Origin of the sequence: Bradyrhizobium sp. WBAH42, from assembly GCF_024585265.1 — a bacterium.
In the GTDB taxonomy this organism is placed as follows: Bacteria; Pseudomonadota; Alphaproteobacteria; order Rhizobiales; family Xanthobacteraceae; genus Bradyrhizobium.
In genome coordinates this window covers 4,868,985-5,322,467 of the sequence record NZ_CP036533.1, presented here as the reverse complement: position 1 = coordinate 5,322,467, position 453,483 = coordinate 4,868,985, and the positions used below count along the sequence as shown (strand labels likewise).

402 protein-coding genes, 7 tRNA genes and 18 pseudogenes (2 of these 427 running past the window's edge) are annotated in these 453,483 nt (G+C 64.2%); 207 read left to right on the top strand and 220 right to left on the bottom strand.

Translation table 11 applies throughout. The features are described 5' to 3' along the window. Together DCG74_RS24885 and DCG74_RS24880 are read right to left on the bottom strand one after the other, a co-directional pair. Window positions 1-1,083, bottom strand: the 5' portion of a protein-coding gene (locus tag DCG74_RS24885; protein WP_172783723.1) for a caspase family protein. 351 nt of this gene lie to the left of the window's left edge; only the first 1,083 of its 1,434 coding nucleotides appear in the window; its start codon is at window positions 1,081-1,083; the stop codon falls past the left edge of the window. Window positions 1,084-1,283: 200 nt separating this feature from the next. Further along, complete coding sequence (locus DCG74_RS24880; RefSeq protein WP_172783825.1) at window positions 1,284-2,159, bottom strand: DMT family transporter; 876 nt, start codon at window positions 2,157-2,159, stop codon at window positions 1,284-1,286. Between the two features lie 143 nt (window positions 2,160-2,302). Here DCG74_RS24880 and DCG74_RS24875 point away from each other — a divergent pair, with 143 nt between their 5' ends. Continuing rightward, window positions 2,303-2,701, top strand: a complete 399-nt coding sequence (locus DCG74_RS24875) for a RidA family protein (protein ID WP_172783724.1) — start codon at window positions 2,303-2,305, stop codon at window positions 2,699-2,701. A gap of 49 nt (window positions 2,702-2,750) precedes the next feature. Here the strand turns inward: DCG74_RS24875 and DCG74_RS24870 are convergent, their stop codons facing one another. From DCG74_RS24870 to DCG74_RS24860, 3 genes are all read right to left on the bottom strand, one after another. Then, window positions 2,751-3,296, bottom strand: a complete 546-nt coding sequence (locus DCG74_RS24870) for a hypothetical protein (RefSeq protein WP_172783725.1) — start codon at window positions 3,294-3,296, stop codon at window positions 2,751-2,753. Then, window positions 3,241-3,591 carry a hypothetical protein gene (locus DCG74_RS24865; RefSeq protein ID WP_172783726.1) on the bottom strand — a complete coding sequence of 117 codons (351 nt, stop codon included), beginning with the start codon at window positions 3,589-3,591 and terminating at the stop codon, window positions 3,241-3,243. Before DCG74_RS24865 ends, DCG74_RS24870 begins: the two co-directional genes overlap by 56 nt. Window positions 3,592-3,801: 210 nt before the next feature. After that, window positions 3,802-4,389, bottom strand: a complete 588-nt coding sequence (locus DCG74_RS24860) for a formyltransferase family protein (protein ID WP_172783727.1) — start codon at window positions 4,387-4,389, stop codon at window positions 3,802-3,804. A 338-nt stretch (window positions 4,390-4,727) separates the two neighbouring features. Between DCG74_RS24860 and DCG74_RS24855 the strand changes: the two genes are divergently transcribed. The 3 genes from DCG74_RS24855 to DCG74_RS24845 all read left to right on the top strand — a co-directional run bounded on the left by DCG74_RS24855 (window position 4,728) and on the right by DCG74_RS24845 (window position 5,946). After that, on the top strand, window positions 4,728-4,871 hold the full coding sequence (locus tag DCG74_RS24855) for a hypothetical protein (RefSeq protein ID WP_246708710.1): 144 nt from the start codon (window positions 4,728-4,730) through the stop codon (window positions 4,869-4,871). A 292-nt stretch (window positions 4,872-5,163) separates the two neighbouring features. Next, a complete protein-coding gene (locus DCG74_RS24850) occupies window positions 5,164-5,379 on the top strand; it encodes a hypothetical protein (protein WP_172783826.1) in 216 nt (71 codons plus the stop codon). Between the two features lie 153 nt (window positions 5,380-5,532). Beyond that, window positions 5,533-5,946, top strand: coding sequence for a hypothetical protein (locus tag DCG74_RS24845; RefSeq protein WP_172783729.1), 414 nt, complete (start codon window positions 5,533-5,535; stop codon window positions 5,944-5,946). A 26-nt stretch (window positions 5,947-5,972) separates the two neighbouring features. Here DCG74_RS24845 and DCG74_RS24840 read toward each other — a convergent pair whose 3' ends face one another. Together DCG74_RS24840 and DCG74_RS24835 are read right to left on the bottom strand one after the other, a co-directional pair. After that, window positions 5,973-6,275, bottom strand: coding sequence for a hypothetical protein (locus DCG74_RS24840; protein WP_027575377.1), 303 nt, complete (start codon window positions 6,273-6,275; stop codon window positions 5,973-5,975). A 102-nt stretch (window positions 6,276-6,377) separates the two neighbouring features. After that, window positions 6,378-6,605: a hypothetical protein gene (locus DCG74_RS24835; protein WP_172783730.1), complete on the bottom strand. Its 228-nt coding sequence runs from the start codon at window positions 6,603-6,605 to the stop codon at window positions 6,378-6,380. 229 nt (window positions 6,606-6,834) lie between these two features. Between DCG74_RS24835 and DCG74_RS24830 the strand changes: the two genes are divergently transcribed. Together DCG74_RS24830 and DCG74_RS24825 are read left to right on the top strand one after the other, a co-directional pair. Next, window positions 6,835-7,914 carry an AI-2E family transporter gene (locus DCG74_RS24830; RefSeq protein WP_373569495.1) on the top strand — a complete coding sequence of 360 codons (1,080 nt, stop codon included), beginning with the start codon at window positions 6,835-6,837 and terminating at the stop codon, window positions 7,912-7,914. 134 nt (window positions 7,915-8,048) lie between these two features. Next, window positions 8,049-8,441 carry an NUDIX hydrolase gene (locus tag DCG74_RS24825; RefSeq protein ID WP_172783732.1) on the top strand — a complete coding sequence of 131 codons (393 nt, stop codon included), beginning with the start codon at window positions 8,049-8,051 and terminating at the stop codon, window positions 8,439-8,441. Between the two features lie 4 nt (window positions 8,442-8,445). On the opposite strand, the gene DCG74_RS24820 is transcribed toward DCG74_RS24825, so the two are convergent. Next, a complete protein-coding gene (locus DCG74_RS24820; protein ID WP_306557883.1) occupies window positions 8,446-8,691 on the bottom strand; it encodes a hypothetical protein in 246 nt (81 codons plus the stop codon). A 193-nt stretch (window positions 8,692-8,884) separates the two neighbouring features. Further along, the gene (locus DCG74_RS24815) at window positions 8,885-9,124 is read right to left on the bottom strand and encodes a hypothetical protein (protein WP_172783734.1); all 240 of its coding nucleotides are present in this window, start codon (window positions 9,122-9,124) and stop codon (window positions 8,885-8,887) included. Window positions 9,125-9,635: 511 nt separating this feature from the next. Between DCG74_RS24815 and DCG74_RS24810 the strand changes: the two genes are divergently transcribed. Both DCG74_RS24810 and DCG74_RS24805 read left to right on the top strand, forming a co-directional pair. Further along, on the top strand, window positions 9,636-12,743 hold the full coding sequence (locus DCG74_RS24810; RefSeq protein WP_172783827.1) for a DEAD/DEAH box helicase: 3,108 nt from the start codon (window positions 9,636-9,638) through the stop codon (window positions 12,741-12,743). A 1,259-nt stretch (window positions 12,744-14,002) separates the two neighbouring features. Beyond that, window positions 14,003-14,665, top strand: coding sequence for a hypothetical protein (locus DCG74_RS24805; protein ID WP_172783735.1), 663 nt, complete (start codon window positions 14,003-14,005; stop codon window positions 14,663-14,665). Window positions 14,666-14,677: 12 nt separating this feature from the next. Here the strand turns inward: DCG74_RS24805 and DCG74_RS24800 are convergent, their stop codons facing one another. Both DCG74_RS24800 and DCG74_RS24795 read right to left on the bottom strand, forming a co-directional pair. Next, window positions 14,678-14,848: a hypothetical protein gene (locus DCG74_RS24800; RefSeq protein ID WP_172783736.1), complete on the bottom strand. Its 171-nt coding sequence runs from the start codon at window positions 14,846-14,848 to the stop codon at window positions 14,678-14,680. Between the two features lie 220 nt (window positions 14,849-15,068). Beyond that, the gene (locus tag DCG74_RS24795; RefSeq protein ID WP_306557882.1) at window positions 15,069-15,233 is read right to left on the bottom strand and encodes a type II toxin-antitoxin system HicB family antitoxin; all 165 of its coding nucleotides are present in this window, start codon (window positions 15,231-15,233) and stop codon (window positions 15,069-15,071) included. A 231-nt stretch (window positions 15,234-15,464) separates the two neighbouring features. Between DCG74_RS24795 and DCG74_RS24790 the strand changes: the two genes are divergently transcribed. Continuing rightward, window positions 15,465-16,841, top strand: a complete 1,377-nt coding sequence (locus DCG74_RS24790) for a DUF6056 family protein (protein WP_172783737.1) — start codon at window positions 15,465-15,467, stop codon at window positions 16,839-16,841. Between the two features lie 311 nt (window positions 16,842-17,152). On the opposite strand, the gene DCG74_RS24785 is transcribed toward DCG74_RS24790, so the two are convergent. The 3 genes from DCG74_RS24785 to DCG74_RS24775 all read right to left on the bottom strand — a co-directional run bounded on the left by DCG74_RS24785 (window position 17,153) and on the right by DCG74_RS24775 (window position 18,004). Next, window positions 17,153-17,311, bottom strand: a complete 159-nt coding sequence (locus tag DCG74_RS24785) for a hypothetical protein (protein ID WP_246708735.1) — start codon at window positions 17,309-17,311, stop codon at window positions 17,153-17,155. A gap of 99 nt (window positions 17,312-17,410) precedes the next feature. Continuing rightward, a complete protein-coding gene (locus DCG74_RS24780; RefSeq protein WP_164936882.1) occupies window positions 17,411-17,569 on the bottom strand; it encodes a hypothetical protein in 159 nt (52 codons plus the stop codon). 240 nt (window positions 17,570-17,809) lie between these two features. Continuing rightward, window positions 17,810-18,004, bottom strand: coding sequence for a hypothetical protein (locus DCG74_RS24775; RefSeq protein ID WP_172783738.1), 195 nt, complete (start codon window positions 18,002-18,004; stop codon window positions 17,810-17,812). 358 nt (window positions 18,005-18,362) lie between these two features. Between DCG74_RS24775 and DCG74_RS24770 the strand changes: the two genes are divergently transcribed. Then, window positions 18,363-18,575, top strand: coding sequence for a hypothetical protein (locus DCG74_RS24770; RefSeq protein WP_172783739.1), 213 nt, complete (start codon window positions 18,363-18,365; stop codon window positions 18,573-18,575). Between the two features lie 1,254 nt (window positions 18,576-19,829). After that, a complete protein-coding gene (locus DCG74_RS24765) occupies window positions 19,830-20,018 on the top strand; it encodes a hypothetical protein (protein WP_172783741.1) in 189 nt (62 codons plus the stop codon). A 37-nt stretch (window positions 20,019-20,055) separates the two neighbouring features. Here DCG74_RS24765 and DCG74_RS24760 read toward each other — a convergent pair. From DCG74_RS24760 to DCG74_RS24750, 3 genes are all read right to left on the bottom strand, one after another. Next, window positions 20,056-20,131, bottom strand: a tRNA-Lys gene (locus tag DCG74_RS24760). A gap of 319 nt (window positions 20,132-20,450) precedes the next feature. Next, the gene (locus tag DCG74_RS24755) at window positions 20,451-23,120 is read right to left on the bottom strand and encodes a glycosyltransferase (protein ID WP_172783742.1); all 2,670 of its coding nucleotides are present in this window, start codon (window positions 23,118-23,120) and stop codon (window positions 20,451-20,453) included. Window positions 23,121-23,352: 232 nt separating this feature from the next. Beyond that, complete coding sequence (locus tag DCG74_RS24750; protein WP_172783743.1) at window positions 23,353-23,940, bottom strand: beta-1-3, beta-1-6-glucan biosynthesis protein; 588 nt, start codon at window positions 23,938-23,940, stop codon at window positions 23,353-23,355. Window positions 23,941-24,270: 330 nt separating this feature from the next. Here DCG74_RS24750 and DCG74_RS24745 point away from each other — a divergent pair, with 330 nt between their 5' ends. Further along, entirely contained in the window at window positions 24,271-25,830 is a 1,560-nt protein-coding gene (locus tag DCG74_RS24745; RefSeq protein WP_257187430.1) for a beta-(1-6) glucans synthase, read from the top strand. On the opposite strand, the gene DCG74_RS24740 is transcribed toward DCG74_RS24745, so the two are convergent. After that, the gene (locus tag DCG74_RS24740; RefSeq protein ID WP_172783744.1) at window positions 25,790-26,170 is read right to left on the bottom strand and encodes a hypothetical protein; all 381 of its coding nucleotides are present in this window, start codon (window positions 26,168-26,170) and stop codon (window positions 25,790-25,792) included. The genes DCG74_RS24745 and DCG74_RS24740 overlap by 41 nt on opposite strands. A gap of 151 nt (window positions 26,171-26,321) precedes the next feature. On the opposite strand from DCG74_RS24740, the gene DCG74_RS24735 reads away from it, so the two are divergent. Then, complete coding sequence (locus DCG74_RS24735; RefSeq protein WP_172783745.1) at window positions 26,322-26,468, top strand: hypothetical protein; 147 nt, start codon at window positions 26,322-26,324, stop codon at window positions 26,466-26,468. 32 nt (window positions 26,469-26,500) lie between these two features. On the opposite strand, the gene DCG74_RS24730 is transcribed toward DCG74_RS24735, so the two are convergent. From DCG74_RS24730 to DCG74_RS24720, 3 genes are all read right to left on the bottom strand, one after another. Further along, window positions 26,501-26,656 carry a hypothetical protein gene (locus DCG74_RS24730; RefSeq protein ID WP_172783746.1) on the bottom strand — a complete coding sequence of 52 codons (156 nt, stop codon included), beginning with the start codon at window positions 26,654-26,656 and terminating at the stop codon, window positions 26,501-26,503. 91 nt (window positions 26,657-26,747) lie between these two features. Further along, entirely contained in the window at window positions 26,748-27,188 is a 441-nt protein-coding gene (locus DCG74_RS24725; protein ID WP_172783747.1) for an MgtC/SapB family protein, read from the bottom strand. 112 nt (window positions 27,189-27,300) lie between these two features. Then, a complete protein-coding gene (locus DCG74_RS24720) occupies window positions 27,301-28,665 on the bottom strand; it encodes a hypothetical protein (RefSeq protein ID WP_172783748.1) in 1,365 nt (454 codons plus the stop codon). 176 nt (window positions 28,666-28,841) lie between these two features. Between DCG74_RS24720 and glmU the strand changes: the two genes are divergently transcribed. Further along, a complete protein-coding gene (gene glmU / locus DCG74_RS24715; protein WP_172783749.1) occupies window positions 28,842-30,197 on the top strand; it encodes a bifunctional UDP-N-acetylglucosamine diphosphorylase/glucosamine-1-phosphate N-acetyltransferase GlmU in 1,356 nt (451 codons plus the stop codon). Window positions 30,198-30,270: 73 nt separating this feature from the next. Here the strand turns inward: glmU and DCG74_RS24710 are convergent, their stop codons facing one another. Beyond that, entirely contained in the window at window positions 30,271-31,194 is a 924-nt protein-coding gene (locus DCG74_RS24710; RefSeq protein ID WP_172783750.1) for a LysR family transcriptional regulator, read from the bottom strand. A gap of 112 nt (window positions 31,195-31,306) precedes the next feature. Here DCG74_RS24710 and DCG74_RS24705 point away from each other — a divergent pair, with 112 nt between their 5' ends. Continuing rightward, on the top strand, window positions 31,307-32,320 hold the full coding sequence (locus DCG74_RS24705; protein ID WP_172783751.1) for an NAD(P)-dependent alcohol dehydrogenase: 1,014 nt from the start codon (window positions 31,307-31,309) through the stop codon (window positions 32,318-32,320). A 33-nt stretch (window positions 32,321-32,353) separates the two neighbouring features. Here DCG74_RS24705 and DCG74_RS24700 read toward each other — a convergent pair whose 3' ends face one another. After that, window positions 32,354-32,572: a hypothetical protein gene (locus DCG74_RS24700; protein WP_172783752.1), complete on the bottom strand. Its 219-nt coding sequence runs from the start codon at window positions 32,570-32,572 to the stop codon at window positions 32,354-32,356. Window positions 32,573-32,795: 223 nt separating this feature from the next. Here DCG74_RS24700 and glmS point away from each other — a divergent pair, with 223 nt between their 5' ends. The 5 genes from glmS to DCG74_RS24675 all read left to right on the top strand — a co-directional run bounded on the left by glmS (window position 32,796) and on the right by DCG74_RS24675 (window position 37,662). Beyond that, window positions 32,796-34,622 (top strand): glutamine--fructose-6-phosphate transaminase (isomerizing), encoded by a 1,827-nt coding sequence (glmS, locus tag DCG74_RS24695; protein ID WP_172783753.1) that lies wholly within the window; start codon window positions 32,796-32,798, stop codon window positions 34,620-34,622. Window positions 34,623-34,706: 84 nt separating this feature from the next. After that, window positions 34,707-35,477: a DUF502 domain-containing protein gene (locus tag DCG74_RS24690; protein WP_172783754.1), complete on the top strand. Its 771-nt coding sequence runs from the start codon at window positions 34,707-34,709 to the stop codon at window positions 35,475-35,477. A gap of 103 nt (window positions 35,478-35,580) precedes the next feature. Further along, window positions 35,581-36,438 carry an NAD(P)-dependent oxidoreductase gene (locus DCG74_RS24685; protein WP_172783755.1) on the top strand — a complete coding sequence of 286 codons (858 nt, stop codon included), beginning with the start codon at window positions 35,581-35,583 and terminating at the stop codon, window positions 36,436-36,438. A 66-nt stretch (window positions 36,439-36,504) separates the two neighbouring features. Next, window positions 36,505-37,194, top strand: coding sequence for a YafY family protein (locus DCG74_RS24680; RefSeq protein ID WP_172783756.1), 690 nt, complete (start codon window positions 36,505-36,507; stop codon window positions 37,192-37,194). A gap of 96 nt (window positions 37,195-37,290) precedes the next feature. After that, window positions 37,291-37,662, top strand: coding sequence for a VOC family protein (locus DCG74_RS24675; RefSeq protein WP_172783757.1), 372 nt, complete (start codon window positions 37,291-37,293; stop codon window positions 37,660-37,662). 70 nt (window positions 37,663-37,732) lie between these two features. Here the strand turns inward: DCG74_RS24675 and recG are convergent, their stop codons facing one another. Then, window positions 37,733-39,841 (bottom strand): ATP-dependent DNA helicase RecG, encoded by a 2,109-nt coding sequence (gene recG / locus DCG74_RS24670; protein WP_172783758.1) that lies wholly within the window; start codon window positions 39,839-39,841, stop codon window positions 37,733-37,735. 257 nt (window positions 39,842-40,098) lie between these two features. Here recG and DCG74_RS24665 point away from each other — a divergent pair, with 257 nt between their 5' ends. Together DCG74_RS24665 and mfd are read left to right on the top strand one after the other, a co-directional pair. Beyond that, on the top strand, window positions 40,099-40,389 hold the full coding sequence (locus tag DCG74_RS24665; RefSeq protein ID WP_172783759.1) for a succinate dehydrogenase assembly factor 2: 291 nt from the start codon (window positions 40,099-40,101) through the stop codon (window positions 40,387-40,389). Beyond that, entirely contained in the window at window positions 40,386-43,904 is a 3,519-nt protein-coding gene (mfd, locus tag DCG74_RS24660) for a transcription-repair coupling factor (RefSeq protein WP_172783760.1), read from the top strand. Before DCG74_RS24665 ends, mfd begins: the two co-directional genes overlap by 4 nt. A 130-nt stretch (window positions 43,905-44,034) precedes the next feature. Here mfd and DCG74_RS24655 read toward each other — a convergent pair whose 3' ends face one another. The 3 genes from DCG74_RS24655 to DCG74_RS24645 form a co-directional block, all read right to left on the bottom strand. Then, window positions 44,035-45,258: a GGDEF domain-containing protein gene (locus DCG74_RS24655; protein ID WP_172783761.1), complete on the bottom strand. Its 1,224-nt coding sequence runs from the start codon at window positions 45,256-45,258 to the stop codon at window positions 44,035-44,037. Window positions 45,259-45,344: 86 nt separating this feature from the next. Beyond that, window positions 45,345-46,847, bottom strand: coding sequence for a class I adenylate-forming enzyme family protein (locus DCG74_RS24650; protein ID WP_172783762.1), 1,503 nt, complete (start codon window positions 46,845-46,847; stop codon window positions 45,345-45,347). 4 nt (window positions 46,848-46,851) lie between these two features. Continuing rightward, window positions 46,852-48,693, bottom strand: coding sequence for an extracellular solute-binding protein (locus DCG74_RS24645; protein WP_172783829.1), 1,842 nt, complete (start codon window positions 48,691-48,693; stop codon window positions 46,852-46,854). A gap of 260 nt (window positions 48,694-48,953) precedes the next feature. On the opposite strand from DCG74_RS24645, the gene DCG74_RS24640 reads away from it, so the two are divergent. Continuing rightward, window positions 48,954-49,781 carry an invasion associated locus B family protein gene (locus DCG74_RS24640; RefSeq protein ID WP_172783763.1) on the top strand — a complete coding sequence of 276 codons (828 nt, stop codon included), beginning with the start codon at window positions 48,954-48,956 and terminating at the stop codon, window positions 49,779-49,781. Between the two features lie 74 nt (window positions 49,782-49,855). Here the strand turns inward: DCG74_RS24640 and hspQ are convergent, their stop codons facing one another. Then, entirely contained in the window at window positions 49,856-50,188 is a 333-nt protein-coding gene (gene hspQ / locus DCG74_RS24635; protein WP_008564941.1) for a heat shock protein HspQ, read from the bottom strand. Window positions 50,189-50,294: 106 nt separating this feature from the next. Between hspQ and DCG74_RS24630 the strand changes: the two genes are divergently transcribed. Further along, window positions 50,295-51,248: an AEC family transporter gene (locus tag DCG74_RS24630; protein WP_172783764.1), complete on the top strand. Its 954-nt coding sequence runs from the start codon at window positions 50,295-50,297 to the stop codon at window positions 51,246-51,248. A 22-nt stretch (window positions 51,249-51,270) separates the two neighbouring features. On the opposite strand, the gene DCG74_RS24625 is transcribed toward DCG74_RS24630, so the two are convergent. Further along, window positions 51,271-52,455, bottom strand: a complete 1,185-nt coding sequence (locus tag DCG74_RS24625) for a UbiH/UbiF family hydroxylase (RefSeq protein ID WP_172783765.1) — start codon at window positions 52,453-52,455, stop codon at window positions 51,271-51,273. An 87-nt stretch (window positions 52,456-52,542) separates the two neighbouring features. On the opposite strand from DCG74_RS24625, the gene pcsA reads away from it, so the two are divergent. From pcsA to DCG74_RS24610, 3 genes are all read left to right on the top strand, one after another. Then, on the top strand, window positions 52,543-53,322 hold the full coding sequence (pcsA, locus tag DCG74_RS24620; protein WP_172783766.1) for a phosphatidylcholine synthase: 780 nt from the start codon (window positions 52,543-52,545) through the stop codon (window positions 53,320-53,322). Continuing rightward, a complete protein-coding gene (locus DCG74_RS24615) occupies window positions 53,319-54,053 on the top strand; it encodes a TerC family protein (protein WP_172783767.1) in 735 nt (244 codons plus the stop codon). Before pcsA ends, DCG74_RS24615 begins: the two co-directional genes overlap by 4 nt. A gap of 75 nt (window positions 54,054-54,128) precedes the next feature. Then, window positions 54,129-55,103, top strand: coding sequence for a quinone oxidoreductase (locus DCG74_RS24610; protein WP_172783768.1), 975 nt, complete (start codon window positions 54,129-54,131; stop codon window positions 55,101-55,103). Window positions 55,104-55,218: 115 nt separating this feature from the next. Here DCG74_RS24610 and DCG74_RS24605 read toward each other — a convergent pair whose 3' ends face one another. Both DCG74_RS24605 and DCG74_RS24600 read right to left on the bottom strand, forming a co-directional pair. After that, window positions 55,219-56,409 carry an acetylornithine transaminase gene (locus tag DCG74_RS24605; protein WP_172783769.1) on the bottom strand — a complete coding sequence of 397 codons (1,191 nt, stop codon included), beginning with the start codon at window positions 56,407-56,409 and terminating at the stop codon, window positions 55,219-55,221. Between the two features lie 359 nt (window positions 56,410-56,768). Continuing rightward, window positions 56,769-57,926, bottom strand: coding sequence for a tetratricopeptide repeat protein (locus DCG74_RS24600; protein WP_246708711.1), 1,158 nt, complete (start codon window positions 57,924-57,926; stop codon window positions 56,769-56,771). Between the two features lie 123 nt (window positions 57,927-58,049). Here DCG74_RS24600 and DCG74_RS24595 point away from each other — a divergent pair, with 123 nt between their 5' ends. The 3 genes from DCG74_RS24595 (at window position 58,050) to DCG74_RS24585 (ending at window position 59,925) form a co-directional block, all read left to right on the top strand. Next, window positions 58,050-58,997: a hypothetical protein gene (locus DCG74_RS24595; protein ID WP_172783771.1), complete on the top strand. Its 948-nt coding sequence runs from the start codon at window positions 58,050-58,052 to the stop codon at window positions 58,995-58,997. A gap of 171 nt (window positions 58,998-59,168) precedes the next feature. Then, window positions 59,169-59,597 (top strand): MerR family transcriptional regulator, encoded by a 429-nt coding sequence (locus DCG74_RS24590; RefSeq protein ID WP_172783772.1) that lies wholly within the window; start codon window positions 59,169-59,171, stop codon window positions 59,595-59,597. Beyond that, window positions 59,533-59,925: a carboxymuconolactone decarboxylase family protein gene (locus DCG74_RS24585; protein WP_172783773.1), complete on the top strand. Its 393-nt coding sequence runs from the start codon at window positions 59,533-59,535 to the stop codon at window positions 59,923-59,925. Before DCG74_RS24590 ends, DCG74_RS24585 begins: the two co-directional genes overlap by 65 nt. A 98-nt stretch (window positions 59,926-60,023) precedes the next feature. Here DCG74_RS24585 and rimO read toward each other — a convergent pair whose 3' ends face one another. Next, window positions 60,024-61,343: a 30S ribosomal protein S12 methylthiotransferase RimO gene (gene rimO, locus DCG74_RS24580; protein ID WP_172783774.1), complete on the bottom strand. Its 1,320-nt coding sequence runs from the start codon at window positions 61,341-61,343 to the stop codon at window positions 60,024-60,026. A 282-nt stretch (window positions 61,344-61,625) separates the two neighbouring features. Between rimO and DCG74_RS24575 the strand changes: the two genes are divergently transcribed. The 6 genes from DCG74_RS24575 (at window position 61,626) to DCG74_RS24550 (ending at window position 68,378) form a co-directional block, all read left to right on the top strand. Further along, window positions 61,626-62,189 (top strand): hypothetical protein, encoded by a 564-nt coding sequence (locus DCG74_RS24575; protein ID WP_172783830.1) that lies wholly within the window; start codon window positions 61,626-61,628, stop codon window positions 62,187-62,189. Between the two features lie 232 nt (window positions 62,190-62,421). After that, window positions 62,422-63,012 carry an ANTAR domain-containing response regulator gene (locus DCG74_RS24570; protein ID WP_036012463.1) on the top strand — a complete coding sequence of 197 codons (591 nt, stop codon included), beginning with the start codon at window positions 62,422-62,424 and terminating at the stop codon, window positions 63,010-63,012. After that, the gene (locus DCG74_RS24565) at window positions 63,009-64,172 is read left to right on the top strand and encodes a CmpA/NrtA family ABC transporter substrate-binding protein (RefSeq protein WP_172783775.1); all 1,164 of its coding nucleotides are present in this window, start codon (window positions 63,009-63,011) and stop codon (window positions 64,170-64,172) included. The genes DCG74_RS24570 and DCG74_RS24565 overlap by 4 nt, the downstream gene beginning before the upstream one ends. Window positions 64,173-64,506: 334 nt before the next feature. Further along, a complete protein-coding gene (locus tag DCG74_RS24560) occupies window positions 64,507-66,288 on the top strand; it encodes a NirA family protein (RefSeq protein ID WP_172783776.1) in 1,782 nt (593 codons plus the stop codon). After that, window positions 66,285-67,889 carry a sulfite reductase subunit alpha gene (locus DCG74_RS24555; protein ID WP_172783777.1) on the top strand — a complete coding sequence of 535 codons (1,605 nt, stop codon included), beginning with the start codon at window positions 66,285-66,287 and terminating at the stop codon, window positions 67,887-67,889. The genes DCG74_RS24560 and DCG74_RS24555 overlap by 4 nt, the downstream gene beginning before the upstream one ends. Window positions 67,890-68,225: 336 nt before the next feature. Then, the gene (locus DCG74_RS24550) at window positions 68,226-68,378 is read left to right on the top strand and encodes a hypothetical protein (protein ID WP_036028094.1); all 153 of its coding nucleotides are present in this window, start codon (window positions 68,226-68,228) and stop codon (window positions 68,376-68,378) included. Between the two features lie 119 nt (window positions 68,379-68,497). On the opposite strand, the gene DCG74_RS24545 is transcribed toward DCG74_RS24550, so the two are convergent. The 3 genes from DCG74_RS24545 to DCG74_RS24535 are packed head-to-tail and all read right to left on the bottom strand — an operon-like array spanning window position 68,498 to window position 71,066. Next, entirely contained in the window at window positions 68,498-69,268 is a 771-nt protein-coding gene (locus DCG74_RS24545; protein WP_172783778.1) for a LamB/YcsF family protein, read from the bottom strand. A 32-nt stretch (window positions 69,269-69,300) separates the two neighbouring features. Then, the gene (locus tag DCG74_RS24540; protein WP_172783779.1) at window positions 69,301-70,338 is read right to left on the bottom strand and encodes a biotin-dependent carboxyltransferase family protein; all 1,038 of its coding nucleotides are present in this window, start codon (window positions 70,336-70,338) and stop codon (window positions 69,301-69,303) included. Next, complete coding sequence (locus DCG74_RS24535) at window positions 70,335-71,066, bottom strand: allophanate hydrolase subunit 1 (protein WP_172783780.1); 732 nt, start codon at window positions 71,064-71,066, stop codon at window positions 70,335-70,337. Before DCG74_RS24535 ends, DCG74_RS24540 begins: the two co-directional genes overlap by 4 nt. Window positions 71,067-71,323: 257 nt before the next feature. Here DCG74_RS24535 and DCG74_RS24530 point away from each other — a divergent pair, with 257 nt between their 5' ends. After that, on the top strand, window positions 71,324-72,022 hold the full coding sequence (locus DCG74_RS24530) for a ribonuclease activity regulator RraA (RefSeq protein ID WP_172783781.1): 699 nt from the start codon (window positions 71,324-71,326) through the stop codon (window positions 72,020-72,022). Window positions 72,023-72,045: 23 nt separating this feature from the next. Beyond that, window positions 72,046-72,450, top strand: a complete 405-nt coding sequence (locus DCG74_RS24525) for a cupin domain-containing protein (protein ID WP_172783782.1) — start codon at window positions 72,046-72,048, stop codon at window positions 72,448-72,450. A 141-nt stretch (window positions 72,451-72,591) separates the two neighbouring features. On the opposite strand, the gene DCG74_RS24520 is transcribed toward DCG74_RS24525, so the two are convergent. The 3 genes and pseudogenes from DCG74_RS24520 to DCG74_RS24510 all read right to left on the bottom strand — a co-directional run bounded on the left by DCG74_RS24520 (window position 72,592) and on the right by DCG74_RS24510 (window position 74,711). Continuing rightward, window positions 72,592-72,948: a hypothetical protein gene (locus DCG74_RS24520; protein WP_172783783.1), complete on the bottom strand. Its 357-nt coding sequence runs from the start codon at window positions 72,946-72,948 to the stop codon at window positions 72,592-72,594. 170 nt (window positions 72,949-73,118) lie between these two features. Further along, window positions 73,119-73,752, bottom strand: a pseudogene (locus DCG74_RS24515) (DUF2147 domain-containing protein). Window positions 73,753-73,919: 167 nt separating this feature from the next. After that, entirely contained in the window at window positions 73,920-74,711 is a 792-nt protein-coding gene (locus DCG74_RS24510) for a transporter substrate-binding domain-containing protein (RefSeq protein ID WP_172789615.1), read from the bottom strand. 116 nt (window positions 74,712-74,827) lie between these two features. Between DCG74_RS24510 and DCG74_RS24505 the strand changes: the two genes are divergently transcribed. Further along, the gene (locus DCG74_RS24505; protein WP_172789630.1) at window positions 74,828-75,325 is read left to right on the top strand and encodes a DUF1993 family protein; all 498 of its coding nucleotides are present in this window, start codon (window positions 74,828-74,830) and stop codon (window positions 75,323-75,325) included. A gap of 179 nt (window positions 75,326-75,504) precedes the next feature. On the opposite strand, the gene DCG74_RS24500 is transcribed toward DCG74_RS24505, so the two are convergent. The 6 genes from DCG74_RS24500 to DCG74_RS24475 form a co-directional block, all read right to left on the bottom strand. Further along, entirely contained in the window at window positions 75,505-75,996 is a 492-nt protein-coding gene (locus DCG74_RS24500) for a hypothetical protein (protein ID WP_172789616.1), read from the bottom strand. 167 nt (window positions 75,997-76,163) lie between these two features. Further along, window positions 76,164-77,153, bottom strand: coding sequence for a hydroxyacid dehydrogenase (locus DCG74_RS24495; protein ID WP_172789617.1), 990 nt, complete (start codon window positions 77,151-77,153; stop codon window positions 76,164-76,166). 31 nt (window positions 77,154-77,184) lie between these two features. Continuing rightward, the gene (locus DCG74_RS24490; protein ID WP_172789618.1) at window positions 77,185-78,285 is read right to left on the bottom strand and encodes an ABC transporter ATP-binding protein; all 1,101 of its coding nucleotides are present in this window, start codon (window positions 78,283-78,285) and stop codon (window positions 77,185-77,187) included. Window positions 78,286-78,305: 20 nt separating this feature from the next. Further along, window positions 78,306-79,217 (bottom strand): carbohydrate ABC transporter permease, encoded by a 912-nt coding sequence (locus tag DCG74_RS24485; protein ID WP_061881679.1) that lies wholly within the window; start codon window positions 79,215-79,217, stop codon window positions 78,306-78,308. Beyond that, on the bottom strand, window positions 79,217-80,155 hold the full coding sequence (locus tag DCG74_RS24480) for a carbohydrate ABC transporter permease (RefSeq protein ID WP_172789619.1): 939 nt from the start codon (window positions 80,153-80,155) through the stop codon (window positions 79,217-79,219). Before DCG74_RS24480 ends, DCG74_RS24485 begins: the two co-directional genes overlap by 1 nt. Before the next feature lie 126 nt (window positions 80,156-80,281). Beyond that, on the bottom strand, window positions 80,282-81,622 hold the full coding sequence (locus tag DCG74_RS24475; protein WP_172789620.1) for an ABC transporter substrate-binding protein: 1,341 nt from the start codon (window positions 81,620-81,622) through the stop codon (window positions 80,282-80,284). 465 nt (window positions 81,623-82,087) lie between these two features. Here DCG74_RS24475 and DCG74_RS24470 point away from each other — a divergent pair, with 465 nt between their 5' ends. Both DCG74_RS24470 and DCG74_RS24465 read left to right on the top strand, forming a co-directional pair. Further along, the gene (locus tag DCG74_RS24470) at window positions 82,088-82,885 is read left to right on the top strand and encodes a Spy/CpxP family protein refolding chaperone (protein ID WP_172789621.1); all 798 of its coding nucleotides are present in this window, start codon (window positions 82,088-82,090) and stop codon (window positions 82,883-82,885) included. Between the two features lie 112 nt (window positions 82,886-82,997). After that, window positions 82,998-83,375 (top strand): response regulator, encoded by a 378-nt coding sequence (locus DCG74_RS24465; RefSeq protein ID WP_172789622.1) that lies wholly within the window; start codon window positions 82,998-83,000, stop codon window positions 83,373-83,375. A gap of 35 nt (window positions 83,376-83,410) precedes the next feature. Here the strand turns inward: DCG74_RS24465 and DCG74_RS24460 are convergent, their stop codons facing one another. Further along, window positions 83,411-83,623 (bottom strand): hypothetical protein, encoded by a 213-nt coding sequence (locus DCG74_RS24460; RefSeq protein WP_172789623.1) that lies wholly within the window; start codon window positions 83,621-83,623, stop codon window positions 83,411-83,413. Window positions 83,624-83,761: 138 nt separating this feature from the next. Then, window positions 83,762-84,733 carry a glucokinase gene (gene glk, locus DCG74_RS24455; RefSeq protein ID WP_172789624.1) on the bottom strand — a complete coding sequence of 324 codons (972 nt, stop codon included), beginning with the start codon at window positions 84,731-84,733 and terminating at the stop codon, window positions 83,762-83,764. A gap of 267 nt (window positions 84,734-85,000) precedes the next feature. Between glk and pncA the strand changes: the two genes are divergently transcribed. The 13 genes from pncA (at window position 85,001) to DCG74_RS24390 (ending at window position 100,250) form a co-directional block, all read left to right on the top strand. Then, entirely contained in the window at window positions 85,001-85,627 is a 627-nt protein-coding gene (gene pncA, locus DCG74_RS24450) for a bifunctional nicotinamidase/pyrazinamidase (RefSeq protein WP_172789625.1), read from the top strand. 16 nt (window positions 85,628-85,643) lie between these two features. Continuing rightward, a complete protein-coding gene (locus DCG74_RS24445) occupies window positions 85,644-86,759 on the top strand; it encodes an alpha/beta fold hydrolase (protein WP_172789626.1) in 1,116 nt (371 codons plus the stop codon). A 142-nt stretch (window positions 86,760-86,901) separates the two neighbouring features. Then, the gene (locus tag DCG74_RS24440) at window positions 86,902-88,935 is read left to right on the top strand and encodes an NAD(+) synthase (RefSeq protein WP_172789627.1); all 2,034 of its coding nucleotides are present in this window, start codon (window positions 86,902-86,904) and stop codon (window positions 88,933-88,935) included. 30 nt (window positions 88,936-88,965) lie between these two features. Further along, window positions 88,966-89,349, top strand: coding sequence for a GrlR family regulatory protein (locus DCG74_RS24435; protein WP_172789628.1), 384 nt, complete (start codon window positions 88,966-88,968; stop codon window positions 89,347-89,349). An 86-nt stretch (window positions 89,350-89,435) separates the two neighbouring features. After that, a complete protein-coding gene (locus DCG74_RS24430; protein ID WP_172789629.1) occupies window positions 89,436-90,698 on the top strand; it encodes a DUF1236 domain-containing protein in 1,263 nt (420 codons plus the stop codon). Between the two features lie 460 nt (window positions 90,699-91,158). Further along, the gene (locus DCG74_RS24425) at window positions 91,159-91,974 is read left to right on the top strand and encodes a sugar phosphate isomerase/epimerase (RefSeq protein WP_172788919.1); all 816 of its coding nucleotides are present in this window, start codon (window positions 91,159-91,161) and stop codon (window positions 91,972-91,974) included. Window positions 91,975-92,005: 31 nt separating this feature from the next. Continuing rightward, window positions 92,006-93,643, top strand: a complete 1,638-nt coding sequence (locus DCG74_RS24420) for an ABC transporter substrate-binding protein (protein ID WP_172788920.1) — start codon at window positions 92,006-92,008, stop codon at window positions 93,641-93,643. 2 nt (window positions 93,644-93,645) lie between these two features. Then, window positions 93,646-94,629, top strand: coding sequence for an ABC transporter ATP-binding protein (locus DCG74_RS24415; protein WP_172788921.1), 984 nt, complete (start codon window positions 93,646-93,648; stop codon window positions 94,627-94,629). Then, window positions 94,626-95,612 carry an ABC transporter ATP-binding protein gene (locus DCG74_RS24410; protein WP_172788922.1) on the top strand — a complete coding sequence of 329 codons (987 nt, stop codon included), beginning with the start codon at window positions 94,626-94,628 and terminating at the stop codon, window positions 95,610-95,612. Before DCG74_RS24415 ends, DCG74_RS24410 begins: the two co-directional genes overlap by 4 nt. After that, a complete protein-coding gene (locus tag DCG74_RS24405; protein WP_172788923.1) occupies window positions 95,612-96,541 on the top strand; it encodes an ABC transporter permease in 930 nt (309 codons plus the stop codon). The genes DCG74_RS24410 and DCG74_RS24405 overlap by 1 nt, the downstream gene beginning before the upstream one ends. Further along, window positions 96,538-97,398 carry an ABC transporter permease gene (locus DCG74_RS24400; RefSeq protein ID WP_172788924.1) on the top strand — a complete coding sequence of 287 codons (861 nt, stop codon included), beginning with the start codon at window positions 96,538-96,540 and terminating at the stop codon, window positions 97,396-97,398. The genes DCG74_RS24405 and DCG74_RS24400 overlap by 4 nt, the downstream gene beginning before the upstream one ends. 288 nt (window positions 97,399-97,686) lie before the next feature. Next, complete coding sequence (ilvD, locus tag DCG74_RS24395; protein WP_172788925.1) at window positions 97,687-99,537, top strand: dihydroxy-acid dehydratase; 1,851 nt, start codon at window positions 97,687-97,689, stop codon at window positions 99,535-99,537. A 395-nt stretch (window positions 99,538-99,932) separates the two neighbouring features. After that, window positions 99,933-100,250 (top strand): hypothetical protein, encoded by a 318-nt coding sequence (locus tag DCG74_RS24390; RefSeq protein WP_172788926.1) that lies wholly within the window; start codon window positions 99,933-99,935, stop codon window positions 100,248-100,250. A gap of 138 nt (window positions 100,251-100,388) precedes the next feature. Here DCG74_RS24390 and DCG74_RS24385 read toward each other — a convergent pair. Next, window positions 100,389-101,890 (bottom strand): annotated as a pseudogene (locus DCG74_RS24385) (autotransporter outer membrane beta-barrel domain-containing protein); the annotation flags it as partial. Window positions 101,891-104,223: 2,333 nt separating this feature from the next. Here DCG74_RS24385 and DCG74_RS24380 point away from each other — a divergent pair. Then, window positions 104,224-104,547, top strand: coding sequence for a hypothetical protein (locus DCG74_RS24380; RefSeq protein ID WP_172788970.1), 324 nt, complete (start codon window positions 104,224-104,226; stop codon window positions 104,545-104,547). A gap of 278 nt (window positions 104,548-104,825) precedes the next feature. Beyond that, a tRNA-Ser gene (locus DCG74_RS24375) sits at window positions 104,826-104,915 on the top strand. Between the two features lie 268 nt (window positions 104,916-105,183). On the opposite strand, the gene DCG74_RS24370 is transcribed toward DCG74_RS24375, so the two are convergent. Next, a complete protein-coding gene (locus tag DCG74_RS24370) occupies window positions 105,184-105,792 on the bottom strand; it encodes a hypothetical protein (RefSeq protein ID WP_172788928.1) in 609 nt (202 codons plus the stop codon). A gap of 217 nt (window positions 105,793-106,009) precedes the next feature. Here DCG74_RS24370 and DCG74_RS24365 point away from each other — a divergent pair, with 217 nt between their 5' ends. From DCG74_RS24365 to DCG74_RS24350, 4 genes are all read left to right on the top strand, one after another. Continuing rightward, window positions 106,010-106,306 carry a hypothetical protein gene (locus DCG74_RS24365; RefSeq protein WP_172788929.1) on the top strand — a complete coding sequence of 99 codons (297 nt, stop codon included), beginning with the start codon at window positions 106,010-106,012 and terminating at the stop codon, window positions 106,304-106,306. A gap of 69 nt (window positions 106,307-106,375) precedes the next feature. Next, window positions 106,376-108,532 (top strand): VTT domain-containing protein, encoded by a 2,157-nt coding sequence (locus DCG74_RS24360; RefSeq protein WP_257187427.1) that lies wholly within the window; start codon window positions 106,376-106,378, stop codon window positions 108,530-108,532. After that, window positions 108,532-109,203, top strand: a complete 672-nt coding sequence (locus tag DCG74_RS24355; RefSeq protein ID WP_172788930.1) for an endonuclease/exonuclease/phosphatase family protein — start codon at window positions 108,532-108,534, stop codon at window positions 109,201-109,203. Before DCG74_RS24360 ends, DCG74_RS24355 begins: the two co-directional genes overlap by 1 nt. Before the next feature lie 200 nt (window positions 109,204-109,403). Continuing rightward, window positions 109,404-109,595 carry a hypothetical protein gene (locus DCG74_RS24350; RefSeq protein ID WP_035999201.1) on the top strand — a complete coding sequence of 64 codons (192 nt, stop codon included), beginning with the start codon at window positions 109,404-109,406 and terminating at the stop codon, window positions 109,593-109,595. Between the two features lie 54 nt (window positions 109,596-109,649). On the opposite strand, the gene DCG74_RS24345 is transcribed toward DCG74_RS24350, so the two are convergent. After that, a complete protein-coding gene (locus tag DCG74_RS24345) occupies window positions 109,650-109,868 on the bottom strand; it encodes a hypothetical protein (RefSeq protein WP_172788931.1) in 219 nt (72 codons plus the stop codon). A gap of 254 nt (window positions 109,869-110,122) precedes the next feature. Between DCG74_RS24345 and DCG74_RS24340 the strand changes: the two genes are divergently transcribed. Beyond that, window positions 110,123-110,443 carry a DUF1476 domain-containing protein gene (locus tag DCG74_RS24340; protein ID WP_172788932.1) on the top strand — a complete coding sequence of 107 codons (321 nt, stop codon included), beginning with the start codon at window positions 110,123-110,125 and terminating at the stop codon, window positions 110,441-110,443. A gap of 15 nt (window positions 110,444-110,458) precedes the next feature. Here DCG74_RS24340 and DCG74_RS24335 read toward each other — a convergent pair whose 3' ends face one another. Further along, window positions 110,459-111,037 carry a TIGR00645 family protein gene (locus DCG74_RS24335; protein ID WP_172788933.1) on the bottom strand — a complete coding sequence of 193 codons (579 nt, stop codon included), beginning with the start codon at window positions 111,035-111,037 and terminating at the stop codon, window positions 110,459-110,461. Between the two features lie 157 nt (window positions 111,038-111,194). Between DCG74_RS24335 and DCG74_RS24330 the strand changes: the two genes are divergently transcribed. Next, entirely contained in the window at window positions 111,195-111,485 is a 291-nt protein-coding gene (locus DCG74_RS24330; protein ID WP_172788934.1) for a hypothetical protein, read from the top strand. 33 nt (window positions 111,486-111,518) lie between these two features. On the opposite strand, the gene DCG74_RS24325 is transcribed toward DCG74_RS24330, so the two are convergent. Next, window positions 111,519-111,647 (bottom strand): hypothetical protein, encoded by a 129-nt coding sequence (locus tag DCG74_RS24325; protein WP_256375401.1) that lies wholly within the window; start codon window positions 111,645-111,647, stop codon window positions 111,519-111,521. 805 nt (window positions 111,648-112,452) lie between these two features. Here DCG74_RS24325 and DCG74_RS24320 point away from each other — a divergent pair. Continuing rightward, a complete protein-coding gene (locus DCG74_RS24320) occupies window positions 112,453-113,370 on the top strand; it encodes a septal ring lytic transglycosylase RlpA family protein (protein WP_172788935.1) in 918 nt (305 codons plus the stop codon). Here the strand turns inward: DCG74_RS24320 and DCG74_RS24315 are convergent. Beyond that, a complete protein-coding gene (locus DCG74_RS24315; RefSeq protein ID WP_172788936.1) occupies window positions 113,364-114,320 on the bottom strand; it encodes an alpha/beta fold hydrolase in 957 nt (318 codons plus the stop codon). The genes DCG74_RS24320 and DCG74_RS24315 overlap by 7 nt on opposite strands. A 153-nt stretch (window positions 114,321-114,473) precedes the next feature. Between DCG74_RS24315 and DCG74_RS24310 the strand changes: the two genes are divergently transcribed. Genes DCG74_RS24310 through DCG74_RS24285 form a run of 6 tightly spaced genes read left to right on the top strand, consistent with a single transcriptional unit; the run spans window position 114,474 to window position 121,072 of the window. Continuing rightward, complete coding sequence (locus tag DCG74_RS24310) at window positions 114,474-115,736, top strand: D-alanyl-D-alanine carboxypeptidase family protein (protein ID WP_172788937.1); 1,263 nt, start codon at window positions 114,474-114,476, stop codon at window positions 115,734-115,736. Window positions 115,737-115,738: 2 nt separating this feature from the next. Beyond that, entirely contained in the window at window positions 115,739-116,425 is a 687-nt protein-coding gene (tmk, locus tag DCG74_RS24305) for a dTMP kinase (RefSeq protein ID WP_172788938.1), read from the top strand. Next, entirely contained in the window at window positions 116,422-117,468 is a 1,047-nt protein-coding gene (locus DCG74_RS24300; RefSeq protein WP_172788939.1) for a DNA polymerase III subunit delta', read from the top strand. The genes tmk and DCG74_RS24300 overlap by 4 nt, the downstream gene beginning before the upstream one ends. Before the next feature lie 47 nt (window positions 117,469-117,515). Then, on the top strand, window positions 117,516-119,471 hold the full coding sequence (gene metG / locus DCG74_RS24295) for a methionine--tRNA ligase (RefSeq protein WP_172788940.1): 1,956 nt from the start codon (window positions 117,516-117,518) through the stop codon (window positions 119,469-119,471). Between the two features lie 13 nt (window positions 119,472-119,484). Continuing rightward, window positions 119,485-120,261, top strand: coding sequence for a TatD family hydrolase (locus DCG74_RS24290; protein WP_172788941.1), 777 nt, complete (start codon window positions 119,485-119,487; stop codon window positions 120,259-120,261). Between the two features lie 13 nt (window positions 120,262-120,274). Then, a complete protein-coding gene (locus tag DCG74_RS24285; protein WP_172788942.1) occupies window positions 120,275-121,072 on the top strand; it encodes an MBL fold metallo-hydrolase in 798 nt (265 codons plus the stop codon). Between the two features lie 138 nt (window positions 121,073-121,210). On the opposite strand, the gene DCG74_RS24280 is transcribed toward DCG74_RS24285, so the two are convergent. The 4 genes from DCG74_RS24280 to DCG74_RS24265 form a co-directional block, all read right to left on the bottom strand. Next, entirely contained in the window at window positions 121,211-122,515 is a 1,305-nt protein-coding gene (locus DCG74_RS24280; RefSeq protein ID WP_246709009.1) for an Nramp family divalent metal transporter, read from the bottom strand. A gap of 253 nt (window positions 122,516-122,768) precedes the next feature. Continuing rightward, entirely contained in the window at window positions 122,769-124,418 is a 1,650-nt protein-coding gene (locus DCG74_RS24275) for an acyl-CoA synthetase (protein WP_172788944.1), read from the bottom strand. 21 nt (window positions 124,419-124,439) lie between these two features. Beyond that, window positions 124,440-126,329, bottom strand: coding sequence for a TRAP transporter large permease subunit (locus DCG74_RS24270; protein ID WP_172788945.1), 1,890 nt, complete (start codon window positions 126,327-126,329; stop codon window positions 124,440-124,442). A gap of 27 nt (window positions 126,330-126,356) precedes the next feature. Beyond that, a complete protein-coding gene (locus tag DCG74_RS24265) occupies window positions 126,357-127,388 on the bottom strand; it encodes a TRAP transporter substrate-binding protein (RefSeq protein ID WP_172788946.1) in 1,032 nt (343 codons plus the stop codon). A gap of 633 nt (window positions 127,389-128,021) precedes the next feature. Between DCG74_RS24265 and DCG74_RS24260 the strand changes: the two genes are divergently transcribed. Then, window positions 128,022-131,840 carry a Dyp-type peroxidase domain-containing protein gene (locus DCG74_RS24260; RefSeq protein WP_172788947.1) on the top strand — a complete coding sequence of 1,273 codons (3,819 nt, stop codon included), beginning with the start codon at window positions 128,022-128,024 and terminating at the stop codon, window positions 131,838-131,840. Between the two features lie 33 nt (window positions 131,841-131,873). Here DCG74_RS24260 and DCG74_RS24255 read toward each other — a convergent pair whose 3' ends face one another. From DCG74_RS24255 to DCG74_RS24240, 4 genes are all read right to left on the bottom strand, one after another. Next, on the bottom strand, window positions 131,874-134,975 hold the full coding sequence (locus tag DCG74_RS24255) for an AAA family ATPase (RefSeq protein ID WP_172788948.1): 3,102 nt from the start codon (window positions 134,973-134,975) through the stop codon (window positions 131,874-131,876). Between the two features lie 265 nt (window positions 134,976-135,240). Then, complete coding sequence (locus DCG74_RS24250) at window positions 135,241-136,068, bottom strand: hypothetical protein (protein WP_172788949.1); 828 nt, start codon at window positions 136,066-136,068, stop codon at window positions 135,241-135,243. A gap of 87 nt (window positions 136,069-136,155) precedes the next feature. Continuing rightward, window positions 136,156-137,448 (bottom strand): siderophore utilization protein FsrB, encoded by a 1,293-nt coding sequence (fsrB, locus tag DCG74_RS24245; protein ID WP_172788950.1) that lies wholly within the window; start codon window positions 137,446-137,448, stop codon window positions 136,156-136,158. A gap of 56 nt (window positions 137,449-137,504) precedes the next feature. Next, complete coding sequence (locus DCG74_RS24240) at window positions 137,505-139,826, bottom strand: TonB-dependent siderophore receptor (RefSeq protein ID WP_172788951.1); 2,322 nt, start codon at window positions 139,824-139,826, stop codon at window positions 137,505-137,507. Between the two features lie 281 nt (window positions 139,827-140,107). Here DCG74_RS24240 and DCG74_RS24235 point away from each other — a divergent pair, with 281 nt between their 5' ends. Next, window positions 140,108-140,500: a cupin domain-containing protein gene (locus DCG74_RS24235; protein ID WP_172788952.1), complete on the top strand. Its 393-nt coding sequence runs from the start codon at window positions 140,108-140,110 to the stop codon at window positions 140,498-140,500. On the opposite strand, the gene DCG74_RS24230 is transcribed toward DCG74_RS24235, so the two are convergent. The 3 genes from DCG74_RS24230 to DCG74_RS24220 all read right to left on the bottom strand — a co-directional run bounded on the left by DCG74_RS24230 (window position 140,497) and on the right by DCG74_RS24220 (window position 143,265). After that, complete coding sequence (locus tag DCG74_RS24230) at window positions 140,497-141,162, bottom strand: methionine ABC transporter permease (protein ID WP_172788953.1); 666 nt, start codon at window positions 141,160-141,162, stop codon at window positions 140,497-140,499. The two genes, DCG74_RS24235 and DCG74_RS24230, sit on opposite strands and share 4 nt — an antisense overlap. Continuing rightward, a complete protein-coding gene (locus tag DCG74_RS24225; RefSeq protein ID WP_172788954.1) occupies window positions 141,152-142,282 on the bottom strand; it encodes a methionine ABC transporter ATP-binding protein in 1,131 nt (376 codons plus the stop codon). Before DCG74_RS24225 ends, DCG74_RS24230 begins: the two co-directional genes overlap by 11 nt. Window positions 142,283-142,506: 224 nt before the next feature. Then, window positions 142,507-143,265: a hypothetical protein gene (locus tag DCG74_RS24220; RefSeq protein ID WP_172788955.1), complete on the bottom strand. Its 759-nt coding sequence runs from the start codon at window positions 143,263-143,265 to the stop codon at window positions 142,507-142,509. Window positions 143,266-143,328: 63 nt separating this feature from the next. Between DCG74_RS24220 and nthA the strand changes: the two genes are divergently transcribed. From nthA to DCG74_RS24205, 3 genes are read left to right on the top strand one after another with little or no spacing between them, the layout of a single operon-like run. Then, a complete protein-coding gene (gene nthA, locus DCG74_RS24215; RefSeq protein WP_172788972.1) occupies window positions 143,329-143,955 on the top strand; it encodes a nitrile hydratase subunit alpha in 627 nt (208 codons plus the stop codon). Next, entirely contained in the window at window positions 143,952-144,611 is a 660-nt protein-coding gene (gene nthB / locus DCG74_RS24210) for a nitrile hydratase subunit beta (RefSeq protein WP_172788956.1), read from the top strand. Before nthA ends, nthB begins: the two co-directional genes overlap by 4 nt. Continuing rightward, window positions 144,611-144,988 carry a nitrile hydratase accessory protein gene (locus DCG74_RS24205; protein WP_172788957.1) on the top strand — a complete coding sequence of 126 codons (378 nt, stop codon included), beginning with the start codon at window positions 144,611-144,613 and terminating at the stop codon, window positions 144,986-144,988. The genes nthB and DCG74_RS24205 overlap by 1 nt, the downstream gene beginning before the upstream one ends. A 141-nt stretch (window positions 144,989-145,129) precedes the next feature. Here DCG74_RS24205 and queC read toward each other — a convergent pair whose 3' ends face one another. Next, entirely contained in the window at window positions 145,130-145,843 is a 714-nt protein-coding gene (gene queC, locus DCG74_RS24200; RefSeq protein WP_172788958.1) for a 7-cyano-7-deazaguanine synthase QueC, read from the bottom strand. 127 nt (window positions 145,844-145,970) lie between these two features. On the opposite strand from queC, the gene mazG reads away from it, so the two are divergent. Further along, a complete protein-coding gene (gene mazG, locus DCG74_RS24195) occupies window positions 145,971-146,789 on the top strand; it encodes a nucleoside triphosphate pyrophosphohydrolase (protein ID WP_172788959.1) in 819 nt (272 codons plus the stop codon). Window positions 146,790-146,978: 189 nt separating this feature from the next. Continuing rightward, complete coding sequence (locus tag DCG74_RS24190) at window positions 146,979-148,007, top strand: DUF2278 family protein (protein ID WP_172788960.1); 1,029 nt, start codon at window positions 146,979-146,981, stop codon at window positions 148,005-148,007. A gap of 161 nt (window positions 148,008-148,168) precedes the next feature. On the opposite strand, the gene hflX is transcribed toward DCG74_RS24190, so the two are convergent. The 4 genes from hflX to DCG74_RS24170 form a co-directional block, all read right to left on the bottom strand. Further along, window positions 148,169-149,551, bottom strand: coding sequence for a GTPase HflX (gene hflX, locus DCG74_RS24185; RefSeq protein WP_172788961.1), 1,383 nt, complete (start codon window positions 149,549-149,551; stop codon window positions 148,169-148,171). Between the two features lie 11 nt (window positions 149,552-149,562). After that, entirely contained in the window at window positions 149,563-149,811 is a 249-nt protein-coding gene (gene hfq, locus DCG74_RS24180; protein WP_007591126.1) for an RNA chaperone Hfq, read from the bottom strand. 249 nt (window positions 149,812-150,060) lie between these two features. Further along, window positions 150,061-151,431 (bottom strand): sigma-54 dependent transcriptional regulator, encoded by a 1,371-nt coding sequence (locus DCG74_RS24175; RefSeq protein ID WP_172788962.1) that lies wholly within the window; start codon window positions 151,429-151,431, stop codon window positions 150,061-150,063. 17 nt (window positions 151,432-151,448) lie between these two features. Beyond that, a complete protein-coding gene (locus DCG74_RS24170; protein WP_172788963.1) occupies window positions 151,449-153,860 on the bottom strand; it encodes a PAS domain-containing sensor histidine kinase in 2,412 nt (803 codons plus the stop codon). Between the two features lie 177 nt (window positions 153,861-154,037). Between DCG74_RS24170 and DCG74_RS24165 the strand changes: the two genes are divergently transcribed. After that, the gene (locus DCG74_RS24165) at window positions 154,038-154,184 is read left to right on the top strand and encodes a hypothetical protein (RefSeq protein ID WP_172788964.1); all 147 of its coding nucleotides are present in this window, start codon (window positions 154,038-154,040) and stop codon (window positions 154,182-154,184) included. Window positions 154,185-154,349: 165 nt separating this feature from the next. On the opposite strand, the gene ntrC is transcribed toward DCG74_RS24165, so the two are convergent. From ntrC to dusB, 3 genes are read right to left on the bottom strand one after another with little or no spacing between them, the layout of a single operon-like run. Beyond that, on the bottom strand, window positions 154,350-155,792 hold the full coding sequence (gene ntrC, locus DCG74_RS24160) for a nitrogen regulation protein NR(I) (protein ID WP_172788965.1): 1,443 nt from the start codon (window positions 155,790-155,792) through the stop codon (window positions 154,350-154,352). 9 nt (window positions 155,793-155,801) lie between these two features. Further along, on the bottom strand, window positions 155,802-156,977 hold the full coding sequence (locus DCG74_RS24155) for a nitrogen regulation protein NR(II) (RefSeq protein WP_172788966.1): 1,176 nt from the start codon (window positions 156,975-156,977) through the stop codon (window positions 155,802-155,804). Beyond that, window positions 156,974-157,975, bottom strand: coding sequence for a tRNA dihydrouridine synthase DusB (dusB, locus tag DCG74_RS24150; RefSeq protein ID WP_172788973.1), 1,002 nt, complete (start codon window positions 157,973-157,975; stop codon window positions 156,974-156,976). Before dusB ends, DCG74_RS24155 begins: the two co-directional genes overlap by 4 nt. A gap of 277 nt (window positions 157,976-158,252) precedes the next feature. On the opposite strand from dusB, the gene DCG74_RS24145 reads away from it, so the two are divergent. Both DCG74_RS24145 and DCG74_RS24140 read left to right on the top strand, forming a co-directional pair. Continuing rightward, the gene (locus DCG74_RS24145) at window positions 158,253-159,434 is read left to right on the top strand and encodes a bifunctional 2-C-methyl-D-erythritol 4-phosphate cytidylyltransferase/2-C-methyl-D-erythritol 2,4-cyclodiphosphate synthase (protein ID WP_172788967.1); all 1,182 of its coding nucleotides are present in this window, start codon (window positions 158,253-158,255) and stop codon (window positions 159,432-159,434) included. Between the two features lie 4 nt (window positions 159,435-159,438). Then, a complete protein-coding gene (locus DCG74_RS24140) occupies window positions 159,439-160,047 on the top strand; it encodes a CinA family protein (RefSeq protein ID WP_157284384.1) in 609 nt (202 codons plus the stop codon). A 6-nt stretch (window positions 160,048-160,053) separates the two neighbouring features. Here DCG74_RS24140 and DCG74_RS24135 read toward each other — a convergent pair whose 3' ends face one another. Further along, the gene (locus DCG74_RS24135; RefSeq protein WP_172788968.1) at window positions 160,054-160,836 is read right to left on the bottom strand and encodes a mechanosensitive ion channel family protein; all 783 of its coding nucleotides are present in this window, start codon (window positions 160,834-160,836) and stop codon (window positions 160,054-160,056) included. Between the two features lie 899 nt (window positions 160,837-161,735). Between DCG74_RS24135 and DCG74_RS24130 the strand changes: the two genes are divergently transcribed. The 6 genes from DCG74_RS24130 to DCG74_RS24105 are packed head-to-tail and all read left to right on the top strand — an operon-like array spanning window position 161,736 to window position 166,876. Beyond that, the gene (locus DCG74_RS24130) at window positions 161,736-162,443 is read left to right on the top strand and encodes a c-type cytochrome (protein WP_175421764.1); all 708 of its coding nucleotides are present in this window, start codon (window positions 161,736-161,738) and stop codon (window positions 162,441-162,443) included. 8 nt (window positions 162,444-162,451) lie between these two features. Further along, window positions 162,452-163,693, top strand: coding sequence for a cytochrome c (locus DCG74_RS24125; RefSeq protein ID WP_172789074.1), 1,242 nt, complete (start codon window positions 162,452-162,454; stop codon window positions 163,691-163,693). Between the two features lie 16 nt (window positions 163,694-163,709). Further along, complete coding sequence (locus tag DCG74_RS24120) at window positions 163,710-163,886, top strand: hypothetical protein (RefSeq protein ID WP_172789075.1); 177 nt, start codon at window positions 163,710-163,712, stop codon at window positions 163,884-163,886. Further along, window positions 163,883-164,452, top strand: a complete 570-nt coding sequence (locus DCG74_RS24115) for a cytochrome C oxidase subunit II (RefSeq protein WP_172789076.1) — start codon at window positions 163,883-163,885, stop codon at window positions 164,450-164,452. The genes DCG74_RS24120 and DCG74_RS24115 overlap by 4 nt, the downstream gene beginning before the upstream one ends. After that, a complete protein-coding gene (locus DCG74_RS24110; RefSeq protein ID WP_172789077.1) occupies window positions 164,439-166,061 on the top strand; it encodes a b(o/a)3-type cytochrome-c oxidase subunit 1 in 1,623 nt (540 codons plus the stop codon). The genes DCG74_RS24115 and DCG74_RS24110 overlap by 14 nt, the downstream gene beginning before the upstream one ends. Then, a complete protein-coding gene (locus DCG74_RS24105; protein WP_172789078.1) occupies window positions 166,061-166,876 on the top strand; it encodes a cytochrome c in 816 nt (271 codons plus the stop codon). Before DCG74_RS24110 ends, DCG74_RS24105 begins: the two co-directional genes overlap by 1 nt. A gap of 109 nt (window positions 166,877-166,985) precedes the next feature. Here the strand turns inward: DCG74_RS24105 and DCG74_RS24100 are convergent, their stop codons facing one another. Together DCG74_RS24100 and lipA are read right to left on the bottom strand one after the other, a co-directional pair. Beyond that, window positions 166,986-167,456, bottom strand: a complete 471-nt coding sequence (locus tag DCG74_RS24100) for a type II toxin-antitoxin system RatA family toxin (protein ID WP_172789079.1) — start codon at window positions 167,454-167,456, stop codon at window positions 166,986-166,988. Between the two features lie 6 nt (window positions 167,457-167,462). Next, complete coding sequence (gene lipA / locus DCG74_RS24095; RefSeq protein ID WP_172789080.1) at window positions 167,463-168,419, bottom strand: lipoyl synthase; 957 nt, start codon at window positions 168,417-168,419, stop codon at window positions 167,463-167,465. A 130-nt stretch (window positions 168,420-168,549) separates the two neighbouring features. On the opposite strand from lipA, the gene DCG74_RS24090 reads away from it, so the two are divergent. After that, on the top strand, window positions 168,550-169,152 hold the full coding sequence (locus tag DCG74_RS24090; protein ID WP_172789081.1) for a DNA-3-methyladenine glycosylase: 603 nt from the start codon (window positions 168,550-168,552) through the stop codon (window positions 169,150-169,152). A gap of 2 nt (window positions 169,153-169,154) precedes the next feature. Here the strand turns inward: DCG74_RS24090 and DCG74_RS24085 are convergent, their stop codons facing one another. From DCG74_RS24085 to DCG74_RS24035, 11 genes are all read right to left on the bottom strand, one after another. Next, window positions 169,155-172,031, bottom strand: a complete 2,877-nt coding sequence (locus DCG74_RS24085) for a valine--tRNA ligase (RefSeq protein ID WP_172789082.1) — start codon at window positions 172,029-172,031, stop codon at window positions 169,155-169,157. Between the two features lie 140 nt (window positions 172,032-172,171). After that, window positions 172,172-172,939, bottom strand: a complete 768-nt coding sequence (locus tag DCG74_RS24080) for a PopZ family protein (protein WP_172789083.1) — start codon at window positions 172,937-172,939, stop codon at window positions 172,172-172,174. A 302-nt stretch (window positions 172,940-173,241) separates the two neighbouring features. Beyond that, window positions 173,242-174,627, bottom strand: a complete 1,386-nt coding sequence (locus tag DCG74_RS24075; RefSeq protein WP_172789123.1) for a TolC family outer membrane protein — start codon at window positions 174,625-174,627, stop codon at window positions 173,242-173,244. 204 nt (window positions 174,628-174,831) lie between these two features. Further along, window positions 174,832-175,494, bottom strand: a complete 663-nt coding sequence (locus tag DCG74_RS24070; RefSeq protein ID WP_172789084.1) for a protein-L-isoaspartate O-methyltransferase — start codon at window positions 175,492-175,494, stop codon at window positions 174,832-174,834. A 136-nt stretch (window positions 175,495-175,630) separates the two neighbouring features. Beyond that, complete coding sequence (locus DCG74_RS24065) at window positions 175,631-175,810, bottom strand: hypothetical protein (protein ID WP_172789085.1); 180 nt, start codon at window positions 175,808-175,810, stop codon at window positions 175,631-175,633. Window positions 175,811-176,012: 202 nt separating this feature from the next. Beyond that, window positions 176,013-176,087, bottom strand: a tRNA-Asn gene (locus tag DCG74_RS24060). A gap of 136 nt (window positions 176,088-176,223) precedes the next feature. Then, window positions 176,224-176,592, bottom strand: a complete 369-nt coding sequence (locus DCG74_RS24055) for a hypothetical protein (RefSeq protein ID WP_172789086.1) — start codon at window positions 176,590-176,592, stop codon at window positions 176,224-176,226. Window positions 176,593-176,798: 206 nt separating this feature from the next. Next, window positions 176,799-178,493, bottom strand: a complete 1,695-nt coding sequence (locus DCG74_RS24050) for a flotillin family protein (RefSeq protein WP_172789087.1) — start codon at window positions 178,491-178,493, stop codon at window positions 176,799-176,801. Window positions 178,494-178,516: 23 nt separating this feature from the next. Further along, the gene (locus tag DCG74_RS24045) at window positions 178,517-179,176 is read right to left on the bottom strand and encodes an OB-fold-containig protein (RefSeq protein ID WP_172789088.1); all 660 of its coding nucleotides are present in this window, start codon (window positions 179,174-179,176) and stop codon (window positions 178,517-178,519) included. 10 nt (window positions 179,177-179,186) lie between these two features. Beyond that, window positions 179,187-180,350, bottom strand: a complete 1,164-nt coding sequence (locus DCG74_RS24040; RefSeq protein WP_172789089.1) for a PspA/IM30 family protein — start codon at window positions 180,348-180,350, stop codon at window positions 179,187-179,189. 451 nt (window positions 180,351-180,801) lie between these two features. Further along, window positions 180,802-181,062, bottom strand: coding sequence for a hypothetical protein (locus DCG74_RS24035; RefSeq protein ID WP_172789090.1), 261 nt, complete (start codon window positions 181,060-181,062; stop codon window positions 180,802-180,804). Between the two features lie 261 nt (window positions 181,063-181,323). Between DCG74_RS24035 and DCG74_RS24030 the strand changes: the two genes are divergently transcribed. Next, window positions 181,324-181,518 (top strand): hypothetical protein, encoded by a 195-nt coding sequence (locus DCG74_RS24030; protein WP_172789091.1) that lies wholly within the window; start codon window positions 181,324-181,326, stop codon window positions 181,516-181,518. Window positions 181,519-181,596: 78 nt separating this feature from the next. Here DCG74_RS24030 and DCG74_RS24025 read toward each other — a convergent pair whose 3' ends face one another. The 7 genes from DCG74_RS24025 to DCG74_RS23995 all read right to left on the bottom strand — a co-directional run bounded on the left by DCG74_RS24025 (window position 181,597) and on the right by DCG74_RS23995 (window position 191,974). Beyond that, entirely contained in the window at window positions 181,597-181,743 is a 147-nt protein-coding gene (locus tag DCG74_RS24025) for a hypothetical protein (RefSeq protein ID WP_172789092.1), read from the bottom strand. Between the two features lie 191 nt (window positions 181,744-181,934). Then, window positions 181,935-182,008: transfer RNA gene (locus DCG74_RS24020), tRNA-Cys, on the bottom strand. Between the two features lie 93 nt (window positions 182,009-182,101). Beyond that, window positions 182,102-182,842: a tRNA-uridine aminocarboxypropyltransferase gene (locus tag DCG74_RS24015; RefSeq protein WP_172789093.1), complete on the bottom strand. Its 741-nt coding sequence runs from the start codon at window positions 182,840-182,842 to the stop codon at window positions 182,102-182,104. A gap of 36 nt (window positions 182,843-182,878) precedes the next feature. After that, window positions 182,879-185,986: an efflux RND transporter permease subunit gene (locus DCG74_RS24010; RefSeq protein WP_172789094.1), complete on the bottom strand. Its 3,108-nt coding sequence runs from the start codon at window positions 185,984-185,986 to the stop codon at window positions 182,879-182,881. Next, on the bottom strand, window positions 185,986-189,135 hold the full coding sequence (locus DCG74_RS24005) for an efflux RND transporter permease subunit (protein WP_172789095.1): 3,150 nt from the start codon (window positions 189,133-189,135) through the stop codon (window positions 185,986-185,988). The genes DCG74_RS24010 and DCG74_RS24005 overlap by 1 nt, the downstream gene beginning before the upstream one ends. Before the next feature lie 36 nt (window positions 189,136-189,171). Further along, window positions 189,172-190,563, bottom strand: a complete 1,392-nt coding sequence (locus DCG74_RS24000; RefSeq protein ID WP_172789096.1) for an efflux RND transporter periplasmic adaptor subunit — start codon at window positions 190,561-190,563, stop codon at window positions 189,172-189,174. Beyond that, window positions 190,553-191,974 (bottom strand): efflux transporter outer membrane subunit, encoded by a 1,422-nt coding sequence (locus DCG74_RS23995; RefSeq protein ID WP_210268534.1) that lies wholly within the window; start codon window positions 191,972-191,974, stop codon window positions 190,553-190,555. The genes DCG74_RS24000 and DCG74_RS23995 overlap by 11 nt, the downstream gene beginning before the upstream one ends. A 789-nt stretch (window positions 191,975-192,763) precedes the next feature. Between DCG74_RS23995 and DCG74_RS23990 the strand changes: the two genes are divergently transcribed. Continuing rightward, on the top strand, window positions 192,764-193,798 hold the full coding sequence (locus tag DCG74_RS23990; RefSeq protein WP_172789098.1) for a cysteine synthase A: 1,035 nt from the start codon (window positions 192,764-192,766) through the stop codon (window positions 193,796-193,798). Between the two features lie 61 nt (window positions 193,799-193,859). On the opposite strand, the gene DCG74_RS23985 is transcribed toward DCG74_RS23990, so the two are convergent. From DCG74_RS23985 to DCG74_RS23955, 7 genes are all read right to left on the bottom strand, one after another. Then, a complete protein-coding gene (locus DCG74_RS23985; protein WP_172789099.1) occupies window positions 193,860-196,097 on the bottom strand; it encodes a tetratricopeptide repeat protein in 2,238 nt (745 codons plus the stop codon). Between the two features lie 118 nt (window positions 196,098-196,215). Then, complete coding sequence (locus DCG74_RS23980; protein WP_172789100.1) at window positions 196,216-198,489, bottom strand: glycosyltransferase family 41 protein; 2,274 nt, start codon at window positions 198,487-198,489, stop codon at window positions 196,216-196,218. Window positions 198,490-198,603: 114 nt separating this feature from the next. Then, window positions 198,604-200,835, bottom strand: coding sequence for a tetratricopeptide repeat protein (locus tag DCG74_RS23975; RefSeq protein ID WP_172789101.1), 2,232 nt, complete (start codon window positions 200,833-200,835; stop codon window positions 198,604-198,606). A gap of 94 nt (window positions 200,836-200,929) precedes the next feature. Then, on the bottom strand, window positions 200,930-201,667 hold the full coding sequence (locus DCG74_RS23970; RefSeq protein WP_172789102.1) for an amino acid ABC transporter ATP-binding protein: 738 nt from the start codon (window positions 201,665-201,667) through the stop codon (window positions 200,930-200,932). An 11-nt stretch (window positions 201,668-201,678) separates the two neighbouring features. Continuing rightward, a complete protein-coding gene (locus tag DCG74_RS23965) occupies window positions 201,679-203,199 on the bottom strand; it encodes an amino acid ABC transporter permease (protein ID WP_172789103.1) in 1,521 nt (506 codons plus the stop codon). Continuing rightward, window positions 203,196-204,401, bottom strand: a complete 1,206-nt coding sequence (locus tag DCG74_RS23960) for an amino acid ABC transporter permease (protein WP_172789104.1) — start codon at window positions 204,399-204,401, stop codon at window positions 203,196-203,198. The genes DCG74_RS23965 and DCG74_RS23960 overlap by 4 nt, the downstream gene beginning before the upstream one ends. Window positions 204,402-204,426: 25 nt before the next feature. Then, a complete protein-coding gene (locus DCG74_RS23955; protein ID WP_172789105.1) occupies window positions 204,427-205,443 on the bottom strand; it encodes an amino acid ABC transporter substrate-binding protein in 1,017 nt (338 codons plus the stop codon). A 400-nt stretch (window positions 205,444-205,843) separates the two neighbouring features. Between DCG74_RS23955 and metC the strand changes: the two genes are divergently transcribed. Together metC and DCG74_RS23945 are read left to right on the top strand one after the other, a co-directional pair. Beyond that, window positions 205,844-207,028, top strand: a complete 1,185-nt coding sequence (gene metC / locus DCG74_RS23950; RefSeq protein WP_172789106.1) for a cystathionine beta-lyase — start codon at window positions 205,844-205,846, stop codon at window positions 207,026-207,028. Window positions 207,029-207,184: 156 nt separating this feature from the next. Then, window positions 207,185-208,876 (top strand): Na/Pi cotransporter family protein, encoded by a 1,692-nt coding sequence (locus DCG74_RS23945; RefSeq protein ID WP_172789107.1) that lies wholly within the window; start codon window positions 207,185-207,187, stop codon window positions 208,874-208,876. A gap of 10 nt (window positions 208,877-208,886) precedes the next feature. Here DCG74_RS23945 and DCG74_RS23940 read toward each other — a convergent pair whose 3' ends face one another. The 6 genes from DCG74_RS23940 to DCG74_RS23915 form a co-directional block, all read right to left on the bottom strand. Continuing rightward, window positions 208,887-209,225, bottom strand: coding sequence for a lipid-A-disaccharide synthase N-terminal domain-containing protein (locus DCG74_RS23940; RefSeq protein ID WP_025036223.1), 339 nt, complete (start codon window positions 209,223-209,225; stop codon window positions 208,887-208,889). Further along, window positions 209,222-209,959 carry a glycosyltransferase family 2 protein gene (locus DCG74_RS23935; RefSeq protein ID WP_172789108.1) on the bottom strand — a complete coding sequence of 246 codons (738 nt, stop codon included), beginning with the start codon at window positions 209,957-209,959 and terminating at the stop codon, window positions 209,222-209,224. The genes DCG74_RS23940 and DCG74_RS23935 overlap by 4 nt, the downstream gene beginning before the upstream one ends. Before the next feature lie 64 nt (window positions 209,960-210,023). Then, on the bottom strand, window positions 210,024-210,869 hold the full coding sequence (locus DCG74_RS23930) for a phosphatase PAP2 family protein (RefSeq protein WP_172789109.1): 846 nt from the start codon (window positions 210,867-210,869) through the stop codon (window positions 210,024-210,026). Window position 210,870: 1 nt separating this feature from the next. Next, a complete protein-coding gene (locus DCG74_RS23925; RefSeq protein WP_172789110.1) occupies window positions 210,871-212,613 on the bottom strand; it encodes a glycosyltransferase family 39 protein in 1,743 nt (580 codons plus the stop codon). Window positions 212,614-212,663: 50 nt separating this feature from the next. Further along, on the bottom strand, window positions 212,664-214,775 hold the full coding sequence (gene pbpC / locus DCG74_RS23920) for a penicillin-binding protein 1C (RefSeq protein WP_172789111.1): 2,112 nt from the start codon (window positions 214,773-214,775) through the stop codon (window positions 212,664-212,666). A 99-nt stretch (window positions 214,776-214,874) separates the two neighbouring features. Then, the gene (locus DCG74_RS23915) at window positions 214,875-220,079 is read right to left on the bottom strand and encodes an alpha-2-macroglobulin (protein ID WP_172789112.1); all 5,205 of its coding nucleotides are present in this window, start codon (window positions 220,077-220,079) and stop codon (window positions 214,875-214,877) included. Window positions 220,080-220,497: 418 nt separating this feature from the next. Here DCG74_RS23915 and DCG74_RS23910 point away from each other — a divergent pair. Beyond that, window positions 220,498-220,574 (top strand) — tRNA-Arg (locus tag DCG74_RS23910). 118 nt (window positions 220,575-220,692) lie between these two features. After that, window positions 220,693-220,935, top strand: a complete 243-nt coding sequence (locus DCG74_RS23905) for a hypothetical protein (protein ID WP_172789113.1) — start codon at window positions 220,693-220,695, stop codon at window positions 220,933-220,935. Here the strand turns inward: DCG74_RS23905 and DCG74_RS23900 are convergent. After that, entirely contained in the window at window positions 220,865-222,250 is a 1,386-nt protein-coding gene (locus DCG74_RS23900; protein ID WP_246709026.1) for a hypothetical protein, read from the bottom strand. The two genes, DCG74_RS23905 and DCG74_RS23900, sit on opposite strands and share 71 nt — an antisense overlap. Window positions 222,251-222,364: 114 nt before the next feature. Between DCG74_RS23900 and DCG74_RS23895 the strand changes: the two genes are divergently transcribed. Beyond that, window positions 222,365-222,592 carry a DUF2171 domain-containing protein gene (locus tag DCG74_RS23895; protein WP_025036201.1) on the top strand — a complete coding sequence of 76 codons (228 nt, stop codon included), beginning with the start codon at window positions 222,365-222,367 and terminating at the stop codon, window positions 222,590-222,592. Window positions 222,593-222,880: 288 nt separating this feature from the next. Here the strand turns inward: DCG74_RS23895 and DCG74_RS23890 are convergent, their stop codons facing one another. Further along, window positions 222,881-223,066 (bottom strand): hypothetical protein, encoded by a 186-nt coding sequence (locus tag DCG74_RS23890; RefSeq protein ID WP_172789114.1) that lies wholly within the window; start codon window positions 223,064-223,066, stop codon window positions 222,881-222,883. A gap of 165 nt (window positions 223,067-223,231) precedes the next feature. Between DCG74_RS23890 and DCG74_RS23885 the strand changes: the two genes are divergently transcribed. Next, entirely contained in the window at window positions 223,232-223,393 is a 162-nt protein-coding gene (locus DCG74_RS23885; RefSeq protein ID WP_172789115.1) for a hypothetical protein, read from the top strand. A gap of 293 nt (window positions 223,394-223,686) precedes the next feature. Here the strand turns inward: DCG74_RS23885 and DCG74_RS23880 are convergent, their stop codons facing one another. The 3 genes from DCG74_RS23880 to DCG74_RS23870 form a co-directional block, all read right to left on the bottom strand. Beyond that, window positions 223,687-224,445, bottom strand: a complete 759-nt coding sequence (locus DCG74_RS23880) for a hypothetical protein (protein ID WP_172789116.1) — start codon at window positions 224,443-224,445, stop codon at window positions 223,687-223,689. A gap of 174 nt (window positions 224,446-224,619) precedes the next feature. After that, a complete protein-coding gene (locus tag DCG74_RS23875; protein WP_172789117.1) occupies window positions 224,620-224,856 on the bottom strand; it encodes a hypothetical protein in 237 nt (78 codons plus the stop codon). Window positions 224,857-224,932: 76 nt separating this feature from the next. Then, window positions 224,933-225,169 (bottom strand): hypothetical protein, encoded by a 237-nt coding sequence (locus DCG74_RS23870; protein WP_172789118.1) that lies wholly within the window; start codon window positions 225,167-225,169, stop codon window positions 224,933-224,935. A gap of 265 nt (window positions 225,170-225,434) precedes the next feature. On the opposite strand from DCG74_RS23870, the gene DCG74_RS23865 reads away from it, so the two are divergent. After that, on the top strand, window positions 225,435-225,782 hold the full coding sequence (locus tag DCG74_RS23865; protein WP_172789119.1) for a DUF6481 family protein: 348 nt from the start codon (window positions 225,435-225,437) through the stop codon (window positions 225,780-225,782). Between the two features lie 125 nt (window positions 225,783-225,907). On the opposite strand, the gene DCG74_RS23860 is transcribed toward DCG74_RS23865, so the two are convergent. After that, window positions 225,908-226,153, bottom strand: coding sequence for a pentapeptide MXKDX repeat protein (locus tag DCG74_RS23860; RefSeq protein WP_036027965.1), 246 nt, complete (start codon window positions 226,151-226,153; stop codon window positions 225,908-225,910). Between the two features lie 332 nt (window positions 226,154-226,485). On the opposite strand from DCG74_RS23860, the gene dctP reads away from it, so the two are divergent. From dctP to DCG74_RS23845, 3 genes are read left to right on the top strand one after another with little or no spacing between them, the layout of a single operon-like run. Next, window positions 226,486-227,508 (top strand): TRAP transporter substrate-binding protein DctP, encoded by a 1,023-nt coding sequence (gene dctP, locus DCG74_RS23855; protein ID WP_172789120.1) that lies wholly within the window; start codon window positions 226,486-226,488, stop codon window positions 227,506-227,508. Then, window positions 227,505-228,059, top strand: a complete 555-nt coding sequence (locus tag DCG74_RS23850; protein ID WP_172789121.1) for a TRAP transporter small permease — start codon at window positions 227,505-227,507, stop codon at window positions 228,057-228,059. Before dctP ends, DCG74_RS23850 begins: the two co-directional genes overlap by 4 nt. Next, window positions 228,056-229,414, top strand: coding sequence for a TRAP transporter large permease (locus DCG74_RS23845; RefSeq protein ID WP_172789122.1), 1,359 nt, complete (start codon window positions 228,056-228,058; stop codon window positions 229,412-229,414). The genes DCG74_RS23850 and DCG74_RS23845 overlap by 4 nt, the downstream gene beginning before the upstream one ends. A 135-nt stretch (window positions 229,415-229,549) precedes the next feature. On the opposite strand, the pseudogene DCG74_RS23840 reads toward DCG74_RS23845, so the two are convergent. After that, window positions 229,550-229,693: pseudogene (locus tag DCG74_RS23840) on the bottom strand (IS5/IS1182 family transposase); the annotation flags it as partial. 157 nt (window positions 229,694-229,850) lie between these two features. Next, on the bottom strand, window positions 229,851-230,534 hold the full coding sequence (locus DCG74_RS23835) for a GntR family transcriptional regulator (protein ID WP_172789734.1): 684 nt from the start codon (window positions 230,532-230,534) through the stop codon (window positions 229,851-229,853). A 216-nt stretch (window positions 230,535-230,750) separates the two neighbouring features. Between DCG74_RS23835 and DCG74_RS23830 the strand changes: the two genes are divergently transcribed. The 4 genes from DCG74_RS23830 to DCG74_RS23815 all read left to right on the top strand — a co-directional run bounded on the left by DCG74_RS23830 (window position 230,751) and on the right by DCG74_RS23815 (window position 234,646). Beyond that, window positions 230,751-231,374, top strand: coding sequence for a TRAP transporter small permease (locus DCG74_RS23830; protein ID WP_373569494.1), 624 nt, complete (start codon window positions 230,751-230,753; stop codon window positions 231,372-231,374). After that, window positions 231,374-232,639, top strand: coding sequence for a TRAP transporter large permease (locus DCG74_RS23825; RefSeq protein ID WP_172789733.1), 1,266 nt, complete (start codon window positions 231,374-231,376; stop codon window positions 232,637-232,639). The genes DCG74_RS23830 and DCG74_RS23825 overlap by 1 nt, the downstream gene beginning before the upstream one ends. Window positions 232,640-232,662: 23 nt before the next feature. After that, a complete protein-coding gene (locus tag DCG74_RS23820) occupies window positions 232,663-233,646 on the top strand; it encodes a TRAP transporter substrate-binding protein (RefSeq protein ID WP_172789732.1) in 984 nt (327 codons plus the stop codon). 73 nt (window positions 233,647-233,719) lie between these two features. Next, window positions 233,720-234,646 carry a dihydrodipicolinate synthase family protein gene (locus DCG74_RS23815; RefSeq protein ID WP_175421761.1) on the top strand — a complete coding sequence of 309 codons (927 nt, stop codon included), beginning with the start codon at window positions 233,720-233,722 and terminating at the stop codon, window positions 234,644-234,646. Between the two features lie 206 nt (window positions 234,647-234,852). On the opposite strand, the gene DCG74_RS23810 is transcribed toward DCG74_RS23815, so the two are convergent. The 4 genes from DCG74_RS23810 to DCG74_RS23795 are packed head-to-tail and all read right to left on the bottom strand — an operon-like array spanning window position 234,853 to window position 240,575. Further along, window positions 234,853-235,764, bottom strand: a complete 912-nt coding sequence (locus tag DCG74_RS23810; RefSeq protein ID WP_172789572.1) for a hydroxymethylglutaryl-CoA lyase — start codon at window positions 235,762-235,764, stop codon at window positions 234,853-234,855. Window position 235,765: 1 nt separating this feature from the next. Further along, on the bottom strand, window positions 235,766-237,769 hold the full coding sequence (locus DCG74_RS23805) for an acetyl/propionyl/methylcrotonyl-CoA carboxylase subunit alpha (protein ID WP_172789571.1): 2,004 nt from the start codon (window positions 237,767-237,769) through the stop codon (window positions 235,766-235,768). A gap of 4 nt (window positions 237,770-237,773) precedes the next feature. Then, entirely contained in the window at window positions 237,774-239,378 is a 1,605-nt protein-coding gene (locus tag DCG74_RS23800; protein WP_172789570.1) for a carboxyl transferase domain-containing protein, read from the bottom strand. Between the two features lie 24 nt (window positions 239,379-239,402). Then, window positions 239,403-240,575: an isovaleryl-CoA dehydrogenase gene (locus tag DCG74_RS23795; protein WP_172789569.1), complete on the bottom strand. Its 1,173-nt coding sequence runs from the start codon at window positions 240,573-240,575 to the stop codon at window positions 239,403-239,405. A gap of 111 nt (window positions 240,576-240,686) precedes the next feature. Between DCG74_RS23795 and DCG74_RS23790 the strand changes: the two genes are divergently transcribed. Further along, on the top strand, window positions 240,687-241,715 hold the full coding sequence (locus DCG74_RS23790) for an AraC family transcriptional regulator (RefSeq protein WP_172789568.1): 1,029 nt from the start codon (window positions 240,687-240,689) through the stop codon (window positions 241,713-241,715). Between the two features lie 45 nt (window positions 241,716-241,760). Here DCG74_RS23790 and DCG74_RS23785 read toward each other — a convergent pair whose 3' ends face one another. Beyond that, window positions 241,761-242,255, bottom strand: coding sequence for an Lrp/AsnC family transcriptional regulator (locus DCG74_RS23785; protein ID WP_172789574.1), 495 nt, complete (start codon window positions 242,253-242,255; stop codon window positions 241,761-241,763). A 276-nt stretch (window positions 242,256-242,531) separates the two neighbouring features. Further along, complete coding sequence (locus tag DCG74_RS23780; RefSeq protein ID WP_172789567.1) at window positions 242,532-242,837, bottom strand: ETC complex I subunit; 306 nt, start codon at window positions 242,835-242,837, stop codon at window positions 242,532-242,534. Between the two features lie 249 nt (window positions 242,838-243,086). On the opposite strand from DCG74_RS23780, the gene DCG74_RS23775 reads away from it, so the two are divergent. Continuing rightward, the gene (locus tag DCG74_RS23775; protein WP_172789566.1) at window positions 243,087-244,259 is read left to right on the top strand and encodes an OpgC domain-containing protein; all 1,173 of its coding nucleotides are present in this window, start codon (window positions 243,087-243,089) and stop codon (window positions 244,257-244,259) included. A gap of 9 nt (window positions 244,260-244,268) precedes the next feature. Here the strand turns inward: DCG74_RS23775 and DCG74_RS23770 are convergent, their stop codons facing one another. The 5 genes from DCG74_RS23770 to DCG74_RS23750 form a co-directional block, all read right to left on the bottom strand. Then, the gene (locus DCG74_RS23770; protein WP_172789565.1) at window positions 244,269-244,463 is read right to left on the bottom strand and encodes a hypothetical protein; all 195 of its coding nucleotides are present in this window, start codon (window positions 244,461-244,463) and stop codon (window positions 244,269-244,271) included. 714 nt (window positions 244,464-245,177) lie between these two features. Then, window positions 245,178-245,254: transfer RNA gene (locus DCG74_RS23765), tRNA-Pro, on the bottom strand. A 91-nt stretch (window positions 245,255-245,345) separates the two neighbouring features. Continuing rightward, window positions 245,346-245,828 (bottom strand): DUF192 domain-containing protein, encoded by a 483-nt coding sequence (locus DCG74_RS23760; RefSeq protein WP_172789564.1) that lies wholly within the window; start codon window positions 245,826-245,828, stop codon window positions 245,346-245,348. 110 nt (window positions 245,829-245,938) lie between these two features. Next, complete coding sequence (locus tag DCG74_RS23755; protein ID WP_172789563.1) at window positions 245,939-246,601, bottom strand: cold-shock protein; 663 nt, start codon at window positions 246,599-246,601, stop codon at window positions 245,939-245,941. 198 nt (window positions 246,602-246,799) lie between these two features. Further along, complete coding sequence (locus DCG74_RS23750; RefSeq protein ID WP_172789562.1) at window positions 246,800-247,561, bottom strand: NAD-dependent protein deacetylase; 762 nt, start codon at window positions 247,559-247,561, stop codon at window positions 246,800-246,802. A gap of 256 nt (window positions 247,562-247,817) precedes the next feature. Between DCG74_RS23750 and DCG74_RS23745 the strand changes: the two genes are divergently transcribed. After that, window positions 247,818-247,982, top strand: a complete 165-nt coding sequence (locus DCG74_RS23745; RefSeq protein WP_008558907.1) for a hypothetical protein — start codon at window positions 247,818-247,820, stop codon at window positions 247,980-247,982. A gap of 96 nt (window positions 247,983-248,078) precedes the next feature. Here DCG74_RS23745 and DCG74_RS23740 read toward each other — a convergent pair whose 3' ends face one another. After that, window positions 248,079-248,366 carry a hypothetical protein gene (locus DCG74_RS23740; protein WP_172789561.1) on the bottom strand — a complete coding sequence of 96 codons (288 nt, stop codon included), beginning with the start codon at window positions 248,364-248,366 and terminating at the stop codon, window positions 248,079-248,081. A gap of 280 nt (window positions 248,367-248,646) precedes the next feature. Between DCG74_RS23740 and DCG74_RS23735 the strand changes: the two genes are divergently transcribed. Further along, the gene (locus DCG74_RS23735) at window positions 248,647-248,877 is read left to right on the top strand and encodes a hypothetical protein (protein ID WP_172789560.1); all 231 of its coding nucleotides are present in this window, start codon (window positions 248,647-248,649) and stop codon (window positions 248,875-248,877) included. Window positions 248,878-248,960: 83 nt separating this feature from the next. Beyond that, window positions 248,961-249,086, top strand: coding sequence for a hypothetical protein (locus DCG74_RS23730; RefSeq protein WP_257187420.1), 126 nt, complete (start codon window positions 248,961-248,963; stop codon window positions 249,084-249,086). On the opposite strand, the gene DCG74_RS23725 is transcribed toward DCG74_RS23730, so the two are convergent. The 3 genes from DCG74_RS23725 to DCG74_RS23715 form a co-directional block, all read right to left on the bottom strand. After that, window positions 249,083-249,280 (bottom strand): hypothetical protein, encoded by a 198-nt coding sequence (locus DCG74_RS23725; protein ID WP_172789559.1) that lies wholly within the window; start codon window positions 249,278-249,280, stop codon window positions 249,083-249,085. The genes DCG74_RS23730 and DCG74_RS23725 overlap by 4 nt on opposite strands. A 518-nt stretch (window positions 249,281-249,798) precedes the next feature. Continuing rightward, window positions 249,799-249,933 carry a hypothetical protein gene (locus DCG74_RS23720; RefSeq protein WP_257187419.1) on the bottom strand — a complete coding sequence of 45 codons (135 nt, stop codon included), beginning with the start codon at window positions 249,931-249,933 and terminating at the stop codon, window positions 249,799-249,801. Window positions 249,934-250,430: 497 nt separating this feature from the next. Next, on the bottom strand, window positions 250,431-250,727 hold the full coding sequence (locus DCG74_RS23715) for an HU family DNA-binding protein (protein ID WP_018323108.1): 297 nt from the start codon (window positions 250,725-250,727) through the stop codon (window positions 250,431-250,433). 256 nt (window positions 250,728-250,983) lie between these two features. On the opposite strand from DCG74_RS23715, the gene DCG74_RS23710 reads away from it, so the two are divergent. Both DCG74_RS23710 and DCG74_RS23705 read left to right on the top strand, forming a co-directional pair. Continuing rightward, complete coding sequence (locus DCG74_RS23710; RefSeq protein WP_172789558.1) at window positions 250,984-251,475, top strand: hypothetical protein; 492 nt, start codon at window positions 250,984-250,986, stop codon at window positions 251,473-251,475. Window positions 251,476-251,585: 110 nt separating this feature from the next. After that, the gene (locus DCG74_RS23705; RefSeq protein ID WP_172789557.1) at window positions 251,586-251,888 is read left to right on the top strand and encodes a hypothetical protein; all 303 of its coding nucleotides are present in this window, start codon (window positions 251,586-251,588) and stop codon (window positions 251,886-251,888) included. A gap of 75 nt (window positions 251,889-251,963) precedes the next feature. Here the strand turns inward: DCG74_RS23705 and DCG74_RS23700 are convergent, their stop codons facing one another. From DCG74_RS23700 to DCG74_RS23690, 3 genes are all read right to left on the bottom strand, one after another. Next, on the bottom strand, window positions 251,964-252,170 hold the full coding sequence (locus DCG74_RS23700; RefSeq protein ID WP_172789556.1) for a hypothetical protein: 207 nt from the start codon (window positions 252,168-252,170) through the stop codon (window positions 251,964-251,966). Window positions 252,171-253,003: 833 nt separating this feature from the next. Continuing rightward, window positions 253,004-253,231, bottom strand: coding sequence for a hypothetical protein (locus DCG74_RS23695; protein ID WP_172789555.1), 228 nt, complete (start codon window positions 253,229-253,231; stop codon window positions 253,004-253,006). Next, complete coding sequence (locus DCG74_RS23690; RefSeq protein ID WP_172789554.1) at window positions 253,225-253,458, bottom strand: hypothetical protein; 234 nt, start codon at window positions 253,456-253,458, stop codon at window positions 253,225-253,227. The genes DCG74_RS23695 and DCG74_RS23690 overlap by 7 nt, the downstream gene beginning before the upstream one ends. A gap of 98 nt (window positions 253,459-253,556) precedes the next feature. Between DCG74_RS23690 and DCG74_RS23685 the strand changes: the two genes are divergently transcribed. Together DCG74_RS23685 and DCG74_RS23680 are read left to right on the top strand one after the other, a co-directional pair. Continuing rightward, window positions 253,557-253,748 carry a DUF3072 domain-containing protein gene (locus DCG74_RS23685; RefSeq protein ID WP_172789553.1) on the top strand — a complete coding sequence of 64 codons (192 nt, stop codon included), beginning with the start codon at window positions 253,557-253,559 and terminating at the stop codon, window positions 253,746-253,748. 58 nt (window positions 253,749-253,806) lie between these two features. After that, the gene (locus DCG74_RS23680) at window positions 253,807-253,959 is read left to right on the top strand and encodes a hypothetical protein (RefSeq protein ID WP_172789552.1); all 153 of its coding nucleotides are present in this window, start codon (window positions 253,807-253,809) and stop codon (window positions 253,957-253,959) included. A gap of 3 nt (window positions 253,960-253,962) precedes the next feature. Here DCG74_RS23680 and DCG74_RS23675 read toward each other — a convergent pair whose 3' ends face one another. Then, window positions 253,963-254,226: a hypothetical protein gene (locus DCG74_RS23675; RefSeq protein ID WP_172789551.1), complete on the bottom strand. Its 264-nt coding sequence runs from the start codon at window positions 254,224-254,226 to the stop codon at window positions 253,963-253,965. After that, window positions 254,226-254,426: a hypothetical protein gene (locus DCG74_RS23670; RefSeq protein ID WP_172789550.1), complete on the bottom strand. Its 201-nt coding sequence runs from the start codon at window positions 254,424-254,426 to the stop codon at window positions 254,226-254,228. The genes DCG74_RS23675 and DCG74_RS23670 overlap by 1 nt, the downstream gene beginning before the upstream one ends. A gap of 380 nt (window positions 254,427-254,806) precedes the next feature. Between DCG74_RS23670 and DCG74_RS23665 the strand changes: the two genes are divergently transcribed. Then, window positions 254,807-255,466, top strand: a complete 660-nt coding sequence (locus DCG74_RS23665; RefSeq protein ID WP_172789549.1) for an oxidoreductase — start codon at window positions 254,807-254,809, stop codon at window positions 255,464-255,466. A gap of 269 nt (window positions 255,467-255,735) precedes the next feature. On the opposite strand, the gene DCG74_RS23660 is transcribed toward DCG74_RS23665, so the two are convergent. Next, window positions 255,736-257,604: a hypothetical protein gene (locus tag DCG74_RS23660; protein ID WP_246709110.1), complete on the bottom strand. Its 1,869-nt coding sequence runs from the start codon at window positions 257,602-257,604 to the stop codon at window positions 255,736-255,738. A 182-nt stretch (window positions 257,605-257,786) separates the two neighbouring features. On the opposite strand from DCG74_RS23660, the pseudogene DCG74_RS23655 reads away from it, so the two are divergent. The 6 genes and pseudogenes from DCG74_RS23655 to DCG74_RS23630 all read left to right on the top strand — a co-directional run. After that, window positions 257,787-258,029 (top strand): annotated as a pseudogene (locus tag DCG74_RS23655) (transposase); the annotation flags it as partial. Between the two features lie 86 nt (window positions 258,030-258,115). Beyond that, window positions 258,116-258,517 carry a transposase gene (locus DCG74_RS23650; protein ID WP_172789246.1) on the top strand — a complete coding sequence of 134 codons (402 nt, stop codon included), beginning with the start codon at window positions 258,116-258,118 and terminating at the stop codon, window positions 258,515-258,517. A gap of 23 nt (window positions 258,518-258,540) precedes the next feature. After that, entirely contained in the window at window positions 258,541-258,861 is a 321-nt protein-coding gene (tnpB, locus tag DCG74_RS23645) for an IS66 family insertion sequence element accessory protein TnpB (protein WP_373569493.1), read from the top strand. A 45-nt stretch (window positions 258,862-258,906) separates the two neighbouring features. Next, window positions 258,907-260,145, top strand: a pseudogene (locus tag DCG74_RS23640) (IS66 family transposase); the annotation flags it as partial. 127 nt (window positions 260,146-260,272) lie between these two features. Continuing rightward, window positions 260,273-261,298: pseudogene (locus DCG74_RS23635) on the top strand (IS481 family transposase). A 48-nt stretch (window positions 261,299-261,346) separates the two neighbouring features. Beyond that, the gene (locus tag DCG74_RS23630) at window positions 261,347-261,802 is read left to right on the top strand and encodes a transposase (RefSeq protein WP_373569532.1); all 456 of its coding nucleotides are present in this window, start codon (window positions 261,347-261,349) and stop codon (window positions 261,800-261,802) included. A 71-nt stretch (window positions 261,803-261,873) separates the two neighbouring features. Here the strand turns inward: DCG74_RS23630 and DCG74_RS23625 are convergent. Then, window positions 261,874-262,757: pseudogene (locus DCG74_RS23625) on the bottom strand (IS110 family transposase); the annotation flags it as partial. 256 nt (window positions 262,758-263,013) lie between these two features. Here DCG74_RS23625 and DCG74_RS23610 point away from each other — a divergent pair. Beyond that, a pseudogene (locus DCG74_RS23610) lies at window positions 263,014-263,229 on the top strand (transposase); the annotation flags it as partial. 220 nt (window positions 263,230-263,449) lie between these two features. On the opposite strand, the gene DCG74_RS23605 reads toward DCG74_RS23610, so the two are convergent. From DCG74_RS23605 to DCG74_RS23585, 5 genes are all read right to left on the bottom strand, one after another. Continuing rightward, on the bottom strand, window positions 263,450-266,398 hold the full coding sequence (locus DCG74_RS23605) for a Ulp1 family isopeptidase (RefSeq protein WP_257187416.1): 2,949 nt from the start codon (window positions 266,396-266,398) through the stop codon (window positions 263,450-263,452). Between the two features lie 496 nt (window positions 266,399-266,894). Next, the gene (locus tag DCG74_RS23600) at window positions 266,895-267,725 is read right to left on the bottom strand and encodes a nodulate formation efficiency C protein (RefSeq protein ID WP_246709053.1); all 831 of its coding nucleotides are present in this window, start codon (window positions 267,723-267,725) and stop codon (window positions 266,895-266,897) included. An 819-nt stretch (window positions 267,726-268,544) separates the two neighbouring features. After that, window positions 268,545-269,252 carry a reverse transcriptase domain-containing protein gene (locus DCG74_RS39035; protein WP_246709051.1) on the bottom strand — a complete coding sequence of 236 codons (708 nt, stop codon included), beginning with the start codon at window positions 269,250-269,252 and terminating at the stop codon, window positions 268,545-268,547. Next, window positions 269,233-269,526 carry a hypothetical protein gene (locus DCG74_RS39030; protein ID WP_246709049.1) on the bottom strand — a complete coding sequence of 98 codons (294 nt, stop codon included), beginning with the start codon at window positions 269,524-269,526 and terminating at the stop codon, window positions 269,233-269,235. The genes DCG74_RS39035 and DCG74_RS39030 overlap by 20 nt, the downstream gene beginning before the upstream one ends. A gap of 588 nt (window positions 269,527-270,114) precedes the next feature. Further along, window positions 270,115-271,119, bottom strand: a complete 1,005-nt coding sequence (locus DCG74_RS23585; protein WP_172789244.1) for an IS110 family transposase — start codon at window positions 271,117-271,119, stop codon at window positions 270,115-270,117. A gap of 61 nt (window positions 271,120-271,180) precedes the next feature. Between DCG74_RS23585 and DCG74_RS23580 the strand changes: the two genes are divergently transcribed. Then, on the top strand, window positions 271,181-271,741 hold the full coding sequence (locus DCG74_RS23580; protein WP_373569531.1) for a transposase: 561 nt from the start codon (window positions 271,181-271,183) through the stop codon (window positions 271,739-271,741). On the opposite strand, the pseudogene DCG74_RS23575 reads toward DCG74_RS23580, so the two are convergent. Further along, window positions 271,647-272,814: pseudogene (locus DCG74_RS23575) on the bottom strand (IS110 family transposase); the annotation flags it as partial. The gene DCG74_RS23580 and the pseudogene DCG74_RS23575 sit on opposite strands and share 95 nt — an antisense overlap. Window positions 272,815-273,065: 251 nt before the next feature. On the opposite strand from DCG74_RS23575, the pseudogene DCG74_RS23570 reads away from it, so the two are divergent. Then, window positions 273,066-273,334 (top strand): annotated as a pseudogene (locus tag DCG74_RS23570) (transposase domain-containing protein); the annotation flags it as partial. Between the two features lie 186 nt (window positions 273,335-273,520). Then, window positions 273,521-274,501 carry a transposase DNA-binding-containing protein gene (locus DCG74_RS23565; RefSeq protein ID WP_246709048.1) on the top strand — a complete coding sequence of 327 codons (981 nt, stop codon included), beginning with the start codon at window positions 273,521-273,523 and terminating at the stop codon, window positions 274,499-274,501. Window positions 274,502-275,810: 1,309 nt separating this feature from the next. On the opposite strand, the gene DCG74_RS23560 is transcribed toward DCG74_RS23565, so the two are convergent. The 3 genes and pseudogenes from DCG74_RS23560 to DCG74_RS23550 form a co-directional block, all read right to left on the bottom strand. Further along, a complete protein-coding gene (locus DCG74_RS23560; protein WP_172789242.1) occupies window positions 275,811-277,094 on the bottom strand; it encodes a cystathionine gamma-synthase family protein in 1,284 nt (427 codons plus the stop codon). Between the two features lie 278 nt (window positions 277,095-277,372). Beyond that, the gene (locus tag DCG74_RS23555; RefSeq protein ID WP_172789241.1) at window positions 277,373-279,319 is read right to left on the bottom strand and encodes an NEL-type E3 ubiquitin ligase domain-containing protein; all 1,947 of its coding nucleotides are present in this window, start codon (window positions 279,317-279,319) and stop codon (window positions 277,373-277,375) included. A 218-nt stretch (window positions 279,320-279,537) separates the two neighbouring features. Next, window positions 279,538-279,819: pseudogene (locus DCG74_RS23550) on the bottom strand (transposase domain-containing protein); the annotation flags it as partial. 907 nt (window positions 279,820-280,726) lie between these two features. Here DCG74_RS23550 and DCG74_RS23545 point away from each other — a divergent pair. The 4 genes and pseudogenes from DCG74_RS23545 to DCG74_RS23530 all read left to right on the top strand — a co-directional run bounded on the left by DCG74_RS23545 (window position 280,727) and on the right by DCG74_RS23530 (window position 285,702). Beyond that, window positions 280,727-280,960: a hypothetical protein gene (locus DCG74_RS23545; RefSeq protein WP_172789240.1), complete on the top strand. Its 234-nt coding sequence runs from the start codon at window positions 280,727-280,729 to the stop codon at window positions 280,958-280,960. A 1,091-nt stretch (window positions 280,961-282,051) separates the two neighbouring features. Continuing rightward, the gene (locus tag DCG74_RS23540) at window positions 282,052-283,326 is read left to right on the top strand and encodes an IS256 family transposase (RefSeq protein WP_172789239.1); all 1,275 of its coding nucleotides are present in this window, start codon (window positions 282,052-282,054) and stop codon (window positions 283,324-283,326) included. Between the two features lie 372 nt (window positions 283,327-283,698). Continuing rightward, window positions 283,699-284,728 (top strand): annotated as a pseudogene (locus tag DCG74_RS23535) (IS110 family transposase). A 689-nt stretch (window positions 284,729-285,417) separates the two neighbouring features. Next, window positions 285,418-285,702 carry a DUF3892 domain-containing protein gene (locus tag DCG74_RS23530; protein WP_172789238.1) on the top strand — a complete coding sequence of 95 codons (285 nt, stop codon included), beginning with the start codon at window positions 285,418-285,420 and terminating at the stop codon, window positions 285,700-285,702. A gap of 362 nt (window positions 285,703-286,064) precedes the next feature. Here the strand turns inward: DCG74_RS23530 and DCG74_RS23525 are convergent, their stop codons facing one another. The 3 genes and pseudogenes from DCG74_RS23525 to DCG74_RS23515 all read right to left on the bottom strand — a co-directional run bounded on the left by DCG74_RS23525 (window position 286,065) and on the right by DCG74_RS23515 (window position 288,350). Continuing rightward, on the bottom strand, window positions 286,065-286,268 hold the full coding sequence (locus DCG74_RS23525) for a cold-shock protein (protein WP_172789237.1): 204 nt from the start codon (window positions 286,266-286,268) through the stop codon (window positions 286,065-286,067). Between the two features lie 318 nt (window positions 286,269-286,586). Further along, window positions 286,587-286,928, bottom strand: a complete 342-nt coding sequence (locus tag DCG74_RS23520; protein ID WP_172789236.1) for a hypothetical protein — start codon at window positions 286,926-286,928, stop codon at window positions 286,587-286,589. A 247-nt stretch (window positions 286,929-287,175) separates the two neighbouring features. After that, window positions 287,176-288,350: pseudogene (locus tag DCG74_RS23515) on the bottom strand (OpgC family protein). Between the two features lie 732 nt (window positions 288,351-289,082). On the opposite strand from DCG74_RS23515, the gene DCG74_RS23510 reads away from it, so the two are divergent. After that, the gene (locus DCG74_RS23510; protein WP_306557874.1) at window positions 289,083-290,132 is read left to right on the top strand and encodes an AraC family transcriptional regulator; all 1,050 of its coding nucleotides are present in this window, start codon (window positions 289,083-289,085) and stop codon (window positions 290,130-290,132) included. A 370-nt stretch (window positions 290,133-290,502) separates the two neighbouring features. On the opposite strand, the gene DCG74_RS23505 is transcribed toward DCG74_RS23510, so the two are convergent. After that, window positions 290,503-290,778, bottom strand: a complete 276-nt coding sequence (locus DCG74_RS23505) for a hypothetical protein (protein WP_172789235.1) — start codon at window positions 290,776-290,778, stop codon at window positions 290,503-290,505. A gap of 268 nt (window positions 290,779-291,046) precedes the next feature. Here DCG74_RS23505 and DCG74_RS23500 point away from each other — a divergent pair, with 268 nt between their 5' ends. Further along, complete coding sequence (locus DCG74_RS23500; protein WP_172789234.1) at window positions 291,047-292,216, top strand: sensor histidine kinase; 1,170 nt, start codon at window positions 291,047-291,049, stop codon at window positions 292,214-292,216. Window positions 292,217-292,382: 166 nt separating this feature from the next. On the opposite strand, the gene DCG74_RS23495 is transcribed toward DCG74_RS23500, so the two are convergent. After that, window positions 292,383-292,577, bottom strand: a complete 195-nt coding sequence (locus DCG74_RS23495) for a hypothetical protein (RefSeq protein ID WP_175421763.1) — start codon at window positions 292,575-292,577, stop codon at window positions 292,383-292,385. Between the two features lie 487 nt (window positions 292,578-293,064). Here DCG74_RS23495 and DCG74_RS23490 point away from each other — a divergent pair, with 487 nt between their 5' ends. Together DCG74_RS23490 and DCG74_RS23485 are read left to right on the top strand one after the other, a co-directional pair. Next, window positions 293,065-293,496, top strand: coding sequence for a site-specific integrase (locus DCG74_RS23490; RefSeq protein WP_172789250.1), 432 nt, complete (start codon window positions 293,065-293,067; stop codon window positions 293,494-293,496). A 74-nt stretch (window positions 293,497-293,570) separates the two neighbouring features. Further along, complete coding sequence (locus DCG74_RS23485) at window positions 293,571-294,521, top strand: hypothetical protein (protein WP_246709047.1); 951 nt, start codon at window positions 293,571-293,573, stop codon at window positions 294,519-294,521. Window positions 294,522-295,388: 867 nt separating this feature from the next. Here the strand turns inward: DCG74_RS23485 and nagA are convergent. Next, window positions 295,389-296,567 carry an N-acetylglucosamine-6-phosphate deacetylase gene (gene nagA / locus DCG74_RS23480; RefSeq protein WP_172789233.1) on the bottom strand — a complete coding sequence of 393 codons (1,179 nt, stop codon included), beginning with the start codon at window positions 296,565-296,567 and terminating at the stop codon, window positions 295,389-295,391. A gap of 115 nt (window positions 296,568-296,682) precedes the next feature. Between nagA and DCG74_RS23475 the strand changes: the two are divergent. The 5 genes and pseudogenes from DCG74_RS23475 (at window position 296,683) to DCG74_RS23455 (ending at window position 302,660) form a co-directional block, all read left to right on the top strand. After that, window positions 296,683-297,619 (top strand): annotated as a pseudogene (locus tag DCG74_RS23475) (BadF/BadG/BcrA/BcrD ATPase family protein). Then, window positions 297,591-298,589 (top strand): N-acetylmuramic acid 6-phosphate etherase, encoded by a 999-nt coding sequence (locus DCG74_RS23470; RefSeq protein WP_210268554.1) that lies wholly within the window; start codon window positions 297,591-297,593, stop codon window positions 298,587-298,589. The pseudogene DCG74_RS23475 and the gene DCG74_RS23470 overlap by 29 nt, the downstream one beginning before the upstream one ends. Before the next feature lie 3 nt (window positions 298,590-298,592). After that, complete coding sequence (locus DCG74_RS23465) at window positions 298,593-299,582, top strand: SIS domain-containing protein (RefSeq protein WP_246709046.1); 990 nt, start codon at window positions 298,593-298,595, stop codon at window positions 299,580-299,582. 1,602 nt (window positions 299,583-301,184) lie between these two features. After that, the gene (locus DCG74_RS23460; protein ID WP_370154077.1) at window positions 301,185-301,403 is read left to right on the top strand and encodes a hypothetical protein; all 219 of its coding nucleotides are present in this window, start codon (window positions 301,185-301,187) and stop codon (window positions 301,401-301,403) included. A gap of 654 nt (window positions 301,404-302,057) precedes the next feature. Further along, the gene (locus DCG74_RS23455; protein WP_337993365.1) at window positions 302,058-302,660 is read left to right on the top strand and encodes an RNA ligase family protein; all 603 of its coding nucleotides are present in this window, start codon (window positions 302,058-302,060) and stop codon (window positions 302,658-302,660) included. A 374-nt stretch (window positions 302,661-303,034) separates the two neighbouring features. Here DCG74_RS23455 and DCG74_RS23450 read toward each other — a convergent pair whose 3' ends face one another. Then, window positions 303,035-303,385: a hypothetical protein gene (locus tag DCG74_RS23450; protein WP_172789231.1), complete on the bottom strand. Its 351-nt coding sequence runs from the start codon at window positions 303,383-303,385 to the stop codon at window positions 303,035-303,037. A 126-nt stretch (window positions 303,386-303,511) separates the two neighbouring features. Between DCG74_RS23450 and DCG74_RS23445 the strand changes: the two genes are divergently transcribed. Next, window positions 303,512-305,860: a hypothetical protein gene (locus tag DCG74_RS23445; RefSeq protein WP_246709045.1), complete on the top strand. Its 2,349-nt coding sequence runs from the start codon at window positions 303,512-303,514 to the stop codon at window positions 305,858-305,860. Window positions 305,861-306,087: 227 nt separating this feature from the next. Here DCG74_RS23445 and DCG74_RS23440 read toward each other — a convergent pair whose 3' ends face one another. From DCG74_RS23440 to trbG, 6 genes and pseudogenes are all read right to left on the bottom strand, one after another. Next, the gene (locus tag DCG74_RS23440) at window positions 306,088-306,729 is read right to left on the bottom strand and encodes a hypothetical protein (protein WP_172789230.1); all 642 of its coding nucleotides are present in this window, start codon (window positions 306,727-306,729) and stop codon (window positions 306,088-306,090) included. Next, on the bottom strand, window positions 306,729-307,109 hold the full coding sequence (locus DCG74_RS23435) for a hypothetical protein (RefSeq protein WP_172789229.1): 381 nt from the start codon (window positions 307,107-307,109) through the stop codon (window positions 306,729-306,731). The genes DCG74_RS23440 and DCG74_RS23435 overlap by 1 nt, the downstream gene beginning before the upstream one ends. Before the next feature lie 52 nt (window positions 307,110-307,161). Then, window positions 307,162-307,398, bottom strand: a complete 237-nt coding sequence (locus DCG74_RS23430) for a hypothetical protein (RefSeq protein ID WP_172789228.1) — start codon at window positions 307,396-307,398, stop codon at window positions 307,162-307,164. A gap of 70 nt (window positions 307,399-307,468) precedes the next feature. Then, window positions 307,469-307,678, bottom strand: coding sequence for a DUF2274 domain-containing protein (locus DCG74_RS23425; protein WP_172789227.1), 210 nt, complete (start codon window positions 307,676-307,678; stop codon window positions 307,469-307,471). A gap of 3 nt (window positions 307,679-307,681) precedes the next feature. After that, window positions 307,682-308,891, bottom strand: a pseudogene (locus DCG74_RS23420) (TrbI/VirB10 family protein). Continuing rightward, window positions 308,888-309,670: pseudogene (gene trbG, locus DCG74_RS23415) on the bottom strand (P-type conjugative transfer protein TrbG); the annotation flags it as partial. The pseudogenes DCG74_RS23420 and trbG, both read right to left, overlap by 4 nt. Before the next feature lie 47 nt (window positions 309,671-309,717). Here trbG and DCG74_RS23410 point away from each other — a divergent pair. Continuing rightward, the gene (locus tag DCG74_RS23410) at window positions 309,718-310,170 is read left to right on the top strand and encodes a VOC family protein (protein WP_172789182.1); all 453 of its coding nucleotides are present in this window, start codon (window positions 309,718-309,720) and stop codon (window positions 310,168-310,170) included. 292 nt (window positions 310,171-310,462) lie between these two features. Beyond that, entirely contained in the window at window positions 310,463-311,101 is a 639-nt protein-coding gene (locus DCG74_RS23405; RefSeq protein WP_172789181.1) for a glutathione S-transferase family protein, read from the top strand. A 127-nt stretch (window positions 311,102-311,228) separates the two neighbouring features. On the opposite strand, the gene DCG74_RS23400 is transcribed toward DCG74_RS23405, so the two are convergent. Genes DCG74_RS23400 through DCG74_RS23390 form a run of 3 tightly spaced genes read right to left on the bottom strand, consistent with a single transcriptional unit; the run spans window position 311,229 to window position 311,952 of the window. Next, complete coding sequence (locus DCG74_RS23400) at window positions 311,229-311,396, bottom strand: hypothetical protein (protein WP_172789180.1); 168 nt, start codon at window positions 311,394-311,396, stop codon at window positions 311,229-311,231. Between the two features lie 5 nt (window positions 311,397-311,401). Then, window positions 311,402-311,647 (bottom strand): hypothetical protein, encoded by a 246-nt coding sequence (locus tag DCG74_RS23395; RefSeq protein ID WP_172789184.1) that lies wholly within the window; start codon window positions 311,645-311,647, stop codon window positions 311,402-311,404. Between the two features lie 50 nt (window positions 311,648-311,697). Next, window positions 311,698-311,952, bottom strand: coding sequence for a PilZ domain-containing protein (locus DCG74_RS23390; RefSeq protein ID WP_172789179.1), 255 nt, complete (start codon window positions 311,950-311,952; stop codon window positions 311,698-311,700). A 224-nt stretch (window positions 311,953-312,176) separates the two neighbouring features. Between DCG74_RS23390 and DCG74_RS23385 the strand changes: the two genes are divergently transcribed. Further along, window positions 312,177-312,251 (top strand) — tRNA-Glu (locus DCG74_RS23385). Between the two features lie 18 nt (window positions 312,252-312,269). On the opposite strand, the gene DCG74_RS23380 is transcribed toward DCG74_RS23385, so the two are convergent. Both DCG74_RS23380 and DCG74_RS38855 read right to left on the bottom strand, forming a co-directional pair. Beyond that, complete coding sequence (locus DCG74_RS23380) at window positions 312,270-313,877, bottom strand: hypothetical protein (RefSeq protein ID WP_172789178.1); 1,608 nt, start codon at window positions 313,875-313,877, stop codon at window positions 312,270-312,272. A 52-nt stretch (window positions 313,878-313,929) separates the two neighbouring features. Next, a pseudogene (locus DCG74_RS38855) lies at window positions 313,930-315,368 on the bottom strand (glycosyltransferase). A gap of 306 nt (window positions 315,369-315,674) precedes the next feature. On the opposite strand from DCG74_RS38855, the gene DCG74_RS23365 reads away from it, so the two are divergent. The 6 genes from DCG74_RS23365 to DCG74_RS23340 all read left to right on the top strand — a co-directional run bounded on the left by DCG74_RS23365 (window position 315,675) and on the right by DCG74_RS23340 (window position 321,101). Then, entirely contained in the window at window positions 315,675-316,370 is a 696-nt protein-coding gene (locus tag DCG74_RS23365; RefSeq protein WP_246709030.1) for a hypothetical protein, read from the top strand. Window positions 316,371-316,587: 217 nt separating this feature from the next. After that, window positions 316,588-317,214, top strand: coding sequence for a PilZ domain-containing protein (locus DCG74_RS23360; RefSeq protein ID WP_172789177.1), 627 nt, complete (start codon window positions 316,588-316,590; stop codon window positions 317,212-317,214). 104 nt (window positions 317,215-317,318) lie between these two features. Then, window positions 317,319-317,591, top strand: coding sequence for a hypothetical protein (locus DCG74_RS23355; protein WP_172789176.1), 273 nt, complete (start codon window positions 317,319-317,321; stop codon window positions 317,589-317,591). 501 nt (window positions 317,592-318,092) lie between these two features. Further along, the gene (locus DCG74_RS23350) at window positions 318,093-319,133 is read left to right on the top strand and encodes a PrsW family glutamic-type intramembrane protease (protein ID WP_172789175.1); all 1,041 of its coding nucleotides are present in this window, start codon (window positions 318,093-318,095) and stop codon (window positions 319,131-319,133) included. A 68-nt stretch (window positions 319,134-319,201) separates the two neighbouring features. After that, a complete protein-coding gene (locus DCG74_RS23345; RefSeq protein WP_172789174.1) occupies window positions 319,202-319,780 on the top strand; it encodes an HdeD family acid-resistance protein in 579 nt (192 codons plus the stop codon). Between the two features lie 235 nt (window positions 319,781-320,015). Beyond that, window positions 320,016-321,101, top strand: a complete 1,086-nt coding sequence (locus DCG74_RS23340; RefSeq protein WP_172789173.1) for a 3-deoxy-7-phosphoheptulonate synthase — start codon at window positions 320,016-320,018, stop codon at window positions 321,099-321,101. A gap of 60 nt (window positions 321,102-321,161) precedes the next feature. Here DCG74_RS23340 and DCG74_RS23335 read toward each other — a convergent pair whose 3' ends face one another. Genes DCG74_RS23335 through epmA form a run of 3 tightly spaced genes read right to left on the bottom strand, consistent with a single transcriptional unit; the run spans window position 321,162 to window position 323,604 of the window. Further along, on the bottom strand, window positions 321,162-321,416 hold the full coding sequence (locus DCG74_RS23335) for a hypothetical protein (protein ID WP_172789172.1): 255 nt from the start codon (window positions 321,414-321,416) through the stop codon (window positions 321,162-321,164). A 44-nt stretch (window positions 321,417-321,460) separates the two neighbouring features. Continuing rightward, the gene (locus DCG74_RS23330; protein ID WP_172789171.1) at window positions 321,461-322,555 is read right to left on the bottom strand and encodes a lysine-2,3-aminomutase-like protein; all 1,095 of its coding nucleotides are present in this window, start codon (window positions 322,553-322,555) and stop codon (window positions 321,461-321,463) included. Further along, on the bottom strand, window positions 322,552-323,604 hold the full coding sequence (epmA, locus tag DCG74_RS23325; protein WP_172789170.1) for an EF-P lysine aminoacylase EpmA: 1,053 nt from the start codon (window positions 323,602-323,604) through the stop codon (window positions 322,552-322,554). Before epmA ends, DCG74_RS23330 begins: the two co-directional genes overlap by 4 nt. Before the next feature lie 162 nt (window positions 323,605-323,766). On the opposite strand from epmA, the gene efp reads away from it, so the two are divergent. The 3 genes from efp to DCG74_RS23310 all read left to right on the top strand — a co-directional run bounded on the left by efp (window position 323,767) and on the right by DCG74_RS23310 (window position 327,041). Then, window positions 323,767-324,333 (top strand): elongation factor P, encoded by a 567-nt coding sequence (efp, locus tag DCG74_RS23320; RefSeq protein ID WP_172789169.1) that lies wholly within the window; start codon window positions 323,767-323,769, stop codon window positions 324,331-324,333. Window positions 324,334-324,378: 45 nt separating this feature from the next. Next, window positions 324,379-325,980, top strand: coding sequence for a DUF4397 domain-containing protein (locus DCG74_RS23315; protein ID WP_172789168.1), 1,602 nt, complete (start codon window positions 324,379-324,381; stop codon window positions 325,978-325,980). Between the two features lie 74 nt (window positions 325,981-326,054). Further along, window positions 326,055-327,041: a DUF808 domain-containing protein gene (locus tag DCG74_RS23310; protein WP_172789167.1), complete on the top strand. Its 987-nt coding sequence runs from the start codon at window positions 326,055-326,057 to the stop codon at window positions 327,039-327,041. Window positions 327,042-327,070: 29 nt separating this feature from the next. Here DCG74_RS23310 and DCG74_RS23305 read toward each other — a convergent pair whose 3' ends face one another. After that, a complete protein-coding gene (locus DCG74_RS23305; protein WP_172789166.1) occupies window positions 327,071-327,574 on the bottom strand; it encodes a cupin domain-containing protein in 504 nt (167 codons plus the stop codon). A gap of 21 nt (window positions 327,575-327,595) precedes the next feature. Continuing rightward, a complete protein-coding gene (locus tag DCG74_RS23300; protein ID WP_172789165.1) occupies window positions 327,596-328,075 on the bottom strand; it encodes a carboxymuconolactone decarboxylase family protein in 480 nt (159 codons plus the stop codon). 54 nt (window positions 328,076-328,129) lie between these two features. On the opposite strand from DCG74_RS23300, the gene DCG74_RS23295 reads away from it, so the two are divergent. Beyond that, a complete protein-coding gene (locus DCG74_RS23295; RefSeq protein ID WP_172789164.1) occupies window positions 328,130-328,651 on the top strand; it encodes a MarR family winged helix-turn-helix transcriptional regulator in 522 nt (173 codons plus the stop codon). A gap of 33 nt (window positions 328,652-328,684) precedes the next feature. On the opposite strand, the gene DCG74_RS23290 is transcribed toward DCG74_RS23295, so the two are convergent. Then, window positions 328,685-328,936 (bottom strand): hypothetical protein, encoded by a 252-nt coding sequence (locus tag DCG74_RS23290; protein ID WP_172789163.1) that lies wholly within the window; start codon window positions 328,934-328,936, stop codon window positions 328,685-328,687. Between the two features lie 204 nt (window positions 328,937-329,140). On the opposite strand from DCG74_RS23290, the gene DCG74_RS23285 reads away from it, so the two are divergent. Beyond that, complete coding sequence (locus DCG74_RS23285) at window positions 329,141-330,370, top strand: lytic murein transglycosylase (protein ID WP_172789162.1); 1,230 nt, start codon at window positions 329,141-329,143, stop codon at window positions 330,368-330,370. 133 nt (window positions 330,371-330,503) lie between these two features. Here the strand turns inward: DCG74_RS23285 and DCG74_RS23280 are convergent, their stop codons facing one another. The 3 genes from DCG74_RS23280 to recJ all read right to left on the bottom strand — a co-directional run bounded on the left by DCG74_RS23280 (window position 330,504) and on the right by recJ (window position 334,138). Continuing rightward, on the bottom strand, window positions 330,504-331,301 hold the full coding sequence (locus DCG74_RS23280; protein WP_172789161.1) for an aldolase: 798 nt from the start codon (window positions 331,299-331,301) through the stop codon (window positions 330,504-330,506). A 97-nt stretch (window positions 331,302-331,398) separates the two neighbouring features. Beyond that, on the bottom strand, window positions 331,399-332,208 hold the full coding sequence (locus tag DCG74_RS23275; protein WP_172789160.1) for an SDR family NAD(P)-dependent oxidoreductase: 810 nt from the start codon (window positions 332,206-332,208) through the stop codon (window positions 331,399-331,401). An 88-nt stretch (window positions 332,209-332,296) separates the two neighbouring features. Beyond that, window positions 332,297-334,138, bottom strand: a complete 1,842-nt coding sequence (gene recJ, locus DCG74_RS23270; protein ID WP_172789159.1) for a single-stranded-DNA-specific exonuclease RecJ — start codon at window positions 334,136-334,138, stop codon at window positions 332,297-332,299. A gap of 283 nt (window positions 334,139-334,421) precedes the next feature. Between recJ and DCG74_RS23265 the strand changes: the two genes are divergently transcribed. Together DCG74_RS23265 and DCG74_RS23260 are read left to right on the top strand one after the other, a co-directional pair. Further along, window positions 334,422-335,498: a methyl-accepting chemotaxis protein gene (locus DCG74_RS23265; protein ID WP_172789158.1), complete on the top strand. Its 1,077-nt coding sequence runs from the start codon at window positions 334,422-334,424 to the stop codon at window positions 335,496-335,498. Window positions 335,499-335,818: 320 nt separating this feature from the next. After that, window positions 335,819-336,562 (top strand): SDR family oxidoreductase, encoded by a 744-nt coding sequence (locus tag DCG74_RS23260; RefSeq protein ID WP_172789157.1) that lies wholly within the window; start codon window positions 335,819-335,821, stop codon window positions 336,560-336,562. A 14-nt stretch (window positions 336,563-336,576) separates the two neighbouring features. On the opposite strand, the gene DCG74_RS23255 is transcribed toward DCG74_RS23260, so the two are convergent. The 6 genes from DCG74_RS23255 to DCG74_RS23230 all read right to left on the bottom strand — a co-directional run bounded on the left by DCG74_RS23255 (window position 336,577) and on the right by DCG74_RS23230 (window position 342,889). Then, window positions 336,577-337,578, bottom strand: coding sequence for a 4-hydroxythreonine-4-phosphate dehydrogenase PdxA (locus tag DCG74_RS23255; RefSeq protein WP_172789156.1), 1,002 nt, complete (start codon window positions 337,576-337,578; stop codon window positions 336,577-336,579). After that, on the bottom strand, window positions 337,575-339,113 hold the full coding sequence (locus tag DCG74_RS23250; protein WP_172789155.1) for a tripartite tricarboxylate transporter permease: 1,539 nt from the start codon (window positions 339,111-339,113) through the stop codon (window positions 337,575-337,577). Before DCG74_RS23250 ends, DCG74_RS23255 begins: the two co-directional genes overlap by 4 nt. An 11-nt stretch (window positions 339,114-339,124) precedes the next feature. Continuing rightward, window positions 339,125-339,607 (bottom strand): tripartite tricarboxylate transporter TctB family protein, encoded by a 483-nt coding sequence (locus DCG74_RS23245; protein ID WP_172789154.1) that lies wholly within the window; start codon window positions 339,605-339,607, stop codon window positions 339,125-339,127. A gap of 178 nt (window positions 339,608-339,785) precedes the next feature. Beyond that, window positions 339,786-340,778, bottom strand: coding sequence for a tripartite tricarboxylate transporter substrate binding protein (locus tag DCG74_RS23240; RefSeq protein WP_172789153.1), 993 nt, complete (start codon window positions 340,776-340,778; stop codon window positions 339,786-339,788). Window positions 340,779-340,831: 53 nt separating this feature from the next. Next, on the bottom strand, window positions 340,832-342,085 hold the full coding sequence (locus DCG74_RS23235) for a CaiB/BaiF CoA-transferase family protein (RefSeq protein WP_172789152.1): 1,254 nt from the start codon (window positions 342,083-342,085) through the stop codon (window positions 340,832-340,834). Window positions 342,086-342,094: 9 nt separating this feature from the next. After that, on the bottom strand, window positions 342,095-342,889 hold the full coding sequence (locus DCG74_RS23230; protein WP_172789151.1) for an enoyl-CoA hydratase/isomerase family protein: 795 nt from the start codon (window positions 342,887-342,889) through the stop codon (window positions 342,095-342,097). Between the two features lie 115 nt (window positions 342,890-343,004). Here DCG74_RS23230 and DCG74_RS23225 point away from each other — a divergent pair, with 115 nt between their 5' ends. Next, a complete protein-coding gene (locus tag DCG74_RS23225) occupies window positions 343,005-343,670 on the top strand; it encodes a GntR family transcriptional regulator (RefSeq protein ID WP_172789150.1) in 666 nt (221 codons plus the stop codon). A 191-nt stretch (window positions 343,671-343,861) separates the two neighbouring features. Then, complete coding sequence (locus tag DCG74_RS23220) at window positions 343,862-344,833, top strand: MBL fold metallo-hydrolase (protein ID WP_172789149.1); 972 nt, start codon at window positions 343,862-343,864, stop codon at window positions 344,831-344,833. Between the two features lie 112 nt (window positions 344,834-344,945). Here the strand turns inward: DCG74_RS23220 and DCG74_RS23215 are convergent, their stop codons facing one another. Together DCG74_RS23215 and DCG74_RS23210 are read right to left on the bottom strand one after the other, a co-directional pair. Continuing rightward, entirely contained in the window at window positions 344,946-345,359 is a 414-nt protein-coding gene (locus DCG74_RS23215; RefSeq protein WP_172789148.1) for an ASCH domain-containing protein, read from the bottom strand. 1 nt (window position 345,360) lies between these two features. Further along, on the bottom strand, window positions 345,361-346,089 hold the full coding sequence (locus tag DCG74_RS23210) for a haloacid dehalogenase type II (protein WP_172789147.1): 729 nt from the start codon (window positions 346,087-346,089) through the stop codon (window positions 345,361-345,363). Window positions 346,090-346,427: 338 nt separating this feature from the next. Here DCG74_RS23210 and DCG74_RS23205 point away from each other — a divergent pair, with 338 nt between their 5' ends. Next, the gene (locus DCG74_RS23205; protein ID WP_246709028.1) at window positions 346,428-347,450 is read left to right on the top strand and encodes a hypothetical protein; all 1,023 of its coding nucleotides are present in this window, start codon (window positions 346,428-346,430) and stop codon (window positions 347,448-347,450) included. Between the two features lie 64 nt (window positions 347,451-347,514). Here the strand turns inward: DCG74_RS23205 and glpX are convergent, their stop codons facing one another. From glpX to DCG74_RS23185, 4 genes are all read right to left on the bottom strand, one after another. Next, window positions 347,515-348,516 (bottom strand): class II fructose-bisphosphatase, encoded by a 1,002-nt coding sequence (gene glpX / locus DCG74_RS23200; protein ID WP_172789145.1) that lies wholly within the window; start codon window positions 348,514-348,516, stop codon window positions 347,515-347,517. A gap of 138 nt (window positions 348,517-348,654) precedes the next feature. Continuing rightward, window positions 348,655-349,971 (bottom strand): homoserine dehydrogenase, encoded by a 1,317-nt coding sequence (locus DCG74_RS23195; protein ID WP_172789144.1) that lies wholly within the window; start codon window positions 349,969-349,971, stop codon window positions 348,655-348,657. A gap of 28 nt (window positions 349,972-349,999) precedes the next feature. Further along, window positions 350,000-351,220 (bottom strand): LL-diaminopimelate aminotransferase, encoded by a 1,221-nt coding sequence (locus tag DCG74_RS23190; RefSeq protein ID WP_172789143.1) that lies wholly within the window; start codon window positions 351,218-351,220, stop codon window positions 350,000-350,002. 228 nt (window positions 351,221-351,448) lie between these two features. Next, window positions 351,449-351,724 (bottom strand): hypothetical protein, encoded by a 276-nt coding sequence (locus tag DCG74_RS23185; protein WP_172789142.1) that lies wholly within the window; start codon window positions 351,722-351,724, stop codon window positions 351,449-351,451. A 254-nt stretch (window positions 351,725-351,978) separates the two neighbouring features. Between DCG74_RS23185 and DCG74_RS23180 the strand changes: the two genes are divergently transcribed. The 4 genes from DCG74_RS23180 to DCG74_RS23165 all read left to right on the top strand — a co-directional run bounded on the left by DCG74_RS23180 (window position 351,979) and on the right by DCG74_RS23165 (window position 356,111). After that, window positions 351,979-353,787, top strand: a complete 1,809-nt coding sequence (locus DCG74_RS23180) for an alpha/beta hydrolase (protein ID WP_172789141.1) — start codon at window positions 351,979-351,981, stop codon at window positions 353,785-353,787. 64 nt (window positions 353,788-353,851) lie between these two features. Then, the gene (locus DCG74_RS23175; protein ID WP_172789140.1) at window positions 353,852-354,250 is read left to right on the top strand and encodes an MAPEG family protein; all 399 of its coding nucleotides are present in this window, start codon (window positions 353,852-353,854) and stop codon (window positions 354,248-354,250) included. A 20-nt stretch (window positions 354,251-354,270) separates the two neighbouring features. Then, on the top strand, window positions 354,271-355,137 hold the full coding sequence (locus DCG74_RS23170) for an ornithine carbamoyltransferase (protein WP_172789139.1): 867 nt from the start codon (window positions 354,271-354,273) through the stop codon (window positions 355,135-355,137). 206 nt (window positions 355,138-355,343) lie between these two features. Continuing rightward, on the top strand, window positions 355,344-356,111 hold the full coding sequence (locus DCG74_RS23165) for an outer membrane protein (RefSeq protein ID WP_172789138.1): 768 nt from the start codon (window positions 355,344-355,346) through the stop codon (window positions 356,109-356,111). A 146-nt stretch (window positions 356,112-356,257) separates the two neighbouring features. Here the strand turns inward: DCG74_RS23165 and argC are convergent, their stop codons facing one another. Both argC and DCG74_RS23155 read right to left on the bottom strand, forming a co-directional pair. Next, entirely contained in the window at window positions 356,258-357,241 is a 984-nt protein-coding gene (gene argC / locus DCG74_RS23160; protein ID WP_172789137.1) for an N-acetyl-gamma-glutamyl-phosphate reductase, read from the bottom strand. Further along, the gene (locus DCG74_RS23155; protein ID WP_172789136.1) at window positions 357,238-357,906 is read right to left on the bottom strand and encodes an FMN-binding negative transcriptional regulator; all 669 of its coding nucleotides are present in this window, start codon (window positions 357,904-357,906) and stop codon (window positions 357,238-357,240) included. Before DCG74_RS23155 ends, argC begins: the two co-directional genes overlap by 4 nt. A gap of 430 nt (window positions 357,907-358,336) precedes the next feature. Between DCG74_RS23155 and DCG74_RS23150 the strand changes: the two genes are divergently transcribed. Further along, complete coding sequence (locus tag DCG74_RS23150) at window positions 358,337-359,338, top strand: MBL fold metallo-hydrolase (protein WP_172789135.1); 1,002 nt, start codon at window positions 358,337-358,339, stop codon at window positions 359,336-359,338. Between the two features lie 40 nt (window positions 359,339-359,378). Here DCG74_RS23150 and DCG74_RS23145 read toward each other — a convergent pair whose 3' ends face one another. After that, window positions 359,379-359,909, bottom strand: coding sequence for a DedA family protein (locus DCG74_RS23145; protein ID WP_172789134.1), 531 nt, complete (start codon window positions 359,907-359,909; stop codon window positions 359,379-359,381). Between the two features lie 274 nt (window positions 359,910-360,183). Here DCG74_RS23145 and parE point away from each other — a divergent pair, with 274 nt between their 5' ends. The 4 genes from parE (at window position 360,184) to DCG74_RS23125 (ending at window position 364,703) form a co-directional block, all read left to right on the top strand. Beyond that, entirely contained in the window at window positions 360,184-362,226 is a 2,043-nt protein-coding gene (gene parE, locus DCG74_RS23140) for a DNA topoisomerase IV subunit B (RefSeq protein ID WP_172789133.1), read from the top strand. Between the two features lie 437 nt (window positions 362,227-362,663). After that, window positions 362,664-363,446: an outer membrane protein gene (locus DCG74_RS23135; RefSeq protein WP_172789132.1), complete on the top strand. Its 783-nt coding sequence runs from the start codon at window positions 362,664-362,666 to the stop codon at window positions 363,444-363,446. Between the two features lie 280 nt (window positions 363,447-363,726). Further along, entirely contained in the window at window positions 363,727-363,912 is a 186-nt protein-coding gene (locus DCG74_RS23130) for a hypothetical protein (RefSeq protein ID WP_172789131.1), read from the top strand. Between the two features lie 20 nt (window positions 363,913-363,932). Continuing rightward, the gene (locus DCG74_RS23125) at window positions 363,933-364,703 is read left to right on the top strand and encodes an SDR family NAD(P)-dependent oxidoreductase (protein WP_172789130.1); all 771 of its coding nucleotides are present in this window, start codon (window positions 363,933-363,935) and stop codon (window positions 364,701-364,703) included. 108 nt (window positions 364,704-364,811) lie between these two features. Here DCG74_RS23125 and DCG74_RS23120 read toward each other — a convergent pair whose 3' ends face one another. The 5 genes from DCG74_RS23120 to DCG74_RS23100 all read right to left on the bottom strand — a co-directional run bounded on the left by DCG74_RS23120 (window position 364,812) and on the right by DCG74_RS23100 (window position 369,458). Next, a complete protein-coding gene (locus DCG74_RS23120; RefSeq protein ID WP_172789129.1) occupies window positions 364,812-365,579 on the bottom strand; it encodes an outer membrane protein in 768 nt (255 codons plus the stop codon). Window positions 365,580-365,757: 178 nt separating this feature from the next. After that, complete coding sequence (locus tag DCG74_RS23115) at window positions 365,758-367,005, bottom strand: FAD-dependent oxidoreductase (protein WP_210268538.1); 1,248 nt, start codon at window positions 367,003-367,005, stop codon at window positions 365,758-365,760. A 153-nt stretch (window positions 367,006-367,158) separates the two neighbouring features. Continuing rightward, entirely contained in the window at window positions 367,159-367,557 is a 399-nt protein-coding gene (locus DCG74_RS23110) for a hypothetical protein (protein ID WP_172789127.1), read from the bottom strand. 77 nt (window positions 367,558-367,634) lie between these two features. Then, window positions 367,635-367,850, bottom strand: coding sequence for a hypothetical protein (locus DCG74_RS23105; protein WP_172789126.1), 216 nt, complete (start codon window positions 367,848-367,850; stop codon window positions 367,635-367,637). 93 nt (window positions 367,851-367,943) lie between these two features. Continuing rightward, window positions 367,944-369,458, bottom strand: coding sequence for a caspase family protein (locus DCG74_RS23100; protein ID WP_172789125.1), 1,515 nt, complete (start codon window positions 369,456-369,458; stop codon window positions 367,944-367,946). Window positions 369,459-369,664: 206 nt separating this feature from the next. Here DCG74_RS23100 and DCG74_RS23095 point away from each other — a divergent pair, with 206 nt between their 5' ends. The 3 genes from DCG74_RS23095 (at window position 369,665) to DCG74_RS23085 (ending at window position 373,670) form a co-directional block, all read left to right on the top strand. Next, the gene (locus DCG74_RS23095; protein WP_172789124.1) at window positions 369,665-370,642 is read left to right on the top strand and encodes a helix-turn-helix transcriptional regulator; all 978 of its coding nucleotides are present in this window, start codon (window positions 369,665-369,667) and stop codon (window positions 370,640-370,642) included. Between the two features lie 285 nt (window positions 370,643-370,927). Continuing rightward, the gene (locus DCG74_RS23090) at window positions 370,928-372,436 is read left to right on the top strand and encodes a DEAD/DEAH box helicase (RefSeq protein WP_172788696.1); all 1,509 of its coding nucleotides are present in this window, start codon (window positions 370,928-370,930) and stop codon (window positions 372,434-372,436) included. A 166-nt stretch (window positions 372,437-372,602) separates the two neighbouring features. Then, entirely contained in the window at window positions 372,603-373,670 is a 1,068-nt protein-coding gene (locus tag DCG74_RS23085; RefSeq protein WP_172788695.1) for a GGDEF domain-containing protein, read from the top strand. 88 nt (window positions 373,671-373,758) lie between these two features. On the opposite strand, the gene DCG74_RS23080 is transcribed toward DCG74_RS23085, so the two are convergent. The 9 genes from DCG74_RS23080 to DCG74_RS23040 form a co-directional block, all read right to left on the bottom strand. Continuing rightward, a complete protein-coding gene (locus tag DCG74_RS23080) occupies window positions 373,759-374,178 on the bottom strand; it encodes a TfoX/Sxy family protein (protein WP_172788705.1) in 420 nt (139 codons plus the stop codon). Window positions 374,179-374,328: 150 nt separating this feature from the next. Beyond that, a complete protein-coding gene (locus DCG74_RS23075) occupies window positions 374,329-374,730 on the bottom strand; it encodes an iron-sulfur cluster assembly accessory protein (protein ID WP_158671097.1) in 402 nt (133 codons plus the stop codon). A gap of 49 nt (window positions 374,731-374,779) precedes the next feature. Further along, window positions 374,780-375,151, bottom strand: a complete 372-nt coding sequence (locus DCG74_RS23070; protein WP_172788694.1) for an SUF system Fe-S cluster assembly protein — start codon at window positions 375,149-375,151, stop codon at window positions 374,780-374,782. Continuing rightward, on the bottom strand, window positions 375,148-376,395 hold the full coding sequence (locus tag DCG74_RS23065) for a cysteine desulfurase (protein WP_172788693.1): 1,248 nt from the start codon (window positions 376,393-376,395) through the stop codon (window positions 375,148-375,150). The genes DCG74_RS23070 and DCG74_RS23065 overlap by 4 nt, the downstream gene beginning before the upstream one ends. After that, entirely contained in the window at window positions 376,392-377,696 is a 1,305-nt protein-coding gene (sufD, locus tag DCG74_RS23060; RefSeq protein ID WP_172788692.1) for a Fe-S cluster assembly protein SufD, read from the bottom strand. The genes DCG74_RS23065 and sufD overlap by 4 nt, the downstream gene beginning before the upstream one ends. Window positions 377,697-377,708: 12 nt before the next feature. Further along, entirely contained in the window at window positions 377,709-378,461 is a 753-nt protein-coding gene (sufC, locus tag DCG74_RS23055; RefSeq protein WP_172788691.1) for a Fe-S cluster assembly ATPase SufC, read from the bottom strand. 67 nt (window positions 378,462-378,528) lie between these two features. Continuing rightward, the gene (sufB, locus tag DCG74_RS23050) at window positions 378,529-380,025 is read right to left on the bottom strand and encodes a Fe-S cluster assembly protein SufB (protein WP_172788690.1); all 1,497 of its coding nucleotides are present in this window, start codon (window positions 380,023-380,025) and stop codon (window positions 378,529-378,531) included. 113 nt (window positions 380,026-380,138) lie between these two features. Then, on the bottom strand, window positions 380,139-381,278 hold the full coding sequence (locus DCG74_RS23045) for a cysteine desulfurase family protein (RefSeq protein WP_172788689.1): 1,140 nt from the start codon (window positions 381,276-381,278) through the stop codon (window positions 380,139-380,141). Between the two features lie 52 nt (window positions 381,279-381,330). Then, the gene (locus DCG74_RS23040; protein ID WP_172788688.1) at window positions 381,331-382,521 is read right to left on the bottom strand and encodes an acyltransferase family protein; all 1,191 of its coding nucleotides are present in this window, start codon (window positions 382,519-382,521) and stop codon (window positions 381,331-381,333) included. Window positions 382,522-382,713: 192 nt separating this feature from the next. Between DCG74_RS23040 and DCG74_RS23035 the strand changes: the two genes are divergently transcribed. Together DCG74_RS23035 and DCG74_RS23030 are read left to right on the top strand one after the other, a co-directional pair. Beyond that, a complete protein-coding gene (locus tag DCG74_RS23035; protein ID WP_246709003.1) occupies window positions 382,714-383,550 on the top strand; it encodes a LytTR family DNA-binding domain-containing protein in 837 nt (278 codons plus the stop codon). A 347-nt stretch (window positions 383,551-383,897) separates the two neighbouring features. Then, window positions 383,898-384,545 (top strand): alpha/beta hydrolase, encoded by a 648-nt coding sequence (locus DCG74_RS23030; protein ID WP_025036034.1) that lies wholly within the window; start codon window positions 383,898-383,900, stop codon window positions 384,543-384,545. A 10-nt stretch (window positions 384,546-384,555) separates the two neighbouring features. Here DCG74_RS23030 and DCG74_RS23025 read toward each other — a convergent pair whose 3' ends face one another. The 3 genes from DCG74_RS23025 to DCG74_RS23015 form a co-directional block, all read right to left on the bottom strand. After that, a complete protein-coding gene (locus DCG74_RS23025) occupies window positions 384,556-384,879 on the bottom strand; it encodes a multidrug efflux SMR transporter (RefSeq protein WP_172788686.1) in 324 nt (107 codons plus the stop codon). Between the two features lie 4 nt (window positions 384,880-384,883). Next, window positions 384,884-385,561 carry a glutathione S-transferase family protein gene (locus tag DCG74_RS23020; protein ID WP_172788685.1) on the bottom strand — a complete coding sequence of 226 codons (678 nt, stop codon included), beginning with the start codon at window positions 385,559-385,561 and terminating at the stop codon, window positions 384,884-384,886. 112 nt (window positions 385,562-385,673) lie between these two features. Further along, window positions 385,674-386,777 (bottom strand): anhydro-N-acetylmuramic acid kinase, encoded by a 1,104-nt coding sequence (locus tag DCG74_RS23015; protein WP_172788684.1) that lies wholly within the window; start codon window positions 386,775-386,777, stop codon window positions 385,674-385,676. Between the two features lie 166 nt (window positions 386,778-386,943). On the opposite strand from DCG74_RS23015, the gene tyrS reads away from it, so the two are divergent. From tyrS to DCG74_RS22995, 4 genes are all read left to right on the top strand, one after another. Continuing rightward, window positions 386,944-388,197, top strand: a complete 1,254-nt coding sequence (tyrS, locus tag DCG74_RS23010; RefSeq protein ID WP_172788683.1) for a tyrosine--tRNA ligase — start codon at window positions 386,944-386,946, stop codon at window positions 388,195-388,197. Window positions 388,198-388,253: 56 nt separating this feature from the next. After that, window positions 388,254-389,525 (top strand): MFS transporter, encoded by a 1,272-nt coding sequence (locus DCG74_RS23005; RefSeq protein ID WP_172788682.1) that lies wholly within the window; start codon window positions 388,254-388,256, stop codon window positions 389,523-389,525. Window positions 389,526-389,746: 221 nt separating this feature from the next. Beyond that, a complete protein-coding gene (locus DCG74_RS23000; RefSeq protein WP_172788704.1) occupies window positions 389,747-390,190 on the top strand; it encodes a DoxX family protein in 444 nt (147 codons plus the stop codon). A 359-nt stretch (window positions 390,191-390,549) separates the two neighbouring features. Continuing rightward, window positions 390,550-392,244 (top strand): methyl-accepting chemotaxis protein, encoded by a 1,695-nt coding sequence (locus tag DCG74_RS22995; protein WP_172788681.1) that lies wholly within the window; start codon window positions 390,550-390,552, stop codon window positions 392,242-392,244. A gap of 214 nt (window positions 392,245-392,458) precedes the next feature. On the opposite strand, the gene DCG74_RS22990 is transcribed toward DCG74_RS22995, so the two are convergent. Continuing rightward, a complete protein-coding gene (locus DCG74_RS22990; protein WP_172788680.1) occupies window positions 392,459-396,265 on the bottom strand; it encodes a DUF3971 domain-containing protein in 3,807 nt (1,268 codons plus the stop codon). A 195-nt stretch (window positions 396,266-396,460) separates the two neighbouring features. On the opposite strand from DCG74_RS22990, the gene DCG74_RS22985 reads away from it, so the two are divergent. The 4 genes from DCG74_RS22985 (at window position 396,461) to DCG74_RS22970 (ending at window position 399,534) form a co-directional block, all read left to right on the top strand. Further along, entirely contained in the window at window positions 396,461-397,186 is a 726-nt protein-coding gene (locus tag DCG74_RS22985; RefSeq protein ID WP_172788703.1) for a peroxiredoxin, read from the top strand. 111 nt (window positions 397,187-397,297) lie between these two features. Continuing rightward, window positions 397,298-398,653 (top strand): M23 family metallopeptidase, encoded by a 1,356-nt coding sequence (locus DCG74_RS22980; protein ID WP_172788679.1) that lies wholly within the window; start codon window positions 397,298-397,300, stop codon window positions 398,651-398,653. Between the two features lie 190 nt (window positions 398,654-398,843). Beyond that, entirely contained in the window at window positions 398,844-399,140 is a 297-nt protein-coding gene (locus DCG74_RS22975; protein WP_210268499.1) for a hypothetical protein, read from the top strand. A gap of 70 nt (window positions 399,141-399,210) precedes the next feature. Continuing rightward, window positions 399,211-399,534 carry a DUF6678 family protein gene (locus tag DCG74_RS22970; protein ID WP_257187404.1) on the top strand — a complete coding sequence of 108 codons (324 nt, stop codon included), beginning with the start codon at window positions 399,211-399,213 and terminating at the stop codon, window positions 399,532-399,534. Window positions 399,535-399,646: 112 nt separating this feature from the next. On the opposite strand, the gene DCG74_RS22965 is transcribed toward DCG74_RS22970, so the two are convergent. Beyond that, complete coding sequence (locus DCG74_RS22965; RefSeq protein WP_172788678.1) at window positions 399,647-399,847, bottom strand: hypothetical protein; 201 nt, start codon at window positions 399,845-399,847, stop codon at window positions 399,647-399,649. Beyond that, window positions 399,844-400,284, bottom strand: a complete 441-nt coding sequence (locus DCG74_RS22960) for a hypothetical protein (RefSeq protein WP_175421760.1) — start codon at window positions 400,282-400,284, stop codon at window positions 399,844-399,846. The genes DCG74_RS22965 and DCG74_RS22960 overlap by 4 nt, the downstream gene beginning before the upstream one ends. Before the next feature lie 262 nt (window positions 400,285-400,546). Between DCG74_RS22960 and DCG74_RS22955 the strand changes: the two genes are divergently transcribed. Next, window positions 400,547-401,155, top strand: a complete 609-nt coding sequence (locus DCG74_RS22955) for a hypothetical protein (protein WP_172788677.1) — start codon at window positions 400,547-400,549, stop codon at window positions 401,153-401,155. A 55-nt stretch (window positions 401,156-401,210) separates the two neighbouring features. On the opposite strand, the gene DCG74_RS22950 is transcribed toward DCG74_RS22955, so the two are convergent. Continuing rightward, a complete protein-coding gene (locus DCG74_RS22950) occupies window positions 401,211-401,399 on the bottom strand; it encodes a DUF3606 domain-containing protein (protein WP_172788676.1) in 189 nt (62 codons plus the stop codon). 136 nt (window positions 401,400-401,535) lie between these two features. Between DCG74_RS22950 and ligD the strand changes: the two genes are divergently transcribed. From ligD to DCG74_RS22935, 3 genes are all read left to right on the top strand, one after another. Beyond that, window positions 401,536-402,459: a non-homologous end-joining DNA ligase gene (gene ligD / locus DCG74_RS22945; RefSeq protein WP_172788675.1), complete on the top strand. Its 924-nt coding sequence runs from the start codon at window positions 401,536-401,538 to the stop codon at window positions 402,457-402,459. A 118-nt stretch (window positions 402,460-402,577) separates the two neighbouring features. Then, on the top strand, window positions 402,578-402,991 hold the full coding sequence (locus tag DCG74_RS22940) for a hypothetical protein (protein ID WP_172788674.1): 414 nt from the start codon (window positions 402,578-402,580) through the stop codon (window positions 402,989-402,991). A gap of 15 nt (window positions 402,992-403,006) precedes the next feature. Then, window positions 403,007-403,669 carry an SOS response-associated peptidase gene (locus tag DCG74_RS22935; protein ID WP_172788673.1) on the top strand — a complete coding sequence of 221 codons (663 nt, stop codon included), beginning with the start codon at window positions 403,007-403,009 and terminating at the stop codon, window positions 403,667-403,669. Between the two features lie 159 nt (window positions 403,670-403,828). On the opposite strand, the gene DCG74_RS22930 is transcribed toward DCG74_RS22935, so the two are convergent. Next, window positions 403,829-404,836: an ABC transporter substrate-binding protein gene (locus DCG74_RS22930; RefSeq protein ID WP_172788672.1), complete on the bottom strand. Its 1,008-nt coding sequence runs from the start codon at window positions 404,834-404,836 to the stop codon at window positions 403,829-403,831. A 309-nt stretch (window positions 404,837-405,145) separates the two neighbouring features. Between DCG74_RS22930 and DCG74_RS22925 the strand changes: the two genes are divergently transcribed. After that, window positions 405,146-405,667, top strand: a complete 522-nt coding sequence (locus DCG74_RS22925; RefSeq protein WP_172788671.1) for a hypothetical protein — start codon at window positions 405,146-405,148, stop codon at window positions 405,665-405,667. 106 nt (window positions 405,668-405,773) lie between these two features. Here the strand turns inward: DCG74_RS22925 and DCG74_RS22920 are convergent. The 4 genes and pseudogenes from DCG74_RS22920 to DCG74_RS22905 all read right to left on the bottom strand — a co-directional run. Beyond that, window positions 405,774-406,664 (bottom strand): annotated as a pseudogene (locus tag DCG74_RS22920) (NAD(P)-dependent oxidoreductase); the annotation flags it as partial. Further along, window positions 406,655-407,786 (bottom strand): peptide chain release factor 2 gene (gene prfB, locus DCG74_RS22915; RefSeq protein WP_172788669.1). Its coding sequence is split into 2 segments (ribosomal slippage): window positions 406,655-407,716 and window positions 407,718-407,786, totalling 1,131 coding nucleotides; the frame shifts between segments, so codons are not numbered across the junction. The gene prfB and the pseudogene DCG74_RS22920, both read right to left, overlap by 10 nt. A 169-nt stretch (window positions 407,787-407,955) precedes the next feature. Further along, window positions 407,956-410,463, bottom strand: coding sequence for a penicillin-binding protein 1A (locus tag DCG74_RS22910; RefSeq protein ID WP_172788668.1), 2,508 nt, complete (start codon window positions 410,461-410,463; stop codon window positions 407,956-407,958). A gap of 268 nt (window positions 410,464-410,731) precedes the next feature. Next, on the bottom strand, window positions 410,732-412,027 hold the full coding sequence (locus DCG74_RS22905) for an N-acetylmuramoyl-L-alanine amidase (RefSeq protein WP_172788667.1): 1,296 nt from the start codon (window positions 412,025-412,027) through the stop codon (window positions 410,732-410,734). 705 nt (window positions 412,028-412,732) lie between these two features. On the opposite strand from DCG74_RS22905, the gene DCG74_RS22900 reads away from it, so the two are divergent. Together DCG74_RS22900 and DCG74_RS22895 are read left to right on the top strand one after the other, a co-directional pair. Continuing rightward, complete coding sequence (locus DCG74_RS22900; protein ID WP_172788666.1) at window positions 412,733-415,855, top strand: ribonuclease E/G; 3,123 nt, start codon at window positions 412,733-412,735, stop codon at window positions 415,853-415,855. A gap of 66 nt (window positions 415,856-415,921) precedes the next feature. Then, window positions 415,922-417,154, top strand: coding sequence for an FAD-binding oxidoreductase (locus tag DCG74_RS22895; protein WP_172788665.1), 1,233 nt, complete (start codon window positions 415,922-415,924; stop codon window positions 417,152-417,154). 80 nt (window positions 417,155-417,234) lie between these two features. On the opposite strand, the gene DCG74_RS22890 is transcribed toward DCG74_RS22895, so the two are convergent. From DCG74_RS22890 to DCG74_RS22880, 3 genes are all read right to left on the bottom strand, one after another. Continuing rightward, window positions 417,235-418,569 (bottom strand): dicarboxylate/amino acid:cation symporter, encoded by a 1,335-nt coding sequence (locus tag DCG74_RS22890; protein WP_172788664.1) that lies wholly within the window; start codon window positions 418,567-418,569, stop codon window positions 417,235-417,237. 84 nt (window positions 418,570-418,653) lie between these two features. Beyond that, entirely contained in the window at window positions 418,654-419,211 is a 558-nt protein-coding gene (locus tag DCG74_RS22885; RefSeq protein WP_172788700.1) for a biotin transporter BioY, read from the bottom strand. 90 nt (window positions 419,212-419,301) lie between these two features. Further along, window positions 419,302-420,489, bottom strand: a complete 1,188-nt coding sequence (locus tag DCG74_RS22880; protein WP_172788663.1) for a pyridoxal phosphate-dependent aminotransferase — start codon at window positions 420,487-420,489, stop codon at window positions 419,302-419,304. 205 nt (window positions 420,490-420,694) lie between these two features. Here DCG74_RS22880 and DCG74_RS22875 point away from each other — a divergent pair, with 205 nt between their 5' ends. From DCG74_RS22875 to aat, 10 genes are all read left to right on the top strand, one after another. After that, complete coding sequence (locus DCG74_RS22875; protein ID WP_172788662.1) at window positions 420,695-422,095, top strand: M48 family metalloprotease; 1,401 nt, start codon at window positions 420,695-420,697, stop codon at window positions 422,093-422,095. 96 nt (window positions 422,096-422,191) lie between these two features. Beyond that, window positions 422,192-422,959: a DsbA family protein gene (locus DCG74_RS22870; RefSeq protein WP_172788661.1), complete on the top strand. Its 768-nt coding sequence runs from the start codon at window positions 422,192-422,194 to the stop codon at window positions 422,957-422,959. Between the two features lie 208 nt (window positions 422,960-423,167). Next, complete coding sequence (locus tag DCG74_RS22865) at window positions 423,168-424,049, top strand: DUF1236 domain-containing protein (protein WP_172788660.1); 882 nt, start codon at window positions 423,168-423,170, stop codon at window positions 424,047-424,049. Between the two features lie 224 nt (window positions 424,050-424,273). Further along, window positions 424,274-424,741 carry a type II 3-dehydroquinate dehydratase gene (aroQ, locus tag DCG74_RS22860; RefSeq protein ID WP_025036005.1) on the top strand — a complete coding sequence of 156 codons (468 nt, stop codon included), beginning with the start codon at window positions 424,274-424,276 and terminating at the stop codon, window positions 424,739-424,741. Between the two features lie 35 nt (window positions 424,742-424,776). Then, window positions 424,777-425,271, top strand: a complete 495-nt coding sequence (gene accB, locus DCG74_RS22855; protein ID WP_172788659.1) for an acetyl-CoA carboxylase biotin carboxyl carrier protein — start codon at window positions 424,777-424,779, stop codon at window positions 425,269-425,271. Between the two features lie 84 nt (window positions 425,272-425,355). Further along, on the top strand, window positions 425,356-426,714 hold the full coding sequence (gene accC, locus DCG74_RS22850; RefSeq protein WP_172788658.1) for an acetyl-CoA carboxylase biotin carboxylase subunit: 1,359 nt from the start codon (window positions 425,356-425,358) through the stop codon (window positions 426,712-426,714). Between the two features lie 106 nt (window positions 426,715-426,820). After that, window positions 426,821-428,347: a CHASE3 domain-containing protein gene (locus tag DCG74_RS22845; RefSeq protein ID WP_172788657.1), complete on the top strand. Its 1,527-nt coding sequence runs from the start codon at window positions 426,821-426,823 to the stop codon at window positions 428,345-428,347. Continuing rightward, window positions 428,344-428,784: a response regulator gene (locus DCG74_RS22840; RefSeq protein ID WP_172788656.1), complete on the top strand. Its 441-nt coding sequence runs from the start codon at window positions 428,344-428,346 to the stop codon at window positions 428,782-428,784. The genes DCG74_RS22845 and DCG74_RS22840 overlap by 4 nt, the downstream gene beginning before the upstream one ends. After that, on the top strand, window positions 428,781-429,896 hold the full coding sequence (locus DCG74_RS22835) for a sensor histidine kinase (RefSeq protein ID WP_172788655.1): 1,116 nt from the start codon (window positions 428,781-428,783) through the stop codon (window positions 429,894-429,896). Before DCG74_RS22840 ends, DCG74_RS22835 begins: the two co-directional genes overlap by 4 nt. 56 nt (window positions 429,897-429,952) lie before the next feature. After that, window positions 429,953-430,633 carry a leucyl/phenylalanyl-tRNA--protein transferase gene (aat, locus tag DCG74_RS22830; RefSeq protein WP_172788654.1) on the top strand — a complete coding sequence of 227 codons (681 nt, stop codon included), beginning with the start codon at window positions 429,953-429,955 and terminating at the stop codon, window positions 430,631-430,633. An 11-nt stretch (window positions 430,634-430,644) separates the two neighbouring features. On the opposite strand, the gene DCG74_RS22825 is transcribed toward aat, so the two are convergent. After that, window positions 430,645-431,682: a DUF2155 domain-containing protein gene (locus DCG74_RS22825; RefSeq protein ID WP_172788653.1), complete on the bottom strand. Its 1,038-nt coding sequence runs from the start codon at window positions 431,680-431,682 to the stop codon at window positions 430,645-430,647. Window positions 431,683-431,863: 181 nt separating this feature from the next. On the opposite strand from DCG74_RS22825, the gene DCG74_RS22820 reads away from it, so the two are divergent. Further along, entirely contained in the window at window positions 431,864-432,871 is a 1,008-nt protein-coding gene (locus tag DCG74_RS22820) for a Na+-dependent transporter (RefSeq protein WP_172788652.1), read from the top strand. A gap of 55 nt (window positions 432,872-432,926) precedes the next feature. On the opposite strand, the gene DCG74_RS22815 is transcribed toward DCG74_RS22820, so the two are convergent. Further along, on the bottom strand, window positions 432,927-433,823 hold the full coding sequence (locus DCG74_RS22815; protein WP_172788651.1) for a LysR family transcriptional regulator: 897 nt from the start codon (window positions 433,821-433,823) through the stop codon (window positions 432,927-432,929). 98 nt (window positions 433,824-433,921) lie between these two features. On the opposite strand from DCG74_RS22815, the gene bla reads away from it, so the two are divergent. Further along, the gene (bla, locus tag DCG74_RS22810) at window positions 433,922-434,806 is read left to right on the top strand and encodes a class A beta-lactamase (RefSeq protein ID WP_172788699.1); all 885 of its coding nucleotides are present in this window, start codon (window positions 433,922-433,924) and stop codon (window positions 434,804-434,806) included. Between the two features lie 68 nt (window positions 434,807-434,874). Here bla and DCG74_RS22805 read toward each other — a convergent pair whose 3' ends face one another. Next, window positions 434,875-435,813 carry a GlxA family transcriptional regulator gene (locus tag DCG74_RS22805; protein WP_172788650.1) on the bottom strand — a complete coding sequence of 313 codons (939 nt, stop codon included), beginning with the start codon at window positions 435,811-435,813 and terminating at the stop codon, window positions 434,875-434,877. Window positions 435,814-435,916: 103 nt separating this feature from the next. Between DCG74_RS22805 and DCG74_RS22800 the strand changes: the two genes are divergently transcribed. After that, a complete protein-coding gene (locus DCG74_RS22800) occupies window positions 435,917-436,603 on the top strand; it encodes a DJ-1/PfpI family protein (protein WP_172788649.1) in 687 nt (228 codons plus the stop codon). 497 nt (window positions 436,604-437,100) lie between these two features. Here the strand turns inward: DCG74_RS22800 and DCG74_RS22795 are convergent, their stop codons facing one another. Then, complete coding sequence (locus DCG74_RS22795; protein ID WP_172788648.1) at window positions 437,101-437,508, bottom strand: NADH:ubiquinone oxidoreductase subunit NDUFA12; 408 nt, start codon at window positions 437,506-437,508, stop codon at window positions 437,101-437,103. Between the two features lie 242 nt (window positions 437,509-437,750). On the opposite strand from DCG74_RS22795, the gene DCG74_RS22790 reads away from it, so the two are divergent. From DCG74_RS22790 to DCG74_RS22770, 5 genes are all read left to right on the top strand, one after another. Then, the gene (locus DCG74_RS22790) at window positions 437,751-438,485 is read left to right on the top strand and encodes a BA14K family protein (RefSeq protein WP_172788647.1); all 735 of its coding nucleotides are present in this window, start codon (window positions 437,751-437,753) and stop codon (window positions 438,483-438,485) included. 231 nt (window positions 438,486-438,716) lie between these two features. Next, complete coding sequence (locus tag DCG74_RS22785; RefSeq protein WP_172788646.1) at window positions 438,717-439,133, top strand: response regulator; 417 nt, start codon at window positions 438,717-438,719, stop codon at window positions 439,131-439,133. After that, window positions 439,130-441,388: a CHASE3 domain-containing protein gene (locus DCG74_RS22780; RefSeq protein WP_172788645.1), complete on the top strand. Its 2,259-nt coding sequence runs from the start codon at window positions 439,130-439,132 to the stop codon at window positions 441,386-441,388. The genes DCG74_RS22785 and DCG74_RS22780 overlap by 4 nt, the downstream gene beginning before the upstream one ends. A 378-nt stretch (window positions 441,389-441,766) precedes the next feature. Beyond that, a complete protein-coding gene (locus DCG74_RS22775) occupies window positions 441,767-442,738 on the top strand; it encodes an ABC transporter substrate-binding protein (RefSeq protein WP_172788644.1) in 972 nt (323 codons plus the stop codon). 8 nt (window positions 442,739-442,746) lie between these two features. Beyond that, window positions 442,747-444,546 carry an adenylate/guanylate cyclase domain-containing protein gene (locus DCG74_RS22770; RefSeq protein WP_172788643.1) on the top strand — a complete coding sequence of 600 codons (1,800 nt, stop codon included), beginning with the start codon at window positions 442,747-442,749 and terminating at the stop codon, window positions 444,544-444,546. A gap of 19 nt (window positions 444,547-444,565) precedes the next feature. On the opposite strand, the gene DCG74_RS22765 is transcribed toward DCG74_RS22770, so the two are convergent. Next, on the bottom strand, window positions 444,566-445,462 hold the full coding sequence (locus DCG74_RS22765; protein ID WP_172788642.1) for a DMT family transporter: 897 nt from the start codon (window positions 445,460-445,462) through the stop codon (window positions 444,566-444,568). Window positions 445,463-446,230: 768 nt separating this feature from the next. Here DCG74_RS22765 and DCG74_RS22760 point away from each other — a divergent pair. The 5 genes from DCG74_RS22760 to DCG74_RS22740 form a co-directional block, all read left to right on the top strand. Next, window positions 446,231-450,001 (top strand): vitamin B12-dependent ribonucleotide reductase, encoded by a 3,771-nt coding sequence (locus DCG74_RS22760; RefSeq protein WP_172788641.1) that lies wholly within the window; start codon window positions 446,231-446,233, stop codon window positions 449,999-450,001. A gap of 5 nt (window positions 450,002-450,006) precedes the next feature. Continuing rightward, window positions 450,007-450,804, top strand: a complete 798-nt coding sequence (locus DCG74_RS22755) for a hypothetical protein (RefSeq protein ID WP_175422603.1) — start codon at window positions 450,007-450,009, stop codon at window positions 450,802-450,804. A gap of 140 nt (window positions 450,805-450,944) precedes the next feature. Further along, a complete protein-coding gene (locus DCG74_RS22750; RefSeq protein ID WP_172788639.1) occupies window positions 450,945-451,370 on the top strand; it encodes a hypothetical protein in 426 nt (141 codons plus the stop codon). Between the two features lie 218 nt (window positions 451,371-451,588). Further along, window positions 451,589-452,104, top strand: a complete 516-nt coding sequence (locus DCG74_RS22745) for a ParB N-terminal domain-containing protein (protein ID WP_172788638.1) — start codon at window positions 451,589-451,591, stop codon at window positions 452,102-452,104. Window positions 452,105-452,437: 333 nt separating this feature from the next. After that, window positions 452,438-453,483, top strand: partial view of a calcium-binding protein gene (locus DCG74_RS22740; RefSeq protein WP_172788637.1) — the 5' portion only. Its footprint extends 157 nt past the window's final position; the window shows 1,046 of its 1,203 coding nt (coding positions 1-1,046); its start codon is at window positions 452,438-452,440; its stop codon lies off the right edge, out of view.

Genomic DNA, 453,483 nt, shown 5'->3' with positions numbered 1-453,483 from the left:
GCGCTTGTTCTTGTCGAGGCCGATCTGGTCCTCGGTGACTTGGGTGGCCTCGTCGGTGAAGGTCGCAGGATCGACGCCGGCGTTGAGCGTGCGGGTCGCGGTCGAGGGGCCGCTCTTGATCGCCGCAAGCCGTGCCAGCGCCAGCGCCTTGAACTGGCCGTTCGGGTAGGCGGTGAGGTAGGCGTTGAGCTCCTCGGGCTTGTTGGACTCCTTGACCGAGCGCCAATATTCCAGCTCGACGCCGTCCGAGCCTCCGGTCGCCGCCGGCATGATGCCGGTCGCGGTCGGGGCCGCGGCGGCAACCTGGGTGGTCGGGGCCTGATTGAGGTAGACGGAGCCGGTCAGGTTGGTGTGGCCCCAGGGCAGCTGGCCCTTGCGCGTCTCCTCATTGACCTGAGCGCGCACCGACGTCATCGCCTGCTGGATCTCGACGCCGGGCTTGGTGATGTTGTCGATCAGCGCACGCGTGAACGGGCTGTTATTGCCCTCCTGGCCGTCGAGCGCGGTCTGGCCCGGGCCGGTGGCGAACGCGATCAGCGTGCCTTCGCCGGACTTCATCTCGGCAAGGCCGCTCTGGACGTTGACGCTGCGGGTCGCCGAATTCGACTTGATCTTGGCGGCGAACGGATTGTCGCGGCAGGCATCGAGGAAGACGAGCTTGACCTTGGCATCGCCCATGGTCTGCTCGAGCGTCAGGTCGATGTTGATGGCGGCGCCCAGCTTGACGTCCATCTCCGACTTGATGTCGGCGTCGACGGGCAGCAGGTAGTTGGTGCCGCTGACGGCGATGCCGTGACCGGCATAGTAGAACAGCGCGATGTCGGAGCCCTGCGCCTTGCGGCCGAAATCGAGCAGCTTCTCCGTCATCTGGTCGCGGCTGAGATTGGAGCCTTCGATCACCTCGAAGCCGACATTGCGCAGCGTCGAAGCCATCGCCTTGGCGTCGATCGGCGGGTTCGGCAATTGCGCGACGTTCTTGTAGGAGCCGTTGCCGACCACGAAGGCGACGCGGCGGTCGGCCTTGGCGGCACTGACCGACAGTGCCACGCACATCAGCGAAGCGAGGAGGGTGAGATAGCGCATTCTGAAATCCCCAGAATCGAATTGCAGGCAGCAACAAATTGGCAACGAACCTACACGAAGTGCCCGACTTCGCGCCACCAAAACGGCAGTCCGTTGCGGCAACCCGCTGCTGTGTGGCCGAATGTGCACGATGGAGTGTCGCTCCAGCGTGATCCAAATCACACGGCCACTTGGTTTTGTCGCGCGGGGCGGCGCCAGGTTCACCGTGCGCGGGCGGGAACCGGCGAAGCCGGCTTCAAGTTAAGGAGATTGCCGAACAGGATCAGCGCGGCGCCGAACACGGTCCAGGCATCGAGCCGTTCGGAATACAGCAGCCAACCAGCGGTTGCGGTCAGTGGAACCCGCAGGAAGTCCATGGGAACCACGATCGTCGCGTCGGCGTAGCGCATCGCGCTTGCGAGGCAATAATGTGAGAACGTGCCGCAGACGGCGATCACGCCGACCCAGGCCCAGACATAGAGCGATGGCCAGGTCCAGACGAAAAGCGTCGGAACGAAGCCTGCGACCGACTGCACCACCAGCATCCAGAACAGGATCGAGAGCGCGCTCTCGGTGCGGGTCAGCGATTTGACCTGCGCCATCGAGACGCCGAATCCCATGGCCGCGCCAAGCGCGATGAGCTGGCCCGGATTGATCTCCCCGGCCGCCGGTCGGACAATGACGATGACGCCGACGAGGCCGAGCACGATGGCGGCGATCTTCCACGGTGTCATCCGCTCGGACAGGAAGCTTGCCGCGAGGAGGGCCGTCCAGATCGGCATGGTGAACTCGATGGCCACCACTTGGCCGATCGGGATCAGCGTCAGTGCGAAGAACCAGCCGAGCTGCGCAACATAGTGCACCAGATTGCGGGCGACATGCTGCGGCAGGCGCGACGTCTTGAGCACCTTCAAGCCGCCGGCGCGGTAGATGATCGGTGACAGCAACACGAAGCCGGCCAGCGACCTCACTTCCATGATCTGAAAAACATTCAGCTCGCGCGTGGTCTCGCGCCCGGCCACCGCCATGACCAGCATCAGTGACAGCCAACCGGCCATCCACAGTGCAGCCATCATTTTCGACGGTGTGGTGCTCATTTGCGGCGGGTGGAATACGAAGGGGCGGCCGGTATCGGCGACATTGCCGCCGTTTGCAACGGCCAAATCTGCGGATGCAGCGATGCAGGGCGGCGTGTTAAGGCATCAACGAACAACAACGAGAACATCGGGAGAGATTGCCCATGCGCATCCTGCAGCCGGCCGAGTGGAAAAAACCGCGCGGCTTTTCCCATGGCGTCGTGGTGGAAGGGCCGGGCCGGTGGGTGGTTCTGGCCGGCCAAACCGGCGGCGACGAGGCGGGCAATTACGCGCCCGACATGGCGGCCCAGGTCGCGACTGCACTGAAGCGGCTCGTCAAGCTGCTGGGCGAGGCCGGCGCCGGCCCCGAGCACATCGTCCGCCTGACCTGGTACCTGACCAGCCGCGCCGAGTACGAAGCGGCAGGTGCCGGCATCGGCGCGGCTTGGAAGGAAACGCTCGGGCGCAATTTTCCGCCCTCGACGCTGCTCTATATCGGAGGCCTCGTGGACGAGCGTGCCAAGGTCGAGATCGAGGTCACGGCGTTCGTGCCCGGCACATAAATTTCGACCCGGCGGGGTCGCCGGATCGATCGTCGCATCACCCGGCGTCTTACTTAGACATCGAGATGCTGGCCCCGCGGAACTGGCTGTCCGCGCGCATCGTGACGTTCTGCTTGTTGCCGGACGTCTTCAGAGAGATGTTGGCGTTGAAGCCGGCGGTGGAGGCCACCAGCTCGTAATTTCCGCCGGCGCCGCGGCCCTGAAGCGAACCGGAGATATTGCGGCTGGTCTCGGACCAGCTCCCTGCAATGGCGCCGCCTTCGGCCTTCACGTTGGCGCCGAGATTGAACTTGTAGGCATCGCTGGCGCAGGTCAGCGACATCTCCATGGTCGGTCCGATCGGGGCGTATTTGGCCCGGCAGCGGATCCGCTCGGTGGAGCCGTCATCCAGCGTGACCGTACCAGCGCCGCTCCAGCTGCCCGCCAGCGGGGCGAACGGGCCGGACTGGGCCTTGCTTTGGGTATTGGCGATCCCTGCCGCAAACAAAACGGCGGCCGCGATCAGCAGCCGCCGGTTCCGGGCGCGAGCCTCAATTGACTTATTGGCGCGATGCTTCCCACCGCCCGCTGCACGGTATGCCTGCAGATGCTCCATTCCACTTCCCCGATCCGGCGTTGCCGCTGAGTTGACCGTTGGCATATGCACCATTGATCGAAACTTTCACAAGTCCCCCACTGCCGATGGTGCCGGAAACGTTAGCGCCGGGCGCGGTGATCTTGCCGTCGGCAACCGTCAGCATGGAGCTTGCGGTCGGCTCGCACGAACCGCTCTTGGTCACGATGGTGACCTGCCAATTGCCGTCATAGGGATTCTGGGCGAAGGCGGGGGCGGCGAGGGTGCCGGCGAAAACTGAGGCGGCACAGAACACCGCAATGCGACCAAAACGCATGAATTCGTCCTTGAACGTGTCTGAGATCCTGACGCTTATTCGGACGAAATGTGACGGAAATTTGTTGCGATGCCAAAACGAAAATTGTTCCTGTGGGAACAATGGTTTATTTGCCCTTTTGGCTTCGATTTCCGAAGTGGAATCAAAGGCCCCTCACGTTAAGGGTAAACGTCAGGACGACTCGGGAAAACCTGACTCAGGGAGCTTGGCCTAGGAGAGGCTCGGCGCGGAGGTCGCGAACTGCTCGTCCTGGGCCTTGGCGGGCAGCGCTTTGTGGACCTTGGCGTAGTCGATCACGTCGGCCAGCAGCTTGAGCCCGAGCGGCGCCAGCGCGCGCTCCCAAAGCTCCCGTGCGGTCTCGCCCTTCTTGACGAAGCACCAGTCCTGGGCGGCGATCGCACCGGCGTCCATGCGGTCGGCGAGATGGTAGATCGTGCCGCCGGCGATCGGGTCGCCTTCCTTGATGGTCCATTCCACCGCGGCCTTGCCGCGGTGGCGCGGCAGCAGCGAGGGATGATAGCCGATCCCGCCGAACCTGGCGGCGGCGAGCGCATCCTTGCCGATCCTGGCATGGCTGTGTGCGGTGATGATCAGATCGGTGTCCGGCGCGATCTCGGAGGCGACCACCAGCTTGGGATTGGCTTGCACCTCCACCTCGATGCCCGCGGCCTTGGCCGCCGCGGCGAGGCGGTCGTCGGCATCGGCCACCACGACCCGGACGACCGAGACGCTGTGCTCCCGGAGCATGTTCAGGGTGGTCACGCCGAAATGGCGGGAGCCGACGAGGGTAATGCGCATGGGTGTCCGATCCGTCTCGCAACTGCGTACATCCCCGATAACACGTCCGCACGCCCTGTCACCACCCGCGCAACGTTTGCGAGGGTTATCAACAATGCGCCAGGCGCCGGTTGCGTGAACTCTGGGATTGCGCGGTCGAGCTGTCCGGTGCTTCCATCCGGGCATGACACCGGCTCGGGAGCGAGCGCATGCGCAGCATCGGTTTTTTCGTCGTCGCGACACTGATGGCGGCCACTTCGGCCCAAGCTGGCGGGCCTTACCCGGCGGTCCCGCCCGAGACCGGGGTCGCGCTATCAATAGGGCCGGCTTGGGACGCCTACCGTTGCGCGCAGGGTCCAGTGATCAATTTTTATCATGGCGCCTATTACGGCGAGGAGCCGCCGGCGCTCTATCGCGGTTACGCCTACCGGCCGTACTATCGTTACCGGGCCTATCGAAAATTGCCGCGCACCTATTTCTGCGTGATCGACGAGAGCACGTGACGGGTTCCTGTGTTTCGTTCTTAACAGAGATATCTCGGATTGGCTGATAGAGTGCGCCAACCGGGGCTGGCGACATTTCAATCCGCATCCGTTTTCGAACCCGGCTTTGGCCGCTGGCGTCACCGCCGGCGGCCTTTTCATGCCACGCATCACGAAATCATCGAACGGTAACACGATCTCAACCAGCTTGGCGTATCGACGAATCCGTCGCGGATTTGTATTGCGTACCGCGACACTGAAATCGTCCGCCGGCGTGGGCGCGCCGCCGGGCCGTTTCGCCGGGACAGATTTCATGCCGAACGCGATCGAGCAGATCGTCGACGCCTATGTGCGTCTGAAGAACCGTCGTGGACTCGACGAGCTGATGATGCACAGGCAGCGGCTCGCAGTCGATCTGAAGAGCCGGTCCGGCTATGATTTCAGCCTGCCGATCGGCCAGATCAACGAGGAAATCGCGATCATCGAGGCGGGGCTCAGCCGGCTCAAGGCGGAGAATTCCACGAGCTAGAAAGTCTGCATCGTGCACTGGATTCGGCGCTGACGCATTGTCGCAGCCCGAGCCCGGTTCATGCAGGGTTCAGGCCGGCCAAGTCTCAATGGCCAAGTCGTTTCGTGGGACGTGAACCTGAGAGCCTTGTCCCAGTGATTTGGAGGAATCGTCATGATCGAGCTTGCGCTGGCCGGCCTGCTTGCATTCGCAACCGTGCCTGCGGCATCGACGGTGCCCACGGTGGAGCAAGTTCAATTCAGAGGCGGTCCCGGCGGACAATGTCCGCGCGGCTATGATTTCAACCACTCGAACGGCCGCTGCTATCCCAACGAGCATCACGCGCCGGGTGTCTATACCCGCGATCCCGGGCCCCGTTACGGCGGCGAGCTCTGTCCGCGCGGCTACGATTACAATTACACGAACGGCCATTGCTATCCAAACGGGGCGCATGCGCCCGGTGCTTATGGCGCTCCCGAACACTACGGACGACGCGGCGAACTTTGCCCGCCCGGCTTCGATTACAACTATTCGCGCGGACAATGCTTCCCGAACAACGCCCACGCGCCTGGCTTGTACGGCCGATAATCCATCGCCCTGGTAAGGGGGCGAGCTTAGTCGCGCCGGCCACCATCGATGACCGTGAACAGCGGCCGCGCCGGCGTCGGCTCGACCAATAGCTCCTCCACCAGTGCGGTCGCCGCATCGACATATTTGCGCGTGGGCTTGTCGAGAGGGCGCTTGGCCTCGTCGTCGAGCGCGACTTTTGCGGCCTCGACCAGCTTGCGCATGCGTGCCGCATGGTCGTCGCCCGCGGTCAACGTCGCGCGCGCGAGCGAGCGTAGCACGAACAGCTCGCCCTCGAGGCGGAGCAGACGGTCGTTGAGCCTGGTCAGGACGGCGTTGAGGTCGGCCATGGTGTCCGAAGCGGAGGGGTCCGTCCTGATCTAGCCGCGATCGGTGAACGGAGTCCAAACGGCGCCGGTGCAATTCGGCCGATCCAGCTCACCGCGGGCGGCTTACCACTCGATGCCGGCCCAGCGCCTCCCGAACACGGGCGGCTTCGTCTTCACGGCCTGCCAGCCGAAGAAATGATGCTTGCCGGACCAGGCGTGCACGACGCCGTTGCAGATGCCGCATTTGAAGCTGCCGCTGTGGGCCTCACTATGCTCCTCTTTGGTCGCGGTGTAGTTCATGCCGCAACTCGCACAGGTGAATTCTTCGATCGTCCAGATGCTGTTGGCCATGGTCCGGAATGCGCTTCGGTGACTGCGAATGGAAGGTAGTCACCAGCGTTTTCAGCGGCGTAAACCGGCGCCGGGAAATCCGGTTAATGGGCGTTAGCCAAGGCGGGTTGGAGTGCGGCCGATGCGGTATCCGGCAGCCGGTCGTCTTGACGCCAGATGCGTTGCTGGCAATAACGACTGAGCCCGCAACCGCGGAAGTTGCGTTCATGCCGCAAGGAAAGCTGTGCCCGTGAAAAGCCTCCGTCAGCTGCTGACGGGAGAGGACGTCATCCAGCTCGTGATCCGGCTCGGCCTGCTGGCCCTGCTGATCATCTGGACCTTCCTGATCATCCGCCCGTTCGTGCCGATCCTGGCCTGGAGCGGCGTGCTGGCGGTCGCGTTCTATCCGGCGTTCAGCTGGGTTGCCAAGATCCTGGGCGGCCGGCCCAAGACCGCAGCCGCGATCCTGACCCTGATCACGCTGGGCATCGTCATCGGTCCGGCGACCTGGCTCGGCATCAGCGCGGTGGACGGCGTGCGTGAGCTGGCGCACCAGCTCGGCACCGGCGACCTCGTGCTCCAATCGGCCCCGGAGCAGCTCAAGTCCTGGCCGCTGGTCGGCCCCTGGCTCTACGAGCTCTGGGACCAGGCCTACAACAACGTTCGGGCGGTAGTGCGCGAGGTGGCGCCGTATCTCCAGCCGCTGGCCGGCCCGCTGCTCTCGCTCGCGGGCGATGCCGGCGTCGGCACGCTCCAGTTTCTCGTCTCGGTGTTCGTGGCGGGCTTCCTGTTTCCGCATGGGCCGCGCCTGGTCGCCGCCGGCCGCGGCTTCCTGTTTCGGATCGTGCCGGAGCAGAGCGAGCATTTCCTCTCGCTGGCCGGTGCGACCATCCGCGCCGTGGCGCAGGGCGTGATCGGCGTCGCGATCGTGCAGGCGCTGCTCGCCGGCATCGGCTTCAAGCTCGCCTCGGTGCCGAGCGCGGGCCTTCTTGCCTTCATCGTGCTGCTGCTCTCGATCGTGCAGATCGGTGCTTTCCTGGTGCTGCTGCCTGTCATCATCTGGATCTGGACTGCAAAGGACGTCACCACGGCGCTGCTGCTCACCGTGTTCTTCGTGCTGGTCGGCTTCATCGACACCATGCTGAAGCCGCTCGTCATGGGCCGTGGCCTGACCACCCCGACCATCGTGATCTTCGTCGGCGTCATCGGCGGCACGCTGGCCCACGGCATCGTCGGATTGTTCATCGGACCGATCATCCTGTCGGTGGCCTGGGAAATGATGATGGCCTGGATCAGGACCGAGGACCGGGCGGAGCCGGGGAAGGGTTGATCTCGCCCCGCCAGCGCGGTGTCAGCCGCCCCATGCCGGATAGCTCGCGGCCTGTGATCAAGGCGCGCCGCTAACTTGTCTGTTCGACTAGACAAGTTACCATTGGGTCGATTCTGTTTTCGACAACGGCAGCAATGGCGAAGTCTTCCAAGCTGGTCGCCGCCAGGCGCGGCAAGGTATTGTTGGTCAGACGCCGGTCGGACGGCCTGTGGATGTTTCCGGGCGGCCGCAAGCGAGCGCGCGAGTCGGAGAAGGACTGCCTGCGGCGGGAGATCAAGGAGGAGCTGCCCAAGCTGAAGCTCGGCAGGATCAGCCTCTGGAAGGAAGTGAAGACGAGGAACAAGCGCTCCGGCCGCAAGATGAGCGACGCGATCTTCATCGCCAAGTCCGCCAAGGGCAGGCTGGCGATCGGCGACAAGAAGGAGATCGACCGCGCCGCCTGGCAGAAGCCCCGCGGCATCCGCCTGACGGCGACCTCGCGCTACATCCGCGACCGCCTGTTTCCCCGCAAGCGGCGGCGAAGCTGAGCTGCTAGTCCTCGCGCGTCGCCGATCGCGTCCGTCCGGCGAATCTCCGCGACTGCGCCACCTGCGGCTCGGGGGCCGTCAGCTTCGCGGCCTGGAGCTCCCGCATCTCCTTGCGGACCTGGCGCGCACTGCGCATCGCCCGCTTGATGAAGGGATGTTGAGAGTCCTCGGCGAAGAACAGTACGACTTCGCAGCTCGGACATTGCCTGGAATAGCCGTCCTGCAACCGCCCGGCGCGATCGCGAAACACGTTCTTGCACCGCGTGCACTGAATCTGGACTGAACTCATGCGCGGATGACAATCACTTTGAAGATGGATCGTCAGCTGATCCGAAATGTCTGAAGAAAGCTTGAATGCCGTCGTGGCCGGATGCCGGCAGACATCGCGCGGCCGGGCCATCGACCTGTGGCGGACGACGCCGGTTGGAACAGTCGGCCAGCCGTTATTGCTTGGCCGCCATCGTCTCCAGGCAATGGTTGAGAAAGGCGGTGCGATCCCTCGGCAGCACCTTCTCGAGATCGGCCTTCAACGCGCATTCGCGCTGACGCAGCTGCTCGGCCCGGCGCTTCTCGGCCGCCTCGCGGTATTCGGGAGCGACCTTGTTCGGATCGACCAGCGGCTGTGCGTGGGCGGGGACCGTCGCGAGCAGCGCGACGGCGCTGATGAAAATGAATGGTTTCAAATGAGCCTCCGTCAAAGCGGACATCCTAGCGCGCGGCGGGCGCGCGCTCAAACCGGGCGATGCGGTAGCCCGTTCCGGAAGGTCGGAGTGGTCTGATCGGCCGGTCTTGGAACTCTCATGGGCGTGTGAACCAGTTCACAAGCGCGCGGTGAAACCGCTGCTATGAAGACGTCATTGCTTAACCGATTCATTTTGAACGAAACGCCCCAGCGTGGCTCCAAGCGCTGGGGCTTTTTCGTGCCTCCATTCTCCCGACCAGGGCCAGATCGTCGGGATCGGGCCGCCGTCTCGAACGTTGCCGGGGAGGGGTGCGTTCGCAGGGCAAATCCCATATGCATGGCGGCGAGCTGCCGATTCGAGGATCAAGGCGGCTCGCGTTCAGTTTGCGGCGATTCAAGAGCAGAAACGGGATCAAGTGAGGCTTTCCAAGAAGGCAGGCGTGACCAAGAAGCCGCCGAAGAGGAGCAAAGGATCGCAGCGCGCCACGATCTCGTCTTCGTCGCCTCTCGGCATGATGGCCCTTCATCTGCTTGCGCAATGGAAGCAGTCCGGACGCAGCGGCATCGTCTTTCTCGCCGAGAGCGAGAACAGGGCGGAGCGGCTCGGCAGCGTCATTCACGCACTCGAGCCCTCCTGCGAGGTGCTGGTGTTTCCGCGCCTCAACACGTTGCCGTTCGATCAGCTGGAGCCGTCGCATGAGCTTGCGGGGCGCAGATCCTCCGTGCTCAGGCGCCTCGCGAAATCCAAGAAGCCGGTGTTTCTCGTATCGACGGCGGAAGCGGTGATGGAGCGCATGCCGCCGCCGGCCAGCCTGTCGCGCCTGAGCCTGAGCTTGAAGGTGGGCGGCACCTTCTCCGAGCACGACCTCGAGTCCCGCCTCGAATCCCTCGGTTACGATCTCGACGATGAGCCGGACTATCCGGGTGGGGCGCTATTCCACGGCCAGACCTTCGAGATATTTCCGGCGGGCGCGCTGGGGCCGTTCCGGATCGAGCATTCCCAGCACACGATCAAACGGATCGTGGCGTTCGACCCGCATGAGCACAGGATCATCTTCGAGACCAGGGAGCTGCTGGTCGATCCCATGTCGGAGCGGCTCGGCCTTGCCGGCAAAGGCGGCAAGCGCGCGAGCCTGTTCGATTATTGCGCGGGCGCCAAATGGATCGCCGATGCAAGCGTCCCCTCGCACGCCGACGGATGGCTCGATACGATCGAGGAGGCCGCGCCCCGCAGCGAGCGGCAGCGCGAATATCTCGGGCGGAGCGATTGGAAACGGCTCTCCAAGGGAATGAAGGTGCTGCCGCGGACGGCGCCGTTCCAGGCCATCCCGGAGTTTTCGAAGCTGACATCCTCCCGGAAGGCGTTGCGCGGCTTCGTCGAGGAGACGCGCCGGGCCGGGTCGCGGCTGATCCTGATCGCTGCGCACGAGGACGATCTGCGTGTGATGGAGCGGATGAGCGGCGTCAAGGCGGAGCGCTGCGAAGACTGGGAGGAGGCGGCGCGCGGGCGGGGCGGCGAGGCGGCGCTGCTCGCCGATCTCGATGCCGGCTTCGTCGTGCCGGGGAAGAAGCCTCTGGTCGTGGTGACGGCGTCCGACGTGCTCGGCAGCCGCGCGCATCATCCGCAGCCGATGGCGCGCGCCTGGAGCGCGGCCTTCGACCATGCCGATGCGCCGGAGCAGGGCACGGTGGTCGTTCATCTTCAGCGCGGCCTTGCTGTGCTCGACGGCCTGCAGACGGTCAACACCGGCGGCGGCGCCATGCGCGAGATGATCCGGCTGAAGTTCTCCGGCGACAATGCTGTGCTGGTGCCGCCGCCCGATCTCGCCTTGATGTGGCCCTACGCGGCCGAGCTGGGCAGGCTTTCGCTCGACAAGGCGGACGGCAGCACATGGTGGGCGCGCCGCAGCGAGGCCGAGCGCGAGATCCAGATCGCGGGCAAGGCGCTCGCCAAGCACATCAGCCAGCGCCGGCGGCGGCGCGGCGAAAAGCTGGTGCCGCCGGGATCGGCCTACGAGAAGTTCGTCGCGCGTTTCCCTTACTTCACGACCATCGACCAGGCCCAGGCGATCCGGGACGTGCTGGACGATCTCGCGTCCGGCCATCCGATGGACCGGGTGATCTGCGGCGACGTCGGCTTCGGCAAGACCGAGGTCGCGCTGCGCGCCGCGGCCGCCGTGGTGCTGTCGGGCAAGCAGGTGGCGGTCGCGGTGCCGACGACGGTGCTGGCCCGCCAGCACGTCGCAACGTTCCAGAAGCGCTTTGCGCCGTTCGGCATCGAGGTCGGCAACCTGTCGCGCGCGACCTCGGGCGCGGCGCTGCGGGAGACCAAGGAGGGCCTGCGCAGCGGCCGGATCAAGGTCGTGATCGGCACGCAGGCGCTCACCGGCAAGGACGTCAGGTTCGACGATCTCGGCCTCGTCATCGTCGACGAGGAGCAGCATTTTGGCGCAGCGGAGAAGGCCAAGCTCGCAGGGCTCGCCAAGAACGTCCACGTGCTGATGATGAGCGCGACGCCGATCCCGCGGACGCTGGCCGCCGGTCTTGCCGGCTTCCGCGATCTCAGCGTGATCGCCTCGCCTCCGGTGCACCGGCTTCCGGTGGCGACCCGGATCGCGCCGCTGTCGGATGCGGCCATCGCCTCGGCGCTGCTGCGCGAGCAACGCCGCCACGGCCAAAGCTTCCTGATCTGCCCGCGCATCCAGGATCTCGATCCCATGCTGGCGCGGGTGCGGGCCGTCGCACCGGACCTTCGCATCGTCTGCCTGCATGGCAGGCTGGCGGCCGACGAGATCGATGACCGCATGATGAGCTTCGTCGAAGGCCATGCCGACGTCCTGCTCGCGACCAACATCGTCGAGAGCGGCCTCGACATTCCCCGCGCCAACACCATCGTGGTGTGCTGGCCGGAAAAGTTCGGCCTTGCCCAGCTGCACCAGCTGCGCGGACGCGTCGGCCGTGGCGGCATCCGCGCCTTCGCGCATCTGTTGACCGAGACGGAGTCCGGACAATCCGAGAAGCGCCTCGCCGTGCTCGAGGAGTTCAGCCGGCCGGGCGCGGGCTTTGCCATCAGCGAGCGCGACCTCGATCTGCGAGGCGCGGGCGACCTGTTCTCTGAACAGCAATCCGGCCACGTCCAGGTATTCGGGCCGGTGCTCTACAGCCACCTCCTGAAAATGGCTTCGGAGAAGACCGACGAGCAGCAGGCTGCACTGTGGGTGCCCGACCTCAACCTGCCGGTCGGGGACATGCTGCCCGAGAGCTATGTGCAGTCCGAGCCGGTGCGGCTCGAGCTCTATGCCCGCGCCGCACGATGCAACGACGAGGACGATCTCGACGACCTCGAGGAGGAGACCTCCCGCCGCTTCGGACCTTTGCCGAAAGTGGCTCGCGACTTCTTCGCCGCGGCCAAGCTCAGGATCGAATGCAAGCGACGCGGCATCATCCGCCTCGACGTCGGCCCAGAAGCTGCGGCCGCGACGTTCCTGCCAGGACGCTTGCGGAAGTCGCGGGGCAAGTCGCTGCAGCGGGATGGCGATCGCGTCGTTTATCACGCCAAAACGCAGGACGCGCCGTTCGAGCGGGTGGAGGAGCTGTTCGAACTGCTGGACGAGGGGTGAGGGGCTCGCGCGTTCGTCAGCGCGGACAGCTGCGAATTCGTAGCGTAAGCCCTGTTCCACCATTATAGTTAATTTGGGCGTGGCGAAGGAGATTGTCCGATGTCACATGCCATTCCTCCGGTCATTGTCGCGATTGTCGCAAGCTCATGTCTGTTGGCTCTGGCGCAAGCGGGCGGCGCAAATGCCGGGCCCGCAGGAGCGGGCATGGGAACGGGACCAGGTAGCGCTGGCGGCTCGGCACCTTCTGGAATGGGGACGAGTGCGGGCAATGCAGGTCCCTCAGCACCCCCGGGCATGGGGACGAAGGACACCGCGCCCGGAGATCTGGGCACCAACAGCGAGCCGGCCAATCCGAACGTTCAGCCGGCAACGCCCGCGAAGTCGCGGGCGGCAGCTCAGGCCGCGAGAAATGCCGGGGCTGGTCACGCTCAAAATGGCCTGCCGATCGGCGCGATCGGGAGCGGCACGAGCAATGAGGATCAAAAGGCCACTGGTTCGGCGTTGTCCCAAAACAGATTCCGGCCGGCAACACAGGCTCAAGGAAGCGCCAATGCAGTTGGTCTGTCAGGGAGAGGCTCGAGCCTTTCGGACCAGGTCAGTCGGCCGCGAGCCGCACGGGCTGGAGACAAGGTGCTGGATGCCAAGGCCCGGGTCGAGCGACGAACGACCGTGTCGCCCAAACGCGTTACGAGCCCGACAGGGCCAGGTTTGTAATCTGCGAGCGAAGGGCGAACAGACAGGCTCGGCGCATCGCGCCCGATCACAAGCCCGGTGCGCGAAGCGCCATTCGGCGGATGGAGGAGCTGTTCGGAGGGCTGGACGAGGCGGAGAGCGCCTCAAAATGCGAAAACAACCCCATGCACAGTAGCTAAGTGCTTCTACCATAAGGCTCGGCTCTGCATCGGCGGAACGCGACCAGTGGGGCGGCTCTACGTCACGCCGCGTGTCTCGACGACGTGCCTCCGTTTGACCCGTCGGGCAAAACAGTGGTATTACGCCAACTTCGGAAAATCCGTTGTACGGTCTGGCCGCCGCGTTGCTCCTGCTCGATTGGCGATGGGCGGTGGTCGTACGGGCACCGTGCACAGATCCGTAATCGGCCGGGGCGCCGGGCCGTCTGCCGGCCGGGCCGCTAACGTGGAATTAATCCGAAAAGCTCACAATTTTAGACAGTTGTGTCGATGGGTGCTGCGTAAGGGAGGCGTCGCGAGGACGTTCCGGCGACGGCTTCCTGTCGCTCGCTCATTGAGGTCAAGAACGTGACCACGTCCTTCGAAACGCCAAGCTTCGCCGAAGAGCTCGACGCCGTCGCCCTTGCAGCCGCAGCAGGCGCGCATGAACAAGCACGCCCGCAAGCGCCAACGCCGCCGATCAGGCCCCGCCGCAAAACGGTCCTGCCGTTCGCGGTATGTGCCCTGGCCATCAACGGCGCAGCGGCGATCTATACGTCGCCCTCCGGCCTGCCGTCACTGAATGTTGCCAGCCTCGCTGAACTGCTGCCGCGGCAGGAGGCGCCGGCGCCGAAGCCGGATCCGGTCGTTGCCGTCTTGCGAGAGATCCAGTCGGCGCAGCAGCAGCACACGGCTTCGCTGCAGGAGAACAACCAGGCCCTGCAGCAGAATGCGGCCTTGTTGCAGCAGGATTCACTGGTGCTGCTGTCGCTGCGGCAGAGCATCACGGACGAGCGGGTCGACGTGAAGAAGATCTCGTCGCAGCTGTCGACGCTGATCGCCAAGGTCGACTCCCTACAGAATGTGATGATGTCGGACGTCACGTCGTCCATTCGACGAGCGAATGCGCGCTACGGACTCTCCGCCGCGATGCGCAAACGGATGGTGCGGGAGCCGAAGCCTCTGGGGCCGGTGTCGATCGGAGGGGCGCCGTTGAGCGTGCCGGCTGCGGTGGCGGCTCCGGAGAGCTGAGGACTGGTCGCGCTAGGCGGCTTGCTCCTCGAACGAGGTGTAGACCAGGCCTGTGGGATCGACGACCTGAACGTCCCAGCACCCGTCCTCGACCAGTTCCCTGGCCTTCTTGAGGGCGGCGGCAAGTGACGACCGCTTGAGACGGACGACGCCCGCCGTGTCGAAACCGTTGATTTCAAACATGCCGTTCCTCCGGTTTTGGGAAGCGTACACGTTTCCGGCGGGTTGTCAGCGGATTTTGTGAGGCTAGTGAAGGCTGGGCGAGGGCTAGCTAGCTCAGAACGTCTTGCCGTACTGGCAGGGCGCAGCTTCCCGCAGATGCGTTTTTCATAGGAACTAACCGGCCTCCGCGCGTCGCAAATGTGAAGGGAGGGGGATCGGGCGATGATCTTCCTCGGCAGCTTCAATCCAACACGCGATTGCATCCTGCACGTTCTGCACCGCTTCGAATTCGGTTGGCACCGTCGGACATGCAGCCGGGAAGGTCGGGCACGGTCGCAACAATGCCGCCGCCGTCTTCCTCCGACAGCGGCTCGATGATGATCTTGTAGTGCGCACGCTCGCCCATCTGGTCTCAATCTCGCAGAAACGCCCAGCAGTCACGAGCGATGGGTTTCGCAAAGGGCTCAACCCATCCCACGTGCTGAGGCCGCGGTCATGACAGCCGCTTGCTCACCCTGGACGTTGCATCTAGCGATGACTGCAATTCTTCGGTAAATTTGGGTCGAACTTGGGAGCGATTATGGGGCGGCTACGTGATCGGGTTCGTTGGCCATGGGTCGTTGCCGGCGTCGTTCCCATGCTTTTCGTGCTCTTTTTCATAGCGCTGGGCGCATTTGCGGACCCGCAACACGACGACTTCTGCTTCTCATACCGATATGTTGAAGAGGGGCTGTACGTTTCGCTGATGCGATTGTACGGGGAGTTGGGCGGACGCGTCCTCCCCTATGTTCTCATCGAAGTGCCCGCGATCATCGCGCAGGCGACGGGCGTAAGCCTCCTTTTTGCATACTCCCTGACAATGACGACAGGCGTGATCCTGTTCGTCATCGGCTGCATGATCGCCATTTGGCGCGCGTGGCCGCGACTTCGCGGGTTGCCCTCGCTATTTCTCGGCATCGCCTTCGCCGCCGCAATCATCGGTGCTTCGCCGAGTGTAAGCGAACTGCTCTACTGGCTTCCGGGGGTCGCGTGTTACGTTCCGCCGGCGATCATCTGCATCCTGATCCTCGGGGAATGCGTTCGCGCACTGGACAACGAGGCCGATTTTTCGGCGACTGCGACCATCTGGATGGCTGCCGGGGCCTTCATTGCGGGATTGTGCAACGAGTTTACGACCCCGTGGATCGTCGCCATTCTCATCGGCTCCGCGTTCGCGCGTCGCATGTTGGAGCCGAGAATGCAGATCGGTTGCCATCTGCTCATCGCTGTCGCCGCCTTGGCAGGTTGGACAATTGTCGTGACGGCAAGCGGCAATGGCTCCCGCATGTCGCAGATGACAAATGCCGGCCTGTTCGGCCATTCGCTGCTCGAGGCGTTCCGCTTTGGTCTTGCGCAGCTGGGGCGATTCCTGCGCGACCCCGGGGTGATCGCCTGGCTGGTTGCCGTCGGCGCATTGACGCTTGCTGCCCCCCTACCGGACCGGCCCGATCATCCCCGCGCGCGGCTGCTGGCGCCCGGCCTGATGATCCTCTGTCTTGGATGCTGCTATTTCGAGTATTTTGTTCACTACTACTCGACAGGTATTCGCCTGGTCGAGCGAGCGCAAAATCAGGCGCTGATTCTGCTGCTCTTCGGTTCGGGACTGAGCGTTTCACTGCTGGTCCGGACCTATCGCCAAGAGCTCGAGCAATTGCTTTCCAAGAGGGGCATGCTTCTACCGCTCAATTCGACGGCGTTGCCGCTTGCCCTGGCCGTCGTCGTGGCGGCCTCGCTGCTGCTCGGCCGGACGGGCCGTCTGGTGTATGCCGAGGCATCGAGCCTCTATCCCTACTGGCGTGAGACGGTCGCGCGCCACAAACGCCTCTCCACGACACCTGACTCGGTCGTGATCGTGGCTCAGCACAGATGGAAACCGACCCTCTTGCTGATTGCCGACGTGATGGTGAACAAGGGATGCGTCGCAAGATATTTTGGGAAGACCGATTTTATCATCGTTGAAGCACCCTCGGAATGAGGGCTGCCACGGCGACGGCCGGATTTGTGGCTCTGCAGCAGCCTAAAGCGCGATGAGGTTTGGATGAATCCCTAGATGCGGGAGCTGAAGTCTCTGGGGCCGGTTTCGGTCGGAGGGGTGCCGTTGAGCATGCCGGCCGTGGTGGCGGCGCCGGAAAGCTGAAGGCACGTCAAGCAAAACAGTTGGGAGGTAGCGCGGTAACTTGATCCGAAGTTCACGCTGACGGGCTTATAGCGCCGAGTTGGACGCGCGCAGCCAGGTAACAACGGTGAGCGCGATTGGATTGGTGGACTGTCGTCGCAATCGAAGTTTCAGTTGCTGGGCCTTGGCCTCCAGCCGTATTCCTGATGCGAAATCGTGGCGGTGATGTCGGCCTCTTTGTCTGCCGAGAGGCGCCAGGCTGCCACTCCGAAGCACAGCGTCAAGATCAGGGCCGTCGCAAGCAGAAGCATCGAGACGAAATGGCTCACGCGCGTCACCAGCGGTTGGGAACTATGAGAGAGCGAACACGAGTTGCCGATTCGGAAAATACAGACGCGCTGACCTAAACGACCGATTTCCACATCCAGTCACACAGGACCAAAGGCGCTCACGATCCCGATCGTGATCGGGACCAGCGCGACGATTGTCCATAAAGCGGGCGAACTGGAAGATAGACCGGCGAAAAAGATCAAGAGACCGAAGCCCACGAGGGCCGCCGAGATGGCATAGGCGAGTGCTTTTTCCATCGTTCGATCCACGAGGAAACGGGATGGATTGCGCTTGTAGGACTCACCGCCGGTCGAAACGTTCCTATGCTCAGCCGGATCAGCGGTGCATTGGCAACGTTTGGAGCTTAGCTCAGCATGCCGACTGCACCTGCAGCTCCGAAGGCTGGAGACACCAAATCACTTGGCCATAAATCTCTTGGCCATGAATCACTTGGCCATGACTGCGCCAGTCTGGCACGGGATCAGCGGCGCGCGCCTCTAAGGTGAAGACGGGTTAGTCCCGGTCTTCCGCTCAAGCAGCGCCATTTCAACCTGGTCAGCAAGGACCGTGAGGTGGCGCGCAAGCCGGTCGAACGCTTCGCGCTTGGCTGGATCGGTAGCCAAGTCGCGGATCAGGGCGCATTCGGCCGCATCTTTGCGGAGTTTCTCGATCTGCGCCAGATAATCCTTCATCGGCAATTCGCTCCGTTCTGCGCAAACGGAACGTACAGCCAATGTTCGAAAGCGAACAGACGTGATTGCCAAACTTTCCTAGTCTTCGCTGGCTTTGGCCTTCCCCAAAAAGGTCAAGCACCTCCAGCGGCCCCGGCCTCCACACCCCAAAAGCCCCCACGGTCGGGGCCGTCATGGGGCGCTACGCCCGATCTACGATCCCACGCGCAAAGCCCGTGTCTCCAAGCAATTCGCATCGCGCGACCTGCGACAACCGCGCAACACTTTCCACTGGAACTGGCTGCTCGCGAGTGCATTTTTCGATTGCATGGTTTTCCCTGTTATCTCGGTCGGCTCGGGGTGACGGAGGGGGCGTACTATGAGCACTTACGATCGCACCGCTGTTCTGAAACAGCGTTTCGACGAGCTCGCTTCCGGGCTTTCCGAATTGCAAGATCTGCGCTCGCGCGTATTCGCGGCCGAGCAAAAGCAAGAGAGGCAAAGTCCCGAGGGCAAGCCGCCCCCGACGATTCGCAAGAGTGCCAAACCTAAATCGCGATCAGCAGAAACCGATCGACCGAAGAGGCGCTAGGCGCGGCCCCCCGGTTCACGCTTCAAGACAAGGGCCGCTGCTCTGGAACAGCGGCCCTACCGGGTTACAATAGATCCGAGATAAAATTTGCCAGCCCCGGTAACGACATGGTTCGTCCTGGAGGATGTTCCTGCATCAACAAATGTGAATCCAAAGGAACGGCCCCGAGCGTCGCGGGGCTGGCTGCGGACACACCGGGGCCGCCCGACGCACCATTCAGTCTGGCACGCCGGGGGATATCGTCTGCTCAAACATTCGAGCGGGGTGTCTCAAAAGATACCGACCAGAAATTAAATTTCCTAGGGGTGCAGAACCAGCCCCAACTCGAATGCGAAGAACCGGGATGAATCCAAGAGGGCCTCAGGTGCGGCAACGCGAACGACGGCCGGTGAACACGTTCGATTGCGGCTGACGAGAAGGGAGACCGCAACCATTGGGACCGCCGGTTCACGCTGGCGGGCCACTGTCATTCGTCGCAGGTGGCCTCTCGACGCGCGAGGGCATCAGCAGACGTAGCAATTGCTCAGCTCGCTCCTTGGTCAGATTGGCAGCCATGTCGGTCCCGATCAGTGCTGGGCCCTTGCGTTCTCGATCGTAGACCATCCAACCTTTGCCTCCCATTCGAATGAAAAATCGGCTTTGCGACGGAACCTCGTCAGTCAATGAAGCATGCTCCCGGTTTGCCCAGCACTCACAGGGAGCGGCATTCATCTTTGTAGCTTCAATCGCATATGTGAATCGTTTCGGGAAAAAGTGGCACCGTCTCTTTCTTGGCGCTAACCTTGCGCGATACGTGAGTCGGGGGATTCATGGATCGGAAGCCCATTGAGAGCATGTGTCTCGAAGAGCTGTGGCGACTGCACACCCTGGTCAATGATGTTCTGGCGGAGAGGCTTGCGGCGAAGAAGCAAGAGCTAGAACGACGACTGCAGCTCCTTAACCGCGAAGGCAAAGCTCCCCATTGAGGCCGTCGCAATCGGCTCGCCGGTTCACGCTGGCGGCTAGCCGCTCGGGAGAACCGTCACTGCCGGCGCGAACCGTTCTGAGAATGTTGCGGCCTTTGCATCCCGTGCTGCGGAAAGGGCGGCCGAGATAAACGTGGAACATCCGATGGTTGCCAGCGCGAGGAGTGCCGCACCGATAATCAGGCTACGCATTCCACTCTCCCTGAACAGGCGTTACGATCACAGCATCGGATTGCATTGTTTCAGTTTCGCTTCGTTGGGCGCCTAAAATGGCTTCGTACACGCGGCCGTGAATGCGCTGAACCAGAAGCCAGTCGACCAGCACACGGCGCAATCCCACCTCGCGCTACTTGCCGTCGTGGCTGTGAAGAAGTGCCGTCGCGACGACGGCCCTTCTTCATTTGATTGCGAACGGCGTCGCTTCACGCGCGCGCTCCAGCAGATGACAACGAACAACACGGCGGCGACGGCGACCTGACCAGCGAACGCGACAAGCTTTAAATTGCGGCTAAGTTTGGTGAGCGCGCTGGGGCTCGAACCCAGGACCCCGTGATTAAAAGTCACGTGCTCTACCGGCTGAGCTACGCGCTCCCATGGCCGCTGATGGCTAAGATAAGACATCGCCATCGTGTTCGGACATTCGAGAGGCATGTCTTGCCGCTTCGCTGAAAATCGCGTTGCGGGGAAAACCGGTTGTTTCCGGATCATGCCTTCGGCACGGGCTGTGTAGGGGGAGTGGCAGCGGAGGTCAATAGTGCGGGTGGCTGCCGAAGATCGCGGCAGGAGCTGGGATTTGCTTGGGCTATCCGTCGCTTAGGCCAAAATTCTCACCTCAATTGGCGGCCGGTCATCCACGCCGAAGACCACGTGACTCCTAAGCGCGAGGTCCGAAGACCGGCGTGGAGCCGGATCAGTTCGTCTCCCGCCGCACCTCGCTCGGCACAGGCTGCGGCGTGCCGGTCGGGTGGGGCAGCGCGACCGGGCGCAGGCCGATCAGCTCGGCGGTGCGGATCGCGCTATCGCGCCAGAACTGGAACGAGTTGATGCGGCTGAGCTCGAGGATGGCGATCGCGACGGCGGCCAGGAACGGCAGGCTCTGCAGCACCAGGACGCCGGCGAAGATGTAGATCTCGGTGATCTGGCGGAAGCTGTTGGAGGCGACTAGGACGCCGGCGCCAACGATGAGCAGGATGCCGATCACGGCCTCCCAGAAGGCCTGGAACTCGATCGACATCCTGCTAAGGCCGCCCTTGGAGGTGCGGGCGAAGGCGATGTGCTCGGTGATCAGGCCCTGCGCCACCGCGCGCGACACCGTCCATTGCACGCTCATCGCCGCGATCATGGCACCCAGCATCTGGCCGGGCTTGATGGCGACGCGGGCGCGGTACATCGACAGGAAATGCACCAGCGAGACGACGAAGGCGCCGATGATCGGCAGCGTCAGGATCTTGTCGGGGATGGCGATGTCGGCGAAGGCGACGATCGGCACCCAGACGAGGTTGAGCAGCGCCACGACCACGCCGAGGCTTTCGGCGCCCAGCCAGTTCAGCCAACCCAGGCCATATTCGCGCTTCTGGTCGGGCGTCAGCCGGCTCGCACCGGGCAGGAAGCGGCGCCAGTGCTTCTTGACGATCTGCAGGCCGCCATAGGCCCAGCGGTGCCGCTGCTTCTTGAAGGCCTCGTAGGTGTCGGGCAAGAGGCCCGCGCCGTAGCGGGTGTTGGTGTAGTGGGTGGTCCAGCCGAGCTCCTGGATCGCAAGGCCGAGATCGCTATCCTCGCAGATCGTGTCGCTCGACCAGCCGCCGGCCATGTCCATCGCGGCGCGGCGGATCAGGCACATCGTGCCGTGCACGATGACGGCGTTGAGCTCGTTGCGCTGGACCATGCCGATGTCGAAGAAGCCGGCATATTCGCCGTTCATGATGTAGTGCATGATCGACAGATCGCCGTCGCGATGCTCCTGCGGCGCCTGCACGAGGCCGACGCGCGGGTCGGCGAAGGCGGGCACGAGGTCCTTCAGCCAGTCGGGCTCGACGACGTAATCGGCATCGAGGATGCCGATGATCTCGGCATCGGCCGCGGTGCGGTCCATCGCGATGCGCAGTGCGCCGGCCTTGAAGCCTTGCACCTTCTCGGCGTTGATGAACTTGAAGCGTTCACCGAGCGCGCGGCAATGGTCCTGGATCGGCTGCCAGAAGGCGGGATCCGGCGTGTTGTTGATGATGACCACGCATTCGTAGTTCGGATAGTTCAGCCGCGACAGCGCATCCAGCGTCTGCTTCAGCATCTCGACCGGCTCGAAATAGGCCGGGATATGGATCGAGACCTTGGGGCAGTAATTCTCGGGCACGTTCTCGACCGGCTTGTCCTTCGTGATCAGCCGCTGCGGCGGCCGGCCGAAGGCGACCGCGGCGATCTCGTCGATGCGCGCCATCGCGATGAGGACGAGCGGAACAAGGAGGATCATGCCGAGCGTCAGCGCGAAGGCCGAGCCGAAGATGAAGTAGTGGCTGTTCCAGAACGCGAACACGGTCGCGGCCCAGGCGCCGACGCCATTGGCGGTCGCCGACAGCAGGAAGGCCTGCCTGGCGGTCGCTTTCTCGATCCGCAGGATCGGCAGCGACAGCAGCACGCCGACCAACAGCGCGATGCCCATCAGCTTCCAATAGTCGGGATTCTCCACTGGGCCGGTCCAGGCGAATTTCGGCTCGCGGCTGGCATTGAGGACGCCCCAATACGGACCGACGCCGCCTTCGAAGAATTTCCAGGGCTGATCGATGGCTTCGACGATGTTGTATTCCATGCCGATGGCTTCGGCGCGGCTGACGAAGTTGCGCAGCACCAGCGCCTGCTGGAACGGGCCGGGATCGGCGTTGCGCAGATTGTAGCCCTGGCTCGGCCAGCCGAACTCGGCGATCACGATGCGCTTGCCGGGGAACAGGTTGCGCAGCAGGTTGTAGCGGTCGACGGCCTGGTCGACCGCCTGGTCCGAGCGGAAGTTTTCCCAGTAGGGCAGCACGTGCGCGGCGATGAAATCGACACTGGAGGCGAGCTCGGGATTGTCGCGCCAGATGTTCCAGATCTCGCCGGTGGTGACGGGCACGCGGACCGAGCCCTTCACCTTCTTGATCATGTCGATGAGGTCTTCGACCTTCTGCTCGCCGCGGTAGATCACCTCGTTGCCGACGACGACGCCGACGACGTTGCTGTTCTTGCGGGCGAGCTCGATGGCGGCCTTGATCTCGCGCTCGTTGCGATCCTTGTCCTTGTCGATCCAGGCGCCGACGGTGACCTTGAGGCCGAACTCCGCCGCGATCGGCGGCACCAGTTCGACGCCGCCTGTGGACGAATAGAGGCGGATCGCGCGCGTCATGGTCGACAGCGTCTTCAGGTCGGCGCGGATTTTCTCGACCGTCGGGATGTTGTCGATGTCGGGGTGGGCCGAGCCTTCGAACGGCGCGTAGGAGACGCTGGGCAACAGGCCTTTGAAATCAGGTGCAGGTTCCCTGTCGCGCAGGACTCCCCACACGCCTGCATGGAGCGCAGACACGAGCAACAGAACGGCGGCGACAACGCGCATCGCGGCTAAACCAATAGGGGCTGAGGTGGCAGGGAAGCGGATCTGACCCCGAGATCCGACCGTGTCCGCGGCAAAGGAAGCATACCTCTGCCGCGCGGTTTCACAACTGTCATGGCCTCATGTCCTTATGAGGGCATGCCTTTTCGAACGACGCGCGGCAGTGCCAACCGTGTCTATGGCCGATCGTTCCTGAACGGCAGCTGAAACGACCAGAGCTATTTAAGAGCTCGGGCTATTTCGCCGGCGCCGGGGACGGGCTGGCCGCAGGCGAGGGGCTCGCCGCCGGCTGCGGCTGCGCATTGGCGGCTGGCGCTGCCGGCTGAGAGGCCGCGGCCGCCGCCTGCTGCGGCTGGGCGGCCGGGTTGATCCAGCACGCGTGCACGCGGCTGTCCAGGGTCTCGGCCACCTTGGGATCGATCTGGCCGCCGAAGCGGGTCAGGCAGCGGAACGCGGCCTGGATGTGGCCGCCGGGACAGCCGAAGCGGTCGTAGAGGTCGAGATGGCGAAACGCGGTATCGAGGTCATCCCGCCACATCAGCCGCACCACGCGCCGGCCGAGCCAGACGCATTCGGGATTGCCGGCCGGGCCGTTGATGACCTGGGCGGCTTCCGCGAACTCGTCGGTGCGGCGCTGATTCTGGGCGGCGTCCTTGGCGGCGTCGGCGGGCTGGGCGGCCGCCTTGCCCTGGTCGGGGGCCGGCGTGCCGCTCTGGGCCGAGGCGCCGCCAACACCGATCAGAACGAGCAGGCAGGATACGGCCAAGGTGGCGGCGAACTGCCGCAGGACCGCATTTCGTGACTCGAACACCCGTTGCCGCATGAATTCCCCAATGTATCCGCTGGCCGTCCGCGTCAGGAGCCCCGCGGACGCGCCAGCTGATGGCGTCCAAATGGGTCTCCAATGCGGCGGAAAAGTCTTTCGGAGTCCATGACCTGTATTTCGAATTTTGTCCAGCAAAGTCACGATCCTAGATCACGGTCGAACGGCCGCAGGTAAATTCCTTTGGGGGCGCGAAGGGGTCCACTGGGGGTGCCCCCTTGGCAGACGGCGTGCGAGAAGGTAATCGACGGCCCTTCGCGGAGGACGGAACCGATTTCTCTTCGTACGCCACTGGCGCTTCTGCTCGTCTCACTGGGTGCGATCGCTGCCGTGTGGTGGTGGCTTGCCACGCCGATCACGCTCGCGCGCGCCCCGATCGACCCCGCCGACAAGGTTCAATGCGTCTCCTACGCGCCGTTCCGCGGCGAGCAGTCGCCGCTGGACGCATGGACCCATATCGAGGCTGACCAGATCGAGCAGGACCTGCGCCAGCTCAAAGAGATCACCGACTGCGTCCGCACCTATTCGATGGAGAACGGGCTCGACCAGGTGCCGGCGATCGCCGCCAAGGTCGGCGGGCTGAAAGTGCTGCAGGGCATCTGGCTCTCCAGCAACCGCACGAAGAATTTCGAGCAGGCCGGGCTCGCCATCCGCCTCATCAAGCAATTCCCCGAAATCATCACCGCCGTCATCGTCGGCAACGAGGTGCTGCTGCGCGGTGAGATGACGACGGCAGACCTGGTCTCCCTCATCCGCCTGGTCAAGACCCAGGTCAGCGTGCCCGTCACCTATGCCGATGTCTGGGAATATTGGCTGAAGAACCGCGAGGTCTATGACGCGGTCGATTTCGTCACGATCCACATCCTGCCTTATTGGGAGGACTTCCCCATCAAGGCGAAGTTCGCCTCCGCCCATGTCGAGGCGATCCGCGAGCGCATGGCGGTGGCGTTTCCCGGCAAGGAGATCCTGATCGGCGAAACCGGCTGGCCGAGCGCGGGGCGCATGCGCGACGGCGCGCTGCCCTCGCGCGCCAACCAGGCGCGTGTCGTCTCGGAAATCCTGAGCCTTGCGAAGGCACAGAAGTTCCGCGTCAACCTGATCGAGTCCTACGACCAGCCGTGGAAGCGCAGGCTGGAAGGCACCGTCGGCGGCTATTGGGGCCTGTATGACTCGGTGCGGCGCAGCCTGAAATATCCGCCGGGCGAGCCGATCAGCAATTTCCCGTACTGGAAATGGTACATGGGCGCGGGCATGGGCCTTTCCGTGCTGGTGTTCGCGGTCGCGGTGATCACGCTGCGCCGGCGGCCGTGGACGCCGCGCTTCCCGGCCTGGCTCGGCGTCGGCATCTCGGCGACGACGGCGGGGAGCCTGCTCGGGATCGGCGCCGACAAGATGTATTACGAGAGCTACGGGATCGGCGGCTGGCTGCTCTGGGGCGCGCTGCTGCTGGCCGGCATCCTGTCGCCGATCTTCTGCGCGCAGGCGATGGTGATCGGCCGCAGCCTGCCGACCTTCCTCGACCTGCTCGGCCCGCGCGAGGGCCGGAAATGGTCGAAGCTCACCGCCGTGCTCGGCCTGACGCTGGCGGTGACGGCGGTGATCGCGGCCGCGACCGCGCTCGGCTTCGTGTTCGACCCGCGCTACAAGGATTTTCCCTACGCCGCGCTGACGATGGCGGTGGTGCCGTTCGCGCTTTTGATGTTGAACCGGCCGCAGATCGGCCAGCGTCCGATCGCCGAAGCGGTGTTCGCGGGGGTGCTGGCGCTGTCGGCCGTGTACGTGCTGTTCAACGAAGGCCGCGACAATTGGCAGTCGCTGTGGACCTGCGCGATCTATCTGTTGTTCGCCCTCACGCTGTGGCGGGCGCGGGCCGAGCAAAGCCAAGAATGAGCAGGCCGATCGCAAGGCCCGACAGCACGACATTGTAGAGCACGATGCCAAGGCCGGCCGCGATGAGGCCGACCGTGAGCAGCACGATCGAGGGCCGCATCAGGTTCAGCGTTGCGACCACCAGCGCGACGATGCCGAACACCGAATTCTTGAACAGCACGGTCGAGACCGACCGCGACTTGCAGACCAGCGTCTGAAGCCCGGCGTCGCAGGCGAGCGCGACCTGCGAAAGCTCGATCGCGAGATAGCGCACGTAGAGCGCACAGCCGACGGTGACGAATCCGACCACGAGCAGGAACTGCACCTGGTAGGGCGTGAGGCGGAAGGGCTTCTTTGTCATGGCGGCAATATGGTCGGGAAGGCGCGGGCAGGCAACAGGGCAGGCGATGTTTCTTGATCCGGCGGGCCCGCGCATCGTCCAGGAACACGCGAGCATCCCGCCGGTTCTGAACATGGTGTGGCCCAACGCAATTGCCGTCGAGGAGTGAGGCATGGACAAGCCGACGCAGCAGCAGCTGAGCGAGCTCAAGAGGCTCAGCAAGGAGGCGCGGGTGGAGGATTGGTCGGAAATCGTCCAGTCCAAGGACGAGGCGGAGATGCGCATCCGCGATCTGAAGGAAAAGGCGCGGATGGAATAGATCATCGCCTGCGCCAAAGCGATCAAGCGCGATCAGCTGCGACCTTGCGTGTTCCGGCTCTGCTCCGCCAGCCGGCGCTCGTATTTTTCGGCCAATGCGAGCAGTCGCTTCCTGATGTGGGGATCGGCGCGGTCGGCCAGTTCGCGGATCAACGCGAGTTGCTCCCGCAGAAAGTTCGCGTCCGTCATCTCCGCTCCGAATCGAATTCGCCGCGGATAGTGCCTTCTTACGCGAACCTCCTCCGTATCATTTGGTATGTTCCGGCATGTCCCTGGCGCCCTATTTCAAGCCCAGCCGGCGCTCAACCCAGCCGAGAGCGAACAGCACGAGCAGCGTCACCGCGATCGCGGCGCCGACCAGCAGCCACGCGCCGAGTGCGCAGGCGATGCCGAGGCCGGCCGCAATCCACACGGTTGCGGCCGTGGTGAGGCCGTGAACCGTCTTCGCCTTGCTGTCGTGCAGGATGACGCCTGCGCCGATGAAGCCGACACCGGTCAATACGCCGGCAACGACGCCCTGGATGACCCTGGAGATCGCATCCGGGTGGTCGCGCAAATTCTGGAACTCGATCACGGAGATCGACACCAGGGCGGAGCCGAGAGCGACCAGCGCGAGGGTTCGCATTCCCACCGGCTTGTCGTTCATGTCACGGTCGATGCCGATCAGGAGGCCCGTACCTGCGGCGACGAGCAGCCTCAGCACATCATCAAGTTCGTTCATCGAATTCCGCAAAGCTAGGAAAGGCGGGGCGCCGTGAAAGAACGCAAACCCGTTGCAAAAGGCCAGCGTCCGATCGCCGCATGCAAGCGGCTTTCGTCGCGGACAGGGCGTTCTAGCGCCTGAAGAACGACGACAGCGTCGATGTCGCCGACGCGGTCTCCGGCTTGGCCGGCGCCGGCTGCGCCGCGGGTGGGGGCGCGGGCTCCTCGCGCTTCGAGGAGCGCTTTGACGAATAGCTGCGGCGGCGCTTGTCCGGCTTCTCGGGCTTTGCACTCGGCGCCGGCGCGGTGTCGGCTTGCGGAGCAGCGTCCTGGTTCTTCTCGGAGCTCTTGTCCTGAACCCTATCTTGGGACTTCTCTGGTCCCTTGTCCGGCGTCTTCTCCGAGCCGCGCATCGACAGGCGCTGGCCGTCGAACACGGTGGTCTCGCAGTGACGGTCGCTGCTCTCGGCGAGGCTCGCGCAGAATTTTGCGGCGGCGGCGGCGTTGACCAGAGGGCCGGCACCGAGGCGGAGCTGCATGCCGAGGCCGGTGGTGCCTTCCTTGATCATGATGATCGGCCGCAGCGCTGCGATTTCCGGGTTGGACTTGGTCACGCCGCGCCAGAGCGCGCGCAGGCCGTCGATCGAATTGGCGCCGCCGAGATCGATCGCAAAGCGCGTCTGCTGAACCGCGATGGCAGGGGCTTCGGTCTCGGCTGCGTCCGGCGCTTTCGTTGTTGCCACGACGATTTCGGCCGCGGCGGGTGCCGGCTCGGTCTTCTTCTCGGCGGCCTTCTCAGCCGACTCGGGCTGCATCAGTTTCGATGCGGCCGGATCCGGCGGGGCCATGAGCGACTTGGCGGGCACCAGCGGAATGGTCGGCAGCGCCGAATTCGTGACTGGATTCTGCTGCACGAGCGAGGCAGCGGCCGCGGTCTGCGGCGGCATGCTCGGCGGTTCCTTCAGCGCTTCCTTCGGCGTGTCCTTCTGAGCATCCTTGGCGGCTTCGGTGCGCGGTTTCTCGCCCGCCGGCGCCGGCGTCGAGGCGACCGGCGCGATGCTGGGCGCTGGTGCTGCGTCCTGCGGCTTCGCGCCCGGCGGCGTGGCGGCCTGCTTGGCAATGGCGCCGGTGACGGAATCGAGCCCTTGCTCCAGCACCGTGACGCGCGAATACAGCCGGTCGCGGTCGCTGTTCAGCGTTTCGATAGCGGCGGCGAGCCGGCGCGCTTCGTTCTGGCTTTCCTTGGTCAGCAGCTGCAGCCGGTCGGCCTGGCGCACGAGATCGGCGGACGCAACCTGGTCGCGCCGCCAGCCGAGCTGGGCCTGGTTGGCCATCACGGCAACGACGACGGCGCCGACGGCCGCCACGCCCCACGAGCCCAGCCGCCACATCAGGCGCCGGTCGAAGGCGCTTTCCTCGGCCAAAAGTCCGGAGAACAGCCCGCCGGTCTCCTTGGTGGAGAAGGCATCCGCCAGTGGGTCGGAATCCTTTGCCATGAATGTTAAGCGCCCAGCCCTGTCCGGCTTCCCCGAATCAATCAGGGAACATTAACAGGAAAAGCGCGCCGCACTTGAATTCCGGGCGTTTGCGGGGGTAGCTAGGCGATAGCTTCCGAGGGCCTCGCCGCCCGTCCGCACCAATTTTGATTCGGCCAATAGCTGTCAGGATTTCAATGACCGCCCGTTCCAGCCTTACGATCGTGCTCGCCGCCGGCGAAGGCACGCGCATGCGATCGAGCCTGCCGAAGGTGCTGCATCCGGTCGCTCACCAGAGTTTGCTCGCCCATGTGCTCGCCGCCGCACCCAAGGGAACCGGCACCTCGCTCGCGGTCGTGATCGGCCCCGATCATCAGGCAGTCGCCGACGAGGCCAAGCGTATCCGCCCCGACGCGCTGACCTTCGTGCAGGCCGAACGGCTCGGCACCGCGCATGCGGTGCTGGCGGCGCGCGAGGCGATCGGGCGCGGCGTCGACGAACTCCTGATCGCGTTCGGCGACACGCCGCTGATCTCGGCCGAGACCTTTGCGCGGCTGCGCGCGCCGCTCGCCCGCGGCGCCGCGATTGCCGCGCTCGGCTTTCGCGCCGCCGATCCGACCGGCTACGGCCGCTTCATCGTCGAGGGCGACCGCCTGGTTGCGATCCGCGAGCAGGCCGACGCCAGCGCGGACGAGCGCAAGATCGATTTGTGCAATGCCGGCGTGATGGCGATCGACGGCCGCCGTGCGCTCGACATTCTCGGGCAGATCGGCAATGCGAATTCCAAGGGCGAATATTATCTGACGGATGCGGTCGAAATCGTCCGCAGGCAGGGATGGGAGGCCGTGGTGATCGAGACCAGCGAGGACGAAGTGCGCGGCATCAACACCAAGGCGCAGCTCGCGGAAGCGGAAAGCGTGATGCAGGCGCGCTTGCGCAAGGCGGCGATGGAGGCCGGCGTCACGCTGATCGCGCCGGAGACGGTGTATCTGTCCACTGACACCGTGTTCGGCAAGGACGTCACCATCGAGCCGTTCGTCGTGATCGGTCCCGGCGTGTCGATCGCGGACGGCACGGTGATCCATTCGTTCTCGCATATCGTCGAGACCACGCTCGGCAAGAAGGTCTCGATCGGTCCCTATGCACGATTGCGGCCCGGCACCTCGCTCGGCGACGGCGCGCGCATCGGCAATTTCGTGGAGACCAAGGCGGCGACGCTGGAGGCCGGCGTCAAGGTCAACCATCTCTCCTATATCGGCGACGCCACCGTCGGCGCCAATTCCAACATTGGTGCCGGCACCATCACCTGCAACTACGACGGCTTCAAGAAGCACAAGACGGTGATCGGGCAGGGCGCCTTCGTCGGCACCAACTCCTCGCTGGTCGCTCCGGTGACGATCGGCAAGGGCGCCTATATCGGCTCGGGCTCGGTGATCACGAAGGACGTACCCGACGACGCGATGGCGCTGGAGCGCAACCAGCAGACCATCCGCGAAGGCGGCGCGGCGCGCTATCGCGAGCTGAAGACCGGCGGCAAGAAGCCGGAGAAGTGATCCTCGTCAAGGCGTAGCGCTAACTAAGGGAATGCGGGCTGGATCACGGAACTGCAAGGAGCGCTTGATCTGCTCAGTGCGCTGCATCCGGCCGAGCTAGCCTGGCCGGCATGCACTGTCTCAGCTCGTTCACCGCCAAGCGGACTCTTGAAGGCGCATGTGCCGCCTGGGACCACACGGCGTAGACAGAGTTGCCGAGAGCTCGGTGGCCATTGAGAACCCTCACGAGTTGACCTGATTGGAGCCGGCTGTCGACCAACCAGGTCGGAAGGCAAGCGATCCCAGCGCCATCCACCGCAGCCTCGGCCACGGCCTCCAGGTCGTCCAGCCGAATACGGCCGCCGACGGCAAATTCGATCACGGCACCGTCCTTCGTCGCGAACCGCCAGGGCTCGGCGCGCCCGCCACGACGGGCATAGGGTAGACAATCGTGGCTTGGGAGCTCGCTTAGATCGGATGGGCAGCCCCGCGTCGCGAGGTAGGTCGGCGCTGCGCACACCGCCATGTCGAATGCGTCGAGGCTGCGCGCGATCAGTCCGGCACGGTCGGGCAAAGGCCCGATCCGCACGGCCAAATCGATCCGTTCTTCGACGAGATCGACAAGATGGTCGGCGAACCGGAGATCAAGCTCCATGGAGGGGTGCCGACGGGTCAGCCCGACCAGGATGGGCGCGACGCAGAGCCGACCCAGCAAGACTGGAGCGCTAACGCGGAGCACCCCTGTTGGCGAGCGATCACTGCCACCCAACGCCGCTTCGGCCGCTTGGATATCGGCCAGAATGCGTTGGCAGCGCTCATAGAAGCTCTGGCCCTCGTCGGTCAGGCTTTGCGCGCGGGTTGTACGGTTGAAGAGGCGGACGCCCAGCCGCTCCTCCAGGCGGGCGATCGTCTTGCCGACCGCTGATCTGGTGAGACCGAGTTGTTCAGAGGCGCGCGCGAAACTGCCGGAATCCGCGACCTGCACGAAAACGGAAATTCCGCTCAAACGATCGACCATGGCTGCCTCAGGAGAAGATCTATCGCCATTGAACGGACAAATGACCGCCAATGCGGACGGTTGAACCCCAATATAGATCACCTTCGGAGCGTGCGACAGGTTGGAGAGCGCGATGAAGACTTGGCAGGTTCGAGGGCCTGGACGCGATTGTCTGAAGCTTGCAGAGATCCCCAGGCCGTCGCCCGGTACTGGCGAGGTGTTGGTGCGCGTGCACGCTGTGTCACTCAATTATCGAGATCGCCTCTCGATCGACAACAACGGCTATGCGAGCTACGGCCTGCCGTTCACGCCTTGCTCCGATCTTGCCGGAGAAATCGAGGCCTTGGGCGCTGGCGTGTCGCGCTTCACCATGGGCGAGCGGGTGATCAACAATTTCAACACGGACTGGATGGACGGTCCGCCCCCGCGCATCGCCGGCGTGGTGGCGAGCTTCGGGGGACCGGTGCCGGGTGTGCTGGCTGAGTACGTGGTCGTCCCCGAGGCTTGGCTGGTCAAGGCGCCCGAGAGCTTGTCGTGCGCAGAGGCGAGCACCCTGCCGTGCTGCGGGCTCACCGCATGGACCAGCCTTGTGGAGCTCGGGCGAATACGGCCTGGCGAGATCGTGGTGGTTCAGGGTACGGGTGGCATGTCGATCTTCGCGATCCAACTCGCCGCAGCCGCCGGTGCAGAGGTGATCGTCACTTCGAGCAGCGACGCCAAGCTCGCGCGGGCCAAGGCACTTGGGGCGCGGCACGGAATAAACCGAACCACGAGTCCGGACTGGGCCGCGGCAGTGTTGGAGCTCACAGGCGGACGGGGCGCCGACCATATTCTGGAGATGGCTGGCGGCGACAACCTCGCAAATTCGGTGAGGGCCATCGCGCCGGGAGGCCGCATCTCCTTGATTGGCGTGATTGACAGCTTCAACTCCAGCTTTCCCTCAGTGCCCGCCATCTTGGCGCAGGCGACGATCCAGGCCATTTACGTGGGACATCGGCGCGGGCTCCAGGACTTGGTGCGCGCGGTTGACCGGATCGGCCTGAAGCCGGTGATCGAAGCCGAGTTCGAGTTCGCCGACTTCCTCTCAGCCCTCGATGTTTTCGCCCAGGGCCCGTTTGGCAAAGTCGTCATCACCGTTGGACGGTGATCAAGCAGGCGATGCACGGGACGCTGCGAGAGGCTATTCGTCGTCGGCGAATTCGGAGAAGATCGCGCGGGTCAGGCGCCAGCCGCGCGGCTTGGCGCGCTTCGCCGGCTCGCCTTCGGGATGCTTGATGAAAAGGGGCTTGTTCTCTTTGCCGCGCAGCGGCGGCGGCCAATGCGCAAGGTGCGTGCCCGTGGTCTCGCTGGCGCGCAGATACGTCGGCGACAAACCTTTGCGGTCGGACGAGCCCTTCATGACTTTTACTCTCCTGGACGGAAATCGTTGGCCAAATTCGTTGACAAGAGGTTAATCTGCGCGGTTTAAGGCCGGCCAATTCGACGCAGGCGAAAAAGAGGTCGCGGGCCAGTGCTGTCTCAATCAGCAATAATTATTGAGTATCTGGTTCCCTGGGATTTTCGCTAAAAACCGAGCGCGTCGTTTAGGCGATTTTTCGACGATTTGGGGGATAGTGGTCCGCATGTGCGGGATTGTCGGCATTCTCGGGCGCGAGCCGGTTGCAGAGCAATTGGTGGATTCGCTCAAACGTCTCGAATATCGCGGCTACGATTCCGCGGGCGTCGCCACGCTCGAAGGCAAGCACCTCGAGCGCCGCCGCGCCGAGGGCAAGCTGAAGAACCTGGAGAAGCGGCTGGAGGCCGAGCCGCTCAAGGGCACCACCGGCATCGGTCACACCCGCTGGGCCACCCACGGCAAGCCGACCGTCAACAACGCCCATCCGCACGCGACCGAGCGCGTCGCCGTGGTCCACAACGGCATCATCGAGAATTTCCGCGAGCTGCGCGAGGAGCTCGAGGCGAAGGGCACGGTGTTCCACACCGAGACCGACACCGAGATCGTGCTGCATCTCGTCGACGATTTGCTCACGCGCGGCAACAAACCCGTGGAAGCGGTGAAGCTGACGCTGGCGCGCCTGCGCGGCGCCTTCGCGCTCGGCTTCATCTTCGCCGGCGACAACGACCTCATGATCGGCGCCCGCAACGGCCCGCCGCTGGCGATCGGCTATGGCGACGGCGAGATGTATCTCGGCTCGGACGCCATCGCGCTCGGCCCGTTCACCGACACGATCAGCTATCTCGAGGACGGCGACTGGGCGGTGCTGACCCGCAAGAGTGCAACGATCTTCGACAAGGACGGCCATGCCGTCCAGCGCGACAAGATCAGGCACGCCGCCTCGACCTCGCTGGTCGACAAGGCCAATTACCGCCACTTCATGGCCAAGGAGATTCACGAGCAGCCGGAAGTGGTCGGCCACACCCTGGCGCGCTACGTCGATATGGCGACCGAGCGCGTCGCGCTGCCGGTCAAGCTGCCGTTCGATTTCAAGAATATCCAGCGCATCAATATCACCGCCTGCGGCACCGCGAGCTATGCCGGCTTCGTCGCAAAATACTGGTTCGAGCGCTTTGCGCGCGTGCCGGTCGAGGTCGATGTCGCCTCCGAATTCCGCTACCGCGAGGCACCCTTGCGCAAGGGCGATCTCGCCATCTTCATCTCGCAGTCCGGCGAGACTGCCGACACGCTGGCGGCGCTGCGCTATGCCAAGGCCGAGGGTGTGCACACGATCGCCGTCGTCAACGTGCCGACCTCGACGATCGCGCGCGAGAGCGAGACCGTGCTGCAGACGCTGGCGGGACCCGAGATCGGCGTCGCGTCGACCAAGGCCTTCACGTGCCAGCTCATGGTGCTGGCAAACCTTGCGATCGCGGCCGGCAAGGCGCGCGGCGAATTGTCGGATGAGGACGAGACCAAGCTCGTCCACGGGCTCGTCGAGGTCCCGCGATTGATGGCGGACGCGCTCACCACCGAACTCCAGATCGAGAAGCTCGCGTACCGGATCGCCAAGTCGCGCGACGTGCTCTATCTCGGCCGCGGCACCAGCTTCCCGCTGGCGCTCGAAGGCGCGCTGAAGCTGAAGGAGATCTCCTACATCCACGCCGAGGGCTATGCCGCCGGCGAGCTCAAGCACGGCCCGATCGCGCTGATCGACGAGACCATGCCGGTCGTCGTCATCGCACCCCACGACCGCGTGTTCGAGAAGACCGTCTCCAACATGCAGGAGGTCGCCGCGCGCGGCGGCAACATCATCCTGATGACCGACGCCAAGGGCGCGGCGGAGGCGACCGTCGAATCGCTCGTCACCATCGTCATGCCCGACATGGCGGCAGCCTTCACGCCGATGGTCTATGCCGTCCCGGTGCAGCTGCTCGCCTATCACACGGCTGTCGTGATGGGGACCGATGTCGATCAGCCGCGCAATCTCGCGAAATCAGTGACTGTCGAATAGGCAATCGGGATATCGGTCGGCCGCAGTCTTCCAAAACCTGCTAGAAGACCCTAGCTTGTTGGTAGCGACCGACCTGGAACCCGAATGACCCCCCGCGACGACGCGCCTGCGCCTCTTGATCCCCTCCCGGAACCGCATACCGGCCTGATGGGCCGCTTCCGCAATTATTTCCTGACCGGCCTCGTGGTGACGGGGCCGATTGCGATCACCCTCTATCTGGTCTGGTGGTTCGTCACCTGGGTCGACGGCGTGGTGCGGCCGTTCGTGCCGCTGGCCTATCGCCCGGAAACCTATCTCCCTTACGTCGTTCCCGGCTGGGGACTGATTGTCGCATTCTTCACGCTGACGCTGGTCGGCTTCCTCGCGGCCAATCTGATCGGCCGCACGCTGGTCGATGTCGGCGAGACCTTTCTCGGCCGGATCCCGGCGGTGCGCGCGATCTATCGCGGCCTGAAGCAGGTGTTCGAGACGCTGTTCTCGGGCAAGGGCTCGAGCTTCCGGAAAGTCGGCCTTGTCGAGTTTCCTTCGCCAGGCATGTGGTCGATCGTGCTGATCTCGCAATCGCCGAACGAGGACATCTCGCGCAGCCTGCCGGGGCAGGAGGAGCATGTCTCGGTATTCCTGCCGTGCTCGCCGAACCCGACCACCGGCTTCTTCTTCTATGTCCCCAAGAGCAAGATCATCGAGGTCGATCTCACCGCCGAAGACGCCGCGACGCTGATCATGTCAGCCGGCGTGGTGCAGCCGGGCTCGGCGCCCGATCCGAAGAAGGCGGCCGCGCTTGCCGGCATGGCGAATGCCGCGCGGATCGCCAATGCCTCCACGCTCCGGCCCGAGCCTGCGAAGGCGGAGTAGGGCCATTCCGTCGCGGGATGGTCGCGTTCACGTCGGCGCATTCGACCTCTGCTAGTCTCAGGTCGACCGGGCGTGCCGCCCGGCGTTCGAGCTGGAGTGCATGATGTCCAAAACCATTGCGATCCTCGCCCCCGGTGCCATGGGCAGCGCCGTGGCCCGCCGCCTCAGCGACAACGGTGCGCGCGTACTGACGTCGCTGCAGGGGCGGAGCGAGGCAACGCTGAAACGCGCGGCGGATGCCGGCATGATCGGCACCGAGGACGACGCGATCGCGGACGCCGACATCATCCTCTCGATCGTGCCGCCGGGCGAAGCCGTGGCGCTGGCCCAACGGCTGGCCGCGCTGATCGTCAGGCGCGAGAAGAAGCCGATCGTGGTCGATTGCAATGCCGTCAATGTCGATACCGTGCAAAGAATCGAGGAGATCATCGGCTCGGCGCAGGCGCCGTTCGTCGATGCCGGCATCATCGGCTTTCCGCCGCAGCGAGGTGGCAAGAGCCCGGCCTTCTACATGTCGGGCGAGCACGCCAAGGATATCGCCGTGCTTGGGGATCTCGGTCTCGACGTGCGGATCGTCGAAGGCCCGGTCGGTGCGGCGTCCGCGTTGAAAATGTCCTATGCCGGCATCGTCAAGGGTCTTGCCGGCATCGGCTCGGCGATGGTGATCGCGGCGACAAAAGCGGGTGCGGCTGATGCGCTGCGCGACGAGCTTGCGCTGAGCCAGCCGGCCATTTTGGCGCGGCTCGAAGTCGCGCTGCCCGACATGATCCCGAAGGCCTATCGCTGGGTCGCGGAGATGCGGGAGATTTCCGGATTCCTCGGGCCCGATCATCCGGCCAGCCAGGTCTACGAGGGCTTTGCGAGGTGGTTCGAGCACCTCGCGGAGGATGAGAAGGGGGAGGCGGCGGACGCCGCGTTGATGAAGGCCTTCGCGGCGAGCATCGCGCGGAAGAACACTTAGGGGGCGTACTCTCATGCTGCCATGTCCTGGCAGCATGACGTAGTATGCCTCGCTCGAGGCTCGCCGATGTCCCGCTCGCAACGACTGCTCGATCTGATTCAGGTGCTGCGCCGGCATCGACGGCCGGTCGCGGGCGCCGCGCTCGCCGACGAGGTCGGCGTGTCGCTCCGCACGCTCTACCGCGACATCGAGACCTTGAAGGCGCAAGGCGCGCACATCGACGGCGAGGCCGGCGTCGGCTACGTGCTGCGGCCCGGCTTCATGCTGCCGCCGCTGATGTTCAGCGAGGAGGAGATCGAGGCGTTGGTGCTCGGCTCACGATGGGTGGCGGAACGCGCCGATCAGCCACTCGGCGATGCCGCCCGCAACGCGCTCGCCAAGATCGGAGCGGTGCTTCCGGACGACTTGCGCGCTGGCCTCGATGCGTCGAGCTTGCTGATCGGACCGGGTGAAGCGCTCGCGGCCGGTGATACCGAACTCGCATCGATCCGCGATGCGATCCGTGCCGAGCGCAAGATGCAGATCGCCTATGCCGACGGCAAGGGAAGTGCATCGCGGCGCACGATCTGGCCGTTCGCTCTCGCCTTTTTCGATCGCGTCCGCGTCGTCGTCGCCTGGTGCGAGCTTCGTGACGGCTACCGGCACTTCCGGACGGACCGCATCACGGCGCTGAAATCGACTGCCAAACGCTATCCACGACGGCGCGCCGCGCTGTTGAAGGAATGGCGCGCTTTGGAGGGCGTGCCGGAGCAGTGATCTTCGTCGACACTACTGACATAAACTGACAGCATGCCGAGCTATAGGTTTCTACGTCGCGCTCACGTCACCGAGCGCCGAACGAGGAGACCTCACATGCCAGACTTCAGCTTCCTGCTGCTCCATGTCGAAAGCCCGGCGGCAAGCGCCAAGTTCTACAGCGAGCTATTGGGTATCCCGATCATCGAGCAGTCGCCGACATTTGCCATGCTGCCGTTGCGTGACGGCGTGATGCTCGGATTGTGGTCGCGCGCCACCGTCGAACCGAAGACCGCGGGACAGCCCGGCAGCAGCGAGGTGGCGTTTACGGTCAGCGACGCGGCCGCCGTGGAGGAAACACACACGGCCTGGAAAAGGGGCGGACTTGCGATCGCCCAGGCGCCGACCCGGATGGACTTCGGCACGACCTTCGTCGCGCTCGATCCGGATGGTCACCGCTTGCGCGTATTCGCGCCGGAGGCTGCATGAGCCCGCGGAGCTGGATCGCCGTCGCCTCGGCCGAGCATGTGCGCGTCGGCCGGCCCCAAGGCTTCGTGGCCTAACCCGCCCCGATCAACGGGATCGCTTCGTCCCGTTCGTACAGATACAGCAGGGAGCGCAGCGCCTCGCCGCGCTCGCCTTTCAGCTTCGGATCCTCTTTGAGGATCCGAAGCGCCTCGTCTCTGGCTTGGGCGATCAGCTGGCCGTGCACCTCCGGGCGCGCGATGCGGTAGCCGGGCAGGCCGCTCTGGCGCACGCCCAGCACGTCGCCTTCGCCGCGCAGCTTCAAATCTTCCTCGGCGATGCGGAAGCCGTCGGTGGTCTCGCGGATCACTTTCAGGCGCGCCTTCGACATCTCGCCGAGCGGCTCGCCATAGAGCAGGATGCAAGTTGACGCCTCCGAGCCGCGTCCGATGCGGCCGCGGAGCTGGTGCAGCTGGGCAAGACCGAAACGCTCGGCGTTCTCGATCACCATGATGGTCGCGGCCGGGACGTCGACGCCGACCTCGACCACGGTGGTGGCGACCAGGAGGCCGATCTCGTGGGCGGCGAACTGGCTCATGACGCGGTCCTTCTCGGTGCCCTTCATCTGGCCGTGGACGAGGCCGACGCGGTCGCCGAAACGTTTTTGCAGGGTCTCGAACCGCTTGGTCGCGTTGGTGAGATGCTCGGTGCCCTCGGCCTCGGATTCCTCGACCAGCGGGCAGATCCAGTAGACTAGCTTGCCGGCTTCGAGCGCGCGGCCGACGCCTTCCATGACCTCGCTGATCCGGCTCATCGGCACGGCGCGGGTATCGATCGGCTGGCGACCGGCCGGCTTCTCGCGCAGTTCGGAAATGTCCATGTCGCCGAAATAGGTCAGCACCAGCGTGCGCGGGATCGGGGTTGCGCTCAGCACCAGCACGTCGACGGCTTCGCCCTTGGACGTCAGCGCAAGGCGCTCGCGCACGCCGAAACGGTGCTGTTCGTCGACGATGGCGAGCGCGAGATCCCTGAAGACGACATCGTCCTGGATCAGCGCATGGGTGCCGACGAGCAGGTCGATCTCGCCCGCGGCGAGCTCAGTGATGATCTCGCGCCGTTCCTTGCCCTTCTCGCGGCCGGTGAGAATGGCAACGCGCAATCCCGCGCGCTCCGCGAGTGGGGCGATGGTCTTGATGTGCTGGCGCGCCAGGATTTCGGTCGGGGCCATCAGCGCGGCCTGCTTGCCGACCTCGGCGACCGCGGCGGCAGCGAGCAGCGCCACCACGGTCTTGCCGGAGCCGACGTCACCCTGCAGCAGGCGCAGCATGCGCACCGGCTGCTTCAGGTCTTCGGCGATCGCCGCCGCAGCGCTGCGCTGGGATGGTGTCAGCGCGTAAGGCAGGGCGTCGATGATCTTGTTGCGCAGATGCCCGTCGCCGGCATTGCGCACGCCGGCGGGGCGGCGCAGCTGCGCGCGGATCAGGGCAAGCGCGAGCTGGCCGGCCAGCAGTTCGTCGAAGGCGAGGCGCGACCAGAACGGCCGGTCGGGCAAGATGTCGGTCAGCTCGACCGGCTGGTGCACGCGATTGAGCGCTTCCGCGATCGGCGGGAAGTCGCAGCGGCGCAGCACCTCCGGGCTGATCCATTCCGGCAAAGCGGGAAGCTTTTGCAGCGCCTGCGCGATCGAGCGGCGGAGCGAGCCCAGCGCGAGCCCTTCCGTCAGCGGATAGACCGGGTCGATCCCCGACAGCTTCGAGATCGCCTCCTCGTCGAGCACGCGGTCGGGATGCACGATCTGCGGGATGCCGTCATACATCTGCAGCGTGCCGGAGACGTAGCGCTTCGCGCCCATCGGCAGCAGCTTCTCGACATAGCCCGGCTTGGCGCGAAAGAAGGTCAGCACGACGTCGCCGGTATCGTCGCGTGCATAGACCAGATACGGCGCGCGCGCGTTGCGCGGCGGAGGCGGGCGGTGGCGATCGACGGTGACCTCCAGCGTCACCATGGTTCCAACGGCCGCGTCTCGGATCTTCGGCCGGGCGCGGCGGTCGATGACCTGGCTCGGCAGATGCAAGAGCAGATCGACCAGCCGCGGCGTCTCGCTGCGGCTGAGCAGGTACTGCAACAGCTTGTCCTGCTTCGGACCGACGCCGGGCAGGCTGGTCAAGGGAGCAAACAGCGGATTGAGCAGGCTGGGGCGCATTCTCGCAACATTCGTCATGCGCGGGCTTGACCCGCGCATCCATCTTTTCAATGACGATGGATTGCCGGGTCCCGGCTCCGCAAACGGCTTCGCCGGGCTTTCGATATCAGGCCGGCGAAGCTTTGCGAAGACGGCAAGCCCGGCAATGACGGTCTCCAAACAATTGCAATAACAAAGGGCTGACATGGGGACCTTGAGTGGCTATATCACCCCCGCCCGGCACGTCCGGGCTTTCTGCGTTTGACTGGATTTGAGACATGACGGGAACGACACGATCGAGCAGCGGGCTGGATGACCGCCGCAAGCGGCTTCTGTTCCGCTGCTGGCACCGCGGCACGCGCGAGATGGACCTGGTCCTCGGCCGGTTCGCGGATGCCGAGATCGGCAATTTGTCCGACGCCGAGCTCGGCGAGCTCGAGCGCCTGCTCGAGGTCAATGATCCCGATCTCTATGCCGCCATCACCGGTGACAAGGTGCTGCCGGCCGACGTCGCCGGCGCGCTGTTTGCCCGCATCAAGGCGTTTCCGATCGCGGACGGCAATCTATGAAGCAAGGGATGAAATCTCCGGCCGAGCTGCTGACGCCCGGCCGCGCGCTGACGCTTGCCAATGTCGCGGAAGGCGCCGAAGGGCTCGTGGTCTCCGATCTCGCCCGTGCCATCGCGGCGCGGCCGAAGAAGCCGGCTGTCAGCCTTGCGGTCGTCTGCCGCGACGGCGGGCGCATGCAGTCGCTCGAGCGGGCCCTGCGGTTCTTCGCGCCCGATCTGCCGGTGCTGACCTTCCCTGCCTGGGATTGCCAACCCTATGACCGTGTCTCGCCACATGGCGGCATTCTCGCGCAGCGCCTGACCACGCTGGCGCGGCTGGCCTCGCTCACCGGCAGCGACAAGCCGCTGATCGTGCTGACCACGGTGAACGCGGTGGTGCAGCGCGTGCCCGCGCGCGAGCTCGTCGCGGCGCAGGCGCTCTCGGTCGCGCCGGGCAACGTCGTGCCGATGGACACCGTCGTGGCCTGGCTCGAGCACAACGGCTACAACCGTTCCTCCACCGTGCGCGAGCCCGGCGAATACGCCGTGCGCGGCGGCATTCTGGACCTGTTTCCGGCCGGCCTCGAGCAGCCGGTGCGCTTCGACTTTTTCGGCGACAGCCTGGAATCGATCCGCTCTTTCGATGCTGAGACCCAGCGCACGCTGCTCGACATGCGCTCGCTCGACCTCGTGCCGGTCTCGGAGTTCCAGCTCGTCACCGACACCATCCGCAGATTCCGCATGGGCTATGTCGCCGAGTTCGGCGCGCCCGAGCGCGACGATGCGCTGTATGAAGCGGTCAGCGAGGGCCGTCGCCATCCCGGCATGGAGCACTGGCTGCCGCTGTTCCAGGACCGGATGGATACGCTGTTCGACTACCTGCAAGGCGCATCCGTCGCGATCGAGCCGCAGGCCGAGGATGCCGTGCGCGAGCGCTTCAAGCAGATCCTCGATTATTACGAGGCCAGGCGCGAGGCGATGGAGCATCCCGGCGGCGGCGCGATCTACAAGCCGCTGCCGCCCGACCGGCTGTATCTGACCGAGGAGGAATGGGGCAAGCGCCTCGGCGAGATCCCGCTGGCGCGGCTGACGCCGTTCTCGGTGCCGACCGACGGCACCGGAGTCGTCGATGCCGGCGCGCGCAAGGGCCGCGACTTTGCGCCGGAGCGCAACGACAGCAATGTCAACGTGTTCGAGTCCGTCGTCAGCCACGTCATGGCGCTGCAGGCGCAGCGCAAGAAGGTCGTGATCGCGCTGTGGACGGAGGGCTCGCGCGACCGCATGAATTCGATGCTGCGCGACCACAAGCTCGCCCATACCACCAGCGTCAACTCCTGGCGGACCGTGCAGGCGACGCCGCGCAACGAGACCATGCTCGCCGTGCTCGGCCTCGAAAGCGGCTTCGAGACCGACGAGATCGCCGTCATCAGCGAGCAGGATATTCTCGGCGACCGCCTGGTGCGGCCGCGCAAGGCCAGCCGCAAGCTCGACAATTTCATCTCGGAGGTGACGAGCCTCACCGCCGGCGACATCGTCGTCCACGTCGATCACGGCATCGGCCGGTTCATCGGCCTGCAGACGCTGGACGTTGCCGGCGCGCCGCATGACTGTCTCGAGCTGCACTATGCGGCCGAGACGAAGCTGTTCCTTCCGGTCGAGAACATCGAGCTGCTGTCGCGTTACGGCTCTGATCAAACCACGGTCGAGCTGGATAAGCTCGGTGGCTCGGGGTGGCAGACACGCAAGGCGAAGCTCAAGAACCGCATCCGCGAGATCGCGGGCGAGCTGATCAAGATCGCGGCCGAACGCATGCTGCACGAGGCGCCGAAGCTGCCGGTGCAGCAGGGCGTCTACGATGAGTTCTGCGCGCGCTTCCCCTATGACGAGACCGAGGACCAGCTCGGCGCCATCGAGTCCACGCTGAAGGATCTCGAAAAGGGCCGCCCGATGGATCGCCTGATCTGCGGCGACGTCGGCTTCGGCAAGACCGAGGTAGCGCTACGCGCCGCCTTTGCCGTCGCGCTCGACGGCAAGCAGGTCGCGGTCGTGGTGCCGACCACGCTGCTGGCGCGCCAGCATTACCGGACCTTCACCGAGCGCTTCAAAGGCTTCCCTGTCAACGTCGCGCAAGCCTCGCGCCTGATCCCGACCAAGCAGCTCAACGAGGTCAAGAAGGGCATCGCCGACGGCTCGGTCGACATCGTCGTCGGCACCCATGCGCTGCTCGGCAAGACGATCAAGTTCCGCGACCTTGGCCTGCTCATCGTCGACGAAGAGCAGCATTTCGGCGTCAGCCACAAGGAGCGGTTGAAGGCGCTCCGTGCCGAGGTACATGTGCTGACGCTGTCGGCAACCCCGATCCCGCGCACGTTGCAATTGGCACTCACCGGCGTCCGCGAGCTCTCGATCATTGCCTCGCCCCCGGTGGATCGCCTGGCGGTGCGCACCTTCGTCGCCCCGCACGATCCCTTGATGATCCGCGAGGCGCTCTTGCGCGAGCGTTATCGCGGCGGCCAAGCGTTCTACGTCGTACCGCGCATCGACGATCTCGCCGAGGTCAAGGACTTCCTCGACAAGAACGTGCCCGAGATGAAGGTCGCGGTCGCGCACGGCCAGATGCCGCCCGCCGTGATCGAGGACATCATGACCGCGTTCTACGACGGCAAGTTCGACATTCTCTTGTCGACCACGATCGTCGAGTCCGGCCTCGACATTCCCAACGCCAACACGCTGATCGTGCATCGCGCCGACATGTTCGGCCTTGCCCAGCTCTACCAGCTGCGCGGCCGCGTCGGCCGCTCCAAGCTGCGGGCCTACGCGCTGTTCACGCTGCCGGCGCAGCAGAAGATCACGGCGCAGGCCGAGCGCCGGCTCACCGTGCTGCAATCGCTGGAGACGCTGGGCGCCGGCTTCCAGCTCGCCTCGCACGACCTCGACATTCGCGGCGCCGGCAATCTCTTGGGCGAGGAGCAGTCCGGCCACATCAAGGAGGTCGGCTTCGAGCTCTATCAATCGATGCTGGAGGAGGCGATCGTCAATCTCAAGGCCGGCGTGTCCGAGCCCGCCGCCGACCGCTGGTCGCCGTCGATCACTATCGGCATGCCCGTGCTCATCCCGGAGGATTACGTCAGCGATCTCTCGGTGCGGTTGTCGCTGTACCGGCGCCTCGCCGATCTCGACACCGAGGAGGAGATCGAGAATTTCGGCGCCGAGATGCGCGACCGCTTCGGCGTGCTGCCGGACGAAGTCCGCTACCTGTTCAAGGTCGCCGCGATCAAGGCGTTCTGCCGCCGGGCCAATGTCGAGAAGATCGACGCCGGCCCGAAGGGCGCCGTCATCGTCTTCCGCGACAATTCCTTCGCCCATCCCGATCGCCTCGTCACCTTCATCCGCAGCCACGGCCAGGCCGCCAAAGTGCGGCCCGACATGAAGGTGGTGTTCCTGCAGGACTGGGAAACGCCGGAAGAGCGCCTCGCCGGCACGACGGAGATCATGCGGCAGCTGGCGCAGCTCGCGGAAAGCAAGAAAGCGGCGTAGGCCCGGCTCTCACCACGTCATTGCGAGGAGCCCTTGCGACGAAGCAATCCAGAGTCTCTCCGCGGAGAGAGTCTGGATTGCTTCGCTGCGCTCGCAATGACGGTGGTTGTTGCTGGCAGCTCGCGAAAAACTACGACGCCGCCCGTGACGCGTCCGCCGACAGCCGCGCCAGCAAGGACCTTGCCGTATCTGAGGGCGACAGCGAGTCCACGCTGACCACGGGATCGCTGCGCATCTCGTGCTTGCCGTTCGAGGTGTGCCGCATCACCGCCGACAGGCGGCGGGCGATCATATGCGCGGTGCGGAAGTCGGTCTCGGCGAACACCACGATCACCGAGCCGTCCTTCTGCGCCGCGCCAAAATCCATCTGCCGCATCAGGCGGCTCAAAATGCGCGCGGCGTCGAGCTGGGCGCGGGAATTGTTGGGGTCGAAGGCGAAGCGGGCGACGGAGAGGCCGCCGCCGCGGGCGAGCGTCTGCTCCACTGCCTTGGCGAAATCACGGGCGAAGGCTTCCACCGTGAGCAGGCCGCTGCGCGGATCGAGCCAGCCGCCGGCATCGATCGAGCGCAAGGTGCGGCTCAGCTGCGCTTCCATGGCGTGCTGGTGGATCAGGGGCAGCGCGTTAGCCGCGATCCTCGCCGGCTCGCCCGCGATCAGCTCGAGATTGGGCAGGTCGTAGCTTTGGGTGAGCTGGTGGGCGGTGACGACCACAGGCAGGTTGCGAAATCGAGCGTCCTCCGTAAGCACCGTGAGGAAGGCATCGGTCACGCGCGCGGTAAAACCTTCGGCGAGCACGACGCCGTCGAGATCGCGGGTGTTGAGGTGTTTTGCGGCGGCCTCGATCGAGAGCGCGCCGACCACGCCGATGCGTTCGCCGAGCGCGACGGAGAGCGCGGGATAGGCCGCGCCGCGGCCGATCAGGAGCACTGTGGCGTCGCGTACGGGATCGCCTTGCGGCAGCGCGAACTTCACTTCGGGCAGCCGGCGCAGAACCGTTGCGTGCAATGTACGCACGCGCAGCGCAGCCCGGAGCCGCGCGATCAGCCGGTCAGGATTGCCGCCGCGCGAGGAGAAGGGCAGGGCGTTGAGCGGCAGCGTGCCCGCCGCATCCAGGGCCACGAAGGGCAGGTAAGGCGATTGATCGGCGATCTTCTTAGCAAGCCGCGTCACATGCGGCTCGTGTCCGGCATGGACCGCAGCGAGAACCGCGGCCGGCTGCACCTCGTCGACCGCGCGCGATGCGCTGGTCCAGTCGGTGTCGACGACGGGAAAGAGCCGGGCCTCGTCCAGCGCCGCCACGACGGCGGGACGTTCGGCATCGGACACAAACAGGATCGGGCCCGCCTGGGACATCGAGTCACTCAAGATCACGCAACAGATGCCGCGCAATCTAGTTTGGCCGCCTTAATGCTGCGTCAACGCAAGCGCTGAAACCGCGCCTAGGCCGCCCCGGAGCGGTCCCGAAAAGCCTCGACCATCAGGGGGTTAAGCCCGAGCTCGCTGAGCGCCTCGCGGGCGCGGGCATTGTCCTGGGCGCGCCCGGCGAGCCGGTGGCCCGAGAGCCGGTCGGGCAGCGCCGTGAGCAGGGCACCCTGGCCGAGCCGGCGCGCCCATTCCTGCAGGTCGTTGGACAGGAAGCGATAGCCGCCGACGGCCATGATGCCGGAGGGCGGCGCGGTGATGCAGATCGCGCCGCTCGGGCGGTCGAGCCGCGCGGCATAGCCGGTGTCGACATAGTCGCGCGGCGGCTGCGGCGTCAGCGTCTCGCCGACCGGCTGCGGCGGGGCGTAGGCTGCGATCGGCACCATCGCGCCGCGCAGGCCGAGCGTGCCCTTCGGCGTCAGCAGGATCTCGCCGGCGATGGAGGAGCCGGACTGCTCGCGCGGGGCGCCGTGCGGCCCCGGCATCACCGGCACCGGCATGCCGTCCTCGCCGCGGCGGGCGCCGAACAAACCGGCCTCGCCGAACAGATAGACGTCGGTCAGCGGCGCGTGCGGCGCGATCCAGGCATCGCTCGCCGCCACCTGCTCGGGCGCGCGCCACAGGCCGATGACGTTGCGCAAAGTGGGCATCCGCGCCGCGAGGTCGGCATCGCCGAGCCGCAGCGCGAGCTGCGCCGGCGCGATCAGCACCTCGCATTCGTGCTCGTTGATCTGCTGCTCCAGCACATCGTTCTCGAACGGATGATGCAGCGCCAGGGTGCCGCCCGAGAGCAACCACACCGCGAGCGAGGAGGCGAGCCCTGCGAACGACATTGGCGTGAACGCCGCCATCACCGTCGCGCCCTGCTTGATGTCGGCTTCGAGCGACATCGCAAGGCCGCCCGCGATCAGGCTGAAATGCGGCCGCGGCACCGGCCGGAAGCCCTCCGCCGTGACATCGAAGGAGATCATGGCCGCCTTGCGGCCGTCCTGAATCACGGCGCGCGTGGTGCCGGGCGGGCGCGCCAGGACGTCGTCGAGCGAAGCCATGCCTTCGGGCAGGTCGCTTCCGAAGCCGTAGACGTGCCGGATCGAGAACGCCTCGGCCGCGGCGTGCATGGCGAGATCGGCATAGCTGACGCCATCGACCGTGCTCATGGTGACGATGGCCCGCGCGGCGGTGCGGTTGAGCGCGGCGGTCAGTTCCGCATGGCGCCACAGCAGCGGCAGCACCGCGACGACGAGGCCGGCGCGATGGGCGGCGAGCACGGTCAGCACGAACTCGACCGTGTTGGGCAACTGGATCGCGATGACGGAATTGGCGGGCAGGCCCGATTCGACGAAATGCGCCGACAGCGCCTCGATGGCGGTATCGGCCTCGGCATAGGTCATCCGCCGCGGCTGGTGCCCGGTGATGCGCGCCTTGTTGAGCGGATCGAGCAGGGCGGTCGCCCGCGGCTGCCGCGTCAGCGTGCGCTGAAACAATGTGTCGAGCGTCGGCGATACGGCTGGCTGGTTCACGGCGTCACTTCGCTTGATGAGCTTGCGGCTGCCCCTTCGACCACCAGGTCTCCGGCAAATAGCCCGAGAGGGAGGTGGTCTTGGGCCGTTCTATCCGATTCCAGCGCGCGATCCATTGCTCCGATACGTTAAACAGCGGGATTGTGTAGACGCCCGCGATCAGGACGCGGTCGAGCGCGCGCACCGCCGAAACGAAGTCCGTATGTTCACGGGCCTCGAGCAGGGCGGCGATCATGGCATCGACGGCGGGATCCCTGGCGCCCATGTAGTTGCGCGTGCCCGGATTGTCCGCGGCCGCGCTGCCCCAATAGAAATACTGCTCGTTGCCGGGCGACAGCGACTGGTCCCAGCGGTTCTGGATCATGTCGAACTCATAGGCGAGCCGGCGCTGGTCAAATTGCACGGGATCGACCGAGCGCACGCTGGCCTCGATGCCGGCGCGCCTAAGGTCGCGCTGGAAGGCGAGCGCGATGCGCTCCTGGTCGCGCGTCGTGACCATGATCTCGAAGGTGAAGGGGGCCTTGGTCGCGCGGTTGCGCAGCGCGGTGCCGTCGAGATCGTAGCCGGCCTCAGACAGCAGCTTCAGCGCGGCGCGCAGCGTGGTGCGGTCGCGGCCTGATCCGTCGGTGACCGGCAGGCGGTAGCTGCCCTCCAGAATGTCGGGCGGGATCTGCGCGGCGAACGGTTTGAGCAGCTCGCGCTCGCGCGCATCGGCAGGCCTGCCATAGGCCGACAGCTCCGAGCCGGCGAAATAGCCGGCCACGCGCGAATAGAGCCCGAAGAAATAGCTGCGGTTGACCAGCTCGAAATCGAACAGCAGCGTCAGGGCCTGCCGCACGCGGATGTCGGCGAAGATCGGACGGCGGGTGTTGAACACCAGGAATTCGGACGGCTGCGGCATGCCGGGCTTGACGGTGTCGCGGATCACCTCGCCGCTTCTGGCGGCCGGAAAGTCATAGCCGTCGTGCCAGCGCAAGGGCTCGTGCTCGACGCGGAAATCGTAGAGGCCGCGTTTGAATGCCTCGAACTGGCCGTTCGCCTCGCGAAAATAGTCGAGCCTGATCTCGTCGAAATTGTAGAGCCCGCGATTGATGGCGAGGTCGCGGCCCCAATAATCGGGATTGCGCGTGAGCGTCACGCTGGCGCCCGGCTTCACCGCCGTGACGCGATAGGGGCCCGAGCCGAGCGGGGCCGTCAGCGTCGTTTCCTCGAAGGTCGCGACGTCGATCGCGTGCTTGGGCAGGATCGGCATCAGGCCGAGAATCAGCGGCAGCTCGCGGTCGTTGGCGCCGGTTAAGTCGAATCGGACGGTGAGAGGATCGGGCGCTTCGGCCTTCGCAACCTTGCTGTAATACTGCCGGTGATTGGGACGGCCGCGGTCGCGCAGCAGCAGCCACGAGAACAGCACGTCCTCGGCCGTGACGGGCTTGCCGTCGGAGAAGCGGGCGCGGGGATCGAGACGGAAGGTGACGAAGCTTCGCTCGTCATTGGTTTCGACCGTTCTGGCGAGCAGGCCGTAAAGCGTGAACGGCTCGTCCTGCCCGCGCGCCAGCAGGCTCTCGACCACGTAGTTGCGGACCGGCTGCACCGCCAATCCCCTGACGATGAAGGGATTGAGGCTGTCGAAGGTGCCGAGAATACCCCAGGTCAGGCGGCCGCCCCTGGGGGCATCGGGGTTGGCATAGGGCATGTGGCTGAAATCGGCGGGCTTCGCCGGCTTGCCGTGCATGGCGATCGCATGGGCCTCCTCGGCCGCCGCGGCGCCGGACAACACCCCGCCAAGCGCAAGGGCAAGCGCACAGAGGCGGAGGCCGGGGCCCTCGAAGAGGCGCTGGAACATGAACATCGGCACACGGTGATTCGAGGACCGGCGGGCCTGAATCTTATCACAGGGAATTTGATGGGGCTTTTGCACCAGACCGGCCAAAGACGCTTGTCGGCATTGATCTTTTCGTCGGCCACGTTAAGAAGGCACCCAATCGCGCAAGAGCGTCGAGCCCGTCACTTATCCGCCTCAATTGACGGGAAGAGAGCCGCGCCCAAGGCGGCCAGGTTCGGCGCTTCGGAGCGGTTCGGGCACTTCCCGTTCAGAAAGGGTTTTCCGCAATGAATTTCCGTTACTTGGCCGCGTCCGTCCGGCCGCGCGGGCGACTTCTCGCCCTGTTGACGGCGACGGCGTTGGCCGTTCCGTTTGCCGCCGAGGCCCAGACCCCTGCGCCGGCCCCCGGCGCACCCGCTGCGCCCAAGGCCTCCCCGGCCCCGGCTCCGAAGGCGGCTCCCAAGGCAGCTCCCAAGGCTCCGGCGCCCGCAGCATCGCCGCAGGCTCCCGCGCAGCAAGGCGCCCCGCAGCAGGGCGCAGCCCAGCCCGCCGATCAGCAGATCCAGCTGATCTACGCGCCCTGGACCAAGTTCTGCCTCAAGGGCCAGGACGCCAATGCCAAGCAGGTCTGCTTCACCGGCAAGGACGGCCGCATCGAATCGGGCCAGCCGGTCATCGCGGCCGTGATCATCGAGCCGGAAGGCGAGCCGAAGAAGATCCTGCGCGTGACGCTGCCGCTCGGCATGCAACTCGTGCACGGCACCCGCATCATCGTCGACAGCAACGCGCCGCTGCAGCAGCCCTATGTGATCTGCTTCCAGAACGGCTGCATGTCCGACTATGAGGCCACGCCCGAGCTCATCAACAACATGAAGAAGGGCCAGAATCTCGTTGTCCAGGCGATCAACGCCAACGGCGCGCCGCTGACCTTGCCGCTGCCGCTCACCGGCGAATTCCAGAAGGCCTATGACGGTCCGCCGACCGATCCGAAGGTGTTCGAGGAAACCCAGAAGAAGCTCCAGGAAGAGCTTCAGAAGAAGGCCGACGAGCAGCGCAAGAAGCTCGAGCAGCAGGGTGGTGGCGCGCCCGGCGCGGCTCCGACTGGTCAGAAGTAATCGGGAGCAAATCCCGGACGTGAAAAAGGCGCTCGGTTCGAGCGCCTTTTTTGCTGGCCGCCGATCGGCGACGATCAGTTCAGCGAGGGATTGCGCGGGCGATAGCCGCCGGCCTTGTCCTTGATGAAGATCTCCGCAACCTGGGAATGCCGGACCGGCTCGCCGGAATCATCCGGCAACAGGTTCTGCTCAGAGACATAGGCGACGTATTCGGATTCAGCGTTCTCCGCGAGCAGATGGTAGAACGGCTGGTCCTTGTGGGGCCGCACCTCCTCGGGAATCGACAGCCACCACTCCTCGGTGTTGTTGAATTCCGGATCGATGTCGAAGATCACCCCCCGGAACGAGAAGATCCGGTGGCGAACGACCTGTCCGATCTGGAATTTGGCGGTCCGCGCTTTAATCATTCCCCGTCGATAGACCAGGATTGTGGCCGATGCTAGTGCCCTTAGCCGGAATTAACCTTCGTTTCCGGGACGGATAGCCCCCAAGCCTTCAGAAAAAACTTCAGCAATGGTCGATATCCTCAATCTGGCGCTACCTTATTTCGGCTTGATCTTCGTCGGTTTCGCCTGCGGCAAGGTCAAGTCCATCCCGGAATCGGGGCTCGCCTGGATGAACTTCTTCCTGCTCTACGTGTCGCTGCCGGCGCTGCTGTTTGCGATCATGTCGAAGACGCCGTTTTCGGAATTGAACAATCCGCCGTTCCTGGTGGCGACGACGCTGTCGACGGTTGCGGCATTCACGCTGGCGCTGGTTGTCGGCAAGCTCTTCGGACGGCTGACGCTGCGCGAAGCGACGCTTGCGGGCCTCTCCGGCGGCTACGGCAATATCGGCTATATGGGCCCGGGCCTCGCGCTCGCGGTGCTCGGGCCGAAGGCGGCCGCGCCGACCGCGCTGATCTTCTGCTGCGACAGCATCTTCCTGTTCACGATCGTGCCGCTCTTGATCGAGCTGTCCGACCGCGACCATCCCTCGTTCGTCCACGCCTTCGGCGTCGTGCTCAAGCAGATCGTGCTCAATCCGCTGATCATGTCAGCGTGCTTCGGCGCGGCGGTGGCCGCATTGCATATCGAGCTGCCGGTCGCGCTCGACCGCACCATCACATTCCTGCAGAACGCGGCCGCGCCGACCGCGCTGTTCGTGCTCGGCGTGACCGTGGCGCTCCGTCCGTTCGATCGGGTGCCGTGGGAGGTGCCGGGCGTGATCGCGGTCAAGCTGCTGATCCATCCGCTCGCGGCGTTCGCCCTGATGCTGGCGTTCGGCCCGTTCGCGCAGCCCTGGGCCGCCACCGCCGTGCTGATGGCCTCGCTGCCGCCGGCGCTCAACGTGTTCGTCATCGCCCGGCAGAACGATGCCTGGATCGAATCCGCCTCCGTCGCAGTGCTGCTTGGCACCTTCGCGTCGGTGGTCACGCTGACCAGCGTGATGTGGGCGATCCAGACGGGACGGCTGGCGTTTCCGTAAGCGGGCTTGGCCGCCGCCAATCCTACCGCCGCCAGGTCGGCGTCAGGCCTTCGCGCATCGCAAAGCGCCGGAGCGGGCCGATGGCACCGAGGAGGTGCATGCCGACTGCGCGGACGGGCTGGAGCGGCAGGAAGTCGTTGAGCAAGGAGCGGTTGGCGATGTCGATCGCAAAGGTGCGGCTCAAGATGTCCGGCCGGCGGGCGCGATCATAGCGCTTGAGCACGTCGTCCGCGCCGGGATCCCGTCCCGCGGCGATGGCATCGCCCGCGAGCCGGGCGATGTCCGCGGAATCGCGCAGGCCGAGATTGAGGCCCTGCGCGCCGATCGGCGGCACCACATGGGCGGCTTCGCCGACCAGCCCGATACGGTCGCGGCCGAAGGATTTCGGACGCTCGATCGCGAGCGGGAACAGGTTGCGCCCGGGCTCGACATTCATGCATCCCAGGATCGAATGCGACTGCTTCTCGATCGCCGCCGACAGCTCCTCGTCGCTCAGGCCGCGCAGCCGTTCGGCCTCTGCTGGCGCCGAGACCCAGACGATGCTCGAACGGTCGCCGGGCAGAGGCACGAACACGCAAGGCCCGTGCGGTGTGTGGAACTCGGTCGAGACGTTGCGGTGGGGCCTGCTATGACCGACGTTGAAGGTCAGCGCGGTCTGGCTCAGCTCGCGCCGCGTCACCTCGATGCCGGCGGCCTCGCGGCACAGCGAGTGCCGGCCGTCGGCGCCGACCACGAGGCGAGCCGAGAGAAACTGTCCGGACGCCGTGCGCAATGCGACGTCGTCGGCTTCGATGACCACGCTTTCGGCCTCGTCGTCGAAGCGGACCAGATTGGGCAGCTCGGCCGCGCGCGCTTCCAGCGCCAGCATCAGCGCGCGGTTGTCGATGTTGTAGCCGAACGCGTCGAGGCCGATTTCGTGACAGGAGAAGCGCACCTCCGGCGCGCGGAACAGTCGGCCGGTGTCGTCGACGAGGCGCATGACTTCCAGCGCAGCAGCCTTGTCCCGGCAGCGCGACCAGACGTCGAGGCTTTCCAATAGATCGATGGAGGCACCGAGCAATGCGGTGGTGCGATTGTCGGCATAGGGAACGCGGCGCGCCACCAGTGCGGTCCGGGCACCCGCCTGCGCCAGGGCGATCGCCGCGGCAAGTCCGGCCGGTCCGCCGCCGACCACGGCCGCGTCATGGAGTGTCGATGCATCTGTCATGGAGCGACATTTGACACGCCGGGCGGCAAATTCAAGCCCACCTATATTTCCCTGATTTTATGGCGAATTGTGCGATCGTGCGCCGCAATGGCGGATGTGCAAACCGGTCGCATTCTGATAGCAGAAGCCATGGATATTCAGCAGGATTCCCTGAAGCCGAGACCGGCGATCCGCGCCGCGGCCTTCTCCGTGCACATCTTCACCGCCTTCGGCGCGGCGATCGCGCTCCTGGCGATGCTGGAGGCCGTGCGCGAGCACTGGGCGGCGATGTTTCAATGGCTGGGCGTCGCGCTGATCATCGATGCGGTCGACGGGCCGATCGCGCGCCGGCTCGACGTCAAGAACGTGCAGCCCAACTGGTCGGGTGACGTGCTCGATCTCGTGGTCGACTTCGTCACCTATGTGTTCGTGCCAGCCTATGCGATCGTCGCCAGCGGCATGCTGCTGCCGGTCGCGGCTCCCTTGCTGGGCATTGCCATCATCGTCACCAGCGCGTTGTATTTCGCCGACCAGCGCATGAAGGCCGACGACAATCATTTCCGCGGCTTCCCGGCGCTGTGGAATGCGGCCGCGTTCTATCTGTTCCTGCTGCATTGGCCGCCGCTGTGGGCGACGCTGCTGGTCGCCGCGCTGGTCGTGCTGACGTTCGTGCCGTTCCATGTGCTGCATCCGGTCCGCGTCGTCCGGCTGCGCTGGCTGACGATGTCGCTGATCGCGATCTGGGCGGTGCTCGCCTTCTACACGCTGCAGATGGATTTTCGCGTCGGCGCCGGGGTGACCCTCGTGCTCTGCGCCATCGCGCTCTGGATCAGCTTCAGCGACGCCTTGATCCGCCTGGCAAGATCCCTGGCGAGATCCTTGGTGTGATGCACCTGTTGACCAGCCCGGAAGCCTGGGCCGCGCTGCTCACCTTGACGGCGCTCGAGATCGTGCTCGGGATCGACAACGTCATCTTCATCTCGGTGATCGTCGCACGCATCCCCAAGCAGCAGGCGCATCGCGCCCGCCAGATCGGGCTGGCGCTGGCGCTGGTCTTCCGCATCATCCTGCTCAGCGTGCTGGTCTGGCTGATCGGCCTGACCGCACCGGTGTTTTCGTTTGCGGGGTTCGACTTCTCCTGGCGCGACCTGATCCTGATCGGCGGTGGACTGTTCCTGATCGCCAAGGCGACGCACGAGATTCACGGCGAGGTCGAAGCCGATGAGGGCGAGGGCGAGGAGAGGTCCGCGGGCAACGCCTTCTTCTGGGTGATCGTCCAGATCGTGATCATCGACATCGTGTTCTCGCTGGACTCGATCATCACCGCGATCGGCATGGCCCAGGACATCGAGATCATGGTCGCGGCAGTCGTGATCGCCTGCCTGATCATGTACATTTCGTCGGGGCCGGTGTCGCGATTCGTCGCGGAGCATCCGACCACCAAGATGCTGGCACTGGCCTTCCTGGTGCTGATCGGCGTCGCGCTGGTCGCGGACGGATTCCACTTCCACATTCCGCGCGGCTACATCTATTTCGCAATTGCGTTCTCGGCGGCAGTGGAGTTCTTCAACGTGCTGGCCAAGCGCAACCGCAAGAAGGCGAGCAAGCCGTCGGCCTAGCCGGTCCTGCGGGCGTCGAGTTGACAACGCGGGCGCGATGGCTTTCGCTCAGCCGCAAGAAGAGGAGGTCAGGTGATGACCAAAGCCATCCGTGTGCACAAGGTCGGAGGCCCCGAAGCCCTGGTCTATGAGAGCGTCGATGTGCCGGCGCCCGGGCCGGGCGAGGTGCGCATCCGCCAGCATGCGGTGGGCCTCAACTTCATCGACGTCTATTACCGCACCGGCCTCTACAAGGCGCCGGGATTGCCCTTCATCGCCGGCAACGAGGCTTCGGGCGAGGTTGTCGCGGTCGGGCCTGGCGTTACGCATTTTCATCCCGGCGACCGCGTTGCCTACTACCACAATCTCGGGGCCTATACCGGCGAGCGCAACCTGCCCTGGGAGAAGCTAGTCAAGCTGCCCGATCACATCACCTACGAGCAGGGCGCCGTGCTGATGTTGAAGGGGCTGACGGTCTGGTACCTGCTGCACAAGACCTTCAAGGTCGAGCCGCATCATCGCGTGCTGGTCCATGCCGCCGCCGGCGGCATCGGCCTGCTCGCCTGCCAATGGGCGAGGGCGCTCGGCGCGCATGTCATCGGCACGGTCGGCTCGCGCGAGAAGGCCGAGCTTGCGGAGGCCAATGGCTGCGATCACGTCATCCTCTACAACGAGGAGGATTTCGTCGCGCGCGTGAAGCAGATCAGCCGCAACGAGGGCTGCGACGTCGTCTATGACGGCGTCGGCAAGGCGACGTTCCCGGGCTCGCTCTCCTGCCTGAAGCCGCGCGGCATGTTCGTCTCGTTCGGCAATGCCTCGGGCCCCGTGCCGCCGTTCGCGATCGCCGAGCTCAACAATCACGGCTCGCTGTTCGCGACGCGGCCGAAGCTCAACGATTATGTCGGCACGCGCAAGGAACTGCTCGAAGGTGCCGACACGCTGTTCGCCGCGGTCATCAACGGCAAGCTGCACGTGCCGATCAACCACGCCTACGCGCTCAAGGACGCCGCCAAGGCGCATGTCGATCTCGAAAGCCGCAAGACCACGGGCGCGTCGATCTTGAAGCCGTAGCTCTTTCGGAATCGACGGTTTCGTAGGGTGGGCAAAGGCGCGGAGCGCCGTGCCCACCATTTTTCTTTGCGGTGAGAAATGGTGGGCACGCTTCGCTTTGCCCACCCTGCGGCACCTACGCCACCCGTCTTGCCGCGCCGGCCTTGGTCAAGATCGCGTCGAGACATTCGATCATCTCGGCGATCTCGCTCTTCGTGACGTTCAGCGCCGGCATGAAGCGCAAGCTGTCGACTTGCGGGGCGTTGAGCAGCACGCCGGCCTCGAACGCCTGCGCGACGATGCCCGGTGCGATCGGCAGCTTGAGATCGAGCGCGAGCAACAGGCCGCGTCCCCGGACGCCGCCGAGCCCATGCCGGGCCGAGACCTTCTGCAGCTCGCTTTCGAGCAGGAGGCCGGTCTCGGTGACCGCCTTCAGGAAGTCGGGCTTATTGACCTCCTCGAGCACCGCAAGCCCTGCCGCGCACATGATGGGATTGCCGTTGAACGTGCCGCCCTGATCGCCATGCTCGAAGCATGACGCGCGTTCGGTCGCGAGCAGGGCGGCGAGCGGCACGCCGCCGCCGATGCCCTTGCCGAGCGTCATGATGTCGGGCGCGATGCCTGTATGCTCGTAGTGGAAGAGCTTTCCGGTCCGGCCCATGCCGGTCTGGATCTCGTCGAAGATGAGCAAGAGGCCATGCGCCTCGGTCAGCGCGCGCAGCTGCTGCAGGAACCGATCGGACGCAGGCCATACGCCGGATTCCCCCTGGATCGGCTCGAGCATCACGGCGACGGTGTTGGCGTTGATCAGCTTTTCCACCGAGGCGATGTCGTTCAGCTTGGCCTTCTTGAAGCCGGCGACCTTCGGCTCGAATAGCGGCTCGAACGCCTTCTTGCCCGAGGCCGACATCGTCGCCAACGTTCTTCCGTGGAAGCCGCCTTCGAAGCTGATGATCTCGAACGCGCCGCCTTTGTGCAGGCTGCCATATTTGCGCGCGAGCTTGATCGCACCCTCATTGGCTTCCGCGCCGGAATTGGCGAAGAACACTTGATCGAAGGCACTTTTCTCGACCAGCGCCTGCGCAAGCTTGAGGCTCGGCTCGTTGTAGAAGGCCGGGCTCGGCGTCAGCAGCCGCCTGGCTTGAGCGGCGAGCGCATCGGCGATCGCGGGCGGGGAGTGGCCGAGGCAGTTCACGGCCCAGCCCTGCACGAAATCGAGATAGCGCTTGCGGCCGTCGTCCCAGAGGTAGGAGCCGGCGCCGCGGACGAACACGGCCTTGGGCCGTGCGGTGATGTCCATCAGCGCGTCATACGGATGCGTGGTCATGTCGTACTCCTCTGGAGGCGGGTGGAAAAAGGGGCGCAAAAAGCAGAAAGGCCGCACCTTGCGGGTGCGGCCTTTCTCGAAAACTGGCTGAATTCAGTGGTTCAGCGGCGTCCTCGGACATGGCGCACCCTCTCGTCGTCGCGGGAGCGACGGCGGAGCATTTCGGTGCGCTGGCTGGTCCGGGCGTTGATCATGGGGCGCGTCCGTACAGCCTAACGGCAGGACTTGTCAAGCAGGCTTTTTGCAGAATGCACGCCGAGCGTGCATCGCTCAGGTCGGGTGCGCGGCTTCCTCGGCCTCGTTGCAATCGCGGTGACCCCTGCGTGAATGCATTATAGTGTCACATTCCTGCGTGACGCTTACTCGACGCCGTAATGCGAGAACACATCGGCGATGCCGGCGTTGAGTGCCTTGGCGGCCGCGATGTCGCGCTCGGCGCCGTCACGGTCACCCTTCTTGCGCTTCGCCAGCCCGCGGCCGTAGAGCGAGCCGTCGAGCCCCGGCTTGATGCTCAGCGCGGCATCGTAGTCGGCAATCGCCGCGTCGATGTCGCCGAGCTTGAGATGGGCGAGGGCGCGGCTGTCCAGCGTCTCGGCATCGTTGGGAGCCATCTTCAGCGACTGTTCGCAATCGGCCAGCGCCTCTTGCAGGCGGCCGACGATCGCGCGGGTGAAGCAGCGCGAATTGAACACGTCCGCCCGGTTCGCATTCGCTCTGATGGAGCGGTCGTAATCGTCGAGCGCCAGCGCATAATCGTGCGTATCGAAATACATGTTCGCGCGCGCATAGAAGTCGCGGTCGTTGTTCGGACTGAGATCGATCGTTCTGGCGAAATCGGCCAGCGCTCGGGGGCGGTCGCCGCGGTCGCGATAGATGCGGGCGCGGTTGCCGTAGGCTGGCCCGTAGTTCGGGTCGAACCTGATCGACAGATCGAAGTCCGCAAGTGCTCTCGCATCGTCGCCGTGGTTGCTGAAGGCGGTGCCGCGATTGAAATAGGCGAGCGCGAATTTCGGATCGAGCTTGATAGCCTGATCGTAGTCGGCCATCGCGAGCTCGTAGGCCTTCTTGTGAATGTGGGAGTTGCCGCGGTTGTTGAAATAGAGCGGGTCGCGGGCGTTCAGCCGAATGGCGCGCGTATAGTCGGCAATGGCGCGGTCGGCGTCGCCGAGATCGTCATAGGCGATGCCGCGATTGTACAGGAGGTCGGGATCCCTGGCATCGAGGTCGATGGCGCGGCTGAAGTCGGCCACGGCGCGCTCGGCCTCGCCCCGTCGCCGAAACATTTCGCCGCGATTGGCGAGCGCATGCACATCGTCTGGATTGGCCTTGAGCAGGGCCGAGCAGCCGGCGAAGCGCCGCTCGTCGCTGCCTCCGCCATCGTCGGCGAAGCACCACTGGCGGGCCTGCGCGGGCGATGGCGATCGCGCGTTGGCGGGGGCCGGCAGCGCGAGCAGGGCCATCGTCAGGACGATTGCGGACAGCTTGAGGAAAATCCCCGACGTTTCATCGTGTTTCATTGTTTCCTGCGTCGAAACCATTGCGCCTCTAGCGTGTTTGTGATCGAAGGACGCGACTTGGTTCGAACCGAATGCACCACGGCCCAGACCAAGAAGGCGGGACCAACCAGATAGCTCAAAGCCTTGTCCGATACGCCCTATCCGATCGACCTCGACAGCATCCGCGGCGCGTTTCCGCCTGGCATCGAGGCGCCGCCGCTGCTGGTCGACTTTGCGGCCTGGCTCAAGGGGCGTCCCTGGGGCAGCGTCGGCTGCTTCTCGCTGCAGGGCCAATTCTCGGATTCCGCGCCGATCGTCGACGGCAGTCCCTTGCGCGAAAGGTTTTCGCTGTTCATGCGGCTGCCGGACGGCTCGGCCGTCGGCGGCTGGTACGGCGCCGGCCTTGACCGTGACAACCCGCCGATCGTCGGACTGGGATCCGAGGGCGATTACGAATTGCTGGCGCCAAGCCTCGACGGGCTGCTTGCCAAGCTGACGTCGCAAGCTTTCGACAAGGCCTGGCGCGATCTCAAGCCGCACGACGAGGTCGAGTGCCAGACCGTCGAGCTGGCGCAATGGCTCGCCGAACGGCCGACGGGCGAGGCGGCTGCGCCGGACGAGGATGCATCGGAGCTGCCCGACTTCCGCGGCTTCATGGAAAAATGGAGCCGGGACCGCGAGGACTATTGGGCTAACCATCGCATGATGGCCGAACTCGGCTGGCGGCTGGCTGCCCATCTGCCCAAGGGCAAGAATGCCTGGGATAATACGCGTTTCGAGGTCGCGATCGTCGGCAAGCAATACCAGGCGCGAATCCTCAAGCAGGGGGCGCAGCCGTTCGAGGAAGCCACATCGATCGAATCTCTGCTGCGCGAGCTGCGCGAACAGATGTGGAAGGCTCAGCCTGAGCTCGGGTTATGGTATGCGATGAGGTTCGGACTCTACGCCGATGGTCGCGTCATGCCGAGCTTCGAATACGATGCGCGCCCGATAGTCGCCGGCGAACCTGCGAAATTGTCCGAGGCTCAGGCCGATCTCGCCCGCGCTCCGCGCCCGGAGCGCTGGGTGCCGAAATGGCTGACGGAATCCTGAAGCTCGGGATCCGAGTGTTATTGCTGCCCAGCCGGCGCCCCGAAATCTTCTCCTGTCGTGCCATGCCGACCTCGCAGGAATGGCACCTTTCGATCTCGATTGCGATCCCCCTTGACTTAGAGTGCGCTCGAAGGGGTATCTGTACGTGCGTCAGTACGAGAACGGGCACACATGAAGATCGGCGATCTCGCAAAGCGAACCGGCCTGTCGGCTCACACGTTGCGCTATTACGAGCGCATCGGGCTGCTGCCATACGCAGACCGGGATCGTTCCGGCCAGCGTGACTTTGACGCGTCGATCCTCACATGGATCACATTCATCGGTCGGCTCAAGACCACGGGAATGCCGATCCGGGACATGTTGCGCTATGCAGCGCTTCGTGATGAAGGCGAAGCCACCGGGGCAGCCCGACGGCAGATGCTGGAAATCCACCGGGAACGGGTTCGCACGCAGCTTGCCGAACTCAGGGAATGCCTGCTCGTCCTTGATACCAAGATCGCCGGCTATGCCAGCGATGAACAGAGGACGAAGCAAAATGACGCACGCCCAAGAAGCCGAAAGCCGCTTCGATCGCGGCCAGCGGGCCCTGTCGCGCATTGACGGCAGAGCCGGCGAAAAGGTGGTCGCCTCACTCGCCGACATCGCTCCGGATTTCGCACGATACGTGATCGAGTTTCCCTTCGGCGACATTTACAGCCGCCCGGACCTTGGACTGCGCGATCGGGAGATCGCAACGATCGCTGCGCTGACGGCGCTCGGAAATGCCGCGCCTCAGCTCAAAGTGCACATCGAGGCGGGCCTGAACGTCGGGCTGTCTCGCGACGAGATCGTGGAGATCATCATGCAGATGGCCGTCTATGCGGGCTTCCCGGCGGCTGTGAACGGGCTGTTCGCAGCCAAGGAGGTGTTTTCCGCGCGTGAGGCCTGACTGCATCCCTATCGTCATTGCGAGCGTAGCGAAGCAATCCAGACTGTCTCCGCGGAGGGATTCTGGATTGCTTCGCTGCGCTCGCAATGACGGAAGAGTCAGAACCCCGCGACGCTGCCGTGCAAGTCGTACTGATCCGCCCGCTCGATTTTCGCGGTGACGATCTCGCCGACACGGAGCGGGCGGCGGCTGGAGAGATAGACGGCACCGTCGATCTCGGGCGCATCGGCCTTGGAGCGGCCCTTCGCAACGGTCGGACCAACCTCGTCGATGATGATCTGCTGGCGCGTGCCGACCTTGCGCTTCAGCCGGCGCGCCGAGATTTTCTGCTGCCGGGCCATCAGCGCGTTGTAGCGCTCCTGCTTGACCTCTTCGGGGACGGGATTCTCGATCGCGTTCGAGGTGGCGCCGGCGACCGGCTCGTATTTGAAGCAGCCAACGCGGTCGATCTCGGCCTCATCGAGCCAGTCGAGCAGATAGGTGAAGTCGGCATCGGTCTCGCCGGGGAAGCCGACGATGAAGGTCGAGCGCAAGGCGAGATCGGGACATTGCTCGCGCCAGCGCTTGATCCGCGCCAGCGTCTTGTCCTGCGCGGCCGGACGCTTCATCGCCTTCAGCACCTCGGGGCTCGCATGCTGGAACGGGATGTCGAGATAGGGCAGCACCTTGCCCTCGTTCATCAGCGCGATGACCTCGTCGACATGCGGGTAGGGATAAACATATTGCAGCCGGACCCAGGCTCCCAACTCGCCGAGCTCGCGCGCGAGGTCGAGAAATTTGGCGCGGACCTGGCGGTCCTTCCATGGGCTCTCGGCGTATTTCAGATCGACGCCGTAGGCCGAGGTGTCCTGCGAGATCACCAGCAGCTCCTTGACGCCGGCGCCGACCAGCCGCTCGGCCTCGCGCAGCACGTCGTCGGCGGGGCGCGAGACCAGGTCGCCGCGCAGCTTCGGAATGATGCAGAAGGTGCAGCGGTTGTTGCAGCCCTCGGAGATCTTCAGATAGGCGTAGTGGCGCGGCGTTAGCTTGATGCCCTGCGGCGGCACCAGGTCGAGATGGGGATTGTGCGCCGGCGGCAGTGCGCGGTGCACGGCGTCTAGCACACTCTCGTACTGCTGCGGGCCGGTGATGGAGAGCACGCCCGGATAGGCCTGCTCGATAGCTTCCGGTTCCGCGCCCATGCAACCCGTTACGATCACCTTGCCGTTCTCGGCCATGGCCTCGCCGATCGCCGAGAGGGATTCGTGCTTGGCGCTGTCGAGGAAGCCGCAGGTGTTGACGATGACGATGTCCGCCCCGTCATGCTTGCGGGCGAGCTCGTAGCCCTCCGCGCGCAGGCGCGTAATGATGCGCTCGGAATCCACCAAGGCCTTGGGGCAGCCGAGTGACGTGAATGAAATGCGCGGCGCTCTGTCCATGTAATCGCCTGGAGCCTATCTGAATTGTCTGGATTTGCGATCCAAGTAATTGAACCGATGGCGAAATTCAATAACTAACGTATGCGGCCCGCTGCTAAAGCAGGTCCTCGCGCGTATTTGGCGTGATCGGCCAGTCACCAGGGAAGGTATGGACTGACCAAGGGTTCCTAGGCTGGAAGCTCATTCGGATCGAGCGAGTGGTAGATCCGAGGTGAATTGCTCGAACGCGCCCGTTTTGGTTGTTATTCTGTTTCTTGCTTGATTTCACGGAGCTTAACCGCGATGCGTCGTTTCATCCTCGGCATGGCATTCGTTACCGTTTCCTATTGTGCGATGTTCCCGGCGCGAGCTGAAGTCGACAAGATCATCCATGTCTGCGATCGGCAAGAACGATTGTGCCCGGAATTCAGGCCACGCGTGAAGGTCCCCGATGGGTGGAGGAGGGACGAGGCCGCGAGCCTCAAGTACGGCGCCTCGATGTTCGTGCCCAACGGGAAGACTTTCGGCAAGGCCGAAGTGATCATCTATGCCGAAGGCCGCTACAACAAGGAGCAGACCGAATTGGTTCAATGGGTCGCAACGAGCGATAAGGATTGGGCGACGACATCCGGCAAGAATGCCAAGATCGCCACGCTTCCCTCGGTCAACCCCAAGGTCATCATCAACCGCTACGACAATCCGTCCCTGAAGGACCAGCCGGTTGAAGTGATCGCGCATTACGCCGATCTCGACCATGACGGCAATTCCTACGTCGTGCGGCTAGCGGTCTCCGGCCGCAACGAGACGGCGGTGCTGGCCGCCGTGCCACTTATCGAAAAGATGATCGCTGGCGCGAAGATTCCGTGAGAGCGTAAGCGGAGATGGCAGCTGCCGTCGGGCGGGAGTCGGCGGCCTCGAAAGTTTGCATTCGTTGCCTCACGCGCACCCGAGTGACACGAAGCTGACCTTGGGCGCAGCCGTCTGATCCTATCTGATCTGCCTGATTGACCGGCCTGTGCTAGTTCCAATTGCCCATAATTACAACCCTTTGCATGGTTCGCGGGCGTGCTATGGATGAATCACCTGCCGTGAGTGAGCCATGAGCGCCGAACAGTCGCCCAAAATCGTGATCGTCGACGAAAGCCCGATCCGGGCTGCGATCCTGGAGGAGGGGTTGCGCGAAGCCGGATTCACCCAGGTCGTCCATATCAGCGAGATGCAGAGCCTCTTGGCCCGTATTTATGCGGCGGACCCCGACATCATCGTGATCGATCTCGAAAACCCCAGCCGCGACGTGCTGGAGGCGATGTTCCAGGTCAGCCGCGCGGTGAAGCGGCCGGTCGCGATGTTCGTCGACCAGAGCGATTCAGCCTCGATCCAGGCCTCGGTCGAGGCGGGGGTGTCGGCCTATATCGTCGACGGGCTGAAGAAGGAGCGCATCAAGCCGATCCTCGACCTCTGCGTGTCCCGCTTCAACGCCTTCGCCAAGCTCCAGGAGGAGCTGGAGCGCACCAAATCGCAACTCGAGGACCGCAAGATCATTGAACGCGCCAAGGGCATCCTGATGAAGGTGAAGGGCCTGACCGAGGACGAGGCCTATGTGCTGCTGCGTTCCACCGCGATGCGCGAGAAGAAGAAAATCGGCGAGATCGCGCAGTCGATCATCACCGCGTCGGAGATGCTGAAATGACTGCTACCCTCCGCATCGGGTTCATTCCGCTGGTCGATGCTGCCGCGCTGATCGTCGCCGTCGACAAGGGCTTTGCCGCCACTGAAGGGCTTGATGTCGAGCTGGTGCGCGAGGTCTCCTGGTCGAACGTCCGCGACAAGCTCAATATCGGCCTGTTCGATGCGGCGCATCTGCTGGCGCCGGTCGCGATCGCGTCCTCGCTCGGGCTCGGTCACGTCAAGGTGCCGATCGCCGCACCCTTCAATCTCGGCGTCAACGGCAACGCCATCACGGTGTCGCCTGCGCTCCATGCCGCGCTGATGGAGGAGATCGACGGCGATCGCTTCGACCCGATGGCGACGGCGAAAGCGCTGGCGAAGGTCGTTGCCAAGCGCCGCAAGGCCGGTGCGGAGCCGCTGACCTTCGGCATGACCTTCCCGTTCTCCACCCACAATTATCAATTGCGGTTCTGGATGGCTGCGGCGGGCGTCGATCCCGACGAGGATGTGCGCCTCGTGGTGCTGCCGCCGCCCTATATGGTCGACAGTCTCAAGAACGGCCATGTCGATGCGTTCTGCGTCGGCGCGCCCTGGAACTCGGTCGCGGTCGATCTCGGCATCGGCCACATCCTGCACTTCGTCTCCGACATCCTGGTCCGGGCAGCGGAGAAGGTGCTGGCGGTCCGCCAGACCTGGGCCGACAAGAACCCGGATGTGGTCGCAGCGTTGGTGCGGGCCGCCGTGAAGGCCGCCGAGTTCATCGAGCATCCCGAGAACCGGACCGAGGCGGCGCAAATCCTGGCGCAGCCGGAACGGATCGGCGTCGACGCCGAGGTCATCCAGCGCACTCTCACCGGGCGCCTGAAGATCTCGCCCGATGGCACCTTCCGCGAAAGCAGCCGCTACCTGCTGGTCGGACGCGAAGGGGCAGGGCGGCCCGATCCGGTCCAGGCCGCCTGGCTCTATGCGCAGATGGTGCGCTGGGGCCAGACGGCGCTCACCCCCGACGGCGTCAAGACGGCGATGGCGGTGTTCAGGCCCGATCTCTACGACGCGGCGCTCGGCAACAAGGCGCCGGCCGAGGCTCCCGCAGCGTTCGGCGCCTTCGCCGGGCCGACTTTCGACCCGGCCGATATCCGCGGACATCTCGAGGCCTTCGGGGTCGGACGCTGGAAAGCCTGATTCGAAATTGCTTCGGTTTTGAGCATGTGGGTTGGTTGGCTAATGTTTGAGCTGAGTGCTCGAATTTCGGGTGAGTTCCCGCGCCGGCATCTGCCGTCCCTCGTTATAACCATCTGAAAATTCATGATTTTCGATTTCCGCCAAGCTGGCACGCAACTTGAATGTTGCACTGCGGCCAGCTTGTCATAGGTGCCTGCTGAGCCAAGTCCCGCAGCAACGAAGCTGATCGGACCGTGGGTGACGAAGCCGGCTCCTGAGCCAGCCTGATGTTCCTCGCGGGTCGCGCAATCCGTCGAAGCCACCGAAGGTGGCCGCAGGAGCTTCGTTACCGACCATGAAAATCGATACGCTCTCAGTCGACTTTACCGACGAGCAGAAACGCTATCTCGAAGGCTTCACGACCGGCCTGCAGATCAGCCGCGTCGGCCGCGGCCTTGGTGGCAGCAGCAGCAAGGCGAATGCCGAGCCTGTTGGTCCCGATGCCGCGCACCTCAAGGCGCAGGACAAGGTCATCGCGTCGGGCAAGAAGCTCGCCGACCAGGAGAAGTTCAAGCGCGACGAGCATCCCTTCGATGCCTATCCGCGGCTGCGCCAGCAGGCCCTCGACAACACCCCGCCGAGCCCGGCGGACAATTTCCGCTGGCGCTATTACGGCATCTTCTACGTTGCCCCGACGCAGGACTCCTACATGTGCCGCCTGCGCATCCCGAACGGCATCATGAAGCATTGGCAGCTGTCGGGCCTTGCCGATCTCGCCGACGAGCTCTGCGGCCCCTACAGCCACGTCACGACGCGCGCCAATCTCCAGCTGCGCGAGATTCCGCCGAAGCACGCGATCAGAATGATCGAGGGCATCCAGGAGCTCGGCCTGTGCTCGCGCGGCTCCGGCGCCGACAACATCCGCAACGTGACGGGAACGCCGACCGCCGGCATCGATCCGCAGGAGATCATCGACACGCGGTCCTATGCCCGCGAGTGGCACTACCACATCCTCAACGATCGCTCGCTCTACGGCCTGCCGCGCAAGTTCAACGTCGCCTTCGACGGCGCCGGCAGGATTGCGGTGCTGGAAGAGACCAACGATATCGCCTTCACGGCCTATGAGGTGAAGGACGGCTTCGGCGTCGAGCCGGGCGTCTGGTTTCGGCTCGGCCTCGGCGGCATCACCGGCCACAAGGATTTTGCGAAATATTCCGGCATCATCGTCAGGCCGGAGCAGGCGACCGCAATTGCCGACGCCATCGTGCGCGTGTTCATCGAGCATGGCGACCGCACCAACCGCAACAAGGCACGGCTGAAATACGTGCTCGACGCGATGGGCCATGACGGCTTCCTCAAACTGGTCGAGGAGCGGTTGAAGACGCCGTTTATGCGCGTGCCGGAAGAGGCTTTCGCGCCGCGCCCCGCCGCGGACCGCATGGCCCATATCGGCGTGCACAAGCAGAAGCAGGACGGCCTCAACTGGATCGGCGTATCGCTGACGCTCGGCAAACTCAGCTCCGATCAGATGCGGGGCCTCGCCAAGGTCGCGCGTGACCTCGGTGACGGCGAGATCCGGCTCACGGTCTGGCAGAACCTGTTAATCTCGGGCGTGCGCGACGAGAATGTCGAGCTCGCCATTGCCGCCATCAAGCAGATCGGGCTCGCGGTCGAAGCCTCGCACATCCGCGCCGGGCTGATCGCCTGCACCGGCAATGCCGGCTGCCGTTTCGCGGCGTCCAACACCAAGCGGAATGCCGCCGAGATCGGTGATTGGTGCGAGCCGCGCGTCGCCATGGACAAGCCGGTCAACATCCATTTGACCGGCTGCCATCATTCCTGCGCGCAGCATTACATCAGCGACATCGGCCTGATCGGCGCACGCGTGCCCGTGAACGAGGAGGACACGGTCGAGGGCTATCACCTCTTCACCGGCGGCGGGTTCGGCCCTGACGCAGATGTCGGGCAGGAGGTCTATCACGACCTCAAGGCCGAGGACGCGCCGAAGACGGTCGAGGCGCTGCTCAAGGCCTATCTCGCCCATCGCGCCTCGCCCGATGAAACCTTCCTCGCCTTCGCGCGCCGCCACGACGGCGAAACGCTGCGCAAGCTTGCCGATGCACAGGTGTCCGCATGAACCAGATCACGCCTCCGCCGAAACTCGACATCATTCCCGCCAGCGCGCCGTTCTCCGACGCGCAGCGCTCCTGGCTCAACGGCTTCTTTGCCGGACTGCTCTCGCCTGATGTCGCGACGCCCCTGTCAGCAGAGCAGGGCGCCGCGGTCATGCCGGCCGGCGACGGCGACGACGGCGAAGCGCCGTGGCACGACCAGACCATGCCGATCGCCGAGCGGATGAAGCTTGCCGAAGGCCGTCCCCTGCGCCGCAAGATGATGGCGGCGATGGCACAGCAGGATTGCGGCCAGTGCGGCTACAATTGCCACGATTATTCCGAGGCGATCGCGAGCCGCAGCGAAGCGCGGCTCAATCTCTGCGTCCCCGGCGGCAAGGAAACCGCGCGGATGCTGAAGTCGCTGTACGAGGAGCTCGACAAGGCGCCTGCCGCCAAAACCGCCGACAAGCCCGATGCTCCGGCGCCGGCCGTGACCGTGACGATCGCAGAGCCCGGCCGCTCGCGCGACAATCCGATCCAGGCGACCTTCCTGTCGCGCCGTCTTCTCAACAAGGGCAAGTCGGAGAAGGAGACCTATCACATCGAGTTCGATCTCTCCGAGAGCAAGCTCGACTATGTCGTTGGTGACAGCTTCGGCGTCTTCCCGCGCAACGACGTCGGCCTCGTCGACCAGGTCATCGCGCTGCTCGGTGCCTCCCACACGACCAAAGTCAATGGCAAGACGCTGCGCGAGGTGCTGATCGACGACGTCTCGCTGTCGCCGGCGCCCGACACGCTGTTCGAGCTGATCTCCTTCATCACCGGCGGCGCGGCCCGCGAGAAGGCGCGGGCGCTGGCGCAAGGCGAGGATCCCGATGGCGATTCCGCGACCCTCGACGTGATGGCGGCGCTGCAGAAGTTTTCCGGCACGCGGCCGCATCCCGAGGCCTTCGTCGAGGCGCTGGAGCCGCTGCAGCCGCGGCTCTACTCGATCTCGTCCTCGCACAATGCGACGCCGGGAAAGCTGTCACTCACGGTGGACTCGGTGCGCTACGTCATCGGCAAGCGCAAGCGGCTCGGCGTCGCCTCGACCTTCCTCGGCGAGCGGATCAACGAGGGCGAGAAGCTCAAGGTCTATGTGCAGAAGGCGCACAATTTCGGCCTGCCGCAGGATCCGAAGACGCCGATCATCATGGTCGGTCCCGGCACCGGCATCGCGCCGTTCCGCGCCTTCCTGTTCGACCGCAAGGCGACCGGCGCGCCCGGCAAGAACTGGCTGTTCTTCGGCCACCAGCGCAGCGATTGCGACTTCTTCTACCAGGACGAGCTCAACGCGATGAAGACCTCGGGTCTGCTGACGCGGCTGTCGCTGGCCTGGTCGCGCGACGGCGAGAAGAAGTTCTACGTGCAGGACCGCATGCGCGAGGTCGGCCGCGAATTGTGGACCTGGCTCGCCGAAGGCGCACATCTCTATATCTGCGGCGATGCCAAGCGCATGGCCAAGGACGTCGAGCGCGCGCTGGTCGACATCGTCGCCCAGTTCGGGGCACGTTCGACCGATGAGGCCGTCAGCTTCGTCGCCGAGCTCAAGAAGACCGGCCGCTTCCAGGCTGACGTGTACTGAGCTTCAGCTAGACCGGGACGAGGAAATTCGTTTCGATTTGCTCGGTTCTGTAGGGTGGGCAAAGGCGCGCCCTTCGCGCGCCGTGCCCACCGTTATTAAGTGGTGGGCACGCTTCGCTTTGCCCACCCTACGAGAGCTGTCATCCCGGCGTCATCCGAGCCGGTTCCAACTGGCTCGGATTTGAACGAATAAGGTTCTCGGAACCCGGCGGTGAAGAGAATTTGCATCTGCGATGTGGCGCTATCAGAGAAGGCGCATCGCTATTTCCGCCACCATCTTGCCTCCCGCCCTGGTTGATCCTTCATACTCCCGCAAATGGGGCGTTGGAGATCGACCATGCGCGAACTATCGGCGGAAGCCAGGCTGCACTTCTACGCGCGCTCGCTCTCGCGCCGGACCGGGGCGAGCATGCACCACGTTGCGATGTACAGCGCGTTTGCGGTGATCGCAGCGATTGTCTTCGGGACGCTCTCGGTGCATCCGTTTTGAAGGTCTCGTAGGGTGGGCAAAGGCGCGTAGCGCCGTGCCCACCATCTCTTCCTATCGTGATAGGTGGTGGGCACGCTTCGCTTTGCCCACCCTACAGTACCTACGGCACCTTTCGTGCCTCACGCCCCGCGCTTGAACGGCGCCACCTCGATCCCCGCAGCCTTCAACGCCTGACGCACCCCGCGCGCGATCTCGACCGCGCCGGGCGTATCGCCGTGGATGCAGACCGTATCCGTGCGCATCTTGATGACCTTGCCGGACACCGACACCACCGCGCCGTCCTGCACCATGCGCACCACGCGGTCCGCGATCGCCTTGGCGTCGTGCAGCACCGCGCCCGGCTTCTTGCGCGAGACGAGGTTGCCGTCGTCCTCATAGGCGCGATCGGCGAACACCTCGTGCACCATCGGCAGGTTGGCCTCTTCGCCGGCCTTCACCAGCTTCGAATTGGCGAGCACGACGAAGATCAGGCTGGGATCCACCGCCTTGATGCCGGCGGCGATCGCCTTCGCCGTCATGTCGTCCTCGCAGGCGACATTGGAGAGCGCGCCATGCGCCTTCACATGGGTGACCTTGTGGCCGGCCGCGGTCGCGATCGCCTGCAACGCGCCGATCTGGTAGGCGACGAGGTTCTCGATCTCGGAGGCCTTGAGCCCTGCGATCGGATGCCGGCCGAAGCCGTGCAGGTCGCGATAGCCGGGATGCGCGCCGACCGAGACGCCGCGCGCCTTCGCAAGCTCCACCGTCCGGCGCATGATGTCGGGGTCGCCGGCATGGAAGCCGCAGGCGACGTTGACCGAGCTTGCGAGCTCGATCATGGCGGCGTCGTTGCCCATCTCCCACGCACCAAAACCTTCGCCGAGGTCGCAATTCAGATCGACTGTTTTCATGGGTTGCTCTCCGCCTCTGCTCTTGTTGTCGCTTACGGCTCCGCCGTGACCTGCCAGGTCCCGGCATCGACCGCGCTGACCGCATAGCCGGCCACGTTAGCATCGCTGAGCGCCTCGATGTTGAGCGTGACGGTGTCGGAGGAGCGCAGGCGATCGGGCAGGCTGCGGATCGCTTGCGCGAACTTGCGCGCCTCGTCCTGCGCTTCGGCCATGCTGACCGCCTTGAAGCGGAACGCGGTTCCTGCCGAGGTCTGGGCGAGGCGGCCGATATCGGCCGTGATCACGGTGGCGATCTTCGGATAGCCGCCGGAGGTGCCGCGATCCATCATCAGCGCGATCGGCGCGCCGTTGCCGGGCACCTGGATGCTGCCGTTCACCGTGCCGTCGGAGACGATGTTGTGGCCGTGCAGATGCTTGATCGCGGGGCCCTCGAGCCGGTAGCCCATGCGGTCTGACGTCGCCGAGATCTTCCACTCGCTATCCAAGAACAGCGCCTTGCTGGCGTCGTCGAACTCGTCGTCCTGAGGACCCAGCAGCACGCGGATCGGACCTGCCGCCAGCTTCGGCAGCTCGATGCGCAGCTCCGGTGCACCGCTCGCGGCATCGACAGTGAACTCGTCACCGGCCTGGAGTGGGCGCGGGTAGGGGCTGCCGAGGCCGGCGCGGGCGTTCACCGCGAGACTGCCAAACACCTTCTCGCCTCTGATGGCGCCTTCGATCGCGAGATAGGTGAAGGCGCCGCCGCGGGCGAAGCCGAGCGTCAGCGTCTGGCCGTCCTTCAGTGTCACCGAGGTGTCCATCGCGACCGGGCTGCCGGCGACGTCCGCATTGCGCTGCGCGCCCGATATCGCCAAGCGCACGGCGCCGTCGCGGGCGGTGAAGGAGGCGCCGAACGGGCCGATCTCGATGGCGGCCGCGAACGGCTCGTTGCCGACCAGTGTGTTCGCCGCCGCAAGCGACAGCCGGTCCATCGCCCCGCTCACCGTCAAGCCATAGCGCTGCGCGCCGTGGCGACCGCCGTCCTGGACCGAGCTGGCAGGGCCGATGCTGGCAACGACGAGCCGGCTCATGCGTCCACCTGCTCGGCGACGATCTCGCCGGCTTCCGCGGCGCGGTCCATGTCCTCGAACGTCTTGTGGTCGATGGCGTAGAACGTGACGCGGTCACCGGGCTCGGTGAGGAAGGTCGGATCGCGGTGGAGCTGATAGGTTCGGACCGGGGTGCGGCCGAGCAGGTGCCAGCCGCTCGGGGCGGCGAGGCACTGGATGCCGGCCTGGATGCCGCCGATCGAGATCGTGCCGGCCGGCGTCAGCAGCCGCGGCGACTGCCGCCGCGACATGTGCAGGAATTTGTCGAGGCCGCTGAGATAGGACCAGCCCGGCGTGAAGCCGATCATGGCAACCTTGTAATCGCCGCCCGAATGCCTGATGACGATGTCATCCGGCGTGGTGCCCAGCGACTTGGCGACGTCCTCGAGGTCGATGCCGTGCTCGCCGCCATAGGCGACGGGCACGCGCCAGCGGCGCGCTTTGGTGACCGGCGGCAGCGGCCGGGTGGCGATGGGGAGGATCTTTTCGCCGAGCGCATCGAAGCCGATCTTGCCGGGATCGTAGTGGACCAGCAGCGAGCGGTAGGTCGGCACGGTCTCGGTGATGCCGTCGATGGGCGCAGCTAGCAGGGCCTTGTCGAGCGCCAGCACGCGCTGGTTGGCATCGTCGTCGATGGTGCGGCTGAACTCGACCGTGACGGCACTGTCGCCACTGGGCAGAAGGCGGGGCGGGGGAAGCGTCGCGGCCATTGAGCTGTCAGTGCGCTGTCGAAATCGGGCTTCTCAGGAACGCGGGCTCGACCTTGAGTTCCGCTTGTCCCTGCTTCGCGTAAATGTGCCCGCAAGTCCAATAAATTAATCCAAGGGCGCGCGATAAACCCTTGTTATCGCGTCGCATAACAGCTCGGCGGCCCTGCGTAATTGCCAGCCTCTTGGCCCTTGACGCAAAGCTCGCGGCTCGCAAGATGCGCGCGTTCTTTCCCGCACCTCGGAGCTCGTTCTCGTCCATGTCGCTGTCCCCCCAAGCCCGCAAGACCCTCGCCGGCATCACCACCGCCACCATCACCACGGTCCTGCTGAAGAAGGGCCTGCGCAATGTGTGGATGCGCGGCGCGCGTCCGCTGCGCCCCGGTTTGCCGCGGCTGGTGGGACCGGCCTTCACGCTGCGCTTCGTGCCGGCGCGCGAGGATCTGGCGACGCCGGAATCCTGGTCGTCGCCGATCTCGACCCGCACCGCGATCGAGGCGATGCCGGAGGGCTGCATCGCCGTCGTCGATGCCATGGGCATCACCGACGCCGGCATCTTCGGTGACATTCTCTGCGCGCGCATGGTCAAGCGCGGCGTCACCGCGCTCGTCACCGACGGCGTGGTGCGCGACGTCGAGGGCGTGCTCGGCACCAATTTGCCGGTGTGGTGCGACGGCTATGCCGCGCCGCCATCGGTTGCGGGCCTCACCTTCGTCGGCTGGGGCGAGCCGATCGGCTGTGGCGGCGTTGCCGTTTTCCCGAACGACATCGTGGTCGCCGACCAGGACGGCTGCGTGCTGATTCCGCAGGCGATGCTCGAACACGTCCTCAATGAGGGCGTCGAGCAGGAGCGGATGGAAGCCTGGATCGTGAATGAGGTGAACAACGGCGCGGTGCTGCCCGGCCTCTATCCCATGAACGCCGAAACCAAGGCGCGCTACGCCGCCAGCAAGAAGTAACGGATAAGGAAACGAGGACTCTCATGGACATCACGCTCGCCGGCACGCGGCCGACCCGCCGCGCGCCGAAGGAACATTTCACCGGCACCGTGTGGCAGGACCCCATCAACATGGCCCCGGCGCCTGCGCGGTTGAACGTCTCGCGCGTCGCATTCGAGCCGGGCGCACGCACCAACTGGCACCACCATCCGCTCGGCCAGACGCTCTACGTGATCTCGGGCGTCGGCCGCGTTCAGACCAAGGGCGGCCCGGTCCAGGAAATCCGTCCCGGCGACACCGTCTGGATTCCGCCGGGTGAAGTGCATTGGCACGGCGCCTCGCCGACCAACGGCATGTGCCACATCGCCATGCAGGAAGCGCTCGACGGCGTCTATTCGACCTGGCTGGAGCCGGTCACGGACGCGGAGTACGGCGCGGCTATCGGCTGACGCTCTCATGTCCCGGACAAGACGCATCGCGCAAGGCGATGCGTCGCCGATCCGGGACCCAGAGTCTTCCAGCGACTGAGATGCTGGGTCCCGGCTCAGCGGCGCAGCGTTACACGCTGCACCGCGTCCGGGACACGGCACCTACATGCGCTCTGCCGTCCAGGTGCCCGTGCACATCGCACCGCGCCAAGTGCCGGAGCCTGACGTGCCGCTGAGCCGGCCGAAGCCGACGGCACGCTTGATGCCGGTGCTCAAGGTGACGTTGACGTTGCCGGCCTCGGCGACGCGGCCCGACGCCGACACTGCGGCGCTGCTCGATGCGATCTGACCGTTGTTGATCCCGATCGCGACCGTCGCGCCGTTGCCGCAAGCCTGGCTCGATGAGACAATGCGGACATTCCATGCGCCGTCGAAGCTGCTCGTCGCAGCGCCTGCCTGTGTGAGCGGGAAGACGATGGCGACAATGGTAGCGAAAAGGCCCTTGCGAAATCCCGTCATGACACGCCCCTGCGATTGATGATGCGGGGATTGTGACATCGACGAGGAACCGGCGATGTGAGGGCTGTCACGCGAGCAGCAGGCTCTGTGAGATAGCGCACGTCGCCGCGGACAAAGCAAAGGGGCCCGGATCGCGGGCCCCTTTTTTGGTCAGCGCGCCGGAGCCGAACTCAGTTCACCCGCGTCCAGGTCTGGCCGCCGCAGAACATGCCGCCGAAGGCGCAGCCCTGAACGCGTAGCCGGTCGGTGCCCTTCATGGCAATCGTCGAATCGTAGGTCGAGCCCGAGTTGGGATCGAGGATGCGGCCGGACCATTTCTGGTCCTTGCCGGGCTTCATGTTGATCAGCACCTGCTCGCCGTTCTGGTTCGACTTGCTGTCGACCGAATAGCCGCAGAGGTTGGTGCCGCATTGCTCGATGCGGACCTTGCCTTCCTTCTCCTCGGTAAGCCACATGCCGACCGGCGAATTGAGGTCGCGCGTCGGCGCAGCCGCCGGAGCAGGGGGCGCGACGGCAGCCTGAACGGGAGCGGGGGCAGGCGCCGCGGCGGGCGGCGGAAGGAGCGGGAGCTGGTGCCGGAGCAGCCGGCGCTTGCGGGTCGACCGTGGCCTGCTGCGGCGCCGTCTCGTTCTTCTTGGCCTTCTTGGGCTTGCTCTGGCCGGTGTTGTCGTAGACGCCGGGGATCTGCACCGTGCCGCGATCGGGATCGATGCGGATGGTGTGCCCGCCATATTCGAACGTGTACTGTGCCTGCGCGGCGGTGCTCGCCAAAAGGAATGCGGCCGTGGCCAACAGCTTCCTCATTTCCGTCTCCTGAACAGGTGGTCCCGCACCGACGCTTACGCGCCGGCTCGCTTGCAAAAAGTGATCTAGATCACTGTCGTTGCTGTGAGTCGTCTTCCGGCGGTTCCGGGTTCAATAGGCCCGGAGCGGGTCCAAAGTTTGGCCGGGCAAGCAACAGGAGGACGCGCCTAATCGAACCAGGCCGCGTAGATCTTCTTGTAGGTGCCGTCTTCCATCGCAATGTGCAGCCACTGGTCGACGAAGGCCTTGAGCGCCATGTCGCGCTGGATCCAATAGGCCTTCTCCGAAAAATCGAACGGCTTTTCCGGATGCACCGCGCAGAGCACGCCGGCGTGCTGCTTCTGCTGGTAGCGTGTCTCGGAAGCGTCCGTCATCATCAGATCGGCATTGCCCTTGGCGATCTCGTCGAAGATCACGGTATTGTCTGGGAAGACCGTGATCTCGGCCTCCTTGATGTTGGCGCGGGCGAAGCGTTCGTTGGTGCCGCCGGGATTGACGATGATGCGGGTGCCCTTCTTGTCGATGTCGGGCAGCGTCTGGTACTTGCCGACATCGGCGCAGCGCGCGATCGGCGTCTTGCCCTCGCGCATGATCGGAGTGGAGAAGAGGCCTTTCTTCTGGCGATCGAGCGTCACCGACACGCCGCCCATGGCGATGTCGAACTGGTCGGATTCGAAATCCTTCATCAGCTTCGGCCAGGCCGTCGGCACGAATTCGACCTTGACCCCGAGCGCCTTGCCGAGCGCTTCCGCCATGTCGACGTCGAAGCCGGAGAAACGCTGCGTGGTCTTGTCCAGATAGGTGAACGGCTTGTAGTCGCCGGTCATGCCGACGCGCAAGCTGCCGCGCTTGACGATCTCGTCGAGACGCGAGGGCGCCTGCTGCGCTTGGGCCGAAAGGCTCGCCAGCAACATCACGGCCAAGGCCGCCAAGACTCGAACGGATATTCGGACCATCATCTCTTTTCCACCCCTGCGCGAGCTGTCATTGTACAGCCGTTCGGACGTGGATTTAGACCAGATGCCCGTCGCTGGCGAGGCAGAAATCGAAGGGAATCCTTGAGGTGACGATTTCGATGTACGAGGTCTCCGTCGGCCTGTTCGTGCCCAATTTGCGCAACCTGTCGGCACTGCTCGACAAGGGCGTCGCTTATGCCCAGGCCCGCAAGTTCAATCCGGCGATTCTGCTCGGCATGCGCCTTGCGCCCAACATGTACGATCTGGCGCAGCAGGTCGGCGAGGCCTGCCGCCATGCCACGGTCGCGCCGGCTCTGCTGGCGCAGTGCGAGCCGGTGGCGCTGCCGGCGCTGGAGCACGACATGGCCGGGCTGCAGGCGCGCATCGCAACGTCCATCGAGTTCATCGAGAGCCTGTCGCGCGCGGAGATCGATGCGGCAGCAGAACGGAATGTCTTCTTCAGATTGAAGAACGGCACCGAGCTGCCGTTCACCGGGCGGGCGCTGCTGCTGACGTTCAGCGTCCCGCAATTCTTCTTCCACGTCACCACGGCCTACGACCTTTTGCGGCACGCCGGCGTCGAGCTGGTGAAGAAGGATTATCTGGGGAGGAAGTAGCGGCAGGCTCGATGTCCACCTCTCCCCAGCGGGGAGAGGTCGGATTGCGTAAGCAATCCCGGTGAGGGGCCGCAATGCACAGTAAGACCTTAACCCCTCACCCGGATCGCATCTTCGATGCGCTCCGACCTCTCCCCACGGGGGAGGTGAAGAGAGACCTGGTGTGAAAGCCAGCTCGCCTACGCTTCGCCCTTGCGCTCGTAGTCGGCAAGCGAGCTGCGGCCGGCGATCTCGCTGCGCAGCTCTTCGAAGCGCCTGTTCGCCTCGTCTTCCTGGGTGTCGACGAAACGCACCGCGGCCTCGCTTGTCATGGGACCGCTGACCACGGGCGCGGACTGCTCGCCGATGGTCTCGTGGACGTAGTACTGCCCGTCATCGCCGCGATGGACCGTCCACTTCAGACGGATCGCGACCATGGGCCCCGGACCGACCTTGCTGTAGCCGTCGGCATCGGTGTGCTCCGGCACCAGCGGCTGCTCTTCGACCACGGGATGCTCGTCGATCACCGGATGCTCGTCCACGATCGGCGGCTCGTCAGAGGCGACGTGCTCACGCTCTCCGGCGACCACGATTTCGGTCTCGGTCTGGCGAATGACGAGAACGGGCTCGGGGTTCTCCAGAATGCTGGCGATGGTCGCCAACGCGTGGTCGGTCGGGTCGATCTCTGACAAGGGTCCATCCTCCAGCTCGCCGCGCCGGCCAGTCTGTCCCACCGCCGCCGCGTTTCAAGCCCATTACGCGCGTTTGATTAAGGCTGAGTTGGGGCCCGATCTGCACCAAAATGGGACGCTTTCTGGCGTTCCGAAGGCGGGCGGGTGAGCCGCCCGCCATCGCGACGTCAGCCCAGCACATCCTGGTTGATGACGTTCTGCCTGATGGGATCGCCGTCCAGCACGCTCAGGATATTGCGCGCGGTCTGCTCGCTCATGCGGCTCACCGCTTCGACCGTGACGCCGGCGACGTGCGGGGCCATGATGACGTTGGGCAACGCGAACAGCGCGTTGCTGACCGGCGGCGGCTCCACCTCGAACACGTCGATGCCGGCGCCGGCGAGCTTTCCGGATTTCAGTGCGTCATAGAGCGCCTTTTCCTTCACGATGCCGCCGCGCGCGGTATTGATGAGGTAGGATCTATGCTTCATGCGGCCGATCCTGTCGGCATCGAACAGGCCGACGGTCTCCGCCGTCTTCGGGCAGTGGATGGTGACGAAATCGGCGTGTGGCAGTGCGGCGTTGAGGTCGGTGACCGGCTCGCATGCGGCGGCCTTGATGTCGGCGGCTGCCTTGTAGGGATCGTAGACCTGCACCTTCATCTCGAACGCCAGGCAGCGCTTGGCGGTGCGGCTGCCGATGCGGCCGAAGCCGATGATCAGCACGGTCTTGCCGTAGAGGTCGAACGGCAGCATGCCGAGGCGATCAGCCCAGGTGCCTTCCTTGACGCAGGAATGCAGCTCCTGTGCGCGCTTAGCCAGCGTCAGCATCATGAACAGCGCCGCCTCCGCAACCGAGGGCGAGTTGGCGCTGCCGGCGACCATCAGCGGCACCTTGCGGCGGGAGAGGGCGGGCACGTCGACGGCGTCGTAGCCGACGCCGATGCGGGTCACCACCTTCATGTCGCGGGCGGCCTCGAGCTCGGTCTCGCCGAAGGCGGTGGCGCCGAGTGCCACGCCATGAACCGGCGCATGGCTCTTTAGCAAGGCCTCGAAATCCCTCGCCGAGATCAGGTTCGGAAACTCGACGAGCTCGATATCATCCCGCTGGGTGAGGAGGGCACGTGCCCCTTGCGACAAAGTCTGTGTAACGAAAATCTTCTTCTTGTTGGTCGCCATCGCTCCCCTGCCTGCGCTTTTTGAGGCGGCGTCACAGCACGACGCCGGTCTCCTCATTTAGCAGGTGCATGTTGTTGAGGTCCATCGCCAGGCGCATGGGTGCCCCGTCCTTGGCGCCGGCATTGGGATCGACGCGGCCGCAGACCGGCGTGCCGTCGAGCCCGAAATAGACCAGCGTCTCCATCCCCATCGGCTCGGTAACGTCGAGCACGGTGTCGAACGTCTCGACCCCCGGCGCAAGATGCGCATGCGACTCGGTGAGATGCTCGGGCCGGATGCCGAGCAGCAGCTTGTCGGTGCGCGGCAACGCGTTGTAGCGCGCGGCGCGGGCCGGCGGCAGCGCGAAGGCGATGCGGTCGGTGAGGCGCAGCTGAAGCGTGCCGGCGACATCCTCGAGCCGGCACGGAATGAAGTTCATCGCGGGCGAGCCGATGAAGCCCGCCACGAAGCGCGTCGCCGGCTTGTGATAGAGCTCGTTTGGCGTGCCGATCTGCTCGATCTTGCCCTTGTTCATGACGACGACGCGATCGGCCAGCGTCATCGCCTCGACCTGGTCGTGGGTGACGTAGACCGTGGTGGTGCGCACCTTCTGGTGCACCTTCTTGATCTCGATCCGCATCTGAACGCGCAGCTTGGCGTCGAGGTTGGACAGCGGCTCGTCGAACAGGAAGACCTTGGGATTGCGCACGATGGCGCGGCCCATGGCGACGCGCTGGCGCTGGCCGCCGGAGAGCTGCTTCGGCTTGCGGTCAATCAGGTCGGTGATGTCGAGAAGCCGGGCGGCTTCGGTCACCCGGGCCTTGATCTCGGCCTTGGGATAGTGCTTGAGGCGCAGCCCGAACGACATGTTCTCGGCGACCGTCATGTGCGGATACAGCGCGTAGTTCTGGAACACCATGGCGATGTCGCGGTCCTTCGGCGGCACGTCGTTGACGACGTCGCCGCCGATCATGATGTCGCCGTCGCTGATGTCCTCGAGGCCCGCGATCATGCGCAGCGTGGTCGACTTGCCGCAGCCGGAGGGGCCGACCAGCACGATGAACTCATGGTCGGCGATGTCGAGGTCGATGCCGCGCACGGCTTCGACATCGTCGTAACGCTTGACAACCTTCCGCAAAGCAACGTCAGCCATCGAACTTCAGCTCCTCGTCATCAACCCTTTGTCGCGCCGGCGGTCAGGCCGGCAATGTAGTAGTCCATCAGGAATGCGTAGATGATCAGCGGCGGCGCGGCGCCGAGCAGCGCGCCGGTCATGATCTGTCCCCAGTTGAAGACGTCGCCCTTGATCAGGGTGGTGGTGATGCCCACCGGCAGCACGAGCTGGTCGACCGACGTCGTGAACACCAGGGGATAGAGGAACTGCGCCCAGGACACCGTGAAGGCGAAGATGGTCGCGGCGATCAGCCCGGGCAGCGCCACCGGGATGAAGATCCGTGTCAGCGTCTGCAGCCAGGAGGCGCCGTCGATCAGCGCGGCTTCATCGAGCTCCTTCGGGATCGAGGCGAAATAGCCGATCATGATCCAGGTGCAGAACGGCACCGTCAGGGTCGGATAGATGAACAGCAGCACGTACCATCTGTTGAGCAGCGTGATGCCGGTGTAGTCCTGGACCAACGCCAGCATCTTGAACAGCGGGATGAACAACAGGCTGTCCGGGATGAGGTAGGTGAGGAAGACGCCGGTTGCCAGCGTCGTCGAGCCCCAGAACTTCATGCGTGCCAGCGCGAATGCCGCGGGAACGCTGATCAGCATGGTCACGAGGACGACGGCGAGCGAGACGATCGACGAATTCCAGAAGAAGCGCAGGAACTGGTTGGAGGTCAGGAGCTCGACATAGTTCGACAAGGTGGGGTGAAACACCCACCAGGGATTGGTCGCCGCCGATATCTCCGCGCTGCTCTTGAGCGAGGTGATCAGCATGTAGATCGGCGGCGTCAGGAAGAAGATCGCGAACAGCACCAGGAAGAAATAGGACCAGCGCAGCGCCCAGGCGCGGTCCCGGCTCATGCTGCCATACTTGACCTTGCGCGACGGTCCGGCCTTGTCGATTGCAAGCGTGCTCATCAGGCTTCATTCCCGCGTTTGGAGACATCGCGCAGGATGAAAATCGCTGCGATGGCGAGGATCGGCACCATGAACAGCGAGACGCTGGCGCCGAGCGGAATGTCGCTGCCTTCGATGCCGACCTTGAAGGCCCAGGTGGCGAAGATATGCGTCTGGTCGAGCGGGCCGCCCGAGGTCAGGATGCGGACGATGTCGAAATTGGCGAAGGTCACGATCAGCGAGAACAGCGCCGTGATCGCGATGATGTTCCGCATCATCGGCAGCGTGATGTACCAGATCTTCTGCCACCAATTTGCGCCGTCGATCGCCGCGGCCTCGTAGAGCTGGTCCGGCACCGATTTCAGCGCGGCCAGATACATGATCATGAAGAACGGCGCGCCGTACCAGATGTTGACGAGGATGACGGAAAAGCGCGCCCACACATTGTCGCCGAGCCAGTTGATCGGGCCGATGCCGAAGAACGAGAGCGTGTAGTTGAAGGCGCTGTAGGAGGGGTCGAACAGCCACAGCCAGGCCAGCGTGCTCATCGCCGGCGGGATCACCCAGGGCACCAGCAGCATGCCGCGCCATTTGCGCTGCCCCTTGGCCGGAATGTTGTGCACGAAATGGGCGACGATGAATCCGATCAGCGCCTTGAAGAACACGGCCGTGACGGCAAAGATGCAGGATTGCTTCACCACCATCCAGAAGGTGTCGCGCTTGAACAGGAACAGGAAGTTGCCGAAGCCGACGAACTTCTGCATCGACTTGTTCAGCGTCGCGAGATGGACGGAGTAGACGGCGGGATAGAGCACCAGAAGCGCTATCAGCAGGATCAGCGGCAGCGTCAGGAAGAACGCGACCGTCGATTTTCGCCCCAGGACATTGCGAAGGCTGGCCGGCTTGCGCGCGCGCGCCGCACGGACCGCTTGACCTTGCTCAACGACGACATCGGCCATGGCGTAGCTTTCTCGGAAATTGTCGACTGGGGAAAGCCGGCCCGATCGGCCGGCTTCCTCGATTGGCGGCGCGCGATGCGTGGCGGCTCACGCCTCGAGCGTGAACCGCCTGGCACACGCCCGGCATCAACTCCGCATGAAGCCCTCGCACTCGCCTTCGGCCCAGGCGAGCGTGGCCTCCATCTTTTCGCCCTGCGCATAGCGCAGCGCCATCTTGGTCAACGTCGCCTGGAAGTAGATCTGCTGCGCGATCTTGGGCGGCGCCGGAGACGCCGCGATCGACAGCGTCTGATGATTGTTGGGATTCGGATAGTGATACAGCGTCCCCTTCGGCGGCGCTTCCTCGGCCCAGGTCTTCAGCGTCGTCATGTTGGCGTAGGCGGGCAGATCGTAGCCGCCGCTCGCCGCGACGAACTTTTCGATCGAGGACGGCTGCGACAGGTAGGTGAGGAGGCTCTTGGCCGCTTCCTTGTTCTTGCTGAAGCTCCAGAGACCCCAGAAGTACGGCAGATAGGGTGCGAAGCGGCCCTTGGGCCCGGACGGCATGCCGTGGGTCCAGCACTGCTCGGCGATCTGCGGCGCGTCGCGCCTTGCGACCGCCCAGGCGCTCGGCGGATTCAGGATCATCGCGCCGCGGCCCGAGATCAGCCATTTGTTGTTGGAGGCGTCGTCCCAGGACGGAGCGTCCGGCGGCAGGAAGGCGATCAGCTTCTTGTAATATTCGAGCGCCTGACGAACGGCATCGGTCTTCACCGTGACGTCGCCCTTGGCGTTGACGAGCTCGGCACCGAACGACTGGAAGATCGCGCCTGCGGTGTCGACGCTGTCAGTGGTTTCGCCGAGGCCGATCCCGAATGGCACGCCGCCCTTGTGGCAGGCCTCGGCCGCCTTGAGGAAGGTCTCCAACGTCCAATTGTCCGCCTTTGCGGGCGCGCCGGCAGGGTACAATTCCTGCACGTCGATGCCGGCATGCTTCTTCATCAGATCGATGCGTGAGCAGGGCCCCTTGATCTGGCTTCCCGGGATTGCGGGAACGGCGAGCCACTTGCCGCCGGCCTGGCCGAGATATTTGACGGTGCCGTTGACCTCGCCGTTCTGCTTGATGAGCGGCTCCATGACGTCGTTCACCGGCTCTAGATTTTCAGAGTAGGCGTGCGGCCACCAGGTCGGCATCTGCAGGATGTCGTGGCCGGATTTCGCCTGTGCCTCGGCAGCGACCGTGAGCTGGATCTTGTTGTTGTTGCTGGTGATGTAGTCGATCGAGACGTCGACCTTCTCCTTTTCGCCCCATGCTTTGACCATGGCGGTGGAGGCGTCGTTGGCATTCGGCACCCAATGGTCCCAGAAGCCGATCGAGAGCTTGCCGGCGGCGTAAGCGCCCCGGACATAGGGCGCCGAGATCAGCGCCGCGGAGGACATTGCAGTGGCAGCCACAAATTGACGTCGCGTCAGTGTCTTGCGTGACATCTCGTTTCCTCGCTTGGGTGTTGTTGTTGGAGTTTCCTCTGAGACTTCTTTCTTGAGTTCTTGTTGCTCGATTTTCTTGTTGGTGCCGTCGGCAGGCGTGAGGCAATTCACGCAGGTCGCGGCAAATTGGTAGCGCGATCAGATCATGATTGATCGCATCTGTCGAGAAAGCCGAATGGCTTCGCGTCTAAAACTAATGGTGTGCCCGGAAACGTCGCAATGCGTGGCGAGCGATGCGGCTGCAGGCGCGGCGCACGGTGTTTTTTGCGACGCACACTTCGCGCCAAACGGTCTCAAACGCTGTCGTGCGCATTTACGCCGCAGTTTGGATAAACGCTTCGCGTGAAAGACTTTTCGGGCGTGGACAGCAATCGGCCGCGTCTGGACCTCGAAGCGGCGGAAACGATAGAGTTGCGCCTGGCGGCTGACTCCCGCTGGCAGGCCAGATCGATGATGGAGACGAGAATGATCAAACCGGCGCTACCCGCGCGGCTTCACCTGCGGCGATGCCTTGCGCTGGGATCCGTGCTCGCGCTGTTGCTCGGGGCAGCCGCGGTGGCGAATGCGCAAGGTCTCGTCAAGGGCGTTCAGGAAGGCGCAGCGGCCGGAAACAAGGCGGCAGGTCCGGTCGGTGGCGTGCTCGGCGGCGCCATCGGCGGCGTGGTCGGCGTCTTCACCGGCGTGCTCGGCGTCGGCAACAATAGCAATCAGGCGCCGCCGCCCAAGGAGGCCGGCAAGGACACGGCCAAGGATTCCAAGCAGCCGGGCGGGGCCAAGGACAAGGACGCCAAGAGCGCCAAGGGCAAGGGCGCCAAGGCGACCAAGGAGGCGAAGAACGCGCCGCAGGACAACAAGGGCAAGGACAACAAGGAAGTCACGGTTCTGACTCAGCCCGGCGCGCCGCAGCTGACCGCCGAGCAGATCGTCGCCAACAGCGATTCCTACATCGAGCGGATCAAGAGCCAGCTGAACCTCACGCCGGATCAGGAGAAGCACTGGTACGGATTCTCGAGCGCGATGCACTACCTCGGGCATAATGGCGCAGAGCGGCTCAACCTGCGGATTGCGCGCGCCAAGCGCGATCCGCCCGACGACATCATCGAGCAGATGCGCAACGAGGCCCAGTTTCTGATCGATCGCGCCGCCGATCAGCGCAACGTCGCCGACGCCGCCGAGCCGCTCTTTTCGAGCCTCGACGACAAGCAGAAGCAGGTGTTCATCCAGGAGATGGTGCACCTCAGCCACGAGCGTGGGCTGGATTGATCAAGTTGAATCGGTTCGGGCGCGTCTGAATTAACGGCGCCCGCCACGAATTCGTGTATCCACAGCGCAATTCGGTTATGCTTAGCTTCGCAAGGCTGATTGCGGGGTTGATATGGCGGACGGACTCTCCGTTTTCCTGGTCGAAGACGAGGCGTTGATCCGGATGATGATCGCCGACATGGTGGAGGAGCTTGGCCACCACGTCGTTGCGGAGGCAGACAATGTGCGCGACGCCAGCGCCTTTGCCATGACCGCGCAGTATGATCTGGCCATCCTCGACATCAATCTGATGGGCGTCTATGTCGATCCCGTCGCCGACCTGATCGAACGTCGCGGAAAGCCATTTCTGTTCGCGACAGGCTACGGTCCGGAGCTACTGCCGTCCCTGCTTCGGCGCAGGCCGATCCTGCGCAAGCCGATCGCGATGGATCAGCTCAAGGCAATGATCGATTCCATGTTTCCCGAGCCGTCAGCCAAAATCCCGAGCTGACCGATCGCGCCTTTGGCGCATGGCCGGAGAGGGGCTCAACCGGCAGGGGTGCGGCCGTTCCTCAGCACCCTGGCAATGGTGTGAGCCGTCATGGCCGCGCGGTCCGAAGCGCGCTGGGCAGCCAGCTGGTCGCGGGCCTTTTCCTCGATCAGGAGCTCGATGAGCGCCAGCCGCTTGTCTTCGCTGTCCGCTTCGCGCAACAGGCGGTGATAGCGATGATAGTCGAAACCCGGATCCTGCTTACGCATGTCACGCCCCCGCAACTACGCCACACACGGGGAGATTGTTTCTCATCGGGAACACGCAGGCAAGCACGAACCTGCGTGGAACCGCCGGTAGGCTGAATCAGCTGTGCATGACGGGAACTCGCCGCGCGGAGGTCGCCCTCAGCCGGGATTGTGCTCGGCAAACATCGTCAGGCCGAGGAAGCTCGCATCGGGCTTGATCACGAGCCTGGTCGGGATGTTGCGCAAATAGTCCTGAAACCGTCCCTTGGCTTCGAAGCGCGCCCGGAACGCGGAGGCGGCGAGGAACTCGCGGAAGCGCGGCACGATTCCGCCGGCAATATAGACGCCGCCGCGGGCGCCGAAAGTCACCGCGAGATTGCCGGCGACCGAGCCGAGGATGGCGCAAAACATCTCCAGCGTCGCGCGGCTGACCGGACAGCTGTTCTCCAGCGCAGCCTTGGTGATCGCGGCGGCATCGCGATGCGGCACCTGAACGCCGTCAATCTCGGCCAGCGCCTCGTAGAGGTTCTGCAGCCCGGAACCCGAGAGGGCGCCGCGCTCGATGGAGACATGGCCGAGGCGCCGGCGCAAGCAGGCGATCACGCGCTCCTCGCGCTCGTTCTCGGCCGGCAGGGTCGCATGTCCGGCCTCAGTGACGACGGCCAGTCGCGAACCATGGCGGTCGACCAGGCAGGAGACACCAAATCCGGTTCCAGGCCCTACGACCAGCAACGGCTCTCCGGGCAAGCCGTCGCCGCCGCCGAGCGGGACCAGGTCGGAAGACTCCAAGGCGGGCAGGGACCAGGCCACCACCTCGAAATCGTTCAGCACATGGACGCTGTCGAAGCCGAGCGCGCCCTGCAGCTCGTTGCCGTCGATGACCCAGGGGCTGTTGGTCATGACGCAGCGATTGTTGGTGACGGGACCTGCCACGGCCAGCACCGCGCGATGGGGCTGCTCGCCGTTCGACCGGCGCGCCAGCACGTCCGCGATGGCTTCGCGGACGGTCGGGAAGTCCGCGACCTTGACATAGTCGATCGGTCCGGTCTGACCGCTCGGGCTCAGCGCGAAGCGCGCATTGGTGCCGCCGATATCGGCGAGAAGAATTTTTCCGGTCTTGCCGATATTCATGGCCTCATCGCCGCCACGACCTTCAGGCCCTGGCAGCCCTGTCCTCCGCTCCTTCGACCCGATCCGCCTGGCGCGGGCGGTGCGAGAATCTGCCCTTGGGTGCGCCTAGTCAACACGGACGAGGTCAAACCGTTGCATCGTGGCGGCTTGCACTGACCAATTCGCGCAGCTGCCGCGCGCGCCAGTGGTTGCGAAGCAGCGCGGGAAGGCCGACACTGAGCTGGCTCGCCCGGTGCCCTCGCGCCCGGCAGATCGAATGGGACGGCGATGAAGATTTCCGACCGCGACGTGCTGCTGGTGATCGACGTCCAGAACGACTTCTGCACCGGTGGGGCGCTCGCCGTTCCCGGTGGCGAGAAGGTCGTCCCCGCCATCAACAGGATCGCCCAAAAATTCGCCAATGTGGTGCTGACGCAGGACTGGCATCCGAGCGACCACGCCTCGTTCGCGCCGAACCATGCCGGCAAGCAGCCGTTCCAGACCATCGAACTCGACTACGGACCGCAGGTGCTCTGGCCGACGCATTGCGTGCAGGGCACGGCCGGCGCGGAATTTCATCGCGATCTCGACGTGACGCGGGCGAGCCTCGTCGTGCGCAAGGGCTTTCGCCGCGGCATCGATTCCTATTCGGCGTTGTTCGAGAACGACCATCGGACACCGACCGGACTGCTGGGTTATTTGCGCGAACGCGAGCTGAAGACCGTCTTTGTCGCCGGCCTGGCGCTGGACTTCTGCGTCCGCTTCTCGGCGGAAGATGCGCGCAAGGCGGGGCTGGAAGTCGCCGTCATCGAGGATGCCTGTCGCGGCATTGATCTCGACGGCTCGGTCGCGGCGACCCATCGGAGTTTTCGGGACCTCGGCATTGCTGTCGTGAGCCTCGAGGCATTTTTGTGAGGATGTCGAGGTAGCCATGGTGGACAAGACCGCCAAACCGCCACGCGGGCCAGGGCAGGCCCCCGATGATCCGCGGCTCTGGCCGTTTGCCGCGGCGCAGTTCGCCATGGATGCCTGCTTCTGGTGGCTGGAGCGGGCACCCGAGAAACAGGGTGACAGCAGCCTGCCATGGACGACGCCGAGCCGCGTTGCGCTGGAGCTCGCAACGATGCGCTTGCGCGATTGCTCGCAGACCCGGTCCGGCCAGCCGGCGCTGGTCTGCGCGCCCTATGCGCTGCACCGGGCCCTGATCGCCGATTTCGCCCCAGGACACAGCGTGGTGCAGTCGCTGCAGAATGGCGGCATCGACCGGGTCTATCTCACCGACTGGCGGTCGGCGACACCGGACATGCGCTATCTCTCGATCGACAGCTATCTCGGCGATCTCAACGTCGCCATCGACGAGATCGGCGCTCCGGTCGATCTCGTCGGGCTGTGCCAGGGCGGATGGCTGTCGCTGCTCTATGCCGCGCGCTTTCCAGCCAAGGTGAGGCGGCTGGTTCTCGTCGGTGCTCCCGTGGACCTGTCGATCGAGTCCTCGCTGTCCCGGCTCGCCCGTAACGCACCCGAGCTGGTCTATGACCAGCTCGTCGCGCGCGGCGGCGGCAATGTCAGCGGCGAGGAGATGCTGCGCTTCTGGTCCAAAGCGCCTGACCACGACGCTATCGTGGCGGCATTGCAGCGGGATCTCTCGGACGCGCAGGGCGCCGAGCTGCTGGCGCGGTTCGACCACTGGAACGCCGAGACGCTCAACCTGCCCGGCACTTATTATCTCGAGATCGTCAACGCGATTTTCCGAAAGAACCGGATCGCCGAGGGCAGTTTCGTCGCGCTCGGCCGCCCGATCGACCTGAAGGACGTCAGGGCGCCGATCTTCCTGCTCGCCGGGCTCGACGACGATGTGGTGCCGGCGACGCAAGCGCTCGCCACGGCCGGCCTCGTCGGCACGCCACCAGCCTTCATCGCGGCAGCGTCCGAGCCCAGCAACCATCTCGGCCTGTTCATGGGCGCGCGCACCCATGCGCACGCCTGGCCCCGGATCGCCGGGTGGCTGCGCAGCGATCTGCCTGGCGTGCTGGCCCGCAGCGCCTGAGCTCGCCGGCATTGGACCGGCCGAGGCGCAAATCCGTTATGCATGATGCCGGATGGCCTGCACGGGGCCAGATCGATGGGCTACATATGACCGGAGCTGACGGCGGCGGCCGCCGGCAAGAGACTTAAGGGTACTGCGCTCGATGACTTTCCACTCGATTTACGCCCATGGATTTGCGCGCGTGGCGGCCTGCGTGACCACCTCCCACGTCGCCGATCCCACGGCCAACGCGAAAGCCGTCCTGGCGGCGGCCAATGCCTGCCATGAGCAGTCGGTCGCGGTTGCCGTGTTTCCCGAGCTGTGCCTGTGCGGTTATGCCATCGAGGACTTGGTGAAGCAGGATCCGCTGCTCGATGCGGTCGAGCGCGGGCTCGCAGGGATCGTTGAGGCCTCCGCGGGGCTGATGACGGTCCTGATCGTCGGGGCGCCGCTGCGCTTTGGCAATCGCATCTACAACTGCGCCGTCGTCATTCATCGCGGCAACGTCCTCGGCGTCGTGCCGAAATCTTACTTGCCGACCTATCGCGAGTTCTACGAGGGACGGCATTTCGCCTCCGGTGCCGGCATCGCCGGCGAGACCATCGCCTTTGGCGGGATGCATGCGCCGTTCGGCGTGGATCTCCTGTTCGCGGCCGAGGACGTTCCAGGCCTCACCATCGGCGTCGAGATCTGCGAGGACATGTGGATCCCGGTGACGCCGGCCTCGGAGCTCGCGCTTGCGGGCGCGAGCGTGCTGATCAACCTCTCGGGCAGTCCGATCACGATCGGCCGGGCGCGCTCGCGCGCGCTGCTGTGCCAATCGACCTCGGCGCGCTGCCTCGCAGCTTACGTCTATTCCGCAGCCGGGGCCGGGGAATCCACCACCGATCTCGCCTGGGACGGCCAGACCTCGATCTACGAGAACGGCGTGCTGCTGGCTGAGGGCGAGCGGTTCCGCCAGGGCGGCCAGATCACGCTGGCCGACGTCGATCTCGACCTGCTCAGGCAGGAACGCGCGCTGATGGGAACGTTCGACGACAACAGGCGGCAGCGCGAGGCATTTTTCCGCAAGGTGACATTTGCCCTGAAGCCGCCGGCGGCCGATATCGGCTTCCTGCGCAAGGTCGAGCGCTTTCCGTTCGTGCCGAGCGATGAGACCCTGCTCGAGCAGGACTGCTACGAGGCCTACAACATCCAGGTCGCCGGGCTGGTGCAGCGCATGCGCGCCACCGGCACCAAGCGCGTCGTGATCGGCGTCTCGGGCGGGCTCGATTCCACCCATGCCCTGATCGTTGCCGCTAAGGCGATCGACCTGCTCGGCCTGCCGCGCGACAACATCCTGGCCTACACCATGCCGGGCTTTGCGACCGGCAGCGAGAGCAAGACCAACGCGCTCGCCCTGATGAAGGCGCTGCAGACGAGCTGGCAGGAGCTCGACATCCGCACCACGGCGACGCAGATGCTAAAGGATATCGGCCATCCCTTCGGCAAGGGCGAGAAGGTCTACGACGTCACCTTCGAGAACGTGCAGGCGGGCCTGCGCACGGACTATCTGTTCCGGCTCGCCAACCATCACGGCGGCATCGTGATCGGGACCGGCGATCTCTCCGAGCTTGCGCTCGGCTGGTGCACCTATGGTGTCGGCGACCAGATGGCGCATTACAACGTCAACGCCGGCGTGCCGAAGACGCTGATCCAGCATCTGATCCGCTGGGTGATCTCCTCGAAACAATTCAGCGACGACGTCAACCGGACGCTCGGCTCGATCCTGGCGGCCGAAATCTCGCCCGAGCTCGTGCCGGTCGAGGCCGGCCAGAAGCCGCAGAGCACGGAAGCGTCCGTCGGACCTTACGAGCTGCAGGATTTCAACCTGTTCTATACGCTGCGCTTCGGCATGCGGCCGTCCAAGATCGCCTTCATGGCGCTCCAGGCGTGGAAGGACGTTGCCAAGGGGGAATGGCCGCCGGCATTCCCCAGCGACCGACGCAAGGCCTATGATCTGCCGGAGATCCGCCGCTGGCTGGACGTGTTCCTGCGCCGTTTCTTCGCCTTCAGCCAGTTCAAGCGCTCGGCCATGCCGAACGGGCCGAAGGTCTCGGCCGGCGGTTCGCTGTCGCCACGCGGCGACTGGCGCGCGCCCTCGGATTCGAGCGCGGCGGCATGGCTCGAGGATCTCGAGCGGAACGTACCGAACTGATCGGAGCAGCGGATCGGGTGGGATGATCGGATGACGGCTGGCGATGAGGCGGAAGCGGGTGAGGAGGCCCGGGTCGTCAACGGCCTCTACATCTTCGACATCGAGATGCGGGACGGCAAGCGTGGGCAGGCCAGGGGCGTGGTCGTGCTCTGCGACGGCCGCATCATGGGCGGCGACAGCTACTTCTACTACACCGGCAGCTACACCTTCCGTAACGGCAAGTGGCGGGGCGACATGATCGTCAACCAGCACACCGAGGCAGTCGGCAGGACGCTCGCATTCGGCGGCCGGGAGGTCACCTGCGGCTTTTCCGGCGTCTATTTTCCCGGGGGTGCGGAAGTCGAAGGCATGGCGCTGGTCGGCAAGACCACGGTGACATTCACGGCTCGCCTCACACTGAAGGACGCGATGTAGGCCTGATCCGTCGTCGTTCCTGCTCAGGAACCTTCGCACCCACAGAACGTTCGCGTCTGTTGTTGTGATTTTCGAGGAGAGGGATCATGCGCCGGCACTTGATGTTATCGACTGCTGCTATCGGACTGATGCTTGCTTCCGGAGTTGCCTACGCCCAGGCGCCCGGCGAGCGCAGGGACGAACCAAGACGGACCGAGGAACCGGCGAAGGGCGCCGGTCCGCAGCGCGGCGGAGCCCAGGAACGTGTTCAGGAGCGCGCGCAGGGCGCTCAAGAACGACTACAGGGCGCGGGCCGCGAAGAGAAGGGCGGCGCTGCCAAGCAGGAGGCGAACGACGACAAGCGCCAGCCGGCCAGTTCTGCCGAGCGCAATCAGCCGAAGGGGAAGGATCAGGCACAAGAATCTCGCGAACCTTCGCGTGATCGCAACCGGGAGGCGGAGAGCACCAAGCCGGGACGCGACAGCAAGAGCAGCGCCGATACCAGGCAGGACAAGTCTGCGCCGCAGAAATCAACCGCAGAGTCCGAGAAATCCAAGACGGGGCCGGCGGGCGCGGCTGGCCAGCAGAACGAGCGGGCGGGAGCAACGGCCAACCAGAACGAGCGCAACCAGAGCCAGCCGCCGCGCAATGCCGCCGAGCCACAGCCGCCGGCACAACAGAACAACCGGCCGGCCACCGCGACGGATTCCAGCCGCACGGCTCCGACCAACAATGCACAGACCGCGCCCGGCTCCACGGGCACGCAAACCAATCAGGCCAACCAGACCACGCAGACCAACACGCAGGTCAATCAGCAGGCCCAGATGACGACCGAGAGGCAGGTGCGGATCTCCGAAACCGTGAGCCGCGCGCGCCTCGCGCAGCCGGAGCGCAATCTGAACATCTCGATCCGGGTCGGCGAGACCATTCCCTCGCGCGTACGTCTCCATCGGCTTCCACCCGAGATCGTCTCGATCGAGCCGCAATATCGGGACTACGAGTACTTTGCCACGGAGGACGACGTCGTCATCGTGGAGCCGCGCACGCATCGCATCGTCAGCCAGGTGCCGCGCGATCCGTCGCGCGCCCGCGCGCAGATGGGCGGCAGCGCGTCGTCGAGCATGGCGGCAGCCGGCGGAAGCAATGTGAACTGCCAGATCATGCGGCGTGATGCCTCGGGCAATGTCGCCCAGGCGGAACCTTCGACCGTTGGCTCGACCGCGCGCACGGATTCCCTGAGCGTGACGGTTCAGATGCCCGGCGGCGGCTCGTCCGCGCCGATTGCGCTCGGCACTGCCGCGGGGAATATCGTGGTCGCGACGCAAGGGCAGGGCGACTGCACGGTGACGATCGAGCCGCAGACGCGCTAAGCGCCGAAACAAAAGAGGCGCTGGAACGACAACGCGCCGCCCGGATGCCCCACCGGACGGCGCGTTGCTGCGTTCAATCTCAAAAGTTTCGAGGTCCGGAGTGCCTAGGAGTCCGGACCTCGTCACCTTGCCCCAGCCTTCAATCCCCCGCCCCATGTGGTCCCCCAACCCCATGTAGCGCGATCAGAGGGTGATGCCCGTGGAAGTGGCCGCCGATCGATGTCCCGCGATGTACGCGAAGGTCGGCTAGGATTCCATTCCGGATCACTACGGACACGATAGCGCTTGCCATGTGCCCGTTCAGCATCTCTCGCAGCGATCGCCGCTGCCTCACTCGCCAACGCGCGCGGGCAGGAGATGTCCACATCTCGTCCGCGCTGCGGAAGACGGATTTCACCGGCCTGTCATTGAACTGGTCTAGCGCTGCTCTCCGTCATCGCTGACGACGAAGGAGCATGCCATGTCGAAGCCGGTGCTGGGCGCCGCATTGTCCATCAAATCGATCCCTGCGCATCGCGACTGGCTTCTCGAAAAGCAGCGCGATCTGGAAATCCAGGACTTCTTCCGCGCCGATCTGCTCGATAGCGACTGGCGCGCAACCGCCGGCGAGATCAAGCAGATGCTTTCCGGTCACGCCGGCCGGCTCGGCATCCACGGCCCGTTCTGGGGCTTCAAGATCGACAGCCACGATCCGATGATCCGCCAGGCCGTGACCAAGCGTCTGCTCCAGGGGCTGGAGGCCGCCGAGTTCCTCGGCGCCACGCAGATGGTGATCCACTCGCCGTTCACGACCTGGGACCACAACAATCTCGATCTCTATCCGGACAACCGCGCCAATATCGTCGAGCGCGTCAAGGCGACGCTGGCCGAGGTGATCGCGCGTGCCGAGACGATCGGCTGCGAGATCGTCATCGAGAACATCGAGGACAAGGACCCGCGCGACCGCGTGCGGCTCGCCAAGGCTCTGGAAAGCAGCAAGGTCCGGGTCTCGCTCGACACCGGACACGCCAACTATGCCCACATCTCCACCGGCGCGCCGCCAGTCGATTATTACGTCGAGACCGCCGGCGACATGCTGACGCATGTGCACCTGCAGGACACCGACGGCTTTGCCGACCGGCACTGGGCGCCGGGCGAAGGCAACATTCCCTGGGTCGCCGTGTTCCGCGCACTTGGCCGGCTGACTTCAAATCCACGGCTGATCCTCGAACTCCGCAATCACGACGATGTCCGCAAGGGCGCGGCGCATCTCGGCGCGCTCGGTCTCGCCGAATAACAGCAATCACCAAAGGGCAGGGGTCATCCTCATGAGCAAGCTCACCCGTCGCACCATCCTGAAATCCGGCGGCGCCGCCGCAGGCACGTTGCTGCTGCCGCGCTTTGCCATCGCGCAAGCCGACAACCGTCCATCAGTGACGATCGCGGTGCAGAAGGTCACCAATGCGAACGTGCTCGACGTGCTGCGCGAGCAGTCCAATGTCGGCGAGCGGGTGTTCTTCTCCTCGATCTGGGAAGGCCTGATCTCGAAGAATTGGCGCGGCAATCTCGAAGCCGTGCCGGGCCTTGCCACCGAATGGCGCCGCATCGACGACCAAACGGTCGAGGTGAAGCTGCGCCAGGGTGTCAAGTTCCACAACGGCGACGAGCTGACGGCGGAAGACGTCGTGTTCACCTTCAGCCGCGAGCGCATGTTCGGCGAGACCGAGGCCAAGAACCGCTCCACCATCAAGGCGTTCGAGAAGATCCCGACGCCACGCCCGGGCAAGGAGTTGCCGCCGGACGTCCCCGCGGTCGCCCGCCGCATCTGGCCGGACCTGGTGCGCGTCGATGCCGTCGACAAGTACACGGTGCGCTTCTACAACGCGACGCCCGACGTCACCATCGAGGGCCGGCTGTCGCGCTACGGCTCCGACATCATGAACCGCCGCGCCTGGGAAGAGGCGGCGAGCTATCTCGACTGGGCCCGCAAGCCGGTGACGACCGGCCCCTACAAGGTCGTGGAGCTCAAGCCCGACGTCTCGCTGACGCTCGAAGCCCATGATGAGTATTGGGGCGGCCGTCCGCCGCTCAAGCGCATCCGCTTCCTCGAAGTGCCCGAAGTCGCCAGCCGCATCAACGGCCTCTTGTCGGGCGAATATCAGTTCGCCTGCGACATCCCGCCGGACCAGATCGCCGGCATCGAGAAGAATTCCTCCTTCGAAGTGCAGGGCGGCACGATTCAGAATCACCGCCTCACCGTGTTCGACAAGAACCATGCCGTGCTCGCCAATCCACTTGTCAGGCGCGCCTTCACCCATGCGATCGACCGCCAGGCGATTGTCGACAGCCTGTGGGCCGGCCGCACCCGCGTGCCGAAGGGCCTGCAATGGGAATTCTACGGCGACATGTTCAACGCCGACTGGAGCGTGCCGGCCTATGATCCCAAGCTGGCGCAGGATCTGCTCAAGCAGGCCAATTACAAGGGCGACCCGATCCCGTACCGCCTGCTCAACAATTACTACACCAACCAGGTCGCGACCGCGCAGATCCTGGTCGAGATGTGGAAGTCGGTCGGCCTCAACGTGCAGATCGAGACCAAGGAGAACTGGTCGCAGATCATGGAGCGGGCGCCGACGCGCGCCGTGCGCGACTGGTCGAACTCGGCCGCGTTCAACGATCCGGTGTCCTCGCTGGTCGCCCAGCACGGGCCGAACGGCCAGCAGCAGCAGATCGGCGAATGGACCAATGTCGAGCTGAACACGCTCTCCGAATTCCTGGAGACGTCGACCGACCGCGCGGCACGCAAGAAGGCGTTCCGCCGCATGCTGGAGATCGCCGAGCGCGAAGATCCCGCCTACACGGTGCTGCATCAGAACGCGACCTTCACGGCCAAGCCGAAATCGATCAAGTGGAAGGCGGCGCCCGCCTTCGCGATGGATTTCCGCGCCGGCAATTTCGAGGTCTGAAGGTGCCCCCGCTGGTCAGCATCGAGGACTTGCGCGTCGCCTTCAATGGCGTGCCGGTCCTGCGCGGCGTCGATATTACCTTGCAAGAGGGCGAGGCCATCGGCCTCGTCGGCGAGTCCGGCTCCGGCAAGTCGGTGACGTGGCTGGCCGCACTCGGCCTGTTGCCGAGGCATGCGCAAGTCTCGGGCTCGGTGCGGCTCGACGGGGGCGAACTGCTGGGCGCGCCGGCCACCGAACTCGACCAGGTCAGGGGCGGGCGCATCGCCATGATCTTCCAGGATCCGGCGAGCGCGCTCAACCCGGTGCTGACCATCCGCAAGCAGCTCTGCGAAGCGCTGGCGCTTCATCGCAATCTCTCCGGCAACGCCGTGAAGGCGGAAGCGCGGCGGCTGCTCGACCTCGTCGGCATTCCCGACGCGAGCCGCCGGCTGGAGGCCTATCCGCATGAATTCTCGGGCGGCCAGGTCCAGCGCATCATGATTGCGATGGCGCTGGCCGGCAATCCCGATCTCCTGATCGCGGACGAGCCGACCACCGCGCTCGATGCCACCATTCAGGCCCAGATCCTGGAGCTGCTCTCCACGGTCCGCCGCGAGCTCGGCATGGCGATGGTGCTGATCAGTCACGACCTCGGCGTCGTCGCAGAGAATTGCGACCGCGTCGCGGTGATGTATGCCGGCCGCATCGTCGAGCAGGCCCCGAGCAACCAGCTGTTCGCCGATCCCCTGCATCCCTATGCGCAAGGGTTGATCGGCGCGCTGCCGCCGCTCGATGGTCCGCGGCGGCGCCTCACCGCCATCCCCGGTACCGTGCCTGATCCCGCGCACATGCCCGGCGGTTGCGCCTTCGCGCCGCGTTGCGCCCTGGTCGCGGAATCATGCGGCCTTGCGGCGCCGAGCCTGGCGCCGATCGCCGATGATCGCAGCGTCGCCTGCATCCGCGCCGAGGCCTCCCGCCGCGCGCTGCTCGGGATTGCCGCCGAATGAGCCCGCCGCTCGTCGAGGTCTCCGCGATCTCGCGCACCTATGCGATGCGGTCCGGAATGTTCGGGCGAGCTGCGGCCGTGCATGCCGTCGACGGCGTGTCGCTGAGGATTGCCAGAGGCCAGACGCTGGGTCTCGTCGGCGAATCCGGTTCAGGAAAATCCACCACGGGGCGCATCGTGCTCGGCCTCGAGCCGCCCGACAGCGGCGAGGTGCGGTTCGACGGCAAGCCGATGGCCGCGCCTGGGACGACGGCGTGGCGCGCGCAGCGCGCGCGGGTGCAGATGATCTTCCAGGATCCGCTCGGCGCGCTCGACCGGCGGCTGCCGGTCGCAACGCAGATCCGCGAGCCGCTCGACATTCACGGCCTCGGCACGCCCGCGATGCGCGAGGAGCGCGTCCGCGAGCTGCTGCGCGCCGTCGAGCTCACGCCGGCGCATGGCGCGCGTTATCCCGGCGCGCTCTCCGGCGGCCAGCGGCAGCGCATCGTGCTGGCCCGGGCGCTCGCCACGAAGCCGGATTTCCTGGTTTGCGACGAGCCGGTCAGCGCGCTCGACGTCTCGATCCAGGCGCAGGTGGTGAACCTGCTCTGCGATCTCCAGGCGCAGCTGTCGCTGACGCTGCTGTTCATCAGCCACGATCTGCGCGTCGTCCGGCAGATCAGCAATGTCGTCGCCGTGATGTATCTCGGCCGCATCGTCGAGATCGGCAGCGCCGACGATCTGTTCGCGCGGCCCGAGCATCCCTACACCCAGGCGCTGGTCTCGGCCTCGCCAGCGCCGGGCCGCCGCAGCGCGGGCCGCATCGTTTTGGCAGGCGATCCGCCGAACCCGGCCGCGCGCCCCACAGGCTGCGCCTTCCATCCGCGCTGCCCGCGGGCGATCGCACGCTGTGCGAGCGAGGTGCCGGCGCTGTCCGCCGTCGGCGGCGACAGGCAGGTCGCCTGCCATCTCGTCACCGGCGCTGCGACACGGGACGCCGCGTGATGGGACGCTATTTCGCCATCCGCATTGGCCGCGCCGCGCTCACGGTCGTGCTCGTCGTCACCTTCGCCTTCATCGTATTGCGGCTGTCGGGCGATCCCGCACTGATGATCCTGGGGCCTGAAGCACCGCCGGAGGTGCTCGCGGCGTTTCGCAAGGCCTGGGGCCTCGATGATCCGATCTGGGCCCAATATTTCGATTATTTCGGCGCCATCGCCAAAGGTGAGCTCGGCCGCTCCATGCGCGATGGCCGGCCCGCGATCGAGCTGGTGCTCGAACGCATCCCGGCCACGCTGGCGCTGACGCTGCCGGCGTTCTTTTTCAAGGTCGCACTCGGCATTCCCGCCGGGATCTACGCGGCGCTGCATCGGGGCTCGGGGATCGACCGCGCCGTGATGATGACGGCGGTCGCCGGCTTCACCGTCCCAAGCTTCGTGCTCGCGCTGCTGCTGGTGCTCGTCTTCGCCGTGCAGCTCGGCTGGCTGCCTTCGGGCGGACAGGACAGCTGGCGCCACGCCATCCTGCCGATCGCAACGCTCAGCCTCGGCGGCGCGGCGGTGCTGGCGCGCTTCACCCGCAGCGCCATGCTGGAGGTGCTGGGCCAGCCCTATATCCGCACCGCCTCCGCAAAAGGCGTGCCCTGGCGCAAGGTGGTGACGTCGCATGCGCTGCCGAACGCGGCGATCCCGACCGTGACCATCCTCGGCTTCATGGTGGGCACGCTGATCGCCGGTGCCGTCGTGGTCGAGAGCGTGTTCGCCTGGCCGGGAGTAGGGCGCCTGCTCGTCGTCGCCGTCGCCAACCGCGATCTCGCGGTCGTGCAATGCATCCTGCTGCTGGTTGCGATGACCATGGTGACGTCCAACCTGATCGTCGACTTCCTCTACGGCTTCCTCGATCCGCGCCTGCGCAGCAAGGGAGCCCATGCATGACCGACGCGACGCTGAAGGATACGTCTGTCCGCCGCCGCATCAGCCTGCCGGCCATTCCGGTCTCGGTTGCGCTGGCGGTCAGCTGGATCGTCGCGATGCTCCTGATCGCGGCCTTCGCGGAGAAGATCGCGCCTTACGGCTTCACCCAGCTCGACCTGCGCAACCGACTCGCTGCGCCCGGCAACGCCGCGCACTGGCTCGGCACCGACGAGCTCGGCCGGGACGTGCTGTCGCGGCTGCTCGTTTCCATCCGCATCTCGCTGCTGATCGCCTTCGGCGCCACCGCGATCTCGGCCGTAGCAGGCACCACGCTCGGCTTCCTCGCCGCGCATTTTCGTGGGGCCGTCGAGCAGCTCGTGCTGATGCTGTCCGACTTCCAGGCCAGCATGCCGTTCCTGATCATGGCGCTGGCCGTGCTCGCCTTCTTTGGCAATTCGCTGCCGCTCTTGATCGGCCTGATGGGTCTGTTCGGCTGGGAACGCTATGCCCGCATCGCACGCGGCCTTGCCATCTCGGCCAATGCGCAAGGCTACGCCGCCGCCGTCCGCCAGTTAGGCGCGACGCCGTCGCGGATCTACCTCCGGCACATCCTGCCCAACATCGCCTCGACCCTGATCGTCTCGACCACGCTGGTCTTCCCCGAGGTGATCCTGATGGAATCCGGACTGTCCTTCCTCGGCCTCGGCGTGCAGCCGCCGATGACCAGCCTCGGCAACATGGTCGGCTACGGCCGCGAATATCTGACCCGTGCACCCTGGATCATGCTGGCGCCGGCGACCACCATCGTGGTGACCACGCTGGCCGTCTCCGTGATCGGCGACTGGCTGCGCGACCGGCTGGATCCGACGCTGCAGTAAGGCGCCGACGCCCCCACCGTCATTCCGGGGCGCGCCGAAAGGCGCGAACCCGGAATCCATCGTCCCGCGGGTGCTGCCGCCCGATGGATTCCGGGTTCGATGCTGCGCATCGCCCCGGAATGACGGAGAGCAAGACGGGCGACAAAAAGCCCGCGCCGGGAGCAGAGGAGCCCTGTCCAGCCCAAGTTCCCGTTGCGCCCGCCGGGTCCGTGCGCTATCCGGCCGGAAAGGCCTGAGGCGGCTCCACATTTTCCCGCCCGGCCCGCAAACCCGAGGACGGAAACCGCCATGCCAGCCTATCGCTCCCGCACCACCACCCACGGCCGCAACATGGCGGGTGCCCGCGGCCTCTGGCGCGCGACCGGCATGAAGGACGCCGATTTCGGCAAGCCGATCATCGCGGTGGTCAATTCCTTCACCCAATTCGTGCCCGGCCACGTCCACCTCAAGGATCTCGGCCAGCTGGTCGCCCGCGAGATCGAGCAGGCCGGCGGCGTGGCCAAGGAGTTCAACACCATCGCGGTCGATGACGGCATTGCGATGGGCCATGATGGCATGCTCTACAGCCTGCCGTCGCGCGAACTGATCGCCGACAGCGTCGAGTACATGGCCAACGCGCACTGCGCCGACGGCCTCGTCTGCATTTCCAATTGCGACAAGATCACGCCGGGCATGCTGATGGCAGCGCTCAGGCTCAACATCCCCGCCGTGTTCGTCTCGGGCGGGCCGATGGAGGCCGGCAAGGTCAAGCTGGCCGGCAAGACCAAGGCCGTCGACCTCATCGACGCCATGGTGGCGGCGGCCGATAGCAAGGTCAGCGACGACGACGTCAAGGTGATCGAGCGCTCGGCATGCCCGACCTGCGGCTCCTGCTCGGGCATGTTCACCGCCAATTCCATGAACTGCCTGACCGAGGCGCTCGGCCTCGCGCTGCCCGGCAATGGCTCGGTGGTCGCAACCCATGCCGACCGCAAGCGCCTGTTCGTCGAGGCCGGCCACACCATCGTCGATCTGGTCCGCCGCTATTACGAGCAGGACGATGCATCCGTGCTCCCGCGCAACATCGCGAACTCTAGGGCGTTCGAGAATGCGATGACGCTCGACATCGCCATGGGCGGCTCGACCAACACCGTGCTGCATCTGCTCGCCGCCGCCCATGAAGGGCAGGTCGAGTTCACCATGCGCGACATCGACCGGCTGTCGCGCCGCGTGCCCGTGCTCTGCAAGGTCGCCCCGTCGGTCGCCGACGTGCATGTCGAGGACGTGCACCGCGCCGGCGGCATCATGGGCATTCTCGGCGAGCTCGATCGCGCCGGGCTGATCGACACCTCTGTTACGACCGTGCACGCGCCGACCATGAACGAGGCGCTGGAGCGTTGGGACATCAAGCGCACCAAGAGCGAGACGGTGCGCACCTTCTATCGCGCCTCGCCGGGCGGCATCCCGACGCAAGTCGCCTTCAGCCAGGAGCGACGCTACGACGAGCTCGATGCCGATCGCGAGAAGGGCGTCGTGCGCGACCTCGAACACGCCTTCAGCAAGGACGGCGGTCTCGCCGTGCTCTACGGCAACCTTGCGCAGGACGGCTGCATCGTGAAGACCGCCGGCGTCGATGCCTCGATCCTGAAATTCTCCGGCCCCGCGCGCGTGTTCGAAAGCCAGGACGCGGCGGTCGAGGGCATTCTGGGCGGCAAGGTCGTCGCCGGTGAGGTCGTGGTCATCATCTATGAAGGCCCGCGCGGCGGCCCCGGCATGCAGGAGATGCTGTATCCGACCAGCTATCTGAAATCGATGGGCCTCGGCAAGGCTTGCGCGCTCGTCACCGACGGTCGCTTCTCCGGCGGCTCGTCCGGCCTGTCGATCGGCCATCTGTCGCCGGAAGCCGCCGAAGGCGGCAACATCGGCCTCGTGCGCGACGGCGACCGCATCGCCATCGACATCCCGAACCGCAGCATCAGCCTCGAGGTCTCCGACGAGGAGCTCGCCAAGCGCCGCGCTGCGGAGGAGGCGAAGGGCGATGCCGCTTGGCAGCCGGCCAACCGCAAGCGCAACGTCTCCACCGCGCTGCAGGCTTACGCCGCGCTCACTACCAGCGCCGCGCGCGGCGCGGTGCGCGAGGTGAAGCGGCGCGGCAAGTAAGCGCCTGATCGGCACCAAAAGGCTGGATCGAAGATCTTCGGAACGACGCGCGGCTCCGCGCGAGCACGCGCATGCGCCGTTGCAGGAAACGCGAAGCCGAAGCGGAGATTCGGAAAGAACGGCTCCCGCCTCCCCGGGGGCGTGGGCTGGTTGGGTGGGGAGCGGGAGCCGTTGCGCAGTGGGCACCCGACGTGCGGGCTCGCCCGCCAGGCACCATCAACTTAGTGCATTTGTCCACATTTCGCTATTTAATTTCTATTAATTTTATTTTTATTTGTTATTTAATTGTGCCATTGTGAAAAATCGTCGAAATCCATTTTTCCGAATTCGGCCGAGGCGGTCGCCGTATCGAGATCCGTCCGCACAAGTCCGGATTTCCAGTAGCGGAGTTAGCCATGAGTCATTCTCCCTCACTCGTGCCGCAAATCACGACAGACCGGGACGTCTATCTCGTGCTCGATGACTTCGGCCGCCGGCTGGGCCGGGCCTGGTGTGAGACGGCCGAGGAGGACGCCAATCGCGCGACCCTGCTCAGGCATCTCGCCGAGGGGCAGTATCTCCATCCCACACGGATCGTGGCCTTCAATACCGCGGAGGGATGGTCGCGGGATGCCACCGCCGAAATCGCCGATGAGCTGCGCCGCCGCTTCGTCGAGCTCGAGGAGACCGATCCCTCGTTGCTGGAGTTCCTGGAAAGAGCAGCGAGGCGTTGAAGCTCGATTGTCGAGGGCCGTCGCGACGGCGCTGCAGGCCAGGCCGCGCTCAGCACCAGCGGCGCGCGAAGTAGGCTAGAACGCCCAGGAGAATTTGCCCTTGGCAGCGTGATCGGTGACGGTGTTGCCGATCTGGCCCACATAGGAGAGGCCGACCGTGATGTGTCGGCCGAACGAAAGATCGAAGCCCGCTTCGGTGAGCAGCGAATCGCGCGCGATCGGCGCACCGGCGATCGTGAACGATGCCGGCGCGACCTGGAACGCCATCACGGCGGCCGGGGTCACGTTGTTGAACGCATGCTGCCAGGCGACGGTCGCCCTCGGGATCAGCGTCATGTCGAGCGCCAGCGGCACGAAAGTGGCGGCGCGCGCGCCGAGCGTCGCATAGCCGGTTTCGAAGGTCTGCGCGCAACGTTCAGTGCCGCCGGACCGCCGAGCTCGGCGGTCGCATCGGTATGCACGCGCACCCACGCGGTCCCAGCGAAGGGCTCAAACGCCACCTTGCCGAATGCGACGCCGTAGCCGAGCTCGCCGAAGATCTGCCCGGTGCTGCCGTCAGTCCGCGAGGTCAGGCGATCGGCCAAGCCGACGATGTTCACCATCCGATCGGTATCGATCTTGTGGAATGCATAGGCGCCGCCCGCCCGCAGATTGATGTTGCCGAAGCGCCAGCCGCCATAGCCGGCGATGTGGGCGGTATCGACGTTCGAAGAGCCGCGACCGTCGAGCAAGTTCTTGGTGCCGGTATAGCCTGCGGCCAGGCCGAGACGGCCGGCGCCGCCGACGCGCGTATCGAAGCCAGTGATGAAGCCGGCGAGATCACGCCGCACGCCGGTTGCATTGCCGTCGCCGCTGAACGTGCCCCAGGCGCCCAGGCCCTGAGCCCAGAACACGGTGTCGGAGATCGGCCGCGCCGGCGCCATCGGCGCTTTGGTCGCCACAGGCGATTTGCCGTAGGCGAGGGCGGTCTCCATGGCGTAGGCGGCGAACGCGGTCTGGGGGCCGCCAAGCGAGAACGCGCCCATGGAGTCCATGTCACCGCCATACGAGGCCTGCCGCAAGCGGCCGAGGATCGCGCCGCGCATTGCCAGGCTGTCGTTCGCCAGAGTCCCGACCGTGGAGGCGTGCACCTCGCCCGACAATTGATCCAGCGCGGCGTTGAGCTGCGGCGAAGTCAATCCGATCAGCGCCGAGAATGCGCTGCTGCCGCCGAGAAAGGCGGAATCGACCGCGCCTGCGGTCGCGATCTGGTTGCGGGTGCCGTTGACCAAAAACGGCGAGACGAGCGCCTGGTCGAGCACGAGATAGACGTTATTCGCGTCGTACTCGATATGCGGCCGCGTGGCGCCGAAATTGCCCAAAACGGTCAGCGCTCCGAAGGTCCCGCCGAGTGTGCCCGCGGCGTTGAGCACGGTGTAATGCGTGCCCGCCGTATAGGCCCCGCCGGTGCCGATGGCGCGCAGCGTGCCGGCGAGGGTCGCGTTACCGGTCACATTGGTGCGGTCCGCCGTGGCCGGCGAGACCTCGACGACGTAATTGCTGCCACCGGTGAAGGTGAGATTGCCACTCACCGTCATCGTGCCGATCGAGTTGCCTGGCGCGAGCGAGCCGCCGGCGTTGATGATGGTCGACGACACCATGCCGGTGCCGCCGAGCGTGCCGCCGGCATTCACCATGAAGCCGCCGGTCGAGGTCATGTCGCCGTTCACCGACAAGGTACCGCCATTGATCGTCACGAATGCGGTCGTCGTCGACGTTCCCGTGAGCGCCCAGTTCGAGGAGCCTGTCTTATCGATCAGCCCCCAGCCGGTGTCGATCTGGCTTGCATTGAACGTGTTCGCCCCCGTGCCGGAGAAGCGGATCGTATCGGCGCCGCTGCCGACGACCAGGCCGGTGAGCGTGGCGCCGGGGCCCTGCATCTCCAGCGTGCTTCCGGCGTTGTCGAACCGCACCGCCTCGAAAAACGCCGCGATCGTGCCGGCATTGACGATGGTCGTGGCGCCGAAGGCACGGACACCTCCGTCCCCGCTGATGGTGCCGAAATTGTTGATGATGTTGTTCGTGCCGTTGACCGTGATGCCGATGAACTGGGATGCGGCGACGGTCGCGCCCGCGGCGAGGTTGATGGTCGCGCCGCCGCTGCCGGATGCAGTCGCGCCGATGCCCGGGGTGGTGAAGCCGCCGGCGCTGCCGAGGACGGTGCCGGCATTCACGTTGACGGTGATGCGGCCATCGACGGCATTGGCGATGATACCGCCGCCGAAGGGTCCTTGGATGTTGCCGGACGTGGTGATGTTGATGTTGCCGCTTCCGGCCGTGGCTGCGTTGATGCCCGTCGATGCGACATCGATAGTGCCGCTGCTGGTGATGGTGATATCGCGGGAATTTGCGGCATTGGAGATCACCGCATTGATGCCGATATCGCCTCCAGTGATCGCACCCGCCTGCTGCACGGTCACGGCTCCGGTGCCGCTCGTGTCGGCCTGGATGCCGTAGGCTGCCGGGTCGGTGAGCGTGATCGCGCTGGTGGATGCCGTGTTGACCGCGACAGTCCCTGATCCCGTCGGACCGATGCTTGCGATGATGCCCCGGTTGGTCGCGAAGATTGTGCCGCCGGTCTGGTTGACGTTGACGTCCCCATTGCCCGTGGCACCGAAGGCGGACGCCAGGATGCCGGTCTGGAACGACGTGGCGGCGCTGGCGCCGCCGATCGTGGCATTCGAACTGACGGTCAGGGCTCCGGTCCCGAAGATGTCGAGGCCTCTGTTGGCGGTGGCGCCGCTCGCGTTGATGATGGCGCCGTTGCCGGTCCATGCCACGGACACGTCATCGCCGCTGAGCAGCGCGCCGCCGCCGCCCGGCCACAGCGTCGTCAGCGACCCGCCGTTCAGGGCCAGGTTGATCGCGTTCGACGCGGACGCGACAATGGCGGTCGACCCCTGGAAATTCGGTGTCACGGGCGTCCCGCTAGTCCCGATGGTGATGCTGCCGGAGGCGAGGAAGGTGAGACCGGGCGAATTGCCAGCCAGGTTGCTGGCGCTGCCGTTGCCGGAATAGGTGATGCTGCCGGCGCTGGTGCTGACGGCCAGCGCACTCGCCGGCTGATTGGTGGTCAGGGCGCCGTTGTTGACGACGTTGACGTCGCCCCCGCTCGCGGCGATGGCGAGCCCATAGCCACTGACCGTCTGGCCGGCATTGATTGTGGCGCTCACCGAACCCGTGCTGAACGCCTGGGTCCGGTCGGTCGATGAGGCGCTTGCCGCGTTCGTATTGACCGTGTTCGTCGTGACCGTGCTGTTGCAGGTGACCGTGTTGGGACCAGCCGTCACGGCGCAGGCGGCGAGGGCGCTGCCGGGATGCGCGGCGACGATTGCGATGGATGCGGCCGCGAAGACCGCAAGCAGGGCAGACTTGTTACCAGATGAGAGCTTGCCGCCCAAGGCGCACCGGTCGCGCCGCGACACTGACCAAAGATGCATTCGCCAACCCCTGCCGACAGCTCAGCAATCCTAAGGTGCCGGCCGACGATTCTTTGCGACGGATCATGTCAGATCCGGCCACGCGGGTCAGCAGGGTGAGCCGCAACCTGGGCGAGATAGATGCACAAGTTGCGGTCATCAACCGCGAGGATTGACGGATTTTCGGCGGGTGTGATCCCAGAGCCACGCGGACGGGCGGCCCGTCATTCGGCCCGATGCGGTCGGCGCGCGCGCCGCGATGCCGATCCGAGATCGCCTTTGCGCGTTCTGAAGGCGCCGCGTCATCTGTCCTTCGCGCGATGGTCAATGAGTTCTGAACGTCCGGCGAAAGCGTGCCATTCGCATTAAGGATGCCCTGATGAACTTCAGCAGCCCTGGATTTTGCGGCGTATACTCGCGGCCACCTTCGCAAATCCATTTCGGGCAACTGGGGCACCACCGCAATGTCTCGTACTCTCGCCGTTGTCTTCTCCACGGCCGTCGCCGCGATTTCCATGACGGGCGCAGCCTCCGCCGGCTGCTACAATTGCTACACGCCGCCGCCGTGCACGACCTGCTATCAGCAGCAATACGTGCCGCCGCAATACCGCACCGTCGACGAGACCGTGATGGTCTCGCCTGGCTCCGTCGTCGCGCATCGCACGCCGGCGCAGTATCGCACCGTGATGGTGCCGCAGACCGTGATGGTGGCGCCGCCGGGCGTCCAGTACGAGCGCATCCCGCCGCAATACGCCACCCGCCAGCGCGTCGAGATGGTCTCGCCCGGCTATTCCTATTACGCCCCGGTGCAGATGAACTGCGCATCGTGCGGCTACTGACGCCCGCGCAAGAGAACCGTCTTCGAGCGGCGCTCCCCACGGGGCGCCGTTTGCTTTTGGCGAAGCGCAAAACGAGGCCCGGGTATGGAGACCAATCCGGCCGGGCCTCGCAACCAGCGACGCCCTGGGAGATGTCGCCGGTGTCCGCGGATTTGCCGAAGGTACAGCCTAAGCGAACAGGCTGACGCTTGCCTGACAACAGGCCGGAGGCGAGGGCAGGCCAACTTCGCGTTGCCTTGGGCGGGCGACTGGGTTAAGCGACAGCCATTCCAGGCTCAGGAAGGGTGGCCGAGTGGTTTAAGGCACCGGTCTTGAAAACCGGCGTGCCCGCAAGGGTACCGTGGGTTCGAATCCCACCCCTTCCGCCATAAATCGCCCTAAGTTCCCTTCATGGGGTGGCACGCTCCTTGCCAATTGGACTTGCCCAAGCATGGAGGCGTGCACCGATGGCACAGCGAGTTCGTATCTTAAAGCAATCCAAGTCCGGTTTGACACATATTGCCCGCGAGCTGGTGAGATTGTTGGACTCGATCGAAGAGCTCGAGGAGCTGCGAGAAAGGGTCCGGCGTGCCGAAGCCGGACGGGTGTTGCACTAGCCTGCGCTGGAAAGCCCGGGGCATCAACTGAAGCCCACCTTCACCTCTTCGCATCACCGCCCTTCAGCGCGTCCCACGCCGCCTTGTTCGCTTGATCGAATGCCTTGCGGGATTCGGCGAGGGCGGCGCTCATCACCGACCAGGACTCGCTGCCCGCCTGCTTCAGCTTCTGCAGGCGCGCTTCGGCTTCGGAGGCGTCGGACTTCATCTGCTTGAGCGCGGCGTCGATGTCGACGGTGCGGGCAGCAGTGACCTTGCCTGCGGCCTCGCGGAATTTCTCTGCGGCTTCGCCCCAGGCCTTGGCCTGCGCAGCCGCAAGATCTCTGAACGTGGCCTGCTGCTGCTCGAGCTGTTTGCCTGCGCCTTCGAAGTAGGTCTTCACCTGGGCTTCGAAACCAGCCCATTGCCGTTCCAACTCGGCCTTGGCATCCGCCCACGCCGCTTCACCCGCCTGCGCCTTGGCCTTGAGCAGCGCCTGAAACTCGTCGCGTCGCTTGGTCAGATCGGACAGGAGCTGATCGGTCTTCACCTTGGACTCGGCCTTGGCCTGGCCGGCCTTGACCTCGAACGAGGCCAACGCGGCATCCATCTCGTCGATCCGCTCCTTGGCCCAGTTGAGATAGAAATGCATGCTGCTCTGCTGTGACATGGCGGCCTCCGTTGACTTGTTGAAGTCAGTTTTCCAGAGCTTCGGCTTGCTGGTATTGACCTGTCTCAATGACGCGCGAAAAGCGCCGCCTGCTCGAGCCAAACGACGCGCGACGCGTCAGGAACGTCACTGCCCTTGAGATGCCGCTCGCTCAAGCTTCAGGAACCTGACCCCAGTTCGCCTGTTGTCCGCACGCGAGACCACACGGAGAGCAGCCTTGGAAAGCACCATCATTGGAGAATTCGACACGCGCCGCGGCGCCGAGCTTGCGGTTGAGCATGTCGTGCAGGAATGCGGCGTGCCGCGAGGCGACGTCTTCGTCCAGCCCGTCGGCGATGCGAATACGGTGGGAACACGCCCGGCAGGTCCCGACGTCAAGACTGCGCCCGCGCCGGAGGGGCGGCAGAAGCTGGAAGGCCTGATCGAGGTTTCCGTCGATTTTCACGGCGACGCCCCTGAGAAAATTGTGGAAGTGTTGAGGAGCGCCGGTGCGAAGTTTGTCCGCACCAAATGACGAATTGTGCGATGGGCCCAGTGAGCGCCGGACGTCCGGCATTTGCATCGAACCGCAGCCGTTGACGGCGTGGAACCCCTTGAGCCTCCAGCGCGTTTAGACGCAAACGCGAATTGCGAGGTCCACCTGCTTCAGAGCGCATCGACACTGACTCCCGGCGACACCGTCTGGCGACGGTGCAGGGCGCGGCGCGTGGCGGTTCTGAACGATGCCGCCGCCTATTTCGCAGCCCTGCGGGAGGCCCTGCTGGAGGCGCAGGATCTCGTCTACATCATCGGATGGGATATCCATAGCAGGACGCGCCTGGTCGGAGCCGCGGGACGTGCGGATGATGGCCTGCCTGAGGAGCTTGGTCCCTTCCTGCGCGCCCTGGTGCAGCGCCGGCCCGCCTTGCGCATCAATATTCTCGTCTGGGACTTCGTCTCGTTTTACGCCTCCGAGAGGGAGTGGAATTCCGCGGCGAAATTCATCGCCGACACCGACGGCCGAGTCCGGTTTCATCTGGACGCCACGCTTCCGTTCGGTTCGGCGCAACACCAGAAGATCGTCTGTGTCGACGGATCACTGGCGTTCGTCGGCGGGCTCGATCTGACGATCAGGCGCTGGGACACGAGTGACCACCGCGCCGACAACGCCATGCGCTGCGACCCTCAGCGCAAGCCGTATCCGCCGTTTCACGATGTTCAGTGCCTCGTCGACGGCGAGGCCGCTGAGCAGCTGTTCGCGCTCGCGGAGCAACGCTGGCGTGCGGCAGGCCAACAGGTCGATGAACGGCGCGCGCTGAGGAATGGTCGCTGGCCGGCGAGCGTGCCTGTCGAGGCCGAGCATTTGCCGGTCGGGATCGCCAGGACCGAGGTGGTCTGTCCGGCAGGCTCGACCATCAGGGAGGTCGAACGCTCCTTCATTGCGGCGATCCGGTCGGCAACGAGCTTCGTGTACATCGAAAATCAGTTCACCAGCGCGACCAGGATGGCGAGCGAGTTGGCGGAGCAGATGCGTCGCGTGCCGTCGCTTCGGGTTCTGGTCGTCGCCCCGAAACTGCATTCCTCGTGGCTGGAATCCCAGGCCATGCAGAACGGCCGTGGCGCCTTCATCGACTGCTTCAGCGCGGCTGGCATCGCCGATCGCATCCGCTTCGTCTATCCGGTTTCCCGCAGCGGGAACAAGGAAGCCGCCGTGATGGTGCACAGCAAGCTCATGGTCGTCGATGATAGGATCCTGCGGATCGGCTCGGCCAATTTGAACAATCGTTCCATGGGCGCCGACAGCGAATGCGACCTGATTTTTGAAGCTGAATCCGAGGAGCATCGGGATTTCATCGCCTCCGTCCGCCGTCGTCTCATCGCTCATTTCTGCGGTCTCGACGAACAGGCCGTCACGCAAAACGAGCATCGGCTGTTCGCTGTGCTGGACCAGGTGTCGAAAACGGGTGGGGCGAAGACGCTGCGAAAAGTGGAGTCCTCGGTCCTGACCAGCACGCTGGCCACCTTGGTTCAGCCGGTGGCGGACCCTGAGCTGCCGCTTCATCTGGAACGCGCGGCATCTCGCATGTGGAGCACGAAGACGATCATCGGGATCGCCTCGATCGCGCTGGCGCTTCTTGGACTGGCGCTGGCCTGGTCGTACACGTCCTTGAGCGATTACGCCGATGCGGGCCATCTCTCGTCGTTCCTGTCTGCCTATGCGCAGTCCGGCTGGGGACCGCCATTCGCGATCGCGGCCTTCGTCCTTGGCGGGCTGGTGATCTTTCCGGTTCTCGTGCTCATCGCTGCGACTGCTGCCGCACTTGGGCCATGGCTGGGTTTCGTCACCGCCATGGCGGGCGTCTTGCTCAGCGCGCTTATGCTTTTTGCGATCGGACGGTTCCTGGGCCGAGAACGTCTTCAGCGCTTGCTGGGACGCCGTGCCGCGCGCATCCAGGAACGGGTTGTCGGCAAGGGAATTTTGGCCGTCGTGGTCATCCGGATGATTCCGATCGCACCATTCTCGCTGGTGAACGTCGCGGCTGGCGCGAGCACGCTGCCGCTTCGTGATTTCATGGTTGGAACGCTGCTGGGCATGATGCCCGGTATTCTCGCCATGGCCGTTCTGGGAGCGCAGATCGCAGATCTGGCCAGGAATGCGTCCTTGAGCAACATCGCGCTGCTGGCACTGGCGTTCCTGGGATGGCTCGGGATCTGCGCGGGCGCACAGTTCGTCGCGACCTGGCTTGCCGGGAGACGTTGATGCCGGTGCGTTTCATGACGTGGAATGTGCACGGCACCTTCAATCTCAATCCGACGTTCGATCTGGAGGGGGTTTGCTCGATCATTCGCAAATGGTCGCCGGATGTCGTCGCGCTTCAGGAGGTGGATTCCCGATCGCGGTCGGACGATCCGTTTGCGAAGCTGGCGCGGGTCGTCGGCGATCATCGCGTTCATGCCAAGTCGATCGTCACGGAGGACGGTGACTACGGGCAGATGCTCATGAGCCGCTTTCCGTTCTCCGGCGTGCCCGAGATCGTCGACGTGTCCTATCGGGAGCGAGAGCCGCGCAGGGCGATTGCCACGGGATTGCAGACGCCTCTCGGCGAATTCCGCGTGGTTGCCACGCATCTCGGCCTGAGCATCCACGAGCGTTACGAGCAGGCTCAGGCCCTGGTGAGCCTGGTGAAGCCAGAAAGAACCGTCGTGCTCGGCGATTTCAACGACTGGTTCTGGGTGAAATCGGTGCGGCGCGTGCTAGCGCAGGTCTGCCCGAACCGGACGCGGCTGCGCACCTTTCCGGCGCATCTGCCGTTGCTTCGGCTCGACCGCATCTATGCAACGCGGGACAGCCGGTTCGGGAAAGTCTGGACCGACGAGGAAGCGCGCGCCTATTCCGACCATTTGCCCGTGATTGCGGACATCGCGATCTGATGGTTCCGGCGAGTGGGTCACATCGCTTGCGGCTCGCAGATGCCGCTGTTTGCCCGTCGGCAAGTGGACTCTTGCGTCGTTGAGAAAAAGCGTTGCAGAAGAGGGGCTTAGCTACTGTGCATGGGGTTGTTTTCGCGGAACGTCATGACCGGACGACCGTCTCGGCCGGAACTTTTTCCTGGCAGCCACGTTCACTTGGCATGACTGAAGACCTTTCCTTCCGACGCAAACCCCTGACCCCCGAACAACGCCACGCCCGCGATGCGGCGCGCCGGATCGAGGCCGAAAAGGCCATGCGCGACCACGAAGCGGCGCAGAAGGCGTTCTACGCCAACAAGGAACGGCTGAAGGCCGAGCGGCTGGCGCGTGAAGCGGCGGCGGCGAAAGGCTGAGCGAACGCGCTTCGCCGCCCAAGCTCCCAAATCGCTTCTCCCGCGGCGGCCGGCTTAGTGCCGCTTGGCCTTTGCGCTCAAGGCCAGCTTGAACGCCTGGACGGCGTCCGCAAAGACCCCGCGAGGCAATTGGGCCTCGATCGCTTCGGCCGCGATCCGACAATCGTCGGCGACCTTCAGCAGTCCGCTTCGCGTCAGGTCCATGGTGGAGAGGGCGGCCTGCTCCAGGCAGACCCGTTCAAGCCGTCGAAACTCCCGCAGCTCTCTGTTCATGCGTCAGCTCTCGATGTCTCTGTCGTCATCCGACGCTGAGTCTGCTTAACGAATGGTAAACATTCTCAGCTTGGCCGAGCTGGCTGGCGCGGGGCTCGCGCCGCCTGTGCACCGGCCTGGCGGGCGCTTCGGCAGGCTTGACGCCGTTCGGCTTCCGGGAGGAAGCTTCAAATGATCCTAAACTGACCTGAACCACGGAGACGTTCGCTCCCAGCAAGTCCGATTCTCATCAGCGAAGCAGAATGGAGCTGACCATGACCACGTTCGACAAGCGCGAGCAGGGCTTTGAAGCCAAATTCGCCCACGACGAGGAATTCATGTTCAAGGCCACGGCGCGGTCCAACAAGCTGCTCGGGCTGTGGGCCGCAGGCCAGCTCGGGCTCAGTGGCGATGCCGCGGCAAGCTACGCAGCGGCGCTGGTGACGGACCATCTGGAGAGCCGGACGATGGACGATGTGGTCAGCAAGGTGTCGGGCGATCTCGCCGGCAAGGGGATCGCGCGCGAGCAGGTCGCCGCGAGGCTTCAGGAATGTCTGCATCAGGCATTGGCGCAGCTGGAAGCGGACCGGCCCTGAACCTGCAGCAGCGCTTCATTCGGCGCGCTTGCGCATTCCGGACTCGCTGAGCTTGTCAACATAGGCGATGCCGAGCGCCGAGACGATGAACGTGATGTGGATCAGCACCTGCCACATCACGCCGGTCTCGGTGAAGCCGGCGCGGTTGGAGCCGAGATTGCCGGCCTCGATGAAGGTGCGCAGCAGCGCGATGGAGGAGATGCCGATGATGGCCATGGCGAGCTTGATCTTCAGGACGCTCGCATTGACGTGGCCGAGCCATTCCGGCTCGTCGGGATGGCCCTGGAGGTCGAGCCGCGAGACGAACGTCTCGTAACCGCCGACGATCACCATCACGAGCAGATTGGAGATCATCACGACGTCGATCAGCGCCAGTACGCTCATCATGATCTGCTGCTCGGTGAGGTCGAGGGCGTGCCAGGAGAGGTGCCAGAGCTCCTTGACGAACAGCGCGATGTAGACGCACTGCGCCACGATCAGTCCGAGATAGAGCGGCAGCTGCAGCCAGCGCGAGCCGAAGATGATCATCGGCAACAGGCCGAGCTGCGGCGAGGGCGGGCGGGGACCAGTTGTTGTCTCAGGCTCAACCGACATTCGGGCAGCACCCTCGCATCGAGACGATCTCGCCGTCATGTACCCCGACAAGATGGCTGGCGGAAGACGTGACGCGCGCTTGCCTGCCGCAGGTTGGGCCGTTTCGTGCTAGCGTACCAACCGGCCGTCGGGGACGGCGGCGAGCGGGAGGTGGGGCGTGTCTCGGAGCGGCTTTGGCAAATGGTCCGGCGCAATCGCATGCGCTGGCGCCATGCTGGTCGGTGCAGGCGGCGCCGAGGTCTCGGCGACGCCGCTGACGCCGTTTCGTTATGAGGCGCAGGCCCAGCGTCATTGCCCGCGCGACAAGGTGGTCTGGCTCGACTTCAGGAAGGGCGTCTACTACCGCAAGGGGCAGAAGCGTTACGGCCAGGGCTTCGATGGCAGCTTCGTCTGCCAGAACGAGGCCCGCGGCAGCTTCTACCGCCGCTCGCTGTTGGGTTTGCGCTGAGCGGCGCGTGTGGCCGGCTGGCGGATGCGTCGGCTATTTCGGCGGTGTCGGCCTGACCGGCACGTGCGGGGAGGTGCTGATGACCCGGGGACTTCCATCCGGATAGGTGCGGTCGCCGCGGATCAGGGATTCCAGGACCAGGAAGAATTTCTCGGCAAGCATTTGCGTCACCCTCGTTGGTGATGGCCTCTTGCAATAGGTCGAGGCGCCGCACGCAATAATTCAATCAACTGAATGGGAGCGGAGCACGGGCCTGTTTGCTGCGCCGCAATGGAGCCGCGTCAGAAACGAGCGGATTGGAAAGGAGGACGTGCGCCTCAGGCAAACGCCAGCGCGACGAGACTCGAGCAGAGCAGCACCAAGCCGCCGGCAGTCAAGGCCAGGAAGCCATCGGATACGAGGTCATGGTTACGCATGGGACACCTGCCGCTCTCGTGTTCGATGCGCGATCGGCTCGACTAAGACCGTCCGAACGCGCTGCTTTGAAAGAGGTGATGCTTGCCGCCCGCGCGAGTGCCTTCAGGCCCTCGTGCGGTAACCTTCGAACGCATGGGCCAGGAATATCCCCGCGCTTACCAGACCCATCAGTGCCGAAACCGTCTCGATCATCGTTAAATTCCAAATCCCGCCCTTGCGTCCGAGAGAACGCGTGCGGCCTTGCACAGTCAAAAGAATTTCGGTGAGCGGCGCGACAATGGGGGTGGAGTGAGGATTTGGCGCAACAGAATGTCCAGCACTGGCACAGCCCGGGCGCCATCGTCCCGTAGAACAACGGAAAAATGCGAACGTCCCGTTTACCATCCCGGCGTGATCGCCGTGGGCTCCCCATTTCCGCCGCGTTCGGGTTGCGTTATCCTTACCACGTCCGATGCGGTGGTGGGCCGCCTCGGAAGTTGAAGGACCGGATAGCGCTCCCCGTCACCAAAGCGGGTTGGGTACGCCTCCGGCGAAGTGGTATTTGGGGCGCATGGGGATCCGTCGGTCAGATTCGGTTTTGCGGGCCGCGCGCGGTGTTGCGGCGGTCGCGACCTGCCTTGCGCTCGCCAATTGCGCCTCCTCGAACAAGTTCGCCAGCCGCGTCGATCCGAAATACGGCGTGTCCTCGAGCCCGCGCGTCGTGGCCTGGGGCGACCCGGTCCCGAAGGGCGGCGGCACCTACCGCGTCGGCAAGCCCTATGTCGTGGCGGGCAAGACCTACGTGCCGGAGGAGGACGTCAACTACCGCGCAGAGGGCATGGCGTCCTGGTACGGCGATGATTTCCACGGCCGCCTGACGGCCAATGGCGAGGTGTTCGACATGACCTCGCTGACCGCGGCGCATCCGACCCTGCCGATGCCGTCCTACGCCCGGGTCACCAACGTCTCCAACGGCAAGTCGCTGATCGTGCGCGTCAATGACCGTGGGCCCTATCACGGCAACCGCCTCATCGATGTCTCGAACAAGGCGGCCGAACTCCTTGAATTCAAAGGCAATGGCGTCGCCAAGGTCCGGGTCGAATATGTCGGCCGGGCGCCGCTCGAAGGCTCCGACGACCGTCAGCTTCTCGCGACGCTGCGCACCGGCGTTCCGGCGCCATCGCCCTCGATGGTCCGCGTCGCCTCGGCCAAGCCGTTCGTGCCGGAGCTGCCGTCCTCGACCCGCGGCGCCCTTCGCGGCGAGGTCCCGATGCCGGAGGGACGACCGTACAATCTCGGCAGCAGCTCGGCCGACATGGCCTCGCTCAATGCCACCTCGGAAATGTCGGCCTCGAGCCGCAGCCGGGGCCGGACGCTCCAGAACGCCCGCGCGGTGTCCTATGACCAGGACGGCCGCTACGCGAGCGAGAGCGCGACGGACGGCGCCGCCGAGGCCCGCAGCATCCTGAGCGGCCGCGGCCTCTACTGAGCCGTGCTCTCCTTCAAGAACGTGACGAGGGCCGCGTTCACCTCGTCGTGCCGCTCCTGCTGCACCCAATGGCCAGCGCCATCGAGGATCAGCTTGCGCGTCAGATTGGGCAGCACGCGCTCGAGCTCGTTGACGCGCTTGGCCCCGATCAGGCCGGTGATCACCGCGTCTTTCGAGCCTGCGATGAAGAGGGAAGGCTGGCGGATCTGCGCGTCCTGCCAGGGCGCGGTCAGCTCCCAGTTGCGGTCGATATTCCGGTACCAGTTCAGCCCGCCGCGGAAGCCGGACTTGCGGAAGCTTTCGGTGAAATAGGCGAGGTCGGCCTCGCTGAGCCAGCCAGGCAGCGGCTCCTCGGCGGTCGCATGGCCGAGAAAGCCCTTGCCCTCCTGCACGAACATGGCCGCGGTGGGATCGGCGAGGCCCCGTCCGCCGAGGACGATGCGCATGGTGCGTGCGACGTCCCGCTCGAGTTCGGCCTCGGCGACGCCGGGCGTCTGGAAATACTGCCAGTAGAAATTGGTGACGCCGCCCTGGCGCAACAGGTCGAGCGGCTTGCCGCGGCCGCGGAACGGCGGCGGCACGCTCAGCCCCGCGACGGCCGTGAAGATATCGGGCCGGAACAGCGCTGCGTGCCAGGCGACCGGTGCGCCCCAATCGTGGCCGACCACCATCGCCTTGCTCTCGCCGAGCGCCTGGACGAGGCCGACCACGTCCCCGACCGTATCGAAGATCGAGTAGGCGTTCACATCGAGCGGCGCCGCGCTCTGGCCGTATCCGCGCATATCAGGGGCGACGACGTGAAACCCGGCTGCGGCAAGTGCGGGGATCTGGTGGCGCCAGGAGTACGACAGTTCCGGCCAGCCATGGCACAGCACCACCAGCGGTCCCTGGCCGGCTTCGCGGACGAACAGCTCGACCCCGTTGGTCTTGATCATGCGGGTTGAGGACATTCGCTTTTCCGCCTTGTTTCAGGGGTTTGGTCGAAAAACATGAGGCGCCACGATAGGGGCGCGGCGAGAATCGTGCAATCTCAGGGACAGCGTCCAACCGCGTGTTGTTCGCATCTGTTCCAGCTGTTAGAACGCCTCTCTCAGGGCTTCGCCATGGCACTTCGTCTTCCTTTGCTTCGTCGCAACTGGCTCACCGCCGGAACGCTGGCGCGTGGGCTGATCGCGACGGTTTTGGTGGCTGGCATCGGCTGGGGTGGGGCGCTCTATGCGGCCAACCAGAGCGTCCAGGGCGCCAAGAAAGCGGAAGACGCCGGCTTCGATGGCGATGCCCCGACCGCGATCCTGATCGAAGCCTCATCAGGCAGCGTGCTGTTCGAGAAGAACGCCGACGAGCTGCGCGCGCCTTCGAGCATGATGAAGCTGATGACGGCGGAGGTCGTTTTCAACGCGGTCAAGAAGGGTGACATCAAGCTGACCGACGAGTACCGGATCAGCGAGAACGCCTGGCGCAGAGGCGGCGCCCCCTCGGGCGGCTCGACCATGTTCGCCGCCATCAACAGCAAGGTCTCGGTCGACGATCTGCTGCGCGGCGCGATCATCCAAAGCGGCAACGACGCCTGCATCGCGCTTGCCGAAGCCATGGCGGGCAACGAGCGGATTTTTGCCGCCGACTTCATGACCAAGCGCGCCCGCGAGCTTGGCATGACCAAGTCGACCTTCGCCAATTCCAACGGTCTGCCCGATCCCGGCAACAAGATGACGGTGCGCGAGCTCGGCATGCTCGCCCGGCACATCATCCTGGAATTCCCGGAATTCTACAAACTGTTCGGCGAGAAGGAGTTCACCTGGAACAAGATCCGCCAGCCCAACCGCAATCCGCTGCTCAATTCGATGGAAGGCGCTGACGGTCTGAAGACCGGCTACACCAAGGAAGGTGGCTACGGCATGGTCGGCTCTGCCGTGCAGAACGGCACGCGGCTGATCGTCGTCGTCAACGGACTCGAAGATCCCGAGGACCGCGCCACGGAAGCCAAGAAGATGCTGGAATGGGGTTTTCGCAATTTCGAGACCCGCACCCTGATCGCGGCCGAGCAGCCCGTCGGTTACGCCAAGGTGTTCGGCGGCGAGAGCCGGTCGGTCAAGCTCGTCGCCAAGACGCCGGTGAAGGTGATGGTGCACAAGAACGGCAGCGACAAGCTGATTGCGCGCATCGTCTACAGCGGCCCGGTGCGCGCGCCGGTCGAGGCCGGCCAGCGGGTCGGCGTGGTCAGGGTCTGGCGCAGCGGCAACATCGCGGTCGAGACGCCGGTCTATGCCGCCGAGGCGATCAGCACCGGCTCGACCATGCGCCGCGCGATCGACGGCGCCAGCGAGCTCGTGATCGGCATGTTCCGCGCAGGTGCCGAGAAGCTCTGATCATGAGTGAGAGCGCTGCACAGCGGCCGTCCGGACGGGGACGCTTCGTCACCTTTGAAGGCGGCGAGGGCACGGGCAAGTCGACCCAGATCAAGAAGCTCGCCGATCGCCTCACGGCGGCCAAGCTTCGCATCCGGGTCACGCGTGAGCCGGGCGGCTCGCCGGGCGCCGAGATCATGCGCCATCTGGTGCTGTCGGGCATGGGCAAGCTGCTCGGTCCCGAAGCCGAGACGCTGCTGTTTGCCGCCGCGCGCGATGACCATGTCCACACCGTGATTCAGCCGGCATTGAGCCAGGGCGTCTGGGTGCTGTGCGACCGCTTCGCCGACTCGACGCGGGCCTATCAGGGCAGCCTGGGCCGCGTACCTGAGGGCCTGATCAACGCCATGCAGCGGGTCACCATCGGCGATCTCAAGCCGGACCTCACCATCATCCTCGACTTGCCGGTCGAGATTGGCTTGCAACGCGCCGCCGCGCGCCGCGGCAGCAGTACGCCTGACCGGTTCGAGGCCGAGAAGCTCAGCTTCCACGAGGGCTTGCGCGAGGCCTATCGCAGGATCGCGGCGGAGGATCCGGCGCGCTGCGTGCTGATCGACGCCAATTCCGATCCGGACACAGTTGCCGCGCGCGTCTGGACCGCGCTGCGCGAGCGTCTGCTGCCCACGCCTGCGTCAGTGGTGTCGATATGAGTCCGCGTCAGGCCGAGCGGGAAACCGCCGTACCGCATCCGCGCGAGACGTCGCAGCTGTTCGGCCATCGCGAGGCGGAGGCTGCGCTGCTCGATGCCTATCGCAGCGGGCGCATTCCCCATGCCTGGCTGATCGGCGGATCGCAGGGGATCGGCAAAGCCACGCTGGCCTATCGGATGGCGGGGTTCGTGCTCGCCCATGCGCAGCCGTTGGCGCCGGCCGTGCAGCGCGCCGAGAGCCTTGCGATCGGTCCCGACGACGCCGTGGCGCGGCAGGTGGCGGCCGGCTCACATGGTGGCCTGCTGACGATCGAGCGCACCGCCAACGAGCGCGGCGTGATGCGCACCGTGATCACCGTGGACGAGACGCGCGAGACGATCGCGTTCTTCGGATCGACCGCGGCGGCCGAAGGCTGGCGCGTTTGCATCGTCGACACCGTCGACGAACTCAATCCAAACGCGGCCAACGCGCTTCTGAAAATTCTCGAGGAGCCGCCGCAGCAATCACTGTTCCTGCTGGTCAGCCACGCGCCCGCGCGGGTGCTCGCCACGATCCAGTCGCGCTGCCGCAAGCTGCGCCTGCGGCCGCTCGCCACGAACGAGGTGATCGACGCTGCGGCTTCAGCGGCCGGGCTCGATCCGAACGATGCCGCGCTGCGCGAGGCGGCCGAGGCCTCCGAGGGCAGCGTCGCACGGGCGCTGACGTTGCTCGGTGGCGACGCCCTGAAACTTCAGCAGCGCACGGCGGCGCTGCTCGCGCGCCTGCCGCAGGTCGACCCGCGCGAATTGCACACGCTCGGCGATTCGCTTGGCACCAGCGACCGCGTGGCGCTTGCGGCCTTCATCGACGGCATCGACCGCTGGATTGCGGAGCGCCTGCATGCGGATGAGGCCAATGCCAACCAGAACCTGCCGCGCCTTGCGCGGCTAGCTGAGGTATGGGAAAAGATCGTCCGCGCCGCGCGCGACACCGAAACCTACAATCTGGAGCGCAAGCCCTTGGTTTTCTCGGTGTTTGGCTGGCTGGCGGACGCAACGCGCTAAGCGCCGAGCCGTTTCCAAAATTCGAGAAGCCGGTAAAGGAATTCGTGGTGGCAACGCGAGCTAAGAAATCCGTCAAACGCAAGAGCGGCAAGAAGTCTACGAAGAAGGCCGTCAAGAAAGCCGCGAAAAAGACCGTGAAGGCGCGCGCGAGCAAAGCCGCCAAGAAGGTCAAAAAGACCAAGAAGGGTGCCGTCAAGAAGAGCGTGAAGAAGGGCGCAGCAAAGAAGGCGGGCAAGAAGGCCGCGAAGAAGCAGGTCGTCGCCAAGAAGGCGGTAAAGAAGGCTGCCAAGCGGCCGGCCAAGGCTCCGGCGAAGAAGGTCGCGAAAGAGGCGACTGCGCCTGCCGTGGCCGCCGCGCCGGCTCCCGTCGTCACGCCTGTGAAGCCAAAGCCGACGAAGCCAAAGGCCCCGCGTGCGCCAAAGCCCGTCACTTCGCCGCAAGTTGCCGCGCCCGCGGTCGCGCGCGACAACGTCTTCTACATCACAACCGCGATCGCTTATCCCAACGGCAGCCCGCATATCGGCCATGCCTATGAGGCGATTGCGACCGACACGCTGGCGCGCTTTGCGCGCCTCGACGGCAAGGATGTGTTCTTCCTGACCGGCACCGACGAGCACGGTCAGAAGATGATCCAGACGGCGGCGAACGAAGGCATGTCCGCTGCCGCGCTCGCGACGCGTAATGCCGGCCGCTTCAAGGAGATGGACGAGCGCCTGGACGTGTCGTTCGACCGCTTCATTCGCACCACCGAGGAGCAGCACCATCGCTCCAGCCAGGAGATCTGGCGGCGCATGGAAGCGAGCGGCGACATCTACGCCGACACCTATTCGGGCTGGTACTCGGTCCGCGACGAGGCCTATTACGCCGAGGACGAGACGCGCGTGAACGACGACGGCGTGCGGCTCGGACCACAGGGCACGCCGGTGGAATGGGTGGAGGAGAAGAGCTATTTCTTCCGCCTGTCGGCCTACCAGGACAAGCTGCTCAAGCTCTATGCGGACCGCCCCGATTTCATCGGGCCGGATTCCCGCAAGAACGAGGTGGTGAGCTTCGTCAAGGGCGGTCTGCGCGATCTCTCGATCTCGCGCACCACGTTCGATTGGGGCGTGAAGGTGCCCGGCGACGAAGAGCATGTGATGTATGTCTGGGTCGACGCGCTGACCAACTACATCACCGGCGTCGGCTTCCCCGACGAGAGCGACAAGAACTGGCGCTACTGGCCGGCCGATGTGCACATCATCGGCAAGGACATCATCCGCTTCCATGCGGTGTACTGGCCCGCCTTCCTGCTCTCGGCCGGCATCCCACTGCCGAAGCGGGTCTATGCCCACGGCTTCCTGTTCAACAGGGGCGAGAAGATGTCGAAGTCGGTCGGCAACGTCGTCGATCCCTTCAACCTGGCCGAGCAGTACGGCGTCGACCAGATGCGCTACTTCTTCCTGCGCGAGGTGCCGTTCGGCCAGGACGGCAACTACAATCACGAGGCCATCGTGGCGCGCATCAATGCCGACCTCGCCAACGATCTCGGCAATCTCGCGCAGCGTTCGCTCTCGATGATCGCCAAGCAACTGGGCGGCGTGCTGCCTGAGCCCGGCGAGTTCAGCGACAACGACAAGGCGATCCTTTCGATGGCCGACGGCATGATTGCAGCGTCGCGCGAGGCCATGGCGACGCAGCAGATCCATCAATGGCTCAACGCCGTCTGGGCCGTGGTCGCGGAGGCCAACCGCTATTTTGCGGGCGAGGCGCCGTGGGCGCTCGCCAAGACCGATCCCGCCAGGCAGAAGACGGTGCTCTACGTCACCGCCGAAGTCGTGCGCCAGATCGCGATCCTGGCTCAGCCAGCGATGCCGACCGCCTCCGGCAAGCTGCTCGACAGCCTCGGTATCCCCGAAGCCGAGCGCAACTTCGCCATGCTCGGCGGCGCAAAGCGCATCGCGCCCGATTCGACGCTGCCGGCGCCGACGCCGGCGTTTCCGCGCTACATTGAGCCGGCGGCCTGAAGGCGCTCGCACGATGCTGGTCGACAGTCATTGCCATCTGGATTTTCCGGACTTTGCGGAAGATCTCGACGGGATCGTGTCGCGGGCGCGAGCCGCCGGCATCGCGCGCATGGTCACGATCTCGACGCGGGTGCGGCGGCTAAAGGACCTGCTCAAGATCGCCGAGCGGTATGACGACGTCTATTGCTCGGTCGGCACCCACCCGCATCATGCGGACGAGGAGGACGGCATCGCGCCGGACGAGCTGATTGCGTTGACCCAGCATCCCAAGGTCGTCGCGCTCGGTGAAGCCGGGCTCGATTATTTCTACGACAACGGCTCGCCGGAAGCGCAGGCGAGGGGCTTTCGCGCCCACATCGCCGCCGCCCGTGCCACCGGCCTGCCGCTGGTGATCCATACCCGCGAGGCCGACGAGGACTGCGCGCGCATTCTGGAAGAGGAGGCGGCAAAGGGATCGTTTCGCGCCGTGCTGCATTGTTACACGGGCGGGCGCGAGCTGGCGCTGAAGGCGGTGTCGCTCGGGCTCTATATCGGTTTCACGGGAATCCTGACCTTCAAGAAATCGGAGGCATTGCGCGCGCTCGCAGCCGAACTGCCGCCCGACCGTATTCTGGTTGAAACAGACTCGCCCTATCTTGCGCCCGGCAAGTTTCGGGGCAAGCGCAATGAGCCGGCCTACGTGGTCGAGGTCGCAAAAGTACTCGCCGAGACGCGCGGCGTGTCGCTTGACGAGGTTGCGCGCCAGACCAGCGAAAATTTCTTCCGCCTGTTCTCGAAGGTGAAAGCTTGAGACTGGGAGCCGCATGACGCTGACGCTGACGATCCTGGGCTGCGGCTCCTCCGCCGGCGTGCCGCGCCCGGCGCTCGGCTGGGGCGCCTGTGATCCCAACAATCCCAAGAACCGCCGGCGCCGCTGCTCGCTGCTGGTCGAACGGACGTCCGAGCACGGTACGACACGCATCGTGATCGACACCTCACCGGACCTGCGCGAGCAATTGCTCTCGACCAATGTCGACCACATCGATGCGGTGTTCCTGACCCACGAGCATGCCGACCAGACTCACGGCATGGATGATCTGCGGTCGGTCGTCATGCACATGCGCCGGCGCATTCCGACCTATTTCAACCAGTCGACCGCCAAGGACATCCTGTCGCGGTTCTCGTATTGCTTCATCTCGCCCGAGGGCAGCGATTATCCGCCGATCCTGACCCGGCATTCGATCGAGGCGGGCGAAAGCCAGACCATTCTGGGGAAGGGCGGCGCCGTGACGATGACTGCGTTTCTGGTGCAGCACGGCAACATTCCCGCGCTCGGCTACCGCATCGGGAATGCGGCCTATACGCCGGATCTCAATGATATCCCGCGCGAGAGCTGGGGCGCGCTGGAGAATCTCGATCTCTGGATCGTCGACGGCCTGCGCTATACCAGCCATGTCAGCCATTTCAGCATCAACGATGCGCTGTCCTGGATCGAGCGCTTCAAGCCGAAGCGCGCGGTCATCACCAACATGACCGCCGATGTCGACTACGAGGTCATCCGGCAGTCGCTGCCCCCTGGCGTGGTGCCGGCCTATGACGGGCTGCGGCTGGAGACGCACTGAGGCGAGCAAGAATTCTGGTCAGTGAAACGTTAAAGCATGATCCGGGCAAGGGTGCAGCGATTTACGAAACGACCATGCGCGAGCCATGAGGTAAGGCGCGGTAAGGATCCATCCCGATCCGATCGCGCTTAGCCAAGACTAGATGAACCAGGAAGCGACGAGGCCCGCCGTCGCCGCGAAGATTGCGCCCACCGTAATCCACGAGAGGATGTTGAGCGGCAGGGTGTTGACTTTATCACCCATGATCTTGCGGTTGTTTGTCATCAACAGGATGAACAACAGCAGCGGCGGGGTCGAAAAGCCCTGTACGATCCCGGAATAGACCAGCGCGCGCATGGGATTGAAGCCAAGAAAATTCAGGACGACCGCAACCAGCGTAAAGCCGGCGATCACTGCATAGAATTTCTTGGCCTCCTTGGGACGCGCGTGCAGGCTGCTCTTCCAGCCTATCACCTGACAGAGATCGTAGGCCGCGCCGGTGGTCATGATCGGCACAGCGAGGAAGCCGACTGCGATAATTCCGACCGCGAACAGGATGCCTGCTGTGTCCCCGGCGATCGGGCGCAAGGCTTCGGCGGCCTGTGCCGCCGTGTCGATATTGGTTTGGCCCGCCTTGTGAAGGGTGGCGCCGGTCGAAAGGATGATGAAATACATGATGATGTTGGAGAACAGCATTCCGGTCAGGATATCATTGCGCGATCGGCGCAAATCGCCCTGCGTCGTTCCGCGCCGCTCCTCCAGCGTGGTGCGTCCCTGCTGAATCTTCTCCTCGACCTCGACATTGGATTGCCAGGTGTAGAGGTACGCCGACAGGCTCGTGCCGATAATCGCAACGAGGATAGAGAGAAATTCGCCTGAGAATTGCACGGTCGGAACCAAGGTGCCGCGCAGCACCTCCCACGGGTCCGGCTTGGCGAGAAGGGCCGAACCGACATAGGCAAACAGCACCAAGGCGAGCCATCTGAAAATGTTGCGGATGGTCTCGTACGAACCCCAAACCTGAAGCGCGAGAATCGCGAGGGCGACGCCGGACACGATGACCGGAGCAGGCAACGGAACGAACAGTCCGAGCGCTGCTGCCATGCCTCCGAGATCCGCGGCCGCTTCGATGGTGTTCCCAACCAGCACGCCTATCAGCGTCGGCCAGAGGACCCAACTTGAATAGTGATCTTTGATGACGTGAAACAGCCCCTTGCCGCTGACCTGCCCGAGCTTGGAGGAGAGGTAGACGACCGCGAACATCATTGGAAACGTGATGGGGGCAGTCCACAACAGCGATGTTCCAAATTGCGCTCCGGCGCTCGCATAGGTTCCTATGGCCGAGCAATCGTCGTCAGCGGCTCCGGTGACCACACCTAGCCCGAGCGAGCGCGCGAGACCACGTCGCTTCGGGTTTGGGGAGGGAGCTTCAGATTGTTCGCCGTCGTTCTCAGCCTTTGGCAACGTGCATTCCGAGCGTGGTTCGGGAAAGGTCGAACACCAATGGTCCCGCATGCGGGAGGTTCCTCCGCTACACGCGTTTCAGTCGTCAGGCTCACTTGCAAGCGGGAGCCCTGGTGTGGCTGTCGATAAGGATGCTACCCGAGGCGGTCGAAGCCTGCCCCGGGCTGCGGCGGGAATGCGTCTCCGACGTGTCCTGCGCACAATCATCGCGCGGGCGGAGACTTTCAGATCCCTTTGTGAGGCCGCGAGAAGCTCACGCTGAGATCGCCTTCGCTGAGTCCACCTGGTTACGCAGCAGGAATTTCTGGATCTTGCCGGTGGACGTCTTCGGGATCGGCCCGAACACGACCGCCTTCGGCGTCTTGAAGCCGCTCATGTGCGTTCGGCAGAACGCAATGATCTCGGCCTCGGTTGCGCTCGCGCCGTCCTTCAGCTCGACGAAGGCGCAAGGTACTTCACCCCATTTCGGATCGGGCTTTGCGACCACGGCGGCGAACAGCACGGCCGGGTGCTTGTAGAGGACGTCCTCGACCTCGACGGAGGAGATGTTCTCGCCGCCGGAGATGATAATGTCCTTGGAGCGGTCCTTGATGATGACGTAGCCGTGCTCGTCGAGCACGCCGAGATCGCCGGTGTGAAACCAGCCGCCTTCGAAGGCTTCCTTGGTCGCCTTCTCGTTCTTCAGGTACCCCTTCATCACGATGTTGCCGCGGAACATGACCTCGCCGATGGTCTCGCCGTCGCGCGGCACCTCCAGCATGGTCTGCGGATTGATCACAGTGACGGCTTCCTCGAGCGGGTAGGGCACGCCCTGCCGGCGCTTCATGCGGGCGCGCTCGGCGGGAGGGAGCTCGTCCCAGCCCGGCTGCTCGGCGCAGACGGAGGCGGGGCCGTAGACCTCGGTCAGGCCGTAGACATGCGTCAGCTTGATGCCGATGCTTTCGGCGCCTTCCAGCACGGCGACCGGCGGCGCAGCGCCCGCGATCAGGCCGACGACGCGGCGGGCGGCATTGCCTTTGGGCGCATCGGGGGCGTTGATCAGCGTGTTGTAGACGATCGGCGCGCCGCACATATGGGTCACGCCCTGGCTCTTGATCAGCTCGAATATTTTTGTCGGCTCGACCTTGCGCAGGCAGACATTGATGCCGGCGGCGGCCGCGATGGTCCACGGAAAGCACCAGCCGTTGCAGTGGAACATCGGCAGGGTCCAGAGATAGACCGGATGCTGGCCGAGATTGCCTGCGAGGATGTTGCTGACGGCGTTCAGATAGGCGCCGCGATGGTGGGTGACGACGCCCTTGGGATTGCCCGTCGTGCCCGAGGTGTAGCTCAGTGCGATCGCGTCCCATTCATCGCGTGGCGTGATCGGCGCGAAGCCGGGATCGCCTTCGGCGACCGCCGTCTCATATTCGATCTCGCCGATGCGCTTGCCGCCCTTGAACGATGCATCGTCGACGTCGATCACCAACGGCTTGGGGCCGGTCATCTTCGCCAGCGCGTCGCTGATGACGCCTGAAAACTCGGGATCGACCAGGATGATTTTCGCGCCGCCATGGTCGAGCTGGAACGCGATCGAAGGCGCATCGAGGCGGATGTTGAGCGCGTTGAGCGCCGCGCCCGTCATGGGCACGGCGAAGTGCGCCTCGTTCATCGCGGGAATGTTCGGCAGCATCGCCGCGACGGTGTCGCCGACGCCGATGCCCTTGCCTGCGAGCCAGGACGCAAAGCGCCGGCAGCGCTCATAGGTCTGCGCCCAGGTGAAGCTGCGGCCTTCATAGACCGTGCTGACGTGATCGGGATAGACGGCGGCGCTGCGCGCGAGGAAGCTGAGCGGGCTCAGCGGCACATAATTGGCTCGCGTCTTGTCGAGGCCGATATTGTACGGGTTCGGTCGCTCACTCATCGACACCCTCCTTAAACAGCTTCAAAGAAATCCGATCGAGATCCAGGGGAAGATCGCGACGATGATCAATCCCACCAGCAGCGCCAGCAGATAGCCCCAGATCGGCTTGATGCCTTCGGCCGGATCGACGCGTCCGATGGCGCAGGCGGCATAATAGCCGACACCGAAGGGCGGGGCGAATAGCCCGATACCCATGGCCAGAATGATCACCATGGCATAGTGCACCTCGTGCACGCCGACGGCGCGGGCGATCGGGAACAACAGCGGCCCGAACAGCACGATGGCCGGAATGCCCTCCAGCACGCTGCCGAGGATGGTGAAGGCCAGGATGGACACGGCAATGAAGGTCGCAGCTCCCCCTGGCAATCCGGTCATGGCCGCGGCCAGCGAGCGCGAGAAGCCGGACTGTGTCAGGCCCCAGGCCATGCCGGTGGCGGTGCCGATGATCAGCAGGATCGCGCCCGACAGCGCGGCGGTCTCGACCAGCATCGGAAACAGCCGCCGCCAGTCGAACCGGCGGTACACCAGGAGGCCGACGAGCGCGCCATAGACGATGCCGATGGTCGAGACCTCGGTGGCGGTCGCGATGCCCTCGACCACGGCATAGCGGATCACGAAGGGCAGCGCGAGCGCGGGCAGGGCAATGACGAAGGTCTTGCCGATCTCGGAAGCGGTGGCGCGGCGGACATGGCTCATGTCCTCGTGGCGGTAGCGCCACCACACCAGCATGCAGAGCGTGACCGCGAGCACGACGCCGGGCAGCAGGCCTCCGGTGAAGAGGGCGGCGATCGAGACGCCCGTCACCGAGCCGATCGTGATCAGCACCAGGCTCGGCGGAATGGTCTCGGTCTGGGCGCCTGTTGCCGCCAGCAGCGCGACGAGATCGCCGGGCTTTGCGCCGCGCTGTTTCATCTCAGGGAACAGCACCGGCGCGACCGCGGCCATGTCGGCGGCCTTGGCGCCGGAAATGCCGGAGACGAGGTACATCGCGCCGACCAGCACGTAATGCAGGCCGCCCCTGATGTGGCCGAGCAGGCTCGCCAGGAACGCCACCATGGCCCGCGCCATGCCGGTCATCTCGATCAGCAGGCCTAAGAACACGAACAGCGGCACGGAAAGCAGGATGAGGTGGCTCATGCCCTCGTCCATGCGCCCGACCAGCACCATGACGGGTGTGCGCGTCGTCAGCGCGAGATAGCCGAAGATGGCGAGGCCAAAGCCGAACGCAATGGGAACGCCGGCAAAGACGCAGAAGCCGGCAACGCCGACGAAGAAGATGACGAGGTTGAGATTGCCGAGCGGCCGCAGGAGCGGCTCCGCTAGCCAGAACAGGCCGATCACGATCGCAACCGACAGCACGGCTGTGGCTACCATCCGGTAGTCGGCCGCGCGTAGCAGCCGCAGCAAGGCAAAGGCCGCCATCAGCCCGACGCCGGCGGGCAGCGCGGCGGCGCGCCACATGTTGGAGATCTGCAGCGCCGGCGTGGTGATGTAGCTCTCTTCGTAGGCATAGTCGCAGGACGGCCAGACGATCAGCGCCAGGAACGCCAGCGCGGCCGAGGTCGCGACCAGATCGAGATAGGCTCGCATCGCCGGCCTGGCGCTCGCGACGATCGCGGTCATGCGCATATGCTCGGAGCGGCGGAACGCGACTGCCGCGCCCAGCATGGCAAGCCACAGGAACAGGATCGAGGCGAGCTCGTCCGACCAGATCAGCGGCCGGTGCAGGCCGTAGCGCGCGACCACACCGGCAAACAGGATCACGATCTCGGCGACGACCAGGGTCGCCGCCGGGATTTCGACGACGAGACCGAGCACGCGCTCGAGCGAAGTCAGCAGCGAAGGTCGGCGAGGGGACTGCAACGTCACCTCGCCCACCACTTCGGTCACCTCGATCCCGACGTGAGCCATCCTGATACTGACCTCGGGCCCAACGCGTTACGACAGCTTGCCGACGGCCTTCTCCAGGAGCTCCCAGGCCTGATCGCCATACTTGCCTTTCCATTCGGCATAGAAGCCGGCAGCGCGCAGCTTGTCGCGGAACAGCGCCACGGCCGGCTGGTTGAAGGTCAGGCCCTTGCCCGCGAGCTCCTGCTGCAGGTTGGCGTTGAGCTTGGCGGTATCCTCGCGCTCCTTGACCGCGGCGGCATTGATGTTCTTGGCGACCACGGTGCGCACGTCCTGCGGCAGCTTTTCCCAGGCTCTGCGGTTGGCCAGGAACCAGAAGCCGTCCCACATGTGGTTGGTCAGCGAGCAGTACTTCTGCACCTCGTAGAGCTTGGCGGTCGAGATGATGGCCAGCGGGTTCTCCTGGCCCTCGACAATCTTGGTCTGCAGCGCCGAATAGACTTCGCTGAAATTGATCGAGGCCGGTGCGGCATCGAACGCCTTGAACATCGAGGTCCACAGCGGCGACACCGGCACCCGGATCTTGAAGCCCTTGAGGTCGTCAGGCCCGGTGATCGGCTTGGTCGAGGACGTGGTCTGGCGGAAGCCGTTGTCCCAGATCTTGTCCATGACCTCGAGACCGGCCTTCTTGATCTCGCCGCGGACATGGGCGCCGAGATCGCCGTCCATGGCCTTCCAGACCGTATCGTAGTCCGGGAACGCGAAGCCGATGCCGTTGATCGACGCTGCCGGCACCAGGGTCGACAGGATCAGGCCCGACAGCGTGAAGAACTCGACGCCGCCGGAGCGGATCTGGCTCAGCATGTCGGTGTCCGAGCCGAGCTGGTTGTTCGGGAAGATCTGCAGGTCGAACTTGCCACCTGTCTCGGTCTTGATCGCCGCCGCCATCTCCTTGGCGCGGACGTTGAGCGGATGGGTGTCGGGCAGGTTATTGGCGTACTTGTAGGTGAACTCGGCGCTCTGGGCACGGGCCACATGGGGCGCACCGATGCCGCCCAGGACCGCGGTCGCGGCGGAGGCCTTGAGAAGCGTGCGTCGGGAAAAGCGCGTCGAAAAGACCATGGGTCTGCTTCCTCGGAAGGTTTGTTGTTGTTCTGAGATGCAAACCTATACGGACGGTCGCCTTAAGGTCATCTGCGATCTCGCGGAAGCCTCGCTTATTGCAGCCGGACAAGGTCACGGCAATATCGGCTTTCGGCACAGGAGACCCGATTTCAAATCTGCAAAAACAACCCCATGCACAGTAGCCGACACGAGCTCCGGCGACGGTCGAGGCGCAGGCCGCAACCAGCGCTCAAGTGGAGATACCGTTGGAGGAGTTTTGGCTAAACTATTGATCTGATTGTAGATAAATATATTCCATAATATACCTTATGCGAATCAGGGATATGGGTGCCGACCGCTGTCTGCACGGCCTGTGAGCTGCACCGCTAGCTCGCGCGCGAGCCCGATTGCCGCCCCTTCCCGGGCTCAAACCTATGCCCCTCTCGCAGGCTACCGGATTGCATTGCTCCGGCGAAACTTCCGCCTGCGCGCCGCGCCCGAAAGTTCGGAGAGTGTGGGCCAGTTCATACATTTGAACGGCCGAGAGCCGCACTATTCCTAAATAGCGTTGCATAACGAAACACGTTTCGGTTGCCGGGCCCAGGCGCGAAGGCGCCTCCAGCCCGCGTGCGACCCGGGGGAGCCAGAGACATGCGTCGTGATTTGACCATCAAGACCGGCAGCATGGCCGGCACGTCCGATTTCAGGGTGATGGCTCCGATCAAGAAGGGGTTCGTGCCCTCCCTGGATGCGACCACGTACAAGACCCGCGTCAAATATGTATTGCGGGCGCTGAATAGCGGACGCGCCAATGCGTATGAATACGAGCTCGCTCGCGTGCTGTCCGATTCCGTGGATCGCGTCGGACGGATCCACTCGGTCGGCATCGCCGTGCTCGAACCCGAGGACGATTCCGTCGATGCCGTGGACTACGTGCTGCTGACCGCGACGTTCGACGGCTCCTGGGAAGCCTATGTCCGCGTCATCTGGCAGAAGGCCGCCCGGCTGCTCGACCTCATCTTCTGCAATACCGAGGGCTACGTGCTCGGGCACGAGAACACCTACGAGAACTGGGGTATCTGGCTCAAGAGCAGGCAGACCGAAGCCTATTTCCTCTACGCCACCCCCGACCTGACCGTGGACGACACGCGCTTCCTGCGGATGGAGGAGCGGGTCTATCGGCGCGCCTCGGGCGCCGGCGCCGATCAGATCGTCACGCGGATGAGGATTCCGTCGCCGGAAGAGATTGCGCGACGCTCGGTATTCCAGGGCGCCGATCCAACCAATGCCGGCTTCAGCGAAACGCTCACCCCCGAAGCGGCCGGCCGGCCTGCCTTTCGCCACGGCATCCTTGCGCTGGCGGGGCTCTACCGTCTGGCCGACTTCTATCCGCCGGGGACGCATGACGGAGTGATTCTGCATCGGGCCGCCCACGAGCTGCTGCCGGAATTCGTCACCATGATCAATACCCCCGCCTATGCGGAAGGCGTCAAACGCGCCAGCCGGCGCTATGAAGAAGCGCTGCACTGGTTGATGACCCCACCCGACGTGGCGCCGGTGCGACAAAAGCTGCCGCTCGCCCTGCCGCCCCAATCGCCGTTGCAGGATCGCTGCAACGTGCAAGGCGGGATTCTCTCCGCCTACCCCGCTTCGGATCACGGCTGCCTGCTGCTGTTGCAGTTCGCCAATCCGGCCGCGCTGGCGGCGTTTCTCGACGTCCTACAGGTGACGTCCGCAGCCGACGTTCTGACACCGGGGCAGATCGTCACCAACATCGCATTCACGGTCGAGGGGCTGCGTCAGGCCGGCCTGTCGGACGAAGAGGTGCGCACACTGCCGGAAGAGTTTGTGCAGGGCATGGAAAGACGCGCCGGCCTGCTCGGCGACGTGCGCTGGAATCACCCCCAGCGATGGCGCCTTCCGGCCAGCAACTGGGCGCTCGGGATCAACGCGCCGGACCTGCCCGAAGGCGCCCCGGCGCCGCGCATCAGCATGAGCTCCGTCCATGCCGTCCTTCAGCTTCGCCTGCTGACCAAGGACCCGAACAAGGACCCGCAGACGGCGGCGGACGCGAGAAAACCGTTGATGGCCGAAATGAACCGCCTGGTCGAGGTGGATCCAGGCGTCAGGCCGCTGTCGATTCAGTGGATGCAGCGGCAACGTGTTGGGTCCTCTGAGAACATGAAGGACCATTTTGGTTTCGCCGATGGCAGTTCGAACCCGGTGCTGGACGCGAGCGAGGCCGGCGAGGTCTATTCCAATCGGGTGCATCTTGGCGAGATTCTGTGCGGCTACCCCAACCTCGCCGACGAGACCGCGCCGCTCGGCGACGCGACCAATCGTGCTCACGCAATGCTCCGCGACGGCAGCTTCATGGCGCTGCGCAAGCTGCGACAAGATGTCGAGCAGCTGGAGGACGTCCTGTGCCGCGCGACGCGACAGGCGACCGAGACGGCCGGACCGGACGCACCTGCCCTGACGCGCGAGATGTTGATGGCCAAGATGATGGGACGCTGGCCGACGGGCCATCCCCAGGCCGGCCAACCCCTGACCCCTACTCCGCCCCCTGACAAAGGCTACAACGACTTCAACTACGACGCCGATCCGCAGGCCCAACTGTGCCCATTTCACGCGCACATACGGCGCGCCAATCCGCGCCTCTCGATCACCAAGGCGGATGCCGGCGCCAGGCCCCCACGGATCGTCAGGCGCGGCATGTCCTACGGTCCGCCCGTCGACTCGCAAGCCGCCAGATCCGCTCCGCAACCAGAACGCGGCCTGGTCTTCATGGCCTACAATGCCAGCCTCGGCGAGCAGTTCGAGGTGGTGCAGAGCTGGCTGGCCGGCGGCAACAGCTCGGGGTCGTCTTCGGGGGTAAGCGATCCTTTCCTCGGCCTCGCCGAGCCTGGCCGGCTCCGACATTTCCGTTTCGAGCATGGAGGCCAAACCATTCGCGTGGCGCTGGACGGCTCGGACCGCCTCCACGACGAACCCCGTCCCTTCGTGCGTCTGGAATGGGGAGCGTATTTCTTCGCGCCATCCAAGAAGGCGCTTGCCGATCTTCAGCAATGGGCGGCGAGCCAGGGGCACAAACCGGCGGTGACGTGGAGCGTCGATCAGGGGGAAAAGGAGATCGCGCGTCTACGCCTGATCGAGGGCCGGCAGGGCGAAGCCGCGGCGATGGCCGCATGGAAGACGGCGCTCGAAGATCCGGATTCGGCCTCGCATTTCGTCAACGCGTCGATCTGGGCTGCGATCCGCGAGCGCCACGGCGGCGCGCTCCGCACGCCCTTCGGTGTCTTGGTCGCCGACCGCGACATGGTCTACCGGGTCTTTGCCGATTCCGACACCAAGCTGACCATCACCGGCTACCTTCCCCGCATGCTGCGGTCGTTCGGCATCCTCTATCTTGGCCGCGACGCCGGACAGCCTGACCAAGTCTATGAGCAGGAATCCGCAGCCTGCAACGCTGCGATCATGGCCCTTGACCAACCCGCCGCATTCGAGCTGGCGCGCACAGTCACACAGAAGGTGCTGGGCTTCATGGTCAAGCAGATGATTGACTATGCCGCTAGCGACGGCGAAGCGAGCTGGGAACTGACCGTCGACGTGCACGAATTGGTGGATCCGCTGCTCGCCGCCTTCTGCGAAGCGTGGTTCGGGTTGAGCGAAGACGGGGGGCATTTCCGCCGCATCGGCTATCGCTGGGATTGGAAGCCAGGCGAGCCGCCCGGTTATCCCGGCCATTTCCTCTCCCCTTCGCGCTACATCTTCCAGCCCCACCCGAACACGACGGTGGAGGCGATCGGCGCGGCACATGGCGACGCTGCGCGCCGCGCCATGGAGAGTTTCCTGACGCAATTCGGGCCGACGAGCGGACCCGTGACGAAGGCGGTTTACAATTCGCCGCGAGGCACCGGCGACATTCCGTTCGTGGCTCGTACCATCGCCGGCGCCATGATGGGCTTCATTCCGACCGTCGACGGCAACCTGCGCAGGATATTGAACGAATGGCTGCGCGAAGGAACGCTGTGGGCGTTGCGCGCTCGCTATGCCGGCACGGAGGCAAAGAACTACATGGACGCCCTCAACCGCCTGAGAGACGACTTCATCCCCGCGATGCAGCTTCGCGCGGTGCCCGAACTGATCTGGCGGACAGCCGTCGTTTCGCAAACCATCGGAGGTGTCGAGGTCAGGCCGGGAGACGTCATCGTCGCGGGCGCGGTCTCCGCCACCCAGCAAAATCTCGCCGAAGGTCGTCAGGACCTCTATCACGCCTTCGGCGGCAACCGCAGGGTCGCGGGGCATCCCACGCATTCATGTCCCGGAGCAGATCCGGCATTGGCAGTGATGCTGGGTTTCTTCAGCGCATTGGTGGAGACGCCGCTACCCTTGCGGGCCGGCCCCATTCCAATGAGCCTGACGATGGACGGAAGGGTTCCCGCGCCGCCGAGTCCAGCTCTGCGCTAAATTTGGAGCCGTTCAGGACAGGCGGCGCAGCGACTAGACGGCACAAGGCTGAGCACGACCGAGTTGATCGTTGGCGTAGACGACGGGTGTGCCGATGAAGAGCCGGATCGCCTGCTCCGCATGCCAGTGCATGCCGATCGCCTTGAGTTTCTCGGCGGCTTCAATAATGGTCTGGCGGGCCGCCTCGCCCTGGCCCTGCCCCGCGAGAAGCTCGCCGTGCAGGGCCAGGTTCAGGGCCGCATCGCGCAGCGAACCGCGCCAGCCTGCGGAGGCCTCGGCCCGCTGCAACCACCGTTCGCTGAGGCTAAGATCCTGGCGCCGGGCTGCGAGCCTCGCCAGCGAGCGGCACGCCGCCGCCTCGCCCAGCCGCTCGCCTTCGCGCGCGCGGCGCAGGATATGGGCGGCATATCGCCGTGCCGTCTCGACGTCGCCTTCGGCCGTCGCCGCCTCGACGAGCCAGCTATATTGAACCGACGTGTAGAATTGAAAATTGCGCCGCTCCATCCATTCCGCGGCGTTGCGCAGCTGCAGCAAGCCATCGGCGTCGGCGGCCGCCGACCAGCGGGCAAATCCCGAGGCGGCCCGGCAATCCGCCAGCAGCAGCAGACTGCGGGTGTTCTCGGCGATGCGCGCCCCTTCGACGGCAAGCTGCTCCGCCTCGCGCCAGCGGCCCTGCCAGTTCAGCGCGACCGCAATCCAGTTGCGTACGGAATTGACGACCGGATGGGTCGAGCCTTCGACCAGGGCCATGGCTTCGCGGAAACATGCGTGGGCACCGTCGAAATCGCCGCGATCCGCGAGGATGCCGCCCTTGCACGACAGCGCGTAGGCCGCTCCGAAGGATATCGCGCCATGCCGCCGGGTGCGCTGCTGCTTGGTCGAAATGGCAGCGTCGATCAGGGCGATGGCTTCGTCGTACTGACAGCTTGCGGCCAGAATTTGCCCGAGCGTTGCTTCGATCTGGGCGATCAGGCGATGATCACCGAGCTTGCGCGCCAATTCCAGTGCCGTCCGCGTGTGTGTCACAGCGTCCCGGAAGCGGCCGAACCCGTAGCACATGTAGCCGAGCCATTCATAGGCGCTCGCCATCGCGGCGGTCTCGCCGAGGGAGGACGCGATCGCAACCGCGCGTTCGAACACGGACGTATCGTCGGTCAGCGACAGCGGGTCGAAGATGTTGGCCATACCAAGCTTATTGGCCAGCAAGCACCAGCGCAGCGATTGCTCGCGGGAGCGATCCGGCACGCGATCCAGCGCTTGCATGGCGACCTGGTACTGCGCACTGGCACGATCGAGCGCGAATGCAGCCATGGCCTTGTCGCCGGCGCGTTCGGCATAGCGGGCGGCGCTTTCCCAATGACCTGCGCCGCGCGAATGATAGGCCAGAGCTTCCATCGCGTCCTCGCGATCAGCCTGCTCGGACCGCGCCAGCAAGGTGGCTTCGATCCGCTTGTGCAATGCCTGACGCTCGTGCAAGCCAATGCTGTCGTAGACCGCGTCGCGCGTGATGCCGTGCTTGAAGCGCAGGACGTCGCCCCCTGGATCGGCATAGAGAAAGTCCGCATCGGCCAATGCCCGCACGATGGCCGGGTCGGGTTCGCTGCCGCAGGCCGAAACCAGCAACCCGTGCGGCACGGTGTTGCCGATGACGGCCGCGGCGCGGACCACCTTCGCCTCATCGGACGGCAGGCGTGCCAGGCGCGAGGCGACCAGTGTTGCGATCCAGCCCTGTTTGCTGCGCGCTTCGAATGAAGCAGGATCGTTGGCGGCGATGGAATGGCAGAGCTCTTCGATGAACAACGGCACTCCGCCCGCGTAGGCGTGGATGCGCGCGACGAGGAATGGATCGGCCTGCGGCACCCAGCGGCGTACGGCAAGGTCGGTTTCGGGCCCCTGAAACGGTTCGAGGAGCAGGTGCGGCGCGCCTGAAATCCATTCGGTGCCGTCCTCGCGTGGCCGGCTGGCGAGGATGACACGAGGTCCGTTGGGCAATTCCAGCAAGGCCTGGAGCAATTGGCGGCTTGCATCGTCGGACCATTGCCAATCGTCGATCACCAGCACCAGCGGGCCCTGCGCCGACAGGCCGGTGAAGAACGCGAGGAGATCGCCGACGACGCCGTCGACGGTGATGCGGCCGCCGCGCGCATCGGCGCCGGCCGACGCCAGAGCGAGGATCGATTCTGCATGCGGGCCGAGCTGGGCGGCCCATGGCTCCAGAGCCGTGCGCGCGGTCTCCTTGGCCTCAACGATGGAAGCATCCGGGCCTATTCCGAGAGCGGAGCGCAGCATTTGCAGGAACGGTTGCAGAACCTCGGCACCGACATAACTCTCGCAGCTGCCCCGCAGCAGCCTGAAGCGCTCGGTGCCGACGTGCTCCAGCACTTCTTCCAGAAGACGCGTCTTGCCGAGGCCGGGGCCGCCCACGACGACCGTGCAGCGTTGCGCGGGCAGAGGTGCCTCGCTCAGAAAGCGTGTCAGGAAGCCGAATACCTCGTTGCGACCGATGAAGGGTGTCAAGCCGCGGCGCGAGGTTGCCTCGAAGCGTCGGGTCGCCGTGCTTCGTCTCAGCACCAGCCTCGCCTGCGGCATTCCGGAAATCCCTCCCGATGGGAGGTGGGCACCGAGCTCGAAGAAGTTGGCGTGCGGCCCAAGGGCATCGAGGCTGGCGAGGATCTGATCCGGACCGGCGTGACGCGACAGGTGCGCCGCCGTGTTTACGACATCGCCGATCAGGTCATACCGGCCGGACTCGATGTCGCCTTGGGTCAGGAGCACGGTGCCGGCATGGATACCCGAATGCATTCGCAGCGGCATCAGCGCCGGCGACACGCCATCGTGACGCAGCTGCCCGACCCATTGGTGAATATCGAGCGCTGCTTCCGCAGCACGACGACCGTCGTCCTCGCCCGACTGGGGATGGCCGAAAATAGCGAGGGCACCGTCTCCCTGTGTTCTGATGATGTGACCGCCGTGCTTGGCCACCGCGCGATGCCAGATCTGCCGCAATTGGCTGAGGAGCTCGGAAAGGTGCTCGGACTCGACATCTCTGCCCAGGGCCGTGGACCCCACAAGGTCAGAGAACAGCACCGTCAATCGATGACGTTCGCCTTTTGGATCGCGGGTTTGCGTACTCATCGTCAATCGCAGCCAAATCGTTGACGAACCGCAAGAACGGTCCCCCAGCTGGTGCCAGACCGGATGCAGCAAGTATGACAAAAGGCCATAGTATCTCGCCTAACCCGCAAGTGGAAGCTCGCGGATTGCATCCGCCGAACACGGCGCTTATCGGTCTAACTTGCTCAAAAATCTCATGTCTTGCCCTTTGCCGGACGGCGCGTCGGCCGCCTCGCCGGCACAGGCCAAGGCGGAGTATCAAGGTGGAGGATCTTGAGCTGGCGTTCTAGGGAAGCGGCAGCCGCTCCAACTGGCTCTGCGCCTTCTTGACGGCGGCCGCATACCAGCTCTGGCTCGGGGCTTCCTTGGCGAAGCACGAAGTGAAGGCGGTCATCGCCTTGTCTTCGCGGGTCATCTCGCCGCGCGGATCCTTCTTGTCGACGGGCTTTGCCATCATCTGCTTCCAGACTTTCTCGCAGGCCGGGATCGGGGCGGTCTTCACGGCCTCCGTTGCCGCGAGGAAATAGACCTTGTCGCCCTGGATCGCGACGACGTCGATTTCGTCCGGGGGACCCTTGAGGTCGCCATTGCCGCGCACGCCGAGCACAGCGGCTGCGGCGCTCGCCCTTGCCGGCTTGGTGATCGGCAGCTCCGCATAGATCGCGAAGGCGGCGTCCTGGATCGCATAATAATAGAAGCGGTCGGATTTCAACGCTGCGCCGCTCTCCAGCGGCATGCCGTCCTCGCGATGCTCGCTCAGCCAATGCCTGAGCAGCCCGGTCGTGGTCACCACGGCCTGCATCTTGTCGCCTTCGGAAGCGAAGCTCAGCCCGTCGAGATGGCCGAAGCCGATGTCGCTCTTGAACAGCGTATCGACGTTGGACTTGCCCTCGGCCGGGAGCCCCTTGATCGCGACCGGACCGACCAGGCCGCGCAGCACGCCGGCCAGCTCCTTCAGGGCCGCATCATGCTGCTTGTAGATCTCGTCGCTCTCCTTGGCGCTGGAAAATTTTGCGATGTAGCGGTCGCGCAGGTCGAGATAGTGCTGCTCTGGCGCGGCAGCACGGGCAGGCGCGGCCAGGACGAGCAGGCAGAGCAAGGCAGGCAATCTCATTGCAATTCCGGAAGACTGGAGAGCGATCTCCCATCTTTGTGCCGACGCCGAGTGCGAAGGTTCATCCGCTGGCGGAACGCGGGTGCCCTACTCTGCCGGTGTGAGTTGCTGCCGGCTCAGCCGCAGGGCCGCGGTCTCGCGTACGCGAACCCGGGCGCGGCGCTTGCGCCACCAGATCACGACGCCGGTGACCGAGAGTGCGGCGACCACAAGGCCCATCACCGAGATCAGGATGCGCCCGAACAATCCGACGATGCGGCCCGAATGCAGCGGAAACTGCGCCTGCACGAAGATGTCGGCAGCGGTGCCGACCCAGGGCAGTCGCTCGCCGATGGGACGGCCGTCCTCGCTGTCGTAATAGAGCTGCGCCGGGCCGACGCCGCCGGCGCCGTGATCGTCGCCGGGGTGGAAGAAGGCGGCGGCATAGACGCCATGGGCCGGGCCGTAATTGATCGACCCGACCGGGACCGTCCACCCGCGCGCCTTGCCGTCGGCCGCGGCGCGCGCGGCGATGTCGGCGAAGGTGACCTTGGGCTCGATGGGATCGTCGAGATCGCGGTACGGCCGCTGCTCATAGGGCGTCGGCGTGTAGTTCGACACCATCTTCATCAGCGGCGAGAACACCTCAAAATAGAGGTTCAGCGAGAACGCCGTGAAGGCGATGATGAACAGCACACCCCACGTCCACAGGCTGAAAGCGCGATGGATGTCGAAATTGATCCGGTAGGCGCTGCCCGACGTCTTGATGGTCCAGGCCGGCGCCCAGCGCGCCCAGAAGCCGCGCTCGAGCTGGCGCGCGACCTCGGGCGCCCGCGCCGCCTTGGCGCGCCGGCGCGAGGGCAGCGTCAGGTAGAAGCCGACGAAGCAATCGATGGTCCAGATGATGGCGATGATGCCGAGCACGCGCATGCCCCAGCGGTCGCTGCCCCAGAATTCCGGAATGTGCATCGTGTAGTGCAGCTTGTAGAGAAACGAGACGAAGTTTTCCCGCGTGACGGGCCACACCGCCCCCCAATAGCGCCGGCCAAGCTCCGCGCCGGTGTTGGGATCGAGGAAGACCTGATTGTAGTCGAGCGGGTAACGCTTGCCCGTCGCGGGATCGATCCGCGGCATGACGAAGAACCACAGCGAGTGGCCCTGCTCCGGCGTCATGAAGAGGTAGACGACGCGCGCGCGGGGATCACGCTGCTCGATCATCTTGGCGAGCTCGAGCGAGGGAATGGCCGGGCCCTTCGTCGAGACATCGAACAGATGGCTGTTCAGGACGTCGTCGATCTCGTGGTCCCAGGAGATGATCGCGCCGGTGATGCCGGAGAAGAACAGGAATCCGGCCGTGAGCAATCCCGCCCAGCGATGCAGCCTGCCGAATATCGCTCTCATCGTCTTCCACTCTCATCCAGCGGGTCCGGCCGCCTGGTGCCGGACCGTCTTCGATTTCACCAGCGGTAGGTCAGCTTGCCGATCGCCTTGCGTCCCTCGGCATAGAAGCAGCCCGAGAGGCTGTAACACGCGGCGACGTAGTGGGTATCGGCCAGGTTGGTCACGTTCAGCGACAGCCGCCAATTGTCGTGGGTGTAGGCCAGCAGCGCGTCCAGCACGGTCGAGGCGCCCACCTTGAAGGTGTTGGCGTCGTCGCCCCAGGTGGCGCCGACATAGCGGATGCCGCCGCCGAATTGCAGGCCCGCGAGCGGCCCGTACTGCAGCGTATAGTCGCTCCACAGCGAAGCGCGGTTGAGCGGCACGGTGACCGGCGCTTTGCCGACATTGACCGGATCCTGCGTAACCATGGCATCGACATAGGCATAGGCGGCGCGCAGGTTCCAGCCGTCGGCGAGCGACATCGTGCCTTCGAGCTCGATGCCGCGCGATTTCACCTGCCCGATCTGTTCGTAAAAGGTGGTTGCAGGCACGTATACAGCGACGTTGTCACGAGTCAGGTCGAAGGCGGCGAAGGTGAACAGCGCGTTCCAGCCCAGCGGTTGATACTTGACGCCCACCTCGTACTGCACGCCGGTCTCGGGATCGAGCATCTGTCCGGACGGACTGGTCGCGAGCTGCGGCAGAAACGACTCGGAATAGCTGAAATAGGGAGCGATGCCGTTGTCGAAATTGTACATCAATGCAGCGCGGCCGGTGAACGCCGAGGAGTCCTTCGAGGTGGAAGTATCGACCGGCGGTAGATTGGTGTCGAGCTGCGTCGTCACGAAGTCCTGGCGGCCGCTGAGCTGGAACGAGAGCCGGCCGAGCTTGATCTGATCCTGCGCATAGAGGCCGAGCTGCGACTGCTTGATGCCTTTGTTGTCGTACATGCCGCCGAGAGCCCAGTCGTAGCTGTAGACCGGGTTGAAGACGTTGATCTCCGGCGCCGACGTCGTGACGGCAAAGGCGGTGTCGCGGAACGTGGTGTTGCGATAGTCGAGCCCGACCAGGGTGGTATGACTGAGAATGCCAGTGGTGAACTTGCCCTGGAGCTGGTTGTCCACCGCGAAGGAGTTGATGTAGGAGTTGCTGTAGCTGCCATAGCGCGCGAGCTGGCCCGCGGCTTCGTCGGCATAGCCGCCGCCGTAAAACACCTTTTCCTCGTTGTGCTGATAGGCGTAGCGCAGGTTCTGACGGAACGTGAGGTAATCGGTGAAATCGTGCGAGAGCTGGTAGCCGATCGTTGCGATCTCGGTGTTGAACGCATCGAAGCTCGGCACGCCTGCGAAGAACGACACCGGGATGGTGCGATCGTTGTTCGGCCACACCGTGCCCGAGGCCGGCAGGAACTGGAGGCCCCACCCTGCCCGATCCTTCTGGTAGTTGGCGAGCACGGTAAGGGTCGTGTCCTCGCTCGGCTTGAAGGTGACTGCGGGCGCGATGAAGACACGGTTGTCTTTGGTGAAGTCGACCTGAGTTTCGCCGTCCCGGACCACGCCGGTCAGGCGCCACAGCACGGTACCTTCCTTGTTGGCGGGGCCGCCCATGTCGAACTGACCCTGATAGCGGTTGAAGCTGCCGCCGGAGATCGAGACCTCGCCGAACTGCTGCGCGGTCGGCAGCTTGGTCACGTAGTTGAGGATGCCGCCGGTGCCGCTGCCGCCATACATCGCGGAGGACGGGCCCTTGAGCACCTCGAGCCGCTCGGCGCCATAGGGATCGAGGCCGTTGAAATGCACGTAGTTGCTGGAGGGAATCCGCAGGCCGTCGATGTAGAGGCCGGACATGGTCGTGTCGAAGCCGCGAATCTGGAGAGCGCCGAAGCGGGTGTCCGAGCCACCATTGACGTCGCCACTGACACCCGCGGTGTAGCGCAGAGCCTCGCCGATCGAGACCGCGCCCTGGTTCCTGACCTGGTCGGTAGTGACGACGGACACCGACTGCGGCGTTTCGATCAAGGGCGTATCGGTCTTGGTGGCGGTGCCGCTGCGCGTCGCGACGAAACCGCGTACCGGACCATTGGCGCGCTCGGCCGTTGCACCGTTCGGTGAGGCCGACTGGGTTGGCGCGGCCTGCTGCGCCGGGCCGCGACGATTGGCGCGTGCGGTTCGCGTCGCCGCAGCCCGTCGCGACGACGCAATCGCCGCCGGACGGGTGCGCTGCGCCGGCGCCTCGACGGTGACCGCAGGAATTTGCGTCTGTGCCTCCACGCAAGCGAAGGGAATGACAAGAGAGAATGTGCTGACCGCCCCGAGGAAAAGCACCTGACTCTGTCGACGACGCGTGTCGCCACGCAAAGAGAATTGAAAGTCGCTCACGTCTTTCGAGGCCCCACGCACTGCCGGCTTCGCCGGTACCGTTTTTGATGCCCCGCCCTAACTCAGGCGGTTTTCGAGTGCGATAGGAACCGGGTTAGAATTTCTCCAGACGTGTACGCAGCATGTGCGACGAATGCGCTCAGGCGCGGAATGGCGTGCGTCATCTTCGGGATCTGGAATCCTTCTAGACGAACGCAATCATCGAACGCACGAGTCCCTGCCCCTACGGCTGCAAGTGGGAAACGTCGTTTGCCTGCTGTAAGGTCGTCCCTGTGTCAGTGTCGGCGCAGGAGATGATGTTCATGGCGGAGCCCGGCTTCGGTCGGTTCATGAAGGACCACCGGGAGTTTTTCAACGCGTTGGCCGAGGACGGCTGGCGGACCGTCCCCGGCTATGTCGGTGTCGAGGAGAAGATCCTGTCCGGCCGTTTCGACCACCCGGCGCAAACGGGAGCAGTGACACGGCTGTCGCGCTGGGCCGCCGGTGCATCGGTAGAGCACCCGGTCTCGCACGATTGGTGTGAGGAAGTGTTTCTGATCTCCGGCACGTTGTCGATCGGCACAGCCGCACAGGAAACGCAACGGCTCGAGGCCGGCACCTACGCCGTGAGGCCGGCCCACGTCGAACACGGGCCGTTCTTCACCCGAGACGGCTGCCTGATGATCGAGTTTCTCTACTACCCGCCGGCTGCCTAGCGGTGCCGCAGCCGGCGATTGACCCGGCGCGCCAGATAGTCGCCGGCGCTCTGGACGATCTGCACCAGGGCGATCAGCACGACCACGACGGCCAGCATCATCTCCGGCATGAAGCGCTGGTAGCCATAGCGGATGCCGAGGTCGCCAAGGCCGCCGCCGCCGACCGCGCCGACCATCGCGGAGTAGCCGAGCAAGCTGACCACGGCGAGCGTCAGAGCCAGCAGCAGTCCCGGCAGCGCCTCCGGGATCAGGACCTTGAACACGATCTGGAGCGGCGAGGCGCCGAACGAGGACGCGGTCTCGATCAGACCGCCGTCGACCTCGCGGATCGCAGCCTCGACGAGGCGCGCGATGAACGGCGTCGAGGCGATCGTCAGCGGCACGATCGCCGCGGTCGAGCCGATCGAGGTCCCGGCAACGAGGCGCGTGAACGGGATAATGGCGACGACCAGGATGATGAAGGGCGTCGAGCGCGTCGCATTGACGACGATGCCGAGCACGCGATTGACGAGGGGCGCCGCGAACAGCTCGCCTTTGCGGCTGGTGGCCAGGAACACGCCGAGCGGCAGGCCGAAGGCGGTGCCGAGCAGCGCCGCGATGCCGACCATGTACAGGCTTTCGAAGGTAGCCTGGATGATCAGGTTGATGAGTTCAGGCGACATAGCCGAGACGCTCCGCCGAGAATTGATATTGAGAGAGCCAGGCGAGCGTCCGCGCCACCGCGTCATCGCCACCGGGAATTCCAAGCGTCAGCGAGCCCACATGCTGGCCGCCGATCTCGTCGATACGCGCCGACAGCAGCGCCACATCGAGCCCGAGCTCGCGCGCGAGCCGCGCCACGACGGTGTCGCCGGCCCCTGCCCCGCGCACCTGGACCCGGATCACGGCCTGCCCGCCGGCAGGCTGGTCCGAAACGATCCGGCTTGCCAGCGAGACCGGCAGACTGTCACCGATCACCTCGGCCAGGAAGGACTGCGTGATCGGATGTTTTGGTTGCGTGAAGATGTCGGCGACGTGGCCGCTCTCGACGACGCGGCCGGCGTCCAACACCACCACCTCCTTGGCGAGCTGGCGCACCACGGACATCTCATGCGTGATCAGCACGATGGTCACGCCGAGCTCGCGGTTGATGTTGGCGAGCAGATCGAGGATCGCGCGCGTGGTCTGCGGATCGAGCGCCGAGGTCGCTTCATCCGACAAGAGTACGCTCGGCCGCGTCGCCAGCGCGCGGGCGATGCCGACGCGCTGCTTCTGGCCGCCGGACAGTTCTGAAGGGTAGCGATCGTGCTTGTCGGCAATGCCGACCAGCGCGAGCAGCTCGGCGACGCGGGCCTTGATGTCGGCCCTGGTCCAGCCGGCGATCTCCAGCGGCAGCGCGATGTTGTCGGCCGCGGTGCGCGAGGACAGCAGGTTGAAGTGCTGGAAGATCATGCCGATCGAGCGCTGCGCCAGCCGCAGCTCGCGGCCCGCGAGCGCCGAGATATCGCTGTTGTCCACGATCACGCGGCCCGTGGTCGGCTTCTCCAGCCCGTTGATGAGCCGGACCAGGCTCGACTTGCCGGCCCCGGAGCGGCCGATCACGCCGGTGATGGAGCCGCGCGGAATGGCGAAGTCGATGTCTTGCAGCGCGTTGACGCCGGGCTTGCCGCGATAGGCCGGATAGGTCTTCGAGATGGCGGCGAAACGGACCATCGCGTCCGGCGCGGGTGAAATCGCTTCAAGCGTTCCGATCGGTCGTCCGATCGCGAGCGATTGGTGGGCATTCATGGAGGCGGCCTTCATGCACTGTTCGCGTTCCCGAGTGCGCGCACGGGAACCAGGTCGGATGGGGAGAGAGACGGTGAGGATCCGGGACGGACGCGCTGCACCGCAGCACGCACCATCGCCTTTTCCGGTCTTTCTTGCAATTTCAGATATTTGGCGGGGGTTGGACGAAGATTTCCCAATCCCTCCCTGGAGCAGAATAATCCTCCGGGTTCTGCAGCTCCGTGCTGTTTTTCGCAGGCTCACAAATGCCCGGTGCGCCGGTGCTCCGGCTCGCCCCCACGGACGGGAAACCTGATCGTCGTGCCGATGGTGATCCAATTGGCGTTCTCGCCGGTGATGTTGCGGCCGTAGATCACGTCGACCGAGAAGATCTCGTTTGGCCGGTAGCGCACGCCGGTCTGAAGGCGCGGCTGCACGACGCTCGCGATCTCGGACGCGCCGGCCTGGCCATAGGCCTCGATGGTCCACTGCAACGTGTCGGTGAACTTCCAGTCGAAGCCGATACCGTAGGTCAGGTAGTGCCGATCGATCGTGCGATCCCAGAGCCAGCCGCCATTGATGTTGACGCGCATGGTCTCGGACAGGCGAAAGGTCGCCGGTATGACCGCAAAGGCCGACAGTGCCTCGCCGGTCGCGGCATCGAACGATCCGCCGCCATAGGCCGACAATCCCCACCGCCCGATCCCGGTCGGGATGAAATTGGTCTTGGCTTTCGGAGCCAGCGTCGTGCTCCACTCGCCGTCGCTGCGGGCCCGAATGGTCTGCATGCTCAGCTCGATCGGCCTGAAGGGATCGACGACGCAGGAGGGATTCGCGACGGCTGCGAAATCCGTATTGGTTGCGGCCGACAGCCAACTTTCGATCTTGCAGGAGCCGACCTCGGAGATGTCGGCGGCGTCCACCGCATAGGCGCCATTCGCAGCGCGCGCATCCCGGCCTGAGAATGCGACAACAGCCGCGATGACAGCGGTCATTCCGGTTCGTGCAGCCCAGCCCATGGAGCGATGTTAGCAGAGGTCTTCGTCTCGACAAGGCCCGGATTCCAGGACTATCTTCGCGTCATGAGCGAGCATCATCACGACCACGATCACGACCATTCCGAGCTGTCCGAGACCGAGCTGCGCGTGCGCGCGCTCGAGACGATCCTGACCGAAAAGGGCTATGTCGAGCCGGCCGCGCTCGATGCCATCATCCAGGCCTATGAAACCAAGATCGGCCCGCACAATGGGGCGCGCGTGGTCGCCAAGGCCTGGACCGATCCGGCGTTCAAGACGGCGCTGCTGGAGGATGGCTCCAAGGCCATCGGCACGCTCGGCCATGTCAGCCGCGTCGGCGATCATCTCGTCGTGGTCGAGAACACGCCCGAGCGGCACAACATGGTCGTGTGCACGCTGTGCTCCTGCTATCCCTGGGAAATGCTGGGGCTGCCGCCAGTCTGGTACAAGGCCGCGCCCTACCGCTCCCGCGCGGTGAAGGATCCGCGCGGCGTGCTTGCCGATTTCGGGGTCGCGGTTCCGAAGGACATCGAAATCCGGGTCTGGGATTCCACCGCCGAGACGCGCTTCCTGGTGCTGCCGATGCGGCCCGCCGGCACCGAAGGCTGGAGCGAGGCGCAGCTCGCCGAGCTCGTGACGCGCGACTCCATGATCGGCACCGGTTTCCCCAAGACGCCGGGAGCACCGTCGTGAACGGCGTGCACGACATGGGCGGCATGGACGGGTTCGGCAAGGTCGAGCCCGAGCCGAACGAGCCGATGTTTCACGAAGAATGGGAATCGCGCGTGCTGGCGATGGTGCGCGCGATGGGCGCGGCCGGCGCCTTCAACATCGACACCTCGCGCTTCTATCGCGAGACCTTGCCGCCGCACGTCTATCTCTCGAGCTCCTATTACAAGAAATGGTTTCTCGGGCTCGAGGAGATGCTGATCGACAAGGGCTATCTCACCCGCGAGGAGGTCGCTGCCGGCCATGCGATGCAGCCCGCAAAGGCGCTCAAGCACGGCACGTTCGACCGCGCCAATGTCGAGCGCGTGATGGTGCGCGGCAAGTTTGGCCGCCCTGCCCCGGCGCCGGCGAAATTCAACATTGGCGATCGCGTCCGCGCCAAGAATATTCATCCAGCGACGCACACGCGGCTGCCACGCTATGTGCGCGGCCATGTCGGCGTGGTCGAGCTGAACCACGGCTGCCACGTGTTTCCGGATAGTGCGGCGATGGAGCGCGGCGAGAACCCGCAATGGCTCTATACCGTGGTGTTCGAGGGCCGCGATCTCTGGGGTGACGACGGAGATCCCACGCTGAAGGTCTCGATCGACGCGTTCGAGCCCTATCTGGATCCGGCGTGATGAGCGGCGCACTTGCGGCCGCGGCGACGGCGGCAATCCCGGGCATTCCGCGCGACGATGACGGCCCGGTGTTCCGCGCACCCTGGGAGGCGCATGCGTTCGCGATGGCCTTGAGCCTGCACGAGCGCGGCGTATTCACCTGGCCGGAATGGGCCGCAGCCTTGGCCTCCGAGATCAAGCGTGCCCAGGCCGCGGGCGACCCTGACACCGGCGAGACCTACTATCTGCACTGGCTCGCCACGCTGGAAGGCCTCGTCGCGCGCAAGGGCGTCGCCTCGCTGGAGACGCTGCACCGCTACCGCGATGCCTGGGACCACGCCGCCGATCGCACGCCGCACGGCAAGCCGATTGAGCTGCGGGACGAGGATTTTCAGTAGCTGATCGCTGAGTTCGTCACTGCGAGCGAAGCGAAGCAATCCAGAATCCTCCGCGGCGGCAGTCTGGATTGCTTCGTCGCATCAGCGCAAAATTGCTGCGCAATTTTGTCGCGAGCTCCTCGCAATGACGGCGGAGCGACCCTACCGCCCTGCCACGTACTCGTTCCACCCCCTCGCCCGCAAACTGCAGGCCGGGCACTCGCCGCAGCCATAACCCCATTCGTGCCGCGCGCCGCGTTCGCCGAGATAGCAGGTGTGCGATTGCTCACGGATCAAATCGACCAGCCCCTCGCCGCCGAGATCGTGCGCCAGCTTCCAGGTCGCGGCCTTGTCGATCCACATCAATGGCGTGTGCAGCTCGAAGGGCCTCGCCATGCCGAGCGAGAGCGCGGCCTGCATGGCGCGGATGGTCTCGTCGCGGCAATCGGGATAGCCGGAATAGTCGGTCTCGCACATGCCGCCGACGATGTGGCGGATGCCGCGCCGGTAGGCCAGCGCTGCGGCGAAGGTCAGGAACACGAGGTTGCGGCCCGGCACGAAGGTGTTGGGCAGGCCGTCGGCGCCCATCGCGATCGCGACGTCGCGGGTTAGCGCCGTCTCGGAGACGGCCGCCAGCGTCGGGATCGACAGCGTGTGGCTCTCGCCCAGCTTTGCGGCCCAATCCGCGCGCAGGCCCTTGATGCCGTCGAGCAGGCGGTCGCGGCAGTCAAGCTCGATGGCGTGGCGCTGGCCGTACTCGAACCCCAGCGTCTCCACGCGGACGAAGCGGCTCAAAGCCCAGGCGAGGCAGGTGGTGGAATCCTGGCCGCCGGAGAACAGCACCAGCGCGGTTTCGGAAGAAAATGCGTCGTTCATGGCCCGCGCTTTAGCATTGCGCGACTTGCTCGCCAATCGGTGGAAATCGGCCTGTTCCGCCGCCTTGCGCTGGGATTGGGGGTCCGCTTTTGGCATAAGGCTCTGGACCCCAGGAGACTGCCCGGCAATGGCCCCTTCCCGCGATATCTCCCGCCTGATCGAAATCATGGCGGCACTGCGCACCCCGGTGACCGGCTGCCCTTGGGACCTCGAGCAGGACTTTGCGACGATTGCGCCCTACACGATCGAGGAAGCCTATGAGGTGGTCGACGCCATCACCCGCGGCGATCTCGACGATCTCAGAGAGGAGCTCGGCGATCTCCTGCTTCAGGTGGTGTTCCACGCGCAGATGGCCTCAGAGCAGAACGCGTTCGATTTTGGTGACGTGGTCGAGGCCATCACCCGCAAGATGATCCGCCGCCATCCCCACGTCTTCGCCGACAAGGACGGCAATCTCGCCCCGCACCACGTCAAGGAGGTCTGGGACCGCATCAAGGCCGAGGAAAAGGCCGAACGCGCCGCGCGCCGGCCGCCGGAAGAGACGCCGACGCACAAGTCGCTGCTGTCGGGCGTGAAGGCCGGCCAGCCGGCGTTGACGCGCGCGATGGAGCTGCAGCGCAAGGCCTCCACCGTCGGCTTCGACTGGAACGACCCGCGCGCGGTCCTGCAGAAGATCCGCGAGGAAGCCGACGAGATCGAAGCCGCGCTGGACCGCAACGACCGCGCGGGCCTGGCGGAAGAGACCGGCGACCTGATGTTCGCGCTGGTCAACCTTGCCCGCCATGTCGATGCAGATCCGGAAGCCGCGTTGCGTGCGACCAACGCGAAATTCGAGCGGCGCTTTGCCTATATCGAGCGGGCGCTGGCGGCGCAGGGCCGGACGCTGGAGCAGGCCTCGCTGGCGGAGATGGACGCGCTGTGGAATGCGGCGAAGACCGCCGCTTAGTCGGGTGCGGTGGCGGAGAGATCCGGCAACACCATCCATCGCCGATCGGTCAGCAATGTACCCCGATTGACCGCCCCCAGCGGCTCGCACGGAAAGATGCGTCAAGCCGCCGCCATGAAATTGTCACCGCAGACAGTCTAAAGTTGTATAGTTCTGACGCAGCCACCCCCCTACGGCAGGTGAAGCGCGATGCCATTGAAACATTATTCAGTCCTCAAGGGACGCCCGATTGCGATGCGTTTCGGCACCGGCAGGTCGCCGCACTATCAAGTCCATATCGTCGCCGGCGGTGAAGATTTCCGCATTGCCGTCAACGTGCAGTCGGCCGACGGAAGCGAGGTCGAATTCCTGGTGCGATCTCGTTTCGTCCATCCGATCACCGAACGACTCGCGGCACTCCCGGAGGGGCTGCACCCGCAGGCCCCCCAGCCCAACAGCATCGCGCTGGACTTCATCCGCGGTAATCTGATGCAGCCCCAGGAGATGGTGCCGCTGCCGCTGTCCGTGCCTGGGCCGGACAACGACCTCAACGAGAAGCTCGACCAGTTCGTCCAGCGCGCACTCTCGGACGAAAGCGCGATGGTCTACGCGTTCGGCGAGACATGGGGCCCCGAGACCAAGGCGGACAATTATTTCGGCTTCAGGCCGGGACGCGGCATTCACGACATCCATATGAACCAGGGAAATCCCATCGGAAGGTTCTCGGGCGACAACGGGCCGTGGCAGGACGGCGGGCTCGTGTTCGAATTCCCGGAGCAAAATTTATGGACGGCAGTCCTTCTCAAATTCCAGACGCAGGCCTGGCACACTGACGACGAGACCGGTCATCCGATTGATCTCGGCGGCGGCACGCCGACAGCGCCGCTGGATCCGACGGCCCCTCCGACGGAGGAAATGCCGGATGGGCTCGTGCGGATCATTGCGGCACTCGTCAACGCCGTGAAGACGCCGGAGCGCGAAGTCGTCACACTGCTCAACACGGCCGATCGCGACATCGATCTCACCGGCTGGAAGCTGGCCGACAAGCAGAAGAAGAAGATGACGCTGTCGGGGACGATCGCAGCCGGAGGAACGCTCGCCGTCGTCGTGGAGAAGCCGATGGAATTGTCGAACCAGGGCGGCATTATCTCGCTGCTGGACACGCGTGGTATCAAGGTTCACGGCGTCGCCTATACCAGGGCGCAAGCCAAACATCCGGGCCTGACAATTCCGTTCTGATGTGCTGATCAAGTTCGCAACCGACGAGCGTCAGCACGCCGCCAGGTCAGCTGTCGTTCGTGCCCCGTGCGTAGCGCGCACGAGGGTGTACCGATCCATGCCGCGTGTAATTTCTCGCTGGAACCACGCGATCGATGCCGCGCACCAATGGCATCGCGCCGTTATGTGGCGTGATGCGGCACGGCGTCGAACCTGTTCACCACGATATCCCGCTTGGTCTCGTCCACCCGCACCGTCATATCGAAGCGGCCGTCGTGCAGCTCCTTCGACAGCACCTCGGCATTGCGGTGCAGCCAGCTGATGCCGGCGCCGTCGGCGGCGTCGATGGAGAGATCGAGCGTGGTGCGCTTGGCGGCCAGGCGTTGCTCGATCGCGGCGAGCAGAGCATTGATGCCCTCGCCCGACACGGCTGAGACCAGCATCGCCGGATGATCCTCCGGCCTGCGCGCGGCGATGTTGAGCAGCTCTTCGCGTTGCTCGGGGGCGAAACGGTCGATCTTGTTCCAGACCTCGATGATGCGGCCGGAATCGTCCGGGTTGATGCCGAGCTGGCGCAGCACCGCGTCGACGTCGCTCTGCTGCGCCTCGGCGTCTTCATGCGAGATGTCGCGGACATGCAGGATGACGTCGGCCTCCAGCACCTCCTCCAGCGTGGCGCGGAAGGCGGCGACGAGCTGCGTCGGCAGGTTGGAGATGAAGCCGACGGTGTCCGACAGCATCGCCTTGCCGCCATGCGGCAGGGTGAGCGCCCGCAAGGTGGGATCGAGCGTCGCAAACAGCATGTCGGCCGCCTGCACCTCGGCGCGGGTCAGGCGATTGAACAGCGTCGACTTGCCGGCATTGGTGTAACCGACCAGCGCGACCACGCGATACGGCACGCGTTGGCGGCCGGCGCGATGCAGCCGCCGCGTCGCCTGCACCTTTTTCAGCTCGCTCTCCAGCTTGGAGATGCGCTCCTGGATCAGGCGGCGGTCGGCCTCGATCTGGGTCTCGCCGGGACCGCCCATGAAGCCGAAACCGCCGCGCTGGCGCTCGAGATGGGTCCAGGAGCGCACCAGGCGCGAGCGCTGGTAGTTGAGATGCGCCAGCTCGACCTGCAGCGAGCCTTCCCTGGTCTTGGCGCGGCGGCCGAAGATTTCGAGAATGAGCCCGGTTCGGTCGAGCACCTTGGCGTGCCATTCCTTCTCGAGGTTGCGCTGCTGGATCGGCGACAGTGCGCAATCCATCACCACGAGCTCGACCTCGAGGGTCTTGATCAGCCCGGCGATCTCCTCGACCTTGCCCTTGCCGATATAGGTGGCGGGCCGGATCTGGCTGACCGGGGCGACGATGGCGTCGGCAATGACGAGATCGATCGCGCGCGCGAGGCCGACGGCTTCATCGAGCCGGGCCTCGGTGTCTCGCAAGGCATGAGTCTCCGATTGCGCGTCGGCACTGCCCGCGCGCACGCGCAAGTAGGGGCCGATGACAAGCACCCGCCCCGTCTGCGTAGCCCCTGCCGACCGTGGACGGTCGGCATCCCCGTCGAAATTCCGGGGTTCCAATCAGATCACTCTCAAGCCGGCTGGTCCTCGCCGCCTTCGAACAGCTGAATCGGAGCGCCCGGCATGATGGTCGAGATCGCATGCTTGTAGACGAGCTGCGAATGACCGTCGCGCCGAAGCAGCAAACAGAAATTGTCGAACCAGGTCACGATGCCCTGGAGCTTCACTCCGTTGACCAGAAAGATCGTCAGTGGCGTCTTGGTTTTGCGAACGTGATTAAGGAAGGTGTCCTGTAGGTTTTGTGCGCGGTCTGCCGCCATTGTTTTTTTCTCGCTTTGAGTTTCTTTTTATTGCGCCGGATGCGGCCCTCTTTGTGAAGTTCGGGGCCTCCTCCGGTTGCCGTTCCTCATGAGATCCCCCTCGGAAGGAACAGCGGTTCGATTAGAGGACAGGTCGGGATATTAGGCAAGCCGCTTCAAGCGGCAGGCCCGGCCCTATTGCCCCGAAAAATTACGGAAATCGATGATTTTCTTCGCCTATTGTCGAGATGCCGCCGCGGCATCGCAGCCTTAGCCGACGCCGAGCGCTTTCAACTTCCGGTGCAAGGCCGAACGTTCCATGCCAACGAACTCGGCCGTTCGGGAAATATTTCCTGAGAAACGGCTGATCTGTGCAATCAAATAGTCGCGCTCGAACACTTCGCGTGCCTCGCGCAGCGGCAGGCCCATGATGTGCTCGCCATTGTTGCTGGTCGGCATCGCCGGCACCATCGAGCCGACGTCCTGCGGCAGCATGTCGGCGGTGATGATGACCTCCGGCCCACCGGCGGCCAGAATCATGACTCTTTCAACATTATTGCGGAGCTGACGCACATTGCCGGGCCAGACATGCGATTGCAGCACCGCCATCGCGTCCTGACCGATCTGGCGCCTGGGCAGGCCGCTGCCCGCCGAGATCTGCTCCATGAAATAGTCGATCAATTCCGGAATGTCCTCGCGCCGCTCCGACAGTGCAGGCACGCGGATCGGCACCACCGAGAGCCGGTGGTAGAGATCCTCGCGGAAGCGGCCGGCCGTGATCTCCTCTTCGAGATTGCGGGCGGTCGATGAGATGATGCGCACGTCGACCTGCACCTTGGCGGTACCGCCGACGCGCTGGAACGACTGCTCCACCAGCACGCGCAGGATCTTGTTCTGGGTCTCGCGCGGCATGTCCGCGATCTCGTCGATGAACAGCGTGCCGCCATGCGCTTCTTCGAGCGCGCCAGGCTTGCGCGGCTGCTCGCCATTGGACTGCTCGACGCCGAACAGCTCATGCTCCATCCGCTCGGGTGTGATCGCGGCGGCGTTGATGACGACGAAGGGGCCGTCGGCGCGGCCCGAGGCGGCATGCAGCGTGCGCGCGGTCAGCTCCTTGCCGGCGCCGGCGGGGCCGACGATCAGGATGCGGCTGTTGGCCTTGGCCGCCCGCTCGATGGTCTGGCGCAGCTGGTTCATGCTGGGCGAGCGGCCGACCAGCTGGCTGGCGCTCGGCGCGAGCTGCTTCAGCTCCTTGACCTCGCGCTTGAGCCGCGAGTTCTCCAGCGCTCTGGTCGCGACCAGGATGAGGCGGTCGGCCTTGAACGGCTTCTCGATGAAATCGTAGGCGCCACGCTTGATCGCGGCGACCGCGGTCTCGATGTTGCCGTGGCCGGAGATCATCACGACGGGCAGATCGGCATTGTCCTTCTTGACCTGCTCCAGGAGCTGCAGGCCGTCGAGCTTGGAGCCCTGCAGCCAGATGTCGAGGAATACCAGGTGCGGCCGACGATTGGCGATCTCGGCAAGCGCCGAGTCGCTGTCGCGTGCGGTCCTTGTGACGAATCCCTCGTCTTCGAGAATGCCCGCAACGAGATCCCGAATATCGGCCTCATCATCGACAATCAGAATTTCACTTGCCATGGATCGCGCCTGTCTTGTCAGCTGCCTGTTGAGGCTTCGATTTTGGTTGAATCATTGGTCTTTTCAGCCGGCTCTTTGGTTCCGGCGGCCGGCTCTTTTGTTTCCCGGTTCTCGACGGATTCCGTCACCGTTTGCGTGATGTCGGCTTTGGAGGTCGTCTCGGTCGCGGCGTTGGCCGCCGGCACGTGCTCCGTTTTCGCGGGTTGCCCTGAGACGGCAAAGCGCATGCGCATCCAGGCGCCGCGCTGGCCTGCACGGAAGTCGGAGGCATCCTTCAGCTCGATCCGCCCGCCATGGTCTTCCAGCACGCGGCCGACGATGGCGAGCCCGAGCCCGGTGCCCTTGGCGCGCGTGGTGACGTACGGCTCGAGCAGGCGCGAGCGCGCGACCTTGGGCAGGCCGATGCCGTTGTCGATGACGTCGATCAGCACGTCGTCGCCCTCGCGCGACACCACGACGTCGATACGGCCCTTGCCATCGTCCTTGCCGAGCTCCTCGGGCGGGACCTGCTCGATCGCCTCGGTGGCGTTCTTGACGATGTTGGTGACCGCCTGCGAGATCAGGCGCCGGTCGAACTGGGCGCGCAGCGGATCCTGCTTGAACTCAGCCTCGATGTCGATCTCGGGATGGGCGACCTTCATCAGGAACACCGCCTGGCGCACGGTGTCGGCGACGTCCTCACCCTCCATCACGGGCTTGGGCATCCGCGCAAAGCGCGAGAACTCGTCGACCATGCGCCTGATGTCGTCGACCTGGCGCACAATGGTGTCGGTGCACTGCTCGAAGATCTGCTTGTCCTTGTCCTCGGTGATGGTCTTGCCGAACTTGCGGCGGATGCGCTCGGCCGAGAGCTGGATCGGGGTCAGCGGGTTCTTGATCTCGTGGGCGATGCGGCGCGCGACGTCGCCCCAGGCCGAGGTGCGCTGCGCCGAGACCAGCTCGGTGATGTCGTCGAGCGTGATGATGTAGCTGTCGTGCGGCTGGTTCTTCTCGGCGCTGACGCGGACCGAGAGGTTGCGCTCGGTGCCGTCGCGGGTGATCGTGATCTGGCCCTGCACCAGGCGCTGGGTCCCTTCCCGCGCGGTCTTCATCATCTCGTCCAGCTCGGGCAGCACGTCGGAGAGCGGGTGGCCGAGCGTCTCGGCTTCGGAATGCCCGATCAGCTTCTCGGCGGAGCGGTTGAGGATGCCGACGCTGCCGGACGCGTCGACGCCGATGATGCCGGCGCTCGCCGAAGACAGCACCGCTTCGATGAAGCGGCGGCGGCTGTCGATGAGGTCGCTGGCGCTCACGAGCTCGTCGCGCTGGCTGCGCAACTCCTGCGTCATCTTGTTGAAGGTCTCGCCAAGCTGGGCGAGGTCGCCTTCCGACTGGTGCACGGGCACCTGGACGTGCAGGTCGCCGGTCGAGACCGTGTGGGCCGCATTCATCAGCCGCCGGATCGGCGAGACCAGCGAGTTGGCGAAATTGAGACCGATCAGCACCGAAGCCATCAAGATGGTCAACGCGATCACCGCGAACATCAGCGCGAAGGCGACCTGGATACCGAGCCGGCGCGATTCGATCTGGGCGTATTCGGCGACGCTGACCTCGGTCTGCTTGAGCTGATTGACGACATTCGGATCAAGCGGCCGGGCGACATAGAGGAAGGTGTCGTTGAAGGCACGCAGGCGGATCACCGCGGCGACGAAGCTCGCATCGGGGAGCACCGCGATCTCGGGCTCGGCCTCGTTGACGTTGCTGAGAAAGTCGGGCGCGGGCGGCGAATAAGCGAGCCGCATGCCGGTGTCGGCGGATTCCAGAATGTTGGTGTTCTTGTCGATGATCATCGCGCCCGGCAGGTTGCGGGACGCGGCGCTCGCCGTCAGCATCTCGCGAAACGTGCGGCGGTCCTGGTCATAGAGCGGCCGGGCATGGGCGATGTCGTTGGCCATGCCGAGAATGTCGCCGCGGATCAGCTGCGCATGGTCCTGCATATAGGCCCGCGCGATCGTCAGCGAGTTCTGGATGACCTGCTTGGTCGGCCCGGAGAAAAGCCGGTCGAGGCCGCGCTCGATGGTGACATTGGCGACGACGGCGACCAGCACCGCCGGCAGCACCGCGACGATCGAGAACAGGCTGACGATCTGGACGTGAAGACGCGCCGCCGCCCTGCCCCGCCGCCGCGCCAGGATCAGCTGCCAGAGTTCCCGGACGATGATCCCGACCAGCAGCAGGATCGTGGCGGCATTGATCAGATAGAATGTGCGGACCACCCCGGGCGTCGGCTCGATCGTGCTCAGACCGGTCAGGACCAGGAAGGTCAGGAAGGCCGACAGCAGCGCCAGCGCGACGGCAAAGGGCGCCAGCCAGCGTCGCACCGACCAACGCCGGGGCTCTTCCGCTGGGGCCGTGTTAAAGTGTGCGGCCGAGGTCTCTGCGCTGGTCATTCCGGCAATGGCGGTGCTGAAAACGGGTCCGCGGACGCGCGGATACTGATGTATTCGTACCACATTGTTGCCGAATTGCGACAATTCCGCGGCGCCTTGGCCGCGGCCGCCCCGCGCAATCCACAGGCACATGCCGGAGGGACGGGAACGGATGCCCGCCATTCCGGCTTGATCAGCATGGATAAGATCTGTCTCGCGACGATGGTTTCGGCCGTTCTGCTGCTGATCGTGGCCTCCGACCTCCTGGTCAACGGCCTCGGCCATAAGCAGGACCCGGTGACTCTCGCCAGCGTGATGCCGGCATCTGGGCGGCTGGTCAGATAGATGTGATGCCGCGCGCTGCGGCCAAACAAATTTAAATGGACGACCGGAACATTTGGACCCAGCGCGGACTTCTGCTCACCGCGTCAGCCACAACGGCCAGCGCGATCCGGACAGGCTCAGCTCTGCCTTGGTAGGGGGAGCTGAGCCACCGGCCGCCTCGAAAGATTACCCCCCGCTCCGATACACCTGGATGTCGAGGTCCCGGATCTTCTTCCGCAGTGTGTTGCGGTTGAGGCCGAGCAGGTCCGCGGCGCGGATCTGGTTGCCGCGGGTGGCGGCGAGCGCCGCCGTCAGCAACGGCACCTCGATCTCCTTGAGGATGCGGTGATAGAGGCCCGGCGGCGGCACGCCGTTCGGGAAGCCCTGGAAGTGCGAGGACAGATACGCCTCCACGGCGCCGCCGAGATTGTCGACGCCCTGCTGGACCGCGGCGCCCGGGCTGACCGAGGGCGGTGCGAGCTCGCCATCGATGACGGAGGACGTGATCACGTCCTGCGGATAGAGCGCGGCGAGGCGTCGGGCGAGGTTTTCTAGCTCGCGCACGTTGCCGGGCCAGCGGTGCTGCTTCAGCCGCTCCAGCGCCAGCGTATCCAGTTTCTTCGGCGGCAGTCCGTCCTTCTCGGACAGCGTGAAGAAGTGCCGCACGAGATCCGGCAGGTCCTCGATGCGTTCGCGCAACGGCGGCAGCCGCAGCGGCACGACATTGAGGCGGAAGAACAGGTCTTCCCGGAACAGGCCCTGCTGGATCAGGACGCGCAGATCCTTGTTGGAGGCCGCGACGATGCGCACGTCGGTCTTGATCGGGGTGCGGCCGCCGACGGTGGTGTATTCGCCCTGCTGCAATACGCGCAGCAGGCGGGTCTGCGCCTCCATCGGCATGTCGCCGATCTCATCCAGGAACAGCGTGCCGCCCTCGGCCTGCTCGAAGCGGCCGGAGGCGCGGGTGTTGGCGCCGGTGAAGGCACCGCGCTCGTGGCCGAACAATTCGGACTCGATGAGATCGCGCGGGATCGCCGCCATGTTGACCGCGACGAACGGGCCGTTGCGGCGCTTGCCGTAATCGTGCAGCGCCCGCGCCACCAGCTCCTTGCCGGTGCCGGACTCGCCCGTGATCATCACGGTGAGGTCGGTCTGCATCAGGCGCGCCAGAACGCGGTAGATTTCCTGCATCGCCGGCGAACGGCCGACCAGTGGGATCGCCTCCATCTCGGCGTCCTCGTCCGGCGTCGAGGTTCGCTCCTTCGGCTCGGCGAGCGCGCGGCCGACGATGGCAATCAGCTCCTTGAGGTCGAAGGGCTTCGGCAGATATTCGTAAGCCCCGCGCTCGGAGGCGCGGATCGCCGTCATGAAGGTGTTCTGCGCGCTCATGACGATGACGGGCAGGTTCGGCCGCATCTTCTTGATCCGCGGCAACAGGTCGAAGGCGTTTTCGTCCGGCATCACCACGTCGGTGATGACGAGATCGCCCTCGCCCTGGCTGACCCAGCGCCACAGCGTCGCGGCATTGCCGGTCAGCCGCACTTCGTAACCGGCGCGGGACAGTGCCTGATTGAGAACGGTGCGGATGGCGGTATCGTCATCGGCTACGAGAATGCTACCTGCGGGCATTGTTAATCCTCATTTTGCCCCCTGTGACGCAGGCGACGACTTCCCGGCAGAGCCGTCGCGACTGCTTTGATCGGCGTGTTTCACCGATGTGGAATACATCGGCATCAGCACGCGGAAGGTGGTCTTGCGCGGCTGAGATTCGCATTCGATGATGCCCCCGTGATCGCCGACGATCTTGGCAACCAGCGCCAGGCCGAGACCCGAGCCGGTCTGCTTGGTGGTCACGAAGGGGTCGAACAGGTTGGGCAGAAGATCGTCGGGCACGCCGGGTCCGTTGTCCTTCACGCAGAATTCGAGCGGAAGGGATACCCGGGATTTTTGACCGGGGACTGACAGGCGCACACCGGGACGGAACGCGGTGGTGAGCTGGATCTCGGCGTCGGGCACGTCGATCAACGCTTCGGCGGCGTTCTTCACGAGATTGAGGAACACCTGGATCAGCTGGTCCTGGTTCGCCAGCACGGGCGGCAGCGACGGATCGTAGTCCTCGATGAAGCGGATGTTGCGGGCAAAGCCCGACTGCGCCAGCCGCTTCACGTGATCGAGCACCGAATGGATGTTGACGGGGCCGCGCACCACGGGGCGCTCGTCGCCGAACACCTCCATGCGATCGACCAGCGTCACGATGCGGTCGGCCTCGTCGCAGATCAGCCGCGTCAGCATGCGGTCCTCGGACGAGGCTTGCTGCTCGAGCAGCTGTGCCGCGCCGCGAATGCCCGACAGCGGATTCTTGATTTCGTGCGCGAGCATCGCTGCTAGCGCTATCACCGAGCGCGCTGCGCTGCGGTGGGTGAGCTGCCGATCCATCTTGTCGGCGATGGTGCGCTCCTGCAGCATCACCACGATGTGGCCGGGCCGCTCGGTGAGCGGCGCGACATGCAGGTCGACCTGGCGGTCGCCGCCCATGCGCGGCGTACCGAGATCGACCTTGTATTCGTTGACCGGCGAGTTCGACGAGCGCACCTGGTCGATCAGCGCCAGCAACGGACTTCCGAACGGCACCAGCTCCTTCAACGACTGCCGCTTCAGGAATTGCGTCGAGATCTCGAAGAAGGCTTCGGTGGCGATGTTGGCGGCGACGATCTTGCCGTCCGGCCCGATCATGAGCACGGGGTTGGGCAAGGCATCCAGGATGGCGTCGCTGTCGGACTGAAGCGGCCGACGATGTTCAGCGGCTGAGCTCATGCAGCAGCGCTCCATGCGAAGTCGTCGAAGGCGTCTTGCAGTGAATCGTGAACGAGGCGCGGATCCTCCGAGACCAGGATTTTCTGCCGCCAGGATTTCAGCTTCTCGGCCGGCGCACGGCTCGCCTGCGCGGCGACGTCGAGCGCCCAGCCCAGATGCTTGCGGGCGTGCCTCAGCCCGATGCGCAGACCATAGAGCGCACAAACGCCGTCATAGAGCGTGCGGACATAATGCAGCTGCGTTTCGAGCGAGGGCGCGGCTTCCTCGGCGCCGCCTTTCAGGCGGCGGCCGATCTGGCCCGGCAGCCAGGGCTGGCCCTGCGCGCCGCGGCCGATCATCACGGCGTCGGCGCCCGAGGCGTCCAATGCCGCGAGCGCCTTCTCGTAGGAGGTGATGTCGCCGTTGACGACGAGCGGAATGGAGACGGCCTCGCGCACGGCGCGGATCGCATCCCAATCGGCCTCGCCCTTGTAGAACTGGCAGCGGGTGCGGCCGTGGACGGTGACGAGCTTGACCCCGGCGGCCTCCGCGCGCCGCGCCAGCTCCGGCGCGTTGCGGCTGCGGTCGTCCCAGCCGAGACGCATCTTCAGCGTCACCGGCACCTTCACCGCCGCGATCGTCGCCTCGATCAGGCTGACGGCATGGTCGAGGTCGCGCATCAAGGCCGAGCCGGACTGGCCGCCGGTGACGTGGCGGGCGGGACAGCCCATGTTGATGTCGATGATATCGGCGCCTTCCGCTTCGGCGATCCGGGCGCCTTCGGCCATCCAGTGCGTCTCGCAGCCGGCGAGCTGGACCACGTGCGGGCCGATGCCGGTGGCTTCGCAGCGCAACCGGGACATCCGGTGGCCGTTGGCGAGCTCATCGCTCGCAGTCATTTCGGACACGACGAGACCGGCTCCAAGCTCGGCAGCCAGCCGGCGGACGGGCGAGTCAGTCACACCCGACATCGGTGCCAGGAAGACCGGGGCGGCGACTTCAATATCGCCTATTTTCAACGGCTTAGAGCCTGATACTGCCGAGCCGGTCACGGGGGTCTCGTTGACTGGGCAGGGCCTCATCGCGCCTGCCATGATCTATCTTGCGCACAATTCTTGTGCAGTCAAGCGTCATGCCTACAGTTTAGACAGTTCTGTAGATCTTTCAAGTGCAGTGCAGCAAAATGCTGTTTCCCACAATCCGGGGAAACCCCCTTTTTTTGCGGGCCTGCCGTGCTAGAGGCATGCCGGCAAATCATCCCCTGCTCCTTTATTGGCAACTGAGTATTTGAGTCCTATGGCGAAATCACAGCGCACCGCGGTCGTCCTCGTCGCAGCCGGGCGTGGATTGCGCGCCGGCGCCGGCGGGCCGAAGCAATATCGCGAGATCGGCGGCATGCCTGTGATCCGTCGCGCCATGGAGGCCTTCAGCCGCCACGCTGACGTATTCGCGGTGCAGCCGGTGGTGAACCCCAACGACAATGCCATGTTCACGGCAGCGGTCGCAGGGCTGAGGCACGAGCCGCCGGCCAATGGCGGCGCGACGCGGCAGGCCTCGGTGCTCGCCGGCCTCGAGGCACTGGCCAAGCACAAGCCGGACATCGTGCTGATCCACGACGCCGCGCGGCCCTTCGTTTCGGAAGGCGTAATCTCGCGCGCGATCGAGGCGGCGGGCCGCACCGGTGCTGCGATCCCCGTTGTTCCCGTCACCGACACCATCAAGGTCACGGGCGAGAGCGGCAACGTCGAGGCCACGCCGGACCGCGCTTCCTTGCGAATCGCACAGACGCCGCAATCCTTTCGTTTCGACGTCATCCTCGAGGCGCATCGTCGCGCGGCAAGGGATGGACGCTCGGATTTCACCGACGATGCCGCGATTGCCGAATGGGCGGGATTGACGGTCGCAACCTTTGAAGGCGATGTTGCCAACATGAAGCTCACCACTCCCGAGGATTTCGTGCGCGAGGAAGCGCGCCTGGCCGCCCAGCTTGGCGACATCAGGATCGGCACCGGCTACGACGTGCACGCCTTCGGCGAAGGCGATCATGTCATGATCTGCGGCGTGCGCGTGCCGCACACCAAGGGCTTTTTGGCTCATTCCGACGGCGACGTCGGCCTGCATGCGCTGGTCGACGCCATTCTCGGCGCGCTCGCCGACGGCGACATCGGCTCGCACTTTCCGCCGAGCGATGCGAAATGGAAGGGCGCCTCCTCCGACCAGTTCCTGAAATATGCCATCGAGCGCGTCGCAGCGCGCGGCGGCCGCGTCGCCAATCTCGAGGTGACGCTGATCTGCGAGCGGCCGAAGATCGGTCCATTGCGCGACACCATGCGCGCGCGCATCGCCGAGATCTCCGGCGTCGAGATCTCGCGCGTCGCGGTAAAGGCGACCACCAGCGAGCGGCTCGGCTTCACCGGCCGTGAGGAAGGCATCGCGGCCACCGCGAGCGCCACCATCCGCCTGCCCTGGGGCGTGTAAGGCCATGGGCGGCAGCGACGCACGCGCCCTCTCCCGCTCGCTGCTCGATCTGTGTCGGATGCGCAAGCTGACGATCGCGACCGCCGAATCCTGCACCGGCGGTCTCGTTGCGGGCGCGCTGACCGACATCCCCGGCTCGTCCGATGTCATCGACCGCGGCTTCGTCACCTATTCCAACGAGGCCAAGCGCGCGATGCTTGGCGTCGAGGCGAGCACGCTTGCGAATTTCGGTGCGGTGAGCAAGGAGACCGCGACCGCGATGGCGATCGGTGCGCTGGAGCGCGCCGATGTCGATCTCGCCGTCGCCATCACCGGCATCGCCGGCCCGGGCGGCGCCACGCCCGGCAAGCCGGTCGGTCTCGTGCACTTCGCCGCCGCCGCGCGCGACGGCCGCATCATCCACCGCGAGCACCGCTTCGGCGCCATCGGCCGCAGCGCGGTGCGCGCCCGCTCGGTCGTCGAGGCGCTGCGCATGCTGATGGATCTGGCCCGCGGCCCGCAAGTCGCGGCCAAGCCGCAACGTGCCGCGGCAAGCCGCCTCCGCCCCCGCGTGACCCGCTCGCCGCGCCGGCATGTGGTGAAGCGCCGGCCGCCACGTTCGCCGCGGGGATGAAACGCCTCAGGCCGCCGCCGCAAGCAACGCGCTCGCGTGATCGAGCACGCACTGCTTGACCGCGTCGGCTTCAGACGGCTTCGCCTTTGCGCTAACCGTCAATTCCAGGATCGGTGCCGCGGGATTGGCGACATCGAGGACCTTGGTGACGGAGACGGCAGGCGCAGCCTGCTCGTCCATGCGGGAGTCGTTGCGCAATTCCTTCAGGATGCGATCGGCCAGCGTATTGGCCGCGCCGGCGGGGACCGGAAACGTCACCTTGACCTCGCCCGTGCCGGGATAGGCGCTATGGTTGATGATGGCCGCGCCCCAGACCTGTCCATTCGGCAACAGGATCTGCGTGTTGTCGGGCGCGACCAGCTCGGTCATGAACAGCGACAACGACCTCACCTTGCCGGCCTTGCCGGCGACCTCGACGTCGTCGCCGATGTGAAAGGGCCGGAACAAGAGCAGCATCACGCCGGCGGCGAGATTGGACAACGTGCCCTGCAAGGCGAGACCAATGGCGAGCGAGGTCGCGCCCAGCACGGCGACCAGGCTCGCCGTCTGGATGCCGAAGAGCTGCAGCACGGCGATGCCGACGACCGCGAGGACGCCATAGCGCGCAAGGCTGCCCACGAACAGCGTCACCAGCGGGTCGACGCGGTGCGTGACGCTGAGGACTCGCGTGACGAAACGCTGCATCGCGCCGGACAGATACCAGCCGACCGCGAGCAACAGGATCGCGTAGATCGCGTTCAGCCCGTACAGGACGAGCGACGCTTTCAGCGTGTCGAAATTGATGGTCATGGCGGCTCCAACCCGGACTGTCGGTTGAGAACGCGCCGCAATGCGAAATGATCCCCGCGACGGCTGAGGCGGAACACGGGAGGAAACTCTTGGTATGGTGGATTGCGCCTTCGGCTATCCACCTTACGAGATCTTGCGTTGCCCGACGGGCAAAACACACAAACGGCCGGTCAACCACCCGCAACGAAAATATTCGCCTTTACAGAATTTCGGCTTTGTCGCATTCTCGTCGCACCTCATCCCTTGTCAGAGGGGCGTATCGCGATCGTCACGAACGCGGGGTGAGCTGCGGTGGACGCATGTCACATCGGCGCGAAGGGTTCGCAGGGCGGGCAACCGTGAGCGAAAACCGTCGCGCACACGACCGGTGTGATTTGCGTACGGCAAAACCGTGTCGTCCTGGCGCCCGGGGTCTGTGCGCCAAGTCTTGCGGTGATGTGGCGGTCCAACCGGACGCGCGCGTCAGCTATCGGCAAGGCGACGGGGGCAATAGTGCATCGCTCCCCGGGGAGAGCTCGGCATAAGCCGTCAAACCACTGCGCAGGGAAGGCCGGTTGTTGGGCTTCACCTGTATGCCGCTGTGCAGCCTCTTGTAGCGCAACCTTCGCACAGTGGACCGTGGGTGCCCGGCCGGCACCCGGTCTTCCCTGCGCCTTCTGACATTTAAGGGCGTCATGACAACGCAAAGCTCGGGCAGGAACTGTCGCGAGGCTGCAGCGTTATGCTCCGTTTTCAGAAAGCACGCAAATTCGTCGATACCGATCGGAACGCCCATGCGAACGGCGCGACCAAACCTCATCGCTGGTGTCCGATCTTGCACGGGAAAATATTGGCGCAATAATGCCGACTTAGGCTGTGCTCCGGAATCAACCGGACCAGCATCGTGGAGGGCGACGCAATTGTTCGCTCGCGTCGCGGCCTCGGCCGCCGTGATCATCACTTTGGCCGCCATTGATGGTGCGTCCGCGCAAATGGCCAACCAGCCGCCGGACACGATGGCAGCGCGGGTGGAGGCGTGCACGCCCTGCCATGGCAACAAGGGCGAAGGCACCAGCGACGTCTATTTCCCGCGCCTCGCGGGCAAGCCGGCCGGCTATCTCTACAACCAGCTTCTCGCCTTCCGCAGCGGCCGGCGCAAATATCCGCCGATGAACTATCTCCTGGAGTTTCTGCCTGATCCGTATCTTCAGGCAATGGCGGAGTATTTTGCCAACGAGCATCCGCCATTGCCGCAGCCGACGCCGAGCGAGGTCAGCAAGGACGTCCTCGCACAGGGCGAACAGCTCGCCACCAGCGGCGATGCCAATCGCAACATTCCGGCATGCGTGAGCTGCCACGGCCCCGACCTGACCGGCATGCAGCCAGGCATCCCCGGCCTGTTGGGCTTGCGCGCCGCCTATATCAGCGCACAGCTCGGCGCCTGGCGTTACGGCACCCGTACGGCCAAGTCGCCGGACTGCATGCAGCTCGTCGCCGGTCATCTCACCGAGGCCGACGTGACGGCCGTGGCCGCCTGGCTCGCGACGCGGCCTGCGCCCGCCAACCCGGCCCCCCTCCCGAGAGGCACCTACGCCCTGCCCTTCGGCTGCGGCAGCCAGCCCAACTGACGAGGCGGATGATGGTCTCGAAACTGTCGATCACGCTCTTTGCCATCGTCGCGCTCACGACAATTGCGCACGCGCAAGACAAGAGCAGCGATGTCGTCGCGCGCGGCGAATATCTCGCCCGCGCCGGCGATTGCACGGCGTGCCACACTGCACCCGAGGGACGCCTGTTCGCCGGCGGCCGGCCTATGCCGACCCCGTTCGGCACGCTTTACACCTCCAACATCACGCCGGATCCCGACACGGGGATCGGCAAATGGAGCGCCGACGATTTCTACAAGACCATGCACAGCGGCCGCTTCCCGGACGGCGGGCTGATCTATCCAGCGATGCCGTTCGCCTCCTACACCAAGGTCACGCGCGCCGACAGCGACGCGATCTACGCCTATCTGCGCTCGATTCAGCCTGTGAACCAGAAGAACAAGCCGCACGAGCTGCGCTTCCCCTACGATAATCGCCAGCTCATCCTCGGCTGGCGCACGTTGTTCTTCACCGAGGGCGAGTTCAAGCCGGATCCGAAGAAATCGGCGGAATGGAATCGCGGCGCCTATCTCGTCGAGGGCCTCGGCCATTGCGGCATGTGCCATTCGCCGATCAACGCGCTCGGCGGCACCTCGCAATCGGACGCCTTCAAGGGCGGCCTGATCCCGATGCAAAACTGGTACGCGCCGTCCCTCACCTCAAATCGCGAAGCGGGGCTCGGCGACTGGAGCATCAAGGACATCACCGACCTGCTCCAGACCGGCGTCTCCATGCGCGGCGTCGTTTACGGCCCGATGGCCGAGGTCGTGCACAACAGCCTGCAATATCTCAGCGACGAGGACACGCGCGCCATGGCGGTGTACCTCAAGAGCATTGCGGAGCCCTCGCCGTCGCCGCCGGCAAGCTCGACGCTGCCGACCAGCGAGAGCAGCCTCTTGATCAGCCTCGGCAAGACCGTTTACGACAAGCACTGCGCGAGCTGTCACGGCGCTCAGGGCGAAGGCAAGCCGCCGCACTGGCCGCCGCTCGCCAACAACCAGTCGATCGAGATGCAGTCGGCGGTCAATCCGATCCGCATGGTGCTCAATGGCGGCTATCCGCCGGGCACCAAGGGCAACCCGATGCCCTACGGCATGCCGCCGTTCGCGGGGCTTCTGTCCGATAACGAGATCGCTGCCGTCGTCTCCTACATCCGTACCGCCTGGGGCAATCGCGGCACGCCGGTCTCGGCGCGCGAGGCCAACGAGCTGCGCTCCGCTCCGCTGAACTGAGACCCAGAGATCCGTCATGATCAATTCCGACCCGCCGACCAGCCCAGCCGCCGCCGACCAGGCGGTCGACGAGGTCGTCGCCCAAGGCCCGTCCGGGGCGATCGTGCTTGCCGGCATCGCCACGGCCTGCGTCGTCGCAATGTGGTTTGCCTTCTACCTGTTCGTCTTCCTGCCGCGCGGACCGCTGCAATGAGCGCCCAGGACACTCACGCCAGCGCCAGCGCCGAGGTCGCGGCCCGCGTCGAGCGGCGCTGGGCGACCATTGCCGTGATCATCATCGTGATGATGGCGCTGCTCGCGGCATTCGCCGGTATCCATCGCGCGACCATGCCGCAGCCGCGCGTCGAAACGACCGATCCATCCCGGCTGCATCTCTCAGGCGAATTCGTCGAGAGCAATCTCGGCAGCGTGCTCGAGGCGAACGGCAATGTGACCGTGCGCGCGATCGGCCAGCAATATTCCTTCACACCGGCCTGCATCCTGGTGCCTGCGGACACGCCGATCACCTTGCGCGCCACCAGCGCCGACGTCGTGCACGGCATCCTGATCCAGGGCACCAACGTCAACGCCATGCTGGTCCCGGGCTACATCTCCGAACAGCTCATGCGTTTCACGAAGACCGGCGATTATCTGATGCCCTGCCAGGAGTTTTGCAGCTTCGGCCACGAAGGCATGTGGGGCAAGGTCAAGGTGATCGACAAGGCCGAATTCGCCGGTCGTGCGAAGGGTGGCGGGAGGCTGAGCTGTGTTGGCCAATAGGAAGCTCATCCTCGCTCATTTCTGGCTCGCTTTTGCCGTGTTCGGCATCGCGCTCGCGCTCGGCGCCTGGCAGATGTTCATCCGCAGCCCGATCGGCACCTGGCTGTCCAATCCCGAACTGTACTACCGCTCGCTGACCGCGCATGGCACGGTGATGGGCTACGTTTTCCCGACGCTGGTCGCGATGGGTTTTGGCTATGCCATAGCTGAGTCCGCGCTGGAGCAGCGCCTGGTCGGGGTGCGCTGGGCCTGGACCGGGTTCTGGCTGATCGTCGCCGGCAGCATCATGGCGGTGATCCCGATCGCGCTCGGCCGCGCTTCGGTGCTCTACACCTTCTATCCGCCGCTGATCGGCAACGTCTTCTACTATCTCGGCGTCGTGCTGGTCGTGGTCGGCTCGTGGGTCTGGGTCGCGCTGATGTCGATCAATTTGCGCGTCTGGCGCAAGGCCCATCCCGGCGCGCCGGTGCCGCTCGCCATGTTCGCCAATGTCGCAGGCTCCTATTTATGGGCCTGGACCGCAGTCGGCGCCGCGCTCGAGCTGCTGCTCCAGATCATTCCGGTCGCGGCGGGCCTGAAGAGCACAATCGATGCCGGCCTTGCCCGCGTGTTCTTCTCCTGGACGCTGCACGCCATCGTCTATTTCTGGCTGATGCCGACCTACATTGCCTATTACACCATCGTGCCGCGCGCGATCGGCGGGCGCGTCTATTCCGACACCATGGCTCGCATCTCCTTCATCCTGTTCCTGGTGGTCGCGATGCCGATCGGCATGCACCATACCTTTGCCGATCCGCAGGTCGGCGCCGGCTTCAAGTTCATCCATTCGGCCTTCACCGCGCTGGTCGCGCTGCCGACGCTGCTGACCGTGTTCACGATCTGCGCCTCGGTCGAGATCGCTGCGCGGCTGCGCGGCGGGCGCGGCCTGTTCGGCTGGATCAGGGCCCTGCCCTGGGACAATCCGATGATGCTGGCGCTGGCCTTCTCGTTCGTCATGCTCGGCTTCGGCGGAGCCGGCGGCCTGATCAACATGAGCTATCAGCTCGATGCGTCCATCCACAACACGCAGTGGATCACCGGACATTTCCACCTGATCTTCGGCGGCGCCATCGTGATCATGTATTTCGCGATCGCCTATGATCTGTGGCCGCATCTGACCGGCCGCGAGCTGATCGATCTCCGCCTGATCCGGACCCAGCTCTGGCTCTGGTTCGTCGGCATGATGGTCACCACCTTCCCGTGGCACTGGGTCGGCATTCTGGGCATGCCGCGCCGCATGGCCTATTTCGACTTCGCCGATCCAGCGATCTCGCCGCAGGCGCTGTCCGTGACCCTTTCGGCCATCGGCGGCTTCATCCTGTTGACCTCGGGTATTCTGTTCCTGGTCATTCTTGCGCGCGGCATGCGCGCGCCGCAGGCTGACGCCGGGCCCTATCGGTTTGCGCTGGCCGTGCACCAGCCGGCGACCGTGCCGGTCGCGCTCAACACCTACGCCCTGTGGGTCGGGCTGATGATCGCGCTCACCCTCACCAATTACGGCTACCCGATCCTGACGCTGGCGCTGAACGAAGGCACCTCGGTGCCGGCCGTCTATGTGGGAGCGCAGTGATGAGTGCGCGCGACCTCTTCAGCTTCCGTAACCCGCATTTTACGACGGCTGTCGGCATCACCGCCGCGATCCTCATCGTGACCGCGATCGGCGGCTTCATCGTGCTGCCGTTCGCGCAGCCCTGGGTCCAGTTCGCCAATGTCTGGGATGCGATCTGTAGCGCCGCCGGCCTGCCACAGCGCGCGGCAACCGTCACGGCGCCCGAGCAGACCAAGCGTCTGTCCGACGTCGTGCTCACCTCGAATACGCTCTCACGGCCGAGCCAGGAGGCGATCGGCCGCGGCGCGACGCTGGCACAGCGTTGCGCCATCTGTCACGGCCCGACCGGCATCAGTCGCGCGGACTCCCCCAACCTTGCGGGCCAGTATGCCGCGGTCATCTACAAGCAGCTGCACGACTTCCGCTCGGGCGCGCGCACCAATGCCGTGATGTCGCCGTTTGCGGTCAATCTGACCGACCAGGAGATCGCCGATCTCTCTCACTATTATGCCTATCTGCCGCGGCTGCCGGCCTATCATCCGACGCCGCAACTGCCGAAGCCCAACATCGTCATCTATGGCGCGCCGATGCGCGGGATCGCGCCTTGCGGCTCCTGCCATGGCAGCCTCGACAACAAGACCGGTAGCCCATGGCTCGAAGGACAATCGGAGACGTACATGAAGGCGCAGCTCCAGGCCTTCGCATCAGGCGAGCGCCGCAACGACATCAGTCAGCAGATGCGCAACATCGCGCGCGCGATGACGCCGCAGGATATCGAGCAGGCGGCGGCGTATTACGCCTCGCAGCCGCCGGATGTGGTGAAGGCGGTGGATTGAGCCTCACCGTCGTTGCGAGCGAAGCGAAGCAATCCAGAATCTTTCCGCGGAGGGATTCTGGATTGCTTCGTCGCAAGGGCTCCTCGCAATGACGGCGGAAAGAGTGTGCCTACGTCGATGCCACCTTCGGCCGACCGTAGATCGCGTCTGCCCGTTTCTCGAACGCCGTCGAGAACCGCGCAAATGCGGCATCGAACATCGAGCCCATCAGCATCGCCAGCATGCGGCTCTTGAATTCGTAGGCGAGGAAGAAGCCGACGTCGCAGACGCCCTCTCCCTTGGGCTCGAACGTCCAACGATTTTCCAGATTCCTGAACGGACCTTGCAGGTATTCGACGAGGATTTTCAGATTGGCGCGGTCGAGCGTCACGCGGCTGGTGAAGGATTCCTTGACCAGCTTGAACGACACCGTCATGTCGGCGACCAGCACCTCGGTGCCGTCGGGCTTCGCCATGCGCTGGCGCACCTTCAGCGCGCTGCACAGCGGCACGAATTCCGGGTAGCGCTCGACATCGGCGACCAGATCGAACATCTCGGACGCGCTGTGGTTGACACGGTGCTTGCTCGAAACTCGATGCATGGTACGTCAGCGGGCGTGAGCTGCCCGCGCAGCCTTCAGTCTCGCGAAATCCTCGCCGGCATGATGCGACGAGCGGGTGAGCGGGCTCGCCGACACCATCAGGAAGCCCTTGGTGTAGGCGATCTTTTCGTAGGACGAGAACTCGTCCGGCGGCACGTAGCGCATCACCGCGTGATGCTTGCGGGTCGGTTGCAAATATTGCCCGATGGTCAGAAAGTCGACGTCGGCCGAACGCAGATCGTCCATCACCTGCTGCACCTCGTGGCGCTCCTCGCCGAGGCCGACCATGATGCCGGACTTGGTGAAGATGGTGGGATCGAGCTCCTTGACCCGCTGCAGCAGCCGGATCGAATGGAAGTAGCGCGCGCCGGGCCGCACCGTGAGATAGCGCGACGGCACCGTCTCGAGATTGTGGTTGAACACGTCAGGCTTCGCCGCAACGACGATTTCGAGTGCCCCCTCCTTGCGCAGGAAGTCGGGCGTCAGGATCTCGATCGTCGTCGAGGGACACGCGGCCCTGATGGCGCGGATGGTCTCTGCGAAATGCTCGGCGCCGCCATCAGCGAGGTCGTCACGGTCGACCGAGGTGATGACGACGTGGGCGAGGCCGAGCTTGGCCACGGCCTCGGCGACGTTCTGCGGCTCGGCCGCATCCAGTGCGTTCGGCAGGCCGGTCTTGACGTTGCAGAAAGCGCAGGCTCGGGTGCAGGTGTCACCCATGATCATGAAGGTCGCGTGCTTTTTGTCCCAGCACTCGCCGATATTCGGGCAGCCCGCCTCCTCGCACACCGTATGCAGGCCGTTCGCGCGCACGATGTTGCGGGTGTCGGCGTAGCCGCGGGTGTTGGGTGCGCGCACGCGGATCCAGTCCGGCTTCGGCGGCGAAGCGGAATCGGGGCGGTTCACCTTTTCGGGGTGGCGTGGGCGCAGCGGGTTCGCGATGGTATCGACAATAACGACCATGGGGTGTCCGGTCTGTTCAGGTCCTACCTAGTCGGTCTGGCCCGGCATCGCAACCCGGCTCGCCCCGCTTCAGGGAACATGGCAGATATGGGCAATATCCTGCTCTGTTCTCAGGCGATTCTCACCTCGAATGGCTCCAATCTCGAAGACTTCTCCACCGCGGCTCGGCAAGCCCCTGAAGCGCGCCTTCTTCGGACGCAGCGTGCACGAGGTCGCACCCGACCTGATCGGTGCCACCATGCTGGTCGACGGTGTCGGCGGCATCATCGTCGAGGTCGAGGCCTATCATCATACCGACCCGGCCGCGCACTCCTACCGCGGGGCGACGCCGCGGAACCAGGTCATGTTTGGCCCGCCCGGCTTTGCCTATGTCTACCGCTCCTACGGCATCCATTGGTGCGTGAACTTCGTTTGCGAGGAGGAAGGCTCGGCCAGCGCCGTGCTGATCCGTGCGCTGGAGCCGACGCATGGCCTGGCTGCGATGCGCCGACGCCGGCACCTGCAGGACGTGCATGCGCTATGCTCGGGCCCGGGCAAGCTGACCGAGGCACTCGGCATCACCATCGCGCACAACGCCCTGCCGCTGGATCGGCCGCCGATCTCACTGCATGCGCGGACGGAGGAGATGGAGGTCGCAACCGGCATCCGCATCGGCATCACCAAGGCGGTCGAGCTGCCCTGGCGCTACGGCGTCAGGGGCTCGAAGTTTCTGAGCAAGCCGTTTCCGAAGTAGCCCTAAAACGCCTGCTTCAGCCGCTCCAGCGCCTCCAGCAGCTTGGCCTTGCGGGCCAGCGCCGCCTCGCGCTTTTCGCGCTCCTCCTCGACGACCTCCTCGGCCGCGTTGGCGACGAACTTTTCGTTGGCCAGCTTGGACTCGGCACGCTTGATGTCGGCCTCGGCCTTGGCGATCTCCTTGTCGAGACGCGTGCGCTCGGCGGCGACGTCGATCACGCCCTTGAGCGGCAGCGCGGCGACTTCACCGCGCACCAGCAGCTGGACCGCGCCATCAGGCGCGCGGTCGGCGAACGAGATATCCGACAGCCGCGCCATGCGCTTGATGACATCGGTCCAGCGCGGCGCGCGCTCCTTCGTCTCGGCGGAGGCGCCGGCAAGCACCAGCGCCGTCAGCGTTGCCGGCGCGATGTTCATCTCGGCGCGCACCGAGCGGATCTGCGTGACGAGGTCGATGACCCAGCCGATCTCGGCCTCGGCCTTGGGATCGGCAAAGTCGGCATGATCGAAGATCGGCAGCACCCAGGCCGGCGAGACGAGCGCATCGGTCGGTCCCGTGGTCACCGCGAGCATCGCGAGCTGCTCCGGCGTCGGCTCGACCGGCCTCAGCGGCCACGGTGCCAGCGCGAGCAGGCCGTCGCGCTTGGCCGTCACCTCCCACAGCTCTTCGGTGATGAAGGGCATGAAGGGATGCAGCAGCTTCAGGATCTCGTCGCGCGCCCAGGCGACCATGGCGCGGGTCTCGTCCTTGGCAGGGCTGTCCGGACCGAGCAGCACGGGCTTGGCGAGTTCGACATACCAGTCGCAATAGACGTTCCAGACGAAGCGGTAGATGCTGCCGGCGGCATCGTTGAAGCGATAGGCCTCGATCGCCTCGGTCACCTCGCGCGTGGTGTGCGCGGTCTCATGCGCGATCCAGCGGTTCAGCGTCTCCTTGGCCTTCGCCGGCTCGAAGCCTTCCGGCACGGCGCAGTGGTTCATCTCCGCGAAGCGGCACGCGTTCCAGAGCTTGGTCGCGAAATTGCGATAGCCTTCGACGCGGCTGGTGGCGAGCTTGATGTCGCGGCCCTGCGCTGCCATCGCCGCCAGCGTGAAGCGCAGCGCGTCCGCGCCGTATTCGTCGATCAGGTGGAGGGGATCGATGACGTTGCCCTTCGACTTCGACATCTTGGCGCCCTTCTCGTCGCGGACGAGGGCGTGGATGTAGACGGTCGAGAACGGCACCTCCTTCATGAAGTGCAGGCCCATCATCATCATGCGGGCGACCCAGAAGAAGATGATGTCGAAGCCGGTCACCAGCGCATTGGTCGGGTAGTAGCGCTGCACCTCGGGTGTGTCGTCGGGCCAGCCGAGAGTCGAGAACGGCCACAGCGCCGAGGAGAACCAGGTGTCGAGCACGTCCTCGTCGCGCGTGATGAAGCCTTCGCGCTTGTTGCGGTCGAGCGCCATCTCGCGGCCCTGCTCGGCCGTGATGACCTCCTGCTCGACGTAATAGCCGAGCGCGTGGCTGACGGCCTCCTCCTCGGTCTCGGCGACGAACACCTTGCCGTCCGGCCCGTACCAGGCCGGGATCTGGTGGCCCCACCAGAGCTGGCGCGAGATGCACCAGGGCTGGATGTTCTCCATCCAGTCGAAATAGGTCTTTTCCCAGTTCTTCGGCACGAACGTCGTTTCGCCCGAACGCACCGCGGCGATCGCAGGTCTCGCCAGCGTCTTGGCGTCGACGTACCACTGGTCGGTCAGGTAGGGCTCGATCACGCTGCCAGAGCGATCGCCGTGCGGCACCATGTGGGTGTGGGGCTCGATCCGCTCGACGAAGCCGAACGATTCCAGCCGCTCGACGATGCGCTTGCGCGCGGCGAAGCGGTCGACCTTGTGGAACTCCTCGGCGAATTGCGCGGCGCCTTCGGGCAGGTCGCGCAGATAGTCCTCATTGTCGAGGAGATCGAGGCAGCCTTCCCTGTCGAGCACGCTGATGCGACGCAGGCCGTGGCGATTGCCGACCTCGAAATCGTTGAAGTCGTGCGCCGGCGTCACCTTGACCGCACCAGATCCCTTCTCAGGATCGGAATACTCGTCGGCGACGATCTGGATCTTGCGGCCGACCAGCGGCAGGACGACGTTCTTGCCGATCAGCTTCTGATAGCGCTCGTCCTCCGGATGCACGGCCACGCCGGTATCGCCGAGCATGGTCTCGGGGCGCGTGGTGGCGACGACGATGAAGCTCGAGGGATCCTCCGGGCTGAAGGTCTTGCCCTCGATCGGATAGCGCAGATACCAGAGGCTGCCCTTGACCTCGGTCTGCTGCACCTCGAGATCCGAGATCGCAGTGAGCAGCTTGGTGTCCCAATTCACCAGCCGCTTGTCCTTGTAGATCAGGCCCTCGCGGTGCAGTTCGACGAACACCTTGATGACGGCCTTCGACAGCCCCTCGTCCATCGTGAAGCGCTCGCGCGACCAGTCGCAGGACGCACCGAGCCGCTTGAGCTGGTTGATGATGGTGTCGCCGCTCTCGGCCTTCCACTGCCAGACCCGCTCCAGAAACTTCTCGCGGCCCATCTCGCGGCGGCCGGGCTGCTGACGCTCCATCAGCTGCCGCTCGACCACCATTTGGGTGGCGATGCCGGCATGGTCGGTGCCGGGCTGCCAGAGCACGTCGCGGCCGCGCATGCGCTCGAACCGGCACAGGATGTCCTGCAGCGTGTTGTTGAGGGCGTGGCCCATGTGCAGCGAGCCCGTCACGTTCGGCGGCGGGATCACGATGGTGAAGGGCACGGCATCACGGCGGTCGGGCCGGCCAGCCTTGAACGCAAGGCTGTCCTCCCACACCACGGACATGCGGGTTTCGATATCGGCGGGCTGGTAATTTTTCTCGATCATGGGGCTGCTAGAAAGCCGCGGGAGGGGGCCAAGTCAACGAAAAGGTCAGGGAAAAACGAGGCGGCAACGGCGCTTTCCGGCCCGGTCGGGGCGCGGATATGACACCCAAGCCGGGCTTTATGAGGGCCTGTCGGCCGCCCTCAGCGGCCGCCGCGCGAGACCCGCTCGATTTCGGCCTTCACGATGCGTTCAACGAGGCCCGGCAGGTTGTCGTCGAGCCAGGACTTCAGCATCGGCCGCAGCATCTCCTTGACCAGGTCCTCCAGCGTGCGCGCGTTGCTGCTGAGCACCGTATGGGCCAGGGAGTTGAAGGCGGATTCGACCGCGGAGACCGTCGATTGCGCGAGGATCGGCTGCTGCGGGGGCAGCGGCGGCGCGTCGAAGTCCACCGGCGCGTAGGACGGCGGCGGAGCGGGCCGCGGCGGTTCGGCGAATTCGAGATCGTCGCGCGGTTCGACCTTGCGGAAGCTCGGCGGCGGCGGAGGCGGCGTCGGGTCCATCGCCATGTCGTCGGTCAGCTCGAGCACGTCCGGCTCGGGTTCTGGCTCTGGTTCGGGCGCGCGGACCTCGGGCGCAGGTGTGGCCGCATCGAGGCCAGCCAGCAACGCGTCGATATCGTCCTGGCTGTTGGATGCGTCCGCCGCGGGCGCCGGCGCAGGTGGCGGCGCCGGCTTTGCGGCCGGCGGCGGTGCAGCGGGCTTCTCGGCAGCGGGTTTGGGTGGAGCGACCTTGGATGGCGGAATGTCGTTCATCGCCTGCGGCTTCGCCGGCGCGGCGGGCGCCGCCGCCTTCTCGGGCTTGGCGGCCTCGGCCGGCGGGGGCTTTGCCTCATCGTCGGCAATGATGCGCCGGATCGAGGCCAGAATCTCCTCCATGGAGGGTTCTGTGACCTTTGCAGGCTGCGTCATCTCCGACTCCACATCATCAACGCCCTCGCATGCGTTGTTTTACACCAAGCACGGCAGGATTGGCCGGTTCCGCAACGACAGGCCCGTCATTTTCGTCGCCGCAGCCCGACTTGTCCCCAGATCACGGCTCAACGTGCAGCGGCGTGCCCTGCCCCCGGCACCGAAGCGTTACGCACACGACATCAACGCGGGGCGAATCGACCCGCATCATCTTGGCAAGGCTATGTCAGGGATTTTGATGATTGCAAGCAAAGCACCGGTCGACCTCGGCTGTTGGCGAGATCGACCGGATGATTGCGGGATCAGCGCCCGTCAGGCGTGCGCACGCCGGCCCAGCTGTCGCGGACCTGATGGTAGTGAACGCTGGGGTCGTAGACCGTGGTCGCAAGGCCGAGGACTTGCGGCGAGAGACGCCCGACCGCAGCGAGGACGTTATAGGATGCAACGACGCGATCGTGCTGCGCGGTCACCAACGCAACGCGCGCATTCACCAGCGCCTGCTGCGCGTTGAGCACGTCCAGCGTGGTGCGCTGGCCGGCCTTGGCCTCCTCACGTACGCCGTTCAGGGCGATCTCGGATGCCGCCACCTGCGCCTGGGCCGACTGGACCTGCGCCTTGGTGGCCTGCAGCGAGCCCCACCATTGCACAACCGTCGCACGGGTCTGGTCGCGGGTCGTTTCGAGGTTGAGTCGCTGCTGCGCCAGGTTTTCCTTGGACTGGCGGATCAGCGCGTATTCACTGCCGCCCTGATAGATCGGCACCGAGAGCTGCGCGATCGCGGATGCGTTGAACGAGCGCAACGAAATCAAGGACTGTTCGTTGGCCTGTGTGGCCGATGCCTGGATCGTCATCGTGGGCAGCAACGCACCTTCGGCGACCTTGACCTGCAGGTAATTGACGTCGATGCCGAACATCGCAGCCGTGACGTTGGGATGCTCGATCAGGCCAAGCTCGATCGCTGCGGCAAGCGTTGCGGGGAGGAAACGATCGACAGGTGATCCGGGTGCAAGATTTGCCGGCTCGTTGCCGATGATGCGGCGGAAGTTTGCGCGCGTGGTGGTGAGATTTGCTTCCGCGGTAAGGGCCTGCGTCCTGCCGGCGGCCAGCTGTGCTTCCGATTGCGCAACGTCTGTGCGAGTCACTTCGCCGACGTTGAAGCGATCGCGGGTTTGCTTCAACGTCTGCTCGAGCACGCGCACGTTACTGCGCTGGACTTCAAGCGTGGCCGCATCGCGCAGATAGTCCATGTAGGTCGTCGCGGCCTGAAGCAGCACACTTTGATCGAGGCTGCGCAGCGCTTCGCGAGCACCGGACACCTGGCTCTCCGCCGCCCGCGTTCTGTTAGCGGTCTGATTGCCATTGTAGAGTGTCTGCGAAGCGGTAATTCCAGCGCTGCGAGGTAAGGTGGTTCCGTGGATTGAGTTAGTGCCGACGCCGCTCTGCAGATCCTGGTATTGATAGCCACCGCTCGCGGTCATCGACACCCGAGGACGATAGCCAGACAAGGCCTGCGGCACGTTTTCGTCGGTCGAGCGCACCTGGGCACGCTGCGCGTTGAGCTGCGGATTGTTTTGATAGGCGCGCACCAGCGCGCCATCGATCGTATCCGCCAAGGCAGGCGTCGGCCCGGCAAGCGCCAGCAGCAGGACCGAAACCGCAGCTCCGGTGAAGAGCTTCACCCCATGCATCCGTGAAATTCCGTTCATTCTAACGCCCGACTCGTGCCCGCGAGCTGGGTTACCGTATCAGTGGAGTCGTTGCCCCGCCGCAACATAGGACGCGGCCAAGCGCGACGGAACTACCCGAGGGTAGTTCTCAGTGGAAACTCTTCACGTGCAGCATCCCGGCCACACTTCTGATTCAGAACGGGATTTGGGGCGGCTTTGGGGCCGTCAGAAGACAAACGCAGCCGCGCGCTCCAGCCCGGGAAGGACCGGGGCGGCGGCGTCGAACAGCGCCCGGTGGCCGAATTCGCCGTGGGTACGGGTCACAATCACGGCGCGCCGCGGCCTCGATTCGGCCGACACCCCCACCAGGCGCCCACCCTCCTTCAGCTGCCCGAGCAGAGCTTCCGGCAGCACTTCGGCCGCCCCGTTGAGGACAATCACATCATAGGGCGCGGCAGCGGGATCCCCGTCGGTACAGGCCGCCGCCTTGCAGGCGACATTGGCCAGCCCCTGGGCGGTGAAGGCGTCCCCGGCCTTGGCGGCCAAAGCCGAATCGCACTCGGTCGCCGTGACCTGCCGCGCCAGCTTAGCGGCCAGTGCGGCGAGATAGCCGGTGGCGCAGCCGACGACCAGCACGTTGTCACCCTCGCCGATTTCGGCGGCCTGAAGCAGCTTGCCGGTCAGCGCCGGCTTGATCAAAAACCGCTTGGCGGTGCCTTCGCTCACGTCGAGATCGAGATCGAGGTAGGCCAGCGCCTGCCTGCCGGCCGGCACAAAGGCTTCGCGCGGCACCGTGAGCATGGCATCGAGAACACGACGGTCGGTGACGTCATTGGTGCGCACCTGGCCATCGACCATTTTTTGGCGCGCGGTCGAAAAACCGGACATTTGCGGACCCTGCAATGCGGACGATGCCGCGGAGAAAAATCGCGGCATCTTTGGAGCATGCTCGGTCAAAACGCAACATGGCCGTTGGCGGTGGCGCACCGCGCTCCGCAGCCCGCCTGATGGGGCCCGACCAGCCCTATTCGATGGCGACCGCCAGGCGGCCGATCAGGGCAGCGACCTCGTCCAGCCTAGCCGAATCCGGCGCCTCGACTGCGCGCGCGAGACAAGCGAGGCATTGATCGTCGCTGAGCTCGGGAATGCCGGCCGGCAGAATCGAGGGGGCGATATCCGAACGGTCGACCTGGATCTCTGGCATGGGAATCAGCTCCGCAAATGTCCGGCAAATCCACGCTCGACGTGAATTGAGTCGTCCCAATGGCGAGACGACGCCGACGCAAACACATCTGTTTGACCCCGATTCCGCGCCGGACCACGGGTGCAATGTTCAAAGATCAGGGAAAGCAGATCGCGCGCCGCGTGAGGAGGCGGACACAAATCATTGAAATATCTGAAAGATTTGGCTCCCCGGGCTGGATTCGAACCAGCGACCATCCGATTAACAGTCGGATGCTCTACCGCTGAGCTACCGAGGAAAAGGCGAACCATTCGTTCGCGCGCGGCTGCGTATAACAAAGCCGCTTGCGCTTGCAAAGGACGAATTCGTCATCATCCGCAACGCGCTCGGGAGGGGCCTGGAATGGCCTCTCCTCCGGCCCTTCCGGGCAAAGACTATTCGGCGAGGAACGAGGTGGTCTTGGTGCCGAGGTCGTAACGCAAGCGGAGCGCGGTGAACTTGCAGAGATTGACGTTCTTCCACAGCACCGACTCGTCGTAGTTCTGCCAATCGACGCGAATGTTCCAGACGCAGCCCTCGTCGTCGTCGTCGAACTCGACATAGGTGCTGGCCTGGTTCTGCAACACCTTGTCGAGTGCGTTCTCCCATTCGTCCAGCCCGTCATCCGGCGCGTTGAAGCCGAGGAACTTGATGGCATAGCCGGTCTCGTTGACGACCGTGACGTTGCGGGCATCGGCCGCAAGCGACGGCGCAGCGGCGATCGAAAGACTGACGGCGATCAGTCCAGACAGAAATTGCTTCATGTGAAATTCTCCGATCGAAACAGGTCTCAGCGCCCGACGTCGATCGACGCAGGCGCTGCGGCAAACAAAACGTTGCCTCAAGACAAGTCCGGAGCGAGATCGAACGATTCAAGAGACGATCGGTCTGGACTTCCGAACGTTTGCGCGACGCGAGACGCGCCCAGCCTGTTTATCGGTTGGAATTCTCCGCAGCAATGAACGGGCATTCATAGTTCGGCAGGGCTTGTTTTCTCCGGCACCGGCGCCGGCACGGCCGCGCCGTTGCTCTTGCCCGTCACGGCGCCGACCAGCGCCTTGACGGGATCGTCGCCCGGTGCAAAGCCACTCTGGCGCAGGATCTCGTCGATCATCGGGCGCAGCGCATGCACCTTGAGCAGCTCGCCGGCGAGACCCTCGCCGAAGCCCACATTGCCTCCGCCGGCGCCGTTGCCGCCGAACGCGCCGCCGGTGTGCAGGATGCGGACGTCCTTGAGGTTCGCGATCGGCTTCACCATCTCGGCCAGGGCCGAGGGCATGGTCTCGATCCGCTTCTTGGCGATCTCGAAATCGATCACGTTGCTGCCGAGCTTGTTCTGCGCCTCGTTCTTCATGGTGATGACGGCAGCTTCCGCCTCGCCGATATTGCGCACGCCGACTGCCTTGATCTTGTTGGATTCGGCTTCCGCCGTGGCCAGCGTCTTGACGGCCTCGGCGCGGTCGAGCGAGGCCTTCTTCTCGGCTTCGGCCGCAACGATCAATTCGGTCGACTTGCGCTCGGCCTCGGTCCGCGCGGCGAGCACCTGGGTGAGACGGGCGCGATCGGCGACCTCGACCGCGCGTGCAGTCACGACCTTTTCTTCGGCCGAGACGGCGAGCGCTTCGGCGGCCTTGGCCTCGGCAACGGCTTCCGAAGTCTGCTTGCTCTTCGCTGCGATCTGGATCTCGTTCTCCTGCGTCGCGATCTGGATCTCGCGCTGGGCGTCGGTCTTGCGCTTGTTGATCGCGAGGTCCGACTCGATGACCGCGGTTTCCTTGACCTGCTTTGCGCCGGCCTCCTTCTCGGCAACCGCCCTGTCGGTGTCGATGCGGGCATTCTCCTCGGTCAGGCGCGCGGTCTGCGTCGCGGTTGCGACCTCGGCGCGGGTGCTCGCGGTCTTGTTGGCGATGTCGCGCTCCTGGGAGAGCTCGGCTTCCTTCTTGGTCCGCTCGATCCCGAGAGTCTGCTGCCGCGCCTCGAGGTCCTTTTGCGCGATCGCCACCTCGTTGTCGCGCACGATGGCGTTGCGATCACGGCGGCGGGTCTCGGTGACCGTCTTCAACTGGGTGAGACCTTCGGCGTCGAAGAAATTCTCCGGGTTGAAGAACTTGACGTCGGTCTGGTCGAGCTTGGTCAGCGACACCGATTCCAGCTCGAGCCCGTTCGATTTCACGTCGGACTCGACCGTCGACTGCACGTGCTTGACGAAGTCCGAGCGCTTCTCCTGAAGCTCCAGGATGCTCATGGTCGCCGCGACCGAGCGCAGGCCGTCGACGAATTTCGCTTCGACCTGGTTACGTAGCGCTTCGGCATCGTTGGTCAACGCGCCCAGCGTCTGGCTCGCGAGCGCGATGCTTTCCTCATCCGGGCGGACGCGCACATAGAACTCGGCGACGATGTCGACGCGCAGCCGGTCCTTGGTGATGAGGGATTCCCGCTCCTTGCGCTCGACGGTGAGCCGCAGCGTCTTCAGATTGACGCTGGCGTAGGAGTGGAAGATCGGCAGGATCATGGCGCCGCCGTCGAGCACCACCTTCTTGCCGCCGAGCCCGGTGCGCACGAAGGCCTCGTCGCGGGTGGCGCGCTTGTAGAGAATGGTGAAGACGATCCCCAGGACGACGATCAGCGCGACGCCAATCACGGCCGGGACTGCGATGTCGAACATGGCTTTCTCCGCTGTGGGACTTGCTAACTGCTTAGAGTGGGCTTGGACGGCTTGAGTTCATCGTCGGCCTTCACCGCGACGAAACGGGTGCCATCGCGGTCGACCAGGAGGACCATGGTTCCCTGCGGCAAAGGCCCCGATGACGGCGCCGCGACCGCCGAGACGAAATGACGGTTGCCGTGGACGTCGGCGACGCTGACGCGGCCCGGCGGCCCCTGGTCGAGCGGGCCGACGACGACCTCACCGATGCGGCCGACGAGATCCCCCAAGCCAACGACGTAGCTTTCGTCCTTGGGAATGACCCGCGCGATGGCCCTGCTGGCGGAGCGGACCAGCGGAACCGACACCACGACGGCGGCGGCAGAGGCGACCGTCGCCGGCAAGGGACCTGCAACAAACCGGGCGATGTCCTGGATCAGGAAGCCGGTAATGGAGAAGGCGCCGAGCAGCAACAACAGGAAGATCAAGAGCGGCACGCCACCGACATTGACCCAGGAGATGGCATTGAGCACGCCGTTGTCGCTGGGATGGGCGAAATCGATGTTGGTGCCGAGCATCTCGCTGAGCGAGGCCCCCACCAGCATGGAGACCACCTCGATCGAGCCGACGATGACGATCATGGCCGCCGCGATAGCGAACGGCCTGACTTCCGGCGACATGACGTGTTCGAGCAGAGCGCTCATGACACGGCACTCAGGAGCCCGACTTCAACCGGGCCAGCCGCGCTGCAATTTCCTTGTCGCGATGCAACGTGCTGAGCTCGTCGATGTCGCTCGAATAAGGGATGCCCGGAGGCACGCCGGTGGCCCGCGCCACCGCCCTGCCCGCGCGCAACGCCTTCGCGGCAGCGGAGGTGCCGCCGGATTTCCGCGACGACGTTGATGCCTGTGGGCTGGCATGTGCCTCGCTCTTTTCGAGATCGGCGCGGCGCTGCTCGGCATCCTGGAGCGCCGACAGCACCGCGCGCAGCGAGGTGACGCATTGCTCGATCTTCTCGTTGTTCTCGTCGATGGCCCGCGAGAGCACCTCGAACTGCGCCTCCAGATCCATCTGCCGCGCGATGCCGGCGCGAGCGAGATCGTCGCGGCCATCGGCGATCGCGCCCTCGATCTTGGCGGTCAGATCGGTCATCGCGCGCTCGATTTCGCTACGGCGCGCGTTGAGGCGGTATTCCTCGGCCCGCGCGGCGGCGAGCGCATCTCGCGCTTCGCTCTCGGCGCGCTCGATCTCGCGGATGGCCTGTCCGACCACCTTGAGCTTGTTCTTGCCTTCCGCCTGCTCGATCGCATCGTACGCGATCCCGGCGATCAGGCGCCCGACACGGGACAGGAAGTTGTCGGGAGCGGCAGCGATGGTATCCATGGCGTTCTCCTCCTCTGGCAGGCTGTTCGGCGTGACGCCGTAGTGAACTTCGAAACCGTCGTCGGTGCGGATGAGGCGCGCCGGCACGCTCTGGCCCCAGCCCTCGGCATAGCCGGCGTAGTCGAAGGGCACGCTGAAGCGCCCTTGCACGGTCGCGATCGAAATGGTGGCGGGCCCTTTGATCTTGGCGAGCTTGTCGTCGAGCGGCAGGCGGCGCCCCTGGGCGGCGCGATACTCCGTGCGGTCGCGCAGGCCGAGCGTCACCAGCCGCGAGGGCAGCGCGGTCTGTTTGCGGATCGACTCGTAGGCATGGGCGTGGAGCAGGACCACGTTGGAACCCACATTGTGAGCCCGCGCCACCTCGTCGAGGATCTCCATCATGCGGTCATAAGCCTGAAACGTCGCCTCGATGGCGGCCTTGGCGGCCGGGTCAGGGGCAAGCCTGTAACGCAGCGCAGACGGCGCGTTTCGGGGCGATTGGCTCATGGAAAGCACTAAAGCACCATTTTGGTGCTTTCGGAAGAGGAAGCTCGATCACGTTCCGCTGATCCCTATGCACTCTGTCGGTTAGTCGCGGCGCTCCGGGCCCGCGTTCAAGGCGGCCTGATCACCCCTAGCTCACGGCCGATCAAGACTTCTTGCACGCGCCGGTTGCAATTTGAGGCGAAATGCGGGGACGGTTCGGCAGGCCGTGGTCCATCAATGGGGCTTCGAATGCTGGAAACCAACTGATATCGGCCGGCGCCGCAACTTCTTCGCGTTTACGAATCATTCGGTGAGCTCATTTGACAGAGCTATGACGATTGCCGACCAGGATGCGACGAGAGAGCGAAGCATCCACGTCCGGTATCCGCAGCAAATCCACAGCATATCCACAGGGTGACTGTGGCGGATTCGCGAGCCCGTGCGATGCCCTTGCTGCGCACAAACCCACAAGCGGGGCCGTTCAGCCACCCGCCTGGTCGAACACGGATCGGCAGGCCTCGCTGAGGCTGGCGCGGTTGCGGCGCAGGCAGGTGGTGATGGCGCGGACGTTGGGGATCTCGCCGGCGCACAGCCGATAGACGTCGGGGGTACAGGCCCGCCGCTGCTCCGCTGTTCCCTGTGCATGGGCGGCGGAGGCAAACAGCGTCAGGAACAGCCCGACCGTCGAGGCGCCCCGCGCCCGGTTCTTCACGCCCGCAAACCGCAAGAATCTCGCCTTCATGACCAGTCTCCCGCTCTGCCCTGCCCGCTCCGGCCTGCATTGGCCGGCATGGTGCAAAGGGGTAGGAGAAATAAACCGCTGAGAATGTGACTTCATTCACACCCGCCGCGAGGCGGCGGCGCTTAGGGTTGCCCGGGGATTTTCAGGATTCGCTAACCATTCGGATCCCGATCGCCGCATCGTTAAAATGCGAACGATCGGGTCAATCCGGAAACAAACCGGCTTTGCGACATTGCGCCATCCGCGTTCTGCGAGGGTGTGATGAGTGAAGCCGAATTCAATTTGCTGCTGGATGCTGTCCGGGACGCCATGGTCTTTGAAGATTTCGCGCCTGTGCCGGTGGAGGAATTCGTGCCTCGCTCGTGGAGCTTCGACGCGACGCCCAAGGCAGCCAATGACAACGAGGGCGCCTGGCCCCTCTTGCCCTTTCCCGACGGCTGGTACGCGGCCTGCTGAGGCCGACTTCACGTCAGCGGATGCGGCTCGCCTCGCGGGCGGCCCACCACCGAGCCCCCACGCCCAGCGTCACGACGATCAATTCTTGGCGCGCTCGTCGCCGTCCTGCGGCGCCCGCTCGGGTACGGCCGGTGGGAAGATGCTGTCATAGATCGCGCGCGCCTCACGAATGAGACGAGCCCGCTCCAGCTCGGATTTCGAGACAAATCGGACGATTTCGCCCACGTGCTCTCCAGCGCTCAGTTGATGGGAACATGCATCGCTTCGCACATGCGAAGTCTGTGCCATGGGACTGAATCGCGGGTTTCCGCCAAGCCCCGGACAAACCCGGTGGGCGCGGCAATGCAGGCCTTGCCGGCACTGCCGTGAAAGCCGCGGCGAGTTCGCATTTTTGCTGAAAAATCAGGAGCTTGTAATGGAGGCCACGACCAGAATTGAACTGGTGTACACGGTTTTGCAGACCGTTGCGTAACCACTCCGCCACGTGGCCCCGTAGGGGCGGAGCAATATAGGGGATCAATGGCCGAGGCAACCGCCTTCGTCCGACTTTGACGGCACTAGCCTTTTCCAATGTGGACCAAAGTCAGGCGCGCTTGCCGCGCCGGAAGTCGCGCCGACGGCTCTTCGGCGCGGGTTTGGGCGCGAGTTCCGGCATCTCTGCCTGGACCTCGCGGTAGCGCGCCAGCATCCGTTCGAAACTGGTAAGCAACGTCTCGGCGATGTCGGAACGCCGCTCGAGGCCGGCCAGAATCGTCGCCGCCGCTTCGATGGTCGAGAGACCGTCGCGGCGCGGCTCCTTGCGCAGGCGTCCGTAGCGCGAGGGGCGTGACGGATTGAGGATCACGCGCTGGCATTTCAGCATCCAGGGATTGCGCCACCACAGCGCCTTGGCCTGGCTCCAGGTGCCGTCGAGCAGCACCACGCCTTCGAGCTTGCCGAGGAGCGCGCGCTGGTTCTCCGCGACCTCGCCCTTGCGGTTGAGCGCGACGATCTCGCCTTCAGCATCGAGATCGGCCGCGCGCGCCGAGCCGAGATAGAGCACGGCCCAGCGCGAGGCATTCTCGACCGGCCGTCCCAGCGCCTTGGACAGGCTCGGCCAGGACAGGCCGACCCGCACGGTGGCATCGCCGAAGTGCCTGGCCAGCAGCCGCGCCGTGCCGAGCGCTCTGTCCTGCTCCTGCGGATGCTGGAGGATCAGGAGCGAGAGCCGGTTCTCGATCGGCGTGACGCTGTCGCAAATGCAGAGCGGCATCGGCTTCTGGCAATGCGGGCATTCAGGGATCAGTTCGGCCGGCGCGGCGACGGTGTCGGGCGGGTTGGGCATGGCGCCGCTATACGCTTGAAGCGGCGCGTCAACAACCTATTCCGCCGGTGCCGCCAGCGGCCGCGGCCCGGAGCGGCGCCGCATGCGGTCGATCAGCAGGTAGATCACGGGCGTCGTGTACAGCGTCAGGATCTGCGAGACGAACAGGCCGCCGATGATGGTGATTCCGAGCGGGCGGCGCAGCTCCGTGCCGGGGCCGGTCGCGATCACCAGCGGAATGCCGGCAAACAGCGCCGCCATGGTCGTCATCAGGATCGGGCGGAAACGCGCCTGGCAGGCCTCGAAGATCGCCTCGGCCGAGGACAGGCCGCGCTGGCGCTCGGCGTCGAGCGCGAAGTCCACCATCATGATCCCGTTCTTCTTGACGATGCCGATCAAGAGGATGATGCCGACGAAGGCAATCACCGTCAGCGGCGTGTTGGTGAGCTGCAAGGCGAGCAGCGCACCTAAGCCGGCCGAGGGCAGCGTCGAGATGATCGTGAGCGGATGGGCGAGGCTCTCATAGAGCACCCCGAGCACGATATACATCGCAACCAACGCGCCGAGGATCAAGAGCGGCTGGCGGCCGCTGGTCCTGGCGAAGTCGCCGGCATTGCCGTCGAAGCTGCCGCGAATGCCTTCCGGCATGTGCAACTCATCGACCGCGCGCTGGATGTTCTGCGTCGCCGCCTGAAGCGGCACGTCCGGCATCAGGTTGAAGGACACCGTAGTCGATGGGAACGACTGCGAATGATAGACGGCGAGCGCAGCGAGCCCGCGCGTCGCCCGCACCACGGCCGACAGCGGCACCTGCGCATCTCCCGCGCCGGCGACGTAGATGCGATCGAGATTGGAGGGGTCGACCTGGAACTTCGGGTCGATCTCCAGCACGGTCATGTACTGGTTGCGCTGGGTGTAGATGATGGAGATCTGCCGCTGTGCGAACGCGTTGTTCAGCGCGTTGTCGATGTCCTGAACCCTGACGCCGAGCGCGGACGCCTTCTGGCGGTCGATGGCGAGCGTCAGCTGCAGGCCGCCGGGGTCGCGATCGCTGGAGATGTCGGTGATGCCCTCCACGCTCTCCATGCGCTTGGCCACGATCGGCGCCCATGTCTGCAGCAGGCCGAGATCGGTGCTGGTGAGCGTATATTGGTAATCGGAATCGCTCTGCCGCCCGCCGGCGCGCACGTCCTGGGCGGCGAACATGAAGAGGCGGATGCCGGGCACGGGATACAGCGCCCGCCTGAGCCGGTCGATCACGACCTCCGTCGACACGTGCGCGCGCTCCTCCGGCGGTTTCAGGCTGATGAACATGGTGCCGCGGTTCGAGGTCGCCGGCCCCGGGCCCCCGCCTCCGCTGCCGACGGTCGATCCGATGCCGGCCACGGCCGGATCCTTCATCACGATCTCGGCGAGCCGCTGCTGCAGGCCGAGCATCGACTGGAACGAGATATCGGCCGAGGCGCGCGTCGCGCCGATGATCAAGCCGGAATCGTCCGTCGGGAAGTAGCCTTTGGGGATCTTGACGTATAGCGTCACCGTGAGCGCGATGGTGGCGAAGAACACCAGCAACGTCAGCAGCGGGAATTCCAGCACTGTGCGCAGGCTGCGAGCGTAGAACACGATGGTGCGCGACAGCGTGCCTTCGATGATGCGGTCGAACAGCGTTGCCGTGCCGGAGGTGGTCTGCCGGATGTAATGGGCGCAGATCATCGGCGTGACCGTCAGCGACACCAGCGTCGAGACCAGGATGGCGAAGGTCAGCGTCAGGGAGAATTCGCGTAAGAGCCGGCCGACGACGCCGTCCATGAAGATCAGCGGCGTGAAGGCCGCGATCAGCGACAGGCTGATCGAAACCACGGTGAAGCCGATCTGCTTGGCGCCCTCCTGCGCCGCCCGGAACGGGGGCATGCCGTGCTCGAGATTGCGGAACATGTTCTCGATCATGACGATGGCATCGTCCACGACGAAGCCGACGGAGATGGCGAGCGCCATCAGCGACAGATTGTCGATGGAGAAGCCCGCGACCCACATGCCGGCGCAGGTCCCGGCGAGTGCCAGCGGCACCGAGATGCCGGCCGCGATGGTCGGCGTGATCCGCCGCAGGAACAGGAATACGACGACCATCACCAGGACGGCCGTCGCCAGCAGCGTCCATTGCATATCCAGCACGCTGGCGCGGATCGTGCCGGTCCGATCGACCAGGGTGGAGATTTCGACCCCGGCGGGGATCCACTGCTTCAGCTCGGGGATCAGCGCCTTGACCCTGTCGACGGTGTCGATGACGTTGGCATCGCCCTGCTTGGTGATCTGGATCAGAACCGCCGGTTGCCTGTTGAACCAGGCGATCGACCGGACGTTGCGGACGGAATCCTCGATGTCGGCGACATCGGACAGCCGCACGAAATTGCTGCCCGAGCTCTTGATGACGATGTCGCGGAACTCCTTCGCCGTGCGCATCTGCTTGTTCAGCGAAAGCGTCTCGCTTTGACGTTCGCCTTCGAAGATGCCGACGGGGCCGAGCGCGTTGGCGCCGATGATCGCGGTGCGCACGTCGTCGGTCGCTATTCCAGCATTGGACAGTGCGACCGGGTTGAGCTGCACGCGCACGGCCGGCTGGTCGGCGCCGGAGATCGACACGTTGCCGACGCCAGGTACCTGTGAGATGCGTTGCGCCAGCACGCTGTCGGCGACGTCGTAGATCGCCGACGGAGAGATCGTCTTGGAGGTCAGCGCCAGCACGAAGATGGGTGCGCCGGCCGTGTTCGCCTTGCGGAAACGCGGCAACGTCGGCAGGTCGCTCGGCAGGTCGACCATCGCGGCGTTGATGGCCGCCTGCACGTCGCGCGCAGCCTTGTCGATGTTGCGGCCGATGTCGAACTGGAGCTGGATGCTGGTCGTGCCGAGGCTCGAGGTCGAGGTGATCTGGTTGATACCGGCGATCTCGCCGAGACGCCGCTCCAAGGGTGATGCCACCGTCGCCGCCATCACGGATGGATCGGCGCCGGGCCGGCTGGCGGAGACGAAGATGGCGGGGAAGTCGACGTTCGGGACCGAGGCGACGGGCAGAAACTCGTAGGCGACGACCCCCAGCAGGAACAGCCCGATCGAGAGCAGCGTGGTCGCGACCGGACGGCGGATGAAGGGCTCCGAGATCGACGCCATCACTGCATCCCCTCGGTCGCGCCGGCGACCGGCGGGCCGCCGGGTTCGGTCGGCGGCAGCGCCCGCTCGAGACGGCGGTTGATGCGATCGAGCGCCAGATAGATCACGGGCGTCGTGTAAAGTGTCAGTAGCTGGCTGAGCAGAAGGCCGCCGATGATGGAGATGCCGAGCGGAAAGCGCAGCTCGGCGCCGGTGCCGCTCTCGATCGCGAGCGGCAGCGCCCCGAACAGCGCCGCCAGCGTCGTCATCATGATCGGGCGGAAGCGCAAGAGACACGCCTGCACGATCGCTTCATGGGGCGACATGCCCTGCCCGCGCTCGGCCTCGAGCGCAAAGTCGATCATCATGATCGCGTTCTTCTTGACGATGCCCATCAGGAGGATGATGCCGATCAGGCCGATCACCGAGAGGTCCTGTCCGCACAACATCAGTGCCAGGATGGCGCCGACGCCGGCCGAGGGTAGCGTCGAAAGGATCGTGATCGGGTGGATGTAGCTCTCGTAGAGCACCCCTAACACGATGTAGATCGTGATCACGGCGGCGAGCAGCAGCCACGGCTGGCCGGCCAGCGCCTTGGCGAACTCGGCGGCATCGCCGGCATAAATGCCGACGATGCTGCCCGGCATTTCGATGCGGGTCTCGATCACCTTCACGGCTTCGACGGCATCGCCGAGCGCCGCGCCCGGCGCGAGGTTGAAGCTGAGCGACACCGACGGGAATTGCGCCTGGTGCGAGATCGCGAGCGGCGCCGTGGTCCGCTTCAGCGTCGCCACGGCCGACAGCGGCACCTGGGCATTGGGCGCGCCGGCGGTGGCGCTCGCCGCGCCCGGCAGATAGAGCTTGGACAGGATCGAGGGATCGCGCTGGTACATCGGCAGCGCCTCCAGCACCACGCGGTACTGGTTGGCCTGGCCGTAGATCGTCGAGATCTGCCGCTGTGCGAAGGCATCGTTCAGCGTGTCGGTGATTCCTTGCAGGCTCACGCCGAGCTGGCCGGCCCGGGTGCGGTCGACGTCGAGCTGCGCCCGCAGGCCGCCCTCCTGCGCCTCCGAGGAGACGTCGCGGAACAGGGGATCGCGCCGCATCTCCGCAACCAGCTTGCGCGCCCATTCCGAGACCAGCGTCGCATCGGTGCCGGTCAACGTGTACTGGTATTGCGAGCGGCTCGACTGGGTCGAGATCTGCACGTCCTGCACCGGCTGGAAATAGACGGTCATGCCGGGGATGCCGGAGACCCTCTCCTTCAGCCGGGTCACGACCACGCTGACATCGTCACGGCGCTCGCCGCGCGGCCGCAAGCTCATGACGAGGCGGCCGACATTAGTGGTCGGGTTGACGGAGCCCGCACCGATCACCGAGACCACGCCGACCACATCAGGATCAGCCCTGATGGCGTCCGCCGCCTCGGCCTGCCGCCTCTTCATCTCCGCAAACGACACGTCGGGCCCAGCCTCCGTCACCGCGGTGATCGAGGCGGTGTCCTGCAGCGGCAGGAAGCCCTTGGGCGCGACGACATAGAGTACCAGGGTCGCGATCAGCGTGGCGAAGGTCACGACCAGCGTGGCGCGCTGCCGCTCCAGCACCCACAACAGCGATCGGTGATAGGCATGGACCGTGCGGTCGATGAAGCGGCTGATCGCGGCCAGTCCCGGCACGGCCAGCTCCTCGTGCGCGTGCTTGAGCAGCCGCGAGCACATCATCGGCGTCAGCGTCAGCGAGACCACTGCCGAGGTCACGACCGCGATGGTCAGGGTCAGCGCGAACTCGCGGAACATACGCCCGACCAGGCCCGACATGAACAGGAGCGGGATGAACACCGCGATCAGCGAGACCGTCAGCGATATCACGGTGAAGCCGATCTCGCTGGCGCCCTTGAGCGAGGCTTCCATCGCGCCGTCGCCATTCTCCATGTGGCGCACGATGTTCTCGATCATGACGATGGCGTCGTCGACGACGAATCCGGTGCCGATCGTCAGCGCCATCAGCGACAGATTGTCGAGGCTGAAGCCGGCAAAATACATGATGCCGAAGCTCGTGATCAGCGACAACGGCAGCGCGACGCCGGCGATCACGGTCGCGCGCATCGAGCGCAGGAACAACAGCACGACCAGCGTCACCAGCACGACGGCAAGGACGAGCGTGAACTGCACGTCGCGCACCGAGGCGCGGATGGTGACGGTGCGGTCGGAGACGATGGTGAGGTTCACCCCGGCCGGAATCGCGCGCTGGACCTTGGGAATTTCGGCGCGGATCTGGCTGACGACGTCGATGACGTTGGCACCGGGCTGGCGCTGGATGTCGATGATCACGGCCGGCGTGCCCTGGTACCAGCCACCGGTGCGGTCGTTCTCGAGGCCGTCGACGATCTGGGCGACGTCGGCAATGGTCACCGGAGAGCCGTTGCGGTAGGCGATGATGACGGGCTTGTAGGCCTCGGCGACGGCGATCTGGTCGTTGGCGGCGATGACGTAGGATTGCTGTGTGCCGTCGAGCGAGCCCTTCGGGCCCGAGACATTGGCATTGGCGATCGCCGTGCGCAGGTCTTCCATCGCGATGCCATAGGCTGCAAGGCGCGCAAGATCGGCCTGGATGCGCACGGCCGGCTTCAGCCCGCCCAGCACGGAAACGCGCCCGACGCCGGAGATCTGGCTCAAACGTTGCGCCAGAATGGTATCGGCGATGTCGCTCATTGCGCGCAGCGAGATCGTGTCCGAGCGCAGCGCGAGCGTCATCACCGGCGCATCCGCCGGATTCACCTTCGCGTAGGTCGGCGGGTAAGGCAGCGTCTTGGGCAGCACGCCGGCCGCGGCATTGATCGCGGCCTGCACGTCCTGCGTTGCCCCGTCGATGTCGCGGTTGAGGTCGAACTGCAGCGAGATCTGGCTGACGCCGAACGAGCTCGTCGAGTTCATCGCCGAGAGCGACGGGATCTGCCCGAGCTGCCGCTCCAGCGGCGCGGTGATCAGCGAGGCGATCACGTCGGGGCTCGCGCCCGGCAGCTGCGTCGTCACCTGCACGGTTGGGAAATCGACTTGCGGCAACGCCGAGACCGGCAGCGCGAAATAGCCCAGCAGCCCGCCGATCAGAAGCGCAATACCGAGCAGCGAGGTCGCGATCGGCCGGCGGATGAAGGGTTCAGAGACACCCATGGGCTGTGCCTGCCGCTGCAAGCGGCCGTTGTCGGATCATGGCTGCTTGGCTCCACTTTCCGATGCCCCCGGCCCCGGTGCCGGTCCGGTCTGCCCCTTCTGGTCGCCTTCGCTGCTCTTGCGCTTGGCGCGCAACTCGCCGTCCTTGCCCTGTCCGTCCTTCTGGCCTTCTTTGGCACCGTCCTGCCTCTGAGCGTCCGGTGCGCGCGAGCGCTTGCGCGGGGAGAGATCGGCCGACGGCGTCTGGTCGTCGCGGCCGACGATCACCTTGGAGCCGTCGGACAGATTGGCAAAGCCCGTGGTGACGACCCTTTCGCCCGCCGACAGGCCGCTGGCGATCACGGCATCATGCTCGTTCTGCTGGGTCACCGTCACGGGCTTGGCCGAGACGATGTTGCCCTCGCCGATGACGTAGCTGAAAGTGCCGATCGGGCCGCGCTGCACCGCCGAGGTCGGCACCACCAGCGCCTGCGTCAAGGTCTCGACCTTGAGGCGGACGTTGACGAACTGGCCCGGCCAGAGCTGGTAATTGGCATTGGGAAATTCGGCCTTGAGCCTGAGCGTGCCGGTGGTCTGGTCGACCTGGTTGTCGATGCCGGTAAGCTTGCCGGTATCGATCACCGTAATGCCGTCATTGCCGAACACGTCGACCGCGAGCGTACCCTTCGCCGCGGCCGCATTGACCCGCATGATCTGTTGCTGCGGCAGGCTGAACCACACCGCGATCGGCTGCAATTGCGTGATCACCACGAGGCCGGTGGTGTCGGAGGCATGAATGATGTTGCCCTGGTCGACCTGGCGCAGGCCGGCACGACCCGAGATCGGCGCCACGATCTTGGTGTAGCTCAGCGTCGCCGCAGCGTTGTCGATCGCGGCCTGATCGGCCTTGACCAGCGCCTCGGTCTGCGCGACCAGCGCGCGCTGGGTGTCGGCCTGCTGCTTGGAGCCGGCGTTGGAGGCGGCGAGCTGCTCGTAGCGTGTCAGGTCGATGCGCTGGTTTGCGAGCTGGGCCTGATCCTGCGCCTTCTTGGCGACCGCCTGATCGTACTGCGCCTGATAGATGGCCGGATCGATCTCGCCGAGCACGTCGCCCTTCTTGACGTCCTGGCCCTCCGTGAAGTTGACCGCGATCAGCTTGCCGTCGACCTGCGAGCGCACGGTCACGGTGTTGAGCGCGCGGATCGCGCCGACGCCGTCGAGATAGACCGGCACGTCCTGGATGCGCGGGCTCGCTGCCAGCACCGGCACAGGCAGATCGGGACGCTGGTTGCGGTTGTTCGTCTGCTGCTGGTGCATGACGATCCAGCCGACATAGCCCAGGCCGCCGAGGATCGCGAGCGTGATCAGGGTCATGACGAAGCCGCGGCCGCGCGATCTCGTCGCCGTCCCCTCTCCCGCGCCCTGCTTGGTGTCGGGCTTAAAGAGCATTGACCGGTTTCTCCATTCGCGGCTCCCAGCCGCCGCCGAGCGCCTGGTACAGGCTGACGATGGCCAGAAGCCGTGCGAGTTGGGCCTGCGACAGCGCGTCTTCCGCCTGGAACAGGGTCAGTTGGGTGTTGAGCACGGTGACGATGTCGGCGGTGCCGGCGCGCAATTGCTGCTCGGAGAGATCGAAAGCGCGACGCGAGGCGGCGACGACGTCGCGCTGCAATTGCAGCTTGATCGTGGTCTGCTTGATCGAGAACAGCGCGTTGTCGACGTCGGCAAAGGCCTGGATGATGGTCTTGCGGTAGGTCTGCAGCAGCTCGTCCTGCCGCGCCTTGGCCAATTCGAAATTGCCGAGGATCTTGCCGCCGTCGAAGATCGGCTGCGTCGCGCTGCCGACGAGCTGGAAGAAGGCCGCATGCGGCTGGAACAGCGAGACCAGCGCCGCGCTCTGATAGCCGCCATTGCCGGTGAGCTGGATGGTCGGAAAGAACTGCGCACGGGCATTGCCGATGTTGGCGGTGGCCGAGGCGAGCTGCGCCTCCTGCCGGCGGATGTCCGGCCGCTGCGTCAGCAGCTCCGACGGCAGGCCGGGCGTCACGCGCGGGATCGCGATCCGATCCAGGGAGCCGCCGTGCACGCGCACGCTCTCCGGCGGGCGCGAGACCAGCACGGCGAGCGCGTTGACGTTCTGATCGAGTGTCTGGCGCAGCGGCGGCACCAGGGCCTTCTGGTTCGCCAGCACGCTCTCCTGCTGGGCGACGTCGAGATCGGTGCCGGTGCCGGCCTTGCGGCGGTCCCTCACCGCATCGAGGATGCGCTGCGCGCTCGCGATGTTGCGCTGAGAGGTCCTGATGCGATCCTGCGAGGCCAGCACCTGGAAATAGGCGTTGGCGACGGCGGCGAGCGTGGTCAGCGCGACCGTGTCGCGATCGAAGCGGTTGGCGTTCGCCGTCTCCTCGGCCGTCTGCAGTGCATCGCGGTTCTGGCCCCAGAAGTCGAGCTGGTAGCTCGCGCTGAGCGAAGCCTGATAGTTGACGACCTCACGGCCGCCATTGGTGAGCCCCGAGGCCGAAGAGCCGGAGGTGCGCGAATAGGTCTCCTGGCCGGTGCCAGACAGACTCGGCAGCAACGCCGCGCCGGCCTGCCGCGCCTGGGCGTCAGCCTGGACGATACGCGCCACGGCGGCAGCGATGTCGAGATTGACGGTCTGCGCTTCCTCCATCAGCTGCGTCAGCTCCGCAGAGCGGAAACCGCGCCACCAATCCAGCGACGGCGGCGCATCGCCCTTGCCGGCATATTTGTAATGCGCGGGAACGTCGAGCGCGGGATCGGGAAGATCCTGGGTCAGCACGCAGGCCCCCGAGGCGGCGGCGAGGCACAGCACCGCCATCCATCGGGCCGCGGGCCGCATCCGGAATGCAGAACCGAGAGACCGCCGCGAGGCGATCGCTGGAACTTGGTGTGTCACGTCCACCCCCCGCCGGGCAGATCAGGCCGCCGCAACGCCGCCGGATTAACCGATTCGCGGCGGGACAGTCGGGTGGCCTTGGACAACGCGTTCACAGCGGTGATGCTTTCTGCGGAACCTGCGATGCATACTAGCCGGGCCCGGAACGGCGGGACAGTGCCGCAGTTGCGAGATGCCCAAGCCAATGAGCTGGGCGCGAGCTGAAGAAAATACCAAAAGTACCTGTCTCGCAGTCACTTCTTTTACTGTGAAACATTGGGAAACGTAAGCAAGCTTACCAAGATTTCATGTGATATCGCGGCCACACCCTTAGCTTCGCTCTTCATTTGGACCGCGCCACGCGCCTTCAGCTCAGTCCCATCCTCTGCGCGGCGCGCCACACCGTCAATCTTGCCGAAAACGAAGCCGTCCAACGCGCCGATATCTCCTGGGCTGTCACCGCAGTCCACGCGTCCTGTCGCAAGCCCGTCTCGCCAGTGGCAAGAATTGGTCGCGACAGCGCTCATCGGGAGCGCAATCGTTTCTTGCCCTGGTCGGGGTTCGGCTGTTTCCTCCTACTCATATCCCGCCTCATGGCCCCGCGCATCAGCGCCGGTCTCTTCTCGGGCATATCACTGTTTCCGTGGGCGTTTCGCTCGGGTTCGCCGCAGCGCAAAAGCCTTCCCCTTTGGCCTGCCAAGCACTAGGTTCGGGCCAAGGCCAATCAACCCCTTGGTAGTGATTTCCCCTGACATGACCATTCGCAACGACGTTGTCGAGGCCATCGGCAACACCCCCCTCATCAAGCTCAAGCGGGCTTCGGAATTGACCGGCTGCACCATCTTGGGCAAGGCCGAGTTCATGAATCCCGGTCAGTCGGTGAAGGACCGCGCCGGCAAATGGATGATCCTGGAGGCCGAGAAGCGCGGCGAGCTGAAGCCCGGCGGGCTCGTGGTGGAAGCGACCGCCGGCAATACCGGCATCGGCCTTGCCGTCGTTGCGAGCGCGCGCGGCTACCGCACCCTGATCGTGATCCCGGAGACGCAGAGCCAGGAAAAGAAGGACTTCCTGAAGCTTTGCGGCGCCGAGCTGATCGAGGTGCCGGCCCTTCCCTACGCCAACCCCAACAACTACCAGCATGTCGGCCGGCGGCTCGCCGACGAGCTGCGCAAGACCGAGCCCAATGGCGTGCTGTTCGCCGACCAGTGGAACAACCTCGACAACGCCAAGGCACATTACGAATCCACGGGGCCCGAGATCTGGGAGCAGACCGGCGGCAAGGTCGACGGCTTCGTCTGCTCGGTCGGCAGCGGCGGCACGCTGGCCGGCGTCAGCCGCTATCTGAAGGAGAAGAACAAGGACATCCGCGTCGCCTGCGCCGATCCACATGGTGCCGGCATGTACGAATATTTCAGGACCGGCGATCCCAAGGCGACGCCCGGCGGCTCGATCACCGAGGGCATCGGCCTCAACCGCGCCACCGCAATCGTCGAGACCGCCAAGGTCGACGAGGCCTATCTCATTCCCGACACCGACGCCGTCAGCGCGATCTACGAGCTGCTCCAGCACGAAGGTCTGTGCCTCGGCGGCTCGACGGGCATCAATGTCGTCGGCGCGATGCGGCTTGCGAAGCAGCTCGGGCCCGGCAAGACGATCGTCACCGTGCTGTGCGATTCCGGCAGCCGCTACCAGTCAAAACTGTTCAACGCGGACTTCATGCGCGCCAAGAACCTGCCGGTGCCGGAATGGCTGGAGAAGCGCAGCAACATCAAGCCGCCGTTCGTGTGATCGTTACGCGCGTCCTCGGGCCGAGGGCGCACGTCGACAAGCTCTGCGCAGTTCGGCCGGCTTAAGCGACTTCCCCGCCTTCCGAGGCTGCGGCGCAATAGTCGCGCCAGAACTTGCGGTAGCCCTCCTCGACCCTGCGCGTGTAGGCTTCGACATTGCCCGCGGCTGAAGCTGCGATCCGGGCCGGCAATTCCGCGCGCAACTTTGCCAGAAGCGCGGGCTGGGCAGCAAATTGGCACGCAATCGCGGCGTAGCCCGCGTCATCCTCAGCCACCCAGTCGTCGAGACCGACGGCCGCCACGATGGAGCCGCCGGCGCGCGACGATGCGCCGTGGCCGAGCTTGGCGACGACCGGAACGCCCGCATAGAGGGATTCCCAGGTGCTGACGCCACCGTTCTGCGGAAATGGATCGAGCGAAATATCGACCAAGGCGAAGGCTCGCAGATGATCGGCGCGCTCGGACGAGCCGAGGCAAGTGATCCTCTCTTCGGCAATCCCGTGAGCGACAAACCGCGCGAGGAGACCGTCGCGCACCAGGGCATCGTCGAGCAGCGTATGCTTGATGATGATCTTCGATCCGGCCACCTCCCGCATCACGTTCGACCAGACGCGGATGGCCTCGTCCGAAATCTTGTTGACGCGGTTGAACACGCCGAAGGTGACGTAGCCGTTGCGGAGCATGGGAAGCTCCGACGGCGGCACATCCAGGATGGGATCGATCGTGATCAGGCACGGCAGGTCATAGACCTTTTCGGTCAGCAGATGCCGTGCCGATTGCGGAATGAAGACGGGGTCCGCGAGCACGTAGTCCATCGTCCGAAGGCCCGTACCGGTCGCGTGTCCGAAGCCCGTGACCTGGATGGGAGCCGGCTTGCGGGCGAAGACCTGGAGCCTGTTGCCCGACGAATGCCCGGAGACGTCGATCAGGATATCGACCTTGTCGGCCTCGATACGATCGGCCAATTCGTCGTCGAACATCTGCCAGGCATCGACCCAGACGTCCGCCGCCGACCTGAATTCGGCCGTGATCGCATCTTTCGTCGGCGAACACGAATAACAGACGACCTCGAAGCTCGCATGATCATGGTGGTGCAGCACCGGCAGCAGGCCGAACGCCGCCGAGTGATACCAGAATTCGGCAGAAACATAGCCGATCACGATCCGCCTGTCGGGATCGAGCTGCCGAGAGGCGAGCTTCCTTTGCGGCACGCGGGCGCCGATCGCTTCGCCCCAGGACCTTCGTGTCGCCTGCTGGATCGTGAAATCTGCGTCGGGAAGAAAGTCCAGAAAGTAGATCTTCCGCGCCATCAAGTCTGGATCCGGCGAGATCGCCAGCGCCGCGTCGAGATGTTCGATCGCGGAGGCGATTTCTCCCTGATTTGCAAGGCAGGAGCTCAGCAAGGCCAATGCGATCGTGGAACGCGGATTTTGCTCGAGCAAAGTCGTGCAGGCCAGGATCGCCTGTGCGGTGTTCCCCAGGCTGAGCGAGACCTCTGCCTTTCCCCGCAAGGCAAGTTCGAACCGCGGCGAAAGTGCAAGTGCCGCATCGAAGTCCGCGGCAGCCTGTTCCAGCCGCGACAGTGCCGAGTTGAGGCGTCCGCGCTGCGCCAGAATCTTCGCAGAATCGGGCTTGATCGCGAACGCCGCCGCGAGCGCAGCTTCCGCCTCATCGTAGCGCTTGAGCTCGATGCTGACCATGCCCTTGCCGATGAGCGCTTCGACGTGGCGCGGCTGAAACAACAGCGCGCGATCAAAGCTCTCCCTGGCGCGGTCAAAACGGTACAGTGCCAGCTCCGCCACGCCACGATTGCAAAGCGCGTCGGCGTAGTCGGGCTTCAGCTTGATGGCGCGATCGTAGATATCGATAGCCTGTCCCGGCAGGTTCATCTGGAGCAAGGTGTTGCCGAGGCCGACAAGGGCCGGCGTAAAATTCGGCTTCAGCGCGATCGCCCTCTCCTGACAGGCGCGGGCCGCCTCCAATCTCTGAAGGACGACGTAGACGGTCGCGAGATTGCTCTGCGCCTCGTGCGAACGCGGATCGATCGCGATCGCACGCTCGAGCAGCTGTTGCGCCTCCTCCAGGCGTCCGCCCTGCTGCACACTCAGCCCGAGCAGGTGCGTGGCGTCGAAATGATCCGGAACGGCTTGCACGATCTGGCGGCAGAGCGCCTCGCACTCCGCATACCTGCCCTGGCCATAGGCGCTCGCCGCGGCGGGAATGATGGCGTCGGCCTGCTTCTTCAATTTCTTCTGCAATCGCGCATTCTGGAATGCGCGCGCGCCGGCGCTGCTCTGCAAGGTGTCTCTCCGGAAGATGGCCCAGGGCCGAGTCTAACTGATTCGCGTCCCGGCCCGGCCGAACTGCCGGACCAGAAATCCGTCCGGGAGATCCCGGGGTTCGCCTGCAGGATGCGGCTCAGGAGCCGCCAGGTGCGTCCGCCTCGCTGACCGCGGCGTCGCCGCGCTCGCCGGCAGCGGCACAATAGTCGCGCCAGAACTTGCGGTACCCCGCTTCGAGCTCACGCGTGTAGATCTCGACATTGCCGGCGGGCGAGGCTGCGATCTGGGCCGGCAAGCCCGCGCGCAACTTCGCCAGATATTCGGGCTGCGAGGCAAACTTGCGGGCGATCTCGACATAGCCGTCGTCGTCCTCCGCGACCCATTCGCCGAGGCCGACGGCCGCCACGATGGAGGCGCCGGCACGCGAGGAGGCCCCAATGCCGAGCTTGGCCACGACCGGAACGCCCTTGTAGAGGGATTCCCAGGTGCTGATGCCGCCGTTCTGCGGGAACGTGTCGAGGGAAATATCGATCTTGTCGAACGCCATCAGGTGATCGTCGCGCGAGGTGGTGCCGAGGAAGGTGATGTCCTCCTCCGCAATGCCCTGCGCAATGAAGCGTGCGACCAGGCTATCGCGCAGCAGAGTATCGTCGAGCAGACCGTGCTTGAGGATGATCTTCGATCCCGGCACCTCGCGCATGATGCGCGACCACACACGGATCGCATCATCCGAGATCTTGTAGATGCGGTTGAACACGCCGAAGGTGACGTAGCCGTTGCGGAGCATCGGCAGCTCGGAAGGCTGCAGATTGGTGACCGGCTCCATCGTGATCAGGCACGGCAGATCGTGGATCTTCTCGGGAAACAGGTGCCGGGCCGAGGGCGGAATGAAGATGGGATCGGCGAGCACATAGTCCATCGTCTGCATGCCCGTGCCCGTGGCGTGTCCGAAGCCGGTGGCCTGGATCGGGGCCGGCTTCCGCGCGAAAACCTGCAGCCTGTTGCCGGTCGTGTGGCCGGACACGTCGATCAGGATGTCGACATTATCGGCCTGAATGCGATCGGCGAGCTCGTCGTCAGAAAGCCCCCAGGCATCCACCCAGACGTCCGCCAATGATTTGAACATGGCGGTGTACTCGTCCGCGCCCGGCCAGGAATAGTAGCAGATGATCTCGAACTTGGCGTGATCATGGTTGCGCAGCACCGGCAGCAAGGTGAGGCCCGCCGAGTGCTGCCGGAATTCGGCGGCGATATAGCCGACCACGATCCGCCTGTCCGGATCGAGCGGCCGCTTCGGCAGCGTCCTTTGCGGTATCTTCGAGCCGATCGCATCCCACCAGGACTTCCGCACAGCCTGCTGGACCGCGAAATCGGCCTCCGCGAGGTAGTCGAGCAAGAAGATCTTGCCCCTGATCGCATCTCCGTAATCCGGCCGCAGAGCAAGCGCGCGATCGAGATATTGGATCGCGGCTTCCATGTCTCCCTGGTTTGAATAGGCGAAGCCCATCAGGGCCTGCCCCATCTCGGAGCGCGGATTTTGCTCGATCAACGCCGCTGCGGCCGCCATCGCCTGCGCGGTCTTTCCCATCACGAGGCAGGCCTGTGCCTTGCCGCGCAGCGCCAGTTCGAGCTTGGGCGAGATCGCAAGCGCCGCTTCGAAATCCGCAAGCGCGGGCTCGAGGCGCTGCAACTCGTAGCTGAGCCGCCCGCGCTGGGCCAGGATCCTCGGCGCCCCAGGCTTGATCGCGAGCGCCGTGGCAAACTTGGCTGCCGCCTCCTCGTGATGTCGCAGCTCCATGCTGACCATGCCGCTGCCGACGATGGCCTCGGCGTGACGCGGCTGAAACAGCAGGGCGCGATCGAAACTCTCCTTGGCACGCATGATCTGCCCAAGCACGATCTCGACCATGCCGCGATTGCAGAACGCATCGGCATAATCCGGTTTGATCTTGATGGCGCGCTCGTGCAGCTCGAGCGCTTGTTCGTACTGGCCCATATGCATCAGCGTATTGCCGAGGTTGGTCAGCGCCACCGCGAAATTCGGCTTCTGCGCGATCGCCCTCTCCTGGCACCGCCGCGCTTCCTCGTAATTGCCGAGGTCGAAATGCACGGTCGCGAGGTTGTTATGGGCATCGTGCAGGCGCGGATCGAGCGCAATCACGCGCTCCAGCAGCTCTCTTGCCTCCTCGAGGCGCCGGCCGTCATGGGCGCACATGCCGAGCAGGTGAAGGGCATCGACATGATCCGGAAGGGCTTTCAGGATCTCGCGGCACAGCGCCTCGGTCTCGGCATATCGGCCCTGGCCATAGGCGTTCGCCGCGGCGGCAATCACGGCGTCGGCCTGCTTCATCAATTTCTTCTGCAATCGCGCATTCTGAAACGCGCGCGCGCCGCCGCCGCTCTTCTGCAAGGTGTCTCTCCGGAGGATGCCCTCGGCAAAGTCTAACTGATTCGCGAGCCTGGCCGGCCGGTCACCCGAGCTCCATCGCTTCCGGGATTTCACGGGGCCCGGCGCAAGATCTTGCTACACCAGCTCCGAGGCGGCGGCACAATGATCGCGCCAGAACCGGCGATAGGCCGCCTCGACCTCACGCGTGTAAAGTCCGACGTCGCCGGCGGGCGAGGCAGCGATCCGAGCCGGCAGATCCGCCCGCAACTTTGCCAGATGGGCCGGCTGCGCCGCATATTTGCACGCGATCGCGGCATAGCCCTCGTCATCCTCGGCCACCCAGTCATCGAGGCCGACGGCCGCGACGATGGAGCCGCCGGCGCGCGACGAAGCGCCGCTGCCGAGCTTGGCGACGACCGGAACGCCGGCATAAAGAGACTCCCAGGTGCTGATGCCGCCATTCTGCGGGAACGTATCGAGGGAAATGTCGACCATCGCAAAGGCCCGCAGATGCTCGGGGCGCGAGGTCGAGCCCATGCAGATGAGGTTCTCTTCGGCGATGCCCTGCGCCTTGAACCGCGCGATCAGCCGATCGCGCAGCAATGGATCGTCAAGCAGCCCGTTCTTGACGATGATCTTCGATCCCCTCACCGCATGCATGACTTTCGCCCACACCCGGATGGCCTCGTCCGAAATCTTGAAGATGCGGTTGAACACGCCGAAAGTGACGTAGCCGTTGCGGAGCATGGGAGGCTCCGAAGGCGGCACGTGCAGGATCGGATCGATCGTGATCAGGCACGGCAGGTCATGGACCTTCTCGGCCAGGAGGTGGCGCACCGATTGCGGAATGAAGATCGGGTCCGCGAGCACGTAGTCCATGGTTCGAAGGCCTGTCCCCGTAGCGTGCCCGAAGCCCGTGACCTGGATCGGCGCCGGCTTGCGGGCAAAGACATGAAGCCTGCTGCCGGTCGTGTGCCCGGACACGTCGATCAGAATGTCGATCCCATCGGCCTGGATGCGGTCGGCCAGCTCGTCATCGGACAATTGTGCGGCGTCGACAAAGACATCCGCGAGAGGCTTGAACCTCTCCGTCATGTCGTCCTGCATGGGCCAGCAGGAATAGCAGACGATCTTGAACCTGGCGTGATCATGATGGCGCAGCACCGGCAACAGCGAGTACGCCGCCGAGTGGTTCCTGAATTCGGACGCGACGTATCCGATCACGATCCGCCGGTCCGGATCGAGCGACCGGGGCGCCAGCGTCCTTTGCGCAAGCTTGGCACCGATCGCATCCCACCAGTATCTTCGCGCGGCCTGCTGCGCGACGAAATCGGCCTCCGGCAGGTAGTCCAACACGAAGATCTTGTATCCGATCGCCTCCGGGAAGTCCGGTGCGATCTCGAGCGCAGCGTCGAGGTGTGCGAGCGCCGTCCCGATGTCTCCCTGGTTCACGTGGCAGGCCGCCAGAAGCGCCAACCCCATCTCGGATCGCGGATTGACCTCGAGCAGTGTCTTGACGCCCGCCATCGCCCGCGCGGTGTTTCCCGCGAGAATGTCGATCTGCGCCCGCCAGCACAGCGCTAGCTCAAGCCGTGGCGATTGCGCCAGCGCCGCGTCGAGATCCGCGGCCGCCTGCTCCAGCCGGGACAGACTGAGGTTGAGCCGTCCACGCTGCAGCAGAATCCGCGGCGATCCCGGCTTGATCGCGAGCGCAGCGTCGAAGGCGGCGGCCGCCTCCGCGAAGTGCCGGAGCTCGAGGCTGACCATGCCTCCGCCCGCGATCGCCTCGGCGTGAGATGGCTGAAACGACAGGGCGCGGTCGAAGCTCGCCTTGGCGCACTCGAACTGGCCGGTCATCAACTCCGCCATGCCGCGGTTGCAGAACGCATCGGCATAATCCGGCTTCAGCCTGATCGCCCGCTCGTGCAGCCCGATCGCCTCATCACCGAGGCCGATGTGCAGCAACGTATTGCCGAGATTGGTCAGGGTGATCGGACAATTCGGCTTCAGCGCGATGGCCTTCTCTTGGCATGCGCGGGCCCCGTTGAATTTCTCCAGCGCGAAATAGACGGCCCCGAGATTGCCGTGCGCGTCGGGCGAGCGCGGATCGAGCGCAATCGCACGCTCGAGCAGGAATTCGGCCTCGTCGAGCCGCCCGCCGTCGAACGCGCGCAGGCCGAGCAGATGCGTGGCATGGAAATGATCGGGAACTTCCTTCAAGATCTCGCGGCAGAGCATCTCGGCCTCGGCAAGCCTGCCCTGCCCGAGCGCCTCGATCGCGAAGGCCATGACGGCATCCGCCTGCTTCTTCAGCTTCTTTTCCAGTCGCGCATTCTGGTATGCGCGCGCGCCGGCACTGCTCTGCAAGGTCTCTCTCCGGAGGATGGGTCCGAAGAGAGGCAAGCCGATTCGGATGGTGCCAGGCTTGCGGTCAGGCCGGCGAGGCCGCCGGCGCCGAGGCTCAGCGCAGAATCTGGCTCAGGAACAGCTTCGTGCGCGCGTGCTGCGGGGCGGCGAAGAACTCGTTCGGGGTGTTGGCCTCGATGATCTGCCCCGCGTCCATGAACACGACGCGATTGGCAACCTCGCGGGCAAAGCCCATCTCGTGGGTGACGACCAGCATGGTCATGCCTTCTTCAGCGAGGTCGACCATGGTGTCGAGCACCTCCTTGACCATCTCGGGGTCGAGCGCCGAAGTCGGCTCGTCGAACAGCATCACCTTCGGGTTCATGGTCAGGGCCCGGGCAATCGCGACACGCTGCTGCTGGCCGCCGGACATCTGGCCCGGAAACTTGTTGGCCTGGTGCGGGATCTTGACCCGCTCCAGGAACTTCATCGCAGTCGCCTCGGCGTCCTTCTTGGGGATGTTGCGGACCCAGATCGGCGCCAACGTGCAATTGTCGAGCACGGTCAGATGCGGGAACAGGTTGAAGCTTTGGAACACCATGCCGACTTCACGGCGAACCGCGTCGATATGCTTGAGGTTCGGCCCGAGCTCGATGCCGTCGACGACGATCTCGCCCTCCTGGAATTCCTCCAGCGCGTTGATGCAGCGGATCAGCGTAGACTTGCCCGAGCCCGAGGGGCCGCAGATCACGATGCGCTCGCCCTTCTGCACCGCAAGGTCGACGTCGCGCAGGACGTGGAAATCGCCGTACCATTTGTTCAGGCCGGAAATCTTGACGATGGGGGCGGACATGGTGGCCTCGATCAGTTGCGGCGGTGGGCGTTGAGGCGCCGCTCGACGAACAACGAATAGCGCGACATTCCAAAGCAGAACATGAAGTAGATGATCCCGGCGAAGGCGAAGCCGGTGAACGCCGTCGACGGCGTCGACCATTTCGGATCCGCGAACGAGGCGCGCAGCGAGCCGAGCAGATCGAACAGCGCCACGATCGAGACCAGCGAGGTGTCCTTGAACAGCGAGATGAAGCTGTTGACGAGGTTCGGAATGACGTGCCGCAGCGCCTGCGGCAGCACGATCAGCGAGGTCGTCTTCCACCAGGACAGCCCGAGGGCGGCGGCCGCCTCGCTTTGACCGCGCGGGATCGCCGCGAGCCCGCCGCGGACGTTCTCGGCCTGATAGGCACCGGTGAACAGCGCGATGCCGATCAGCGCACGCACCAGGCCATCGACCGTGAAATTTCCGGGCAGGAACAGGGGCAGCATGTAGGTTGCGAAGAACAGCACGGTGATCAGCGGCACGCCGCGCCAGAACTCGATGAAGGCGATCGAGAAGATCCGGATCAGGGGAATCGTCGAGCGGCGGCCGAGCGCGAGCGCAATGCCGATCGGCAGCGAAGTGACGATGCCGGTGACGGAGACCACCAGCGTCACCAGGAGGCCGCCCCACAGGTTCGTCGTCACGACCGGCAATCCGCCGTGGTCGAGATCCATCAGCTTGAGCACGATGGCGATGGCAATGAAGGTGGCGATGCTCGATGCCAGAGCCCGCCCGCCGGTGCGAACACCGCCGCCGAGAACGAAGGCGATCAGGCAGACGATCGCGGCTGTGATGGCGAAATCCGTCCAGACCGACTGGCCCGTGCCCTGGATATAGTCGCGCAGCCAGGTGAGCGGAAAGATCAGCCAATGGATCACCGTGCCGAGCAGGACGATGAGGCTGCCGACGGCCCAGAGCAGCGGGCCGACCGCAGAGGTCCTGCTCGAGGTGAGCAGCGCCTGTCCGGCACCGACGATGCTCTCGTCGAACAATTGCAGCAGGCCGGCCGTCCAGCTCAGCCCAAAGCCCTTGATGCCGCCGCCGTGCAGCAGGAAGAAGGCCACCACCGGAAAGGCGACGAAGAACAGGCCGGCATTCAGGCTCTTTGCCGGCAGCCGCGGAACGAGCAGCGGCAACAGCAGGACGGCTGCGAGCAACAGCGTCAGGTTCACCCGCCAGCGCTCGGCCTCGGGATAGAAGCCGTAGATCAGTTGCGGGAGCTTCGCCTGGATGTAGGGCCAGCAGGCGCCGACTGCGAAGCCGGCGTTCTCGGCGAGGCACGCAGCGCGGTCCTTGCCGCTCCAGACCGCATCGACCATCAGGAACTTGACGGAGGGAATGATGGTGAACCAGAGCAGCAAGGCGCCCAGGATCGTCAGCAGGATGTTGGTCGGCGAGTTGAACAGGCGCGTGCGCATCAGGCCGATGAAGCCCGTCGTCTTCACCGGCGCCGGACGCTCGGCGAGCAGGTCCTGGCGGACGAAGTTGGATGACATGACATCGCTCATGCGCCGAGGCTCCGGCTGACGCGCCAACCGTAGACGCTCATGATCGCGCTGGTGAGGAGCGAGATCAGGAGATAAACACCCATCGTCATGGCGATGATCTCGATCGCCTGCCCGGTCTGGCTCAGCGACGTGCCGGCGAACACCGACACCAGATCAGGATAGCCGATCGCGACCGCCAGCGACGAGTTCTTGGTGAGATTGAGGTACTGGTTGGTCAGCGGCGGCACGATGACGCGCATGGCCTGCGGCACCACGATGAGGCGGAGCGTGGCGCCGCGGCTGAGGCCGAGCGAAGATCCCGCCTCCATCTGCCCCTTGTGAACGGACAGGATGCCGGCGCGCACGATCTCGGCGATGAAGGCGGCGGTATAGGTCGACAGCGCCACCGTCAGCGCCACGAATTCCGGGATGATGCGTGAACCGCCGGCGAAGTTGAACCCCTTCAGCTGCGGCAGCTCGAAGGTGAAGGGCAGACCGAATACCAGCATCGTGGCGAGCGGAAGCCCGAACAGCAGGGCCAGCACGTAAGGCCAGATGTGGATCACCTGCCCGCGCTGAAACAGCGCTCGCCTGGCGTAGAAGCGCAGCGCCAGCGCGGCGACGATGCCGAGCGCCAGCACCGCCAGGAATGGCTCGAGACCGCCCTGGCCGATCGGGCTCGGAACGACGAGGCCGCGATTGCTGATGAAGGCGACGCCGAGCAGGGAAATGCTCTGCCGCGGATTGGGCAAGGCCGCGAGCACCGCCAGATACCAGAACAGGATCTGGAACAGCAGCGGCAGGTTGCGGATGACCTCGACATAGATCTCGCCGACGCGCGACAGCAGCCAATTGGGCGACAGCCGGCACAGCGCGACGATGAAGCCGATCACCGTGGCGAAGAAGATGCCCACCACGGAGACCACGAGCGTGTTCAACAGCCCGACCACGAACACGCGCAGGAACGTGTCCGAGCCGGTATAGGAGATCAGGGTCTGGTTGACGTCGAAGCCGGCATTGTTCCTGAGGAAGCCGAAGCCGGCGGCGATGTGCTGGTTCTCGAGATTGGCCCGCGCATTGGAGACGATCTCGTAGCCGATCCAGCCCAGGATCGCCGCGAAGGCAAACTGGACGGCAACGCCGTTCCAGCCTGCCTTGCCGCCCAGAATGCGCCGGATCTTCAGCGCGATCTGGGGCGGCGGTTTTCGAGCCTCGGTGCTCATGCCGCTGCCGGCCGATCGGGGCTGATCAGCGGATCGGCGGCGCGTACTGGAGACCGCCCTTGTTCCAGAGATTGTTGACGCCGCGATTGATGCCGAGCGGCGAGCCGGCACCGACGTTGCGATCGAACACCTCGCCGTAATTGCCGACGGTCTTCACGATCCGCACCACCCAATCCTTGGTCAGGCCGAGCTGTTCGCCGAAATTGCCGTCGCTGCCGAGCACGCGCTTCAGCTCCGGATTTTCCAGCTTCGCCTTCTCGTCAACGTTCTTCGAGCTGACGCCGAGCTCTTCGGCGGTGAGCATCGCAAACAGCGTCCATTTCACGATGTCGAACCACTGGTCGTCGCCGTGGCGCACCATCGGGCCGAGCGGCTCCTTCGAGATGATCTCGGGCAGCACCATATGCTCGTTGGGATTGGCGAGCTTGAGGCGATTGGCGTACAGGCCCGACTGGTCGGTGGTGAAGACGTCGCAGCGGCCGGCTTCATAGGCCTTGACGGTTTCGTCGTTGGTGGCGAACGCGATCACCTCGTACTTCATGTTGTTGGCCTTGAAGTAGTCGGCGAGATTCTGCTCGGTGGTGGTGCCGGTCTGCACGCAGACCGACGCGCTGTTGAGCTCGAGCGCCGAATTCACCTTCAGCGACTTCTTCACCATGAAGCCCTGCCCGTCGTAATAGGTCACTCCGGTGAAATTGGCGCCGAGCGAGGTGTCGCGCGAGATGGTCCAGGTGGTGTTGCGCGAGAGCACGTCGATCTCGCCGGATTGCAGCGCGGTGAAGCGGTCCTTGGCGGACAGCGGCACGAACTTGACCTTGGTCGGATCGTTGAAGATCGCGCCGGCAATGGCGCGGCAGACGTCGACGTCGATGCCGGTCCAGTTGCCCTTGTCGTCGGGCGAGGAGAAGCCCGGCAGGCCCTGGCTGACGCCGCAGGATACCATGCCCCGGTCCTTGACGGTCTTGAGCGTTTGCGCATCGGCGGCTTGGGCGGTGAGGCCGGCGGCGAGAGCAAGGGTGAGAGCCAGGGTTACGCGTTTCATGGGCTTTGGGCCTTTCAAGGTCGTCTCAAGGTCAGGAATGTTGTCGTTAGGTTCGTCTCTGCCAGGCCAGGTCTTCTAAGGGTCTGGCCTTGCAAGAGTCATGCTGGAAAACCCTGCCGAACACTCGCCGATCTCGGGAGGCCATACCTTCATCCCCGCCGCTGGCGCCCGCCATCTCGTTGGCTGTGACGCGAAGTCCGGTCAGACAATGGATCGAAGGTCGCGGCAGGCCCCTCAACATGCGGCGACTGAATAGCACCTGCGCATCACAGAACGACTGGCGAGCCGGGTCAAGGGGTTGACGGGACTCTTCTGTGTTCTGTTATTAACGACCGCGGCCTTCCGGCCGGCCCAGGGGCGCGATGCGTCCGGTGGAAAACGCGGTTTTGAAAGCACACGCATGGATTCTTCGCACCCCCAAGAGCAGCACGCCGAAACCCGGCTGGTCACCTCCGGCCGCGACACCAAGGCGCAGAAGGGGTTCGTCAATCCGCCGGTCTTCCACGGCTCGACCGTGCTCTATCCGACCGCCGAGGACCTGCACGCCCATCGCGGCGAGTTCACCTATGGCCGTCACGGTTCCCCGACCACCAAGGCGTTCCAGGAGACTCTGATGGCGCTGGAGGGTCCGCAATGCGCCGGCGTCGGCATCGTGCCGTCGGGGCTGTCGGCGATCTCCACCACCCTGCTCTCGGTGCTGAAGGCCGGCGACCACATCCTGGTGGTCGACAACGTCTATCGGCCCACGCGCAATTTCTGCAACGGCATGCTGACCCGCTACGGCGTCGAGACCACCTATTTCGATCCGCTGATCGGCGCCGGCATCGACAAGCTGTTCAAGCCCAACACCCGGGCCGTTCTGGTGGAGGCGCCGGGCTCGCAGTCGTTCGAGATGCCCGACATCCGCGTCATCGCCGACGTCGCGCATGGGCGCGGCGCGCTCGTCATCGACGACAACACCTGGGCGACGCCGCTCTATCACCGCTCGCTGGAACAGGGCGTCGACATCAGCATGCAGGCCGCCACCAAATATATCGGCGGCCATTCCGACATCATGTTCGGCACCATCTCGGCCAACGCCAAGGCCTGGCCGATGATCGCCGAAGGCATCCGCCTGCTCGGCGTCTGCGCCGGCCCCGACGACGTCTTCCTGGCGCTGCGCGGCCTGCGCACCCTGTCGGTGCGGCTCGCGCAACATCATCGCTCCGGGCTCGAGATGGCGCGCTGGCTGGCGACGAGGCCTGAGGTCGCGCGCGTGCTGCATCCCGGGCTTGAGACCGATCCCGGTCATGCGATCTGGAAGCGCGACTTCAGCGGCGCCTCGGGCCTGTTCAGCATCGTGCTGAAGCCGGCGCCGCAGAAGGCGGTCGACACCATGCTCAACACGCTCAAGCTGTTCGGCATGGGCTTCTCCTGGGGCGGATTCGAAAGCCTCGCGATTCCCTTTGATTGCGACGCCTATCGGACCGCGACCAAATGGGCGCCCGGCGGCCCGACGCTGCGTCTCCACATCGGGCTCGAGAGCACCGACGATCTCAAGGCCGATCTCGATCGCGGCTTCGCTGCCCTCAAAGCGGCAATGTGAGCCTGCGCGCAAGGCATCGCGCCTGCGGACGCGCCAATGCGCGCCGCGGGAACGTGCAGCCACGGCAAACGTTAACGCCGATGCGCCAACAAATGGTTTGATCCTCAAGCATTTGGCGCTAGCCTCACCAATCGACCTCCAATCCGGACACGGAGCATGGGAACGTTGGTTCTGCTCGATCTCATGGGCGGCGTTGCGCTGTTGCTGTGGGGCCTGCACATGGTCCACAGCGGGATCTTGCGCGCCTTCGGCCCCGACCTCAGGCGCCTGCTCGGTAAGGCGCTGAGCAACCGCGCCAGCGCCTTCGCGGCCGGGCTCTCGCTCACGGCGCTGCTCCAGAGCAGCACGGCGACGGCGCTGATCACCTCGTCGTTCGCGGCCGAGGGCCTCGTCAGTCTCGCCGCAGCGCTTGCCATCATGCTGGGAGCCAATGTCGGCACGACGCTGATCGTGCAGGTGCTGTCATTCAACATCGCAGCCGTCGCGCCGGTGCTGTTCGTGCTCGGCCTCGTCGCCTTCCGCTCGGGACCGCGCTCCCGGATCAAGGACATTGGCCGCGTCTGCATCGGCCTCGGCCTGATGCTGCTGTCGCTGCACATCCTGCTCGACACGATGGCGCCGGCGGAGAACGCACCCGGCATGCGCCTCGTGATGTCGGCCGTCACCGGCGATCCCGTTCTCTGCATCGTCATCGCCGCGCTCGTCACCTGGGCGGTACATTCGAGCGTCGCCAGCGTGCTTCTGATCATGTCGCTGGCCTATTCGCAGTTCATCACGCCGGAAGCGGCGCTGGCGCTGGTGCTGGGTGCCAATCTCGGCAGCGCCATCAATCCGGTGTTCGAAGGCGCTAGGCGCGACGATCCCGCGAGCTATCGCCTGCCGGTCGGCAATCTCGTCAACCGCGTGATCGGGATCGCGCTCGTGCTGCCCTTCCTCGGCGTCATCGCCGGGCACATGCATGCCTGGCAGCCGGATCTCGCGAAGATGACGGCGGCCTTCCACATCGCCTTCAACGTCGGCACGGCCGTCCTCTTCATCGGCCTGCTCGACACCTTGTCGCGCCTGCTCACGTGGCTGCTGCCCGATCGGGTGCAGGAGGCCGACCCGGCTCGGCCGCGCTATCTCGACGAGACCGCGCTGGAGACGCCCTCGCTTGCGCTCGCCGACGCCGCCCGCGAAACCTTGCGCATGGGCGACTTCGTCGAGGTGATGCTGCGCAAGGTGATGGCCGCGATGATGACCGGCGACCGTGCGCTGGTCGACCAGGTCTCCAAGATGGACAATCTCGTCGACGGTCTGGACGAGGCCATCAAGCTCTACGTGACGAAATTGATGCGCGGCAGCCTCGACGAGAGCGAAGGGCGGCGCGCGATGGAGATCATCTCCTTCGCCATCAACCTCGAGCATATCGGCGACATCATCGACAAGAGCCTGAGCGAGCTCGCCACCAAGAAGATCAAGCGCCGCTTCCAGTTCTCGGCCGAGGGGGCCGAGGAGCTCGCCGCCTTCCACAAGCGCACGATGGATTCGCTGCGCATCGCCTTCGGCGTCTTCATGTCGGGCGACGCCAACGAGGCGCGCAAGCTGCTGGTTGAAAAGACCATGCTGAAGAACGCCGAGCTTGCCGCCGTCGAGCGTCATCTCGACCGCCTGCGCGAGGGCCGCTCCGAGACCATCGAAACGACCTCGCTGCATCTCGACGTGCTGCGCGACCTCAGGCGCATCCATTCGCATATCTGCTCGGTCGCGTATCCCGTGCTCGATGCCGCCGGCGAGCCCTACCGCAGAACCGAGACGGAGACGGCCACCCTGCCCGCCTCAGGCGCGGCGTCGGCGCTGCCGCGATAAACACGTCGTATCAGCGGTCCAGCGTCTTCGAGGCGGTGCCGCGGTTCTTCCAGATCAGCATGATGTTGCGGATATAGATGATCGTCGCCAGCGACTGTCCGAGGATGATCACGGGCTCGCGCTTCACGACGCCATAGACCAGCGTCATCAGCCCGCCGCCCATCGAGCAGAACCAGAACGCCATCGGCACCACGCTGTTGCCGGCGCGCTCGCTCGCGATCCACTGCACCAGGAAGCGCGCGGTGAAGAACAATTGCGCGACGAGGCCGAACGCCAGCCAGAAATCGAACTTGGCGACGAAGACGTCATAGAGATAATTGCTCAGCGCCTGACCGTATTGAATGATCATGCGTTCACCTCGGTCACTTCTGGCGTCGGCTTCTTGCGGCGGATCAGCCACCACACGCCTGCGAGATCCATGATGCCGATCCACAGCCGATCGAAGAAGCCATAGTTGGACACGCCGGAATGGCGCGGCCGGTCGATCACGTCGACATAGGCGATGTCGTAGCCTTCGCGGCGGACCAACGCGGGGAGGAAGCGATGCAGCCCGTCGAAATAGGGCAGCATCAGGAAGACGTCGCGGCGAAACGCCTTCAGCCCGCAGCCGGTGTCGCGCGTGCCGTCCTTCAGGATGGCATTGCGAACCCCATTGGCCACGCGCGACTGGAATTTCTTGAAACCGGTGTCCTTGCGCCCGACGCGCTGGCCGGCAGCGAGCCCGACGCGCCCTGCTCCCTTCTCGACCGCCGCGATCAGGTCGGGCAGGAAGGCCGGATTGTTCTGGCCGTCGCCGTCGAGCGTCGCCACGATCTCTCCGCGCGCCGCGCGCACGCCGCTGCGCACGGCCGCGGACTGGCCGCCCGATCTTGCATGGCGAAGCTGACGCAGATTGCTCCGTTGTTTCATGATGGCGGCAAGCCGCTCGCCGGTGGCGTCGGCGGAGCCATCGTTGACGTAGATGATCTCATAGGGCCAGCGGCCATCGAGCGCCGCGCCGATCTCCGCGATCAGTGGCGCGATGTTGTCGGCTTCGTTGCGCACGGGAACGACGATGGAAACCGATGGCTGGGACGTCGACAAATCGAGGCTCGTGGTTGGAATTGACCTGCCCAAGGGAACCGGCGGTCCCGGCAGGCAGCCGCTTTTATGGGGCGGATGCCCGGTGGGCAACCCTTTTGAGGCGGTCGGAAAACGTCCCTGAAAGCGGCACGATGGTGCCGTCGGCACGGATGGCAAATCCGAGCTTTCGGGCCGCGAACCAGTAGCGGACGGCCATGGCGCCGACCGTTCCGACCAGAGCGCCGGCCACGACGTCGCTCGGGTGATGGGCCAGCAGCACGAGGCGCGTCAGCAGGATCACGATTGCGTAAGTGAACATGAAGACGCGCAGGCGCGGCCACAATGCGGACACGGCAAACGCCAGGGCGAACGCAGCCACGGCATGGCCCGACGGCAGGCTGGCATAAGCTCCCGTCCCCTCGAACGGAACGAAGTTGAACGGATTGGCCGTGCCCCCGACGAAGGGGCGTCCGCGGCCGATGAGATATTTCAGGATCTCGGCGACGAAGGCAGACACGGCAACCGACAGAAACATGAATTGCAGCCGCGTGCCGAAGCCCAGCAGCAGCGCGCGGCGGCTCCCGCGCAGCCCGGCCGCGACGAGCGCCAGCACCACCAGCGCAGCCCCCATCACCGAGAGGATATACTCGTCCTTGCCGAAATCGGTCAGGATCCGGATCGGCCACAGGCTCGGCGTGCCGCGCGGCGGCATCAGCAGGATCTCGGTCTGATCGAACGCGACCATCAGCACGATGACCAGGGCTGCACCCGCCATGGCAAGCCATAGTGAATGCCGCGCCAGCTTCCGGGCGGCCTCGGCGCGGCACGAATGCGAGGGCGACCGCACGAGCTGCGCCAGCGCGCGCCAGGACACGGCGAGCAATTGCGCGGGGTAGCCCGCATGCGGCGCAATATCGGTCGGCGCCTGCATCCTATTCGGTACCTTCCGAGCGGAAGATCGAGATCGAGATGGCTCGTCCTTGCGAGAAATTATAACCGTCGATGCGCGCGCCGACCTTGTAGCGCAGCCCGATCGCCTCGGCGCGCTGCACGAAGCTGCGCTCCGAGCGCTGCTCGATCAGCGCGAAGCGGCAGCTGCCCTGCCGCAGGAAGTCCGCCGCGCCGGAGCCGTCGGTGAGCAAGGTCCGGGTGCCCGCCAGGAAGACGAGGCTCGGCTCGTGATAACCGGCCGCAGCCGCCTTCGGTCCGACGCAGGTGACGTTGCGAAGCGCGCGCGCGATCTCGATGCTGGGAAATAGCGGCGTCAGCGACGGCAGGACGATGCCGTAAATTGTCACGGCGAGCATCAGGGCTGCGACCAGCGCGTTGAGCAGTGAGCGCTCGGCGCGGTTGGTATCGAACAGCCACCAGGCGAACAGGCCGAAGATCAGCGCGGCCGCGATGAACGGCCAGGCCACGAAGGCGGGCTGCCGCGTCAGCATCACCGCGCCGACCACCGCAATGATCGAGGCGGCGGCGGGGATCGCGAACCACCAGGCCGAGCCGCGCATCAGCCAGGAGCGCGACAGCACGCGCCGCTCCACCGCGCCGGCGGTGAGGATCGCGATCGCTGGATACAGCGGCAGCACGTAATGCGGCAGCTTGGTCAGCACGGCCTCGAACACGATCCAGGACGGGATCAGCCAGGCCAGCAGGAACTGCGCGCCGGGCTCGCGCCGGGCCCGCCAGACCGCAGGCGCCGCCATCGCCGCCAGCGGCGCGCCCGGCCAGAACGTGATCCAGAACAGCGCCAGGTACAGTCCGGGCGGCGCGCCGTGGGATTCCTGGGCCCCGATCTTGCTCAGCATGTCACCGCCGACGGAGTCAGCGAAGAAGGTTTCGCCCGCGCGCCAGAAGATCGCGACGAACCACGGCAGCACCAGCACCAGCATCCACATCAGGCCCCAGACCGGCCGCAGCTTCCACAGCCAGGAGGCGTCGCGGTCCTGGATCGCGAGCGCGACGATGGTCAGGCCTGCAAACATCAGGATCAGCGGGCCCTTGATCAGGATGCCCACTGCGAGCGCGGTCCAGAAAATCGCGGGCCAGCTCCACGGCGGATGCGTCTCGTCCTCGGCGCGCTGCCAGGACAAATAGGCCCGCGCCATCGCGCCCATCGCGGAGACGACGCAAAGCAGCAGCATCGCATCGGTCTTCGCCAGGCGCGCTTCGACACCGAGCAGCACGGAGGCGCACATCATCAGCGCCGCCAGCACCGCGGCGCGCCGCGTGACGAAGCCGAGCGCGGCCCAATAGGTCATGAGCACGGCGCCGATCGCGCCCATCAGCGACGGCAGCCGATAGACCCAGATGCGCAATTCGGCCTTCGGCAGCTTGAGCATCGCGGCGGCTTCGACGGTCGCCGATTGCAACCAGTAGATGCCGACCGGCTTCTTGTAGCGGACGTCCTCCTGAAAGCGGATATCGACATAGTCGCCGCTCTCGACCATCTGCTTGGTGGCCTGGGCAAACCGTGCCTCATCGCGATCGATCGGCGGAATGGTGAAGAAGCCCGGCAGGAACAGCAGCAGCGCGCACAGCACCAGGAAGCCGACCGCGCGCGCGTGGCTGGCGGTGACGATGTCGAGCATGCGCACGAGCCCGCTGCCCGGATTTGCGGGCGATTTCGACTCGCGGGGGGCTCCAAAACGGGGGCTTGGGTAGGTCTCGGCCATTGGTTCCGCTTACGCTGAAACCGCCATGGCCACAACCGCTTAAGGCAGGGTCATTGAATTCGAATGACGACTGTGTCCGCGGCGCCCGTGGCGTCGATCACGGTGAGCCGTGCAAAGCCCGGGCCGGGCGGATCGATCAGCCGTTGCCGGCGGCCGTCGATCTCGCCGAGCGCGGTGCCGTTAACCATGACCGTCATGGGCAGCACGCCGCCGGCGACCTTGACCGGCATGGCTGCGCTCTCCCGGCCACCTGATCGATCGACGTCGATCCGCGAGCCGTTCAGGGGAAACTGGATGTGCAGCGCCTGCTCGCCCCCGCTTCGCACCAGTTCCCCGACCGGCCGGAACCGCTTCAAGGGCAGCGGCAGCTTCGCGTTGCTTGCGACCAGGGTTCCCTTGGGGGGCTTCGGCAAGGGGGTCAGCGTCTTGCCGCTGCGGGCGAAGGCGTCGAACAGGATGGGCGCAGCCGCGACGCGTCCGATCAGGCCGGGAACCGGCGCCCCATCCGGACGGCCGACCCAGACGCCGATAGTCATGCGGCCGTCGAAGCCGACCGACCAGGCATCGCGATAGCCATAGGAGGTGCCGGTCTTGAAGGCGATGCGGTTGTGGGCGGCGTTCTCCGGCGGGGGCGTGCCGAGCAGGACGTTGCCGACCTGCCAGGCTGCGACCTGATCCAGCAGCCGGAGCGGTTCGCGATCGTCCTTGGCCGTCACGATCTCGCGGAGCGGCTTGGTGGTTCCGAGCCGGGCGAAGCCGGCATAGAGCTGGGCGAGGTCCTGGAGCGTCACGCCGACGCCGCCGAGGCCCATGGCAAGGCCGGGCGCTTCGTCCTTGGGCAGGATGAGGTTGCCGCCGGCCTGCCGCAGCCGCGAGGCGAGCCGGCTCGAGCCGACGCGGTCGAGCAGCACGATGGCCGGCACGTTCAACGACAATTGCAGCGCCTTCCTCACCGGCACCGTGCCCTGGAAGGTCATGTCGAAATTTTCCGGCGCATAGGAGCCGAAGCGGACCGGCCGGTCGTCGATCAGGCTGTCGGGATGGACGAAGCCGTCCTCGAAGGCGAGTCCGTAGATGAAAGGCTTCAGCGTCGAGCCGGGCGAGCGGACGGCGCGGGTCATGTCGACCTGCCCTGCCCGGCTCTCGTCGAAATAATCGGCCGAGCCGACGCGCGCGAGCACGTCGCCGCTCTCATTGTCGATCACGATGATGGCAACCGAGATGTTCGGACCCAGCGCGATGGCGCGGTCGCGCGCCAGCGGCTCCAGCATCTTCTGCAGGTTCGCATCGAGCGTCAGCTTGATGATCGGCGTGTCCTTGACCGTCGACATCGCAGAGTCGGAGGCATGCGGCGCCAGGATCGGCATCGGCTTGCGCAGGTTCGGCACCGCCACAGCCTTGGCCTGCGCCGCGTCGTCGGCACTAACCACGTGCTCCTCGACCATGCGGTCGAGCACGCGGTCGCGCGCCTTTCGCGCCGCCTCAGGATAGCGGTCCAGCCGGCGCGTCTCCGGCGACTGCGGCAGCGCGACCAGCAGCGCGGCCTCCGCCAGCGACAGCCGCTTCGGCTCCTTGCCGAGATAGGCGATCGACGCCGCGCGGATTCCTTCGAGATTGCCGCCATAGGGCGCGAGCGCCAGATAGAGATCGAGGATCTCTTCCTTGCTCATGCTGCGCTCGATCTCGATCGCACGCACGATCTGCCGCAGCTTTGCATAGAGCGAACGCTGCCGCCGCGGCTCGATCAGGCGGGCGAGCTGCATCGTGATGGTCGAGCCGCCCGAGACGATGTGGCCGCGCGTTCCCAGCTGCAACGCGGCGCGCCCCAGCGCCAGCGGATCGATGCCGTCATGGCCGTAGAAGCGCTGGTCCTCATAGGCGAACAGCAGTTTCAGGTAGGTCGGATCGACGTTGGTCCTGGCATCGACTGGCAACCGCCAGCGCCCATCCGCCATGGCATAGGCGCGCAGCAGCTTGCCGTTGCGATCGACGATGGTGGTGGAGACCTGGCGGGCTTCGTCGAGCGGGAGCGGGCCGAGGGAATAGACCCAGGCAACGAAGCCGATGACGGTGAGGATGAAAGAGAACGCGGCTGTCGAGAGAAAGCGGAAGGCAATCCGCCCTTTCCGCGCGTCATGGCCGGGCTTGTCCCGGCCATCCACGTTCTGAGCCGCGGCGCCAAAGTCCGTGGATGCCCGGGCCAAGCCCGGGCATGACGACGGTGTTTGTGGCCCCTTCGGAGCGTCAGTCATTCCAAGCACTCACTTCGCCGCCCGCACCTCGACGGTCCCCGTGCTGGTCCGGCCATAGCGCGAGGGATTGTACATGTCCTCGACATAGGCCTGCGGCAACACGTATTTGCCGGGCGAGACCGCGCGGACGACATAGGCGACGGTGAAGACGGACTTGGAATCCGAGGCCCGGTCGACGGCCGCGGTGAAGCGGTCGTCGCGGAACTCGGTGTCTTCAGGCTCCTCGCCGTCCTCGATCCAGTCCAGCGTCCCGCTGTCGCCCGACGAGACCAGCTTCGGATTGTCGATCTCCAGGCCCGCCGGCAGATAGTCGGACACCATGATGTGGCCGTACTCGGGTTTGGCCTCGGTGATCTTCAGCACCACCGCAAAGCGCTGGTTCTGCTTGACCTTGCTGATGTCCGCGGGCTTGCCGTCGAGCGTGTAGTAGCTGCGCTCGATCTTGAAGCCGTTGGACGCCGCCGGCTCCGGTGTCACCGGCGAGCCCGATACCGAGACGACCGCCTGCACCGGCGCATCGCCGGTGTTGGTGATCTTCAGCGGCTTGCCGCCCAGCGTGTCGGCCTTGTAGCTGCGATACAGGGCGGTCTTGACCGGCTGGCCGTCGACCTCGATCGAGAGGTTCTCCTTGGCGAGCGCCCGTGCCGCCAGCACCAGCCACGCATTCTCCTGCGTCGAGGTGTAGGGCGTCAGTCCGCGGGCGCTCTCGACCCGCGACACCGCCTGCGTCAACGTCGCCCTCGGCGCGTTGCCTTCGCTGGCGAGCGACACCAATGCTGCGGCATCGCGCAGCTGCGAGCCGTAGTCGGTGCGGCCGAATTCCAGCGCGGGTTTGGGCGCAAGGCTGTCCAGCGCCGCGCCATAGACCCGCTCGGCGCGGTTGCGGTCGCCGACGAGAGCGAGCGCCGCCGCAAGCTGCGACTTCGCGATCGGGGTTGCGAGGTTGTTCAGCTTGGTATCGGCGAGGTAGCGGAGATCGCCGATCGGAGCTGCGCCGTTACGGGCGAGCACGTAGAGGCCGTAGGCGAGATCGCGGCCGCCGTCCTTCTCCGGCTCGTTGGCATTGACGACGGAGTTGCGGATGCGGTCCAGCGCGTTCTTGAACAGGACATCAGGCACCACAAACCCCTTCTCGCGGGCGCGGGTGAGGAAGTCCGTCACATAGGCATCGAGCCAGGCATCGTCGCCGCCCGCCGACCACAGGCCGAACGAGCCGTTCGAGCCCTGGCGCGCCAACAGCCGCTCGATGGCGTCGCGGATGCGCTGGTCGACCTCGGTATCCATGGCGAGATGCGCGCCGGCCGCGAGCTCGTTGACATAGAGCAGCGGCATGGCCCGGCTCGTGATCTGCTCCGAGCAGCCATAGGGATAGCGGTCGAGCGCTTTCAGGATCGTTGCCGCGTCGAGCGCGGTCGACAGGCTGGCCGAGACCGAGACACTGCCGGTGCCCGGCACGAGATCGGAGAACATGTCCGAGGTCAGGGTCAGGCTCTCGCCCTTCGCCAGCGTCCGGATCGAACGCCGCGCCAGCACCTGCGTCGCCGCCTTGACGTCGAACGCATAGTGACGCGCCAGCGAAAGGCCGCTCGGCCCCTTGATGTCGACGTCGAGCGTCGCCTGCCCCGCCGCGGTCGCATCGAGCGCGAGCGAGAACGAATTGCGCTGCTTGGCGGCGAGCTTCACCGTGGTTGCGGGATTGCCGGTCATCTTCACCGGACCGCCCGCCTTCACATTGATGACGTAGTCGCCGGCCTGGCCCTCGACGTTGTCGATTTCCAGGTTGACCGTGCCGTGGTCGCCGTTGAGCAGGAAGCGCGGCAGCGTCGTGGTCAGCACGACGGGATCGCGGATCACGACGTCGGTGTTGGCGCGGCCGAGCTTGGTCGCGGTCCACGCCACCGCCATCACGCGCGCGGTGCCGGCGAACTCCGGAATGTCGAAGCTCACGTCCGCGGTGCCGTCGGCAGCGACCGTGACGATGCCGGAATAGAGCGCGAGCGGCTTCTGCGTGGGCGGCGAGCCCTGGAGCTCACCCGCACCGGCATCGCCGCCGGACTTGATCTGGCCGCGCGTGCCGGACATCCCATCGATCAGCTGCCCGTACAGATCGCGGATCTCGGCGCTGAGGCGGCGCTGGCCGAGATAGTAATCGTCCGGCGCGGGCGGCTTGTAATTGGTGAGGTTGAGGATGCCGACATCGACGGCGGCGATGACGACCTTGGCGTCCTCGCCCGGATTGAGGCCGTCGAGCTTGACCGGGGTCTTCAGCGTGGAGTTCGGCCGGATCAGCGAGGGCGGCGACAGCTTCACCTGCAAGGTGCGGGTCTGCTTGTCGATGCCGAACCATTTCAGCCCGATCGCCCGGCCCGGCATGCGCTGGGCAGCCGCATCGAGCGGACGGCGCAGCGTCGCCACCACATAAGCACCGGTGCCCCAGTCCTTGCCGATTGGGAGCTTCACCTGCGCGGTGCCTTCCTTGACGTCGATGGTCTGCGTCGTCAGCAGGCGGTCGCCGAGCACGTTGACGGTGAGCTTGCCGGCGCTGCGGACGTTGACCGAGACCGTCATGGTGTCGCCGGAGGAATATTGCGGCTTGTCGATCGAGGTCTCCAGCAGGTCCGGCGTGTCGGCGCTGCCGTCGGAGTACCAGCCGACGTCGAACTGCACCGATGTCATCGGGCCGTCAGCGTCGTTCGACTTGACGTCGAGCCGGTAGCGGCCGGGCTGCGGCGTGAGCGAGATCCGCGCCGGCTTGTCGGCCGCGATGGTGACGTCGCCGTCGGCGACGCGCGAGGTCGACTTGACCGGCTCGTACTCCCAATAATTGTTCTGGCGGTACCACTGGTAGCGCGACTCCATCTTCAGGAGCTCGTAGCGCAGGCCGTCGCGACGCAGCTTCTCGCCCTCCGGCGAGACGAACACGACGTCGAACTCGGCCTTGTCGCCCTCGGCGACGTTCTTGTCGCCGAACAGCGGCTTGATGCCGATCTGCGCCGTCGCGGGCGCGACCGGCAGCACGATCTTGCGCTCGACGGCGCGGCCGCCGGTCTCGACCATGCGGACGAAGATCTGCGCCTCCTGCGGACGCGTCGAGGCCGGCTGCTTGTCCAGCGTCACCGGGAAGGTGGCAACACCATTGGCGTCGGCTTCGGGCAGGCTCTCCAGCGGCGTGCGCTCGTTCGAGGTGGTTTCCTCGTCGTCGACGCCGAACTTGTAGCCGGCAAAGCCGGGCCGCTCGGCCGCGGGCGCGATCAGCATGTCGCCTTCGAGCTGAAGGCCTGAGGCCGGTGCGCCATAGAGGAAATGACCATCGGCCTTAAGCTCCACTGGAGCGTTAGCTTTGATCAGCTTGTCCTTGGCGGACAAGTCGAATTCGATCCGATCGGGCACGTAATCCTCGACCATGAAGGTGGTTTCGCCGACCGAAGCCCCCTTCGGATCGGTGAAGGCGCGCACCCGCCACGTTCCGGTGGGAACAGCCGAATTGAGCGGCACGGACAGCGTGCGGCCGCCGGCGCCCTGATCCGCCAGCACGGCGCGACGATATTCGACGCCGTCGGGGCGCTCGACCACCAGCGTCATCGGCCCGCCGGTGACGGCATTGCCCTGCCCGTCGCGGAGCAGCGCGGTGAGGAAGACGGTCTCGCTGGAGCGGTAGACGCCGCGCTCGGCATAGACAAAGGCATCGGCGCCGGCGGGCACCGCGCGCCCCGAGACGCCGCGGTCGGAGAGGTCGAAGGCCGACGTTTTCAGGCTCAGGAAGGCATAGTCGGCCTTCTCGCCGGTGACAGTGAGCATCGCCGGCGACAATCCGCCCTCGCCGCGCGCAAGGCCGGCCTCGAACAGCACGTGACCGGTCTCGTCGGTCTTGCGCGTCGCCAGGATCTCGTTGTTGCGGGCGACCAGCCGCACCTCGGCCTTGCCGACCGGATCGGTCGACGCCAGCGAATTGACGAAGACATGGATGCCGTCATTGCCGGAGTAAGCGGAGATGCCGAGGTCGGAGACGATGAACCATTGCGTGGCGAGCTGGTAGTCGTCGTCCGAGCCTGGGCCCTTGGCCGCTGCCGTCATGACGTAGACACCGGGCTGTAGTTCGCCGAGCGCCTGATCGACCGGGAATGCCGTGGTGACGTCCTGATTCAGCGTCATCGCGGTCGCAAGCTCACCCGACCAGACCTTGACGCCGCGCTCGTCGCCGAGATCTGAGAGCTGATACTTGGACAGCGTCTTCTGGAAATCGCTGTCGACCACCGTGTTGATCAGGTTGCGGTCACCGATCCTGTAAACGTTGATGTTGACCGCGGGCGTGTTGACGCTGACGACGGGAATGCCGCGCTGGCCGGTCCGCGGCAGCACATAGGCCCGGCTGGTGAAGCGCACGAAGGGCTTGCGGTCGCGCACATAGATGTTGAACTCGGCCGATTTCGGCAGCCCCTCCTTCACCGTAGACGGCAGGCCGGCGCGTAGATTGATGTTGTAGCGCTCGCCGTGCTTGAGCCCGTCGACGCAGAGCTGCTTGGCTTCGGCCGACAGCGCTGGCTTGTCCTGGCCCGCCAGCGCCAGGAAGGGCGCGAAATCGGTGCGCTTGGCCAATTCCTCGGAGAATTGGAAGCAGGCGCGCGGGCTCGCCGAATCCGAGTCGACGGTGTAGTCGAGCAGGCGGAAGCCGTGCTCGTCCCGCATCCTCTCATATTGGCCGCGGACGTCGGCGACCTCGCGCATGTCGAGCGACAGCCGCAGCGCATCCAGCCCCGGCCGCCACAGCTTGCGTTCAGCCAGCGCCTTGCCGAGCACGGCGAGCGCGTCGGCCTCCTCGCCCGAATTGCCGGCGCGCTGATAGGCGATATAGGCCGCGGTCGAGGCGCGCTCCAGCAGGAAGGTCTGCTCGCTCGAGCTCTTCGGCGAGATCTGGAACACGACCTTGGCGAGCCGCAGCCAGTTGCCGGCATCCTCGGGCGTGGTCGCGGCGATCTGGCCGAGCACCGAAAGGCCGGTGCGGTAATCATTGCGCCGGAAGGCAGCGTCGGCGTCCGTCTTCAGCGTCGCGTTGGTCTTGGCGACCGGCCCCGCCTCGCTCTTGATCTGGGCCTCGAGCTTGATCGCGGAATCGGCGAGGTCGTCGCGCTTGAACGCCTTGTCGGCGGCCTGTGCAGCGACAAGGCCGAGCGCCAGCGCGGCGCAGATCGTGACGGCGCGAACAAGACCGATCATGGAGGACTCCCGGAAAGCGCGGACGAACGCCGCGGCGGCAAATGAAATGCGCGGAAAGGTGACCGACTCAAGGCGATGGAACCGTAAGGTGCAAATCGTCGCATTCGCCATGACAAGGCAAGCCCAGGGAGACCAGCCGAGATACTGCCGCGCACGCCGTCCTGATGGTGCAACATGACCTGACCAGTCGACCGGCGGCCGTGTCCCGGAAGCTGTTCAGCGTTCCCGGCGATGTGATCCATCGTCCAGTCCGCTGCCGCTCAACCCGGCACCCTGACACCCCACCGTTCCGCTTTGTCGCAGCACGGAGGAAAACGGTTCGGTTCAGGCTTGGCGAAACACCCAATTTTTCATATTGGCATGCTACATGAACGGCCAGCCGCCCAATCCGGGCGGCCCCAACCGGCCGGCTCAAGACGGTCCCGTAGCTCAACTGGATAGAGTAGCGGATTTCTACTCCGCGGGTTGCAGGTTCGAGTCCTGCCGGGATCGCCACTCACGATTGCAAAGCCGGCGCCCATCACGAACGCGTGGGTAACCATATGCCGGCCTTTGAACGGTGCCGACCAGCACTATGTAAACGCCGGGCGAGACGGGCCCGACAGGTTTCTGAATGCAGCAATCCGAGCTGACGAGAATGGCGATCGCATCTGCGGTCGCGGTCGTTGCGATATCGTATCTGGCAATCGACGCAGGCGTGGTGAACACCAATGTGGTCACGCGGCCCATCAAGCTGGCCCAGGCCTCGATCATTGGCGCCGCAACGGGACAACGTCAGCCTGCATTTACCCTCCAGGAGTGGGCGCGCCGCGACCGCGAGAAGCCGCAACTGGAATATTGCCTGGCGGTCGACTGATCGACGCGCCCTCCGCCGGGCTGTCGACAGACACGGCGCCGACTGCCGGCTGATGACCGCGCCACCACCGCGCAATGGAAGCGGTGAGATCGCCCCACACCTCCGTCGGTAGGTCCGGGACCGCCACCCGGACACTGTACTGATCCGTCATCGCGTCGTGAAACCATTCGGTCGCGGCGAAGTCGAACCCGAAGCTGCCGGCGTGGCGGATGGGAAAGCCCTCGCGGCGCAATTCGCAGCTCATGTCCTCGGCAGCCTGTCGCGCGGCCGCCTCGTCGAGCGCGCGCTTTCCGCGAAGGGTCACGTAGAGACCGTGGGTGAAGCGAAGCTGAGCCGAGAGCGCCGGGATCTCGGCGGCAAAGTATCGCGCCGAGCTTCGGCCGTTACGCAAGATCGCCGCCACGCGCCGCTTCGTCAGCGCCCAGTACGCCGCGCTGCCTGCGAAGGGCGGGAAGTGGGCCGGCAATGCCGCACCGCCGAGCAGCCGCACCGCATTGCGCGTTTCGGACGCGAGACGTGTCCATTCAATATCCCCTGCCCGCGGCGAACGCTCATGCCCGTGCACGAAGACGGCTGAGCCGAGCCTGCCATATTCCGCTCCGAGCGAGTCGAGCTTGTTGTGGCTTCGCACCAGCACCAGCGGAATTCCGTGCCACCTGGCCCACCTCGAGACCCGCCTGATGCGACCAGACCTGCCGGCGAAGCACGTCGTATCGAAAATCAGGAGATCGAGTCCCGAGCCGTCACGGCGCAGCACCGCTTCGATGGCGCCGGCGACGGAGCAGGAATCCAGCAGGAGGATCCGCGGCGAGCCCACCCGTGCCAACGCATCGCCGAGCGGCAGCGTCAAGGCCTCGATCCGCAAATGCGGGATGAAGCTTCGGATCAGCTCCAGCGACTCGCCGTAGGAGCCTGGCAGCACCAGGATGTCGGCCTTCGCAACGATCCGCGCGGAGGCAAGCAGCACCGCGGAGATCGCCGCCATTCCCGAGGCGGTGTAGATCGCCGTGCTCGTGCAGCCGCCGTCGAGCGCGTAGAACGACGGCCCGCGTACCGTGAGATCGGCCCGCTGGTAATCGTAACTGAACTCGAACGGCCCACTGGCGGGATCGGCCGTGTGCGACCAGGCTGTCTCGGTCGCCTTCCACTCGTGCAATTCGTGCTCCGCCCTGAGCGCCGCAGTGATCTGGAATTTGGATCGGACGACGTCGTCGACGGAACACGGCGGCGCCAAGTCGAGCGGGTTTCTCAGGCTGCCGTTCAACAGCCTGAGTTCCGCGTGCTTGCGCTCCAGATAGGCTCGAATGGTCTCCATTGCGCTTCTTGACAGATCCAGTCAGGCGTCAACGTCTGGAAAACCCAGCGGGTCCAACGCGCCCGCTGCAACGAACAGGCACCTTCGCAGTTGAATCCATGCAAGGAGGACAGCATGGCTGACATCAGAGAGCACATGAAAATCATCGGCAAGGACGGCGCACATGTCGGCACCGTCGATCGGCTTGAGGGCAACCGCATCAAGCTGACGCGCAAGGACAGCCCGGAAGGTCACAAGGACCATCACCACTATATCGACACGAAATATGTCGGTGCCGTCGAAGGCGACGTCGTCAAGCTGTCGGTGAATGCCGATGCCGTTCCGAAGACGGAAGCGGCGTAAAACACTGAGCCCCCGCGGGGCTTTTGTTTGTTCACGGTCCGACTCCGCTTCGTTCGCAAGCACGAATCGCAACCGCAATTCGATGGCGCGGCGCATTCGTTAACGATGGCTTGCTGCGGTGGAAGATCGCTGCAATTCGATGGCCTTCATCACTGCGGATCGATCGGGAACGAATGCGCGATCAGCGCGTTTGATAAGCGAACAGAGTGGTGCCGACCCGCCAGCCCCGGTCGGCTTTGAAGGACCCCGTGCTTGTCCCCCGAGCACGGGGTTTTTCTCATGTCAGTGCTATCGGGCCGGCGGTCTGTGTCCGGCCGGATGCGAGGCGCCGGCTTGCTCATCGCGCAGATCGCGGGCGAGTTCGTGCCATGCCAGGGCCAGCTGGATCAGCCGTTGCCGGTCGACACCCTCGGCCTCCGCGGCGCGCTTCATTGCGGCCTCGGCCTCATGTTGCGGATCGTACTCGGTGTACATGAGGCAGACTCTAGCCGGCCATCTGGACAAGCGCGTGGCAATTTCGTTCCGTATGATTGCGGGGTCCCCCGCCAGCCGCGTGGACCGATCTGTGAACCACGTCACAGCCTGTCCGCGACATCTCCGCTAAACAAGCTGCCAAGGCTTCATGGGTGATGTCCGGTCATGACACGCAAAGCAGCAACCGAAGTCATCGTGCCGACGCAGCGACACCGCGCGGACCTGCTCGGCATCGCCTATCTCGGTACCATCGGCGTCGTCATGGTGGCCTGGATCGCCGGCCTGGTCTGGGCCTCGATCGCGTTCTTCAACTGGCTCGTGTCCTGACGCGCCGACGTGGTCGGTCTGCCCGCTGATCCTGCCTTAGATCAGGCTGGGCAGCACCTGCGCGAGTTTAATTCCGCCGCAAACGATCATGGCCCAGAGCGCCAGGCTGATCTGGATGGCATCCAGCATGTCCCACATCCCCGCGAATCATCCCGTCATTTTTCTTTGAGATTTGCGTGGAGCGGCGGCGAGCGCCAGAGCCAATTCGAAGCAACCGCCGGTGTGCAAGAAGATGAGGCGGGCTCGAGCCCGCCTTAATGGTCCAATCCGGCCAGGAAAACTCAATAGAAAACTCAATAGCAGGCGCGGGGATCGGCCTGCACATATTGGCCGTTCGGATAACGGTAGTAGCAGGCGCCCTGCGCCCAGTAATAGCCGGGCTGGGCTGCAGCGGTCGCACCGGCGATTGCGCCCGTTGCACCGCCGAGGACCGCGCCAGCGGCAGCCCCTGTTGCATTGCCTGAGATCAGGCCACCCAGCAGGCCGCCGACGATCGCGCCGCCAAGCGCGCTGGCGCCGGGATCAGCCGGTGGCGGCGGCGGAGGTGGCGGCGCATAGGCCACCGGAGGCGGGGCGTAGGCTACCGGCACGTCGTCGATATAGTCCTCTGAGATGTAGGCCGGCGGGCCAGCCATGCGCTGCGGATAATAGTACCAGACGCCGCCAACGTCCCACCACCAGCCGGACCGGCCATGGCGGACTTCGTGGCGCCAGCGTCCGCCCTCCCAGGCTAGATTGCCGCGATAGCTGTGTCCGCCCCAGTCCCGTGCCGGAGCAGGACCGCGCGCAACGTGACGTCCGGGGGGCGGGCCGCCGGCATTGTGACCTGCATGGGGCTGACCGCCGGGCTGCGCAGGGCGGGTCGCCTGCTGGGGTGGAGGGCCCTTGCGCATGGTCGGATTGGCCTGTGGCGGCGCGCCTGCGGCCGGCCCGGCCGGCGGTGGGCTGGCGTCTTTCGGTGGCCTGGCCTCCTGGGCCTGCGCCGACAGCGCGAGCAACGAGATGGCGGAGACCACGGGAAGGATGATCTTGATGCGTTTGGACGCACTCATGCGTGCTAGCCCCCTGTTCTTTCCATGGCCATGATTTCCGGGCGCGATCGACGAATCGCCACGCGCCGGGCTGATGCCGGCCGAAATCACTGCCCTGCTTGATCGGCTAAGTCCCGTTACAAATGATTAAGATCAGGGCCTCTTTTTAGCCCTGCGGGTCGTGCGGGATCGCGCCTACCGCGCCGGCTCGATCACGTTGCAATTGCTTCGCCCGGACATCAGGCAATCCTGCATCTTGCTGGCTGCCGTCAGGTCCCGGGCCAGCCACCAGCCGACGCCGAGGATCACGACCGCGATGATCAATCCTGCGAGCGCGCCGCGGCGGTCGCCGCCGGACGGACGCTTGGGCTGACGGTTCGGTCGAGAATTGGGCTCCTCGCCCGGTTCGGATCTGGACTCTGGTTTCGACATGGCCGCCTGGTCACGCTGGCGCGCTGGCTTTACCACCTCTGCGGCGTCGCGTCACATCCCGATCACCCGGCCCAATTCAGCCCCGGGTCTGCCGGATCGCATCCTTGCGCAAGGTTTCGACCGCCGGAATTGCCTCCTGAACGCGCGGTGCGCAGCTCGTGAGCACGAATGCAGTCCGGGTGCATTCCCAATCCGCTCCCAGCACCGCACTTTCGATGGGCTGCGGACGTGCGAGCAGCAGCGCGGCGCCGGCCACGCCTGCCACGGCGAAGGCAATCGCCAGCGCTTTCAGGCTTGGTCTTGAGATCGTCATGCCCGTGCTCCGTCTCGTACGGGGCGGACGCTAGGCGTCGCCCGTGTGCCCCGTTTATGAGGGACATCACAATTCAGCAGTTTTTCCGGGCTACGAGAGATCGTCGGGGGGCGATTTTTCGTTGACCTGATCGGCTGCGATTATGGGTGGCTTCGCGACGCACGCCGATGTACACGCTTCTGCGTCGCGTGGCGCCTGCTATGCCCAGCCGACGTACCAACAGGCACCGATGTAGGATCGAAAGCGAGGAAGACAAGGCTCGTCGATGAGTGGATTCAGGGAACCCGGCTTTGCAGACCGGCAAAAGGCGGCGCAGGACGCTCGCAAAAATCTTTTGAACAAGTTCAAGTCGCAGCCGGGCCCCGATGATCCGGCGGTGATCGCGCGCCGCGCTGAACGCGAGGCCCTTGCGGCCAAGCGCGCCGAGGCAAAGGCCGCGCGCGAGGCCGAAAAGGCCGAGCAGAAGCGCCTCGAGGAAGAGGCCAAGGCGGCGGAAGCTGCGCGGATCGCGCGGGAGGCCGAGGAAGCCGCCGAGAGGCTGGCTGCGCTCGAGGCCGAGCAGAAGGCCAAGCGCGATGCGCGCTACGCCGCCCGCAAAGCGAAGCGCAAGTAAGACTCGCCGGTCACGTTCAATTGAACTTGAACTGAACAATCACTCCGGAGGCGGCCTCAAAGGCCGCCGCCGGAATTCGAGAGGGCGCGACCCGCCAAAGGGCGTTGCGCGATGACGGCCCTGGATCAGTTCTTCTTCATCATCCCGTCGTCTTTCTTCATGCCGTCCTTCGACATGTGGTCCTTCTTCATGCCGTCGTCCTTGGACATGGTATCCTTCTTCATCATGCCGTCCTTGGACATCGTGTCCTTTTTCATCATGCCGTCGTCCTTGCCCATCTTGTCCTGAGCAAAAGCGGCCGGCGCAAACGCGAGGCCTAGCGAGAGAGCGGCAGCCGAGACGCCGAGCACGATGCGGGTGCGAATGGTCATGGTTCATCTTTCCTTCGAGATGGTGTTTGTCAGCGACGGACGCCGCTATTCAATATCGACGGATCGCCAGTCGGCGTTGTTACGCCGCTGCCTATAAATTTTGGCGAGCCATCCGCTGGCCGCTGTACGACGTGCTTCGCGCTCACAACCGGGATCGCAAGTGTGCAGCGCAGCACGGCCGGCACTTGCCGGGGCATTCGGTCTCGAACTATCAGATGAGAGAATATCGGGTGGAAGACCGGCTAGGATGGGCCCGAACGCCGGTCTGACAAGACCCGACCCAAATCACACCAACAAGAACAGTCCAAAGAAACGATCAAAGGGATCACACCATGATTACGCGCCGACATCTGATCGCGACCGCCGTCGCGGCACCCGCCATTCTGCGCTTCGGCACTGGCACCGCGCAGGCCGCGACCACGCTGAAGATCTCACATCAATTTCCGGGCGGCACCATCGACAAGGGCGATTTCCGCGACCGGCTCTGCCGCATGTTCGCCGCTGAAGTTGCCAAGCGCAGCAACGGCGACATTGCCGCCGAGATCTATCCGAACTCCTCGCTGATCAAGACCAACGCGCAGTTCTCCGCCATGCGCAAGGGCGCGCTCGATATCAGCCTCTATCCGATGCCCTATGCCGGCGGCGAGGTGCCGGAAACCAATATCGGCCTGATGCCGGGCCTGGTGACCACCTACGACCAGGGCCTGCGCTGGAAGAAGGAGCCCGTCGGCAAGGCGCTGACCGACTTCCTCGCCGACAAGGGCATCATCCTGCTCACCTGGGTCTGGCAGGCCGGCGGCGTCGCCAGCCGCTCCAAGCCGATCGTCGCGCCGGAAGACGCCAAGGGCCTGAAGGTGCGCGGCGGCTCGCGCGAGATGGACATGGTGCTGCAGACCGCCGGCGCCTCGGTGCTGTCGGTGCCTTCCAACGAAATCTACGCGGCGATGCAGACCGGCGCCTGCGATGCCGGCATCACCTCCTCGACCAGCCTGATCTCGTTCCGCCTCGAAGAGGTCGCGAAGTCGCTGACATCAGGGGCAGGCGCCTCCTACTGGTTCATGCTCGAGCCGCTGATGATGTCGAAGGCGATCTTCGACAAGCTGCCGAAGAACCATCAGGACATCCTGCTCGCGGTCGGCACCGAGCTCGAAGCCTTCGGCCGCAAGGGCGCGCAGGACGACGACGTCGAGGTCGCCAAGGTCTACGAGAAGGCCGGCGCCAAGGTCTCGGTTCTGGATGCCGCGACCGTCGGCAAATGGCGCGACATCGCGCGCGACACCGCGTGGAAGGATTACAGCGCCAAGACCGCGACCGCCGCAAACCTGCTCAAGCTCGCCATCGACGTCGCGGCATGAGCCACGGTCCGCTTCCGGATCGTGACGACCAGGCGAGCGTTGCCGCAGGGACCGGCCCTGCGGCGGCGATCGATCGCGGTCTCGCCGTCCTCAACAGCATCATCGTCGTGTTCGCCGCGATTGCGCTGGTCGCCGCCTGCACCATCCTGAGCTACAGCGTGCTCAGCCGCGCGCTGTTCAAGGCCGCCAATTACTGGCAGGACGAGGCCGCCGTGTTCCTCCTGGTCGGCGCCACCTTCATGACGGCGGCCTATGTGCAGCAGAATCGCGGTCATATCGGCATCGAGGCCTTCGTCGGCCTGCTGTCGCCATTCGCGAACCAGGTTCGCCTCTGGCTGGTCGATGCCGCCACATTCCTGTTCTGCGCCTTCTTCACCTGGAAGTCCTGGACACTGGCCCATGAGGCCTATGTCGACGGCCAGGTCTCCAACTCGATGTGGTCGCCGCCGCTCGCGATCCCCTACTCGCTGATGGCACTCGGGATGAGCCTGCTCTGCCTCCAGATCCTCGTGCAGCTTGCGCTGCCCTTCACCGGAGCCAAGCGGCCATGAGCGTTTTCGGCATTGGCCTTGCCTACGGCATTGCGACGCTGCTGGTGATGTTCTCGGGCATGCCGATCGCGTTCGCGCTCGGCGCGGTCGCGGTCGTGTTCATGGGCATCTACATGCCCTCGGCCTCGCTCGATACGGTGACACAGAACGTCTACGAGGAGATGGCCTCGATCACGCTGCTGTCGATCCCGCTCTTCATCCTGAAGGGCGCGGCGATCGGCAAGTCGCGCGCGGGCCAGGATCTCTATTCGGCGTTGCACGCCTGGCTGCATCGCGTGCCCGGCGGCCTCGGCGTCGCCAACGTGTTCGCCTGCGCGCTGTTTGCGGCAATGGCGGGATCTTCGCCCGCGACCTGCTCGGCGATCGGCTCGGCCGGTATCCCCGAGATGCGCAAGCGCGGCTACTCCGGCGGCTTCGCCGCTGGGATCATCGCCGCCGGCGGCACACTCGGCATCCTGCTTCCGCCCTCGATCACCATGATCCTGTTCGCGGTCGCCGCCGAAAAGTCGCTCGGGCGGTTGTTCCTCGCCGGCATCGGACCGGGCCTGCTGCTGGTCACGCTGTTCGGCGCCTATGCCGTGATCCGCTTCCGCCAGGAATACAGGGCGGCCGAAGCGGTCTACAAGAACGGCGGGCCGGAGGCTGCGATCCTCACCCGCGACGAATATACGCTCGCCGAGCGCTTCAGCGTGCTGCCGCGCGTGATCCCCTTCGTGCTGCTGCTCACCGGTGTCATGGTCGCGCTCTATGGCGGCTACGCCACGCCGTCGGAAACCGCGGGCCTCGGCGGCCTCCTGGCGCTGGCGCTGATCGCGGCAATCTACAGCGTGTGGCGGCCGAGCGACCTCGCCCCGATCATGAAGTCGACGATCCGGGAATCGACCATGCTGATGATGATCATCGGCATGTCGCTGCTCTATTCCTACGTGATGAGCTATCTGCACATCTCGCAATCGGTGGCCGAAGCCATCGTCGCAATGCATTTGCCGCGCTGGGAGCTGCTGTTCGCGATCCTCGTCATGGTCGTGGTGCTCGGCTTCTTCCTGCCGCCGGTCTCGATCATCCTGATGACGGCGCCGATCATCCTGCCGCCGCTCCGCGCCGCCAACTTCGACATCATCTGGTTCGGCGTGGTCATGACCATCGTGATGGAGATGGGGCTGATCCATCCGCCGGTCGGCCTCAACATCTTCGTCATCCGCAACGTCGCGCCTGATATTCCCCTGCGCGAGGTGATCTGGGGCACGCTGCCCTTCGTGCTCTTGATGATGCTCGCGGTGCTGCTGCTCTGCTTCGTGCCGGGAATCTCGACCTGGCTGCCGGACCTCGTGATGGGGCCGGACGGCAGCAGGTGACGCTGCGGTCGCTATCGTAGAGCCTGTGAGCCAATTCGTTTTGTTTCGGCTTCGGCATCAAGGGGTGGTATCGCCCCTTGATGGGGGAAGCCGGCGGCGTCAGGCTGTTGGTTATCTATGCTTTTGCGAGACGATGCCCTTGAGGCTGTCGATATCGACCGCTCGCAATTCGACCTGATTGCGCACAGGCTCGCGCAGCCGAGGTGCGCCTTGCGGCACCGCTTCGGTTCGTGCCGACTGCTCCGGCAATTCACCAAAAAGTCCGTCGTTAGCCATCATCCTCTCCAGCAGATCAGTCTGCCCAGAGAATCACATTCGTCTGACGCGCGGTACAAAAGATTCACAGTCTCGTAGGGTGGGCAAAGCGAAGCGTGCCCACCACCTGTCGGCGATCACGAAGAGATGGTGGGCACGGCGCTGCGCGCCTTTGCCCACCCTACGAATTCTCTTTCCGCCGTCCCTTCGGCGCATTCGCCACCACCTGCAACAGATCCTTGCGCACGGCCTCGATGTGCCGCTCCAGAAACCGGCAGGCCTCGTCCACCTTCTGCGCGCGGCAGAGCGCGATCAGCTGGGCGTGCTCCTTCTCGGCAGTGCCCATCGCCTTGGTATTGGAGAGCTGCAGGCGCGTGTAGCGGTCGCTGGTCTGGAGCAGCGACAGCACGATCGCGCGGGTGCGCGGCTGCGGCGCGTGAACGTAGAGCGCCATGTGGAAGTCGGCGTTGAGCTGGCCCCACTCACTGACGTTGCGCGCCTTGATCGCCTTCTCGAAACTCTTGTGGATGTTATCGAGCCCGTCGAAATCCTCAGTCGTGAAACGCGGCGCCGACTGCGCCAGCAATCGCGGCTCCAGGATGCGGCGCAGGTCGAAAACGTCGTTGATCTCGTCCAGCGACAGCTCGGATACGATGGCGCCCTTCTGCGGAACGATCCGCACCAGGCCTTCCGCCTCGAGCTGGAATAACGCCTCGCGCACGGGAATGCGGCTGACGCCATAGGCCTCTCCGAGCGCATCCTGGCGCAGCTGCGATCCGGCCGGATAGGTGCCGTCGAGGATCGCCTGGCGGAGCTGGTCGACGATCGCAGCCGACAGGGTGCGATGCTTCAGAGGCTGTTTCATCTGATCGTCCGTTGTCCTTCCCGACTCGTGCGGCCGACGCGGTCCCTGTCTTGCATGTCGAGCTGCCCGGCAAAAGCCAAGGCGCCACAACCAAAGTGCCCAGCAAAAGCGCGCCCTGCCGACGAAACGACCGCAAACTCCGTTTGACTCCCAAAATGTATAAATTATACATTCGTCAATCGCACGACAAATCTTCAGGGGGTTGGGGCCTCTTTCATGATCGAGCAGACCATGCCGGCCACGCGCGCACTCGGCCTCCGACGCATGATCGTCCGGATGTCGAGCGCCCTGCTCGCCTGCGAGCGGCTGGCGCTGATGGGCCTGATGTATCTGCTCACCGGCCTGATCCTGGTGAACGTCGTCACCCGCTACTCGCACTTCCCGATCTACTGGATCGACGAATCCGCCGTTTATTGCGTGGTCTGGCTGACCTTCATCGGGGCGTCCGCGATGACGCGGCTGCGGCTCGATTTTGCGGTGTCCATGCTGACGGAGCGGCTGTCGCCGCGGCGCCAGAAGATCGCAAAAGTGATCTCGACGGGCATGGTCGTCGTGTTCGGCGTTGCCCTGACCGTCACCTGCGTGCTCTGGATGGACCCGATCGGATTGGCGATCGTCGGCTTCGACGGGCGCAAGCTCGCGGCCGAGACCTTCAACTTCCTCTACACCGAGCGCACCCAGACGCTGAATTGGCCGACCTGGGTGCTGTATCTGACACTGCCGATCTTCGCGGTGTCGATGACCGTGCACGGCCTCGCCAACCTCCTGGAAGATCTCGGACTGGTCCCGCGCACGCCGCCGAAGGGCTTTCAGCTCTCCGAGCTCGACGGGGTCAATTGATGATCACCTCAGCGGCTTTCATGGCCTTCATGCTGGTCGGCGTGCCGATCGGCCTCTGCCTCTGCCTGGCCGGGCTCGTCTATATCGCGGCGTCCGGCAACCCGGTGCTGTTCCAGTCCTATCCGCTTCAGCTGTTCGGCGGCGTCGACAGCTACGGCCTGATCGCGATCCCGCTCTTCATTCTGATCGGCGAGATCATGAACGGCGGCGGCATCACGCGGCGCATCGTCGACATGGCGATGGCCTTCGTCGGCTCGCTCAAGGGCGGGCTCGCCTACGTCAACATCCTCGCCAACATGTTCATCTCCTCGATCCTGGGCTCGGCGACTGCGCAGGTCGCGATCATGGCCCAGATCATGGTCCCGGAGATGGAGAAGAAGGGCTACGACAAGACTTTTGCGGCCGGCCTCACCGCCTATGGCGGCATGCTCGGCCCGATCATCCCGCCCTCGGTGATGTTCGTGGTCTACAGCGTGCTGGCGCAGGTCTCGGTCAGCGACATGCTGATCGCCGGCATCGTGCCGGGCGTCATCCTCACCGTGATGTTCTGCCTCGTCATCGCGCTGATGGGCTACATCTACAACTATCCCCGCGCCGACTATCAGACGCCGCGCCAGCGCGTCATGACGATCCTGCGGACCTCGCCGACCCTGCTGATCCCGATCGTCATCGTCGGCAGCATTCTCGGCGGCCTCGCCAACGCCACGGAATCCGCCGCCGTCGGCGCCGTGGCCGCCGCGCTGGTCGGAAAGTTCTGGACCAGGGAGTTCGAGTTCTCGCAGCTGCCGCAGATGATGCTGCGCAGCGCCATCTATTCGGCGATCGTGCTGTTTCTGGTCGCGGCCGCCGCCGTGTTCTCCTGGGTCCTGATCTTCGGCAAGGTGCCGCAGGAGACCGCCGCCTGGATCCAGACCGCCGCCAAGGATCCCGTCAGCTTCATGCTGATCTGCAACGCCATCCTGCTGGTGATCGGCACGGTGATCGACGGCATTCCCGGCCTGATCATGACGGTGCCGATCCTGCTGCCGGTCGCAACCGAGATCTATCACATCGACCCCCGGCAGTTCGGCGTCGTCGTGGTGATCAACCTCGTGCTCGGCCTTTTGTCGCCGCCGGTCGGGCTCTGCTTCTTCGTCGCGGCCGCCGTCACCGGCGCCAAGCCCGGCAGGATGTTCATGGTGACGCTGCCCTTCTTCGTCATCTCCTGCGTCCTCCTGGTGCTGCTCTCGCTCTATCCCTCGCTCTCGCTGATCCTCGTCAAATAGGCCCATCCGAAAGGAGCCCGACCATGCCGCTTTCACGCCGCCACTTTCTCGCCGCCAGTGCCGCCGCCTCGGTGTTCGCGCCGTCGCTGGCGCTCGCCCAGGCCAAGGAATTCCGCCTCGGCCTGATCACGCCGAACGGCCATTCCTGGAACAAGGCCGCGCTCAAATTCGGCGACGAGCTCAAGGCTGCCACCAACGGCCGCCTGACCTTGACCGTGTTTCACTCCGGCCAGCTCGGCAACGAGACCGCGATGATGCAGCAATTGCAATCCGGCGCGCTCGACATGGGCTTCATCCAGGCCGCCGAGCTCGGCTCGCGCGTGCCGCACATCGCCGCGATCAACGCGCCCTACATCGTGCGCTCGACGCCGGCGGTGGCGAAGTTCGTGCGGCATCCGGCGGCGGTGAAGCTGTTCGAGGTGCTGCCGCAGGAGACCGGCACGATCGGGCTCGGCTGGGGCATCACCGGCATGCGCGCGGTGTTCTCCTCCAAGGACCTGAACTCGCTGGCCGACATCAAGGGCATGAAGCTGCGCATCAACCCGACGCCGGTCTATCGCGATTTCTATTCATCGCTCGGCGCAGCGCCGACGCCGATTCCGACGCCGCAGGTGTTCGATGCCATGGCCAACGGCCAGGTCGACGGCCTCGAAGCCGATCTCGAATTCTCCTGGAACCAGCGCTTCGACAAGGTGTCGAAGGTGATCCTGCAAATGAACGCCGTCTTCATGCCGATGGCCGCGGTGGTCTCCGGCCGGGTCTGGCAGTCGCTGCCCGCCGCCGACCGCGAGCTGATCACCAAGACGATCAAGTCGACGCTGGACGCGCAGATCGACGAGCTCGCCGGCAACGAGCCCACGCTGATCGAGAACTTCAAGAAAGCGCCGATCCCGATCCGCCAGGTCGATGCCAAGGACACCGAGGCCGTGATCGCCGAGTTCGACAAGATCTGGCTGCCCAAGGCCCCCGTCCTCGCCGAGCTGCGCAAGGTCGGCGCGACGCTCTGATCCGGTTCCCATCCCTTTCACAAAAGCCGGCGGCTCCAGCCCCCCGCCGGCATATTTACCTGGAGTCAAAACAATGAGCCGCCGCGTTGCCTGGGAAGGCGTCTTCCCGGCCGTCACCACTCAATTCCACGACGATCTCTCGCTCGACATCGACGCGACCGCCAAGGTGATGGACGGATTGATCCGCGACGGCGTCTCCGGCCTGATCGTCTGCGGCTCGGTCGGCGAGAACACCTCGCTGGAGCGCAAGGAGAAGGTCGCGATCATGGAGACCGCGAAGGCGGTCGCGAAGGGCCGCGTGCCCGTGCTGTGCGGCATCGCCGAGTTCACCACCGCCTTTGCGGTGGAGACGGCGAGGGAAGCCGCACGCATCGGCATCGACGGCGTCATGGTGATGCCGGCGCTGGTCTATTCCTCCAAGCCGCACGAGACCGCTGCGCATTTCCGCGCCGTCGCCTCTGCGACCGACCTGCCGGTGATGCTCTACAACAATCCGCCGATCTACAAGAACGACGTCACACCCGACATCCTGGCCTCGCTCGCCGACGTCGAGACCGTGGTCTGCTTCAAGGATTCCTCCGGCGACACGCGACGATTCATCGACACCAGGAACATGGTCGGTGACCGCTTCGTGCTGTTCGCAGGTCTCGACGACGTCATCGTCGAGAGCGTCGCCATGGGTGCCGTCGGCTGGGTCTCCGGCATGTCCAACGCCTTCCCGCGCGAAGGCGAAACGCTGTTCCGCCTCGCCAAGGCCGGACGCTTGGCCGAAGCGATGCCGCTCTACGAATGGTTCATGCCGCTATTGCATCTCGATGCCCGCCCGGACCTCGTCCAGTGCATCAAGCTGTGCGAGCACATCATGGGCCGCGGCACCGCCCTGACCCGCCCGCCCCGCCTCGCACTGCTGCCGCACGAGAAGGCCGAGGTCGAGGCCATGATGGCCAAGGCGCTCAAGAACCGGCCGCGTCTGCCGGATGTCGGGCTGAAGGCGGCCTAACGGCAGGTCTCGTAGGGTGGGCAAAGCGAAGCGTGCCCACCTTCCGCCAACGATTGTGAAAGATGGTGGGCACGGCGCTTCGCGCCTTTGCCCACCCTACGAAGGCTCTCTCACTTGTCATCGCGAGGAGCGAAGCGACGAAGCAATCCAGACCGCCTCAACGGAAAGACTCTGGATTGCTTCGCTTCGCTCGCAATGACGGAGAACTAGGAGACCACCCGCTTCTTCTTCGCGTTCAGCGCGGAGGCCACGCGGCTCACGGGCGGCTTGCCCAGCACGACGCTCATCGCGTTCGTCGCCACGAGCAGCTTGTCCATATCGACGCCGGTCCTGATACCCATGCCCTCGAGCATGTAGACGACATCCTCGGTCGCGACATTGCCGGTCGCGCCCGGCGCATAGGGACAGCCGCCGAGCCCACCGGCGGCGGCGTCGATGACGCGAACGCCCTCCTCCAGGCCGGCATAGAGATTGGCGAGCGCCTGACCATAGGTGTCGTGGAAATGCATCGCGAGTTTTGCTGGCGGGATGTTGGCGCTGACCGCGCGTAACATGTCCTTCGCCCTATCAGGCGTGCCGACGCCGATGGTGTCGCCGAGCGAGATCTCATAGCATCCGAGCTCCCACAGCGTGCTCGCAAGATCGGCCACCGCCTTCGGCTTGATCTCGCCATCGAACGGACAGCCGAGCACGCAGGAGATATAGCCGCGCACCTTGACGCCATCGTCCCTGGCGCGCGCCAGCACCGGCTTGAAGCGCTCGATGGACTCCGCAACCGTGCAGTTGATGTTCGCCCGCGAAAATCCTTCGGAGGCCGCCGCGAACACGGAGACCACTTTGGCGCCCGCAGCGCGCGCGGCGTCATAGCCCTTCTCGTTCGGTACCAGCACGTGGAATTCGGCGTCCTTCACATGCGCGACGCCGCGCAGCACGGCGTCCGAGCTTGCCATCTGCGGGATGGCCTTGGGCGAGACGAAGGCGCCGACCTCGACCGTATGTAGCCCGGCCGCGACCAGCGCCTCGACGAACGCGATGCGCGCTTCGACGCTGACAGGCGTCTTCTCGTTCTGGAGGCCGTCGCGCGGCCCCATTTCAATGATGCGGACCTGGTCGCTCATGTCACTCTCCTGCAGGCTCGACCACGGCGAGCTCGACGCCCTCCTGCACGATGTCCCCGACCTTGCACTTGATGGATTTCAGCACACCGGCATAGGGCGCGCGCAGCGTCTGCTCCATCTTCATCACTTCGAGCGTGAGGATCGGCGCACCCTTCTCCAGCTTGGCACCCTCCTCGGCCAGCACGGCGACGACGGTTCCCGGCAGCGGCGCTGCGATCTTGTCCTCGCCGACATGCTCCTCGCTCTCGCCGCCGAATGGATCGACCCAGTGCAGGTCGAAGCGGCCGTTGCGGGTGCGCAGGTACAGTTCATGGCCGTCGATCACAGCCGCAACCGATGATTTGACGCCGTCAAGCGTGAGATCGAATCCGCCGTCCTTGGCCGCGATCGTGAACGCCAGCTCGCGCTCGCCGATCACCAGCGTCGCCGGCCCGCTGCCGTAGTTCAGCGTGATCTTCTGCTCCGGACCATGGCCGACGCGGAAGGCAAAGCTGCGCTGGCGGCGGCCGACCGGCTGCCAGCCAAAGGTCTGCCAGGGCGAATTCGCTTCCGCCTGCGCCGTCTGCCGCTCCTCGTTGACGATTGCACCGACTGCGGCGCAGAGCTCGAGCTCTCCAGGCGCCGGCGCCGCCGACGTCAGTACCGCCAGCTCGCGCTCGATGAAGCCGGTGTCGATCGCGTTCGCGCGCACCTTCGGGTGGGTGATCAGCGCGGACAGGAACGGGATGTTGGTGACGATGCCGCGGACATCGGACTCCTCCAGGCCGCGGTTCAGGCGGTCGATCGCAACGTCCCGCGTGGGCGCCCATGCAATCGATTTTGCCAGCATCGCATCGTAGTAGGGCGAGACGCTATCGCCCTCGCGATAGCCGGCATCGATGCGCAGGCCGCCGGTTTCCGCCGGCATGCGCCAGGTCGAGATTCTGCCGACCGACGGCATGAAGTTCTTGGTCGGGTTCTCGGCGTAGACGCGCGCCTCGATGGCATGGCCGTTGAGCTTGATCTCGTCCTGCTTCAGAGGCAGCGCCTCGCCGAAGGCGACGCGCAGCTGCCATTCGACGAGGTCGATCCCGGTGATCAGCTCCGTTACGGGATGCTCGACCTGCAGGCGCGTGTTCATCTCGATGAAGAACACGTCCTTGCCGTCGGAGACGAACTCGATGGTGCCGGCACCGACATAGTTCACGGCGCCCGCTGCCTTTCGCGCGGCAGCACAAACTGTCTCGCGCTGCGCGGCATTGAGCGTTGGCGATGGTGCTTCCTCGATCACCTTCTGGTGCCGGCGCTGCAGCGTGCATTCGCGCTCGAACAACGAGAGCAGATTGCCATGGCTGTCGCCGATGATCTGGACCTCGATATGCCTGGGATTGTCGACGTATTTCTCGATCAACATGCGGTCATCGCCGAATGCGGCCTTGGCCTCGCGCTTGGCGCTGACGATCGCGGATGCAAGCTCATCAGCCGAGCGCACGATGCGCATTCCGCGGCCGCCGCCGCCGGCGGAGGCCTTCACCAGCACGGGAAAGCCGATCTTGTCGGCCGCCTTCCCAAGCGTCGCGTCGTCCTGCGCATCGCCGTGATAGCCGGGCACCAGCGGCACGCCGGCCTGCTCCATCAGCTCTTTCGAGCCGGATTTTGAGCCCATCGCCGTCATCATCCCGGCGGTCGGGCCGACGAACACCAACCCGGCGTCCAAGCAGGCTCGTGCAAACTCGGCATTTTCCGACAGGAAGCCATAGCCGGGATGCACGGCCTCGGCGCCGGTCTTGCGCGCGGCCTCGATCAGCCGCTCGACATTGAGATAGCTGTCGCGGGCCCGGGCGGGCCCGAGCAACACGGCCTCGTCCGCGAGCGCGACGTGCATCGCATCGCGATCGGCTTCGGAATAGACCGCGACCGTGCGCAGGCCCATGGCCCGCGCGGTGCGGATGACGCGGCAGGCGATCTCGCCGCGGTTGGCGATCAGGAGCGTGCGAAAACGCCGGTAGAGCTTTGAGCGGTCCATCGCATCACATCCTGAACAGGCCGAATTTGGTCGGCTCGATCGGCGCATTCGACGCCGCCGAGAGGCCGAGGCCGAGCACGAGGCGCGTGTCGGCGGGGTCGATCACGCCGTCGTCCCACAGCCGTGCGGTTGCGTAATATGGGTGGCCCTGGCTCTCATATTGCGCGCGAATGGGCTCGCGGAATTTATCTTCCTCCTCCTTCGACCAGCTGTCGCCCTTGGCCTCGATATTGTCGCGGCGGACCTGGCTCAGCACCATCGAAGCCTGCTCGCCGCCCATCACCGAGATGCGCGCGTTCGGCCACATCCAAAGGAAGCGCGGCGAATAGGCGCGGCCGCACATGCCGTAATTGCCGGCGCCATAGGAGCCGCCGATCACGACCGTAAATTTCGGCACCGACGCCGTCGCGACCGCCGTCACCAGCTTGGCGCCGTCGCGGGCGATGCCGCCCGCCTCGTATTTCTTGCCGACCATGAAGCCGGTGATGTTCTGTAAGAAAACAAGGGGAATGCCGCGCTGGCAGCACAGCTCGATGAAATGCGCGCCCTTCAGCGAGCTCTCGCTGAACAAAATGCCGTTGTTGGCGATGATGCCGACCGGATAGCCCCAGATATGGGCGAAGCCGCACACCAGCGTCGTGCCATAGAGCTTCTTGAACTCGTCGAACTCCGAACCGTCGACGACACGCGCGATGATGTCGCGCACGTCGAACGGCTTGCGGCCGTCAACGGGCACCACGCCGTAAATTTCCTCTGCCGCGAACAGCGGATCGCGTGGCTCATGCATGTTGAGGTTCGGCCGCGCGGAAGGCTTGAGCGTGCCGACGATACGCCGGGCGATGCCGATCGCATGCGCATCGTTCTGGGCGTAGTGATCGGTCACGCCGGATTGCCGCGAATGCACATCGGCGCCGCCAAGTTCTTCCGCGCTGACGACCTCGCCGGTCGCGGCCTTCACCAGCGGCGGGCCGCCGAGGAAGATGGTGCCTTGGTTGCGCACGATGATGCTCTCGTCCGACATTGCCGGCACATAGGCGCCGCCGGCGGTGCAGGAGCCCATCACGATCGCGATCTGCGGAATGCCCTGCGACGACATCTGCGCCTGATTGTAGAAGATCCGGCCGAAATGCCGCTCGTCCGGAAAGATCTCGTCCTGCAGCGGCAGGAAGGCGCCGCCGGAATCCACCATGTAGACGCAGGGCAGATTGTTCTGCCGCGCGATGTCCTGCGCGCGCAGATGCTTCTTCACCGTCATCGGGTAGTAGGTGCCGCCTTTGATGGTGGCGTCGTTGGCGACGATCACGCATTCACGCCCCGAGATGCGGCCGACCCCGGTGACGACACTGGCCGAATGCACGTCGCCGCCATAGAGGCCATAGGCCGCGAGCGGCGACAGCTCCAGGAACGAGGTGCCGGGATCGACCAACAGGTCGACGCGCTCACGCGCCAGCATCTTGCCGCGCGCGGTATGGCGCTGGCGCGAGGCCTCGCCGCCGCCGCCGGCGACTTGGGCAAGCTTTTCGCGCAAGTCGGCGACGAGGCCGCGCATGGCCTCGGAATTGCGCGCGAAATCTGATGAAGACGGATCGATGCTGGAATGAAGCGGCATGGTGATTCCAATGGAGTGAAGGACTTAAGCCGTCTCGGCCATCAGCTCGCGGCCGATCAGCATGCGCCGAACTTCGGAGGTGCCGGCGCCGATCTCGTAGAGTTTTGCGTCGCGCCACAGGCGCCCGACCGGGAATTCGGAGGTATAGCCGACCCCGCCCAGAGCCTGGATCGCCTCGCCAGCCATCCACGTTGCCTTCTCTGCCGAATAGAGGATCGCAGCAGCAGCGTCCTTGCGTAAGCTGCGCGCATGGTCGGCGCGGTCGCAGGCGCGTCCCACCGCATAGACATAGGCGCGCGTGGCCTGCCAGGTCGCGTACATGTCGGCGAGCTTGCCCTGCATCAGCTGGAAATCGCCGATCGGCTGACCGAACTGCTTGCGCTCGTGCATGTAGGGCACCACCGCGTCCATGCAGGCCGCCATGATGCCGAGCGGGCCGCCCGAGAGCACCGCGCGCTCATAGTCGAGGCCGGACATCAGCACCTTGACGCCCTCGCCCACCTTGCCCATCACATTCTCCTCCGGCACCTCGCAATCGTCGAAGAACAGCGGATAGGTGTTGGAGCCGCGCATGCCGAGCTTGTCGAGATGCTGGCCGTGGGTGAAGCCCTTGAAGCCTTTCTCGATGAGGAAGGCGGTCATGCCGCGCGCGCCCGCCTCCGGATCGGTCTTGGCATAGACCACCAGCACGTCGGCATCGCCGCCATTGGTGATCCACATCTTGGAGCCGTTGAGCACGTAGCGGTCGCCGCGCTTGTCGGCGCGCAGCTTCATCGAGACGACGTCGGAGCCGGCGCCCGGCTCGGACATCGCGAGCGCACCGACATATTCGCCTGAGATCAGCTTCGGCAGATAGCGCTGCCGCTGCGCGTCATTGCCGTTGCGGCGGATCTGGTTGACGCAGAGGTTGGAATGGGCGCCGTAGGACAGCCCCACGGCCGCCGAGCCGCGCGAGATTTCCTCCATGGCGACGATATGGGCGAGATAGCCCATGTTGGAGCCGCCATATTGCTCCGGCGCGGTCATGCCGAGCAGGCCGAGGTCGCCAAGGCGCCTCCACAGGTCTGCCGGGAACAGGTTGGCCTTCTCGATCTCGGCCGCGCGCGGCGTGATCTCCGCCTCCACGAAGGCGCGGAGCGTGTCGCGCAGCAGGCCGATATCTTCGCCCAGATCGAAATCGATGCTCGGGATGTTCAAGGCGATTCCTCCGTAATTTGGGTCCGAACCTAGCGAGGTCCGGGACCTTCTCCGGTCGAAAAGGTTGCATTTTCCGCCAAACTTGGCGAGGATTTTCCGGAGGGAATTCCGATGCCTTTTCAAGCCGCAACCGCGATCCCGCGTCGCGCCGTCACCCCTGCCGCCTTCGTCCGCGGCGTGGTCGCAGCCTACGAGCGTTACGGCCGCGATCCCGCGGAGGCGTTGAGCCGGGGTCAGGTTGCGCCGGACTTGGTCAATTCTCCGGATGGGCGGGTCACCGCCGCCCAGTTCGAGGCCCTCGCCGGCCACGCCATGCGCGAGCTCGATGACGAGGCGCTCGGCTGGTTCTCGCGCCGGCTGCCGTGGGGCTCCTACGGCATGCTGTGCCGCGCCTCGATCTCCGCGCCGACGCTGGAGGTCGCGCTCAAGCGCTGGTGCCGGCATCACCGCCTGCTCACCGAGGACGTGCTGCTCGATCTCGAAATCGGCGAGGAGACTGCGGTCGTAGCGATCCGGGAGCAGCGTGACCTCGGGGCTTTGCGCGAATTCTGCCTGGTCACCCTGCTCCGCTACGTGCTCGGCTTCTCCTGCTGGGCGGTGGATTCCAGGATCGCGCTCCGCGCAGCCGAATTTCCCCACCCGGAGCCGGGCCACGTCTCGGTCTATCCGACCATCTTTTGCCGAAACGTCCGCTTCGACGCGGCCCATGCCCGCATCGTCTTCGATAAGCACTATCTGTCGCTGCCGCTGACGCGCAGCGCGGCCGATCTCGACAACATGCTCAAGGGCGCGCTCCGGCTCACCGTGCTGCCCTACCGACGCGACCGCCTGCTGGTCGAGCGCGTCCGCCGCGTGCTGCGCAATGCGCGCGGACGCGTCCTCGGGGCCGAGGACGTCGCCAGCGAGCTTGCGCTCTCCACCCGCACGATGCATCGCCGCCTGCGCGAGGAGTCCACCTCGCTGCGCGATCTCAAGGAGGAGGCGAAATTCGAGCTCGCCAAACAGGAGCTGATGCGCGGCCGCACGCCGATCAAGCGCATCGCGGAGATCGCCGGATTCCGCAACGAGAAGAGCTTCTCGCGCGCTTTCCGCACCTGGACCGGTGCCAGCCCGCGCGAGTTTCGTGGGCGGTATCGCTGAGACGCGCCTCTGAACTTCAGATTTGATGGTGGTATATTAGAAGCCCTACCCAGCCGCCTCCGCCACCGCGACCTCCTGCAAAGGCAGCGGCACGTCCTTGGCAACCCCGAGCACGGGGAAGCTGCGGACGTTCTTGACGTTTGGCATCGCGGCGAAATGCAGGAGCTGTTGGCGCATGCTCTCGACACTCGGCGCCACGCATTTGAGGAGATAGTCAGTATCGCCGGAAATCCGCCAGCATTGCTGGATGCGCGGGATCGCGGCGATCGAGCTCTCGAACGCCTCCAGCACCGGCTGGGCCTGGCTGCCGAGCTGGATCGAGACGAACGACACCACCTCGTAGCCGAGCAGCCGCTCGTCGATCACGGCGCGCACTGCCCGGATCACGCCGCGGCTGAACAGCGACTTCAGCCGCCGCAGGCAGTTCGGCGCGGACACACCGACCCGCAGTGCCAGCTCGTTGTTGCGAACCCGCCCGTCCTGCTGCAGCTCGGATAGGATTTTCAGATCGACGCCGTCGAGCTGGTCACGCCCCGCCATACCCCGCCCCGCCATGGTCGTGTCATGGCGGCCAGCGAAGCACGGCGGGAAATGGCTGCCAAGGGTTCTTGGGCAAGGGTTCTTGGGCAAGGGTTCTTGGGCTCGGGCGACCAGCCGCTCCCTTCGTCATGGCCGGGCTCGTCCCTGCCATCCACGTTCTTCATCTACAAAAACGTGGATGCCCGGGCCTTCGCCTCGCCGAAGCAGCTTCGGCCGCGCAGGCGGGACAAGCCCGGGCATGACGGCACTTTGGATGCTTCGGATGAGAATGGCCCCTCAATGCGTCCAGGGCTCGCCGCGGCGGAACGAGAAATTGTCGGCATAGGCAACCGGCCGGCGGATCGACTCCTTGGGCTCGATCACCTGATAGGCGATGCCCTTGCGCTCGCAATAGGCGATCGCCTCTTCCTTGCTGTGGAAGCGCAGCGTAATTTGCTGCTTCATGTCGGCCGACGAAGTCCAGCCCATCAGCGGCTCGACCGACCGCGGCTGCTCCGGCTCGTAGTCGAGCTGCCATTCCTTGGTCTTGGACCGGCCGGATTGCATCGCGTTCTTGGCAGGCTTGAAAATGCGTGCGGTCATGACTGGTCCGGGCCTCTTCGTCTTTTCGTTCGATTTCGATGCGTCACGGTGGCAGTTGGTGGAAATCTCGGGGATAGTATAGAGAAACCGGTTGGGAACTGATCGTGATTCCGGCCCCGGCACCCTCGCCAACGGTATAGTCACTATGCTGCACCGTGACAATTGCGTACCCGCTTTCCGCGCCGGGATCCCGCCCGACGCCGTCTCGTCGATACCAGCAGATCCGTCCTCTTCGAGAGCTTCTGTCGCATGGCCTTCCTGAACATCAACGCCACGCTGCCCGAAAAGGGCCGTGACCTCAGGCTCGACCTGTTTCGCGGTGTCGCGAACTGGGCGATCTTTCTCGACCACATCCCCGACAACGTCGTGAACTGGATCACGACCCGTAACTACGGCTTTTCCGACGCGGCCGACCTGTTCGTGTTCATCTCCGGCTACACCGCCTCCTTCGTCTATGCACGGATGATGCTGGACCGCGGCTTCATCGTCGGCGCGACGCGGCTGACCAAGCGGGTCTGGCAGCTCTATGTCGCCCACATCATCCTGTTCGTGATCTACATTGCCTCGATCAGCTATCTCGCGCTGCGCTTCGGCGATTCCGAGATGATCAACGAGTTCAATGTCGCCGGCCTCGTCGACAACGCCACCGAGACGCTGCGCCAGGGCCTGTTCCTGCGCTTCAAGCCGCTCAACCTAGACGTGCTGCCGCTCTACATCGTGCTGATGGGCCTGTTCCCGCCGGTGCTGTGGTTCATGCTGCGCAAGCCCGATTTGACGATGATCCTGTCGATCGTGCTGTGGCTCGCCGCGCGCCATTTCGGCTGGAATCTCACCGCCTATCCGGCCGGCCAGTGGTACTTCAATCCGTATTGCTGGCAGGTGCTGTTCGTGTTCGGCGCCTGGTGCTCCATGGGCGGCGCGCGCCGCTCGATCGCGCTGATCAATTCGCCTGTTACGCTGTGGGTCTGCCTCGGTTATCTCCTGTTCGCGCTGGTCATGACCATGGCCGGCCGTTTCCCCACCTTCGGCGGCATGTTCCCGGAATGGCTGTTCTCGGCCTTCAACCCCAATGACAAGACCAACCTCGCGCCGTACCGCTTCCTCCATTTCGTGGTGATCGTGATCCTGGTGATCCGCTTCGTGCCGAAGGAGTGGCCGGGGCTGGAGTGGAAGGTGTTCGACCCCTTGATCGTCTGCGGCCAGCAGTCGCTCGCCGTGTTCTGCGTCGGCGTGTTCCTGTCCTTCGTCGGTCATTTCGAGCTGTCGATGAGCTCGGGCTCGCTGCTCGCGCAGATCTTCGTCAGTGTCGCCGGCATCGCGATCATGACGACCGTGGCCTATTACATCTCGTGGTCGAAGAAGCAGGACAAGCCGCTGAAGCCGCCGCCGGCTAAGCCGGCTGCCGAAGCGAAGGCGGCCTGAGAGAGGCGGCTAAGCCGCCTCTTCGCCGTCGAACTCGGTGAACTTCTTGTAGATCCAGTCGCGGCCGTCGTGGCGACGCCAGACCTTGCCGAGCACGAACTGCCCGTTGATGGAGCGGCGAGGTACGATCACCGTCCAGAGGTGCCAGATCTCGGTCCAGTTCGATTGCGGACCGACGGTCCTGATGTTGGGATCAAGAGACATGGGCAGAACTCGCTGGCGCAGAACTCAAAAGATGCGCGCGCCGCGACGAACCGTCATCTGTGGTCGCACAGAGTGAAAGCAGCCCATCGCGAGCCGGGACCGACGTGATAACAGCCACGCAGACGACCGCAACAGCCGCTCGCCTTTAACCTTGCCGATCAACCTTACTTCTTGGGATGGGGCGGCGCGATCGGTTGAAAGTCGGCGCCGGTTTTTCTAGAATGTCCGTGATTTGAGGGCGAGCGCGCCGTTTCGGCGCACAGTGATTTCTACACTGAACTTTGCAGACGATCGGACGTTTGGAAGCAAGTAGATTGCGGGGGGACGACAATGATGAAATTGCAATGGGCACGTCTGCGCCTCGCGCTCCGCGTGGCGCGGCCCGCGTCAATCGTGAGCACGGCCTCGCAAGAGCCACCGCAAGCCGCCAACGACAACCATATGGCCTGGTCGTACGTCCCATTTCCGCCCGGCTGGTGCGCGTCGAACTGACGAGCGCGGCCCGAAAAGCGCAACGCCGCACAAGCGGAATATTCATCGCTTGGCGGCGTCCGTTTAGACATTGGGCGCTGAAATCCCCAACACGGATTTGTCGATGGCGACGGGCGAAGGTTCGATGAGGCTTTGCTGATTTCCGCGCGAAGCGGAGGCCGGACGCGTGGATGTGGCCATTGCCGGTTGGATGCTGACCTCTAGGCCAGCGCCGCCCGGGACTGGTCGGGGCAGCTGGATTCGAACCAACGACCTGCAGTACCCAAAACTGCCGCGCTACCAGGCTGCGCTATACCCCGAATGTCCGGCGAGCCCCGTCGATACACGCTTCCCGGAGCGCCAGCAAGCTTCCAAAAGCCGCCGGCCGGGGCGGCAATAGCCCTGCCCGCCCTATTTGCCGCCGAACAGGGGGTGACCGACGCGGTCACCGGGACGGATGCCGTACTTCTGCGCCGTTCCCGCCACCACCTCCAGCACGGCCCGGGCGGGCCCCCGGGAGGAGATGATCTTCGTCGACAACGGCTCGGTATTCTCGGCGATGCGCAAAATGCGGCCATCGGCGCGGATGAAGATCATGTCGAGCGAAACATAAGTGTTCTTCATCCACATCGAGATTTCCTGCTCGGGATTGAAGTCGAACAGCATGCCTTTGCCGTCGGCCAATTCCTTGCGGTACATCAGGCCGGTCTCCTTCTCCTCCGCGGTCGTTGCCATCTCGACCGAGAACACCTGCACGCCATTCTTGGTGACGATCTCGAGCGGCTGGAAGCTGGCGGCGCCGACCGGCGCGCCGGCGACGGCCCAGAAGGCGATGACGAGGATGGCGGCCAGCCAGCCCTTCACGGACCAGACGGCCTTTCGATCAGAATTCATGGGGGCTCTCGCGGCGTGGGACTTAAAGTCAGTCCTTACGCGGCGACCGCCCGAAAAGGAAGAGGCGCGCCGGACTCGCAGCGCGCCTCTGCTCACGATTGCGGGAATTCTTAGTGCGACTGCAATCCCGGCGATCCGGTCTCGGGATGGATCTCGGCCGCCATCATGCCCTTGGAGCCGGGCCCGAAGCGGACCAGCACGTACTGGCCCGGCCTGAGCTCGGTCATGCCGAAGCGGCGCAGCGTCTCCATATGCACGAAGATGTCAGGGGTGCCCTCGCCGCAGGTCAGGAAGCCGAAGCCGCGCAGCCGGTTGAACCATTTGACTTGGGCCCGCTCCAGCCCGCTGGTCGGGGTGACCGTGACATGGGTGCGCGGCGGCAGCATCTGCGCCGGATGGATCGCTGTCGATTCGTCCATCGAGACGACGCGGAAAGCCTGGTAGCCCTTGGCGCGCTGGATGCACTCGACGACGATGCGGGCGCCTTCATAAGCCGTCTGGAAGCCGTCGCGCCTAAGCACGGTAACGTGCAGCAGGACGTCGGGCCAGCCATTGTCGGGAACGATGAAGCCGTAACCTTTGGAGGCGTCGAACCATTTGATGACGCCGGTGACCTCGACGAGGTTGGCGCTGGCTTCGCCCAATCCGGTGAAGGGACTGAGTGCGGTGTCGCGGCCGGCGCTGCCATGCTCGCTCGGCGTCAAGCGCCCCGGCGAGGTGCCCTGTCCGGGAACTCCAAGCTTCTTGGACTCAAATCCGTCCGACGACCCCATAACCCCGGACCCCACACTGCCATGCAACCCGCCACATTGGCGGCGCTCGAATCACGCGTCTTAAGAGAATGTTCTCAATTCGACGCGACGCGAATCTTTCGACTCAAAAGATAACACTCCCGGTTGCGACGCATAGACAAAAAAGAGATTCGCCGGAACCTATGAACAGCTTGCACAGCCGCGAATCAAATTGACGCCTCAATTTGCGACAAAGGGCCCGAGAGTCTCGCCGATGTCGTGCTGGATGACGAGGTCGGCGATGTCGTCCTGCTCGGTCGGCTCGCGATTGATGATCACGAGACGCGCACCGGCGCGCTTGGCCATCATCGGAAAACCGGCGGCCGGCCAGACCACCAGTGAGGAACCGACCGCGATGAAGAGATCGCAAGCCTGCGACAGCGCTGTCGCGCGCTGCATCTCGTCCTCCGGCATCATCTGGCCGAAGGAAATCGTGGCGGTTTTCACCGGCTCGTCGCAGGCGGTGCAGTTGGGCGCCGCGCCATCGTCGTCGAAACGGCGCTTCACCCAGTCGAGCGGATAGGCCTGCCCACAACCGATGCAGCGCGCATAAGTGGTATTTCCGTGAAGTTCAACCACGTGCTCCGGCGCGAAGCCCGAGGCCTGGTGCAGGTTGTCGATGTTCTGGGTGATGACGGCGGGAACCTTGCCGGCGCGGTAGAGCGATGCCAGCGCCCGATGGCCGCGGCCGGGCTTCGCTGCGGCAAAGACCGCCTCCATCGCAAAGCGCCGGCGCCAGGATTCGTCCCGCGCCTCCTGGCTCGCGACGAACTCGTCGAACGGGATCGGACGGTTGCGCGTCCAAATTCCGCCCGGCGAGCGGAAGTCGGGAATGCCGCATTCGGTCGAGATGCCGGCACCGGTGAACGGCACGATGGTCCTGGCCTCGGCGATCATGTCGCCGAGCCGCTCGATACCGCTCTGAAGATCCGATGCGATCAATCGCGCCTCCCGACTCCGTTGGGCCTGACAGCAACATGCGCAAGCGGCAAGATCGTTGACGCTCTTATCAAGCGCCAACGCAACGCGCTCGGCAATTTCTTCCGACCTTCGCATATCACAATCCTGCAATGCCTCCTCCCCATTGACGCCCCATTCGGAAGTGCCAATGGATGTGTTGACGCGACTCAACGTGATTGCGGCGGCAGTGCTTGAGTTCAGATGTGCACATACGCAAGGTGTAGAGGGGAGATTTGACATGACCGAGGACGAACAGCGCAAAGAGCGCGAACGCGAAGAGATCGCCGCCCGTGTCGCCGCCTTCCGTGCCACTCAGGAAAAGTTCAAGCGCGAGCGCGAGGAATACTTCGTGTCGACGCTGGAGAATGCCCGCAAGGTCGAGCGGCCCTCGCTCTGGCCGTAATCGGTCGCGCCGGCAGGGCGCGACGACATGCGAATGAAAAAAGCCCGGAGCAGCGCTCCGGGCTTTTCGCTATTGGCGATCACTCAATTGCCGGACTTACCAATGGCGCCAGTGGTGGTGGCGTCGGTAGTACGGCCCGCCGTAATAGGCATACGGACCCGGTCCGTAATAATAGCTCGGGCCGTCATAATAGCCGTAGCGGGGGCCGTAATAGCCATAGGGATGGGAGGCTGCGACCGCGCCCGCGGTGATGGCGCCGGCGGCAAGGCCGAACGCCAAGCCCGGCCCGATGCCGCGGTGACCTGCCTCGGCGGGCGCAGGGGCCGCGACCGCGGTCACGCCAACGGCTGCGACGGTGGCCAGAACTGCCAGTGTCTTCTTCATGCTCTCCTCCTTCGCTGCAGGGGGTAACCGCAAGCGCCTGCGATGGTTGCGCGGAACGCAGGGAACCGATCGCGGTCAAAAAATGTCGACGCAGCGGGAACGAAATCGCCTGTGGCGGATTGACGTTCCAAGTGCGGGCGCCTCCGCCATCCGGGTTGAGGCGACAGCACGAAGACCCCGTCAGCATCTCCGCGATGCTGGCGGGGTTTTCAGTTTCACGGGAGCAGATGGCAGCAGACCATGACGGTTGCCAGCAGGGACGACGATCGAGGAGGAAAGCTTGCCGTTATCCGCTTTGCTGGCCCGCATCCGCAAATTGGTTCCCAGATCCGGCGATGAGCACTATGACGAGATCGTCCGCAGCTTCGGTGTCGGCACGCTGCGCCCGCCGCCGACGCCGATGAGCGACCGCGAGCTGGCGCAGGCGATCTCCGAGTTCCTGAAGGAGCAGCCGTCGAGCGAATCCGTCGCCACCCTCGGCCGAAGGCTCGACCCCTCCTCTCCGCTTTGAATTTCTCTACGGGAGCACGGAACCGGGATTACGCGCGGACGTTGAATCTTTCCTCCCGCTGAGCGGAGGGAAAGAAGGCCGATATGCCCGTCTGGCTCGAAGTCTTGCTCAACCTGTCCGGCTATGCCGGCTTTGTGGCGCTCGCCTCGCGCGGTGCCGCATGCCCGCAGGCACGGGCCGACGACCGCCGCTGCGGCGACGAACGTTAATTGGCGCGCAGTGCCTGACCTGCCGTGCGGACCAGCCGGTCGGCCTTGACCGCAACGCGCGTGTCCTCGGCCTGCGGCCGCAGCGAGAAGCTGATCACGACGAAGGCAAGACAGAACAGCGCGCCGACGACGGCAACGCGCCGGTAGGTGTGCCGGTCGCCTTGAAAAAAGGACGGCTCTGAAAAAGGCATCATGGCAAATTGCTTCTTGGCAAAGTCGTTTCTTTGGGAACGTCGTTCTTGCTTGTCTTTGCCGAACACCTAGCCCAAGGCGCAGCAAGCGCAACGCGATTGGGCTTTTAACCTAACCGAATAGGGTTATCGGCATCCGCGCAAGCTCTCGTTAGCCAGACCGCAGCTGGCAGCTCCGCAGTGATGAGCTGCAACAACAACGACCTGCTTTGTTCCAGCTTCGACTCCATTTCGTTCGCGAAGAACGAATCGGAGTCGCAAGAATCAGCGCAGAGCGATTCCTAACGATCGATGAAACCGCGCACGCTCACACGTTCGACGCGGCAGGACTCTTCGGCGGCAAGACCCTGCAACAAGACCCTCCTGCAAAAAGACCCTTCTCCGACAAAACTCCGCGACAAGAGTTCGCCGGCAAGAGTTCGCCGGCAAGAGTTCGTCGGCAAGCAACGCGGCGACAGATCAAGCGCGCTCCCCTCAGAGCGGGATCGCGCTTGCGCGTCGCCGCGCGGCGTCGATGCAGGTCAGGCCGCCCGCTTCGTCTTCTCCTTCGAGAAGCATTCGAGGATCTGGATGCGGAGCTCTTCCGCGGCAGGGCCCTCGAGCTTCCTGAGCTCGTTCCAGAGCCTGATCACTTCGCGCTGTTTTTCGACGGTCATGAGCAACCTCCAACGGTCCACCTGGGCGGCTCACACTAGAACAAAATGAGAACAAAAAGTCCAGCCCCCACCGGCGAAATTTCCTCGGGGCGACGTTGAACCTTTGCGGCGCAGCAAGCACTCATTGAAGCTGGGGATTTCAGCGCCCAGTTACACGGCAGCGCCGCCTGACGAACATATTCCGTCACGGCGGCGCTGTTGCTTTTTGCAATTTCAACTTTAGGTTAGGAGCCATGGCTGTCGGCCAGGCGCTGAAATCCCAACGCCGTCAGCCAGAAGAGCCTCGCGCGAAAGCGCGGGGCTTTTTCTTGTGAAGCGGGTGAGGATGGTGACGGAACGGGCTTGCCGTTCCCGATGGCGCGAGCACCGCGCGCTACGGCTTGTCGTGATGGTCTGGTGATGTTCGGCATCGCCATGGCCGAGCACCACCTGGTCTTCAGCGGTTGATCGCTGCGGCGTCGCGCCAATGAGCGCGCCGCAACGACATCGCCGGCACGTCAGACGGCGTCCTTGGCCACCTTCAGCGGCGAGGCTTTGACCGACTTGCTGGCGGGCTTCGCCGCGAACTGCATCGGCTCCTTGGTGAAGGGGTTGACGCCCATGCGGGCTTCGGTCGCCGGCTTGTTCACGACCGACATCTTCACGAAGCCGGGAATGACGAACTCGCCGGACTCGTTGAGCTCCTTGTAGCCGACGGTCGCCATGTACTCGATCACGGACTTCACGTCGTTCTTCGAAAGCTGCGTGCCCTCGGCAATTGCATCGATCAATTGGGTCTTCGTCATCTTTGCCATGGTCTGAATTCCTTCGAATGGGTGCGCGGAGCAATCTGCTGCTGGGGACGCGGCCGGACCCGCGAATGCGCGCTGCTGATTCATGCCAGAAGTCATGAAGTGATCGGGCTTAGACCCTATCGAGGCCGAAAACGCAAGCATGGGCTCTGCGGGGTTCCGGACTTCCTGTGCAAGATGTTGTAAGACCTGCAATTTTCTTGAACCTGTGAGAGCACCGCGCCTGCTATAAGGTCGCAAGTTTTCCGATGGGGTGCTGATGAAGGTCGCTATCGTCATTGCAGGTTTGATCGTGTTCGCTGTCGCAGCCCTCGTCGCGATCCAGCCAGGCTTCTTGAAGCCTGCGTCGCTTGCCCTCGTGAAAAAGTCCGACATCTTCGGCTTCTCGCCGGGGATGACATTCGACGAGGCGAGCAAGCTCGTCAGTCAACGCCACTATCTCTGCCGGCAGAGCCGAGGTCCGTACACCCTCGAATGCGAGATCAACGGCGCCAAGGTCACAGCCCACGGCGTTGAAGCCGACGCCAGGCATCCGATCTGGCGCGTCGATGCGACGCTGAACAATCCCGGATCGCAGGACACCGCCGTCAAATCGATCTCCGAGCAGTTCAACGCACCGGCCATCAAGGACCGCGAAGGCTGGTCTTGGATCGTCGGCCGCGGGCTCAAGCTGAGCTATGACGGCGCCACCTTGAACCTGGTGGACGAGGCCGCGGAGGCCAGGCTTCGCAACAACGAAGCCAAGCGCTAAAGCGAAGTCACCTCGGCGTGAAACTTGTGGCTCGGCGCCCATTGTTGACGCTTCAGTAACCTAACGCGACCAAGCTTCGATCAGGTTGGTTGCGTTGGAGTATCCTGACAGTGCTGGACTTTAACGAGCTGCGTGAACTCGCAGCTGATGTTCGTATTTTTGTCGACGTCGCCGAAGACAAGGCTGAAGCGCTCAGAGCGGTCATCGCGGCCTACGACGTGGTGCTGGCGATCTTCCCCGTCGATGACGGCATGGGCCTCCACGTCATCAAGGGCAAGGAGATCCTGGACCAGATCGCGACGTCGCGGACACACGCGATGTACAGCCACACGGCGATCGCGGTTCCGGATCTCGCACATGCCGAAGCGCTCAAGTTCCTGACGACGCCGGTCGAACACCGGATTGCGGCCTAGCCCGGCCGCAAGGGCGTGCAAGTGCGCACCGGCTTTCAGCGATGGAGGCACAGCAGTTTTGTCCGACGCGCGGGCTCAAGCGGTTCGCCGCTTCCGTCGCAGGCCGATGCGCGTGCCCGGGAGATTGATGCCAAGCTCGATCGCGCGCGACCTGATCGATGCAATGGGCCGCTTCAGCTTCACGATCATCAGCGTGAGGCTCTTGCCGCTTTCACACATGGATCGAAGCAGCCGGTCGTCGTCTTCCGACCAGCGTTCGTGATTGTAGGTGCGGGCAGTCATGGACGTTTGCCTCTGAGGCCAATGAGGCGGGACCTTAAGCGGGAGAATGTCAAAGGACCCAGCTTCGCCTGTTCTGAGCGCGGCGGCTGGGTGTCAGTTGAAGGGCGGCTTGTTACGCTGCCGCCTGACGCAGAGATAGTTTTTGGGCGTCGATTTTCAACCGACTTACGGATTTGTAATTGCCCGGCGCGAGTGCATCCGCGTCCTCATTTGAACTTTCTTGCCGCTTGCGCGTCTTACAGTTGAACCGTCCCTAAGCTTCACCTCGACAGAGAACCCCGCTTCCCAAGGGCGGGGTTTTCGCTTTTGGCGCTGCATCAGCTCGCCCGGGATTTCAAGCGCTCTTTGCCGTTGACCCGGCAGCCCTCCAGACGCATTTTTTGCGACGGGGGCAGGGTTTTGAGGAGCCGTGATGCCGAAAACCCTTGTGGAATTCAGAGCGCAGAACCTTCGTTTGCTCGAGCGGCTTTGTCCCGAGGACCCGCGATATATCGCGGCCTGGCTGAAGCAGTTCGATGAGCAGAATGGGATCACGCCAAAAGCTCGTCGGAGGTCCGGCAAGAGCACTGCTTCGCCGCAAAGCAAGACTGCCTCGCCCAGGCGCACCAGGTCGACTCTCTCCTCCGTCTCACCGCGCTAATCGGCGGCAGCGACAAGCGCGCATGCTTGGGGTTGCTTGCGCGCTCGCGACATAACCGAAGCGGCGCAAGCCTACGTGACGCATCTTTCGTGAACCCGCGGACCTGGCCCTTCTCACCTTCAAGACTTGCTCGCGGGCTCATTCGCATCCGACGGCCTTGCCGGACCTCGGCGGCAGAGAGCCGCTGGAACGCTCACGGAATGTCCGCCGCCTTCCGGTTGTCTCCGATCGAAACCGGCTTGTTCAGGAAATACTCGCGGTTGCCTGTCGCAGCTTCCGCGTATTGATCAATGGCGACGAGGATGGCCTGGACGTGGGCATAGCACCACCCTTCCCGCGTCGCGCGTCGGCGAACGTCCTCGAGCGCGGTCAGGAAGGGCGACAGGTCTCTCTCGTCGTCGAACCACCGCCTGCTCACCATGTCCTCCCGCCGAGCACCCGGCCCTTGATCTGGCGCGGCTCCGCCGCCTTCAGCGCGTCGCGTTCCGCGCACAGGCTCTCGACCTTCGCCTCCATCCGCGACAGCAGCGCCTCGGCCGAGGCGGTGCCGATGCCCGCCCGCTGCAGCTGGAGGATCTCCTTCCTCTGCCTGCCGATCTGGCTGCGCATCCGTTCGATCTCCCGCCTGAGAAAGTCCAGGTCCGGCATTGTTCCGCCTCGCGAATTCTAGATGTGACCCATGAGAACAAAAACGGAACGAAGAGTCGAGTCCGACGTTCTACGGAAAACGGAATGGGAGATGCGCGATGGCCGACAACACCCAGAAGGACCCGAAGGATTGGGTTTCCGGCGACGATCCGATGACCCGAGCCCAGGAATCCTACCTCAAGACCTTGGCCGAGCAGGCTCACCAGGACCTGCCCGAGCAGGAGCTGACCAAGGCCGAGGCCTCGGAGCTGATCGACAAGATGCGGCAAAAGGCCGGGCTGGAGGAGTGAGCCGTCCGATTGCGGGAACCCGGCTCCGTGCGTATGCAAACGAAATTGGGAATCGAGAATGCCTTATTTCGTTTGCGCCCGCGACGGAGCGGGCCAGATCATCCTGAAGAGAGACACCCGGGAAGCGGCCGAGAAGAAGGCCGCCGAGCTCCGCGACATGGGCTATTTCGAAGTCGAGATCGTCGCCAAGGGTGACGACGAGACGGCGTGAGGATCATGCTTCCCTCAGCACCTTGAAGGCGCTGAGAATGACGAAAGCACCGAGACCGTAGGTCAGTGCATTCACGACCCAGGAAATGGCGATGCCGGCGAAGGTCGCCCCTCCAACCGCTCCCCAGAAGAAATACGCTGCGGTGATGCCCGGCCACTCCAGCCAAAGAAACGCGAAGTCGGTCAGCGGCTCCAGGACGAGGAGCACCGTCGAGACGACCGCCCCGACGGCCAATGCGATGACGAGGTGTGTCCTCACGGAGAGCATCAAAGACCCAGCAGGCCGGAGATAACAGGAATGAGGAAAAAGGCGGCGGCCCCGAGCAGGAGGCCGACGAAAATGCGTGCAGAGCGGCTGTGAATCTTCGTATCGAGCCACGCACCGATGGCGAACGCAGCCTCTCTCAGCCAGCTGCCAACGAGGGCTCTGACGAGATCGAACAGGAGTTCTGCAAGCAATGCGGCCATGGCGTTTGGTCGGCGCCACCGCTGGCGGGGTTCATTGGGCCGGTCATCGCGGTGTCACGATCGGCCAAATGGCCGGCACAGGCGAGTTCGTCATTGTCGGCACGCCATGTCGCGGCCTATACCGTAGCGGAAGGCTCGATCCGGATGTTGCGCATCCTGCACGACCTACGGCCGCCACTCCCCCTGACTTTCAACAACCGATCAGCTCGTAGGATGGGTAGAGCGAAGCGAAACCCATCGAGGGCCTTGTTGCGTGACGAAACATGATGGGTTTCGCAAGTGCTCTACCAATCCTACGAGCTAACCCAGGTTGCCTTGGGCCTCCTGATCTGCATTCATCAAGCTGGCCTTTGGGCAATCAACGCAAAACGGTGGCTTGAATGAAAACCGCACTTGTCTTCGGCGCAACCGGCTTCATCGGCTCGCATTTGCTGCGCGACCTGTTGGACAGTCCCGATTATTCGCGGGTTGTGGCGGTGGCCCGCAAGCCGCTGGCGGTGAGCGATCCGAAGCTCACGGTGCTGATCGGTGATCTCGCTTCCCTGCCCGCACTCAAGCCGCAATTGGTTGCGGACGAGATCTTCATTGCGCTGGGGACGACGCGCAAGCACACCCCTGACGAGGCCGAGTACTACAAGATCGATCATGATTATCCGCTGTTGGCGGCCGAGATCGCCAGGGCCAACGGCGCGCGGTCTGTGTTTCTGGTCACGGCCGTTGGCGCCAACGCCGGCTCCGGCGTGTTCTATCTCAGGACCAAGGGCGAGGTGGAGCGCGACATTCTCTCGCTCGATTTCGAGCACACGCATATTTTCCGCCCGTCGATGATCCTCGGCGCGCGCGACGAAGACCGCCCGCGTGAGCGCCTCATCATCGCGATATGGGGCGTGCTCAATCCGCTGCTCCTTGGCCCGGCCGACCGATATCGCGGGCTCGCCGGCAACGACATCGCGCACGCCATCGCCAAAGCCGCGCGGCATCAAACGGAGAAGGTGCGAATCTATCATTGGAAAGAGATGGCGGCACTGCTTCGAACGTGATGCAGCTCGTAGGATGGGTTGAGCCCTTGCGAAACCTTCTCGATCGACGCTCTCCGTCGCCAGCAACGTAAGCTCGTAGATGGGTAGAGCGAAGCGAACCCATCGAGAGCCTTGTTGCGTGACGAAGCATGATGGGTTTCGCACGTGCTCTACCCATCCTACGAACTAAGTCAGTGTCCGGCGTCCCGCCCCACACTCCGGGTGCCTGGTGCACGTCACCCTAAGTCGAAGCCGCCTCTCCGGGCGACGTTAATCCCAACAGCTTCCAATCAATCCTGCTTCATGAAGATCTCGCGCCGCAACTGCTTTTGCCCCGCTTTGAAATGACCGGGCACCCATTCCTTCCAATTCTCCTTCAGGAAACCGGCGTCCGGGTCGCCCTTGCCCGCCTCCTTGATCTTCTTGACGACATAGCGCGAGTAGAAGTGGTCGAACACGCGCATGAACTCGCCGAAATAGATGTCGGCGACTCTCGTGTTACCGCGGATGACCAGCATATTCTCGTCGTTGGCGTTCTGTGACGGCTGGCTGAAATTTGCAGTGCCGGTGACGACGACCGGGTCGCCTCCCAGCGGATCGACTAGCAGAAATTTGTCGTGAACATAGAAGTTGCGGTTGAAACCGGTCAGCTTCTCGCCGAGGAAGAATTCGAGATCGCCCTTTGAAAGCTTGGCTCCGGGCGCCATGACGCTGTTGCCCGTGACTTTGATTTCGTCGGCAAACTCGTCTCCCGGATCCTTGTCGAACAGCGAGTAGCGGAGAGTATCATCGTCTTTTGCCAGCGCCTCGTAGAGGAAGTCGTCCAGGTTGAAGGCGAACGTGATGCAGGCCATCCGCTTGGCGTCGGCGATGAGATCCGCATACCATTCCAGTGTCGTCGGCTTCGTCTTGTCGTCGCGCGGCGAGTACAGCTGCAAGATGCGATTCTTCGGCGGCAAAGTATGGCGCGCAGGCGTCGCATCGACAGCGAGATTTGCTTTCTTCAGGGGAGCAAGCGTGACGTCCGGTGCAGCCAGGCGCTCCCAATAATCGAGGAAGCTCTGTGCAATCTCACCATCCCATATGACATGGCCGACATTGGAATGGCCGAAGATGCCGCCCGAGGAAATGTTCGTCGACCCCGTCCAGACGGCGATCGGCACGTCGTTGTGGAGCAGAACGATGAACTTATTGTGCCTAATTCCGGCGCGCGACTTCTGCGGCGTGCAGATGCTCTTGATCCTGGCCGCAGCTATCATCTCCTCGTTTTCGTCCACATAGCTTTGTGCCTCGTAGCGGATATCGACGTCGACGCCGGCATTCTTCGCTTTCTTGAACGCCAGGCCGACGGGCTTGTAACGAAACTCGTAAAGCATCGCCCGCAAGGCGTAGTCACCGGGGTTTTGCAGCGTCGAGGGATATTCGATGAACTTGACGAGTGCCTCGAACAGGCCACGGGAAAGCCATTTCATCGCATCCGAGCTGGGATCGTTTTCATCGAGCTCGGTCTTGCCGAACTTGCGTGCGAACGCCTGAGAACCGGCGGCACCGCGGTTGAAATAGATGTCGTGAGTGATTTCTCCCGGCTTGTTTCCACCCTCTTCTGCCTCCGTGCTCACACGAATTTTGGTTGCCGATGCAACATCGAGCTCGAGGAGTTTTGGCTTGCCGTAGACCGGGATGACGCGGAATTCGTAGGTTGTCTCGGGCTTGGCGGTGTAGTCGCCCCACTGAAATGTCTGAATCGGATGCTCCGACGTCGGCACCGGAGTTCCAGGAGCCAGTCCCTCGTCCTTGTGCTTGAAGCGCTTGATCCCTCTAATGAAGTAGCGCTCGTGGATATTGTCGTTCCTGTCGAACTCGGTGCGCTCGATGGCAAAGCCCAATAGTCCGGTCTTCTTGGCTTCCTGGCCTGGTGCGAAGTCCCAAGCCAGCGTAACGACGTGCAGTCCAGCAATTGCGCGCACGTGCAATACGGCGCCTTCTTCAAATTCGCGCACGGAGATCCCCCAATTTTGTCCCTGCGCAATATGCAGGGGGTCGCGTTCCCTCAACGAGAACACGTGCATCTTTTCACGTGAACAATCCAAAGTCGAGACACCTCGTGGAAGATCACTGCAGCTGCCGTCGGAAAGGGACTCATCAGGTGCCGTCAGCATCGTGTGTCCGGCTGGCAATCTTCGCTGACGCTTCGGCTTCGCGCGAGCCTTCCCTGATCTCGAATCCGGGCCTCATCAATTTGGATCACCTGACCCATGGCATTCCCATCGTTCATTCAAAGCTCCTTCATTCTAGAAGAAGCCGTCAATCCTGAAAGTGCGAAAGACTCTGTACGTTATCTGATCTATCGGCGCGGCGCTATGTCTACGTCTGGGCCGACGGCGTCTTCCTGCAGGCCCGGATGGAGGACCACAGCGAATGCATGCTGGTTTTGATCGGCGCGACGCCCGAGGGCAAGAAGGAGCTAATCGGCTTCCAGGTCGGCGTGCGCGAGAGCGCCCAGAGCTGGCGCGAGCTTTTGATCGACATCCGCCGGCGCGGACTGCAGGTCGCGCCTGAACTGGCGATCGGCGATGGCGCACTGTACCGCTCCGACGAGGACCGTCTTGCGTGACGGGTGGTAATTCGCGAAGCGTGTGACCTTAGGTCTAGCTTTAAGGTCATCAGGCGATGCGGGTCGAAGTTTTGGGCGGGCTCGAGCGGCGGCGGCGTTGGTCGCAGGACGACAAGGCACGGATTGTCGAGGAGACGCTGGCACCGGGCGCGAAGGTAACTGAGGTTGCGCGGCGCAACGGAGTAGCGGCCAGCCTGGTGTTTACCTGGCGTCGACAAGCACGGACATCGGAACAAGTTGCACTATCTTTTACGCCGGTGCAGATCGCCGCCGTAGCGGCCTCGGCTGAAGAAACTCCGAAGCTTTTGCCTACGGTTGATGGCCGAGTTCGCTCGGCGGCAGCCGCGCGTACTGGATTGATAGAGATCGATCTCGGCAACCGACGGTGCATCCGGGTGGATGCGCACGTCGATCCGGAGGCGTTGGCGCGGGTCCTCGATGTGCTTGGACGCCGATGATTTCTGTACCAGGGAATGTGCGAGTGTGGCTGGCTACAGGCTACACGGATATGCGCAGAGGCTTTCCATCGCTGGCCCTCCAAGTGCAGGAGGTGCTGCACAAAGAACTGCTCAGCGGTCATTTGTTTGTCTTCCGCGGTCGCCGCAGCGATCTTGTGAAGGTGATCTGGCACGATGGTCAGGGAGCCTGCTTGTTCACAAAAAAACTCGAGAGAGGAAAGTTTATCTGGCCATCGGTTGCCGGTGAAGCGGTAACGATCTCGCTGGCGCAGTTGAGCTACCTGCTGTCCGGGATCGATTGGCGCAATCCGCAAGAAACCCAGCGTCCGACGCGGGTCGGATAATCGTTTTGGGTTTGAATCTGATGCTCGATCTGATTCAAAGGCTTCATGACATCGAAGCCGAGCGATCTTCCGTCGGATCTCGCGAGCGCCTACCTTGCGCTGCTGGCCGAGCGCGAGGCGTTGCAGGCTGAACGCGATGTGGCGGTCGCGGATGCCGCCAACGCGCGGGCGGAGCTGTCGGACAGCGAAGTGCTGATCGCTCATCTTGAGCTACGGATCGAGAAGCTCAAACGCGAACTGCACGGGCAGCGCTCCGAGCGCACGGCGCGGCTACTTGAGCAGTTGGAATTGGAGCTCGAAGAACTCGCCACCACGGCGACCGAGAATGAGCTGGCTGCGCAGGCTGCCGCGGCAAAAACCCAGAGCGTGAGCGCCTTCACGCGCAAGCGGCCGGTGCGCAAGCCGTGGCCTGACGACATCGAACGTGAGCGCGTCGTCATCGAGGCTCCAACGACCTGCGCCTGCTGCGGTGGATCGCGGTTGGCGAAGGTCGGCGAGGATGTGACCAAGACGCTGGAGGAGATTCCGCGTCGCTTTAAGGTCATCGAGACGGTACGCGAGAAGTTCACCTGCCGCGATTGCGAGAAGATCAGCCAGCCGCCGGCACCGTTCCATGCGACGCCGCGCGGCTCATCGGCCCACAATTGCTGGCGACGATTCTGTTCGACAAGTTCGGCATGCATATCCCGCTCAACCGCCAGAGCGTGCGCTTTAAGGCCGAGAGGATCGATCTGCCGTTATCGACGCTGGCCGACCAGGTCGGTCACGGGACCTTCGCCGTCACGCCGCTGTTCTAGCTAGATCGAGCGTCATGTGCTTGCGGCCGAGCGCCTTCATGGCGACGACACCACCATCCGCATCCTGGCGAAGGGCAAGTGCACGACCGGCCGGATCTGGACGTATGTGCGGGATGATCGGCCCTTCGCCGGACCTGCGCCGCCGGCGGCGGTCTATTACGCCTCGGGCGACCGAAGGGGCGAACATCCCCAGAAGCATCTGGCCGTCTTCGGCGGTATCCTGCAGGCGGATTGCTATAGCGGCTTCGAGCCGTTGTTCGACCCAAAAAGGAAAGCGATGCCGATCACGCCGGCATTTTGCCTGGCCCATGCGCGGCGGGGCTTCTTCGAACTGGCTGACATCGAGAAAGCCGCCCGGGACGGACAGAAAGGCAAACCGGTCTCCCCGATCGCGCTGGAAGCGGTCAGGCGTCTTGACGCCCTGTTCGAGATCGAGCGCGCCATCAACGGCCGCAGTGCCGACGGCCGGCGCGCCGTGCGCCAGGAACTGTAGAAGTTTCGACTTAATCTGACGGCAAGGTTTGACTGGCAGGGAATGGAGCTGCGGGCGAGCAGGAGCGCTCACCCAAAGGGCGCTCCCGCGCAGCCCGCAGCGTCACACAGGAGACATTACCATGACCCAGGAACAGAAGGTCATTCGCGCGAAAGTCGGAATGCTGGAATTGGCCAAGCAGCTCGGCAATGTCAGCCAGGCTTGCCGGATGATGGGCTATAGCCGCGACAGCTTCTACCGGTTCAAGGAACTGTACGACAAGCGGCGAGCTGGCGCTGATTGAGATCAGCCGCAAGAAACCGATCCTGAAGAACCGGGTCGCGCCGGAGGTCGAGGCGGCCGTCGTTGAGCTGGCAATCGACCAGCCGGCCTGGGGCCAGGTGCGAGTCAGCAATGAGCTCAGGAGCCGCGGCCTGTCGATCTCCCCGTTCGGCGTGCGTGCGGTGTGGCTGCGCCACGACCTCGCCAACGTCAAGAAGCGGCTGACGGCGCTGGGGGCCAAGATGGCCCAGGACGGCCTGGTGCTGACCGAGGCCCAGCTCGTTGCGTTGGAAAAGGCCAAGTCCGAGAAGGAGGCACACGGCGAGTTCGAGAGCGAGTGCCCCGGCTATTGTGGTGCGCAGGACACCTTCTATGTCGGCAACATGAAGGGGGTCGGGCGGATCTATCAGCAGACCTTCATTGACACCTACAGCGAGGTGGCGTTCGCCAAGCTGTATGATCGCAAGACGCCGATCACGGCGGCCGAACTGTTGAATGATCGCGTGGTGCCGTTCTTCGATGCGCGGGGCATCCCGCTGAACCGGATACTGACCGACCGCGGCACCGAGTATTGCGGCAATCCGGAGCATCACGAATACGAACTCTACCTCGCCGTCGAGGACATCGACACACCCGCACCAAGACGAAGAGCCCACAGACCAACGGCATTGTGGAGCGCTTCCACCGCACCGTGCTCGAGGAGTTCTATCGCGTCGCGTTCCTCTATCCGACTATCACCGCGTTGCAGAGCGATCTCGATGACTGGATCGCTGCTTACAATGAGGTGCGCCCGCATCAGGGGCGCTGGTGCTACGGCAAGACGCCGATGCAAACCTTGCTTGACGCAAGTGCTCTGTCGAGAGAGAAAGTGTTGCCGGCTGCGTGAGGTTGGACATGAAATCTTTGTCGGACACCTGCTGCGACAAAGCAACCACTGTCAGCTCAAGTCCCTTCTTTTACACAGGAACAGAGCAAGCCGCTTCTCGACGACATGCACGACTCGCTGCTCCGCGAGCGGGAGACCCTGTCGAGCTCCTCCGAGGTCCTGAAGCCCATGAACTACATGCTCAGGCGCTGGGACGACTTCGCCCGCTTCCTCGACGACGGCAGGGTCTGCTTGACCAACAATTGCGCTGAACGCGCGTTGAGAGGCATCGCCTTGGGGCGGCGCAACTGGACCTTCGCTGGCAGCCAGCGCGGTGCCGATCGGGCCGCCATCATGCTGACGATGATCCCGACCTGTCGCCTCAACGAAGTCGATCCCAAGGCCTGGCTCGCCGACGTCCTCGCCCGGATCGCCGATCTTCCTACGTCGCGGCTGCACGAACTGCTGCCCTGGGAATGGAAGCTCCTGCGCCAAGCCAATCCCACCGATCAGCAAGCCGCCTGACCTTCACCCCGCCGATCATAGAACTAACTGTACCCGCGCGCATGCGTCAATCAGGCGGTCCTCGTCGTATGCGTACGCAAGTGCCAGCAGAGCACAGTGAGCTTCCGAGCCACGGCCACCGCGGCGATCTGATGGCCGCGCCGCGCGCGGATCCGCACGAAAAAAGCATGCAGTGGACCGGGCGCCTTGGCCGCTGCCCAGGCCGCTTCGACCAGCATGGCGCGCGCATGACTGCGGCCGATTTTGCCGATACGGCCGTGGTGGGCTGCTCGCAACCCGGACTGCCGCACCCGCGGGTTCAGCCCGAAATAGCTCACCAGCTTCTGCGGGCTGTTGAACCGGCTGATGTCGCCGATCGCCGCCAGGATGCCGGCGGCGACCGCCAGGTTCACGCCGGTGATCGTCATCAATCTGTTGACCGCGGAATCCTCGATTGCGTCCCGCGCGATCTCGCGGTCGAGCAGGACCAGGTCTTCCGCCAGCCGGTCAAGCTCACGGACATGCCGGTCGATGGCCGCTCGCTCATCGTCCGGCAACTGTTGAGCGGCCAACCATGCCCGGCCGCGGGCGTTGAAAAGATCGGCATGCGGGCACTTCGGGATCAGGTGCGCGTGCAGGATCGAATGCACCACGTTCTTGAGCCGCGTGCGATGCCGCACGACCTGGTAGCGCCGCGCCACCAGCCTACGCTTGCGCTCTGTCTCCGCGTCAGGCGTCCAGATCTGCCGCAGGTATCCCGCCGCCTGCAGACTGGCGCGTGCCGGCATCGATCTTGTCGGTCTTGACGTGAGCCTGGGCGATCGCCTTCACCTGCAACGGATTGGCGATGATCACCCGCGCCACGAATGGCGCCAGAACCCGCGACACCGCGCAGGCGGTTACCAGTCGCTTCGAGCACCACCTCATCACCGGCCAGCAGGGTTTTGCCAAATCCCTCCAGCGCAGTCCGCGTCATATCAATGCGACCCGCATGTCGAAGCCTGCCGTTCTCCCAAAATACCACCTCCCCGAAGGTTCGGTGGACATCAATGCCCTATCCGTCGCATTCGCACCAACCGGGCGAGTCGCAGAGGCGGCCAGCTACTAACTCGAGCTCTCGGCTCATCGTGTGCATCGGCCTGCCCGCACTTCGTGCTCCCGGTGCCTCTGTCCCGATGGTCGCACCATACGCCACGATGTAGAACACCGCAGCGGAACGTTGGATACCGGTTACCAATCCGCTCGAACGCGTCAACGGCGAGATCAAGCGCCGAACCGAAGTGGTCGGCATCTTCCCCAATGAGGACGCCATCACCCGCCTGATTGGTGCCATCCTGCTCGAACAGAACGATGAGTGGGCGGTCCAGCGCGGTCGCTACATGACACTGGAAACGATCGCGCCATTGGGCGATGATCCCGCCGTCAACTTCCCGGCAATCGCCACCTGACCGATCCAGCCCAGGCCGGCGAACGCGGTGACCCACCGCCAGCTACACCACGCCCGGGGACACGATCCAGGTCCCAACTCTGATTTCGTGCGCTTGCTCGCGGCGGGTGGGACGCGCCTAATCGTCGGGCGCATCCCTAGCCGCACGCACTCGACGGGGACCGGTCCTGAAACGCCGCCGAAAACCCCGATCGACACGGCTGCGGGCGGGCGCATCGCCATCAACCCCTAAGCCGGTCCCGGAGTGCCCGCCGATTGACGACGAGGTTGTCGAGGTGCAGCGGCTCGTGCTCTGGCCGCTCTCCTTGCGCCAATCGTCTAACCAGCTCCCGTGTGCCGTCCACCACGAACACCCCGCAATCATAGCTGTTCTGCTGCGGGGCCATGCCGGCTCGCTGCAGAGAAGTCACGCCCAGCCGTGCTGCGAGCCGTTCTGCAGGCCCGTCATTGTGTCCCTGGACGGAATCGTAATGATAGGCGACAGGCTGTCGTTCCGGGCGGCGATCTATGAGTAGCAGCGACCAATGGGTGCCGTTAGGATCGGTCGCACCGGCATCGTTCACTGGCAGGAATAGGAAGTGGGCGACATCTTTGTGATCCCGATCATAGATGATGCGCTCCCATCCGCTGAGCGCGTCGCGCTCGGCGCCCCAACTCAACTGAAAGGCGATGAGAGGATCGACGAACCGCGTTCCGGCGGCAAGATTCGGATGATCCATTTGCAACTTCTGCGTCAGGAGCTCGTAGTCCCTCTGGATATGCTCGTCGCCGAGCCATTCCGTGGCGCCGAGAGCCCGCCCGCTGCGGTCGTGGGATGAGGCCGCCGGACCCGACGCCCCGATCTCGGCACCGGAGTGTATGCGCGGGAACGCCGACAGATAGTTCGCGTAATCAGGCAGCTCCTCCGGTGAGGACGGCAAATCAAGGACGTTGTAGGCGCCTGACGGAGCCGCTGGCGCGGCTTCATCAGCAGCTCGAGGATGATGGATGAGGTGAACGTCGTTGGATCCCTTCGGTCCCAAAACGGCCGTGTAGCGTTCGCCGCCAATCTCGTAGTTCATGATTGGATGTTCCGCGACAGGCAAGAAGTCCCACTTGCCCAACGTGGACAGCATCATGTCGGGGGCCGGCTGGGAGCGATGAGAAAAATCCTTGGGAACGGCAAACGAAACGTCGAATGTATCGCCGACAGCGGGAGACCGCAGGTGAATGAGCCGAACATCATCGGGCCCGCCCGGTCCCAGCACGGCCGTGTAGCGTTCACCGCGAATGTCGTAGGTCTTTACGGGCTCTGCTACATCCGGCAACAGACCCCAGCGGCCCAGCTTGGACCGCATCATACCCGGCGCAGGCTGGGTGCCGTGGGAGAAGTCGTCGGGAACGGACAAAGACGCATCAAAAGTCTCGCCGAGCGCTAGGAACACCGCCTCAGCCCTGTCGGACGCCGGCGCGGCTTGCCCCATCCTGCGTGAAGGCAGTGCTGGCGAAGCTTGATTCCCTAACGGCGCGCTGGGCTGCTGCGGAGCGTTTTCCGATCGGGATCCGAAACGAACCGTGTAACGCTCAGTGTTGATCGCGAAGCTGGTCGGTCGGTTGTCCTCGCTTGGCAGGACGCCGCTCCTGCTCAGTGCAGCAGGTTGTCCGTGCCCCCTGTGCTGCAGCAATTCGTGGAGGGGAGCCTGCATCAGCACGCCAGCGCCTGCCTTGAGGTCCTTTGGATTGACGGGAACTTGCGGCTGCGCGGGGCCAGCATCCAGCAGTCGCCGAAGCGCCCCTGGAGAGAACTGCTCTAGATTGAACTCCTCTTGATCGACGAAGAATGATTGACTGGGTTGATCATCCGGCTGCTGCTGAATTTCGTTGTGAAGCTGCTCTTGCAGTCGCAGAAGCTCCGTTGGATCTACGGAGGCTGGCGAAGGCATGGATGGATTATCCAGGTGATTGAGCACTCGCCGAAGTTTCGCCGGGGGAAACTGCTCTGCATCGAAAGCCAGCCCTGAGGGGGCGCGTTGATCGTCCCGCCGTCCGTGAAGTTCCTCACGGAAGCCCTGTTCCAGCCGCTGAAGTTCCAGTGGATTGGTCGGCGGCTCCTCGGTCGCATCATCGAACAGGTCCCGGACCTCCGCCGGAACCCCGCCTGACCTGGGCGACAGGACACCATCACTCCCGGTCTCCCGAGGGCCACCCGCACCTGAACCCTGTTTCGCGTCGAGCTGGTCACGAAGCCTCCTCAACGCGGAGAAGAGAATTGTGCTCTTCGGAAGCAACTCACGAGCGAACTTGAGTCGCGACTCGTGATCCAGCTCAGATATGCTCTGCCCCACGCCCGTAAGCGCCTCATAAAATTGGCGAAGAGCACGCCGATATATAGCAAAGGTATCCTCTTTGAGTCCGCTGGGAATAGTCAGCTGCTCTATGAGAGGGGCGTCTTCTGCTGACGGGGCCTGCTTTCGAACAGCTACATAGCCCGGCTCATAGTATGCACAAAGGATGTTCATGACAACGCGGTCTGCCGAATTCCAAACTTTGGCGTGCTTGGCCAGGGATTGGTGATCACTTAGATGAGTCGAGTGGCCCTCACCGCGGAAATCATTCACGAGCCGGCGAAGTGCGGAACTATACGTTCTGAGCGTTTCCGGATGTCGGTCCGCCTGAGCCGCCCATTGAGCAATCGCTTTATCGATAACGTCACGATCTTCTTCACGCAAGTGCGGATAGTAATCGTGAACAGCTAAATAGCCCGGCTCATAATACGCACAAAGGATGTTCATGACAACGCGGTCTGCCTGATTCCAACGACCTTTGGCGTACTTGGCCAGGGATTGGTGATCGCTTAGATGAGTCGAGTGGCCATCATGGCGGAACTCATCCACGAGCCGGCGAAGTGAGCGAGTATACCTTTTGAGCGTTTTCGGATTTCGGTCCGTCTGAGCCGCCCATTGAGCAATCGCTTTATCGATAACGTCACGATCTTCTTCACGCAAGTGCGGATAGGAATCGCGAACAGCCCTCTCCCTGGCGACAAGAGCGGGATCGACCTGACTTGCCTCGGCCAAGTGCTGCTCAAAGCCCTCTTGCCCGGCCTGGCCCGCCTGCGGCTCTTCCGAGACGGCGTGCTGCACCTGCGACCAAGCTGTTACATTGGCCGGTTCAAAGTTCTGCTGGTCCACGCTAGCCTCACGTCCAAGATCACCTGAGCAGACTCTAGTCTGCGCGAGCTTTCGAAAAGCTGACTAGGCCCACGTAGAGCCGCGCGGCAGGATGTTGCTCGGCTTGCCGTATGGCACCTTATGGCTCGAAATGGCCCTCACCGTAGGTTTGAGGGGCGGGCCTCTAGAGGTGCATCCTGGCTCCCTCTGGCCGTGCCTCGCGCGGCCTATAGGTTGCCGCCCCTCTCGCTTGTCCTCGGCCAGCGGGCCGACAAAAACGATGCCGGCGCGAATTGCGCTCGTAGGCCCTGAACGGTCAACGGGCCATGTTTCCACGGTCGGCTTACTCACCAGTGCATCCATGATTTACCGCCTGCAGGGGCGAGGTACGAGCTACCTGATGACACGCTCTCCGTGCTCGTTCTCTGTGCGCGCGATGGCACGTATCAGCATCATCGATCTGTTCGCCTTCGCTATCCATGATCGACGGCCCGCACCGAGAGCTGGTTTGCTGCGTTCATTTTGCAAATGTCTTTCGAGCCGGCTCGAATGCTTCCTGGTCTTTCGGGTCTGCAGGCCCAAACCAAGAGCCGGGTGCAGACGTGTCGATAAGCCTGGCAAAGAAGGATTGCGGCTCCCAATCCTGACCTTCGCGCTTCTCGAAAATGATGACTCCGTGACGGGTAAAATAACTAGGTCCGGGAATATTGCAGTCGACCGAAAGCTCGACGTGCCACAGGTCCCCCTCGGTGGTTTGCTGCTCATCTACCTTCGGCGAATAGTCCACTCCAACCGGCTCGCCGATCCTACAGCGGCCGCGCCGCAGAAGATCGCCCAGCTTTCCCTGCGCCGTCGTCACGAAGTTGAAGTTAGCGGGATCATGCAGAAAGCGACGGTTCACGCCCCTTTCGTTGTTCGCCACCTCGTCAGCAACAAGCGAAAGTGCGAACGCCTGCCAGCCTAGTTCCATCGGTTTCGCATGCGGAGCCACAAGTCTCATTGTGCCATCGGGGGCCACCTCCCAAGTGACCGTATATTCGTCCTTCTTTTTATCCGACCGGTGTTTGGCCCATGAAAAGATGACGAGCTCGCCAGTGTCCGTCTTTCGGCCAACCTCCCATCCCCTAGGAACGAAGTGGGCTACCGTCGAGACCTTGGCAAAGATTTCCTCCGCCGTCTCACCATCCTGCGCTCGCCAAGTTGATCTAACCTTGTCGATCTGAGAGTTGTCATCCGCACGGGCGCCATCGCCCTTAGCAGCCAGGCCGGCAGTCAAAACCAGCCATAGAGTGAAGCCGACACAGCCCCCTAGCCCGAGACCGAACCAAAGCACGCGTCTATCAATCATTCTCTCTTACCCCACGCAGCCAGCCTTACATTCGCGTCGCATCGTGTCTTCGAAGAGGCCCGCGACGCACCTATCAGGATTGGTTGGTGACAATGCCGCTGCGTCTGGAGTGAGGGCCCGTCGGGCGGGTGATATACGGCTCGGGAAAGCCACTTTCTTGTGAGAAACCAAAGGCCGAAAATGCCACCGCCAAATATGCGCGAACTGGCCGATCCTGCGATCCCGCCCGATTAGGCGGGCCCCAAAGTACCTTAGAAATTCCTTGGCGCTTGAGGAGACGAAGCTGTACTCCATCAGGCATTTAGTTAGCAAGCGCAGTTGTTTGGCTTGATCAGCGCGATGCGTGCGGCGGGTTTCTATCCTGCTAATCATCGCAATGATCAAAGAGAAGCCCGGCCGGCCGTTGAGGTGGGCTTGTTTGCTGACCGCGCTCACATAGAGGCAAACATCACGAGGCGGGCCGCCGCTCGTGGAATTCTCTTGACACTCTCATCACTCATCGGTCGCTGCTTTGCAGTCGCGGTAGATGCCAGGGCGAACATCGTATCGTCGCTGTATAGCTTTGGTCTTTGTCGTTAGGCATGCGATCATGCGCCCAACTCAGAGCGGGGCGTGCCTGTCCAAAATGACAAGGATCGCCATGCAACAACACCACGCCCTCGCCACGTGGGCGTTAGCCAGAGTCACAGCCGTAAAGGACATCCCCCTCGTGCCTTAGCCAACCACCCGGGCACTTGCGGAGGGCGAAGCTGCTCTCTCTTTCCGGTGGACAGCCTTTGGCTGCGATTAACTTGATCGTTCTCAGGACGTGAGATTTTCTTATGCGCGATTGGCCGTTGCCGTTTTCTCTGTGCTTGGATTGCACCTCAAAGCGCGAACGAAGATCCTGCCGCCGCTCCACGGAGCATGGGGCAGATTTGCAACGCGCCGCGTTTTTTGAGGATGCGCAATGCGTCTCCCTCTATTGTTGGCACGCCGGAGGCTGCCACATTGGATGAAGCCTGCAGCTTCCTCATCCAAAAGTCTCCGGACGAGCTCGCATCCACGCAGATGACAGTGTGCTGCAGAAGCCACGCTTTGCGCCTCCATCTCATTCCGACAATGTACCAACCCGTCATCCGCATACCGACACCACCTGAGATCGGGGAACATCCGTGCCATCCAGAGATCAAATGCATAGTGCATGAAGAGGTTGGCGAGGATCGGGCTCACCACGCCCCCTTGTGGGGTACCGCGGCTTCGCTCGATTATCGTTCCATCCTCTTGCACCATCGGCGCTGTCAGCCATCTTTCAATGTAGAGCAGCGCCCATGCGCACGTCACATGTTTCCGGACGGCCCGCAGCAGAAGCTCGCGGTCGATATTGTCGAACAGTCCCTTGATGTCGAACTCCAGAACCCAATCGTATTTCCAGCACCGCTGTCGCGTCACGCCTACGGCATCGAGAGCCGATTTACCGGGTCTGTAGCCATAAGTATCCGCCAGAAAGATTGCGTCGAGAGCCGGCTCAATCAGTTGTTTGGACAACCGTCTGTGCCACGCGGTCTGCCACAGTGGGCACCCGGAGGATCCTTTGGCCGCCACTCTTCTTTGGAATGGAGACGGCGCGAATAGGCGGCGGGAAGTAAGCGCCTGAGCTCATTCGATTCCAACTCTTGTAGAGATTGCTCTTCAAGTCGGACTCGAACTGCTCAATCGTCACTCCGTCGACACCGGCTGCGCCACCATTGGATCGCACCTGCAGATATGCTTCGTACACCTCTCTCTTGTCAATGTTGAACGGTTTGCCCGGCTGGTTCACTGTCGTCCTCCTGTTGTCAGTTGCGACGATGGCCAGCCCACCTGATCCAATCCCTTCGCTCCGGCCCCATTACGGGCCTTCGCTAATACGGATCGGTCCCTCCCAGTGCTCCGCGTCGGTAATCTCGCCTCGCGGTCTTCTCCGCTTGTGCTTCTCCCTTTCCATCGGAGCGACTGGTTCCTGCAGTTCCGCGGGAGCGCCTGCATCCGATTCACGCCCCCTCAACGCCGGTCGCCGCTCGCCCGGTCATCAGGCTTCCGGCGGGCTCATCCCAGAGGGACGACACACCTCTGGTTTTGACGACGATTTCCACGTTACGACGGTTCATCGGCGGGTTCATTTTCATTCGTCTCTTGGACGCCTATCCGTTCGGGTATTCCCGACCGTTAGCTTCAACGCTCACGACCGCGCCTCTGCAGCTATCTATCCGGCTTTGGCGATGCCACGAGCCTTGATGAGATCCGCGGATCGGCGCCCAATTACGTTGACGAGCTCTGAAGCTCGATAGGTCCAACGGGCTTAGCCGACCCCGGTCCGACCGGTGGCCATCACTCTGTTTTTGCCCTCGCAAACGGAACCGTGCTCGACTTATGCTCGCGCGCGGTACTCTTCACCATTGGCCATGATCGCCCAAGCGATCCGGGCAGTTTTGTGAGCAAGCGCCACCGTCACGACGTTGAAGGGACGTCTGCCTAGCAACTCTGTTATCCAGGTATTTGTGACCTGATGGATACGGACGCGATGAACGGCTGCTCTGGCGCCGTGTATCAACAATGTGCGAATATATCCGTCGCCGCGCTTACTGATGCCACCCAAACGCTCCTTAGCCCCGGTTGAATGCTGCTTCGGTAATAATCCAAGCCAGGCGGCGAAATGCCTTGCGGAAGCGAAATGTTGTGGATGATCGACAGACGCCGCCAAGGCGGTGGCGGCAAATGGGCCAATGCCCGCCACCTTCATGAGACGGCGACAAACCTCGTTGTCTCTCGCGGTTGCGAGGATCATCTTCTCGTAGCTTTCAATATTTAGCTCAAGCTCGTTGATCTGATCGACAAGGATTGAGAGGGCGCGGCGTGCGCTTTGTGGAATGCGATCGTCAACGTCGACAAGTGCCATGAGCTCTCTCGCGTTTGCTTTTCCCTTTCCGGTCACAATCCCCAGCTCGCCCAAATGACCGCGCAGTGCATTTATCGCGCCCGTGCGCTGTCGAGTAAGCAAATCACGCGTGCGATGTAGCATTAAAATTCCCTGTTGTTCCGCACTTTTTACGTGGACAAAACGCATGGCAGGCCGTTGGACGGCTTCCCAGCACGCTTCTGCATCAGCAGCATCGTGCTTATTTGTTTTCACATAGGCTCTTACGTAACGGGCCGGCATAAGACGGGCTCTGTGTCCAAGCTTTATCAGTTCGCGAGCCCAATGATGAGCGCTGCCGCAAGCCTCAAGACCAACGAGGCAACTTGGAAGCCGTGAAAAGAAATCGAGAACCTTCCCGCGGGCGAGTTTTTTGCGGATAATTTCTCCATCCGCCGTAATCCAGTGGATTTGAAACCAGCTCTTCGAGATATCAAGCCCGATTGTCATCATAGCCATAGCTCGCTCTCCTTCTGGTGGCTCTTTGCAGCTTATCAGGGCGGTGACCGTCCATCTCATTATGTGCGCGACGACCGTCCGTTTGCCGGCCCAGCCCCGCCGGCGGGCCTACGCCGGCTTCGGCAGGCTCTATGAGGCCAATCGCAAGGGTGGCCCGATCATCGAGGCCGCGTGCTGGGCGCATGGCAGGCGCAAGTTCTTTGATCTCGCGCAGCTCAGCAAGGCGCCGATCGCGGCCGAGGCGGTCAAGCGCATCGATGTCCTGTTCGCCATCGAGCGCGAGATCAACGGCCTTGCTCCGCAGGAGCGTTTGCGTGTGCGCCAGGAGCGCGGCCGCCCTCTCATCGTCGAGCTGGAGGCGTGGTTGCGCGAGCAGCGCGCCAAGCTCTCCAGGAACAATGACACGACCAAAGCGATCAATTATTGCCTCAGCCGATGGGATGCATTTAGCCGCTTCCTTGATGTCGGACGACTTTGCATGTCGGCGGATGGTGTTGAGAAGTCCTTACCTTCAGTTCGTAGCAACTTTTTTTGGTTTTTTCCTTCCAGGCCGCCACCATGCGTTCGTAGGCCTGCTCGACGCGTGCGACGTAACCAGCTTCCCGTTCGCGGATTTCCTTGATCCAATAGTCCCGGCCCGGGCCAGCCTTGCCGTAGGCACGGGGAGCCCCAGCCTTCAGAGCCACCTTCCGGAGTTTCATCGCCGTGAACGCCGGTCGTGCGTAAGCATAATCTTTCCCGGTCGTCAGGACGTGCCAGATCATCACTGCGAGCTTACGTGCCGTAGCGACGGCCGCGACTCCAGGCCCATGCTTCTTCTGCATACGGTGAAGAAGGCCCGCAGCGGCCCCGGCGCCGTCTTGGCCGACCACGCCGCCTCAACCAGCATTCGGGCGTCACGGTTGCCTGTTTCGAGATCCGGCCATGCCGTGCCGGGTGCTCGCCTGACGCCGAACCCGCGGAGTCAACCCGAAATAGGTGCTGAGCTTATCCGGCGCCGGGAAGCGTGCGATGTCGCCGATGGAGGCCAGTATACTCGATGCGACAACCGAACTCACGCCGGGGATCGTCATCAGCTTGAGAGCCCGTGGATCGTCCAGAGCCTGCTGGGCCACGACTTTGTCGATCTCCGACAGTTGCTTCGTCACGCGTTCGAGTTCCGCGATCAGACGCCGGAGCATTGCACGCTCCTCCGATGGAAGAGGCAGACTGTCCAGCCAATGCTGTCCGCGCTTGCCGAAGAGATAGCCTTTGTAGGGCGGGATGAGGTTGGCATGCAGGATAGCCTTCATGCGTCCTTTAATCCGGATGATCTGCGCCAAGACGCCAGCGCGCTCGGCCATCTGGCGCCGGCGGCTGTAGGTGTCCTCGTCAGCAACCCAGACCTCCGGTAAGAAGCCAGCAGCATGCAACTTTGCCAGGGTCCCAGCATCGACCTTGTCCGTTTTGACTCGCGCATAGGCGATCGCCCGAACGAGCCTCGGATTGGCGACCGCGACGCGCTTAACGTGCGGGCGCAGAATACGTTCGACCGCCGCGCTGTTGCCCGTTACCTCGATGACCACCTCATCCTCGAGGCTGAGTGTCCTTGGCAAAGGCGACAAGCCGATCGTGGACGAGATCAACGCGGAGCTGTCGGATTATTCTTCCGTCCTCCAGGATCGCCACCTGGGCGAAGGATCGGTGGATGTCCATGCCGACGATTTGCATGCTTGGTTCTCCTTTGTCTCAGGAGCCAGTGGCTTGCACGACATCTACGGATCCGCGCTCGCAGCGCAGCCGGGCAAGTCGTAGGGGCGGCCAAGTAACAAAGCGAGCTCACAGCTCATGGTCATGGCGGCCTGCCACCGTTTCGTGCTCCAGCGCCCCTATCCCGGCTTGGACAGACTAATCCGGACGACCTGTCCTCTCCACCGGGTTTGAGCGCTGAAAACATCATGCCCTTTAACAATTGCGCTGAGCGCGCATTGAGAGGCATTGCCCTGGCGGGTGCAACTGGACCTTCGCCGGCGGCCAGCGTGGTGCCGACCGTGCCGCCATCATGCTGACGATGATCGCAACCTGTCGCCTCAACGACGTCGATCCTAAAGCCTGGCTCGCCGACGTCCTCGCCCGGATCGCCGATCTTCCCGCACCGCGCCTGCACGAACTACTGCCCTGGGAATGGAAGCTCCAGCGCCAAGCCGATAAGCCCGCCGATCAGCAGGCCGCCTGACCTTCCCAACCGATCATAGAGCTCACTGTGCCCGCGCGCATACGTCAATTAGGCGGTCTTCGTCGTCTTTCAATTACCCACAAATGCTTGATTCGATTGCGATAGTCCTAATCGAAAAATCTTGAATCGGATGAATCGCTTGTGATTCATTGTCGGGCACCTGAATCGCGACGGCGAGGTGCCTTGATGTGTTCAAGCGGAACGACGTGTCGTTGGTCGGCCGGCCCGGATGATGGTGATGAAAGTGCCGTCGAACATTGGACGGAGCGCGAGATCGACAAGACAGCGTTCAAGGATGCCCGTCTCGGTCAACGATTTAGCGAGCTGTTGAAGCAAATTGGTGACGGCATGGGCGGGAGCATACCGTTCGCGTGCCAGGACTGGGCGAACACGAAAGCGGCCTACCGCTTCTTCGCCAATGATCGCGTGGAGGAAGCCGACATCCTCAGCGGTCACTTCGCCGCCACCCGCGCGCGTTACGATGACTGTAGAGGCCCGATCCTCCTTATTCAGGACACTACGGAATTCTCCTACCAGCGCGCGAACACGAGCGCTATTGGCCTGACCAAGAGCGTCAACAGCGGCCGGGACAAGGACGGCCGTTGGCGCCATCACACGGTCGGTGGAATGCTGATGCATTCCAGTCTCGCCGTGACTGTCGAGGGCCTACCGCTGGGATTGGCGGCGGTGAAGTTCTGGACACGGAAAAAGTTCAAAGGCACGGCGCAGCTCAAGAAGAAGATCAACCCGACCCGCGTTCCGATTGAGAAGAAGGAAAGCGTTCGCTGGCTCGACAATCTCAGGCAGTCGATCGAGCGGCTCGGACAGCCGGCGCGTTGCATTCATATCGGCGACCGCGAAAGCGACATCTACGAATTATATTGCCTGACGCAAGAGCTTGGCGCCCACTTCCTTGTCCGCGCCTGCGTCGATCGGCTGGCAGGCGATGGCGGTCATACGATCGCAACCGAGATGGAAGAGACCAGCGTCAAAGGCTTGCATTACATCGACGTGCGCAACGACAAGGGAGAGGCGACGAAGGCCGCGCTGGAAATCAAGTTCAAGCGGATCGTGGTCTTACCGCCCATCGGGAAGCAGAAACGCTATCCGGCCCCTCGACCTGACGATAATCCATGCCACCGAGCGCGGTACGCCAAAGGGCCGTAAACCAATTGAGTGGAAGCTCATCACTGACCTAGCCGTCCGCAGTCGCTCCGAAGCAATCGAGAAGATCAACTGGTACGCCATGCGGTGGAAGATCGAGGTATTCCACAAGATCCTGAAATCGGGCTGCAAGGCGGAAGACTCAAAACTCCGGACCGCGGAGCGACTTGCCAATCTAATGGCGGTCTTCTGCATTCTCAGCTGGCGCGTCCTCTGGCTCACCATGCTCAATCGCATCGCCCCGGACGCGCCACCGAAGCTCGCACTGACGAATACCGAGATCGCATTGCTCGATCGACTCATCAGCGGCGCCAGCCATCGACGATGTCGCCCTGGAACCCTTGCATTTTATCTCACCAAGCTTGCACGATTGGGTGGCTACCTGGCCAGGGCGGGCGATCCGCCGCCTGGAAATGTTGTCAAATGGGACCACTATTCCGCGACGTTCGGACCGCGAGGCCGCATGGATGTTCGCCTGATTCATCACCCGCGCGCTGGCGGGATAAACGAAGCTGGCCCATCCCAGCCCCTCTATCGTCCCTCGCAGATCGTTAGGGCCGCGCGACCCGACGAAGGTGCAGTCGATCTTGGGTATTTGGAGCACCGGGCCACCGGGAGCGATTCCTGCCGGATTACCTTCTCCGCATCCTCGAAGGCCAGCGGATCATGCCCGAAGTTGACGCCCGACCTATTTCGAGATCCGCGGAATGCCTTAGAAGGGCGAGTTGGTGGAAACCGAGGGGCGCCAGCGCGTTCGGGCCTATCCGAATCATCGCTGAAGAACACGTCCTTCTCGACGCTTCGCAGCAGCAGTTCAGAGGCTCGGAGTTGTTCCTTAGGGTACAATGATTACTCAGCGGGCGCCGCATGGCTCGAGGCAAACAACAGGCCGTCAACTTAGAGGCGTCGGCGCCGGCCCCGGGTCTGGGGCGCCGAGACTTGACTCCTCATCCCGACGGCGCTCGCATCATCAACGGCTTGGCCAACCAAGAACTGGCAAGCCTTGGAACCCGCGGCGTGAGCCGAGGCTGAACTGCTTCAACAGGATACAAAGCAGGAGCACGGTGATCGCGCTCGGGCATGGAATCGGGCGACAATACCTGGTTTCGTTCGTTGGCCCACCGGTCGCGCCGTCTTCGAATGGCTCGAAATCGAGTGACATTGACGGCCTGCCGGCGATTCCCTGCTGAACGCATCCAGCAAGGGCTATTACATCTGCCTCGTGCGGCAGCTCTCGGGCGCGCAGAGCAATGAGGCCGCCGCGGCGATCATGTCGACGTGCCGCGCGTCCAATCCGCTTTGATTCCCTCGCTCAAGCCGCGTTCAGCGCCTGCGCGAGGTCCGCGATCAGGTCCGACGGGTTCTCGATGCCGATCGACAGCCGGATGGTGGAATCGAGCACGCCGATTTTCTGGCGGATGTCGGCGGGAGCGCCGGAATGGGTCATGGTCGCCGGCAGGCTCGCGAGCGACTCGGTGCCGCCGAGGCTCACCGCCAGCTTGAGGATTTGCAGCGCGTTGAGGAATTTCACTGCCGCCTCCTTGCCGCCGACGATGTCGAACGAGAAGGTCGAGCCCGCGCCCAGGCACTGCCGCGCGAACACGCGCCCCGAGGCCGAGCCCTGCTCGTGATGACCTAGGTAATGGATCTTGGTGACCTTCGGGTGGTCGCGCAGGAAGTCCGCCACGAGCCGCGCATTCGCATCGGCCTTCTCCATGCGCAGGCTGAGCGTCTCGAGCGAGCGGTTGATCATCCAGCACGAATGTGGATCGAGCTGGGTGCCGATGGCGCCGCGCAGCGCCTTGATGCCCTTCATGATCGCTTTCGATCCGAGCGCGGCGCCCGCGATCAGGTCGGAATGGCCGCCGACATATTTCGTCAGCGAATACAGCGAAACATCCGCGCCATGCTTGATCGGTCGCTGAAACACCGGCCCGAGCAGCGTGTTGTCGCAGGCGATGATCGGCGTGTGTCCCTGCGCCTTGCCGATGGCATCGGCGATGCGGCGAATCATTGCGATGTCGACGAGGCCGTTGGTCGGATTGGCGGGCGTCTCGATCAGGATCATCGAAACCCGCCCCTTGCGCATCGCCTCCTGCGAGGCGTGCTCGACTGCCATCTCGTCGATGCCGTCGGCAAAGCCGACGGCGCCGATCGACAGACGCGCGAGCGTGTTCGTCAGCAGGGTCTCCGTCCCGCCATAGAGCGGCTGCGAGTGCAGGATGACATCGCCGGGGCGAACGAAGGCCAGGATCGTGGTTGCGATGGCCGCCATGCCGGATGAGAACAGCGCGCAACTCTCCGTGCGCTCGTAGATCGCGAGCCTGTCCTCGACGATCTCGCTGTTGGGATGATTGAAGCGCGAATAGACCAGGCCCGCGCCCATGCCTTCCGGCGGCTCGCGCCGGCCGGCGATGTAGTCGAAGAAGTCCTGCCCGTCCTCGGCTGTCTTGAACACGAAGGTGGAGGTCAGGAACACCGGCGGCTTGATGGCGCCCTCCGACAATTGCGGATCATAGCCATAGGTCAGCATCAGGGTTTCCGGATGCAGCATATGATTGCCGATGTGGGTCTTCGACGGGAACGGTTTTACCATGGCTGCCTGGCTGTTCTGATGCTTACCGCGCGTTGCGCGCCTATCGGTGGTAAACGGCGGTGGTCACGAAATTGACCCCGGCCTTTTTGGAATCCTTGTTTTCCGGCGGTTTTCGCGCAGTTGTGGCATCGGGGAAGAGAGTCCCACTCTCACGCTACTTGCACGAATTTTAGCCGCTCACCTGAGCAATGCGCCGGCTTTTAGGTCGGCGCTCCGCAGTCCGATGTACAGCGCTACGTCTCATGCGAATTAACAGCCTCCTGCGGTCAAAGGCTGCTTCACAGCCGGAGGCCGTGATCATTGAGCACCCTATCCCTCAGAGCGCCCTTTATCTCGCGGGCAATTTCCTTACGGACCTTGGCCCCTAATTCTCGCTTGGCATCCTCGACGAGATCAGATTCAGTTCCACTCAAGCCTCTGTCGGCGAGCTGTTGCTCCAGTCTGCCGTCGAACTCTTCGCCCATTGCATCAATGAGCTGGTCCTGCATCGCAGCATGGTCGTCAGGGGCGATGCGAGAAACCACATCGTCCCAAGGTTGCCAGTCCGTCGCCAAATAGTCAGCAAATTCCGCCGCTTCCTTACTCCGCACGGTTATCTCTGCACTGTCAATGTCAGCGTCGGTGACGCCGGAAGCTTCAAAGAAGCGCATATTCGGTGCGACGTGTTGCAGTCCCAGCCGCTCGCGTAGCTTGTTCTGATAAGCAAGATAGAGCTCGATGGCATCGATGTTTTCGGCGTTGTCGACGGAGCCGAGTGACTGAGCCTTCTCGCGCGCAATCCCTTCCAGAGCGTCCAAGCGGAACATGACGCGCCCCAGATCGATGAGATCGGGAAGCCGCGCCCTCTCGTCATAGACGCCGTTCTCCACGTCTGCGATGAGACGTGCTGTTTGCATACCGTTCCAAGTCAACGTTCTGCGATCCTCGCAGGATTGGTTGGCGTCGGCGGCCAGTTGAAAGTACTGCGCACGCAATTGCGGGTTCTTCGCCGCCTGTCGTAGATCATTCGCCACCGACTCCTGGAATTCCTGATTGTTTGAGTTGACGGAGTCGAACAGCTTGCCGAGGAAAAGGGCGTACTCTTGAGCGCCCGGCTCTTCTGCAGAGGTCCGCCAGGCCGCCAGCACCTCCCGATCGCCCTCCTTTGGATTATCCCTGAGCCAGTATGCCACTGCTTCAGTGAGAGTGAGGGGCGCGTTCTGTTCATCGTCTGTCGAGGATAGTTCACTCACGTTGTCGCCCGGAAGCGCAACGTTTGGGTCGATATAGTCCTCGGCGCTTCGGGCTGCATGCAGATTCCTCAGCACCTGCTGCGGCAGCGGATTTCCAGACAGATCTACGTCGGCACTTGCGCCCAACTGCGTCAGCAGGTCCTCGGGTAACCTGGTTAGCTGGTTATGGTTAGCAAAGAGGCGCTCGAGCCCGGGCGGGAGCGCCTCGGGTAACCTGGTTAGCTCGTTGCGGTTAACTGCGAGAGTACTTAGCGTAGCAGGGAGGTTCTCAGGCAGACCCGTTAATTGATTGTGGCTGACGTCGAGAAGCCGAAGCTCAGCCGGGAGGGCCTCCGGCAGACTCGTCAATTGATTGTGGCTGACGTCGAGAAACCGAAGCTCAGCTGGGAGGGCCACCGGCAGATTCGGCAACTGATTGTGGCTGACGTCGAGATACTCAAGCTCAGCTGGGAGGGCCTCCGGCAGATTCGGCAACTGATTGTGGCTGACATCGAGAAACTGAAGCGCGGGAGGATGGGCGTCAGGCAGGTTCGCTAGCCGGTTGTTGCTCGCGTCGAGATAACGGAGCACGGCCGGAAGGGTGGGCAAGTTGGTCAGCTGGTTGTGACCGACGTTGAGCGCGTCGAGGGTGGCGGGCAGGGTATGGGGCAGTCTGGTTAGCCGGTTGAAGGGAACGTCGATCCGCCTGAGGTCGGTCGAAAATCTGGGCAAACTGGTCAGGGACAACGATTCGAGATCGAGATGTTGATTAGACTCAGAAAGATTTAATCGCGTTAGGGCTTCTTCTCGATCCTCGAGCGGGCCCACGTCCCGTTCGGCAGCCCAATTTTCAACCGTCTGGTCTTGATCGTCCTCCACATGAGCTGAATCTGCCACGTCATAGCCTGTCAGCACTCCGCCCCACTGCGCCCCGGCCTCGTTTTCCTGCCCCTCTTGTTCGTTCGAAGAGATCCCATCGCGGCGCTGAATATGTCCTGCCTCAAAAGGATCCATCCCATACTCCCTTGCCAAGACTGAGTAGACTCAATCCACTACGATAGATTGTAATTTCTGAAGCACTGACCTGTCGGCAAGCTGACGAAGAAGCTATCGCCAGGTGGCGGCTATTGGAAAGGCGGTGATGTTGCTCCTGAGGGGTAAGCGCGATTTTCCCCGCACGTTGACGCCGGCGGTTTTGATGGATTACCGCAGTATCGGGCAATGCCGGCCGTTCAGGCAGTGGCGGCTTTGTGGAAGTTGAAGGGCAGCAGATCGGTAATATCGGCGTCGCCGGCGCGCTGAGGCAATTCAGTGAGGACGTGGCGCAACCACGCTAACGGCTCGACACGTGAGGCGCGGCAGGTCAGCATCAGGCTGTAGACGACGGCACTGGCCTTGGCTCCGCCCACGGTGTCGCTGAACAACCAACTCTTCCTGCCAGTTGCAAAAACCCTGATGTCGCGCTCCAGAAGATTGTTGTCAATCGGCATGCTGCCGTCCCCGGTGTAACAAGATCGACAGGGCTGCTCTGCGCAAAACCGTTCTGGAATGGCCTTGCCCGTCAGGTTAATTGATTCTCGACCTCGACCAGGGCACCTTCCCTACTCGACCTTGACGTGGCGCTCCTCGATCACCTTGCGCCACGCGGGTATCCTTGCCGCAATCAGGTGGTGCAGTTCGGCAGGCGTGCTGACGCCGGACGCAGAAAGCGATCGCGCGCCGACTGATAATCCTCGTTTGGAGGAGCGGTGATCCGCCAGGTCAGTCGGGACGCGTGTTCGTTCACTTTCCGCTTGGGCCGGCGCAGTGCAGTACTGATAAGCTTTTGAGAATTACCTTATCAGTTGGCCAACCGACTCCATTTGCAATGAAGCCTTATCAGTGGCGAATGGATACGTTTGGCGTCACAGACCGCTCAGTCGCCCTCAGCTACCGCAAGCTCATCAGGACCTCGGCAGCAACGATGCGATGAAAGCCTTGGCCCGTCGGGAAAAGGGATGTCCTATGCAACCTCGTTGATTCAACTACGGTGTTTGTAACGGTCCTCCCAGCAATATCTCAACCGTAGTTGTCCGCCCGTGAGCGATGCTTGCGCCCTGCTGCCTTCCTTCAAAACGGCCGCGCGCGGATCTATTTTGTTGATCGGGCAGTCTGCCGGTCAAGCTGACGCGCGCACGGACGACCTGAGTACTTGACTTTTAATCACCGGGTCCTGGGTTCGAGCCCCAACGCGCTCACCCACAAAATCAAAGACTTAGCCAATGGTTTGAATGGCTGGCTACAAATTTTATAACCACCTTGTAGCCAGCCCGCCCCGTTGAGAAAGCGGGGCTGGCGAATCGGAAAATTGCTGCTGGCGGGCGCCAACCGGTCTAGGCTCCTCCGTTAGAAACCCGGGTGCTAGTTGCCGCATTGAACGAAATGGCCGAATCGTTCGGTAACACCTTCACCGTTGTTAAATTGACGGCGGACGACACAACAACGCAGATTTGGATCGCGCTCGCCAAACCGAGCCAAGCGATAAGACTGGTCCTCGCCGCCGTGCCGGAGGGGTGGACCGCGGAAGTGTTGAATGTCGCATTGACAGCTGCGCAGCAGCGGATGTTCGAAGAATTCAACCTGGAGCCCGGTGATGTTCACAGGTTGGACAAGTGAGGTCTCGGTCGGCCTAGATCGACTTCCTCCTTTCGCTTTCAGCGCGGTTCGCGGCCTTTAGCTGGTATCCAATGTAGTCTGGGACTTTGCCCGATCTCCGCCTGCAGCTCGACAGGGTGAATGCTAATCTCGACCCAGAAATCGACAAACTCGCGCGCCTTGCTCACCGTACTTCCCTAAGCCAAACCATGGCTATGGTTAACGCTGGTCGGGGAACAGAGCAAGTCAGCCCGAGACGGGCCCTACCAGCGAAATAGAAAACGCCCCGCCACCTTTCGATGCCGGGGTTTCTGAGCGCTGGCGTTGCTCTGCTGGGGAGCGATCGCAACATGGCCAGCGTTGTGGGAATTGCTCCGCCGCTTCCGCTTTGTATTTTGCCAATTCGAGCGTTGCGAGCCGAACCTGGGGTAGCTCCAACAAATCGCCCGCCAGCCCATTGGCGACGCGTTTCATCCAGCCATGCGTCGGATCGTTTCCCGTTTGGTTAGGGTTGGCTGCAAAGTTACAGCTTTGCAACCGGCCTGCTTTTTTGCTACACCGTAAATATGGTAAGTCAATTACGGTACACCAAAAAAGACGAGGCCGCCCAGCCACGGGGCGTGACCCTGCCGTTACGATAAGACTTCCGTAGGATGTATTAGACGCCGTGGAAGATTGGGCGTCGAAACAAGACGACAAGCCGTCGCGCTCGCCGGCCATCCGCAGGCTGGTGGAGCAAGCGCTAAGGCGAAGGTGACATAGCCTGTGTAACAACTACGACTGCTTGATATCGAGTCGGCGGGGATCTAGCGCTGCCCGAAATAGAGCGGCGAAATCACCCACCAGAAGGCGACCTCACCAATAGGGCGATACTAGCGCAAAGGGGGCCTGCTATCTGGCTGCACGATGTTGGATAACGTGTTTTGGAACGCCACTCCGATAAAGTCGCCCTGTCGCCAGATGAGGCGGCAAGGGTGGGTCGTGCGAAACTCATCGAAGGAAAGCGAAAACTCGGGGATGTCCCGGGTTCTGTTGAATTTCTGAAGAGGTCGGCGTTGCCCACCTTGAGCCGGTAGGCTCGGGGTGCTGATTCCACAAAGGAGAGCAACGCCATGACGAGAGATATCACACCGGCTGGTTCGCCGGCGACTGGGGCTGTGGACGAAGCGTTTGCGGAAGTGCGGGCGAGCTTCGATCGGTTCTGCCTTGCGGCGGGGATCGAGGCGCTCGGCACGATGATGGAGGCGGATGTGACGGCGGCCTGCGGGCCGCGCCACGGTCGCGATGCGGAGCGGCGGGCGCACCGTTGGGGCCGAACGCGGGGACGGATCGGTTTCCACGGCGGCAAGATCGAGGTCGAGCGCCCGCGGGTCCGGGGCGTGGACGGCCGCGAGGTCACGATCCCGAGCTGGGAAACGGCGACGCAGGAGGACTGGCTCGGTCGCTGGGCGATGAACCTGATGCTGATCAATATGTCGACGCGCCGGTTCGGCCGCGCCGTCCGGCTGCCCGAGGGTGACGTGCCGGCACCGCCCGGATCGGGGGTTTCGAAGTCGGCGGCCTCGCGGAGGTTCGTAGCGCTGTCGGCGGCGCGGCTGGCCGACTTCATGGCTGCCGATCTGTCCGCGCTCGACCTTCTGGTGGTCCAAATCGACGGGCTGCATCTCGGCGACGATCTCGTGCTGGTCGCCGCGATCGGGGTTGACGGCGAAGGCAACAAGCATCCGCTGGCACTGGTGGAAGGGGCGACCGAGAATGCCGCAACGGTTCAGGCCCTGCTGGACAACCTGGTCTCGCGCGGGCTCGACCCGACGGTGCCAAGACTGTTCATCGCCGACGGCGCGAAGGCGTTGTCGAAGGCGATCCGCCGCACCTTCGGTTCGGCCGCTGCGATCCAGCGCTGCCAGATCCACAAGGCGCGCAACATCATGGAACGCCTGCCGAAAGAGCATCATGCGGCCACCCGTCGGGTGCTGCGCCAGGCCTGGGAGCTCGATGACGCCGACAAGGCCGAAAAATTGATCCGCAATCTCGCGCGTCGACTCGACCAGCAATGGCCCGGCGTAGCGGCCAGCATCCTCGAAGGCCTCGACGAAATCCTGACTGTCGTCCGATTGAAGTTGCCGAAGGAGCTTCGTCGATCGCTCGCCTGTACCAACATCGCCGAGAACATGATGGGCACCATTCGCCGCGTCACGCGCAACGTCAAACGCTGGCGGGATGCCGGTATGGCCTTGCGATGGGTCGCGGCCGGCATGATCGAAGCCAACAAGGGCTTCCGACGATTGAAGGCGCATAAGCAATTGTCGGTTCTGCGTGCGGCTCTTCAAGCTCACCACAATCGCATGACGATCAAGCCCGTTGCCCACATCACGAGCGTCGCATAATATTCATTCCGGAAACGCCCGCCCGACGTGACGTAGTTCAACAGCGATCGGGACATCTCCTTCAGGTTTGCGTTGCAGGCGTTTCGAGATATCCGTGAGCGTTAGGACAATTAGCTTCTCTCCCTCGGGGCATCTTCATGGCAACAGGTCTCCGCACCAGCCGATTTAGACGCCTTGCTCATGTTGCGACGTGAGGCCGACAAATCTCAGCCGTTGTCATTGGCCGGCCGTGGTGGCCGGTAATTTTGGACGCCGATCCCCCAGCTTAGGGGGGCACAATTTGAACACGATGACGTAATTGCGGTCGGCGCTCGTGGCAGACAACCTCCGTTATCGTTGAGCCTCGCAATCAAATGATTCGAAGGAGCTCCCATGAAGCAGTACGTCGGGGTGGACGTCTCACAGAGAGAAACCGCTGTGTGCGTTGTCAACGAGACTGGTCAAGTAATCTTCGAAGGAAAAGCCAAGGCCTAATCCTGGTGCCTTGACTGATCTGCTTAGCAAACATGCGCCTCATGCCGAGCGTATCGGCTTCCAGACCGGTGCGATGGCGAGTTGGCTATGGCATGAACTCCGCAGGGTCGAGCTTCCGGTGGTCTGCATCGACGCTCGGCATGCGCACGCAGCCTTGTCGGTCCGAATGAACAAGAGCGATCAGAATGATGCGCGAGGCCTTGCCGAACTGGTGCGGGTTGGATGTTATCGAGAGGTCAAAGTCAAAAGTGCGGAAAGCCAGAAGATCCGAGCGATCCTTGTCGCCAGATCTCGGCTAGTGTCCATGCGCCGAGACATCGAGAACGAGGTTCGCAGCTTGATCAAGGAATGTGGATTGCTATTCCCTCGCGCGATCGGCCAACAGTTCCGCAACCAGGTCAGCGAACTCTTGGGCGTCGATCATTTGCTTCTCAGCGTGATATCGCCGCTGCTCTCGATCCATGAGAACGTTTGTCAACAACAAGGTAAATTCGACAACGAGGTCCGCCGGTTGGCAAAGCTGGGCGATACGACGCGTCGCCTGATGAGGGTCCCGGGGGTCGGTGTCGTGACGGCCCTAACGTTCCGCCACACGATCGATGACCCCTCGCGCTTCCGATCGGCTTCGACGGTCGGCGCCTATCTGGGCCTTACCCCTCGCCGGAACCAATCTGGCGAAACTGACATCACTGGCAAGATATCGCGATGGGGCGACCGGCTTCTCCGAAGCTACCTGTTCGAAGCGGCGACCGTTCTGCTTTATCGAACGAAAAAATGGTCCTCGCTTAAGGCTTGGGGAATGAAGCTCGCAAAGCGAATTGGCGCGAAGAAGGCGAAGGTCGCCATTGCTCGGAAGATCGCCGTGATTCTCCATTGCATCTGGGTCGACGGAACGTCGTTCGACTGGGGCCAGGCGAAGCCCGCCTAATCTCGTCTCGTGAATTCCTAGTCCGCCGGGCTGGCGATGTCCCGCTGGGACGGTGGTCGTGGTGACCTCCGTCAATCGGCTGGTGGCGGTTGCTACCGCACTCCGCCCAACACGTTGAGGCACCCGACCCGGACATCATCGTGAGGCGCTTAGCGACCTCGGAAAGGACCATGACCCCAGCGATGCATCAACGGCTAACAATCGTAGATAAGCCGCGCTCGCCCCGTCTCCGCAACCCGACCAGCTCCAACGGAGCAAGCGCTACCGCCGTGCCAAGTGGAGAGCAGGGAAGCAAGGAGGTGGCTTGACATCAAACCGCAATTAAAGGGCCGATTGACACCCCGGCTGAGCGCTTACGGTCCGTTTAGCTGGGCCACTTCCTTTGAGCGTGTGAAGCCAGCCAGCGTACAAGCGCGTCGTCTGCCGGACTGGCCGACGTTGTCTCACCGTCCATTTGGGCACCATGGTAGAAGTTAGCGGTCACGTGACTCGGCGCTCATCGGAGAGAAGAAGCGCTGTCCCTACCACGCGCCGCTAACTCCACCGCCAGCCTCAGCGACGGAAGAAGGCTGACGGTAGGATACATCCACCGCAAAAAGCCGCGGCACAACTGCCAGAGTTGGCCGTCCCCTCCTCCACGACCAGTCTCTAAGCTAGTGCCTCAGGCTTGCAGAGATGGGAGACACCGCATGGCCAAACGCGTACGCATTCGTTGCATAAACAAGACTGACAGGCGAAGCGCACACGAGAGAATCAAAAATGTCGGCGGGCTAAATTCAGACGGAACGCGATGGAAGCTATCCGTTAAGAAGACTATCCGAGACCTCGAAAGCCGCGAGTGGGAGTACTACGTCGAAGAATCAGGCGTCACTGTTGAGGTCATCCTCGCTACCGACGGGCGACACAAGTACATCAAGACAACAGTGGACCGAATTCAACCGGACAATCTCCTTTCGCTCCCTGAATGTCCGTGATGATTGTCGATCACAGATCGCAGGCAGTGCGGGCGAGACTCGGCGCTGTTCGGTTGCGTTGGATCAGACGCTGTCCCTACCCCGCCCGCGCTGCCGGTGAAGTTAGCGGCACGTGACTCGGCACGAGTGCTGTCCCTGCCGCGCGCCGCTAACCTCGGGCCAGCCTCAGCGGCGAAAGAAGCTGACCGCGCTTCCCGTGGGGAGTGTAGCCCACGGGCCTCAAGTTGTATGGGCGAAAAGTCTGCCGGGCACCTACCTGAATCGGCGGCGACATTCTGTCGAGCTAGGGCTTTATGCAGCGACGCACGGGCGACGTCGGACAGTTGGACGCCGCGAATCCGTTGGATCGAATGCTGGGTGCGTCACCCGATCCGCAAATTTTCCGCTGAGTCTTTTCCGCGACTTTTCACGATGTCGAAGCTGACTTTTGCGCCCTCTGCGAGCGAAGTAAAACCAGCCTTCTCAACCGCGGAGATGTGGACAAAGACGTCATTGCCGCCCGAATCCGGTTGAATGAACCCGTAGCCCTTTGTCGGGTTGAACCATTTCACAGTACCAATAGCCACTTTCAGTTCTCCGTTTTCAAATCAAAGGTAGGGTGCGCGGTCGCTCCTAGTGGCGCGCCAACGCCCATGGCTTCAACAAGCTATAGCCGGGCGGCGTGGTCGTCTAGCCTGCAGGCAAGCGCGTCGGCTCGGGCGATTTCGAGCAGATGGCGCCGATCCGCTCGCTTACTACCCGAGTAAGGAGCCCTGTTTTTATGCTGCGCGCAGAAGCGCCGGCCGACATTCCGCCAACACCAGTCCCCAACAAGGTCAAGAGCACGTCGTTTGGCTCGGGTGTCGTCGTGCTGTCGATTCGGATGGCGAAAAAACTGTTGGTGCTTACCGTGCTGTTGCTGAAGCCGGCAACGCCTTCCATGACGTCCCAGTTTCGCCGCTCCAGATCAACGCCTCGATTCGAATCTCGCTGTTCACCTCTGTAAAACTTGCGGACGTGGTCGACCGCGAAGCCGTGAACTGATTATAGCTGAGGATGGCCGGGTCGTTATACCACGAGCGGACAAACCGCTGCGCGGGCGTGTCCTGCCACGCGGGCCCGGTGATAATTCTGGCAAACCCCACCAGCGAACGGGTTTCGTCGCCCGTCTTGTATTCGACCCCGATACTGCCAGCCGTCGAGGACGTCGAATGGCCCGTGGTTGACGCTTTCAGCGAGGTGACCACGCCTGCAGGCCTCGCCTTCTCGAAGGAAGGTCGGGCCTTTGCTGCGGAACGCGGCTGGAACGGCAATATGCACCAGTTTATCGAGTTTCTCAGTTCGCACTGCCCTGAAAAGAAAGGATGGTTGAGCGTTAGCTTAGTCCAATGATGTGGAGTTTGTCCGCTCGACATGAAGCGGATGTTTGACAGATCGTGGATGCCATCGAAAGGCCAAGAGCTGCTCTCCGTGCTCCACCCGCAATTTACCAGTTTAGCGAACCGGCGGAACTTTCCCGATCGATTGCGCCCCCGCTGACTTCCGCTCGCGCTGGATGCCCATCGCGTTCAGTAACCGCGCGATGCCAATCATTAACAGCACTCCGGCAACACTAACCACGATCTGCATCGCAAGGCCCTTCGAGAGATCGAGCAGCGCAAGTTGACTGGCGAGCGCCAGAAGGACGCCGAGACAATAGATCGGCAGCGAATTCTCGCCACAGCACTTCGCGCAGCTCAGCACCGGTGTCGATAGCCCCTCCCAATTCCGAGGAATGAATCGTAGCGCCACAATTGCAAGGGCCAAAAAATGCAGCAGCCGTATCGGACTGAGATTCGATTTATCCAGTGGAAATAGCAGGTCCCTCAAAGTGTGCGAGACCAGCGGCTCGATGCTCCAACTCTGTGCAAGGACCAGGCCGAACACTAGATAGAGAACGGCCAGAACAAGCGTCAAGCGCGCCATCACCCACGGCCGGAATTTCTCTCCCTCAATGACGCACCATGCGCCCAGCACGATCAGAAACTGCCAAGCCAGCGGATTGAAGAACCAGACGCCGTCGGGCCAGGCGGGAACTCTCCAATCAAGGACGTGCACGACCGCGTAGAGCAACAGGGACACTCCAAGCGTGACGTTCGGCGCTCGCAGCAGCAGCCACAGCAGCGGCGCGAACAGCACGTGAAAAATCACAAAAACCGGCAGGACGTCAGTGTTGACAGGCCGGTATTGCAGGATTGCGGCGTGCGCAAGGGCCGCACCCGGAAGCTCAAGCAGAATTCGCGTATTGCTCCCGTCGGCGAGATCATCGCTGCCGTAAGATAGACCAGGATAGCGCAAGCAAGTGTAAGCAGTAGAAACGCCGCGTAGATGTCCCATCCCCGGCGCAGCGAATGGCCGATCATGCCGCTCCAGCCTTCGCGCTCACGCGCCTTGCCGTAGGCCACCGCACAGGTCACGCCCGAGAGAAACATGAAGATCTCGGCGGCATCGCAGAAACCGTAGTTGCGCGGTGTCAGCCAGCTCCCGATGTTATTGGGAACATGATCGAGAAAGATCCACCATAACGCGATCCCGCGGCAGACATCGATACGCAAATCGCGGCCGGCCGCTCTGAACTCCGGCGGAGTTTCGCCGAACAATCGCGTCGAGGTTTGAGTTCGATCGTCCATCTGTTGGCCCGCGCTCGCGCCTCATAGGGTCGATAACGCGCTCCGGCTATCCGATGGATGATGGGGGCTCCTTCGTCGCCCGGCTACTCCCTAGAGCGCCAGGGTCGGGCGGATCATCGTCCTCCCAACGCGCTTCCAGGATTTTGTCGCCAACGCCCCGTATCAAAAGTTGCTTTCGCATTTCGGTGAGGCGGGCTCGGCAGTACTCGCGATAAAGCATGTCGAGTATGGTGGACATGATCGAACCTCTTCCTGATCACCACGGTCGACGTCCCATGCGACAGATTTCGACATTTCATCGGGCAGCTAAAAAGGAAGAGTGCCGGGAAGTAATTTGGGTCCGACGAATCTTAAAGGTGATGCGGCGACCAAGGCACGATAGGAAGCCGGATCAGAGGACAGTGTTGTTCTGCGGAACTTCTGCCCGCGGGCCGATAAGCCGATCAGTCGCGAGCAGTGTTAGAAAGTTCAATCTGGTCTTGCAGCCAGGGTCTTGCAACCAGGGATGTTCAAACTGGATCCGACGGCAGCAATTTGAAATAGAGCCATTACGATCATCTCCTCTTAAAGGAGATATTTGCACGTGGCATTTGCAATCAATAATTGTTGTAATTTTCTGGTCGCCACGTGAGCCAGTTCACATCAGCATCAATCACAGGTGAATGAGACTAGCAGACAACTGAAGTAGCTTCTTGGAATCCTGCGTACCTGACGGGACGGTCGGTGCGCGAAATGCAAAATCCGGATACCGGCATCTTTGGCCCGGTGGCTTATCAAGGCTGGAGCCCCATGTCTACGGACGCAGCCAATTTCGTATCGCATCGATTCTCGTCGCGCGAGCATCCGGAGCGAATGCGACTTCCACTATGGCGCGAGAGGTTTGTGCGAGGAATAGTTCACGTCGATATCGAACCTCTAACGAACGTTCCGTTTCAAGCCGACGCAACATTGCAAGCGCTCCGAGGTCTACGCACACTCGCACTGAAGGGCTCTCCCATGTGCTTCAAGCGCTTGCGGGCGAGCGTTGCTGACGGCGACGACTCAATCGGCCTCATCGTCTGCTTACCCGGCAAAAGTCGTTTGTCGCAGCGCGGCCGGGACATCGAGCTTTGCGCCGGCGACGCAACCTCGATTCTGCATTCGGAACCCGCTACCGTCACCTATATCGACGGAATGCTATTTGGTCTGGCGGTGCCCCGCGAGGCCCTTGCGCAGCGCGTGGCAGATATCGAGAGCCTCGCCATGCGGCCGATTCCCCAGAGAAACGAACCACTCCGCCTCCTCATGGCCTATCTGAAGTCAGCTTTCAAGGAAGGGGCTCTGGCCGCCCCCAAGCTGCGTGATGCGGTCGTGGCTCACACCTGTGATCTTGTTGCGCTCGCGGTCAGCGAGTGCGCTCCCTTGGGCGAGAGCGATGCGAGCGCGGTCGTGACCGCGCGCCACAGCGCCGTACTCGACTACATCGCGGCACACTTTCAGAAGCCTGGGCTTAGCGTCGAGGAGGTCGCTCATCGCCAAGGCATTTCACCTCGCTATCTGCAGCGCCTGATGGCGTCATCAGGATCATCGTTCACCGGTCATGTGAATGAGCTACGTCTCCAACTTGCGTTCAAACTGTTAACCGAGGCGCGCGTTGGCGCGCAGCTAATTTCCGACATCGCGCTGGAGGTCGGCTTCTCGGATGTTTCGCATTTCAATCGCCTGTTCCGAGCTCGCTTCGGCGATTCGCCGCGTGGGGTTCGTTACGCCGGCAGGGATCCCGGCCGAGCCACCTGCCCCTGATCGGCGCGTGCGCGAGATCCTGCTAGCGAAAGTCCGCATTCCCGCCTAGGGATTTGGACGCTATCGGCCTGGCAGCAGACCTTATGCTCACATTGAGTTTTGTCCAGTTTGACCCAAAGCGGCCCCGGAGCAGTTTGAGAAATTGGTCTTCGTCGCCCGCTTTCCTGCCCCGGCGGTCGTTATCGAAATAATGACCTCGTCATCTGCATGACCGACAGAGCGGTCGTTAAGGGCTATATGCTGCCGCAAAAGCAGCGAAAACCTGTCTATAGAATTGATCGTACGATCGACGAGCAGCTGATTGAACGCTCCCATGAGAGGGTCGAGCTGTGTTCGGCAATCCTGAAACATCCACCGCTGAGTACCTTCCTCAAGCAACGCGCCGCGACATAATGCCGAGGAAGATTGGGAATAGCAGGATTTTCCAGGCACCGAGATCATCTTCCTTGCGATAAGCTGTGGCATGGACCGCGCGATGCAGCTCCGACATTTGGAAGAAGCCGAGCGGCACATAGCTCAAGGCGAGCGCCACATCTCTGAGCAGGAGGGACGGATAGGGTTCATGGTTCGTCAGGGCTATGACACCGGCGAGGCGCGGAAGCTGCTCGATAATTTCAATGCCTCTCAAACGCAGCACCTGCAGCATCGAGACCGCATCCTCAGAGAACTAGAGCAGTAATGACGGCAAGGGCGCTCAAGTGCGGCTGCGAGCCAACTAAGCGAACTCGGCTTGGATGCTTACTTGGCGAATGCTATGCTGTTTACTCTCAAATGGGCCGTAGTGCGACGTAGGCCATATCGGCTATAGCGGCCAAGTTCGTGCGGCAGCGCAATAAGCGAACTGGACCGTAGATAAGAGATTGGCTTCAGCAACTGTCTTTAGCACTTTTCGGAGTGCGCCGCATTGGAAGTAAATGAAAGAACTGGCGCCCGGAATGAACGAAGGTGACTCGCTGGATAGGCTCCGGCGCCACATCCGCATTCTGGTCGATATCGGACGACTCGGGGGTGAAAAGGTCGATCTGCATCGCTTTCTAAATCAAGCGGTCGTTCAAGTCGCGCGCGCAGTGGAGATACACCACGTAAAGATTCTTCGATATCGTCCGCACTCCTCAGATCTCCTCTTAGTCGCAGGTGTGGGATGGAAGGATGGGGTCGTAGGGACCGCGACCTTATCGGCCGACCTACGCTCTCCACCCGGGCGCTCGTTTCAGACGGCAGAACCCGTCACCGTCCAAAATCTCGGTGAACAACAAGAATACATTCATTCGGATCTTCTGAAGGAGCATGGCATCATTTCGTTGACCAACGTTCCTGTGCTTATTGATGGTGCAGCCTGGGGTGTGCTCGAAGTGGACAGCACCAAGGCGAGAGAGTTCACCGAGGACACGACCGATTTTCTGACCGCCGCTGCCGCGCTGATAGGAGCCGTACTTCGCCACTATGCGCGGCCGGATGAAGAAGCGCGTTTGGTGGCTGCTGCTGCCGAAGCTCAAAGGCGAGAAGTACTACTTCGGGAAATGCAACATCGCGTCAAGAATAACTTTCAGCTCGTTCTATCTTCTATCTCCCTCCAAAAGCGCCGGCATCAGAGCACAGAGGTTCATCGCGAGCTGGATCATGTCGCGAGCCGTATCAACGCCATCTCGCTGGCGCATGATCAACTCGCTTCTCGACACGAAGGCCATAATGTAAACCTATCATCTTACATACGCGCACTTTGCCGCGCGATCCGTCAGCAGGTTGAAGGAGTCGAAATCGATGTCGAGTGCGACGAGCTCGAACTGAGCATCGACCGAGCATTGCCGGTCGGTCTCATCCTAAATGAGACTGCAATGAACAGCATTAAACATGCATTCGACCGGAATGGCGGCAGGATCAAGGTGCACTTGGTAGGCGGCGTCGGCTACGGCGAGGCACGTCTAACTGTATCCGACAATGGGTGTGGCATCCAGAAATCGAACGAGCATGGATCGGGTCTTAAGCTGATCGCATCGCTTGCCAAACAAATTGGTGGCGACGTCCAGCAGCAAAGTGCCGACACGGGCACAACAACAACGCTCACGTTTCCGTTCATGACGTGAACCATTCGGACCAAGGTTGAGCGGTTCTTCAATAGGATCAAGCAATGCCGTCGGGTGGCAACGCGCTACGGCAGGATCGCCGCCTACTACCTTGCATTTATTCAACTCGCGTCAATCCGGTTGTGGCTGCGCCTTAATGAGTCCGCGCCCTACGTAGCGGGCCTCATCATTTCTTGAAGCCTTGTTTGCCTTCCGTGTTCATATCCCATGTCAGCTTGGCAATCTCGGCGGCGCGCAAGCCTGCCTTCAGCGACAAGAGGACGATAACGCGATTTCTATCCGGGTGCCGGGTCGTGCCGGCGAAGAAGAGCAAGTCTCGCGCCGCTTGATCAGAAAGGATCTTGGCTTGTTTGCCTGCCATCTCGATCAAACCGAATGCTAGATTCTAGCAATTCGACTAGTCTCGCCGCAACACAATAAATGCTTATCAGTTTGTTTGACGCGATGACCTTTCGGAAGAGATCAGCGCATCCGGATGAGAGGTGCTCGGCGACTGATGAGGCTTTGAGAGTTTGCTCATGAGTGCGATCTGGATAGCTCGCGAGGCGACATGACTCGATCTTGTAAATCATTATCGTAAACGAGAGAGGAGGGAGCCTTCCAAGGCAATGTCAGCTGTCGCCCGTGAGGGTCTACGAACTTGGCATCCAGATGCGGACGGCCAGTACTTAGGGTGTCAATAAACTACGTCACCTAGCGAGGAGGAGGAGGTTGGATCTGAAACCAATCTTATCGAAGATGAGGTTAAGGAGCAGCGAGCATGGCTGCGCAAAATGGAACGACGTACGTGGAATTCGATAGTCGAGCTGTATTTCCCCCTAAGCAACCTACGATAGGATCTCCTTCGAATTCGGCTAGTAAAACTGGTTGAAGGCGCCGAAGGCGAGATTGGCGCGACAATCGAGGTACGGGACAGCGTCGCAAAACGGCGACACGGCCGCCGAATCCCGGTCCAACAGGATCTGCGACAGGCACTCATCGCCTTACGAAAGCTATCTCCGGGAAACGGACCAATCGCGCGATCGGAACGCGGCGGACCGATGACGCCACTCAGCATCGTGGTCTGGTTCAATCGCGCGTTTCAAGCGATTGGCCTCAGCGGCTGCTCGTCTCATTCCGGACGACGAACCTTTATTACGCGCGCCGCACGCCTCGTTCACAAGGCCGGCGGCTCCCTAAGGGATGTCCAGCTCCTGGCCGGCCACCGTTCGATCCAAACGACCGAGCGGTATATTGATGGTGACAGCGACGCCCAAAGGAGGCTGGTATCTTTGATTTAGGGAAGTCCCGATCATTGGCAGTGCCGGCGCAACCCCGGCACCCCACCGGAGCGGCGGTCGGATCCGCGGCCAGCTTGATCATCGCCATTTGCCGAAATGGCACTGGCCTGCCCTCGTTGGCGCCTCAGATCGGCGTCGGCTCACCAGATCCGGACCTCCATCAGATCGTGCGCGCTCGAAACACACCGCCGCTATTTGACTGGATGGTCGAGACCTTCAGCTTCCAGGGGATCTCGGACAGGGTGGCCGCGTCTTATCTTCACGCCCATGGCGGCATCACCTGGCATGAGATCAGCCAAATGGTGCGTGATCCCGCTTGCGCCCTGTTAGACAGTTATTGGACCTACGAAAGCTGCCGCTACGACAAGACTCGGCGCACGTGCAGCCACCCCCGCTATATCCGCCGGTGCCCCGTTCCCAAGGCTCCACTGAGAAATGGCCATCTCAACCAGACTGCGTTCAGCTTCTTTCTGTTTGTCAGAGATGTCGCGGATTCCGATCTTTTTGGGTGGATCGATGGCCAGCTCTCGGCGGCGGGCGAACTTGGCGATGGGTCCGCTCAAGAGGCGTTAGTCGGTCCGACCCGTCATGTTTTTGGGGTTTCGGACAAGGTTCTGACGATGACGCTTTCATCAGTCTTGATGGCGGATCGCGAGGGCCGTCCTGATTGGTATGCAGTTGGCAGTGCCATGATCGTCGTGGATCGGTTGGTTCACAACTTTCTGGTCCGAACCGGTATTTTGCAGCAACTTGGCATGGTTCACCCTTACGGTCCCCGTTGCTATGCAGACGGCGGCTGCGCCGACGTCTTGCGGCGCGTCTCGGCGCAGATCGACGCGCGCCAGTTTGACGGTGATTTTCCGCCGGATTTTCCGCGCTTTGTTCAGCACGCTCTTTGGCATTACTGCGCTGCTGACGGTTTGAACGTCTGCAACGGCAACAATATTGATGATCGCAAGTCATGCGATCTATCATCGTGCATTGTTCACAGTAATTGCGCCAAAAAAGCGCTAAAATTACAGTAATCATCGTCTATTTATGTGCAGTTTTGCGGCGATTAAAGTATTGAATCATTGCGCTTTTAACAGCTCTGCTTTATGATACTTACGACGAGATTGTTCGAATACTCTTCTCGTCTTCAGCAAAGGAGTCGTCCAATGACAAGACCGCCATTGCCGGGACCATCCCGGAAAACCAGCGACAACGCCGTTTTAGAAAGGGGCCCAAATCGGGCCCCTTCGGCTTTTCAGGAGGGCGAAATCGCCAAGCCCAATATTACGCCCCGGAAGACACTCTCCGCCTCGGCAATCATCGTCTACGGGATCGGCGCGACCGGCAAGCCGAAGGCCGGCCGGTTCCCGGAGCGCCAGGCAGCGGCAGCCAAAAAGGCCGCGCGCTCACTCAAGCTCGCTGTTTGCAACGTCGATCGACCAGCCCTTGTCGAAACCGGCGCGAAAATTCCGGTCGGACGCGTTCACGACCAAGGCAGAGCGCTTCTGCCCTACATCAAACGCAGCTTGTACGACGAGCTCGCGGCCGCCGTTCTTCCGGCGAGATCAAGTGCCGCCGCTGCAACAAAGGCCCCTCCAGCGAAGGCAATGGAGGCAGCAAAGTCCCGGTCGAAGGTCTTTATCCTTCTCGGCTTCGATGAAAACCAAAAGCCACGCGGCGCGCGATACCGCACATCCAACGAAGAGGAACTCATCAAACTATCGAAGGCGACGGCGCTCAATCTGTACGAGCTGAAATCAGCCGACTCAATCAGCTTGGCGGGTGCTCTCCCGGCTGGAAAACTCCCAACCACCGGCTCCGCCTCCGTCCCTGAGATCCGCCAAGCCCTGTACAGTGAAGTCGTTGTACCGCCATCCGCACCACATGGGATGGTTGCGTATCTAGCCTCGCTCGGAAGCGTTACTCCCCTCTCCGATCGAACCGACGCAGCCTATCCAGGTGCCGACGACCTGAAAGTTCGGATCAAAGGCGACAAGATCTGCGCGGTATCCGGGCGCGATCCGTCCAAGGACGGATCCAAGGCCCAGAAATGAAGCGGGCGTCCGGGACGCCATGATGAGGGCATCGACGAGGGGGATTCCGATCAGCGCAACGGCGTTGCGTACCGCCTCGATCATGGTGAGGTGAGCGCCTGCGAGTGTGCCGTCCGGGCCAGTCAGGCGACCATCGTGCAATGTTATCTCCCTACCTTGGAGCATGAATTGCCGGTCGTTCGTGCCTGCCAGCGGCATGGCATCGCTGACCAGCATCAATCGGTCGCGTCCCTTGCAGCGGAAGGCAACACGCAAACCGGTGGGGTCAACGTGGATGCCGTCGCAGATGATCCCTGCAAACAACCGGTCATCCTCCAGTGCGGCCCCCACCAAGCCAGGCTCCCGGGCGCTCAACTGCGACATGGCGTTGAACAGGTGGGTCACCCCCGAGACACCCCGACCGACCGCCTGCCCGATTTGTTCAGCGCTGGCATCGCTGTGGCCAGCTGCGATACGCAATCCGGCGCCAATCAATTCATCGATCATGGACCCGGGCACGCATTCCGGGGCCAGGGTCACAATGGAGCGGCCGCGATCCCCGAAGCTTTTGATGGCGGCGAGGTCGCGTCGATCGGGCACGCGTATCTCGGCCTCCGGATGAATGCCCTTGCGGGACCTGTTGAGGGCCGGACCTTCCAGATGAAAGCCGAGCACGCTGGGAATATCGAGGCACGCCTGAGCTGCGACAGCCAATCGTTCGATGACCTCGCGTCGATCGGTGATGAGGGTTGGCAAGCAGCCCGTGGTCCCCGCCCTGCGGTGCGCCTCGGCGATGCGTCGAACGCCGGCCTCGGTCGGCTCGTCGTTGAGAAGAACGCCTCCGCCTCCGTTCACCTGAATGTCGATGAATCCGGGTGCAAGGATCGCATCCCCGGGAAGCCGGATTGACGCACCTGCGGCCTCCTCGAAGCTGACGCTTTCGATGCGCCCCTGTGAGATCCTGACAGACCCCGGCCCGCGCATTTCAGTCCCATCAAAGATTCGCTGTGCGGCAATCGTGAGAGAGGCAGAACCAGCATGGCCCATCAGTATGATCCTGGAATGGCCGTCACGGACCGTGAGGCGAACCCCGCCACAACGGTACATACGTACACCACGGGGACATTGCGGACCCCAAGCGAAACCTTCGCGTTAACTCTCCATGGGAACAAAAGGTACCACCTACCTCGGCATTGATGGCGGCGGAACCCGCTGTCGCGCCCGGATCGAAGACGAAAACGGCACGGCGCTCGCAGAAGCGAGTTCGGGACCGGCCACGACACGGATTGGCATCGACAAGGCCTGGCGGTCCATCATGGAGGCCACTGAAGCGGCGGCCACACGGGCCGGACTAAGCAGCGAGGATTTCGCGCAGATGCACGCTGGAATTGCCCTTGCCGGCATTGGCCGCCGGGGCGTGAAAGCGGCGCTCAGCGAGATTGCGCATCCTTTCGCGTCCGTTGACTTCATCAGCGACGGCCTTGCGGCCTGTCTTGGCGCCCATAGCGGCGCGGACGGGGCTATCGTGGTGGCCGGCACGGGGTCGGTTGGTGTCGGCCTGGTGGGCGGCCGCGAGATCCGTCTCGCCGGCTATGGTTTCCCCGTGTCGGACGAAGGCAGTGGCGCCGACATCGGTCTACAGGTTGTCCGATTGGCGCTGCGCGCTGCGGATCGCCGCCGCTAGTTAACGCCATTGCTTTCAGAGGTGCTGGGCGCATTCGATCATGATCCATATCAGGCGGTGGCTTGGTCCGAACAAGCCAGAGCCACGGACTACGCCGCATTCGCGCCGATCGTGATGCGCCACGCCAATCAGGGCGATCCGGTCGGCCGTCGCATTGTCGAACGCGCTGCCGATGCCATTGGCGATCTGCTCGATCTCTTCCTGGCGAGAGGGACCGACCGGCTCTCGCTGGTGGGCGGGCTCGCGAATGCCATGACGCCTTGGCTGACGCCCGACCTGCGCGCCCGCCTGAAGCGTCCTGACGCCGACGCAACAGCCGGCGCGTTACTGGTCGCGCGAGGGCGGCTGGACCTGCCCACGCTGGCCCTGCCCGAGAGAAACTGACCATGAACAGGCTCCGAAGTTCCGCGTTTGATGGCACTTGGATCAACAATATAGCGACCGAAGACGTCGATCTAAGATTTGCCGACCTCGATGCCTGGCCGCTGACATCAGCGATGGAAGCGATGTGGGAGGGCCAGCTTGCGGCGGTCGCTGCGATCGGTCATGCCCTCCCCTCGATCACCGCGGCCACCGAAGCGGCCCAAGCGGCGCTGGGCGATCACGGTCGCCTTGTCTATGTCGGCGCCGGCACCTCGGGGCGCGTGGCGGTCCAGGACGGCGCGGAGCTGACGCCGACCTTCGCCTGGCCCAAAGAGCGGGTCCGATTCATCGTCGCCGGCGGATACAGTGCCTTCGTCACCAGCATCGAGGGCGCGGAAGATGACATCGATGATGCGGTCGCGCAGATCAATGCCGCGCGGCTCACACCGCATGATGTGGTGATTGCGGTCGCCGCCAGCGGGACAACGCCGTTCACGGTCGCGGCCCTGCAGCAGGCAGGCTCCTGCGGTGCAGTGACGGTCGGTGTCGCCAACAATCCTGGCACTGTGCTGCTAGCGTCGGCCAAGTTTCCGATCCTGATCGAGACCGGCCGCGAGCTGATCGCCGGCTCCACGCGGATGAAGGCAGGCACTGCGCAGAAGGTTGTGCTCAACCTGATTTCCTCGGGGATCATGCTGCGTCTTGGCCGGGTGTATCGCGGCATGATGGTGAACATGCAGCCGACCAATGCCAAGCTGAAGCGGCGCGCCGAGGCCATGGTGGCGCAAATCGCCGACTGCGATCCATCGCACGCGGCACGCGCGCTGGAGCAGGCCGAAGGGGACGTCAAGACGGCGGTCCTTCTGGCGCTGGGTGTCACCAGAACTGAAGCGGAGACCATTCTGAAGGACGGCGACGGCAATCTGCGGCGCGTGTTTGCCGAGCTCGCCAGAGATCGGGACTCGCATTCGGATTCGCATCCCAAGGCACCCCGCGGCACGCAAGCAAGGCGGAGCGGTTGAGTCATGACAACATCCGCGATGGCGAGCGAAATCGGGGAAAGCGCGGATGTTGTCGCCAACATTGTTCGCAGCCGTCCCGCCACGCGCGACATCGCGCAGCGAATTGGGATTGGCTCCGTCCCCTTGTGCGTCGTGTGTGGTCGGGGAAGCTCCGGACATGCCGGGGTTTTCCTGAGATACCTTGTCGAGACGCGGCTTCGCCTTCCCGTTTCAGCAAGCGCTCCCTCGGTAATCACTGCATTTCGCACACCCTTGATGCTGCGCGATGCGCTGTTCATCGTGATCTCGCAATCCGGGCGCAGCCCGGATCTCGTCGCAGCGACAAAGTCGGCGCGCGCCTCGGGCGCCCGCACCATTGCCATCGTCAATACGGTGTCGTCGCCGGTGGCTGACGCCGCGGAGTTCGTCGTTCCGCTCGCAGCCGACCAGGAGCACTCCGTGGCGGCGACGAAGACCGTTATCGGCTCGATGGCTGCCAGCGCCGGCCTTGTTGCCGAACTGGCGCAAGATCGTGCGCTGCAGTCAGCCCTCGAGAGGCTACCAGAGCGCCTTCGCCGCGCACTAGCCCTCGACTGGTCGGAGATTACCGGTGATCTCGCCAAGGCGTCGGCTGTGTTTGTGGCGGCTCGGGGCTTGGGCTTGGGCTCGGCGATGGAGATCGCGCTCAAGCTTTCGGAAATCCTGCGCCTGCCCTCTATCGGCTTGAGCGCCGCCGAACTGCAGCATGGGCCACGTGCCGCGCTATCGGCGCACACGCCAGTCGTCATGATGCGCCTCATGGATGAAACGGCGGCCAGTGTGGACGCACTGACAGACGAATTGCGTGCGCAAAAGATCGCGCTGCATCTCTGCGGCGGACCGCATGGCTCGCTGCCCTGGCTGGCCGAGGATGACCCCGCCACCGATCCGATCACCATGCTCGTTCCAGCCTATCGCATGATCGAGCAGGCGCACGCGCCCGCGGATTCGACCCGGATCATCCACCTCGGCTGAGCAAGATCACCGAGACGTTTTGACGACTGCCTGATCGCCGGCTTGCAACCACTGCTGGAGCGCAGACGCACCGGTTCGGTGCCGGAATTTGAGACCGCGTCAGACGGACGTCGGCGCGATCGGGCAAGCATCGCAACGTCATCCAAGAACAGGTTCACCTGGTAGCCAGACGGCGAGCCGCCGCTGCCCACCTGGGGCAACGACTGATCGGGACAGCCGCCGAGACTGGTGGGTCTTCTGTCAAGCACTCGAGCGATTGGTCTGCGTTAGCCGCGGGGGCATTGGGATCTGGTTTACGAGCGAGGGCGGATCTGCCGCCGGCGATTGCGGACACGCCGTCCTGGCTGAGGTGAAGAGGCTCGGCCGGACAGAAAAAAGGGGCGGTTAACCGTGGAGTTATCCGCCCCTTTTTTGGTGCTGGCCTAATTGGGACACCCGCAGAGGGGAATTAGGACACCTACCAGTCCTGCGGCTTAACAATCGGCTTTCCATTCCCAAGAATCGGTGACGGAAGCTGGCACGGCCCGATGTATGGGCTAACGTGGCGAACGTGAGTAGATACGTTCACCAAGCTTGTATGCGGAGCATTGACTGGGGAGAGCAAGGTGATTGGTAGACCGACCTCTTCCTTGACGATGCGCATTGGCTCGCAAAGGTCGGTATCGTTCGTTAGGACGGCGGCTTCATCAAAGGCCTTTAGGAAGGCATCACGCACAAGATGCGCGCCTAGGTTCACGTCGGAGCCCTTTTCTTCCGTTTTCCACACCCACGCCACGACGGGATTCGGCACGATATGTTTGGAAACCGGAGTTGGCCGGAACGATGGGACTGGAGGCGCCATACCGGACCATTTCTGGGCGGTAAGAAACCTTCCATAGTGAATCTTGATAAGCGGGTTGGTACCCAGCGCTCGCAGATATGTATTTTGGTCTTTGGGGCCGCTCGGGTCTAAATCGTCCCGAAACGCGAGCTGTGTAGTAGTTGATCTGAATGATTTGGGGCTGTTGAGGGCAAGCTGGCCAAGCTTAAGGCCTCCAAGTCCAGCCACTTATGGGCAGTTCCCTTAAGGGCTCTGTAATAAAGGTTGAAGCCATCAATATATACAATCGTCTTGGTCATTCTATAAAATGCAGAAGGCCGCCAACAGCTTAACCTGTTTAGCGGCCTTTGAACCCACAGCACGCTGTGGGCGGGTTATGAAAATAAATATAGGATTCTTCCTACAAGGCGTCAATCCGCGGGTTGACAGAATCAGAGTTCCATGTCAAAGCCCAAGCGCTTTTTCAGCTAAGCGCTTAGCCTTTTTGGGCTCTCGGGACTCCGCATTTTTTTCGCTGAGCCCTTCTTTCCCTGAATTACCCTAAAGTTCCGCTTTACCCGGACCCGCCGGTTCGGCTCCAACGGCAGCACCGCAGCCGATCCACCCTCTATGCCTCCTCTTGACCGAGGTGAAGCACATTGCCTCGCCCACCGCTCCAACATGTAGCGGCTTGCCTGAGAGCGATCCCTGCGGAATCAGTAGGGCGGGCCACCGCCAAAGGTCTCGGTCGCATGCCCCGCCCCGCGCAACGCCATACGCCGACGCACCCCGACGGCCGACCGATGAAGATCACGTTCGGCAAGATGCGCGCCATGGGCTTGCGCCGTGTGCTTGTCTACTGCCACTGCGGCCACCACGTCGCGCTGAGCGCCGATCGCTGGTCCGACAATGTTCGCTTGTCTGATGTTGAGCCACGCTTCCTCTGCGCCGGCTGTGGGAGCCGCGGGGCCGACGTCAGGCCGGATTTCGAGAGCGGCAGGCCACCGCAATTCGCCAATTGACCGAACTTACAGGCTCATGGAGAGGATGGCCGCCAAGCCCAAGGCCGCTGCCCCCCATGCCAGCACATGAAACATCCAAGGCTGCATCCAAGGTTGCATGGTTGCCTCCTGCTAGGAGGCTGCATCGGGTCAGGCGCGCTAGTTGCGATAGATCAATGTCCTCGGCAAATCATCGGTGCTCAGAGAGACAGAAGCGCTATTGCTACGAGCGCCGTGTTGAGCGCGCCAACTGCGATGATGGCGGCCGTCACAATTCGGTCATTCCTCATTGTACTTCCCCATCGCCAATCGGGCGAAATCTTAGTACAACAATTTAAGCGTGAAAAGGGTGGCAATGCTGACCCTGGGGCGCCGCCTGAGGCGACCTTATTCCGGCGCTGCTGCTGTCAGAGCGACTGAGCCAAACTTGTTCCGCTTATAAATACACGCTCCGAGAACAGAGCATGATCGATTAATATCACAGATTGTTCTGACCGGAGAACGCCCGCTGACATGGAGCTTACGACAGGACGGCCCCAGCAGGGGCGGCTGCCGGGGCCGTGGGGTATTCTACTCCGGCTTTTGGGGACGCCGGAGCAGAAAGCCAATTCGCCAAATTGCCACTTGTTCCCGACTCGTAAAGCCTATCCGAAGTCTTACCTTCGGCTCATGCGTATGGCGTACGAGCTCTGCCTGGCGACCGCCGCCAAGCAGGTCCCTTCCGGGCCGGACTGGATCCACGAAGTAAAGCACGACGGCTATCGGATGCTAGTCATCCGGGAGAACGAACGCGTGCGGCTCTTCTCGCGCAACGGCACCGACTGGACGAAGCGCTATCCCTGGATTGCTGAGGCGGCGCTGAAGAACCGTGAGAAGCAATTCGTGATCGATGGAGAGGCAGTGATCCTCGGGGTAGACGGCATCAGCGACTTCAACGCGCTGCACTCCCGCCGGCACGACGAAGAGGTGCAGCTCTATGCTTTCGACGTGCTCGCGCTCGGTGGCGACGATCTGCGGCCGCTGCCGCTGTCGGTGCGCAAGACCAACCTCGCGCGCCTACTCCGCGGCCGGCCGGACGGGATTTTCGTCGCCCCGTTCGAGGCCGGAGAGATAGGCCCGGATCTGTTTCGTGCTGCCTGTCGCATGGGCCTTGAGGGCCTGGTCTCGAAACGACGCGACCGGCGTTATGCTGCCGGTCGATCGAAGGACTGGATCAAGGTGAAGAACCGAATGCATCCGGCGATCTCGCGGGTGCTGGATGCCATGGGCAGCCCTTAGGCTTGATATCCCAGGTCGGCGAATGAGACCCAAGCCGAGGTCTATGGCCCCGACCACGTTCGGCGCCTTATGAAGCCCATCGCGGACTTCTGGCCCGAACAACTCCTGCATTGCGGTAGACCCCAATTGGCCGCTGCCTATGGGCCGGCCAGGTCGATTAGGCCGCCGGCCGGAACATCCATTCAGAACATTCCAATCAAGGTGAAAAGGCCGATCTCCACCACGAAGGTCACGGCCATGACGCGACCGTGAGAAACACATCGCTCACCGGGAGAGGGGTCATGGCGCGCCTCGCACGTTGCGAAGCCCCGAAGCCCACTAGCCAACTCCCGGCTCGCGGGAGTGTTTCAGTTCCAAGCCGTCTTGGCCGCGATTCATTCGCCGCTTGAACGTTCCTGCGGCTGCGTCTGAGCGTGCTCGTCCTCGACGGCGCGGAGCAGGGCGGCAAGGCTGGAATATTCCACGCCATCGCGGGTGTAGCGGTTGACGCGCTCGATATAGCGGGCCGATCCGTCGGGCCTGCCGCCCCAGCTGAACTGCAGCACGGCGCTATTGTGTTGGCGCAGAACGTGGCCGGCGCCATTACCGAAATACTTGCTCATTGCATGGCGCTTCATGGCCGCGCCTCCAGCCTCGCCCAACTCGTCCATTCCCGGATGAGCGTCCCAGAGGGGAACGTTGATACTGTAGGCGAGGAGAGATCCGGCCAAGGTGAACAGCTTCACACTCTCGGTTTTCAGACGATACCGCTCACGACCAAGGCCAACGGTACGGAACCATGGTCCCGTCAGGTACTCGAAAGTTAGCCCGAGTAGAAGACCTGCTCAGGTTATCTTGAACGTGAGGCGAACGTGGACCCGCAAAACTTTAATCCATTTAATGTAGCAGCTTCGTCGCCGGTGCAGCACGCGGTCTCCGAAGCGCCGCAGACGGACGAGGCCATGGAATTTGAGCACCACTTGGCCGAGGCAAGCCAGGCTGCTCCCGTCGCCAGCAGGGGCCCTGATTATCCCTACCTGTCTACAGAAGACTTGAGCCTTATCGACAGCGCGGTTGCTCAATATGTGGCTCGGAAAAACGTACAACCTGCAACGGCTACAGGTTATTCTACGGGACTTCGTCGACTGGTGAATGACCTCCGCCGTGGCGGCCAAACGACCGATCTAGCGGACCACAAGGCCCTGCACGATCACGCAAATACTCACTTCCCGAAAGACACAAATGTGAAGAGAGGGGTGACCGTTCTTCGTGAGTATCATCTCCCCGCCTATCCCCATTTGACTGAAGAGGACCGGAACCTTATCGATACCGTGATTGCTGGATATGCGGCTCAGCAAAATCTACAACCTAATACGGCTAAAAGTTATACGCGGGCACTTCGTCGACTGGTGAATGACCTCCGCCGTGGCGACCAAATGACCGATCTAGCGGACCACAAGTCCCTGCTCGCTCACCTAAATACGCACTTTCCGAATAATGGAGCTATGAAGACAGCGGTAGGAGTCCTTCGTGCGTATTATGCCCACGCCGCTCATTCGAGAGCAGGGAAGAGACTGAGGACGCTGAACGATCTGGAAGAGGTTGTGCTATACCCACAACCAAGCGCAAACGCCGCTTCAGGAGGAAGTAGCGCAGCACCGCAGGTTGCCTCAACAGGCGTCATAATCCGTGGGTCGGACAAGCGGCCTCTCTATTCCGAGGATGCTGCCGCGGTCGTGAGGCTTCAGCAGGCCCTCATCCAGGGCGGCAAGGCCTCCGAAGCGGCAAGGCGACTTGGAAGCTGCCTTGTTAAGTTTAGCCGTTGGCTGTTCGAGAACAACAGACCGAGCATTGTTGCTCGGCTGGACAGCAAGTCGCTGAGCGACGATGGTGCCATACACAGGTACCCCGGAGCGAGTGATGCCAATCTCCTCGAAGCGTTAGACTATTTCCGCACCTTGATGACGACGGGAGTAGTCGTGCCCGCGCCGCCCGGCCGCCCTCGCGCTAAGCTTAATCCTCCTCCCCAGAACGTGCCCCTCATCAATCCCGAAACCGTCGCGCTGATGGAACCGCTGCGCATCGACGACGCCGGTGCGCAGCACAGCGCGTCCCAGCAAGCGAACACTCGGCTCGAGGAGCTTCAGGAGGAACAGGACGGTCAGCACGCCCCCTCCGCTTTCATTCAGGAGCAAACCGCATTCCAGTCAGAGCAGCTCCCTCAGGGTGAGCTTCGGCGAGTGCTGGATCATTCGGGTGATCAAGCCATGCCGTCGGCAGTCTCCGACCTTTCAGAGGAGCTTCAGTTGCATGACGAGCTTCACGGACTAGGAGACAATTATGCTCTGTCGTTTCCCATCGATCCGGAAGAGCTTACTTCGGATCGCGAGCTGTTCTCACCAGATGAGCTTCTGCGACCGCTTGATGACGAACCAGCAGAGGAGCTTCAGGATTGGCTAGACGGTCACCCGGCGCCGTCGCCTTTCATTCAGGCGCAAGCCGCATTCCATGCAGAGCAACCTCCGCAAGGGGAGCTTCGGCGAGTGCTGGATCATGTCGATAATCAAGCCATGCCGTCGGCAGTCTCCGACCCTTCAGAGGAGCTTCGGCGGCTGGAAAAGCAGTTGCATGACGAGCGTCACGGACTAGGAGACAATTATGCTCTGTCGTTTCCCATCGATCCGGAAGACTTTACTTCGGATCGCGAGCTGTTCTCACCAGATGAGCTTCTGCGACCGGACGAGCCAGCAGAGGAGCTTCAGGATTGGCTAGACGGTCACCGGGCGTCGTCGCCTTTCATTCAGGCGCAAGCCGCATTCCATTCAGAGCAACCTCCGCAAGGGGAGCTTCGGCGAGTGCTGGATCACCTCGATGATCAAGCCATGCCGTCGGCAGTCTCCGACCCTTCAGAGGAGCTTCGGCGACTGGAAAAGCAGTTGCATGACGAGCTTCACGGACTAGGAGGCAATCAACCTGCTCTGTCGTTCTCCATCGATCCGGAAGACCTTACTTTTGATCTTGACCAGTTCCCTCCAGGGGAGCTTCGGCGGCTGCTTGATGACGAACCAGCAGAGAAGCTTCAAGCCGCATTCCATTCAGAGCAACTCCCGCAAGGGGAGCTTGAGCGACTGCTGGATCATCTGGATGATCAAGCGATGCCCTCGGCAGTCTCCGACCCCTCAGAGGAGCTTCAGGAACGAGATGATCATCCACCCGTGTAGGGGATGATCGGCGCGACACTGCCGGACACGATCCCCTCCACCACCTCCGCCCGGCACAGAAATGCCACTGATCCTGAGCAGGCCGGGGGCTTGGTCGAGGGGGCTGACATCGATGGCCGTAGTCTGAGTGATTTGCGTGCGCGGCTTACGTGCGAGGGAGGGTGTGAGTCATTTCGCTCATGAACCTTCCCCCTCGAAGGGGGGGAATTGATTCGCTCATGGACCCTCTATCGCGTCGCTGCATTGACCACCGCGCGATAGAGGTGCTGCGGGAAGCGCGCCTGGACGACGCCAGACACGGTCCCGAGGAAATCCCAATGCTCATTGATCGTTGCGCTCCCCTGAAGCACCGCGAGCGTTTGCAGCGGCAGACGCTTCTTCGTGCGACGACGCACGATCAGCACCTTCCTTCCCGACACGATCTGGAACGACTTGCGCTTCTGACCGTCCACGCGCTTCAACTGGCGACGCACCACGGTATGAACCGGGGCGCTGCCGATGGAGCCATAGGGTTTGATGAGGATGCCGCCGGTCGCGAGTCGGCCGCTGCTATTGCGGTTCGAGTGGATCGAGAGCGCGTTGTCGGGATACTTCTCTTTGCCCGCACCGATGACATGGCGCTCCATGTACTTGTCGATGCTGCCAACCACTGACCTGAGGTTGCCGCCGTTCGCCGGGCGAATGCGGATGCCGCTGATTACCCAGGGCCGACGCAGCACGAAGACGCCTGGGATTTGCGTCCGCAACGCTTGCTGCGCGTCCTTCGCAGTGAAGGTTAGCGCCTTTGCAGTCGCGGTGTTGATGCTGCGATCACGAAGCTGATCTAGCCGGTCGAGCATCCCCTTCGTGAGCGTGAGCGTGATTTGCATCAGGGCAGCCGATTGCGTACTTCGATCTCGATCAGATCGGCCATCTCTTCGGGCCTCTTCGCCTTGACGGTGATTACCTCGAAGCCCAGGTCGATCAGCTTCGCGTGCCGATCCTTCTGATCCTTCGAGCGCGATCCCTTGGGCGTCTTCAGTTCGAAGCTGAGCAGAACGCCGCCGGTGATATAAACGCGAACGTCGGGCTCGCCCGCCGTGAGGCCCGTGACTTTGGCCTCCATGCGCTCGCGCCGATTGCGGCGCGCTCGGTTCATATCACCGGCACACGTAAACGGCAGACCGTCGTCTTCGAGCTTGTGAAGACGCGCGATCACTTCGGCCTGATAGCGCCATTCGGGAATCGTGTTGACGATGCGAGTTTCCATGCGCGAATGCTCGCGCAGATCGGCGCATCGAGAGAGACCGATCCGGTCTCCGTCAGGCCGGGATCAGGCGACCGCCCTCCCCGATCATCGGCTCACCGTATTTGCTCATGAAGTACCGCGTCCCCTTGCGTCCTCGATCCGACGTGCGGACAAGAGCCGAGCGGATCATGCCCATGTTCTCGAACATCTCGCCGATGACGGCGACGCGATCCCGAGCGATCTTGCCCTTGTTCGCGATCTCATAGGCGGCAATGCCAGATGCGCCGGCGGCCTCGATGTAGGCGATCATCCGCTCTTCGTCGGTCAGGTTCCTCGAAAGCCTCTGCGCAAGCAAAGCATGCTTTTCGGGTGGGGTTAACTTATCGCGAGCTTCTAGATGGCACTGGCGCGCCAATAATAGCACGCGCCAGCATGGGCGCGATCAGCTTTGCCGGATCGATACGCTGCCCGTTTTCGCGTGCCACGGCCTCTGCATAGGCGACGAGATCCCGATGGACTGACGCTGGAAGCTCAGTGGTAACCTTGACCGGCTTGTCGTCTTCCAGCGCTCCTATTCTCAGCTTGGCCATCCCCTATCCTCCGTAAGGCGCAAGTATCAGGTCACGATTGACGACAACGCGAACCGGGAAGCCGGGTCGCACGGTCAGTGTGGGCTGGATGTTGAGGCTGCGCCGAACTACCTGCTGCCCGGTCTGGTTCAGTGAGTCCGAGGCGCCGTGCCGCAATGCTTGGATGATGGCGCTGTCGTTGCTGTTGGTGTCCGAGCCAGCCCCCAGTTCGGTGCCGACCGCTAGAAACGTCGATAGTGCCGCAGCCTTGAAGAGCTCACCCCAGTGATTGTCGACCTGGTCTTCGAGGCCTGCATATCCAGCGGTGTCAGCGCCAGGCTGCCGCTCGAGAACGACAGAACGTCCATTTGGCATGATCAGCCGAGTCCAGACGAGCAGAACGCGCGACTGGCCGAAAGTGACCTGGCTATCGTAGGTGCCGATCAGACGCGCACCCTGTGGCAAAAGCAGAAAGCGCCCGGTCGGCGTGTCAAAGACATTCTCGGTTACCTGCGCCGTGATCTGGCCAGGCAGCTCCGATCGTATCCCGGTGATCAGGGCCCCCGGAATGACCGTCCCGGCCTGCGCGATGTACGGCGAAGCTGGCCTCGCGATGCGGTCAGGGCTGACCGTACGACGATCCAAGGATGCGTTCACGAAGGCAAGCTTCCGGTCCTGGCCATTTTGCGCAAATCCGTCATCGCCTGCGCTCGACGCATTCGGCGACGTCACGCGCTCACTTCCAGGAACCGTAGCGGCGGACGGACGCACTCCTGCTCCACTGGTCGAAGCAAACAGATGACTGATGCGTGCTGCCTCGGTCTCCTGATCTTGGCGCTGCTGTTCCTGGTCCCCACCGATTGTCGGCGATGCCTTGAGCGGCAAGGATCGGTCGGCCGAGGTCCCCAGGGAGCGGCGGACCAAGCTGCGGGATTGGCTGGCGCAGAACGCCAGAATAGTCCTTTGGCAGCATCGTGATGCCGTCGGCAACGTTGTGATGGTCAGTGCTGTAAAGCTCATCGGCCGCCTGGTTTCGAGGGCGATTGTTCTGTAACGACCACAGCACAGTCCCACCGATGACGAGCAATACGACCGCGCTCCCTCCTGCCAAGACTTTTCGTGACAACCGTGTCACGCGCGGGTGCTCTGCTCTCAAGCGGAAGCTTTCGGACTGCTCCCCTTGTATCTCCGACTGAACTGCTTGCTCGTGATCGTTTACATTCCGAGTGTTCATGACGACGGCTTCCCGTCGGTCCTGACAATACGGACCCTCTGCTGGTGCTCGCCGCCAAGCCGCAGTTCGGCGGCAGCAAACAGCCGATCGACGATCAACACGTTGCCGTAAGCGCGATAGTTGACGAGTTCAGTCTTGCCATCTGGACCAATGACGAAGAGCGGAGGCATCTCGCCCTGCACGATACCTTGCGGGAATTCAATGTAGACCTTGCGGCCATCGTCATATGCGGCGAGGGGCCGCCAGGGAGGACTGTCCCCTTCGATCGTATAGCGGGAGATGCGCTGCGCTGGCTCCGGAATAACAGGTTTCAGAGCGACCGAGCGCGATCGTTCCCGTACCGTTTCTGGATAATACCAGGCAACAGACGGCATGTATGGCCGTTCGCGGGAGCGAAGCTCGATCAGGTAGGTGCGCCGGTCGGTATTGACCACCAAGTTGGTCTCGATTGAAGCTCGGGTCGGCTTGACCAGAATATGGACGCGCCGCGTGTCGCCGCTCCCGCTTTCGGTATCACCCACGACCCAGCGTACGGTATCTCCGGACGCGATCGGCCCTGATCCCGTCAGTTGCTCTCCTTCCTCGAGCGCGATATCCGTGATCTGCCCCGGTGCAGCGTAAATCTGATAGAGCGCCCCGGGACTGTAGGCGTAGATCTGCGCCGCATTGAAATATCCCCTCTTGCGAGGCTCTACTCGCGCAGCGCTGTTTGCGGTCTCAACCCGGCTCACCGGCTCGGTGTCTTCTTTCCCGCCTGACTTGCCGCCGAGAGCCGGCTGTCCCGGCCCAAGACAAAACCCTCCGTCCGTTCCAGGGAGCAACAACCATGCGATACCTCCACACCATGCTGCGCGTGCGCAATCTCGATGTCGCGCTGAAATTCTATGTTGATGCTTTCGGCTTGAAGGAGGTGCGGCGGATCGAGAACGAGAAGGGGCGGTTCACGCTGGTGTTCCTGTGCTCGGCGGACGATCTCGAAGCCTTGAAGAAGCAGCCGCCGACCCGCGGGGCGCCGCTGGTCGAGCTCACTTACAATTGGGACGAGGAGAAGTATGGCGAGGATCGCTTCTTCGGCCATCTCGCCTATGAGGTCGACGACATCTACGCCACCTGCGAGAAGCTGATGAAGGCGGGCGTCACCATCAACCGTCCCCCGCGCGACGGCAACATGGCCTTCGTCCGCTCGCCGGACCTGCACTCGATCGAGCTGCTGCAGAAGGGCGATCCGAAGCCGCCGCAGGAGCCCTGGGCGTCGATGCCCAATACCGGCCATTGGTAGGCCCTTTCGCGCAGGAACAAGCGCCCACTGCCCGCGTTCACCCTCCAAGCGATGCGATTGGAGGAGGATGCGATGGCGAGAGGGCTGTTGCTGTGGATGCTTGGCGTGCCGATCCCGGTGATCATTCTGTTGTGGCTGTTCTTCGGCCGCTGAGTGAAAGGCTTGAACTTTGCAATGAAAGCTCCGCCGCGTGCGGAGCTTTTTGCATGAGGGGCACGATGCAATCGCGCATCGCTCGGCGCGCCGAATTCCGCTATCACCCGCAGCAAGCGACAATGCGGGGAGACGCTTCATGCCTGACACCAAGCTGACGATCTGGGGCCGCGCCAACTCGGTCAACGTGCAGAAGGTGCTGTGGTGCTGCACCGAGCTCGGCCTCGCTTACGAGCGGATCGATGCCGGCATGCAATACGGCAAGACGCGCGAGGCCGAATATCTGTCGATGAATCCCAATGCGCGGATTCCGACGCTGGTCGAGGGCGACTTCGTGCTGTGGGAATCCAATTCGATCATGCGTTATCTCTGCATGGCGCATGGGCGCGGCACGCCGATCTACCCCGAGGCGCCGAAGCAGCGCGCCTCGGTCGACCGCTGGCTCGACTGGACGCTGGCGACGGTGCAGCCGGTCGACCGCCCGGTGTTCTGGGGCATCGTACGCACCGCGCCCGCCGAGCGCGACATGATCCAGGTGCAGCGCGATGCCGATGCCGCTGCCGAGGTCTGGGCGATCGCCGACCGCCTGCTCGCCACGCGCCGCTTCATCGAGGGCGATACGTTCACGCTGGCCGATATCGCCGTCGGATCCTATGCGCGGCGCTGGCTCGGGGTCGAGGGCATCAGCCGGCCGGCACAGCCGCACCTCACGCGCTGGCTCGCCGAGCTCGGCAAGCGGCCGGGATTTGCGCAATTCGTCGCACCGCCGATGTCGTGAGCACCTCGCGCGGGTCAAGCTGCGGCGATCGCGCGGGGAATCCTCGTTCCGGCGCGCGCCCCGCGGCGTCACGGCCGCGCTTGACGGCTACTGTGCATGGGGTTGTTTTCTCAACTTTTGACGTGCGCTAGCGCCAGCCGCGCTCGACCAGCAGCACGGCGATGATCAGCAACAGCGTCACCGCGGCGGTCGCAAGGCGCGCGGTCCAGCTGAGGCCGCGGCCGACCCACCACAGCAGCGCGCAATACATCAGCACGGGAACGATGATGTCGAGCCGCACCAGATCCGCAGGCATGGCCTTCAGCGCCGGATGGTGTCGACGCTGATCGCGCCGCCGAGCTGGACGCAGGTCCCGGTGCCCTCGACCATCACGAAGCGCGGGCCGTACGCGGCGCAGGAGCCTGCCTTCGCCTTCCCGGCCGTGCTGCCGGCCAGCGGCAGCGAGTTGCCCGCCTGTGGCGGCTCGGCAGGCGGCAGGCGCAGGCTCTCGGCCGCGGTCGCGGACGTGGCCAGCAGACAGAGCAGGATGAGGAGCGGCGTGCGCATCGCCGCCTTGTAGCCCGGACCGGCCGCGCGCGCCATCGGGCGGTCCGCGATCAGAGGAACCTGACGCCGGCCGACTTGCCGCGGCGCCAGATCACTTGGCAGCTCCGCCCGGTGCGCGCATCGCGCGCGAAGGCCATCCGGATCACGCCGGGAAGCTGGCTTGCGTCCTCGTCGAGGGTGATCTTGGCGCCCGAATCCGAAATGTCCTGGACCAGGCAGTGCCGCGCGGCGAATCCGCCGTCCAGCGTAATCCAGGCGTGCTGCGACAGCAGCTTGCGGGCTGCGCGCTTCTTCGGCGGTGGCATCGGCAAAATCTCCCCGTCCAGCGCTACGCAGGGAACCCTAACAAACCGTTGAAATCGCCTCCGAATGATCCCGGGCTCGGGACTATCCACCGGAGCCAAAAGACCGTTCCCGAACGGCTTGCCCGGGAGCGCAAAGGCCACTATACGTTCGCCCGCTGCAAGCCGCCGGACCCTGTTCGGCCGGCCAGCGGCCGTGCCGGGACAATCGGCAGGGCCCTGCGTTTGCTCCCTTCGTCTATCGGTTAGGACGCCACCCTTTCACGGTGGAGAGAGCGGTTCGATTCCGCTAGGGAGCGCCAGCCAGTCCGCAATCCCCCTCACCGCTGCTCCAGGAAGCTGCTGCCGACCTTCGCGCAGGCAAGCCCGACGGTATAGACGTGGATCCCCTCGATCAGGCAATGGTCGGGATTGAGGCCCAGCAGCCCGATCGAGCTTTCGGCATCGAGCGCCTCCGGTGCGCGGACGATGATGCAGGGATAATCCGCCGCGAGCTTCGCGTAGCTGTCCGGACGAAAGTTGTTCTTGAGGACGTGCGTGTAGCCGTTGTGGTCCAGGAGCGGGATCCTGAAGACGCTCGCATAGGCCGCAGAGAACCTGTCCCGCATCGCCTTGTCGCCCCAGAGCTGCACCGTCATGTCCCAGCCGTGGTTCATGTCGTTTTCCGGCGCGCGCACGAACATGCTGGAGACGTTGGCGCAGGCGGGGCCTGCCGCGACCACGGCCTTCGAGAGCCTGGCTCCGATCGCGTTCAAGCGATACGAATGCAGCGCTGCGCCGCGGGCTTCGATCAACGTCCCCGCGCTGATCGCCACGCACAGGCTGCCAGCGAGCAGGCTCAGCGCGGCCGACGGGACCGCCGGGACGAGCCGTCTGACCTGCACCACCACAAGGACCAGTACGCCACCCGTCAGCACCCAGGGCAGCAGCATGTAATGGACCGCATAATGCTTCGACGTTGCCACGAGGTGCGCGGCATAGATGAGGACGGCGGCACCGAGCGTCAGGCTGACCGGATCCCGCCAGCTCCGGCTCCTGACGCACCAGGTCAGCGCCACGGCCGCGGCGACGACGTACACGGCGAGCACAAGCGGCGCGGCTTTGACGATCGCGGCCATGTTCGACCAGAATATTCCGAAATCAATGAACCCTGGCTCGCCCTCGCCGTAGTTTCCCTTGTGGGTGGCGATTTGCGCAAGCCATCCGAATCCGCGCGTGATCGTTCCCGGATTGAAGATCAGGCTGAAGCCAACGAAGCCGATCGCCCCGGCGATCGTGGCGGCGACGAACGCACGCCTGTTTCTGAGCAGGCACACGGCGAACAGCGCCTGCGGCAGATAGAGATATTTGGTCGAAAATCCGACGGCGAAGATGACCCCGGACACGACGCCGAGCCCCGTCCCCGGCGGGCGCGCATCGAGCGCGGCCTTGATCACGATCGCCATGCCGAACAGCGCGAAGGCGGCCATCAGGCTTTCCGGCGCAAGCACGGTCTGGAAGTGAAACGAGTCGGAGTGCACGAACGCACCGGCCTGAAACAGCATCGCAGCGATCGCGCTCTGGGTCGTCCGACCGACGATGAGTCCGCTCGCCAGCAACGCGCCAGTGAGCGCCAGCGCCTCTCCGGTTCGGCCTGCCCATGTGATGGCATCGTAGTGTTCGAGCCCGAACGCGACGATATCCCCGGCCCCGGCGACCAGAGCCCAGCCCCTGACGATCAACGCGACGAGCAGCGTCGTCGTCGTACCCGGGTGATCGAATTTCAGCGAGCCGTATCCCGCCGCCATCGCCAGCCCGTTCATCGTGTAGGCCGATTCCGGATCGACCTGGACGCCCCAAACGGCCTGGTAGGCCGAATAGAGCAAGGTCGCCGCCAGATACAGCGACGGCACGATGAGGATCAGCAGCGTTCTGATCCTTCCGCTCAACCGTGCGTCGGGAAAGCAATCGTCTGACATATCGAACCGTGGCTTCCGCGGCCTAGATCGCCTTGATTTTGAAGAAGGCGAAAGCCACCATCTTCAGCAACATCCAGCCATGGCGAAACCTGGAGATCTGAGTCTCGCCGTACGTGCGCGCGGCATAGCGGATCGGGAGATCCACGGTCTTCAGGTTGAGCTTCGATGCGCCGAAGATCAGGTCGAAGTCGCCGAACGGATCGAAATCACCGAAATAGGCCTTGCCGGCCTTCAGGCGCTGATAGTCGCTGCGGCGCAGAACCTTGGTGCCGCACAGCGTGTCGGTATAGCGCTGATTGAGCAGCCAGGAGAACAGATAGGAGAAGATCTTGTTGGCGATCAGGTTGAGGAAGCGCATCGCGCCATCGTCCATGGGATAGACCAGGCGCGATCCGTTGACGAATTCGCCCTTGCCCGCCTGCAGCGCCTCGACGAATTTCGGAATCTGCTCCGGCGGCATCGTCAGGTCGGCGTCGAGAATGATCAGCACGTCGCCGCGCGCCGCGTCGAAGGCGGTGAAGACGGCGTCGGCTTTGCCCTTGCCCGGCTGCCGCATCACCTTGATGTCCTTGGATGGATGCGCCTGCTTGACCCGCTCCATCTCCTCGAACGTACCGTCCTGGCTGTGACCTTCGATGAAGATGATCTCGATGTCGCTGCAGAAGTCGGGAATTCGCAGGACCGCAGGCTCGATATTGCCGCGTTCGTTGCGCGCCGGGACGACGACGGTGGCCGAAGCGAATTCTTCCCTCGCGCTGCGGCCGGAGCGAGCGACCAGATAATGCCGAAGCGCCAGTTGGCGGATCCCCGGGAGCACGCTGACGAAACGATTGAGAAAACGGCCGACCCCGAACATCCCGACCGGAGAGAGCACTTCACCGGATCGAAATCCGCAAGCCTGGCAAGGCTGCGCAGGTCGGTCGGCGACAGCACGTTCTGGTCCGGTTGCGGCATCCGCAGGCCGACGAATTCGGCGAATTTCAGCAGGGGATACCAGAGATGCGAGAAGTAGCCGATCACCAGGCGCGTATTCCGCGTACAGAACGGATGCAGCTGGGCGATGAACCTCTGACAATCCTCCACCGAACCGATCGTATCGAGGACGAGGATATAGTCGAACGGACCTTGCAGCCCATCGAGCGTCGCGGGGTCTTCGGCATCGCCTTCGATGAAGGTGAGATCGGGGTGGCGCTGCCGCGCGATCGTGATTTGCTTGCGACAGAGATCGACCCCGACGCCATGTGATGGCGCAAGACTCGCGAGCGTATCGCCGATGCCGCAACCAATGTCGAGGACGCGGCTTCCCGGCGGGATCAGAAACCGGAGATAGCGCTCATCCTCGTCGTGAAAAAAGCGGTTCCTCTCGCGCCACGCCACGCGATCCGCGGCGATCCGGTCGGCGTGATCTAGAATTCCTGCCTTCCGCGGGGACAGGCAGTCGGAGACGACTGTCATGTCCATGGCAAGACGCAGGTTTCATTGAGCCTGCTCGAACTGAAACGGACCGCAAAATTCAACGCCGCGGCGCAGGACGCCGCAGCCACCAAATTAGACATCAATATGGTCCCCCAGACCTAATCGTACTCAAGCGCAACTGGAGAGCGAGATCAACAGGAAGATCATCGACGTGGATCGCCGGATATGCCGCCATCCATTCGTCCTCGGCCGGCGACGATGAGCGGCAAAATCCGTTACCCGGCATGAACTCCCCAGCCCTCACCCGCAACCAATGTCTGAAGGAAACCACCGCCGCGGCGGCGCCGCGCATTGAAGGATCTGGTTCGACTCATGGAGCAGGGCAAGCCGACCTTGGAAGGCCAGTCCGGCCTCCCCTCCACGACGACCACGCCACTGGCATGGATGCGCCGCACCGCGCCATATTCGCCGGAGCGACGCGCCAAAATGCTCGAGCACATGGCGCGCGCCCGGTCGGCGCCGCGGCCCCAGGCCGATTTTGCGCCGGCCGCACCCGTGCCGTCTGGCAGCAGCGCCAAGGACGCTGTTAGCGATGTCATCGCCTACGTCGTCCTGTTCGGTGTCGGCGGGCTGCTCTTCCAGTCGCACGTTCCTCTCTATTTCGGCGCGTTTCTGTTCCTGACCGACGGCGAGCGCATTGAACGCGCGCTGGCAAGCATCGGTATCCGCCTCGAGCCCGAAACAATCGGCCCAGACCTCGTCAAGCGCTCTGTATTCTGGTTCGGATGGTTCGCGTTGCTCGGCGCTTTGAAAGGCTCCGTCCCCGTGTGGCTCGCACCATGGATGCCTCCGACCGAGTCATGGCCTTCCCTGGCAGGCATTGCCCTTCTGCTCGCCGTCGTCGAGGCATTGACGGCGCTCGCATTGCGGCGCGCATTGCCGCGTTTGGGATGGGAGATCCGTCCGGACGCCCCGACGTGGAGGACGATCCAGTTCGCCGGGGCCGCTGCCGCGCTGACTATTCTGGTGCTGTTCGGACTCCTCTAGGGGCCGCCGCGGAGCGCCGTGTCTTCGCTGCACCCTGAGTGGACAACGCTGTGCGATTGCCTGTAGCACAACGGGGCTTTATGCCGCGCGCCCTACTGTGCCGCCGAGCCGCGCATTTACTGAAAGTTTACCCCTGCTCTTGGGCTTCAGTATCATTTGCTTAGAGTTTCGCAGTTACCGTGAAAGTACGGAAGTCATCCAAAGCAGATTGGCGCTCATGTCCGTCGCAGAATTCCTGAGGCAGCGAGCAGTGGATGTTGCGGTCAGCGGCAGCTACTCGCTGCCCCGCTGGTACGATTGCGAGGGCAAGCTCCGCAGTTTCGCCTGCCGGACCAAGCGCGTCTCACCCTTCCGGATGATCGTGGACGTGCCTGTGGTCGGCAAGGTCGGCGAGCGCTTGACCTCTTACTTCCAGGATTTCGGCGAATTCCAGGGCACCATCAGTGCGACATTGAAGGCAGGCTTCCTGATGGAACTCGAGATGACGCGGGCGCGGCGCGCCTGGATGTCGGAAAAGCTGACCTGGCTGGAGAAGAAGCAGAAGGATGCCAGCGTTCGGGAACTGCGGCGTGACGCGCGTTTCGTTCCGCAGATCTCGCACACCGTCCTGACCCTCGCGGACGGCAGCAGCCATTCCTGCTTCATCATCGACGTCTCGACGGCCGGCGTCGCGGTGTCCTCCGAATACGATCCGGCGATCGGAACCCCGCTTGCTGTCGGCGGCTGCGTCGGGCGGGTGATCCGCAAGTTCGACCACGGCTTTGCGGTCAAATTCGCCGAAAAGCAGGACCGGGACGACCTCGGCCGCCTGATCGTGCGCGCGCCCTTGCTGAAGTCGGCCTGACCCTCCGCCACGCCGCCCTATAGCGGCCCCAATGCCGGATCAGCTTTTGCAGGTCTGTGCCTCGGGCCGGACGTCATTTTGCAGACTTGCGATCGGGGGACCGAATGGCAGTCGACAAGATCACGGCTGAAAAGATCAAGGTTGGTAAGATCACCTGGGACAGGGTCGGCCGGGTCACCGAGCCCGGACGCTACATGTACACGTTCGGCTGGCTCACCATCACCGCCGGCGATCTCGAGATCTGGAAGCGATACCCGCAGGCCGCGTTCACGCTGCTGGCGCAGAGTTCCGAATCGCCCGACTCCGCCGGCGAGGAATTCCATCTCGGCGCCTTCGACGTCGCACCCGACGCGCCGCCTGCGATCACCACGCACTGAGCTGGAAAAAGCGCGGACCGTCGCGGGAACGCCTGGCATGGGCGTTGCTTTATCATCGCCATGATACACATCCCTGCCGTCGATCAGGCCTTTATGTTGCTGCTCATCGTCCTCTGCCTCGGCACGTGCCTCGTCCGCGCGTTCTGGGAGCTGGAGCGGTTGCGCGCACGCCGGATCGACGCCCCGCGCCACGGGCACATAGCGAAGCGAGACTAGGACCGGCCGCCGCCGGGCCATGTGCGCCGGGAATCGAAGAAACCAACGCATTGCCTTGATCTGGCTTGCAAATCTCAATCCCGCGCCCGCCGCGCACTCGTTGCCATGGATGACGAGCATCTTTTGTCATGCAATTGATTGCGCTTGTATTCCACCTCGTAACGGGAGAGGAGCGCATGAACGGCAGCTGTCGCGCGTGTTAAGCGACCCGACAGCAGGCGCATGACACATGGTCGCATCGGTGAACGTAGATAAGCGGATCAAGGGAACCTATTTTCGGCGCCAATGTACCTGATCGAAGCGCTCCCCACCGTCATTGGAACTGCCGCCATCGCCCCGGCGCTGCTGATGCTCTGGCTCGTCATCGCCGCCGAAGAGCGGCCCGGCCCGCCGGCCCAGGTCTGGACCGCATTCCTGCTGGGGGCGGCCAGCATTTCACTCCTGGGTCTCGCGCGCGCCCCCTTCGCCAAGATGGTCGCCGCCCCGGACGACCCCTGGGCGGCGCTGGCCATGCATTCGATCTTCGGCGTCGCGCTGCCCGAGGAGGCCGTCAAGGTGGTCGCCATCGTGCTGGTCTCTTCCACCAAGCGGCGGACCTTTGCCAATCCGATGGACACCGTGGTCTACGGAGCCGCGGTCGGCCTCGGCTTCGCCGCCTACGAGAACCTCGCCTACCTGGTCCAGCACGCCGACATGTGGCGCTCGCTAGCCGCGCTGCGCAGCGTCCTGACCGTGCCCTTCCACGGTGCGCTCGGCATCATCGCGGGCGCCTACCTGACCATCGCGCGCGCCGGCACGGCGCTGGGCGCGAACCGCCATCATCGCGATTGGGCCCGTCTGTCCAGCCGGCTGTTGATCTTCGCCGGCCCGCTCGCGCTGCATTCGGCCTTCGACTTCCCGCTGCTGACGCTCCAGCGCATGCCCGATCTCGATCCCAGCTTGCGCATGTGGCTGGGCGCGGCGAGCCTGTTGATCGGCTTCGGCTCGATCGCCTTTGCCATCCGCCTGGTCCGGCGCGTCGCTCGCCACCATGCGCCGCGGACCGATGTCGCACGCGAGCGGCTCAGCCAGCTGCGCCGGATGTGGGCGCTGCTGCTCGCCGGCGGTGGCATCGGCTTTGTCGGGCTCGCCTTCGTCCTGACCTCGATCCATCACTGGCTGATCAACCCCGAGCGTAACCTGACGCTGGCGCTGATCCCGATCGGTTTCGTCTCGATCCTGCTCGGCCTTGCGCTTCTGATTGTCACATCGGCGATCTACATTCTCGGCCGCAACCGCATCCGCACCAGCGCGGAGGGCTTCTCCTCGGCGCCCGGCAGCAGTTGATCCACCGCATGGCGAACGCGCCATCGGCCTACTAGATTGGGGTAATCCTCTCGTTCCGGAGCCCGACGATGACATCGCCCGAGGAATTTGCTCGCCTCCAATCCGAGATGAACCAGGCGGTCAAGACGCATTGGAAGGCTTTTCTGTTCGAAGGCATCCTGCTTGCCGTCCTCGGCATTGCCGCGCTTGTCCTGCCGCCGCTCGCCAGTCTTGCGACCGCGATCTTCCTCGGCTGGATGTTCCTGATCGGCGGCATCGGCGGACTGATCGCGACCTATTGGGCGCGCAGCACGCCGGGTTTCTGGTGGTCGCTGATCTCGGCTGCGCTGGCCGTGCTCACCGGCATGCTGCTGTTGGCCCGGCCGATGCAGGCCGTGCTGACGCTGACCATCGTGCTCGGCGCCTATTTCCTCGCCGAGGGCGTCGCCACCATCATGTACGCGCTGGAGCACCGCCGCGAGCTCAGCGGCCGCTGGTCGTGGCTCCTGATCTCGGGCCTCGTCGACATCGCGATCTCGTTCATGGTGATCACGGGACTGCCGAGCTCGGCGGAATGGGCGATCGGCGTCCTCGTCGGTATCAACCTGCTGTTCGGCGGCGCCACCCTGATCGGCATGGCGCTGGCGGCACGCAAAAGCAACACCTGAGACGCGCGTTGCGTCTTGTGCCGTCGCGGGGGGTGACAAGGCGCCAGCGGCACGCTATATGGCCTTCCCATGATCACCGTCGCCACCAGCTATTTTTGGTACTTTAGCTACGACAGCTCGCTGGCGGCGGGAGGATCGCGCTCAATCTAAAACATTGCAGCAAACGTCCGAACAGCCGCCAGACCTGGCGGCTTTTTTATTGGCCGGCAGGTTCTAGAACAGACAGGAGCCCGCCGTGCTGAGCACGACCGACGATCTTCGTATCCGCGAACTGAAAGAGCTGAGCACGCCTGAAGAGGTGATGCGGGAAGTCCCCCGTACGCTCACCGCAACGCGTGTGGTGATGGCCGCGCGCAACGCCATCCACGCCATCCTGAGCAATCAGGACGACCGCCTATTGGTCGTCGTCGGCCCATGCTCAGTGCATGATCCCAAGGCCGCGCTCGACTACGCCGAGCGCCTGGCAAGACTGCGCGAGGATCTCGCCGATCAGCTCGAGATCGTGATGCGGGTCTATTTCGAGAAGCCGCGCACGACGGTCGGCTGGAAGGGCCTGATCAACGATCCCGACCTCGACGGCAGCTTCGACATCAACAAGGGCCTGCGGCTCGCGCGTAACGTGCTCGCGGCCGTGAACAATCTCGGCCTGCCCGCCGGCACCGAGTTCCTGGACATGACCACGCCGCAATACATCGCCGACCTCGTCTCCTGGGCTGCGATCGGCGCGCGCACGACCGAGAGCCAGATCCATCGCGAGCTGGCATCGGGGCTGTCCTGCCCGGTCGGCTTCAAGAACGGCACCGACGGCAATGTGCGGATCGCGGCCGACGCGGTGAAATCAGCCTCGCATCCCCATCATTTCATGGCCGTCACGAAGCTCGGCCGCTCGGCGATCGCCTCGACCGCCGGCAACGAGGACTGCCACATCATCCTGCGCGGCGGAGCTGAGCCGAACTACGACGCGGCAAGTGTTGCAGCCGCCTGCAATGAATTGACCAAATCCGGCGTTGCCCCGCTGGTGATGGTCGATGCCAGCCATGCCAATTCGAGCAAGAAGCCGGAGAACCAGCCGCTGGTGATGGCCGATATCGCCCGCCAGATCTCGGGCGGCGAGAGCCGCGTCATGGGCGTGATGATCGAGAGCAATCTCGTCGCCGGCCGCCAGGATGTCGTGCCGGGCAAGCCGCTCACCTATGGGCAGAGCATCACTGACGGTTGCATCGACTGGGCAACGACGTCAAAGACGCTCGAGCAGCTCGCCGACGCCGTCGAGATCCGCCGCAACACCCAGCGCGCGGGACTGCACGAGAGGTCAGCCTGACGGATCACTGGGTTAGATGGCTCGTTCCTCACCTCTCCCCGACGGGGAGAGGTGAAAGTCTCAGCAGCCGCGGCAGATGCTTTTGATCTTCTTGTCGAGCGCCTGGTTTTCCTTGCTGAGCGGATCGTTCGCATCGCTCAGATTCTTCTCGCTAGGCACATCCCCGGCACGCGGCTGGCGATGACCGACCGGCGCCGGCAACACCGATCCGGACGATGCGCCGCTTGATGTCGATCCCTTGGAGCCGCCGGTCTGCGCAACAGCCGCGCCGCCAAGCAAGACCACGAGCGATGTTGCCAGCATGATCTTCTTCATGTCCGTTTCTCCATTCTCAAATCAAGCGTCCATGCCATCGCCCCTCATGTCTCGGGCGGATAGAGATGAACGTCGCCGCAATAGTCGACGATACGATAGCGCGTTTCCGATTCCGCTTCACGCGCCTCGTCCGCGGTATTTTGCACCGCCAACACGTAATTCGGCCCTACCGGCGACTTGCCGGCGCCGCCGGGAATGTCGATGACATAGTCCGGTTGACACAGGCCTGACACCCGTCCGCGCAACTGCCGCATCAAGTCCTGGCCTTGCGCCAGCGTCGTTCGCAGATGCGCGGTGCCCGGCGCGAGATCGCCGTGATGCAGGTAATAGGGCTTGATCCGGCATTCGACGAAAGCTCTCATCAAATCCGACAGCGCGGCGATGTCGTCGTTGACGCCGCGCAACAGCACGGACTGGCTCACAAGCGGTATACCAGCATCGACGAGCCGCGCACAGGCGGCGCGCGCGGGACCCGTCAGTTCCCGCGCGTGGTTGGCGTGTACCGCGACCCAGGTGGCCGCGCCCGCGACCTTCAGGGCCGCAACCATCTCAGCGCTGACGCGTGCGGGTTCGGCCACGGGAACGCGGGTATGAAGACGGATGATCTTGACGTGATCGATGGCCGCAAGATCGGCCATGATCTCGCTCATTCGCCGGGGCGACAGCATCAGGGGATCGCCGCCGGTCAGGATCACTTCCCAAATCTCGCCCTGCGTCCGGATGTAGTCGATCGCGGTTCGATAGGCACTCTCCGACAACGCATTGTCCTTGCCGGGGCCGACCATCTCGCGGCGGAAGCAGAAGCGGCAGTAGACCGCGCAGACATGAACGAGCTTGAACAGCACGCGGTCGGGATAGCGGTGCACAATTCCGGCGACCGGCGAATACGGGTGATCGCCGATCGGATCGGCATTCTCGCCCGGCTGCGCCTCGAGCTCGGCCGAGGTCGGAACGAACTGCCGCGCGATGGGATCGTCGGGATCCGTCGGGTCGATCAATCCGGCCAGATCAGGCGTGATCGCCACGGCATAGCGCGCGGCGACGCGTTCGAGCGCCGGCAGCGCCGATGCAGGCGCCAGCCCCTCGGCCACCAGCTCGGCAGGCTCGCGCAGAGTGCGTGCAAGATTGGTCTTTGTCATCTCTCATCCGCTGGGGGTGTCCACACCACCTGATCAATTCGTGTCGCGCCGCTCGCCAGCATCACCAGCCGATCGAAGCCGAGCGCGACACCACTTGCCTCCGGCATTGCGGCAACCGCCGTCAGAAAATCCTCGTCGAGCGGATAGGCTTCGCCGTAGCGGCGCTGCTTCTCCGTCATCGATTCCGTGAAGCGTTTGCGCTGCTCCTCGGCATCGGTCAGCTCTCCAAAGCCGTTGGCGAGCTCGACGCCGCAGGCATAGACCTCGAAACGTTCGGCGACCCTCGGATCGACCGTCTTCACCCGCGCCAGCGCCGCCTCTGGAGATGGGTATTCGAACAGGATGGTCAAACGCCCCTGCCCCAGCTGCGGCTCGACATGCTCGACCAGGACCTTGCTGAAGATGTCCGACCAGGTGTCGTCCTCGGCGACACGGACCTTTCCGGCTGCCGCCGCGGCGAGCGCCGCACGGTTACCCTCGCCGCCCGAAATTGTCGACAGCAGGTCGATGCCGGCAAAGTGCTCGAAGGCGCCCGCGACGGTCAGCAGCTCCGGCTCGGCGAAGGGATCGGCGGTCCGGCCGCGGAAGAAGAAGGTCCCGATCCCGGTCGCCTGCGCCGCACGGGCGATCACCACGACGCAATCAGCCATGATGGCATCATAGGGGGCGCCTGCCCGGTACCATTCCAGCATGGTGAACTCCGGCAGATGCAGGTCGCCGCGCTCGCGGTCCCGGAACACCCGTGCGAACTCGAAAATCCGCGTCTCGCCCGCCGCCAGCAGCTTCTTGCAGGCGAATTCAGGCGAGGTCCGCAGGTATCGGCTGGCCCGGCTGCCGTCCGGCCGCATGATCTCGGTCCGGGGGGCGTGCAGATGGGTCTCGTTGCCCGGAGAGACCTGGAGAACGGAGGTTTCGACCTCCACAAACCCTTGTTCGGCGAAAAACCCCCGCAAAGCTCCGGTCACGGCGGCCCTGGCCTGGAGGAACGGCCGCCGGTCGAGGTGCCGCGAGGGCGACCAAAACGGCGACATCGGCTTGTCCCCAGCCATCAACCGACCGCCCCGGCCGGCAGCAAAGTGCTGGCATCCAACGGCAAAATCAGTATGTTGCGGCCCGAAACGGGCGCCGAGGTCCGATTTGAGGCCCCAAGTCCCCCATCAATTCGACCACGTCCTGGCTGGTGCCGGGCCAAGCAAGCAGGAAATACAGCTTTGAGAGTCATCGCCAGTTCTATTCGCAAGGGCAACGTGATCGAGCAAGACGGCAAGCTCTACGTCGTCGTGAGCGCCGAGAACATCCATCCCGGCAAGGGCACCCCGGTCAGCCAGATCGAAATGCGCCGAATCTCGGACGGGGTAAAGATCTCGGAACGCTACAAGACCACCGACCAGGTCGAAAAGGCCACGATCGAAGAGCGTAACTACACCTACCTCTATGAGGATGGCGACGGCTACCATTTCATGAACCCGGAGACCTACGACCAGGTCCAGGTTTCCAAGGACGTCGTCGGCGACGCCGCCGCCTATCTTCAGCCAGACATGACCGTCAAGCTGTCGACCCACGACGTCAATGTGGTGTCGATGGCGCTGCCGCAGCGCGTGACGCTCGAAGTGGTCGAAACCGAGCCCGTGACCAAGGGGCAGACCGCCTCCTCGTCCTACAAGCCGGCGGTGCTCTCCAACGGCGTGCGCACCACCGTGCCGCCGCACATCTCGGTCGGCACCCGTATCGTGGTGATGACCGAAGACGGCTCCTACTCCGAGCGCGCCAAGGACTGACGGGGAACCGAGCGATCGCAACAGGTACCGCCGGGGGGCGAGGCAGTGGTTGGGAAGGGTTTCCGCTTCGTCTCGCTGCATCTGGCGCTGCTTTCGCTCCTCCTTGCCACTCCCCTCGCTGCGGATGAATTCCGCAGCCCCTCGCTGACGGCCCTGCGCGTCGACTGGCGCGCGGCGCTCGACCAGCTTCGCAGCGAGATCAACAGCCGTCCCCAGATTGCGGGCGACTTCATCTTCGTACCCCGCCGTACAGTGCCGCGCTACGACCCGCGCGCGATGCCCGCACTGGTGCAGCTCAACGCGATCTCCTCGCGCTTCTTCACCGGCATTACCCGAAGTCCCGTCCCCGTGCTGCTGCCGTTCGACGCCGCCGCGTATCTCGATGCGCAGCGCAGCGGCGCGCCGGCTACGCTCGCGCTGTCGCGCTACCAGGCCGATTTCAATCCTGTCGACATGTTCGATGCCGGGCCTGCCGGCTACAGCGCGACCTTCTCGCTCGATCCAGGCGCCGGTGAGGGCATGCCAAGCCGGGTGTACGCAAGGCCTGTCGAGGTGCAGATCACGGGCTCGGCGCTCGTCTACGACATCGCCGATCCCGCCGGGGGCAAGGGCGAGCCAGTCAAGCCGCTCGCAGCAGCCTACCCGGATCTGCGCAGGTTCATCCGGGAAGGCTATGTGCGCTACGCCTTCACCCGCTTCGGCGCCGCCTATGTGGTCTCGATCCAGTGCCTCGACAGCGTCGCGAGGCCGCGGCGGCTCGCCTGCAAGGAGGCCTATCCGGTCGCCGAGCGTTTCCTGAAAGCGCTGCGCATCGCTGGCGGCCAGCGCATGCGGCCACTGACGGACGTTGCGTCCAACATCATCGATCGCCCCGCGGTGCGTTCACCGGATTTCAGCTACCGGCCGAGCGGCGACATCATCCCGAACACCGGCTACCGCAAACAGGGCGGCCATCCCGACGCTATGGCCTACGCCCAGATCCGCTTTCCGCTGGAGAAGGCGCCCGCCTTCGTGCGCTCGCAATCCTACGGCAAACGTGACAAGAGCGAAGGCCCGACCGCCTTTCCCTGGCGCGACAATTTCTGCGAGTCGCGCAGTTTCGAAGTGTGGCAATGCGGCGGAGGCTACGGCCATCAGGGCGAGGACATCCGCGCCGCCGGCTGTCCGCCGCCCGGCGAAGGCCGCGAGCCCTGCGATCCCAAGCAGCGCGGCGTCGTCGCCGTGCGTGATGCAATCGTCATCCGCGGTGCCAAGGACCAGGCGGCGACGCTTCAGGTCAATAGCCGCACCGAGCACATCCGTTTCCGCTACATGCACATGAATCCGCACGCGATGAACGCCGACGGCCTCGTCAACGGCCGCCTCGTCAGCGAAGGCGAGAAGATCGGCGTGGTCTCGAACTATCTCGACCGTCCCGCCGGAACGTCGCTGCACCTGCATTTCGACGTCCAGGTATTCACCCGCGACGGCTGGATCTGGGTCAATCCCTACGTCACGTTGGTATCGGCCTATGAGCGGCTGATCCGCGCGCGCGGCCGCGAGATCGGCCCGGAGATCGCAATCACGTCGCAACCGGTGGCCCATGCGCTGCCGCAGGACGTGCTCAAGCCCGACTTGCGCGAGGGGGCGGGCGGCGAGGAGAACTGAGAGCGTACTCGTTCGTTGCCGGAGCGTGCATCTGGTCGCGCATCTCGCCGGCTCGAACGAAGAAGGACAGGTTGATGAGTGTCGGACTGATCGGTCTTCTCGACGACATCGCGGGGATCGCAAAGGTGGCTGCAGCCTCGCTCGACGATGTCGCGGCCCAGGCTGCCAAGGCGGGCACAAAGGCGGCCGGCGTGGTCATCGATGATGCGGCGGTCACGCCGAACTACGTCATCGGTTTTGCATCGAAGCGCGAACTGCCGATCGTCGGGAAGATCGCGATCGGATCGCTGCGCAACAAGCTGCTGATTCTGCTGCCCGTTGCCCTGTTGCTTGGCTATTTCCTTCCCGCCGCGGTCACGCCGCTGCTGATGCTGGGCGGCGCCTTTCTCTGCTATGAGGGCGCCGAAAAGGTGCTCGAAGCCGTGCTGCCGCATCATGCGCACCAGCACGAAGCTCAGCTGCAGCCGATTGCGTTGAATACGCGGTCGGTCGAGGACGAGAAGGTCGCAAGCGCCATCAAGACGGACTTCATCCTGTCGGCTGAGATCATGGCGATCACGCTGGCGGCTATCCCTGCGGGCAGCATCTGGACGCAGGCGCTGGTGCTGGCGCTGGTCGGCGTCTTCATCACCGTTGGGGTCTATGGCGTGGTCGCCTTGATCGTGAAGGCGGACGATGTCGGCATCGCCCTTGCGCGCTACGGCGGCACTTCACTCGTTGGCCGCGCGATCCGCTTGCTTGGACGCGCGCTCGTCCGCGGCATGCCCGCCTTCCTGGCGGTGCTGAGCGCGATCGGCACCGCCGCCATGATCTGGGTCGGCGGCGGCATCATCCTGCATGGCATCGAAAAGTACGGCCCGCCCGCAATTGGTGACACGGTCCATGCCGCAACCGAGGCTGCCGCACATCTCCTTCCATCCGTTGCCGGCATCGTCGAATGGTCGGTCGAGGCAGCCATCTCGGGCGCGCTTGGACTGCTCATCGGCGCGGTTGCCATTCCGGTCGTCGAATACGGACTCGCACCGGCATGGAAACGGCTGAGGCGATCGCGATCGGCCTGAGCACGGGTGTCGCGAATGCCCCGTGTAGGCTACTCCAGGAAAGTCGTCAGCTGCGCGCCTTCATCGGCCACGAACACCGCAATCAACTCCGCCGGCTCCGTCATACTGGCATTGGCCGAGACCAGGTGCGTCGAGCCCGGTGGTTCGAAGAAGGACTGGCCGACGCCGAACGTCTCGACCGGGCCGCCGCCGAGTTGCGAGCGGATCTCGCCCTTGGTGATGTAGGCGGTAACGGATCCCGCGTGGCGATGCGGCCGCGAAAACCCGCCCGGACCATAGGATACGCGCACGATGGTGACGCGCTTGCCCGGGACGTTCGGCAGCGCGTAGGAGCCGATCGGCTCGACCTTGTCGAGCGGCGAGCCCTCCGCGGCCGTGGCGCAGAGCGGGGTCAGTACGCCTGCGACGGTGTCCATCGTCACCGGCAGCGTCTTGCCGATCGCGAGCGCGCAGGCGACCCCTGCGACGACGGCGAGCGTCGTCGAACGCGACGGCGCCGGCCACTGCACGGCAGAAAAGCTCATGGCTGTCATCGTGATCTCCCCTTGCCTCCGTCAGGACGCAGCGGCGGCCGTTGCGACCGGCCGCTTTGCAGGCGTCCAGCGAAACGCCGCGCCGAAGCGGTTCCAGACGTTGATCGAGGCGACGGCCGAGGTCAGGTACGTCAATTCAGTCTCGGAGAATTCGCCGGACGCTTCCGCATAGACCTCGTCGCCGACGCCGTCGGGCAGACAGGTCAGCGCCTCGGCCCAGGCGAGCGCAGCCCGCTCGCGCGGCGAAAAGATCGGCGCCTCGCGCCAGACCGCGACCAGATGGAGCTTGTCGACGGGAACGCCGATCCGTTCCGACAGCAGGACGTGGTGCTGCACGCAGAAGGCGCAGCCGTTGATTTGCGAGGCGCGCAGCTTGACCAGTTCGAGCAGTTGCTTGTCGAGGCCGGCCTTGGCCGCAAGCTGGCCCAGCGCCAGCACCAGATCATACGCATCGGGCGCGATCCGCTTGAAATCTTCATATTCGCTGCGGGCGTGTGACATTGCCATTCACCTCGGCCTATTATAAGAGCTCGGATATCTTATAAGAGCTCTTATATGCCACGCAAGACCAATGACGTCACGAGATCGCAATCGGGACGAAAGGCAGTTGAACACGGCGCCGTGCATGTTCCCGCGCCGGGCGAAGGCAAGCGCGGCGAGCAGGGCTACCTCGGCTATCTGCTGCGCCAGGCCCACGCCGCGGTTCGTCTGACGATGGAGCGCACCCTGGCCGATCTCGGCGTGACGTCGCCGCAATTCGCGGTGCTGACGATGCTGAACGCCTATCCGGGCTTGTCGGGGGCCGATGTCGCCCGCCTCACCTTCCTGACGCCCCAGACCGTCGGCGTCATCATTCGCAACCTCGAACGCGACGGTGCCATTGTCATGACGCCTCATCCCGTCCACGGCCGCATCCAGCAATGGACGCTGACGCCGCGCGGCGCGACACTTTTGAAGACGTGCCGGCAGCGTGTGCTCGAATTGGAGAAGCGCCTCGCTCGAAATCTGGATTCAAAGGCGGAAACCACGATCCGGCGCTGGCTTGCCGGAATTGCGGCTGACCTGCAGGAGGACTAGGCGACCGGCATCGCAGCTGTCGCGGCCGCAGTTCTACCCGCCTTTCAAGGCGTTCTTGACTGCGCCGTCGGGCCAGGTCTCGTCCGCCGCGATCACCCGCACGCGGGTCTGGTCCGCGGTATTGACCAGCACGTGCGAATTCACTCGCTCACCGCTCGGCTCGAGACGCAAATCGGTTTCGGGCTTCCAGCTCAGCGTCGTCGCGAGGTCGCCGGGAAAGATCTTCCATTGCGATCCGTCGTCGAGCTCGACGACATGGCTTTCCGCATGCGTGCGTATCTTCATTCCACCCCGTTTTTCGATGAACAGACGTACGGAAGGCAGGCCCGGCCCACGGCCGAATCTTCTCCTCCTTCCGGACGAGGAGGGAATGCGGGAAGAGCGACACTTGTTCCGGTGGGAACAGACGATGCGCTCAGGCACGATCCACGCACATTGCCGTTCCTGGAACCGACTCACACGGGCCATGTTTCCGGCTAGAATGTGCCCATGAAGCACGCTGATTCCTCGCCCCGTCACACCCGCCGCGCCCTGCTCCAGTCGACGCTTGGTGTAGCCGCTTTGCTCGCGCTGCCCAGCCGCGCTCTCGCCGCGCCCCCCGGCTTCGACGAATGGCGTGAGAGCTTTCGCGCACGCGCGACGGCAAAAGGTATTTCCGCCGCGACATGGCAGCGCGCGATGGGAAGGGTCGAGCCGGACATGAGCGTGTTCGCGCAGATGCGCAACCAGCCCGAATTCCACGAGCAGGTCTGGCAGTACATCAACCGCCGCGTCTCGGACTGGCGCATCATCAACGGCAAGATCGCGCTGAAGAACAACGAGGCGCTGCTCGCCCGCGTCGAGCGCGATTTCGGGGTCGAGCGCGGCACGCTGCTGGCGCTGTGGGGCGTCGAGTCCGCCTATGGCGATCCCCTGGTGCAGCAGAACCATATGAGGCCGGTGTTTCCCTCGCTCGCCGCGCTCGCCTGGAACGAGCCGCGCCGCAAGGCCTATTGGGAGACCGAGCTGATCAACGCACTGCGCATCGTCGACAAGGGTTGGAGCACGCCTGAGGAAATGCGGGGCTCCTGGGCCGGCGCGATGGGGCATTCGCAATGGATGCCGGAAGTCTGGCTCAATGTCGGCATCGACTATGACGGCGACGGCAAGGTCTCGCCGTTCGGCAAGCCCGACGACGCGCTGGGCTCGACTGCAAAATACCTTGTCAATCGCGGCAAGTGGCATCGCGGCGAGCATTGGGGCTACGAGGTGCGCGCGTCCGGCAACATGAGCGGCAGCCGTACCTATGCAGCCTGGCAGGCGGCCGGCGTCAGCCGCGCCGACGGCCAACCGTTTCCGCAGCCCAACGCATCCGCACAGATGTGGACGCCGGTTGCGGGCGGGCCGACCTTCCTGCTCGGACCGAACTTCTATTCGGTGAAGAGCTATAACCCTTCCATGAACTACGCGCTGGCGATCTGCCATCTCGGGGATCGCTGCCTGGGAGCTCCGCCCTTCATCCAGCCTTTCCCGGGCTCCGAGCGTGCATTGACGCTCGCCGAGGTGCAGGAGATGCAAACGCGCCTCACCAAGGCCGGCTTCGACACCGGCGGCACCGACGGCCGCGTCGGCAACGACACCATGAAGGCGGTCAAGGATTTCCAGCAGCGCGCCGGCATCACGCCAGCGGACGGCTATGGCGGGCTGAAGGTGCTGGCCAAGCTGCGGCAGGGTGGATAGTCGCGCTCGTCATTCCGGGGCGCGCGAAGCGCGAGCCCGGAATCCATCGGGCAGCAAGCGCGCGGAAAAATGGATTCCGGGTTCGCGCCAAGTGGCGCGCCCCGGAATGACACCGTGGCTGGTGCTCCCTTTCTCAGTGCCTGTATTGCGGCTCTTCCGCATCGAGCTGTCTGCGGATCGCAGCGAGATGCAGCCGGGCGGATTCGGAATCGCCCTCGCGCATCTGCCTGTAGGTCTCGGCCGCAATCGCGGGATCGACCGGCAGCACCTTCCGTCCGGTCGACATCGCCAGCACCTGCACCTCGGCGGCGCGCTCGAGATAATAGAGATCGTCCCAGGCCTCCGCGATGGTCGGCGCCAGCACCATCACGCCGTGATGCTTCATGAAGACGATGTCGGCATCGCCAACGGCGGAGGCGATACGCGCGCCTTCGCGGCTGTCGAGCGCGAGGCCGTTATAGTCGCGGTCGACCGCGGTGCGGCCGTAGAATTTCAGTGCGGTCTGGCCGGCCCAGATCAGGGGCTCGCCCTCGGTCATCGACAGCGCCGTGGCATAGGGCATGTGCGTATGGAAGGCGACCTTGGCGCGCGGCAGCAGCCTGTGCATCTCGGCATGGATGTAGAAGGCGGTCGCCTCGGGCACGCCCTCGCCGTCAAGCACGTTGCCGTGGAAATCGCAGATCAGGAGCTTTGACGCCGTCAGTTCGCGGAAGGCGTAGCCGTAGGGGTTGACGAGGAAGAGGTCGTCATGGCCCGGCACGACCGCCGAGAAGTGATTGCAGATGCCCTCCTCAAAGCCGTTGCGCGCGGCCATGCGGAAGCAGGCGGCCAGATCCTCGCGTGCGGTGCGGATCGCGTCGGTGGCGAGATCCGGCCGATTGGAGCGGAAGGTCGCGGGCGCGGGTGAGGACGCGTGAAGGCTGTGCGCCATGGCGAAGGACACCTCTGTCGTTTGGGAGCTGGCCCGTGTTGTACAGGGCTGGCGCCTTCGCGTCAGCCCCTGCGGTCGCCACCCTGCCCTGCGTCGATCAAGCGCGCCGCGGCACCCCGCCGGCGTTCATGCCGCCATCGATGACGAGCTCGCTGCCGGTGACATAGCGCGAGGCATCGGAGGCGAGATACAGCACGCCCGAGGCGATCTCCGCGGCCTGGCCGGCGCGGCCAAGCGGCGTGACGACACGGGCGCGCTCCTCCGGATCGATCGGGGCGTTCTGGCCAGAGCCGGCCGCCCCCGTCGGGATCTTGCCCCAGATCGGGGTGTCGATGATGCCGGGATGAACCGAGTTGACGCGGATACCGTCGCCTGCCGCCGCGCACTCCATCGCGATCGACTTGGCGAACAGCCGCACGCCGCCCTTTGTCGCTGAATAGGCCGACAATCCGGGCGAGCCGCGCAGGCCCGCCAGCGAGGACATCATGACGATCGAGCCGCCGCCGGTCTTACGCATCAGGGGAAGGCAATGCTTGACCGACAGAAACACGCCATCGAGATTGATCGCATTCTGCTTGCGCCAGTCAGCGAGAGTCATGTCGACGATCGATGGCACGGAAATGCCGATGCCGGCATTGGAGACGAGCACGTCGAGCCGGCCGAAGCGCCTTGCGATCTCGGCGACGATCTCGATCCAGCGCTCTTCGCTCGTGACATCCTGCTCCAGAAAGATGGCCTTGCCGCCGGCATTGGTGATGCGCCTGATGAGCTCGGGGCCCCTCAGCTCGTCGATGTCGGTCGCGATGACCGTGGCGCCTTCGCGCGCGAACAGCTCGACGATAGCCTCGCCAATGCCGGAGGCGCCGCCCGTCACCAGTGCGACCTTGCCCTCAACCTGCCCTGCCATGCTCACTCCCTTTTTTGTTGTTTGCGGCCGTTGTCTTTTGCGCATGATCTTTGTCGGAAAACCGCTTCGCACTTTTCCGGATCATGCGTCATCTAATCACGGATGGCCCCTGGTCCGGTAGCGCGACGTCGACGACGCGGAATTGCACGCGCTCGGCGCCCTGGTAGCGGTCCACCGACAACGAGCCCGCGACGTGCATCTGCTGGCCGCGATTGGCGAGCAGCGCATTGCCGAGCTTCTGGCCGATCGAACGGAACGCGATGCCGTTGACGATGGCGCCATCACCCGCCTTGAAGCGCAGGCGCAGATGCGCCTGTCCGACCTCGTCGGCAAAGACGAGCTGGTGCGCCGGCAGCGCCAGCACCGGCTCCGGATTGCCGCTGCCGAAGGGACCGGCGCGGTTGAGCGTCGTCGCCAGCTCCGGCGTCACCGCGCGCGCCGAGACCGCGCCGTCGATATAGAGCTCGTTGACGTGGCGCGCCTCGGCGACGTCGCGCGCCAGCACGGTCTCGAGATAGGCGCGGAATTCGGCGAGCTTCTCCTTGCGCAGCGTCACGCCCGCGGCCATGGCGTGGCCGCCCCCCTTGAGCAGAATGCCGTCAGCGACCGCCTGCCGCACCGCCTTGCCGAGATCGACGCCGGCGATCGAGCGGCCCGAGCCGGTGCCGATGCCGCCGGGCTCCAGCGCAATGGCAAAGGCAGGCCGCGAAAACTTTTCCTTCAGGCGGGAGGCGACGAGGCCGACCACGCCCGGATGCCAGCCTTCCGAGGCCGTGACGATCACGGCGAGCTTGTCCTCCAGCCCGATCGAGGCCAGCGCCTCGGCTTCGGCCTGGGCTTCCGCCGCCTGCTCGATGACGCGGCGTTCGCTGTTGAGACGGTCGAGCTCGGCCGCGATCCGCGCCGCCTCGACGCTGTCGCCTTCGAGCAGCAGCCGCACTCCGAGATCGGCGCGGCCGATACGGCCGCCGGCATTGACGCGCGGCCCCAGCATGAAACCGAGATGCCAGGCTTCCGGCGGGCCGTTGAGCCGTGCCACGTCCATCAGCGCAGTGTGGCCGACATGGTCGCGCCGACGCATCGCGATCAGCCCCTTCGCCACGAAGGCGCGGTTGAGCCCGATCAGCGGCGCGATGTCGGCGACCGTGCCGAGCGCGACGTGATGCAGCATCCCGAGCAGATCCGGCTCGGGCATCTCCGCATTCCAGAAGCCGCGCTGGCGCAGCTCGCGGTTGACCGCGACCAGCGTCACCAGCACGAGGCCGACCGCGGCGAGATGGCCAAGGCCCGAGAGATCATCGGGGCGGTTCGGGTTGACCAGCGCATCGACCTCGGGGAGATCGAGGCCGCATTGGTGGTGGTCGATCACCACCACGGACATGCCGAGGCGTTTGGCCTCGGCGAGCGGCTCGATGCTGGTGGTGCCGCAATCGACGGTGACGAGCAGCGTCGCGCCTTTTGCGGCGAGCCCGCGCACGGCCTCGACGTTCGGGCCGTAGCCCTCGAAAATTCGGTCGGGAATGTGGATCAGCGGATCGAGCCCGCAATGGCGCAGGTGCCAGGCCAGCAGCGCCGCCGAGGTCGCGCCGTCGACGTCGTAGTCGCCGAAGATCGCGACCTTCTCGCCCGTAGTCGCGGCATCCGCGACGCGCCTGGAGGCGGCCTCCATTTCCGTCACCGTGAACGGGTCCGGCAGCAGCTTACGGATGGTCGGATCGAGGAAATCGGCGACGGCGTCGATATCGACCCCGCGCCCCGCCAGCACCCGCGCCAGCAGCTCCGGCAATTGGTGCCGCTGCACCATGGCGAGCGCCTGGGCCGCGCCGCGGGCATCGAGCCGGTCGCGCCACAGCTTGTCGGTGAGCGAGCGTGCCACGCCCAGGAACGCCTGGGGCGCTTCGACGGGCAGTGCGGATGCGGGAGGCGTCATGGCGAGGGCTATCGATTGGGAACTCGGGTCCGGGCGATCACGCTCGCGGCCGGGACTGGCTTGAAAGGATTGGCTGGGAAACCCCGGCGATTTGCAACGGCTGGGGCGCACAAAGCGGTGGATGGCAGGTCGGCGGGCCGGAGTGACTATCATTTAGGCATTCCGTCAAACAGCAAATTAAGGAGGCGTTAGGCGGAATCCTCGAAAAAGAATCGTATTCGATCTGTAAGTTGTTGTTCCGGGTTCATTGCAGATCAGACCTCATTGCCAAGGGAAGTTCCCGATGTCAGCTGCGCTGGGTCTGAAAGCCAAGCCGATCGCCACCGCACCTGCGGACGATGATTCCGACATCTCCGCGCTGATCAACCGCCTCACCGCGGAGGTCAACCAGATCGCGGTCGACAAGACCAAGTCGATCCAGCAGATCACCAACCAGATGAAGATGCTGGCGCTGAACGCGCTGATCGAAAGCTCGCGCGCCGGCGCACAAGGCGCGGGCTTTGCGGTCGTGGCTCAGGAGGTGCGCGGCGTCGGCCAGCAGGTCGAGACCATCGCCCGCGAGCTCGAGACCCAGCTAACCAAACGCACCGGCGATCTCGTCGCCTCGATCGACCGCATGAGCCAGCGCTCCCGCGGCGAGCGGATGGTCGACCTGTCGCTCAACGCGATCGAGCTGATCGACCGCAATCTCTATGAACGCACCTGCGACGTGCGCTGGTGGGCGACCGATTCCGCCGTGGTCGATTGCGCGGCCTCGCCCAGTGCTGCGGCGGTCTCCCATGCCTCGCAGCGCCTCGGCGTGATCCTCGGGGCCTACACCGTCTATCTCGATCTCTGGCTCTGCGACCTCGACGGCAACGTCATCGCCAACGGCCGCGCCGACCGCTTCCGCGTCGTCGGCCAGAACGTCGCCCATACCAAATGGTTTCGCGACGCGCGGTCCTTGCGCTCCGGCGACGATTATGTCGCCGGCGACGTCGAGAACCAGCCGCTGCTCGGCAATGCCCAGGTCGCGACCTATTGCGCCAGCGTCCGCGCCGGCGGCCAGGCCAACGGCGCCCCGATCGGGGTGCTCGCCATCCATTTCGACTGGGAGCCGCAGGCCCGCGCCATCGTACAGGGCGTGCGCGTCGGCGACAGCGACAAGGCCCGCGTGCTGCTGGTCGATTCGAATTTCCGCGTGATCGCGGCCTCCGACGGCCAGGGCATCCTCAGCGAACGCATCTCGCTGTCGCTGAACGGCCAGCGCTCCGGCTTCTACCACGACCGCACGGGCACGCTGGTCGCTTTCCATGCCACCCCGGGTTACGAGACCTATCGCGGGCTCGGCTGGTACGGCGTGATCGTCTGCGGGGCGTGACGCGACCAGGGGCCGCCTTCCCGAAATCGGACGCGGTCGCCCGTCCAATCCCAAACTGCGAAAACAACCCCATGCACAGTAGCCTCAGGGTTGTTTTCATTGGCCTTTTTTAGGGGCCTGCGCCACCTTGCGTTCATCAGGACGTTTTGAAACGTCGGGCAAAATGCGGGCAGCATTTTCCGCCAAGGTATGCCTGTTACAGGCAAGAGCCTGCGCCGTGGATCGGCTAGAGTCACTTCGCACCATATGGGTGACGTGGGAGGCGCGACTTTCGATTGGCTTCGATCATCTCGCGCTCCGCAATCGCAAGGAGACATGCCATGAAGATCGTCGTGATCGGCGGAACCGGATTGATTGGGTCCAGGCTCGTGGCGAAGCTCAAGCTGCACGGCCACGATGCGGTGGCTGCCTCGCCGAAATCCGGCGTGAACGCCGTCACCGGGGAAGGCCTTGCCGCAGCGCTTTCGGGCGCGGATGTGGTCGTCGACGTCGCCAACGCGCCGTCCTGGGAGCCGGCCGCGGTGCTCGCGTTCTTCCAGCGATCGAGCGAGAATCTCGTCGCGGCCGAGGCCGCAGCAGGCGTGAGACATCACGTGGCGCTCTCGATCGTCGGCACCGACCGCTCGCCCGACAACGCCTATTTCCGTGCCAAGCTGGCGCAGGAAACCGTCATCAAGTCCGGCTCGGTCCCCTACTCGATCGTGCGCGCCACCCAGTTCTTCGAGTTCCTCGGCGCCATCGCCGAGACCAGCGTGCGCGAGGGGAAGATCGTCGTTCCCTCCGCATTGTTTCAGCCGATCGCGGCAGCCGACGTCGCCGACCGCCTCGCCGAAGTCGCAACGGAGCAGCCGCTCAACGGGACGATCGATATCGCCGGACCCGAGAAGGCGCCCTTCAATGAATTCATCGCGCGGCGTCTGAGGGCAGCCGGCGACGCCCGGCCTGTGGTCGGAGATCCGAAGGCGCCCTATTACGGCGCTCTCATCGACGACCAATCGCTGAACCCGCTCGGCGAGGCGCGGCTCGGGACGACGCCGCTCGCCAAGTGGCTCGCGACGGCCTGAATATCCCTGATTCATTAACGGGTGCGCCGAGCCATCTCCGCTGCGAGCAGCAGTGCCGCGCGGCTGGCGCCAATCGAGGCGATGCCTTGCCCCGCAATGTCGTAGGCGGTGCCGTGCGCGGGCGTGCAGATCGGGAACGGGAAGCCGCCGAGCAAGGTCACGCCGCGATCGAAACCCATCAGCTTCATCGCGATCTGGCCCTGGTCGTGATACATCGTCAGCACGGCATCGAAGGCGCCGGCCTTGGCGCGCAGGAACACGGTGTCGGCGGGAAACGGTCCCTCCGCAGCAATGCCCTCGCGCTGGCTCGCCGCGACCACCGGCGCAATCACATCGATCTCCTCGCGGCCGAAATTGCCACCGTCGCCGGCATGGGGATTGAGGCCCGCGACCGCGATCCGCGGCCGCGCAAAGCCGGCGTTGCGCATGCAGGAATCGGTCAGCTTGAGCGCGCGATGGATGCGTTCGCCGGACAGCTTCGCAGCGACGTCCTTGAGCGGGATGTGCGAGGTGACCCGTGCGTTCCAGAGCCGGTCGAGCACGTTGAATTCGCTTGCCGGCGTTTTGAGACCGACGACCTCGGCCGAGAACGCGATCTCGTCGTCGTACTCGGCACGGGCAAGACGCATCGCCTGCTTGTTGAAGGGGGTGAAACAGACCGCGTCGACATGGCCGTCGCGGCCGAGCTCGAGCGCATGTCTGTAATTGGCCAGCGCGAATTTTCCGCCGGCAAGGGTCGCCGTCTTCGGCTCGACCTCCCTGGGGTCGAGGTGGCGGAGATCGATGAACAGTGCATCCTCCCCCGCCGCGCGAAGCTCGGTCCCCTGCTCCACCGTGGACAAGTCCGGCCGGACGCCAGCGACGCGCGCCCCCTCGTCGAAGATGCGGCGATCGCCGATGACGACGAGCCGGCAGCTCGCGCGAATGTCGTCCTGCGCCACCAGCTTCGCCGTCAGCTCCGGGCTGATGCCGGCGGGATCGCCCATGGCCAGCGCAATCAGCGGCTTTGCGGTCATATGATCACCTTTTCCTGGACTGGCGTATCGGTCGCGGGCGAAGAGGGTTTGCGCCACAGCCGCGCCAGCTGCAGCACAAGCGGAAGCAGCAGCAGCGCGATGCCGCCCACGATCAGGCACGTCACCAGCTTGTTCGCGAAGAAGATGCCCAGCGAGCCCTTGGAGATCAGCATCGACTGCCGGAACGCGTCCTCGGCCTTGTCGCCGATGACGATTGCGAGCACGAGTGGCGCTAAGGGATAGAACAGCTTCTTGAAGAGATAGCCGACGACCCCGAAGCCGAGCATCATGACGACGTCGAGATAGGAGTTCGACACCGAATAGGCGCCGACGACGCAGATGATCACGATCAGCGGCGCGATCACCACGAAGGGTATCCGCATCAAAGCGGCGAACACCGGAACCGTCAGCAGCACCAGCACCACGGCAACGATGTTGCCGACATACATCGAGGCGATCAGGCCCCAGACGAAATCCTTGCTGTCGACGAACAGCATCGGCCCGGGATTGAGGCCCCAGATCATCAGCCCGCCCATCATCACGGCCGCAGTCGCCGAGCCGGGAATGCCGAGCGAGAGCATCGGCAGCAGCGCGCTGGTCCCGGCGGCATGATCGGCCGTCTCCGGCGAGATGATGCCTTCGACCTCGCCGGTGCCGAAATATCGGCCGCGGCGCGAGAAGCGGCGCGCAATCCCGTAGCTCATGAAGGAGGCCGCGGTCGGGCCGCCCGGCGTGATGCCCATCCAGCAGCCGATCGCGGCGCTGCGCAGCAATGCCACGCCGTGCCGCGGCAGGCGGCCGACCGCGCGGAACACCTCGCGCCAATCGATCTTCGAGGAGACCGCGCGGGCGTGAAACTCCTCCTCGACGGCGACCAGCAGCTCGCCAATGCCGAACAGGCCCATCACCGCGACGACGAAGCTGACGCCCTTGACCAGCTCATCGACGCCCATGGTGAGGCGGACGCTGCCGGACACGGTGTCGATGCCGATGGCGGCGATCGCAAAGCCGATCGCGAGTGCCACGACGGTCTTGATCGGTGCCGCGCCGCCCATGCCGACGAAGCTGGCGAAGGCCAGGAAATACACCGCAAAATACTCGGCCGGTCCGAAGGCGAGCGCGACCTGCGCCACCCAGGAGGCGAGGAACGTGATCAGGATGACGCCGACCAGGGCGCCGAACGCCGCCGAGCCGAAGGCGGTCGCGAGCGCCGTGGTCGGCCGGCCGTCGCGCGCCATGGGATAGCCGTCGAAGGTGGTCGCCACCGACGACGGCTCGCCCGGAATGTTGAACAGGATCGAGGTTACCGAGCCGCCGAACAGTGCGCCCCAATACATGCTGGAGAGCAGGATGATGGCCGAGACCGGCTGCATGCCGAAGGTGAGCGGCAAGAGCAGCGACACCCCGTTCGGCGCGCCCAGCCCCGGCAGCACGCCGACGAGAATGCCGAGCAGCACGCCGACCACCATCAGAACCAGATGCGGCGCCGTGACCGCGATGGTGAAGCCGTGCAGGAGCTCTGCGAGATTGTCCATCGGGCCCTCCGTCAGAACCCGAAGGCGGCGGCGAGCGCGCCGTGCGGCAGGCTGACCTGGAACATGCGCTCGAACACGAGATAGAGCGCGAGCGCCGTGGCTCCTGCCATGGCGAGCGCGCGCGGCACGGATTGGTGCCGCGGGATCGCCAGCACCGCGAAGACGTACAGAGCCGAGGCGACGTACATCCCGGCGAGCGGGATCGCGGCGACGAAGATCGCAGCCGGCACGAACAGGCCCGCGAGCCGCCGCAGCTCGATGGACGTGATCGCGATCGGTACGTTTGCGAGCGTCGCGGCCGGCAGCAGGCCTCGTCCCAGATTGTAGAGGCTGCCGAGCACGACGATGATCCCGGTCAGGAACGGGAATGTGCCGGCGTCCACGCCTGCGCTCGACCAACCGATGCCGTTGTCGAGGCTGGAGACGACGACAGCCACGCCGAAGCTGCCGGTGAGCACGGCGGTCGCAAGTTCAAGCGCGCGGCGTGAGATCATGGGCAGCTCCGGCGAAACAGTCCTCGTCCTGAGGAGCGCGCTTTGGCGCGCGTATCGAAGGACGGCTCCAGGCGAGATCGCATCCACGGCCATCCTTCGAAACGCCCGCCTCCGGCGGGCTCCTCAGGATGAGGACCAGGGCTGTAGTCGGCTGCGCGATCGAAGGCCATCCTCGGCCTCACTTGACCAGCCAGCCCTGCTCGCCTGCGACCTGTTTGACGTGCTCGAGGTCCTCCTTGATGAACTTGTCAAGCTCGGCACCGGTCAGGAACGTGTCGACCTGGGAGGTCTTCTCGATGTAGTCCTTCCACTCCGGCGTTGCCTGCACCTTCTTCATGAGGTCGACATAGAACGCGGCCTGCTCCGGCGTGACCTTGCCGGGCAGCCACACGGTGCGGGGCTGCTCGTATTGCTTGATGTCGAGGCCCTGCTCGACGCAGGTCGGAACGTCGCCCCAGCCTTCGGTCGCGGTGACCTTCGGGCCCTGCGGCAGCCGCTTCGGGCTGAACACGCAAAGCGGTCGCTGCGTGCCGCCGCGCCATTGCCCGAGGCTCTCGCTGGGGTTGTTGACGTGGGAGTCGAGATGGCCGCCGGCGAGCTGCACGGCGGTCTCGGCGCCGCTCTTGAAGGGGATGTAGGTCAGCTTGACCTTGCCGGCCTTCTCGATCATGCGGGTCAGCACCTCGTCGGTGTCCTTGGACTGCGCGCCGCCCATCTTGAATTCGCCCGATGCGGCCGCCTTCAGATAGTCGCCCGCGGTCTTGTACGACGCGTCCTGCTTGACCCAGAGCAGGAACTCGTCCTGCGCCATCGCCGCGATCGGCGTGAGATCGGTGTAGTTGAAGGCGACCTTGGAGACGAGCGGCTGCTGCCAGGCATTCGACGTGCCGAAGATCACCTTGTAGGGATCGCCCGCGGAGGCCTTGCCGTAGACATAGCCCTCGGCGCCGCTGCCGCCGCCCTTGTTGACGACGACGATCGGCTGGTCCGTCAGCTTGTGCTTGGTGATGATGTTCTGCACCGCGCGCGCGAGATTGTCGGTGCCGCCGCCGGGGCCGGCGGTGGCAATGAACTCGATCGGCTTTTGCGGCTGCCAGGCGGCGAGCGCCGGCATGGTGCCGGCGAGCACGACTGCGGCTGCGGAGAGCAGAAATGTTGACGTCCGACCCATGATTTCCTCCAGCTGATTTTTTTGTCTTTTATTGTTGTCGTATCGACGTCCGTTCAGGCGACGCGTTCCTCGCGCTTTTCCTGGGCGGAAACGATTGCGCCTTCTTTTTCGAGCGCTTCGATTCGTGACTGGTCGAACCCGTGCTCGGCCAGAACCTCTCGCGTGTGTTCACCATAGACCGGTGCGCCTGATCGCACTTTGCCCGGGGTCTCCGAAAACTTGATGGGAAGCCCGATCGTCTTGACGGGACCGAGCGTGGAGTGCTCGACCTCGACAACCATCTCCCGCGCCAGCGTCTGCGGATCGCTCAGCGCCTCCAGCATGTCGTGCACGGGGCCGCACGGCACGCCCTTCTCGTCCAGCGCCGCGAGCCAATGCGCCCGCGTTTGGGTGCGGAAGCGCTCGCTGAGGACGGCTTCGAGCTTCTTCAGATTGGCCATGCGATCGGCGCCGGTGACGAAGCGCGGATCGTCGGCGAGTTCGCTTGCGCCGAGCGCTTCCAGCATCAACAGCCAGTGCTTCTTGTTGGCGCCGCCGACCACGAGCCAGCCGTCCGAGGCTTCGAAGGCCTGATATGGCGCGTTGAGCGGATGCGCCGAGCCCATCGCGCGCGGCGCGGTGCCCGCGGCGAGCGCGATGGTCGACTGCCAATAGGTCTGCACCAAGGCGGCTTCATACAGCGAGGTCTCGACCCACTGCCCCTCGCCCGTGTTGAGGCGATGGGTGTAGGCCGCAAGGATGCCCATGCTCGCGAGCAGGCCGGCCGTGATGTCGGACAGCGGCGGCCCGCACTTGACCGGAGGACCGTCGGGCCGCTCGCCGGTAAAGCTCATGATGCCGCTCATGGCCTGCGCGACGAGGTCGAATCCCCTGCGATGCTTGTAGGGGCCGGTACGGCCGAAGCCCGACAGGGAGCAATAGATCAGTGCCGGGAATTCCGCGTGCAGCGCCTCATAGCCGAAGCCGAGGCGCTCCATCGCGCCAGGCGCAAAGTTCTCGACCAGCACGTCGGCATCCGCGATCAACCGGCGCAGCACCTCCTTGCCGCCGTCGGTCTTGAGATCCAGCACGATGCCGCGCTTGTTGCGGTTCATCATCAGGAAGGACGCCGCCTCGTCGCCGATCTTCGGCGGCACCGAATGGCGGGTGTCGTCGCCGTTCGGCCATTTCTCGATCTTGATGACGTCGGCGCCCATGTCGGCGAGCATCAAGGTGCAGGTCGGTCCGGCCATGACGTGGGTAAGGTCAATGACCTTGAGGCCGGCCAGCGGCCCCGAACGGCGAGAGGTGGATTGTGAACTTTGCATCGGCTCATCCTATTGGCCGCGCCATTGCGGCGCGCGCTTGTTGAGGAAAGCATCGAGCCCTTCGCGAAAGTCCTGGCTCGTGTAGCACATCAGGATGAGGTCTTCGCCCTCGTCCTGCGTCAGCCGCCGTTGCAGGCGGCCGACAGCCTGCTTGGTCGCATTCAGCGTCAGCGGCGCATGGCTCGCAACGAGCCGGGCGACCTCGTCCGCGCGTCCTTCAAGGGCGGCAAGATCCTCGACGACCTCGCCGAGCAGTCCGACGCTTGCGGCCTCCGCGGCATCGACGAGGCGCGCGGTGAAGATGAGATCCTTGACGCGCGCCGCGCCGATCAGGGCGGTGAGACGGCCGACATTGGACATCGACAGGCAATTGCCGAGCGTCCGCGCGATGGGAAATCCGATCTTTGCGCTTTTCGTGCCGATGCGGAGATCGCAGGCCGCGGCAATGCCGGCGCCGCCGCCGGTGCAGAACCCGTTGATCGCCGCGACCGTCGGCACCCGGCACCGCTCCAGCGTGGTCAGCACACGATCGATGCGGTTCTCGTAATCGATGGCGTCCTGCGGCGTCCTGAATTCGCGGAACTGGTTGATGTCGGTGCCGGACGCGAAGGCCTTGTCGCCCGCACCGCGCAGCACCAGCACCTTGATCGCATGGTCTCGGTTGGCCTGCTCGCAGATCGCGGCAAGCCGCTCGTACATGGCGAAGGTGAAGGCGTTACGGGCTTGCGGGCGGTTGAAGGTGATCCGCCCGATGCCGTCGTTGGATTCAAAAACGAGGTCGTCCGCCTCCGTAGCAAGGTCCATTTCCTCATGTCCTCTTGTTTTTTACATTTTTGAATGCAAAATTTGCGATTAGCAAGCGGAAACTTCTGAATATCGCCATATAATCCCGCTTTTGCATTCAAAACGGAGCGCTTCCATGCTTCACGAGGAGGTTGTCGGCCGTATCCGCGCCATCCTGCTCGACGGCGAAATCCCGCCGGGCGCGCGGATTCCCGAGCGCGAGCTGTGCGAGCGGCTCGAAATCTCGCGCACGCCGCTGCGCGAGGCGCTCAAGGTGCTGGCCGCGGAAGGGCTCGTGCAGCTGCTGCCGCATCGCGGCTCGCGCGCAGCAAAACTGACCGACAAGGACATGCGCGACCTGTTCGAGGTCTGCCAGGGCTTGGAGGCCCTCGCCGGCGAACTCGCCTGCGAGCGCATTGGCGATGCCGAGATCGACGCGATCGCCGCCGCGCATGACGAGATGGTGCAGCATTATCGCGACCGCGATTTGATCCAGTACTATCGCGGCAACCGCGCCATCCACGAAGGCATCGTGACCGCAGCAGGAAATCCCGTGCTCGCAGGGCTTTACGCCTCGGTGACCGCGCGCATCCGGCGCGCGCGCTACGTCACGCCGATGACGCCGCAGCGCTGGGCGCTCGCCGTGAAGGAGCACGAGGCGATCCTCAACGCACTTCAGCGCCGCGACGGAGTCGGCCTCGCCCACATCCTGCGGGCGCATCTTCGTCACAAGCGCGAAGAGGTGCTGCAGGCGGGCTTTGCCGAGACGGATGCAAGTGAGCCCTCGCTCCGTATCGCGTGAGATTTCTGCAGCGACGATCCAGCGAACACAATCGCGACACAATCATTGATTGATGCTTGCGCGCCACGCGATCATCAATCCGTTTCCTCTTGCGAGCCTGTCTGAACCGGCGCAGCATCCCGCTGCCGGCCCAAAGCCGCACATCACGCGCGAACAATCGCGCGGATCAAAACAGAAAATGGAGGATACGAATGACACTTGACGTCTCGCGTCGATCCCTACTCGCACTCGGAGCCGGCCTCGGCGCCAGCGCCATGCTCGGCAGCAGCGCGATGGCGCGGGCGCCCAAGCTCGGCACCCAGACGCCCTACTGGCACCGCTTCGTTCTCGGCGATGCCGAGGTGACCGTCGTATCCGACGGACCGCTTCCGCTCGGCGATCCCTCCGGGACCTTCACCGGCGTTCCCAAGGAAGAGGTCAAGAAGATGCTGGCCGACAATTTCCTGTCGCCGGACAATGTCGTGCTCGAACAGAATTCTCCGATCGTCAACACCGGCGACAAACTCATCCTGTTCGACACCGGCATGGGCTCATCGAAGATGTTCGGCGCCAGCACCGGACGTCAGCAGAAGAGCATGACGGAGGCCGGCATCAAGCCGGAGGACATCGATGCCGTCGTGTGCTCGCATGCCCATATCGATCATATCGGTGGCATCGTCGACGAGGGCGGCAAGCCGCTGTTCCCCAACGCGCAAGTCTACATTGCCCAGAGCGATTTCGACTTCTGGACCGACGAAGGCAAGCTTGGCAGCGCGGCAAAGGACTTCGTCGTCCACGCCCGCAAGAACCTGCTGCCGGTCCGGGATCGGATCAAGTTCTTCAGGGATGGCGAGGAATTCCTGCCCGGCGTGCAGGCGATCGCGGCGCCCGGCCACACCGTCGGCCACACCATCTTCATGGTCTCGTCGGCAGGCAAGTCATTCGCATTCCTCGGCGATCTCTCGCACCATTCGGTGCTGCTGCTGGAGAAACCACGGATGGAGTTCTCCTACGACTCCGACCCGAAGCAGGCGGCCGAGTCGCGCGTCAAGCTGCTGACGATGCTGGCGGCGAACAAGATCCCGGTGATGTCCTATCACTTCGCCTGGCCTGGCTATGGCCACGTCGCCAAGGCCGGAGATGGCTTCCGCTACTATCCGGAGCCGATGAAGATGACGTTGTAGCTATTAGTTCAGGTTCGGGCGGCGCGGGCCGCCCGGACTGTTTCTCGCGGCGCGAGGCGCCCCACAAGCCGGTCTCGTGCGAGCGATCCTGAGTTAGGATCTCCTCGTCCCGTTATGGATCGATATCGGCATCGCCGAAGACCTCGACCAGGCGAAATCGCTCGCACATCAGCATCATGTCGTCGCTGTAGCGACCGAGCCTGCCGAAATAGGATTGATGGGCACGGCGCCAATCAGCCAGGCTCCGGTCGCCCTCTCCCTCGTCGTGTGCAAAGGCTGCATCGACCTCATTGAAGCGCCGGTATGTCACCTCGATGGTTTCGATGACGCAGCGCGGCTCTCCGCGCCCGTCGAGCACGACCCAGCGCTCGCCTGGCGTAGAGGTGTTCGGCTCGTCCTCGGTGCTGCACGTCGCGGTCTTGATGCCCTTGACGACGAGCTCGACCAATTCGTCCGCCAGCGCGGGGCTGTCGCCGAACGCGAAGGTTCGGAGATGTCGATACGGCTCGGGAATCCCCTTGCCCATCCTAGCAGCCGAGCTTGTCGGCGATGCCGCCAAAATCCTTCGCGACGATGTCCCAATTGCCGGTTGCTTCGAAATCGACCTTCTGGAGCGGCCCGTACTCCGTCGGTCGCGCGACGAAGGCGGTCTTCAATCCGTTCTTCTGCGCGGCCGCGAGATCGCCATTGTGGGCGGCGACCATCATCACCTCTTCCGGCTTGAGGCAGAGCAGGCGCGCGGCGCCGAGATAGGTTTCCGGATCGGGCTTGTAATGCTCGAACAGCTCGGCCGACAGGATGAGGTCCCACGGCAGGCCGGCGAACTTCGCCATGTTGGTGAGCAGCGCGACGTTACCGTTCGACAGCGGCGAGATCACGAATTTTGATTTCAGCCGCGTCAGGCCGGCGACGCTGTCGGGCCAGGGATGGAGCCGATGCCAGCCCTTGGTGAGGTAATCGAGATCGGCCTCGGTGAGGCCCTTGATCGCGAATTTCTCGACGAGCTGCTCCAGCGAGCGGCGGTGAAGATCATCGAGCATGACATAGCCGCGCTCGGGATGTTTGCGCACGTCGTCCATGGAGGCCATGTACATGCCGCGCCAGCCGTCGACGAGCGCGGTCCAATCGGCGCTGATGCCGCGCTGCTTGCCCCACCACATGAAGTCGGTGATCAGGCTGGTGCGCCAGTCCACGACCGTGCCGAAGACGTCGAAGACGAGGGCTTTGACGGCGGAGAGATCGGATGGTGTGGTCATGCTTCGCTCCGCTCATTATGTTTTGGCCCGGGCTAGCTCCGGCCGAGATTGGGGGCTTTAAAGCATGATCCGTTCCATGCAACAATAGCGGTTGCCCGCCGCATCAGGCTCGCCCAGCGCGAGCGGCGTGATCAGCCTGCCTATCGCTTGCAATCGCATCTTCCATGACAAACATTCCTATCGCTTTCATATTGCTCGAAGATGCCCGTCTCCCGGATGAGGAAGCTCTAATCCAGTCAATACGGGTTCGTCATCCCGACTTGCGGTGCAGTCGCAGCACTGTCGCACCAAGCGACAGCGCGGCCCGTCCGATGCTCATCGGCATCGGAGATCACGTCATGACGATCTTCCTGATACCGGAGCCGGTGCCTTTTGATCAGCGGCTTTGGGAGCGGGCCTCGTCACTATGGCCGGAAGCTTTTCACGCCGCCGGACGCCATCGCGCGCACCTCGTCGTCGCGGCAATGGACCCGGCCAAAAGCAATGCTGAAACGAAAGCGCTAGGATTTGCCGAGCGCACGCCCCTCACGACCGCCTTTCTAGGCGCAGTGCTCGCGGCGATGCCCGGTGTCGTCGCCGTCATCTGGGGCGGAAAGGTCGGCCGTTCCCCCGAGATGTGGCTGGAGCAGTCAAGCCGTGCGTTCGAGGCGTATCCAGATCAGCCGTTCGGATTGTGGATGGACATCGTTCCCTTCCGTTCCGGCGAGACCGTGGGGGCTTATACGCTCGGATTGTCCGCGTTCGCTGGACGAGAGATCGAGTTTGAGGTGGACGGGCTTGACGAACGCACCGTCACCGGCCGGGTTGCCCAGCTCTCGGCATTTCTCATCGCTGCCGATCCCGACACCAGTTTCAAGAACGGTGAAGTGTTCAAACCGGACTCCGAGATCGACCATCGCGTCGCTGTGCTCCATCGCAAGTCGCGCTTCAACCTTGGGCCGGTCATCTCCTTCTCATCTCTTGATGATCGAGCGGGGAGAAACAAGACCTATCCGATCATTCCCCCTTCCATCGCCGCAAATCATCCCCTGCTGATCATGCTGGCAAAGGTTGGGCATTTCGATCCGGCGCATCCAAGAAACAAAATCGGTCTCAAGCCTGATCACTACCTCTCCGAAGTACGCCTGGAGAGCTTCGATGAAGGCCTCACGCAGGCGCTGTCCCGTATGATCGCAACTGACGCCTATGCCGAGGCCGACATAAGCGCGCGCAGCGCGCTCGCGCGCGGAGACACGGCGACGGCGAAGTCCGTTCTTCAGCCCTGGGCCGATGAGGTTGGGCAGCTCCAGGGGGCCGTCATGCTCGCTCTGATGTTGCGCGACCTGCACATGTTCGCCCCGGCACCGCATCGCAGCCCATAGCAGGCAGAGCACGGATTCGGCAGCGACCAAAGCGCCGAACAAGCGGGCGCGGATGACCGCGACCTCAGTCCAGATGAAACTTGGCCAACTCGCGGTGCTCGGCCTTGATGTAGCGCACCGTGCCGGTGACGGAGCGCATCACGACCGTCTCGGTCTCGATCACGCCGTCCTTGCGGAATTTGACGCCCGACAGCAGCGAGCCCGTGGTGACGCCGGTGGCGGCGAACAGGCAGTCGCCGCGCGCCATGTCCTCGATGCCGTAGATCATCTTGGGATCGTTGACGCCCATCTTGGCGGCGCGCTCGCGCTTCTCGTCGGAGTCGAGGATCAGGCGGCACTGCATCTGGCCGCCGATGCAGCGCAGCGCCACGGCGGCGAGCACGCCTTCCGGTGCACCGCCGGTGCCGAGATACATGTCGACGCCGGTGTTGTCGGGGTCGGCGCAGTGGATGACGCCGGCGACGTCGCCGTCGGTGATCAGGCGCACGGCAGCGCCGGTCGAGCGCACGCTCGAAATGATGTCGGCGTGGCGCGGACGGTCGAGCACCAGCACCGTGATACCCTCCGGCTTGACGCCCTTGGCCTTGGCGAGGCGGCGGACATTGTCCGCCGGCGAGGCATCGAGATCGACGACGCCCTTGTCGTAACCGGGGCCGATCGCGAGCTTCTGCATGTAGACGTCGGGCGCGTGCAGCAGCGTGCCGCCGTCGGCCATCGCCATGGTGGCGATCGAGCCCGGCATGTTCTTGGCGCACAGCGTCGTGCCTTCGAGCGGATCGACCGCGATATCGACCTCGGGGCCGGCCTTGAGGCCGACCTGCTCGCCGATGTACAGCATCGGCGCCTCGTCGCGCTCGCCCTCGCCGATCACGATGGTGCCCTGGATCGGCAGCTTGTTGAGCTCGCGCCGCATGGCGTCGACCGCAGCCTGGTCGGCCGCTTTCTCGTTGCCGTGGCCGCGCAACCGCGCCGACGACACCGCCGCCCGCTCCGTCACCCGCACGATCTCCAGCGTCAGGATGCGCTCGAGCAAGGCGTGCGGGGGGACTTCAATATGGGTCGACATCGGCTCACTCCTTCGAAACGTTTGGGACGGAAATCTCCGTCCGCATCAACTCGCAACACCCACAGTTCGTTCGAACCGTGCTCTATGGTTTGAGCATGCTCTTGCCGGAAAACCGCGTCACACTTTTCCGGAGCATGCTCAGTTCTTCTCAATCCTGATGACCTGCGGACGTCCGCTGATCACCTTGTCCTTCTGCACGGCAGCGAGCGCACGGCGCACGGCGTCCTCATGCGTCGCATAAGTGATCAGGATGACGGGCACGGGGACCGCCTTGCCGTCAGCGGGTGCTGCGCCGCCATTGGGATGACGCTGCACGATCGACTCGATCGAAATCTTCTGCTCCGCGAGCCGCGTCGCGATCGCGGCCGCAGTGCCGGGGAAATCGCGCGCGAGCAGGCGGATGTAATAGCCGCCCTCGTGGCGCTCCATCGGCGCCTTCTTGGTGTCGCGCAGCTGCGCGATCGGCCGGCCGAACGGATTGGCGCGGATGCCGCGCGCGACGTCGGCGATGTCGGCGACGACGGCAGATGCGGTCGCGGCACCGCCGGCGCCGGGGCCGACCAGCGTGATCGGCGGAATGCCCTCGCCATCGATCGTGACCGCATTGGTGACACCCATCACCTGCGCGATCGAGGAGGATTTCGGCACCATGGTCGGATGCACGCGCTGCTCGATGCCCTTGGCGGTGCGAACGGCAACGCCGAGCAGCTTGACGCGGTAACCGAGATCGGCGGCGGCGCGAAGATCTTCCGGCGCGATGGATGAGATGCCTTCGACATACACGGCGCTTTGAGCAACTTTCGTGCCGAAAGCGAGGCTGGCGAGAATGGCGAGCTTCTGCGCGGTATCGTGGCCGTCGACGTCGAAGGACGGGTTGGCCTCGGCATAGCCGAGCCGCTGCGCGTCCTTGAGGCATTCGGCGAAGGACAGGCCCTCCTGCTCCATCCGGGTCAGGATGTAATTGCAGGTGCCGTTGAGGATGCCGTAGACGCGGTTGACGCCGGTTCCGGCAAGACCTTCGCGCAACGTCTTGATGACGGGGATTGCGGCGCCGACGGCTGCCTCGAAATTCAGCGCACCGCCGTGCTTTTCAGCCGCCTTGGCGAGCTTGAGCCCGTGCTTGGCGAGCAGCGCCTTGTTGGCCGTGACGACCGACTTGCCGGCACTGAGCGCAGCGTCCACCGCCGACAGCGCGGGATCGCCGGCGCCGCCCATCAGCTCGACGAAGCAATCGACCTCCGGATGCGTGGCGAGCGCCATCGGATCCTTGGCCCAGTCGACGCCGCGCAGGTCGATGCCGCGCTTCTTCGCCTTCGAACGCGCGGTGACGGCGACGACGCGGATGCCGCGGCCGCTGCGGCCCGCCAGCACGCGCGCTTGCGTTTCGATCAAGCGGACAACTTCGGCACCCACGGTGCCGAGCCCCGCTATGCCCACTTTCAGGGGTGCGACCATGATACTTCAGAAAACCTGCAGAAGAGAATTAACGCCGATTGGCGAGCGGAACGACGTTGTGCAACGTTTCGATCCCGCTTTCAAGGAAGCGGCGCACGCCGCGCGCGGCCTGCCTGATCCGTTGCTCGTTTTCCACCATGGCGATGCGGACATATCCTTCACCATGCTCGCCGAAGCCGACGCCGGGCGACACCGCGACTCCGGATTTCTCCACCATCAGGGTGGCGAACTGCATGCTGCCGATGCTGCGGAAGGCTTCCGGCAGCGGCACCCAGGCGAACATCGAGGCTTCCGGCGGCGGGATGTCCCAGCCGGCGCGGCCGAACGATTCCACCAGCGCGTCGCGACGCTTGCGGTAGGTGTCGCGCATCTCCTTGATGCAATCGTCCGGGCCGTTCAGCGCCGCGGTCGCCGCGACCTGCACCGGCGTGAACGCGCCGTAATCGAGGTAGGATTTGACGCGGGCGAGCGCAGCGATCACGCGTTCATTGCCGACCGCAAAGCCCATGCGCCAGCCGGCCATCGAGTAGGTCTTCGACATCGAGGTGAACTCGACGGTGCAGTCCATCGCGCCCGGCACCTGCAGCACCGAGGGCGGCGGGTTGCTCTCGTCGAAATAGACCTCGGCATAAGCGAGATCGGACAGGATCAGGATCTCGTGCTTCTTGGCGAAGGCGACGAGGTCCTTGTAGAAGTCCAGGCTCGCGACATAGGCGGTCGGGTTCGAGGGATAGCAGACGACGAGCGCGAGCGGCTTGGGGATCGAATGCACGATCGCGCGCTCCGCCGCCTCGAAGAATTGCGGCGTCGGCTCCGACGGCACCGAGCGGATCACGCCGCCCGCCATCAAGAAGCCGAAGGCGTGAATCGGATAGCTCGGGTTCGGACAGAGGATGACGTCGCCGGGCGCGGTGATCGCCTGCGCCACGTTGGCAAAGCCTTCCTTCGAACCCAGCGTCGCCACCACCTGGGTGTCGGGGTTCAGCTTCACGCCGAAGCGGCGGGCGTAATAGGCGGCCTGGGCCCGGCGCAGTCCGGGGATGCCGCGCGAGGCGGAGTAGCGGTCGGTGCGCGGCTTGCCCAGCGTCTCCTTCAGCTTCTCCAGCACGTGCGCCGGCGCCGGCAGGTCCGGATTGCCCATGCCGAGGTCGATGATGTCGGCGCCGGCATTCCGCGCAGCCGCCTTGGCCCGGTTGACCTGCTCGAACACGTACGGCGGAAGGCGGCGAATGCGGTAAAATTCTTCCATGGCTCTCTGGGCTCCGGGCAACCGGTCAGGACAGAATCGACAGGCCGCGAGGGCCATTCCAAAAGCCCTCAGGTCTCATCGCGAAAATTACTCAAAATCAAATACTTAGAGCAATCGTCGGCGACGAAGACTGAAGTCGTTCGCCCTGACTCTTGGCTGAACCGAGGTCTTTTAGCACGGCAACACGGACGCGCCAGCGATTACCTTGCCGGTCTCGCGGGCACAAACCTATTTGCCGTCCTTGGCGGCAGCGGCCTGGCGGTCGCGCGCGGCGGCGAGCTCGGCTTCGATCTTGGCGCGCTGCTCCAGCGGGATGATCGCCTGATCGCGATCCGGCGGCAGATCGTGCACCGGCAGATAGGTGCCGGGCTCCCTGGCACGCGGCGGCGCATCCGCAGGCGCCAGATCCGCGAACTGGCTCGAACACCCGCCCAGGGCGAGCGCCGCGATCAGCACCGCGCCGCAGATCGGCAGCGTCTTTTGCAGGTCCCATACCGCCAACACTTGGGAAATCCCCTACTCGTCCCAAAGCACGGCCCCGGGCAAGCTTACCCAAGACCGCGCCCAAGCTCAAACCATTGCTGCCCAAAATGGTAGGAGCGAGAAAACAGCCGATGCCCAACAAACCGAGACGTGCGGCCCGATTGTGACGGAACCAAGAAGATTTGTCGCAGTGCAACACATCTTCGAGAGTGTTTAACGTCAAACATGCGAGCTTCGCGGTGACGAATACGGAATGAATCGTTACTGTTCTGCTCATGAGTATGGCCACGACCGATACGCCGAAACCCGAGACGAAGTTCGATGCCGAAGCCTTCGCGATGAACGTCGCGCGGGCGATGGAGAGCGGCGGCAAGGCGCTCGCCGCCTACCTCAAGCCGCGCGAGAGCGGCGAGGTGCAGGACCGCCCGCCGCCCGAGCTCACGGAGATGGTCAAGACCTTCACCGCGGTCGCCGAATACTGGCTGTCGGACTCCTCGCGCTCGTCCGATCTGCAGACCAAGCTCGCCAAGGACTATCTCGACCTATGGGGCTCGGCGGCGCGCCGCATGGCCGGTCAGAACGCCGAGCCGGCGATCGCGCCCTCGCCGCGCGACAAGCGCTTCGCCGATCCGGAGTGGAAGTCGAACCAGTTCTTCGACTTCGTCATGCAGCTCTATCTGCTCACGACCAAATGGGCGCAGGAGCTGGTGCGCGACGCCGAAGGGCTCGATCCGAACACGCGCCGCAAGGCCGACTTCTACGTCCAGCAGGTCACCAACGCGCTCTCGCCGTCGAACTTCGTGCTGACCAATCCCGAGGTGCTGCGCGAGACGGTGGCGTCCAGCGGCGAGAACCTCGCGCGCGGCCTGAAGATGCTGGCCGAGGACATCGCCGCCGGCAAGGGCATGCTGAAGATCCGCCAGTCCAACCCGGACAATCTCGTCGTCGGCGTCAACATGGCGACGACGCCGGGCAAGGTGATTTACCAGAACGAGATGATGCAGCTGATCCAGTATTCGCCGACGACGGAGAAGGTGCTGCGCACCCCGCTCCTGATCGTGCCGCCCTGGATCAACAAGTTCTACATCCTCGATCTCAAGCCGGAGAAATCCTACATCAAGTGGTGCGTCGACCAGGGCATCACCGTGTTCGTGGTCTCATGGGTCAATCCCGACAAGCGGCTCGGCACCAAGGGCTGGGAAGACTACATGAAGGAAGGCCCGCTCACGGCGATGGACGTGATCGAGAAGGTCACCGGCGAGATGAAGGTGCACACCGCCGGCTATTGCGTCGGCGGCACCATGCTCGCGACCACGCTGGCCTGGCTTGCCGAGAAGCGCCGCCAGCGCGTGAGTTCGGCGACGTTCTTCGCGGCGCAAGTCGACTTCACCCATGCGGGTGACCTCCTCGTGTTCGTCGACGAGGAGCAGATCGCAGCGCTCGAGCACGACATGAAGACGGCCGGCGTGCTCGAAGGCTCGAAGATGGCGATGGCCTTCAACATGCTGCGCTCCAACGACCTGATCTGGTCCTATGTGGTCAGCAATTATCTGAAGGGCCAGCAGCCGAGCGCGTTCGACCTGTTGCACTGGAACTCCGATGCGACACGGATGACCCAGGCCAACCATTCCTATTACCTGCGCAATTGCTACCTCGAGAACCGGCTCTCCACCGGCACGATGGTGCTCGAGAACACCCTGCTCGATCTCTCCAAGGTCAAGGTGCCCGTCTACAACCTCGCCACCCGCGAGGACCACATCGCGCCCGCTGAATCGGTGCTGTACGGCTCGCAGTTCTTCGGCGGCCCCGTGAAATACGTGCTGTCCGGCTCGGGCCACATCGCGGGCGTGGTCAATCCGCCTGCCGCGAACAAGTACCAATATTGGACCAACGACAACATCAAGAACGTCAACGTCGCGCAGTGGATGAAGGGCGCCGTGGAGCACAAGGGCTCGTGGTGGCCGGACTGGCGCCAATGGCTGGGCGAGCTCGATCCCGAGGAAGTCCCGGCGCGCGCGGTCGGCAGCGAAGCTTTCCCGCCGATCGAGGACGCGCCCGGCAGCTATGTCAGAGTTCGCGCGTAGCGGAATCCGCCGCGCTTTCGTATAGACTCGCCTCAATCCAGCGACGACACAGGGGACCGGCACTATGACACGCGAATTGTTCTGGCTGACACTGACGGTGATCCTGACGGGGGTTTTGTGGATTCCCTACATCATCAACCGCTGCCAGGTTCGCGGGTTGAGCGGTGCCATGGCCAACCCCTCGCGGGGCGACAAGCCGCAGGCGGAATGGGCGAACCGGCTGATGTTCGCGCATGACAATGCGGTCGAGAACCTCATTATCTTCGCCCCGCTGGTGCTGATCCTGAACGCGATCGACTATTCCACGAAATGGACGGTGCTCGCCTGCGCCGTCTATTTCTGGTCGCGCGTCGCGCACACCATCGTGTATGCGCTCGGAATTCCGGTGTTCCGTACCCTCGCCTTCACCGTCGGCTTCCTCGCCCAGGCCGTGCTGGCGCTGGCGATCTTCGGATTGGTTTGAAGTCGCCCCGATGCGGGTTCATGCCTAGCAAATCCAGCCGGGACTTTCTCCGGTTTCAGGATCTCGATGCCGATTCGATCCTGTCCATTGTTGCGCGCGCACAGGTGCTGCGGGCAGCGTGGACGGACCGCGCCATGCCGCAGAGCCTCGCCGGCAAACGCGTCGCCCTCATCGTCGATGATGGCGGCTGGCGGAATACGACCGCGTTCGATCTCGGGGTGAAGGCCATGGGCGGCATCTCGGTGCAGCCTTCGGTCAGGTTCAACGTCCACGAGACGACGGCTGATCTCGCCAGGTATCTCGACAATTGGTTCGACATCCTGATCGTGCGCACCCGGGACTTATCGACCCTGCACGAGCTGGCGGCGCACGCCACCGCCCCAGTGATCAACGCCAGAACGCGATCAAATCACCCCTGCGAAACGCTCGGTGATCTCGCCTATGTCAGTGACAAGCGCGGATCGCTGGCGGGCCTGAAGGTTGTCGGTGTCGCTCCAGACGCCAACATTCTGCGGTCTTGGGTCGAAGCTTCGATCTCGCTGCCGATCCAGGTGACGCAGATCTATCCGGAAGACTGGCACATCAAGGATATCGCCTGTCCGCACTTCGCCACGAGCACCAGTCTGGACGGCTTGCTCGATGCGGATGTGATCATCACGGATTGCTGGCCCGATAGCGCACGGGCCGATCAGCTCCTTCAATACCAGATCTCGGCGCCGCTCCTCGAGCGATGCCGCGGCGACGTCATCTTCCTGCCCTGCCCGCCCGTGACCAGAGGCAAGGAGGTTAGTGCCAGTGCGATGACCCATCCGATATGTCAGAGCGCGTCCGCAAAGGCTTTCCTGCTTCACGCACAAAACGCGCTGCTGGAATGGGTCGCCGCATAGCTGGTGCTGGCGAGCACGCGTTCCGGGCTCTGGTGGTGCCGAGCTAGACAGGTTCCCCCGAGCCGCAACCAGCGGTTGGATGACCGATAGACTGTTGCCGAAGGATGACAGTCCGGAAGAATCGGCGACGGCCCGCTCTGCCAATGCGCTGGCTCGTTCTTCCACAGCTATATTTACCCATCGCAATTGATTGATTCGGGGCAGACATGAATTGGAAGATTGCATCCGCGCTCGGCGCGCTCTCGCTCGCAGCCATCACGACGCAGGCCGGTGCCGCCGATCTCGCCGCCCGCCCCTACACCAAGGCGCCGCCGATGATCGCCGCGATCTATGACTGGAGCGGCTTCTACATCGGCGCCAATGGCGGATACGGTACGTCGCGCAAGTGCTGGGACCAGATCGCCGGCTTCGGCCCCGGCGTTGCCGAAGGCTGCCATGATGCGACCGGCGCGGTGGCCGGCGGCCAGGTGGGCTATCGCTGGCAGAGCAGTGCCTTCGTGTTTGGTCTCGAAGCGCAGGGCGACTGGGCCGATCTCTATGGCCGGAATGCCAGTGCCATTCTCGGCGTCGAGAACCGCACCCGGATCGAGGCTTTCGGCCTGTTCACCGGCCAGGTCGGCTACGCCTGGAACAGCGCGCTACTCTATGTGAAGGGCGGCGCCGCCGTCACCAGCGATCGCTACCGGGGCGCCGGCACGGGCGGTCTGGCCGGAGCCGAGTTCGACCGTGCCAACGAGACTCGTTGGGGCGCCGCGGTCGGCGTCGGCTTCGAGTACGGCTTTGCCCCGAACTGGTCGGTCGGCCTCGAATACGACCATCTGTTCATGGGCCGGCGCGACGTCACGCTGACCTCCACCGGCGCGCTGGCGCCTGCCGGCACGTTCTCGCGCACCGATCGGATCGGTCAGGACGTCGATCTGATCACCGCCCGCATCAACTACCGGTTCGGCGGGCCGCTCGTCGCGAAGTACTGAGCTTGTGCCCCGGACGCAGTGCAACGCCTCTTGGCGGTGCGCTGCAGAGCCGGGGCCCATGGTCTTGCTTTCGCTTGTCGTGTTATGGGTCCCGGCTCTGCGGAGCAGCGCTAAGCGCTGCACCGCGTCCGGGACACGAGACTGCCCTACTCCTCCGGCAGTCCCAGCATCAGCCGCATGTTCTGCACCGCTGCACCGGATGCGCCCTTGCCGAGATTGTCGAGCCGGGCGACCAGTAGCGCCTGGTGATATTTGTCGCTGGCGAAGACGTAGAGCTCGAGCATGTTGGTCTCGTTGAGCGCCTCCGGCTCGAGCCGGCCGCCCTTGCTCGCCTCGCTCTGCAGCGGCATCACCTTGACGTATTTCGAGCCGGCGTAACGCTTCGCCATCGCCGCCTGCAGGTCGGCGCCGCCAGGCTTGCCCGGCAGCGTGTCGAGCTGGAGCGGCACCGAAACCAGCATGCCCTGTCGATAGTTGCCGACCGAGGGGATGAAGATCGGCCGCCGCGTCAGGTTCGAATAGAGCTGCATCTCCGGCAGATGCTTGTGCTCGAAGCCGAGGCCGTAGAGCTCGAAGGACGGCGCGCTGCCATCCTCGAAGCTTGCGATCATCGACTTGCCGCCGCCGGAATAGCCGCTCACCGCGTTGACGGTGACGGGATAATCCGATGGCAGCAGGCCAGCATCGACGATCGGCCGCAACAGCGCGATCGCGCCGGTCGGATAGCAGCCGGGATTGGAGACCTTCTTCGCGGCCTTGATCTTGCCGGCCTGGTCCGGCGTCAGCTCCGGAAAGCCGTAAGCCCAGTCCGGCGCGACCCGGTAGGCGGTCGAGGCATCCAGCACCTTCGGCCCTTGATTGCCCATGCTGTCGACCAGGGCAACGGTTTCCTTGGCGGCGTCGTCGGGCAGGCAGAGGATGACGAGATCCACCTCCTCCATCAGTGCCTTCTTGGCGGCCGGATCCTTGCGCTTGTCGTCGGCGATGGTCTTGACCGCAACGTCGCTCTGGAGCTTCAACCGCTCGTTGATGCCGAGCCCGGTGGTGCCGGAGCCGCCGTCGACGAAGACGGTGGCGGGCTTCTTGGCCGCGCCGGTGATCGGGGCTTTCGTGGTTTCGGTGAGGCTCATGGAACGCTCCTTTCGAGCTTGTTGGTCTCGGCCGCAAAGGCTTCCGGCCTCACGTCCTGCATCAGTTGCGCGATTTTCCTGGCGTCGGCCGCGGGCTGCGCGCCGAGCGCATTGGCGATCGCCGTATAGTCGGCGTCGGACTTGTGCTGGTTGAGCTTGAAGCTGCCCTCGACCTCTTCAATCGTCATGACCAGACCCACGATTCCCTTCTTCATCGCTTCCAGCCGGCCCGCCGTCATCTTGTCCGAGGTCCATGGCTTCTTCGGCAGCAGCCAATTCTCGAACTTGTCGCTGAGCGTGTCGACCTGCACCGCGAGCTCCTCATCCGACAACGGCCGTACTGGACCGCTCAGATGCACCGATTGGTAGAGCCAGGTCGGAACCTGATCCGGCGAGACGTACCAGTCCGGCGATACATAGGCATCGGGGCCGTTGACCGCGAGCAGCCACGACGCATCGCCGCCCGCCTGCTTTAGCAGCGGATTGTGACGGGCGAGATGAAACGCGGCCTGCGGCGTGCCGTCTGCGGCATAGGTCAAATAGAACGGCAATGGCGAGGCGATCGGCTTCCTGCCGTCGAACGCGCACATGGTGCCGAAGCCGCGCTCCTCGGCGAATTTCAGGCTCGCGGCGCGGTCCTGCTTGAAAAAGGGTGGCGTGTACATCGTGGTCTCCTGCTGGGCCTCCTCGGGGGGGGCCGCCGGATCAGATCGCGCTGACAGGAGAGAGGATGCCGCGGATCGGGTCCAGCGGCAAAGACGATGATCTCAAACGCGATCGACCGCCCAAACCGCTAAGCTGCGGCGGCGGCGGCGAGCGAACAGGATGGTCGCGGCGTTGATCATGGCGCGCGGCTATAAGGCCTGCGGGTTCCAGGGTCAAGTCCAAATCGGCTCGCGGGATGCCGGGGCCGACCGCCACAATGCCGCACTGGTGACGGCACGTTGCCGCACTGGTGACGGGACGGCACGTTGCCGCACGGATGTCATCGGCTTGCAGCGGAATTTCCCTTAAGCGTGGGTGTTCCCGAGAATGACCGGCGGGCCACAACCTCGCCGGGTCCTCCCTTTCGCAACCCAGCCTCAGGACATCGTCATGACCGAGATCACACGTCGCGCTACGCTGGCCGGTGCCGCCGCCTCGGCGCTCCTGCCCTTCGTGAAGACCTCTCCCGCGAGCGCCGCCGCGCCCCCGGCCGAAAAGCAGAATGCGAGCTTTTATCGCTACAATGTCGGCACCCATCAGGTCACGGTGGTCTGCGACGGCGTTGCCACCGTCAATTTGACCGACAATTACGCGGCCGGTGCCAGCAAGGACGACATCAACAAGATCTTCGCCGAACATCACCTGCCGACCGACAAGGTCACCCACACATTCAACCCCGTGGTCGTCAACACCGGACCGAAGCTCGTCGTCATCGACACGGGTCTTGGGCCCGACCAGTTCGCGCAGACCAAGGGCAAGGTCGGCCAGTTCCACAACAACCTGGCAGCCGCAAGCATCGACCGCGCGGCGATCGACACCGTCATCATCTCCCACTTCCATGGCGACCACATCAACGGCCTGCTGGCAGCCGAGAACAAGCCCGCCTTCCCCAATGCCGAGATCATGGTGCCGGCGGCGGAATGGAAGTTCTGGATGGACGACGGCGAGATGAGCAAGGGAATGGGCAATCCGATCCTCGAGAACAATTTCAAGAACATCCGCCGCGTGTTCGATGCGCTCGGTCGCAAGGTGACGCAATACGAGGCCGGCAAGGAGGTCGCGCCCGGTATCACCTCGGTGGCTAGCCCCGGCCACACGCCGGGCCACAATTCCTTTGTCGTCGCCTCCGGCGCCGAGAAGGTGCTTGTACAGGTGGATATCACCGCGGGCGCAGCGTTCCTGTTCGTGAAGCATCCCGAATGGAACATCGCATCCGATGTCGACAAACCGCTGGCACAGCAGACGCGGCGCAAGCTCTACGACATGGCGATTGCCGAGAAGATGCCGATCCAGGCCTTCCACGCCGCCTTCCCCGGTCTCGTCCGGGTCGAGAAGGAAAAGGACGGCTCCGGCTATCGCTGGATCCCCGCGATCTGGAACGCAACGCTGTAGGCTTGGCCTGACGCCCTGACCGGGCGGCCCGGTTGCCCGGTCAGATCACCCGCCAGATCCATTCCATGATCTTGGCGAGCACGTCGCCGAACAGCAGCAGCACGGCCGACCAGATCAGGGCCGAGACGAAATTGGCGGCCTGAAAGCTCCAATAGGGCATCTCGAAAATGCCGGCCGCGAGCGGCACGGAGGCGCGCAAGGGGCCGAAGAAGCGGCCGATGAAGATGCTGGGGATGCCCCAGCTTCGCACGAAGGCCTCACCTCGGGGCAGGAGCTCCGGATAGCGCGAGAGCGGCCACATCTGGGCAACCCTCTCCTTGTAGCGGTAGCCGAACCAGTAGGAGACCCAGTCGCCCAGCGCCGCGCCGAGGCCGCCGGCGATCCAGATCGGGTAAAAGCTGATGCCGCTCGCCCCGATCAGCGCACCGATGGCCACCAGCGCACCCCAGGCCGGGACCAGAAGCGAGATGAACGCGAGCGACTCGCCGAACGCCAGCAGGAACACGATTGGCGCCGCCCAGGCCTGGTGAACGCGCACGAAGTCAGCCAGGGCGTGCGCAAACTGCTCCATCCAAAAAAGCCTTCCCGCCCCGTCTCAAGGTGCTGCTCGATGAAAAGGACTGGTAAGCCAAGGACTTGTGTGACATCAAGTCACAAAACCCGACATGACTAAGGCGGGAACGTCAAATTGCCGGGAAATGGCGGGCCTGCGGCGTAAAATCGCCGGGATTGGCTCCCAACCCACAGCGCGCGGCCCGCCCTCCGGTAACCTTTCCAGGAGAGAAGTGGCATAGTCGGCCTAACCGATTCGCCGCTTCCGCGGCCCTCAAAACGTATCAAGATTCATGTCCAAGCAATTGAAGCCCAAAGCAAAAGATGACTTTTTCGGCGGTGACGAGCCGAAGCCCCGCACCGCCAAGGCGGCGCCGCGCGGAAGCGGCGGGGAAGCCGATTACACGGCCGCCGACATCGAAGTGCTCGAAGGGCTGGAACCGGTGCGGCGCCGGCCCGGCATGTATATCGGCGGCACCGACGAGAAGGCGCTGCATCATTTGTTCGCCGAGGTCATCGACAACTCGATGGACGAGGCGCTGGCCGGACACGCAACCTTTATCGGAGTCGAGCTCAGCGCAGACGGGTTCCTGACCGTGACCGACAACGGCCGCGGCATCCCGGTCGACCCGCATCCGAAATTCCCAAAGAAGTCGGCGCTTGAAGTCATCATGTGCACGCTGCATTCGGGCGGCAAGTTCGACAGCAAGGTCTACGAGACCTCGGGCGGCCTGCACGGCGTCGGCATCTCGGTGGTGAACGCCCTCTCCTCCCGTCTCGAGGTCGAGGTCGCGCGCAGCCAGAAGCTCTACCGCATGACGTTCGAGCGCGGTCATCCCAAGGGCAAGCTCGAGGATCTCGGCAAGATCAACAACCGCCGCGGCACGCGCGTGCGCTTCAAGCCCGACACTGACATCTTCGGTGCCAAGGCCGCGTTCAAGCCGCAGCGGCTGTTCAAGATGACGCGCTCGAAGGCCTATCTGTTCGGCGGCGTCGAGATTCGCTGGAACTGCGCGCCGGAGCTGCTCAAGGGCGTCGAGGACGTGCCGGCGGAGGCGACCTTCCACTTCCCCGGCGGCCTCAAGGACTATCTCGCGGCCGCGATCCACGCCGACACGCTGGTGCATCCCGACATCTTCTCCGGCAAGTCAGGGCGCAACGGCGCGCACGGCGCCTGCGAATGGGCGGTGGCCTGGACCGCGGATGCCGACGGCTTCCTCTCGTCCTACACCAACACCGTGCCGACGCCCGACGGCGGCACGCACGAATCCGGCCTGCGCAGCGCGCTGCTGCGCGGCCTGAAGGATCACGCCGAGCGCGTCGGCCAGGGCAAGCGCGCGGCCTCCGTCACCTCGGAAGACGTGATGGTGGGCGCCGCCGTGATGCTCTCGGTGTTCGTGCGCGAGCCCGAATTCCAGGGCCAGACCAAGGATCGCCTCGCCACCGCCGAAGCACAGCGCATCGTCGAGCAGGCGATGAAGGATCCGTTCGACCATTGGCTGTCGGGCAATCCGAACATGGCCAACCGGCTGCTCGATTTCGTCATCGACCGCGCCGAGGAGCGCCTGCGGCGGCGGCAGGAGAAAGAGACCGCGCGGAAAACCGCCGGCAAGAAGCTGCGCCTGCCCGGCAAGCTCGCCGACTGCACCGATGCCGGCACCGACGGCTCCGAGCTCTTCATCGTCGAGGGCGACTCGGCAGGCGGCAGCGCCAAGCAGGCGCGCGACCGCAAGACGCAAGCGGTGCTGCCGCTGCGCGGCAAGATCCTCAACGTCGCTTCCGCCGGCAAGGACAAGCTGACGGCGAACGCGCAGCTCTCGGATCTCGTGCAGGCGATCGGCTGCGGTACGCTCGCCCAATATCGCGAAGAGGATCTGCGCTATCAGCGCATCATCATCATGACCGACGCCGACGTCGACGGCGCCCACATCGCCTCGCTCCTGATCACCTTCTTCTACCGCCAGATGCCGCGCCTGATCGACGAAGGCCACCTCTTCCTCGCAGTGCCGCCGCTCTACAAGCTGACCCACGGCTCGAAGTCGGTCTACGCCCGCGACGACGCCCACAAGGAGGCGCTGCTCAAGAGCGCGTTCAACGCCAACGCCAAGGTCGAGGTGAACCGCTTCAAAGGTCTCGGCGAGATGATGCCGGCGCAGCTCAAGGAGACCACCATGGACCCGGCCAAGCGGACGCTGCTCAAGGTGGTGCTGCTGGCCGACGACCGCGACACCACGGCGGATTCGGTCGAGCGGCTGATGGGCACCAAGGCCGAGGCCCGCTTTGCCTTCATCTCGGACAAGGCCGAGTTTGCCAGCGACGAGCTGCTGGACGTCTGAGGCGGCAACCCAACCTGCCACAAGCCAGCCACAGCCCCGGTCCTAAGCCGGGGCTGTGTCGTTGAGGAGCGGGTGCCCGATCCGGCCGGCTTTCCGGGTGGACTGCCGGTATTTCGTTGATTCCCGGATCGTCTCAAGGCGACTCGGCCAGCGACTCAACGGATGCCGCGACCGAGGCATGTTTGCCTCCATTTCGGACAAAGCCGAATTTGCTAACGAGACGTTACCAAAATCAAAACGGCGGAATTCGCTCAAGTTATTGAAATGCAATCGATATTACAGATTCCCGCGACAACGCCGCAAATACCTCCGCACCGGCGTTTTCCGGCGACTGTGCCTGCCCTGCAACAGCATTTCGGCGAGAACCGTCTATAGTTCGGGCATCAGATGACACGGACTTCAGTGCGCTCGCGCCGACAAGGTTTGGGGATTTTAACATGAAGAAGATTTTGCTCGCTCTGACCGCGGTCGCGGCGATGACCGGTTCGGCCTCGGCTGCCGACTTGGCTGCCCGTCCCTACGCGAAGGCCCCGATGCCGGCGCCCGTCGCCAACTGGACCGGCTTCTACGTCTTCGGCGGCGGCGGCGGCGGTCTCTCGAATGCTGACCAGAGCGTTGTCGATACCGGCACGGGTACCCCGCTGACGATCACTCAGCGCCAGGGCGGCTCGGGCTGGTTCGGCACGGTTGGCGCCGGCTACGACTGGCAGTTCAGCGGCACTTGGGTCGCTGGTGTGTTCGCCGACGGTCAGTTCGGCAGCATCCGCGCCACCATCCAGGATCCGACCCTCGGCATCACTGGCAACCAGAAGCTGGAAACCTCCTGGGCTGCGGGTGTTCGCCTCGGTTGGCTGGTCGCCCCGAACGTTTTGTCCTACGTCAACGGCGGTTACTCCGGCGCTCATTTCGGCCAGACCAACTTCACGACGCTGGGCGGCACTCCCGTGGGCGTCCATCTCAGCAGCTACGATCGGCACGGCTGGTTCGTGGGTGGCGGCGTCGAGAACAGCCTGAACATCTTCGGCATCACGTCGCCCGGCTGGTTCATGAAGACCGAGTATCGTTCGGCCTTCTACAATGCCAAGACTCAGGACGAACTGTTCGACGTCAGCAACCTTCCGGTCGGCAACAGCATCCGCGCCAACAGCTGGAACCAGACGATCTCGACCTCGCTGGTCTACCGCTTCAACTGGACCGGTCCGGTCGTCGCGAAGTACTGATCTGATCTCACGATCAAAGCGTCAAAGCCCCGGCATCGCCGGGGCTTTTTCGTTTGAGGTTCTATCGTCCGACACTGACCTTGAGCGCTTCATATGCGCCGGCGAGCCGGGCGCCCCCTGGACGATCTTGCGCATCGACATGCGTCCTCCGCGCGGCCTTGCGGCCACCGCCCATTGTATCCGCACCAGAGCTACGGCTAGTCTGGCGCCAAGTTTTCGTGGCTGCGGCATTCATTGAATGCCGTGGACCGCGACAGAAGCGGACCGATGGGAGGAAGGCATGCGCAGATTTCTGCTGGTGGCAGGCCTGTTTGCCACCGCTCTCGGGCTGCTCTGGATCGGACAGGGCACCGGCACGGTTCCGTGGCCCCGATCGAGCTTCATGGTCGACCAGCTGCAATGGGCCGGCTATGGCGCAGCCATGGCCGGGTTCGGTCTGGTGCTGATCTGGCAGAGCAACCAATGAAGAAACCAGGGAATACAAGCATGACATCCAGCCGGTTCGATCTCCGCGGCAAGGTCGCGATCGTCACGGGAGGCAATGGCGGCATCGGGCTCGGCATGGCGCGGGGCCTCGCCGATGCCGGCGCCGATATCGCCGTGGTCGGACGCAACGAGACCAAGTCCGCGGCCGCCGTGGCCGATCTCAGGCAGCGCGGCGTGAAGGCGATCGCCGTCGCCACCGACGTCACCGACAAGGCGGCGGTCGCCTCCATGATCGAGCGCGTCGTCAAGGAGTTCGGCCGCATCGACGTCCTCGTCAACAATGCCGGCATGAGCATCCGCAAGCCGCCGCACGAGCTCGAGCTCGACGAGTGGAACAAGGTGATCGACACCAACCTCACCAGCGCCTTCGTGTGCTCGAAGCTGGCCTATCCCGCGCTGAAGGCGTCCGGCAATGGCAAGGTGATCAACATCGGCTCGATGATGTCTATCTTCGGCGCGAGCTTCGCGACCGCCTATGCGGCCAGCAAGGGCGGCATCGTGCAGTACACCCGCGCCTGCGCCAATGCCTGGGCGCCCGACAACATCCAGGTCAACGCCATCCTGCCGGGCTGGATCGACACCGATCTCACCCGCGGCGCACGGCAGCAGGTCTCGGGGCTGCACGAGCGCGTGCTGGCGCGCACGCCCGCGGGGCGTTGGGGCGACATCGACGACTTCGCCGGCATCGCCGTGTTCCTGGCATCGCCCGCGTCGAATTTCGTCACGGGCACGGCGATCCCGGTCGACGGCGGATTTTCGGTGATGGCCTGAGGCCCGCCCGCCCGCCGATAGCGCAAAAAAAAGAAGCCCCGGACAAGGTCGGGGCTTTTAATTGAGGCAGTGCTTTTCTTGATCGTTGGTCGCGTTGCGTCGACGTGCTCAGTAGCGGGCGATGGTGGGGGCATCGAACTTGTAGCTCGCGCGCACGACGGCCCACTGAATGTCCCGCGGTTTGGCATCGAAGGTGTAGCTGCCGCCGGTGCCGCCGAGCTGATAGGTCTGGCTGCCGAAGGCCGCGTAATTGTATTCGAGGCCGACGATCCAGTTGCGGGTGACGCCGTATTCCCATCCAGCGCCGACGGTCCAGCCGTTGGCCCAGTGGGTCTGACCGCCGGAGCCCGTCGCCGGAGCGACCGTGTCGGCGACCGAGAGACGGTTGTTCACACCGGCATAGCCGCCCTTGATGTAGAAGAGGTTGTTCTGCACGGCGAAGCCCGCACGGCCCACGACGGTCGCGAGCACGTTGGCGCGCCAGGAGAACACGTCATCCCCGGCACCAAACGCGGTGTTCGTGAACGAGCCCTTGTTGTCGAGGCCGGAGATCGTGCCTTCCACGCCGAACACATAGTTGTTGGCCTGCCAGTTGTAGCCGATCTGGGCGCCGCCCATGACGCCCGAACCACGCTGCCGATAGCCCTGGCCCGGAGCGAGATCGCCGAATGCCGTCGTGTTGCCGCTGTTGATGAACTGTTCGTTGGTCCATGCGCCACCGATGTGGCCGCCGACATAGAAGCCGGTCCAGTTGAACAGCGGCTCGACGTAAGCGGGCGCCTTCGTGTAGCGCGCACCGAGATCGGCGGCTGAAGCAGCACCCGTCGAAACCAGAGCGGTCGTGCAGGCGAAGGCGGCAATCAATTTATTACGCATGGTACACCCCGTGTCCTTGATGGGCGCACGGTCACAGACGGCCCTTACTAAAATTGAAATCAACACGGTTAACGTGGCGGTTGAACGTGCACCGTGGCGTCAATCCGGTAGCGCTGTTGCAGGCGCGCAACGCGCCGCGCGCGATTTCGCGCAACGTTATCCCTACCGAAGTCCTACGCTAAAATACCGGTGCGGCCCGCGATTGCACGTGCTCTGGCCGCACGCCGAGCGCGATCAGGCGCGCCGGAATGCCCTGCAGCCATGGCAGCGCGGTGATGAGGCGCACGACCAGCGGCACCTTCAGCGGGCCGCCGCCGCCCTGCAACGCGCCGCTGATGATGTTGTTCTGCACGACCACCTGCATGCGCTGCGTCATCTTCACCGGGAACTCGCGACGGCGCCTGATGGCATCGAGCTCGCGCTCGGACGGGCAGCCATGCTGCAGCTTGTCCGCCAGGATGTTTGCGGTCGCAACCGCATCCTGCACGGCGAGATTGACGCCGACGCCGCCGACTGGCGACATCGCATGCGCGGCGTCGCCAATGCACAAAAGGCCGGGCTGCGTCCAGCGCGCCAGACGGTTGATCGCGACGGTGAGCAGCTTGACGTCGTCGAAGCTCTTCACCTCGCCGATGCCGGAGCGGAGCATCGGCGCCATCCGCACGACGTCGTCGAGCAGCGCCGGCAGCCCCCTCGCCTTCACCGCCTCGTACTGCCCCTTGGCGATGACATAGGCGCATTGCCAATAATCGCCGCGGTCGAAGGTGATCATCATCTTGCCGGGCTCGACCCGCGCGAACACGTTCTCGGTCTGGTCGGGTCTGCGGCCGGCCCGGAACCAGAGCACATCCATCGGCGCGCCGATCTCCTCGATCGCAAGCCCAGCGCGCTCACGCACCGTCGAATGCCGGCCGTCGCAGGCGATGGTGAGATCGGCTTCGATGTCGATATTGCCGTCAGGCGTCTTCGCCCGCACGCCGGCGATCGTCTCGCCACGGCGGATCAGATCGATCGCCTCCGCGCTCATCATCACCTCGAGGGAAGCAAAGCGCCGGCCGGCCTCGCGCAGAAAATTCAAGAAGTCCCATTGCGGCATGAAGGCGATGAAGGGGTATTTGGTATGGAGCCTGCTAAGATCGGCAATGCGCACCGGCGTGCCGCCGAACAGGCCGTCCATCTTCTGCAGGCGCTGGTGCGGCAGCTTCAGGAAGTCGTCGATCAGGCCGAGTTCGTCCATCACCTGAAGCGTCGAGGGATGCACGGTGTCACCGCGGAAGTCGCGGAAGAAATCCGCATGCTTCTCCAGCACCACGACGTCGATGCCGGCGCGGCCCAGGAGATAGCCCAGCATCATGCCGGCAGGTCCGCCGCCGACGATGCAGCAGCGGACTTTCATGGTCCGCTTCGCCTGTTGATCGGATGTCATTGCCGCCGCGATCTACTATCGATCAAGAAATACCTGACGATACTAGCGCGATTCACGGCGAGACGGCCTCAATTTGCAGCGACAGCCCGCGCGGGCCGTTCGCAGCATACAAAGGCCCGCAGGAGCGCGGGCCTTTGCTTGATGCGGGGATGACTATTTCTGGTCTTCGTTGCTGGTCCCGGACCCCGGACTGCCGATCGGCATGCCATTCGGCGCATGACCGACGCCGGAGTTTCGCTCGGCCTGGGCGGCAGCAGGCGACTTACCGTTCGCGGTCGGTGGCTGAACATTCGGATTGTTCGGGCTGTTGTTGGTCTTGACGTTCGCTCCGGTGGTGGTTCCCTGGGTCCCCATTCCGGACGGAGCCGACGGTCCCGAATTGGCGCTGCTGGACGACGTGCCCGTTCCGGCACCTGAGCTTGCCGCAGATCCCGCGCTGGCACCACTGGCACCGCCCGCACCACCGCCGCCGCCGCCGCCTCCGCCTTGAGCAAGGGCGGTCGTCGAGACTGCAGCACAAGCGATCATCACGAGAATGGATTTGCGGATCATGGATCGTCTCCCTGGTTTGGCAGACAATCCGAGTCAGCAGGAGTAGTTCCTTCCGAGAGACTCGACGTTCGCTTGCCTCAGGGCTTTTGCGACTTCCGTTCCCACGGGCGCTTGCCGTCAGCGTCGCGATCCCAGGGTCGGGTGATCGGAGCGACCCTCTCTTCTTCAGCGGCTTTCGCACGATCCGCTTGGACGCGTTCGCGGTCGGTGAGTGGCGGCGCGCCGGGGGCCGCAGTCGTTTGGGCCAGAACCGGAAGCGTCGTAAGGAACGCTGCGATGATGAATTTTGTCATCCCCGGCTCTAGCACTTTCACCTTGACCTGTCCGATTTAACTTCGTTCACGCCGTAAGGTGATCCTGTCACAATCCGCCGGCCGAACAGCCGCTCAATTGTTACTCCGGTTCGCGCTCCTGAAGCTCTTGATCTCCGACACGCTGCCGTCGCGATAGGTCAGCTCGACCGAGACGGATTTCGTGCTTGGCGCGAGCTTCATGTAGAGCGGCATGACGGCGCTGACCGCGCTGGGATCACGCATGTCGCAGGCCGGCATCTTCAGCACCTGATTGGGCACGGCGGTGTCGATGCCGATGCGCACCTCGCGGATGGCGCAGCGATAGGAGACGAGGTGGGTGTAATAGACGAGCAGCCCGTTGAACTCGCGGAACGACAACCAGCTCGTCGAGGTCATGTCGAGGATCTTGCGCTGGTCGCGGATCAGCGCGGCCTCGGGATCGAACCTGATCGGGAACGGGCCCTGCATGTCGCCGGACTGGTCGACGTAGCGAACCTCGATGGTGCCGGCCTGCGCATCCGGCGGCAGCTCGATCGACGGGTTCGGCATCCGCTTGCGCGTGCGCGGATCAAGCGTGTCGATGAAGCCGGTCTCGCGGAAATCGCCCGCGCCGGCCATGCGCCAGGAAATGCCGAGCGTCGGATCGGCGAAGGAGAACGTCACGCTCCAGCCGCCATTGTGCCGCGAGAAGCTCGCGATCGGCGCGTTGAGGGTCTCCTCCTTGGGCATCTGCGGCACCGACACCGGCGGCAGCGCCGCGAGCTTCTGCGGCGGCGGGTCGTCCGAACGCGCGACGGCGTCCTTGGCGAGGCCGCTGAGGAAGACATCGTCGACCATCTGGTCGAAATAGACCGGCACCTGCCTGTGCTTCACGGTATCGGCCATCTCGCTGACGGCACGGCGGGTCCGCTGCGCCACCTGAACCAGATTCTCGCCGGGCTTGAGCAGCTCCTTGGCGAAAGTGCGCGTGAACACCGAATTCGGATTGGCGTCGTCATTGGAGAGCCGATCGAGCGCGGTCTGGCGGGGACCCGCGGAGAACACCGAGAACACGCCCTCGGGCAGCTGCGTCATCGGCGCGAGCCCGCCGCCGCCGGCGACCGCGCGGGTGCCCTTGCGCTCGAACGGATTGTTGCGGCAGGCATCGAACACCAGGATCGAGGTCCGTGCCTTCTTGTTCTGAAGCCGCTCGACGATGCGGTCGGCCAGGATCGAGGCGTCGCGCACCAGCTCTTCCTGCCCTTCGGTCGCCGCCGGCACGTCGGTCGGCAGCAGATAGTTCTGGCCGGCGATCTCGAAGCCGTGGCCGGCATAGAAGAAGAACGCGGTGTCGCCGGGCTCGATCGCCTTGTCGAAGGCGAGCAGCGTCTCGGAGAATTGCTGCCGGCTCTGGTTCTCGGCGACCATCACCGAGAAGCCGAGCTGCTTCAGCGTGTCGCCCATGGTGCGGGCGTCGTTGACGGCCTTGAGCAGCTTCGGCACGTTCTTGTAGTCGTTGTTGCCGACGACGAGCGCGACGCGCTTCTCGGCACAGGCTGGCGCGGCGAAGCCGCTCAGGCTTGCTGCGAGGCCAAGGGCCGCCAGAATTCTGAAAAGCCGACGCGTCATCGCAAAATTCCTGTTGCAGAACCGGCCCTGCCGCCGATTCTTCGAACGGCAGTTCATGGGACCCCCCCCCCGCCGCTGTGTGATAGTCGGCCGAGACCAGATGACGGTTCAAGGGACCTCGGGCTCCGATAGCACGATCGGCCTATGGCCGATTCCGCTGGAATCTGTTTCCCTTTGGATAATTTCGCCGCAAGCGAGGGACTGCCGTGTTGCACTGGTGTACGGACGAGGTCGACCCGAAGGATCGGTTCGACTATTGGCGCGAGGTGCGCGCCAGGGGATTGTTCGGCGTCACCGCCGAGCTCGCGCGCGAGCGGCGCGCGGACTTTTTCGGCGAATTCTCGCTGCGTCAGCTGGTCGGCGCCGGCCTCGTCGAGCTGAAGGCCTCGCCCTACGCGGTCGAGCGCAGCGCGGCGGACATCGCCTACGCCCCGGGTGAGGCGATCTGCGTCTACCAGCAGCTCGGCAGCGGCGGCTGGTTCGGCGGCATGCGCACGAGCGACTTTGCGATTGCCAATGGCAGCTTCGCCACCAGCCATACCGACCTGCCCTACCGCACCGCGCCGCTGGGCACCGGGGGGTTCCACCTGCGGATCCTCAAGATCCCCGTGAGCAGCATCCCGGTGCAGGACAAGCGCATGCGCGAGCTTGCGCCCAGGACCTTCAACGATCCGGCCCTGGTGCCCCTGCTCGCAGCCTGCTTTGCCGATCTCGGCGAGATTGCCGCGGACGATGCGGCCTCTGCCGTCCAGACCTCCTTGGTCCAGGCTTTGGCCCATCTGGCGCTGATCGAGCGCGGCGTCGTGCGGCCCGGCAGCCGTCGGGGACAGCAGGCGCTGCGGACCGCCCGTCTCTCGCAAGCCCGGCGGCTGATCGTGCGCCACCTTGAGGACCCCAATCTGGCACCGGCCATGGTGGCCGACCTGCTCGGCGTCTCCGTGCGTCACCTGCACATGCTGTTCGAGATGGCGGAAAAGAGCTTCTCCCAGACGGTGACCGACGAGCGCCTGAATCAGAGCCGCCGCCTCCTGCGCGAGGCGCCGGAGCGGCTGATCGCTGATATCGCGGCCTCGTGCGGCTTCGAGAGCCTCGCGACCTATTACCGGGTGTTCAACGCCGCCTATGGCATGGCCCCCGGCGACTTCCGGGCCAAGGGGACCGACAAGGGCACGGAGGGGCGCTAGCTGCTGTCTTGGGCGAGGTCCTCGGGGGAAAACCCGAGCCGCGCCCGTGATTTGGGCAAAAACCTCAGGTTTTTTAGGCTCTTCCCGCGCCCGCTCCATTGACTTTGGCCAATTCCCGCCTATGTTCCGGGTCGACGCGGCTCAGATCGAAGAGCGATTCCTGAGCCTTGCGCTTTGTTCGCGTGAGTCAGCACCCCCAGCTTCTTTGAGAGCGCGCCGTTTCGGGGTGGAACGCGACAGCCTTATTACCCTCGATTCCGAACGGCGGTTTCGACCAGAGGCTCAATGTCCTTTTCAGATCTCGGACTGTCCGAAAAAGTCCTCGCCGCAGTGGCGGCCACCGGTTACACCACCCCCACCCCCATTCAGGAACAGGCGATCCCCCACGTCCTCGCACGCAAGGACGTGCTCGGCATCGCCCAAACCGGCACCGGCAAGACCGCGGCCTTCGTGCTGCCGATGCTCACCATCCTCGAAAAGGGCCGCGCCCGGGCGCGCATGCCGCGCACGCTGATCCTCGAGCCGACCCGCGAGCTGGCAGCCCAGGTGAAGGAAAACTTCGACCGCTACGGCGCCGGCCAGAAACTCAACGTCGCCCTCCTGATCGGCGGCGTCTCGTTCGGCGACCAGGATGCCAAGCTGATGCGCGGCGTCGACGTGCTGATCGCCACCCCGGGCCGCCTGCTCGACCATACCGAGCGCGGCGGCCTCCTGCTCACCGGCGTCGAGCTGCTCGTCATCGACGAAGCCGACCGCATGCTGGACATGGGCTTCATCCCCGACATCGAGCGCATCTGCAAGCTCGTCCCCTTCACCCGGCAGACCCTGTTCTTCACCGCGACCATGCCGCCGGAAATCCGGCGCATCACCGAGGCCTTCCTGCACAATCCGCAGAAGGTCGAGGTCTCCAGGCCCGCCACGACCGCCGTCACCGTGACGCAGGCCCAGGTGCCCGCCGGCCGCGAGGCGCACGAGAAGCGCGAATTGCTCCGCCGCCTGCTGCGCGAGGCGAAAGACCTCAAGAACGCGATCATCTTCTGCAATCGCAAGCGCGAGGTCGCGATCGTTCACAAATCGCTGCAGAAGCACGGCTTCAGCGTCGGCGCCCTGCACGGCGACATGGACCAGCCGGCCCGCATGGCGGCACTCGACCAGTTCCGCAAGGGTGAGCTGCCCCTCCTCGTCGCCTCCGACGTCGCCGCCCGCGGCCTCGATATTCCCGAGGTCAGCCATGTCTTCAATTTCGACGTTCCCCACCACGCCGACGACTACGTCCACCGCATCGGCCGCACCGGCCGCGCCGGCCGAACCGGCACCGCGATCTCGATCGTGACACCGCTCGACCAGAAGTCGATGGCGGCGATCGAGAAGCTGATCGGCCAGAGCATTCCGCGCGCCGAAGGCGACTATGACGTCCACGCCGAAGCGGGCGAACAAGGTGACCGTCCGCGCGAACAGCGCGGCCGCGAGCGTTCACGCGGCGGACGAGGCAAGCCGCAGCGCGGCGAGCGGCGTGGTCATGACCGCGAACGCGGCCACGAGCCGCGCGAGGCGCGTGGCGAGGCACGGCCGGCTGCCGAGGCGAGGCCCGCACGCGAGGCACGGCCGCCGCGCGAAGCCAGGCAATCATCCGAGCCGCGCAACGGTGCGCGCCCGCAAGCGAATTCGTCGCATGTGCCCTCGATCGGCCGTCCCGAGCCGCGCCGCCAGCGCGAGGTCGATACCGAGCCGGGCGATCACTCGCATCTGCCGGCTTTTCTGCTACGGCCGGTCCGCTCCCCCGCCGGCGCCTGACGCGCGCCGGTACTACCTGACTTCGGTTGAAAATCCTCGCTTTGCAATTATTTGGATGCGCCCGTGAACGTATATTTACGGGGTGTTCACAATCGTCCGTTAGCCTACGAACATAATTTAAGCATTGCTGCGGTCGATGGCGCGTCGGCCGCTGTGGGGATGTTCCGTGATCAAGGTGCTCGACGAACACGAACGCACGATGGCGTTCGCCGAGGTGGCGCTCGGCCAGATCCGATCGCTGCGACAGACCGCCATTCCCCGCAATTACGAGATTTGGTACGTCTATGCGACCGGCTACAACGCACCGCTCAACAAGATCATCAATGAGACGCTGGCGCGCAGCGGCAAGCTGACCGAAGCCGATCTCGAGCAGATCTACGAGACCTATCTCTCCCACATCAAGACCACCGACCGCATCGACAAGGTCGGCGCGCGCGTCGTCGGCGAGATCGACGACGTGGTGAAGGTGCTCGGCGAGGCGCTCGGCATGACCGGGGCCTACGATACCAGCCTCTCGGGTGCGACCGAGAAACTGTCGTCGGCCGAGAGCCGTGACCAGATCAAGGCGATCGTCGAGACCCTGCTGCGCTCGACCAGCGAGATGCGCGAGGCCAACAAGGCGCTGGAAGACCGTCTGACGCTGTCCAAGAACGAGATCAGCAATCTCCAGCAGAGCCTGGAGGCGATCCGCGCCGAGAGCCTGACCGATCCGCTCACGGGCCTGGGAAATCGCAAATATTTCGACCGCATGATCGGCATGGCTGTGCAGAGCGCGCTCGCCTCGGGCGAGCCGCTGTCGCTGCTGCTGTTCGACATCGATCACTTCAAGTCGTTCAACGATTCCTACGGCCATCTCACCGGCGACCAGGTGCTGCGGCTCGTCGGCCTTTCGCTCAAGCAGACCATCAAGGGCCAGGATATCACCGCGCGCTACGGCGGCGAGGAATTTGCGGTGGTGCTGCCCAACACCGCGATGCGCCAGGCGCTCACGGTGGCCGATCACATCCGCCGCGCCGTGATGGCGAAGGAATTGAAGAAGAAATCGACCGGCGAGATCCTCGGCCGCGTCACCATCTCCGTCGGCGTTTCCATGCTGAGGGAGGGCGACGACACCGACGCGCTGATCGAGCGTGCGGACGCCTGCCTCTACGCCGCCAAGCGCAACGGCCGCAACCGCGTGATCTGCGAAGCCGATCCGGAATTCGCGATCGAGAGCCACAGCCGGGTGGCGTGACGTTCATCCTCGCATTTGTAGGGTGGGTTAGCGCAGCGTAACCCACCTCTTGTCTATCAAGATGGATGAAGTGGTGGGTTACGCTGCGCTAACCCACCCTACGCACCGTCTTCTTGGCAACCTTCTTCGCCAGACGCTTCTTCGGCGCAACCTTCTTCGCCGCCGGCTTCTTCGCCTTCGGTCGTTTCTTCACCTTGGCGCGCTGCGCCGCGGCGAGCGCCGCCCTCGCCCATTGCGCCAGCTCTGCGGAATCATCGAACAGGCGCGCCGGCAGCTCCCAGTAGGAATTCACCACCACGGTCTTGGCGCGGGTCGAATACTGGAACGGCTTCGAGCCTTCGGCTTCGAAATCGGGAATGGTCGTCTCGTCGGCGCGGAAGAACAGGCCGGCGCGCAGTGACAGCGCGAAATTGACGCCGTCGGCGGAGATGCCGAAGCCCGAGAACATTTTTCGGAAGGTGACCGGGCCGAAATCGGCGAACAGGTCGATCAGGAATTCGCGGTCCATGCTCACGCTCTCTCGTGCCCCGGACGCAGCGCAGCCTATAACGCTGCGGTGCAGAGCCGGGGCCCAGACCATAGCGTGGGTCCCGGCTCTGCGCAGCAGCGCAAGCGCGCTGCAGCGCGTCCGGGACACGAGAGCGGAGCGTTAGGCTAATTACCCGTCGATCTTGGCCGGCCGCAGCTCGACCGATTCGCCGCAGCCGCAGGCGGAGATCTGGTTGGGATTGTTGAAGACGAACTGGGCCTGCATCTTGTCGGCCTTGTAGTCCATCTCGGTGCCGAGCAGGAACAGCACGGCCTTGGGATCGACCAGGATCTTGACGCCCTTGTCCTCGACGACCTCGTCGGTCGGGCGGATCTCGTGGGCGTATTCGACCGTGTAGGACTGGCCGGCGCAGCCGCCGTTCTTGACGCCGACTCGCAGGCCCACGATCTCGGAATCGGCGCGCTGGGTCAGCTCGGTGATGCGCTGGGCAGCAGCGTCCGTCAGCCGCATCACCTGCGGGCGCGGACGCCGCGGCTTCGGAGTGGAGGATGCTGGTGTCGCCTGGGTCATGTTGTTTATGTGGTCCGTTGCGGAGCGAATTCAATGCGGGCCGAGGCCGTCACCACATGTTCAGCACGAGGCGCGCCTCGTCGCTCATGCGCTCGGGCGACCACGGCGGCTCCCAGACGACCTTGACGTCAACCACGCCGACGCCGGGGACGCTGGCGACCGCGTTCTCGACCATGGTCGGCAGCTCGCCTGCGGCCGGACAATTCGGCGTCGTCAGCGTCATCTGGACGTCCACCGAGCGGTCGTCCTTGATCTCGACCTTGTAGATCAGGCCGAGCTCGTAGATGTCGGCCGGAATTTCCGGATCGAACACGGTCTTGAGCCCGGCGATGATCTCGGTGGTGAGACGCTCGGTCTCCTCCGGCGGCAGCGCCGAACGAGTCTCCATCGGATTGGCTTTGATTTCGGCCGTGTCACTCATGCGAACAAATCCCGCGCCTTCAGCAGCGCCTGTGCCAGATGATCGACTTCTTCCCGCGTATTATACATGCCGAACGAGGCCCGGCAGGTGGCCGTGACGTTGAACCGCTCTAAAAGCGGCATGACGCAATGGGTGCCGGCGCGCACCGCGATGCCCTGGCGGTCGATCACTGTAGCGACGTCATGGGCATGCGCGCCCTTGAGCTCGAAGGAGATCACCGGGCCCTTGCCCCGCGCCGTGCCGATCAGCCGCAGCGAGTTGATCTCGCGCAGCTTCTCCTGGGCGTAGGCGGTGAGATCGGCCTCGTGGGCGGCGATGCGCTCCTTGCCGATCGAATTGACGTAGTCGATGGCGGCGCCAAGGCCGACGGCCTCGACGATCGCCGGCGTGCCGGCCTCGAACTTGTGCGGGGGATCGCCATAGGTGACGACCTCGCGCGAGACCTCGCGGATCATCTCGCCGCCGCCATTGAAGGGGCGCATCGCGACGAGGTGGTCGTACTTGGCCCAGAGCACGCCGATGCCGGTCGGGCCATAGACCTTGTGGCCGGTGAAGACGTAGAAGTCGCAGCCGATGTCCTGGACGTCGACGGGCAGATGCACCGCGCCCTGGCTGCCGTCGACCAGCACCGGAATGCCGCGGGCATGGGCGATCCTGACGACGTCCTTGACCGGCACGATGGTGCCGAGCGCGTTCGACATCTGCGTGATCGCGACCAGCTTGGTCTTCGGGCTCAAGAGCTTCTCGAACTCGTCGATGAGGAAATTGCCCTCGTCGTCGACCGGCGCCCACTTGATCACCGCGCCCTGGCGCTCCCTCAGGAAGTGCCAGGGTACGATGTTGGAGTGGTGCTCCATGATCGAAATGACGATCTCGTCGCCTTCCCCGATATTGGGGGCACCCCAGGAGGATGCGACCAGGTTGATCGCCTCGGTCGCATTGCGGGTGAAGATCACTTCCTCGGTGCGCGCAGCGTTGATGAACTGCGCCACCTTGGCGCGGCCGCCCTCATAGGCCTCTGTCGCGGCATTGGCGAGGTAGTGCAGGCCGCGATGCACATTGGCGTATTCGGACGTATAGGCCTGCGTCATGCGGTCCAGCACGGCGCTCGGCTTCTGCGCCGAGGCGGCGTTGTCGAGATAAACGAGCGGCTTGCCGTAGACCTGCATGGCGAGCGCCGGAAAATCTTGGCGCACGCGCGCAACGTCATAGGCCCCGTTCTTGACCGCCGGATGCGTGCTCATGACCGCCGCTCCAGCCAGCGCTCGGCGATGCCGATCACGTGCTCGCGCAAGGTATCGTCGGCGATCTGCTCGATTGCCTCGCCGACGAAGGCCTGGATCAGCAGCGCCTGGGCCTGCTTCTCCGGCAGGCCGCGGGCCTTCAGATAGAACAGCAGGCTCTCGTCCAGCGCGCCGGCGGTCGCGCCGTGGCCACACGAGACGTCGTCGGCAAAGATTTCCAGCTCGGGCTTGTTGTCCGCTTCGGCCTCGTCCGACAGCAGCAGCGCCCGGGTCATCATCTTGCCGTCGGTCTTCTGCGCGTCGGGGCGGACGATGATGCGGCCCTGGAACACCGAATGGGCGCGGTCGTCGATCACGGCCCGGAATATCTCGCGGCTGACGCAGTGCGGCACGGCGTGGTCGACCACCAGCGTGGTGTCACCGTGCTCGGTTTTCTTCAACAAGTTGACACCGTTGGCCGAGAGCTCACTGCCCTCGCCGGCCAGCGTGATGAAGCCCTGAAGACGGCTCACCGCGGCGCCCGTGGTCATGTTGAAGAAATTGAACTTCACATTGGCGCCGATGGTGACGAACTGCGAGGTGACGTTCACCGCGTCGGGCGCGTCGTCCATCAGGCGGATATGTGCGACGTCGGCGTTGTCGCCGACCGAGACGATGACGGCGTCGTTGACCTGGTAGGCCTTGGCTTCCGCCGCAACAAAAGTCTCGACGATGGTGACGCGAGCGCCCTTCCCGACTGCGATCCGTGAGCGGGTGAACGCCGAGGTCGACGCGGCGGTCGCGATGTGGATGATCTGGATCGGCGCGGACAGCTGGGCGCCATCCGCAATCGACAACATGACGCCGTCGGTCGCCATTGCTGCGTTCAGCGCAATCACCGCATCAGTGGATGCGGTCTTCAGGAGGCTAGCGTCCTTCTCCAGCGCCTCATGCGAAGTCTCAAAGCCCGCCTCGGCGACAAGCGCCTTCACGTCGGAAAGCTCGGCTGCGAACACGCCGTCGACCAGCACCAGCTTGCGGGCGCCCGCGATGGCATGCGCCTTGACCGCGTCCGCGGCGCGCTTCAGCGCGGCGGCATCGGGCGCGGCTGCCAGCGGCAGCATCTCGCCGACCAGCGCGCGCAGGTCGGTGTATTTCCATTCCTCGATCCGGCGGTGCGGCAGGCCGAGACGCTCATAGGTCTCGAACGCCTCGCGGCGCACTGCTGCCACATCAGGCGAACCCGGCAAGCGGCCCTCGGCGCTGGCGAAGAGATCGCTCACCGCGCGGCCGCCCCCGGTCTTTGCCACAGCAACGTTCATCTTAAAAATTCCTTACGCGGCATCCTCGAACTGGGCGTAGCCGGAGGCTTCCAGCTCCAGCGCCAGATCCTTGCCGCCGCTCTTCACGACGCGGCCCCTCGACATCACGTGCACGAAATCAGGCACGATGTAGTTGAGCAGCCGCTGATAGTGGGTGATGACGACCATCGCACGCCCCGGCGAGCGCAGCGCATTGACGCCGTCGGCCGCGATCCGCAGCGCATCGATGTCGAGACCGGAATCCATCTCGTCGAGGATGCACAGGCTCGGCTCGAACAGCGCCATCTGCAACACCTCGTTGCGCTTCTTCTCGCCGCCGGAGAAGCCGACATTGACGCCGCGCTTGAGCATGTCCTGCGGGATGTTCAGCGACTTCGAGACTTCGCGGACCTTCTTCAGGAAGTCCGGCACCATCAGCTCGCTTTCGCCGCGCGCCTTGCGCTGCGCATTGAGCGCAGTGCGCAGGAAATTCATGGTGGTGACGCCGGGAATCTCGACCGGATATTGGAACGCCAGGAACACGCCCTTGGCGGCGCGCTCGTCCGGGTCCATCTCCAAGAGGTCCTCGCCCCTAAACAGGATCTGGCCGTCGGTGACCTCGTAGCCGGGCTTGCCGGCGATGACGTGCGAAAGCGTCGACTTGCCGGAGCCGTTCGGCCCCATGATCGCGTGCACCTCGCCCTCGTTCACGGTCAGCGTCAGGCCGTGGAGGATCTCACGCTCCTCGACACGAACCTTGAGGTCTTTCACTTCAAGCAAAGCCATCTTGGTATCCAGTCTATTCAATTCAATTGATGTTGGTGCGCGAGGCGCGCGCCGCGAGGGTCGGCGATTAGCCGACCGACCCTTCGAGCGAGATCGAGATCAGCTTCTGCGCTTCCACCGCGAATTCCATCGGCAGCTGCTGCAGCACGTCCTTGACGAAGCCGTTGACGACGAGGCCGACCGCTTCTTCCTGGCTGAGCCCGCGCTGGATGCAGTAGAACAGCACGTCTTCGGAGATCTTCGAGGTCGTCGCCTCGTGCTCGAACGTCGCCGAGGAGTTCTTGGCCTCGATATACGGCACGGTGTGCGCGCCGCATTTGTCGCCGATCAGCAGCGAATCGCAGGCGGTGAAGTTGCGCGCCCCGGTCGCCTTGCGATGCGCCGTGACGAGACCGCGATAGGTGTTCTGCGACTTGCCGGCGGCAATGCCCTTGGAGATGATGCGGCTCGACGTGTTCTTGCCGAGATGGATCATCTTGGTGCCCGAATCGACCTGCTGGAAGCCGTTCGAGATCGCGATCGAGTAGAACTCGCCGCGGGAGTTATCGCCGCGCAAGATGCAGCTCGGATATTTCCAGGTGATCGCAGAGCCGGTCTCGACCTGGGTCCAGGAAATCTTGGAATTGGCGCCGCGGCAGTCGCCACGCTTTGTGACGAAATTGTAGATGCCGCCCTTGCCTTCCGAATTGCCGGGGTACCAGTTCTGCACCGTCGAATATTTGATCTCGGCATCGTCGAGCGCGACGAGCTCGACCACGGCGGCATGCAGCTGGTTCTCGTCGCGCTGCGGCGCGGTGCAGCCCTCGAGATAGGAGACGTAGGAGCCCTTGTCGGCGATGATCAGCGTACGCTCGAACTGGCCGGTGTTGCGCTCGTTGATGCGGAAATAGGTCGACAGCTCCATCGGGCAGCGCACGCCCGGCGGCACGTAGACGAACGAGCCGTCGGAGAACACCGCCGAGTTCAGCGTGGCGTAGAAATTGTCCGAGGTCGGAACCACCGAGCCCAGATATTTCTGCACCAATTCAGGATGCTCGCGGATCGCCTCGGAGATCGGCATGAAGATCACGCCGGCCTTCTTCAGCTCGGCCTTGAACGTGGTCGCAACCGAGACCGAGTCGAACACGGCGTCGACCGCGATCTTGCGGCGGGCGGGATCCTCTTCACCGGGCTTGGGTTCGACGCCTTCGAGCATGGCGACTTCCCGCAAGGGGATGCCGAGCTTCTCGTAGGTCTTCAGGATCTCCGGATCGATCTCGTCCAGTGAGGAGACCGTCTTCTTCGGCTTCGGCGCCGCGTAGTAATAGAGGTCCTGGAAGTCGATCTTGGGATAGTCGACGCGGGCCCAGGTCGGCTCGGTCATGGTCAGCCAGCGCCGATAGGCCTCCAGCCGCCACTGCAGCATCCAGGCGGGTTCGTTCTTCTTCTGCGAGATGAATTTTACGATCTCTTCCGACAGCCCCTTCGGGGCCTTCTCGGTGTCGATCAGGGTCTCAAACCCATAACGATACTGGTCGACGTCGATGCGCTTCACGCGCTCGACCGTCTCTTGTACGGCTGGCATTCCATCCTCCGCTCGCGGTTTCAAGGACCGCGGTGGATCAAACTTGGACGAGTATTACGATATTTCTCCGCGGAAAGCACGGGCTTAGAACCGTTCGAGCCGTGTTTCGTCGCTCATCTCTTAAGTAGGGTATTACCAAGCTTTCGCCAAGCCTCTAACGCCCGATTGATGTCCTCCGGTTCCGTGGACCAGCCCAGACTGAGACGCACCGCTCCCTGGGCCACCGCGGGATCATAGCCCATCGCCGACAGGACGTGAGACGGCTGGACCTTTCCGGAGGAGCAGGCGGAGCCGGAGGACACCGCGATTCCCTCCAGATCGAAGCCGATCACGGCGGTTTCGGCCTTCAAGCCCGGCGCGGTGAAAAGGACGGTATTTGGCAACCGCGCCACCTCTGTCGCAAAGACGGTCGTCCCGGGTACGTCACGGAGGCCATTTTCCAAACGATCTCTGAGGCTTGCCATGCGCTTCACATGCTCCGGCAGAGCCTGAAGCGCAGCCTTTACCGCGGCCCCGAAGCCGGCGATCCCGGCAATGTTCTCGGTTCCGGCCCGGCGGTTGAGCTCCTGCCCGCCGCCCCGCAGCACCGGCTCAAGGCCGCTTATCCCCTCGGTCAGCGCCAGGGCGCCGACCCCCTTGGCACCGCCGATCTTGTGCGCAGAAAAACTGGCAAGGTCTGCGCCTACCGAATTGATATTGAATGGAATTTTGCCCAGCGCCTGGATCGCATCGACATGCAGGAGGCCGCCGGCCTCGTGGACGATGCTCGCAGCCTCCGTGACGGGCTGAACGGCGCCCGTCTCGTTGTTGGCGGCCATGATCGAGACCAGGGCTGGCGGGCCGTCCTTCAGCTGCCGCTTCAACTGATCGAGGTCGACCACGCCGGAGCGCGTGACCTGGATCAGGCCGATCTTGTCCGCCGGGAACCGGCCGCCGGCCAGCACCGAGGCGTGCTCAACCGCCGAGACCAGCAGCCGCGCGACAGGTCCGCCGGACGGACCCCGCAAGCCCGGCGAGAGCGCCAGCGCATTGGCCTCGGTTCCAGCTGAGCTGAAGACGACGTTGCGCGGCTGCGCCCCCACCGCGGCCGCAAGCGTCGCGCGAGCTTCTTCGACCAGCCGCCGCGCCTCCCGCCCCTCGGCATGGACCGAGGAGGGATTGCCGACCAGGTCGAAGGCCGCCACCATCGCCGCCCGCGCCTCGGCGCGCAGCGGCGTGGTCGCATTCCAGTCGAGATAGACACGGTTCGGCATCTCGCCCTCTTAGCACCTTTTGTCGTCCGGCCAATCGGAGGGTGGGCACTCGTCAGGCCGGCTGCCGTTCCACCCTTCGCACCGTTCGCGGCACCGCCCGCAATCCGAACAGCGGCCGCAGCCAGGCAACGCGCCGAACAATTTCATAGGTCGCCACACATGTGAGCGCGGTCCCAGCGATGACAATCAGCGCTTCGGTCCCGGCCGGCAGACCGCTGTCGCGCAATTGATGAGCGATCACGATGATCGCGGTCTGATGCACGATGTAGTACGGGAAGATCGCGTCGGTGAGATAGCGCCGCGCCGGGCTGTCGGCGGTGAGATGGCGCCGCGCAAAGCCCAGAACGGCGGCGATCGCGAGCCATTGATAGCAACCATAGGCCGAGGCCGCGGCCCACTTCAGCGCAGGCGACGGCGCGAACAGGCCGGCGCGTACCAGGATGAAGGCAGAGAAGCAGGCGACGGCCGCCAGCAGGGCCACGAAGCGCTGGCGCTCCAGTTCGCGCCAGATCCCCTCCTGCCGGGCCAGCAGGAAACCGATCAGGAAGGCCGTCGCGTGGTCGGCGTGGTTGTACCAGTCGCCGAACAACGCGTGCGTCGACGGGAAAGCCGGGAACAGCACCAGGCGCCAGGCCGCAAACAGCAGGCATGGCCCGATCAGCAGCCATGGTCCGGCGAGCATGCCAGCAAGCTTACGGCCAATCCAGTCAGCCCCCGCCGGCCACAGCGCGAGCACGCCGATCAAGGCCATCGTGTAGACCCAGAGATAGACCACGAACCAGAGATGGTTCCAGGTCGGCAACACGATGCACGGGTTCGGACAGAACTGCGGGCCGAAGGCAAAGTAGTGCCTGGTGTAGAAATCGAGGAAGCCGGCGGGATAACCGAGGCTTTCGACGATCTGGAGATAGGCCTGCGGCGGCACGATCACGAGCATGCCGAAGATGAGCGGGATCAGGAGCCGCGCCGATCGCGCACCCGCGAGCGAGGCCAGGCTGGACTTGCCGAGCATGAAGCGGGTGGCAACCCCGGACACCAGGAACAGCAGCGACAGCCGCCAGGGGTTGAGGAATAGCATCACCGGTTCCAGCCAGGTCAGCCGGTGCGCGCTCTTGATGTGGAATCCCCAGGACACGTAGAGCATGCCGACGTGGTAGAAGATCAAGAGCCCGAAGGCTAAAATCCGCACCCAGTCCAGGTCGATACGTCTTTCCGAGCTTTGGAATTGCTGTGGTGTTGTCATGGTTTTCTGCTCCTTGACGGGACGACGAACGCGGTTTTGGGGCCAGGGCTGACATCGAAAATGGCTGACACCGAAAATGCTCCGCCTGCGGCGCGCGTCGAGCCGGTTTGGGATCAGAATCGGACGCGAGGGGATGAGCCGCCGGCAGCTGGGACGAGTCGCGGGTCTTTTGGGATCAGCGGCGGCGACCGGATGATGTTCGCAGCGATTGCGGCCGTCGCGCTCGCGATCGGAATCGTCAATGCGTTTTCCGGCGCACAGGACGCGGCTTGGCGTGGCGACAGCTACGACATCGGCCGTCGGCTGTTCTGGGAGATGTCGAGCATCGGCGTCATCCTGCTGTTGCTGCCGATCCTGGTCTTGGCGGTCCGCCGCATGCGCCGGACACCGGGCCTCGCCGCACAGGCGGCAATCGGGGCGATCGCCCTGCTCGGCTTCTCCACCCTCCACATCACCGGCATGGTCTGGGTGCGAAAGCTCGCGCTCTGGCTCGCCGGCGGCGCCTACGATTTCCGTTTCTCGCTCGCGACGGTCCTGTACGAATTCCGCAAAGACGCCGTGGCCGTTGTCCTGATCGGCGCCACGATCTGGCTGCTCGAAAGCCGGCGCGAGCTGAAGAGCGCCGCGATCGCTTCGTCAGCGCCGCCCGCCCCGCAGCCCCCGTCTCCCGATCTGATCTGGCTGCGTGACGGCACCAGCCGCATTCGCGTGGTGCCGCGCGACATCCTCTGGGTGGCGTCCGCCGGCAACTACATCGAATACAGCCTCGCCGACGGCACCCAGCACCTCATCCGGGGCACGCTGGCGGCGGCGGAAAGCGAGCTGGCGCGCTTTTCCATCGTTCGCGTTCATCGGACCAAGCTTGCCAATCTCGACCGGGTGCGCGGCGTGGACCTCAAGCCGTCAGGAGATTTCGAGCTCGCCTTCGACAACGGCCAGACCCTCGGCGGCAGCCGGCGTTACCGGTCGACCGTCGCCGCGCTCGGAAGCCGAACCGCCCCGGCGGGAAGCGCCACCGGCGATCCATAAACAAGCGTGATTCCAATCGGTTGAGCGCTGCCCTCCGGCGCAGCGGGCAACCCCTGCCGGCTCCGGTTGATTCAGGCAGGTCCCGATCCTGGGAGGCGGGCCGGAGATGACAGCACAATGACTGGCTAAGCTGTTGAGCTGATTGAGAGATGTCGAAGAAGCTTGCTTTTTGACCCTGGCCTCGTGTTAGAAGCGCGCGTCAGTTCACCCGCGCGCCACTCGCGCATCATCCGAGGGCGCGCCTCTCCACCTTTCATCCGTGCTCTCGTCGGCGGCAACGCTGCGAGAGCCACAATCGGACGATTGCGCAGGGATCACCTCCAAGGGACTTAAATCAGAGATCATCGATGCCTGAAGTCATTTTCACCGGCCCTGCCGGCCGCCTCGAGGGCCGCTATCACCCGGCCAAGCAGAAGAACGCGCCGATCGCGATGATCCTGCATCCGCATCCGCAGTTCCACGGCACGATGAACCATCAGATCGTGTACCAGTGCTACTACGCTTTCGCGCATCGCGGCTTCTCGGTGCTGCGCTTCAATTTCCGCGGCGTCGGCCGCAGCCAGGGCTCGTTCGACCATGGCACCGGCGAATTGTCGGATGCAGCCGCCGCGCTCGACTGGGCACAGACCATCAATCCCGAGGCGCGCGCCTGCTGGGTCGCCGGCTTCTCCTTCGGCGCCTGGATCGGCATGCAGCTCCTGATGCGCCGCCCCGAGGTCGAGGGCTTCATCTCGATCGCGCCGCCGGCCAACCTCTACGACTTCTCGTTCCTCGCGCCTTGCCCGTCCTCAGGCCTGATCGTTCACGGCGAGAAGGACGCGGTGGTGCCGCCCAAGGACGTCAACACGCTGGTCGAGAAGCTGAAGACGCAAAAGGGCATCGTGATCGACCAGCAGATCATCCCCGGCGCCAACCACTTCTTCGACTCCAAGCTCGAGCCGCTGATGGAAACCATCACGGCCTATCTCGACATGCGCCTCGCCAACGTGCGGTGAAGGCTGCGGCTCAAGCGAGCTTGAGCGCGACGATCCCCATCAAGACGAGCGCGATGCCGGCAAGCTTCATCGCGCTCAAGGTCTCGCCGAACAATACGACGCCCATGATGAAAGTGCCGGCCGCACCGATGCCGGTCCACACCGAATAGGCGACGCCGACCTCGAGCACCTTCAAGGCGCGTCCGAGCAGGAATACGAAAGCAGCGAGCAGCACGAGCGAAACAACGCTCCAGCCTGTCCGCGTGTAGCCTTCCGCGTACTTCATCGAGATCGCCCAGCCGACATCGAGCGCGCCGGCGATCACCAGCAACAGCCAGGCCAGGGATTGCGACATGCGCTCAGGCCGCGAGCTTGAGCAGATGCGCGTCGTGGCGAACGAGGAAGGCGCGCAAGAGTTGCGGATAGTCCGCGCCAACCGCGCTGCGCACGCTCGGACGCTTTGCGAGCTCGGCGCGCCAGGCGCGCACCTTCGGCACATCGCGGAAGATGCCGTGCTCGGTCAATTCGTCGAACAGATCGAAATAGCGGAAGACCGGCGCGAACACGGCATCGACGAGACTAAAGGCGTCACCGGCAAAGAACGGCCCCGCGCCGAGCGCGGCCTCGACACGCGCGAACTTTGCGACCAGCGCCTGGCGCTTGCTTTCGAACGTCGCCGCGTCGGTCGTCGTTTCCAGGCCCCAGAGGTCGCCGAGGATCGCCGAGCCGAACTCCATCCAGGCACGGTGCTCGGCCCGCTGCAACGGATCCGCCGGATGCAGCCTGCTGCCTGCTTGCGTCTCCTCGATGTACTCGCAGATCACGTTGCTCTCGAACAGCGCGACCTCGCCCCTCTCGGTCGTCACCACCAGCACCGGCACCTTGCCGAGCGGCGAGAGCTTCAAGAACCAGTCCGGCTTGTTGGCGAGATCGATGTCGATCCGCTCGAACGGCATGCCCTTCTCCTTCAGCGCGATCACCGCGCGCTGCACATAGGGACAAAGCTTGTGGCTGATCAGTTTCAGTGAAGCGGTCATGGCAACGATCCCGGCGGTTAGATGCAACTGCATCAAATATAAATGCAACTGCATCTACCCGTCAAGGTCAATGCATTTGCATCAACCGGGCGTGATCGTCAGGCAGTAATCTTCAGGGCCTGGCAATCACCCCGCCCGTCATCGGCATCGGCACGCCCGTGGTGGCGGGATAGGACAGTGGCAGGCCTTTCATGCCGCGGACGGCGAGAAAGCCGAAGGCCTGCGCTTCGATGGCGTCGGAGGCCCAGCCGAGCGTTTCGGCCGCCTCGACCGTCGCCGAGCCCACCCGCTCCCGCAGCATCCGCAGCATGGTGAGGTTGCGGGCGCCGCCGCCGCAGACGATCCAGCTCCGCGGCCGGCGCGGCAACAGCGGAATGACACGGGCGATCGCGGCGGCGGTGAAGGCGGTCAGCGTCGCCGCGCCGTCGGCCGGCGCCACCTCGCCGAGCCGCAGGGCCGCAAAATCGTTGCGGTCGAGCGATTTCGGCGGGGGGCTTGCGAAGAACGGCAGCTCCAGCGCCCGCGCGATCCAGGCTTCATCCACCTTGCCGAGCGCGGCGAACTTTCCTTCCGCATCGAACGCCTGGTTCATGGTGCGGTACATGAAATCGTCCAGCAACGCGTTCCCGGGGCCGGTGTCGCAGGCGATCAGCGTATCGTTGCCGTCGATATAGGTGATGTTGGAGACGCCGCCGACATTGACCACGACGATCGGCCCTTCGCGCTCCAGCGAATGGGCGAGCGCGCGGTGGTAGACCGGCACGAGCGGCGCGCCCTGCCCGCCCGCCTCGACGTCGGCGGCGCGGAAGTCGTGCATCACGGGAATGTGGATGGCCCTTGCCAGCGCCGGCGCGTCGCCAATCTGCACCGTCAGCCGTCTTTCGGGCCGATGCAGCACGGTCTGGCCGTGAAAGCCGACAATGTCGATGTCCTCCGCCCTCATCCGGTTCTGGGCGAGGAAGGCCGCAACCGCCTCGGCATGGGCCTGCGTTACCGCACGCTCGGCATCGCCCAGAATGCCCGGGCGGGCGTCGCGTTGCTGCAGATGCACGGCCTCGCTCAGCGCCTGGCGCAGCAGGTTGCGCTCGGCCGGGCCGTAGGGCCGGTAACCGGATGGCCCGAATGCCTTCACCTGCTTTCCGTCGGTTTCGATCAGCGCGACATCCACCCCGTCCAGCGAGGTGCCGCTCATCAAACCGAGTGCCGTCAACATCATGGACCAGCGTCCTCAAGAAACCCGCCCTGGCATGCCGATCTTGTGCCAGAGGGACACATCTTATAATGCCAACGCGCCAAGTGGCGGGCGGCCAATCGGGTTCCCGCGGAAGACCCTTAAATTGCCCCCAAAACGGTAAACCAAGAATTGTCAGGTACGCCGACAGATGACTGCATTTAAATCGGATTTCCTCAACACCCTGCAGGAACGTGGATTCATCCACCAGTGCTCCGATTTCGAGGGGCTGGACGCGCTCGCCGCCAAGGGCGAGGCCACGGCCTATGTCGGCTACGATTGCACCGCCCGCTCGCTGCACATCGGCAACTATCTGACCATGATGATGCTCTACTGGCTGCAGCAGTCCGGCAACAAGCCGATCACGCTGATGGGCGGCGGCACCACCATGGTGGGCGATCCCTCCGGCAAGGACGAGACGCGCGCGATTCGCACCATTGCCGAGATCGAGGCCAACAAGGAATCGATCCGCGGCGTGTTCGCCAAGGTGCTCCGCTACGGCGAGGGCAAGAGCGACGCCGTCATGCTCGACAATGCGGAATGGCTGACCAAGCTGAACTGGATCGAGATGCTGCGCGACGTCGGCCGGCACTTCTCGGTCAACCGCATGCTGACCATGGATTCCGTGCGGCTGCGCCTCGAGCGCGAGCAGGAGATGAGCTTCATCGAGTTCAACTACATGGTCTGCCAGGCCTACGACTTCGTCGAGCTGGCCAAGCGCACCGGCTGCCGCCTCCAGATGGGCGGCTCGGACCAATGGGGCAACATCATCATGGGCGTCGATCTCGGCCGCCGCATGGGCACGCACCAGCTGTTCGCGCTGACGACGCCGCTGCTGACGACCGCCTCGGGCGCGAAGATGGGCAAGACCGCGCAAGGCGCGGTGTGGCTCAACGCCGACCAGTTCAGCCCGTACGACTTCTGGCAGTACTGGCGCAACACCGAGGACGCCGACGTCGGCAAGTTCCTGAAACTGTTCACGACGCTGCCGATGGCCGAGATCAAGAAGCTCGAGGCGCTCGGCGGCTCGGAGATCAACGAGGCGAAGAAGGTGCTCGCGACCGAAGCGACCGCGCTGCTGCACGGCCGCGACGCCGCGCGCGAAGCCGCGGAGACCGCGCGCCGCACCTTCGAGGAAGGTGCGCTCGCCGAAAGCCTGCCGACCGTGGAAATTCCGCGCGGCGAGCTCGACGCCGGCCTGGGCGTACTCAACGCCTTCGTCAAGGCAGGCCTCGTCGGCTCCAACGGCGAAGCGCGGCGCCAGATCAAAGGCGGCGGCCTGCGCGTCAATGATGCGCCCGTCACCGACGAGAAGATGGCGCTGTCGGCAGGCAATCTGACGCCGGAAGGCGTGATCAAGCTGTCCTTCGGCAAGAAGAAGCACGTGCTCATCAAGCCTGCATAGGCGTATGAGCTTTTCACTGCTTGTCAGGGCGCACAGATGCGCGCTCCCTGACGGCAATGAAACAATACACGCCCAGGGAAGCGAGCAAGGATACGCACCGTGACGGCGTCGCGGCGACACCGCAAGGCGTCGCGCGCGTCGCGCTCACCGTGCTCGCACTCTGCTTCACGCTGGCCGTGCTGGGCCGCGGGCTCGGCGACAGTTTTACGGTATTCCTGAAGCCGATCTCGGAAAGCTTTGGCTGGGACCGCGCGCAGATCGTCTCGGTCTATTCACTCACCTGGCTTGCGAGCGGCCTTACCGCCCCCTTCGTCGGACGCCTGTTCGATCATTCCGGACCGCGCATTGTCTATGCGCTCGGCCTTTTGCTGCTCGGCGCCGCCTTCCTGATCGCGGCGCACGCGCAGCGCCTGTGGCAGTTCCAGCTCTCGATCGGCCTCTGCGTCGGCGTCGGTATCGCCTTCATCGGCATCGTGCCGAACTCGATCCTGCTCGGCCGCTGGTTCGGGCCGCGCCTGCCGACCGCGATGTCGGTGGTGTATTCGGCGATGGGCGGCGGCGTGCTGGTGCTGCTGCCGGCCTCGCAGCTGCTGATCGATCACATCGGCTGGCGCGGCACCTACCAGCTGTTCGGCTTCGCCGCCTTGGGCCTCCTGGTCCCGCTACTGCTGCTGCCGTGGCGGCTGTTCGCCGCGGGCTCGCCGCATGTCGTGAAGAAGACCGATCCTGATTTCGTCGACAACGGCTGGACGCTGCTCCGCGCGATGCGTCACCACGCCTTCTGGGCGCTGTTCTCGACGTTCTTCTTCACCGCCGTCGGCATGTACGCGATCGCCGCGCAGATCGTGGCGTATCTGATCGATGCCGGCTTCCCCCCGCTCCAGGCCGCGACCGCCTGGGGTTTTTCCGGCGTCGTGCTGGTGTTCGGCATGCTCGGTGTGTCTGCGCTCGACGGCCTGATCGGGCGAAGGCCGTCCGTGCTCTTGAGCTACGCGATCTCGATCCTCGGCATCGCCCTGCTCTGGCTGCTGCAATATTCCCCGAACATGCTGCTGCTCACCGGTTTCATCGTCTGCTTCGGCAGCATGATGGGCTCGCGCGGCCCGCTGATCAGCGCGACCGCGATGCGGATCTTCCAGGGCAAGCGCGTGGGCACCATCTACGGCACGATCTCGATCGGCAGCGGCCTCGGCTCGGCGTTCGGCTCCTGGAGCGGCGGCCTGATCCATGACGCGACGCACGGCTACAACGCCCTGCTCGCCTTCGCACTTGCGAGCGTGATCCTCGGAATGATTCCATTCCTGATCGTGCCCGCCTTGCGGCGCTAGGTATCTCAGGGGTAACCTGATCGCATTCGTGTCACCGGAAAATTACGGGTGGGACCGGCACGAATACGCGCAAAAAATGCGGATCACACGCGGCCGAAACCCCGGCCTGCGGTGTTATGTCCGACATGACGAAAATGTCAGCGCAGAATCAATCTTGGGTGGCTTGCGAGGAGGAACCGAATGCGGTCCAAGTCGCTGCATTGGATGGAGGGCAAACCAAAATGGACTTTTCTTTTCTCTCTCGCTTTCAACCGGTTCTGCTGAGCCTGTTTCGCTTCATCACCGGCCTCTTGCTGTTCCAGTACGGCATTGCCAAGCTGTTCAAGTTCCCGGCTGTGCCGATGTTCGCGAAGGTCGAACTGATGTCGCTCTACGGCGCGGCCGGCACGATCGAACTGGTGGTTGGCGGGCTGTTGATGATCGGCCTGTTCACGCGCCTCTCCGCTTTCATCCTCTCGGGTGAAATGGCCTTCGCCTACTTCATGGGGCACATGTTCAGGGGCGATGCGCCGGTGTTCCTGCCGCTGCTCAATGGCGGTACCGCAGCGATCCTGTTCTGCTTCGCCTGCCTCTACCTGTCGGCCGCCGGCGGCGGTCCGATCAGCGTCGATGCCGCGATGGGCAAGGAGAGCGGCGCAGCCGGCGGCGCGTTCGCGCGGCGCTGAGGCGCCTCCGGATCACTTCGCAAGCAGGACGGCACCGGCGGGCCCGCCGGTGCCGTTTCAACGCGTCCCCAGCACGTTCCACATGAGAACCAGGGCCGCGACGAGCAGCACGGACATGATGATGCGATGAACGAATCGATTCATTGCGCGTTCGGCTCCACTCCATAGCCACCAAAATCCAAGATCGATTCCCTTCCTCAGATGGGCTGGAGCCCGCTGGCAGAGCAATTTGCCTGCACCATTGCGCACGCGCCTGCGAACGCTGTCCGCGCGGCAGGCCGTCGCATGCCTCCATTCATGATTGGTAAGAACTTCATGCTACCGGTGCGAGCAATAACAACCATTCCGTAGGGGCTGTGATGAAGCTGCTGAGCCATCTGAAGATCCGCACCAAGCTTGCCAGCATGGTCTGCCTTGCGGCGCTCACGGTCACTGCCATCATCGGCGTATCGGCCGTGCTCAGCAAGAGCCGCATGATGGAGGACCGCGTCCAGCAGATGCGGACCGCCGTCGAGCTCCTCTACAACTACGCCCAAGCGCTCCAGGACGAGGAGACCGCCGGCAAGCTGACGGCGGCCGAGGCCAAGAGCCTGTTCCACCAGCGCGGCCGCCGCATGAACTTCAACGGCAACCAGGGCTATCCGGTGGTCTACAACCAGGACGGCTCACTGGTCGTGAACGGCGCCAATCAGCAGCTCGAAGGCAAGATCACCGGCGCCAAGGATTCCAACGGCGTGCTGATCGCCGACGCCATCATCAAGGCCGGCAGCGAGACCGCCCAGGGCGGCGTCACCTCCTATCTCTATCCCCGTCCGGGCCAGACCGAGCCACTCCGCAAGACCGTGTTCGCGCGCAAGTTCGCGCCCTGGAACGTGACCATCAGCTACGGCCTCTATGTCGACGACATCGACGCCGACGTGCGTGCCTTGACGCTGGAGCTCGCTGCGGTCGGCATCGGCCTGATGCTGCTGATGGCGGCGCTGTCCTGGCTGATCGCACGCGACGTGCTCGGCGCGCTCGATCGTCAGAAGAACCGCATGCAGGCGATTTCCGAAGGCGCCATCGACAAGCCGGTCGAGGAGACCGACCGCGGCGACGAGATCGGCCGCATGGCCGAGACGCTCGAAGTCCTCAGGCAGACCGCGCTCACGGCCCGCAATCTGGAGGCCGAGCAGGTCGCGGCCAAGGCCCGCAGCGAGCAGGAGAAGCGCGAGGCCCTGATCGCGCTTGCCGACCGCTTCGATGCCTCCGTCGGCCAGCTCGTCGGCCTGATGGCCTCCGGCTCCGGTGAATTGGAGACCACCGCCAAGTCGATGTCGTCCACCGCCGAAGGCACCAACCGCCGCGCCGCATTGGTCGGCTCGGCCGCCAACGAGGCCAGCCAGCGCGTCCAGACCGTCGCCTCCGCCGCCGAGGAGCTCTCCTCCTCGATCACCGAGATCAGCCGGCAGGTCGCGCAATCCGCCGAGGTCACCGGCCGCGCGGTGGACAGCGCCCGCCGCACCGACACCATCGTGCGCGCGCTGTCGGACGGCGCCCAGCAGATCGAGCACGTCGCCGAGCTGATCTCCAACATCGCGGCGCAAACCAATCTGCTCGCGCTCAACGCCACCATCGAGGCGGCCCGTGCCGGCGAAGCCGGCCGCGGCTTTGCCGTCGTCGCCTCCGAGGTGAAGTCGCTGGCGAGCCAGACCGCGGAAGCCACCCGCGAGATCGGCGACAAGATCGCCCAGATCCAGGGCGCGACCAAGGAAGCGGTCGATGCGATCGGCGGCATCACCGCCACCATCGAGGAGGTCAGCCGCATCGCCACCTCGATCGGCGCAGCGATCGAGGAGCAAGGCGCCGCCACCGCCGAGATCGCCCGCAGCGTCTCGCAGACCGCGGAGGCGACCAAGGAGGTCACCACCAATATCGGCGGCGTCTCTACGGCGGCGAACGAGACCGGCAACGCCGCCGGCATGGTGCTCACGGCAGCCAGCAACCTGTCCAAGCAGGCCGAGCAGCTCTCCGGCGAAGTCGGAACGTTCCTGAAGGGCGTGCGCGCGGCGTAGGCTGTGCTTCACCTCTCCCGCTTGCGGGAGAGGTCGGCGTTTCGGGCGATGCGAAGCATCGTCCCGCACGCCGGGTGAGGGCTTTCTCCTCATCGGGAGTCTCTCTGCGGAGACACCCTCTCCCCAGCCCTCTCCCGCAAGCGGGAGAGGGAGCGCATCCTACTTCATGGCTGCAATCGAATCTGACCGCGATGTACGACCGCGGACCCCGCTACTACCGCCGCGCGACGGTGCACCCGCTCGACAGCTGGCGCGTCGATCCGGTCGAGCCGTCGTTCGACTGCGACGGGAATTCCTCGAACGGCGAGTTCTGCTTGCCGGTGTTGAACTCGAAGATCTTGCGGAACAGGCCCGGCGCCATCGCCGAGATCGGATTGACGCGCATCACGGGCGCGGCCGGCGTGCCGACGACCTCGTAGGTCACGCCGATCAGCCCCTCATTGTTGCCGCCGCCGAGAAAGATGCCGAACAGCGGGATCTGGCCGAAGATGTTGTTGACGCCATACATCGGCACGAAGGTGCCGCTCATGCAGACCTGGTTGCCGGGATAGTCGATCGAGCCCTCGATGGTGGCGCCGATCATCGGCCCCTTGACCACACCGTCGCGGATCGTGAGCGCGCCGTTCTGCCGGGTGAACTCGGCGCGCAGCGCGCTGAAGGAGACGCCATTCCCGGTGCCGTTGGGGGCGCCGGCGGCCACGCGCTCGAGCTGCGCCTCGCCCTTCACGGTGAAGTCGCGCACGTTGATGAGTCCCTCGCGCGCCGTGTTCGGCTCGGAAGACGGCGGCTCCATCGCCACCACCATCTGGCCGCCGACCGCTTTGGTGTAGGTGTCGGTGAAGCGCAGCAGCGCGCCCGCGTCATTGGTCTGCAGGTAGATCACCTCGCGGTTGCCCTGGGCGCGGCCACCGCGCAGATCTGCCGCGACAGGCGTGTCACGGCCGATCTTGCCGCTCAGCGTGAGCGCCTTGATGGCCCCGTTGCGCTTCGACATCTTGGCGTCGACGCTGCGCATGGCCTCGCCGTTGAAGCCCGCGACGGCACCGAGCTTCACGTCGATGTCGAAATCGAGATTCTTCAACTTGTTCTTGTCGTCCCTGGAATTGCCTGAGATCGCCGACTTCAGGAAGCCGCGGCCATCGAACACGTCGCCACGCATGGTGCCGCGCACCACGCCGTCCTGGCTGCGCTCGACCCTCAACGACGCCTTGTCGCCGTCGGACGGCGCGTAGGTCGGGAAGTTCGCGTTCACGAGATCGCCGTTCGCGTCGAGCTCGAGCGAGCCCTTGATCGAAGCGCCGCCACCTTCGATGACGATGTCCTCGAAACGCGTCGATTGCGCCGTCGGCACCACCTTGAAGCTGGCCTTGCCGGACTTGCCCGGCAGCTTGACCCAGCCGGGCAGGATGTTGTCGAGCCTGACCGAGGTCAGGTCGGCCTCGACGCCGAGCTTCGTCGTCTGATCCGCACCGCTCGCGATCTTGCCCGACAGCTTGATCGGCAACGATCCGCTGACGGCAGGGCTGAGATCGAAGCCGAGCCGCGAGCGGCTGGCATCGTCCAGCGTCGCCTGCAGCCTGACGTCCGCGTCGCCCTCGGCCGGCTTGCGATAATCGAGCGAGGCCGCCTGACCGTTGATCTTGACGTCGCCCTTGACCTGGTAGCCCTGGTTGTTGGCTGATATCTTGAGGTTGTTGGCTTCCAGCTTCTGGTTCATCACCAGCTTGTCGGCGGCAAAGCCGTTGAGATCGGCGGTGACCGCATAGGTGGTGTCGGCCTTGGTCAATTCGCCCTTGACCGGCATGCCGAGCTGGATGTTCGCCGCGAACGTTCCCTTGCTGGTGTTGGGATCGACGACGGTGGCCGACAGGTCGCTCAGCCGATCATTGGCGAGCATTTCAGCGGCCGCAGGCACCGGGCCCTCGACACGGAATCTGCTCCGCGACGGCGACGGCTTGGGCGCCATGTCCGGCACCTCGAACACGAAGTCGGAGATCGTGACCTTGCGGCCCGCGGGCGTATCGGCAATGCCCTGCCCGATGTTGACGGTCGCGGTGCGCCCGGTCACGCGCGCCTTCAGATCCGCATCGCGCACCACCGGCATGCCGTCCACGGGCCGGACCGCAACGCCGCTCGCCACGATATTGACCGACAGGCCGTCGTCCGGAATGGGTGGGCCCTTGCGCGGCAGGTTCCTGGTCGGCGAGTTGACGCCGATCTCGATGCGCTGAAGCGTTCCGCGCTCGATCCTCTCGATCACCCATTCACGCAATTCGGGGACGATCAGCGTCGGCCACATCCGCTTCAAGGCGGAGGCCGACATCGGCGTGCCCGCAAAACCGAGGGTCAGCCGCGGCTCGCCCGAATAATCGAGTGCGCCGGTGCCGGCGACGCCGATCTCGCCGTTGGAGACGTCGGCCTGCGTCAGCAGGATGCGCTTGTGGTCGGTGTCGAAGCGGAAGCCGATCGCAATGCGGTTGAAGACGAGTGGCGGCTCGTTGTCGATGCCGCCAAGCAGGATCGAACCGCCGCTGAAGCCGAGCTGCCAGTCATTGGTGGTGCCGTTGGGCGGCTCCAGGTGCGCCAGCAGCGTCAGGCGGTTCGCGCCGGAGAGAATCTTGAACGGCGCGACCAGCACCCGCCGGTTCGCATCCCACTCGACGTTGATCTCGGCCGAGTCGATCGCCATCGGGTAGTCGGGCGTGTCGGTATCGATGATGTTGCCGGCGCCGACCGCGATCTTGCCGCGGAAGAAGGTCGGCACGCCGTCACGGCCGAGCTCGCCCTTGAGCTCGCCCGTCAGCGGCAGGTCGGCGGTATAGGTGAGATCCTTCACCCGCAGCGCCAGCAGGATGTTGGAGGTCGAGACCTTGTCGGCCTTGATGTCGACCGAGCGCACGCCGTTCTCGGCCGGGCCGATCGTGGCGCGCAGCATCCACGGGCGCGCGCCCTCCTCGCCGAGGCTGAGCGCGACGCCGCCGCGGCTCGGCCGGCGCAGGCTGAGCGTGATGTTCTCGAACGACCATTTGCTGCCGCGCTGCTGATCGTCGACGACCAGGACGCCGTTCTTCAGACCGATCTCGTTGAGATTCTGGCCGTCGAGGCCCGTCATGCTCAGGCTGTCGAGCCAGTCGAGCCCCTGAAGGATGCCGCTCGGCGCGGTCGCCTGCGGTGCGGCCTGCGATGCATCCGGACCCGCAGGCGCGGTCGCGAATGGCGGCGGGGGGACGCCGCTGCGCGGGAATGTCGGCGGCAGGCCCGCGTCCTTCTTGGACGCGACACCGGTCGCCAGCGGCTTTGCGGTGTCGCCGGCGGACACGGTGACGGTGCCGTCTGGCGCAATGCGGATGGCGAGCTCGGCATCGACCAGGTTGAGGCTCTCGGCCCGCAGGTGCCCCATCAGGAGGGCCGCACCCGACAGCTTCACCTCGGCCTTCGGCGCGCTGGCGACGACGGCATGATCGCGGTCGCGAACGATGATGTCTCGGATGCGGACGGCGATGCGGACCCGCCCGGCACGCTCGATCTGCGTGCCGCCGACCTCGACCGTGTTGCCGTGGCCGATATTGTCCTCGATCGCGGCTGCGAGCCAGGGCGTTGCGATGTCCAGGTTGATGGGACCGGCGCCGAGCCGCCACCACAGCGCACCGAAACAGCCGACGAAAATGACGATGATGGTGGCGATGACCACGGCCGTGCGCTTCAGCCAGCGCCCCCCACCCGCCCGGCGGCGCAACGCGCCGAATCCGTCACCGATGCGGAGGAAGCCCGAACCGGAACGCGCCAGCAGCCGGCGTGCGCGATGGCCCGCCGCCGCTTCCTGATCCGGATCCCAGTCGGCGTCGTCCCATTCCTGCGGCTCAACTTGGCCGCCGCGCCGATCAAGATCCCGGTTGTAGTCCTGGGGCGACGTATTCCTTGCCATTGCTTCTCGATACAGGCGCCCGTCATAGGATTGAGCGCCGCCGGGACCGCAGCCGTTCGCGGGAAGTGACGCTCCCTGCGCCGGCACTGCCGCCATACCTCGAATATTCCTGCTGTTCGTCATTTCGCCCCGGGAGCGCGTTCAACGAGCAGTGGGGTGGTGCGTGGAATTCCTTGTAACCATACTCCGGCGTCGTCAGACTTGCCCAGCCAAGGGCGCGATTCCGGCTCGCCAGACAAGAGCTGCAATACCGCTTCGGTTGACCTGCCGAAAGCGTCGAAAGGAAGGCGTATGTCCAAGAAATCCCGAAAGAAATCGTCCAAAACGCCCTCCGGCAGTCCGACCGCCAAAAAGAAGACCGCAAAAACGCGGGCATCTCTTCAAACAAGGTCCGCGAAAACGCAGCGGACACCGGCACGCAAATCAGCCGCGACCATAGCAAAAGCAGGATCACATAAGGCCGCATCGAAACAGTTAAAATCCTCCAAATCGGCCTCCTCTCCGGCTGCGGCCAAGTCCGGCTTGAAATCCGGCTTGAAGCCCGGCTTGAAGTCCGGCTTGGCCGAGGGCCAAAAGGCCCCCGCCTTCAGCCTGCCGCGGGATGGCGGCGACGTGGTCACGCTGGCGGATTATGCCGGGCAGAAGCTGGTCCTGTTCTTCTACCCGCGGGCCGACACGCCCGGCTGCACCAGAGAGGCGATCGACTTCACCCGCCTGGCCGACGCCTTCGCCGCCGCCGGCACTGCGGTGCTCGGCATCTCCGCCGATCCGTTAAAGGCCCAGGAGAAGTTCCGCGACAAGCACAAGCTCGGCATTCCCCTCATCTCGGACGAGACGCACCAGATGCTCGAGGCCTATGGCGCCTGGGGCGAAAAGTCCATGTATGGCAAGAGCTTCCTTGGGATTCTTCGCACCACGATCCTGGTCGGGACCGACGGCAAGGTCGCGCGGATCTGGCGCAACGTCCGGGTCGACGGCCATGCCGACCAGGTGCTGGAGGCGGCAAGGAGCCTTTAACCAATCCTTTAAATTCGCGCGTTCCCATTTGCGGAAAATTAACCATGACCGGCCCAGATTGCTGCGGCAATTGAGCCGCAAGGAACCCATCCGACCGGCGCGGGAGTGCCGATGTCGAAAAGTTCTGCCCAATACTCGCAGTACCCCCAACATCATCCCCACGACCACGGACGGGCCTTCCAGCGTCGCCTGGGTGTCCCGGCGCCGGCAACCGCGATTCCCCTGCCCGCCCCCGACGATGCCTACACCATCGTTCATGCCGGCAAGCAGGTCCGCTTCGGGCCTGTGGTGTTCTGGATCGTGGTCGGCACCGTGGTGCTGCTTGGGCTGTGGTCGGCTGCCACTGCCACCTATTTCGCGTTCCGTGACGACGTCCTCACGAGGCTGATCGCCCGTCAGGCCGAGATGCAATACGCCTATGAGGACCGCATCGCCGAGCTGCGCGCCAAGGTCGATCGCACCACCAGCCGCCAGTTGCTCGACCAGGAACAGTTCGACCAGAAGCTCGACCAGATCATGAAGCGCCAGACGGCGCTGGAGTCCCGGGCCACGGCGCTCGGCGCCATGCCCGACGTGACCGGCTCGATTCCCCGCGCCGCCCCGCAGCGGAGCGATGCAAGCCCGAGCACGCCCAAACCGTCGCCGATCAGCGACACCGTGATCTTCGTGGCACCGCCGGATCGCGAAGCCCGCCTCGAATCGCGCGCGCCGAGCGTCGTGGCGGCGCCAACCAGCCAGTTCGCCAAGAACCAGGGTTTCGACAACGTGCTGGTCCGGCTCACGACCTCGCTTGATCAGGTCGAGCGGCGCCAGATTGCGGCGCTCAGTGCCGTCGAGGAAAGCATGGATTCGCGCATGCGCCGGATGCGCAGCGTGGTCAGCGATCTCGGCCTGAACCTTTCCCATCTCGAAGCCGCCGTGCCGCGCAGTGCGATGGGCGGACCGTTCGTCCCCGTCAAGCTGACGGCGAATGCCGGACCGTTCGAGAAGCAGCTCTATCGCATCCACACCACGCGCGCCGAGATGGACCGTCTCAACCGCACGCTGGCGCTGGTGCCCTACCGCAAGCCCGTCATCGGCGAGGTCGAGTTCACCTCGGGCTTCGGTGTGCGCAGCGATCCTTTCCTGGGTCGGCCCGCGATGCACACCGGCCTCGATTTCCGCGCCGCCAGCGGTGACCCCGTCCGCGTCACCGCCTACGGCAAGGTGGTTTCCGCCGGCTGGTCCGGCGGCTATGGCCGCATGGTCGAGGTCGATCACGGCAACGGGCTTTCGACCCGCTACGGCCATCTCTCCGAGATCAACGTCAAGGTCGGCGAGGTCGTGAAGATCGGCCAGGTCATCGGCCTCGTCGGCTCGACCGGCCGCTCCACCGGTCCGCACCTGCACTACGAGACCCGCATCGAAGGCGAAGCGGTCGATCCGCAGAAATTCCTGCGCGCCGGCGTGCGGCTCAGCGCGGGCTAGGTCCGCGCGGCCGGTTGTTTACTGACTCCGCTGGTGGCCGACCTCTCCGGTGATGACGTTTGAGATAGTCGGGTCTGCCCCTGATAGCCGACATATCCTCGGCCGCGGGACGCGGCAGCCATGGGCCATAAGGCGACGTTGCGGCCTGTCGTGATAACCTTCGACGAAATTTCGATAGTTCGGAGGACCAGTGATTCAGGATTTGATGTCGATAGCTGATGCCGTTTCTGACGAGCAGGGTTTCATTCGACTTCTGCGAAAAATGGCATTCGATCGGGGGGATGAGCAGCAGAAGGAATTGGCGGCCCCAAGCTCGCCATACGGACCCGGAGCTAACGGCTGGGAAAATGGTTCGATAGAGGCTTTTTTGGAAGCTGCGGCGGCCTGGGCCGAAGCGACGCAGGACACGTCCGGTCTTGAGGCAAAGGCGCCTGATATCTGGCGTCGTGCAGCGAAGATCATTGTCGCGGGAGCATTCTATGAATGATCTCACCGAAAGCGCAATGTCCTGATATGAAGGTTAGGCTGCTGACGAGGCGAACCTACCGGAGATAAGAGTGGCTGAACTTCATCCTGTAATGAACGATACAAAGTGGAGAGAATTGCGGGATGCCATGTACGCTATTGGATCGGCAACAATCTATCGAATTATGAGGGTCAACGGATATTACTCAAATCCGGACGCCGAATGGTTCTATCACTTCCAAGAAGGCGGATACGACGACATTCGGTATGTCGATATTTTCGCGACCGACCAGCCTCACCGCCAACAGGTTGGAAGCGCCCTCAAAAAGATCCATCTGCCCGCAGTGGAAACCGGTGATGGCTTCCGCGTGTACGGGTACGTCTTGCCGGGACAAGCCGTCGATTATCTAGATTGAGGGCCGCCTCGGGTCAGACGCCGAAATGCTCTGGCCCTTAGAACATGTCCACTCGGACCCCAGCAGCCGACATCGGCAGTCTAAAGCCCGCGGTATCCCGCGGGCTTGAGCTTCAAGAGTTCGATACGCGGGTCAATCGCCGAATATTGCGCTGATCCTCGGCCTCCGGTGAGACCGGCTTGGTTGGCGAGGCGTCCACCAGCGCCGGACTCTCAGGCTTGTAAGCAAGTGCGTCGGCGATCCATCGCGGCCATTCGGGTTTCGGCCCTGGTTCAACCCGCGTTTGAAGCAACTGCTGAAGTATATCGCTCATGCCTGCTCCTGCGACTCCAGCCAAAGCTCTTCATAATCGGCATCCTCATCGCGCACCCCGCCGAGGCTGCCAAGCACACTGATCGGTGCTCGCACGCTCTCCTCGATATGTGCCTCCATCGTCACGTCGTCGCCGGGATGCACGATCACCCGTTCGATGCGGTGCACGAACCTTATGGGGTTCTCGTCTTCGCTCGCAATCGGCTGCAACGGCTTGCCCCATCCCCGATCGAGAATGGCGTTGGCAGCCATCACACGGGCATGGGCGGGAGCGTCCTTGTTGCGCACGATCTGCACGAGGGTCTTGATGGCGACATTCGTGTGCGTTCGCGCCAAGGATTTGATCTCGGTTAGCGTGCGCTGCTTTAGAGCGCGGCGGGCCGCCGCCCTCGCGAGAGCATTCTGGGAAAGAAGGTTGTAGTTCACCACTTCAGTCATTTGGAAAATCCGTCTGAAATTTACTCCGATCATCTTGGATCGAGACGCAAAAAACCCGCGGCGGGAGAACCGGCGCGGGTGCAAACAAACTCGTCTCGATGATGCTATTCTGCCAGTGTTTTGCCCGACGGGTCAAGCTAGTCGGATCTTGCAAGCGACTTCTTGCTTCAGTGCGGCCGGCTTGCATAACCGGCCGGCAAGTGAGAATTATCGAAGCCCATTGTATTTGACTTCGCCCTGCGCTCGTCGGGGGCGATGCTAAATGCTACTTTTCAAGAGCTGTCTTATGCCGTCGCATCAATCAACTTATTCGCTTTTGCCGCCCGGCCTTGACCTCACCTGCCAAATCCTGATCAGCATAGGAAAACTGATCGCGGTCTGGGCGAACTGCGAGACGTGCTTTTACGCAATCTACTTCTGCCTGGGTGGTCGATCAAATGGCAATGCTGATGTTACGTGGGCTTCTGTACTAAGCACTCGTCGGCGCCTAACGATGCTGCACCACCTGGTGAGATATGAAGATGGCGTGGATGATCAAACAAAGAACGAGATTCTGAAGTGTTTGCAACTGTTTGATGCTCTGACTGCCGTACGCAACTATTACTGTCATGCTAGATATCGGACCGCCGAAGACGGTGAGACTATTCTCAGCATTGATCAATGGAGCCTAGCTCCGCTGGGCACGACCTCCGATCCAATTTTCAAAGAGCGATCAAAGCCTGCCAGCAAACAGACCGTCAATGAGATCTGTTCTACGGCAGATCGCATTGTTGAATTAAGCGACCGCGTGGCAAAACTTGCTCATTCAGTGAAGGAGCAGCTCAAGCTAGACATTCCATCATGGCCACCGTTGCCTCCTATACAGCCCTGAAGGTGGCGCTTGGGGCCCTTGCTGGAGCGGCGATCAGTTCATTCGCTGTTCCCACTTAGCCCCGCTTCGGCTTCCGCTCCACCTTCTTCCGACTGCTGCCCACCTTCTTGACCGCCTTCTTCACCGCCGAAGCCGACCGGCGAGTCTTCTTCGCTTCGTAGCGCACCTCGTGATCCTGCCCGCCCGCCACGCGCGCGCGGTCCTGCTTGCGACCGCGAGCGGTCTGCTTCTTCGCCTTAGCCATGCTGCACCTCCATGCTTTTCGAAAACGCATTGAGATTCCGTTGGTTCCCTTGCGTCTCGTTTAGTCGCGCCGCCAGGCCGGAACGAATCCCCGCAAAAGGATTCGAATCAAATGAGTTGGTTGCGTGGAGTTGTAAGTGGCGTCTCAGCGTCAGCGACGTGCACCGGCGATCGGCGTCAAGGCGCCCTTCCCAGATTTTATTGAACCGGCCTTGGCATCCTCTGTCCCGAGGGTGCCCTCCGGAGAACGGTGGATTCACGAAATCAAGTTTGACGGCTATCGCGTCCAGGTGCATTTGGCGAACGAGGCCGTAACCATCTACACCCGCCGTGGGCACGATTGGACACGGCGCTTCAAGAAGGTCGCCGAGGACGCGTGGCACATCAAGGCTGGCTCGGCGATCATCGACGGAGAGATTGTCGTTCCGGCCGCTGACGGTACGACCGATTTCTCGGTGCTTCAGAATGAGCTCAAGGGCACGTCCTCGAAACTCGTGCTCGTAGTTTTCGACCTGCTCTATCTCAACGGACGAGACCTCCGCAGTCTCCCGCTGGTTCAGCGCAAGGCCGAACTGAAGAAGATCATCGCCGGCACCGACGTGCAGTTCAGCGAGAGTTTTGACATGGACGGCCGCCAGATGTTTGCCCATGCCTGCAAGGTTGGGCTGGAGGGCGTGGTCTCCAAGGTTCGCGACAGTGTCTACAACTCTGGCCGCGGCAACAATTGGGTCAAGACGACCTGCGCGCAGCGTGAGACATTGACCATCACCGGCTTCGCGCTTGATGAAGGCAAGTGGGACGGCGTCTATCTCGGCCGCCGCAAGGGCGATGACCTCATCTACGCCGGCAAGGTTGACCATGGCTTCGACAAGACATCAGCAGCCGAACTGCGCAAGCGCCTGGAGCCACTGCGGCGCAAGACGCAGCCTTACGCCAAGCGTATCGCGCACAAGGGCATCTGGGTTGAGCCAAAGCTCCTCGCGGAAATCGAGTACCGCGCCAAGTCCGCCGAGGGAAAGGTGCGGCATCCATTCTTCAAGGGATTGCGAGAGGACCTATGACCGAGAATAGCCAGGCATGGTTTTCCACAGCCACGAGAGGCAGTAGCTCGCTGGCTCCCTCGCCTACCAGGAATCGATAATTTGCCAAACCCTGTTGGCTCATGCCTTTGATGACCGCATGTCCACGAAGTCGCGCCAATATCTCTTCGGCACTCAGATCAAGATGTCAGCCGAGCGCGCCAGGGAGGCGCGCAAGGAAGCTGACAAGCTCGCCTGCGTGGCCTGGAACAGCCGCATGCTCGGTTACAAGGGACCGGCGCAGCCCTCGCCGACGATCGGCGATGCGATCAACGGAGGATATCCATACCTCGAGGTCCGCTGTCATGGCTGCGATACCAATCAGACCATAGCGCTCGAAATCATTCGGCGGCCAAAAACGACTCCGATCCACGAGCTCGAACGCTACATGCGCTGCAAGGATTGCTCGCAGCTGCGGGGGCGTCCCTACAAGCGCAGCGAGCTTGTGGCGCTGCGGCCGACAAAGATATCAGCCAGCCAACCGCCTACGACCTGGTGGCCGGGCGAGCGATAAGAGACAAAATCACCCATGTGCAATCTATATTCGATAACCACCAATCAGGCGGCCATCGCCGACCTCTTCCGCATCGTTCGTCGCTACGAAGGCAACTTGCCGCCGATGCCCGGCGTCTTTCCGGATTACCCGGCCCCGGTCATCCGCGAAGCGGGCGCCGGCGAACGCGAGCTGGTGATGATGCGCTGGGGCATGCCGCCGCCGCCTCGCACTGGCGGGCCGCCCGTCACCAACATCCGCAACACCTCGTCGCCGCATTGGCGTGCCTGGCTCAAGCCCGAGCACCGCTGCCTCGTGCCCGCCAATAGCTTTGCCGAGTATGCGCCCGAGCCGAACCCGGAGACGAAGAAGAAGGACGTTGTCTGGTTCGCGCTTGCAGAGGCGCGCCCCCTTTACGCGTTCGCCGGCATCTGGACAACGTTCAACGGCGAGCGAGGCACGAAGTCCAAACCCGTTCCGGGGCCGCATCAGGTCTATGGGTTTCTCACGACGAGCCCGAACGCGGTCGTTGAACCGATCCATCCCAAGGCCATGCCTGTAATCCTGACGAGCGCGGAAGAATGGGACGTGTGGCTGCGAGCCCCTTGGGATGAAGCCAAGGCGTTGCAGCGGCCGCTTGGAGACAACATATTGAAAATCGTGGCGCGAGGGGCTGAAAAGGAAGACGTGATCGCCTAGCGCCAATGATACCATTCTGCCGGTGTTTTGCCCGACGTGTCAAACGATGCTTAGCGAATCTACTTACAAGATCCGCTATGTCCGCTTACCTCCCGATAGCGGCGCGAAAGCAGACAATGCGTGAGGTCCGAGAAGGGCCAGAAGCGGACGTTTGCTTGTTCACTCAATTACCTTATCGGCGCTCGCGAGGAGCGCAGGAGGTACGGAAAGCCCCAGCTGCTTGGCTGTCTTGAGGTTGATGGACAACTCGTGTTTGGTTACTTGGTAGATCGGGATGTCGCCGGGGTTTGCTCCTCGGAGAATTGCGTCGATAGTGTTGGCGGCGCGCTTATACAATTCGATCAGGTCGAAGGAGTAGGCCATTAAGCCCCCAGCTTCGACGGCTTCAGGATGTGTAAAAATCGTCGGAAGCTTCGCCTCGCCGACCAACTTGGCGATCAGAGCGGCGTTTTGAAAGAGCTCAGGCGACTCGACGACCATGACCGCATCTGCACCTTCGCGGGAGATGCTTTCGACCGCCACCCGATAGCCTGCTTCGCTGGTACCGATTTCTAGCAAAGACACCGCGAGAGGGAGGCCTGTCGTTTCGGCCGCCGCGCGGATTGCGGGACCTGTAATTGGTCCATTCCATTGCAATCCAAGAATGAGACAGCCAAGTTTCGACATCGTTGGAAACATCTCGCGCAGCAGTGCGATCCGTTTTCCATAAAGGGATGGACCGGCGTCGACGCTAACTCCCGTGAAATTGCCGCCCGGATGAGCCAGACTGTCGGCGATCCCTTGCTTAACGGGGTCACCAGTTATCGCTACGATGGGAATACGCGATGTTAGCTTTTTGAAGATGACAGCGCCCGGGCCAACAACCCAGATGACATCCGGGTCGCTTCGAACGATTTCTGTCGCCAAGGCTTCGGGGCCGGACGTGTTTTGCTCCCGGCCGTAACGTTCGACCTTGACGTTTTTTCCCTCGATCTGCCCCAACCGCCGAAGCTCGGCGAATAAGGTTCGAGAAAATTTGCTTTCGCTATTCTCATGCAAGTCCGCGCTTGGCTCTGATGGGCTGAAGATGGCAAGACGTTTCTTATTGGTGCTCTGCTGTGCCGCCGCAGCGAGCGGCCATGCCACCGCCGCACCGCCAAGAAGACTGATGAAATCGCGCCGTCTCATGCAGCCCTCCAAAGAGGCTCAGGACCACGCTAAATCCAAGGTCGAAGCATTACCACATCGCGGCATGGGAGTCCCGGGTGTTGGAGGCGCAGTCGAGCGCGGCAACCCTCTATTCTGCGTTGCGCCATGACCGCTAAGGGTCAAACTGAGACCTTGAACCGACGGCTGGTTACGGCTGGTTACGTCTGGTTCACCGCCAACCCCGGACATCCAACCGGCAACCCAGCATGGCAGCAACGGGCCAAAAGCTGACATTGATAACCTTGGCTGCTACAACTGGATCATTGACCCGAAGCCGGGCTTTTATACATGGAAAGAAAATCAGCGCTGCACGAGCTGCTTGAGCTTAAAAAGCCGCTGGAGGAGATCCTGCTCACTCTCGACCGTTTGGAACGGGATAGCTTCCCTCTAGTTCTCCTAGAACGAAGGCATGTGGCATCGATCCTTCGTCGTTATTGCGACGGCGATTTGAGCCGTCATGACGTCGAACGCTGGGCTAATTTGATCGTGTCTCGCAACGACATCGACTACAATTCAGACGCCGCCCTAAGGGAGCATCTATTAGAACTCGCACTTCCTGCAAACAGTCAGCTAACGAGAGAGCGCGCCGGTAAATCCGCGGTTGCGTTGATCGAAGCGCCGACGGCAAAAGCGGTCGAAGCTGCTGCGCGCGTCCTTCATGAAGCACTACGTCATGGTTGGCCGAGCAAATACAGCAAGTCTTACGATGAACTTGCTGCGACCGATTCAATCGGGAAGTACGAATTCGACGGCCTTGTAGAGCGCATGCTGGTAGCGGCCACGCAAGCTGAAACTGGCGACAATCAATGACCAACGGGCCGCCTGACATGTCCGCTTCGGGTCCAGAAGCCAAACAGCTTTCATGGTCGGAGACTTCCGCTTTGCATCGATAAGCAGAAGTTTGTGAGTACACGTCCTACCGCTGCTTCGGCCGCGACACCAGCTCGATCATCCGCCCTTCATCATCATCAGGCATCACCGCCTTCGCCTGCGCATAGGCCTCGACCGCAGCGCGCGCGACCAGCGGCTTGCCCGCGAGCAGGCTCTCGGCGAGCTTCACGGCGTAGTCGGCATCCTTGTGCCGCAGCGCTGCGGTGAAGGTCGCGCCGGAAAAATCGCGGGCGACCATGCGCTTGGAGTGGCGCGCGACCTGCGGGCTTGCCGCGACGCCCGCCTGGATCGATTCCAGCACCAGGTTCATGTCGAGCCCAGCCTGCTCGGCAATCGCAAGGCCTTCGGCGAGGCCGGCGATCTGGATTGCACCCATGAGATTGTTGATGAGCTTGTAGACCGTGCCGGAGCCGACCGCGCCGAAATGGCGGATGGTCGAGCCGATCGGTTCGAGATAGGGCCGCGCGCGCTCGAGATCGGCCGCATCGGCGCCGACCAGAAGCGTCAGCTTCCCGGCCGCCGCCGCGTCCGGCAATCCGGTCACGGGGCAATCGATGTAAATCAGCCCGCGCGCGTTGAGCTCGCGGCCCATCTCACGGGAATGGTCATAGGAGACGGTGGAGCATTCGATCGCGATGGTGCCGGCCTTCGCCGTCTTGGCCGCTCCTTGCGGCCCGAGCCAGACCGCGCGCGAAGCCTCGTCGTCGGCGACCATGGTCACGACCGCGTCGGCATCGATCGCGGCATCTTCCGGCGAGGTCGCCCAGATCGCGCCGCGCGCGATCAGGTCCTCGGCTTTTGCCTTGCTGCGATTCCAGACCGTCACCGTGAAGCCGGCATCGAGATAGCGGCCGGCCATGCCGTGGCCCATCCGCCCAAGCCCGATGAAGGCGACGCGGGGCATGGCTAGTCCACGTCCTCGATGTCGCCGCTCGTGGTGCCGAAGGCGCGCTGCGCCAGCGTCGCGGCCATGAACTCGTCGAGCTCGCCGTTGAGCACGCCCGAAGTGTCGGAGGTCTGCACGCCCGTGCGCAAATCCTTCACCATCTGATAGGGCTGCAGCACGTAGGAGCGGATCTGGTGGCCCCAGCCGATATCGGTCTTGGCGGCCTGGTCGGCGGCAGCCTTCTCCTCGCGCTTTTTCAGCTCGATCTCGTAGAGACGCGCGCGCAGCATGTCCCAAGCCTGCGCCCGGTTCTTGTGCTGGGAGCGGCCGGCCTGGCAGACCACGGCGACGCCGGTCGGGATATGCGTCAGGCGCACCGCGGATTCGGTCTTGTTGACGTGCTGGCCGCCGGCACCGCCCGAGCGCATGGTGTCGACGCGGACGTCGGATTCCTTGATGTCGATCTTGATGCTGTCGTCGATGACGGGGAACACCTGCACGCTCGAGAACGAGGTGTGCCGCCGTGCGTTGGAATCGAACGGCGAGATGCGCACCAGGCGATGCACGCCGGCTTCGGTCTTCAGCCAGCCATAGGCGTTGTGTCCGGAAACCTGGATGGTCGCCGACTTGATGCCGGCCTCTTCGCCTTCGGACTCTTCGAGGTACTCGACCTTGAAGCCGTGCGTTTCGGCCCAGCGCGTGTACATGCGCAGGAGCATCTGCGCCCAGTCCTGGCTCTCGGTGCCGCCGGCGCCGGCATGGACTTCGAGATAGGAATCGAAGCGGTCGGCTTCGCCCGACAGCAGCGCCTCGAGCTCGCGCCGCGCCACTTCCTTCTTGAGGTTCTTCAGCGCAGCTTCGGCTTCGGCAACGACACCGTCATCGCCCTCGGCCTCGCCGAGCTCGATCATGCCGATGTCGTCGTCGAGCTCCTGCTCGACCTTGCCGATGCCCGACAGCGCATCCTCCAGCGAGGTGCGCTCCTGCATCAGCTTCTGGGCTTTCTGCGGGTCGTTCCAGAGATTGGGATCTTCTGCGAGCTTGTTCAGCTCGGCGAGGCGCGCCGTCGATTTCTCGACGTCAAAGATGCCTCCTCAGCAGCCCGACTGACTGCTTGATCTCTTCTACCAACCGTTCGATTTCGGCGCGCATGTTGTTCTCTGGTCTAGCGCATGATCCGGGAAAGTGTGCAGCGCTTTCCCGAAAGCATCATGCGCAAACAAAAATCTGACGCGATGCAGTTCATCTCACCGCGCTGGGGATGTAACGGCGGCGGCGCGAAAGCGCAACCGCCCCCCTCGTCCGTATCCGGCGTTATCCGCTACCACAGCCCGCCGGTGCCCGGCCGCATGAGGAAACCGGAATCCGGCTGCTGTTGCGAGGCCGGCATGCCGCCGCGCCCGTCGGCATCGGCAACGCCGATGACGGAGTAATTATCCGGCGGCGCCGTGCCCGGCTTGAAGGCTTCGAGAATGATTCCGCCGGTCTCGCCGGGGCCGGCACGCATGCCGGTCTTGGCGACGACGCGGACGAGCTTGATGCCGGCCGGCACCTTGAACGGAACGGCGGGCTTGTCGGCGAGCGCGAGCTTGAGGAAATCGCGCGCGATCGGTGCCGCCAGATGGCCACCGGTTGCGGCGTTGCCTTTGCCGAGCGGACGCGGCTTGTCGTAGCCCATGTAGATGGCGACCGCGACGTCGGGCGAGAAGCCGACGAACCAGGCGTCCTTGGCCTCGTTGGTGGTGCCGGTCTTGCCGGCGACGGGCTTGCCGACTTCCTTGATCACGGTCGCGGTGCCGGCCTGGACCACGCCTTCCATCAGCTCGGTGATCTGATAGGCGGTCATGGAATCCAGCACCTGCTCGCGGCGGTCGATCAGCTGCGGCTCGGACTGGTTCTTCCAGCCGCCGGGCGCGTCGCAGCCGCGGCATTCGCGCTGGTCGTGCTTGAAGATGGTGCGCCCGTAGCGGTCCTGGATACGGTCGATCAGCGTCGGCTTCACGCGACGGCCGCCATTGGCGAGCATCGAGTACGCCGTGACCATGCGCATCGCCGTCGTCTCGCCGGCGCCGAGCGCGTAGGAGAGATAGTTCGGCAGCTCGTCATAGACGCCGAAGCGGCGGGCATATTCGCCGATCAGCGGCATGCCGATGTCCTGCGCGAGGCGCACCGTCACCGTGTTGAGCGACTGCCGCAGCGCATTGCGCAGCGTCACCGGTCCCTGGAATTTGCCGGAGGAGAAGTTTTCAGGCCGCCACACGCCGGCACCCTGGCCCTGGTCGATTTCGATCGGCGCGTCGAGCACGACGGTCGAGGGCGTATAGCCGTTGTCGAGCGCGGCCGAATAGACGATCGGCTTGAACGACGAACCCGGCTGCCGATAGGCCTGCGTGGCGCGATTGAACTGGCTCTGGTCGAACGAGAAACCGCCGACCATCGCGAGCACGCGGCCGGTCCAGGGATCCATCACCACCATCGCGCCCGAGACTTCCGGGATCTGGCGAAGACGGTACTGGCCCTCGACCGGCTGCCCCTCCTTGGAATAGAGCGGATCGGCATAGATCACGTCGCCGGGCGCGAGCACTTGGGCCACCGAGGTCGGCGTCTTGCCCTTGGCGTTGCCTTGCGCGGCCCTCGCCCAACGCACGCCGTCGAGCGTGACGATGCCGGTCTCGCGCTGCTTGCTGACGGCGCCGCCAAGCTCCCGGCTCGGCTGGAAGCCGATGCGCGCCGACTGGTCGCTGGTCTCCAGCACCACCGCCATGCGCCACGGTGAGATGTCGGACAGCGACTTGATCTCGGCGAGCTTCACGCCCCAGTCGCCCGAAATATCGAGCTTGCTGATGGCGCCGCGATAACCCTGCTGCTCGTCATAGTTGACGAGACCGGTGACCATGGCCTTGCGCGCCATGACCTGGATCTTCGGATTGAGCGTGGTGCGAACCGACAGGCCGCCCTCGTAGAGCTTCTTCTCGCCGTAGCGCTCGAAAATGTCGCGGCGGACTTCCTCGGCGAAATATTCGCCGGCGAAGGTGTGGGCGCCGTTGGAGCGGCTGGTGACGGCGAGCGGCTCCTTGCGCGCCTTGTCGGCGTCGGCCTGCTTGATCCAGCCGTTCTCCACCAGACGGTCGATCACGTAATTTCGGCGCTCGATGGCGCGGTCGCGGTTGCGGACCGGATGCAGCGTCGCAGGCATCTTCGGCAGCGCCGCCAGATAGGACGCTTCCGCCACCGTCAGCTCGTTCACCGACTTGTCGAAATAGACCAGCGAGGCCGCCGCGATGCCGTAGGCGCCGAGGCCGAGATAGATCTCGTTGAGATACAATTCGAGGATCTTGTCCTTCGAATAGGTCTTCTCGATGCGCATCGCCAGCAAGGCTTCCTTGATCTTGCGGGCGAAGGAGACCTCGTTGGTGAGCAGGAAGTTCTTGGCGACCTGCTGGGTGATCGTGGACGCACCCTGCGGACGCCGGTTGGAGCCGTAATTCTGGAGATAGAGCAGGCCTGCGCGCGCCATGCCGGTGTAGTCGATGCCGCCATGCTCGTAGAAATTCTTGTCCTCGGCCGCGAGGAACGCGTTGATGACGAGCTTTGGCACTGCCTGGATCGGTAGATACAGCCGTCGCTCCTTGGCGTATTCGCCGACCAGCGAACCGTCGACCGCGTGCACGCGCGTCATCACCGGCGGCTCGTAATCCTGAAGCTGAGAGTAGTCCGGCAAGTCCTTGGAGAAATGCCAGATCAGGCCTGCCACGGCCCCGACACCGACAAGGAACACCACTGTTCCCGCGGCGAACAGGAAGCCCATGAACCGCACCAGCAAGCGCATTATCTGTTTATCCGTTCAAACTCTGGATCAGCCCAGTATTCAGCCCATGGGACCTAAAAACTGGCACCCCAAAACTGGCGCCAACCTCACATCGCGAATTCACCGGCTTACGCAATCACATCAAGGCCGGACCTAAGACGCTTGCCGAACAGGATTCTCGCCGATTCCGGAACCCGCTACGGGTTTTCTATAAAGCGTCCGCTGTGGCCAAACTAGGGCCTTTGGCTCAGGAGCAACAAGCCGGCTCAGTTCGACGTCCCCCCGGTCGTCAATTTGACGATCCGGCCGTGGCCATCCGCTTGGTCAAAAATCCGTCGATCGCCTGGGCCATCGAGCCCACGGCACGAGACCGCCAGCCCTCGGAGACAAGGTGCCCGAGATCCGCCTTGTTGGAAACGTAGCCGATCTCGACCAGCACCGAGGGCACGTCGGGCGCCTTCAGGACCCGGAAGCCGGCAGACTTCAGGGGATGCTTGTGCATCCGCACCGTCTGCTTCATTTCGCTCATCAAAAGGCGGGCAAAACGGTTTGAAAAGGTGCGGGTTTCGCGCTGCGTGAGGTCGATCAGGATGTCGGCGACATCGGTCGGCTCCTCCGCGAGGTTGAAGCCGGCGATCGCATCGGCGCGGTTCTCCGCATCGGCCAGCCGTTGGGCCTCGGCATCGGACGCCTTGTCGGAGAGCGTATAGATGGTCGCGCCCTGCGCATCGCCCTCGGCCCGCGGCAGCGCATCGGCGTGGATCGAAACGAACAAGGCCGCCTTGAGATTGCGGGCGATCTTGGTGCGGTCATTGAGCGGAATGAAGGTGTCGTCGTCCCGCGTCATCACCACGCGGTACTTGCCGGCCTTCTCCAGCTTGTCGCGGAGCGCGAGGCCGAACGCCAGCACGAGGTTCTTTTCGCTCTCGCCGCTCGATTGCGTCCCGTTGTCGATGCCGCCATGGCCGGGATCGATCACCACCACCGGGCGACCGTCGGGCTTCTGCTGCGCCCCATCGGGGGCCGGCGCGCTCGGAACCGTGGCAGGCGGCGCTTCGGCGATCGCGGGCCGCAGCTCGGGACGGTTTTCGACCGGCAGCGACGACACGAAGGCGGTGCGGTCGACCTCCTCCAGTTCGAGCACGAGCCGAGCCGGTTGGCCGTTGGCCGCCTCCAGCACGTAGGAATTGGCGATCTTCGCCGGCCCGGTCAGGTCGAATACGATTCGCGAGCCGCCGGGCATGACGAGCCCGTAGCGGAAGGCCTTCACCAGCCCCCGCCCCCCGCTTCCGATCCCGGCGGGCAGCTGAAAATTCATCTGCGGCACGTCCACCACCACGCGATAGGGGTCGGCCAGCGTGACGGCGCGGAAGGTAACGGTCTGGTCGAGGTCGAGGATGAAGCGGGTCTGCTTGCCGTCGCCGGCCAGCCGGGCGGCCGAGGCGACCGGAAAATTCGCTGCGACGGCAGCGGGTTGCGGCCGGCGTTCAGCGGCGATCAGGCGCGAGGAATCGGCACACGGCAATGCCGCGATGCACAGCAACACGCCCCCCAGCAGAATCCGTCGATTTGTGCGGCTCGCCACCAATTCCGTGCCTCCGAGCAGCTCTCTTAACGCAATAAAACCACAGGGTTAATCGATCCTTAATGACGGAAACGCGAAACTCTCCGACTGTGACCGCCGTGCGACGCTCCCTTGCACCGATGGCTCATTCCTCGTATGTACGGAATGCTGACGGCCGATATTTCCGGTTGTGTCGCATTCAGCCTCCCGGTGCAGCGCCGGAACTCTCAAGGTTTGGGAATTCCAGCGTTTTCCGTTTCCCTCTAAGACCAGCGCGGTGCGCGGCAGCGAGGTGGAGCGGGTCAAGCCCCGGCGGCGGACGGTCTCGGGTTACCACTCATGTTACCGGGACGGTTCTGACAGCGGCGTAACCCATTACCCGGTCCCTTGATCCCAAGGGGACGGTTCGTGATCCCCAAGGCGAGCGCGCTCGCGCCGTGCCTGGCCAGCAGCAACTGATTGAAGGGCGGCCTCGCCGCCCAGTGTTTCATACGGGCCGACGCTTGATGCGCCAGACTGTGCCGACGAAATCTGAAGGAGCATTCGCGACGCTGCGGAGTGACAATCCCGCGCGTCGCAATGGTCCTGAAGCTTCCGGTTCGGCAAGGCGCGAGAGACGGCGTTTCGGCCTTCCCCTCACCCCCGAATCAGGTGGACCGTCGCGTCACCCGGCGGCGCGATACGCGCCCACGGCTTATCGCGCCCGCCGCCGCCAAGAGTTAAGACATGCCCAACAAGATGTTGATCGATGCCACCCACCCGGAAGAGACCCGGGTCGTCGTGGTCCGCGGCAATCGCGTCGAAGAGTTTGATTTCGAGACCGCGCAACGCAAGCAACTGCGCGGGAATATCTACCTCGCCAAGGTCACAAGGGTCGAACCCTCGCTCCAGGCCGCCTTCGTCGAATATGGCGGCAATCGCCACGGCTTCCTCGCCTTCAGCGAAATCCATCCCGATTACTACCAGATCCCGGTCGCCGACCGGCAGGCGCTGATCGAGGCCGAGGAACAGGCCCATCGCGAGGCCGAGGAAGAGAGCGAAAATCGCTCGCACGGGCGCCGCCGCTCGCGCCACCGCAACGCCCGCCGACGCGGTCATGGCGAGCGCGTGCGCAGCGACATCGTCGAGGGCCTCGAGGCCGGCGCCGATCCCGCCGCCCAGCCGGTCGAAGGCGCCGCGCAGCCCGAGCATGCCGAGGGCGAGCATCTGCACGCCGCTACGGAGCATCACGGCGAGCACGAGGGCCACGATCACGGCGACCATGACCGTGATCATGACGATCATCATCATGATCACGAGCACCATCACGCTCACGATGACGCCCACGGCCATGAGGACGAGCGCGATCATCATGACCATGATCGCGCCGGCGAGACGCCCGCGCCTGTCGCGGCGGTCGGCGCCGAGCCCGCGGTCGAGACCGCTGCCGAGCCGCAGCCGGCCCCAACCTTCGACGTTCCCGCTTCCGAAGCTCATGGCGCCGAAGCGCAGGCAGAGCCTCTGGCCGAAGCCGTGACGTCGGCCGCCGAGCCGGCCGATGCCGTTTACGCCGCCGGCGAAAGCACTGAAGCGCCGCATGCCGAGGCCGCCCAAGCCGGTGAAGAACAAGCCGGTGAGGACGACGACGAGGATGAGGAAGATGGCGAGGATGCCGAAGAGGAAGTCGTCGAATCCGTCGGCGGCGACGACGTGCTGGAGGAAGTGCCGGAGCGCACCTTCCGTCCGCGCCGCCAGTACAAGATCCAGGAAGTCATCAAGCGCCGCCAGGTAATGCTGGTGCAGGTGGTCAAGGAAGAGCGCGGCAACAAGGGCGCGGCGCTGACGACCTACCTCTCGCTCGCCGGCCGTTATGCCGTGCTGATGCCGAACACCGCACGCGGCGGCGGCATCAGCCGCAAGATCACCAGCGCGCAGGACCGTTCTCGTTTGAAGGAAGTGGTGCAGGATCTCGACGTGCCCGAGGGCATGGGCATCATCCTGCGCACCGCAGGCGCCTCCCGCACCAAACCCGAGATCAAGCGCGACTTCGAATATCTGATCCGGATGTGGGAGACGGTGCGTGACCTCACGCTGAAGTCGCAGGCCCCGACCCTCGTCTACGAGGAAGGCTCGCTGATCAAGCGCTCGCTGCGCGACCTCTACAACAAGGAGATCGACGAGATCCAGGTCGCCGGCGAAGCCGGCTACCGCGAAGCCCGCGACTTCATGAAGATGCTGATGCCCGCCAATGTCAGCGCGGTGAAGCAGTATCGCGACGGCCAGCCGCTGTTCTCGCGCATGGGCGTCGAGAGCCAGCTGGATGCGATGTTCTCGCCGACCGTGCAGCTGCGCTCCGGCGGCTATATCGTGATCAACCAGACCGAGGCGCTGGTCTCGATCGACGTCAACTCCGGCCGCTCGACCCGCGAGCACCATATCGAGGACACTGCGCTCAAGACCAATCTGGAAGCGGCCGAAGAGGTCGCCCGCCAGCTTCGCCTGCGCGACCTCGCCGGCCTGATCGTCATCGATTTCATCGACATGGACGAGAAGCGCAACAACCGCGCGGTCGAGCGTAAGCTGTCCGACTGCCTCAGGCAGGATCGCGCGCGCATCCAGGTCGGCCGCATCTCGCATTTCGGCCTGCTCGAGATGTCGCGCCAGCGCATCCGCGCCAGCGTGCTGGAATCTTCGACCGATCCGTGCCCGCATTGCGGCGGTACCGGCCATGTCCGCTCGGTGTCCTCGGTGGCGCTGCAGCTCTTGCGCGGCCTCGAAGAGATCCTGATGAAGGGCGCGACCCACAATCTCGTGGTCCGCACCCGCACCGACGTCGCGCTCTATGTGCTGAACCACAAGCGCGGCCATCTGCGCGACCTCGAGAACGGCTTCAAGGTCACGCTGTCGGTGATCGCCGACGCTAGCGTCAGCGGCCCGCAGGCCTATGTGATCGACCGCGGCGAGCAGGTGCATACGCTCGAAGCCGCCAAGGCGCTGCTTGCAGCCCAAGCCGCGGCGAGCCCGCCGCCGCTGGCCGAAGAAGTCTACGACGACGAGGACGGCTTCGACCTGGAGACTGAATCCGAGGTCGAGACCGACGAGACCGAAGGTCTTGCTGACGAGCAAGCCGGCGGCGAGGCAGCCTCCGAGCAGGACGGCCAGCGCCGCAAGCGCCGTCGCCGTCGGCGTGGTCGCGGTGGCCAGCGCGAGGGTGAGTTGCGCGACGATACGGCGCCGATCCTGCCCGAGCCCGCGATGGTCGCCGCCGAAGGCGAGGACGAGACCGAGTCCGAGCAGGACGGTGAGGAAGGCGAGGAACAGGCGGCCCGCGGCGAACAGCAGGGCAGCAGTGATCGCCGGCGCCGGCGTGGTCGCCGCGGCGGACGCCGCCGTCGCGGTGGCGGCGAGGAAGGTCTTGCCGGCTCCATCAGCGACGAGCTCGGCACCGGCCAGCCGCCGGAAGCCGTCGACGCAGTCGCCGATTTCGATGGCTTCGGCGGCCAGGCTTCGCCCTCGATCGCGCAAGCCGAGCCCAGCACCGAGCCGCAAGTTGCGCAGCCCGAGCCGCGCGCGGAGATGCAGACCGAGGCGCCGGCCCAGCAGCCGGAGCCGGCTCCCGCCACGACGGCCGCAACGCCGGACGAAGAGCTTGCCGGCGACAGGGCCGCGCGGCGCCGCTCCACCGTGCGCGAAAAGGTCAGCTTCCTGCTGAACAGCCAGCCGGAGCCCGCAACGCCGGCAGCGGAGGCGACCGAGCCGGTCGCTGCGCCCGCGCCGGCAGCTGAGCCCGCACCGGAGGCGGCAAGCGAAAGCCCGACCGCCCCGCGCCGGGCTGGCTGGTGGTCACGCCGTTTCGGCGGCGGCGAGTAAAGGGACAAAAGAGTTGAAACCGCCCGGCCAAACCGGGCGGTTTTGATTTTGATGAGGTCAGCAGCAATGCAAAGCGCGATCATTCTCGGCGGCGGCATGGTGGGCGTGGGCGCCGCGCTGCATCTGCAGCAGCGCGGCTGGTCGGTGACGCTGGTCGATCGCCGCGAGCCGGGCCGCGAGACCAGCTACGGCAATGCCGGGATGATCCAGGCCGAAGCGGTGCGCCCCTATCCGATGCCGCGCGACCTCGCCTCGCTCCTGAAGATCGCGACCGGCCGCACCAACGACGTGCGCTACAGCCTCTCCTCGCTTCATCTGCACATCGAGCCCCTGCTCCGCTATTGGTGGCATTCGGCGCCGAAGCGGCATCGCGAGGCGATCGAGGCGTGGGCACGGCTGATCGCCTACGCAACTTCCGAGCACGACATCCTGATCCGCGAGGCGCATGCCGACAATCTCATCCGCCGCGCCGGCTACCGGGCGCTGTTTCGCGATCGCGCTTCGTTGGATCTATCGATCAAGGCCGCCGAGGAAGATCAGCGCGAATTCGGCGTGAACTATCGCGTGCTGTCGGGCAGCGAGCTTGCCAGGGCCGAGCCGATCCTGCGCGACGATCTTCCGGGCGCGATCCACTGGCTCGACACCTGGACCGTGTCCGACCCCGGCGCGCTGGTCACGGCCTATGCCGAGATGTTCGCGCGCCTCGGCGGCAGGATCGTGCTCGGTGATGCGCAGAGCTTGCGGCAGACCGCGACCGGCTGGTCGGTCGACACCGACGAGGGGCGCATCGACGCGGCCCACGCCGTCGTGACGCTCGGGCCGTGGTCGCCCGATTTGTTGTACAAGTTCGGCTATCGCATCCCGCTGGTGCGCAAGCGCGGCTACCACATGCATTACAGCGGCGGCGCTTCGCTCGACCTGCCCCTCATCGACAAAAGCGGCGGCTACGCCATGGGGCCGATGGCCAAGGGCATCCGCATCACCACCGGCGCGGAATTGACGGGCGCGGACGCATTGGCAACGCCGGTGCAGCTGGCCAGCGCCGAAGCCTCCGCGCGCGAGCTGATCGACCTCGGCAAGCGGGCCGAGCCGGATCCGTGGTTCGGCACGCGGCCTTGCACGCCCGACATGCTGCCGGTGCTCGGCCCCGCCCCGCGCCACCCCGGCCTCTGGATGAATTTCGGCCACGGCCATCAGGGCTTCACGCTGGGACCGGCGACCGGACGCCTGCTCGCGGAGATGATGAGCGGCGAAACTCCGGCGGTCGATCCTACGCCGTATCGGCCGGAGCGGTTCTAGCCTCAAGGAAAAGGGCTGATCGAGGATCTCGACCAGCCCTATTACTTCGAGCTCTGACAGCGCAGCTCGCGCTGCAAGGATCAGTCCGTCGTGATCGCCGTCTCCATGTCGGTCGGATCGATCTCCTTGGCGAGGTTGGCTTTGAGCTTGTCGCGGTCGAGCTCGCCTTCCCACCAGGCGACGATCACGCAGGCGACGCCGTTGCCGCACAGATTGGTCAGCGCGCGGCACTCGCTCATGAACTTGTCGATGCCGAGCACGATTGCCATGCCCGGCACGAGCCGCGGATCGACCACGGCGAGCGTCGCCGCCAGCGTGATGAAACCCGCGCCGGTGATGCCGGAGGCGCCCTTCGAGGTCAGCATCGCCACCACTAGGATGGTGATCTGCTGGCCGAAGGAGAGCTCGACGCCGAGCGCCTGCGCGATGAACAGCGTCGCCAGCGTCATGTAGATGTTGGTGCCGTCGAGGTTGAACGAGTAACCCGTGGGCACGACGAGGCCGACCACCGACTTGGAGCAGCCGAGCCGCTCCAGCTTCTCCATCAAGGACGGCAGCGCGCTTTCCGAGGACGAGGTGCCGAGCACGATCAGCAGCTCGTCCTTGATGTAGCCGAGGAACCTGAAGATCGAGAACCCCGCCATGCGCGCGATGAGGCCGAGCACGACGAACACGAACAGCGCAGCCGTGACGTAGAACGTCGCGATCAAGCCGACCAGATTCAGGATCGCGCCGGTGCCGAACTTGCCGATCGTATAGGCCATCGCACCGAACGCGCCGATCGGCGCCGCGCGCATCACGATCGAGATGACGCCGAACACCGCGTGCGCGGCATCGTCGATGAAGCTGCGGATGGTGTGGCCGCGCTCGCCGAGGCTCATCAAGGCGAAGCCGAACAACACTGCGAACAGCAGCACCTGGAGAATCTCGCCTTGCGCGAAGGCGCCGACCACGGTGTCCGGAATGATGTGCAGCACGAAGTCGACGGACTTCTGGCCGGCCGCCTGCTTGGCGTAGTTGGCAACGGCTGCCTCGTTTGCCGCCGCATTGCCGAAGCCGGAGCCCGGCTTGACGAGATTGCCGACAACGAGACCGATCACCAGCGCGAAGGTCGAGACGACCTCGAAATAGACCAGCGCCTTGACGCCGATACGACCGACCTTCTTGGCGTCCTGGATGTGGGCGATGCCGGAGACCACGGTGCAGAAGATGATCGGGGCGATCACCATCTTGATCAGCTTGATGAAGCCGTCGCCGAGCGCCTTGATCCATTCGTTGGTGGCGACGGTCGGCCACAGCCATCCGACGATGGCGCCGAGCACGATGGCGATCAGCACCTGGACGTAGAGGACTTTGTACCACGGCTTGGCAACGGGCGGCGCGACCGGCGCCCCCGCCATCGTTGTCGTCGTCATCAGTTTCACTCCCCTCACAACATTGGGCCAGCCAAGATCAACTTGGCCGGCCCTGTCAATTGGAACTGCTCGTGTTGGCGCGTTTTACCCGCGGCGCTCGACGAGCCGGCGCGCCGCCGGCATCAGGGTCGCGCCGAGCGCATTCTTGACCAGTGAGGCCGCGATGAACGGCACGATGCCGACCTGCCAGGCCTTGGCGGCGCCGAGACCAAGGCCGAATGCCAGCCAGCCGAACCCGGTCGCGAGAATGACGATGTGGCCCGCAGCCATCGCCGCAAACAGCAGCGTCACGCTGCGATCCCAGCCGCGCTCGGCGAGCCAGCCGGTCACGAACGCAGCCAATACGAAGCCGAACAGATAGCCCGCGGTCGGGCCGACGAGCGGTGCGATGCCACCCACGGGACCGGCGAACACCGGCAGCCCGATCGCGCCCTCGGCGAGGTAAGCGATCATGGTTGCGCTGCCAAGGCGCCAGCCATAGGCGGCGCCGATCATCAGCACCACCAGCGTCTGCAGCGTCATCGGCACGTAGGGCAGCGGCAGATTCACCTTGGCTGACAGCGCCATCAACGCGGTGCCGAGCGCAATCAGCACGACGGCCCGCAGCGTGCCGACGGCTTCGCCCGGTCGGGTCGGCCACATCAATGCGGCGAGAGAAGAATGTGGCGTAGCGGCGGACGGGGCGGAACGGTCAGGCACGTCGAACTCCGGAAGGCTGTCTAAAACTGGCGGCTATTTAAGCCAGTGAGCGATCCGGTCAACTGCCTCCCGCATCTCATCGAGCGAGCGGGCATAGGAAAAGCGGATGAATGAACGGCCATGGATGGGATCGAAATCGAGGCCCGGCGTTGCCGCCACGCCCGCCTGCTCCAGCATCTGCTTGGCGAACTCGAAACTGTCCGAGGTGAAGTCCGAGACATCGGCATAGAGATAGAAGGCGCCGTCAGCCGGCAGGAATCTCGTCAATCCGGCCTTGGGCAAACCATCGATCAGGACACGCCGGTTTTCCTGATAGCCGTGCTTGATCGCCTCCATCTCGGCCGTGCCGTCGAATGCAGCCTCCGCCGCGATCTGCGACAGCGAGGGCACCGAGATCGAGAGGTTCTGCTGCAGCCGCTCGATCGGCCGCACCAGGATCTCGGGCACCACCATCCAGCCGACGCGCCAGCCCGTCATGCAAAAATACTTCGAGAACGAGTTGATCACGAGCGCATGCTCGGACAGCGCCGCCGCCGTCACGGCTGGAAACGCGTAATCGAGACCGTGATAGATCTCATCCGAGATGAAGCGGATGCCGGCGTCTTCCGCCGCCGCGATCAGGCCGGTGAGCGCGTCGCGGGACATCATCGTGCCCGTGGGATTGGCGGGGCTGCCGACCAGGACGCCCTTCAACGGCGCCTTGCGATGGGCCGCGAGCAGCGCCTCGCCGGTCAGCGCGTGCCGCGTCTCGTTCGTGGTCTCGATCAGCACAGGCTCGCAGCCGAGCGCGGTCAGGATGTGTCGATACGGCGGATAGCCCGGCAACGTCACGGCGACGCGATCGCCGGGCTCGAACATCGACAGGAACGCCAAGATGAAGCCGCCCGACGAGCCCGTCGTCACGACGATCCGATCGGGGCTCACGTCGCTGCCATAGGTGTCGCGATAATGGCGCGCAATGCGCGCGCGCAAGGAGGGGATGCCGAGCGCCGAGGTATAGTCGATCCGTCCAGCCTCGAGCGCCGCATGGGCGGCCGCGATCGCGGTCCTGGGCGCGCCGGCCGCGGGCTGGCCGACCTCCATGTGGATGACATGACCACCGGCGGCCTCGATTCGGGCCGCCGCGGCCATGACGTCCATCACCATGAACGGGGGAACATCGCTGCGGCGGGAGGGCTCGAGCCACTGCCCCAACCGGTTCCTCAATGTCGCATCGTACATCGATTTCTGCTATTGGCTGGCGAACCGGTCCGTCCGGTCCGAAAACGAGGCGCTTGCGCCCCAGACTGGCCGCATTGTACGGCTCAATAAGGGCAACGCTCACAAGGGCATATCGCGTATCCGGTCCGCCGCCAATCACCAAAACCAATCACGAAACTGCTTGACCAAGAACACTTGACCGAGCCCGTTTGACCAAGACCGCTTGATGTCGCTCCAGATCGCATTGCGCAAGAAGGCCTCCGCCCTCACCGCCCTCGTCACGGCCACGGCGATCGCGCTGACGCCGTTCTCGGCCGCGCACGCGCAGGCCAAGGGGCCGCCGGTCCTGCGCGACACCGAGACCGAGCAACTGCTGCGCGAATACACGCGCCCGATCCTGCGCGTTGCCGGTCTGGAGAAGCAGAACATCCAGATGGTGATCATCAACGACGGCTCGTTCAACGCCTTCGTCGCGGACGGCCGCCGCATCTTCGTCAATTGGGGCGCCATCCTGCAATCGGAGACGCCGAACCAGATCATCGGCGTGCTCGCGCACGAGACTGGGCATCTGGCGGGCGGCCATCTGTCCAAGCTGCGCGAGCAGCTCGCCGCTGCCCAGACCCAGATGATCATCGCGATGCTGCTCGGCGCCGGCGCGATTGCGGCTGGCAGCACCCAGCGCAGCAGCGCAGGCAACAACGGGCTCGCCAATGCCGGCGCGGCCGCGATCGCCGCTCCGCAGGAGGTGATCCGCCGGACGCTACTGTCCTATCAGCGCCAGCAGGAGGAGAACGCCGACCGTGCCGGCGTGAAATTCCTGACGGAGACCCAACAATCGCCAAAGGGCATGTACGAGACGTTCAAGCGCTTCACCAGCGAGAGCCTGTTCGCCGCGCGCGGTGCCGATCCCTACCTGCAGTCGCATCCGATGCCGGCCGAGCGCGTCGCCGCGCTGCAGGAGTTCGCAGGCTCCAGCACGTACTGGAACAAGAAGGACGATCCCGCGCTCCAGCTCCGGCACGACATGGTCCGTGCCAAGATCTCCGCCTTCATGGAGCGGCCGGAGACGGTGTACCGCCGCTATCCCCAGACCAACGACAGCCTGCCGGCGCGCTATGCCCGCGCCATCAGCACCTACCTGCACGGCGATCTGCGCAGCGCGCTCGCCCAGATCGACGCGCTGATCCAGGTGCAGCCGAACAACCCGTATTTCTACGAGGTGCGCGGCCAGGCGCTCCTGGAAAGCGGCAAGGCGGCCGAAGCGATCGCTCCCTTGCGCAAGGCCGTCGCCCTCTCCAACAACGCCCCCCTCATCGAGATGTTACTTGGGCAGGCTCTGGTCGGAACCGATAATAAGGCCTACACCGACGAGGCCGTTCGGATTCTCCGCGCCGCGGTGGCCCGGGAGCCCGAGGCGGCGCTCGGCTACACCCAGCTCGCGATGGCCTATGGCCGGAAGGGAGATTATGCGGAGGCAGATCTCGCCTCGGCCCAGGCCGCCTATTTGCGCGGCGACAACAAGACCGCCCGCGAGCTTGCGACGCGCGCGAAAACCCGTTTCGCTGTCGGCACGCCCGGATGGGTCAAGGCCGACGACATCGTTGCGGCGAAGCCGCCGCGCAATTGACGCAACTCGAACGACGGCCGACCACGACGTCACGACACCGGGCTTGAATCCGCCGGGACGTTTCTCGAAACCTGCTTTGGATAAGAGGATTTGACTATGCCTTCGCTGCGCCTGCTCGCTCCCGCATTGTTCGCGCTCGCCATGTTCGGCGCGGCCGTGCCCGCCTCCGCCGACAGTTTCTCCGACAGCCAGCGCACCGACATCGAGAAGATCATCAAGAACTATCTCGTCAGCCATCCCGAGGTGCTCGAGGAGGCCATGGCCGAGCTCAGCAAGCGGCAGGCCGCGGCCGAAACGCAGAAGCACGAAGCCAGCATCGCGCAGAACGCCGAGGCGATCTTCAACTCGCCGCGCCAGGTCGTGCTCGGCAACCGGGACGGCGACGTCACCTTCGTCGAGTTCTTCGACTACAATTGCGGCTATTGCAAACGCGCGATGGACGACATGCTGACCATCATGAAGGGCGATCCGAAGCTGAAGGTCGTGCTGAAGGAGTTTCCGGTGCTGAGCCAGGGCTCGGTCGAAGCGGCGCAGGTCGCGGTCGCCGTGCGCATGCAGGATCCCTCCGGCAAGAAATATCTCGACTTCCACCAGAAGCTGCTCGGCGGTCGCGGCGCCGCCGACAAGGCCCGCGCGATGCAGGCCGCCAAGGAAGCCGGTCTCGACACGGCTCGCATCGAGAAGGACATCGCCAGCCCCGAGGTGCGCGCCACCATCGAGGAGAATTTCAAGCTCGCCGAAGCGATGGGCATGAACGGCACGCCGAGCTATGTGATCGGCAAGCAGATCGTGATCGGCGCCGTCGGCGTCGAAAGCCTGAAGGAAAAGATCGGCATTGCCCGTTGCGGCAAGGCGACTTGCTGATCACACGTTGGCGATAGCGAGAACAGCAAAGGCCGGCGGATCTGCCGGCCTTTTTTGTTGCGCGGAACGTTGGCGCCTTCGTGCCAAGTCATTCATCTGGCATTCAACAAACAAATGCCGTGGAACAGTCGAAGTTCCGGAACAACTCAAATCTCCTTTCGTTGTCGGCGCGGGCAATGACGCGAATGAACACGTGAGGAGAATTTCGATGTTGAACCGCTTTATGATTTCGGTTGCCGCAGTCGCACTCGTCGCGGGCACCGGTCTGGCGAACGCACAAGACAAGGGCCGCGACACTGGCGCTGGCTCGCAGCAGATGCAGCATTCCCAGCCCTCCGGCGGCGGCGCCGAGCGCGGCGGCGCGATGGGTCGCGATTCCATGAGCCACGATAAGGGCACTGTCGGCCAGGCCGGCGGCTCCAGCGCGACCAAGTCCGAAGACAAGTCCGGCGCGATGAAGGACGACCGCTCGGGCGGCGCGATGCACAAGAACGCGGCCGAAGACAAGGCCGGCGCCACCAAGGGCCAGCGCACCGACGAGCGCGCGCAGGGTCAGATGGACAAGTCCCAGCAGGACAAGTCCAAGAGCATGAGCCAGGACACCAGCAAGTCCGGCAGCAAGGACCAGAAGGACATGAAGGCTGAGGGCAGCAAGAGCGGCACCTCGACCAACAACGCCGAGACCCAGAAGGGCACCGGCACCAGCACCAACCAGAATGCTCAGGGCCAGACTGGCACCACGAACCAGAACGCGCAGGGTCAGACCGGCACCAGCTCGACCCAGAACGTGCAGGGCCAGAGCTCGACCACGGTTGGCCAGGCCGGCGCCGCTGCCAAGCTTTCGACCGAGCAGCGGACGCAGATCACGTCCGTGATCCGCGAGGAGCGCGTCGCCCCCGTGACGAACGTGAACTTCTCGATCTCGGTCGGCACCCGCATCCCGCGCGAGGGCATTACCCTGCACGCCCTGCCGTCCCGGGTCGTGACCATCTATCCGGAGTGGCGGACCTACAAGTACGTCCTGGTCCGCGATGAGATCGTCATCATCAATCCGGACACCTACGAGATCGTGGCCGTCCTGAACGTCTGACGCAGAACACGGCAATCGGGGGCGGGCAGCGATGCCCGCCCCTTTGCATGCGCCCGGCAGCCATGCTTCGGCCTGGTTAACAAGCAATTTCCGTAGTTTCCGCACAGGTTTTTGCGCACTGGATGAGGTGCTTGAAGCTGCCCTCGAGGCCCTTCAAGGCTTCCCCTCAAGCGCTTTGTTACCTATAACCCCCGCCACGCCGAAACACCTCTCCCGGGATTGGAATGGCCGAACCTGCAACCGACACGATCCTCGTCCTGAACGGGCCGAACCTCAACATGCTGGGGACCCGCGAGCCCGACAAATATGGCCATGCGACGCTGGCCGACGTCGAGGCGCTGTGCCGGGAGACGGCCGCGACGTTCGGCCTGAAGGCGGACTGCCGGCAGTCCAACCGCGAAGGCGAGCTGATCGACTTCATCCACGAGGCGCATCGGCGCAAGATGAAGGGCATCATCATCAATGCCGGCGGCTATTCCCACACCTCGATCGCACTGCACGATGCGCTGCTCGCCGTGCAGATTCCGACGGTCGAGGTGCATGTGACCAACATCCACGCCCGCGAGAGTTTTCGTCACCATTCCTACACCGCACGCGCGGCTTTCGCCTCGCTCTGCGGTTTCGGCATCGAGGGCTACCGCCTCGCCATCCAGGGCCTTGCCGCCAAGCTCGGCATCAAGCCCAACGCCTGACGCTCCCTTCCATCAGAACATTCGGATCAAACAACATGGCGCGCCAGCCAGACGACAAAGCAGCCGCAAAGTTTTCCAGCGAGGATTCCGCGCTCGTTCGCGAGCTGGCACTTCTGCTCGATGAGACCAGCCTCACCGAGATCGAGATCGAGCGGGCGGGCCTGCGCCTGCGCGTCGCCCGCAACATCAGCGTTGCCGCGACCATGCCGATGCAGGTGACGGCTCCTCCGGCCGCCCTGCCGCTGGCGGCAAGCCCCGCGGCGCCAGCAGCGGCCGCGGCCGATCTGTCGAAGCATCCCGGCGCCGTGACTTCGCCGATGGTCGGCACCGCCTATTGGGCGCCGGAGCCGGGCGCAAAGCCGTTCATCGACGTCGGCACCAAGGTCTCGGTCGGCCAGACGCTGCTGATCATCGAAGCCATGAAGACGATGAACCAGATCCCCTCGCCGCGCGCCGGCACGGTGACGCAGATCCTGGTCGAGGACGGCCAGCCGGTCGAGTACGGCGAGCCGCTGGTGATCATTGAGTGACGCGAATGGGGAAATAGCGATTAGCGAATGGCGTCAGCCTTCCCTACTCGCCATTCGCCACTTCGCCATTCGCTGCAGGACAACATGTTCGACAAGATCCTCATAGCCAATCGCGGCGAGATCGCTCTTCGCATCCTCAGGGCCTGCAAGGAGCTCGGGATCGCGACCGTCGCCGTGCACTCCACCGCGGACGCCGATGCCATGCATGTGCGGCTGTCGGACGAGAGCGTCTGCATCGGGCCGCCGGCGTCCAAGGACAGCTATCTCAACGTGCCCGCCCTGCTCGCGGCCTGCGAGATCACCGGCGCTGATGCCGTGCATCCCGGTTACGGCTTCCTCTCCGAGAACGCGCGCTTTGCGGAAATCCTCGCCGAGCACAATCTGCACTTCATCGGTCCGAAAGCCGAGCACATCCGCCTGATGGGCGACAAGATCGAGGCCAAGAAGACCGCCAAGCGGCTCGGCATCCCCGTGGTGCCCGGCTCGGACGGCGCCGTCGGTCCTGACGACGATGCATTGGCGATCGCCAGGAAGATCGGCTTCCCGGTGCTGGTCAAGGCGGCGGCCGGCGGCGGCGGCCGCGGCATGAAGGTCGCGCACAGCGAGGCGGACCTGCAGGTGGCGCTGTCGACGGCGGCGAACGAGGCCAAATCCGCCTTTGGCGATGCCTCCGTCTATCTGGAAAAATACCTGCAGAAGCCGCGCCACATCGAGATCCAGATCCTCGGCGACGGCCGCGGCGGCGCGATCCATCTCGGCGAGCGCGACTGCTCGCTGCAGCGCCGCCACCAGAAGGTCTGGGAGGAAGGCCCCTCGCCCGTCCTCGCTGCCGCCGCACGGGCCAAGATCGGCGAGACCTGCGCCAAAGCCATGCGCGAGATGAAATATCTCGGCGTCGGCACCATCGAGTTCCTGTTCGAGGACGGCGAGTTCTACTTCATCGAGATGAACACCCGCATCCAGGTGGAGCATCCCGTCACCGAAAGCATCACCGACATCGACCTCGTGCTGGAGCAGATCCGCATTGCCGCCGGCGGCGACCTGCCGGCCAGGCAGGACGAGGTCCAGGTCATCGGCCACGCGATCGAGTGCCGCATCAACGCCGAGAATCCGCAGACCTTCCGCCCCTCGCCGGGCCGGATCCTGCAATATCATCCGCCGGGCGGCCTCGGGGTGCGGATCGATTCCGCCGTCTACCAGGGCTACACCATCCCGCCGTATTACGACTCCCTCGTCGGCAAGCTGATCGTGCACGGCAAGACCCGCGCCGAATGCCTGATGCGGCTGCGGCGGGCGCTGGACGAGATGGTGGTCGAGGGCATCGAGACCACGCTGCCGCTGTTCCGTGCGCTGGTGCGCGAGGCCGACATCATCAATGGCGACTACCACATCCACTGGCTGGAGCAGTACCTGGCCGGCAAGGCGGAACCCGCCCCGCGATAACCTCGTCCCCTTGTGGAACCCTTTGGCCCCGATCGCGTTCTGGAGGGTTGGGGCCAATTCCAAGGGGGCGTTTTGAACTCCATCGCACGCAAACAGGTGAACCGTCGTGACGGCTGAAGGCCAGCGACGGCGGGCATTCTGGCAGGTCCTGCTGTTCGCGGCGGGCATTTTGGTGCTGACCGTGATCAGCGCCGGCTCCGTCTACCTCGTCAACAAGGCGCGCGAGGACAGTAAATGGGTGCTTCACACCATCGAGGTGGAGAACCAGATCAATGCCCTGCTGCTGGAGATCCGGCGCGCCGAGAGCGGCGCCCGAGGCTTTCTGCTGACCCAGGGGGACAACTTCAGGGTCGACCATGAAAAGGCCGTTTCGGCGATCATTCCGGCCCTCGACAAGCTCACGCGCTTCAGCGCCGACAATCCGCAGCAACGCGCGAATGTCGAGAAGCTGAGCGCGGCGATCGAAATCCGTCTCGGTCAGTTTGCGCAGGAAATGATCTTTATGCAGCAGGGCCAGCCGGACAGGGCCACCGCGTTGGTTCGCGAGGCCGCGGCGCAGGACACCACAACCAGGATCACCAGCGTCGCGAACGCGATGATCCAGGAGGAGGAGCGCCTGTTCCGCCTCCGCACGACCAACTCCGACCACAGCCAGACCCTGGCCGCCTCGATGACTGGTATCGGCTCCGGCCTCGTGGTGGTGCTGGCGCTGATCTCGATCTGGCTGGTGCGGCGCTCGGCACGCGTGCGCGACGAGGCCGAGGCGCGCCTGCGCGATGCCAACCTCAATCTGGAAGCCGTCGTCGACGAACGCACGGCGGATCTGCGCGAAGCCAACGACGAGATCCAGCGCTTTGCCTATATCGTCAGCCACGATCTGCGCTCGCCGCTCGTCAACATCATGGGCTTCACGAGCGAGCTCGAAGAGCTCGGCGGCGACATCTTCCGCCGCATCGGCAGCCTCGCGCATGTCCCCGCGGGGGCAGCGCCGCTCGCGCCTGCCGCGCCGGGCGAGATCGCGCTCGAAGGCGCCGACAAGCAGCTCTCGGAGGATTTCTCCGAAGCGCTCGGCTTCATCAAATCGTCGATCGCCAAGATGGACCGGCTGATCTCGGCCATCCTCAACCTCACCCGCGAGGGCCGGCGTGAATTCCAGCCGGTGAAGGTTGACACGCGCGAGCTGATCGAGGCCATCGCAACGACGCTGGCGCACCAGGCGGCCGAGGCGCAGGCCGAGATCCATCTCGAGCCCCTGCCGGACCTCGTGAGCGACCGCCTCGCCCTCGAGCAGATCTTCTCCAACCTGATCGACAACGCGATCAAATATCTCAAGCCCGGCGTGCCCGGCGAGATCAGAATCCGCGGGCGGACCAAGCTCGGCTACGCTATCTTCGAGGTCAGCGACAACGGCCGCGGCATCGATCCGAAGGACCACCAGCGGATATTCGACCTGTTCCGCCGCGCGGGAACCCAGGATAAGCCCGGCCAGGGTATCGGCCTTGCGCATGTGCGTGCACTTGTGCGTCGCCTCGGCGGCACCATGTCGGTATCATCGGAACTTAATGCGGGCAGCACCTTCACGATCACGCTGCCGATCGCCTGGAACGTGAGCAACCGGAACCGAGATCGATGACCCAGCCTGTCACCATCATCATGATCGAGGACGACGAGGGCCATGCCCGCCTGATCGAGCGCAACATCCGCCGCTCGGGCGTCAACAACGAGATCGTCTCCTTCGCCACCGGCACCGAGGCCATGCGGCACCTGTTCGGCGCCGACGGCTCCGGGCTCGTGCAGAAGGGCAACGCGCTCCTGATCCTGCTCGACCTCAACCTGCCCGACATGACCGGGATCGACATCCTGAGGCAGATCAAGGAGAACAAGTATCTTAAGGCCTCGCCCGTGGTGGTGCTGACCACCACCGACGATTCCCAGGAGATCAAGCGCTGCTACGAGCTCGGCTGCAACGTCTACATCACCAAGCCCGTCAACTACGAGAATTTCGCCAACGCCATCCGGCAGCTCGGGCTGTTCTTCTCGGTCATCCAGGTCCCGCCCGCCGCCACATGAACCAGCGCACGCCGACACTGCTCTACATCGACGACGACGAGGCGCTGGCGCGCCTGGTCGATCGCGGCCTGACGCGGCGCGGCTTCCGGGTCGTCCATGCCGCAAGCGGCGAGGAAGGCCTCGAGCGCATCCGCCGCGCCGCCGCCCAGAACAGCACCGAAGGCGGCATCGATGTCGTCGCGCTCGATCAGTACATGCCGGGCCTCGATGGGCTCGAGACGCTCGAGCAGATCATGGCGATCCCGGACGCGCCGCCGGTCGTGTTCGTCACCGCCTCGCAGGATTCCAGCATCGCGGTGACCGCGCTCAAGGCGGGAGCGGCCGACTATCTGGTCAAGGACGTCCAGGGCGACTTCATCCCGCTCCTCCACGTCGCCGCCGAGGGCGCGCTGCGCCAAGCCGAGCTGCAGCGGGCGCGCGAGGAAGCCGAGGCCGAGATCCACGCTTCGCGCGACCGCTACGCGGCGCTCGCCGCCGAACGCGAGCTCCTGCTGCGCGAGGTCAACCACCGCGTCGGCAACTCGCTCCAGATCATCGCCTCGCTGCTACACCTGCAGGCGAGCTCCGCAGCGCAGGACGAGGTCAAGGCGGCGCTGACCAATGCGATGGGCCGCGTCGCCGCGGTGGCGCAGGTGCACCGCCGCCTCTACACCTCGCAGGACCTCAAGAGCGTGGTCCTCAATCAGTATCTGGACTCGCTGCTCGAGGATCTCAGGCGGTCCGCCGAAGGCAACCGGATGTCGCGCCTGACACTGAAGGCCGAGCCGATCGAGATCGATCCGGACCGTGCGGTCGCCGTCGGCATCATCGTCAACGAGCTGGTGATGAACGCGGTGAAATACGCCTATCCGGATGGCGCCGGCCCGATCCATGTCGAGCTGATCTCGCAAGGCGACGATCTCCTGCTCTCGATCACCGACGACGGCGTCGGCGACAACGTCAAGGCCGATCCGCGCTCCACCGGCATGGGCCAGCGCATCGTCGCAGCCATGGCCACCAAGCTCGACGCGACGGTGGAGCGTGATCCCACGCATTCCGGAACCCGGGTCGTGCTGAAGTTCGGCCGCGTGCCCCCAAGCGTCGGCAAGACCAGCACCGCTGCGGCGAGCTGAGCGGTCCGGCGGCCACCCATCGCAACTGCGTTGCGATCCTGCTATGATGCCAAGCCATGACTTCGCGCGACTCCGCCCCGTCTGAAATCACGCCGGCCGTGTTGCTGCGCGCCTATGCCTGCGGCATCTTTCCGATGGCGGAAAGCGCCGACGATCCGACCTTGTTCTGGGTCGAGCCGGAGCTGCGCGGCGTCATCCCGCTCGACGGCTTCCGCGTCGCCTCGCGCCTCGCGCGCACGGTGCGCTCGGATCAGTTTCGCGTCACCGTCAACACCGCGTTCAAGGCGACGATCGCCGGCTGCGCTGCGCCGCAAGTGGGACGCGAGGACACCTGGATCAACAAGCGCATCCGCGACCTCTATGGCGGGCTCTTCGAGCTCGGCCATTGCCACAGCGTCGAAGCCTGGCAGGGCGACGAGCTCGTCGGCGGTCTCTACGGCGTCAGCCTGGGGCGGGCCTTCTTCGGCGAGAGCATGTTCCACAATGTGCGCGATGCCTCGAAGGTCGCGCTGGTGCATCTGGTCGCGCGGCTCATTCACGGCGGCTTCGAGCTGCTCGACACCCAATATGTCACCGAGCACCTGAAGAGCTTCGGCGCAGTCGAGATCTCGCGGCGACGCTACACCGCGCTGCTCGACAAGGCGCTGGCGGGCGATGCCGGCGATTTCCTGAGGCTCTCCGCCGGCGAAGCGATCCCGGGCGCACGCGCCCTGGAGATCATCGCTTCGCGGCAATAACGAACAGCTCGTTAGCGGCCGAATCCGGGAATGCCGAACAGGCCTGGGCGCTGCTCCGGTGGGGGCGGCGGTGGCGGTGCCGGCTGCTGCTGCTGGATCGGCGGCAGCGGCTGCGGCGGGCGCTGCTGCACCTGCTTGGGGGCGGCCTTTTTCTGTGCAGGCGGCGGTGGCGGCGGCTTTGCCGCGGCCGGATCCGGTGCCGCCGTGGCGACGGTCTGCTGCGGCTCTTTGCAGTCGGTCAGCCAGATATCGTAGATCGGATGCTCGACGCCGTGCAGGCCCGGGCTTGCCGCGTACATCCAGCCCGAGAAGATCCGCTTCACCTCACCCTGCAAGGTGATCTCGTCGACCTCGACGAAGGCGTCGGTGTTGGCCGCTTCAGTCGCCGGACGCGTGTAGCAGGCGTTGGTTTTGACGCGGAGCGCACCGAACTGGACGGTCTCGCCGATCTCCTCGTCGAAATTGATGATGCGCCCGGTGATCTTGTCGAGGCCGGAGAAGGTCGCCTTCTTGTTCACGATCTTCTGGGCCGGCGGCTCGGTCACGACCTCGTCGCCCGGCTGCAGGCTGGCCGGGGTCTGTGGCACGGCGCCGCCCGGCCCGCCCTTCTGCTGGGGCTGGCGCTGACCGGGCGCACCCGGCGCGCCTTGCGGGCCCGGCGGAGCGATCGCGGCGGAGGGCGGCTGGTTTGGTGGCGCGAGGGTCGAGCCCGGCGGCGGCGCCAGAGGCTGGGTCTCGACCGGCCCCGGCATCACGTTGCCCTGCCGGCCCGGCGGCGGCATCGGGCGCGACGGCAGCACCCGGCCCTGCGGCGGCAGCTCCGGCACCTCTTCGTCGTCCTCGGGCATCGGCTGCGGCTGGGGCTGGCCGCGCGGAATGTTGCCGGGCGGCCGCAGCGGCGGCGGATCGGAGAAGATCGTGCCGATCTGCGCCTGAGCCGGCGTCGCAGCCGTCAGTGCGGTGGTGGCCAAAAGCGCCGCAAGACCGGTCAGGGAAAAGATTTTGAACATTTCGCGCGGCTTCAACAGCGAATCGGGCTCGTTGGACATTCTACAGGGGATACCGCCGCTCGCAGGCCCTCCGGTTAACACGCCGAATACGGCGGGGGAAGGGCGGCAACCCAGCCCTTCCCGGCGCGGTCTGGCCAGGCCAGCTCCCGGGTGGGATAGTCGTGAGCCCCTCCCCGGGGCCGAAAGCGGGAATGCCCCCGAACCGACAATCCCGACAGAGATGCCCTTCCTCCTCGAAGCCGCCCTCGCCCTTCCCCTGCGCGCCCTGAGCTGGCTCGGCGGCCAGGGCACGCGCGCCGTGGCGGCGATCGCCTTCATCGCGGTCGCGGTGCCGCCGCTGGGCGCGCTGCTGCGCCCCTATGTCACCGAAGCGATCTTCCTTCTGCTCTGCATCTCCTTCATGCGCGTCGATCTCGTCGCGCTGTACGGACATCTGCGCCGCCCGGCGCTGGTCGGGGCCGCCACGGCCTGGACCACGATCGGTGTGCCGCTGATCGTCGGCCTCATCGCCCATGGAAGCGGGCTCGACAGAAGCTCACCCGGTCTCTTCCTTGCGCTGATGCTCCAGGGCATGGCTTCGCCGATGATGGCAGCACCCGCGCTCGCCGCGCTGATCGGCCTCGACGCCACGCTGCCGCTGGTCACGCTGGTCACCGCGACTGCGCTCGTGCCCTTGACCGCCTCGCTGTTCGCGAGCCTCTTTCTCGGCGGCATGCTCAGCATCTCGCCGCTCGCGCTCGGCCTGAAGCTGCTCGGCATCCTCGCCGCATCGCTGCTGGCCGCGACCGTCATCCGACGACTGTTCGGCACCGACGCGATCCAGCGCCACAGGCGGCCGATCGACGGCTTCAACATCCTCATCCTGCTGGTGTTCGCATCCGCCGTCATGGGCGACGTGGTGCACGATTTCCTCGCCGATCCGCTGTTTGCGACCGGCGTCGCACTGCTTGCCTTCGCGGTCTATTTCACCCTGCTCGCCGTCACGACATTCATCTTTCGCCGCGCCGGCAACGAGCGCGCCTTTGCGATCGGCCTGATGGTGTCACAGCGCAATCTGGGCCTGATGCTGGCGGCCACCGCCGGCGCATTGCCGCCCACCACCTGGCTCTATTTCGCGCTGACGCAGTTTCCGATTCACCTCGCGCCGTACATGCTGATGCCGATCGCACGGCGGGTGATCGTGCGCGCAGATACGTCCGGCGGGGCGGCCACGGGCCACATCACCTAGTCGGCCCTCACCGCGCCGCGATGCCTTTGAGCAAGGCCATCTCGATGCGCCATGCTCATTCAACTTTCATCTTCTTGCATTCAGCCAATATCCACTGCCGGAATGCCTGCATCGCGTGCGTGTGCCGCTTTGATTTCAGGGACGTGAGCCAGTACGATCCAAGATGGACGCGGGTGTCGTAAGGACAGGCCAGGCGTTTCCGGGCTACATCCTCCGAGAACAAGACCACCGGCAAAAGTGCGACCCCGCCTCCTTGAGCTGCAGCGTGCGCCAAGGAGACCGATGAATCAAACGTCGGGCCCGTCATGCGAGGCTGCCGGCATTTCGCCGCCTCGAACCACTGTGTCCACTCGCCGGATCGGTAGGAACGCAGCAGCACCTGTTGATGGAGATCTATCGGGTCTTTGAGGCGCTTCGCTATCGTTGGCGTGGACATCGGGGTGAAGAAAGCATCGACCAAACGCTCTGCGTTGGTACCGTGCCAGGCGCCGTCGCCAAATCGAATGGCGTAGTCCAAGCCCTCGGCGCCGAGGTCGACACGATTGTTGTTGGCAAAAATCTTGATGTCGACCTGCGGGTGGATCGAGGTGAAACTCTTGAGGCGAGGAACGAGCCAGCCTGCCGCGAACGTTCCGACGACGCCGATCATCAGCGTCTCCCGCATGCGGCCGTTTTCGAAACGGTCCAGCACCTGGTTGATCCGACCGAAAGCATCCGAAATCGCAGGCAACAGCGCCTCGCCTTCCTCTGTCAGGGCAAGCCCGCGCGTGAGCCGCCTGAACAACTCCACACGCAGGCTTCGCTCCAGAGTTCGCACCTGCTGGCTCACGGCAGCCTGCGACACCCGGAGTTCCAGGCCGGCCTTGGTGAAGCTGAGGTGACGCGCTGCCGCCTCGAACGCGCGGAGCGCGTTCAGCGGAAGACTGGAAACGTTGGGAGGTCGGCGGGCCACGTCTGATCCAAGTTTTACTTATGGATGGCCTTACGAAGCATCGTTTGTCAATCGCGGCAGCACGCAGCAAAAAAGCGCACGTTCAATCGGAGTTCACGATGCTAACGCGACGTCAGTTCGGATCATCTACACTTGTTCTTTCAGCACAGCTCTTCCTCTCGAAAGTCTCGGGTGCTTCGACACTTGAAACAACACGGCTGTTGGAGGCCATCAGGCAGCTTGAAAGCAAAAGCGGCGGTCGGCTCGGCGTCACCGTGCTCGACACGCAAACCGGAGCGTCGATTCAACATAGGGGAGACGAACGATTTCCGATGTGCAGCACCTTCAAGGTGCTCGCGTCCGCAGCAATATTGAAACAGGTAGGAGAGAAGCTGGACGGCCTCGATCGACGCGTTCGCATCGATCAATCCGACATCGTCGAATATTCGCCGGTCACCCGTGAGCATGTGGGACCGGACGGCATGTCGCTGCGGGAACTCTGCGAGGCCGCCGTTACGAGGAGCGACAACGCGGCCGGCAACCTGCTTCTCAGGGAAATAGGAGGCCCCGCCGGCCTGACCGCCTTCGCCCGCAGCCTCGGTGATGACGTGACCCGATTGGACCGCATCGAGACCGAGTTGAACGAAGCTGCGCCAGGCGATCCTCGCGACACGACAAGCCCGAACGCGATGGCTGAGAATTGCAGGCGTCTGGTGCTGGGCAACGTGCTTCCGCCGGCAGGTCGGGAGCAGCTGTCCAAATGGATGATCGCAAACAAGACAGGCGACAGCCGATTGCGCGCCGGTCTGCCGCAGGGCTGGCGCGTGGGCGACAAGACTGGAGCGGGCGGCCGCGGCACCAACAACGACGTTGCGATCGTATGGCCACCTCAGCGCTCGGCGCTCATCGTCGCAGTCTATCTCACGGGCGCCTCTGTCGACATGAGCGCGCAAAACGAGGTGATTGCCTCCGTCGGACGAGAGGTCGGCAAGGAATTCGGCTGACCGCGCGAGCTGACGTTCGCATCGAAGCCCGGCAGAGCCCCTTCAAGTGGAGGCTTGTGCCGGGCGCCCTACCCCGCCCGCGCCGCGCGCCGCAGCGCCTGCGGCGGCTGGCCATACGCGCGGATGAAGGCGCGCCGCATGCGCTCGGGATCGCGGAAGCCAGTCGTTTCCGCCACGCGCTCGATCGCCTCCCGCGAGGACTGCACGCGCTCGCGCGCGACTTCGAGCCTGAGCCGCTCGATCGCCTTGGAGGGCGTCGTGCCGGTCTCGGCGGCAAACGCGCGAGCAAAATGCCGGGCGCTCATGCCGGCGCGGTCGGCGAGATCCTCCACCGTCAGCGGCGCGTCGAGATTTTCGCGTGCCCAGGATAACAGTGCGCCGAAGCGCCCGTTCGGCGCCTTCAGCTCCAACAGCGACGAGAATTGCGACTGCCCGCCGCTGCGGCGGTGATAGAGCACGAGCTGGCGCGCGGTCGCCTGCGCGATCTCCTCGCCATGGTCCTCGGTGACCATCGCGAGCGCGAGGTCGATGCCGGCGGAGATTCCGGCCGAAGTCCAGACATTGCCGTCGCGGGTGAAGATCTGGTCCGGCTCGAACTTGACCTTGGGAAAGCATGCGACGAACTCGCGCGTCCGCCCCCAATGCGTGGTGGCCCGGCGGCCGTCGAGAAGTCCCGCCTCGGCGAGCACGAAGGCGCCCGAGCAGACGCTCGCGACCCGCACGCCGCGCCTTGCCAGCCGCTGCACGAAGGCCCGCGTGATCTCGCAGCGCGCGGCCTCCGCGACGCCGCTGCCGCCGGCCACGAGCAGGGTCGTGATCGCGTTCGCCGTCTTGAAGTCACGCGCCATCATCTCGACGCCCGACGAGCTGCGCACCAGCCCCGGCTTGGCCGCCAGCACGCGGATGGCCGGCGCCTTGCCGATGCAGCGCGCTGCGATCTCGAATGCCGAGATCGGGCCTGCCGCATCGAGCAGCTGGAAGTCCGGGAAGATCAGGATGCCGATCATGGGCCAGGCCGCAGGTATGTCCGAAAGCGAGGGAATTATGCCATTTCTGACAGCAGGGCACCATGCCATTCTGCCGCCGTCAAGCGCATTGTCGGAGGCTCCCATGTCGTCACCGCTCCAGATCGGAATCCTGGTGTTTCCACGCGTCACCCAGCTCGATTTCACCGGCCCCTTGCAGGTATTCGCCATGGTCCCGGACGCAAAACTGCACCTGATCTGGAAGCGGATCGAGCCGGTGCCGAGCGATTCCGTGCTGACGCTGACGCCGACCACGACGTTCGCGGATTGCCCCCAGCTCGATGTCATCTGCGTGCCCGGCGGCCAGGGCACCAACGACCTTCTCAACGACGAGGACGTGCTGGAATTCCTGCGCAAGCAGGCGGCAGGCGCCAAGTACGTCACCTCGGTGTGCACGGGATCGCTGGCCCTCGGCGCCGCCGGCCTCCTGAAGGGCTACCGCGCGGCCACCCATTGGAGCGCAATGGAGATGCTCGCACAGTTCGGCGCGACACCGACGAAGACACGCGTCTGCGTCGATCGCAACCGCATCACCGGCGGCGGTGTCACCGCCGGGATCGATTTCGCGCTGACGCTGGTCTCGATCATGGTCAATCGCACCACGGCCGAAGCGATCCAGCTCCAGATGGAATACAATCCAGCCCCGCCGTTCAATGCGGGCTCGCCCGATACCGCGCCCGCCGAGGTGCTGGCGCTGCTGAGGGAGCGCGGCGCGCAGAACCAGGCGCGGCGTCTCGAAGCGGTGCAGCGCGCGGCTGAGCGGGTGAACTAGACTCCGCTCACGTGTCCCGGACGCGCTGCGGCGCGCAGCGATGCGGCGCAGAGCCGGGACCCAGGGAGCCACACAGCACGCAGCAGAATGGGCCCCGGCTCAGCTGCGCACCACTTCGCGCTGCGCAGCGTCCGGGGCACGAGACTCACGAGGGCCCCAACAGAAAAAGGCCGCTCGGTTTCCCGAGCGGCCTTTCCTGTCTCACGGTGGCTGCACATTCACATCGGGCGATGTCGGAGCTTCCAGACCGGGGGCCTATCTCCCGATCGAGTCCTTCCTCGGCGGCCGCTGCATCTCGGGACAGTCGCGAACTGTTGCCCGAACCGAACGCGATGGTCTCCCATCTCCGTAAGATGGGATCATTGAGCCGCATCGCCCGCCTCGAGGCAACGCCCGCGCAAGCAGCGTCCCCGCTGTTCCCGTTGTCCACAGCTGCGCGGCGCGGATGCAGATGCATCCGCTTTGGACGATGGTGGTTCGTGGGTGCGCCGAAAAGGCTAGCCGGGCGTCCAGGGCTGATAGTCGCCGGTCGCCTTGGGACGCCTGCCGCTGGCGAGCGTCGAGCCGGAGGGACGATAGGCCTTGGCCGTGCCGGTGAGATTCGGCTGGTGCGGCTTTTCCCACTCGCGCGGCTGGTAGTTGACCTCGGTCGGCGGCTTGTCGACGACGTGGTGGATCCAGCCGTGCCATTCCGGCGGAATCCGGCTCGCTTCGGCGTAGCCATTATAGATCACCCAGCGCCGCTCGAAGCCGAGCGTCGGATCGATCGCCCCGCCCCGCGTGCGGTAGTAACGGTTGCCCTGCTCGTCCTCCCCGACCAGCTCGCCATACCGCTTGGTCCAGAGCTGGGTGCCAAACGTCTGGCCACTCCACCAGGTGAAGAACTTGAGGAAGAATTGTTTCATGCGGCAAAGGCCCTGCTTCGTCGGGTCCTGATGCCATCCGGGGGGCGAAATGTCCAGTTCGGCAGGCGCGCCGGCGCCCCCGCAAATCCGCCTACCGCGCACGCCCCTGCCGCAAAGCGGACGCGATTCATTCATGCCCCGTACAGCAGCAGGGCCTGAGGCTCCATTCGCGCGCAAACCGGCGTGATCCCAGGAACCCCAATGCATTCATAGGGTTTGCTTTCCGGGAAAGGAGTTTGACCATGAACAGTCTGAAATTGTTGAGTGCTGCCGCAGCAGCGGCGTTGGTTCTTCCCTTGGCGAGCCCGAGCTTTGCACAGAGTCGTGCCGCCGCGGTCGGAGCGGGCGGTGGCGCCCATGTCGGCGGCGGTGGCGGCGGTGCTCACATCGGCGGCGGCGGCTTCGGTGGCGGCGCGCGCATGGGCGGCGGCGGCGCGGCCTTCCATGGCGGCGGCGGCAATTTCGCGGCGGGCGGCGGCGCTATGCGCCCAAGCGGCGGCAGTTTCGGAGGCGGCGCCGCGATGCGTCCGAGCGGAGGCAGTTTCGCGGCCGCCCCTGCGGTCCGTCCGAGCGGCGGCAGCTTTGTAGGCGGCGTGGCGGCCCGCCCCGGCATCTCGCCCACCTTCAGCGGCACGCGCAGCGTCGCGACCGCCTCGCCGGGCACGTGGAGCGGCAGCGGCGGCACCTGGAGCGGCGGCTGGCGCCACCATCACCATCGTCGCGGCGGCGGTTTCTGGCCGGGCTTTGCGGCCGGCGCCGCGATCGGTGGCCTCGGCTCCTACGCCTATTATGGCGGCGGATACGGCTACTATGACGATCCCTACTACTACGACAGCTATTATGACGAGCCGACGGTTGCGGTGGTGCCCGATAGTGGCGGCGACTCCGCTGCCTATTGCGCGCAGCGCTACAAATCGTACGACCCGGCCTCGGGCACTTATCTCGGCTACGACGGCCTGCGGCATCCCTGCCCGTAAGCGGAATCGCCTAAGCGTGAGGCAGAAGGCGTCGCAGCGATGCGGCGCCTTTTTCGCAATCGGCGTCTTCCTCACCGGCTCGCACGTGCAAGGATAAATACAAATCGATGCAAATGGACCTTTATGCACCGAACCGTGCATATCCTTCGCGATCCAATCCCAAATTGACCCGACCCACGATTCGCGGATATCACAAACCCCAGTGGGGACTTCGATCTACTGGGAAGTGTCATGCCGCGTATTCTCGTGGTTGATGACGATCCGATGGTCGGCGCGACCATCGAGGTCCTCCTCCAACGTCAGGGCTTCGACGTCACGCTCACCGACGGCGGCGAAACAGGACTGGCTGCGCTGGAATCGCACGCCTTCGACGTGATGCTGGTCGACATCTTCATGCCGCATATGCGCGGCTTCGAATCCATCCGCATCTTTCACGAGCGCGCCCCGGCCACGCCGCTGATCGCGATGTCGGGCTACGCCTTCGCCTCGTCTGCCTCGCCCTCTCCCGATTTTCTCCGCATGGCGCTGGAACTCGGCGCAACGCGCTGCCTGCGCAAGCCGTTCACGCCCGAAGCGCTGCTGACCACGATCCGGGAATGCCTCGCCGGCGCGAGCGCGCCGCCGAAGGACCAGAAAGAAGCCCCTTGATTCCAACGCAACGCGTCATTCTCGGTGTTGGACTCGCCATCCTCCTGATCATCACCGCGGCTTCGATCGCCCTCGACGTCAAGTCGCGGTCCGACGCGGCGCGGCTAAACCACACCGTCCAGGTGCAAAGGAAGATCTCCGATCTGCGCGTGCTGCTGCGCCGGGCCGAGAGCGCCGCGCGCGGCTACGAGCTCTATCGCAGCCAGGGCTTCAGCGACGAATTCCAGGCGGTGCACGCCAAGATCGCGCCGGCCCTCGCCGAGCTCAAGCGCGACGTGCACGACAGTCCCGATCAGGTCGCGCTGCTGGAGGGCACCGAGCCGCTGGCGCTGCGCCGGATCGAGATCGCCGCCACCGCGATGCGCCTGCGCGCCGCCAACGACCAGGCCGGCATTGCCGCGCTCAACAGCAAGGCCGAGGGCCGAGGGCTGATGGACACGGTCATGGGCAATCTCGACCGTCTGAGCGCGGAGGAAGAACGCCTGCTCGCCGCCCGCTCCCAGGATTCGCGCCGCACCGGAATCGTGCTGCTCGGCATCGACGTCGCCGGTGCCGTGCTGATCCTGCTCCTGGTCGCTTTGGTGATGCGCGAAAGTCGCCGCACGACGGGTGAGCTCCAGAGCTCGCTCGAGCAGACCCAAGCCGCCAAGACCGCTCTCGAGGCGGCGGTGGCCGAGCGCACCGAGCACCTCGTCGCCGCCCATGACGAGCTGCGCCTGTCGGTCAACGTGCTCCAGAGCACGTTCCGCAGCATGGCGGAGGCGGTGCTGGTCATCGACGCCGAGGGCATGGTGCTGCTGTCCAATCCGGCCGCAGAGCGCATGCTGCTGCATCGTACCGGCATGAACGTCGGCAATCTGCGCGCGCTGTCCGACGTGTTTCACGGCGACGGCGTCACGCCGCTTCTGGCCGACGAGCTGCCGTCGACGCGCGTGCTGCGCGGCGAGCAGTTCGAAGAGCTGGAGATGATCGTCCGCCCGCACAGCGGCAACCCGCCACGCCAACTCATGGTCAGCGGCCGGCCGATGCGGGACGGGCAAGGCAACGTCTCCGGGGCGGTCCTGGTCTATCACGATGCGACGACCTCGCGCGAAACCGAGCGGCAGCTGCACCAGTCGCAGAAGCTGGATGCGATCGGCAAGCTGACCGGCGGCGTCGCGCACGACTTCAACAACATGCTCACCGTCATCTCCGGCAACACCGAGACGCTGGTCGAGAGCCTGAAGGACCAGCCCGAGCTGCAGCGCACGGCGCGGCTGATCGACGATGCCGCCGAGCGCTGCGCCGAGCTGATCCAGCATCTGCTGGCGTTCGCGCGCCGGCAGCCGCTCGAGCCGCGCAACGTCGACATCAACGCCGCGATCTCCGACATCGCAAAGCTTCTGCGCCCCACCCTCGGCGAGCAGATCCAGATCGAGACCGTGCTGGAACAGGGGCCGATGACGACGCATATCGATCCGTCGAGGCTCACCAACGCCGTGCTCAACATGGCGATCAACGCCCGCGACGCCATGCCGAACGGCGGCAAGCTGCTGCTGGAGACCCACCGCGTCGCGCTCGACGAGGCCTATGCGCAGGCCAATGCCGACGTGATACCCGGACCCTATGTCATGCTCGCGGTCAGCGACACCGGCACCGGCATGTCCGTGGAGATCCAGCAGAAGGCGTTCGAGCCCTTCTTCACCACCAAGGAGGTCGGCAAGGGATCCGGCCTCGGCCTCTCCATGGTCTACGGCTTCGTCAAGCAGTCGGGCGGCCACATCAAGATCTACAGCGAGGAAGGCCACGGCACCACGATCAAGCTCTATCTGCCGCCGGGCGAAGGCGGCGCGGACGTCGCAGCTGGCGTCACGCCGCAGGCCGAAGGCGGCGCCGAGACCATTTTCGTGGTCGAGGACGATCCGCTGGTGCGCAACTTCGTCACCGCGCAGCTGCAGAGCCTCGGCTACAAGACGGTGGCCGCGTCCGACGGCAAGGCTGCGCTCGACTTGATCGAGGCCGGCCAGAGCTTCGACCTGCTGTTCACCGACGTCGTCATCCCCGGCGGCATGAGCGGCCGCGAGCTCGCCGAGGAGGTGGCGAGGCGTCGGCCGGGCGTGAAGGTGCTCTACACCTCCGGCTACACCGACAACGCCATCGTCCATCACGGCAAGCTGGATGACGGCGTGCTGCTGCTGACCAAGCCCTACCGGAGAAACCAACTCGCGGAGATGATCCGCAAGGCACTGAACGGCGGCGGGATGGCGGCGAGCTAGCGCGTGAACTGCCGAGGGCGCGCTGCAGTCACACCCTATATGAGGCCAAGGGCACTGCCTCAGGAGTGAGTTCCAATTGTCCTCTGAGACGCCGTAGCTCGCCCGGATCCGCGCGCCGGAGGTATTTCGACACCGCGCTATGCACCGCGTAAGGCCGTTTTGATCGTCATCGGGTCGGTCTCAAGCAAAAATCAAGCGCACCTCAAGGACAAATCGTCTCGCCAGACCAGTCTCTGAGCATGCTCTCGGCGACAAATGTAGGAGCCGGTGTCGCGACAGTCCGCTTGCGGAGCGCAGTACCGAGCGCAGTCATCAGATGCACAGCTAGGATCTTGGTCTGCGGCCCGAATTGACGGCGCAGCTTCGACAGGTGCTCGCATGAAAAGACGAGAGTTCATCTTGTTGATTGGCGGGGGGCTGGCCTGGCCTGCGATCGCACGGGCGCAGGGCGGAGCCAAGCTGCATCGTATCTTCTGGGTCTCGACTCAGTCCGGACCGGATCCCTTCCTGGACGGCTTTCGCGAGGGAATGCGCGCGCTGGGATACGTCGAGGGCAGGACCGTAACAATCGAGACGCATTATGCCCCTGAAAACCCGCAGGCACTGCGCAAGATCGTCTCCGAGTTGCAGCGAGGGGATGTCGACCTTGTGGTCTCGAGCGGTCCGGCGACACGCGTCATGACTGCGGTGACCGAAGTCCCCGTGCTGTTTGCATTGAGCGGTGACCCCGTCGCTTTGGGTGTGGTGAAGAGCCTTGCTCACCCCGGCACCAATTTCACCGGCAGCACATTCCTGTCGCTCGAGCTGGCAGGAAAGCGCGTTGAGCTGCTCAAGGACATTTATCCAAGGCTGCGAAAACTGGCGGTGTTCTCGAACACGGATCATCCGGGAGAGCCACTGGAATGGCGTGCGACTTTGGAGTCGTGCCGAAATCTTGGCATTGAGGCAGCCTACGTTCCGTTCTCTGGCGCTCGCGAAATCGAGAATGGGTTGATGGCTGCCGGCAAGGTGGACGCGGATGCTCTCCTCGTGTTTCCCGACGCTGTGACGCTGGTGCATCGTGCGAAGATTGCGGAGCTTGCAATCGCGCACCGGCTGCCTTCGATGTTTGGCTGGTCTGAATATTGTGACGCTGGAGGCCTCTTGAGTTACGGTGCAAACCAGCGCACGACCTATTTTCGGCTTGCCACTTATGCCGATCGCATCCTGCGCGGTGAAGATCCGTCAGATCTTCCGGTCATGCGTCCCGACAAGTTTGAACTTGCAGTCAATCTGAAGACAGCCAGGCTTCTGGGTATCGAGCTGGATGTGTCGTCGATCCTGTTTCGCGCCAGCAAGGTGATCTCCTGAGAGTAGTCATGACGGACGGTGCTGCGCAGTCCTCTTCGTGCACGATGCCTCCGCGTCGCTCGCTGTTCTGCAAGTACTTCGCGACGTTGTTTGTCGCTGCGGTCGTGCCTCTGATACTCGGCGCGGCCGTCGAGGCTTCTTTCGGGTACCGGGACCAGCGCCGCCAGATCAGCGCGGTGCTGCAGGCCGATGCTCGCGCTGCGTCCGACAGGATCGAGGCGTTCACCGATGGCATCCGAGATCAGCTGGGTTGGGTGGTGCAGCTTCCCTGGTCTGCCGGAGGCGATGCGCAACATAAGATCGATGCCTTGCGCCTCCTGCAGCAGGTCCCTGCAATCGTCTCGGTTTCGCTTCTTGATGAGACCGGCACCGAACGGGTGTTTGTTTCCAGGCTGCTTCTGAACAGGACCGGGCGCGGCATTGATATGTCGACGGATCCCGCTGTTCTGGGCGCACGCGCCAACGAAGTCTGGTACGGACCGGTTCAGTACCGGCGAGATTCAGAGCCCTATATGAGGATCGCGGTTGCCGGGAGCCTGCCGGCCGCGGGGGTTGCGATCGCCGAGGTCAATCTGAAGCTGATCTGGGATGTCATCGCAGCTATTAGAATTGGCGAGACCGGCTACGCCATAGTTGTCGATGATTCCGGTCATCTGATCGCACATCCCGATATCAGTCGGGTTCTGCGCGGCCGCGCCAGCTCCGGCAGTTTTGGCCCGATCAAGCATCTCGTTGGCGCGACGAGCGGAGCGGCGGTGATAACCGGGGAGCGAGGCAACCCGGTGGTGGCGCTATCCGTTCAGGCCGCCGATGTGGGATGGACGGTGATCGCGATGCAGCCGACCTCGGAAGCCTTTGCATCAATTCGCGCGGCCTTGTGGCGCTCGTCAATTCTCATTGCCTTTGGTGTTCTTATCGCGCTGGCGCTCGCCTATTGGCGCGCGCACAGAATGTCCGGTCCGATCAAGCAACTGGAGGAGGGCGTGGAGCGGATCAGAACCGGACAATTCGAGCATCGCATCAAAATCTTCAGCGGTGACGAGTTGCAGCAACTGGCGTTGCGCTTCAACGAAATGGCTTCTGAACTGGCGATCTCGCAGCAGAAATCTGCGCGGATCGAACGGCTGAAGCAGTTCCTGCCGTCACAGGTCGCCGAATTGGTCGAGCATTCTGATGAACTGCTCGAAGGGCAGCGACGCGAAGTGGCTGTCATTTTTGGCGACTTGCGCGGCTTCACGGCGTTCTCCACGCGCAATGAACCCGATGTCATCATGGCCGTGATGCGAGAGTACTACGAGGCCGTCGGCGCCGTGACGACTCGTCACGAGGCAACGCTCATCGGCTTTGATGGCGACGGAGTCATGCTCCTGGTCAATGCCCCGATCGCATGCGAACAGCCGGCAACGCAAGCGGTCCGGCTCGCGATCGACCTGCAAATGACGGTGCAGTCCCTTGCCGGCAAATGGTGTGACGCCGGCCACGCGATCGGCTTTGGTGTGGGCGTTGCCATGGGTCCGGCAACGGTAGGAACGGTTGGCTATAACGGTCGGCTGGACTACACGGCGATGGGAGCCGTGGTGAATCTGGCATCGCGGCTCTGCAATCTCGCGAAGGACGCGCAGATCCTGGCCGATCCCACGATCGCCGGAAGGGTAAGGGACAGCGTTCCGTTGGCCTCGCTCGGACAGCGGACTATCAAAGGCTACGACCAGGCTCTCGAAGTCTTTGCTGTCGCACCTGCTGACCTGCCGTTGAAACCGCCGGGCTCGGCGCAACGCCGGCGAGAGAAAGAGCTTCAGGACCACTGATATCTCAGAGTCCGGAAGGCTAACGCGTCGCCATCACCACGGCGGCCAGCGTGAGCAGCAGCGCGGCGATCTGCCCTGCCCCGAGCGGCTCGCCCAGCGCCACCGCCGAGGTCACGACGCCGATCACCGGCACCGCCATGGTGCCGATCGCCGCGACCGAGGCCGGCAGGCGCGCGAGCGCAGCGAACCAGCTGACATAGGCGATGCAGAACTGCCCGACGACCGAATAGACCAGGAGCCACCAGCCGAGCGGCGTCACCTGCGACAGATGCGTGGTCTCGACCAGGAGGCCGACGATCGAGACCGGCAGGCAGCCGATCCCGATCTGCCAGGCCGCAGCCGTGATCGGCGGCAGGCGGATCGGGTACTTCTTCGAGAACACCGTGCCGACGGCAAAGCCGAATGCGCCGACGAGCGCCATGACGATGCCCGGCAGCTTCTCGACGCTGGCGGCAAAGCCGTTGCCGCCCATGATCGTGGCAAGGCCGGCGAAGGCCAGCAGCAGCCCCAGCGTGCGCAACAGCGTCGGCTGCTCGCCGAGCACCGGCCAGGCGATGACCGAAGCCCAGACCGGCATGGTGTAGGCGATCAGCGCCGCCTCGCTCGCCGGCAGCCAGAGCAGCGCCAGCCCCATCAGCACCATCCAGCCGGTGACGTTGAGCACGGCCGAAATGAGGAGACGCGGCCAGATCGCGCCCTCCACCTGCAGGCTTTGCCGGCGGATCACCGCAAGCAGCGCCAGCAGCAGCGCGCCGAGCACGCCGGTGACCCCGCGCAGCGTCAGAGGCGGCAGCTCGGCGAGCAGGAATTTCGTCACCGGCCAGTTGAAGCCCCAGCCGACCGAGGTGATCGCAAGGAACATCAGGCCGGCCGGGGCAATGCGCGGCCGCACGCCCGGCGTCGTCGAATCAAGCATGTCAGGTAGTCCGGCAAAATCGACAGTCAGCTTGGCCCGGATTCGCAGGTCCCACCACCACTTCGGCGGGCATGCCTGCCCTCACCTTCCGTAGGGCTACGTGAGTCCTGCTGACGCAATCCCATTGCTCAAAAATATAGCTGCCCTGTGAACAGCGGGATGAAGCTTCCGCATCATCACGGGATGCAAATTTTTTCGGTTGGGAATCCCTGAGGACTCACTGATACTTGGGTCCACAACAGGCGCGGCGAAGACCCCTGTTATCCCCCACAATCCACCATATTTAGTATTTGATTCAGGAACTCGCACTAGTTCTTGACGGGCGCAACGGAGAGTCCTAGCTTTCGGTCCGTTCGGCGCGAGTGAGTTTGCGTCCCGCCGGCACTCCCCCAAAGGGTCTCGCAAATCTCCGCTCCGCCAGCCGGCCAAAGGCTGCGGATGAGGGCTTGTCTGCCCTCGGAATGCAGGCTCTTCGGGCGCCAGAACGGGCCGGCAACAGGCTCGGATGGCATCGAAGACGAAGTGACGTTGTGGGGCGTTGAACGCATGTCGCACGCATCCCCTTGGGGGCGGATGGGTGTGGACATGCCGGCGGGACGATCGATGCGACGCATCGGGGTCGTGCCGGGAAAAAACAGGGCCGGATCCACCGGCTGAACTGCGGTGCCCCAAGGCCGAACGGCTGAAGGCGCCCGCGAGATGCAATGACGACCCGGCACGCCCACAACGAGGGGCGGGACCGGTCAAAGAAAAGGACGGGGCAAGACAATGCGGATTGAGCGGCGCCACACCACCCAAGGACAGTCACCTTATGCGGGAATCGACTTCCGCCTGACCACGTCGGAGATTCGCAATCCCGACGGCTCGGTCGTGTTCAAGCTCGACAATGTCGAGGTGCCGAGCGAGTGGTCGCAGGTCGCCTCCGACGTGCTGGCCCAGAAGTATTTCCGCAAGGCCGGCGTTGCCGCGCGCCTGAAGAAGGTCGAGGAGGAATCCGTCCCCTCCTTCCTGTGGCGCTCCGTACCCGACACCGACGCGCTCAATGCGCTGCCTGAGAAGGAGCGCTATGTCAGCGAGCTCTCGGCCAAGCAGGTGTTCGACCGCCTCGCCGGCTGCTGGACCTATTGGGGCTGGAAGGGCAAGTACTTCTCGACCGACGAGGACGCCCAGGCGTTCTATGACGAGCTCCGCTACATGCTCGCCATGCAGATGGTCGCGCCGAACTCGCCGCAATGGTTCAACACCGGCCTGCATTGGGCCTATGGCATCGACGGCCCCGGCCAGGGCCATTATTACGTCGACCCCTTCACCGGCAAGCTGACCAAGTCCAAGTCGGCCTACGAGCACCCGCAGCCGCACGCCTGCTTCATCCAGGGCGTCGGTGACGACCTCGTCAACGAAGGCGGCATCATGGACCTCTGGGTCCGCGAGGCGCGCCTGTTCAAATACGGCTCCGGCACCGGCTCCAACTTCTCGCGCCTGCGCGGCGAAGGTGAAAAACTCTCCGGCGGCGGCCGCTCCTCGGGCCTGATGAGCTTCCTCAAGATCGGCGACCGCGCCGCCGGCGCGATCAAGTCGGGCGGCACGACGCGTAGAGCCGCCAAGATGGTCGTCGTCGACGTCGATCACCCCGATATCGAGACCTATATCGACTGGAAGGTGAAGGAGGAGCAGAAGGTCGCCGCCCTCGTCACGGGCTCCAAGATCAACCAGAAGCACTTGAAGGCGGTGCTGAAGGCCTGCGTCAACTGCGAAGGCTCGGGCGACGATTGCTTCGACCCCGAGAAGAACCCTGCGCTCCGCCGGGAAATCAAGCTCGCGCGCCGCAGCCTCGTGCCCGACAATTACATCAAGCGCGTCATCCAGTTCGCCAAGCAAGGCTACAAGGACATCCAGTTCGACACCTACGATACCGATTGGGATAGCGAAGCCTACCTCACGGTTTCGGGGCAGAACTCCAACAACTCGGTCTCGCTGAGGGACGACTTCCTGCGCGCGGTGGAAACCGACGGCGACTGGAATCTGAACGCCCGCACTTCGAAGAAGGTGACGAAGACGCTGAAGGCGCGCGACCTCTGGGAGAAGATCGGCTACGCCGCCTGGGCCTCGGCCGACCCGGGCCTGCACTTCAACACCACGATGAACGACTGGCACACCTGCAAGGCGTCCGGTGACATCCGCGCCTCCAATCCGTGCTCGGAATACATGTTCCTGGACGACACGGCGTGCAACCTCGCCTCGGCCAACCTGCTGACTTTCTACAACACCGACACCAAGCACTTCGACGTCGAAGGCTATGAGCACCTCTGCCGGCTCTGGACCATCGTGCTGGAAATCTCCGTCATGATGGCGCAGTTCCCGTCGAAGGCGATCGCCGAGCTCTCCTACGAGTTCCGCACGCTCGGCCTCGGCTATGCCAATATCGGCGGCCTCCTGATGACCATGGGCCTGCCCTATGACTCTAAGGAAGGCCGCGCGCTCTGCGGCGCGCTGACCGCTGTCATGACCGGCATCACCTACAAGACCTCGGCCGAGATCGCCGCCGAGCTCGGCACCTTCCCCGGCTACAAGAAGAACGCCGCGCACATGCTGCGCGTGATCCGCAACCACCGCCGCGCCGCGCACGGCCAATCCAACGGCTATGAGGCGCTCAGCGTCAACCCGGTGCCGCTCGACCTCGTCTCCTGCCCGCAAGCCGATCTCGTCAGCCATGCCCAGGCGGCCTGGGATGCGGCGCTCGAGCTCGGCGAGAAGCACGGCTATCGCAACGCCCAGACCACGGTGATCGCGCCGACCGGCACGATCGGCCTGGTCATGGATTGCGACACCACCGGCATCGAGCCCGACTTCGCGCTGGTCAAGTTCAAGAAGCTCGCCGGCGGCGGCTACTTCAAGATCATCAACCGTGCGGTGCCGGCCGCACTGCGCGCGCTCGGCTATCGCGAGAGCGAGATCGCGGAGATCGAGGCCTACGCCGTCGGCCACGGCTCGCTCTCCAACGCCCCCGGCATCAACGCCTCGACCCTCAAGGCAAAGGGCTTCACCGATGAAGCCATCGTCAAGGTCGAGAAGGCCCTGCCGACCGCCTTCGACATCAAGTTCGCCTTCAACAAGTGGACCTTTGGCGAAGACTTCATCCGCGACCAGCTCGGCATCGGCGCCGAAGCCATTGCGGCTCCGGGCTTCGACCTGCTCCAGGCCGTCGGCTTCACCAAGCGTGAGATCGAGGCAGCCAACGTCCACATCTGCGGCGCGATGACAGTGGAAGGTGCCCCGCATCTGAAGGCGGAACATTACCCCGTCTTCGATTGCGCCAACCCCTGCGGCAAAATTGGAAAACGCTATCTGTCGGTCGAGAGTCACATCCGCATGATGGCGGCGGCGCAGCCCTTCATCTCGGGTGCGATTTCCAAGACCATCAACATGCCGAACGACGCCACGGTGGAGGACTGCAAGTCCGCCTACATGCTGTCGTGGAAGCTGGCGTTGAAGGCCAACGCGCTCTATCGCGACGGCTCCAAGCTGTCGCAGCCGCTCAACTCGCAGCTCATCAGCGACGATGAGGACGAGGACGATGCGGTCGAGTTGCTGCACGAGAAGCCCATGGCGGCGCGCGCCGCGCATGTTGCCGAAAAGGTCGTCGAGAAGCTGGTCGAGCGCATCGTCGTGATGCGCGAGCGCGAGAAGATGCCGGATCGCCGCAAGGGCTACACCCAGAAGGCGGTGGTCGGCGGCCACAAGGTCTATCTCCGCACCGGCGAATACGATGACGGCCGTCTCGGCGAGATCTTCATCGACATGCACAAGGAAGGCGCGGCGCTGCGCTCCTTCATCAACAACTTCGCCATCGCGGTGTCGCTCGGCCTGCAATACGGCGTGCCGCTCGACGAATATGTCGACGCCTTCACCTTCACCCGCTTCGAGCCGGCGGGCCCCGTGCAGGGCAACGACAGCATCAAGTACGCGACCTCGATCCTCGACTACGTCTTCCGCGAGCTGGCGGTGAGCTATCTCTCGCGCTTCGACCTCGCCCACGTCGATCCCAACGAGACGGGCTTCGACGCGCTCGGCAAGGGCGTCGAGGAAGGCAAGGAGCCGGACGAGGACGGCGGCCACCACGCGACAAAACTGGTCTCGCGCGGCCTCACCCGCTCGCGCACCGACAACCTCGTCGTGATGCGCGGCGGCTCGACCGCGGTCAGCCAAGGCAACGACAGCGCGCCCTCCGGCGGCAGCCGGGTCACGGCGCTGGCCGCCCACGGCACCTCGTCCCGCCTCAGTGACACCATCGAAGGCGCCGTCGCCCTGAAGCAGGAAGCCCAGCACGATCTGTCGCCGACCGAGAAGCTCGAGCAGCTGCAATGGAGCAAGGCCGGCACCGCCGCGGTCGCGGCCCCCAGCAAGGCCGAGCGCCGCGCGGAGGCCAAGGCCAAGGGCTACGAGGGCGAGATGTGCTCAGAGTGCGGCAACTTCACGCTGGTGCGGAATGGGACGTGCATGAAGTGCGATACGTGCGGCAGCACGACGGGGTGCAGCTAAGCCCATTGACCGGACCGAACACCCCAACTGTATCGTCGAGGCCGCTCGTACTTGAGCGGCCTCTTGCGTTGTGCGACGAAAGCAAGGCTGAGCAGTTCATTACGGGAGGAATACTATGGCTCCCGGCTAACGCGCGCGAAGAGGCTCGGAACGCGCTATTCCGACTGAAAGATGCTTGCGCTGTCCCAACGGATGCAAAGATTCACTGCCGCATCCTGTTTAGCGGCGACGCGCGTCGCCGCTCGCCGTTCCTGCATTTTTCGCCGGCAGACGTTCACGCCTTCTTGGAAGAATGCGTGAACTCGATGCTAAATTTGGGAGGGCGCTGGTTCTCCGCATGGATCGATCAAACACGCTACCCGCAACAGCTAAAGCTCGTCAACGGACCCCCATTTGACGTCAATGAAAAGCACTTGGCGGGCCTCGCCTGCTTCGCAGCAATTGCGAACATGCAACACCATGAAGGCACGGCCTACCAACTAGCATTCGATACTGACCGCACTAAAATTGACTGGGGTCTCGCGCGCCTACAAGCCACACACTTCACTCGCGTCCATTCAAATGCAGTCGAGCTATCATCGGATTACGCTTATCTTTTGGATATGGCTGACATTTGTGCATACGCAACTGCGCAAGCAATTCTCGCTGCTCATGCCAAGCCGAACAAGAAGGCTGCGCGATTTTTAAATCTAGTGAAAAGCATGAATATTCGGACGTCGGAGTTTTGTTATCTGCAAAGAGGTGCCGGTCCATTGGAACGAAGCGGCACCTTATCGTCGGGCGAACAGGAGAAGAAGCCGTGAAGTTTAGACTTCTCTATGAAGGTCCAATCGCACCACGACAGCGAGCAAGCCTTTCCGAGCTTCACGCGATCCGACTAGCTCTAGCTCCCCAACTTCGCGAGCTCTGGCGGCACTGTCCTTTGCGAACCGAAGCAGAGAAGATGCTGCAGGAAGAATATGACATCCCTACAAGCAAGATCGGCATCCTTGAAACGCGCGGCACAACAGTCTTTGCACCCCTTGTTTCGAAGCGCCTGGATCTTCTCTGCGAGCTTGAGATCACGTTCTTGCGAAGGCAAGCACCAGGTCAACTGATCGGCGATGGTGGGGACATTGATAACCGTATCAAGACTCTCCTTGACGCCTTAGCAATGCCGCCGCCTTCACAACAGAAGCATTTCGAAAACGCAAGCTCGAGTGATCCGATCCATTGCTTGCTCCAGGACGACTCTCTAGTCACCAAACTATCGGTTGAAACCGATCGCCTTTTGAGACCCGTCGAAGGGGAACACGATTTGGTAGCAATTATCGGCACCAAGGTTACTGCGAGCCGTCTGACGTTCACAAACATGGGTCTCGTCAACTAGCTCGTAGCATGAGTAGAGCCTTGCGAAACACATCATCCCGCGACGGCTATTGACGGGTTTCGCTTCGCTATACCGAGTTCTATCGCCTCCGTCGCAGATTGGATCCCACTTCGCTGCTCATCCGCCGAAATTGCCTTTGCAGTCGCGCCCTTCCCCCCTAAACTCCCAACCCCACCGTCATCGGTTCCGACGTGCCCGGTAGAAGCGGAGTTAAAGTCATGCCCAAACCGGAAAGCTTCCCGATCGAGAAGATCTTCGTTCCCACGAAGCAGAGGAAAGCTATCAAGCCCGAGATCGTCGGAGAGATTGCGGAAAGTATTCTGGACATCGGACAACAGGCCCCGATTTCCGTTCGGCGCGACGGAGACCGCCTCGTCCTGGTCGAGGGACTGCATCGGTTAGAGGCCTGCAAGGCGCTCGGCGAGACGACCATTCTCGGCGTCCTGGTCCCGGCCGAGCTTGCTCAACACAAGCCGCAGCTAGCCGAACGCCCCGAAGTCGAGGCAGAGCGCATCAAGATGGCGCGATTGAAGCAGCTGCGGCTGGAGAAGGAAGCCGCAGAGGCATCGGCGGCTGCCTTGAAGGGCGTCGGCGCAACGCAAGCGCCGCGCAGCCGTTCGGCGAAAGGCGCTCGCGACAATCCGAAGGCATCAGCGGACCGGACGGCGAAATCGACACCGAAATCATTGTCGGACTGGATCACGCAGCAGAAGAGCAGCGGCGGGCGTTATTGATTGTCGTCGCCAGAATCTCTGGTGATAGCTCGTAGCTTGTAGGGTGGGTTAGCGCAGCGTAACCCACCTCTGTTCGTATCCGCAGAGACAGAAGCGGTGGGTTACGCCGCGCGAACTGCGCTTCGCGCAGTCGCGGGGCTAACCCACCCTACGCACCATCTCCACGCTCGCGCCCGCAGTTCCAGCCTCACGATCAAACTCTCTCCCGAATTCCTACAAATCTCTGCCATCGACCAAAGGTAGAATGCTGCCGGTGAAGCGTGGTCAACAACGCGACTTGCAAGAAAATCTGCACGCGGGCCCGCTTCCGACAATGGAACTGGGAGTTACGCCATGCAGCATCTGCCGAACGACACCTTCGACGTCACCCTCGACCAGTTTGGTCAAATCGCGACCGTGTACGGAGACCCCGGCTTTCCTTCAAGCACGGACGTCGTCGGCGGCAACGACACCGTGACGGCCACCGTCACCGAGCGCAATACGCAACTCACTGTTTTCGGCGACGACCACACGACGCTGCTTGGTCACTCGCAAGGCGGAAACGACACGCTCATTGCCGACATCGGCGGTGGCTGGAACACCGCGCTCGTGGTGGGCGACACCCAATCGATGATCGACGACGCCAAAGGCGGCCACGACACCATCGTCGCGGATGCCTATGGCACCGTCTACACCACCGTTTCGGCCTTCGGCGACGTCGCGGGCGACATGTCGGGCAACGCGCGGGGCGGCAATGACGACATCACCGGCTCGATCGGGTGGCGTGGCGGCGCCAATTTGTTCGCGGGCGATGCCGGCGGTTCCATGATCGACACCTCGCACGGCGGCAATGACACGATCGATGTCAGCGTTCTCACCATCGATGGCGGAGCAACCGTCAGCGGCGACGCGATCGGCGCCATGCGCGGCCTTGCGCAAGGCGGCAACGACAATCTGACCGCCACCCTGGACGGCGACAGCCCGATATCCGGCGCCAGCCTATCGGGGGATTCGTCGACCTCACTGATGGATCTGACCCAAGGCGGCGACGATATCTTGACCGTCAAGATGGCCGGCCAGTACGCGGATGCGAGCTCGTCGGTGTTCGGCGACGCGCCGATCATGGCGGGTCACGCCCACGGCGGCAACGATATTCTCAACGGCAGCGCCGGCCGGGACTTCATGTATGGCGATGCGCGGATCTACACGCCTGCATCACCAGGCTCGATCACCGGCGGCAACGATACGCTGAACGGCGGCGCCGGCGACGACCAGCTTTGGGGCGGAGGAAACGGCGACATCTTCTTCTTCAACAAAGGTTCCGGCAACGACACGCTCAACGACTTCGACCAAGGCAACAAGGCGATGGGCAGCACCGCGACCGAGCACGATTTGATCGA

Bases quoted from the DNA above. Each gene is read 5' to 3' on its own strand.
- DCG74_RS24880 (WP_172783825.1), bottom strand. From the start codon at position 2,159: ATGAGCACCACACCGTCGAAAATGATGGCTGCACTGTGGATGGCCGGT.
- DCG74_RS24875 (WP_172783724.1), top strand. From the start codon at position 2,303: ATGCGCATCCTGCAGCCGGCCGAGTGGAAAAAACCGCGCGGCTTTTCC.
- DCG74_RS24870 (WP_172783725.1), bottom strand. From the start codon at position 3,296: ATGGAGCATCTGCAGGCATACCGTGCAGCGGGCGGTGGGAAGCATCGC.
- DCG74_RS24865 (WP_172783726.1), bottom strand. From the start codon at position 3,591: ATGCGTTTTGGTCGCATTGCGGTGTTCTGTGCCGCCTCAGTTTTCGCC.
- DCG74_RS24860 (WP_172783727.1), bottom strand. From the start codon at position 4,389: ATGCGCATTACCCTCGTCGGCTCCCGCCATTTCGGCGTGACCACCCTG.
- DCG74_RS24850 (WP_172783826.1), top strand. From the start codon at position 5,164: ATGCCGAACGCGATCGAGCAGATCGTCGACGCCTATGTGCGTCTGAAG.
- DCG74_RS24845 (WP_172783729.1), top strand. From the start codon at position 5,533: ATGATCGAGCTTGCGCTGGCCGGCCTGCTTGCATTCGCAACCGTGCCT.
- DCG74_RS24840 (WP_027575377.1), bottom strand. From the start codon at position 6,275: ATGGCCGACCTCAACGCCGTCCTGACCAGGCTCAACGACCGTCTGCTC.
- DCG74_RS24835 (WP_172783730.1), bottom strand. From the start codon at position 6,605: ATGGCCAACAGCATCTGGACGATCGAAGAATTCACCTGTGCGAGTTGC.
- DCG74_RS24825 (WP_172783732.1), top strand. From the start codon at position 8,049: ATGGCGAAGTCTTCCAAGCTGGTCGCCGCCAGGCGCGGCAAGGTATTG.
- DCG74_RS24810 (WP_172783827.1), top strand. From the start codon at position 9,636: ATGATGGCCCTTCATCTGCTTGCGCAATGGAAGCAGTCCGGACGCAGC.
- DCG74_RS24800 (WP_172783736.1), bottom strand. From the start codon at position 14,848: ATGTTTGAAATCAACGGTTTCGACACGGCGGGCGTCGTCCGTCTCAAG.
- DCG74_RS24795 (WP_306557882.1), bottom strand. From the start codon at position 15,233: ATGGGCGAGCGTGCGCACTACAAGATCATCATCGAGCCGCTGTCGGAG.
- DCG74_RS24790 (WP_172783737.1), top strand. From the start codon at position 15,465: ATGCTTTTCGTGCTCTTTTTCATAGCGCTGGGCGCATTTGCGGACCCG.
- DCG74_RS24780 (WP_164936882.1), bottom strand. From the start codon at position 17,569: ATGGAAAAAGCACTCGCCTATGCCATCTCGGCGGCCCTCGTGGGCTTC.
- DCG74_RS24775 (WP_172783738.1), bottom strand. From the start codon at position 18,004: ATGAAGGATTATCTGGCGCAGATCGAGAAACTCCGCAAAGATGCGGCC.
- DCG74_RS24770 (WP_172783739.1), top strand. From the start codon at position 18,363: ATGAGCACTTACGATCGCACCGCTGTTCTGAAACAGCGTTTCGACGAG.
- DCG74_RS24755 (WP_172783742.1), bottom strand. From the start codon at position 23,120: ATGCGCGTTGTCGCCGCCGTTCTGTTGCTCGTGTCTGCGCTCCATGCA.
- DCG74_RS24750 (WP_172783743.1), bottom strand. From the start codon at position 23,940: ATGCGGCAACGGGTGTTCGAGTCACGAAATGCGGTCCTGCGGCAGTTC.
- DCG74_RS24740 (WP_172783744.1), bottom strand. From the start codon at position 26,170: ATGACAAAGAAGCCCTTCCGCCTCACGCCCTACCAGGTGCAGTTCCTG.
- DCG74_RS24735 (WP_172783745.1), top strand. From the start codon at position 26,322: ATGGACAAGCCGACGCAGCAGCAGCTGAGCGAGCTCAAGAGGCTCAGC.
- DCG74_RS24730 (WP_172783746.1), bottom strand. From the start codon at position 26,656: ATGACGGACGCGAACTTTCTGCGGGAGCAACTCGCGTTGATCCGCGAA.
- DCG74_RS24725 (WP_172783747.1), bottom strand. From the start codon at position 27,188: ATGAACGAACTTGATGATGTGCTGAGGCTGCTCGTCGCCGCAGGTACG.
- DCG74_RS24720 (WP_172783748.1), bottom strand. From the start codon at position 28,665: ATGGCAAAGGATTCCGACCCACTGGCGGATGCCTTCTCCACCAAGGAG.
- glmU (WP_172783749.1), top strand. From the start codon at position 28,842: ATGACCGCCCGTTCCAGCCTTACGATCGTGCTCGCCGCCGGCGAAGGC.
- DCG74_RS24710 (WP_172783750.1), bottom strand. From the start codon at position 31,194: ATGGTCGATCGTTTGAGCGGAATTTCCGTTTTCGTGCAGGTCGCGGAT.
- DCG74_RS24705 (WP_172783751.1), top strand. From the start codon at position 31,307: ATGAAGACTTGGCAGGTTCGAGGGCCTGGACGCGATTGTCTGAAGCTT.
- DCG74_RS24700 (WP_172783752.1), bottom strand. From the start codon at position 32,572: ATGAAGGGCTCGTCCGACCGCAAAGGTTTGTCGCCGACGTATCTGCGC.
- glmS (WP_172783753.1), top strand. From the start codon at position 32,796: ATGTGCGGGATTGTCGGCATTCTCGGGCGCGAGCCGGTTGCAGAGCAA.
- DCG74_RS24690 (WP_172783754.1), top strand. From the start codon at position 34,707: ATGACCCCCCGCGACGACGCGCCTGCGCCTCTTGATCCCCTCCCGGAA.
- DCG74_RS24685 (WP_172783755.1), top strand. From the start codon at position 35,581: ATGTCCAAAACCATTGCGATCCTCGCCCCCGGTGCCATGGGCAGCGCC.
- DCG74_RS24680 (WP_172783756.1), top strand. From the start codon at position 36,505: ATGTCCCGCTCGCAACGACTGCTCGATCTGATTCAGGTGCTGCGCCGG.
- DCG74_RS24675 (WP_172783757.1), top strand. From the start codon at position 37,291: ATGCCAGACTTCAGCTTCCTGCTGCTCCATGTCGAAAGCCCGGCGGCA.
- recG (WP_172783758.1), bottom strand. From the start codon at position 39,841: ATGCGCCCCAGCCTGCTCAATCCGCTGTTTGCTCCCTTGACCAGCCTG.
- DCG74_RS24665 (WP_172783759.1), top strand. From the start codon at position 40,099: ATGACGGGAACGACACGATCGAGCAGCGGGCTGGATGACCGCCGCAAG.
- mfd (WP_172783760.1), top strand. From the start codon at position 40,386: ATGAAGCAAGGGATGAAATCTCCGGCCGAGCTGCTGACGCCCGGCCGC.
- DCG74_RS24655 (WP_172783761.1), bottom strand. From the start codon at position 45,258: ATGTCCCAGGCGGGCCCGATCCTGTTTGTGTCCGATGCCGAACGTCCC.
- DCG74_RS24645 (WP_172783829.1), bottom strand. From the start codon at position 48,693: ATGTTCATGTTCCAGCGCCTCTTCGAGGGCCCCGGCCTCCGCCTCTGT.
- DCG74_RS24640 (WP_172783763.1), top strand. From the start codon at position 48,954: ATGAATTTCCGTTACTTGGCCGCGTCCGTCCGGCCGCGCGGGCGACTT.
- hspQ (WP_008564941.1), bottom strand. From the start codon at position 50,188: ATGATTAAAGCGCGGACCGCCAAATTCCAGATCGGACAGGTCGTTCGC.
- DCG74_RS24630 (WP_172783764.1), top strand. From the start codon at position 50,295: ATGGTCGATATCCTCAATCTGGCGCTACCTTATTTCGGCTTGATCTTC.
- DCG74_RS24625 (WP_172783765.1), bottom strand. From the start codon at position 52,455: ATGACAGATGCATCGACACTCCATGACGCGGCCGTGGTCGGCGGCGGA.
- pcsA (WP_172783766.1), top strand. From the start codon at position 52,543: ATGGCGGATGTGCAAACCGGTCGCATTCTGATAGCAGAAGCCATGGAT.
- DCG74_RS24610 (WP_172783768.1), top strand. From the start codon at position 54,129: ATGACCAAAGCCATCCGTGTGCACAAGGTCGGAGGCCCCGAAGCCCTG.
- DCG74_RS24605 (WP_172783769.1), bottom strand. From the start codon at position 56,409: ATGACCACGCATCCGTATGACGCGCTGATGGACATCACCGCACGGCCC.
- DCG74_RS24600 (WP_246708711.1), bottom strand. From the start codon at position 57,926: ATGAAACACGATGAAACGTCGGGGATTTTCCTCAAGCTGTCCGCAATC.
- DCG74_RS24590 (WP_172783772.1), top strand. From the start codon at position 59,169: ATGAAGATCGGCGATCTCGCAAAGCGAACCGGCCTGTCGGCTCACACG.
- DCG74_RS24585 (WP_172783773.1), top strand. From the start codon at position 59,533: ATGACGCACGCCCAAGAAGCCGAAAGCCGCTTCGATCGCGGCCAGCGG.
- rimO (WP_172783774.1), bottom strand. From the start codon at position 61,343: ATGGACAGAGCGCCGCGCATTTCATTCACGTCACTCGGCTGCCCCAAG.
- DCG74_RS24575 (WP_172783830.1), top strand. From the start codon at position 61,626: ATGCGTCGTTTCATCCTCGGCATGGCATTCGTTACCGTTTCCTATTGT.
- DCG74_RS24570 (WP_036012463.1), top strand. From the start codon at position 62,422: ATGAGCGCCGAACAGTCGCCCAAAATCGTGATCGTCGACGAAAGCCCG.
- DCG74_RS24565 (WP_172783775.1), top strand. From the start codon at position 63,009: ATGACTGCTACCCTCCGCATCGGGTTCATTCCGCTGGTCGATGCTGCC.
- DCG74_RS24560 (WP_172783776.1), top strand. From the start codon at position 64,507: ATGAAAATCGATACGCTCTCAGTCGACTTTACCGACGAGCAGAAACGC.
- DCG74_RS24555 (WP_172783777.1), top strand. From the start codon at position 66,285: ATGAACCAGATCACGCCTCCGCCGAAACTCGACATCATTCCCGCCAGC.
- DCG74_RS24550 (WP_036028094.1), top strand. From the start codon at position 68,226: ATGCGCGAACTATCGGCGGAAGCCAGGCTGCACTTCTACGCGCGCTCG.
- DCG74_RS24545 (WP_172783778.1), bottom strand. From the start codon at position 69,268: ATGAAAACAGTCGATCTGAATTGCGACCTCGGCGAAGGTTTTGGTGCG.
- DCG74_RS24540 (WP_172783779.1), bottom strand. From the start codon at position 70,338: ATGAGCCGGCTCGTCGTTGCCAGCATCGGCCCTGCCAGCTCGGTCCAG.
- DCG74_RS24535 (WP_172783780.1), bottom strand. From the start codon at position 71,066: ATGGCCGCGACGCTTCCCCCGCCCCGCCTTCTGCCCAGTGGCGACAGT.
- DCG74_RS24530 (WP_172783781.1), top strand. From the start codon at position 71,324: ATGTCGCTGTCCCCCCAAGCCCGCAAGACCCTCGCCGGCATCACCACC.
- DCG74_RS24525 (WP_172783782.1), top strand. From the start codon at position 72,046: ATGGACATCACGCTCGCCGGCACGCGGCCGACCCGCCGCGCGCCGAAG.
- DCG74_RS24520 (WP_172783783.1), bottom strand. From the start codon at position 72,948: ATGACGGGATTTCGCAAGGGCCTTTTCGCTACCATTGTCGCCATCGTC.
- DCG74_RS24510 (WP_172789615.1), bottom strand. From the start codon at position 74,711: ATGATGGTCCGAATATCCGTTCGAGTCTTGGCGGCCTTGGCCGTGATG.
- DCG74_RS24505 (WP_172789630.1), top strand. From the start codon at position 74,828: ATGTACGAGGTCTCCGTCGGCCTGTTCGTGCCCAATTTGCGCAACCTG.
- DCG74_RS24495 (WP_172789617.1), bottom strand. From the start codon at position 77,153: ATGGCGACCAACAAGAAGAAGATTTTCGTTACACAGACTTTGTCGCAA.
- DCG74_RS24490 (WP_172789618.1), bottom strand. From the start codon at position 78,285: ATGGCTGACGTTGCTTTGCGGAAGGTTGTCAAGCGTTACGACGATGTC.
- DCG74_RS24485 (WP_061881679.1), bottom strand. From the start codon at position 79,217: ATGAGCACGCTTGCAATCGACAAGGCCGGACCGTCGCGCAAGGTCAAG.
- DCG74_RS24480 (WP_172789619.1), bottom strand. From the start codon at position 80,155: ATGGCCGATGTCGTCGTTGAGCAAGGTCAAGCGGTCCGTGCGGCGCGC.
- DCG74_RS24475 (WP_172789620.1), bottom strand. From the start codon at position 81,622: ATGTCACGCAAGACACTGACGCGACGTCAATTTGTGGCTGCCACTGCA.
- DCG74_RS24470 (WP_172789621.1), top strand. From the start codon at position 82,088: ATGATCAAACCGGCGCTACCCGCGCGGCTTCACCTGCGGCGATGCCTT.
- DCG74_RS24465 (WP_172789622.1), top strand. From the start codon at position 82,998: ATGGCGGACGGACTCTCCGTTTTCCTGGTCGAAGACGAGGCGTTGATC.
- DCG74_RS24460 (WP_172789623.1), bottom strand. From the start codon at position 83,623: ATGCGTAAGCAGGATCCGGGTTTCGACTATCATCGCTATCACCGCCTG.
- glk (WP_172789624.1), bottom strand. From the start codon at position 84,733: ATGAATATCGGCAAGACCGGAAAAATTCTTCTCGCCGATATCGGCGGC.
- pncA (WP_172789625.1), top strand. From the start codon at position 85,001: ATGAAGATTTCCGACCGCGACGTGCTGCTGGTGATCGACGTCCAGAAC.
- DCG74_RS24445 (WP_172789626.1), top strand. From the start codon at position 85,644: ATGGTGGACAAGACCGCCAAACCGCCACGCGGGCCAGGGCAGGCCCCC.
- DCG74_RS24440 (WP_172789627.1), top strand. From the start codon at position 86,902: ATGACTTTCCACTCGATTTACGCCCATGGATTTGCGCGCGTGGCGGCC.
- DCG74_RS24435 (WP_172789628.1), top strand. From the start codon at position 88,966: ATGACGGCTGGCGATGAGGCGGAAGCGGGTGAGGAGGCCCGGGTCGTC.
- DCG74_RS24430 (WP_172789629.1), top strand. From the start codon at position 89,436: ATGCGCCGGCACTTGATGTTATCGACTGCTGCTATCGGACTGATGCTT.
- DCG74_RS24425 (WP_172788919.1), top strand. From the start codon at position 91,159: ATGTCGAAGCCGGTGCTGGGCGCCGCATTGTCCATCAAATCGATCCCT.
- DCG74_RS24420 (WP_172788920.1), top strand. From the start codon at position 92,006: ATGAGCAAGCTCACCCGTCGCACCATCCTGAAATCCGGCGGCGCCGCC.
- DCG74_RS24410 (WP_172788922.1), top strand. From the start codon at position 94,626: ATGAGCCCGCCGCTCGTCGAGGTCTCCGCGATCTCGCGCACCTATGCG.
- DCG74_RS24405 (WP_172788923.1), top strand. From the start codon at position 95,612: ATGGGACGCTATTTCGCCATCCGCATTGGCCGCGCCGCGCTCACGGTC.
- DCG74_RS24400 (WP_172788924.1), top strand. From the start codon at position 96,538: ATGACCGACGCGACGCTGAAGGATACGTCTGTCCGCCGCCGCATCAGC.
- ilvD (WP_172788925.1), top strand. From the start codon at position 97,687: ATGCCAGCCTATCGCTCCCGCACCACCACCCACGGCCGCAACATGGCG.
- DCG74_RS24390 (WP_172788926.1), top strand. From the start codon at position 99,933: ATGAGTCATTCTCCCTCACTCGTGCCGCAAATCACGACAGACCGGGAC.
- DCG74_RS24380 (WP_172788970.1), top strand. From the start codon at position 104,224: ATGACGGGCGCAGCCTCCGCCGGCTGCTACAATTGCTACACGCCGCCG.
- DCG74_RS24370 (WP_172788928.1), bottom strand. From the start codon at position 105,792: ATGTCACAGCAGAGCAGCATGCATTTCTATCTCAACTGGGCCAAGGAG.
- DCG74_RS24355 (WP_172788930.1), top strand. From the start codon at position 108,532: ATGCCGGTGCGTTTCATGACGTGGAATGTGCACGGCACCTTCAATCTC.
- DCG74_RS24350 (WP_035999201.1), top strand. From the start codon at position 109,404: ATGACTGAAGACCTTTCCTTCCGACGCAAACCCCTGACCCCCGAACAA.
- DCG74_RS24345 (WP_172788931.1), bottom strand. From the start codon at position 109,868: ATGAACAGAGAGCTGCGGGAGTTTCGACGGCTTGAACGGGTCTGCCTG.
- DCG74_RS24340 (WP_172788932.1), top strand. From the start codon at position 110,123: ATGACCACGTTCGACAAGCGCGAGCAGGGCTTTGAAGCCAAATTCGCC.
- DCG74_RS24335 (WP_172788933.1), bottom strand. From the start codon at position 111,037: ATGTCGGTTGAGCCTGAGACAACAACTGGTCCCCGCCCGCCCTCGCCG.
- DCG74_RS24325 (WP_256375401.1), bottom strand. From the start codon at position 111,647: ATGCTTGCCGAGAAATTCTTCCTGGTCCTGGAATCCCTGATCCGCGGC.
- DCG74_RS24320 (WP_172788935.1), top strand. From the start codon at position 112,453: ATGGGGATCCGTCGGTCAGATTCGGTTTTGCGGGCCGCGCGCGGTGTT.
- DCG74_RS24315 (WP_172788936.1), bottom strand. From the start codon at position 114,320: ATGTCCTCAACCCGCATGATCAAGACCAACGGGGTCGAGCTGTTCGTC.
- DCG74_RS24310 (WP_172788937.1), top strand. From the start codon at position 114,474: ATGGCACTTCGTCTTCCTTTGCTTCGTCGCAACTGGCTCACCGCCGGA.
- tmk (WP_172788938.1), top strand. From the start codon at position 115,739: ATGAGTGAGAGCGCTGCACAGCGGCCGTCCGGACGGGGACGCTTCGTC.
- DCG74_RS24300 (WP_172788939.1), top strand. From the start codon at position 116,422: ATGAGTCCGCGTCAGGCCGAGCGGGAAACCGCCGTACCGCATCCGCGC.
- DCG74_RS24290 (WP_172788941.1), top strand. From the start codon at position 119,485: ATGCTGGTCGACAGTCATTGCCATCTGGATTTTCCGGACTTTGCGGAA.
- DCG74_RS24285 (WP_172788942.1), top strand. From the start codon at position 120,275: ATGACGCTGACGCTGACGATCCTGGGCTGCGGCTCCTCCGCCGGCGTG.
- DCG74_RS24275 (WP_172788944.1), bottom strand. From the start codon at position 124,418: ATGAGTGAGCGACCGAACCCGTACAATATCGGCCTCGACAAGACGCGA.
- DCG74_RS24270 (WP_172788945.1), bottom strand. From the start codon at position 126,329: ATGGCTCACGTCGGGATCGAGGTGACCGAAGTGGTGGGCGAGGTGACG.
- DCG74_RS24265 (WP_172788946.1), bottom strand. From the start codon at position 127,388: ATGGTCTTTTCGACGCGCTTTTCCCGACGCACGCTTCTCAAGGCCTCC.
- DCG74_RS24260 (WP_172788947.1), top strand. From the start codon at position 128,022: ATGCGTCGTGATTTGACCATCAAGACCGGCAGCATGGCCGGCACGTCC.
- DCG74_RS24255 (WP_172788948.1), bottom strand. From the start codon at position 134,975: ATGAGTACGCAAACCCGCGATCCAAAAGGCGAACGTCATCGATTGACG.
- DCG74_RS24250 (WP_172788949.1), bottom strand. From the start codon at position 136,068: ATGAGATTGCCTGCCTTGCTCTGCCTGCTCGTCCTGGCCGCGCCTGCC.
- fsrB (WP_172788950.1), bottom strand. From the start codon at position 137,448: ATGAGAGCGATATTCGGCAGGCTGCATCGCTGGGCGGGATTGCTCACG.
- DCG74_RS24235 (WP_172788952.1), top strand. From the start codon at position 140,108: ATGGCGGAGCCCGGCTTCGGTCGGTTCATGAAGGACCACCGGGAGTTT.
- DCG74_RS24230 (WP_172788953.1), bottom strand. From the start codon at position 141,162: ATGTCGCCTGAACTCATCAACCTGATCATCCAGGCTACCTTCGAAAGC.
- DCG74_RS24225 (WP_172788954.1), bottom strand. From the start codon at position 142,282: ATGAAGGCCGCCTCCATGAATGCCCACCAATCGCTCGCGATCGGACGA.
- DCG74_RS24220 (WP_172788955.1), bottom strand. From the start codon at position 143,265: ATGGGCTGGGCTGCACGAACCGGAATGACCGCTGTCATCGCGGCTGTT.
- nthA (WP_172788972.1), top strand. From the start codon at position 143,329: ATGAGCGAGCATCATCACGACCACGATCACGACCATTCCGAGCTGTCC.
- DCG74_RS24205 (WP_172788957.1), top strand. From the start codon at position 144,611: ATGAGCGGCGCACTTGCGGCCGCGGCGACGGCGGCAATCCCGGGCATT.
- queC (WP_172788958.1), bottom strand. From the start codon at position 145,843: ATGAACGACGCATTTTCTTCCGAAACCGCGCTGGTGCTGTTCTCCGGC.
- mazG (WP_172788959.1), top strand. From the start codon at position 145,971: ATGGCCCCTTCCCGCGATATCTCCCGCCTGATCGAAATCATGGCGGCA.
- DCG74_RS24190 (WP_172788960.1), top strand. From the start codon at position 146,979: ATGCCATTGAAACATTATTCAGTCCTCAAGGGACGCCCGATTGCGATG.
- hfq (WP_007591126.1), bottom strand. From the start codon at position 149,811: ATGGCGGCAGACCGCGCACAAAACCTACAGGACACCTTCCTTAATCAC.
- DCG74_RS24175 (WP_172788962.1), bottom strand. From the start codon at position 151,431: ATGGCAAGTGAAATTCTGATTGTCGATGATGAGGCCGATATTCGGGAT.
- DCG74_RS24170 (WP_172788963.1), bottom strand. From the start codon at position 153,860: ATGACCAGCGCAGAGACCTCGGCCGCACACTTTAACACGGCCCCAGCG.
- DCG74_RS24165 (WP_172788964.1), top strand. From the start codon at position 154,038: ATGGATAAGATCTGTCTCGCGACGATGGTTTCGGCCGTTCTGCTGCTG.
- ntrC (WP_172788965.1), bottom strand. From the start codon at position 155,792: ATGCCCGCAGGTAGCATTCTCGTAGCCGATGACGATACCGCCATCCGC.
- DCG74_RS24155 (WP_172788966.1), bottom strand. From the start codon at position 156,977: ATGAGCTCAGCCGCTGAACATCGTCGGCCGCTTCAGTCCGACAGCGAC.
- DCG74_RS24145 (WP_172788967.1), top strand. From the start codon at position 158,253: ATGGCGAAATCACAGCGCACCGCGGTCGTCCTCGTCGCAGCCGGGCGT.
- DCG74_RS24140 (WP_157284384.1), top strand. From the start codon at position 159,439: ATGGGCGGCAGCGACGCACGCGCCCTCTCCCGCTCGCTGCTCGATCTG.
- DCG74_RS24135 (WP_172788968.1), bottom strand. From the start codon at position 160,836: ATGACCATCAATTTCGACACGCTGAAAGCGTCGCTCGTCCTGTACGGG.
- DCG74_RS24125 (WP_172789074.1), top strand. From the start codon at position 162,452: ATGATGGTCTCGAAACTGTCGATCACGCTCTTTGCCATCGTCGCGCTC.
- DCG74_RS24120 (WP_172789075.1), top strand. From the start codon at position 163,710: ATGATCAATTCCGACCCGCCGACCAGCCCAGCCGCCGCCGACCAGGCG.
- DCG74_RS24115 (WP_172789076.1), top strand. From the start codon at position 163,883: ATGAGCGCCCAGGACACTCACGCCAGCGCCAGCGCCGAGGTCGCGGCC.
- DCG74_RS24105 (WP_172789078.1), top strand. From the start codon at position 166,061: ATGAGTGCGCGCGACCTCTTCAGCTTCCGTAACCCGCATTTTACGACG.
- DCG74_RS24100 (WP_172789079.1), bottom strand. From the start codon at position 167,456: ATGCATCGAGTTTCGAGCAAGCACCGTGTCAACCACAGCGCGTCCGAG.
- lipA (WP_172789080.1), bottom strand. From the start codon at position 168,419: ATGGTCGTTATTGTCGATACCATCGCGAACCCGCTGCGCCCACGCCAC.
- DCG74_RS24090 (WP_172789081.1), top strand. From the start codon at position 168,550: ATGGCTCCAATCTCGAAGACTTCTCCACCGCGGCTCGGCAAGCCCCTG.
- DCG74_RS24085 (WP_172789082.1), bottom strand. From the start codon at position 172,031: ATGATCGAGAAAAATTACCAGCCCGCCGATATCGAAACCCGCATGTCC.
- DCG74_RS24080 (WP_172789083.1), bottom strand. From the start codon at position 172,939: ATGACGCAGCCTGCAAAGGTCACAGAACCCTCCATGGAGGAGATTCTG.
- DCG74_RS24075 (WP_172789123.1), bottom strand. From the start codon at position 174,627: ATGCATGGGGTGAAGCTCTTCACCGGAGCTGCGGTTTCGGTCCTGCTG.
- DCG74_RS24070 (WP_172789084.1), bottom strand. From the start codon at position 175,494: ATGTCCGGTTTTTCGACCGCGCGCCAAAAAATGGTCGATGGCCAGGTG.
- DCG74_RS24065 (WP_172789085.1), bottom strand. From the start codon at position 175,810: ATGCCAGAGATCCAGGTCGACCGTTCGGATATCGCCCCCTCGATTCTG.
- DCG74_RS24055 (WP_172789086.1), bottom strand. From the start codon at position 176,592: ATGAAGCAATTTCTGTCTGGACTGATCGCCGTCAGTCTTTCGATCGCC.
- DCG74_RS24050 (WP_172789087.1), bottom strand. From the start codon at position 178,493: ATGTTCGACATCGCAGTCCCGGCCGTGATTGGCGTCGCGCTGATCGTC.
- DCG74_RS24045 (WP_172789088.1), bottom strand. From the start codon at position 179,176: ATGAGCGCTCTGCTCGAACACGTCATGTCGCCGGAAGTCAGGCCGTTC.
- DCG74_RS24035 (WP_172789090.1), bottom strand. From the start codon at position 181,062: ATGAAGGCGAGATTCTTGCGGTTTGCGGGCGTGAAGAACCGGGCGCGG.
- DCG74_RS24030 (WP_172789091.1), top strand. From the start codon at position 181,324: ATGAGTGAAGCCGAATTCAATTTGCTGCTGGATGCTGTCCGGGACGCC.
- DCG74_RS24015 (WP_172789093.1), bottom strand. From the start codon at position 182,842: ATGCCCAACCCGCCCGACACCGTCGCCGCGCCGGCCGAACTGATCCCT.
- DCG74_RS24010 (WP_172789094.1), bottom strand. From the start codon at position 185,986: ATGGCGTCGATCTCGGAGCCCTTCATCCGCCGTCCGGTCGCGACCACG.
- DCG74_RS24005 (WP_172789095.1), bottom strand. From the start codon at position 189,135: ATGGGTGTCTCTGAACCCTTCATCCGCCGGCCGATCGCGACCTCGCTG.
- DCG74_RS24000 (WP_172789096.1), bottom strand. From the start codon at position 190,563: ATGCTCTTTAAGCCCGACACCAAGCAGGGCGCGGGAGAGGGGACGGCG.
- DCG74_RS23995 (WP_210268534.1), bottom strand. From the start codon at position 191,974: ATGCGGCCCGCGGCCCGATGGATGGCGGTGCTGTGCCTCGCCGCCGCC.
- DCG74_RS23990 (WP_172789098.1), top strand. From the start codon at position 192,764: ATGACCATTCGCAACGACGTTGTCGAGGCCATCGGCAACACCCCCCTC.
- DCG74_RS23970 (WP_172789102.1), bottom strand. From the start codon at position 201,667: ATGTCCGCCCCCATCGTCAAGATTTCCGGCCTGAACAAATGGTACGGC.
- DCG74_RS23965 (WP_172789103.1), bottom strand. From the start codon at position 203,199: ATGAGCGATGTCATGTCATCCAACTTCGTCCGCCAGGACCTGCTCGCC.
- DCG74_RS23960 (WP_172789104.1), bottom strand. From the start codon at position 204,401: ATGAGCACCGAGGCTCGAAAACCGCCGCCCCAGATCGCGCTGAAGATC.
- DCG74_RS23955 (WP_172789105.1), bottom strand. From the start codon at position 205,443: ATGAAACGCGTAACCCTGGCTCTCACCCTTGCTCTCGCCGCCGGCCTC.
- metC (WP_172789106.1), top strand. From the start codon at position 205,844: ATGGATTCTTCGCACCCCCAAGAGCAGCACGCCGAAACCCGGCTGGTC.
- DCG74_RS23945 (WP_172789107.1), top strand. From the start codon at position 207,185: ATGGGAACGTTGGTTCTGCTCGATCTCATGGGCGGCGTTGCGCTGTTG.
- DCG74_RS23940 (WP_025036223.1), bottom strand. From the start codon at position 209,225: ATGATCATTCAATACGGTCAGGCGCTGAGCAATTATCTCTATGACGTC.
- DCG74_RS23930 (WP_172789109.1), bottom strand. From the start codon at position 210,869: ATGCAGGCGCCGACCGATATTGCGCCGCATGCGGGCTACCCCGCGCAA.
- DCG74_RS23925 (WP_172789110.1), bottom strand. From the start codon at position 212,613: ATGGCCGAGACCTACCCAAGCCCCCGTTTTGGAGCCCCCCGCGAGTCG.
- DCG74_RS23915 (WP_172789112.1), bottom strand. From the start codon at position 220,079: ATGATCGGTCTTGTTCGCGCCGTCACGATCTGCGCCGCGCTGGCGCTC.
- DCG74_RS23905 (WP_172789113.1), top strand. From the start codon at position 220,693: ATGCAGCAATCCGAGCTGACGAGAATGGCGATCGCATCTGCGGTCGCG.
- DCG74_RS23900 (WP_246709026.1), bottom strand. From the start codon at position 222,250: ATGGAGACCATTCGAGCCTATCTGGAGCGCAAGCACGCGGAACTCAGG.
- DCG74_RS23895 (WP_025036201.1), top strand. From the start codon at position 222,365: ATGGCTGACATCAGAGAGCACATGAAAATCATCGGCAAGGACGGCGCA.
- DCG74_RS23890 (WP_172789114.1), bottom strand. From the start codon at position 223,066: ATGTACACCGAGTACGATCCGCAACATGAGGCCGAGGCCGCAATGAAG.
- DCG74_RS23885 (WP_172789115.1), top strand. From the start codon at position 223,232: ATGACACGCAAAGCAGCAACCGAAGTCATCGTGCCGACGCAGCGACAC.
- DCG74_RS23880 (WP_172789116.1), bottom strand. From the start codon at position 224,445: ATGAGTGCGTCCAAACGCATCAAGATCATCCTTCCCGTGGTCTCCGCC.
- DCG74_RS23875 (WP_172789117.1), bottom strand. From the start codon at position 224,856: ATGTCGAAACCAGAGTCCAGATCCGAACCGGGCGAGGAGCCCAATTCT.
- DCG74_RS23870 (WP_172789118.1), bottom strand. From the start codon at position 225,169: ATGACGATCTCAAGACCAAGCCTGAAAGCGCTGGCGATTGCCTTCGCC.
- DCG74_RS23865 (WP_172789119.1), top strand. From the start codon at position 225,435: ATGAGTGGATTCAGGGAACCCGGCTTTGCAGACCGGCAAAAGGCGGCG.
- DCG74_RS23860 (WP_036027965.1), bottom strand. From the start codon at position 226,153: ATGACCATTCGCACCCGCATCGTGCTCGGCGTCTCGGCTGCCGCTCTC.
- dctP (WP_172789120.1), top strand. From the start codon at position 226,486: ATGATTACGCGCCGACATCTGATCGCGACCGCCGTCGCGGCACCCGCC.
- DCG74_RS23850 (WP_172789121.1), top strand. From the start codon at position 227,505: ATGAGCCACGGTCCGCTTCCGGATCGTGACGACCAGGCGAGCGTTGCC.
- DCG74_RS23845 (WP_172789122.1), top strand. From the start codon at position 228,056: ATGAGCGTTTTCGGCATTGGCCTTGCCTACGGCATTGCGACGCTGCTG.
- DCG74_RS23835 (WP_172789734.1), bottom strand. From the start codon at position 230,534: ATGAAACAGCCTCTGAAGCATCGCACCCTGTCGGCTGCGATCGTCGAC.
- DCG74_RS23830 (WP_373569494.1), top strand. From the start codon at position 230,751: ATGATCGAGCAGACCATGCCGGCCACGCGCGCACTCGGCCTCCGACGC.
- DCG74_RS23825 (WP_172789733.1), top strand. From the start codon at position 231,374: ATGATCACCTCAGCGGCTTTCATGGCCTTCATGCTGGTCGGCGTGCCG.
- DCG74_RS23820 (WP_172789732.1), top strand. From the start codon at position 232,663: ATGCCGCTTTCACGCCGCCACTTTCTCGCCGCCAGTGCCGCCGCCTCG.
- DCG74_RS23815 (WP_175421761.1), top strand. From the start codon at position 233,720: ATGAGCCGCCGCGTTGCCTGGGAAGGCGTCTTCCCGGCCGTCACCACT.
- DCG74_RS23810 (WP_172789572.1), bottom strand. From the start codon at position 235,764: ATGAGCGACCAGGTCCGCATCATTGAAATGGGGCCGCGCGACGGCCTC.
- DCG74_RS23805 (WP_172789571.1), bottom strand. From the start codon at position 237,769: ATGGACCGCTCAAAGCTCTACCGGCGTTTTCGCACGCTCCTGATCGCC.
- DCG74_RS23800 (WP_172789570.1), bottom strand. From the start codon at position 239,378: ATGCCGCTTCATTCCAGCATCGATCCGTCTTCATCAGATTTCGCGCGC.
- DCG74_RS23790 (WP_172789568.1), top strand. From the start codon at position 240,687: ATGCCTTTTCAAGCCGCAACCGCGATCCCGCGTCGCGCCGTCACCCCT.
- DCG74_RS23785 (WP_172789574.1), bottom strand. From the start codon at position 242,255: ATGGCGGGGCGTGACCAGCTCGACGGCGTCGATCTGAAAATCCTATCC.
- DCG74_RS23780 (WP_172789567.1), bottom strand. From the start codon at position 242,837: ATGACCGCACGCATTTTCAAGCCTGCCAAGAACGCGATGCAATCCGGC.
- DCG74_RS23775 (WP_172789566.1), top strand. From the start codon at position 243,087: ATGGCCTTCCTGAACATCAACGCCACGCTGCCCGAAAAGGGCCGTGAC.
- DCG74_RS23770 (WP_172789565.1), bottom strand. From the start codon at position 244,463: ATGTCTCTTGATCCCAACATCAGGACCGTCGGTCCGCAATCGAACTGG.
- DCG74_RS23760 (WP_172789564.1), bottom strand. From the start codon at position 245,828: ATGAATTCTGATCGAAAGGCCGTCTGGTCCGTGAAGGGCTGGCTGGCC.
- DCG74_RS23755 (WP_172789563.1), bottom strand. From the start codon at position 246,601: ATGGGGTCGTCGGACGGATTTGAGTCCAAGAAGCTTGGAGTTCCCGGA.
- DCG74_RS23745 (WP_008558907.1), top strand. From the start codon at position 247,818: ATGACCGAGGACGAACAGCGCAAAGAGCGCGAACGCGAAGAGATCGCC.
- DCG74_RS23740 (WP_172789561.1), bottom strand. From the start codon at position 248,366: ATGAAGAAGACACTGGCAGTTCTGGCCACCGTCGCAGCCGTTGGCGTG.
- DCG74_RS23730 (WP_257187420.1), top strand. From the start codon at position 248,961: ATGCCCGTCTGGCTCGAAGTCTTGCTCAACCTGTCCGGCTATGCCGGC.
- DCG74_RS23725 (WP_172789559.1), bottom strand. From the start codon at position 249,280: ATGATGCCTTTTTCAGAGCCGTCCTTTTTTCAAGGCGACCGGCACACC.
- DCG74_RS23720 (WP_257187419.1), bottom strand. From the start codon at position 249,933: ATGACCGTCGAAAAACAGCGCGAAGTGATCAGGCTCTGGAACGAGCTC.
- DCG74_RS23715 (WP_018323108.1), bottom strand. From the start codon at position 250,727: ATGGCAAAGATGACGAAGACCCAATTGATCGATGCAATTGCCGAGGGC.
- DCG74_RS23710 (WP_172789558.1), top strand. From the start codon at position 250,984: ATGAAGGTCGCTATCGTCATTGCAGGTTTGATCGTGTTCGCTGTCGCA.
- DCG74_RS23700 (WP_172789556.1), bottom strand. From the start codon at position 252,170: ATGACTGCCCGCACCTACAATCACGAACGCTGGTCGGAAGACGACGAC.
- DCG74_RS23695 (WP_172789555.1), bottom strand. From the start codon at position 253,231: ATGGTGAGCAGGCGGTGGTTCGACGACGAGAGAGACCTGTCGCCCTTC.
- DCG74_RS23690 (WP_172789554.1), bottom strand. From the start codon at position 253,458: ATGCCGGACCTGGACTTTCTCAGGCGGGAGATCGAACGGATGCGCAGC.
- DCG74_RS23685 (WP_172789553.1), top strand. From the start codon at position 253,557: ATGGCCGACAACACCCAGAAGGACCCGAAGGATTGGGTTTCCGGCGAC.
- DCG74_RS23680 (WP_172789552.1), top strand. From the start codon at position 253,807: ATGCCTTATTTCGTTTGCGCCCGCGACGGAGCGGGCCAGATCATCCTG.
- DCG74_RS23675 (WP_172789551.1), bottom strand. From the start codon at position 254,226: ATGCTCTCCGTGAGGACACACCTCGTCATCGCATTGGCCGTCGGGGCG.
- DCG74_RS23670 (WP_172789550.1), bottom strand. From the start codon at position 254,426: ATGGCCGCATTGCTTGCAGAACTCCTGTTCGATCTCGTCAGAGCCCTC.
- DCG74_RS23665 (WP_172789549.1), top strand. From the start codon at position 254,807: ATGAAAACCGCACTTGTCTTCGGCGCAACCGGCTTCATCGGCTCGCAT.
- DCG74_RS23660 (WP_246709110.1), bottom strand. From the start codon at position 257,604: ATGCTGACGGCACCTGATGAGTCCCTTTCCGACGGCAGCTGCAGTGAT.
- DCG74_RS23650 (WP_172789246.1), top strand. From the start codon at position 258,116: ATGCGGGTCGAAGTTTTGGGCGGGCTCGAGCGGCGGCGGCGTTGGTCG.
- DCG74_RS23600 (WP_246709053.1), bottom strand. From the start codon at position 267,725: ATGATTGATAGACGCGTGCTTTGGTTCGGTCTCGGGCTAGGGGGCTGT.
- DCG74_RS23585 (WP_172789244.1), bottom strand. From the start codon at position 271,119: ATGGCTATGATGACAATCGGGCTTGATATCTCGAAGAGCTGGTTTCAA.
- DCG74_RS23580 (WP_373569531.1), top strand. From the start codon at position 271,181: ATGTGCGCGACGACCGTCCGTTTGCCGGCCCAGCCCCGCCGGCGGGCC.
- DCG74_RS23565 (WP_246709048.1), top strand. From the start codon at position 273,521: ATGTGTTCAAGCGGAACGACGTGTCGTTGGTCGGCCGGCCCGGATGAT.
- DCG74_RS23560 (WP_172789242.1), bottom strand. From the start codon at position 277,094: ATGGTAAAACCGTTCCCGTCGAAGACCCACATCGGCAATCATATGCTG.
- DCG74_RS23555 (WP_172789241.1), bottom strand. From the start codon at position 279,319: ATGGATCCTTTTGAGGCAGGACATATTCAGCGCCGCGATGGGATCTCT.
- DCG74_RS23545 (WP_172789240.1), top strand. From the start codon at position 280,727: ATGGCCGAATCGTTCGGTAACACCTTCACCGTTGTTAAATTGACGGCG.
- DCG74_RS23540 (WP_172789239.1), top strand. From the start codon at position 282,052: ATGACGAGAGATATCACACCGGCTGGTTCGCCGGCGACTGGGGCTGTG.
- DCG74_RS23530 (WP_172789238.1), top strand. From the start codon at position 285,418: ATGGCCAAACGCGTACGCATTCGTTGCATAAACAAGACTGACAGGCGA.
- DCG74_RS23510 (WP_306557874.1), top strand. From the start codon at position 289,083: ATGCAAAATCCGGATACCGGCATCTTTGGCCCGGTGGCTTATCAAGGC.
- DCG74_RS23505 (WP_172789235.1), bottom strand. From the start codon at position 290,778: ATGCTGCAGGTGCTGCGTTTGAGAGGCATTGAAATTATCGAGCAGCTT.
- DCG74_RS23500 (WP_172789234.1), top strand. From the start codon at position 291,047: ATGAAAGAACTGGCGCCCGGAATGAACGAAGGTGACTCGCTGGATAGG.
- DCG74_RS23495 (WP_175421763.1), bottom strand. From the start codon at position 292,577: ATGGCAGGCAAACAAGCCAAGATCCTTTCTGATCAAGCGGCGCGAGAC.
- nagA (WP_172789233.1), bottom strand. From the start codon at position 296,567: ATGGGCCATGCTGGTTCTGCCTCTCTCACGATTGCCGCACAGCGAATC.
- DCG74_RS23470 (WP_210268554.1), top strand. From the start codon at position 297,591: ATGAACAGGCTCCGAAGTTCCGCGTTTGATGGCACTTGGATCAACAAT.
- DCG74_RS23465 (WP_246709046.1), top strand. From the start codon at position 298,593: ATGACAACATCCGCGATGGCGAGCGAAATCGGGGAAAGCGCGGATGTT.
- DCG74_RS23460 (WP_370154077.1), top strand. From the start codon at position 301,185: ATGAAGATCACGTTCGGCAAGATGCGCGCCATGGGCTTGCGCCGTGTG.
- DCG74_RS23455 (WP_337993365.1), top strand. From the start codon at position 302,058: ATGGCGTACGAGCTCTGCCTGGCGACCGCCGCCAAGCAGGTCCCTTCC.
- DCG74_RS23440 (WP_172789230.1), bottom strand. From the start codon at position 306,729: ATGCAAATCACGCTCACGCTCACGAAGGGGATGCTCGACCGGCTAGAT.
- DCG74_RS23435 (WP_172789229.1), bottom strand. From the start codon at position 307,109: ATGGAAACTCGCATCGTCAACACGATTCCCGAATGGCGCTATCAGGCC.
- DCG74_RS23430 (WP_172789228.1), bottom strand. From the start codon at position 307,398: ATGATCGCCTACATCGAGGCCGCCGGCGCATCTGGCATTGCCGCCTAT.
- DCG74_RS23425 (WP_172789227.1), bottom strand. From the start codon at position 307,678: ATGGCCAAGCTGAGAATAGGAGCGCTGGAAGACGACAAGCCGGTCAAG.
- DCG74_RS23410 (WP_172789182.1), top strand. From the start codon at position 309,718: ATGCGATACCTCCACACCATGCTGCGCGTGCGCAATCTCGATGTCGCG.
- DCG74_RS23405 (WP_172789181.1), top strand. From the start codon at position 310,463: ATGCCTGACACCAAGCTGACGATCTGGGGCCGCGCCAACTCGGTCAAC.
- DCG74_RS23400 (WP_172789180.1), bottom strand. From the start codon at position 311,396: ATGCCTGCGGATCTGGTGCGGCTCGACATCATCGTTCCCGTGCTGATG.
- DCG74_RS23395 (WP_172789184.1), bottom strand. From the start codon at position 311,647: ATGCGCACGCCGCTCCTCATCCTGCTCTGTCTGCTGGCCACGTCCGCG.
- DCG74_RS23390 (WP_172789179.1), bottom strand. From the start codon at position 311,952: ATGCCACCGCCGAAGAAGCGCGCAGCCCGCAAGCTGCTGTCGCAGCAC.
- DCG74_RS23360 (WP_172789177.1), top strand. From the start codon at position 316,588: ATGTCCGTCGCAGAATTCCTGAGGCAGCGAGCAGTGGATGTTGCGGTC.
- DCG74_RS23355 (WP_172789176.1), top strand. From the start codon at position 317,319: ATGGCAGTCGACAAGATCACGGCTGAAAAGATCAAGGTTGGTAAGATC.
- DCG74_RS23350 (WP_172789175.1), top strand. From the start codon at position 318,093: ATGTACCTGATCGAAGCGCTCCCCACCGTCATTGGAACTGCCGCCATC.
- DCG74_RS23345 (WP_172789174.1), top strand. From the start codon at position 319,202: ATGACATCGCCCGAGGAATTTGCTCGCCTCCAATCCGAGATGAACCAG.
- DCG74_RS23335 (WP_172789172.1), bottom strand. From the start codon at position 321,416: ATGAAGAAGATCATGCTGGCAACATCGCTCGTGGTCTTGCTTGGCGGC.
- DCG74_RS23330 (WP_172789171.1), bottom strand. From the start codon at position 322,555: ATGACAAAGACCAATCTTGCACGCACTCTGCGCGAGCCTGCCGAGCTG.
- epmA (WP_172789170.1), bottom strand. From the start codon at position 323,604: ATGGCTGGGGACAAGCCGATGTCGCCGTTTTGGTCGCCCTCGCGGCAC.
- DCG74_RS23310 (WP_172789167.1), top strand. From the start codon at position 326,055: ATGAGTGTCGGACTGATCGGTCTTCTCGACGACATCGCGGGGATCGCA.
- DCG74_RS23305 (WP_172789166.1), bottom strand. From the start codon at position 327,574: ATGACAGCCATGAGCTTTTCTGCCGTGCAGTGGCCGGCGCCGTCGCGT.
- DCG74_RS23300 (WP_172789165.1), bottom strand. From the start codon at position 328,075: ATGTCACACGCCCGCAGCGAATATGAAGATTTCAAGCGGATCGCGCCC.
- DCG74_RS23295 (WP_172789164.1), top strand. From the start codon at position 328,130: ATGCCACGCAAGACCAATGACGTCACGAGATCGCAATCGGGACGAAAG.
- DCG74_RS23290 (WP_172789163.1), bottom strand. From the start codon at position 328,936: ATGAAGATACGCACGCATGCGGAAAGCCATGTCGTCGAGCTCGACGAC.
- DCG74_RS23285 (WP_172789162.1), top strand. From the start codon at position 329,141: ATGAAGCACGCTGATTCCTCGCCCCGTCACACCCGCCGCGCCCTGCTC.
- DCG74_RS23280 (WP_172789161.1), bottom strand. From the start codon at position 331,301: ATGGCGCACAGCCTTCACGCGTCCTCACCCGCGCCCGCGACCTTCCGC.
- DCG74_RS23275 (WP_172789160.1), bottom strand. From the start codon at position 332,208: ATGGCAGGGCAGGTTGAGGGCAAGGTCGCACTGGTGACGGGCGGCGCC.
- recJ (WP_172789159.1), bottom strand. From the start codon at position 334,138: ATGACGCCTCCCGCATCCGCACTGCCCGTCGAAGCGCCCCAGGCGTTC.
- DCG74_RS23265 (WP_172789158.1), top strand. From the start codon at position 334,422: ATGTCAGCTGCGCTGGGTCTGAAAGCCAAGCCGATCGCCACCGCACCT.
- DCG74_RS23260 (WP_172789157.1), top strand. From the start codon at position 335,819: ATGAAGATCGTCGTGATCGGCGGAACCGGATTGATTGGGTCCAGGCTC.
- DCG74_RS23255 (WP_172789156.1), bottom strand. From the start codon at position 337,578: ATGACCGCAAAGCCGCTGATTGCGCTGGCCATGGGCGATCCCGCCGGC.
- DCG74_RS23250 (WP_172789155.1), bottom strand. From the start codon at position 339,113: ATGGACAATCTCGCAGAGCTCCTGCACGGCTTCACCATCGCGGTCACG.
- DCG74_RS23245 (WP_172789154.1), bottom strand. From the start codon at position 339,607: ATGATCTCACGCCGCGCGCTTGAACTTGCGACCGCCGTGCTCACCGGC.
- DCG74_RS23240 (WP_172789153.1), bottom strand. From the start codon at position 340,778: ATGGGTCGGACGTCAACATTTCTGCTCTCCGCAGCCGCAGTCGTGCTC.
- DCG74_RS23235 (WP_172789152.1), bottom strand. From the start codon at position 342,085: ATGCAAAGTTCACAATCCACCTCTCGCCGTTCGGGGCCGCTGGCCGGC.
- DCG74_RS23230 (WP_172789151.1), bottom strand. From the start codon at position 342,889: ATGGACCTTGCTACGGAGGCGGACGACCTCGTTTTTGAATCCAACGAC.
- DCG74_RS23225 (WP_172789150.1), top strand. From the start codon at position 343,005: ATGCTTCACGAGGAGGTTGTCGGCCGTATCCGCGCCATCCTGCTCGAC.
- DCG74_RS23220 (WP_172789149.1), top strand. From the start codon at position 343,862: ATGACACTTGACGTCTCGCGTCGATCCCTACTCGCACTCGGAGCCGGC.
- DCG74_RS23215 (WP_172789148.1), bottom strand. From the start codon at position 345,359: ATGGGCAAGGGGATTCCCGAGCCGTATCGACATCTCCGAACCTTCGCG.
- DCG74_RS23210 (WP_172789147.1), bottom strand. From the start codon at position 346,089: ATGACCACACCATCCGATCTCTCCGCCGTCAAAGCCCTCGTCTTCGAC.
- DCG74_RS23205 (WP_246709028.1), top strand. From the start codon at position 346,428: ATGACGATCTTCCTGATACCGGAGCCGGTGCCTTTTGATCAGCGGCTT.
- glpX (WP_172789145.1), bottom strand. From the start codon at position 348,516: ATGTCGACCCATATTGAAGTCCCCCCGCACGCCTTGCTCGAGCGCATC.
- DCG74_RS23195 (WP_172789144.1), bottom strand. From the start codon at position 349,971: ATGGTCGCACCCCTGAAAGTGGGCATAGCGGGGCTCGGCACCGTGGGT.
- DCG74_RS23190 (WP_172789143.1), bottom strand. From the start codon at position 351,220: ATGGAAGAATTTTACCGCATTCGCCGCCTTCCGCCGTACGTGTTCGAG.
- DCG74_RS23180 (WP_172789141.1), top strand. From the start codon at position 351,979: ATGAGTATGGCCACGACCGATACGCCGAAACCCGAGACGAAGTTCGAT.
- DCG74_RS23175 (WP_172789140.1), top strand. From the start codon at position 353,852: ATGACACGCGAATTGTTCTGGCTGACACTGACGGTGATCCTGACGGGG.
- DCG74_RS23170 (WP_172789139.1), top strand. From the start codon at position 354,271: ATGCCTAGCAAATCCAGCCGGGACTTTCTCCGGTTTCAGGATCTCGAT.
- DCG74_RS23165 (WP_172789138.1), top strand. From the start codon at position 355,344: ATGAATTGGAAGATTGCATCCGCGCTCGGCGCGCTCTCGCTCGCAGCC.
- argC (WP_172789137.1), bottom strand. From the start codon at position 357,241: ATGAGCCTCACCGAAACCACGAAAGCCCCGATCACCGGCGCGGCCAAG.
- DCG74_RS23155 (WP_172789136.1), bottom strand. From the start codon at position 357,906: ATGTACACGCCACCCTTTTTCAAGCAGGACCGCGCCGCGAGCCTGAAA.
- DCG74_RS23150 (WP_172789135.1), top strand. From the start codon at position 358,337: ATGACCGAGATCACACGTCGCGCTACGCTGGCCGGTGCCGCCGCCTCG.
- DCG74_RS23145 (WP_172789134.1), bottom strand. From the start codon at position 359,909: ATGGAGCAGTTTGCGCACGCCCTGGCTGACTTCGTGCGCGTTCACCAG.
- parE (WP_172789133.1), top strand. From the start codon at position 360,184: ATGTCCAAGCAATTGAAGCCCAAAGCAAAAGATGACTTTTTCGGCGGT.
- DCG74_RS23135 (WP_172789132.1), top strand. From the start codon at position 362,664: ATGAAGAAGATTTTGCTCGCTCTGACCGCGGTCGCGGCGATGACCGGT.
- DCG74_RS23130 (WP_172789131.1), top strand. From the start codon at position 363,727: ATGCGCAGATTTCTGCTGGTGGCAGGCCTGTTTGCCACCGCTCTCGGG.
- DCG74_RS23125 (WP_172789130.1), top strand. From the start codon at position 363,933: ATGACATCCAGCCGGTTCGATCTCCGCGGCAAGGTCGCGATCGTCACG.
- DCG74_RS23120 (WP_172789129.1), bottom strand. From the start codon at position 365,579: ATGCGTAATAAATTGATTGCCGCCTTCGCCTGCACGACCGCTCTGGTT.
- DCG74_RS23115 (WP_210268538.1), bottom strand. From the start codon at position 367,005: ATGACATCCGATCAACAGGCGAAGCGGACCATGAAAGTCCGCTGCTGC.
- DCG74_RS23110 (WP_172789127.1), bottom strand. From the start codon at position 367,557: ATGATCCGCAAATCCATTCTCGTGATGATCGCTTGTGCTGCAGTCTCG.
- DCG74_RS23105 (WP_172789126.1), bottom strand. From the start codon at position 367,850: ATGACAAAATTCATCATCGCAGCGTTCCTTACGACGCTTCCGGTTCTG.
- DCG74_RS23100 (WP_172789125.1), bottom strand. From the start codon at position 369,458: ATGACGCGTCGGCTTTTCAGAATTCTGGCGGCCCTTGGCCTCGCAGCA.
- DCG74_RS23090 (WP_172788696.1), top strand. From the start codon at position 370,928: ATGTCCTTTTCAGATCTCGGACTGTCCGAAAAAGTCCTCGCCGCAGTG.
- DCG74_RS23080 (WP_172788705.1), bottom strand. From the start codon at position 374,178: ATGGACCGCGAATTCCTGATCGACCTGTTCGCCGATTTCGGCCCGGTC.
- DCG74_RS23075 (WP_158671097.1), bottom strand. From the start codon at position 374,730: ATGACCCAGGCGACACCAGCATCCTCCACTCCGAAGCCGCGGCGTCCG.
- DCG74_RS23070 (WP_172788694.1), bottom strand. From the start codon at position 375,151: ATGAGTGACACGGCCGAAATCAAAGCCAATCCGATGGAGACTCGTTCG.
- DCG74_RS23065 (WP_172788693.1), bottom strand. From the start codon at position 376,395: ATGAGCACGCATCCGGCGGTCAAGAACGGGGCCTATGACGTTGCGCGC.
- sufD (WP_172788692.1), bottom strand. From the start codon at position 377,696: ATGAACGTTGCTGTGGCAAAGACCGGGGGCGGCCGCGCGGTGAGCGAT.
- sufC (WP_172788691.1), bottom strand. From the start codon at position 378,461: ATGGCTTTGCTTGAAGTGAAAGACCTCAAGGTTCGTGTCGAGGAGCGT.
- sufB (WP_172788690.1), bottom strand. From the start codon at position 380,025: ATGCCAGCCGTACAAGAGACGGTCGAGCGCGTGAAGCGCATCGACGTC.
- DCG74_RS23045 (WP_172788689.1), bottom strand. From the start codon at position 381,278: ATGCCGAACCGTGTCTATCTCGACTGGAATGCGACCACGCCGCTGCGC.
- DCG74_RS23040 (WP_172788688.1), bottom strand. From the start codon at position 382,521: ATGACAACACCACAGCAATTCCAAAGCTCGGAAAGACGTATCGACCTG.
- DCG74_RS23035 (WP_246709003.1), top strand. From the start codon at position 382,714: ATGATGTTCGCAGCGATTGCGGCCGTCGCGCTCGCGATCGGAATCGTC.
- DCG74_RS23030 (WP_025036034.1), top strand. From the start codon at position 383,898: ATGCCTGAAGTCATTTTCACCGGCCCTGCCGGCCGCCTCGAGGGCCGC.
- DCG74_RS23025 (WP_172788686.1), bottom strand. From the start codon at position 384,879: ATGTCGCAATCCCTGGCCTGGCTGTTGCTGGTGATCGCCGGCGCGCTC.
- DCG74_RS23020 (WP_172788685.1), bottom strand. From the start codon at position 385,561: ATGACCGCTTCACTGAAACTGATCAGCCACAAGCTTTGTCCCTATGTG.
- DCG74_RS23015 (WP_172788684.1), bottom strand. From the start codon at position 386,777: ATGATGTTGACGGCACTCGGTTTGATGAGCGGCACCTCGCTGGACGGG.
- tyrS (WP_172788683.1), top strand. From the start codon at position 386,944: ATGACTGCATTTAAATCGGATTTCCTCAACACCCTGCAGGAACGTGGA.
- DCG74_RS23005 (WP_172788682.1), top strand. From the start codon at position 388,254: ATGAAACAATACACGCCCAGGGAAGCGAGCAAGGATACGCACCGTGAC.
- DCG74_RS23000 (WP_172788704.1), top strand. From the start codon at position 389,747: ATGGACTTTTCTTTTCTCTCTCGCTTTCAACCGGTTCTGCTGAGCCTG.
- DCG74_RS22995 (WP_172788681.1), top strand. From the start codon at position 390,550: ATGAAGCTGCTGAGCCATCTGAAGATCCGCACCAAGCTTGCCAGCATG.
- DCG74_RS22990 (WP_172788680.1), bottom strand. From the start codon at position 396,265: ATGGCGGCAGTGCCGGCGCAGGGAGCGTCACTTCCCGCGAACGGCTGC.
- DCG74_RS22985 (WP_172788703.1), top strand. From the start codon at position 396,461: ATGTCCAAGAAATCCCGAAAGAAATCGTCCAAAACGCCCTCCGGCAGT.
- DCG74_RS22980 (WP_172788679.1), top strand. From the start codon at position 397,298: ATGTCGAAAAGTTCTGCCCAATACTCGCAGTACCCCCAACATCATCCC.
- DCG74_RS22965 (WP_172788678.1), bottom strand. From the start codon at position 399,847: ATGAGCGATATACTTCAGCAGTTGCTTCAAACGCGGGTTGAACCAGGG.
- DCG74_RS22960 (WP_175421760.1), bottom strand. From the start codon at position 400,284: ATGACTGAAGTGGTGAACTACAACCTTCTTTCCCAGAATGCTCTCGCG.
- DCG74_RS22955 (WP_172788677.1), top strand. From the start codon at position 400,547: ATGCTACTTTTCAAGAGCTGTCTTATGCCGTCGCATCAATCAACTTAT.
- DCG74_RS22950 (WP_172788676.1), bottom strand. From the start codon at position 401,399: ATGGCTAAGGCGAAGAAGCAGACCGCTCGCGGTCGCAAGCAGGACCGC.
- DCG74_RS22940 (WP_172788674.1), top strand. From the start codon at position 402,578: ATGTCCACGAAGTCGCGCCAATATCTCTTCGGCACTCAGATCAAGATG.
- DCG74_RS22935 (WP_172788673.1), top strand. From the start codon at position 403,007: ATGTGCAATCTATATTCGATAACCACCAATCAGGCGGCCATCGCCGAC.
- DCG74_RS22930 (WP_172788672.1), bottom strand. From the start codon at position 404,836: ATGAGACGGCGCGATTTCATCAGTCTTCTTGGCGGTGCGGCGGTGGCA.
- DCG74_RS22925 (WP_172788671.1), top strand. From the start codon at position 405,146: ATGGAAAGAAAATCAGCGCTGCACGAGCTGCTTGAGCTTAAAAAGCCG.
- DCG74_RS22910 (WP_172788668.1), bottom strand. From the start codon at position 410,463: ATGCGCTTGCTGGTGCGGTTCATGGGCTTCCTGTTCGCCGCGGGAACA.
- DCG74_RS22900 (WP_172788666.1), top strand. From the start codon at position 412,733: ATGCCCAACAAGATGTTGATCGATGCCACCCACCCGGAAGAGACCCGG.
- DCG74_RS22895 (WP_172788665.1), top strand. From the start codon at position 415,922: ATGCAAAGCGCGATCATTCTCGGCGGCGGCATGGTGGGCGTGGGCGCC.
- DCG74_RS22890 (WP_172788664.1), bottom strand. From the start codon at position 418,569: ATGACGACGACAACGATGGCGGGGGCGCCGGTCGCGCCGCCCGTTGCC.
- DCG74_RS22885 (WP_172788700.1), bottom strand. From the start codon at position 419,211: ATGTGGCCGACCCGACCGGGCGAAGCCGTCGGCACGCTGCGGGCCGTC.
- DCG74_RS22880 (WP_172788663.1), bottom strand. From the start codon at position 420,489: ATGTACGATGCGACATTGAGGAACCGGTTGGGGCAGTGGCTCGAGCCC.
- DCG74_RS22875 (WP_172788662.1), top strand. From the start codon at position 420,695: ATGTCGCTCCAGATCGCATTGCGCAAGAAGGCCTCCGCCCTCACCGCC.
- DCG74_RS22870 (WP_172788661.1), top strand. From the start codon at position 422,192: ATGCCTTCGCTGCGCCTGCTCGCTCCCGCATTGTTCGCGCTCGCCATG.
- DCG74_RS22865 (WP_172788660.1), top strand. From the start codon at position 423,168: ATGTTGAACCGCTTTATGATTTCGGTTGCCGCAGTCGCACTCGTCGCG.
- aroQ (WP_025036005.1), top strand. From the start codon at position 424,274: ATGGCCGAACCTGCAACCGACACGATCCTCGTCCTGAACGGGCCGAAC.
- accB (WP_172788659.1), top strand. From the start codon at position 424,777: ATGGCGCGCCAGCCAGACGACAAAGCAGCCGCAAAGTTTTCCAGCGAG.
- accC (WP_172788658.1), top strand. From the start codon at position 425,356: ATGTTCGACAAGATCCTCATAGCCAATCGCGGCGAGATCGCTCTTCGC.
- DCG74_RS22840 (WP_172788656.1), top strand. From the start codon at position 428,344: ATGACCCAGCCTGTCACCATCATCATGATCGAGGACGACGAGGGCCAT.
- DCG74_RS22835 (WP_172788655.1), top strand. From the start codon at position 428,781: ATGAACCAGCGCACGCCGACACTGCTCTACATCGACGACGACGAGGCG.
- aat (WP_172788654.1), top strand. From the start codon at position 429,953: ATGACTTCGCGCGACTCCGCCCCGTCTGAAATCACGCCGGCCGTGTTG.
- DCG74_RS22825 (WP_172788653.1), bottom strand. From the start codon at position 431,682: ATGTCCAACGAGCCCGATTCGCTGTTGAAGCCGCGCGAAATGTTCAAA.
- DCG74_RS22820 (WP_172788652.1), top strand. From the start codon at position 431,864: ATGCCCTTCCTCCTCGAAGCCGCCCTCGCCCTTCCCCTGCGCGCCCTG.
- bla (WP_172788699.1), top strand. From the start codon at position 433,922: ATGCTAACGCGACGTCAGTTCGGATCATCTACACTTGTTCTTTCAGCA.
- DCG74_RS22805 (WP_172788650.1), bottom strand. From the start codon at position 435,813: ATGATCGGCATCCTGATCTTCCCGGACTTCCAGCTGCTCGATGCGGCA.
- DCG74_RS22800 (WP_172788649.1), top strand. From the start codon at position 435,917: ATGTCGTCACCGCTCCAGATCGGAATCCTGGTGTTTCCACGCGTCACC.
- DCG74_RS22795 (WP_172788648.1), bottom strand. From the start codon at position 437,508: ATGAAACAATTCTTCCTCAAGTTCTTCACCTGGTGGAGTGGCCAGACG.
- DCG74_RS22790 (WP_172788647.1), top strand. From the start codon at position 437,751: ATGAACAGTCTGAAATTGTTGAGTGCTGCCGCAGCAGCGGCGTTGGTT.
- DCG74_RS22785 (WP_172788646.1), top strand. From the start codon at position 438,717: ATGCCGCGTATTCTCGTGGTTGATGACGATCCGATGGTCGGCGCGACC.
- DCG74_RS22775 (WP_172788644.1), top strand. From the start codon at position 441,767: ATGAAAAGACGAGAGTTCATCTTGTTGATTGGCGGGGGGCTGGCCTGG.
- DCG74_RS22770 (WP_172788643.1), top strand. From the start codon at position 442,747: ATGACGGACGGTGCTGCGCAGTCCTCTTCGTGCACGATGCCTCCGCGT.
- DCG74_RS22765 (WP_172788642.1), bottom strand. From the start codon at position 445,462: ATGCTTGATTCGACGACGCCGGGCGTGCGGCCGCGCATTGCCCCGGCC.
- DCG74_RS22760 (WP_172788641.1), top strand. From the start codon at position 446,231: ATGCGGATTGAGCGGCGCCACACCACCCAAGGACAGTCACCTTATGCG.
- DCG74_RS22750 (WP_172788639.1), top strand. From the start codon at position 450,945: ATGCTGCAGGAAGAATATGACATCCCTACAAGCAAGATCGGCATCCTT.
- DCG74_RS22745 (WP_172788638.1), top strand. From the start codon at position 451,589: ATGCCCAAACCGGAAAGCTTCCCGATCGAGAAGATCTTCGTTCCCACG.